Raw genomic sequence first — 329,324 nt, 5'->3', positions numbered from 1 at the left:
GGCGACGGCGACGGCGACGGCGACGGCGACGGCGACGGCGACGGCGACGGCGACGGCGACGGCGACGGCGACGGCGACGGCGACGGCGACGGCGACGGCGACAGGATCACGGTGGAGATCGATGACCCGAGCCGGGAGACTCACACGATGAGCCCCAGCACATCGTCCGAACCACTCCACCAAGGATGGGACGAGCCCTGGTACCGAGTGCGCACGGACCACTTCCGGGCGTCGTTCCTGCCCAGCGACGGCGAGGACCCGGACGAGGTCTGCAACGTCGACGTCTTCGTGACCCTGACGAACGGATCCTGTCGGACCGCCACCGTGTAAACCCTCGCGGAAGTCGAGCGCCTGATGAAACGCCGGGCAGGGACGGACGAAGCCCTCGCGGGCCGCTACTTCTGGGCCCCGGACACTCTGATCGTCAAAGAGCCCGGCACCACCAGCATGACCGGCGTGATCACCGGCCAGATCGACAACGGCGAGTTCACCGAGATCTTCCAACACGTGACCACCAACCGACCGAGTACTCGGCCACCGCAAGCGCCGTGAGCGGCCAGGCCACGACGCTCCCGCACACGACGACCCTAAGACGCCTCCTGAGCCGGTAGCCGGTAGCCGGAACCGTGGACGCAGACCACGTCACAGCGGTGGAGGAACCGGCCGAGGACAGCAATGGCAAGGACCTCGTCACCGAAGACCACCCGACCACCGTGCAGCCGGCACACCCCGCACACCCCCACCGCCAGCCCCCGCAAACCCCTGCCCGGACCCGGACCCGGCCGGCACCACGGACACCCCCACCCCACCGCCACAACAGACCCGACAGACCTGACAGACGCAAAAGAGCCAGAGGACCCGAAAGACCCAGAGAACCCGGGAGACCCGGCAGACCCAGGGGTCCCGGAAGACACAGAAGGCCCTTCCGGCGCTTTAGAGCGCTACAGGCGCGGTGGGGTCCACCCACCACGGGTTCGAGTCAGCCTTGAGGCCCGTACCCGACCGTGGCAGCCACACAGCTCCCCCTTCAGGAGGGTCACGGCGATGGCAGTCCACGGCGTCCAGCTCTACGACACCACCCTGCGCGACGGCACCCAGCAAGAAGGCATGGCCCTCACCGTCGACGACAAACTGGCCATCGCCCGCCACCTCGACGCCTTCGGCGTGCGCTACATCGAAGGCGGCTGGCCCGGCGCCATCCCCAAAGACACCGAGTTCTTCAACCGCGCCCGCACCGAACTCATCCTCCACAACGCCGAACTCGCCGCCTTCGGCGCCACCCGCCGCCCCGGCACCCTGGTCACCACCGACCCCCAGGTCCAAGCCCTCCTCGCCTCCCAGGCCCCCGTCATCACCCTCGTCGCCAAAAGCGACACCCGCCACGTCGAAAAAGCCCTCCGCACCACCCTCGCCGAGAACCTCGCCATGATCTCCACCACCGTGCGCCACCTCGTCCACGCCGGCCGCACCGTCTTCGTCGACGCCGAACACTACTTCGACGCCCACCGCCACAACCCCCACTACGCCCTCGCCTGCGTCCACGCCGCAACCGAAGCCGGCGCCCACACCGTCATCCTGTGCGACACCAACGGCGGCTCCCTGCCCCACCAGATCCACACAGCCGTCACCCACACCCTCAAAAACACCGGCGCCACCCTCGGCATCCACTGCCACGACGACACCGGCTGCGCCATCGCCAACACCCACGCCGCCCTCGACGCCGGCGCCACCCACGCCCAAGGCACCGCCCACGGCTACGGCGAACGCTGCGGCAACGCCAACCTCTTCACCCTCGCCGCCAACCTCACCCTCAAACACCCCACCCCCCTCGACCCCACCCCCAACCTCACCCACCTCACCACCACCGCCCGCGCCATCGCCCACATCACCCACATCCCCCCACGCCCCAACGACCCCTACACCGGCACCAGCGCCTTCACCCACAAAGCCGGCCTCCACGCCTCCGCCCTCCGCATCGACCCCGACCTCTACCAACACACCAACCCCACCCACACCGGCAACCACATGCGCACCCTCGTCTCCGACATGGGCGGCCGCTCCTCCATCGAACTCAAAGCCCAAGAACTCGGCTACCACCTCCCCGCCCACTCCCCCCACGCCGCCCAAGCCGCCACCCGCATCAAACAACTCGAAAACCAGGGCTACAGCTACGAAACCGCCGACGCCTCCCTCACCCTCCTCCTCCACACCATCCTCCACCCCACCACCAACCCCCACCCCCACTTCACCATCCACAACTGGACCCTCACCACCACCCACACCACCACCAACGGCAACAGCACCAGCCACGACAACAGCAACAGCCACGACAGCAGTGACAGCCACGACGGCTCCAACAGCTCCGACGGCTCCGACGGCAGTGGGGAAACACTCACCCACGCCACCCTCACCCTCACCATCCCCCACCACCCACCCATCACCACCACCGCCACCGCCCCCACCCCCCACCACGCCCTCGACCAGGCCCTCCACCAAGCACTCGACCCCCACTACCCCACCCTCACCACCCTCCACCTCACCCACCACCACACCCACACACCCACCACCAACAACAACACCAGCAACGGCGCCGGCAGCAACAACAGCAGTACCGATGCCGGAACCAGCACCAGCACCCTGCCACCCACCCGCATCCTCACCACCTACACCCACAACAACCAAACCCTCAACACCACCAGCACCCACACCAACCCCACCACCGCCACCTGGCACGCCCTCCTCGACGCCTACCACTACACCCTCCAACACACCACCACACCCACACCCCTACCCCAACCGAAACCCACGACGACGACCACGCACACGCCCGCGCCCACACCCAAAACCCTCCACCCCACCCCCCACTAACCACCCACCCACCACCCCTCAAATCGACCCCCACTCGCACCCCGCTCAAGCCCCACTAGCGCCCCCCTCAAACCCACCCCCACACACCCCCAGGTCAGCCCATGATGCAACCACGACACACGCAACCAGCGCGGCCGCACCCGACCACCGCGCAGCCGGGGGGACACATGGATGGCGAGGGACACGCCGTAGTGATCGGCTCCGGCACCGCCGGGCTCACCGCGGCCCGCGTACTGGCCCGCTACATGAACCGCGTCACCGTCATCGAACGGGACCGCACGCCCCGCGGCACCGAACGACGCCGTGGCATCCCCCAGGCCCGGCACACCCACAGCCTCATGCCCGCCGCCGAAGCCGGCCTGGAGCGTCTCTTCCCCGGGATCGGGCGGGATCTGACGACCGCCGGAGCCGTCCGCGTCCGCATGGCCCGGGACATGCTCGTCCACGGCCCCGCAGGCTGGCACGCCCCCAGTGCCTCACCCGCGACGTTCCTCAGCGCCGGCCGTGACCTCATCGACTCCGTGATCCGTACGCGCCTGCTCGCGAACGCCAATGTGCGCTTCCTCCACGGACATGACGTGGTCGCTCTCGAGCCCGGTCGTAACGACACCGTCACCGGCGTGTGGGCCCGGGCCCGCGTCACGGCCGACGGCCGGAGCGGGGCCGTGCGGAGGGACAGGGGCACGGGCGGCACCTGGGGAGCGCCGGAGCTGCTGCCCGCCGAGTTCGTCGTCGACGCCTCCGGCAGCGCGTCCCCCGCGCCTCGCTGGCTCCGCGAACTCGGCTACGCGCCGCCCCAGGAGAGCGTGGTGGCCGCCCACGCCTCCTATGCCTCCACCCTTCTGGCGCCCCCTGTCGGCCACATCGCCTCCTGGAAGAGTCTGCTTCTCCTCGGTGCGCCGGGCAGCCCGTTACAGGCCCAGCTGAACCCCGTCGAGGGGGGCCGCTGGTCGCTGACCCTGCGTTGCGGCGAGGGGATGCCGCTGCCCACCGACCATCTGAGCCTGATCGCGGCCACCGCGGCCCTCTCCCACCCTCTGCTGCACGACGTCACGGCCGCCGCCGAACCCCTGGGGCCCGTCTACACCTGCACCGCCACGGAGAATCGGTGGCGCCACTACGAGCGCCTCCGGCACTGGCCCGACCAGTTCCTCGTACTCGGTGACGCGCTCGCCACCCTCGACCCCGCTCACGGACAGGGCATCACCCTCGCCGTCCAGGGCGCGCTCACCCTCGATCACCTCCTGGACAGCCACGGCACCACCACGGGTCTCAGCTACCGCCTCCGTCGTGCGATCGCCCACCAGCTCAGCCCCACCTGGCGCACCAGCACCCAGAATCTCAAGCTCGCCAGGCCCCACACCAGCACGACGAGCGCCGCCGGCGGCCTGCGCGGCCGTCTGGCCAGGCGCTCGGCCGCCCGTGTCGAAGCCGCTGCCACGACCAGCGAACACGCCGCGACCCTCCTGCTGGAGCAGTGGCAGGCGCTCGCCCCGCGTGGGCCGTTGGGCCCGCGCGCCCTGTGGGCCGCCCGGGTGCGCGCCCCCGTCACAGACGCCCCTCTGCCGTCCGCGTCTGCCGGACCTTCCGACGGTACGCGCCGCAGCACCGCACGGCCGCCCCGTCCGGCCCTGGGCCGGAACAGCCCCCTGCGGAACGCGCCGAGCCGACCGTAGAACGCTACACACCAGATGGAGTTGGAGACGTAATGCCACGTGAGAGCCGTTGTCCGGCGTACCCGTCCGCCGCGGGCTTTCCCTTTGATCCCACGGCGGCGGGGGCCACGGCCCCGTCGCCGGCGGCACCCCGGCCACCGGCGGGTGTCCGCGACAGCCGAGCCGTGAGGGGAGAGACGCTGACATGAGCATCACCGACGAAGCGGTCCACAGCGAACACGGCGAGCCGTCGCCGGGTACGGCGTCGCGCGCCGAGACGTCGCGCGGCGAGCGCATGGCGGACTGGGCCGACGGGCGGCTGGGCACCTACAAGTGGGGCTCGCTGGTCCGCAAGGTGTTCCCGGAGCACTGGTCCTTCATGTTCGGCGAGATCGCGCTCTACAGCCTGGTCGTCCTGATCCTCACCGGCATCTATCTGACGCTTTTCTTCAACCCCAGCATGAGCGAGACCGTCTACCACGGCTCGCACGCCCCGCTCCAGGGGATCCAGATGTCGGAGGCCTACGCGTCCACCGTCAAGATCAGCTTCGAGGTGCGGGGCGGCCTGTTCATCCGTCAGCTGCACCACTGGGCCGCACTGACCATGATCGCGGCGACGATGGCCCACACGCTGCGCCACCTGCTCACCGGCTCCTTCCGCAAGCCCCGTGAGATCAACTGGCTGGTCGGCGTCGTCCTGTTGCTCCTGCTGACGCTGGAGGGCTTCGTCGGCTACTCGCTGCCCGACGACCTGCTCTCCGGCACGGGCCTGCGCATCGCCGAAGGCGTCACCCTGAGCATCCCGGTCGTCGGCACGTACCTGACGATGTTCCTGTTCGGCGGCGAGTTCCCCGGCACGGACGTCATCCCGCGCTTCTACGGCCTGCACATCCTGCTGATCCCGGGCATCCTGGTCGCGCTCGTCACCGCCCACCTCATCCTCGTCTTCTACCACAAGCACACCCAGTTCCGTGGTCCCGGCCGCACCGAGAAGAACGTGGTCGGCGAGCCCTTCGTGCCCAACTACGTCGCCAAGGCGGGCGGATTCTTCTTCCTGGTCTTCGGGGTGCTCGCGCTCCTCGCCGGCATCGTCCAGATCAACCCGGTCTGGTCCTACGGACCCTACCGCCCCGACCAGATCTCCCAAGGCTCCCAGCCCGACTGGTACATGGGCTTCCTGGAAGGGGCCCTGCGCGCCTTCCCCGCCTGGGAGTTCACCGTCAGCGGCCACACCATCAACCTGGGCATCCTCATCCCGGCCCTCGTCCTGCCCACCCTCCTGCTCGTCGTGGTGGCGTGCTGGCCCTTCTTCGAGGCGTGGCTCACCAAGGACAACCGCGAACACCATCTCCTGGACCGGCCGCGCGAGCACGCAACCCGGACGGCGTTCGTCTCCTCGCTGGTCGCGTTCTATCTGGTGCTGTTCTTCGGTGGAGCCAACGACATCCTCGCGGAGCGGTTCCACCTCTCCCTGAACGCCATCACCTGGACGATCCGGTTCGCCGTCTTCCTGGTTCCGGCGGGAACCTACGTCGTCACCAAGCGGATCTGCCTCGGTCTCCAGCGCCGCGACCACGACAAGCTCCTGCACGGCCGGGAGACCGGACGCATCACGCGTCACCCGCACGGCGAGTTCACCGAGGCACACGAGCCGCTCGACGCCGCGAGCCGGTTCACCCTGCTGTCCAAGCAGACCCCCGCACCGCTTCCGCCCACCGCCCCGGACAGCAACGGCATCCCCGCTCCGCGCCACCGCGTCCTCGAACTGCGCCACCGGCTCAGCCGCTGGCTGCACGCTGGCCAGCTTCCTCTTCCCACCGCCGAGGAACTCCAGCGGTCCCTGGACCACGCGCCGGAGAAGACCGTCACCCCCCACCAGGACGCGCCACCGGCCGAGATCCCGAGCCGCACGACCGAAGCGAGTCGGCAGTAGCCGCCAGTCGGAAGCCGTCGTTCCGCCCGCTTCATGCTCCGCACTACCTGACTACCTGACCACCTCACTACCTGCTCCGTACTACGTACTCCAGACACAGAGGTGTGCCGCCCGCCTGTCCGGTCCCGTCTCCCGCCGGGGTCGAGCGGGCGGGCGGTCCCGCTCCCGCCAGTTCCTGACCTGCGCCGCTCCCGCCGTGGTGCATCCATATGGATGGTGAGCATGCCGTCCCCGTGTTGCGCCGGAGGTACCGCCTCGTCGCGTACGTACGGTGACGGCCCCGCAGAGCACGGGGACATGACGCAGGGAGTGTGCTGATGGACCGCAGTAAGTGTCTGCTGCTGGCGGGCGCCACCGCCGTTTCGCTGATCGTGGGGCCCGCCGCGGGCCTGGCCGCGGCAACGCCGCAGACTCCGGCCGCCGCCTTCGCCGCCCCTCGGCCGACTCTCACGGCCAGGGCCACGGCCAGCAGTGTCAAGCTGTGGCAGGAGTTCCGGATCTACGGTCAGTCCTCGCACATGCGGGCCGGCACCCGGGTCACCCTCCAGCAGAAGCAGGGCCGCGTCTGGAAGTACCTCCCGGTGTCGATGAACACCACCCGCACCGGCGCCTACAACCTCCGCGTCAAGCTCGGCCTCAAGGGACCGAACCAACTGCGCATGGTGGGCGGTTCGGCCATCTCGCCCGTCGTGCGGGTCGACGTGCGCTGAGCGCCGCGCGGATTCCGCGCAGGTCTCCCGTACTCCGGGGGCGACGGTCCGCTCGAACACCATCGGGCGACGACGTGACGAACCCGACGGGCGCATGGAGCAACACGCTAGCCGACGTGGTCTGCTGCCGCGGGCACCGCGTTGCACGTCATCCTGGGGTGAGCACACCGCCTCGACCCGAAGGGCCTCCATGACCGTCCCCACCGCCCTGATCTCAGGAGCGAGCATCGCCGGGCCCGCCGTGGCGTACTGGCTGAACGTCCACGGCTGGCGCACCACCGTCGTCGAACGCTTCGACGAGTTGCGCGAGGACGGGCAGAACATCGATGTGCGCGGCGCCGGTCGCGAGGTCAGCCGGCGCATGGGCATCGAGGACGACATCCGGGCGGCGACCACCGGCGAGAAGGGCACCGAGTTCGTCGACGCCCTCGGCAGGCCTCTCGCCCGTTTCGCGGCCGGCACCTCCGACTCGTCCGGCGCCACCGCCGAACTGGAGATCCTGCGCGGTCAGTTGTCGCGGATCATCGTCGACCGCACCCGTGCCGAGACCGAGTACCTCTTCGGTGACCAGATCGTCGCCCTGGACGACGGGGAGGACGGGGTGAGCGTGGACTTCGCGCACGGCGCGACCCGCACCTTCGACCTCGTGATCGTCGCCGAGGGCCTGCGTTCCCGCACCCGGTCCCTGGTCTTCCCGGACCCGAGCCCCGTACACGAACTCGGCCTGTACACCGCCTACCTGACGATTCCACGCACCGCGGCGGACACCGATCTGTGGCGCTGGCACAGCGCCGGTCGCGGCCGCAGCGTCACCCTGCGCCCGGACAACGTCGGAACCACCCGGGCCACCCTCTCCTTCCTGTCCGACGTCCGGGGCCTGGAGGAGCTGGACCGCGACAGCCTGATCACCGTCCTGCGCCGCACCTTCGCGGACGTGGGCTGGGCCGCTCCGCGCGTTCTCGACGCCCTGGACGGTGCCCCGCTCTACTTCGACGCGGTCGGCCAGACCCGGATGCCGGCGTGGACCAGCGGTCGGGTCGCCCTCGTGGGGGACGCCGCCTACTGCTCCTCACCGATCAGCGGCATGAGCACGAGTCTCGCCCTCACCGGCGCCTACCTCCTCGCCGGTGAACTCGCCACCCACCCGCACACGTTGGCGTTCTCCCGCTACGAATCCCTCATGCGCCCGTACGTGGAACAGGCCCAGAAGCTGCCGCCGGGGACACCGCGCATCGCCAATCCTCGCAGCCGGGCCGGACTCGCCACGATGAACACCGTCCTCAGGATCGCCGGCACCCCCGCCGCCGCACACCTGGGCGGGCTCGCCTCACGCTGGTTCACCCCGCCCGCGGACGCCATCGATCTCCCCGCATACCCGCTCCCCCGTGCCACACGGTGACCACTTGAGACGCTTGAGACGCTTGAGACGGACGATGGCCGGGTTCCCGGCGGTGCTCCAGCGCGCAAAGGGCTGCGCGGGCGGCTTCGATACCGGGTCGCCGCCGCGCAGCTCCAAGCCGTGCAGGTCCGATCCGCACAGCTCCGAGCCGCACAGCTCCGATCCGCGCAGCCGCAACGCCGACCCGACGGTCACGCCGAGCCCCTTTCCGGAACGAGCCGCCTCCGGACGGAATGTCGTCCTACACTGACGCCCTGTAACGGAGAGGGCGTCATGGGAACGAGCACCGGGCCCGAGGACATCAGGCCGCAGCCGGACTATCCGCCCAAGACGCCGCCACCGCCGAGGCATCCGCCGAGCCCGCCCCCGCCGGAGCCGCCCCGCAGCGAGAGCGAGCAGCTCCTGATCGGCCTTCCCGTCCCGCAGCGCGCTTCGCATCGGACGGCGTTGCGCGTGATGAAGAACCGGCACGGCGCCTCCTGGACGCTGGAAAGCGGCCCGTGGATCCCGAAGAAGGCCGCCGGCCATGTCGGCGAACGGCTCGGCGACTGGGGACTGGCCCCGCCCGCGGCACTCGACGAGGTGGTGCGGCTGCTCACCGCCACGGTCGGCGCCGACGGCGGCCGCCGCATCAGCGTCCATCTGTCCGAACAGGACGGCCGGATCGTCGTCCTCGCGCTCAGCCACCGAAACCCGAGCGGCCCGCTCGGCGACGAGGTCCTGCCCGCTCTGCGCGGGCTGGGCGCGGTCAGCTGCGGAAGCGAGACCACCGACGGCGGTCGACAGGTGTGGGCGCTCCTCGACCTCGGGACGACCGGCGCCTGACCGGACGGGCCCACCCGCAGCACCGACCGCGGAGCAGGTTGCTGGGCCTGCTGCGCACGGTCAGGAGGGCGTACGGGTTCCGGGTCGCCATGACGAGCGGTGTGCGGGCCCCGCTCGATGGCGGTCTCCAGGAGCTTCCCGGACGTCGGCGCGATCACGCGGCGGATGGGCTGCTCCGCTCGCCGGTGAGTCCCACCCGCAGCCAAGGACGGTTGTCGGACCGTCGGACCGGTGGAAGATCCGACGGCCGGCCCCGGGCAGGTGCGTGCCCGGGGCCGGCTCGCCCGGTGCGGCCCCGCGTACGGGGCCGCACCGGGCGGGATCAGCCGCGGCGGGCGGCGGCCTTGCGACGGGTCAGGAACACGGCACCGCCGCCGACGAGGAGCAGCGCCACGGCGCCGCCCACCATCGTGCCGGTGTTGTCCGAGCCGGTCTGGGCGAGGTCGCCCTCACCGCCCTGCGCACCGGCGGCGGCCGGGGAGGACGACGAGGCGGCCGGCGAGGCGGGCTGTGCGGTGGTCGCGGTGTCGCTCGGCTCGGCCGACTGCGCGGGGGTGGGCTTCGCGGCGGGCGTGGTGGCGCCGTCGCCGGGCGTGGTGGTGGCGGGCGGGGTGCTCGGCTCCTCGTCGTCCTTCGGCGGGTTGGCGATGCAGTCGGTTCCGCCCTCGGACGGACCGTTCCAGGAGGCGATCAGCGCGCTGCCGATGACCGGCTTGCCGGCTGCCGGGACGGGGCCGTGGCCCTCGCCCTCCTTGCCGTCGAAGACGGTCGTGCCGCGGTACAGGTCGAGTTGGGCGAAGCAAACGGCGTCCGGGACGGCGATGGACAGCGCCGCCGTCTGGCCCGCCTGGACCGACACGGAGGCGTGGTCGAGCAGCTGCTGCACGCCGGAGCTTTTGAAGTCCGGGCCGTGCGCCAGGTACGACGCGAGCGAGACGGTGCAGGTGCTGCCGTCGCCCTTGACCTGGAGCGTGAGCTTGCCGTTGGCGTCGGGCGCTATGTCCCTCAGGCCGGGCCGGCCCGTCCACGACGAACCGTCGGCCGAGAACGCGCACTTGTCGGACGGGGCCGCGCTGCCGGGCCCGCTCTGCTGCGTCTCGAAGGTGCTGTCGGTGTTCTTCCAGCCCTGGCCGCCGCCGTGGGCCGAGGCCACACCGGAGACGGAGAGGGCCAGCAGCGCGGCGGATGCCGTGGTGCCGGCCAGACGGATGGCGACGCGTCGAGTCATGGCGCATACCCCTTGTGCAGGTGAAGGATCCGCCGGCGGACTCGGCGCGCACCCCGCCCCCGTCGCGGCACCCGGCCCGTACGGGCGTGGTGCGGCTCGGGACGACCGCCGGCCGGCACCGCGGACTGGGCGGCGAAGACAGACGCCACCCGTCGGGGTGCACCGCGTTCCGCGACGGCGCGCGGATGGACGCGCGCAGCCGAAAGGACAGCCGGGAGTCGGAGGAGTGAGCGCCGGGCCGGATCGGACCCGGGAACAGGGAGAAGCTTCAACCAGCCTTCCTCACCTGTCAATTCGCCGTCTTGCGTCTCATACGTAACGGTGAACACGGGAATGGCACGGCGTTCTGCCGGTGTGTCACGAATGCCCGGGAATGGGAGTGGGCGGCCGGGCGCGGCGCGGGCTGCGGGGGGGGGGGCGGTCCGCGGGCGGCGTCAGGGGCTTTACGGCCCCTGAGGGGCTCTACGGCTCCTGAGTGAGGGCCGAGACGACGGCGGCGCGCACGGCGTGGCGGTCGAGTGCGGCGATGCGGCGGATGCCCGTTCCTCCCGGGGCACAGACCTTCTCGCGGAGGGTGGCCACTTCGGCGCTGTCCGCCCGGAGCCAGGCCGCGCTGCCGGTGAGCACCTGGGTGATCAGTTCGCGGGCGAGGTCGCGGGGCACACCCCGTACGGCACCCGCTTCGATCATCGCGTCGGCGAGGTAGAAGACGTAGGCGGGGCCGCCGCTGCTGAGGGGGCTCAGCACGGCGTGCTGGTCCTCGGCGATCCGCAGTACTTTCCCGGACCGCTCGAAGAAGCGCGTGACGGTCTCGGCCTGGGCCGTCGAACAGGACGCGCCGGGGGTGAGCAGCGTCAGGCCGTGTCCGACGGACGCGGTCAGGCTGGGCATGGCCCTGGCGGCGGCCACGCCGTCGGGCAGCAGGTCCTCCAGATCGGCGAGGGTGATCCCGTCGGCGAGCGAGACGACCACGGCGCCCTCTTCGAGCCGGCCGGCGATCTCCGCCAGGATGTCCGTGAGGCCCGCGGGTGGCACGGCCAGGACGACGACCTGTGCGTTCGCGGCGGCCGTCGCGTTGTCGGTCGTCCCGTGCACCGCGTACGACGAGGTCAGGGCGTCGACGTGGTCCTGGCTCCGCGCGGTGACCCACATGTCGGACGGGTCGAGGCCGCCGGCCAGTGCTCCGGTCAGCAGCGCCTCGCCCATCGTGCCCGTACCGAGGAACGCGACCGTCCGCCTTGCCGTACCCATACGACTCCCCCGCCTTGTCCGTCTCGACGCCGCTCGCGGCGCGTGCCGCGCATCAGGCGACCGCATCCGCTCGACCATCCCCAGTGCACCCGTTCCGGTCCCCCGTCGCACATTGAAGGGAACCGTCCGGGGCACGGGACGGCACGGCACGGCCTGCCCTCGGCCTCTCCGGGCAAGGGCGTGTGGCGCCTGCGCGCGGGGGGCGGCGGGCTCCGTGGCGACGGACGACCGACCGCCTGACCGGGAGCCGCGCCCCGTCCGCCCGGGCGCCGCACCCCAGCCGCCCGGAATCCGCGATCCGTCCGCCCGTGAGCCGCACCCCACCCTCCCTACCCGGAAACCGCGACAGGTCCGCCCGGCACCGGAGCCGACCCCGTCCGACGCAGGACGCTCGACGCCGGACCGATGACCAAAGTCCCCGCCCATCGGCCCGGCGACGGGCGTGCACTGGGAGAGGGACGGTGCGGACACCGTCCCGGAACGGACGGACGGAGGCGCGGATCGTGGTCGTCGAGGAGAGGCGCGGGTTCTGCACGCTGTGCAAGTCGCGGTGCGGTGCCGTCTACACGGTCGAGGACGGGCGGATCACCGGTGTGCGCCCCGACCCCGGCCATCCCACCGGCGCCGCGCTGTGCCCCAAGGGCCGCGCCGCACCCGAGATCGCGCACAGCAGCCGGCGGCTCACCACCCCGCTGCGCCGCACCAACCCCAAGACCGATCCGGATCCGGGCTGGGAGGAGATCGGCTGGGACGAGGCGCTGGACGAGATCGCCCATCGCATGCGGGACATCGCCGCCGGGAGCGGCCCGGAAGCGGTGGCGTTCGCCGTGGCCACGCCCAGCGGCACCATGGTCTCGGACGCCACCGAGTGGATCGAGCGCCTCGTGCGCGGCTTCGGCACCCCCAACACCGTGTACAGCGCGGAGATCTGCAACTGGCACAAGGACGTCGCCCACACCTTCACCTTCGGCACGCCCCTCCCACCGCCCGACTACGCGCACACGGATCTGGCCCTGCTGTGGGGGTTCAACCCGGCGAAGACGTGGCTCGCCCAGGCCACCGCCCTCTCCGCCGCCCAGGCCGCCGGCGCCACCCTCGCCGTCGTCGATCCGCGCCGCTCGACCAGCGCGCTCACCGCCGACCACTGGCTGCGGGTGCGCCCCGGCACCGACGCCGCCCTCGCCCTCGGGCTCGCCCACCTCCTGATCGAGCGGGACGGCCACGACGACGCGTTCGTCCGGGCGTGGACCAACGGTCCCCTGCTGGTGCGCCGCGACGACGGCCGTTTCCTGCGCGCCCGCGACCTGGACCCCGAGGCGGACGACGACGTGTTCGCCGTGTTCGACGTGCGGCTCGGCGCGGTCCGCGCCTACGACACGCGGCGTCCGGCCGTGCGCCTCGAGGACTTCGCGCTGCGCGGCGAGCACACCGTCCGCACCCGCGACGGGGACGTCCTGTGCCGGCCGGCCTTCGAGGAGTACGCGACCGCCTGCGCGGCCTGGCCCGCGGACCGGGTGGCGCGCACCACCTGGATCCCGGAGGACCGGATCCGGGCGCTCGCGGAGCGGATCGCGCGGGCCGCGTCGGTCTCGTACTACGGCTGGACCGGTGTCGGACAGAGCGCCAACGCCACCCAGACGGAACGCGCCCTGGCCACCCTCTACGCGCTCACCGGCTCCCACGACCGGCGCGGCGGGAACCGTCCCGCTCCCCCGCCGCCCCACCGTCCCGCGTCCGGCCCCGCCCGGCTCGCTCCGGCGCAGCGCGCCAAGGCACTGGGCCTGGACAGGCATCCGCTGGGCCCGCAGGCCTCCGGGTACGTCAACGCGGGCGACCTGTGCACCGCCATCGAGTCGGGTGAGCCCTACCGGGTGCGCGCGCTGATCGGCTTCGGCTCCAACCTCGTGGTGTCGCAGCCGGGTTCGGACCGGGTGGCGCGGGCCCTGCGCGACCTGGAGTTCCAGGTGCACCTCGACCTGTTCCCCAACCCGACGAGCGACAGCGCGGACATCGTGCTGCCGGTGAACAGCGCCTACGAACACGAGGCGTTGCGGTTCGGCTTCGAGACGGGCCACCACGCCCAGGAACACGTGCAGTTGCGCCCGCGTCTGGGCGCTCCGCTCGGCGCGTCCCGGTCGGACACGGAGGTGGTCTTCGACCTGGCCCGCCGACTGGGTCTGGCCGACCTCTTCTTCGGCGGCGACATCGAGGCCGCCTGGGACTGGCAGCTGGAGCCGCTCGGCCTGACCGCGGCGCGGCTGCGGGAGCACGAGGGGCCGGTGCGCGTGCCGCGGCCCGAGGCGGAACGCCGCTACGCGCACGCCCACGCGGACGGCACGGTCGTCGGGTTCGCCACCCCCACCCGGCGGGTCGAGCTGTACTCCGAGCGGCTGCGCGACCACGGCCATCCCCCGGTGCCCGTGCACACCGCGCCCGACGGCGACGACCCCGCCTTCCCGCTGGTGCTGACCTGCGCGAAGCACGGGACCTACGTGCACAGCCAGCACCGCGGCGTCTCCTCGCTGCGCCGCCGGGCGCCCGAGCCCCGCCTGGACGTGCATCCGGACACGGCGGCCGCGCACGGACTGGCCGACGGCGACCTGGCCGAAGTCGCCACCCGGCGCGGCGCCGTGCGCCTGCGGGTCCGCTTCGACAGCGCGCTGCACCCGGCCGTCGTCGTCGGCGAGTACGGCTGGTGGCAGTCCGCACCCGATCTGGCGCTGCCCGGCCATGACCCGACCTCGGCGGCCGGCGCCAACTACAACCTGCTCGTGGGCCATGAGGTCCGCGACCCGCTCAGCGGTTCGGTGCCGCTGCGCGCTGCGGCCTGTGCGCTGCGCGCCGTGCCCGGCGAGGACGCCTGGAACGGCACGCGCCCCTTCACCGTCACCGCCCTGCGGGCGGAGGCCCCGGGCGTGCTCGGGCTGCGCCTCGCACCGGCCGACGGCGGCGCCCTGCCCGACTACGCGCCGGGCCGGTATCTCGGCCTGCGCGGCCCGCACACCGACACGCCTCGCTGCTACTCCCTCACCGGGCCCGGCACCGACCCCGGGCGCACCGGCTACGACCTGGCCGTGCGCCACGTCCCCGGCGGCGCCTTCTCCACGTACGTGCACGAGGAACTCCGGGTCGGCGACCTCCTCGACGTGAGCGCCCCCGGAGGCCTGTTCCGGATCCCGGTCGACCTCGACGCGCCCGTCGTGCTGCTGGCGGGCGGCATCGGGGTCACGCCGTTCGTCTCGTACGTGGAGACGCTCGCCGCCACCGGGGGCAGGGTGCCGGAGGTGGTGCTGCACCACGGCAGCCGCGACGGCCGCGACCACTGCTTCCGTGCGCGGCTGCGGATGCTGAGCCGGCGCGTGGACCGGCTCACCGTCGTCGACCACTACGCCGAGCCGGGCCCCGGCGACCTCGTGGGACGCGACTTCGAGCGCACGGGGTTCGTCACCGCCGCCGACATCGACGGCCGGCTGCTCGCGGCGCGGGCCCGCTTCTACCTCTGCGGGCCACCGGCCATGATCGACAGTCTCACGGCGGGGCTGCTCGCGCGCGGAGTGCCGCCGTTCGAGATCTTCGCCGAGTCGTTCCGGGCGGAGCGGCCCCCCGTACGGCTGCGTGACGACGCGGAGTTCCGTGTCCGGCTCGCCCGCTCCGGCAAGGAGCTCACCTGGCGCGCGGCGGACGGCACCCTCCTGCAATGGGCGGCGAAGTCGGGGGTCCCGATGGCCGGCGGGTGCCGTGTCGGGCAGTGCGAGAGCTGTGCGTGCACCGTCCTCGACGGCAGCGTCACCCATCTCGTCCGGCTCTCCGGCGATCTACCGGACGATCGCGCGCTGGTCTGCCAGGCCGTGCCCGCGAGCGACATCACGCTCGACGCCTGAGGGGGCTCGCGGCCGGGCCTGAACCGGCAGCGAGCACATGTGGGACACCGAACCGGCGGCGAGGCGAGCGCACGTGTGGCACCGAACCGGCGGCCGCGAGCGCGCACGGGACAGGGGCCGGCCCCCGGGCGGCCGGCCCCTGTCCCTGATGACGCGGTGGTCTCAGGCGATGCGCGTGTGCACGACCGCCGTGTTGTTGCCGCTGCCGCGCTCCTGGCTGGTCGTGGTGACCGTGTTCGACAGGTGCACGGTGCCGCCTCCGTACGACGGCGCGCGGCCGGCTATCTCCAGGCGGACCGTCCGGCCGGGGGCCAGATCGCCGATGGCGAGCACGATCCGGCCGTCGCCGGTGAGGGTCTCGGACGCGTGCCCCTGGCTGATGCGGTGCGCCAGGTAGGTGATGCCGTTCGGCATGGTCGTGCTGGTGCGGACGTTCTTCGCGGTGGCCGAGCCCTTGTTGGTGAACTCCACCACCCAGCGCTGCTCCTGGTCGTGGTCGAGGTGCCGGGGGCCGGACGCGGTCACCGCGACGTCGGCGAGGCGCTGCTTGTCGGAGGCGCCGCCGCCCCAGGGCTTCCCGTAGTCCTTGTCGTAGCGGTAGTTGTCGGTCCAGCCCTTGCCGTAGTCGCCGTCGTAGCCGGCGGCGTGGGCGACGCCGGTCCGGGGGCCCGCGTGGTCGTCCCGGGGAGCGGCCGACGCGGAGCCCGCCACGGCGAGGGTCGCCGAGACCGCTCCGGTGAGCAGCACCGCCACGGCGGTGGTGCGGCGGGCGCGGTGGAGGGGTGTGGTGCGAGGGGACATGGGTGTCTTCTTTCGTCTCGTTGCGGCGCCGTGGGGCGCCCGTCCGCGGCCGACGGCTTCCGGGGCCCGGAAGCCGTCGGCTCAGGACGTGAGGTCGGCGTAGAGGATGATGTTGTCGGCGCGGTGGCCGTCGACGATCGGGCCGCCGCACGTGATGAGCCGCAGTTGCGGTGTGCGGGTCGCGCCGTACACCTTCCGTGTCGGGAAGTGGTCCTTGGCGACCTGTTGGATCTCCCGGACGGTGAAGGTGGCGGTGGTGCCGTCGGCGCGGGGGACGGCGATCTCGTCGCCGGTCCTGATCCGGGACACGTTCCGCAGCAGTGCGGGGCCGTTCGCGGTGTCGTAGTGCGCGACGATCACGGCCGCGCCGTTCTGACCGGGTGTCACCGATCCGCTCCACCAGCCGGGTTCGTCCGCCTTGTCGACGGGCGGCACCTCCAGCGCGCCGCCGGCACCGAGCCGCAGGCGCAGCATGGCGGAGGCGTCGACGCCGGCCGACGGGATGCGCAGGCCGACGGGCCGCGATCTCGGCAGTGCGGCGGCGGAGTGTCCGGCGTGCGACGCCGAACGGTTCGTCACCCGTACGTCGTCAGCGGGGGCGTGCCCTGTCGAACAGGCGGTCAGGCCGGTGAGGCCGGTCAGGCCCACCGTCAGTGCGAGCGCGACCGCCGCGCCGCGCCGTGCGGTCGTCGTCATCACAGGTGCTCTTCACCGGGTGGTGTGCGCGGGCTCAGGACTCGTGGCGACGGCCGCGCCGCAGCCCGAGGTACCCGAGGCCGGCTCCGGCGAGCGCGAGGCCGCCGCCCGCGGCCACCAGCAGCGGTGTCTCGGAGCTGTGCGAGGAGACACCCTCGGCGCCGGCCTTGACGCCGCCGCGCGGCAGCTCGCCCTGGGCCCGGACCGGCGCGCCGCCGCTCTGCGCGGCGGACAGGTCGGAGTGGCGCACGGCGCGCTGATCCCGGGTGTCCTGCCGGATCTTCTCGTGGGTCTTCCGGTCGGTCTTCTGGTGGCTCTTCTGGTGGACGCCCTGGTGCTTCTGCTGGTGGGAGTCGCCGTGCGGGTCGGGCACGTCCTGCTCGCTGTGCCAGCCGTCGGGGTGGACGACGCCCACGAAGCCGTTGGCCTGATTGAGGACGTACCGGTACTTGTGGACCGTGCTCGACGCGTGGTGGGCGTCGAGGTTCGCCACGCGCTGGCCCTTGACCGTGATCCAGGCCATGTAGGAGCCGTCGGGCAGCGTGTACACGTGCGCCTGGGCGCCGTTGCTCAGCCGGTAGTGCTGCTCCTTGGGCGCGCTGTCGGCCGGGCTCTTCGACGGGTCCGCGGCCGAGGCCGACGGGTCCTTCGACGAGTCGGTCGTGTGTCGCCCGGGCTGTGTGGAGTCCTGGGACACGGACGCGGAGGTCCGCTGATCGGGCTGCGCCGGCGCGGAGTCCGCGAACGCGGCGGCGGCCGGGACGGTGAGGCCGACGACCAGGCCGGAGACGGCGGCGGCCTGCAATACACGACGAGAGATCGACATGTCGATAATCCCTTGTTCCGTGGTGAGTGGAATGCCTTGCGACACCCGAAAAGCTACGGAGCAGCTGTGTGCACTTTCCGTCGGATATGTAACAACCACCTCACAGCGGTGCAGAACGGGGCAAGTGGCGACTTTGGTCCCGTGCGGAAAAGGACTCTCTCCCCGGGCGGGCGCAGGGGCGAGGCCCAGTCAGGAACGATCGATACGCTCAACTCGGTAAGAATCGTTGAGCGTTTCGACTGGTCCCGTTACAACAGTGCGCGAGCCGGCCCGTACGGGCCGGCCCCGGGACACACCGGCCGATCGATCGAAGAGGTGACCCCATGCACCGCACCCCACCCCTGCGTGCCTGGCTCTGCACTGCCGCCGCCACGGCCTGCGCCACCGCCCTGGCGGCGTCCCCCGCGCAGGCGTCCGTGATCTGGGACGCGGACGCCGCCCAGGGCACCGGCGTCTTCGTGACCACGCTCTGCGACAGCCCGGGAGAGGTCTCCACGGGGAACTGGGGCGACGGCCACGGCACGTTCTTCAAGTTCAACAAGCCCATCGGGTCGCCGCGTTGCGAGGCGCACAGCGTCCGCACCGGCGGCGGCGAGTACTCCTTCCAGGACGGCGGCACGTACTGGTTCGGCTGGGACTCCATGACCAAGACGGGCAACGCGCAGACCGTCTTCCAATGGAAGTCCAACGGCACCAACGACCAGAACAGCCAGAACTACCCCGTCCTGCTGAAGGTCGAGGACGACCGGCTCAAAGCCTGGTACGTGGCGCCCGGCGAGACCTGGATCTCCCTCGGCACCACGCCGTGGACCGCCGGCGAGTGGCACTCCGTGCAGCTCGGGATCACCACGGACGCGGGCGGCGCGGGAACCCTCTCCGTGTACAAGGACGGCACCGAGTTCGCGTCCCGGACCGGCGCCCGCACCTGGGACGACCTGGGCAACAAGCCGCGCTGGGGCACCTACTTCGGCACCGACGACAGCACGGCATCCATCAACTGGGTGGCCGGTCTCGCCATGGGCACCTCCCGCTCCGACGTGGACTGACCCGGGACCTACCAGCGCTCCTCCGTCAGCGGGCGCCCGCCGGACCACAGGCTCATGTTCCGGGCCGCCCCGCTGTACATCAGGGTGGTCTCCGTCCGGGCCGGGGGAAGCGTCAGGTCGGTGCGGCACAGCAGCCGTTCGCGCTGATCGTGGAACCAGCGGCGCACCGTGATCCGGGGCGCCCGTGTCCGCAGATGGGGCGGGGCGGGGCTGATCGTGACGGTCTCGCTCAGCGAACCTTCGAGGCCCGCCTGCCGGCACCACGCGGGAAACGCGGCCAGGTCCGGGTCGACGGCGGGCAGCCTCGTCAGGTAGGCGGCCAGTTGGGGCACTTCGAGCACGGCTTCCTGGGTGAAGTAGGTGACGGCGCGCCGTCGCCCCCGGGTGACCGGGTCGTGCGTGTGGTGCCGGTAGTGGAGGGTGGGCCGGCCGGGTGGCAGCCGGAGGTGCTCCGCCAGCGCGGGCGGCACGGTGGCCAGGAACAGATCACCGCTGAGCGGTTCGCGGCCCACCGGCTCCAGGAACGGGCTCGGCAGCGGCGCGGCGGGCGCGCCGGGGTCCGCGGCCGGCCGGACGCCGTTGACGTAGGTGCCCCGCTTGCCGGTGACCACGAGCCCTTGCTGCCTGAGCAGTTCGAGGGCGGCGCGCACGGTCGTGCGTGCGGCCCCGAACCGCTGCGTCAGCAGTCGCTCCGACGGCAGCCGGTGCCCCGGCCCCACCCGGCCCTCCTGGATGTCGTCCGCGAGCGCGGACGCGATCCGCTGATAGGCGGGCCGCACCTCCCGAGATGACTTCACGCGGCTCTCCCTCACCATCAGCGACGCACGGTACGGTTTCCGTGACCAACCAAAGGTCTACACCAATTTCGCGCGCGGGCCAAGGCCCCTTCCGGCCCCGGTGAGCGGTACGGGAGGGTGGGGGCGCCCTGGACGTCGCGTCGAAGCCGCCCATGAGGCGGGGGCAGGGGGCGGGAGGCGGGAGGGGGCGCGCGATCGGAGCGGCCGGTGCCGCGACGCCGACACCAACTGCTCGCTACGGGGCGGAGGTCGGACCTGCGTCCGTGGTCGGCGACATCGCGGCCGTGGCCTGGGCCAGCGGGCGAGCGGTCACGGCCGTGCGCTCGGGCGCGCGGTCACGGCCGGGCGAGCGCCGGCCCGGGGGCGCGACGTCGGTCCGGGGGCACGCCGTCGGTCCGGGGGCGCGTCGTCGGCGTACGGACCGGCGTTTCGGAGGCGTTCGGCCCCACTCCACGGGACTTGTGCCGAGGAGGGCCCGCTGCCGGACGGGAGAGGATGAGCGCAGGTCAGCGCGAAGGGAACGTGGTGCGCAGCCGGTAGCGCTCGCCGCTGTAGTCGACGGTCGACAGCAGGGCCGGCCGGTGGTCGCGGGCGTAGATCGTCTGGTCGAGCCGGAGCACGGGTGCGCCCGGCTCGATCTCCAGCTCCCGCGCGAGCGCCCGGTCGGCGGCGCGGGCCTCGATGGCCGTCTCCGAGCGGTCCAGCGTGACACCGCGGGCGTCGAGTTCCGCGAAGAGGGAGGCGGAGGTGAAGTCGACTTCGGTGAGGCCCGGGGCGAGCGCGTCGACGACGAGCGTGCGGTCGACGGCGATCCGTACGTCGTTCAGGAGCCGCACCCGGTCCAGGCGGAGCAGCGCGGTACCGGCCGGGACGTCGAGCCGGTCGGCGTCGTCGAGCGTGGCGAGGACCCGCTCCTGGGCCAGCACCAGCGAACGCGCCGTCATCTGCTTGCGTCGGGCGGTGGCCGAGAACGATTCCAGGTCGTTGGGCCACTCACGGGCGGGGGCGGGCGCCGCGACGAACCAGCCTCGGCCGTGCGTGGCCGTGAGCAGTCCCTGGTCGACCAGGTGCAGCAGCGCCTTGCGGAGGGTGACCCGGGAGATGTCGAAGCGGACGCACAGGTCGCGCTCCGAGGGGAGCCGGTCCCCCGCCCCGAGGCCGTCGCGGGCGATGTCCTCGCGGATCAGGTCGGCGGCCTGCTCCCACAGCGGGGCCGCACCGCTTCCACGGCGGGGGGTCCGGGGCGTGGGCCGCTGTTCCGACATTCGGGATCCTCCGGTTCGACGACTTGGACCATACCACTGCGTACCAGTTCGGCGGCGCCGCGGGTGGCACATCCAGTGCGCGCGCCACCCGAAGCCGCACCACGAGCCTGCCGCAGCGCGCGTCACACACTTAAGTAAATACAAGTGTTGACCAGTTGAAGACCTCTGCATACCTTTGGGGTGTGGCGTGCGGATCTCCTCAGCGTCACTTCCCGGCGCCCTCGGCCCCTCGGCCGCGCCGGATCCCCAGTCCCGTGGAGGAAGACAGATGAGTACGGCTCACGCGACGAAGCGTGCCGGAAGCGGCGTGATGGCGGTGATGCAGCGGATCGGGCGCAGCCTGATGCTGCCGGTGGCGGTGCTGCCCGCCGCGGCGATCCTGTTGCGGCTCGGCAAGGAGGACCTCCTGGGCTCCGAGGCGCTGCCGGAGGTCATCCGCAAGTTCGGCATGATCCTCAGCGCCGGCGGCCAGGCCGTCTTCGACAACCTCCCGCTGCTCTTCGCCATCGGCGTGGCGATCGGCTTCGCCAAGAAGGCCGACGGCTCCACCGCGCTGGCCGCCGCGGTCGGCTATCTCGTGTTCAAGAACGTGCTGGCCAGCCCCGCCTTCCCCAAGGGCGTCGACGGCGAGCCGCAGGACGCGAAGGTGCTCGGCGGCATCGTCATGGGCCTGGTGTGCGCGCTGCTCTACCAGCGCTTCAGCCGCACCAGGCTGCCCGAGTGGCTGGGCTTCTTCGGCGGACGCCGGCTCGTGCCGATCCTCAGCGCCTTCGCCGGGGTCGGCGTGGGCCTGGTCTTCGGTCTGGTCTGGCCGGTCGTCGGCGGCTGGTTCTTCCACTTCGGCGAGTGGCTCGTGGGTACCGGCGCCTGGGGCGCGGGCCTGTTCGGACTGGTGGTGCGCGCGCTCATCCCGATCGGGATGCACCACTTCTTCTCGTTCTTCCCGTGGTTCGAGGCGGGCTCGTACACCAACCCGCAGACCGGCGCCGAGGTGCACGGCGACATCGCCCGCTTCCTGGCGGGCGACCCCAGCGCCGGGCAGTTCATGACCGGCGGCTTCCCGATCTACATGTTCGCGCTGCCGGCGGCGGCGCTGGCCATCGCGCACACGGCGCGGCCGGACCGGCGCAAGGCCGTCAAGGGCATGATGATCTCGGTCGCCCTGACCTCGTTCGTCACGGGCGTCACCGAACCCATCGAGTTCAGCTTCATGTTCGTGGCGCCGGTGCTGTACGCCATCCACGCCGTCCTCTTCGGAGTGTCGATGGCGCTGTGCTACGCGCTCGGCATCCGGGACGGCTTCGGCTTCTCCTCGGGCGCGATCGACTACGTCCTCAACTTCGGTATCGCCACCAAACCCTGGCTGCTCCTGCCCATCGGGCTGGTCTTCGCCGCGCTCTACTACGTGATCTTCCGCTTCGCCATCCTGCGGTTCGACCTCCCGACACCGGGCCGCGAACGCGACGAGGGCCCCGGCGAGGACATCGTGCCCGCACCGCGGGCGGAGGACGCCCCCGCGCCCGCCGAACGCGCCGCGGACGCGCCCTCCGGCTCCGCGCCACCGCCCCCGGCCTGACCGCCCTACGCCCCGACCCGTACGACTCGCACGACCCGTACGACTTTTACGACCAGCGTTCTCGGGCGCCCGCCCGCGCCCCGGAGCCCCCGAAAGGACTCCCCCATGTCCGGCACCCGCATCACCTTCCACACCGGCCAGGACCAGCAGCCCGAGGCCCTGGCACGGGTCGTCGACCACGTCCGCGCCCAGCTGTCCGGCACCGCTCTCGCCGACCTGACGTCGGCGCGCCGCCCCCTGTTCGCCGGGATCGGCGCCTCGTTCGCGGCGCTCGCCGTGCCCGTGGAGGTGCTGCGCGCCCACGCGGTGCCGGCCCAGCGCGTCCTCGCGAGCGAGATCGAGGACGGGCTCGCCGGGTTCGACACCGACGTCCTGGTCGGCGTGTCCCAGTCGGGGCGCAGCTCCGAGACGCTCGCCGCGTTCCGGGCGTCCGGCGCCGTGCGGACCGCCGCCGTCCTCAACGTCACCCCGTCCCCGCTCGCCGACCTGGCCGACGTCGCCGTCGACCTCGGCAACGAGCCCGACTCGTACGCCTCGACCATCGGGTTCACCGCGACCGTCGTCGCCCTCGACCTCGTCGCCGGGGCGCTCGCGGGCCGCGCGGGCGACGCCTGGGACGGCATCGCCGGCCGGCTGCGCACCGTACGGGAGCGGGCGGCCGCCACGATCGAGCCGCTGCGTGCGCGTGCCGCCGCGTGTGTCGCCGCCGACTGCGTCGCCTCCGGTGCTTCGCGCGCCAGCGCGGAGGAGGCCGCGCTACTGCTGCGGGAGGTGCCCCGCGTCCCGGCCGCCGCGTCCGCCACCCGCAACTATCTGCACGGCGAGATGGAGTCCGCCGGCAACACCCTGCACCTGGTCTTCGGCGACGGTCGCGAGATCGGCCTCGCCCGGTCGCTGTCCGACGCGGGGCACCTGACCCTCCTCGTCACGACGCGGGACGTCGAGCCGGGCGAGCACCTGGGCGTCGTCCGGCTGCCCGACACGGAAGGGCCGGGCCCGCGTGTGGTCCTGGAGACGGCCGTGGTGCAGGAACTCGTCCAGGCCCTGAGCGCCGAACGGGACGTACCCGTCGAGGCGTTCGTCTTCGCCAACGACGACACCAAGGAAGGCGGCGTCGACCCGGGTGACTTCGCCATCGCCTCCCCGGAGCTGACGACCGGAAGCTGAACCGCCGGGGAGCCCCGGTGATGGCCGGCCCGGCGGGGGGCACAGCGGGGGCCGCGCCCACACGGACACCGGACCGACCAGCGGAACGGCGGACTATGCGGCTGGTCGGCGCTCGATGAACGCGGTCAGCACCTCCACGGTCGCGGCGGGCTGCTCGTCGGGAATGAAGTGCCCGGCCTCCGGGATGAGCACGCCGATCGTGTTCTCCGCCCACGGGCCGATGGAGGCGGCCATGTCGGGGATCGACCCGTGGGAGCTGGAGACGCCGAGGACCGGGACGGTCAAGCGCCCCCGTTCCAGGGCCTCGTGATTCCTGCGCGCCGATTCCGGGGCGTCGCGGTAGTAGGCGAGGGACGCCGAAAGGCCTCCGTCGGCCGCGATGGCGGCGGCGTAGTGGTCGATCTCGGCGGCACCGAAGGTGCTCGGGGACAGGGTCTTGGCCTTCAGGAACCAGCCGACATAGTCCCGTTCGCGGCCGGTCAGCAGCGTTTCGGGCAGTTCGGGCACCAGGTGGAAGGCGAAGTGCCAGGTCTTCCAGGCCCGGTCGGGGTCCGTCGGGACGGAGCCCGGGAGGGTGATCCCCGGAATGCCGGCGTCCAGCAGGGCGACGCCGTGCAGGCGCTCTTCGTACGTCAGGGCCAGCGAGAAGGCGACCCACGCCCCGATGTCGTGGGCGACCAGCCAGTACGTCGGCACGTCGAGCGCGGTCAGAGCGGCCTGGACGCGGGACGCGACGGTGTGCGTGTCGTAGCCCGCCCGAGGACGTTCGGAATGGCCCTGTCCCGGCAGGTCGATCGCGATCACACGGAACCGCTCGGCAAGGCCCGGCATCACCTTCCGCCAGGCCCACCAGGTCTGCGGGAATCCGGCGAGCAGCACGACGGTGGGACCGGCCGGGCTGCCGCCCTCCACGGCATGGAGCCGGACTCCCTCCGCGTCGACCCAGTGGTGCGTGAAACCCGCGAGGTCGTACAGCGGCAACCCGGGGACCGGGTTCTCGGCGAAGGAGGCGGGCGGGGCTGCGGTGTCGTCGGTCATGGCGTGAGCCTACTTCATCTTGGACTGATCAGTTCAAGATAGGATGGGGCGCGGCCCTGACGGTCGGTCCGAGAACGAGGTGCGTGTGTGATGGCCGGGAAGAAGCAGTTCGACGTGGGCCGCGCGCTCGACGCGGCGATGGTCCAGTTCTGGCGAGTCGGATACGCCGACACGTCGCTCGACGACCTGTCCAGGGCGACCGGGCTGAACCGCAGTTCCCTCTACTCCTCGTTCGGTGACAAGGAGGCGCTCTTCCTGCGGTGCCTGGACCGCTACGCCACGCGGTACGGGACCGGGTACGACCAGGCGCTCTCCGGTGCGGCCGAGGACCCGCTCCGGGCGGTGCGCGCGTTCTTCGAGGTCACCCTGCGCCGCATCGCCGACCCCGACGTGCCGGACGGCTGCCTGATCGCCCAGACCGCGATGGCGGCACCGGCGCTCGGCCCCGCCGTCGCCGCCCGCGCGATCGAGGCTCTGGGCTTTCAGCGGGCGCGGCTGCGGACCGCGCTGGACGCCGCGCAGTTGGCCGAGGGCGATGCCGACGGCTTCGCCGTGCACCTGGCGGCGGTCAACCAGTCGCTGGCCGTGATGAGCAGGACCGGCGCGAGCCAGGAGCAGCTCCGCACGATCGTCGAGGTCAGTCTGCGCGCGCTCTCGCACGCCGTGCGTGTTCGGAACTAGGATCTCGTTCTAATTCCGGGCCCGCTGTGGCGGCCGGGCGGCGGCCTCCCCGTGCAGGGGCGCCGTGGGGGTGCCGGATGCCGGAACCAGCGGGAAACGGTTCCGTCACAAGTGATCTCATCCGCCCGCTTGCCGGTGGCGGAAGGTGTGTTGCTCAGTACGGTACTGACGCAGTGTCGGATACCTGGCGGTAGGGGTGGGGGCCATGACGCGGGAGACACAGCCCGGCAGGGTGATCGGCGCACGGTACCGGCTGGACGAAGCCCTCGCGCGCGGCGGCTTCGGCATCGTATGGAAGGCGCGGGACCTGCATCTCGGCCTCGACGTCGCGGTCAAGGAGCTGTACATGCCGCCCGCGACGTCCCCGAAGGAGCATGCCGCCCGTCTCGCCCGCGCCGAGCGGGAGCCGCGCAACGCGGCCAAACTGCGCGACGAGCCGTACATCGTGGCCGTGCACGATGTCGTCTTCGAGGACGACAAACCCTGGATGATCATGCGGTTGGTCCTCGGTCACTCGCTCCTCCAGCAGGTGGAGTCGCACGGCCGGTTACCCCTGGAGAGGGCCGTGCACGCCGCCGGGAACCTCCTCGCCGCGCTCCGGGCGGCGCACGCGGCGGAGATCATCCACCGGGACGTGAAGCCGGCGAACGTCATGGTGGCGGCCACCGGCGACTTCCTGCTCACCGACTTCGGCATCGCCGTCCACGCCAGCGACACCTCGCTCACCACGACGGGCGGGTTCATCGGCTCTCTGGAGTACGTCGCCCCGGAACGCGTGAACGGCGTCGACGACCGGCCGGTGAGCGATCTGTTCTCGCTCGGCGCCACCCTCTACCACGCCGTCGAGGGCGTCTCGCCCTTCCGCCGCAACACCCAGACCGCGACCCTGTCGGCCGTCCTCATCGAGCAGCCCGCCCCACCCGCACACGCGGGCGCGCTGAAGCCGCTGATCACCGCGCTCCTGGAGAAGGACCCGGACAGACGGCCCACGGCGGAGGAGGCCCTGGCCCTCCTCAACAGACCCCCGAAGAAGAAAAAGACGAAGGAGGAGGAGGGCGCGGGAGGCGGGACGGGAGGCGACAAGAAGAAGGGAGGAGCCGACGGGGGCAAAGGGGGCGGCGGGGCCAATAAGGGCAGCGGGGGCGGCGGGGGCGGCGGGGGCGGCGGGGACAAGAAGCCCGAGAAGAAGGCGCCCGCGAAGAAGAAGGACTCCACTGACGGGGAGCTGTGGTGGGCCGTCATCGCCGTGGTCGTCCTGGCCGTCATCTTCTGGCCCGAGATCTCGGACAAGCTGGAGAAGGACGACGCCAAGCCGAGTGCGTCGCCGTCCGCGAGCTCCGGACTGTGGCCGACCTCGACCGCGAGTGCCCCGTTCACCCCCGAGCCGGCCACAGCCGAGCCGGAGCCGTCCATGGACCCGGCGTGCACGACGGCGGCCGACGCCCTGAGCAGCTACCTCGACCTGATGCCGAACCCGGTCACGAACGACAACCTGGGCTCCGCCCACGCGGCTCTTCAGGACCTGGCATCCCGCCTGGACCGGGCCGCGTCCGAGGCCACCGACTCCGACGTCCGATCCGCGATCAACGCCCTCTCCGCCGACGCCAGGGTGCTGGACGGCACCCTGGACGACTCGGGGAACGGCTTCGAATCGGCGCGGGACGAACTGTCCTCGGACGACAGCCGCCTCGTCAGCACCTGCAACGGGGACTGAGGACGCGCCGCCGCGCCGCCGCACTCACGCGGGGACGTAGAGCTCCTGCGGCGACGAGTCCAGGATGAACCCGTTGTCGAAGCGGACCCGCACCGTCACCAGGGGCCCCTGCTCCTGGAAGGCGACCCACGCAGGTCGCAGGGCGCCGATCTTCTCCTCCAGCTGCCTCCTGCTCTCCGGGGGCATGCCGTCTCCGTAGGCGTCGAGCAGCGAGCTGAGCCGCTCGTACTCGCGGACGTCGGCCTCCTCCCGGACGTGTTCGACGACTTCCTCCACCGTTCCGCCGGTGTCTGCGGCGAGGGAGAGGACGCCGATGACCACCCCGGACACCTCGATCGGGTCGGTCAGGCGGAGATCGGCGGCCAACGTGACCCGCTGGCCTTCCTGCAACGTCATGGGGATCCCTGTTCTACGGTCCGGTCGTGCTCACCCCATGATCGCGCCCGTCCCGCCGGACTGTGGCACCGGTCCGGCCGCGAGCAGCCGCAACTTCTCGTGGCTCTCGCTGCCGGGCACCGCCGTGTAGACGAGCAGGTAGTGGGACTGGCCCGGATCCACGAGCGTCTGGCAGTTCAGTTCCAGGGCGCCGACCGCGGGGTGGACGAAGCGCTTGACCTCCTGGGGACGGATGCCGACCTCGTGCTCGTCCCACACCGCGCGGAACTCCGCGCTCGCGGCGTACAGCCGTTCGGCGTAGTCCGCGGCGCGCGATCCCGGCCCGCGCAGCGTGACCGCTTCCCGCAGGCCGGAGGCGAACATGCGGGAGAGGAACGCGTGGTCCTGCGGGGCGTAGAGGCGCCGCGCGCCGGGATCGGTGAACCACCGGTAGCCGATGCTGCGGGCCGGGCCGGTGTACGCGGTGGTGTCCCCGGTGAGGGCCACGCCGAGCGGAGTCTGGCGCAGGGTCTCGCCCAGCTCCGTGACGATCTCCGCGGGCGTGTCGCCCAGCCGGTCGAGGATCCGCAGGAGTCCTGGGCCGATGTGGTCGCCGAACGCCCCGCGGGCGGGCGGGTTGTGCCCGGCGAGCCGGAACAGGTGGTCGCGTTCGTCCAGGGAGAGGTGCAGGCCCTGGGCCATCGAGGCGATCATCTGCTCGGACGGCTGGGGACCGCGCTGCCGCTCCAGACGGGCGTAGTAGTCGACCGACATGTGGCACAGGGCGGCGGCCTCCTCGCGTCGCAGTCCACTGGTTCTGCGTCGCTTCCCCCGGGGCAGGCCGACGTCCTCGGGTTGCAGGGCCTCCCTGCGCCGCCGCAGGAACTCCGCCATCCCGGCCCGGTCGATCGCCATTCCTGCCTCCTGAGTGCCGCCTCCTTTCTACCTGCGGCCCTCCGCGGCAGCCACGGCCCGCCGATCCCCCTCTCGCGCCGGGCCGCCGCCCCGGTCCGCGCCCGTCAAGGGGGGATCAGCAGGCCCTGCATACGCAGGGCGTCCGTGCGGGACTGTAGGAACAGCGCCCCCCGCACGACCAGGAGAGACACATGGCACGCACCCCCATCGACTTCCCCGTTCCCGACCTGACCGGCCGACGGGCCGTCGTCACCGGAGCCAGTGACGGCATCGGTCTCGGCATCGCCACCCGACTGGCGGCGGCCGGTGCCGAGGTGCTGCTGCCCGTCCGCAGCCGCCGCAAGGGCGAGGCGGCGCTCAGCACCCTCCGCGCGGCGGTTCCCGGCGCGCGCGCGGACCTGCGCACGCTGGACCTGTCGTCGCTCGACTCCGTCGCCGCGCTCGGCGACACGCTGCGCGGCGAGGAACGGCCGATCCACCTCCTCGTCAACAACGCGGGCGTGATGACCCCGCCGGGCCGGCAGACCACAGCCGACGGGTTCGAGCTCCAGTTCGGCACCAATCATCTCGGCCATGTCGCCCTGGTGGCCCAGCTGCTGCCCCTGTTGCGGGCGGGAGAGGCCCGGGTGACCTCGCAGATCAGCGTCGCGGCGAACCAGAGGTCCATCAACTGGGAGGACCTGAACTGGGAACGCTCGTACAACGGGCAGCACGCCTACAGCCAGTCGAAGATCGCCCTGGGCCTCTTCGCGCTCGAACTCGACCGGCGGAGCCGGGCCGCCGGCTGGGGCATCAGCAGCAACCTCGCCCACCCCGGCGTGGCCCCGACCAGCCTGCTCGCCGCCCGCCCCGAACTGGGCCGGGACCGCGACACCCTCGGCGTCCGCCTGATCCGCTTCCTGTCCGCCCGCGGCATCCTCCTCGGCACCGTCAGCAGCGCTCAGCTGCCCGCCCTGCGCGCCGCGACGGACCCCACGGCCCGGGGCGGCGGTTTCTACGGGCCGAGCGGCCCCGGACATCTGGGCGGCCCGCCGGCCGAACAGAAGCTCTACTCGCGGCTCACCGATGCCGAGGAAGCCCTGCGCGTCTGGTCGGTCTCGCAACAACTGGCCAAGGTGGAGTTCCCCTGAGCGGGCACGGCACCGGCCGCGTGGCACAGCCAGGGCCCTGCGACACACGGGTGATCTCGTCCGGTCCGATGGACCTGTTCGGTCCGGTCCGTCTCCGGGGGGGGCCGCTGCTAGACGCGCGACCCGTCGGTCGCCACGGCCGCCAGGGCGCACAGCACGCCCCAAGCGCCCGCGACCGCCGCGGCCTTGCGCCGGGCGGCCCGGTCCGGCAGGAGGGAACCGAAGAGCGCGGCGTCGGCGAGGTCGGACGCGACCCGGCAGGCGGTCGCCGTCCGCCGTGCGGAGGGGGTACCCGCGAGGATCATGGCCGCACCGATCGCGGTGTCCCTGGCTCCCATCGCGCGCACGAGCAGGGCCGTGGGGGCGGAGACCGACCCGTCCGCTTCCGTCAGGCCGCAGGGCTTGGCCAGCAGCGCGGGCCGGGCGAGGGTGCCCACGCCGTAGGCAGCGGTCCCCACCCCCATCCATCGAACCCATCCGACCGCCACAGCGACTCCTTCGACACGAACACGACAGACAGGGCAAGCGTCCAGGTTCCCCATCCTGCCGGTCCCACGCCCTGACGCATCCTGTCGAGCAGGCGCACGGACAGCCGTCCTGGGCCAGGGCGGAGGCCGTGCACTCCTCACCGGGGGCGTCAACGGGATCCGTCGAGGCGCCGGGCGAGGTCCAGCAGATCGGTCAGCCGCAGGACGCGGCCGTCGTGTCCGGGGAGCGGCACGTGGAGGGGCCGCGTCCAGTGCTCGGGGATGGCGTCCAGGCCGTGGACGGCGCCCGCGAGGCCGCCGGTGACCGCGGCGACGGTGTCCGTGTCACCGCCGAGGTCGATCGCGGCGCGGACCGCATCCTCGAAGCCCGTGGTGGTGCGCAGGGCCCACACCGCCGAGCCGAGGCAGGGCCAGACGGCGCCGTTGAACTCGGTGGCCCGATCGGGGTGCCAGTCCGGGGCGAGGACCGCGGCGTAGCGGGCGCGGTGGGCGGGGTGGACGAGGGACAGGGTGTCCGGCAGCGCGGTGAGCGGGTCGGCGCCCTCCAGGGCGACGCGGACGAGTTCGTGGAAGAGCGCGGTGCCCTCCCAGGCCGCGGCGTCGCCGTGGGTGAGGGCGGCGATGCGGCGTGCCGCGTCCATGGTGGCCCGCCGGCCGGCGGCGGCGAAGTGGACCGCCGAGGTCGACGCCCGCATGAGGGAGCCGTTCCCCGCCGCCCGGCCGGTGATCTGAAAGTGGAGCGGCGCGGCGGTGTCCCACGGCAGGCCGTTGGTGAGGACGTCCTCGGTCTGAAGGCCGATGTCCTTCGGCTCCGAGACCGCCCACCGTTGGAAGCGGGCGAAGATGTCCGGCAGGTCGAGCCCGCCGCGCTCCAGCAGCGACTCCGCGACCAGCACGGCCATCTGCGTGTCGTCGGTGGCCTCGCCCGGTTCCCAGCCGCCCCCTCCGCACATCTCGCCCCCGGCGCCGGGCACCGGGAACCGCGCGGAGAACCCTCCCGCCGGGCCGAATTCGAACGGAGCGCCCAGAGCGTCGCCCACCGCCGCACCGACCACGGCGCCGGCGGCCCGCTGTCTTCGCTTCATCGGCGCAGGCTATCCGTGTGCGGCTGCGGCCTTGCGGGGCGTACGGGCACGGTGGGGGCCGCCGTGTCGGCCGCGCTCGCCGGGACAGGGGGAAGGCGGCGGTTGCCGTGGGTGACGGGCCACCAGTCCTATTCGGTCACACTTGTCAGTCGACCGCCGTGGAACGGGGAGGGGTTGGCATGAGCGAGGGTTTCACGCGCCGCAGGCAGAGCCGGTGGGGCGAGGGCGCGGCGCTGAAGGAGGAGATCGTCCGGGCGGCGGCGCGGATGCTGTCGGAGTCGGGGCGGGAGCGGGATCTGTCCCTGCGGGCGGTGGCACGGGAGGTGGGCATCTCCGCGCCCAGCATCTACCTGCACTTCACGGACCGGGCCGAGTTGGTGGCGACGGTGACGCGACGCGCGTACGAGCGTCTGGCCGACGAGTTGCGCAGCACCTGGACGGACGCCCGGGAGGCCGGGCCGCAGGCCGCCCTGCGCGTGATGGCGCGGCACTACTGCACGTACGCGCTGGACCATCCGCGGGTGTACCGGCTGATGTTCGGCATCGAACGGATCGAGGTGCCCCGCTCGCAGGCGGCGTCGCATCCGCTGTGGACGGTGCACGAGGTGTGGACGGAGGCGGTGGCGGCCTGCCGGGGTGGGGACGAGGGGCCGGTGGCGTCCGGGCGGTCGACCCCGTTGCTGTGGGCGTCGGTGCACGGGCTGGTGGCGATGGCCATGGCCGTGCCGTTCGCGGCGGACCGCGCGCAGTTGGAGGGGATGGTGGACGAGCTCCTCGACCTGCTGGTGGCCGGATAGACCGCTCGCCTCGGTGACCCTCCGTCATTTAGCTGCATAGGCCCACTAACGCTGTTAGGAAAGAGGGGCACGCGATCCTTCCCCCACACGGAGGTACGCATGAACCCTGCCGCGCACCCGGCCGTCGCATTGCCCGCGCTTCCCAGTCCCCGCGCCGCCGGCTGCCCCTTCGACCCGCCCCCGGCGCTCCAGGCTCTCCAGGCGGAGAGGCCCGTCACCCGCGTCCGGATCTGGGACGGCAGCGAGCCATGGCTGATCACCCGGCACGACCATCTGCGCAGCCTGCTCGGCGACCCCCGGGTCAGCTCCGATCCGCGGCAGCCCGGCTTCCCGCACCGCAGTGCGGCGATGCGGGAGCGGGACAGGACGAACCCCACCTTCATCAACATGGACGATCCCGAGCACGCCCGGCTGCGCCGCATGGTGACCGCGCCGTTCGCCGTACGGAAGATGCAGGCGCTGCGGCCCGCCGTGCAGAGGATCGTGGACGACCTGATCGACAGGATGCTCGCCGGGCCGGCCCCCGTCGACCTGGTCGAGGCGTTCGCCCTGCCGGTGCCCAGCCTGGTGATCTGCGCGCTGCTGGGCGTGCCCTACGACCGGCACGACTTCTTCCAGCGGCGCACCCAGGTCATCGTCCGCCGCACCTCCACGGCCGAGGACGTACGGGAGGCGATGGACGACCTCACCGACTACCTCGACGAGTTGCTCACCGTGAAGCTGGCCTCGCCGGGCGACGACCTGCTGTCGGAGCTGGCCGTCAGACGTGTGGCCACCGGTGAGATGACCCGGCGCGAGGCCGCGCGCATGGGGGTGCTGCTGCTGGCCGCCGGGCACGAGACGACGGCCAACATGATCGCGCTCGGCACCCTCGCCCTGCTGAGCCGCCCGGACCAACTCGCCCTGCTGCGCGAGGCCGAGGAACCCGAGGTGGTCGCCGGGGCCGTCGAGGAACTGCTGCGCTATCTGAACATCACGCACTCGGGGCGCCGGCGCGTGGCGTTGGAGGACATCGAGATCGGCGGCCGGACCATCCGGGCGGGCGACGGCATCGTCTTCGCCAACGACATCGCCAACCGCGATCCCGACGCCTTCCCCGACCCCGACCGCCTCGACCTCACCCGCGACGCCCGCCGGCACGTCGCCTTCGGGTTCGGCGTCCACCAGTGCCTCGGCCAGCCGCTGGCCCGGATCGAACTGCAAAGCGTGTACAGCACCCTGTACCGGCGCGTCCCCACCCTGCGGCTGGCCACCGGCATCGATCAACTGGAGTTCAAGCACGACGGGTTCGTGTACGGCGTGTACTCCCTGCCCGTCACCTGGTGACCCCGCACCCCGGCCGGTCCGCCCCACAGCCCCTGTCCGCCCGCACCCCCACCGGTGGAGACGAGAAACCCATGCGCGTAGAAGTCGATCAGCCCAGGTGTGTCGCCTCCGGACAGTGTGTCCTGCTGGCGCCCGACGTGTTCGACCAGGACGACGACGGCATCGTCGAACTGCTCACCGACCACCCCGATCCCGCCCACCACGACGACGTCAGGGAGTCGGCGGCCGTATGTCCGGCGGCGGCGATCCGCGTGGCCCGGGCGTGAGGACCGGCTTCCCCGGGCGGGTCGTGGTCGTCGGCGCCTCGGCGGCCGGCCTCTCGGCCGCCGAGACCCTGCGCCGCGAGGGGTTCACCGGCCCGCTCACGCTCGTGGGGCGGGAACCGCACCCGCCCTACGACCGGCCGCCCCTGTCCAAGCAGGTCCTGTCGGGCGCCTGGACCGCCGAGCGGACGGCCCTGCGCCCGCGGGACGCGCTCGACGCGCTGGACCTGGACCTCCGGCTCGGCACCACGGCCTCGGCACTGTCCGTCTCCCGGCGCACGGTGACGGTCGCCGACGGCACCGAGATCCCCTTCGACGGGCTGATCGTCGCCACCGGGGTCGGGGCGCGCCGCCTGCCGCTGCCGTCGGCGTCCGCACTGGCCACGACGGGTGTGCACACGTTGCGGACCCTGGACGACGCGGTCGCACTGCGCGAACGGCTGGGCGCGGGGCGCCGGTTGGTGGTCGTGGGCGCCGGGTTCCTGGGCACGGAGGTCGCATCCTCGGCCCGCGCGCTGGGCGCCGCCGTGACGCTGGTGGAGCCCGCGCCGGTCCCGCTCGCCCGCGCCGTCGGCCATCAGGTCGGCGCGTACGTCGCGGACCTGCACCGCGGCCACGGCGTCGACCTGCGGACGGGCACCGGGATCAGCGGGATCACGACCCGCCACGGCCGGCTCAGCGGCGTCGACCTGTCCGACGGCACGACCGTCCCCGCGGACGACCTGCTCGTCGCGATCGGCTCCGAGCCCCACACGTCGTGGCTCGACGGCAGTGGACTGCGGGTGTCCGACGGCGTGGTCTGCGACGTGTACTGCGCGGCGGCTCCGGGGGTGTACGCCGCCGGTGACGTGGCGCGCTGGCACCATCCCCTGTTCGGGACGAGCATGCGCGTCGAGCACCGGACCAACGCGGCCGAGCAGGCCGTGGCCGCCGCCCGCAACCTCCTGCGCCCCGGAGCGGCACGGCCCTTCGCGCCGATCCCCTACTTCTGGTCCGACCAGTACGACGTCAGGATCCAGGCCTACGGGTGTCTGCGCGGGCACGACGCCGTGCGCGTCGTCGACGGCGACATGGCGGCGGGCCGGTTCCTCGTCGCGTACCGCACCGGCGGCCGGCTGACCGGCGCGCTGTCCGTCGGCATGCCGCCCGCGTCCCTGCGCCGTCTGCGCGGCGCCATCGCCGCCGGGAGCGACCAGGGTGCGGAGCCGCTGAAGGAGGCGGTCGGCTGAACGACGCGTCGGGCTCGACCTCGACGTGGTCCCGGGAGACAGCCCACCGCGGGGTGACGGGCCACTTCGTGCCGGCCGCCGGAGCCGGTCCGGACACGGCCGGGCCGCGAAGGAGCGCCCTGCCGCTTCGGGGCTCCCGGGGTCGCACCGCCCCCAGACCACGTCCTCGGACCACGGTTTCAGATCACGGCCTCGGACCACGTCGAATTCGTTGCCCTCGGGATCCCGCATGGCCGTCGCGTAGAAGTCCCTGTCCGGCTCGTCCTTGACGCGCAGCACCGTGGCACCGGCCCTGGTCGGCCGGGCCGCCGTGTCCTCGACCTGCCGGGCGCGGACGTCGAGCGGCACGGCACGGCACGGCCGCCGCGCCGGGCGGCAGGTCATCGGCGGGCACGCCCATCGCCGTCCAGTAGGCCCGCCACGTGGGGTGTCCGCCCGGTGGTGGCGCGGCGACGTAGCCAGGGCCTCCGCCCAGAACGCCACCATCCGCTGTGGGTGGGTCCGACAGGCGCAGGCCGTCTTCCCGCGGGGCCGCGCATGGGCTTTGCTGGTGTCCCTCCGGAGCGGCGCGGACGTCCGCCGGCCGTCCCGTCCCGTGCCCTGAACCAGACCCTCTGTGTCCATCTCAGCTGTGTGCATCTCAGGTCAGCGCATCTGTACGACACCCGTACGCCATGCGGCGCAGACGCCCGTACGAGAGAGGATCGATCATGACCGCTCCGCTACCCGTGGTCTTCATCCACGGACTGTGGCTGCACGGTTCCTCCTGGCAGCCCTGGATCGACCTGTTCCGCGACGAGGGCTTCGCACCGTCCGCCCCCGGCTGGCCCGGTGACCCGGACACCGTCGAGGAAGCCCGTCAGAACCCGCGGAGCGTCGCCGGTCACGGCATCGACGACGTCGTGGAGCACTACGCGCGCCTGATCGCGGAGCTGCCCGCGCGGCCCCTCGTGATCGGGCACTCGTTCGGCGGGATGATCGCGCAGAAGCTGCTCGGCCAGGACCGTGCGGCCGCCGCCGTCGCGATCGACGCGGCGCAGATCAAGGGGGTCCTGCCGCTGCCGCTGTCCGCCCTGAGGGCCACGCTCCCGGTGTTCAAGAACCCGGCCAACCGGAACCGGTCCGTCTCCTTGACCGAGGAGCAGTTCCGGTTCGCCTTCGGCAACGCGATCCCGGCGCGGGAGTCGGCGGCGCTGTACGAGCGCTGGGCCGTGCCCGCGCCGGGCAAGCCGCTGTTCGAGGCCGCCTCCGCCAACTTCAATCCCCGTTCGGCGGCGAAGGTCGCCACGGAGAACAGCGGCCGCGGGCCGCTGCTGCTCGTCTCCGGCGGGAAGGACCACACGGTGCCCGAGACCGTCACCCGCGCCACGCTCAAGCAGTACCGGCACTCCGACGCCGTCACCGACCTCCTCGGCTTCCCCGACCGCGGGCACTCCCTGACGATCGACAGCGGCTGGCACGAGGTCGCGGCGGCCGTGCTGGACTGGCTGCGCAAGCACGGCACGGGGGACGCGCGATGAGCGACCGTACGTCCGCGGCCGCCGGAGCGAGCGGCGCGCCCGGGGCACCGGCCGGACGGACCGCGGTCGTCACCGGCGCCGGGCGCGGCATCGGGCTGGCGGTCGTCGAGGCCTTCCTCGCGGACGGTTTCCGTGTCGTCGCGGGCACCCGGGAGCGCACCGACGGCCTGGAGCGCCTGTGGAAGGAGGGGGCCGGACTCACCGTCGTGGAGGTCGATCTCGCGCGGCCCGAGGCGCCCGCCGCGCTGGTCGCCGAGGCCGTCGCGGTCCATGGCGGTGTCGATGTGCTCGTGAACAACGTCGGGGCGGTGCGTCCGCGCCCGGACGGGTTCCTGAGTGTGCCGGACGAGGAGTGGGAGTGGACGTTCACCATCAACTTCATGGCCGCCGTGCGGGCCACCCGGGCCGCTCTGCCCCATCTGATCGCCTCCGGCGCGGGGCGTGTCGTCACCGTCTCCTCGGTCAACGCCCGGCTGCCCGATCCGCTGGTCATCGACTACTGCGCGGCCAAGGCGGCGCTGACGAACTTCTGCAAGGCCCTGTCCAAGGAGGTCGCGCCGCACGGGGTGCGGGTGAACACGGTCGGGCCCGGTCCGGTGGAGACGGCGCTGTGGCGGGGTGACGGCGGGGTGGCCGACACCGTGGGCCGGGCCCGGGGTGTCGATCCCGCCGAGGTGGCCCGGGGCGCGGCGGCCCAGGCCCCGACGGGGCGCTTCACCCGTCCGTCCGAGGTGGCCGCGCTCGTCCTCCACCTCGCCGGTCCGTCTGCGGCGAACATCACCGGGGCCGACTTCGTCATCGACGGCGGGCTCGTCGACTCGCTCTGACGGGCAGACTCCCACCGGTGACCGGTCGTCGGGCGCGAGCGCGCGGAACCCGTCCCCTCACGGGTGCCGGGGCGGGGTTCCGCGCCGGCCGGCTCAGGAGACGCGCCCGCGCTCCCGCTCGCCCTCCAGCGGGGGCGTCGTGACGGCTCCGTGCGTCCGGCACTCCGGGCGCGCGCAGCCGGGTGCGGGACGGCGTACGAGCGTGAAGGCCAGCACCGATCCGACGCCGAGCACCGCCGCGCAGATCGGCATGGCCCGCCGGAACGCCGAACCGAAGGCGTCCGCCGACCGGTAGGCGTCCGCGCCCATCCCGGTCAGCAGCGGCAGCGCGGCCACGGCGACCAGACCGGCCGCCCGCGCCGCCGCGTTGTTGATGCCGCTGGCCAGTCCCGCCCGGGAGGCGTCGACCGAACCGAGGACGGTGGCCGTCAGCGGCGCGACCAGGACGACCATGCCGGTGCCCATGACCAGCACGGCGGGCAGCACGTCCCGCAGGTAGTCCGTGTCCTGCCCGACCCGGAGCATCAGCAGCATCGCCGCCGCGCACAGCAGCGGTCCGACGGTCAGCGGGACGCGCGGGCCGATCCGGTCGGCGAGGGCGCCGGAGCGGGCCGAGAACAGCAGCATGAGCGCCGTCGTCGGCAGCAGTGCGCTGCCCGCCGCGAGCGGCGAGAATCCGGCCACCACCTGCAACTGCAACGCGGCGAGGAAGAAGAAGCCGCCGAACGCCGCGTAGACGCACAGGGTGACCAGATTGACCGCCGTGAACTGGCGTGAGGTGAAGATGTCCGGCGGCAGCATGGGATCGGCCCGGCGCTTCTCGACGGAGACGAAGGCGACGCCCGCCGCCACGCCGGCCGCCGCGCACAGTGCCACCGTCCACGATCCGTCCCGGGCCTCGATCAGCGCGTAGGTGATCAGGGCGAGGGCGACGGCTCCCAGGACCGCTCCGAGGACGTCGAAGCGTTCGTGGCGGCGCCCGTCGGAGGACTCGGGTACGTGGCGCAGGGCGACCGGGACGCACAGCAGGGCCAGCGGGATGTTCAGGAAGAACACCCAGCGCCAGCCCGGACCGCCGACCAGGTAGCCGCCGAGGAACGGGCCGATGGCCGAGCCGATGCCGCCGAAACCCGACCACACGCCGACGGCCCGGCTGCGGTCGTCGGGGTGGAAGGACGCCTGGATGAGGGCGAGCGAACCGGGCCCCAACAGCGCGCCGCCGACGCCTTGCAGGGCGCGCGCGGCGATCAGCACCTCGGCGTTCGGGGCGAGGCCGCACATCAGCGACGCGGCGGCGAACCACACGACACCGATCACGAAGACCCGGCGGCGGCCGTAGGAGTCGCCGAGCGACCCGCCGAGGAGGATGAGACCGGCCAGGGTCAGCATGTACGCGTTGACCGTCCACTGGAGGCCCGCGAGTTCGGCGCCCAGGTCCCTGCCGATGCTGGGCAGCGCGACGTTGACGACGGTGGAGTCCAGCATCGCCATGCTGGAGCCGAGCACCGTGGTGAGCAGGATCCATGTGCCCTGGGGCGAGGCCAGCCGGACATTCGACATGCCCCAGGTATACAGCGCGGCCGTGGTCGGACGGCGGGAACTCACCCGACGGCCGGAGCGCGCGTGTGGTCCCGGTGCCCCGCACGGCGGGGGCGGTGGACCGTTGGGCGGAGTCGGCGCGCCGCCGTTCCGCATGTCCCCACGGCGCAGCGTCCTGTTTGTCATATATTGCGGTCGTCTGCTCCTCCGGTTCAGTTCTCCGTCGAAAGGCTCTCCGTGAACCCTGTGTCCCGACGCATCGCCTCCGTTGGCGCCGGTCTCCTGATCTGCTCCGCGCCGCTGGTCGCGGCGCCGCTCGCCGCCAACGCCGCCGCCCCCCAGCCCGCCGCGGCCGCCGTCGCGCAGCAGGCGCCGAAGCCGACGCTGACGGCCAAGGCGTCGGTGAAGTCCATCAAGGCGTGGCAGCAGTTCCACGTGTCGGGCTCCTCCACGCGCATGGCGGCCGGCACCCGCGTCACCCTGCAACAGATGCAGAGGAACAAGTGGGTCAGCCTTCCGATCCACATGAACACCACCCGCAGCCACACCTACAACCTGCGGGTGAAGCTGGGCCTGAAGGGCCTCAACAAGATCCGGATCGTGGGCGGCGGGGCCGTCTCCAACACGGTGCAGGTCACCGTCCGCTAGTCACCGGCCGCCGGTCGGAGTCCGCCAGGACCGTCGGGGGGTGCCCGTTCGGGTTCCCGGTATCGACCGGGAACCCGAGCGGGTCACGACGCCTGCACGCGCGGTCGTGCGCCGCGGGTGTCAGATGCCGCAGGAGGACGCGGACCAGTAGCGGGAGCCCTGGCTTCCGAGGTGCGCGTGGGTGCTGTGGCCGGGATAGCCCGGGCCGAGGATCTCGTTGAAGCCGTGGTTGCGGGCCTGCTTGACGATCTCGCAGTACGACGGGGAGCCGACGAGGTCGATGCCGCGGCCGTAGAGATGGTTGCTGTTGGCCGCACCGCCGACCGCGTTGTTGCAGGCGTGGGAGCGGAATCCGCTGCTGGTCGTCAGCGCGCGGTCGCCGAGGGCGTGCCGCAGCGCCTCCAGTTTCCACATCTGTTGCAGCGCGTTGGCCTTCGCGGCCGCCGCGGAGACCGCGCCGCCTGACCAGTCGGCGTTGCAGCGGTTCATCTCCGCGTAGGTGAAGTGCGCCGGGGTGCAGTCACCGTCCTGGAGGGCGTAGAGCTTGCTGTAGGTCTGGGTACCGGCGATGCCGTCGGCCGCCAGACCGTAGGCCTGCTGGAAGCGGGTGACGGCGGCCTTGGTGCCCGGGCCGAACTGGCCGTCCACCGCGAGAACGGCGCCGTATCCGGGGTAGCCCGCGACCCGGATCTGCAACTGCCGCACGTCTTCGCCGCTGGCGCCCTGCCCCAGGGTGCGGGTCCACGTGTAGCAGTCGTCGGCGTGCGCGGTGCCCGTGGTGGCCGCCGCACCGAGCAGCGAAAGCGACGCGAGCATGACAAGCGAGAGAAGCGTACGAAGATGTCGTCTCAACACAGTGCCTCCCGAGAGGAATGCGCGGAAGAATCAAGGTTCCCCCGACCCTGCCCGGCTCGCACTACGCGCGTCAATAGGGCTTGTCCGCAAGCGGGTTGACGACCGCATCGGCCGCCGTGCGGCCGGTCGGCGGACGGGCCCTAGACGGGTCCGCGCGGCAGCTTCCCCATGTGCTGGTGCATGAACAGGACCTGCGGCGCGCCCACGAGGTACTGGGAACGCTCCTCCAGCATGCGGCGCACGTGCGGCCGGCCCTCGTGGGCCAGAAAGGCCCGCTCGTCGGCGTAGAGCTCGTAGAAGACGCGCAGCAGCGGCTGCCCCTCAGGGGTGTGCACGGTGTACACCAGCGTGTCCGGCTCGTCGGCGATGTCTTCGAGGGCTTCGGCGACGAGCGCGTCGAAGGCCGCAGCCGCCTCCGCCGAGCGCAGCTCGAAGACCACGGTCAGCGCGTACGGCAGCGGTCCGGGCTGCTCGGGCAGGGAGCTGAGGTCGCGGCTCATGTGCAGCGCCTCGCGGCGCGTGATCTCGGAGTCCATCTCCCCCTCATGCCCCCGCGCCCGGCACCTAGCCGCCCGCCGGTCACCCGTCCGCCAGTTCCTCCGCCGCGTCGCGTCCCGCCTCGGCGGTGCGGCGCAGGAAGCCCGCGAGGAGCTCCAGTTCGGACTCGTCGTAGTCGGCGCAGATCCGCTCCACGGACGAGTTCATCCCGGCGAAGCGGCCGAGCAGTTCGGCGTTGCGCTCCTTCAGCGCGTGGACCAGGGTCGAGCGGCGGTCGGACGGGTCGCGGCGGCGCTCGATCCAGCCGTCGCGTTCGAGCCGGTCGAGGATGCCGGTGGTGGTCGCGGCGTGCAGTCCGGCGCGCCGGGCGAGGGCGGTCGGGCTGAGCGGCCCGTGGGCGTTGATCAGGTCGAGGCAGTCCATGTCCATGCCCTTGAGGTCGAGTCGGGTCCCGACCCGGCGCCTGAGCAGCAGCAGCTCGGCACTCAACTCACGCAGCCCCTGGCCCACTTCGGCCGTCACCCGCCGCCGCCGACGTGCACCCCCCGCACCTTCTACGGAACTCATAATGTACGTCCTCCGAAATATTGTGCTACGGTTCTCGTACATTACGGCATTTCAAGTATGGCTCGATGGGGGCATGCTCATGTTCGTACTGATCGGGGCGACGGGGACCGTGGGGCGCCAGGTCATGGACCTGCTGCTGCGGCGCGGGGCGGAGATCGCCGCGGTGACCCGCGATCCCGCGGCGCGGCTGCCCGACGGCGTGCGGCCGGTCGTCGGGGACCCCTCCCGGCCGGACACGCTCACCGACTGGCCGCGAAGGACCGGGGGCGTGCTGCTGAGCCCGCGCGCCGCGGGCCGGGCCACCGGCGAGCTGCTGGCGCTGGGGGCGGCCCGCGGGGCGGAAAGGGCCGTGGTGCTGTCGTCCGCGACCGTGCGCCACCCGGCGGGACACCGGCGCTTCGTCGAGGAGTTCAAGGCGGTCGAGGAGGCCGTGCGCCTTTCGGGGACGCCGTGGACGTTCCTGCGCTGCGCCGACTTCGACGCGAACGCCCTGGCCTGGGCGCCGCAGATCCGGGCCGGCGGCGTGGTGCGCGGCGCCCACCCCGGCGCCACCACCTCGCCGCTTCACGAGCGCGACATCGCCGAGGTGGCCGTGCGCGCCCTGACCGAGGACGGGCTCGCGGGGCGCGCCCCCGTGCTCACCGGGCCCGATCCGCTCGACCAGCGGGACAAGGTGCGGCTCATCGGCGCGGCCGTGGGACGCACCCTGCGCTTCGAGGACGTCTCCCCCGCGCGGGTGCGGCAGACCATGCTGGCCCAGGGGCTGCCCGAGGACGTGCCCGACCGGCTCCTGGGCTCCCTGGCCGACCACGCCGTCGAGGCCGGTCCCGCCACCCGCACCGTGGAACAGCTCCTGGGACACCCCGCGCGCTCCTTCGCGACCTGGGCGGTGGAGAACGCCGCCGCTTTCGCGGGGTAGCCCGCTCCCCCGCACCCTTCGCGCACGGCTCGTCATCCCACCCGAGGAGAACTCATGCCGGAGATCGAACTGTCCGCCGGGACCCTGGCCTACCGCGACTCCGGCGGCGCCGGGCCGGTGGTCGTCCTCCTGCACGGTTTCCTGATGGACGCGTCGCTCTGGGACGCGGTTCAGGCCGACCTGTCGGCGGATCACCGGTGCGTCGTGCCCACGCTCCCCCTGGGCGCCCACCGGCACCCGATGCGCGCCGACGCCGACCTGTCCCTCCCCGGGGTGGCGCGGCTGGTCGCCGAGCTGCTGGAGCGGCTCGGCCTCCAGGACGTGACCCTGGTCGGCAACGACACCGGCGGGGCCCTAGTCCAGCTGCTGATGGCCGACGGCGCCGACCGGGCCGGGCGGGTCGTGCTGGTCTCCTGCGACGCCTTCGACAACTTCCCGCCGGGGCTCACCGGGAGGACGCTCGTGCTCGCGGGCTCGTTGCCGCCGCGCCTGTTCGGCCTGTTCATGCGGCAGATGAGACTGCGGGTCATGCGGCGGCTGCCGCTCGCGTTCGGGTGGCTGACGCGGCGCGGCGACGCGACCACCGCGCGCTGGATCGAGCCGGTCACGCGCGTGCCCGGGATCGCCCGGGACACCGTGCGGGCGCTGCGCGCGGCCGCGGCCGACACCGCCGTGCTGCACCGTGCGGCGCAGCGGCTGCCCGCCTTCCGGCGTCCCGCCCTGATCGTGTGGGCGAGCGAGGACCGGGTGATGCCGCCCGCGCACGGACGCCGGCTCGCCGAGCTGCTCCCCGACGCGACCCTGCACGAGATCCCGGACAGCTACACCCTCGTCCCGCTGGACCGGCCGGCCCGACTCGCGCGTCTCGTACGGGACTTCACACACGCTCCGGGCCGGGTGCGGCCCGGAGCGGGGTGAGGGGCCGCAGGGGAACGGTCCCTCACCCCCGGGTCAGGCCGTCAGAGGATCTGGATGGACGCGACCCTGGGCGGGTTGTTGGGGAAGCTGATGTCGTGCCAGCGGTCGATCCGCACCGAGTCGCCGTTGGCGTCGTAGTAGATGAGGTCGTTGTTGCCGGTGACGATCCGGTCGACCCACCAGCCGCCGAAGTCGGTCCGGCCGGCGTTGGCGTAGCAGTCGACGCTGTCACGGCCGTTCAGGTGCGAGTAGATCTTCAGGAAGTTCTCGCCGCCGACGCACTGGACGTGGTCGATGGCGAAAGCGGGACTCGGCACACCGACGGTGAGCGTGGCGGCCACGGCGACCGCCGCCGCGAGCGCGCCGATGGCCTTCTTGCCCTTCAGGATCACAGGGTTCTCCCTCGTGCGAGGCCGGACGTGGGGTCCGGCCGTGGGGACGCGGCGCCGCAACGGGACAGGGCGCTTCGCCGAGCCGGGGGACCGGCCTGGGACGATCTTGTTGGCAGTGATGTCGCCGGGCGTCGCACACGCGCCGGTGTCGCCCGGTTTTGGTCCGTCCGGGTGAGACGTGGGACAGCCCTCCCGGATGCCGTCGCAGGACGACGGGCACCCGGGAGGGCTGTGGGGCGGATGTTCAGGGGCGTTTGGCCCGTAGCGCCGCCGGCAGGGCGGCCCCCCATCGGGAGCGCCGGGAGGTGACGGTCCGGTCGGGGTCGGGCGCCGGGCGCCGCTCGATGCCGGTGTCGGCGGTGGGCCGCTTCCGCCAGCGCCCGGTGGGCCGTTCCTCGGTGGCCGCGGTGTCCGCGGTGTCAGCGGTGTCCGCGCGGCGCGGGTGCCACCAGCGCGTGCGGCGGGGGTGCAGGGCCCGGCCGAGCCTGCGGCCCAGGACGAGGTAACCGAGGAAGGCGCCCGTCGAGTTGAGGATGACGTCATCGATGTCGAACGCCCGGCCCGTGACCAGCAGCCCCTGCGCGACCTCGACCGTGAGCATCACCAGGGCCGTCATCAGGACGACGCGGACGAGACCGCGGGTGCGCGGGAAGAGGACGGGCAGCAGGATGCCGAACGGCACCCCGAGCACGATGTTTCCGCCCACCTGCTTCACGGTGTCCCGCCAGTCGGGCTGGTCGAAGTAAAGGCGGATCGAGTTGCCCGGGTGCAGATTGGTGTGGGTCATCGACACCGACGCCGGCGAGGGCACGAGTGTCGCCCTGGCCAGCGCGACGGCGAACGCCACCATGCAGACGAATCCCAGTGCCATGACAACGGCGCGCGCCGTTCTCCAACCCCATGTGTGCCGTCTCAGCCTCGGCTCGCTCTCCATGGACACCCAGATGCCCCCGAGTTCGTCCTCTACGCGCGCGCCGTCCCGGTTGCTGCGGGACGGTGCGCGCAGCCGGTCCCGGACCGCCGTGAGGGCGTGGATCAGGAGGTGCCGCGACGGTCCTGGGTGAGCGTCAGGAGGTGGTCCAGGACGGCGGGGTCGGCCTTCACGCCATCGTGGAGGTGGGTCCGTGACACCCACGGGCGCAGGTCGCGGACGCGGCCCGCCGTGATCAGGGACTGGTCGTGGTCGACGAACATGTCGTGGCGGTAGACGGCCGCGGCGGCGGGGACCGTGTTGTCGGCGAGGCGGTCCAGGTCGTACAGGGCGGGCCAGTCCGTGCGGTGGGCGAGGGCGTCGGCCGTGGCCCGCAGCGGGACGAGCGCGGGGTCCTCGTCGAACATCCAGGGGTACATCATCTCGCCGGTGAAGTGCAGCGGTCCCCCGGCGGCCGCGTCGAACGCGGGGAACTCCTCCCGGATCCGGTGCGCCGACCAGGCCGTGGCCCGGCCGCCCTGGGCGTAGATCGCCTCGTGCAGGACCGCGTACAGGGGGCGTGGCGCGAGGGAGACCACCGCGTCGACTCCGCGCAGGAACGGGTCGCCGAGCGCGGGGCCGTGCGGGCCCGGCACGAACGCGCTCTCCAGGAGGTAGTGGAGGGTGTCGAACCCGGACGCCGTGCCGAAGGTGATGCCGAGCGACTGGAAGCGGCGTACGGACAGCCGTTCGCCGGACGGCATCCGCACGTCGTGGTCGGCGAGGTGCGCGGCGACCCGCTCGGCCGGCGCCCGGTCGGCCGGATAGCGGTCGAAGTAGCGGGTGTTGGCGGCGGCGGTGCGCCGGTACGCGGCGCGGTAGACGTCGTCGGCGTGGTCGGTGAGGGTAGGCAGACCGCCCGTGATCAGGACCCGGGAGAGTCCTTCCGGGGCGAGACCGAGATAGGTGAGGGCGGTGAAGCCGCCGAAGCTCTGGCCGAGGACCGTCCAGGGGCGGTCGCCCTGGAGGTGGCGGCGGAGCCGCTCGGCGTCGCGGACGAGGGAGTCGGCGCGGAAGTGGGTGAGGTACTCGGCCGCGTCGGGCCGCGCGGCGAGCGTGGTGCGGTCGGCGGGGGTGGAGCGGCCGGTGCCGCGCTGGTCGAGGAGGACGACGCGGAAGTCCCGCAGCGCGCGGCGCAGCCAGGCGCCCGCCGCATTGGGCCGTTCCGCGCGCCCGCCCGGCCCACCCTGGAGCCAGAGCAGCCGGGGCAGCTCGCGGCCCTCCATTCCCTCGGCGACGACTTCGCGGGCGAAGACGGAGAGGCTCGGCCCGTCGGGGCGGGTGTGGTCGAGCGGGACGTCGAGGGTGTGGTCGGTGCAGACGAGGCCGCTGTGGCGGTACGTGATCTGGTCGTCGGTCAAGTCCGGCTCCTTGGGCGGGCGGTCGGGGGGCGCGGGGTGCCGGGGCGGTCAGTAGCCGGCCACGCCCAGCTCGCGGCAGATGCGGACCAGGTCGGGGTGCACGTACACGCCGTCCTTCTCGATGCACTCGCCGTCGAGGTGGAGGGACGGGCCGAGGATCGAGCCGTCGGTGTGGGCGGCGGACACCCACGGCTCGCCGCCGATCCAGGCGCCCTTGGTGCCGATGCCCAGCTCGACGCAGCCGAAGACGCGCTCGTCCTCGACGATGCGGCCGGTGGGCGCGGGCACGCCCGGGTTGAAGCCGAGGGACCAGTGGGCGACGCGGTACATGTGGGGGTCGTCCCAGGACGCCATCCAGCGGCGGAAGATCTCCGCGTCCTGGCCCGTGCCGTCGATCTTCGTGACGACGCCCTGCTCGACGGTGCAGCGCACCGGCGAGCGGAGCAGGCCGAGCTGGTCCGGCGGCCACAGGGCGCCGTCGAAGACGAGGACGCCGTTCTGCGTCTCCTCCAGGGGGTTCCAGGAGATCTGCCCGGAGAGCATGACGGTCTCGCCGGGCTTCTCGGCGGGCTTGCCGCGCAGGTTGATCGGGCGGTCGCCGTTGCGGCCGGTGATGTCGGTGCCGTTGGCGGAGGTGATGCGCACCTCGTCGGCCTGCTCCAGGAGGTGCACGAGGGCCTTGCCGAGCCGGATGACGCCCTCGAAGTCGGGCCGGCCGACGGTGGCGACGAGCATGTGCACGTCCATGGCGGTCAGGTTGGTGTAGCGGCAGCCGTTGGCCATGGCGCGGCGGAACGCGTCGGAGTGCATCACGTACGAGACGGCGAACTCGATCCACACGTCGGCGTCCGCGATGGCGCCGGCGACGGGCCGGGGCGGCTCCATCGACGAGCTGGGCATCGTCTCGGACCAGACGACGACGGGGTGCGCCCCGGCGGCGGCGACGGCCTGCGCGGTGGCGTCGACGACGCGGCGGTCGCTGCTGGTGTCGCCGGTGAGGACGACGTGCTCGCCGGGCTTGACGAGCATGACCTGCTCGACGAGCTTGCGGGCGGCGAGGGCGAGTTCGTAGCTCAGGTACTCGGACCGCGGTTCGAGGCGGCTGAACATCTCCATGGGGATCTGTCTCCTTGGGGTGGTGCGTGCGGGAGGCGTTGGTTCGGGGGGGTGGGGCGGGTCAGCTCGCCTTGACGATCTGGGCGGAGTCGCCCAGGGAGCTGCCCGCGATGAGGCCGGCGCCGACCAGGTTCAGCTCCTCGTCGGCGCGGGGGCCGCGCCACTTGCGGTAGCCGACGCGTACGGCGAGCGCGGCGAGGACCATCCAGCAGGCGTGGGGCGTGAGGATCAGCAGGCCGGTGGCGAGCATGACGCCCATCTGCCGCCTGGTGCCGCCGATCAGCTGGATCAGGGCGCCGGGTACGGCCCACAGCAGCAGGGTGCGCAGCACGCCGGGTTCGCCCAGGCCGTTCTTGACGGTGTCGGCGTACACCTTGGCGACGGGCGGGATGAGGCCCTGCCGGAAGTACGACTGCCACAGGACGGCGACGACGGCGAGTGCGGCGGCGAAGCCGATGAGGGCGGCGCGGAACTGTTCGCGGCGGCCTTCGCGCTCGTACGGGTCCCAGGGCCGGTGGTTGCGGCGCAGCAGCCAGCCGGCCTTGAGGTCGTAGCCCATGTCGGCGAAGGCGGGGCCGGTGGCGGACACGTAGCCGACGAGGAGGGCCAGCGGGACCGAGGGGATGCCGATGAGCAGGCCGAGGACGAGGAAGATGAGGGTGACGGCGAAGGAGGGGAACCAGCCGGACTGCATGGCGGCGAGGCCGACGATCAGTTCGTGCACGAGGGCGGCGAACGCGGCGAACAGCACCCAGCCGAGCAGGCCCAGCGGGCTCATGTCGCCGAGCAGGCCGCCGAGCACGGCGAGCAGGACGGCGCCGGCGACGAAGAGGGCGTAGCCGCGCACGAGGGAGCGGCGCAGGTCCTTCTCGTCGACCGTGTACGCGACCGTCTCGTCGCGGTCCGCCGGGGCCGGGCCCGCGGCGGGCGGCTCCTGTCGCGCCGCGCGCCTGCGGACCAGCAGGACGACGGCCTGGCCGAGGGCCACGACGCCCGCGCCGACCATCACCCCGTGCGGGACGTATCCGGCGCCGAGGTCGGTGTGGAACAGGTCGGGGCCGAACTCGCGCAGGCCAAGGCCCACGCCGAACATGAGCAGCGCCCAGACGTTGCCGAGGAAGGCGACGCCCGCGGCGGACAGCGGCAGGCTGAAGAGGGTGCCGGCGAGGCCGACGAGGGTGCCCGCGCCGAGCACCAGGGCCCGCTTGCCGCCCCGGTCACCGGCCTTGATGGTCTCGGCCGCGGCCTGTCCGGGGGGCCAGGCGGCGTCGGCGGGCAGCAGCCGGGAGCCGAAGGAGCGGTAGAGCACCCAGGTGTCGATGAGCAGGCCGACGAAGGAGCCGGCGAGCATCGGCCACACCAGGTCCTCGCGTCCGAAGACGTACGGGACCGCGATCGAGGTGAGCAGGGCGTTGGCGGAGGCGAAGGTCGCGGCGGAGATGGCGCTCTGGGCGAGGTTCTGCCGGTGCACCGAGCGCATCGAGCGCAGTCCGGCGAGCGGGACACGGCCGATGAGCATGGCGATGAGGGCGCCGACGACCGAGGTGTTGGCGGAGATGCCGAGCTTGGCGACGAGGTCCGCGCCGATCACGGCTCCGACGACGGAGAGCACGGCGAGGACGACGAACACGACGGGTTCGGTCACCTTCGGGTGGCCGGCGCCGGAGGCGGCGCGGTCCGGTCCTGGTCCGGCGGGGGGCGGCGGCGCGGTGGCCGACGGCGAGGTGTGGTGCGACACGGGAACACCCCTTGGTGGGTGGGCCCGCCCGGGACGGGGCGGGACTTTTCGGGCAGGCTGCGGCGTGCCGCGTACGGGGGTGCGGGTCACGTCGTACGGGCGGGTGGTCCGGCGGGCGGCGCCGCCGGACCGGGTCAGGAACCGAAGGCGGCCGTGGCCTCCTCGGCTCCGGCCAGGACGAGTTCGGTGATGCGGTCGAGGGCGCGGGAGACGCGGTGCGCGGGGCCGATGACGGTGAGCGAGGCGGCGACGGTGCCCGCCTGGAACACCGGGGCGGCCACGGCGGCGACGGCCTCGTCGTACTCGCCGTGGCTGACGCTGTGGCCCCGGGCGCGCACGTCGGCGTACCGGGCCAGGAGGGCGTCGAGGTCGGTGACGGTGTGGTCGTTGAAGCGCTGGAGCGGGGTGGCTCCGAACAGGCGCCGCAGCTCCGCCTCGGGGTAGTGGGCGAAGATGGCGTGCCCGGAGGCGCCGGCGTGGCCGGGCATGACGGCGCCGACGATCGCGGTGTAGCGGACCGGGCCGGTGCCGTCGACGGCGGCGGCGCACCGGTATCCGGCGCCCTGCGGCACGTTGAGGACGACGCTCTCGCCGGTGTCGCGCAGGAGCCCGGCGAGGATCGGGCGGACCAGGGACGGCAGCACTCCGCTGTGCTCCCCGGCGCGGGCCAGCCGGGAGACGGCGGGGCCGAGCCGGTAGCGGCGGGTGGTGGTGTCGCAGGTCAGGAAGGAGCGGGAGGCGAGCGTGGTGAGGATGCGCTGGGCGACCGCCTTGTCCCAGCCGTGCCGGCGCGCCATCTCGCTGACGCCCCACTCGGGGCGGCGCTCGGTGAACGACAGCAGGGCGAGCAGGGCGCGGTCGGCTCCCTGGAGGACGCCGGGTTGCGGCGGCGCCGGCGCGTCGGCCTCGTCGGACCGCTCCGCCCGGTGGCCGCTCCCGTCGGCGGCCGCGCCGTTCACCTGGGCCTCTGACATCGCCTCGCTCCTCTCCGTCGTACGTTTGCGTTCCGCGTCCGGTGCGCTGAGCGCAACGCCGTTGCGCTCAGCGGCGAGAACTATGAGTTCCGTGGGGTGGGGGTGTCAAGGGTGTTCCGTGGCACGTTCGCGCGCCGGTGGGGCGGTCCGGGCCCGGATGTTTGACCGGGTGCCCGGACCGCCAGAACCGGAGGGGGCGCGCTCCGCGTCCCGGCGGCGGGCGGCGCGGGTCCGCCGCTTCCGTCCGGTGCGTCGAGAGGACCGAGGTGAACACTCCGCATGCCGACAGCTCATCGGCCGGGGACGCCCGCGGCCGGTTCCGGGGCGACCGGGACCACGCGCCGCCCGCCCCGGACTGCCTGCGGTGGGGGCCCTGGGACGGGGTCGGCCCCGGCGCCGAGGTCCTCGGCCCGCTCGCCGGGCGGCGGGTGCTGGACATCGGTTCCGGAGCGGGTCGCCACGCCGTGCACCTCGCCACGGCGCACGGCGCGCTGGTCGACGCCGTCGGCCCGCCACCCGGCCAACACCCGGACGCGGTCGGTGACTTCGGCGAGGTGCCCGGCGTCCGCCTCCTGCCCGGTGACGTGATCGAGCACCTGGCGCGGGCGGAGCCGTACGACGTGGCGTACGGCGTCGGGGCGCTCGCGGGCCTCGACCCGCGCGTCGTGCTGCCCGCGCTGCGCGACGGGCTGCGCCCGGATGCTCCGCTCGTCTTCTCCGTGCCGGACACCGACCGTCACGGCCGGGGCCCGTCCGCCGTCGTGGCGCCGCGCGAGGAGGTGGCCGAGCCCGGGGGTCCGCCCCGACCGCCGCTACGCCCGACCCCACTGCCGCCAAGGCCGACCCCACCGCCGGTACGGACGTGGGCCCTGACCGGCGAGGTGTGGGCGGACCTGCTGGGCGAGCACGGCTTCCTCGTGGAGTCGACCGCGCTGCTCCGGGCACCGGCGGACGGCGACCCGGCCACCGTGCGGTTCGTCCGGGCCCGGCGGCGTCCCGATCCCACGGCCCGGATCTCCTGCCGGCCCCGCACCCGGGGGGCTCCCGTCCCGCACGCGGCGATCGGTGTCGGCACGATCCTCCTCGGGGAGCACGGGCTGCTGCTGGGCCGCCATCGGCGCGGCACGCTGGAACTGCCCGGCGGGACGGTGGAGCCGGGCGAGTCCCTGGCGGAGACCGCCGTGCGCGAACTCGCCGAGGAGACCGGGCTGCGTGCCCGGCCCGAGGACGTCACCCTGCTGGGCACGCTGATCGACCGGGTCGGTGACGTCGTCCGGGTCACGGTGGGCGCCGTCGTCTCGGACTGGCGGGGGGAGCCCGCCACACAGCCGGACGAGAAGGTGGGCGACTGGGGGTGGTGGCCCCTGGACCGGCTCCCGGACGGCCTGTTCGACTGTAGCGGGCAGATTCTCCGCGCGTGGCGTCCCGATCTGCCGATCGACGCGCCGCCGGCGCACTACACGCCGTTCGCGCAGGGCGAGCCGCCGAGCGGCGCACCCGGCCCCAACGCCACCTGACGGGCGGGGCGTTGCCGACCGCGACGCCCCGCGACGCCGTCGCCCCCCGCTCTCTTCACTCTCTTCGCAGAGGAGTTGCCGCCATGCACACGCCCCCGGCCGCCCCCATGCCCCCGGCGCGCCCCGCGGTTCCCGGCGACGCGGGCGGGATCACCCGGCTGCGCTCGGCACTGATACTGTCCCGGCCGCTCGACGCGCACTGGCTGACCCACTGCACGGACGACCTCGCCGGGCGGCTGCTCCCGGGCGGCGACGCCCGGGCGTTCGTGGTCGACGCGCCCGGCGGGGGGCTGGCCTCCTGCGCCCTGGCGCTGCTCAACCGGGTGCTGCCCGCGCCCCGGTACCCGCGGGGCACGGCGGCACGCATCCAGGTCGTCGCGACGGACCCGGCGTTCCGCCGCCGCGGATGCGCCACCGATGCCCTGGGCTCGCTCCTCGCCCGGCTGGAGCGGGACGGCGTCACCCTGTACGAGCTGTACGCCCACGACGGGTCGGCGCCGTTCTACGCGCGCCTCGGCTTCACCGCCGATCCCGCGCTCATGCGCAGGACGTGGTTCCCCGCGGACGCGGGCGCGGCGGTGTCCGGCGGGGGCTCCTGAGCGCCGTGCCGGCACGCCGCCCGGGACGCACCGTGCCGCCGGCGGCTCGCGTCGAGGGCGGTCCGGGGCGTCAGCGGTCCGGGGCATCGGCGGTCCGGGGCGTCAGCGGTCCGCGTCGAGCCCGGTGACCGCTGCCTCCGCCGCGTCGGCCAGGAGCTTGTCGTCGGCCTTGATGTCCTTCGCGCCGTCGCGGTAGGTCATGATCGCCATGACCAGCGGCTCGCGGCCGGGCGGCCAGACGACCGCGATGTCGTCGCGCGCGCCGTAGTAGGAGCCGGTGCCGGTCTTGTCCCCGACGGTCCAGCCCTCGGGCACGCCCGCCCGGATGGTCGTGTCGCCGGTCGTGTTGTTCCGCAGCCAGGTGGTCAACTGGCTGCGCTCGACCGTGGGAAGGGTGTCGCCCAGCGTCAACTCCCGCAGATTCGACGCCATCTGACGGGGCGTGGAGGTGTCGTGCCGCTCCCCCGGGCTCCAGCGGCTCAGCAGCGGCTCGATGCGGTCGGTGCGCGTGGTCCCGTCGTCGAGTTCCTTCCGCAGGAACGCGCCCAGCCGGCCGGGGCCCCCGATGTCCTTGAAGAGGACGTTGGCCGCGGTGTTGTCGCTGTAGCGGATCGCGGCGTCGCACAGCGCGCGCAGGCTCATCCCGGTGTCGACGTGCTTCTCGCTGACGGGCGAGTTCTCGACGACGTCCGCGCGGTCGTAGTGCAGGACGCGGTCCATGCCGTCGGCGCCGTTCTTCTCGAGCACGGCCGCGGCGAGGAAGGACTTGATGGTCGAGTTGAAGGGGAAGCGGGTCCTGTCGTTCCAGGTGATCTGGCGGCCGCTGCCGGTGTCGAGCGCGTAGAGACCCAGGTGCGCCTTGTACGTACGTTCCAGGCGGGAGAAGGCGGCGCGGGCGGAGGCGTCGCCGCCGGCCCGTTGCGGGGCGGTCCCGGAGCGGTCGGCGGCCGCCGTGGTGGCCGCGCCGCCGGTTCCGGCGCGCCCGTCGCCTCCGCAGCCCGCCGTGGTCAGCACGGCCAGGGCGGCGCAGGCGGCCAGCGCGGCGCGGCCGGGGGCGGCGGTTCGGCGACGGCTCGGTCGGGGGTGCTGCATGGGCGAGTCCCTTCGACGGGCCCCGGCCGCGGGACGCGGGTGCGGGGCCGGGGCACGGGTACGGGCGGCCGGTGGGCCCGCACGGGCTCCGGCCGGGCGCCGGTGACGCCCTGCCCGCCACCCTGGCCGGTCGGGCGGCACGGCGGCCAATGCGTCCGCCCCGGATTCCATGCCGAATCCGCATAGAGTGGCCGGGTGGATCTGCTCGGAGCATGTCGTGCGTTCGTCAGCGTCAGTGACCACAGCGGGTTCACCGAGGGCGCCGCGGCCGCCGGTGTCTCCCAGCCGGTCGCCAGTCGCCGGGTCGCCGCGCTGGAGGAGCTGCTGGGGGCGCGGCTGTTCGAGCGGACGGTGCGCCGGGCGGTCCTCACGCCGTTCGGCGCGGAGCTGCTGCCGCACGCGCGCCGGCTCGTCGAGGACGCGGACGGGCTGCTGCACGAGGCGGCGGCCGCCCGGCGCAGGCCCTGGCGGCTGGCCGTGCCGGACATCTGCACGACCAGCGGTCTCGCCCGGCTGATCGCCGACGCCCGCGGGCTCGGGATCGCCCTCGAACCGCGGACCGGGACACCGGCGCGGCGCGCGGAACTGCTCCTCGCGGGGCGGGTCCAGGCGGCGCTGCTCGCGGTGCCCGCGGCCGAGGCGGTGTGGCCGGTCCCGCTCGGGCTGGCCGCCGCCGAGGATCCGGGGCCGGGGTACCTGCACGTCGAGACGCTGCGCCTGGGGCGCACCGGGCGCGGTCCGGCCCGCCGGATCTGGCTCCAGCCGGAGGACGACGTCCCGCACGTGCGGGACCCGCTGGCCCGGCTGCGCGACGCGGTCGGGCTGCGGCCCGCGCAGCTGGCGCCCGCCCGGGACCTGACCACGGCGGCGGCCGAGGTGCACGCCGCGCCCGACCTCCTGCTGTGTTCGCCCGCCCAGGCCCGCGCGCTCGGCCTGCACTGGCGTCCCATGGGCGAGTTCACCCCCGTACGCGGGTACGTGCTGCGCACCGCGGCGCGGGACGCTCCCCCGGCGGCGCTCACCCGGCTCGGCGTCCGGCTCGGCCGGTGCCTCGGCGCCGACCCCGAGGACGACCCCGGCGGGGACACGTCCGCCCGCCCGTCCCGGACATCCACCGAAGGAGTCGGCGCATGACCACCGAAGCCCTCCTGCGCACCCTGCGCGAGGAGCTGACCGACGGCGGGCTGCGCGCCAGCCTCCTCGTGCGCGATCTCGACTCGGGCGAGGAGGCGGGCATCGACCCGGACGTGCCGCTGCCGTCCGCGTCGCTGGTGAAGCTGCCGCTGGCGCTGGCCACGGCGGAGCGGATCCGGCGCGGCGAGCTGGACGGCGCACGGGCCGTCGAGGTCGCGCCCGGCCGGGTCACGACGGCGGGGCCGACCGGCCTGAGCCGCTTCCGGCACCCGGCCCGCGTGGCCCTCGACGACCTGCTCTATCTGAGTACGTGCCTGAGCGACGGCCGCGCGGCGGACGCCCTGTTCGACCTGACGCCGCCGGACGCGGTGACGGCGCGGCTGCGCGACTGGGGGCTGACCGGCATCACGGTGCGGCACCGCACCGAGGAGCTGACCGCGACACCGGAGGAGCACCTGGGGCCGGGCCAGGCGCACCTGGCGCACGCCCTGGCGATCGGGGCGGGCACGGCGGGGCGCGGGCACCGGGTGCCGCAGCTCGACACCAGCCGGGCCAACACCGGCACCGCGCGCGCGTGGGCCGATCTGCTGGCGGCGCTGTGGCTGCCGTCGGCCGTGCCGGAGGCCACGGCGGCCCGGGTGCGGGAGCTGATGCGGCACAATCTGCTCCGCCACCGGCTCGCCCCGGACTTCAGTTCGGACGCGACCGTCTGGTCCTCCAAGACGGGCACGCTGCTCAACCTCCGGCACGAGGCGGGGGTCGTCGAGCACGGGGACGGGCAGCGCTTCGCCGTCGTGGTGCTCACCGAGTCCCTGATCCCCGCGGGCGCGCAGCCGGGCGCCGAGGCGCTGATGGGCCAGGCCGCGCGGGCCCTGCGCGACCATCTGCGGCGGCGTCCCCGCGGCGCCGTGAACGGCCTTGCGGGGCGGTCCGCCGCGGCCCCCAAGGAAGGCCGATGCACCCCATAACCGATCCTTATGGGGTCATAGACAGGACCCGCCTATCAACTAAGGCTTGCCTTACTTTAAGATGCTCTTCGAGCACCACCCGCCCCACTCGAAGGGAACCTCACCATGCCTCGCCCTCTGCGGGTCGCCATCGTCGGCGCCGGCCCGGCCGGTATCTACGCCGCTGACGCGCTGCTGAAGTCCGCGACGGCCGTCGAACCCGGGGTGTCCATCGACCTCTTCGAGCGCATGCCCGCCCCCTTCGGCCTGATCCGCTACGGCGTGGCGCCCGACCATCCCCGGATCAAGGGCATCGTCACGGCCCTGCACCAGGTGCTCGACAAGCCGCAGATCCGCCTCTTCGGCAATGTCGACTACCCGCGCGACATCGACCTGGACACCCTGCGGTCGTTCTACGACGCGGTGATCTTCTCCACCGGTGCGACCGCCGACCGCGAGCTGCGCATCCCCGGGGTCGAGCTGGACGGTTCCTACGGCGCGGCCGACTTCGTCTCCTGGTACGACGGGCACCCCGACGTGCCGCGGACGTGGCCGCTGGAGGCCGAGAAGGTCGCGGTGCTCGGCGTCGGCAACGTCGCCCTCGACGTCGCCCGCGTGCTCGCCAAGACCGCCGACGAGCTGCTGCCGACGGAGATCCCGGCGAACGTGTACGAGGGGCTCCGGGCCAGCCGGGCCAAGGAGATCCACGTGTTCGGGCGGCGCGGACCCGCGCAGGCGAAGTTCAGCCCGATGGAGCTGCGCGAGCTGGACCACTCGCCCACCATCGAGGTCATCGTCAACCCCGAGGACATCGACTACGACGAGGGTTCGATCGCCACCCGGCGCGGCAACAAGCAGGCCGACATGGTCGCCAAGACGCTGGAGAACTGGGCGATCCGCGACATCGGCGAGCGCCCGCACAAGCTGTTCCTGCACTTCTTCGAGTCGCCGACCGAGATCCTCGGCGAGGACGGCCGGGTCGTCGGCCTGCGCACCGAGCGCACCGAGCTCGACGGCACGGGCAACGTCAAGGGCACCGGCACGCACACCGACTGGGACGTCACCGCCGTCTACCGCGCGGTCGGCTACCTCTCCGACGAACTGCCCAAGCTGCCCTGGGACGTGGCCTCCGGCACGGTTCCCGACCAGGCCGGCCGAGTCATCGAGGACAGCGGCGACCACCTGGCGTCCACCTATGTCACGGGCTGGATCCGACGCGGTCCGATCGGCCTGATCGGGCACACCAAGGGCGACGCCAACGAGACCGTGGGCAGCCTCCTGGCGGACTTCGCGGAGGGCCGGCTGCCCGCCCCCGCGTCCCCGGCCCCGGAGGCCGTCGACGCGTACCTGGGCGAGCGGGGTGTCCGCTACACCACCTGGGAGGGCTGGTACCGGCTCGACGCCGCCGAGCGCGCGCTCGGCGAGCCGCAGGGCCGTGAGCGCGTGAAGCTCGTCGAGCGCGACGAGATGCTGGACGCCAGCGGCGCCTGACCGTCGCGAGCGCGCAGGGGCCGTGTCGACCACGACGCGGCCCCTGCGCGCGTCCGCCCCGATCCGCGCGCCCGTGCGGTGGTTCCGGCGCGCGGTGGCCGGCGCGCCCCGGCCACCGGACGGGGCATATACATAAGGACTGTGCCTGACCGGCGTCAGCGCCTAAAGTGCTGTTCAGACTTTCGCCCGGCCGCTTCGCGCATATGCCGTGCGGAGGTCGAGGCCCCCAGCCCCCGGGCCGCGCCCAGAACGGCCGGTGCCGCGTCCTACGCCGACACGCTGCCCCGGCCTTCCGCCCTCGTGGACCCGGCCGGGACGCCTTCCCGCATCTCCCGGCCCCCCGCGGGGGCGAGGTGCGCGACGTGCCCGGGAGGGGAGCCCGGTACCGCGCACGGGCGGCCGCCGCCGGCGCGGGCCTCCGGCCCCCGGTGGCGGCCGCTTTCGAACGATCCGAACGCACGTCCCAACAGCCCTGCCCACCAGGGCCCTCGATCGGTCCGTTCACGCCATCCGAACCGCACTTTCCACGCATCCTCACCTTCGCAATCTCCCGTTAACCCCACGATCGCCATTGCACAGCTACTCTGCGTCTTGACCATCAGTTGACCAACTGTTGGCATTTCCTTGATCCATAGAGAGCGGGGAGGGGGGCGCGTGTTCCGAGGTGAGAGGTCGCGCGCGGGACATATCCCCGCGCGCCGTCGCGCCATCGCGGTCGCGGAGCGTCGGCACACCCCCCTTCGCTACCGCACACGCGTCCGAGCGGATCGGCGCCGGCCACGCCCCGCGCCCCCGCCCTGACGCGACAGCGCCGTCGCACCTGTCCTGCAAGCCCGACGCGCTCCCCACGGCGCGCCAGGAGGAATCAACGCATGCAGCCCCTCATCGACCATGCCCGCACGTTCGGAAGGCGCCCTGAGGAGTTCGCCCGGCTCGCCGACGGCCAGTCGCCACAGGTCCTGTTCATCACCTGCTCCGACTCCCGCGTCGTCCCGGCCCTGATCACGGGCGCCCGCCCCGGCGAGCTCTTCGAGCTACGCACCGCGGGCAACATCGTGCCCGCCCACGCCGTCGGCCGCCCCAGCGGCGAGAGCGCCACCATCGAGTACGCCGTGCGGGTCCTCGGCGTCCGCGACATCGTCGTCTGCGGCCATTCGCACTGCGGGGCCGTCGGCGCCCTGGTGCGCGGCGACGACCTCGACGCCGTACCCGCCGTGCGCGACTGGCTCGCGCACGCCGCCGCGTCGCCGTCCACCGCCGACCCGGCGGACCCGACCGTCTCCGAGGCCGTGCAGCGGCACGTGCTCACCCAGCTGCTCCGACTGCGCTCCTACCCGTGCGTCGAACAGCGCCTGGCGCAGGGTGCGTTGCGGCTGCACGGCTGGTACTACGAGGTGCACACGGGAAGGGTGCGCGAACACCGCTCCACCACCGACTCGTTCGAGGCTCTGTGAGTGACGTGATGACCAAATACCCTCACTTCAAGCAGGACTTCACCGCCTCACTCGTCGTCTTCCTGGTCGCGCTCCCCCTGTGCGTCGGGGTCGCGGTCGCCTCCGGCGTGCCCGCCGAACTCGGCCTGGTGACCGGCATCGTCGGGGGCATCGTCACCGGGTTGATGCGCGGCAGCAGCCTCCAGGTGTCCGGTCCGGCCGCCGGGCTGACCGTGCTCGTCTACGAGGCGGTGCGGGAGTTCGGTCTTCCCGGGCTCGGCGTCGTGGTGCTCGCCACCGGACTGCTCCAGATCGGCATGGGCGCGCTGAGGATCGGGCGCTATTTCCGGGCCATCTCGGTCTCGGTGGTGGAGGGGATGCTGGCGGGCATCGGGCTCGTGCTCATCGCCGGGCAGCTCTACGCGATCGTCGCGGCCGACGCGCCCGGGTCGGGGATCGGCAAGGTGACCGGGCTGCCCGGCGCGTTCGCCGACATCTTCGACAGCGGCCGCTCGATCGCCTCGCTCGCGCTGGGCGCGGGCACGATCGCCGTACTGGTGCTGTGGAAGCACCTGCCGCGCCGGGTGCGGCTGATACCCGGGCCGCTCGCGGCGGTGGGCCTCGCCGTCCTCGCCGTCCTGGTCCTGGATCTGCCGGTGGCCACCGTCGAGGTCAGCGGGCTGGTGGATGCGGTGCGCCCGCCGTCGCTCGACACCTTCACCGAGCTGGCCGGGCCCGCCCTGGCCGGGACGATCGTCGCGTTCACCCTGATCGCCTCCGCCGAGTCGCTGGTCAGCGCGGCGGCCGTGGACCGCATGCACGACGGCCCCCGCACCTCGTACGACAAGGAGTTGCTGGCGCAGGGTGCGGGCAACACGGTGTGCGGCCTCCTCGGCGCCCTGCCGATGACGGCGGTGATCGTGCGCAGCGCCGCGAACGTGCAGGCCGGAGCCCGGACCAAGGCGTCCCGGGTGCTGCACGGGGTGTGGCTCCTGCTGTTCGCGGCGCTGCTGCCGGCCGCGCTGGCCCACATCCCGGTCCCGGCGCTCGCGGGTGTCCTCGTGCACGCGGGGGCGAAGCTGATTCCCGTACGGACCGTGGCGGGTCTGTGGCGCGAGCAGCGCGGGGAGGTGCTCGTCCTGGCGGTCACGGCCGTGTCGATCGTGTCGGTCAGCATGTTCGAGGGCGTGCTGGTGGGGGTGGCGCTGTCCGTGGTGAAAACGGCGTGGGACGCCTCGCAGGTGAAGCTGGAGGTGGTGGACAAGGGCGCGGGTCCGGTGCAGGCGCACCTGTCGGGCAACGCGACGTTCCTGCGGCTGCCGAAGATCCTCGACAGTCTGGAGGCGCTCCCCCACGACCGGCCCGTCGAGGTGAACCTGTCGGGGCTCCAGCACCTCGACCACGCGTGCCGGACGGCACTGGAGAGCTGGGCCCAGCGGCACAGCTCGCCCGACACGGAACCGGTGAAGGTCACGCCTCCGTGAGGTGACGCGATCCCTCCGGGTCCGGGGCCCGGCCGCCGTGCGCCCGCACGGCGGCCGGGCCTTCCGGTGTGCGGGACGTCAGGCGTTGACGTCGAACGGCACGCCGTCGGGCAGGGCGGCGGCGAGGTGGCTGGGGAAGCTCGCGTCCTTCAGGCCGAAGGTGGCGCTCCCGAAGTCGTGGGCGCTCAGGGCGTCGCGCAGGCCGGGCGGGTAGCCGTTCCAGCCGACGAGGGTCGGGAACTGCCAGGTGCCGCGGTGGTTCTCCGGCGGCTCGTCGCCGGCGCCCGCGGGACGGAAGCAGTGGGTGCGGATGCCGTCCTTGTGATAGACGATCTTGGGGTGGGTGCCGTCCCAGCGGATCTGGTCGCGGGGGTGGACGACGAAGTCGCCGTGGGCGGAGGTGGCGACGTACTGGGCGGTTCCGTCCTTCACCCAGACCACGACGTGTTCCCAGTCGTGCCGGTGCCCGCCGAGGCCGCTGCCCGGCACCGCCTGGTCCTTCTCGAAATAGAGGCCGTACATGACCGCGCACCAGCCGTTGTCGCACTTGGTGCGGGCGTAGCCGTTGGTGTTGGCGAGGTCCTCGGCGTCGCGGCACTGGCCGTTGAGGGCGCCGCTGGGCTTGAGTCCGCCGTTGAGGGTGCCGTCGGCCCCGATGGCGGGTGTCGGGTAGCAGCCGTCGGTGTCGTAGTCGTACGCGGGCTGGAAAGTGGACTCCGTGCTGTCCGCGTTGCCGGGCAGGGCGCCCGGCGGGGCGGCGAAGGCCGTGCCGGCGAGGGCGACGACCAGCGCGAGGGCGCCCGTGCCGACCAGGGACGCTCTGCGCAGGGTCCGGGTGGGCTCCACCATGCTCTCCTGTCACTGCGGGGGGATGACGCATGCAGGGTGTGTCATGCCCCCGTCGAGTACGAAGAACTCGGCGGATCCGCCGGGAAGTTGTGCATGGTGTCCCCGCGGCGCTGCGGGGAGGGAGGGCCGGGCGGTGTCAGCTCGCGAGGCTGTGCGGCTGGGCGTTGCCGGTGAGGGCGCGGACGAAGGCGTCCTCGGCCTCCGCGCTGAAGAATCCCCGGATGCCGCGCAGGAGTTGGAGCGCGGTGCGCACCCCGGCGGGCAGCGGGCCGTACAGGGCGGCCGCGAGCGCCGGGTGCTTGTCGGGCGCGGTGCGCGCCGCTTCGAGGTGGAAGTGGGCCTGGGCCAGATCGCCGCTGCCCGCGTGGCGCACCGCGCAGGTCACGTCGTGGGAGGCGCTGCGCGACACTTCGAGCAGCGACTGGATGCCGCTCAGGTTGCGGTCGTCGAGCGGGGCCGGGAGCGAGGCCCATTCGCGGACCGCCGTGCTGAGATGGCCGTCGGCCCGGTCGAGGATCTTCGCTATGGCGGACAGCCGCCCCGCTTCGAGATGCGTCTGAGGTGTCATGTCGAGTCCTTTCATCCCCCCTGCGGTGGAGCCGTGTCTCCAGCGGTATCACCCGGCTCGGCCGCGGCGAAGCCCCGCCCGGGGGGCGCACCGCACGCGCAGAGAGAGAGCCTCCGGCGCATGGCGGGAGAATTGAGGCACGAGACGGGCGCACGCGCGCCGGTCCGGCAATTGCCCCGCCTGCCGACGGCCTCGGCCGGATGCTGCCTCCCCGGTGTCGCCCCGGGGGTGGGGTGTTCGGCGTAGGGCCTGGCGTAGGGGGCGTTGACGGCCGTCCCGCACGGCAGGACGGTGCCCGCACGCCGTGCGAGCGCGCGGCGTCGCGAGAGGGAGGGGCGCGCCATGGCGATCGCGAAACTCGACACCGGCCTGTGGGCCACCGGGATCGGACTCGGCCCGGGTCAGGAGCACTCCTGGACGCAGGTGGACCAGAACTACGGCCAGGTCCGCTGGTTCCTCGCGTACCCCCTGGCCCTTCCCGGCACGGAGCGGCTGCTGGAGATCGCGCGTGTCGGCGAGTGGGTCAGCACGACGGGCGTACGCACCATCAACGTCGTCGTCCGCAACGTCGGTTCGTCGACGGCGAACTACGGCATCTTCGTCGCCCAGTCCGTCTGAGACTCCGGCCCGTCACCACCAGCCCGACCAGCCCGACCAGCCCGACCAGTCCGAGGAGGACCGGCATGCGCGCCTTCGTGCTGTACGACAAGGACGGCACCATCACCTCGATCGGCCTGCCGGCCGCCGCCGAGACCGGCCGGCAGACCTTGCAGAGCCAGTCCGGACACGAGGTCGCCGAGGTCGACCTGCCGGACGACGATTCCGCCCGCTCCGCCACGGCGGGCCGGGACAACGGTGCGGACCTGACCGAGCGGCTCGCCCGGCTCATGACGCAGTACCGGATCGACGCGTCGGGCCAGGGGCCGTCCCTGGTCCGCAGGGAGACCCCCCGGGGGTCGGTCTGAGGATGCACGGCCCCGGGACCGCCCGGGGCACCGGCGCACCGGCGGCGCACCGGCGCGGTCACGGCACCAGGTCCTGTCCGGCCGTTCGCGTCGGATCGCGGCCGGATCGGGCCGGGCACCGTGGGGAGGGGCGGGCGGGCTCCGGGGCGGACCCTACGGCCGGGCCGTCCCCTCCGGCACCGGCGTGGCCTGGTGGTGGTAGAGCCGGAGTTCCCCGGCGGCGTCGCGGCGCCAGATCGACGAGCGACGGGCCCGCCGGTCCTCGATGCGGGTCTCGTAGGTGAGGTGCACGATCCCGGGGGCGAGGACCGCGCCCTCGAAGAGCGCCGCGGTGATGGGAGTGCTGTGCTCGCCGCTGCCGTGCAGCGTGGGCAGGGCGGCCACCATCTCCGCGTACGTCCATCGTCGCCCGGACGCGCCGACCTCGACGAAATCGGGGTCGAGCAGGGCTTCGACGCGGGGGCCGGAGCGGCGGACGGAGGGGTCGTGGAGGCGTCGCTCCCGGACGATCGCCTCGGTGACGTCCGGATGCTGCGGGACGGCCTCGGGTGCGTGCCGGTCGTTCTGGATCATGACGTCATGATGCACGTGTCGGACAGCCCCTACGGCGTGTGCCGGACGTGCTCTAGGTTGGCTGACGTGCGTGCGCGGAAGCGGGGTTACCGATATGTCGGCCCGGTTGGGTTGAAGGCGGCGGTCCGGCCCGGCGGCGGTGGCTGCCGGATCGGGTCGGCGGCCGAATTCGGCGACTGGATCGCCGGGCGGTCCGCGGTGGAACTGGCCGAGCCGTTCACCTTCGTGGTCGGCGTGGACGGTGCGCTCCGGCTGGCGCCCCGGCGGAGCGAGCACGTGGCCTGCGCCGGTGGAGCCAGGGTCCTGGGCGCCGGTGAGATCGGTTTCGTGCGCGAGGCCGGCCGGTGGGCCGTGAGCGAGGTCAGCAACCAGTCCACCGGGTACTGCCCCGACCTCGCCTCCTGGCCGGACGTCGCTCGCGCCCTGGACCGCGCGGGCCTCGACCGGCCCTCCGGGTTCACCCACGCGGTGGTGTTCCGCCGGTGTCCCGGCTGCCAGGAGCACAACATCGTGCGTGAGGACGACTTCGTCTGCGTCTTCTGCGGCGGCGATCTGCCGGAGCGGTGGAACGTGGATCCCGCCGCGTGACGGCCGAGGGTCCCGGCCCGGTACGCGCCCGGAGCGCGGCCTAGAACGCCTCCTCCAGGAGCCGGGTGAGGGAATCGGCGCCGACCGGGCGGGGATGGGGAGGGAGCGCGGCGGCCACGCGTTCGGCGATCGTGCGCAGCCCTTCGCGCGGGGCGCCGAGGGCGGCGAGGGTGGTCGGACCGTCGTGGGAGCGGGCGAGGCCGGCGACGGCCGCCACCGGGTCGGCGCCGCCGGTGGCGCGGACGAGCCGGGTGGCGGCGCGCGGCGCCGACGGCAGGTTGAAGGCCATCACGTGCGGCAGGAGAAGGGCGTGCAGGGGTGCGTGGGGCAGGTCGTAGGTGCCGCCGAGGGCGTGGGCGAGCCGGTGGTGCAGGCCCATGCTGGTTCCGGCGAGGCAGAGTCCGGCGAGCCACGCGCTGGTCTGGAGGCGGGCGCGGTGACCCGGGTGCGTGGGCTCGCCGAGCACCAGGGGCAGGGTGGCGAGGAGGCCGTCGGCCGCTTCGGAGGCCAGGGCGTCGCTGAGGGGGTTGGCGTCCGGCGCCCACAGCGCCTCCACGGCGTGGGCGAGGGCGTTGAGGGCGCTGGTGAGGGTGAGTCCCGGCGGCAGGGTGAGGGTCGGTTCGGGGTCGTAGACGATGGTGCCCGGCGCGATCCCGGGTGCGCGGCGGGTGGTCTTCACCCCGTTCTCCGTCTCGCCGAGAACGGGCGTCGCCTCCGAACCGGCGTAGGTGGTGGGCACGGCGATCTGCGGGATGCCGGTGCGCACGGAGAGGGCCTTGGCGAGTCCGATGGCCGAACCGCCGCCGAGTGCCACCACGCTGTCGGCGCCGGCCCGTTCGGCGAGGCGCAGTGCCTCGGCCGTGACCTCGACCGGGGTGTGCACGGCGGGACGGTCGAAGCGCGCGGCGAGGACCGGGCCGAGGGCGTCGGCGAGTTCGTCGGCGATGCGCGCGGCCGACGGGGTGGAGACGAGCAGGACCCGCCGGGCCCCGAGGCGTGCGCACTCGCCGGGGACGGTGTGGCGGGAGCCGGTACCGATGAGCACGCGCGCGGAGAGCGTCTCGTGGACGGTCACCGGCGAGGGGCTCGGGGGGTGGTCGGGGTGGTGAGCCAAGGCTGCGTCCTCCATCCTCCGTGCTTCGTGTTCTGTGCTTCTTGCTTCGTGTCGCGCGCTGCGGGCTGCGGGCTGCGGGCTGGTGGCCGGTAGCCGGTGGTACGGATGCTCAGCGGTCGGCCGTCCGCTGCACGGTGATCGGAAAGTCGACGTGCCGGAACGGGTTCGGCAGGCCGTGGGCGGCTGCCCGGGCGGGGTCGTCGATCTCGGCGAAGTCGCGGATCAGGCTCTCCTTCACCCCGAAGACCGCGTCGGAGTCCAAGTAGGGCGAACCCGCGACGAACAGATGGGTCGTCAGGGTCCGGGTCCGTGGCGAGGTGACCTCTACGTGGATGTGGGCGGCCCGGAAGCAGTGGCGCCCGGTGGCCCGCAGCAGGGCGCCGACGGGACCGTCGGTGGGGATCGGATAGTGGCGCGGCACGATGGTGCGGAACCAGAACCGGCCGTCGTCGTCGGCGGTGAAGAGTCCGCGCAGATTGCGCTCCGGGATCTTGCCGGGCCGCTGCACGTCGTAGAAGCCGTCCGCGTCGGCCTGCCACACGTCGACGTGCGCGCCCGCGACCGGGGCGCCGTCGCCGTCGGTGACCCGGCCGGTCACCAGGCACGCCTCCCCGCCGCCGGCCGCTTCGTCGATGGTGTCGCCGAGGGCGCGCGGCGGTGAATCGACCATGTGGAAGGGCCCCTCCACGGTCGATTCGGTGAATGGACCCTGGCCGGGCCCGGCCAGGGTCTCGACCAGCATCGAGAGTCCGAGCACGTCGGACAGCATGACGAATTCCTGCCGGGTGTCGTCGCAGGCCCGGCCCGTCTCGGTGAGGAAGCGGACGCCCGCGGCCCATTCGTCGACGGTGAGGTCCACGTCCTTGGCGAACGCGTGCAGGTGGTGGACGAGCGAGCCGAGGATCGCGCGCAGGCGTGGGTCGGTGGTGCGGGCGAAACTGTCGGCGACGATGTCGGCGGACCGCTCCGCCGTGAACAGCGACGCGGACTGGGGCGCGGACTGCGGCACGGGCTGCGGCGTGACGGCGGTCCCGGCGGGGGGACCCGCGGGGGTTCCGGTGTCGGTGGGGTGCGTGGTCATGGTGCTCCTGCCCGGCTCGGACGGGTGGGTGTCCCGCCCATCACACCACCGCGGGGGCCCGCTCCCGCGCGTGTCGTCCCAGCCGTTTCGCTGGCCCCTGCGCGCCGGTGGCGGTCAGGGCTTGAGCCAGACGCGGAGTCGGCCGACGCCCGTGAAGCCGTGGCGGAGGGCGGCCGTCAGGTCGTCTCCGTGTTCGTAGCCGACGACAGGCAGGTCCGGGTGGAAATGGCGGGCCGCGTTCAGGGCGGACGTCCACACGGTGTCGGAACTCCCGGCGCGGGAGAAGAGGTTGGAGACACCGACCGCGTCGGCGCCGCGGTTCAGCACGGCGCCGCCGTTGATGCGCCCCCGCGTGTCGCGGCGGGCGATCACGTGCACGTCCGGCGTGTCGAGGAGCGCGGGCCGGAAGAGGTCCGCGTCGCCGTCCCCGTCGTCCCGGGCGAGGGCCCAGGCGCGCAGGGATTCCGGGTCCCGCACCGCGTCCGGGACCGGGACCAAGACCGGTGCGGAGTCGGGCGCGGCGGCCGGGCGGTGGATCCACTGCGCCTCGAACAGCACCGTGAACCCGGCACCGGTCAGGTCGAGGTCGCCGAAGCTGTCCTTGACGGTGGCGCCCGGCGCGGCCGTGTCGATCCGCGCCACCAGCGCGGCCGGATCCGCACCGGGCGCCAGCGTCACCGCGTCCGGGTAGTACGGGGGTGTGCGGGCCCCCGCCGCCCACGCGTCGCCGGTGAAGGTTCCGGCGACGCCGTGGGCGCGGCTCATCGCGTCGCACCACAGGGCGTTGTTGCGGGCGGCCGCCCGGACCGTCGGGTGCTGCGAGAACGTCGGCATGGAAGGTGATCTTGACGGGTCCGGGATGCCGGCGCCAGCGGATTTACCGGCACCGGCACCCCGGCCCTGCCGCCCTTCAGGCCCTGCGCCGGATCTGGCCCTGCGCCGGACCGGGCCGGTGCGGGCCGGATCAGGCCGGAACAGGCATGACGCGGACTCAGGCCGTGTGCAGGGTCAGGCCGTAGCGGCTCAGGATCTCGTTGATCGGCTGATACCACGTCTCGCCGCCGCTGGAGCAGTTGCCCCATCCGCCGGAGGTGACACCCTGGGCCTGGTCGCCGCTGATGAACGAGCCGCCCGAGTCGCCGGGTTCGGCGCACACGTTCGTCTTCGTCATCTGATGGACGGCGCCCTGGCTGTAGTTGACGGTCTCGTTCTTGGCGAGAACGGTTCCGCAGTGCCAGTGCGAGGTAGAGCCGGAGCGGCAGATGGAGGCGCCGATCGGGGCCTCGGCCGAACCGCGCACGAGCTGGTCGGAGACGGTGCCCCAGCCGAGCACCACGGGGACCGTCCACCAGCCGCTGCCGACGTTGACCCAGGCGTAGTCGTTGTCGGGGAACGACGAACCCTGGATGTTGCCGACGTACGAGCCGTCCCAGCCGCTGACGCCCTGTCCGGCGCCGCCGCAGTGGCCTGCGGTGACGAAGCCGCCCTGCACCGAGAAGCCTATGGAGCAGCGGACGTTGCCGGTGTAGAAGGGGTCGCCGCCGACGGTGCCCGCGGCGAGGGTGCCGGGCGCGTGGTCGGTGGTCCCGACCGTCAGGTCCACCTTCAGCGCGCCGCCCGCCCGGCGGGCCTTGGCCAGGAAGTCGTTGACATCGTTGTCGTCCTGCCGGTTCGCGACGACGTCCACGGCGACGCTGTTGGTCCGCCAGTCGACCCGCCAACTGGCCACTCCGGCCGGTGCCTTGAGGTCGTCGATGCGGGCCTTGGCGGCGTCCAGCTGGCGTGCGGTGCGGTCGACGAGACGCACGGCGGCGCCGGTGGCGCGGACGGCGTCGGCCTTGGCGCCGTCGGTGAGGGCGACGGTCAGCCGTCCGTCGCGGGCGGTGAACCAGGAGCCCGCGTAGGCGGATCCGGCGGCCCGGCGCGCCTGCCGCTCGGTGGCTCCGGCCGCCTTCTCGGTGGCCAGCCGCGCCTCGGCCTGGTCCCGGGTGAGGCCGAAATCGTGCTGCATGGCGGCGAGTACGCCGTCGGAGGCGGGGGGCTGCGCGGTGGCGGTGGCGGCCGGGACGAAGCCTGCCGTCGCGCAGGCGCCCGTGACGATGAGGGCGGACAGGACCGTGCGCAGGGAGGTCGAACGTCGTCTCGTACGTGTCATGGTGCGACCCTTCGTCGTTCCAGTGATGTGGGGGTGGAACCGAACGGAATGGCGCGGCACGCGTTGGGAGCGCTCCCTATGCGTGTCGGTGGCGCAGCCTAGCGAGGGATCATGGACAGGTCCATGCCAATCAAGGGGCGTGATCCGGCCATGGTCGGCGGCGTTCGGAGCAGGGGCGGGGCGGCGGCCGGACCCTGGGCGCGGGCTCTCATGCCACGTCGCACGGATCGGCCGAATCGACCGCGTCAGCCCGGATCTGCCCCCGGACCGCCCCGGCGCTGGTCTGTGCCGCGCCGCGCCGAGCCGGTCCGGTGAGGTCAGGCGTGCGCGGGCAGGCCGAGGACGGCGCGCACGGTGCGGACGACGCCGTTGGCGGTGTGCGCGGGGGCGCGGTGGCGGGCGCGCTCCAGGACCTCGGGGTGGGCGCCCTCCATGGCGTACGACCAGTCGGCGGCGTCCAGCATCTCCAGGTCGTTGAGATAGTCGCCGAAGACCATGGTCTGAGCGGGGGTGATGCCCAGGTCGCGCTGGAGACCGCGGACGGCGACGCCCTTGTTCGCGGTCGTGTTCATGACGTCCACCCAGTGCTCCCCCGAGACGACCACCTTGTGGGTCCCGGTGAGCGCGGCGAGGGCGGGGGCGACGGTGTGCTCGGCCCGGCCGAAGTCGAAGACGGCGACCTTGATGACGTCGTCGTCGACCGCCGTGACGTCGTCGACGACGCGGTGGTTGCGGTAGTACTTGCGCACCTCGGCCATGAACGGCTCGTCGGAGCGCTCCACGTACGCGGACTGCTTGCCGCAGACCACGACGCCGACGTCCGCCCGCTCCCCGCTCGCGGCGCTGTCGGCGACCAGTTGACGGATCGACGTGGTGATCCAGGCGACGACCGCCCGGTCGAGGACGTTCGCGCTGAGTTCGGTGCCGCCGCGCACGACGTAGGTCCCGTTCTCCGCGATGTACACCATGCCGCCGTCGTCCACGGCGGCGAACTGCTCGGCGAGCGTGGCGTACTGGCGTCCGCTGGCGGGGCAGAAGACGATGCCGCGCCGGTTCAGCTCGGCGAGCAGCGGCCACACCTCGTCCGGTATGCGGCCGTCGGCGTCGAGGAGCGTGCCGTCCATGTCGGTGACGACGAGGCGGATGTCGGGCGGGGTGGCGGGGCGGGTGATCGGCTCCTGCCGCGCGGCCGCCGCGGCGTCCGACGGCACGGCGTCGTCCGTGGCCGCACGGGGTTCGGCCGCCGCAGCGGGTTCCGGTGTCGCGGTGGTTCCTGGTGTCACGGTGGTTCCTGGTTCGGGAGGGGCTGACGGGTCGCGAGGGATCTGATGGGCGAGAGGTGCCGTCCGGGGGCCCGGTCAGAGGGCGCGGTGCATGATGTGCAGCCCGACGCGGCCGTGGCGCGGATGGTCGTACGCGTCGGGGACGGTGCCGAGGATCGTGAAGCCGAGCGAGGTCCACAGCCCTACGGCGGGGTTGGTCTCCACGACGGCGTTGAAGACCATCGCGCGGTATCCGTCGGCCTTCGCGGTGGCGAGGACGTGCTCGGCCAGCGCCCGGCCGTAGCCGTGGCCGCCGTGGTCCGGGTCCACCATGAATCCGGCGTTGGCGACGCCGTCGGCCGGTCCGGCGTAGTTCGGCTTCACGTAGGCGGTGGCGACGATCCCGCCCGCCGCGTCCTCGACGACGTGGACCCGCTTGCCCGCGCCCGTCGTCCACAGGGCGCGGGCCTCCGGCTCGTCCGTAGCGGGGTCCCAGGCGTAGGTCTCGCCCGCGGCGACGATCCGCCGCCAGAACGGCCAGATCCGCTCCCAGTCGTCGGTGCGGAATTCTCTGATCCTCATACCGCCGAGTCTGGCACAGCGCCGGCCGCGTCCCCGGCGTCCGATCCGACCCCGGTTGTCGGGGCGGGACCGGCCCGTCGTAGGGTCCCCTTTTGTCCGTAGCGCAGATCTTCTGCACCGCATCTACCTGGAGTTTTCGCCGTGCCCGCACCGTCCACCGCCCCGGCCCCGATCTACGACCAGCTGGTCGACGAGCAGGGCGACGTCCTGGCCGACGCCCGCGAAGCGGCGCAGGAGACCGAGCGCACCGCCGAGGACGTGCTCGATTTCGGCCACGCGCCCGAGGCCGAGCAGGCCGACTGACCGGCCGGCCGGGCGCACCCCGCCCACCGGCCACGCCCGCCCCTGGTCACGACCCCGTGCACGCCTATTGACGGGTTTTCCAACCCGTCGGTAGCTTCGAGTGTCAGCGCTGAAATCCCCTGTCTCATACGGAACTTGGCCATGAGCCGAGCCGGTTTCGAAGGAGCTACAGATGGCGATTCGCGCGTTCCGCGGCGGACGTGTCACAGCAGTGGCGTTGGCGTCCGGCGCGGCCCTCGTGGGCCTGGCCGCACCCGTGCACGCCGCCGACCAGCCGCTTCCCTATGTGGCGCTCGGCGACAGCTACAGCGCCGCCTCCGGCGTCCTGCCGCTCGACCCGTCCGCGTCCCCGCTGTGCGCCCGCTCGACGAAGAACTACCCGCACGTCGTCGCCGCCCGCACCGGCGCCGCGCTCAAGGACGTGACCTGCGGCGGCGCGCAGACCAAGGACTTCGCCGGGGCCCAGTACCCGGGCGTCGCCCCGCAGCTGGACGCGCTCGGTGCGGACACCCGGCTGGTGACGCTGTCCATCGGCGGCAACGACAACAACACCTTCATCAGCACCATCCTGGCGTGTGCCACCGCCGGGGTGCTATCCGCCGGTCAGGGCAGCCCGTGCAAGGACCAGAACGGCAGCAAGTTCAGCGACGACATCGACACGAAGACGTACCCGGCGGTGAAGGCCGCGCTCCAGGCGGTGCGCAACAAGGCGCCGAACGCCCGCGTCGCGATCCTCGGCTATCCGTGGATCATGCCGCCCAAGGCGCAGGCGGGCTGCTTCGTGAAGATGCCGATCGCCTCCGGTGACGTGCCGTACGTGCGGGACATCCAGACGCACCTCAACACCGCGGTGCGGCGGGCCGCGGCCGAGACGGGCGCCACCTATGTGGACCTGGGCCAGGCGTCCGAGGGCCACGACGCCTGCCAGCCGATCGGCACCCGCTGGGTCGAGCCCGCGCTGTTCGGCACCAATTTCGTGCCCGTGCATCCGAACGCGCTCGGCGAGTCCGCCATGGCCGACCGGACGCTGTCGGCGCTCGGCCTGGGGTGATCCGCCACCCCTGAACGGCGCACTCCGCCAGGGAAGCGCACTCGGGACCTGCCTACGGTGAGGCGTCAGGATGTCGAGGCTTCGGCAGGGCGGAGGACCCGTGGGCGACGAGCGGCGCGGCACCGGCGGGAGACTCGGTGTGTGGATCGGCGGCGCGGTCGCCGTCGTCGCCCTCGGGGCCGGCGGCTGGGCGCTCACGGCGGCGGACGACCCGGCGCCACGGACCGGGCCGCTGTCGGCCGCCGAGGTCCGCGGCGCCGCCGACCGGTTCCTCGACGCCTGGGCCGGGGGCGACCCGGAGCGCGCGGCGGACCGCACCGACGACGCGCGGGCCGCCGGCAGGGCGCTGCGCGACTACCGTGACGCCGCCCACCTCACCCCCGTACGCCTGACGGCCCGCACGCCCGAGGGCGCGCGGGTCCCGTTCTCCGTGCGCGCCCGGTTCGCGTACGGGGGCGGGACCGCTCCGGTGGCGTACGACTCCGGGCTCACCGTGGTGCGGCGGGCCGGGGACGGGGAGCCCGTCGTGGACTGGCGGCCGGGTGTGCTCCAGCCCCGGCTGGGCGACGGCGGGCGGTTCGAGGTCCGCGAGACGGGTCCGGCGCGGGTCGACGCGCTCGACCGGACCGGGCGGCCGCTCGACCTCCGGACGTTCCCCTCGCTCGCCCCCGTGGTGGACGGGCTCGCGCGCGGCTACGGCCGCTCGGCGGGCGGGCGGCCGGGCGCCGAGCTGCGGACCGCTCCCGGCGGACAGGTGCTGGCGTCCGTGCCCCAGGGGGCGCCGGGACGGGTGCGGACCACGATCGACGCGGGCGTCCAGCGGGCCGCCGAGCGGGAGGTCGCGCTGCGTCCGGACGCCTCGCTGGTCGTGCTCAGGCCGTCGACCGGCGCGGTCCTCGCCGTCGCCGGGTCGGGAGCGGGCGGCTCCGACACGGCGCTGCGGGGGCGGCTCGCGCCCGGCTCCACCATGAAGATGATCACGGCGTCGCTGCTGCTGGAGAAGAAGCTCGCCGCTCCCGACCGGCCGCACCCGTGCCCGAAGAACGCCAGCTACGGCGGCTGGACGTTCCACAACGTGGACGACTTCGACATCGTCGGCGGTACGTTCCGCAGCAGTTTCGCCGCGTCCTGCAACACCGCCTTCATCACCCAGGCCGGGAAGATCGCCGACGACGCGCTGTCCCGGCAGGCCCGTGACGTGTTCGGCATCGGGGAGCGCTGGTCGGCGGGGGTCGACGTGTTCGCCGGAGCGGTCCCCGTCGAGCACGCCGCGTCGAAGGCGGCCTCGATGATCGGGCAGGGCGAGGTGCGGATGAACCCGCTGACGATGGCCTCGGTGATCTCGACCGCGCGCACGGGACGGTTCCGGCAGCCCTATCTCGTCGCCCCGGACGTGGACCGACGCACGCTGGCCACCGCGCACCGGCCCCTCGACGCGGCCGCGCACGCGCAGCTGCGTGATCTTCTGCACACCACGGCGACGTCCGGGTCCGCGGCCGGCTCGATGGCGGGGCTGACCGGCGACATCGGCGCGAAGACCGGATCGGCCGAGGTCATCGGGCAGAAGGAGCCCAACGGCTGGTTCGCCGCCTGGCACGGCGACCTCGCCGCCTCCGCCGTGATGCGGCGCGGCGGCCGGGGCGGCGAGTCGTCGGGGCCGCTGGTGGCGGCCGTCCTCAGATCCGTGCGGTGACCCGCGCTCCCCCGCCGTCCCCCGGGCGTGCCGCTCAACCCCGCGGCACGCCACAGCGGTTCAGATCCGTGATCGTCGTCCCTCGCCCGCCTCGCGGTCCGCGCGACCGCGGCCGGGCCATGCGCACGTCGGGGCCGCGTCCGTGTGCTCGTATGCTCGGGGACACGAACGTCGGATCGATCTTGGAGTGACGCAGGTGGCGCGACGGCCGACCCTGACCGCGACGTGGGACCGCTTCGTGGCCTCCGACCCGGGGCTGCTGCGGCTGATGGCCGGAGTGCGCACGGTGGCCGCGATCGGGCTCGCCCTCGCCGTGCTGGCCCTGCTCGGCACCGATGTGACGCACATGGTCGCGGGGGCGATGGCCGCGATGGTCGGCACGTTCGCGATCCGGGAGAAGACCGTGCGGGGCCAGGCCCTCACCCTGGCGCTCGGGCTGCCGACCGCGCTCGTGGCGATGACGCTCGGCGCGGTGCTGCACAGCCTGGTCGTCTTCGGCGACATGTTCTTCGTCGCGCTCATCTTCGGCGCGGTCTACAGCCGCAGATTCGGCGACCGGGGCACCGCGCTCGGCCTGATCGGTTTTCAGGTGTATTTCGTGTCCCTGTTCGTGAACGCGTCGGTGGATCAACTGCCGCTGCTGTTCGGCACCTTGGCGATCGCCTTCGCCTGTAGCGCCGTGGCCCGGTTCGCGCTGGTGCCGGAGACGCCGCAGCGGGTGCTCGGGCGGCTGCGCGACGCGTTCCGGGCGCGGCTCGCCCAGCTCGTGGACGCCCAGACGCAACTGCTCGACGCGCCGCCCGGCGCGCTGGACGACGTCCTCGACGACCTGCGGCGGCACACCGCCCGGCTGCACGAGACCGCGCTGATGATCCAGGGACGCCTGGAGGACGGCACCCGCGACGACGCGGCGGCGGCGCTCATCCAGCGCCGCGTCGCCGACGCCGAGGTGGCCGCCGAGCGCCTCGGCATGCTGCTGCTGACCGCCCGCAGCGCGGAGCGCGCCGACACGCTGACCCTGCATCTGCCGGGCGCCCCGGTGCCCGCCACCGGGAAGCTGCTGCGCGCCGAGGACGAGTCGACCGCGCTGCTCCGGCGCGACCTGGGCGCCCTGCGCCTGATGGTGGCCCGGCCCGCCGAGGCGAACCGCGGCACGGCCGTCGCCCACGTCCGCAACCGGCTGCTCGGCTACCGCGACGAGGAGTGCATCCCGCCCGGCACGACCCTCGCCGTGCAGGACGTGTTCCGCGGCATCGGTGAGGCGGCCCGCTCCGTCCTGGGGCTGCGGCTCGCGCTCGACGGACCGCAGGACGAGTCCGACGACTCCCCCGCGACGACCCGGTCGCGCGAGGAGTTCGACGCCGAGGACGTGTCCATAACGAGCACCGAGAAGGACCCGGAGACGGCCGACGAGGAGGACGCCGCCGGTCTGCGGCGGCCCACCACGCGGGCCGCGTTCCAGGTCGCCGTCGGGTCGGCGCTCGCCATCGTCGGCGGCGAGTTCCTGTCCGAGCAGCGCTGGTACTGGGCGGTCCTGACCTGCTGGGTCGTCTTCCTGAACACGGCCTCCACCGGCGAGATCGTCGTCAAGGGCTACCGCCGGCTGCTGGGCACCGTGCTGGGCGTCGTCGCCGGTGTGGCGCTCGCGGGCGCGGTCGGGCACCACACCTGGCTGGCGTTCGTGCTGGTCCTGGTCTGCGTGTTCGCCATGTTCTTCACGGCTCCCCTGTCGTACGCGCTCATGTCGTTCTTCGTGACGGCGATGCTCGGCCTGCTCTACACCCTGTTGAACACCTACAGCCTCGACGTGCTCGTGCTGCGCATCGAGGAGACGGCGCTGGGGGCGGCCTGCGGCATCATCGCCGCGATCCTGGTGCTGCCGGTCCGCACCGACCGGCGCACCGACGAACAGCTCGCCACCGTCCTGGAGCGGCTCGGCGACGTCGTCGAGGGCGCCGTGGGCCAGCTCAGCGGCGGTCCGGCCGCGGACCTGCTCGACAAGGCCCGCGACCTGGACACCTCCCTGGACGAGCTGCGGGCGGGGACCCAGCCGCTGACGCACCCGATCACACCGCTGCGCGAGCGCCGGCAGACGGCCCGCTATCTGGTGGCCCTGCTGGAGACCTCGGCGTACCACGCCCGCTCGCTGGCGGCGACGGCGGAGCTCGTCCCGTACAGCAACCGGATCGGCGCGGATCCGCGTCTGGCGCGCGCGGCGCAGCGCATCGACCACAACATCGACGTCCTGATCGCCCACGTGAACGGCACGGCGGACACCGGGCGCGTCGAGTCGGGCGCGAGCATCACCGCGATGCTGGAGACCGACGGGCTGGGCATGCCGGCCGCGAACACCGTCACGTTCCGCGTGCTGCGCCACCTCCAGCGCCTCGACGAGGGCATCACGGGTCTGGCCCGGCCGCTCGGCGTGCCCGTCGGGCCGCGCGCGTAGCACGGGCGGCGGACGAACGGATGTGCGTCGCAGGGGGACGGGATGGCAGGCTGGTCCCGCGCGCGTGTGCCTGCCGCGCCCCTCTCGACCTGGAGTTCTGAGCATGACCGTGCCCGTCACCCGCGGCTTCGTGGGGCGCCCCCGCAGTCACGATCCGGGGCTGCCGCCCGGCCAGTACGACGCGCGCGACGACTGGCCGGTGCTGTCCGCCGAGGTGACGCCGCTGATCGCCGAGCGGGACTGGACCTTCCGCGTCGACGGCCTCGTGGCCGAGGCGCGCACCTGGACCTGGGACGAGGCGCGGGCGCTGCCCGGTTCCGGGTACGAGGGCGACATCCACTGCGTGACGGGCTGGTCGAAGTTCGGGGTGCGCTTCGGCGGCGTACCGCTGGACGCCTTCCTCGACGCCGTACGGCCCGACGCCCGCGCCACGCACGTGGTGGCCTACGCGCACACCGGTTACTCGGCCAACCTGCCGCTCGCCGATGTGCGCGGCGGCCGGGCGTGGGTGGCCTTCACCCACGACGGCGAGCCGCTGCCGGCCGAGCACGGCGGGCCCGCCCGGCTGCTGGTGCCGCACCTGTACTTCTGGAAGAGCGTGAAGTGGCTCGCGGGGCTGCGGCTGCTCGACCACGACGAGCCCGGCTTCTGGGAGCAGAACGGGTACCACGCGCGGGGAAACCCCTGGCAGGAGCAGCGGTACTCCGGTGACTGAGACGACCTTCACACCGCCCACCCGGTTCGCGGTGCCCGGGCGGATCGCCGTCGGCCGGCAGACCGCCGCCGCGTGGCAGCGCGCGGTGATCACCGGGATCCGGCGCGAGACGCCGCGCGCGTCCACGTTCCGGTTCGCGGTACCGGGCTGGCAGGGGCATCTGCCGGGCCAGCACCTGATCCTGCGGCTGACCGCCGCGGACGGCTACACCGCGCAGCGGCACTACTCGCTCGCCTCGCCGCCGGACGACACCGGGCACATCGAGCTGACCCTCGACCACGTGGCCGACGGCGAGGTCTCCGGCCATCTGCACACCGTCGCCGCGGCCGGCGACGCGGTGGAGGTCCGCGGCCCGCTCAGCGGCTTCTTCGCCTGGCCCGGCGACCGGCCTGCGCTGCTGATCGGCGCGGGGTCGGGCGTGGTCCCGCTGATGTCGATGCTGCGCCACCACCGGCTGCGACGGCTGAGCGTGCCGTTGCGCCTGTTCGTGTCCGCGCGCACCGCCGGGGAACTGATCTACGCCGCCGAGTACGGGGACGAGACGACGCCGGTGCTCACCCGTCAGGGCGAGCGCCGACGGCTGGCCGCCGACCATCTGGCGCCGTGCTTCACGCCGGGCGCGCCCGCGTGGGAGGCGTACGTGTGCGGCTCGAACGCGTTCGCCGAGCACGCCTCGCGGCTGCTGGTCGACCTCGGCCAGCCCGTGGAACGCATCCGCATCGAGCGCTTCGGCTAGGACCGACGACGCGGGAAGCCGGGAACCCGCCGCTGGGGCGGGTTCCCGGCTTCCCGGATGCGCTGGGGATCAGAGCTGGCCGGACTCGGCGATCGTGATCTTCGCCGCGGTGGCACCGCTGCGCGAGCCGAGGGACTCGATCTTCTTCACGAGCTCCATGCCGTCCTCGACCTCGCCGAAGACGACGTGCTTGCCGTCGAGCCAGTCGGTGACGATGGTGGTGATGAAGAACTGCGAGCCGTTGGTGTTCGGGCCGGCGTTGGCCATCGAGAGCAGGCCCGGCTTGGTGTGCTTGAGCTGGAAGTTCTCGTCGGCGAACTTCTCGCCGTAGATGCTCTTGCCGCCCGTGCCGTTACCGGCGGTGAAGTCGCCGCCCTGGAGCATGAACTGCGGGATGACACGGTGGAAGGACGAGCCGGCGTAGCCGAAGCCCTTCTCGCCCGTGCACAGGGCACGGAAGTTCTCGGCGGTCTGCGGGACGACGTCCTCGAAGAGGTTGAACGTGATCCGCCCGGCGGGCTCGTCGTTGATCGTGATGTCGAAGTAGGTCTTGATTGCCATGAGAGCAATCCTTTCATCACGACCCCCGAATTGCCGATTCGGGCGGTCGGCGTGGCCGCATTCGCACGTTCCGTGGTCGTCCGGCTGCGCATTGTGGCCGACTCGGACCGGCGGCGGGTCGCGCGCGTCGCGTGGCGCGGGCCCGCGCGCACGGTGCGCCGCGCGCGCAGCGACCTGGAGCACGCCGTCCGCGGGCGGCGGCCCGGCCGTCCACGAATACCCCCTGCCGGACGCTCACTTGGGCCGCCTACGATGACGCGAGGCCCCACGCTCGGCGGAGGCCATCGACCGGGAGGGGACACCCATGATCATCTTCGGCACGCGCGGATACCTGTACCAGCTCGCCATGCTCACGCTCGTCTGCGGCGGCTGCGGCAACCCGTCGGCGCACGCGCTGCGCAAGTACGTCACCAAGTTCACGCTCTTCTTCGTCCCGCTGTTCCCGATCTCGACGAAGTACCGCACGCAGTGCACGTTCTGCGGTTTGGAGCACCAGCTGCCGAAGGAGCAGGCGGAGGGCATGCTCGCCACGGCCGCCGCCCCGCAGAACCACCCGGCCCAGCAGCCGCACCACCACCAGGGTTAGGGACCGCCTCCGACCGTCCGGGGGAAGGGACCCGCATGAACCAGATCGCGGTCGCCATATCGGCCGTCGCGCTGCTGCTCAGCCTCTACTCGATCTTCCGCTCGGTACGCAACGACCGGCGGGACATCTACCTGAAACTGCACGAGTCCTTGATCGACCCGAAGCTCCAGGCGGGGCGGAAGGTGCTGCACGAGATGCGGGGCGGCGTCGAGGAGCTGACGCCCGAGGAGTACGAGCTCGCCAACCGGGCCCTGGCCTCCCTCGACGTCGCCGGCTTCTACTGCGCGAAGAACTACGTGCGGGAGAAGGACTTCCTGGAGCTGTGGGCGGCGTCCCTGGTCACGCTCCAGCGTTCCGCCGGCCCCTTCCTCGCGTACCGCGACGCCCAGCGGCCCCGGGCCTTTCCCGTCTGGCCGCACTTCCGGCGGCTGGCCGAGCGCTCCGAGGCGTACCTGCGCGAGCGCGGGGAACCGCCCGCCCGCTAGCCGGTGCGGACCGGACCGGGTCCGGAACGACGACAGCCCCGCCGCCTCGCAGGGGGGAGAGCAGAGGCGGCGGGGCTCATGCTCGAGCGCCCGGGGGGGGTGGGGCTGCCAGAGCCTGTCCGTTCTCAGGTTCCCGGGATCGGGCGGAGCATGCACACCGATTCACGGAAATCTTCGGGCCGGTCCCGTGCCGCGCCACCACGCCGTCAAAAGTCTCAACGGGCGGTTCAATGACAGGGTGGAAGGCATGAAGTTCCTCCTCGAGATCGACATGGGTGACCACGCTTTCGACGGCGACGCGGCGCGCGAACTGGGCCGCGCCTTGCGGTACTGGGGCGGCAATCTCCAGCACTTCGCCCTGACGCCGGGTGACGGCGCGGCGATCCACGACTCCCGGTACCGGGAGGTCGGCCACTGGATTGTCGTGGAGAACAAGTGATGTTGGCCGAAAGCTCTCGCTCAACGGCGCATTGCTGTCGCACGGAAGAACACCTTCCGGTGATTCAGCCCGTCCCCCGGCACCCACCCCCACCTCGACTTCACGACGCATATAAGGTCAGAGCGGCAGCTACCACGACCGGTGGCGGCAAGGGCGAGTTCGCGACGAAGTCGCCCGCCGGGAGAACTGCCCGGCTTGTCGGGTCTTCCCGTCGCGCGGCGTGACTAGCATGAGCGTTCGTACGGTCCGGATGATCGGCGTCCTCTTCGGCGCGGACGGCCCGGATCCGCCGCCGACCCGACCGGTCGAGCGGCCGCTCCCCGCACGCAACGACCGAGGGACCGCGGAATGTCAGTGCCTGCTCCACCCTCCACTGCCCGCTCTCAGCCGAAAGCCGGGGCGGGCCGACCGTCGCTGGTCGCGGCGCTCACCGTGCTGGTGGTGGCCGCCGCCGCGGCAGGCGGCGCGGTGGCGCTCGCTCCGGCGGCGGCGCGCACCTGGGCGCTGTGGACGGCCCTGACCGCCTGGCTGTTCCTCGCGGTCGTCGTGGCCGTGCAGACCGCGTCCCTGGGCCGCGCCCGGCGGGACGCGCAGCACGCCCGGGCCGAACTCGCCGCCACCGGCGGCCGGTTGACCCAGCAGTCCGCCGAGGCGGCCCAGCTGGTGAACGTCACGCTGCCCGGCGTGGTGCGGCACCTCCAGGACGGCCGGGTCCCCGCCCCCGCCGCGCCCCACGACCCGCAACTGGCGCGCATTCTCCAGGAGTTCACCACCAGCCTCGGCGAGGCCGAGCACCGGGCCCGCCTGTTCGCGGCCGAGCGGGACGCCGCCCGGGACGAACTGCGCACGGCGGCAGCCGAGTTGGACCGGCTCACCGTCGAGACCTTCCCCGCCGCCGTGCAGCGGCTGCGCGAGGGCGCCTCGGCCGACACCGTGCTCGCCGAGCCGATCTGGCCCGAGAACCCCCTGTTGAGGGTTCCCGCCGAAACTTTTCTCCGGGAACTGGCCCTGAGCGAGCGGCGCGGCGCCGCCGCACAGGCCGCGTCGGCGAAGGCGCTGGGCCGGGTGCAGGCGAAGTCCGTGAGCATGCTCGCCGACCTGCGCACCATGCAGGAGCGGCACGGCGAGGAGGTCTTCGGCGACCTCCTGCGGCTCGATCACGCCACCTCCCAGCTCGGGCTGATGACGGACCGGCTGGCGCTCCTGATGGGCGGCCGGTCGAGCCGCGCCTGGAACCGGCCGATCGTGATGGAGAGCGTGCTGCGCGGCGCCGTCGGACGCATCGCCGCCTACCAGCGGGTGCGGCTGCACTGCGCGACCGACGCGGCGATCGCCGGTTTCGCGGCCGAGGGCGTGATGCATCTGCTCGCCGAGCTGATGGACAACGCGGCGAACTTCTCGCCGCCCATCGACGAGGTGCACGTGTACGTGGAGGAGCGCTCCGCCGGACTCGTCGTCACCATCGAGGACAGCGGCCTGAAGATGGCCGACGCGGCCATGCGGCGCGCCGAGGAGGCGGTGTCCGGCCAGGTCACCGACCTGGCGTCGCTCCAGGGCACCCGGCTCGGGCTGGCCGTGGTCGGCCGCCTCGCCGCCAAGTACGGCATCGCGGTCAACTACCGTCCGTCCTCGCGCGGCGGCACCGGCGTCGTCGTCCTGCTGCCGCCCCAGGTCCTGGCCCAGCACCGCGAGCAGGCACCGCCCGTCACCGTCCCGCGCCCGACCCCCGCCGAGACGCACGAGCGCGCCGACACCGCCCCCGCCCACGGCGCCGTCCCGGCCCCCGCACCGGACCCCACACCCACCGCGGGCACACCGGCCGCCCCGAGCAGCACGGACACCGTGAATCTCACCCACCCCGCCGAACCGCTCACGCCGCGCCCCGCGGGAGCCGTCGAGTCGACGCCGAACGGCCTGCCGGTCCGCCCTCCGGGCCGCACGATGGCCGCGGTCGAGCAGGAGCGCTCGCGTCCCGCGCCGCCCACCGACCGCGCCCCGGCCCGGGACGCAGGCGCCCGCTTCGGCGCCTTCCACGCCGCGCGCAGGGCGAAGGAGGCGCCGCGGCCCGGCGCCCCCGACGCCGCCCAGGACCCGGGCGCGCACGACACCGGCCGGTCCGGCGCCACGGACTGACCCCGGCCGCGCCCGGAACGCGTCGCGCAGCCGCCCGAACACAACCGTCTTCATCCTTCATCCGTCGTCATCCGCCTTCGTCCGTCATTCGTCGTCATCCGTCGTCATCCGTCGTCATCCGTCTTCGTCGCCCCTTCGCGGCTCGTCACCGCTCTACACCGTGAGATTGGAGGCACGGGCAGCCCTCTCCGGACCGTCGGAAGGGCCGTCCCGACCCCGCCATGCAGACCACTGACACCAGCCTGACCTGGCTCCTGGAGAACCTGCTCGAGCGCACTCCCGGCACCCGGTACGCCCTCGTCCTGTCCCGCGACGGCCTGAAGCTGTGCTGGAGCGAGCATCTGACGCTCGACCAGGCCGACCAGCTCGCGGCGATCTGCTCCGGCATCCAGGCGCTCGCCCAGGGCGCGTCCGTGGAGTTCGGCAACGGCAGCGGCGGCGTACGGCACTCGATGACCGAGTTCCACGGCGGGCTGCTCTTCATCGTCGACGCGGGCGACGGCGCGCACCTCGCCGTCGTCGCCGACGAGGAGGCCGACCCCGGCGTCGTGGGCCACCAGATGTCGGAGCTGGTCGAGCAGATCGGGGAGCACCTGCGGGCGGCGCCGCGCCAGGCCGGCGCGGGCGGCGGAGTCCAGTGACGCGGCGGCCGGTGGACACCGGCGCCCCGGACCGGCTCTACACGGTCACCGGGGGCCGCAGCCGCGCCGACGACGACTCCTTCGACCTGGTGACCCTGGTGGTGAGCGAGTGCGAGCCGGCCTCCGGGATGCAGTCCGAGCACGTCCGCATCCTCGAACTGTGCCGGCGCCCCACGGCCGTCGTCGAGGTCGCCGCCGAGCTGGGGCTGCCGATCACGGTCGTGCGGATCCTGCTCGGCGACCTCCAGGCGGGCGGCAAGATCACCGCGCGTCATCCGCGGGCCGCTCCGTCCGTCGCCGAACTCCCCGATTCCGCTCTCCTCAAGGAGGTGCTCCATGGGCTCCGCAACCTCTGAGCTGCCCGCGCAGCGCACACCGCTCGCGGCCGGCGCGGACACCGGCCTCAAGATCGTCGTGGTCGGCGGGTTCGGGGTCGGCAAGACCACGCTGGTCCGCTCGGTCAGCGAGATCCGTCCGCTGAACACCGAGGAGGTCATGACGCAGGCGGGCGTCGGCGTCGACGAGACCTCGGCGGTGTCCTCCAAGACGACGACCACGGTCGCCTTCGACTTCGGCCGGATCAGCCTCAACGAGCACATGGTGCTCTACCTGTTCGGCGCCCCCGGCCAGGAGCGGTTCTGGTTCCTGTGGGACCGGCTGTTCTCCGGCACCCTCGGCGCGGTGGTCCTCGTCGACACCCGGCGCATGGACGACTCCTGGTACGCGATCGACCGCCTGGAGCACCACGGCACGCCGTTCGTCGTGGCCGTCAACCGGTTCGACGACGAGCCGGTGCGGCACTCCCTGGACGAGATCCGCCAGGCCCTCGCGCTGCCCCCGCACATCCCGATGGTCGACTGCGACGCACGGGTCAGGTCGTCCGGCAAGGACGTGCTGATCACCCTCGTCGACCACCTCTACGCCATCGCCATGGCCCAGGAGACGACACCGTGACGGAAACGACGCCCTCCGCCGCACCGGCCTGCCCCGCGCACGCGGGCGCCGTCCCGCTCAGTGGCCTGGAGTACCAGCAGACGCCGTCGCAGCTGTACCGCGCGCTGCGTTCGGAGCACGGCCCGGTGGCGCCGGTGCTGCTCGACGGCGACGTGCCCGCGTGGCTGGTGCTCGGGTATGCCGAGGTCGGCTACGTCACCTCGCACGACGAGCTGTTCGCTCGCGACTCGCGGCGCTGGAACCAGTGGGAGCACATCCCGGCCGACTGGCCGCTCATGCCGTTCGTCGGCCATCAGCCGTCGGTCCTGTTCACCGAGGGCGACGAGCACCGCCGTCGCGCCGGGGTGATCACTCACGCCCTGGAGCAGGTCGACCAGTTCGAGCTGGCGCGGGACTGCGCGCAGATCGCCGACCGGCTCATCAACGCGTTCGCGGGCAGCGGGCAGGCCGAGCTGATGTCCGCCTACGCGCACGCGCTGGCGATGCGGGCCGCGGTGCAGATGTGCGGGATGCCCGAGCTCGCCGACGAGACCCAGGACCTGGTGGACGACCTGCGGATCTCGCTGGACGCCCACGAGGGCGACGACCCGGTGGCCGCGTACGTCCGGGTCGGTGAGCGCATCCAGCGCCTGGTGCGGGAGAAGCGGGAGCGGCCGGGCGCCGACGTCACGTCCCGGATGATCCTGGACCCGGCGGGGCTGACCGACGAGGAGATCGTGCAGGACCTGATCTCGGTGATCGCGGCGGCGCAGCAGCCGACCGCGAACTGGATCTGCAACACGCTGCGGCTGCTCCTCACCGACGAGCGGTTCGCGATCAACGTGTCGGGCGGCCGGCTCAGCGTCGGCGAGGCGCTGAACGAGGTGCTCTGGCTGGACACCCCGACGCAGAACTTCATCGGCCGCTGGGCCGTGCGCGACACCCAGCTCGGCGGACGGCAGATCCGCGCGGGCGACTGCGTCGTGCTGGGGCTCGCCGCCGCCAACTCGGACCCGCAGATCTGGCCGGAGGGCCATGTCGGGGCGGAGAACGCGGCGCACCTGTCGTTCAGCAACGGCGAGCACCGCTGCCCCTATCCCGCCCCGCTGCTCGCCGACGTCATCGCGCGCACCGCGGTGGAGACCCTGCTCGACCGGCTCCCGGACCTGGTGCTCGCGGTGGAGCCGGCCGAGCTGTCCTGGCGGCCGTCGATCTGGATGCGGGGGCTGACGGCGCTGCCGGTGGCCTTCACGCCGGTCGTGCAGTGAACGGCCGCTCGCGGGGGCCGTTCAGTAGTCGCTGCGCATGGCGGCGCGTACCTCGTCGAGGGTCTGTTCGGCGAGGGCGCCTGCTGTGGCGTTGCCGGCCCGCAGCACGTCCCGGACCAGGTGCGGGTCCCGGGCGTAGGCGGCGCGGCGGGCGCGGATCGGGGCCAGGCGGGTGTTCACCGCCTCGGTGACGCGGCGTTTGAGGGCGGCCCCTCCCCCGTCGCCCAGTTCCTCGGCGACCCGGCGCGGGTCGGTGCCCTCGCAGAGCGCGGCGAGCAGCACCAGCGAGGAGACCTCGGGGCGGGTCGCCGGCTCGTACGTGATGCGGCGGTCGGCGTCGGTCCTCGCGCCGCGCAGCAGCCGTGCCGTCTCGTCGGCGTCGGCGGACAGGGCGATGGCGTTGCCGCGGCTCTTGCTCATCTTGGTGCCGTCGGTGCCGAGCAGCGACGGTGCCTCGGAGAGCAGCGCCTCGGGGCGGGGGAAGATCTCCGCGCCCCGGCCGTAGCGGTCGTTGAAGCGGCGGGCGACGGTGCGGGTGATCTCCAGGTGGGGCAGCTGGTCCTGGCCGACGGGGACCAGGTTGGCCTTGACGGAGAGGATGTCGGCCGCCTGGTGGACGGGGTAGGTGAGCATCAGCCCGCTGACGGCGGCCTGGCGGGAGTGGACGATCTCGTCCTTCACAGTGGGGTTGCGGTTCAGTTCGGCGACGGAGACGAGGCTGAGGAACGGCAGCAGCAGCTGGTTGAGGGCGGGCACCGCGCTGTGGGTGAAGATCGTGGACCGCTCCGGGTCGATGCCGACGGCCAGGTGATCGAGGACCAGCTGGGCCACGTACTCCTTCAGGTTCTCGGCGACGTCGCGGTCGGTGAGGACCTGGTAGTCGGGGACGAGGACGAAGGTCTCGACGCCGAGGTCCTGGAGTCTGACGCGGTTGTGGAGGGTGCCGAAGTAGTGGCCGAGGTGCAGCCGTCCGGTCGGCCGGTCGCCGGTGAGGACCCGGAAGCGCGCCGGGTCGCTGCGCACGAGCTGTTCCAGTTCCGTGCTGCGGGCCCGCGCGGCGGCGGTGCCGAGGACGTCGGTGGTGGGGTGTTCGGCGGTGGTGGTCATGGTCTCTCCCTGCGGTGCGACGGGTCGTGGTCGCCCTCGGGGCGGCCCGGCCTCCGCCGGCGGGGGTCCGCGGGGGGAAAGCGAGAAGGGCCGTCCGGGGACGGCCCTTGTTCGTGCGTGGCTGTGGCCGCCTCTAAGTGAGGCGCCACCAGTTCAGGCACGTGGAACGAAGCATGTGCACCACGCTAACATCCGGCGGCTCAGCGGGCGACCGGCGTGAACGTCACCGGCAGCGACTGCGGGCCGCGGGTGAACACGCCCTGCTCCACGGGGTCGAAGCCGTCGGCGAGGCGGACGTCGGGCATCGCGTCGAGGAGTTGGTTCACCCCGGTCTCGACCTCGGCCTTGGCCAGCAGCGCGCCGACGCAGAAGTGCCGGCCGAGCGCGAAGGCGAGGTGGTCGGCGGCGGCGGAGAACGCCGTGGTGGTGGTGAGGTCGTCGCGGAAGATGTCGAAGCGGTCGGGGTTCGCGTAGCGGTCGCCGTCGCGGTTGGCGGCGCCGATGAGGCAGGTGACGGTGGCGCCCGCGGGGACGGTGCCGCCGGACAGCTCCACGTCGGTGGCCGACTGCCGCATGATCATGTGGACCGGGGGGGTGTACCGCAGGGTCTCCGCGAAGGCCCGGTCGATCAGCGAGCGGTCCGCGCGGACGGCCGCCAGCTGCTCGGGGTTCATCAGCAGGTTGGCGAAGATGCTGGCGATCGCCTTGTCGGTGGTCTCGCCGCCGGCCGCGAGGAGGAGGCTGCAGAAGGCCTTGATGTCCTCGTCGCTCATCCGCACGCCGTCGACCTCGGCGGCGCACAGGGCGGAGAGCAGGTCGTCGCCGGGGTGCTCGCGGCGGGCGCGGATGATCGGGATCATGTACTCGGCGAACTCGACGCGGGTGCGCTCGCCGGCCGCCGTGACGTCCGGGTCGCCGGCCAGGTTGCCGAGGAAGGCGATGACGGCGGTGTACCAGCCGTGGAAGCGCGCGTGGTCGGCCTGGTCGAGGCCGAGCATGTCGGCGATGACGTTGACCGGGAAGCGCGTGGCGTAGTCGCCGACGATGTCGGCGGAGCCGGTGGCGCGGAACCGGTCGACGAGGGCGGTGGAGTTGCGCTCGATGACCGGCAGGAACTTCTCCTGGAGGTCGCTGCCGCGGAAGGCGGGGGCGACCAGCGCGCGGCGCACGGCGTGCTCGCGTCCGCTGAGCTGGAGGATCGTCTTGCCGTGGACGGGCTCCAGCTGCCAGTCGTAGTTGTCGGTGGTGAACTGCCCCGCCTTGTCCTTGAAGACGCGCTCCACGTCGGTGTAGCGCGAGACGATCCAGCTCTGCGTCGCCTCGTGCCAGAGGAGCGGCGCCGACGCGCGCAGCACGCGGTAGGCGGGGTAGGGGTCGGCGGCGAACTCCGGCGACAGTATGTCGGGGACCTGCGCGGTGGACATGGCACTCCCTCAGTGGGGTGTACGGACGGTTCACCTCAGGCTATTGATCGCCTCTGGGCCGGAACAGCCCCCTCCACGCCGACAGTTGAATGATGAACGCATACCGTGGCCGGAATTCGACCACGGTATGCGTCCTCGGTCAGCCGTTCGGGAGGATCACGGCACGGCCGTTGATCTTGCCGTCGTGCAGGCGCTCGTACGCCAGCGGCGCGTCGTCGAGCGAGTACGTCTCGGTGTGCACGGAGACGGCTCCGGCCCGGGCGAGGTCGAGCACCTCGATCAGCTCGGCGCGGCTGCCCCAGTAGGGCGCGGTGACGCTGACCTCGAAGTTGGTCCTGCCGAAGCCGACGGGGAGCGCGCCGCCGCCGATGCCGACGAGGGTCACGTCACCCTCGATCGCGGCGACGGCGCCCGCGGTCTCGACGGTGGGCTGGACGCCGACGAAGTCGAAGACGGCCTCGGCGCCGCGGCCGCCGGTCAGCTCGCGCACCTTGGCGGCGGCCTTGCTGTCCGAAAGGATCGCCTCGTGGGCACCGACGGTGCGGGCGAGGGCGAGCTTGTCCTCGGTCACGTCGAGGGCGACGACGCGCGCGGCGGTCATGGCGCGCAGCAGCTGGATCGCCACGTGGCCGAGTCCGCCGGTGCCGATGACCACGGCGGTGGAGCCGGGCACGAGCTTGGGCAGCGAGCGCTTGATCGCGTGGTAAGGGGTGAGGCCGGCGTCGGTGAGCGGCACGGTGGCGACGGGGTCGAGGCCGTCGATCGGTACGAGGTGCCGCGGGTCGTCGACGATCATGTATTCGGCCATCGAGCCCGGGGCGCCGAGTCCGGGCGGGCGGATGCCCAGCTCGTCGGCGCGCAGGCAGTAGTTCTCCTTGCCCTGCGCGCAGTTGGCGCAGGCGCCGCAGCCCCACGGGCCGTAGACGGCGACCGAGTCGCCCTCCTTCAGGCCGCGCACGCCCGCTCCGAGGCCCGCGACGGTGCCGACGCCCTCGTGGCCGAGGGTCAGGGGAAGCTCGTAGGGGAACTCCGCCGCGGGCCAGCTCATCACCGCGATGTCGGAGTGGCACACACCGGCGGCGGTCACCTTCAGGAGGACCTGCCCCGGGCCCGGCTCCGGGTCGGGGACGGTGACGACCTCGGGTGCGGCCCCGACGGTCCGGTACTGAAGTGCCTTCATGACTCGACTCCTTCGTCGCTCTCGCTCACCCCCGCCCTTCCACAGTAACCCCCTCGCGTCCCATTGGGACATGTGTCCCAATGGGACATGCGTCACGGCAAAAAAGGACCCCGACCGTACGGGGGAGAACGGTCGGGGCCTTGGTTCAAAGTTTAACAGCGAACCAACCGTACTCCACCCACCCCGGCGCATTCCTTCGGGTGAGGTGGGACACACCCACCCATCTGCCGCACATGCCGCGCATCGAACGTACCCATAAAGTGACAAACTCAGCAAAATTACGACAGCCGGAACGGGAGTCTCTCCGTGGTCGAGCCGCAGACCGTCCTCACCCCGCCCGCGAAGGCGGCGGTGTTCCTCGTGGCGACGATCGCGCCCGGCGGCGAGAGCGGGGTGCGGGACGCGCTGGAGGACCTGTCCGGCCTGCTGCGCTCGGTCGCCTTCCGCTCCCCCGACGCGGGCCTCACCTGCGTCGCCGGGATCGGCTCCACCGCGTGGGACCGGCTGTTCACCGGCCCCCGGCCGCGCGAGCTGCACCCCTTCCAGGCGCTGGCCGGACCGCGCCACCTGGCCCCGGCCACCCCCGGCGACCTGCTGTTCCACTTCCGCGCCCGGCGGATGGACCTCTGCTTCGAGCTGGCCCGCCTCCTCGTCGACCGGCTCGGCCCCGCCGTCACCGTCGTGGACGAGGTGCACGGCTTCAAGTACTTCGACGAGCGCGACCTGCTCGGCTTCGTCGACGGCAGCGAGAACCCCGTCGGCGGGGCGGCGGCCGAGGCGGTGTACGTGGGCGACGAGGACCCCGGCTTCCGCGGCTCCAGCTACGTGATCGTGCAGAAGTACGTGCACGACATGGCGGCCTGGGAGGCGCTGCCCTCCGACGAGCAGGAACGGGTCATCGGCCGCACCAAGACCGCGAACGTCGAGCTGGCCGACGCCGTCAAACCCGCGAACTCCCACGTCGCGCTGAACACGATCGTCGACGAGGACGGCACCGAGCGGCAGATCCTGCGCGAGAACATGCCGTTCGGCGCCCTCGGCCGCGGCGAGTTCGGCACGTACTTCATCGGCTACGCGCGCACCCCGGACGTCACCGAGCGGATGCTGCGCAACATGTTCCTCGGCGATCCGCCCGGCAACCACGACCGCATCCTCGACTTCTCCACGGCGGTGACGGGATGCCTCTTCCACGTGCCGAGCGCCGACTTCCTCGACGACCTGCCCGACCCACCGCCCGCAGCGGCCGACGTCGTCGACGGCTCGCTGGGCATCGGCAGCCTCAAAGGAGCCTGAGCACCATGAGCACCCCCACCCCCGGCACCAATCTGCACCGCGAACTCGCGCCGATCACGCCCGCCGCGTGGACGGAGATCGAGGAGGAGGCCCGCCGCACGTTCCGGCGCCATGTCGCGGGCCGCCGCGTCGTGGACGTCACCGGCCCCGCGGGGGCGGAACTCGCGGCCGTCGGCACCGGCCACCTCACCGGCATCGCGCCGCCCGCGCCCGGCGTCACCGCGCGGCTGCGCGACGCCCGGCCGCTGGTCGAGCTGACGGTGCCGTTCGTCGTGGGCCGGGATGCGGTCGACGACGTGGAGCGCGGCTCGCTGGACTCCGACTGGCAGCCCGTCAAGGACGCGGCCCGGTCCATGGCCTTCGCCGAGGACCGGGCGATCTTCGACGGGTACGCGGCCGCGGGCATCCCCGGACTGCGGGAGCGCACCTCGAACCCCGTCCTGAGCCTGCCGGCCGAACCCCGCGACTACCCCGACACCCTCAGCCGCGCCCTCACCGCGCTGCGCCTGGCCGGCGTCGACGGCCCGTACGCGCTGCTGCTCGGGGCCGACGCGTACACGGCCGTCAGCGAGACCTCGGACCACGGCTACCCCGTCGCCGAACACCTCGGCCGGATCCTCGACGGCGAGCTGATCTGGGCACCGGCCCTGACCGGCGCCTTCGTGATCTCCACCCGCGGCGGGGACTTCGACCTGCGGCTCGGCCAGGACCTGGCGATCGGCTACACGGCCCACGACGCGCACGGCATCGAGCTGTACTTCCACCAGACGCTGACCTTCCTGCCGTACACCGACGAGGCCGTGGTGGCGCTCAACGCCTGACGGGACGCGGCGCGGCCACCCGCGGACGGCCTGATTCCGGCCGCGTTCGCGACGCGATCCGGCCGTCCGCGGGACCGGATCGGGCCCTGCGCGCCCCCCGGTGCTGGCGCCCGGCCCCGCATCGACGCCGTCGTAGCCGGCCGCCGCCGAAAAGCCCCGGCCAGATCACCCCGTCCGTGCGAACTGGCCGGTCTTCGCGTCGACCAGATCGGTGGTAGGGGCATCCAATGACGAGGGAGCGCGGAACGGCCAGCTCCGCGCGTACGACCGAGCACTGCGAGGCGATCCGATCCATGACGGAATCCACGACGGAACCGGCCCGCCAGGCCCCCCACACCCCGCCCACCCTCCACTCCCCCCACTCCCCGCACTCCCCGCACTCGCCGCTGTCCCCGCACTCCGCGGACGGGCCGTCGAGCCGGCCGGTGTCCTTCCCGCAGGACCGGGGCTGCCCCTACCACCCGCCGGCGGCGTACGCGCCGCTGCGCGAGGAGGCCCCGCTCAGCCGGGTCACGTTCTGGGACGGCAGCACCGTTTGGGCGGTGACCGGGCACGCCCTGGCCCGCGAACTGCTCGCCGACCCCCGCCTGTCGAGCGACCGGGAGCGGCCCGACTTCCCGGCCCCCACCGAACGGTTCGCGAAGTCCGGAGCCCGGCGCGTGGCCCTGCTCGGGGTCGACGATCCCGAGCACAACGCGCAGCGCCGCATGCTGATCCCCAGCTTCTCGCTCAAGCGGATCACCGGCCTGCGCCCCGGCATCCAGCAGACCGTGGACCGGCTCCTGGACGCGATGGAGCGGCAGGGGCCGCCCGCCGACCTGGTCGCCTCGTTCGCCCTGCCGGTGCCGTCCATGGTGATCTGCGCCCTGCTCGGCGTGCCGTACGCGGACCACGAGTTCTTCGAGGAGCGCTCGCGGCGCCTGCTGCGCGGCCCGGCCGCCGCCGACGTGCAGCGGGCCCGGGAGGAGCTGGAGGACTATCTCGGCGACCTGATCGACCGCAAGCGCACCGACCCGGGCGACGGGCTGCTCGACGAACTCATCCACCGCGACGGACCCGACGGGCCGCCGGACCGCGACCAGCTGATCGCCTACGCCGTCATCCTGCTGGTCGCCGGGCACGAGACGACCGCGAACATGATCTCGCTGGGCACCTTCACGCTGCTGCGCCACCCCGAGCAGCTGGCCGCGCTGCGCGAGGGCCGCACCCCGACGGGCGCCGCGGTGGAGGAACTGCTGCGCTTCCTGTCGATCGCGGACGGGCTGCTGCGGATCGCGAAGGAGGACATGGAGGTGGCCGGCGCGACCGTCCGGGCCGGCGACGGCGTCATGTTCTCCACCTCGCTGATCAACCGGGACGACGAGGCGTTCGAGGCACCCGAGCGGCTCGACTGGGAACGCAGCGCGCGGCACCACCTGGCGTTCGGGTTCGGGATCCACCAGTGTCTGGGCCAGAACCTCGCGCGCGCCGAGCTGGAGATCGCGTTCGACAGCCTGCTGCGGCGGTTCCCGGCGCTGCGGCTCGCGGCACCGGCCGAGGACATCCCCTTCAAGCCCGGAGACACCATCCAGGGCATGCTCGAACTGCCGGTCGCGTGGTGAGCGCCGTGCGGGTCGGGGTCGACAAGGAGCGGTGCGTGGGCGCGGGCATGTGCGCGCTGACCGCCCCGGACGTGTTCACGCAGGACGACGATGGACTCAGCGAGGTGCTGCCCGGCCGCGCGACGGCGGCCGGGGAGCACCCGCTGGTCAAGGAGGCGGTGCGGGCCTGTCCGGTCGGCGCGGTGTCGCTGGCCGTCGAGGACTGACCCGGCCCCGGTCAGCCGTGCGGCACCACCGCGACCGGGCACGGCGCGTGGTGCAGCACGGCGTGCGCGACGGAGCCGATGCGGGCGCCGACGGCGGTGCGCCGGGCCCGGCGTCCGACGACCAGGAGCTGGGCCCGGGCGGCCACCGACAGGAGCACCTCGCCGGCGCTGCCGATCTCGACGTGCTCGACGACCGGCACGTCGGGGAAGCGCTCCCGCCAGGGCGCGAGCGCCGCGCCGAGCGCCTTCTTCTCGTAGGGCTCGATGCCGCCGGACTCGTCGAGGAGCTGGAGCGAGGCCGGGCTGTAGGCGAACACGGGCGGCAGGCTCCAGGCGCGCACCGCCCGCACCGTCGCGCCGCGGGCGGCCGCGGTGCGGAAGGCGAACTCCAGGGCGTCGGCGCTGTCCTCGGCGTCGCCCTCCTGTCCGACGACGATCTCGCGCCCGGCCGCCTCGCCGCTCGCCTCGTCGGCGGCCCTGACCAGGACCACGGGCCGCTGCGCCGTCGCGACGACCTGCTGGCCGACGGAGCCGAGCAGGAATCCGACGAGGCCGCCGTACCCGCGCGTGCCGAGGACGAGCAGTTCGGCGTCGCGGGCGACGCCGGTCAGGGCCGCGGGGGCGGCGTCGTCGAGGACGTCGATGGTGACGGGCAGTCCCGGGTGGCGCTCGGCGATCTCCTGCTCGGCGTCCTCCAGCAGGTCGTGCGCCCACTGGCCGCGCACCGCCTCGTCGGCGGCGAGCGCGAGGCTCTCCGGCACGGCCTCGCTCACGTGCACCAGCCACAGCGGCAGCTCGCGCCGCACCGCCTCGCGCGCCGCCCAGGCGGCCGCCGCCGCGCTCTCGGGTGATCCGTCCACTCCCGCGGTGATCGGCCGGGCCATGGGACCGCCTCCCTCTTCCGTGCTCCGCACTGTCGGTTGTCGCGCCGTCCGCACCGTCGCGCAGAGCCGCTGCCGTCGATCTTGCCCTACTGCCGGGTTCCTCCCCACCGCAGTCTCGCCGACTCCGCGGCGCCGCGGAGGGCGAAGCGGCCCAAGTGGTCGGGACCCACGGGATGTTCGCGGGAAAACCGACCCGGGCCGGTCAGTCCTCGCCGACGACCTTGCCCGGGTTGAACAGGTCGAGCGGGTCGAGGGTCCGCTTCACGGCGCGCTGCACGGCGAGCACGGCGGGGCCGAGTTCGTCGCGCATGCCGCCGCGCTTGAGCAGCCCCACGCCGTGCTCCCCGGTGACGGTGCCGCCCGCGGCGATCGCGGCCCGCAGGAGCTCCTCGAAGGCGGTCTGCGCGGCGACCCGGGCCGCCTCGTCGCCGGGCTCGGTGATCAGCAGCGGGTGGAGGTTGCCGTCGCCCGCGTGCGCGATGGTGGCGATGCGCACGCCGTGCCGCAGGCCGATCTTCTCGATGGTGGCCAGCATGTCGGGCACGGCGGAGCGCGGCACGCACAGGTCCTCGGTGAGGACCGGGCCGAGCCGTTCCAGCGCCGGATAGGCGAGGCGTCGTACGTCGAACAGGGCCTCGGCCTCGACGGCGTCGGTGGACTGCTCGGCCCAGAGCGCGCCGGCCTCCCGGAACGCGGCGGCCAGGGCGTCGGCCTCGGCGGCGCCCGCGTCGCCGGGGGCGTCGGTCCTGGCGAGCAGCAGCGCCTCGGCGCCGGGCTCGATCCCGAGGTGCTTCCAGTCCTCGACGGCCTGCATGCAGGCCCGGTCGAGCAGTTCCAGGGCGGCCGGGGCCAGCCCGCGGCTCGTGACCAGGGCGACGGCGGCGCCCGCCGCGACCAGGCTGCCGAAGGCGCCGACGACGGTACGGGGTTCCGCCACCGGGGCGGGCCGCAGCTTCAGGGTGATCTCGGTGACGACGCCGAAGGTGCCCTCGGAGCCGACGAACAGGCTCGTCAGGTCGTACCCGGCGACGCCCTTGGTGGTGCGCCGGCCGAGGCGGACGCGGGAGCCGTACGGGCCCGCGGGGCCGCCCATGACGACCTCCATCCCGAGGACGTAGTCGCGGGTGACGCCGTACTTGAGACAGCACAGGCCGCCCGCGTTGGTCGAGACGTTGCCGCCGATGGTGGACCAGGGGGCGCTGGCCGGGTCCGGCGGGTACCACAGGCCGTGCGCGGCGACGGCGGCCTTCAGGTCGTTGTTGACGACGCCGGGCTGGACGACGGCGATCAGGTTCTCGGTGTCGATCTGAAGGATGCCGTTCATCCGCGACACGTCGAGGACGAGGCAGCCGTCGACGGCGTTGGCGCCGCCCGACAGGCCGGTGCCGGCGCCCCGCGTGACCACGGGTATCCGCCGGGCCGCGCACTCGCGGACCACGGCCTGGACCTCGTCGGCCGACGTGGCGCGCACCGCCGCCAGGGGCCTGCCGACCGGTGCCCACTCGGCGTGGTCGTGGCCGAGGGACGCGAGGACGTCCGCGTCGGTGATGAGGGTGCTGTCGGGGAGCGCGGCGGCGAGTTCGCGCACCGCCCCTGCTGCGTCTGCCGTGTCGATGACGTACCTCCTGAGCACATGTGCATGATCGGCGAAATCGCGGGTAGTCGCCGGACACCATGATGGAGCAGGGTGTTGCGCCGGCTCGCGGCGCGGGAGGGACGGTGGATTCCACCATGAGCGGGACGGACGTCACTGCGCACACGACCCGGACCACGGCTGGTGAGGTCTCCGCCTACGACATCCCCGACCCCGGCCGGGTGGCGCCGATGGACGCGCGGGCGCTGTCGCGGCAGTTCTTCCGCCGGCTCGCGGAGCTGGAGGAGGGCACCGCCGAGTACCAGTACACGCGCAACACCCTGATCGAGATGAACATGTCGCTGGTGCGCTTCGCGGCCGGCCGCTTCCGGAACCGGGGCGACTCGACCGGTGACTTCGAGGACATCGTCCAGGTCGGCACGATCGGTCTGATCAAGGCGATCGACCGGTTCGAGATCTCCCGCGAGGTCGAGTTCACCTCGTTCGTGCTGCCCTACATCACCGGTGAGATCAAGCGGTTCTTCCGGGACACGACCTGGGCCGTGCACGTGCCGCGCCGCCTCCAGGAGATGCGGCTGGAGCTGGCGAAGGCCCGCGACGAGCTGTGCAGCCGCCTGGACCGGGAGCCGAGCACCGCCGAGCTGGCCACGCTGATGGGCATCACGGAGAGCCAGGTCGTGGAGGCCCGGCTGGCGTCGAACGGATACACGTCCGCCTCCCTCGACGCGGCGCTGTCCGGCGGCGACGGCGGCCAGGACGGTGAGTCGGTGCTCGCCGACTTCATCGGCGTCGAGGACGGCGCGATGGAGCTCGTCGAGGACTTCCAGGCGCTCGCCCCGCTGCTGGCCGGGCTCGCGGTCCGGGACCGGCAGCTGCTCCACCTGCGGTTCGTCGAGGAGCTGACCCAGGCGGAGATCGGCGAGCGGCTCGGGTACTCGCAGATGCACGTGTCCCGCCTGATCAAGCAGCTGATCTCCCGGCTGCGGTCGGGCATGCTCGCGGAGGCCGACGCCGTCTGAGACGGCTCCCCGGGTGAGGCCTGTCCCCGGCTCCGGCTGAGGCGGCTCCCCGGCCGACGCGGGTCTCCGGCCGACGCGCGTCTCCGGTCGACCGCGGGCCCCCGGCCGAGGCGGTCCTCAGGCGGGCAGGGCGAGCACGGCCTGCACCCGCTTGCCCGCGGGCGTCCGCTCGACCGTGAGCTCGGCGAGGGCGCCCACGATCTCCAGGCCGTGCCCGCCGATGCGTCCCGGGTCCTTGGGGAAGCGCTGCGGCAGATTCGTGCTGGTGTCGCGGACGGTGACCGCGACGTGCCGGGCCGTGCCCTCCAGCTCCAGGACGTAGGGTCCCGCGCTGTGCCGGTCGGCGTTGGTGACGAGTTCGCTCACGACGAGCAGGACGTCACCGGTGACCTGCGCGTCGAGTTCCACGCACCACTCCTGGCGCAGCCGCGTCAGGAAGGCGTGGGTGGCGGCGCGCGCGCCGGATATGCCTCCGGGTCCGCCCGTGTAGTGCGTCACCTGCCGCAGCGGTCCGACCGGTGCCTCGAAGCCCGATCGGATCACTTCTCCGCCCATGCGCTCGGTGTACTCGCTCATCCATGTCTCTCTCGCCGGCCGGCCCGTGTGGCACGGCCCGCAGCCATGCTGATACCCCGACTCGGGCGGGGCAGTCCTGATCGGTCCTGGCGAGTGACCGCATCGGGTTCCGGTCGTTTGACGGTCGTCGACACGTCTCGTGATCCGACGTGTCGACCGGTCCGTACCCCGACCCGAGAGGCCCGATCATGTCCGTCCTTCGAACCAGCCGTCCCCTCAAGCGTACGAGGATAGCCACGGACCTCGCCGAGGCCGCTCTCGTCGCGCAGTACACGGCGCTGGTGCGACTGGCGTACCTCACCCTCCCCGCCGCCCTCTCCCGCCACCGGCGGGTGCTGCTGGCCCACGGAGCGGCGCAGCGGGCGCTGCCCGGGGCGCGCGGCACGCTGGTGCCCCGCCCGCGCGGTCCGCAGGACGGCGACGCCGTCACCGGGGACGCGCTGCGGGTACGGGTGCTGCGCACGGCGCTGTCCGTCGCGCACCGTCCCACCGGCTGGCCCGGCGTCCTGCCGCCGCCGCGGACCCTGGTGCCGAGGCTGCCGGTGGTGTGGGGGCTGCGGCTCTTCCCGCACGCGGGCGGCCCGGAGGAGATCACGCTGGGGCAGGCGCTCGCCGACGCGCCCGCGCCGACGCGTGCCGCGTTCGTGCTGCGCCGTGTCGACGGCCTGCCGGACCAGCGCGCCGCCGCGCTGCTGGAGGCGGCCGGGGTGCCCGACGCCGGGGCGTGCGTGCGGGCGGCCAGGAAGCTGGACTCGGCGGCGGGCAGCGCCGCCGAGGCGCTGCTGCTCTCCCAGGAGTTCGACGCCTGTTCGGTGCAGAGCCGGCCCACCGACCTGGTCCGTCGCGGCCGGCGCAGGCGCGCCGGGTGGCTGGCGGGCGCGGCCGTCGTCGTCGCGCTGACGGCGGTGATCGTGCCGCAGGCCACCGACGGTCCCGGGCGGCCGACGACGTCGGCGCGCGCGGCGACGCCCGGCTATCTCTCCGCCGACCGTCTGGTGCGGGCCGCCCCGGGCCAGTGGGCGGACACCTCCCGCGTCGACTTCACGGCGTGGCCCGCGCGCGGTGGCCGCGCGGACGACGAGGACCTGCTCACGCGCGCGCTCGGCGCGTGGGCCGCGCCCGCCGGTGACGTCCGGGTGACGGCGACGCCCGGCACCCCGTCCGACGCGCCGCCGCGCAGTCCGCAGCTGCTCTTCGCGGGCGATGTCGGCGGCCGCGCCGTGGTGCTGTTCAGCGACGGGGAGCGCCTCGCCCGGTACACCGACGCCGCCGGTGACGCGCCCGCCGCGCTGGACCTGTCCCGGGCGGACGACGCGGACGTCACCACGGCCGCCGTCGTCGTGCTGTCCCGCTCGAAGGGCTCGGCCCGCTATCTGACCGCTCCGTGGGTCGCCGAGTCGACGACCCGTGACCTGCTGCGGCCGAACAGCCCGGCGCGGCCGTTGGACGTGTCCGGCGACGGGGTGACGGACGCGGTGCCGGTGGCCGGGGCGGGTGACTGCGCGCGCCGTCCGGTGCTGCAACTGCGCTCCTCGTCGCGGATCGTGGAGCACCACGCGTTCGTGGTCGCCGATCTCGGCGGGCTCTCCCCCGTGCACCTCACGTACACGCCGCTGCCGGGGCACGGCACTCCCCCGGCGCGGCAGCCGCGCGAGGCGACGAGCAGTCAGGCGCTGCTGGCGTGGGCGCGTGACGCGTGCCGGCTCGGCTCGTGGCGGGGCGGCGCCGTGCGCGCCGTCAACGCGTGGGACTTCGCCGAGCAGGAGCTGCCGGAGGGCGGCGGACACGCGGTGTGGACGTGTGCGCGGGCCACGACCTGGCGGGGCCCCGGTGACGTGGCGCTGCTGCTGCGCGCCCCGGCCGCGTCGCCGACGACGCCGGCCGAGCTGGTGGGCAGCGCGCGGAACACGGCGGCGTGCAGCCGGTTCGGGCAGCACGTGGTGGCGTCGACGCGGTGGAGGTCGCCGCAGGACCACTGGTACCTGGTCGCGGCGGGCAGCCGCGCGGTCGTCGGGATCTCGGCGAGCGGCGCGGTCGACGCCGTCCGCCCCGGACGCACGCTGGCGGTCCGGGCGCCCGAGAGCGGCGCGGTGCGGGTCACGGCGCGGCTGTCCGGCGAAGCCGGCGGGGAACGCCTCTCCGAGGTGGGCGCCGCAGGGCGCTGAAAGCCCCCGGCCACGGGGCCGGGGGCTCTCGGTACAGGGTGGAGCGGTCCGCGCCCGCGCGGGCCGCTCCCCTGTCGTTCAGCCGGAACTGCCCGCGTTCCCGGCCACCACCAGGAACGCGTCCGACTCCAGGTCCATCACCACGCGCGCGGAGCGGCCCTGGGCACGCAGTCGCGCCGCGTACTCCTCGGCCGGCCAGGACCCTCGCGGCGCTCCCGCGGAAAACCGTCGCAACACCTCTGCCCGCATCTCGCCAGCACCTCCACCCGTCGCACTCTCACGGACCGCCCACGCCCTGTGGCGCTCCGTCGTCCCTGTTCTCCGCCTGCCCCCTGCGGTGCGGTACATGCGCGAGGTGTGCGGTGCCGCTCGGTGCACCCGTTCGGACCAGCGACGCATCCGGGGCCGGTCCGCCGGGGGAAGGGCTCAGGAAGGCGTCTGTCCGACGCCTGTCCGCCGTTCCCCCGGGAGTCGTTCCGTGCGTGTCCGTGTCGTCCTGTTCACCTCCGACCTCCGGGTGCACGACCATCCGCCGCTGCGGGCCGCCCTCGACGCGTCCGACGCGGTGGTCCCGCTGTTCGTCCGCGACCGCGGGATCGACGCGGTGTCCTTCACCGTGCCGAACCGGGAGGCCTTCCTCGCGGACTGCCTGCGGGATCTCGACGCGGCGCTGCGCGAGCGCGGCGGGCGGCTGGTCCTGCGGGACGGCGAGGTGGCGGACGAGGTCGCGAAGGTCGTGTCGGAGACCGACGCGTGCGCGGTGCACCTCGCGGGCGGTGTGAGCCGGTACGCGCGGCGGCGCGAGGACGCGCTGCGGACCGCCCTGCGGGGTCTGGGCTGCGAGGTCGTCGTCCACGACGCGGTGGTGACCTGTGTGCCGCCCGGTGAGGTGACGCCGGCGGGCAAGGACCACTTCGCCGTGTTCACCCCGTACCACCGGCACTGGGACCGGCAGCCGGTGCGGTCCGTGGTGCGGGCGCCGCGGGCCGTCGCGGTGCCCGAGGGCGTCGGCTCCGCGCCGCTGCCCGTGCGCGGCGACGTGCCGAGGGTGTCGCCGGGGCTCGCCGAGGGCGGTGAACGGGCGGGCCGGGCGCGGCTCACCGCGTGGCTGCGGTCCGGGATCTCCGCCTACGAGGACGGCCACGACGACATGGCGGGGGACGCCACGTCGAGGCTCTCCCCGCATCTGCACTTCGGCACGATCGGACCGGTCGAGGCGGCGCAGCGGGCCCGGACGGCGGGCGGTCCGGGCGCAGAGGCGTTCGTGCGGCAGCTCGCCTGGCGGGACTTCCACCACCAGGTGCTCGCCGCGCGCCCGGCCGCCGCGCACGCCGACTACCGCACCCGGGGCGACCGCTGGCGCACGGCCCGCGCGGCGGCGGACGACATCGCGGCGTGGCGGGAGGGGCGTACGGGCTATCCGGTGGTGGACGCGGCGATGCGGCAGCTGCGGCACGAGGGCTGGATGCACAACCGGGGCCGGCTGATCGCGTCGTGCTTCCTGGTGAAGACGCTGTACGTGGACTGGCGGGTCGGCGCCCGGCACTTCCTGGACCTGCTGGTGGACGGGGACATGGCGAACAACCAGCTGAACTGGCAGTGGATGGCGGGCACCGGCACGGACAGCCGTCCGAACCGGGTGCTGAATCCGCTGGCGCAGGCCGAGCGGTACGACCCGGACGGCAGCTACGTACGGCGCTGGGTGCCGGAGCTGGCGGAGCTGGCGGGCGCGGCGGTGCACCGCCCGTGGAAACTGAAGGGCGAGGAGCGGGCCGCGTACGACTATCCCGAGCCGATCGTCGACCTGTCGGACGGGCTCGCCCGGTTCAGGCGGGCGCGGGGCCTCGACTGATCTCGGGATACAGCCCGCCGATCTGCGACAGCGCCTCGGGCAGGGTCGTCGGGCGCAGCGCGCCGGGCACGCGGCGGCCCGCCCAGCCGGGGCCGCACAGCATCACGGCGGGTCGGCCGCGGGCCCCGCGCACCCCCCAGTGGGTCTCGGCGAGGTGCCGGGCCAGCGGCAGGCTCGCCGTGGAGCGGGCCTGCGCCCACAGCACGACGACGCGCGGGCCGGTCCTGCGCACGGCGGCGGAGACCGCCTCGACGGGCACGGCGGCCCCGAACATCCGCTGCGGCACGCCGCGTTCGGCCAGCGCGGCGCTCAGCGCCTCCAGCGGCAGGACGTGCTGCTCGGCGGGTACGCAGGCGAGCACGAGGGGCGGCAGCGCGGACGCCGGGGCGACGGGGACGGCCTGGTGCAGGGCGCGGGAGACGTGCCAGGACAGCAGGTGCTCGACCTCCACGTACCGGTCGCCCGCCTCCTCCCACTTGCGGCCCACGGCGTGCAGCACCGGCACCATCACCTCCTGCCAGGCGCGGGCGAGGCCGTAGGTCCGCACGGCCTCGGTCAACAGGCCGTGCACCGTGGGCGCGTCGAGCCGGGTCGCGGCGCGCGAGATGCCCCGGCACAGCCGCTGCGGCGAGGCGGGCGCGGGAGTCCCGGCCGGGGGGCCGTCCGGCCGGGCCGGGGCGGACTCCGCCGCCAGGCGTTCGCGGGCCAGCCGTGCGGCCTCCGCGGGCGCCAGGCCGGTGGTGGTGAGGCGGCACATCTCCTCGACGACGGCGACGTCCTCGGCCGTCCAGCGCCGGTGGCGGCCCGTGGGCCGCCGGACGGGTCCCAGGCCGTAGCGCCGGTCCCAGCTGCGCAGCGTGGTCGGGGAGACCCCGAGCCGCCGCGCGAGGGTTCCCGTGGTGACACCGGGCGCCTCGGGTGACGGTCGCGCCCGCCGTGCCGGTGCCCCCTCGTCCATCGGCTCACGATACGACGCACAACCGATGCGGGTTGCCGGTACGGCGAAGCGCTTTCCAGGATGACCGGATCTCGGCCGGAAGGCCCCGCCCGGCGGTCCGGCCGGGGCCGTCCCGAGGCGGGTCCACGACCGTTTCCAGGAGTTGACGAGACATCGATGAGCGCAGCGGTGCCCGGGCGCGTCCCCGATCCGCGTACGGCGTCGGAGGCCGTGCTGGCCGACGGTCTCGCGGCCGGCGATCCCGCGTGTCTGGCCGAGGTCTACCGGCGCTGGGCGCCCCTCGTGCACCGGCTCGCCGGGCGGGCGCTCGGCGACACCGCCGACGCCGAGGACGTGGTGCAGCAGGTGTTCCTGGCGGCGTGGCGCGGCCGCTCCGGCTACCGGCCGCAGCTCGGCTCGACGGCGGCGTGGCTGACGGGCATCGCCCGGCACCGGATCGCGGACGCGCTCGCGGGCCGCGCGCGGCGCGCGGCCCTCGTGGAGCTGGCGGCCTCCCGTCACCCGGCCGTCGGCGTGTGGCACGGGGACCCGGTGCTCGACCGGATCGTGCTGACCCAGGAGCTGGCGCGGCTCCCGGTGCCGCAGCGCACCGTGCTGTGCCTCGCGTTCTACGAGGACCTGACGCAGCCGCAGATCGCGGAGCGCACCGGCTGGCCGCTGGGCACGGTCAAGAGCCATGCCCGGCGCGGGATGCGGCGGTTGAGCCTGCGGCTCGGGCCCGTCCGGGGACGCGGCTGAGAACGCCCGGGGGAATCGGCGGCCTCGTGCATCCGGAGCGAGGGCCCGCGGCGAAGAAGTCATGCGCCGCAGGCGGCCCGGACCCCGCCGTCTGACGGTTCCGCGGCGGGAGGGCGTCGCGCGGCGGACGCGTCCCGGGTCCTGCGGCGGGCGCCGGTGGGGCCGTACGGCTAGGCTTGATGATCATGAATGCGCCTTCTGTCCAGTTCCGTGACGTCCCCGAGTCGGAGATCGCGCGCGCCCTGGCCCTCGCCTATCTCGTCTTCCACGAGAACCCCGGGAGCGCCCAGCGGCGCCGGCACGAGAAGCTGCTCGCCGGCTGCCTGCGGATCGGCGCCTACGACGGTGCCGAGCTGGTGGGTTTCGCGGCGGCGCACCCCTTCGCCCTGTCCGTGCCCGGAGGCGGTGAACTGTCGTGCCCCGGGCTGACGTTCGTGTCCGTGGCCCCGACGCACCGGCGCCGCGGTGTGCTGACGGGGATGATCCGCGAGCTGTTCGCCCGCTGCGCGGACCAGGGGGCGCCACTGGTCGCCCTGTGGGCCTCGGAGGCGTCGATCTACGGCCGGTTCGGCTTCGGCCCGGGGACGTACGGCACGACGGTGGAGATCGACGCGCGCCGTCCGCTCGCCCTGCGCATCGCGCCGGACCCCCGTCCCCTGCGTCTGGTCGACCCGGAGGCCGCACCCGAGGTGCTCGGCCCGTACTTCGAGGGGACCAGGGCGCATCGTGCCGGGCGGCTCGCGCGCACCCGGGACTGGTGGCGCGAGGAGTGGCTGCTGGAGAAGGACGAGGAGGACGAGGAGTTCTCGCCGGCCCGGGTCGTGGCGCTCGGCGAGCCGCTCGCCGGGTACGCGATCTACCGCACGAAGCCGGGTGACGCGGCGTCGCAGGCGGGGGGCCAGGTGCGGGTGGACGAGCTGGAGGCGGACTCGCCGCGGGTCGCGGCGGCGCTGTGGGCCTATCTGGCCGGGATCGACCTGACGGACCGGGTGCGGGCGTGGGGACGCCCGCTCGACGACCCGCTGCCGCTGTTCGCCCAGGACCGGGACCAGGTCCGGGTCACCGAGGAGTTCCCGGCGCTGTGGGTGCGGCTCGTGGACGTCCGCGCGGCGCTCGCGGCCCGCTCCTGGGCCGCGCCGGTGGACGTGGTCCTCGCGGTGCGCGATGCGCGGCTGCCCGCCAACGACGGCACGTTCCGGCTGACCGCCTCCCCCGACGGCTTCTCCTACGCTCCCGCCGCGCAGGCCCCGGACCTCTCCCTGGAGGTGCGGGACCTGGCGAGCGCCTTCCTGGGAGCGGTGACCGTGCACGCCCTGGTGGCGGCGGGTCTGGTGGTCGAGCACACCCCGGGCGCGGCGCCGATGCTCGACGCCGCGCTGTCCGTGGGGTCGCTGCCGCACACGGCGGACGCGTTCTGAACTCCCCCCTTCTGCGAGGGGGGGTTCAGGTGCGGTGCGGTGTCAGCACGCCATCTTCCAGGTGTGCGAGTCGCCGCTGTCGTTGCCCCAGCTGTCGGAGGGGATCTCCTGGCCGGGCGCGAGACAGACGGTGCCGAACCCGACCAGCCCGGGGTTCTCGTAGACCTGGACGTGGTCCTTGATGCCCGGCCCCGAGATGCCGTGGTTGGCCCAGGAGGAGTCCTCGTCCTGGATGCCGGGCTCCCAGTCGTGGTCGTCACCGGACCAGTTCCAGCGCATGCCGGTGTAGTTGGCGTCGGTCCAGGCGCAGAACTCGCCGCTGGGGCACTGGGCGGCGTACGCGGTGGTGGTGACGGCCGCGCCGCCGAGGGCGAGAACGGCGGCGGCGAGCAGGGCGAGCGGATGCTTCACGGATGTCCTCCGGTGGTGTGGGGGGTGGTGTGAGGGGTGGTGTGGGGGGTGGCGCGCAGGATCCGCGCCGAGGTGTCGAGCGCGTGGGCGCGCAGGTGCCGCCATGCGGTCAGGTCGGCCCGGTGCCGCGCGCGCACGGCGGCCAGGGAGCTGTGCCGGTAGGCGGCTTCGGGCTTGAGGTTGTTGACGACGGTCGAGACGCGGAACCAGCGCTCCTGGTCGCCGTAGAGGGTGCGCTGGGCCGTGGCGAGGCAGCCGTCGGTGTGGGCGCGGACGGGGACGCCGTTCGCCAGCGTCAGGGACAGTTCGGCGGGCGGCCGGCCGAACAGGGCGTCGGCGACACGCTCTTCCTCGGCCGCGCTCCCCGCACGCCGGTCCGGCCGGGGCGGGGTGAGGCCCCGGCCGGTCAGGCAGCGGTCGGTGAGCACCTGCTGGGCGGCCCTGATGGTGTCGTCGGGCGACCCGGCGGGACCGGCACCCGGGCGGCTCGCGCAGCCGGCGAGCAGCAGGGCGCCCGCGGCGAGGGCGAGCGTCCGGGCGAGGGGATGAGGGATCATGGCCGGTTCAGCCCCGCTCGCATCCCATCGTGGTGTCGCTGACGCCGTCGAGCTTTCCGGCCCACTCCCAGTTCTCGGAGTAGTCGTCGCGCCGGATCTCCCGGTAGAGGCAGCCGGACGTGGTGTAACTGATGGCGTAGACGCTGCCGGCCACGCGGGAATCGAAGGAGGCGGCGTGGCGCTGGGTGCCGTTCTCCGCCTCCGCGTATCCGGGTGGCGCATAACACCAGGCCTGACCGTGCTGGCCGGGTGCGGTCCAGAAGCAGACCTGGCCGGGTCCTTTGGCGGCCTGGGCGCCGGACGCGGCCGGCAGGAGTGCGGTCGCGGCGGTGAACAGCGCGACGGCGAATGCGGATCTGAGTCTCATGCGGGCGGCCCCGAGGTAGTGGTTCTCACTGCGTGGGGCCACCCTCCCCGGGTCCGGGCGGCCGCACGCCCGCATTCACCCGTGGCGGCGATTAGTCATGTCATACCGACGCGGACACGGGGGCATCGGCGTGGGGCAGGGTGCGGGCCATGCGCAGGGCGTCCACGGACTCGGCGAGGAGTTCGTACTCCGTGGTCTCGTCGCGGGTGGCGACGCGGACGAGACGGCCGCCCGCGAGCTCCTCGGCGACGCGCTCCTGGTGCTCGGTGTCCGCGCACCAGGCCCGCAGCAGGGCGGGCACGTCGGGGGCGTCGTCGGCGAGCGGCATCAGGGCGCCCTCGGGCAGGTGCGGCAGCTCGGGGCGGGGGTCGAGGCGCTCGGCGATCCAGGTGGCGCGGTCGCGCAGCCACCACAGCGCGAGGGGGAGGGTCGGGGCACGATAGGTACCGAGGGGCACACCCACGCGCTGTCCTCCGCATATTCCGTAAGCGGTGACATGGCACAGGAATTCGTCGTGCACGATCTCCCCCATTGTCTGGAGTCTTTGATCATTTGCGCGGTGGCGCGTGATCAGTAATCGAGCCGTACGGCAGGAGGGGCCGGTCAAAGGGTCTTCCGGCTCCCGCGGGCCGCCGATTCCGAACAATGTTCAACCGTCCCACTTGTCGAGTATCGGCACTCACAGCCCGCTGTCACCACGCTTTTCACGCCAGTCTTCCGGCATATTCGCGCGTCCCGTTGGCCGAAATGCGCCACGTCGACGACACTGCACACCATGCACTCACCTGACGTACTCATTGAGGGTTACAACCGCATTAAGGAAGAGGTGCACGCGGCCGTCGACGGGCTTTCCCCGGAGCAGCTGCACGCCCGTCCGGGGAAGGGGGCGAATTCCATCGCCTGGCTGATCTGGCACCTCACGCGCGTGCAGGACGACCATGTCGCCGAGGCCGCCGGGAACGACCAGGCGTGGCTGGCGCAGGGCTGGGCCGAGCGCTTCGATCTGCCGCTGCCGGAGACGGACACCGGGTACGGGCACTCGGCGAAGGAGGTCGGTCAGGTGCGGGTCCCCTCCGGGGAGCTGCTGGTCGACTACTACGACGCGGTGCACGAGCGGACGCTGGCCTACGTGTCCGCGCTCACGGCCGCCGATCTGGACCGGGTGGTCGACGAGGGCTGGGATCCGCCGGTGACCCTGGGGGTGCGCCTGGTGAGCGTCCTCACGGACGATCTCCAGCACGTGGGACAGGCCGCCTACGCGCGCGGGCTGCTCTGACCGGCCACGGCCCGGCGGGTCGCACGGACCCCCTCGCGCGACGGCGCCGGACACCTCGTCCGGCGCCGTCGTCGTGCGCCGTGAACTCCTCATGCCTCCAGAGGTCTTGACAACGAGAATGGTCTGGACCAACTTTGGCGCACGGCATCGGTGGCCACCGTCGTCCGCATCCGCCCTACTCCTCTCCCCCGGAGGCATCCTGTGGACCGTGCACGTCATGGCAGATCCGGCGCACCCCGGCGCCTCGCCGCCGCGCTCGCCGTCACCTCGGCGGCCGCGCTCGGCGTGACCGCGCTCGCCGCACCCGCCCAGGCCGCCGACGTCAACGTCGCCAAGAACGCCGGCTTCGAGTCGGACCTGAGCAACTGGACCTGTACCGCGGGCAGCGGTGCCACCGTCTCCTCCCCCGTGCACGGCGGCGCCAAGGCGCTGAAGGCCACCCCGGCGGGCCAGGACACCGCCCAGTGCGCCCAGACCGTCGCGGTGAAGCCCAACTCGACCTACACCCTGAGCAGTTGGGTGCAGGGCAGCTACGTGTACCTCGGCGCGAGCGGCACCGGGACCACCGACGTGTCCACGTGGACGCCGGGCGCCTCCTCCTGGCAGCAGCTGACCACCAGCTTCAAGACCGGCGCGAACACCACGTCGGTCACGGTCTACACGCACGGCTGGTACGGGCAGGGCGCGTACTACGTCGACGACGTGAACGTCTTCGGCCCCGACGGGGGCGGCGGCAGCGACCCCGTGGTGGTCCCGGGCACGCCGTCCGGACTCGCGGCGGGCGCCACCACGACCACCTCGGTGGACCTGTCGTGGACGCCGGTCTCCGGCGCGACGGGCTACAACGTCTACCGGGGCGGCACCAAGGTCGCCTCGACCACGGGCGCCTCCACCACGGTCACCGGCCTCACCGCCGACACCTCGTACAGCTTCCAGGTCAGCGCCACGAACGCGGCCGGCGAGTCCGCGAAGTCGACCGCCGTGAGCGCGCGGACGGCGGCCACCGGGGGCGGCACCGGGGGCGGCGGCACCGTGCCCAAGCACGCGCTGACCGGCTACTGGCAGAACTTCAACAACGGCGCGGCCGTGCAGAAGCTGCGCGACGTCTCCGCGCAGTACGACATCATCGCGGTGTCGTTCGCCGACGCGACGACCACACCCGGCCAGATCACCTTCAACCTGGACCCGGCCGTCGGATACTCCTCCGCCGCCGACTTCAAGGCGGACATCGCGGCCAAGCACACGGCCGGCAAGTCGGTGATCCTGTCCGTCGGCGGTGAGAAGGGCAGCATCTCGGTCAACAGCGACGCCTCCGCGACGGCGTTCGCCAACAGCGCCTACGCGCTCATGCAGGAGTACGGCTTCGACGGCGTCGACATCGACCTGGAGAACGGCCTCAACTCCACCTACATGACGAAGGCGCTGCGGGCGCTGGCGGCGAAGGCGGGCTCCAAGTTCGTCCTGACGATGGCGCCGCAGACCATCGACATGCAGTCCACGTCCGGCGAGTACTTCAAGACGGCGCTGAACGTGAAGGACATCCTCACGGTCGTCAACATGCAGTACTACAACAGCGGTTCGATGCTCGGCTGCGACGGCAAGGTCTACAGCCAGGGCTCGGTGGACTTCCTCACCGCGCTCGCCTGCATCCAGCTGGAGGGCGGCCTCGACCCGTCGCAGGTCGGGCTCGGTGTCCCGGCCTCCACGCGCGGCGCGGGCAGCGGCTACGTCGACCCGTCCGTGGTGAACAACGCGCTCGACTGCCTCGCCAAGGGCACCGGCTGCGGCTCGTTCAAGCCCGCGAAGACCTACCCGGGGCTGCGCGGCGCGATGACCTGGTCCACCAACTGGGACGCCACGGCGGGCAACGCGTGGTCCAACTCGGTCGGACCGAAGGTGCACAGCCTGCCGTAGCGACGGCGCACGCGGTCAGCCGCCCAGGAAGAGCATCGTCCCGTCGGGCCCCAGGGCCTCCACGCGGGCGCCGTGCTCGACCGTGCGGCTGACCGTGCAGTACTTCTCATGGGTCAGGCGGACACCGCGCTCGAAGGTGTCCGCCGCCGCCGTGTCCCCCTCCGGCAGGGCGAGTTCATAGCTGACCCGGACCGCGCCGACCCGGCCGTCGTCCTCGGGCCGGGAGACCGACTCGACGACGATGCGCAGGTCGTCGTGGGGGACGGTGCGCGCGGTGCGGTCGACGACGAGGCCGCCGCAGCCGCCGAGCGCGGCGAGCAGGAGTTCCACGGGGGTGAAGGACGGCTGGGCGCCCTCGGCGTCGGCGGGGGCGATGCGGACCTCGGCGCCCCGGTCGTTGCGCGCGGTCCAGTCGCGCTCGCCGTTGCGTACGGTTTCGATGCGGTAGTCGGCCATGGCGGAACCGTAACCAGGCCCGGGCCGCACACGGCGCAGGCGGCACCGGCGCGGCGCACCGCCCCCGCGGCGGACCCCCGGCGGCCAGGGCCCCGGCGATCGGGGCCCCCGACGGTCAGGGTCACCGGCGGTCAGGGTCACCGGCGGTCAGGGCCCCTGGACGTCGCCCCGGGTGGACGAGGCGAGCGTGTCGCGGTGGGCGAAGTCGCCGGGCGGGATGCCCGGGTGGTGCCCGGCCCCCGCCGCGGCGGACGGGGTGGCCGCGGGCCCCAGGGTGAGCCGGGAGACGATGCGGTAGCGGTCGCCGCGGTACAGCGAGTGGACGTACTCGACGGGCCGGCCGGTGGTGTCGGAGGTGAGCCGCTCGAACAGCAGGGCCGGCGACAGCTCCGGCACGTCCAGGAGATCCGCCTCCGCGCGGCTGACGACGGTCGGCTCGATCGCCTGGGTCGCTTCGCGGACGTGAACGTCGTGATGGGCCCGCAGATGCTCGTACAGGTCGCCGCTCTCCAGCTCCTGCGCGCTGAGGCCCGGGACCAGTTCGGCGGCGATGTGCAGGTGCTCGATGGCCATGGGCGCGCCGTCGACGAGCCGCAGCCGGGCCACGTACACGATCTTCGCGGCCGGTGACAGGCGCAGCCTGCGGCCCACCCGGGCGCCCGCCGGGATCGTGGTGAACTCCAGGAGCCGGCTGGACCAGGCGCCCGCGGCCTGGGGCACCGTCAGCGCCTGTTCCTGCGCGACGAGTTCCTGGGTGATCTTCTCGGGGGCGACGAACATGCCGCGGCCGTGTTCGCGGACGAGAAGACCGGCGGCGACGAGTTCGTCGACCGCGGCGCGCAGGGTGGGCCGGGAGACCCCGAGCCGGGCGCAGAGCGTGCGCTCGGACGGGATCGGGTCCCCGGGGCGCTGCGACTCGATCAGTTCGAGGATGTGGTCGCGCACCCGCTCCCGCTTCAGCACCGCTCCCGGGGTGCCTGCGTTCACCTCGGCGTTCACTCCCGCCCCCTCATGTCGTACGACCAGTGACCTGACCAGTTCACCACGCGCCTCCTTTGATCGACAACTCCCCGCTGGGAACTGGGGGGTTGACGCGCTCAGAGGTCTATGCCAGCTTTCTCCACCATCAGAGGTCACCTGACCAGTTGGAGAACTGGTCAGGTCAGGCGCCCCAGAGGTGAATCGTGAAGTTCCGCTTGCTCGCCGGTGTGTCCGCGCTCGTCGCGGTGGCCGGACTCAGTGCCTGTAGTTCGTCCGACTCCGCCGACGGCGGGTCCGGCGACGGCGGCCGGACCACTCTCGACGTGTGGCTGATGCGCGACAGCGTCTCGGCCGCCTTCCAGAAGGACTTCGAGAAGGGCTTCGAGGCCGCGCACCCCGACATCGACGTGCGCATCCAGATCCAGGAGTGGGACGGCATCGGGGAGAAGGTCACGGCCGCCCTCGCCAGCAACGACGCGCCCGACGTCATCGAGACCGGCAACACCCAGGTCGCCCAGTTCGCCCAGAGCGGCGGCCTGCTCGACCTGAGCGGCAAGGTCGACGACCTCGGCGGCAAGGACTGGCTGAAGGGGCTCGCCGAGCCCGGCGCCTACGAGGGCAAGCAGTACGGGATCCCGTACTACGCGGCGAACCGGGTCGTCGTCTACCGCAAGGACCTGTTCGCGAAGGCCGGCGTCGACCCCGCGAAGATCAAGACCCGTGAGCAGTGGATCGCCGCGACCCGCTCGCTCGACAAGGGCTCCGAGCAGGGGATCTATCTGCCCGGCCAGAACTGGTACACCCTGTCGGGCTTCGTCTGGGACGAGGGCGGCGACCTCGCCACCGAGTCCGGCGGCACGTGGAAGGGCGCCCTGGACTCCCCCGAGGCGCTGCGCGCGATGGCCTTCTACAAGAAGCTCCAGGCGCTCGGCAAGGGCCCGAAGGACTCGGACGAGGCGCAGCCGCCGCAGGCCGAGGTGATGGCCAAGGGGCAGGTGGCGCAGATCATCAGCGTGCCCGGCGGCGCCGCGGTGGTCGCCCAGAACAACCCGGAGCTGAAGGGCAAGCTGGGCTTCTTCCCGATCCCCGGCAAGAGCGCGGACACGCCCGGCGCGGTGTTCACCGGCGGATCCGACCTCGTGGTGCCGACCGTGTCGCAGCACCACGACGCCGCGTACACCTTCGTCAAGGAGCTGACCGGCGACACCTGGCAGAAGAAGCTCGCCCTCGCGATGAGCTACGTCCCGAACAAGACGACGCTGGCCGGCGCCGTCGCCAAGGACCCGGGCGCCTCGACGATGGCGGTCGGCGCGGCCGTCGGGCACGCGACGCCGAACACACCGGAGTGGGCGGCCGTCGAGGCGAAGAACCCGATCAAGGACTACATGACGGCCGTGCTGGCGGGCGGGGACCCGCGGCGGGAGGCGAAGAAGGCGTCCGACGCCATCACCGCGGCGATGTCCTCCGGTTCGTGACCGCCGGCCGCCCCGACCGCCTTCCCCGTCCCGAAAGGAGCGTGCGCCGTGTCGGTCGTCCGTGAACGGACCGCCCCGCGCCCCCTCGCCCGGCCGCCCCGGCGCACGCCGGGCCCGGCCCGCCGCACCACCATGGCGGGCGTCTGGCCCTACCTGCTGGTGGCGCCCGCCGTGCTCGGCATGCTGTACCTGCTGGTCTATCCGCTGGCCCGGGCGGTCCTGATCTCCTTCCAGGACTTCGGGCTGCGCCAGCTCATCCTCGGTGACGCCCGCTTCACCGGGTTCGACAACTACCGCACGCTGCTCGGCGCACCGCAGTTCTGGACAGTGGTGCGCCGGACGTTCCTGTTCATGGGGATCAACGTCGCGCTCATCATGGTGCTCGCCACCCTGGTGGCGCTCATGGTGGAGCGGCTCGGCCGGTTCGGGCGCACCGCCGTGCTCAGCGCGCTGGTGCTGACCTGGGCGATGCCGGTGGTCGCGGCGACGACGGTGTTCCAGTGGCTGTTCCACTCCGAGTTCGGGGTGGTCAATCACGCGCTGACCGGGCTGGGGTTCAGCCGGTTCGAGGGCTATCCGTGGCTGGCGCACGGGCCCGCGGCGTTCGCCATCCTGGTGGCGCTCGTCGTGTGGCAGTCGGTGCCGTTCGCGGCGATCACCCTGTATTCGGCGCTCACCACCGTGCCGGCCGAACTGTACGAGGCGGCCCGCATCGACGGCGCCTCGGGCCTGCGGATCTTCCGGTCGGTCACGCTGCCGATCGTCCGGCCGATCTTCATGCTGGTGCTCTCCCTCGAAGTGATCTGGACGTTCAAGGCGTTCGTCCAGATCTGGGTGATGACCCGCGGCGGCCCGGGCGACGCGACGACGATCCTGCCGGTGTACGCGGTGCAGACCGCCCTCGCCGGGCAGCGCTACGACCTGGGGGCGGCCGCGTCGATGATCACGGTGCTGCTGATGTCCGGGGTGCTCGTCGCCTACTTCCGGCAGATGTTCCGTCAGGAGGGCGAGCTGTGAGCACGCCCCGGGCGCTGCGCCGCCTCCCCCTCACCATCGCCGCGACGGTGACCGTCGTCGTGTGCCTGTTCCCCGTGTACTGGATGGTCGCGACGGCCTTCAAACCGTCCCGGGACATCCAGTCGGAGAACCCCCAGCTGCTGCCGCGGAGCTGGACCCTCGACCACTTCCGGCGGGCGATCGACGCGGACGGGTTCGGGCTGTTCTGGCGCAACAGCGTGCTGGTGACGCTGGGCGCCGTGGCGCTGGCCCTGGTCGTGGCGCTGGGCGCGTCGTTCGCCGTGGCGCGGATGCGCTGGCGCGGGCGGCGGCAGTTCATGCTCATGGTGTTCGTCGCGCAGATGGCGCCGTGGGAGTCCCTGATCATCCCCGTGTACATCATCTCGCGGGACACCGGCATGCTGGACCGGCTGCCGACCCTGACCCTCGTCTACTTCATGATGACGCTGCCGTTCACGATCGTGGTGCTGCGCGGCTTCATCGCGACGATCCCCGCCGAGCTGGAGGAGTCGGCCCAGGTCGACGGGTGCACGCGGGCCGGCGCGTTCCGGCACATCGCGTTCCCGCTGCTCGCGCCCGGTCTGATGGCGACCTCGCTGTTCGGCTACATCACGGCGTGGAACGAGTTCGCCTACGCCAACTTCCTGATCATCAAGGAGCAGAACCACCGGACCCTGCCGGTGTGGCTCTCCTCGTTCCACAACACGTTCGGCACCGACTGGGGCGCCACGATGGCCGCCTCCACCCTGTTCGCGCTGCCCGCCCTGGCGATCTTCCTGCTGCTCCAGCGGCATGTGACGTCGGGATTCGCGGCCGGCGCCGTCAAGGGCTGACGCCCTCGCCTCGGAGGTATCCCGTGCCCGCACCCCTGCCCGCACTCGTCCCCCTCCCCACCCACCTCTCCCACCGCCCCGGCCACTTCACCCTGTCGGCGTCGACGGCCGTCCGGGTCTCCCCCGGCGCGGCGGCGGCCGCCGACCTGCTCCGCACCCTCCTGGCGCCCGCCACCGGCCTGCCGCTGCCGTCCTCCCCCGAGGGCGCGTTCGTCCTCGCGCTCGACCCCGACCTCGGCGGGCTCGGCGCCGAGGGGTACGGCCTGACGGTCGGCCCGGACGCGGTCCTGCTGCGCGCCGCGCACCTCACGGGGCTGCTGCGCGGCATCCAGACGGTGCGTCAGCTGCTGCCCGTCGAAGCCCTCTCCGGCACCGCGCGGCCGGGTGTCGACTGGCGGCTGCCCTGCGTCGAGATCACGGACGTGCCCCGGCAGTCCTGGCGCGGCTTCATGCTCGACGTGGCCCGGCACTTCCAGCCGGTGTCCGTCCTGCGCCGGACCGTCGACCTGCTCGCCCTGCACAAGCTCAACGTGCTGCACCTGCACCTCACCGACGACCAGGGCTGGCGGATGCCGGTCGCGGCGTACCCGCTGCTGACCGAGGTCGGCGGCCGGCGCGCCGGCCCCGCCCCGCACGAAGGGGCCTACACCCGCGAGGAGCTGCGGGACCTCGTCGCGTACGCCACCGCCCGCGGTGTCACGGTCGTCCCGGAGATCGAGATGCCGGGCCACGCGCGTGCGGCGCTCGCCGCGTACCCGGAGCTGGGGAACGTGCCGGGGCGGCAGCTGGACGTGTGGCCGCGCTGGGGCGTGTGCGACACCGTGTTCGGCGTCCACGAGCCGGTCCTGGACTTCTTCCGCACCGTCCTCGACGAGGTCGTCGACCTCTTCCCGGCGCAGCACGTCCACATCGGCGGCGACGAGTGCCCCACCACCGAATGGGCCGCGAGCCCGGTGGCGCGGGCGCGGGCGGCGGCCGAGGGGCTGGCGCACACCGACGCGCTGCGGGACTGGTTCCTCGGCCGGATCGGCGCCCATCTCCTGGAGCGCGGGCGCACCCCGGTGGTGTGGGCCGAGACCGGTGAGGGGCTGCCGACCGAGTTCGCGGTGATGACCTGGCGCGACCCCGAGCACACCCGGATCGCGCTGAAGCGCGGGCATCCCGTGATCAGCTGCCAGCACCGCGCCTCCTACCTCGACTACGCGCAGACCGACGCGCCCGACGAACCGCACGCGGAACCGGGTCTCGTGGTCGATCTGCGCACGGTGCACGGGCACGAGCCGCCGACCGACCCGGACGCCTCCGGCGCTCTCCTCGGTGTGCAGGCCCAGTTGTGGACCGAGTACGCCCCGACGGTCGGCCATCTCGACCGCCGGATCTTCCCCCGTCTGTCCGCGCTCGCCGACCGTGCCTGGCACGGCTCCCCGTCCTGGCCGGACTTCCGTCTCCGCCTCGGCGCGCACGGCGCCCGGCTCGCCGCACTCGGTGTGCGGCACGGGCCGCTCGACCCGAACGTCCCCATCCCCCACGGTTCCGGAAGGGAACAGTCATGACACGAACCTCCAGGACGGCCGGCTCCACGCGCGGCCCCCGGGCGAGAACCGCTCTCGCCTGCGCCGTCACCGCCGCGCTGGGCTGTGCGGGCCTGCTCGCCGTGCCGCAGGGCGCGGCCGCGGCCGACGGCGCCCTGAGCGTGCAGTACCACACCGGCTCCACCGGCAGCGACCAGGCGGAGCCCTGGCTGAAGGTGCGCAACACCGGCACGTCCGCCGTCGCGCTGAGCACCGTCAAGGTCCGCTACTACTTCAAGGCCGACGCGGCCGGGGCGGCTTACCGCTTCGCCTGCTCCTGGGCGGTCCGGGGCTGTTCCCACGTCACCGGGACGTTCGGCACCCTCGCCCATCCGACCGCGACCGCCGACCGCTACCTGGAGATCGGCTTCACCCCCGACGCGGGGACGCTCGCGGCCGGGACCGACACGGGCGATCTCCAACTGCGCTTCTACCGCTCCGACTGGCAGTCGCTGAACCAGGCCGACGACTACTCCTTCGGCGCCGCCCAGACCTCGTACGCGAACTGGTCGAAGGTGACGGCCCAGCTCGGCGGCGCGACGGTCTGGGGCACGGCTCCCGCGGGCAACGACCCGACGGACCCGACCGATCCCACGGACCCGACCGACCCCACGGATCCTCCGGGCAGTGGCGCGACCCTGTTCGACGACTTCACCTACACCGCGTACAACGACCCCCGGATCGCGTCGCACGGCTGGTCCGTGCGTTCCAACTCCGGCGGTCCCGGCGTGCCGGGGGCGACCTGGGCGCCGGACAAGGTGACGTTCCCCGTCGTGTCGGGCAACACGGTGATGAACCTGGAGACCTCGACGTCGGGCACCGGCGAGAGCACGAAGCAGACCGAGGTGCTCACCAAGGCGACGAAGTTCAAGAACGGCACCTACGCGGCGCGGGTGAAGTTCGCGGACGCGCCGAAGAGCGGGCCCGACGGGGACCACCTCGTCCAGACGTTCTTCACGATCAACGACCTCAAGGCGCCGATGGCCGACGACTACGCCGAGTACGACTTCGAGTACCTGCCCAACGGCGGCTGGGGCGAGCCGTCGAACATCCTCTACACGACGTCCTGGGAGACGTACAACCCCGATCCGTGGCAGGCGGTGAACCAGCACACGGAGGGGCGGCAGAGCTACAACGGCTGGCACGACCTGGTGCTCACCATCGACAACAGCTCGATCCGCTACTACGTCGACGGCCAGCTGTTCGGCACGCACGACGCCGCGTACCTCCCCGAGCGGCCGATGTCGATCAACTTCAACCAGTGGCTGATCGACCTGGCCGGCAACACGAGCACCAGTGCGCGCGCCTACGACCAGCAGGTCGACTACGTGCTGCACGTCAAGGACCAGGTGCTCACCCCGGCGCAGGTGGCGGCGAAGGTGTCCGCCTACCGCACGGCGGGCACGGCGTTCGAGGACACGGTCCCCTCGTCGTGAGGTGACCCGGGGCGGGGAGTCCGTGCGCCCCACACGCCCGGACTCCCCGGTGGTGCTTCCCCACTCCGGCGGCCCGCCCGGGAGCCGGCTGCGGCCGCCGGGGCCAGAGTCTGCCGCGCGGCGGTCGGGATCTCATCCCGGACCCCCGCCTTTCGGTAACCTTACGTGTTGAACCAGTGGCCGGAAGTGACGGAGGCGGGGCGTCACCACCCTTGCGGCGCACCGGAGTTGCGGTTGCGAACGGGGTGTGCTGGCGTGATCACCCCGCCTCAACTACGGCCGGAAGTCCGCTCATCGGCCTGCCCGGGCAAGCGCTTGCCGCAGCGGGCGCAGTAGTTCGCGCGCGTGTCGTCGGTGGCGTGGCCGCAGTCCGCGCAGACGCGCGGCAGCAGACAGGGCGCCTCGCCGCCCTCCGCCGCGACCGGCGCCGCGGCCCGCCGGATCGTCATGCCGGGCCTCCTGCGGTGCGCGCTGAGGTAGACGAGCCCGTCCGCGCCCGCGCTGACCGCCCGCTCCTCGCCGCGCGGCACGAACAGCACCGTGCCCGGCGCCAGCTCCTCCTCCGCGCCCGCGCGCCACAGCGTGCCGCGGCCCTCGGCGATGTAGAGCAGCACGTCGAGGTCCGGCTCGACGTGCGGTGTGCCGCGGGTGCCGGGCCGCAGCCTCAGGACGTTGGCGTCCAGTTGCCGGGCGGCGCCGTCCAGGCGCCAGAGCGCTCCGGTGGCGCCGTCGCGCGCGGCGGCGAGGACGTCGGCGAGGGTGACGCGGGCAGCGGGCATGGGGACGTTCTCCTCCGTGGTGTTCGGGCCGTCCGCAGCCTACGGAGTTCGCTGGTGCGCAGCACCCGGGGGGCGCGGTCGGCGGGCGTCGAGGAAGTCGATCACCGGAGGGGTCGCCGCGTCGGCGCACTCCTCGAAGTAGGCGTGCCGCCCGCCGGGGATCAGGAGCAGGCGCGCCCCGGGGATCCGCCCGGCGAGCAGCGGGGCGTTGGCCGTGGGGTTGAAGGCGTCGTCGGTGCCGTGCACGACGAGGGTGGGCGCGGTGATGCGGGGCAGCGCGTCCCAGGCGTCGTGCCGGGCGCTGGCGCGCAGGTGGCGGCGGCGGGCGTGCGGGGGCATCGCGGGATCGCCGAGGGTGTGGAACGGGCCGGGGTGGGTGGCGGTGTGGGCGGGGGTGTACATCAGGTCGAGGAGCGCCGCGCGGGCCGCGTCGGGGTCGGGGTCGGCGAGGGCCCTGCGGACGGCGGGCCCGCGCTCGACGCCGTGCGGCGCGCCGGGTGACGTGCAGCCGAGGACGAGGCGGTCGACGCGGGCGGGGTGCTCGGCGGCCAGCCACTGGGCGACGCGGCCGCCCATCGACGTCCCGTACACGTGGGCCCGGCCGATGCCCGCGGCGTCGAGGACGGCGACGGCGTCCCGGGCGAGATTCCGGGTGCTGTAGGTGTCGGTGTCCGGGGCGTCGCTCGCCCCGGTGCCGCGCCAGTCCATGACGACGGTGGTGAAGCGTGCGGCGAAGCGGTCGCGCACCGAATCCCACCAGCGGTGATGGTTCGACTGGCCGCTCAGGAGCAGCAGCGGGGCGCCGCTGCCGCGGACGTCGTAGTGGAGCGCGGCGCCATCGGCCGCCGGTGCGAGGGGCATGGTCTCGGATTGTCCCTCATCGCAACTCCCTCTGCGCAAACGGTGGACTCAACAACATCACTCTGCAATTCTCCAACAACTGAACGCAAGAAGTCGATGGTGTTCCTTCGCCTCGCTCGCTTCACCGCGCCGACGGGCGCGGGGACAGGGGAGTCATGATCGGACAGTTCGTGCCGAGATCCGGCAGACGGGGCGCGGGGGGTGGATGGCGCGGCCTGGCGGTGACGGTGCTCGCCCTCACCCTGGCGCTCCTCGGTCTGCCGGCCGTATCGGCGCAGGCCGCTGGCGGGCCCAACCTCGCCGCGGGTGCCACCGCCAGGGCCAGCAGCGCCAACGCGGACTACGGCGCGGCCAACGTCTCGGACGGCAACGCGTCGACGTACTGGGAGAGTTCGGGCTCCACCTTCCCCCAGTGGGTGCAGGTGGACCTGGGCGCGTCGGCCCGCGTCGACGAGGTGGTGCTGCGCCTGCCGGCCGCCTGGGAGACCCGGACCCAGACGCTCTCGGTGCAGGGCAGCGCGGACGGGCAGACCTTCGACACACTGAAGGCGTCGGCGCAGTACACCTTCGCCCAGGGCTCGTCGAACACCGTGACGGTGTCCTTCGGCGCGACACAGACCCGCTATGTGCGCGTCGCGATCACGGCCAACTCCGGCTGGCAGGCGGGGCAGTTGTCGGAGCTGGAGGTGCACGGCAGCAGCGACTCCTCGGCGAACCTGGCCCGCGGCCGCACGTTCACGGCCAGCTCGACCACCCAGACGTACCTGGCGGCGAACGCCGGTGACGGCAACGCCGCCACCTACTGGGAGAGCCAGAACAACGCGCTGCCGCAGTGGGTCCAGGTCGACCTGGGCGCGTCGGTGCAGGTGAACCGCGTGGTGCTGCGGCTGCCGTCGACGTGGGAGACCCGGTCGCAGACGCTGACCCTCCAGGGCAGCACGAACGGCAGCGACTTCACGGACCTGGTCGCGTCGAAGGCGTACGAGTTCAACGCGGCGAACGGGCAGGCGCAGACGCTGTCGTTCAACACGGTGACGACGCGCTACGTCCGGGCGAAGATCACCGGGAACTCGGTGCAACAGGCCGGTCAGCTCTCCGAGTTGGAGGTGTACGGGCCCACGGCAGGGGACACCCAGGCGCCGACCGCGCCCACCACGCTGGCCTACACCGAGCCCGCGACCGGGCAGATCAGGCTGACGTGGAAGGCCGCCACGGACAACGTGAAGGTCACCGGCTACGACATCTACGCCAACAACCAGCTGCGCGCCTCGGTCGACGGCGACACGCTCACGTACACGGACACGCAGCCCGCGTCGTCGACCCTCACCTACTACGTGCGGGCCAAGGACGCGGCGGGCAACCAGTCGGCGAACAGCAACTCCGTGACCCGGAACGGTGCTTCGGGCGACACCCAGGCACCGACCGCACCGTCGAACCTGGCCTTCACCGAGTCGACGCCGGGCCAGGTCAAGCTGGCCTGGGGCGCCTCAACCGACAACGTGAAGGTGACGGGCTACGACCTCTACGCGAACGGATCGCCGCTGAAGTCGCTGGCCGGTGACGTCACGACCTACACCGACACCCAGCCGTCGTCCGCGACGGTCACCTACACGGTGCGGGCGAAGGACGCGGCGGGCAACGTGTCGGCCGCCAGCAACTCCGTGACCCGCAACGGCTCGACGTCCAACGACGCGAACCTCGCCGTGGGCAAGCCGGTGTCGGCCTCCTCCTCGACGTTCACCTACGTCGCCGAGAACGCGGTCGACGACGACACCAGCACCTACTGGGAGGGCGCGGCCGGGGCGTACCCGGGCACGCTGACGGTCAAGCTCGGCTCCAACGCGGACCTGTCGTCCGTCGTGGTGAAGCTCAACCCGGACGCGGCCTGGTCGGCGCGCACGCAGAAGATCGAGGTGCTGGGCCGCGAGCAGAACGCGTCGGGCTTCACGACGCTGGTGGCGGCGAAGGACTACTCCTTCTCCCCGGCGAGCGGCAACAAGGTGAGCATTCCGGTGAGCGGCCGGGTCGCGGACGTCCGTCTGTCGATCACCGCCAACTCCGGCTCCTCGGGCGGCCAGGTGGCGGAGTTCCAGGTGCTCGGCGCTCCGGCGCCCAACCCGGACCTCGTCGTCACGGGCATCACGTCGAAGCCGGACGCGCCGGTGGAGTCCGACAAGATCACGCTGTCGGCGACGGTCCGCAACACGGGCACCCAGTCGGCGAACGCCACCGACCTCGACTTCCTGATCGGCTCGCAGAAGGTCGGCAGCGGCTCCGTCGGGGCGCTCGCGGCGGGTGCGTCGGCGACCGTCACCGCGGACATCGGGGCGCGCGACGCCGGCTCGTACACGGTCGGCGCGGTCGTCGACCCGAGCGGTCTGGTGATCGAGCAGAACGAGGGCAACAACAGCTACACCAGTCCGACGCCGCTGGTCGTCAAGCCGGTGCAGAGCGCCGACCTGATCGCCTCCCCGGTGGCGTGGTCCCCGAGCGCGCCGGCCGAGAACGACACGGTCAGCTTCTCGGTCGCCATCAAGAACCAGGGCAACAAGGCGAGTTCGGCGACCGCCCACGGCATCACGCTGACCGTCACCGACTCGGACGGCACGGTCGTCAAGACGCTCACGGGCTCGGCGAGCGGCGCGATCGCGGCCGGGAGCACCACCGACCCGGTCAAGCTGGGCACCTGGACGGCGGGCAAGGGCAAGTTCACCGTGAAGACGGTGATCGCCGACGACTCCGAGGAGCTGGCGGTCAAGCGCGCCAACAACACCTCTTCGCAGCCGCTGTTCGTGGGCCGCGGCGCGAGCATGCCGTACGACATGTACGAGGCGGAGGACGGGACCGCGGGCGGTGGCGCGAAGGCCGTCGGCCCCAACCGCACCGTCGGTGACCTGGCGGGCGAGGCGTCCGGCCGCAAGGCCGTCACGCTCGGCTCCACCGGTTCGTACGTCGAGTGGACGACGAAGGCACCGACGAACACCCTCGTCACCCGCTTCTCGATGCCGGACTCGGCCGGTGGCGGCGGGACCAGCTCCACGCTGAACGTCTACGTCGACGGCACGTTCCTTAAGGCCATCGACCTGACGTCGAAGTACGCGTGGCTGTACGGCAACGAGACCGGGCCCGGCAACACGCCGAGCGCGGGCGGGCCGCGGCACATCTACGACGAGGCGAACCTGCTGCTCGGCACCACCGTGCCCAAGGGCAGCAAGATCCGGCTCCAGAAGGACACCGCGAACAGCTCGACGTACACGATCGACTACGTCAACCTGGAGCAGGCCACCCAGCTGGCCAACCCGGACCCGGCCACGTACACCGTCCCGACCGGCTTCTCCCAGCAGGCCGTGCAGGACGCGCTGGACAAGGTGCGGATGGACACCACGGGCAAGCTGGTCGGCGTGTACCTGCCGGCCGGTGACTACGAGACCTCGAACAAGTTCCAGGTCTACGGCAAGGCCGTGAAGGTGGTCGGCGCCGGTCCGTGGTTCACCCGGTTCCACACGCCGTCCTCGCAGGAGAACACCGACGCGGGATTCCGCGCGGAGGCCAGCGCCAACGGATCGTCGTTCGCGCACTTCTCGTTCTTCGGGAACTACACCTCGCGCATCGACGGCCCCGGCAAGGTGTTCGACTTCTCCAACGTCGCGGACATCACGATCGACGACATCTGGAACGAGCACACGGTGTGCCTGTACTGGGGCGCCAACACCGACCGGGTCACCATCAAGAATTCCCGGATCCGGGACACGTTCGCCGACGGCGTCAACATGACGAACGGCTCGACGGACAACCACGTCGTGAACAACGAGGCGCGCTCGACCGGTGACGACAGCTTCGCGCTGTTCTCGGCGATCGACGCGGGCGGCGCGGACGAGAAGAACAACGTGTACGAGAACCTGACCTCGCTGCTCACCTGGCGGGCCGCCGGTATCGCGGTCTACGGCGGGTACGACAACACGTTCCGCAACATGCTCATCGCGGACACCCTCGTCTACTCCGGCATCACGATCAGCTCGCTGGACTTCGGCTACCCGATGAACGGCTTCGGCACGGGTCCGACGAGCATCGAGAACACCTCGGTCATCCGCTCCGGCGGCCACTTCTGGGGCGGTCAGACCTTCCCCGGGATCTGGATGTTCTCGGCGTCCAAGGTGTTCCAGGGCATCCGCGTCAACGACGTGGACATCCTGGACCCGACCTACAGCGGCATCATGTTCCAGACCAACTACGTGGGAGGCCAGCCGCAGTTCCCGATCAAGGACACGATCCTGACCGACGTCACCATCTCGGGCGCGCACAAGAGCGGCGACGCCTACGACGCCAAGTCCGGGTTCGGACTGTGGGCGAACGAGATGCCGGAGTCCGGGCAGGGCCCGGCCGTCGGTGAAGTGACCTTCCACAACCTGAAGTTGAGCGACAACGCGGTGGACGTCCGCAACACGACCTCCACCTTCAAGATCAACCAGCTGCCGTAGGACGGCACGGCACGGCGAGGGTGTCAACCGAAGGTTGACACCCTCGCACTGTCAACCTACGGTTGCCTCATGACGAATCCTCCGGATGACGCGACCCCCGCGGGCATGACCTCGTCCGTCCGCCTCGACGACCTCATCGACGCCATCAAGAAGGTCCACACCGACGCCCTGGACCAGCTCCAGGACGCGGTGCTGGCGGCGGACCACCTCGGCGACATCGCCGACCACCTCATCGGGCACTTCGTGGACCAGGCCCGCCGCTCCGGCGCCTCCTGGACCGACATCGGCAAGAGCATGGGCGTCACGCGCCAGGCGGCGCAGAAGCGCTTCGTGCCGAAGGGCTCGGAGAACGACCTCGACCCCAGCCAGGGCTTCAACCGCTACACCCCGCGCGCCCGGAACATCGTGGTGGGCGCGCAGCAGGAGGCGCACGCCGCGAAGAACACCTCGATCGGCACCGCGCACCTGATCCTCGGGCTGCTGCACGAGCCGGACGGCCTGGGGGCCCGGGCGATCGTCGCCCAGGGCGTGCTCCTCGACTCCGTGCGGCAGGCGGCGGCGGAGCTGCTCCCGGCGGCGGCCGAGGAGTCGCCGGCGCTGATCCCCTTCGACGCCGAGGCGAAGAAGGCCCTGGAGCTGACGTTCCGCGAGGCCCTGCGCCTGGGCCACAACTACATCGGCACCGAACACATCCTGCTGGCACTGCTGGAGCAGGAGAACGGCGCGGGAACGCTCTCGCGGCTCGGCGTCACCAAGGAGGCGTCCGAGGCGGACATCACCGCGGCGCTCGCCCGGCTGACGCAGGAAGGCTGAACCCGGCGCGGAAACCGGGGCGGCCCGGCCGGGCCGCGGGTCCACAAGTGGGAAACTGCTGGTATGACTGACCGCTCAGGAACCCCCGCCCGGCCGGACGACCTCGTCGACATCGACGCCCTCATCGACGCGTACCACTCGCGGGAGCCCGACGTCACGCGCCCCGAGCAGCGTGTCGTCTTCGGCACGAGTGGCCACCGCGGCTCCAGCCTCGACGGCGCCTTCAACGCGAAGCACATCGCGGCGATCACCCAGGCCATCGTGGAGCACCGCACGGCCGAGGGCATCACCGGCCCGCTGTTCATCGGCCCCGACACCCACGCCCTGTCCGGCCCCGCCCTCACCACCGCGCTCGGCGTGCTCGCGGCGCACGGCGTCCGCGTCCTGGCCGACGCGCACGGCGACTTCGTGCCGACCCCGGCGCTCAGCCACGCCATCCTGCGCTGGAACCGCACCGCGGGCGACGGCCCGGACCGCGCCGACGGCATCGTCATCACGCCGAGCCACAACCCGCCGCGCGACGGCGGCTTCAAGTACAACCCGCCGCACGGCGGTCCCGCCGACTCCACGACGACCTCCTGGATCGCGCAGCGCGCCAACGAGCTGCTGGAGGACGCCGGCTGGGTGCCCGCGGACGGCGGCACGACCGCCTGGGAGCCGTACGACTTCCGCGAGACCTACGTCGAGGATCTGCACCACATCATCGACGTGGACGCCATCCGGTCCGCGGGCGTCCGGGTCGGCGCCGACCCGCTGGGCGGGGCGAGCGTCCACTACTGGTCGCGCATCGCCGAGCGGTACGGCCTCGACCTGACCGTGGTGAACCCCGAGACCGATCCCACCTGGCGGTTCATGACGCTGGACTGGGACGGCAAGATCCGGATGGACCCGTCGTCGGCGCCCGCGATGGCCTCCGTCCTCGCCCGCCGCCACGACTTCGACCTGCTGACCGGCAACGACGCCGACGCGGACCGGCACGGCATCGTCACGCCCGACGCGGGCCTGATGAACCCCAACCACTACCTCGCCGTCGCCATCCACTACCTGTTCAGCCACCGGCCGCACTGGTCGGCGTCCGCCGCGATCGGCAAGACGCTCGTGTCGAGCGCCGTCATCGACCGGATCGCCGACTCGCTCGGCCGCCGGCTCGTCGAGGTGCCCGTCGGGTTCAAGTGGTTCGTGCCCGGGCTCGTCGACGGATCGGTGGCCTTCGGCGGCGAGGAGAGCGCCGGGGCGAGCTTCGTGCGCAAGGACGGCAGCGTCTGGACGACCGACAAGGACGGCATCCTGCTGGCGCTGCTCGCCGCCGAGATCCTCGCGGTGACGGGGAGGACGCCGTCCGCCTATTACGCCGAACTCGCCGCCGAGCACGGGGCGTCGGGCGCCGCCTACGCGCGGATCGACGCCAAGGCGACCAAGGAGCAGAAGGCCCGGCTGGCGAAGCTCACCGGCGACGCGATCACGGCGGACACCCTCGCGGGCGAGCCGATCACGGCCCGGCTCACCAGCGCGCCGGGCAACGGCGCGGCGATCGGCGGGGTGAAGGTGACCACCGAGAACGCCTGGTTCGCGGCGCGGCCCAGCGGCACCGAGGACGTGTACAAGATCTACGCCGAGTCCTTCCGCGGGCCGGAGCACCTCGCCCGGGTGCAGAGCGAGGCGCAGGCCATCGTGGACGCGGCGCTCGGCTAGCCGCGCCGCTCAGCCGGCGGTCTCCGGGAGGCCGGGGACGTCCGCGACGCTGTCCACGACGTGGGTGTGCGGGTGGGACGCGAGCTGCTCACGGGTCAACTGGCCCGTGAGCACCCCCACCACCGTCCCGGCGCCCGCGTGCGTCCCCGCCTCCAGGTCGACGGCCGTGTCGCCGGCGACGAGCACCGCACGGACGTCGAGGACGCCGCACTTCTCCATCGCGCGGTGGATCATGTACGGCGCGGGCCGGCCGCGGCGCACCTCGTCCGCGGTGACGACGGCGTCGAGATTGCCGCCCTCTCCGACGGACCAGCCCAGCGAGGCGAGCAGCGGCAGTGCCACATCGGCGCTGAAGCCGGTGGTCAGCGCGATCCGCACGCCGCGGGCGCGCAGCTGGGCGAGTGCCTTGTCGGCGTGCGCGATCGGCTCCGGCGGGACCTCCTCGTACCGCTCCTTGAGGAAGGCGCGGAAGACCTCGTACTGGCGCTCCACCAGCTCCGCGTCGGGTGTGCCGCCGCCGAGGCGGACGAGTGCGGCGATGGCCTCGCGCTTGTCGGTGCCCATCCAGGTCTGGAGGTCGGCGGGGGCGACGGTGGCGCCGGTGGCCTCGACGGCGTGCCGCAGCGCCTCGTAGACGGCGCCGTGCTCCTCGATCGTCGTGCCTGCCATGTCGAAGACGGCGAGTTCGATCACTGGGTGTCCTTAATCGAGCGGGTGGTGGGGCGGTGCGTCGGCGGAGCCCTCGCGGGCCGCGACGGTGCGGCCCCCGACGGTGTTCTCGATGGTGAAGGTGGCCATGGCCGGCAGATAGCGGTCGTCCGCGTACTCGACGGGCGTGCCGTCGCCGGTGAACGCCAGCCGGCGCACGCGCAGCAGGGGTCCGCCGACGGCGATGTCCAGCAGGTCGGCGTCCTGCGGGCCCGCGGCGATGGCGTCGATGGTGTGGCGGGCGTGGTGCAGATCGACCCCGCGGTCGGTCAGGGCCTCGTAGACGGAGCCCGCGTCGGGGTCGACCGCGAACAGGTGGACGCCCGCGTCCAGGACGAACGCCGAGCGCTCCACCATGGCCGGGACGCCGTCCAGGGTGCGCAGCCGGACGAGGTCGACGACCGGATCGCCCTCGTCGAGCCCCAGGCGGGCCGCCGCCTCGGGCCCCGCCCGGCGGCGGGCGACCTCGACGGTGAACTGGCCCGGGGCGCGCCCGATGGAGCGGGCCCACTGGGTGAAGGACATGAGCGACGCGAACGGCTGGGACGGGGTGACCCTGCGGGCCACCGGCGGCCTGCCCCGGCCGCCCACGAGGTGGCCCTCCACGCGGAGCTGGGCGAGCGCCTGGCGCACCGGCCCGCGTGAGGTGCCGAACTCCTCGCACAGCTGGGCCTCGCTGGGCACGGGCTGCCCCTCGGGCCACTCCCCCGCCTCGATCCGGCGCCGGAACTCCGCGCCGAGCCGCTGGTGCAGCGGCCCGCTCTCCGCACTTGTCTTCACAAGTCGAGTCTTGCAGTTCCGGCTCGAACAGGACAAGGCCCGACTTGTTCTCCAGCTGGTAAACAATCGGGAAACTTGTATAGACAGCTCTTGCTGTGGGCGTGCGGGGCTCCGCAGGCTGGGCGGCATGAGCATCGCAACAGCACACTCCCCCGTCTCCGGTCTGCCGCGGGGCCGCAGCGACGTCGTCGTGGTCGGCGCCGGCATCGTCGGTCTCGCCCACGCCGTCGAGGCGGTGCGGCGCGGCCTGAGCGTCACGGTCGTCGAGCGGGACCGGCGGCCGGTGGGGGCGTCCGTGCGGAACTTCGGGCACTGCTGCGTCACCGCGCAGGAGGGTGAACTCCTCGCCCTCGCCGAGCGGTCGCGGACCGGCTGGCTGGACGCCGCGGGGCGGGCGGGGCTCTGGGCCCCGGAGGCGGGCGCCCTGGTGGTGGCCCGTTCGGCGACGGAAATGGCGGTCCTGGAGGAGCTGCGGGAGCGGCGCGGCGCGGACGCCGTGCGGCTGCGGACCCGGGACGAGGCGGGCGCCGCGCTGGGCCGTCCCGCGGACGCCCGCGGCGATCTGGTGGGCGGCGCGCTGCTCCCGGCCGACCTGCGGGTCAACCCCCGGGAGGCGGCGCCCCGGCTCGCGGCCTGGCTGGCGGAGCAGCCCGGGGCGACGGTGGTGTGGGGCACGAACGTCACCGGCGTCGAGGAGGGCACCGTGCACACCCCGCGCGGGCCCGTCCACGGCGAGCGGGTGCTGCTCTGCGTCGGCCACGACCTGGACCGGCTGCGCCCGGCCGAGGCGGAGGACCACGGGATCGAGCGGTGCCGGCTGTCGATGGCGCGGATCGCGGCACCGGAGGCGTTCGTCACGGACGCGGCGGTGCTCACGGCGACCTCGATGCTGCGCTACGACGCGTTCACGGCGACGCCGTCCGCCGCCGCGCTGCGGGCCGAGGTGGGCGCGCACAGTCCCGAGTTGCTGGACGCGGTCGCCAACGTGATGTTCACCCGGCTGCCCGACGGTACGGTCCTGGTCGGCGACTCGCACGCGTACGACGCGACGGAGATCCCCTTCCAGGACGAGGCGGTCTCGGCGCTGCTGCTGCGCGAGGCGGCGCGGGTGCTCGGCGTGCGCGAGGTGCGGGTCACCGAGCGCTGGCAGGGCGTGTACGCGAGCAGCCCCCGCGGGCCGCTGCTGGTGCGGGACATCGCGGCGGGCGTGCGGGCGATCTCGGTGACGTCGGGCGTCGGCATGACCCTGTCCTTCGGCCTGGCGGCCGCGTCGTTCGACGGGGACCTCAAGGCCACGGACTGAGGCCGAGGGGGCGCGCGGGGCTCCGGGGAGGACGGCCGCCGAGGAGCCCCGGGGGCGCGCGCCGCCACGGGTGAGGGTTGATCAGATCTTTGCCGTTGGCCGGATCCATTCGGTCGCCCAAGGCAACCATGAGGACCCCCTCCGCGCGACCGGGATGTGCAGTGGGGAACGATCGCTTTACCTTCTTGACGCACGGCCGAAACCGACGGGGTGACCCCGTTCGCCGCGTTACGGGCACATTGACCCGCCCCTTCGCCATGACACACGCTCGACACATAGATGCCGTGTACAACCGGTTCGGTCCCGTGGGCACCCGCCCCTGCCTTCTCGCAGGTCACACCGGCCGCACCGGAGTCGCACGGCGGAACGGCAAGCGGGAGGAAGCATATGTGCGGCATCACCGGCTGGGTCTCCTTCGACCGTGACCTGCGGACCTCGCACGACACATTGGATGCGATGACGGCGACCATGGAGTGCCGCGGCCCGGACGACCGCGGCACCTGGATCGACGGCCCCGCGGCGCTCGGTCACCGCCGGCTCGCCATCATCGACCTGCCGGGCGGCCGGCAGCCCATGACGGTGGAGACACCGGGCGGCACGATCGCGATGGTCTACTCGGGCGAGACCTACAACTACACCGAGCTCCGGGCCGAACTCGCCGCGAAGGGGCACGCGTTCAGGACCGACTCGGACACCGAGGTCGTGCTGCGCGGCTATCTGGAGTGGGGCGAGGAGCTGCCCGCGCGGCTCAACGGCATGTACGCGTTCGCCCTCTGGGACGGCCGCTCCGACCGGCTCGTCATGGTCCGCGACCGGATGGGCATCAAGCCCTTCTACTACTACGAGACCCCGGACGGCGTGCTGTTCGGCTCCGAGCCGAAGGCGATCCTCGCCAATCCGCTCGCCCGGGGCCGGGTCTCGCTGGAGGGACTGCGCGAACTCTTCACGTTCGTGAAGACCCCGGGGCAGGCGGTGTGGGACGGGATGCACGAGGTGGAGCCGGGCACCGTCGTGACCGTGGACCGCTCGGGGATGCGGGCACGCCCGTACTGGACGCTGGAGACCCGGCCGCACACCGACGACCGGGACACGACCATCGCCACGGTGCGCGAGCTGCTCGACGACATCGTGCGCCGCCAGCTCGTCTCGGACGTCCCGCGCTGCACGCTGCTCTCGGGCGGCCTCGACTCCTCCGCGATGACCGCGATCGCCGCCCGCCAACTGGCCGGGCGGGGCGAGACGGTGCGCAGCTTCGCCGTCGACTTCCTGGGGCAGGCCGAGAACTTCGTCGCCGACGAGTTGCGCGGCACGCCCGACACCCCGTTCGTGCACGACGTGGCGGAGGCGTCCGGCACCGACCACCGCGACATCGTGCTCGACTCGCACGCGCTGGCCGATCCCGAGGTGCGCGCCCGGGTCATCAGGGCCCGTGACCTGCCGGCCGGTTTCGGCGACCTGGACGCCTCGCTGTACCTGCTGTTCAAGGCGATACGCGAGCACTCGACGGTGGCCCTCTCCGGCGAGTCGGCGGACGAGGTGTTCGGCGGCTACCTCCAGTTCTTCGACGAGGAGGCGCGCGCCGCGAACACCTTCCCGTGGCTGGTGCGCATGGGCCAGCACCTCGGCGACGACTCCGACGTGCTGCGCCCGGACCTCGCCGGCCGCCTCGACCTGGACGGCTATGTCGCCGACAACTACGCGGGCGCCGTCGCCGGCATCCAGCGGCTCGACGGCGAGAGCGACTTCGAGTACCGGATGCGGCGCATCTGCCATCTGCACCTGACCCGCTTCGTGCGGGTGCTGCTGGACCGCAAGGACCGGGCGAGCATGGCGGTGGGCCTGGAGGTGCGGGTGCCGTTCTGCGACCACCGGCTCGTGGAGTACGTGTACAACACGCCCTGGGCGCTGAAGTCGTTCGACGGCCGGGAGAAGTCCCTGCTGCGCGAGGCGACGGCGGACGTGCTGCCGCGGTCGGTGTACGACCGGGTGAAGAGCCCCTACCCGTCCACGCAGGACCCGAAGTACGGGGTGGCGCTCCAGGACCACGCCAAGGACCTGCTGGCGCGTCCCTCGCACCGGGTCTTCGACCTCGTCGACCGCGACCGGGTGCGCCGGGCCGCGCACCGCGACGCCCCGCAGATCACCCAGGCGTCGCGGCGCGGCCTGGAACGCACGCTCGACCTGGCGCTCTGGCTGGACATGTACAACCCCGAACTGGCGCTGGACTGACCGGCCGGCGGGAAGGGTGGCCGCGCGCTCCACGATGTGCCTACAATCCCGGCCGCATCGCGTGCCGGTCACCGACCCGGTGAGGCATGGAGGTGCCGGAGTTGCCTTCTGGAGGCAATCCACCATGCCTGTCCAGCTCAATCACACCATCGTCCACGCCCGGGACAACCGGGAGTCCGCCGCTTTCCTGGCCCACATCCTGGGCCTCGAGGTGGGCGCCGCCTGGGGCCCGTTCGTCGCGCTCGAACTGAGCAACGGCGTCACCCTCGACTTCGCGACGGTCCCCGCCGGATCCATCGTGACGCAGCACTACGCCTTCCTCGTCACCGAGGAGGAGTTCGACGGCATCTTCGGCCGCATCGAGGAGGCCGGGCTGACGTACTACGCCGATCCGCACGGCAGGCTGCCGGGCGAGATCAACCACAACGACGGCGGTCGCGGCGTGTACTTCATGGATCCCGCGAACCACGGCATGGAGGTCATCACCCGTCCCTACGGGGCGGGCGACGACGCCTGACACGGCCCGCGCCGGTCCTCGTCCCCTTCCGGGCCGCCCGTGCGGGCGGTCCGGAAGGGCCCGGTCTCAGCCGAAGTCGGTGACGGCGAACACCATCAGCACCGTCCCGACCACGACCGCCGACACCGCCAGCGCCCCGAGCCCCAGCGCCATGCGCCGTGCGGGACGACAGACGAGTTCGGCGTCCTCCCGGCGGACCGTCGCCGAACACGGCAGGGTCGCCAGACCGTAGGTCACCAGGCCCGCAGCACCGACCGTCAGGCCCAGTCCCAGCCACGTCACACCCGCGGACATAAAGGACATGTGTCTGATTCTGGGCCCTCTGTGACGATCCCGCTACGGCAGGCTCCGGCCCAGGCGTCCGCCCCCGACCGGACGGCCTGCGCGAGACGCCCTTCGGCCACCCGGGTGAGGAGCGCCGGGGTGACGCTCCGGGGCGTGACGCTCAGAGCCCGTCGTCGGCGCCGGGGACGGGCGCGCCCGAAGGGAACTCCGCCGCGACGTAGGCGTCGTACAGCTCCTTCCAGGTGGGCCGCGACGGGGCTTCGCGCTCGCCCCGGTCGGCCGCGTCGAGCGCGTTCAGGCAGATCTCCCAGCCCGCCGCGTTGCGGGCCGCCGTGTCCGCGCTCTCCAGCACGTTCGTGAGGGTGAGCCGGGTCGTGCCGTCGTCCAGGGGCGCGACGTCGAGGCGGAGTTCGTCGCCGCCCCAGGTGTAGGAGAGGTGGCGCGGGGGGTCGGCGGCGAGGACGGTGCCCGTGGACTCCGGCAGGTGCGGGTCGTCGAAGAAGCGGATCACGGCGCCGGGGCGCAGCTCGGCCGCCTCGAACGCGGAGGGGAACCAGCGGGCCAGCTCGGCGGGTGCGCTCGCGTAGCCCCAGACCTCTTCGGCCGTGCGGCGGTAGGCGCGGGTGAGGCGGACGGCGGGGCGGCCGTCGTCCAGGGTCAGGTAGTCGCCGGTGAGGGTCGTCATGTGCGCGCCTTCCGCGATCCGGAGCGGTCCGGCGGTCCGGGGCCGTCGGGGCGCCCGGGGTGCCGGAGATCTCCCGGGGCCCGGGGTGGTGGCGGTGCCCGCGGTGCGGGCGGGTCCCAGGGGCCGGTTCCAGCCTCTCACCGTGCCCGGGGCGTCGCCTCCCGCCCCCGTGGTGGTAGCTCCCGCGTTTCCCGGGCAGGCTCGTGGACGTCCGCATCGGGTTCCGCAAGGAGATGTCTCATGGCCGGCAACGCCTCGTACGGGAAGAAGAGCTTCAAGCGCTCCCGCAGCCACTTCGCCGACCGGATCACGGCCGACGGGCGGGACGGCTGGCCGGTGGAGGCCGGCCGCTACCGGCTCGTGGTCAGTCTGGCCTGCCCGTGGGCGAGCCGCGCCCTGGTGGTGCGGCGGCTGCTCGGACTGGAGGACGCCCTGTCGCTGGCGGTCACCGACCCGATCCAGGACGACCGCAGCTGGCGGTTCACGCTCGATCCGGACGACCGCGACCCGGTGCTCGGCATCCGCTTCCTCAGCGAGGCCTACGACGCCCGCGAGAAGGACTATCCGGGCGGGGTGAGCGTGCCCGCGATCGTCGACGTGCCGTCGGGGCGGCTCGTGACCAACGACTATCAGCAGCTCACCCTCGACCTGGAGACCGAGTGGACGGCGCTGCACCGCCCCGGCGCGCCCGACCTGTACCCGGAGCCGCTGCGCGACGAGATCGACGAGGTCATGGAGGGGATCTACCTGGACCTCAACAACGGCGTGTACCGCGCGGGGTTCGCCACCTCGCAGGACGAGTACGACGCCGCGTACGGCGACGTGTTCGGCCGCCTCGACACGGTGTCGCGGCGGCTTTCCGGGCAGCGGTACCTGGTCGGGGACACGATCACGGAGGCCGATGTCCGGCTGTTCACGACGCTGGTGCGGTTCGACGCGGTCTACCACGGCCACTTCAAGTGCAACCGCAACAAGCTGACGGAGGACCCGGTGCTGTGGGCCTACGCCCGGGACCTGTTCCAGACGCCCGGGTTCGGCGACACCGTCGACTTCGACCACATCAAGCGGCACTACTACCAGGTGCATGCCGGGGTCAATCCGACCCGGATCGTGCCGCGCGGTCCCGACCTGACGGGCTGGACCGCCCCGCACGGCCGGGAGCGGCTCGGCGGGCGGCCCTTCGGCGACGGGACCGCGCCGGCTCCTCGGTAGGGTCGGAGGGTACGTCCCGCCAGGTCACGGAGTCGCCATGCCCCGCCCCCATGTGCTGTTGTCCGCCGCCGTCTCGCTCGACGGGTGCCTCGACGACACGGGAGAGGGGCGGCTGCTCCTGTCCGGTGCCGAGGACTTCGACAGGGTCGACGCCGTCCGTGCGTGGAGCGACGCCATCCTGGTCGGCGCGGGCACCCTGCGGGCCGACCGGCCCCGGCTGCTGGTCGGCTCGGCGCGGCGGCGGGCGGCGCGGGTCGCCGACGGGCGGCCCGCGCACCCCCTGAAGGTGACGGTCAGCGGGTCGGGCGCGTTCGATCCCGGCGATCCGTTCTGGACGACGGGCGGCGAGCGCCTGGTCTACACGACGGACACGGGCGCGGCCGTGGCCCGTGCCCGGCTCGGCGCGGCGGCCCGGGTGGTGTCGCTCGGCGCGGCTCTCGACTGGGCGGCGCTCCTGGACGACCTGGGCGGGCGCGGTGTGGCGCGGCTGATGGTCGAGGGGGGTGCGAGCGTGCACACCCAGCTGCTGCGGCTGGGGCTCGCGGACGAACTGCGGCTCGCCGTCGCGCCGTTGGTGGTCGGCGAGCCGGACGCGCCGCGGCTGTTCGGGCCCGGCGGCTATCCGGGCGGGCCGCGCGGCCGGATGCGGGTCCTGGACACGGAGCCGGTGGGCGATGTGGTCGTCACCCGGTACGCGCCGACCGCGCCCGGCGCCACGGACGCGGTGTCGGCGGCGGACCGGCACTGGCTGCGGCTCGCCTGCGACCTGGCGGCCGACTGCCCGCCGTCCGGGACGGCGTTCAGCGTGGGCGCGGTCGTGGTCGCGGCCGACGGCACGGAGCTGGCCCGGGGCCACTCCCGGGAGGGCGGCGACCCGGTGGTGCACGCCGAGGAGGCCGCGCTCGCGAAGCTCCCGGACGGCGATCCGCGCCTGGCGACGGCCACCGTCTACAGCAGCCTGGAACCGTGCGCCCACCGTGCCTCACGGCCGAAGCCGTGCGCCCGGCTGATCGTCGACGCGGGCGTGCGGCGGGTGGTCACGGCCTGGCGCGAGCCGGACACCTTCGTGCCGGGAGCCGACGGCATCGGCGTGCTGGCGCGGGCGGGGGTCGTCGTCGCCGAGGTGCCGGAACTCGCCGCGGCGGCGATCCTGCCCAACCGCCACCTGGTGGCGCCGCCGGCCCCCTAGCCGTACGACGGCGACGGCCGCGAGTCCGAGGGCCAGGCCCAGCGCCGTCCGCGCCCCGAAGGGCTCGCCGAACATCAGGGCTCCCCACACCGCGGTGACCGGCGCCATCAGGAACATCAGCGTGTTCACGCGGGTGAGGCCGTCGCGGCGCAGCACGACCCAGTACAGGCCGTACCCGCCGAAGGTCGACAGGCCGACGAGCCAGACGAGGGAGAGCCAGAAGGACGGGGCGGCGGGCGGCGTCGCGTTCCCGGTGGCGAGGGCCAGGAGCGTGAACACCACGGCGCTGGTCGCGCAGTGCACGCCGAGGCCGACGACCGGTGCGACGCGGGTGGTCGAGCGGCTCTCCACGAACGTGGCGGCGACCAGTGACATCATGCCGAGGAACGGGATCCCGTACGCCCACGGGGGCACCCCGCTCACGGCGGTCGCGTCGGCCGTGGTGACGACCAGGACCCCGGCCAGGCCGAGGCAGAGGCCGGCCCACTGGCGCGCGGTGACGTACTGGCGCAGCAGCGGCCCGGCGAGGGCGCCCGCGACAAGGGGCTGGGTGCCGTCGATGAGGGCGGTGGTGCCGCTGGAGACGCCGAGCTGGATGGCGTAGTACACGGTCAGCAGATAGCCGCTCTGCGAGAGGACGCCGACGGCCGCCTGGCGTGCGAGGCTCCGCGCGGTCAGCTCGCGGGCCGCGCGGCGCCCCACGACGGCGGCGAGGACGAGCGCCGGTGGCAGGAAGCGCCACATGAGGGTGGTCACGGCGCTCGCGTCGGCGGCGCCGAGTTTCGCCCCGATGAATCCGGAGCTCCAGGTCAGGACGAATCCGATGGACAGCAGCACGTTCACGGTGGACACCACCTCGGGTTGCGGACTGACCGCGACTATACAGATCGGTATAGTCTTGGTGCATGAGCCCTCCTCCCGCCCCCCGCGCCGCTCCGGTCGTCGCACCGGACCGGCCCGATCTCACGCCCGCCGCCCGCCGGGTCCTGGACGCCGCGTCACGGCTCTTCTACGAGCGCGGGATCCACGCCGTGGGGGTGGACCTGATCGCCGCCGAGGCGGGGGTCACGAAGAAGACGCTCTACGACCGGTTCGGCTCCAAGGAGCAGATCGTCGTCGACTACCTGGCCACCCGGGACGCCCGCTGGCGCGCGTTCCTGGCCGGCCACCACGACCCGGCCGCCCTGACACCGTCCGAGCGGGTGCTGGCGGTGTTCGACGCCTCCCGGGAGTGGATGGCCGCGCACAGCGGCAAGGGGTGCAGCATGGTCAACGCGCACGCCGAGATCAGCGACCCGGCCCATCCCGCCCACGCCGTCATCACCGGGCAGAAGCAGTGGATGCTGGAGCTGTTCACCCGGCTCGCGCACGACGTGTCGCCGGACGCCGCACGGGAGTTGGGCCGCTCCCTGATGCTGTTGCACGAGGGCGCGCTCGTGTCGGACGGGCTCGACGTGTTCCCCGACGTGTTCGGCCGGGCCCGCAGGCTGGCCGCGTTCCTGATGTCGGCCGCACGGGAGGCGCGATGACCTGGGACCCGGAGGCGCCGGGCGTGCTGCGCCTGCCGTCGGGGCGGCTCGTGCGGGGACGCGGGCTGCGCGCGCCGCTGCCCGCGGGTCCGCGCCCGGCGTACGGGATCCACCTGCTCGGGAGGCGGCCCCCGCCCGTGGACTGGGAGTCCGCCTGGCTGCGCTGGCCGGACTTCCGCCTCCCCGCGGACCGGCGGCTGGCCCGCGAGGTACTGGCCGACGCCTGGCGGCGCTGCGCGGACGAGCGCGTCGAGCTGGCCTGCGCGGGCGGGCGCGGCAGGACCGGGACGGCGCTCGCCTGCCTGGCGGTGCTCGACGGGGTGCCCGCGCGGGAGGCCGTGGCGTACGTGCGCCGCCACTACCACCCGCACGCGGTGGAGACCCCGTGGCAGAAGCGCTACGTCCGCCGGTTCCCGGCACCGGGAAATTGAGTTGCGCGTGCCGCCGACCCGGTGCGCACCATGGTCCGGACACAGGACCCGCACCCGGGTCCGGCCCCCACGCGAGCAGGAGAACGGAATGCGCCGATTCCTCGAAGCAGTTCAGCGCCCCCGCCGGACAATTCTCGAGGACTCGCCCTTCCATGCGGAACCCGCAGGTTCGCTCCACCCTGAACATCGGCATTCTCGCCCACGTCGACGCCGGTAAGACCAGCCTCACCGAGCGGCTCCTGTTCGACAGCGGGGCGATCGCCCGGCTCGGCAGCGTCGACGCCGGCGACACCCGCACCGACACCGGCGCGATCGAGCGGCGGCGCGGCATCACGATCCGCTCGGCCGTCGCCGCGTTCACCGTCGGCGACACCCAGATCAACCTCATCGACACCCCGGGCCACTCCGACTTCATCGCCGAGGTGGAGCGCGCCCTCGGCGTGCTCGACGGGGCCGTCCTGCTGATCTCCGCGGTGGAGGGGGTGCAGGCGCAGACGCGCGTGCTGCTCACGACGCTGCGGCGGCTCGGCGTGCCCACCCTCGTGTTCGTCAACAAGATCGACCGGGCGGGCGCGCGGACCGGTCCGCTGCTCGACGACATCCGCCGCAGGCTCACGCCGGCGGTGGTCCCGCTGTGCCGGGTCCGGGACGCGGGCACGCCCCGGGCGTCGGTCGCCGCTTGCGCTCTGGACGACCTCGCGGCGCGGACCCTCGCGGAGGTCGACGACTCGGTCCTCGCCGCGCTGGTCGACGGGCCGCCGCCGGACCCCGGAGCGCTGCGCCGGGCCCTCGTCGCACGGACCGCCGAAGGACGGGTCCATCCCCTGCTGTTCGGGTCCGCGCTCGGCGGCCAGGGCGCGCGCGGACTCGTCGACGCGATGGTCGAGTTCCTGCCCGCGGCGGGCGAGGGGGACGCCTCGGCGCCGCCCGCCGCGACCGTCTTCGCGGTGCGCCGGGGCCCCGCCGGTGAACGCGTCGGCCATCTGCGGATGTACGACGGCGAGCTGCGGGCCCGGCAGAAGGTGACCTTCCTGCGGCGGGACGCCGAGGGCGGCACCGAGCCGGTGCCGGGGCGGATCACCGGGCTGCGGGTCGTCGGGACCGGCGGTGACGTCGCGGGCCCCGGGCGGATCGCCGAGGTGCGGGGCGTCGCGGGCCTCCGGGTCGGCGACCGGCTCGGCCGCCCCGACGACGGCCGCGCCCGGTTCGCGCCGCCGACCCTGGAGACCGTCGCCCGCGCGGTGCGCCCCGGGCAGGGCGCGGCGCTGCGCGCGGCGCTCCTGGACCTCGCCGACCAGGATCCCCTGATCCACGCCCGTCCGGGCCCGGACGGGGCGACGGCGCTGCTGCTGTACGGGGAGGTGCAGAAGGAGGTGCTGGGGGCCACGCTGGCCGAGGAGTCGGGCATCGAGGCGGTGTTCGAGCCGAGCCGGGTCCGGTGCGTGGAGCGCCCCGCGGGCACCGGCGAGGACGTCGAGGAGATGGGGCACCGCAGCACGACCGGTCTGCCCGCGACCGTGGGCCTGCGGATCGCACCGGGACCGGCCGGCTCCGGCCGCGTCTTCTCGTACGAGACCGAGCTGGGCGCCCTGCCCCGAGCGTTCCACCAGGCCGTCGAGGACACGGCGCTCGCGACGCTCGCCGCGGGCGGCCCGCACGGCTGGCCGGTGACGGACTGTCAGGTCACGCTGATCCGCTCGGGGTTCGATTCGCCGGTGAGTGTGGCGGGCGACTTCCGCACGGTGACGGCGCTGGTGGTGCGGCGGGCGCTGGAGCGGTCCGGCACCCGGGTCTTCGAGCCGGTGCACACCTTCGGGGCCGAGATCCCGCTCGACGCGCTCGCCGCGGTGAGCGCGCATCTCGCCTCCCTGGGGGCCGAGTTCGGACCGACCACCGGAGGCGACACCTCCTGGCTGATCGCCGGGGAGCTGACGGCGCGCCGGGTACGGGAGATGGAGCTCGCCCTTCCGGCGCTCACGCACGGCGAGGGCGTCTGGTGGTCCCGGGTGACGGGCGACCGGCCGGTGCGGGACTGATCCGGGGGCGGCCCGGTGTCCGGCGGCGGTGGGCGAGGGGCGGGTCGGGGCTCCCGGTGCGCGGGGCGCGGGCGGGTCGGCCGGGGCCGCCGCGCGCCACAGGGGAAGGCTGACGGTCGAACGTCCGATGCCGGGAACGCAGTGGGGGAAGGCGGCGTGGCGGCAGGCGTGATGTGCGCCCGGCGCGGGCACCCGGGCTCCATGGGAAGGAGGTCCCCCTCATGAAGCCGAGGGCTGTTGCTCTGCTCCCCCCGTGGGCGAAAGCCGCCATCGTGGTCGTCGTCGTGGTGGCGCTGGTCGTCACCGGGCTGCGCCTGATGAACCGTCTCGACGGTTTGTTCGGCACCGAGACCCACGACCGGTCGGGGCCCACACTGCTGAAGTCGGTGCGGGATCTGAGCCGTTACGACGCGGCGTCCGGGAACTTCCAGGTCGTCGTCGACCTGGAGAAGGACACGAAGTACCTCCCGGACGCGATCCGCGGCACACGGACCCTGTACATCGGGGCGGGAACCGTCGACGCGTACGTCGATCTCGGGAAGGTGGACCCCGGGGACGTGCGGGTCAACGACGACCGCACGTCGGCGACCCTGCGTCTGCCGCACGCCCAGCTCGGCAAGCCGGCGCTGGACACGGACCGCTCCTACGCGGTGTCGAAGCAGCGCGGGCTGCTCGACCGGCTGGGCGATCTGTTCTCGGACAATCCCAACGACGAGCGGGCGGTGCGCAAGGTGGCCGCCATGCACATCGGTGACGCCGCCAAGGACAGCGGTCTCACGGGCCGCGCCGAGAGCAACACCACCGACATGCTGAAGGGGCTGCTGCATTCGCTGGGGTTCGAGAAGGTGCGGGTCACCTTCGGGACCTGAGGCACCCCCCGTGGTCCCGGTGTCCGGAGCGTTCCGGACACCGGGACCACGCACGTGTGCCCGCACGTGTGCCGGGGCCCGCTCAGAGCGCCGGGCGGGTGCCGACGACGACCGTGGCGTACAGGTCCTCGTCCTCGGCCAGCCGGGCGGTGAGACCGGCGGCGCGCACCGCCGCCAGCGCCGTGCCGGCCTGGTGCTCGCCGGTCTCGACGAAGAGCCGGCCGCCCGGCGCCAGCCAGCGGGGGGCCTGCGCGGCCACCCGGCGCAGCACGTCGAGGCCGTCGGCGCCGCCGTCGAGGGCGATCGGCCGCTCGTGGTCGCGGGCCTCGGACGGCAGCAGCGGCAGCTCGCCGGTGGGGACGTAGGGGCCGTTGGCGATGAGGACGTCGACCCCGCCCGCCAGTGCGGCGGGCAGGGGGGCGAACAGGTCGCCCTCGTGGACCTCCGCGCCCAGCGGGGTGAGGTTGCGGCGGGCGCAGGTCACGGCGGCCGGGTCGAGGTCGGCGGCGTGCAGCCGGCCGGGGGCGCGGGCGGCGAGGACGGCGGCGACGGCGCCGGTGCCGCAGCACAGGTCGACGACGGTGGCGCCGGGCCGGGTGTGCGCGAGGGCCTGACGGGCCAGGAACTCGGTGCGGCGGCGCGGGACGAAGACCCCGGGGTCGACGGCTATCCGCAGCCCGCAGAACTCGGCCCAGCCGACGACGTGTTCCAGCGGGTGCCCGGCGGTCCGCCGCTCGACCATCGCGGCCAGTTCGTCGGGGTCGCGGGCGGAGGCGTGCAGCACGCGGGCCTCGTCCTCGGCGAACACACAGCCGGCGGCGCGCAGTGCGGACACGAGGAGGGCGGGCGGGGGCGGTTCGGGTGACGCGGGGAGCGACATGGGTGTGGTGTGACCTCTCGGGACGCCGACGGGGGCTCCCGGCCGTCGCGCGGCCGCCGACCGGCTCAGCGTGAGCGGTCGTGGCGCGCGGCGCGAGCAGGGAGCACCTGACCTGGTACAGCGAAGATCGGGCTCACCTCCTCGTTCCCTCGTGGCGCTGTGGGGCCCGGTCACACTACCTCACCGGACACGGCGCCGGACGGCATCCCGGGGCCGGGGGCGGCGCACCGGTCCCGGGGGCCCGGAAGGGGGGGCCGGGCCGGGTTCAGCGTTCCCTGCGCAGCGCCCGGTCCGTCACCGTCAGGGCGACGAGCAGGACGCCGAGCACGGCCGAGACGGTGGCCATCAGGTGCAGTCCCGCGTCGTCGGCACGCTGTCCGTAGGCGAGGGCGATCAGGCTCGACGCGGTGATGGCGCCGATGTACTGGGCGGTGCGTTGCAGGCCCGCCGCGGCGCCGATGTCGGCGGCGGGCGCGTACTCCTGGACGGCCGCCTGGTTGCTGGTGCCGATGAGGCCCTGGGGGATGCCGAAGCAGGCGCCCGCGAGGAGCAGGACGGCCAGCGGGGTGGAGCCGGAGACGAGCGCGAGCAGCGCCGCTCCCCCGGTCAGCAGCGCACTGGCGACGATCAGCGGGGCCCGGATCCCCTTGGTGCGGGCGCCGACCAGCGAGCAGACCAGGGCGGCGAGCGACATGGGGAGCATCAGCAGCCCGGTGTGCCCGGAGGAGTAGCCGCGGCCCTCTTCGAGCCATTGGGTGAAGCCGTACATGACGCAGTAGATGAGCAGGTAGCTCAGCCCGTGGCGGAGGTAGGTGCGGGCGAGGGGGCCGTTCCCGGCGAGCATGCGTACGTCGATGAAGGGCGTGCGGCAGCGCAGTTGCCACCACAGCAGGGCGGCGGTGAGCACGGCGAACGGTGCGAGCAGCCACCACAGGGGGTGGGACAGGTCGAGGAGGAAGAAGACCAGGACGGTCAGTGCCGTGGAGAACAGGCCGATGCCGAGCGGGTCGAGGGCGAGCCTCGGGGCGGGTTCGCCGGGCGTCCCGCGCGGCGGGTCGGCCGGGATCCACAGGACGGCGCAGCAGAACGCGATGACGGACACCGGCACGTTCACCGCGAAGATGCCGCGCCAGCCGACGACGGTGACGAGGAGCCCGCCGAGGGTGGGGCCGACGGCGGCGCTGCCGAGCGCCGCGAAGGAGAGCCGGGCCATGACGGGGCGCGGCGGGCGGCGGCCGACCCGGCGGCCCTCGTCGCGCAGGACGGCCATGGCGGCCGGGTAGGCGGCGGAGGTGCCGATGCCGAGGAGCAGCCGGGAGACGACGAGCCAGCCGAAGGCGGAGGCGAACATGCCCACGAGGCCCGAGGCACAGACCACGACGAGGCCGGTGAGGAAGACCCGGCGCGGGCCGAGCGCGTCGGCGAGCTTGCCGAGCACCGGCTGGGCGACGGCGCTGGCGAGGTAGAGCACGGAGATGAGCCAGGCGGTGTCGGCGGCGCCCACGCCGAAGTGGTGTCCGATCGCCACCAGACCGGTGGAGATCATCGTGGTGTTGAGCGGGTTGAGGACCGAGCCCAGCAGCAGGGGCGCGGTGAGCCGGCCCCGGAAGCCGCCGGCGGTGGGGGCCGGTGCGGTGGCGACCGTCTCGGTCAGGTCGCCGCTCACCGCTCGACGAGCCGTCCGAGCAGCACCGTCGCCTCGGCGATGAGGCGGCGCTCGGCGGGGTCGAACTCGTCGTCGAGGGCCTGGGCGAGCCAGCCGTGCTTGGCGGCGCGGACGGCGTCGAGGGTGGCGCGGCCGCTGTCGGTGATGGAGACGACCGACTGCCGCCCGTCGTGCGGGTCCGGGGTGCGGGCGACGAAGCCGCGCTCCTCCAGGGCGCCGAGGGTCAGGCGCATCGACTGCGGCTTCACGTACTCGGACCGGGCGAGCGCCGCCGTCGTGGCGGGGCCCTCCGTGTGGAGGCGGGCCAGCACGGTGCGCTGGGTGGGGGTGAGCAGGCTGTCCGGCGACGCGCTGCGCAGCCGCCGCGAGAACCGGCCGACGACGGTGGCGAGGTCGGCGGCGACGCGCTCGCTGGGCGGTTCGGGTGCTGCGGGTCCCTGCGTTCCTGGCATGGCTCCACCGTAGGAGATAGACAGGAAGCCTTGCAAGTTTTCCTTACGATCTACGCCGGACGTCGTACCGCCCGCCTACCTCCGTGACCCGCCGACGGCCCCGAGCCGCCGCCGCGTCAGGGCTGACCGGTGATCGCGCCCAGGAGGGCCCGCGCGCACAGGTCCCGGATCTGCGCGCGGGTGAGTTCCGGTTCGTCGAGCCAGTGCAGGCAGACGGCGACGAGGAAGGCGAGCCAGCCGCGCACGGCCAGCCGCAGCGCCGCCGGTTCCGGGAGCCGGCCGGTGATCTCGGGGTCGGCGGCGAGGGCCGCCAGGATCTGCTCCTCCTGCGCGGCGAGCCCGTCGCGGTAGACCGTGCGCACGGTGGGGTCGCCCGCGGACTCGGCCCGGTGGAAGGCGCGGAACCCCTCGGCGTGCGCGGCGACGTACCCGAGGAAGGTGTCGAGGCCCGCGCCGAGCTGCTCGCGCACCGGGATGCCGGGCACGGCGGCGGTGAGCCGCAGCATCCGCTCGCTCTCGCGGCGCACGACGGCGGAGAAGAAGTCCCGTTTGTTCGGAAAGTAGTGGTAGAGGAGCCCGCGGGAGACGCCCGCGATCTCGGCCACCCGCTCGATCCACACGTCGTCGTACGGGCTCTGCGCGAACAACGCGGCACCCACGGAGAGGAGTTGCTCCCTGCGCTGCTCCGTGCTCATCCTGCGCCGGGTCGTCCGCTCTGCCGCCATGGCCGCACCCTACTGGACGAACACCGCCTTACTTGACGTGAGTTCAATAACAGCCGCACACTGAGGCGCATTATTGAATCCACGTCTAACAAGCTGCCTCCGGGGCTCGCCTCCACCGGCGGCGCAGGGGGGATGGGCTCGATGGCTCAGATGACACAGGCGGCCGGCGCCACGCTGCCGCGGGGCTTTCGCAGTGCCGAGCAGGGCTGGCCACGCCTGGACCGGATCCCGCACCCGCCGCGCCGGGTGCCGCTGATCGGCGATGTCCTGGGCGCCGACGTCCGGACGCCGTTGCAGGACTCCATGAAGATCGCCGCGGAGCTCGGGCCGATCTTCCGGCGCAAGGCGTTCGGCAAGGAGATCGTGTTCGTGTGGGGTGCCGGCCTCGCCGCGGAGCTGGCGGACGAGTCGCGGTTCGCCAAGCACGTCGGGCTGGGCGTCGCCAATCTGCGCCCGGTCGCCGGGGACGGCCTGTTCACCGCGTACAACCACGAGCCCAACTGGCAGTTGGCGCACGACATTCTGGCGCCCGGGTTCAGCCGGGAGGCGATGGAGGGCTACCACCCGCTGATGCTCGACGTGGCCGGGCAGCTGACGGCCGCGTGGGACGCGAGCGAGGCCGCGGGCCGCCCGGTCGACGTCCCCGGCGACATGACCAAGCTGACCCTGGAGACCATCTCGCGCACCGGGTTCGGGCACGACTTCCAGTCCTTCGAGCGGGAGCGGCTGCACCCGTTCGTGACGGCGATGGTGGGCGCGCTGTCGTTCGCACAGCGGCGCAACGTGGTGCCGCCCGTGCTGGCGTCGCTGCTGCGCGGCGCCGAGAAGCGCAACGCGGCGGACCGCGACTACCTCAACCGCACCGTGGACGACGTGATCGCCGCGCGCCGCGCCGCCGGCGGCGGACCGGGCGATCTGCTCGACCGGATGCTGGAGGTGGCGCACCCGGAGACCGGTGAGCGGCTGGCGCCCGAGAACATCCGCCGGCAGGTCATCACGTTCCTGGTGGCCGGGCACGAGACGACGTCGGGCGCCCTCTCCTTCGCCCTGCACTACCTCGCGCAGAACCGCGCGGTGCTGGCGAAGGCGCAGGAGGAGGTCGACCGGGTCTGGGGCGACGTCGAGGTGCCCGCGTACGAGCAGGTCGCCAAACTGCGCTACCTGCGCCGGGTGCTGGACGAGTCGCTGCGGCTGTGGCCGACGGCCCCGGCGTTCGCGCGCGAGGCGGTCGCCGACACGACGCTGGGCGGGCGCCACCCCATGCGGCGCGGCGCCTGGGCGCTGGTCCTGACGACGATGCTGCACCGCGACCCGGCGGCGTGGGGCGACGATCCCGAGTCCTTCGACCCGGACCGGTTCCTGCCCCAGGCGGTGCGGGCCCGCCCCGGGCACGTCTTCAAGCCGTTCGGGACGGGCGCCCGGGCCTGTATCGGACGCCAGTTCGCGCTGCACGAGGCCACCTTGGTGCTCGGCCTGCTGCTGCGCCGCTACGGCCTGCGGCCCGAGCCCGGCTACCGGCTGAAGGTGACGGAGCGGCTGACGCTGATGCCACAGGACCTCCGGCTGAACCTGACGCGCCGGTAGCCGGATCGCCGCCGCCGTCCCCCGCCGCCGGGCCGGACGCCCCTCCCCCTCACGCGCCCGTCTGTCCGCCATAGGGTGCGCACATGAGTGCCCCTGACACGCATCCGGGCCCCGTCGGCGCGGACGAGGCCCCCTTCGGCGGCGATCCCGGCGCGCCCGATCTGCGCGGCCCCGTGCGCTACCTGTGGTGGCTGGTGGTGTGCCAGCCCGGCCGGGTCGCGGCGGGCGCCCTGCTCGGCAGCGCCTGGATGGTGGCGCTGACCCTGCCCCCGTACGTCCTGTCGCGGGCGATCGACGACGGGCTGCTGGTCCGCGACTCCGCCGGGCTGTACGGCTGGTGCGGGGTGCTCCTCGCGGTCGGCGCGGTCACCGCCTGGCTGGCGATCATGCGGCACCGCACCATGACCCGGCTCCGGCTCGACGCGACGTTCCGCACGACGCGGCTGGTGACCCGGCACGCGACCGTCCTCGGCGCGGTGCTGCCGCGCCGGGTCGCGGCGGGCGAGGTGGTCACCCTCGGCGTCGGCGACGTCGCCCGGATCAGCCAGACGCTGACCATGGCCGGACCGGGGGTCGGCGCGGTCGTCGCGTACGTGGTGGTGGCCGCGCTGCTGCTGTCCATATCGGGGCTGCTCGCGCTGGTGATCCTGCTCGGCGTGCCACTGATCGCCTGCTGCCTGGGACCGTTGCTGACCCGTCTCCAGGGCGCCGAGTCCGGATACCGCGAGCGGCAGGGCGTGCTGGCGGCCCGGCTCGCCGACCTCGTGGGCGGGCTGTCCGTCCTCGGCGGCCTGGGCGGGAAGGACGTGTACGCGCGCCGGATCCACCGGGACACCGTCCTGCTGCGCGACGAGGGCTACCGGGTGGCCCGCGTGAGCAGCTGGATCCAGGCCCTGGCCGTCGGCCTGCCCGCGGTCTTCCTCGCCTGCGTCACCTGGCTCGGCGCGCGGATGGCGGCGCGCGGCGAGATCTCCGTCGGCCAACTGGTCGCCGTCTACGGCTATGTGGCCATGCTGGTGATCCCGGTGCAGTTCTTCATCGAGGGCGGCTACGACCTGGGGCGCGGGCTGGTGGCCACGCGCCGGGTGCTCGGCTTCCTGGCGCTCGCGCCGCACACGCCCGGGCACCGCTCCCCCGTCGCCGGGCCGCCGCCCGGTGCGCCGCTGCACGATCCGGTCTCCGGTGTGCGGGTGGCGCCGGGCCGGCTGACGGTCCTGGTGGCGGCGCGGCCCGCCGACGCGGCGACGGTCGTGGACCGGCTCGGCCGGTTCGTGCCGTCGACGGCCACCTGGGGCGGCCTCCCGCTGGACACCGTCGAGTTGGCGGAGGTGCGGCGCCGGGTGCTCGTGGCCGACGCCGAGGCGGACCTGTTCTCCGGCACGGTCCGGGAGGGCGTCGCGGGACGCCACGCACCGGACGACGCCGCGATCACGCGCGCGCTGCACGCGGCGGCCGCCGACGACGTCGTCGCGGGACTCCCCGGCGGCGTGCACGCCGAACTGCTCGCCCAGGGCCGCAACCTGTCGGGCGGCCAGCGCCAGCGCATCCGGCTGGCGCGGGCGGTGCTGGCCGATCCGGAGGTGCTGCTCGCCGTCGAACCCACGTCCGCGCTGGACGCGCACACGGAGGCCAGGGTCGCCGCGCGGCTGCGCTCCGCCCGGCAGGGCCGCACCACCCTGCTCACCGGCACCTCCCCGCTGCTGCTCGACCGGGCGGACGTGGTGTGCTTCCTCGTCGACGGGACGGTCAGGTCCGAGGGCCGCCATCGCGACCTGCTCGCCCGGGACGACGCCTATCGCGCGCTGGTGGCGCGCGGCGCCGGGGAGGAGGGTCCCGCGGCGGAAACCCCCGACGGCGCGCGGGACGGCCGGCATCCCGACCCGCGCCAACACCCGCACCACGACGCGCAGGACGACCCGCGTGGCCACCCGCGTGACGACACGGACGTTCCCGTTCGAGGAGGCGACGCGTGAGTACCCCTCCCCCGCTCCCCGTGGCCGGCCCCGCCGCCGTGCGCCGCGCCGCTCTCGGCCTGATCCGGGCCGACCGCGGCGCCTTCGGCGGTCTCGTGCTGCTGAACTGTCTCGCCGCCGGGGCCGGAACCGCGGGCCCGTACCTGCTCGGCCGGATCATCGACGACGTGCGCGCGGGCACCACGGTGGCGCACGTCGACCGGGTGGCGCTCGCGATCCTCTGCTGCGCCGTGGCACAACTGCTGTGCGCCCGCTGGGCCCGCCTGGTGGGGCACCGCTTCGGGGAGCGGGCGGCGGCCCGGATCCGGGACCGGTTCGTCGAGCGGGCGCTGGGACTGCCCGCCTCCGTGGTGGACCGGGTGGGGCCCGGCGACCTCACCAACCGCGGCACGGAGGACATCGCGACCGTCGCGACGACGCTGCGGGACGCGGGGCCCGAGGTGTCCGTGTCGCTCGCCCAGGCCCTGTTCCTGACGGGCGCGGTGTGGGTGGTCGCGCCGTCGCTCGGCGCCGTCGCGCTGCTCGCGCTCGCCGGTGTCCCCGTCGCGGTCCGCTGGTACCTGCGGCGGGCCCGCACCGCGTACCTCGCCCAGGGCGAGGCCGACTCGCACCGGGCCGAGGTGTTCGCGGCGACGGCGGCCGGAGCCCGCACCGTGGAGGCGTTCGGCCTGCGCGACCGGCGCGTCGCGGCGTCCGAGCGGTCGCTCGCGCACAGCCACCGCACCCGGACGCACACCCTGTACCTGCGCTCCGTGCTGCTCCCCTCGGTGGACTTCTCCTACGTGCTCCCGGTCGTCGCCGTCCTGCTGGTGGGCGGCACCCTGCACACCCACGGCGTGCTGAGCCTCGGCGCGGTCGTCACCTGCGCCCTGTACCTGCGCCAGTTGTCGGCGCCGCTGGAGGCGATCCTGCTGTGGGTGGAGCAACTCCAGAGCAGCGGCGCCTCGTTCGCCCGCGTGGAGGGCGTCGGCGGGGCCGCCGCGGCACCGGTGCCCGACACCGTGGAGCCGCGGGGCGAGGCCGTCGAACTGCGCGGAGTGCGGTACGCGTACGAGGGCGGGCGCGAGGTGGTGCGGGGCGTCGACCTGACGGTCCGGCCCGGTGAACGGCTGGCGCTGGTCGGGCCCTCGGGGGCGGGCAAGACCACCCTGAGCAAGCTCCTCGCGGGGATCGACGCGCCGCACGCCGGGTCGGTCACCGTGGGCGGCGCGCCGGTCACCGCGCTCGGGCCCGAACAGCTGCGCCGGCACATCGCCCTCGTCACGCAGGAGCACCACGTGTTCCTCGGCTCCGTCCGCGACAACCTGCGGCTCGCCGCGCCGGACGCCGATGACGCCCGGCTGTCGGCCGCCCTCACCGCGGTGGGCGCCCACTGGGCGGACACCCTGCCGCAGGGCCTGGACACCGAACTCGGCGCGGCCGGGCTGCGCCTGGACGGGCCACGGGCGCAGCAGCTCGCGCTGGCCCGCGTGGTGCTCGCCGATCCGCACACCGTCGTCCTCGACGAGGCGACGGCGCTGCTCGACCCGGCCGCCGCCCGGCACACCGAACGCGCGCTCGCGGCCGTCCTGCGCGGCCGGACCGTCATCGCGGTGGCGCACCGGCTGCACACGGCCCACGACGCCGACCGGGTCGCCGTGATGGAGGACGGCCGCCTCACCGAGATCGGCCCGCACGACGAACTCGTCGCGTCCGGCGGGGCGTACGCGGCGCTGTGGCGGTCCTGGCACGGGCGGCCCTGACCGTCCGGCCCGGGCCCGCGGCAAGCCGCTACTCGTCCGCCGCGCTCTCCAGCGACGCCACGTCGAGCACCCCGTCCAGCTCGGCCAGGACCGCGACCAGGTCCGGCACCTCGGCGGCGCCCTCGATCTCCATCCGTACGGCGATGGTGCCGCGCCGCCCCGGTCCGCCGTCCCACTCGGCGCGGTCGAGCCGGTCGGTGCGGTCCAGCCGGTCGGTGCGGTCGGTGCGGACCTCCAGGACCCGGAAGCCCCGGCCGGTGCACTCCTCCAGCACGCGCGTCAGCACGCTGCTGCCCACCTCGTACGCGAGATGCAGCCCGGTGCGCCGCTCGGCGGCCAGGGCGGGGATCCGGCGGCTCACCCAGGGATAGCCGCGCACCACGAGGAAGTGACAGGCCGTCGCGGCGACCGCCAGCAGCGGGAGTCCGCCCCCGCAGGCCATCCCTATGGCGCAGGTCAGCCAGACGGTCGCGGCGGTGGTCAGGCCGCGCACGGCGTCCCGCCGGACGAAGATGAGGCCGCCGCCGATGAATCCGATGCCCGACACGATCTGCGCCGCGACCCGCGACGGGTCGAGGGCCACTCCGTCCAGGCCCAGCACGGAGTTGAAGCCGTGCTGCGAGACCTCCATGAACAGGGCGCTGCCCACCCCGACGAGGGTGTGCGTGCGCAGGCCCGCGCTCTTCTGCTGGACCGCGCGCTCGGCGCCGATCAGCGTCGACAGGACGAGCGCGAGCCCCAACTCGGCGAACTGCCGGGCGCCTTGCCCCGCCGCGGGGTCGAACAGCGGCAGCGCGTGCGATGACACGAGTACGTTCCTCCTTCTCAGGGGCTTGCCGAGGGCCGGCCGGAGCGGCCGCGGGGCGCGTCCTGGCCGGGCGTGTCCGCCGCTCACGAGCCTAGCGCCGCAGCGGGGGCGGGGGATTGTCAGACCCGTGCGCAAGAGTGGTGTCATGCAGGGAACCTGGAATCTCGACACACACGACCGATCGACGAAGCATCAGGAGCTGGCGGCGGCGCAGGCGTGCCTGCGGCTGCTGCACACGGCGCGCGCCGCCCTCTCCGGCACGGAGCCACCGGCGACCGCCTCGGTCCTCGCCGTGCCGATCGCCGAGGCGGACGAGGCGCTGCTCCGCGCGGGCCTCGCGGGCAACGAGGCGTGGCTGTTGGAGCGGATCTACGACCTGGGGCCGCAGGACACGTCGCCTTGACCTCGGGACCGCGCCGTGCGGGGCCGTCCGCCACACTGGGCGGATGGATCACAGCCGGGTCGACGCCTACCTCCACCGCATCGGGGCCGAGCGGCCCGCCGCGCCGACCGCCGGGGCGCTGCGCGCGCTGCACCACGCGCACCTGCGGTCCGTGCCGTTCGAGAACCTGTCGGTGCATCTGGACGAGGACGTCGTCCTCGCACCGGCGGCGCTGGTCGCCAAGGTGGTCGACCGGCGCCGCGGCGGGTTCTGCTACGAACTGAACGGCGCGTTCGCGGCGCTGCTCGGCGCCCTCGGCTTCGAGGTGGCCTTGTTGCAGGCGCGCGTGATCGGCGAGGACGGGCGTCCCGGCATCCCCTTCGACCACATGGCGCTGCGCGTGCGCACGGCGGACGGCGGGGACCGGCTCGCGGACGTCGGCTTCGGCGCGTTCATCGCCGAGCCCCTGCTGTTCGACGAGCGCGGCGAGCAGCGGGACCCCGGCGGCGTCTTCCGCATCGAGGACGCCCCGTACGGCGATCTGCTCGTGCTCCAGGACGGCGCCGCGCAGTACCTGCTCGACCCGCGCCCGCGCGAGCTGCGGGACTTCGAGGGGGGCTCCTGGTACCACCGGTCCTCGCCCGCCTCGCACTTCACCCGGTCCCTGGTCTGCTCGCGCCCCACCGGGGACGGACGGATCACCTTGAGCGGTCGCACGCTCACGACGACCGCCGCCGGGCGCCGCACGCAGCGCACCCTCGACTCCGACGCCGCCGTCCTCGCCGCGTACGAGCAGCACTTCGGCATCGTCCTCGCCACGCCTCCGCCCGAGCCCGACCGCACCGCGGACTGACCCCGCCCGCACCCCGCTGGTTATGCTGCCGCCGAACCGTTCAGAAAAACGCTCAAACGAACAGCGAGTGGCGAGGGGGCCATCAGCATGCGCGAACCGGTCGATCTGAGGCGGCGGCGGATCCTCGCCGTGGTGGAGTCGCGCGGCGCGACCCGGGTGAGTGATCTCGCCGCGGAGCTGGCGGTGTCGGTGGTGACGATCCGCCGCGACGTGGAGGAGCTCGCCCGCGAGGGCAGCCTGCGCCGCGGGCACGGGATCGCGCGCCCGATGCTGCCGGAGACGGAGCAGACCGCGCAGCCCGCCGACCCGCCGCTGGACGGCGGTCCGGTCGCCGTGGTGGTCCCGGAGCGGCACGCCTATCTGTACGAGATGCTGCACGGCGCCCGGGCCACCTTCGAGGAGGCCGGCATCCGGATCGGCCTGCACATCGCGCCGCCCGCCGCGGGGGCCGAACAGCCCATCGTGGAGCGGGCGTTGGCGGACGGCGCGCGCGGCCTGCTGATCGCGCCGCGCTGGCGCAGCCGGGCCACGGAGGAGGCCGACTACGCCTGGCTGGCCGGGCTGTCCGTGCCGACCGTCCTGATGGAGCGCCGGCCCCGGGCGGGCAGCGCGCTGCATGCCGTCGACACCGTGTGCACCGACCACTGGTACGGCGTGCACCTGGCGCTCGACCACCTCACCGGCCTCGGACACCGGGGCGTCGTGCTGGCGGCGCGCGACGACAGCCCGACCGCGCGCGCCCTGCGCTCCGCGTTCGCCGGGATCGCCGCCGCGCACCCGGGCATCGACCGGTGGGCCGTCGCGCTCAGCTCGGCCTCGGCGGTCCCCGACCCGGACGCGGCCGCCGCCGGGCAGGCCGTCGATCTGCCGTCCCTGCTCGCGGAGTTGGGGGCCACCGCGGCGCTGCTGCACGGCGACGTCGACGCGCTGATGCTCGTACAGAAGTTGCGGGACAGCGGGGTGCGGGTGCCGGAGGACTGTTCGGCGATCGCGTACGACGACGTGGTCGCGGGGCTCGGCAGCACTCCGCTGACGGCCGTGTCGCCGCCCAAGGCCGAGATCGGCCGGGCGGCGGCCGAGCTGCTGCTGCGCCGGCTGGAGCGGGGGGCGTCCTCGGGGCCCGCCCGGCGGATGGAGGTGATGCCCGATCTGAAGGTGCGCGGCTCCACGCAGCGGGTCGCTCCCCCGCTCCCGTCCGAGGCGGAGGCCAACTGACGCCCACCGATGAGCGTTTGACCGTTTCATTTTCTTCTGATCGATCTATTGACCGAAACCGCTCGGCCGATCAGGATTCCCGTGACTCGAACACGCAGGAGCCGCGGGAGGCGCCCATGCCTGGTCGACAGAGCCGTCGATCCATGCTCGCCGCGATCACCGCGCTGCCGCTGACGGGTGCCCTCGGCGCCTGTAGCGGATCGAACAGCGCGTCGTCGCAGAGCAGCAGCAAGACCGGTACCAAAGGCAGCAAAGGCACGACCGTCATCACCTTCTGGTCCGCGTTGCGCGGCAGCCAGGAAGTGGTGGACCAGTTCAACAGGACCCACGACCACATCCAGGTCCGCTTCGAACAGATACCGTCCGGCAACGGCGGCGGCTATCTGAAGCTGAGCAACGCCGCGCGGGCCGGGAACGCACCCGACGTCGCCACCATCGAGTACCCGCAGGTGCCGGGGTACGCGATCGACGGCGTGGCCCGTGACATCACCTCGCTGATCAGCGACGGCCTGCGCAGGAAGCTGCTGCCGCAGGCCCTCGGGCAGACCACGTTCGAGGGCCGTACGTACAGCGTGCCGCTCGACGTCGAGCCGACCGTCCTGCACTACCGCAAGGACCTGTTCGACAAGTACGGCTTCGACGTGCCGACCACCTGGGACGAGTACGCCGACCTCGCCCGTGCCGTGCGCCGCACCGGCGGCAAGCGCAGGGTGTGCATCTTCTCCCTCGACATGGGCCTGTTCGCCGGCCTGTGCTGGCAGGCGGGCGCCCAGTGGTTCGACACCTCCAAGGGCGCCTGGAACGTCTCGCTGGCCGACGCCCCCACCCGGCGCGTCAGCGCGTACTGGCAGCGGCTGATCGACGAGGACCTCGTCTACGCCAACAACCCCAACAGCCGCGTCAACGACGCCCAGATCGGCAATGACCTGGTCCTCACCCGGCACAGCGGCGCCTGGGACGCGGGGGCGCAGATGAACGCCCGCCCCGCCCAGAAGGGCCTGTGGCGCATCGCCCCGCAGCCCCAGTGGGACCCGGACCGGCCCGCCCTCGGCACCAACGGCGGCTCGACGTTCGCCATCACCAAGGACAGCGCGCACCCCGAGGCGGCCATGGAGTTCATCGAATGGCAGGTCTCCAGCCCGGACGCGCTCAAGGCCCGCCTGTCCAGCGGCGCGAGCAGCCAGTACCCGGCCGTGTCCGAGCTGATCCCGGTCGGCCGCGCCGCGTTCGACCGTAAGTACTACGGCGGCCAGGACATCTACGCCCTGTTCGAGCAGGAGGCGCACAAGATCCGCGACGGCTGGGTGTGGGGCCCGCGGATGACCGCGACGGCCCAGGTCATGCAGGACGCCTTCACCCGCGCCGCGGCCGGCTCCGGCACCCTCGAGTCGTCGATGCGGGCGACCGAGGACGGCACGATGCCCGACCTGAAGGCGCTCGGCCTGCGCACCACCCAGCACACGACGTGAACGCCCGCACTCCGAAAGGCAGGTGACACCCATGACCGCGACCACCCATGCCCCCGCGACGGCGTCCGCGCCGCCGCGCGACCAGGACGACTCCGTGCGCCGGGCCCGGCGCACGGCGGGCCGCCGTCGAGGCGGCGCCGCGGGCGTCCTGATGGCCCCCTTCTTCGTCCTGCTCGTCCTGGTCTTCCTGATCCCGGTGGGGACGGCGGTGTGGCTGAGCTTCTTCAGCGACGACCAGCCGGGCCTCGGCTTCGGCCCGGAACGCACCGTCTTCGTGGGCCTGCGCAGTTACGCGGCCGTGCTCACCGACCCGTCGTTCCTGTCCGGGCTCGGCACCGTCGGCCTGTACTGCCTCCTCTACATCCCGCTGATGGTCGTCGGCTCGCTCGCGCTGGCGCTGCTGCTGGACTCGGGGGTCGTCCGGCTGCGGGCCTGGGCCCAGCTCGGCCTGTTCCTGCCGCACGCGGTGCCCGGCATCATCGCCGCGCTGATCTGGCTCTACCTGTACACCCCCGGCATCAGCCCGATCATCGAGGTCTTCGCCAAGGGCGACATCACCGTCGACTTCCTCGGCCTGCACACCACGCTCCCCTCGATCGTGAACATCGCGCTGTGGTCCAACCTCGGCTACAACATGGTCGTCTTCTACGCGGCGCTCCAGGCCGTCCCCCGCGAGGTCCTGGAGGCCTCGGTCGTCGACGGGGCCGGGCCGGTGCGCACGGCGCTCCAGGTGAAGGCGCCGCTGGTGCGCTCCTCGATCGTCATGGTCGCCATGTTCACCCTGATCTGGGCGTTGCAGCTGTTCACCGAGCCGGCGCTGCTGCACCAGTCGTCGGCGATGGTCGGCGCCCGCTTCTCGCCGAGCATGTACATCTACGACGCGGCGTTCAGCCGGAACAACTACTCGCTCGCGGCGGCCGCCTCGGTGATCCTGCTGATCATCACGATCGCCCTGTCCTACGGCGTCACCCGCTGGACCAACCGTGTCGAGGCCGCAGAGGAGAACGCCCGATGAGTGTCGCCCAACCGAGCAGCACCTCCCTGCTGCGCCCGCGCTTCCTCGGCCGGGCCGTGGTCAACGTCGTCGTGGTGATCTCGGTGATGTACACCGTGCTGCCCGCCCTGTGGCTGGTCCTGGCCTCGACGAAGACCCGGGACGCGCTCTTCCAGAGCAGCATCTTCTCCCTCAGCGACTTCTCGCTGATCCAGAACCTCAAGGACCTGTTCGCGATGGACGGCGGCCTCTACGGCCGCTGGTACGGCAACAGCCTGCTGTACGCGGTGCTCGGCGCGGCCATCGGGTCGATGATCTCCATCGCGTGCGGGTACGCCTTCGACAAGTACCAGTTCCGGCACAAGGAGAAGCTGTTCGGGCTGGTCCTCGCCGCGGTGATGGTGCCGCAGACCGTCCTCGCGCTGCCGCTGTACCTGATCGCGTCCGAGACCGGCGTCGTGAACACCTTCTGGTCGGTGTTCATCCCCGTCCTGTTCAACCCGTTCGGTGTCTATCTGGGCCGCATCTTCTCCCAGGGGTACGTGCCGAACGAGGTCCTGGAGGCGGCCCGCGTCGACGGCGCCGGCGAGCTGACGACGTACGCGCGGGTCTCCCTGCGGATGCTCGGGCCCGGCCTGATCACGGTCTTCCTCTTCCAGCTCACCGCGATCTGGAACAACTTCTTCCTGCCGATGGTGATGCTGTCCAACCAGAATCTGTACCCCGTCAGCCTGGGCCTGTTCCAGTGGAACGGCCAGGCGACCGTCTCTCCCGAGTACTACCCGGTGGTGATCATGGGCTCGCTCCTCGCGGTGCTCCCCCTCGTCCTCGCGTTCATCCTCCTCCAGCGGTTCTGGAAGGCCGGCCTGACGGCGGGGGCGGTCAAGTGACCCTGCCCCGCGTGGCGCTGGCCATGTCCCCCCAGGCCGCGGCGGCCGTGTTCACGCCGCGGTCGCTGGCCGCGCTCACCGAGGTCGCCGACGTCGCACCGCTGCCCGTCCTGTCCGACCTGTCCACGCCCCGCGCGACGGAGGTGCTGGCCGACGCCGAGATCCTCGTCACCGGCTGGGGCTGCCCGGCGCTCGACGCGGACGTGCTCGCCCGGGCGCCCCGGCTCGCGGCCGTGGTGCACGCGGCCGGTTCGGTGCGCGGCCATGTCACCGACGCCTGCTGGGAGCGCGGCATCGCGGTGTCCTCCGCGGCGGCGGCCAACGCGCTGCCGGTCGCCGAGTACACGCTCGCGATGATCCTGCTGCACGGCAAGCACGTCCTGGAGCGGGCCCGCGACTTCCGCGCGCACCGCGCCCGCGACAACTGGCTGCTCACGACCGAGCGTGTCGGCAACTACCGGCGCACCGTGGGCATCCTGTCCGCGTCCCTGGTGGGGCGCCGGGTCATCGAGCTGCTGAAGCCGTTCGACCTGGACGTGCTGCTGCACGACCCGTACGTCTCCCCCGCCGAGGCCGCCGAGCTGGGCGTCACCTGGGTCGACCTGCCCGAGCTGTTCACCCGCAGCGACGTGCTGAGCGTGCACACACCGCTGCTGCCGGCCACGCGCGGACTCGTCAGCCGCCCCCTGCTCGACGCGCTGCGCCAGGACGCCGTCCTGATCAACACCGCGCGCGGCGCCGTCGTCGACCAGGACGCGCTCACCGACGCGGTGCGCGCGGGCCGCCTGCGGGCGGTGCTCGACGTGACCGACCCCGAGGTGCTGCCCCCCGGGCACCCGCTGTGGGACTGCCCGAACGCCCTGATCACTCCGCACCTGGCCGGGTCCCAGGGCAGCGAGTGGGAGCGGCTGGCCGACACGGCCGTCGCCGAGGTGGCGCGGTGGGCCGCGGGCGACGGTTTCGCCCATCCCGTACGACGCGAGAGGCTGGCGTTCCTGGCATGACCATCCCGTTCGAACTGCCCGAGGAAAACCGCGGGCTGAGCCCGTTCACCGGCTACACCCGCGCCCACTGGGAGGCCGTCGCGGACGGGCTGCTCGGCGCCGCCTGGCGCTGGGCGACCCCCGGGGGCGCCTTCCTCGACCTGCCGGGCCGGCCCTCCGCGTCCGGCGTGCGCTCGGACGGCCTCGAAGGGTACGCGCGGACGTTCCTCGCGGCCGGTTTCCGGGTCGCGGGCGCCGACGGCAAGGACCCGCACAACTGGCTGGAGCGGTACGCCGGGGGCCTGACCGCGGGCACCCGCACCCCCGGCAGGGACGACGCGGAGTCCTGGCCGCTGATCCTCGACCACCACGTGCAGGGCCAGCCGATGGTCGAGTCGGCGTCCGTGGCGCTCGGCCTGAAGCTGACCCGGCCGTGGCTGTGGGACCGGCTCGACGGGGACGTGCAGGACCGCGCCGAGCGCTGGCTGCGCGGCGCGATCGACCACACGCCCGCGCCCAACAACTGGTACCTCTTCCCCTTCATGGTGGCGTCGTTCCTGGAGGAGGTCGGCCGCGGCGACGCGGCGACCGCCCGCGCCGTCGACCGCGCCCTGGACCTCATGGAGACCTGGTACCGGGGCGACGGCTGGTACGCGGACGGCGACGGCCGGGCCTTCGACCACTACAACGGCTGGGCGCTGCATCTGTATCCGCTGCTGCACGCCCACCTGTCGGGCGACGCCGCGCTGTCGGCGCGCTTCGGCCCCCGGTTGCGCGAGCACCTGGAGGGCTTCTCCCTGATGTTCGGCGGGGACGGCGCCCCGCTCCACTTCGGCCGCTCCCTCACCTATCGCTTCGCGACGTCCGCGGCGGTCGGGGCGGGCGCGGTGACCGGGCACACCCCGCTGTCGCCGGGCGCGTCGCGGCGTCTCATCAGCGGCAACCTGCGGTACTTCCTGGAGCGCGGCGCGGTCACCGGCGAGGGGCTGCTGAGCCTCGGCTGGCACGGCACGCACGACGCCACCCTCCAGCCCTACTCGGGCCCGGCGTCGCCGTACTGGGCGTCGAAGGGGTTCGTGGCGCTGCTCGCACCGGAGGGCGACCCGCTGTGGACGGCCCCGGAGGAGCCCTCGCCCAGCGAGGGCCCCGACCAGGTGCGCGCGCTGCCCGCACCGGGCCTGCTGGTGCAGTCCACGCGGGCCGACGGCATCGTGCGGCTGCACAACCACGGCAGCGACCACGTCCGGCCGCACGAGGGCGAGGTCGCCGCCCAGAACGACGCGCACTACGGCCGCCAGGCGTACTCCACCCACACCGGTCCGACCTCGCTCACGAACGTGGCCGACAACCATCTGTCCGTCGAGGTCGACGGGGTCGCCAGTGTCCGTCGGCGGCTGCGTCCGCTCGGTGCCGGGCAGGGCCCCGGCTGGGGCTGGGCGGCGTCCTCGTTCCGGCCCGCGTTCGTGTCGGGGCCGCCGATGTGTCCGGGGCTGCGGGTCGAGAGCGTGACCGTGGCGCGGGGCGCCCACGAGCTGCGGGTGCACCGGGTCGTCGGCGCGCCGCACGGGTCCCGGGTGTCGCTGACCGGCTGGGCCACGCAGGCCCTGCGCTCGGAGCTGGCCGGGCTGCACGGCTGGGCCGGGCGGGACCTGGTCCGGGCGCCCGAGGGCACGGCGTACGAGCCCTGGGTGCGGGTGCCCCGGCTGTCGGCGCCGGTCGAGGGGACCGCGGTGTTCGCGGCGCTGGCGCTGCTCGGCGCCGCCGGCTCCGGCGAGGGTCTCGACGGCGTCGTGGCGGACACGCGGGTCACCGGCGACGAGCTGACCGTGCGGTGGGCCGACGGGTTCGAGACCGTGGTCGCGTTCGGCGCGTCGCCGACCGTGCGGTGCGGGTGAACCGCGGCGCGGCTCACGCCGGCGGGCGCAGCTGGGCCTGCACCGCCGGGGCGTAACGGTCGACGACCGCCTCGATCTCCGCGGCCCGCACGTGCGGGCCGCGGGCGATCCCGTACATCACGCCGAGGCCGAGCAGCAGCGACACGGCGAGTTCCGCGCGCAGCGCGGCGTCCGCGCCGGACAGCCGGGCCGCGAGGCGTTCGCTGACCTGCGTACGGAAGTTGGCGCGCAGGATGTCGCCCTGCGCGCCGTGCAGCGGGGCGAACACGATGCGCAGGATCGGGTCGGCGCCGCGCTCCGACTGGCCGCTCAGGACGCAGCGCACCATGTGCCGGCCCAGATCCGCCAGGGGGGCGTCGAGGAGCAGGTCGACGTCGGCCTCGAAGTCCATGACGCCGGAGAACAGGGCGTCCTTGTTCCCGAAGTATTTGAGGATCAGCGGCGGGCTGACCCCGGCCCGCTCGGCGATCGCCCTGAGCGTGATGTCGCCGTGCGCGTGCCGGGCCAGCAGGTACCGGGCGGCCTTCACGATGGCGGCCTTGCTCACCTCCGCGTCGCGCCGGACGGCGGGTTGTGCCGTGGTCATCGCCTCATGCTCCCTTCGCCGTCGCCAGGGGGGCCGGTGCGCCCGCGCCGGTCCGCCCGGTTCCCGTGTCGGACGGTACGCACAGGGACACGGCGGAGGCGACCAGGGCGACGGCTCCGGCCATGACGAAGGCGAGCCGGTAGCCGCGCAGGGTCGACACGTCGGTGTCGCCGAGCCGCATCGTGTGGTGGACGAGGATGGCGGTGACGGCGGCGCTGGAGACGGCCTGGCCGATGGTCCGCATCAGCACGTTGACCCCGTTGGCGGAGGCCGTCGCGGTGGACGGGACGGCGCGCAGGATCAGGGTGGGCAGGGCGGAGTACGCCAGGGTGGTGCCGGTGGAGACGACGGCGGCGCCGACGAGGACGACCCACAGGTCGGTGCTGTCGACGACCCGGATCGCGTAGCCGAGGGCGAGGACGACGCCGCCGATGGAGAGGGTGACGCGGGGGCCGCGGGAGGCGGAGATGCGGGCCGACACCGGGGAGAAGAACAGCATGAAGACGCCGCTGGGGAGCATGCACAGGCCGGTCGCCACGATGGACAGGCCTAGGCCGTAGCCGGTCTCCACGGGCGCCTGGACGAGCTGCGCGGTGACCAGCGAGTTGGCGTAGAACGCGAATCCGGTGAGCAGGGCGGCGAGGTGCGGCAGTCCGACCCGGCGGCCGACGGCGAGCCGCAGGTCCACCAGGGGGCGGGCGGCGCGCAGCTGCTGCCACGCCCACAGGGCGAGGACCACGACGGCGCCGGTGAAGAGCCCGGCGATCCGGGCGCTGCCCCAGCCCCACTGGCCGCCCTGGGAGACGCCGAGCAGCAGGCAGACCAGCCCGGTGGCGAGGCCGAGGGTGCCGAGGACGTCGAAGCGGCCGGGGCTGCGGACGGGGGACTCGCGCACGGCCCACCAGGCGGCGGCGAGGCCGAGGGCGCCGAGGGCCGCGGTCGCCCAGAACATCACGTGCCAGTTCGCGTACTGGACGATGAGCGTGGCGAGCGGCAGGCCGAGGGCGGCGCCGATGCCGACGGTGGAGCTCATCAGGGCGACGGCGGATCCGGTGCGGTGCGGCGGGAGTTCGTCGCGCAGGATGCTGATGGAGAGCGGCACGACGGCCGCGGCGGCGCCCTGGAGGGCGCGGGCCGCGATGAGCAGGCGGATGTCGGAGGTCAGCGCGCACAGTACGGAACCCGCGGTCATCAGGGCCAGGGCGATCAGCAGCACGCGTCGTTTGCCGTACATGTCGCCGGCCCGGCCGAGCACGGGGGTGAGGACGGCGCCGGCGAGCAGGGTCGCGGTGACCATCCAGGAGACGGCGGACGGGGACGCCCCGGTGAGTTCCGGCAGGTCGGGCAGGAGCGGGACGACGACGGTCTGCATGACGGCCATGAGGATGCCGCCGAAGGCGAGGACGGGGATGGTGAGCCTGTCCCGCAGGCGGGGGCGGACGGCCGGCTCGGGCAGCGTCGGTATCGGGGCCTGGTCCATGGGACTCCTGCGGGGTGCACGGGCGCGGCGGGAGAGGGGCGGCGCCGGGCTGACGGAGCGGGTGAATGTCCATTCACCCGGTAGGTGAATCAGTATTCACCACCCCGTGCCCGTCTGTCGCCACCCCGCGTCCCGCGCGGAAACCGCCCCGGCCGCGCGATACTGCCGCAATGACCACACCAGACGTCCTGCGCTGCGGACTTGTCGGCACCGGCTCCTGGGCCGGCCGCACCCACGCCCCCGCCCTGCGGGACCACCGGAACACGGAACTCGTAGGCGTGTGGGGGCGCAGGCCCGACGCGGCGGCCGACCTCGCGGCCGCGCACGGCTCGACGGCGTACGACGACGTGGACGCCCTGTTCACGGCGTGCGACGCGGTGGCGTTCGCCGTCCCGCCGGACGTCCAGGCGCCGTTGGCGGCGCGGGCCGCCGCCGCGGGCTGCCATCTGCTGCTGGACAAGCCCGTCGCGACGGAGCCGGCGGCGGCGCGCGCGGTGGTCGACGCCGTCGCCTCGGCGGGCGTGGCGTCGGTGGTGTTCTGCACGATGCGCTACGCGCCCGACACGGCGGCCTGGATCGCGCGACAGGCCGCCGTGGAGGGCTGGTTCACGGGCCGCGCCGACTGGTACGGGGCGCTGTACACGCCGGGCGACGACGCGCGGATCCGGGCCACGACTCCGTGGCGGGCGCAGAAGGGCGCGCTGTGGGACGTGGGCCCGCACGCCCTGTCGGTGCTGCTGCCGCTGCTGGGTGACGTGACGTCGGTGACGGCCGGGCGCGGGCCCGGTGACACGGTGCACCTGCTGCTGCGGCACGACTCCGGCGCGTCGAGCACCGCGGCGCTGAGCCTGACCGCTCCCCCGGACGCGGCCGGGGTCACGGTCGAACTGCGGGGCGCGGCGGGGGTGTCGGTCATGCCGTCCGGCCGGGGTGAGGCGCGGGAGTCGCTCGCCGTGGCGATCGACGTCCTGCTGGAGTCGGCGCGCACCGGCGTGCCCGCCCCGTGCGACGTGCGGTTCGGGCTGCGGCTCACGGAGATCCTGAGCGCCGCCGAACGCGCGCTGCCGCCGGCCGGCGCCTGACCGGGCGCCGGCGGGGGGGTACGCCGTGCCGGTGGGCACCCCCCGCGGCGCGGGCGCGGGAGCGTGACCGGCGGCGCGGACCACCCGCGCGGTGGCGCCGGCCGGGTCAATACCCTGGGCGCATGCCGCTCCAGATCAGCGCCACCAATCCCGAGCACCCGGTGCTCCTGCTCGCCCTGCCCTGGCACGTTCCCCTGGAGGAATGGCCGGAGGAGTACCTGGTGCCGCTGCCGCGCGGCATCTCCCGGCACGTGGTGCGCTACGCACGCGCCGGTGACGAGGTCGTCGCCGTGAAGGAGCTCGCGGAGCGGCCCGCGCTGCGCGAGTACGAGATGCTGCGCACCCTGGACCGGCTGGGGATACCGTCGGTGGACCCGCTGGCCGTGGTCACCGGCCGGGAGCAGCCGGACGGCTCCCCTCTCGAACCGGTGCTGATCACCCGGCACCTGGGCGGCTCGCAGCCCTACCGTTCGATGTTCGAGACGACGATGCGTCCCACGACGGTCCACCGGCTGATGGACGCGCTGGCGGTCCTGCTGGTCCGGCTGCACCTGTCCGGTTTCGCCTGGGGCGACTGCTCGCTGTCCAACACGCTGTTCCGGCGGGACGCGGGCGCGTACGCCGCCTATCTGGTGGACGCGGAGACGGGTGAGCTGCACGCGCGGCTGAGCCAGGGGCAGCGGGAGTACGACATCGAGCTGGCCCGGGTGAACATCAGCGGTGAGATGCTCGACCTGGAGGCGTCGGGCGCGCTGCACCCCTCGATCGATCCGATCGAGTTCGGTACGGAGATCGAGCAGCGGTACACGAACCTGTGGAGCGAGCTGACCCGGACCTCGGTGTACCCGGCGGGCAAGCACCACTACATGGAGCGCCGCATCCGGCGGTTGAACGACCTCGGGTTCGACGTGGCCGAGATGCAGATCTCGCGCTCCCCGCGCGGCGACGAGGTCACCTTCGTGCCCAAGGTCGTGGACGCGGGCCACCACCAGCGGCAGTTGCTGCGGCTGACCGGGATGGACGCGGAGGAGAACCAGGCGCGGCGACTCCTGAGCGATCTGGAGAGCTGGATGGCGACCCAGGACGACGCGCCGGACGCCCGGCCCGAGGTGCTGGCCCACCGCTGGGTGCGGGACGTGTTCCGGCCGACGGTCCGCGCGATCCGGGACCGGCTGCCCGCGCCCATGGATCCGGCCGAGCTGTATCACGAGATCCTGGAGCACCGCTGGTACCTGTCCGAGCGGGCGCAGCACGACATCGGGCTGGACGCGGCGGCGGAGGACTACGTGCGGAACGTGGGAGAGCCGGGGCGTGCGGACGGGCCCGCGGGGGCACGGCGGGGCTGAAAAGCGCCGGGGATGACCGGGCGCGGCCGGTACCGTGGCCGCTACGTAATGGCGAGTGACGGCACCGGCCGCAGCCAGTGACCTCCGGTTCCGCCTGCGAGCAGGTGCGGGACGTGCGTCGTGCAACGCATTTTCCGGCCACATCCAACGGAATACGTGGCCCGGTCCCGCTCTCTCTTCCTCAGTCGGCCCAGAGGCGTGTGCGTTACTCGGCGCCGGGAAATTTCGGCCAATTTCCAGCCCCCCGGCACAGGTGCCGCATCCCTGTGTCCAGGTACACACAGTCGATGAAACTGCCTGATGAGCAACGCCACGCCCCCCATCATGACGGACCGTCTGATCGTTTTCTTCGGGCAATGTTTATTACCAAAGATGTCGGGAGTATTTAGACTGCTCACGCTCAACTCGGCTGGCACGAAGAGGGATTACCCACATGAACAAGAAGGCGCTCCGCGCCCTGCTCCGTGAACGGCGTGCCCTCATAGCCCCGGAGTCCCACGGCTTCACCCGCCCCACGGGACAGGGCCGGCGCGCACCGGGCCTCTCGCAGCACCAGGTCGACCAGCTGCTGCACCGGACGCTGGGCACGTACCACCGGCTGGAGTCGGGGAGTTACCCGAACCCGCCCAGTGAACTGCTGCGCGACGTGGCCCGGCTGTTCGGGCTCAACGAGCAGGAGTGGGTGCTGCTGTGCCGGTACGCGCTGCTCCAGGATCCGCCCGGCCCGCTGTACTCGTCGTCCGGCAAGGCCATCCCCGGCGTGTGGCAGGAGGCCGTCGACGGGATCCGGCACATCGCGTACGTGTCCGACGCGTCCTGGGACCTGCTGGCCGGCAACGAGGCGTTCGAGGAGCTGTTCCCCGACCGCTGCCCGCCGCAGAACACGATGCGCTGGATGCTCCTCGACCCGCACGCGCGGCACATGCTCACCGAATGGGCCACCTCCTGGGCGCCGTTGCTGCTGCCGCAGCTGCGGGCCGCCCTCGCCGCCCGGCCGGACGACGACACGCTGCGCCAGATCGAGAAGGAGGTCCTCACCGACCCGGAGGCCGCCCCCATCTACGAGGCGGGCGGCTCGGTGATCCACCCGGACGGTGACGAGCGTCCGCTGCTGCACGCCCGGCTGGGCCCCGGCTGGGCCACGATGTGCGCGGCCCAGCCGCTCACGACCCCGGGCTCGCGGCTGATGATCCTGGTCTTCCACCCGGGGGCCCGTCGCGCGCACCCGCGCAGACCCGCTCTCCAGGCCGGATGAACAGATCTCTTCAACTGCCTTACCCGGTCACGTAGGTTGAATCGGCCCCCCACACCTCCTCCAGCTCCGTGGGAGCCACCACATGCCTGCCTACATATCTCCGCCGAGAACCGTCCTGGGTGCCCACAAGGTGACCACCGACGAGATCACCGACGACATACGCACCCATCACCCGGGGCATCCGCGGCTCGCCGCCGCCGTGCGCGCCGTGCGCGGCTGCGGTGTCCGCAGCCGCTATTTCACCCGTCCGCTGACCTCCCCCACCGTCGCGGGCACCGCGGAGATCGCCGAGCGGGCCGCCTCCGCCTTCGCCGACGCCCTGGAACTCGCGCACGCGGCGGCGCGCTCCGCCCTGGCCGCGGCGGGCCTGGACGCCGGTGACATCGACGGCATCGTCACGACGCACTCCACCGGGTGGGCCGCGCCGAACCTCGACGTCCACCTCACCAACGCCCTCGGGCTGCGCCCCACCGTGCGGCGCACCGCCCACACCACGCTGGCCTGCACGGGCGGCACCAAGACCCTGATCAGCGCGGGCGACATGGTCGCGGCCCGCCCGGGGAGCAAGGTGCTGGTGGTCGCCGCCGAGGTCATCTCCGCCGTGTACCACCACAGCGACACCGGCATCGACGCGATGATCTATAAGGCGCTGTTCGGCGACTCGGCCGGGGCCGCCGTCGTCTCGGACGAGCCGCTGGGTCCCGGCTTCGCCTTCGAGGACTCCTTCGAGCATCTGCTGCCGGACAGCGCCGGGCATCTGGCCGGGCGCATCACCGGGGACGGTCTGCACTTCGACGCCACGAAGGCGGGGCGCGCCGCGTCGGGCGAGGTGATCCCGGTGCTCAAGGACTGGCTGGGCGGCCGCCGCACCGACTTCGCCCTCATCCACCCGGGCAGCCCCCGCATCATCGCGGACACCGCCGACCTGCTGGGCGTCACCGCCGAGGACGCCCGGCACTCCACCGACACGCTCACCGACGAGGGCAATCTGGGCGGCGTCAGCGTGCTCCGCATCCTGGAACGCACCCACACCGAGCCGCCGGCGGCCGGCGCGCGGGGCTCGATGGTCGCCTACGGCCCCGGCTTCGCCACCGCCGCGCTGCACGGCCACTGGCACGCCTGACCTCCGCCCCCCTCCCGCCCTCCCTGAAATGTCCCGCCGGGACTTGTGTCCCATCGGGACATGAAGGTGTACTCTCGGAGGCATGAAGGCGAACGAGCCCCCCACACCGCCCCCCGCGGACCGCCGCCGGCAGAAGGCGCGGCGGACCCGGGAGGCGATGGCCGAAGCGGCCGTGGCGCTGGTCCTGGAGCGGGGCCTCGCGGAGGTCACCGTCGAGGCGATCGCCGAGCGCGCGGACGTCACGCGCCGCACCTTCAGCCGGTACTTCTCCGGCAAGGAGGACGCGGCGCTGGACTTCACCCGCGCCGACGGCGCCCGGATCAACGCGGCACTGCGCGAGCGCCCCGCCGACGAGCCCCCGCTGCTCGCCTACCGCAGGGCGGTCGCCGACTGGCTCGCCGACCGGGCGGTCCCCGGCTGGCACCACCGGCCGGAGCAGCGTCTGCTGTACGCGGCCGTGGACCGCGAGCCCGCCCTGTTCGCCGCGTACGAGCGGATCCGGGTCGACGCCCAGGACGAGTCCGTACGCATCATCGCCGACCGGCTCGGCACCGATCCGGCCCGGGACCTGCGTCCCGAGGTCGTCGTCGGGGCCGCGGCCGGCGTGCTGACCGCCGCGCTGCGCACCTGGGCACGCGACGACGGCACGGACGCCGAAGACCTCGCCGACCTGGTGGCGCGGGCCTACGACGCCCTCACAGGGGAGGCCGCCCGATCGGCGGCGACCTCCGAGGAAGCAACCAGAGAGTGACACGCACCATGAGCACCACCCCCGCCCCCGCAGCGACCGACACCACCGAGTTCGCCGGCAGGACCGCGCTGGTCACCGGCTCCGCCCCGGGCATCGGCCTGGCCACCGCCCGCCGTCTGGGCCGTGGCGGCGCCAAGGTCGTCATCGCCGACTTCAACGAGCAGGGTGCGAAGGAGGCCGCCGCGTCCCTCGTCGCCGAGGGCATCGAGGCCGCCGCCGTCGCCCTGGACGTGACGCGGGCCGCGTCCGTCGAGGCCGCGGTCGCGTTCGCCGTCGACACCTTCGGCGGGCTCGACCTGGCCGTGAACAACGCCGGCATCGGCGGCCCCAGCGCCCCCACGGGCACGTACGACATCGACGCCTACGACCGGGTGATCCGCACCAACCTGGACGGCGTCTTCTACTCGATGCGCTACGAGCTCCCCGTCATCGAGGCGGCCGGCCGGGGCGGCGCGATCGTGAACGTCGCGTCGATCCTCGGCTCGGTCGGCTTCGCGGGCTCCCCCGCGTACGTGGCGGCGAAGCACGGCGTCGTGGGCCTGACGAAGACGGCCGCGGCCGAGTACTCCGCCAAGGGCATCCGGGTCAACGCGGTGGGTCCCGGCTTCATCGACACCCCGCTGCTCCAGCAGATGGACCAGGCCGCCTACGACGGGCTGGTCGCGCTGCACCCGGCCGGCCGGCTGGGCCGCTCCGAGGAGGTCGCGGAGCTGATCGCGTTCCTGCTGTCGGACCGCGCCTCGTTCATCGCGGGCAGCTACCACCTGGTCGACGGCGCGTACACCGCCGTCTGATCCGCTCCCGCACCCGGGCCCCCGCGACGCTCCCATCCCGCGTCGCCGGGGGCCCTTCGCACGCCGTGCGCCCCGGGGAGTCATGGAACGGCCGCGGCTGGGCAGGCGTGGGTCTTGACCCATGCGGCAGGAGGGGCGCGGCATCGCGATGCAACAGCAGGCAGGACAGGTCACAGCCACCGGGGGACGGGCGCGCGAGTCGTACTTCGACAACGTGAAGTTCCTGACGATCGTGCTCGTCGCGTGCGGGCACGCCTGGGAACCCCTGACCTACGGCTCCCGTGCGGTGACCGCGCTCTATCTCACCGTGTACGCGTTCCACATGCCGGCGTTCGCGCTGGTCTCCGGCTACTTCTCGCGCAGTTTCGACATGGCGCCCCGGCGGCTGAAGCGGCTGCTCACCGGTGTGGTCGTGCCGTACGTGGTGTTCGAGGTGGCGTACACGCTGTTCTACCGGTGGGCGCAGGACGACCCCGGATATCCGATCAGCCTGCTGGACCCCTGGTACGTGATGTGGTTCCTGGCCGCGCTGTTCATCTGGCGTCTGTCCACGCCGCTCTGGCTCCAGCTGCGGCACCCGGTGCCGGTCGCGCTCGCCGTGGGCACGGCGGTGTCCATGTGGCCGGGCGCGGGCGGCGACCTGGCGCTGCAACGGGTCCTTCAGTTCCTGCCGTTCTTCGTGGTGGGCCTGGTGGTGCGGGCCGAGCACTTCTCGTGGCTGCGCACCTGGCGGTGCCGGCTGGCCGCCGTGCCGGTCGTACTCGTGGCCGTCGCGGTCGCGTATCGGGTGGCGCCCTGGTTCGACGCGGGCTGGTTCTACCACCGGGGCAGCGTGGTGGGACGCGGGGTGCCGGCGTGGGCGGGCCTGTGGGCGACGCCCGCCCTGTTCGTGCTCGCCCTCGTCCTCACCGCCTGCTTCCTGGCCTGGGTGCCGGGCCGCAGGCTGTGGTTCACGACGCTCGGCACCGGGACGATCTACGCCTACCTGCTGCACGGATTCGTCATCAAGGCCTCCCGGTTCGGCGACTGGTACGCCCACCCGTGGCTGCACCGCCCGCTGGGAGAGCTGGCCGTGACCGCGGCGGCCGTCGCACTGATCACCGTGCTCTGCACGGAGCCGGTGCGGCGGGTGTTCCGGCCCGTCGTCGAGCCCCGCATGGAGTGGGCGTTCCGCAAGCCGCGAGTCAAGAAGCCGCCCGTTCCGAAGACCCCGCGCGAGGAGGAGGTCACCTCATCCGGCGGGTGACGGACTGCGCCGAGGCGAGCAGGCAGTGCATGCGCTCGGTGAGCGCGCCCATGTCGTCGGCCGGGGTGTGGAAGGGGATGCGGACGTCGGCCTGGCCGCGCGTGCGCTCCAGACGCAGCGTCAGCCCGTGCCGGTCGACGGCCAGGGGCTGGACGCGGACGACGCCGTGCAGGCTGTCGGGGGCGATGAGCCGGGTCAGCTGTTCGACGGCCTCGGGGTGGGCCTCGGCGAGATGCGTGAGCAGGCGCGGCTCGGCGAGGGCGAGGGGGTCCGGGGTCGTCGCGGCGAGTTCCGCGAGGTCGATCCCGACGCGTTCGGACCGGGTCTGGAGGACGGCCCGCCCGGGGACCAGCCGCAACTCCTCGCCGTCGGGGACCAGCTCCCCGGAGAGCCAGAGCCGGGCGCGCACCCGGTCCCGTACCGGCACGGGGGCCGCGTCGGCGAACTCCAGCAGGGTCGTGGGCCGTCCGTGCGGGGCGCACAGCACGGCCGCGGCGAGCACACTGTCCGGCGGCGGGCTGATGCGCACCGTGCCGTCCTCCGCGGCGACGCGGTGGGCGCCGACGAGGTCGTCCTGCCCCACATCGGTGGTGACACCGCACGTCCACGCGGCGGCGAGCACGGAGCGCGCGCGGGCCGCGGCGGTGGGGACGGCGGCAGCGATCTGTCGGACACCCATCCGAACCTCCCTTAGGTAAGCCTCACCTAACTTAGCGGAGATCTTCGCCGAGGGTCCAGCCCGCCGCGCGGGGGCGGTGCGATTCCGACCGGTTCTGATCCCGTGCGCCACCGGCATGCGCCAACTCCACGCGAACGGGGGGTGAATATGCCGTCCGCGCCCGCCGTCCGGACCGGACGGGCATCATGCGGCGCATGGACGGTACCGCGCTCCTGCGGGAGCTCTTCACGCCCGACGAGTACGACGCGGTCCGCAGACACGCGGATCACCTGGGTGTGCCAGTCATCGAGTACGTGCGCCGCTCGGCCGCGGAACGGGCCCTGGAGCGGCTGCACCTGACCGAGGCCCTGGAGACACAGGACCTGCCGCTCGGCAAGGCGTCGGTCCCGCAGGTGGAGCGGGCCCGCTGCGGGGACGGGGTGTCCTCGCCGGCCCTGGAGCGCTTCCTCGACGCGCTGGCCCATCCGACCGACGACGACTGACCCGGTCGACGCCCGCACCCTCTCGTATACGTCGTGATCGGCCGGACCTCCGGACGCCACCACCTCACTTCGGCCGAGGCCGCTCGGACCGCCCGCATGGGGATCGGGTTCCGCGGGAATGTGCCCCGTTACCGACGGCGCGGACAGGGTCGTCACCGCGCCGGGGAACCGAGAGGGAAGGGGAGTGATCGTCATGCGTGCGTCGACGGACGTCCAGGGGCGTACGGCACGCGTGGAGTACCTGATGCCGCAGGGGTCGGCGGCGCCTCGGCTGGCCCGGCGGCTGACCCGGTCGTTCCTGGCCGGACACGGCGGCTGCCCGGTGGCAGACGCCGAGTTGGTGGTCTCGGAGCTGGTCACCAACGCCACCCGGGCGTCGGGCGGGTGCTGCCGGATGAGTCTGCGGATCGACGCGGACGAGGTGACGGTGGCGGTGCACGACGACGGTCCGGGGCTGCCCCGGCAGCGGACCGCGTCGCAGTCCGCCGAGTCGGGCCGGGGGATCACGCTGGTGCGGGCGCTGGCGCGGCACTGGAGCGTGGAGCCGCATCCGCAGGGCGGAAAGACGGTGCGGGCGGTCCTCGCGGCCTGCTGAGCACCGCCCGCGGTCGTCCTCCTCGCGCTCCTCGTGCCTCAGTGACCTCGTGCGATCCAGTCGTCGAGGTCGGGTGCCTCCGCACCGATCGTCGTGGTGTCCCCGTGTCCGGTGCGCACGACGGTCTCGGGCGGCAGGGTGAGCAGCCGCTCCCGGATCGAGTCGACGATCGTCGGGAAGTCGCTGAACGTACGGCCCGTCGCGCCGGGTCCGCCCTTGAAGAGGGTGTCGCCGGTGAAGACGGTGCCGAGCGCCGGCGCGTACAGGCTGACCGCGCCGTGGCAGTGTCCGGGCGTGTGCAGGACGGTCAGCTCGACGCCGGCGACGGTGAGGCGCTGCCCGTCGGCGAGTTCGGCGTCGGGGCCGCGGTCCGGGTGCGTGCGCTTCCACAGGTCGAGGTCGGCCGGGTGGAGCAGGATCGGCGCGCCGGTCCGGTCGGCCAGCGCGGGTGCGGCGTCGATGTGGTCGTCGTGCGCGTGGGTGCACACGATGGCGACCACCCGGCGGTCCCCGACGGCGGCGGCGATGGCGTCGGCGTCGTGCGCGGCGTCGATGACGACGACCTCCCGGTCGTCTCCGACGAGCCAGACGTTGTTGTCGACGTCCCAGGTGCCGCCGTCGAGGGAGAACGTCCCCGAGGTGACCAGGTGGTCGACGCGGGCGCCGGTGGCGTTGGCGTCGGTCATCAGAAGACCACCACCGAGCGCAGCACGTCGCCGTGGTGCATCCGCTCGAACGCCTTCTCGACGTCTTCGAGCGCGATGGTCTCGGTGACGAACGCGTCCAGGTCCAGGCGGCCCTGGCGGTAGAGGTCGATGAGCATGGGGAAGTCGCGCGAGGGCAGACAGTCCCCGTACCAGGACGACTTGAGCGCGCCGCCGCGGCCGAAGACGTCGAGCAGGGGCAGGTCGATGCGCATCTCGGGGGTGGGCACGCCGACGAGGACCACGGTGCCCGCGAGGTCACGGGCGTAGAAGGCCTGTTCGTAGGTCTCGGGGCGGCCGACGGCCTCGATGACGACGTCGGCGCCGAAACCGCCGGTCAGCTCGCGGATGGCCTCGACGGGGTCGCCGGTGCGCGAGTTGACGGTGTGCGTGGCGCCGAGCTTGCGGGCCGTCTCCAGCTTCTTGTCGTCGACGTCGACGGCGATGATCTTCGAGGCGCCGGCGAGCCGGGCGCCGACCACCGAGGCGTTGCCCACGCCGCCGCAGCCGATGACGGCGACGGAGTCACCGCGGCCGACCCCGCCGGTGTTGATGGCGGCGCCGATGCCGGCCATCACACCGCAGCCGAGCAGGCCCGCGGCGGCGGGCGAGGCGTCCGGGTCGACCTTGGTGCACTGCCCGGCGGCGACCAGGGTCTTCTCGGCGAACGCGCCGATGCCGAGGGCCGGGCTCAGCTCTGTGCCGTCGGCGAGGGTCATCTTCTGCTTGGCGTTGTGGGTGTCGAAGCAGTACTGGGGGCGGCCCCGCAGGCAGGCGCGGCACTGCCCGCACACGGCACGCCAGTTGAGGATGACGAAGTCACCGGGCTCGACCTCGGTCACCCCCTCCCCCACCGACTCGACGACGCCGGCCGCCTCGTGCCCGAGGAGGAACGGGAAGTCGTCGTTGATCCCGCCCTCCCGGTAGTGCAGATCGGTGTGGCAGACGCCGCACGCCTGGACCTTCACCACGGCCTCGCCCGGTCCGGGGTCCGGCACGGTGATCGTCTCGATCGTCACCGGGGCACCCTTCGCCCGTGCGATCACGCCCTGCACCTGCTGCGCCATGACGGTCAGCCTTCTTCCTCTTCGTGGTTCCCGCACACGTTCTTACGCCGTCCATCCTCGCCCATGATCACCATGCGGCACAGTTCCGGTGCGCGGGCACGGCCGTTCTAGGCTGCCCGGGTGCCCACTCCCAGCGCCGCCGCGTCCACCCTGCTGCCCGTCGACGCCACCCTGGCGGTGGTGCTCGTCGCGCTGTTGCTGGTGGCCGCGGCCGTCGCCGCCGTGTTCCGGCTCGCGCCGGACGCCTCCTGGCGCCGGGCGCGCGACATCGCGGTGGCGGGGGTGCGGGCGGCCGTGCAGCTGGGCGGGGTGTCGCTGGTGATCGGCTGGGTGGTGCAGCACGGCGCCGCGCTGCTCGGATTCGTGCTGCTGATGTTCGCGGTGGCGGCGCGCACGGCGGGCCGGCGCGTCACCGCGGGGCGCGGCTGGGCCTGGGCGGCGCTGCCGGTCGCGGTGCCGGTGGCGCCGGTCGTGGGCGTCCTGGTCGGCTGCGGACTCGTCCCGGTGCGCGGCATCGCGCTGATCCCGGTCACCGGCATCCTCATCGGCGGGGCGCTCACGGCGACGGTCCTGGCGGGGCGCCGCGCCCTCGACGAGCTGACGGCGCGCCGGGGTGAGGTGGAGGCGTGCCTGGCCATCGGCCTGCTCCCGCACGAGGCACGCCTGGAGATAGCCCGCCCGGCGGCGTCGGAGGCGCTGCTGCCGGGCCTCGACCAGACCCGCACGGTCGGCCTGGTCACGCTCCCCGGCGCGTTCGTCGGGATGCTGCTGGGCGGGGCGTCGCCGGTGATGGCGGGCGCCGTGCAGCTGTTCGTCCTGGTCGCCCTCATGGCGGTGCAGGCGATCGCGGTGGCGACGACGGTGGAGCTGGTCGCGCGGGGCCGCCTGCGCCGGCCGGCACCGGCGGGCGCCTAGCTCCGGGCGCGGAGCCGCCTCCGTCCGGTCCTGAGTACGCCGCCGCGTGCGGGTCAGACCGCCCCGTACTCGTGGGGGCGTCCGCCGCGCCACCGGATGGCCGGCGAGTCGCCGAGCACGAGCCGGTCGGCGTCGTCGAGACCGGCGCGCCGCAGGAACTCGATCACATCGGCGTCGCTGTGCGCGATCCCGAGCCGCACGGCGCCGACGGTGACCCGGCGGCCCCCCTGCGGCGCGGGCCGCTGCACGACGATCTCCGCGGTCCCGTCCGCCGGGCCGTCGCCGGTGTCACCGGCGTCCGCCCCCGTCATGAGCGGCCGGTCCCCTGCCGCGCCCGGCGCCGCAGCTCGGCCCGCGCCGCCGGGCCGAGCCGCTCGCCGGCCAGCACCCGGGAGAGGTGCAGCAGACGTCGCCGCAGGGCGGTACGGCCGGGCTCACGGGCGAGGCGTTCGTAGGTCTCGGTCCACTCCCGCTGGGTCTGGATCAGGTCATCGGTGACGGAGTTCCGCATACCTTCAATAGAGCACGTGTTCGAATTACCGTGCAAATGACGCAGCGGGTGCGTGGCGGACTAGGCCTGGCCCTGGGCCGTCCCCGGTGACTGCGGTGCCAGGCTGCGCAGCACGCAGAACTCGTTGCCCTCCGGGTCGGCCAGGACCACCCAGCTGCGGCCGTCGCCCTGGCCCACATCCGCCCGGGTGGCCCCGAGGCCGAGCAGCCGGGTCACCTCGGCCTCGGTGGTGCTGTCGATGGGGCTGACGTCGAGGTGGAGCCGGTTCTTGCCGGCCTTGTCCTCGGGTACCCGGAGGAACGCCACGGTGGGCGGCATCTGCCGCGCCCGCACCTCCTCGGCGGTCGGCTCCCAGGAGCCGATCTCGACCAGCCCCTCGCGCCGGTCGAGCACGTCGAAGCCGAGGACCGCGCACCAGAAGGCCGCGAGGCGCTCCGGGTCGTGACAGTCGACGGCGAGTTCGGTGAATCTGCTGGCCATGTCTCTCCTGGGTCGTTCGTCCGGAACCAGAGCAAGCAAGCACCGGCCGACCCGCGCGGCGCAAGACCGTTTCCCGAAGATCTGCGCCGTGGACCGAGTTCATCGCGGCCGGACCGACGCGCGGGACGGCGTACGCTCCGGATCATGTCTGTCTACGAGAACGTCCAGATCGCTTCGCTCCAGGGCGGCGACGCCGACCTCGCCCAGTACGAGGGCCGACCCGTCCTCGTCGTCAATGTCGCCTCGAAGTGCGGCCTCACGCCGCAGTACTCCGCGCTCGAAGAGCTCCAGAAGCGGTACGCGGGGCGCGGTTTCACCGTGCTCGGCGTGCCCTGCAACCAGTTCATGGGGCAGGAGCCCGGCAGCGCCGACGAGATCGCCGAGTTCTGCTCGGCCACGTACGGCGTGACCTTCCCGATGACCGAGAAGGTCGATGTCAACGGCGCCGACCGGCACCCGCTGTACGCGAACCTGGTGCCCGCCGCGGACGCCGAGGGGCACAGCGGCGACATCCGCTGGAACTTCGAGAAGTTCCTCGTCGGCCGGTCCGGTGAGGTCGTGGCCCGCTTCTCGCCGCAGACCGAGCCGGACGCGCCCGAGGTCGTCGCGGCCGTGGAGAAGGAACTCGCCGCCGCCTGACGCGCCCCCGGGCACGGCTGGGCCCGGACCGCGGCGCCGGCCTCAGCCGAAGGCCAGGACCCGCTCCAGGGCCGCCCGGCCCGCCGGCCCCCAGGTCGGTTTGCCGCCGGGCAGGCCCCGGTCGCCCGCGCGGCCGATGCCGATGAGACCCGCCGCGCGCAGCACGGCCCAGCCGCGTGCGCGGCGGACCGTCGCGTCGTCGGCGACCGCGTACGCGTCGAAGAACGCGGTGGCCTCGCCGTCGGGCAGCAGCAGCCAGGCGGCGCACAGGTCGGTGGCGGGGTCGCCCGCGCAGAGGTCGCCGAAGTCGATGACGCCCACGAGGGCGCCGTCGCGGACCACGATGTTGGCGGGGTGCAGGTCCGCGTGCAGCCAGCGGGGCGCGTCCTGCCAGGCGGGGGCGGCGAGCGCGTCGTCCCAGAGCGCGCGCAGCGCCGCCGCCCGGGCGCCCCGCGCGTCGACGTCGGCGCAGAGCTTCTCGAAGTCGACCGGGAGCGCGGCCAGCGGGACTCCGCGCCCGGGGTTGGCCGGGGCGTCGTGCGGCGCGGGGCCGGTGTGCAGCGCGCCGAGGAAGGCGGCCAGAATCTTCGGGTTCTCCGTGCCCGGCGCCAGCGGCTCCCGGTCGGCCGGTTCGCCCGGCACCCAGGTCGTGACCGTCCACGGCCTCGGGAAGCGGCGCGAGGGCTCGCCGGTCCGCAGCGGGCTCGGCACCGGGAGCGCGAAGCGCGGCGCGAGCCCGGGCAGCCAGCGCTGCTCGTTGCGGACGTGCCAGACGGCCTCCTCGCGGCAGGGCAGACGGACGACAAGCCCGTCCCCGATCCGCCACAGCTGGTGGTCCCAGCCCGTGGCGGCGTACCGGGGCCTGAGGTCCGCCAGGTCGGGGTGCTGGTCGCGCAGCAGGTCGCGGACCAGCGCTTCGTCGATGGTGATGTCCTCGGCCGCCCCGTGCGTCGCGCCGACGTCCGCCGCGTGTCCCTCGTGATCGCTCATGGGGCGGATGATCTCAGGTGGCGTTCTCCCCGTCGGCGGAGCCGAAGAACGCCCGGAGCGTGCGCAGCACCTGGTCCGTCAGATCCTCCTCGCCGGATGGGACGAGCCCGTACGTGCGGCGCAGGAAGCGTCGCAGGGGCGAGGTGTCGAACCGGACCACCGCGAGGCCCTGCGGCGCGCTCAGCTCCACGACGGTGTGCGAGCGGCCGCTCGGCCAGACGTGGACGTCGCCGGTCCCCGCGGGCTCGTGCAGTCCCTCGTCGAGGAGCGAGCGGGCGAAGGCCCAGGTCACCTCGGTTCCGGTGAGGGTGACCTCGGCCGGGAAGACCATGCTGATGGCCAGCGGGTCGGCCGACGCGTACCGCAGGGCGACGGTGAGGGGGCGGTCCGGTCCGAGGTTCCCGGCGGAGACGAGCCGGGCCCGGGTCGGTTGTTCCAGCGTGACGGGCAGGGTGGTCGACATGGCGGGCTCCCTCTCTGCTGCTGCGCTGCGACGCCCGGGTGCCGGTCCGACGCGGCGGCCGGGAGGCGCATGTCGGCGTATCGCAAAAAAGCGGCTGAGACCTGTGCCACTCACCTCCCCATCATCCGACAAAAGCCGCATAACGGTTCAGGTTCTTTGGGGCGCCTGGTCGAGCGGGCCCCGTCCGACCCGCCCGGACGGCAGAGCCTGCATGCGCCGCCCCACCCTTCGTTGCACCATGGCTGCATGCTCTTCGCCCGGCTCGCTCAGGTGTCCCAGGACGTCGCCGCCACCTCGGCTCGGACGCGGAAGATCGCGCTGCTCGCCGAGCTGTTCCGGGACGCCTCGCCCGATGACGTCCCCCTCGTCATCCCCTACCTGGCGGGGCACCTCCCGCAGGGGCGGCTCGGGATCGGCTGGCGGGTGCTCGGCGAGCCGGTCGCGCCCGCCGAACGGCCGCGGCTCACCGTGCGGGACGTGGACGCCGCGCTGAGCGCCGTCGGCGAGGTCTCCGGCACCGGTTCGCAGGCCGAGCGGAAGCGGCTGGTCGCGGAGCTGCTGGGCGCGGCCACCGCGGACGAGCAGCGCTACCTCGTCGGGCTGGTCACCGGCGAGGTGCGACAGGGCGCCCTGGACGCGGTGGCGATCGAAGGGCTCGCCCGGGCGACGGACGCGCCCCCGGCGGCCGTGCGGCGGGCGGTGATGCTCGCGGGCGGGCTGCAACCGGTGGCGCGGGCGCTGCTGGCCGACGGCCCCGGCGCGCTCGACGCGTTCCGGCTGACCGTGGGCCACCCGGTCCTGCCGATGCTGGCGCACAGCGCCCCGGCCGTCGGTGACGCGCTCGACAAGCTCGGGACCTGCGTGGTGGAGGAGAAGCTCGACGGGATCCGGGTCCAGGTGCACCGGGACGGGGACGACGTCCACGTGTACACCCGCACGCTCGACGACATCACCGAGCGCCTGCCCGAAGTGACGGCCGCGGTGCGGGAGTTCGCGGACGAGCGGTTCATCCTCGACGGCGAGGTCATCGCCCTCGACGACGCGGGACGGCCGCGCGCCTTCCAGGAGGTGGCCGGGCGGGTCGGATCGCGCGTCGACGTGGCCCGCGCCGCCGCGGCCCTCCCCCTCTCCCCCGTCTTCTTCGACGTGCTCTACGCGGACCCGCCGACCGGCCCGGAGCCGGCGACGCCCGACGGGGCGGCGGACGGCCCCGCCGGGTCGCAGGGGCCCGATCTGCTGGACCTGCCCTTCACCGAGCGGCACGCGCGCCTGGCGCGGCTGGTGCCCGAACCCCTGCGGGTGCGCCGGTACGTCGTCGAGGACGGCTCCGACGCACGGCAGCGCGCCGCCGCCGAGCGGTTCTTCGCCGACACCCTCGCCCGGGGGCACGAGGGCGTCGTCGTCAAGGAGGTGACCGCGCCGTACAGCGCGGGGCGGCGGGGCGCGTCCTGGCTGAAGGTGAAGCCGGTGCACACCCTCGACCTGGTGGTGCTCGCCGCCGAGTGGGGGCACGGGCGGCGCACCGGCAAGCTCTCCAACCTGCACCTGGGAGCGCGCCGCGACGACGGCTCGTACGCGATGCTCGGCAAGACGTTCAAGGGGCTCACGGACGTGCTGCTGGCCTGGCAGACCGAGCGGCTGCGGGAGCTGGCCGTGGAGGACGACGGCCACGTCGTCACCGTGCGGCCGGAGCTGGTCGTCGAGATCGCCTACGACGGGCTGCAACGCTCGACGCGCTATCCGGCGGGCGTCACGCTGCGGTTCGCGCGCGTCCTGCGCTACCGCGAGGACAAGACCGCCGAGCAGGCCGACACGGTCGACTCCGTGCTCGCCGCGCACCCGCACCTCCTCGCCGAGGGCACCGGCACCTGACCCTTTCTTTGCCAAAAGATGAGCCGTATAAGGTGACTGCGACACTGAAAGATGCATTCGCCAATTAATGGCCGCTCGGGTCGGCCCGAGCGGCCCGGCGCCACGATGCACGCACGGACAAGGGGAGAGACGTGCCCGCTTCACGGCTCAGCAGGACACCACTGCCAGGGATCGGCCATCGCTACGACCTGACCACCCGCGAACAGCGCCGGCTGTCGGTCGTCGCCCACCGGGACGGGGGCCGCACGCTGAGCGCATACCAGGCCGACGACCCGGACGCGTGCGCCCTCTCGATGAAACTGACCCCAAGTGAGGCGGCGTACCTCATCGACGCGCTGATGCCCTCGCACCACAGCCCGAACCTGCTGCACACCACCGATCTGGGGCTGGTCGCCGAGCGGATCGAGATACCGGGGGCCTCCCACTGGAACGGCCGGCTGCTCGGCGAGACGGCGATGCGCACCGAGACCGGCGCCTCCATCGTCGCCGTGCTGCGCCGCGCCGAGGCGATCCCGTCGCCGGCCCCGGACTTCCGGCTCGCGGGCGGGGACACCGTCATCGTGATCGGCACCCGTGAGGGCGTCGAGGCGGCGGCCGCGATCCTGGGGCGGGAGTGATCGGATGCATTCCGCTGTCTTCCTCATCGAGTTCGGTGCGATCATCCTGGCCCTCGGGCTGCTCGGCAGGCTCGCCGGCCGGCTGAGCTTCTCGCCGATCCCGCTCTACCTGCTGGCCGGTCTCGCGTTCGGCGAGGGCGGGCTGCTGCCGCTCGGCGCGAGCGAGGAGTTCGTGGAGATCGGCTCCGAGATCGGGGTCATCCTGCTGCTGTTGATGCTCGGGCTGGAGTACACGGCGAGCGACCTCGTCAACAACCTCAAGACGCAGTACCCGGCGGGACTCGTCGACATGACGTGCAACGCCCTGCCCGGCGCGGCCGCCGCGCTGCTCATGGGCTGGGGTCCGGTCGCGGCCGTGGTGCTCGCCGGTGTCACCTGGATCTCGTCGAGCGGCGTCATCGCGAAGGTGCTCGGCGACCTCGGGCGGCTCGGCAACCGCGAGACGCCGGTCATCCTGAGCATCCTCGTCCTCGAGGACCTGGCGATGGCCGTGTATCTGCCGATCATCACCGCCCTGCTGGCCGGAGTCGGCTGGGCGACCGGCGGTGTCACGCTCGCGATCGCGCTCGGCGCGGCGGGTCTCGTGCTGTTCGTCGCCGTGCGGTTCGGGCGGCAGATATCCCGGTTCGTGTCGAGCGACGACCCGGAGAAGCTGCTCCTGGTGGTGCTCGGTCTGACCATCCTCGTGGCCGGTATCGCCCAGCAGTTGCAGGTGTCGGCGGCCGTGGGCGCCTTCCTCGTCGGCATCGCGCTGTCCGGTGAGGTCGCCGAGGGCGCGCACCAGTTGCTGATGCCGCTGCGCGACCTGTTCGCCGCCGTCTTCTTCGTCTTCTTCGGTCTGCACACCGATCCGGCGAGCATCCCGCCGGTGCTGCTGCCCGCGCTGCTGCTGGCCGTGGTGACGGCCTGCACGAAGATCTTCACCGGGTACTGGGCCGCGCGGCGGGCCGGCATCTCGGTGAAGGGCCGGTGGCGGGCCGGCGGCGCGCTCGTGGCGCGCGGCGAGTTCTCCATCGTCATCGCCGGCCTCGCCGTGACGTCGGGCATCGAGCCCCGGCTGGGCCCGCTGGCGACGGCGTATGTGCTGATCCTCGTCATCGTGGGGCCGCTCACCGCCCGGTACACGCAGCCGCTCGCCCAGCGGCTCCTGCGGACGCGGACGCCGGAGCCGGTGGCCGTACCGGCGCCGCGCGGCGCCGAGGACAGTACGCAGATCGACGAGCAGATCCGCTGACACCGCGCACCCGCAGGGACGGCGACCGGGGAGGGAACGGCTTCGTTCTCTCCCCGGTCGCCGTCCGTGATCAGGGCGCTTAGCGTGGGTGGCGAGGTCGGGGGGTGTCCCTGGGTGTCTGGAGGCCACCGATGGATCGCACGCCCGAATCCGCCACACCCGGCGGTGCCACAGCCGCCGACGTCGGCACAGGAACCCCGTCCGCGGGCGGAGGTGACAGGCCGTACGCGGGCGGCGGCAACCACGAACACCGATGGCTGATCCTCGGTGTCATCGGGCTCGCGCAGCTGATGGTGGTGCTGGACGCGACGATCGTGAACATCGCTCTGCCGTCCGCGCAGCAGGATCTCGGTTTCTCGGACGGCAACCGGCAGTGGATCGTCACCGCCTACGCGCTCGCGTTCGGCAGCCTGCTGCTGCTCGGCGGGCGCGTCGCCGACCTGGTGGGCCGCAAGGCCATCTTCCTCACCGGTCTCGCCGGGTTCGCCGCCGCGTCGGCACTGGGCGGCGCCGCGACGAGCTTCGGGATGCTGGTGTTCGCGCGGGCCCTCCAGGGCCTGTTCGGCGCCCTGCTCGCGCCCGCCGCGCTGTCGCTGCTGACCACGACGTTCACCGACCCGAAGGAACGCGCGAAGGCGTTCGGCATCTACGGTGCCATCGCGGGCGCGGGCGGCGCCGTCGGCCTGCTGCTCGGCGGGGTGCTCACCGAGTACCTGGACTGGCGCTGGTGCCTGTACGTGAACCTGTTCTTCGCCGTGATCGCCCTGCTGGGCGGGGCGCGGCTGCTGCACGGCGGCCGTCCCGCGGACCGTCCGAAACTGGACGTGCCCGGCACGTTCCTGGTGTCGGTGGGTCTCTTCTGCATCGTGTACGGCTTCAGCAACGCGGAGACGCACGACTGGGGCTCCGTCCTGACCTGGGGCTTCCTCGTCGTCGGCGTGGTGCTGCTCGCGGCGTTCGCCTGGTGGGAGACGCGCGCCACGCATCCGCTGCTGCCGCTGCGGGTGATCCTGGACCGGGACCGCGGCGCGTCCTACCTCGCGATGTTCATCTCCGGCGCGGGCATGTTCGGCGTGTTCCTGTTCCTCACGTACTACCTGCAACAGATCCTCGACTACTCGCCGGTCCTCACGGGTGTGGCGTTCCTGCCGATGGTGGCCTGCATGATCGTCTCGTCGGTCGTCGCCACCAACTCCCTCGTCCCCCGGCTCGGCCCGAAGCCGATCGTGCCGCTGGGCATGGCGCTGTCCGCGGGCGGCATGGCCTGGCTGACCGCGCTCGACCTGGACAGCAGCTACGCGGCGCACGTGCTGCCGCCGCTGCTGGTGGCCGGCATCGGTCTCGGTCTGATCTTCGCGACGGCGATGAACCTGGCCACCGCGGGGATCGCCACGCACGACGCGGGCGTCGCCTCCGCGATGGTGAACACCAGTCAGCAGGTGGGCGGCTCGATCGGCACGGCCCTGCTCAACACCCTCGCGACGAGCGCCGCGACCAGCTACCTCACCGGCAAGCGGCCCACCCCGCAGGTGCAGGCGCGGGCGGCGATGGAGAGCTACTCGACCGCGTACACCTGGTCCGCGCTGTTCTTCGCGGTGGGCTTCGTGGTGACGCTGGTGCTCTACCGTCCGGGGGCGCCCCGGACGGTGGCCGGCGGCGACGGCGCCGTACACATGTAGCGGACGTCCCTCCGTGCGGTGCCGGTTCGGGTACTCCGTCCACCGGGCATACCCCCTCTGCAAAGTCCGCCCGCCCGCCCCGGGTCCTCCCGGGGCGGGCGGCGCGGGTGGCGGTGCTCGGAACAGAGCGAGGGGGACGTCGTGCGCGGTGTGCCGTACGAGGTGTACCAGGTGGACAGCGAACGGCTGGCGACGGCCTTCGTCGAGGTGGCCGACGCCTCGGTGCGGGGCGGGCCGCAGGCCCTCGCGACGCTCGTCGCCTGCTGTGTCACCCTCCTGGGGGTGCCGTCGGCGGCGGCCGTCCTCAAGCCGCCCACGGGCCGGGTCGAGGTGGCCGCGTCCGACCAGCGGGGGCTGCGCCTGGAACGGGCCGCGCTGTCCTGGGGCGAGGGCCCCGGCGCCGACTGCCGCGCCTCCGCCCAGCCGATCCGCGGCGTGCCGCTCGCGCACCCGTACGCGCGGGCCAACTGGCCGTCGTACACGGCGATGGCACGTTCGCTGGGCTTCGCGTGCGTGGTCGCGGTGCCGCTGCGCACCGCGGACCGGGCGGTCGGCTCGCTCAGTCTGCTGTCGGAGCGGACCGGACCGCCGGGAGCGCTCCAGCTGCGCCTCGGCCAGCATCTCGCGGACGCCACGGCACGCGGCGTCCAGCCCCACCTGCCGCCCCTCTGACACCCAAGGTCACCTCCTTTCTCATCTCCCCTCTGCTCATCCCTGTTCCCCGCTCCCTACTCCACCGGGACTGATCACATGGTCACCAGACGCAGCGCCGGAATCCTGCTCTTCCGCCGCGCACCGGACGGCCCCGAGGTGCTGCTCGGGCACATGGGCGGACCCTTCTGGGAGCGCCGCGACGCGGGGGCCTGGTCGGTCCCCAAGGGTGAGTACGGGGACGACGAGACGCCCTGGGACGCGGCCCGGCGCGAGTTCCGGGAGGAGCTGGGGCTGCCCGCGCCCGCCGGGGAGCCGCTGCCGCTCGGGGAGGTGGTCCAGTCCGGCGGCAAGCACGTCGTCGTGTGGGCGGTGGAGGGCGACCTCGATCCGGCGGACATGGTGCCGGGCACCTTCACGATGGAGTGGCCGCGCGGCAGTGGCCGGACCGCCGAGTTCCCGGAGCTGGACCGGGCCGCCTGGTTCGGCCTGGCGGCGGCGCGGGCCGTGATCGTGCGGGCGCAGGCCGCGTTCCTGGACCGGCTGGCCGAGCAGGTCTGACCGGCGGTTCCCCGGGTACCCGGGGGCTTCCCGCGTTGCGCGGCCCGGTGCGGCGCGGGAAGGTCGAAGGAACCGCGCACAGGAGGTCCCCCATGCCCATCGCGACGGTCAATCCCGCCACGGGTGAGACGCTGCGGACGTACGACGCCCTGTCCTCCGAGGCGATCGAGGAGAAGCTCGCTCTGGCGTCCCGGACGTTCGACTCGTACCGCACGAGTTCGTTCTTCGACCGGGCCCGCCTGCTCCAGCAGGCCGCCGACCTGTTGGAGGCGGACGCCCCGGACATCGCCCGGGTGATGACGACGGAGATGGGCAAGCCGGTCGCCGCGGCCCGCGCCGAGGCCAAGAAGTGCGCGAAGACCATGCGCTGGTACGCGCAAAACGCACAGGAGCTGCTCGCCGACGAGCACCCGTCCGACGAGGACGTGAAGGACTCCGGAGCGGCCCGCGCCCTGGTGCGCTACCGGCCGCTGGGCGTGGTGCTCGCGGTGATGCCGTGGAACTTCCCGCTGTGGCAGGTGATCCGGTTCGCCGCGCCCGCCCTGATGGCGGGCAACGTGGGTCTGCTCAAGCACGCGTCGAACGTGCCGCAGACCGCCCTCTACCTGGAGGACCTGTTCCGGCGCGCCGGCTTCCCCGAAGGCTGCTTCCAGACGCTCCTGGTCGGCTCGGGCGCCATCGAGGGCATCCTGCGCGACGAGCGGGTGGTCGCCGCGACCCTCACCGGCAGCGAGCCGGCGGGCCGCTCGGTCGCCGCGATCGCCGGTGACGAGGTGAAGAAGACGGTGCTGGAGCTCGGCGGCAGCGACCCGTACGTGGTCATGCCGTCGGCCGACGTCGCCGCCGCCGCGCGGACGGCCGTGACGGCGCGGGTCCAGAACAACGGTCAGTCCTGCATCGCGGCGAAGCGGTTCATCGTGCACGAGGACGTCTTCGAGGAGTTCCGGGAGACGTTCGTGGCGGGGATGCGGGAGCTGCGCGTCGGTGACCCGCTGGACGAGGCCACCGACGTCGGGCCGCTCTCCAGCGAGCAAGGGCGCGCCGACCTGGAGGAGCTGGTCGACGACGCGGTCGAGAACGGTGCGACCGTGCTGTGCGGCGGGCAGCGGCCCGAGGACCTCGCCGACCGGGGCTGGTTCTACGAGCCGACCGTGATCGCGGACGTGACGCCCGAGATGCGCATCCACCGCGAGGAGACGTTCGGCCCGGTCGCGACGCTGTACCGGGTCTCCGGCCTGGACGAGGCGATCGAGGTCGCCAACGACACGCCGTTCGGGCTGAGTTCGAACCTGTGGACCGGCCAGGAGGCCGACATCGACCGGTTCGTGCAGGACAGCGGGGCGGGCGGGGTCTTCGTGAACGGCATGACGGCCTCGCACCCGGCGCTCCCCTTCGGCGGCGCCAAGCGCTCCGGGTACGGCAGGGAGCTGGCGGGCCACGGGATCAAGGAGTTCTGCAACATCACGACGGTGTGGGTGGCGGCCTGATCCCCCGCCCCTCCGGGATCGGTCCCGCCGTTCCGGGACCGGTGCCGCCCCTGCCGGGCCGGTCCCGTCACTCCTGAACGATCAAAACTCCTGAACGATCAAAACGCTCAAGTTGGTCGTGTCTCTTGAGCGTTTGATCCACCGGGTGCTAGAAACCGCTTACTCCCAGCGGACCTCCAGCCACCCGGAGCTGTACATGACGTCGTCGTCCCTGCCCTGGTCCCGTCGCGCCTTCCTCGCCTCGTCGGCGGCCGTCGGGGCCGCGCTCACCGTCGCGGCCCCCGGCCCGGCCGTCGCCGGGGCGGCGGCCGTCGGCGTCGCCGACGACGACGAGTTCGCCCGGCTGCGGGTGAAGTGGCGGACCCTGTATCTCGGCGAGGGCTTCAGCCCGACCGCCGAACCGTTCAGGTCGAAGCTGGCCACGCTGGGCGAGCAGGCGAAGGGGTGGCAGGACGCGATGGCCCCGGCCGCCGGATCGCTGTGGCCCGACGCCGTGTTCGGCGACCCGGACCCGAACACGGACACGGAGTCGTACGGCTACTCCGAGAAGATGCAGACGAGCTACGAGCGCGTGCGCACGATGGCGGAGGCCTTCTGCCGGCCCGGCACCGGCCTGACCGGCGACGCGTCGCTCAGGACCGCCGTGCTCGGAGCCGTCGACCACTTGGGCGCCCAGGTCTTCAACGCCTCCCGGAAGCAGTACGGCAACTGGTACAACTTCCAGATCGGCGCCCCGCAGCGACTGCTCGACATCTGCGTCCTGATGTACGAGCACCTGAGCGCGGCGCAGCTCACTGCGGCGATCGAGGCCGTCGACCACTTCGTCCCGGACTCCCTGGTCGCGTCGTACTCCGGGACCAGCACCGGAGCCAACCGGATCGACCTGTGCCGGGTCCTCGCGCTGCGCGGCATCCTCGGCGGCACCGCCGCGAAGGTCGCGCTCGCGCGGGACGCCGTCAGTCCGGTCTTCCCGTACGTCACCTCGGGCGACGGCCTGTACGCCGACGGCTCCCTGATCCAGCACACGTACGTGCCGTACACCGGGTCGTACGGCGCGGTCCTCATCGACGGGCTCAGCCGGCTGTTCGCGCTGCTCGGCGGGTCGACGTGGGCGATCACGGACAGCGGCCGGCAGATCTTCCTGGAATCGGTCGAGGCCGCCTACGCGCCGTTCCTGCACGACGGCCTGTCGATGGACAACGTGGCGGGACGCGCGATCAGCCGCGGGCTCCTCACCGGCGACACCCTGAAGGTCCAGCAGGACGACCACTCCCGGGGCCACGGCATCATCGCCTCGATCCTGCTGCTCGGGCAGGGCGCGAGCGCCGAGGAGAACACGCGCTGGCGGGCGCTCGCCAAGGGCTGGTTCACCCGGGACCGGTACAGCGACGTGACGGCGGGCCGGACGCTGGGCGTCGCCGCGCTCTCCCGGGTCGCGGCACTGCTCGGCGACACGGCGGTGAAGGCGGCCCCCGAGCCGGTCGGGCACCGGCTGTTCCCGTCGATGGCGCGCGCGACGCACCGCACGAGCCGGTTCACGGCGTCGGTGTCGATGGCGTCGAAGGCCATCACGTTCTACGAGAACGGCAACGGCGAGAACCTCCGCGGCTGGCACACCGGTTCGGGCATGCTGTCCTGGTGGACCGCCGGCGACCGCGCGGGCGGCGGCCAGTACAGCGACGGGTTCTGGCCGACCGTGGACCCGTACCGGCTGCCCGGTACGACGGTCTCGCGCAAGACGCTCGCGGACGGCGAGGGCGGCGCGTGGGGTGCGCCACGGCCCGCCACGACCTGGGTCGGCGGTGCGACGGACGGCACGTACGCGGCGGTGGCCCAGGACACCCGGGGCCTGTCGTCGACCCTCAGGGCGAGGAAGGCGTGGTTCTTCCTCGACGACGCGGTGGTCTGCCTCGGTGCGGGCATCACGAGCACGGACGGCGTGGGCGTCGAGAGCGTCGTGGACGCGCGCAACCTCGGGGCGTCGGGCACGGCGCGCCTGACGGTGGACGGCCGCACCCGGGCGGCCACCCTCGGCTCGAACTCGACGATCGCGGACGCCCGTTGGGCCCATCTTGCCGGACACGGCGGATACGTCTTCCCCGCCGGCGCCGCGCTGACCGCGCTGCGCACGGAGCGTACGGGGACGTGGCGGAGCATCAACGGCGGCGGCTCGGCCGACCCGGTCACCCGCCGGTACGTGACCCTGCTGACCGACCACGGTACGGACCCCGCCGACGCCTCCTACGCGTATGTGCTGCTGCCCGGTGCGGACGCGGCGCGCACCGCGGCGCGGGCCGCGGACCGCGGCTGGGTCGACATCGGCTCCAACACCGGTGCGCAGCAGGGCGTTCGGGTCCGGTCCCTCGGCCTGACGTCGGTCGTGTTCTGGGAACCGGGGACGGTCGGCGCGGTCACCGTGGACGCGCCGCTGGTCGTGCAGATCAGGGAGCGGCGCGACGGCACGGCGACGGTGTGCGTCAGCGACCCGAACCGGGCGGTGAAGGCGGCCACGCTGGTCTGGCGGCGACCGGTCCGTTCCGTGACGTCGAAGCCGGGTTCGGTGACGGCGGCGACGCCGGGGAACGAGCTGAGGCTGACCTTCGGCGACCTGACCGGGGCCGGCGGGCTGACCCAGAAGGTCACCGTGAAGCTGCGCTGAGGGACGGTCCGCACGACTCCCGGACGCGCAACTCGGGAAGGATGTCCAGGTGTTGTCCCGGTTCGCGGGTGCCTGACGGCTCGGCGAGCCGGGACAGCAGCAGTTCGGCGGCCCGCCGGCCGACGGCCCGCTTCGCCGGGGCGACGGCGGTCAGCGGCAGGTCGGCGAGACCGGCGACCTCGTCGTCGTAGGTGATGACGGCGAGGTCGCCGGGGATGCGGATGCCGTGGGCGCGCAGCCGGGGCACGAGGACGATCGCGTCGACGTCGCTGTGCACGATCGCGGCGCTCACCCCGTGCTCCTCGACGGCCGTCCGCAGCTGGCGGAAGGTGCGCTCGAAACGCTCGGCCTCGGTTGCGGGCGACGCCGGCCCCGGCGGCGCCGCCGGGGCCGGGAGCAGGCCGAGCGCGGCGACGGCGGCTTCGTGGCCGCGCCGCAACTCGGCGGTGGTGGGCGAGTCCTGGGCGGCGAGCGCGATGCGGCGATGGCCGAGCGCGGCCAGGTGGCGGACGGCCTCGGCGGCGCCGTGGGCGTGGTCGGAGCGGACCCGGTCGAGGGCCGCGGCCGGGTGCCCGTGCGGCGCGGACCGCTCCACGAGCACGGTGGGCACCGCCCGCTCCGTGATCCGCAGCCCCTCCCCCGGGCCGGGGCTGCCCGTCTCCCAACTGGGCGTCAGCAGCAGTCCGTGCGCGCCGGACGCAAGCAGCCGGTCGGCCTGGACGCCGTCCTCTCCGGGCAGGTACCGCGACAGGGCGACGACGAGCCGGGCGCCGTGCGCCTCGACGGCCTCGCGGGCGCCGCGCACCACGTCGGCGTAGTAGTACTCGGTGGTCGGCACGACCATGCCGATGACGGCGCCGCGCACCGGATCGGCCGCCCGTGACGGCGGTTCGGCGGTCGCCTCCGACCGGACGACGGCGCCGTGCAGGCGTCGGAGCCTGCCCCGCGCGGCGAGGGTCTCCACGTCGCGGCGGAGCGTCACCGGTGAGACGTCGAGTTCGCGCGCGAGGTCGGCGACGCGCAGGGTGCCGCGCTCCCCGAGCAGTCGGAGGATCAGCGCGTGCCGTCGGTCGACGTGCTGCCGCATGGTGTGGGCCTCCCCCGTGGCACGCGTGGCATGGTCCGGCGCGTGCGGCGCCGGAGTGATCTCATCGTATCGATCGCTCCCGCTCTCAACGATCCCCTCCGGGCGGCCGGTTCGTCCGCCATGCGTTCACCCGACCGCACCGCCTTCCTTCACCCGGCCGTCACCGGCTGTTCGGTGCCGGGGCCGAACGTGTGCGCAGATCACCGGTGCACGCCGTCCGACCCAGGACACGTGGTCCGGCGCCGTTCTCGCAGTCCACCACGGCTCACGCCGTTCCCGTGTTTCCCGTGTTTCCCGCGTTCTCGTGTTCCAGGAGGCTCCATGTCCCCGCTCGTCCCCGGTTCCCGCCGCGTCCGCCGCACCGTCGCCGCGGGTGTGCCCCTCGCGGCACTGGCCGCGCTCGCCGTCGCCGGGACCGCGACGGGTGCCCCCGCCGTTCCCGGCACGGCACACGGCGCGGCCGAGGTCATCGGTGGCGCCACGCTCGGCGATCTGCCGCTCGGCGACTTCAGCAACGGGCTGCTGCCGGGTTCGGTCGCCGACGACCGCGGGGTCGACCTCGGCGGGATCGGCTCCGACATCTATCCGGCGGGCCGCCGGGGCGAGTTCTGGACGGTCACCGACCGCGGCCCGAACGGGCAGATCAAGGTCGACGGCACCAAGCGCCGCACGTTCCCCGTGCCCGGCTTCGATCCGACGATCGTGAAGATCCGCGTCACCGGCGACCGGGTGAAGGTGCTCGACGCCCTGCCGATCACCACCCGGTCCGGCAAGGCCGTCACGGGTCTGTCGAACCAGGAGGGCCGCGACGAGAAGCCGTACACGTACGACGCGCGGTCCCCGCTCTCCTTCGACCCGGACGGGCTGGACACCGAGGGCATCGTGCGGGCCGCCGACGGCACCTTCTGGCTGGTCGACGAGTACGGCCCCTCCCTCGTGCACGTGTCGGCGCACGGCACGGTCCTCACCCGCTACGTGCCCAAGGGCCTCGGTCTGAAGGGCGCCGGCTATCCGGTGGTGGAGGCGCTGCCGTCGGTCCTCCTGCACCGGAAGATCAACCGTGGCTTCGAGGGGCTGGCCCAGCTCTCGAACGGCGAGCTGGTGATGGCGCTCCAGAGCCCGCTGTCCCTGCCCGACGGGGCCGCCGGGGACGCCTCGCGCACCACCCGGCTGTTCCGCTTCTCCCCCAAGAAGAAGGCCGTCACCGCCGAATACGCGTACCGCTTCGACGCGGTGGGGGACGTCGACCCGGGCGAGGACGACACCTCCGAGCTGAAGATCTCCTCGGTCGTGGCGCTCGGCAGGGACCGGCTGCTCGTGGAGGAGCGCACCGACAAGGCGGCCCGTCTCCAGGAGGTGCGGCTCACGCGGGGCGCCGACATCCTGGGCGACCGGTGGGACGACGCGACGACCTCGCCGTCCCTCGAACAGCTCGACGACCCCGCCGCCGCCGAGGTGCCGGTGCTCGGGAAGCGGCTCGTGGTCGACCTGAACACCGTGGACGGCGTGCAGGACAAGATCGAGGGGGTGGCCGTCGTCGGGCACCGCACGCTGGCCCTGATCAACGACAACGACTTCGGGATGACCGACGGCACGGGGGCGTTCGACACGAACGGGCGGCTCGTGGACAGCGGGATCGAGACGCGGGTGACGTACGTGAAGCTGCCCAAGGGCGCGTTGTAGGACGGTCGGGGCGGGAGAGCACGGGGCGTCGGCGTCGGCGCCGTCCGTCGCCGTCGGCGTCGCCCGTCGGCGTCGGAGTCGGCGTCGCCCGCGGCCGGCAAGGAGGGCGCCGGGGTGCCGCACGCCGCAGGCCCGCAGGATCGGGAGCTTGAAGAGAGCCGCTCTAGAGGTCGCTCGGCAGCAGTCCGCTCGGCAGGTCGTCGGGCAGCTCCGTCGGGATCGTCGACGGCAGGCCGCTGGGCAGCTCACTCGGTATCTCGCTGGGTACGCCGCTGGGCAGCCCGCTCGGCAGGCCCGGTGACGATGACCGCGTGGCCCCAGCGCTGCCGCGCTCCGGCGAGGGCCTGTCGGCGCCGCCTCCCGACGAGCCCGGGCGCGTCACCAGCATGACGGCGAGCACGGCGATCACGACGACGGCCACGATCGCGGCGACGGCCTGGAAGCGACGGGCCCCCGCACCCGGCGGAGGCCCGTCGGCCGGCGGCCCGCCGAAGCCGTTCCCCTCGGGTGGCGGTGGCGGGCCGGGCGGCTGCGGAGGCAGGGGCGGCGTGGCCATGCCCCCAGGGTCGCCCGTCGGCGGACCGACGCGCGACCCCTTCGGCACCCCTTGAAGAACCTCTCGGATCGGAGGCTTCTCGGGGGTTACTCGGATTTCCCCGGGTCCCCGCGGGGCCTCTGGGAGCCTCTCGGGGAGGTCGCCCCGGTGCGGGGCAGTCGCGTCAGCCGCGTGCGGCCAGCAGGTGGTCCATCGCCAGCTGGTCGAGGCGCTCGAAGGCCATGCCGCGCTCGGCCGCCGCCGTTACGTCGAACTCCTCGAACGCGCTCCGGTCGGCGAGCAGCGCCGCCAGTCCGTCGGCCGCCGTGGGCTGCGCGAGTTCGTCCAGGCGCGCGGCCCGCAGCGCCTCCTGCACCTCGGGGTCGGCGCGGAAGGCGGCAGCGCGCTCCTTGAGGATCAGGTAGTTGCGCATGCAGCCCGCGGCGGAGGCCCAGACGCCGTCGATGTCCTCGGTGCGCGGCGGCTTGAAGTCGAAGTGGCGCGGGCCCGCGTAGTCGGAGTTCTCCAACAGGTCGACCAGCCAGAACGCGGCGCGCAGATCGCCGCCGCCGAACCGCAGGTCCTGGTCGTACTTGATGCCGGTCTGGCCGTTGAGGTCGATGTGGAACAGCTTGCCCGCCCACAGCGCCTGCGCGATGCCGTGCGGGAAGTTCAGGCCCGCCATCTGCTCGTGGCCGACCTCCGGGTTCACGCCGTACATCTCGGGCCGTTCCAGGCGCTCGATGAAGGCGAGGGCGTGGCCGATGGTGGGCAGGAGGATGTCGCCGCGCGGCTCGTTGGGCTTGGGCTCGATCGCGAACCTCAGGTCGTAGCCCTGCTCGACGACGTACTCACCGAGCAGGTCGAAGGCCTCCTTCATCCGGTCCAGCGCGTCCCGCACGTCCTTGGCACCCCCGGACTCGGCACCCTCGCGGCCGCCCCACGCGACATAGGTCCGCGCGCCCAGCTCGGCGGCCAGGTCGATGTTGCGGATCGTCTTGCGCAGCGCGTACCGGCGCACGTCACGGTCGTTGGCGGTGAAGCCGCCGTCCTTGAAGACCGGGTGCGTGAACAGGTTCGTCGTGGCCATCGGCACCACGATGCCGGTCGCGTCGAGCGCCTGCCGGAACCGCTTGACGTGCGACTCGCGCTCGGTCTCGGACGCACCGAACGGAATCAGGTCGTCGTCGTGGAACGTGACGCCGTACGCGCCGAGTTCGGACAGCCGCCGCACCGACTCGACCGGGTCGAGCGCGGGCCGGGTGGCATCACCGAACGGGTCGCGGCCCTGCCAGCCGACGGTCCACAGGCCGAAGCTGAACTTGTCGTCGGGAGTGGGCTGGTACGTCATCTCGCGGCTCCCTCGCCGTTGCCCGGTGTGCGGCGGCGCACGCCGCACAGCCATTTCGTCATGGCGCTTTACAAATTAGTATGCGGGCACGCCGCTGGGAAGGGTCAGCACGGGGACGAGTTCGCGCGAGCCTCGCGCCGGGCCCGTCACCCGAGCCGGTCGTACCCGTTCGTTCACGTCAGGAGAGCCGCATGTCCGCTGCCGAGGGTCCCCTCGTCGTAGGGATCGACAGTTCCACGCAATCCACCAAGGCCCTGGTCGTCGACGCCGCCACCGGCACGGCTGTGGCGAGCGGGCAGGCGCCGCACACGGTGACGACGGGCGCGGGCCGCGAGAGCGATCCCGAGGAGTGGTACCGGGCGTTGCGCGAGGCCGTCGCCCAGTGCGGGGACGCGGCCCGGCGGGCGTCCGCGGTCTCGGTCGGCGGGCAGCAGCACGGTCTGGTGACGCTGGACGCGCAGGGGCGTCCGGTGCGTCCGGCGCTGCTGTGGAACGACGTGCGCTCGGCGCCGCAGGCGCGTCGGCTGGTGGCGGAGCTGGGCGGGCCGGAGGTGTGGGCGGAGCGGTTCGGCAGCGTTCCGGGCGCCTCCTTCACGGTCTCGAAGTGGGCGTGGCTGGCCGAGCACGAACCGGAGGCGGTGCGGGCGACGACCGCGGTACGCCTGCCCCACGACTATCTGACCGGGCGGCTGACCGGCACCGGCACGACGGATCGCGGCGACGCGTCCGGTACGGGGTGGTGGGCGGCGTCGGCCGAGGGGTACGACGCGGACCTGCTGGACCGGGTGGGGCTCGATCCGGCGCTGCTGCCGAGGGTGGTGGGGCCGGGCGAGGTGGCGGGGACGGTCCGCGACAGCGCGGGCGACCTGCCGTTCTCCCACGGCACGCTGGTGGCCGCCGGGACCGGGGACAACGCCGCCGCCGCGCTCGGCCTCGGGCTGCTGCCGGGCACCCCCGTGCTCAGCCTCGGCACGTCCGGGACGGTGTACGCGGTGTCGCGGAAGCGGCCGGCGGATCCGTCGGGCACGGTCGCCGGGTTCGCGGACGCGCGCGGCGACTGGCTGCCGCTGGCCTGCACCCTGAACTGCACGCTCGCCGTGGACCGGATCGCGGCGCTGCTCGGCCTCGACCGGGAGGCGGTGGAGGGGGGCGGCACGGCGACCGTCCTGCCCTACCTCGACGGGGAGCGGACCCCCGCGCTGCCGGACGCCTCCGGCCTGCTCACCGGTCTGCGGCACGACACGACGGGCGGGCAGCTCCTCCAGGCCGCGTACGACGGCGCCGTGCACGCGCTGCTCGCAGCGCTGGACCGGGTGCTCGAAGGCGATGCGGGGGACGCCGATCCGGCCGCTCCGCTGCTGCTCATCGGCGGCGGTGCGCGGGGCACCGCGTGGCAGGAGACGGTACGGCGGCTGTCGGGGCGCGGCGTCCAGGTGCCCGAGGCCCGCGAGCTGGTGGCGCTCGGCGCGGCGGCCCAGGCGGCCGGTCTGCTCACCGGCGAGGACCCGGCCGCCGTGGCCCGGCGCTGGGACACGGCGCGCGGCCCGGTCCTCGACCCCGTACCCCGGGACGACGCGACGATGGCCCGGATCTCCGGCGTCCTGGCCGACGCGGCGCCGCTCCTGGGGTAGGGGTGAGGCGGGCGGGTTCGATCCCGGCCGAGGACGGCCGCGACGCGGAGGAGCCTGGCCGGGGCCCGGCGATGAACCACGGGGACACGGAGGAGCCCAGCCGAGGCCCGACGATGAACCACCGGGACACGGAGGAGCCCAGCCGAGGCCCGACGATGAACCACCGGGACGCGGAGGAGCCCGGCCGTGTTCCGGCGATGAACCACCGGGACGCGGAAGCGTGCGCTCCGGGCCCGAGAGTGAGCCGCCGGGGTCCGGCGGTGTCCGGCCCGGACCCGGGTGTCCTGGCAGGCCCTGCGACGATGTGCGCATGACCGCACCTCTGCACCGGCCGCGCCCGGGGACGCCGGACACCCAGCAGGCCATGCGCCGCCGCAATCTGTCCCGGGTGCTGCACACGGTGGCCGCCGAGGGGCCGTTGTCGCGGGCGATGGTGGCCCAGCGGATCGGGCTGACCCGGGCCGCGGTCTCCACCCTCGTCGACGAGCTGACCCGGGCCGGTCTCCTGGAGGAGCTGGGTCCGCAGCGGCCCGGCGGCGTCGGCCGGCCCGGCTCCGCGCTCGCGGTCAGCGGCCGGGGCCCCGCCGGGCTCGGGGCCGAGGTGGGCGTGGACCATCTCGCGGTGTGCGCCGTCGACCTGAGCGGCACGGTACGCGCGCGTGCCGAGCGCCGCGTCGACAACCGGGGCCGCGCGCCGAAGCCGGTCCTGGCCGAACTCGCCCGGCTCGTGGACCAGGTGAGCGTGCAGGCGCGGGAGGCGGGACTGCGTCCGGCGGGGCTCGCGGTGGCGGTGCCCGGCCTGGTGGGACGCGACACGCACACCGTCGTGCGCGCCCCGAACCTCGACTGGCACGACACGGACGTCGCCGCACTGCTGCCCGTGGACGCGCCGCTGACGGTCGACAACGAGGCGAACTTCGGCGCCCTGGCCGAGCTGTGGCTCGCCGACGGCTCCCCCGCCGACTTCCTGCACGTGTCGGCCGAGATCGGCATCGGTGCCGCGCTCGTCGTGGACGGGCGGCTGCTGCGCGGCACGCGCGGGTTCGCCGGCGAGCTGGGCCATGTGCCGGTGCGGCCGGAGGGCCCGGCGTGTCCGTGCGGCGGGCGGGGCTGCCTGGAGCAGTACGCGGGCGAGGGGGCGGTGCTGCGCGCGGCGGGCATCGCGCCGGGGCCCGACCGGGTCTCGCTACTGGCCGAGCGGGCCGGGGACGGCGACACCGCCACCCGCAAGGCGCTGCGTGGCGCCGGCACCGCGCTCGGGATCGCGCTGACCGGCGCGGTGAACCTCCTCGATCCCCGGGCCGTGGTCCTCGGCGGCGCCCTGTCCCGGCTCGCGCCCTGGCTCCTGCCGCCGCTGGAGCGCGAGTTGACCCGGAGGCGGGCCGCTCCGGCGGACGGCGTGCTGGTGTCGGCGCTCGGCCCCGATGGGCCGTTGCTGGGCGCGGCGCACTCCGTGGTGCGCGCGGTGCTGGACGATCCGGTGGGTGCGGTGGGGTAAGACGTCGACGCGGGCCGGTACGGGCGGGAACAAGCGGGCGGCACGCGTGGCCGTCGGCGTCCGCCGGCCCCCTGCGGACCGCCAGTGGTCCGAACCTCTGACGCCCCTCTGACATGCAGTTATTCACATCGCGCGGGTTGTCCACAGATCGGCCGTACCCCCTTCCGCCCCAACCCGCGGGCGCCGTACCGTACTTCACGCGAGGCGCCGTGCTCCCGTCCGTCCGGCGGGTGGCGGCGTGCGCACGGGAAGGGAGTTTCCTGTGTCGGGGGACACCGCGGGAAGCACGACCAGAGGGGCCGCCGCGGGCCCGGGCTCTGCCGAGCCCATAGCCCCGTAGGCCCGTGCCCCGTGGCCCGTGGCCCGTAGACCCGTATCCCGTAGAAGACCCCCATCGGTTCTCCCCCTCCCCTCCCCTCCCCCCTCCACCTCCCCCTCTCCCCCACCGTCCGCGCCAGTCGAAAGGCAGGATCGCCATGGACCGCACCAGACACCCCCTCACCGCAGGCACCACCCGCCGCCGTCTCCTCCAGGCCGGGGCGCTCGCCGCCGTCCCCGGTTCCCTCCTGGCGACGGGCAGTGCCCACGCGGCGGCCGCCGCGGTGGACTACCCCTCGGCCGAGTCCGTCCCGGCCAGCACGTCCAACTACACGGCGTCCAGCCGGCCCACCGCGTACCCGATCGACTATGTGATCGTGCACGTCACGCAGGAGACCTGGGCCGACGCCCTCGCCATCTTCAAGAACCCGGCCAAGAAGGTATCCGCGCACTACGTCGTCCGGTCCTCCGACGGGCACATCGCCCAGTGCGTGCGCGAGAAGAACATCGCCTGGCACGCGGGGAACTGGGACTACAACACGCGCAGCATCGGCATCGAGCACGAGGGCTGGGTGGACAAGCCGCAGTACTTCACGGACGCGCTGTACGAGCGGTCGGCGGCCCTGACCGCGTCGATCTGCGCGCGCTACGGGATCCCGGCCGACCGCGAGCACATCCTCGGGCACGTGGAGGTGCCCGGCACCGACCACACGGACCCGGGGCCGAACTGGGATTGGACGCGCTACATCCGCCTGGTCAACATGGCCTGACCGGCACACCGTAGACACCGGGCGACCGCGCCGGGCCGGGTGCGGCCGGTCTTCACGCCCGTGTGCGGCATGTGCCGGCTCACGAGATCGGCGCCGCGCTCCTTGTCGGCCTCCCTCCCCGGGGTGACGATGTCCCCACTGTCGTCAGTCGTCAGGAATGTCTCGGGGAGGCAGCGTTGACCGATCCATGGGTCGCCCTGGAGTCGGGCGCCGACGCGTCCGAGCGGGTACGGGCGCTGCGCCGTGCCCACGACCGGTTCACCGCGGCGGGCACCGTCGTCCGTCCGGTGCGGCCGGTGGTCGCCGCGTCCTGGCGCCGCTCGGCGGGTGCGCACGTCAGCCCGGACGACTCGGCGGCCGTCGAGCTGACCGACGGGGAGCTGAGCGCGTACCGGGCGCAGCATCCGCTGGCCGGGGTGATGCCGCTGTTCCGGGAGCTGATGGGCACGTTCGCGACCGACGGCGAGCACCTTCTGGCCGTGTGCGACGCGCAGGGCAGACTGCTGTGGGTCGAGGGGCACAAGGGTGCGCGGCGGCGGGCGGGCCGGATGAACTTCGTGCCGGGTGCCCGCTGGTCGGAGTCGGCGATGGGCACGAACGCGCCGGGCACGGCGGTCGCCGTGGACCGGGCGGTGCAGGTGTTCGCCGCCGAGCACTTCATCCGCGAGGTGCAGCCGTGGACGTGCGCGGCGGCGCCGGTGCACGATCCGCGCACCGGACGTCTGCTGGGCGCCGTCGACATCACGGGCGGCGACCGGCTCGCGCATCCGCACAGTCTGGCGTTCGTGCAGGCGGTGGCGCGCGCCGCCGAGTCCCAGCTCGCTCTGCTGGCCCCGCCGGCCGCGACCGACCGCGCCCTGCGGCTGACCGTCCTCGGCCGTGACGAGGCGCTGCTGCTCACCCCGGCCGGACACAAGCTCCGCCTCAGCCGCCGCCACAGCGAACTGCTCGTGCTGCTGTCCCGCCACCCGGAGGGCCTGACCGGTGACGAACTGTTGTGTCAGCTGTACGAGGACGAGTCCGTGACCCCGGTGACGCTGCGCGCCGAACTGGCGCGCCTGCGCCGGGTCCTGGGGCCCGGGCTGCTCACCTCGCGCCCCTACCGTCTGACGGCCCCTGTCGAGTCGGATGCCGACACGGTGGAGCGCCGTCTCGGCTCGGGTGCGGTGACGGCCGCCGCCTCCGCGTACTCGGGTCCGCTGCTGCCCGCGTCGCAGGCCCCGGCGGTGGCCCGCGCCCGGCGCAGGCTCGCGGACGGGCTGCGCGCCGCCCTCATCGCCCGCGGCGACCCCGACCTGCTCGCCGACTGGGCGCACGCCCCGTGGGGCGAGGACGACCTCGGTGTCTGGCAGGCCCTGGCGGCGGTCCGGCCGTCGCCGCCGGTCCTGGCCCGGCTCGCGGCGCTCGACGAGGAGCTGGGCGCGCGGGGCCCGTACGCAACGTAGCTGCAACGTCCGGCTCCCTAGCCTCCTGAGCGCAAGCTGCCCAACGGCGGGCAGCCGAGACAGGAGGCACCTCACCATGACCCGCTACGCGGCCCCCGGCACCCAGGGCTCCGTCGTCTCCTACGAGGCCCGCTACGACCACTTCATCGGCGGTGAGTACGTGCCGCCGGCGCGGGGGCAGTACTTCGAGAACCCGAGTCCGGTCAACGGTCAGCCGTTCACCGAGATCGCGCGCGGCACCGCCGAGGACGTGGAGCGCGCGCTCGACGCCGCGCACGCCGCCGCGCCGGCCTGGGGGCGCACGTCGCCCGGTGCCCGCGGCGACATCCTCCTGAAGATCGCCGACCGTATGGAGCAGAACCTCGAACTCCTCGCGGTCGCGGAGAGCTGGGAGAACGGCAAGCCGGTCCGCGAGACGCTGGCCGCCGACATCCCGCTGGCGATCGACCACTTCCGCTATTTCGCGGGCGCGGTCCGGGCGCAGGAGGGCAGCCTGTCCGAGATCGACGACGACACGGTCGCGTACCACTTCCACGAGCCGCTCGGCGTCGTCGCGCAGATCATCCCGTGGAACTTCCCGATCCTGATGGCGACCTGGAAGCTCGCACCCGCGCTGGCGGCGGGCAACGCGGTCGTCATCAAGCCGGCCGAGCAGACCCCGGCGTCGATCCACGTCCTGATGGACCTGGTCAAGGACCTGCTGCCGCCGGGCGTCGTCAACATCGTCAACGGCTTCGGCGTCGAGGCGGGCAAGCCGCTGGCGTCGTCCCCGCGGGTGGCGAAGGTCGCCTTCACCGGCGAGACCACGACGGGCCGGCTGATCATGCAGTACGCCTCGGAGAACATCAAGCCGGTCACGCTGGAGCTCGGCGGCAAGAGCCCGAACATCTTCTTCGACGACGTGTGGGCCAAGGACGACGACTTCCGCGACAAGGCTCTCGAGGGCTTCACGATGTTCGCCCTCAACCAGGGCGAGGTGTGCACCTGCCCCTCGCGGGCGCTGATCCAGCAGGGCCACTACAGCGAGTTCATCGACGCGGCGATCGCCCGCACCGAGGCCATCAAGACCGGCCACCCCCTGGACACCGACACGATGATCGGCGCGCAGGCCTCCAACGACCAGCTCCAGAAGATCCTCTCCTACCTGGACATCGGCCAGCAGGAGGGTGCGAAGGTCCTCTCGGGCGGCCAGCGCATCGAGTACGACGGGGAGTTGGCGGGCGGCTATTACGTCCAGCCCACGATCTTCGAGGGCAGCAACCGCATGCGCATCTTCCAGGAGGAGATCTTCGGCCCGGTCGTCTCGGTGGCCTCGTTCGCCGACTACGACGACGCCATCAAGATCGCCAACGACACCCTGTACGGGCTGGGCGCCGGTGTGTGGACGCGCGACATCAACACGGCGTACCGCGCGGGCCGGGCGATCCAGGCGGGCCGCGTCTGGACCAACTGCTACCACGCGTACCCGGCGCACGCGGCGTTCGGCGGCTACAAGCAGTCGGGCATCGGCCGTGAGAACCACAAGATGATGCTGGACCACTACCAGCAGACGAAGAACCTCCTGGTCTCCTACTCGGCACAGAAGCTCGGCTTCTTCTAGGGCGCAAGAGGAGACGCCCGACTCGGGGTCAACTCCCCTGCCCCTTAGGAGAAGGGGAGTTGACCCCGATTGGCGAGCGGGACGGGCTCGGCCGGTCAGGGCCGGTACGGGGCGACGACGTGGCTGAAGGCAGAGGAGTTCTCCCCGACGAGCCCGGCAAGCGTGCGGACCGAGGCGTCGGCGCCGGTGCATCTCAAGCCTGTCTGTGTGCCTCCAGGGCCCCTTGAGGGTCCCAGCCTGGGCCCGGGACCGAGGCCAGCAACAGTTGTGCGTAGGGGGTGCTGGGCCGGGAGAGGATCGCGTCCGTCGCTCCGGATTCGACGATGCGCCCGTGCCGCATCACGATGATGTCGTCGGTGACGCTGCGGACGACACCGAGGTCGTGGGTGATGAACAGGTAGGTGAGGGCGCTCTGTTCGCGGATGTCGGCGAGGAGGTTGAGGATCTGCGCCTGGATCGAGACGTCGAGGGCGGCGACCGCTTCGTCCAGGACGAGGATCCGGGGCCGGACCGCCAGTGCGCGGGCGATGGCGACGCGCTGACGCTGGCCTCCCGACAGGTCGCGGGGCCTGGCGTCGGCGGCGCGTGCGCTGAGCTGTACCTGGTCGAGGAGCTCGCCGATGCGTGCGGGCCGGTCGGTGCCGGGGTAGTGCAGGTGCAGCGTTTCGCGAAGTGCCTGGCGTGCGCTCAGCCGCGGGTCCAGGCTCTGTAGCGGGTCCTGGAAGACGATCTGGACCTGGCGGGCGCGGGCCAGGCGCTGGGCCTTGCCGCGTGGCGGCGTACGTGGGTGTCCGTCGATGGTGAGCGTGCCGCTGGTCGGGGTGTCCAGACCCGTGACGAGGCGGGCGACGGTGGTTTTGCCGGAGCCCGATTCGCCGACGATGCCGAGCGATCCGCCGACGGGCACGGAGAAGGTGATGTCGTCGACGGCGGAGAAGGCACCGAAGCGTCTGGTGAGGCCGCGGACGTCCAGCCGCGGTGGGTCCGTCGTGATCTCAGGCATGGAGGTCCAATGCGGCGCTGTGGTGGCAGGCGACAGGGGTCGCGGGCGGCGTCTGTCGCCGGCAGATCTCGGTGCGGTGGGCGCAGCGCGGTGCGAAGGCGCAGCCGGTGAGCGGGGTGTCGAGGTCGGGTGGACTGCCGTCGATGGGTGTGAGGTGTCCGGCTCTGCGGTGCGGGCGGGGCGTGGCTTGCAGGAGAGCCGCCGTGTAGGGGTGTCGGGGGTGGGCGAGGAGACGGTCGGGGGTTCCGGTCTCGATGACGCGTCCGGCGTACATGACGCAGACGCGGTCGCTGATGGCGGCGGCGAGGTCGAGGTCGTGGGTGATGAAGAGCAGGCCCATGCGGAAGCGGTCGCGCAGCTCGGCGAGGAGCGCGATGATCTCCGCCTGGGTGGTGGCGTCCAGGGCGGTGGTGGGTTCGTCGGCCAGCAGGAGTCGCGGGTCGGGCATGAGGGCTGCGGCGATCGCGACGCGCTGGAGCATGCCGCCGGACAGCTCGTGCGGGTATTGGCGCAGGACCCGCTCGGGCAGCCGGACGGCATCGCAGAGTGCACGGGCGCGGGCGGACGGGTCGTCGGTGTAAGCGGGCCGCGCGTGTCGGGCGGACTCGATGAGGAAGTCCTCGATGCGGTGCAGGGGGTTGATGGCGGCGTGGGGGTTCTGGAAGACCATGGCTGCGCGGTGGGAGCGCAGGGTGCGCAGCTCGCCTGGGGAAGCGGTGAGCACCGAGTGGCCGGCCGCGACGACGCTGCCGCTGGTCCGGGCGCCGGCGGGGAGGAGGCCCAGGGCGCTGCGGGCGGTGAGTGACTTGCCCGAGCCCGATTCTCCGACGAGGGAGACGGTCTCCCCGGCTGCGACGGTGAGGGTGACGCCCGCCAGGACGGGACGGGCCTGGCCCGGCAGTTGGAGGGTGAGGTGGTCGAACCGGAGGGCCGGAACGCTGTCGGGGGTGGGCATGTCAGGACCTCCGGGCGACGGTGTCGGCGATGCGCTCGCTGACGACGTTGAAGGTCACCACGGTCAGGACGATGGCCAGACAGGGGACGGCGGCCGACAGGGGGCTGGATTGCAGGATGGCGCTCTGGCCGTCGTTGACCATGGTTCCCCAGTCGGGTTCGAGGGGCGATGTGCCGAGTCCGAGGAAGGACAGGGAGGCGAGGTCGAGGAGGGCGTAGCCGAAGTTGACCGAGGACTGCGCCAGGACGACGGCGAGGATGTTGGGCAGCAGATGGCGCAGGCACACCCACCGACCGGAGAAGCCCTGGATGCGGTACGAGGCCAGGTACGGCTTGTTCATCTCGCTCAGAGCGAGGGAGCGGGCGAGGCGGCTGACGTACGGGATGTAGGCGAGGGACAGCGCCAGCACGGGGGCCAGCAGCCCGCGGCCGTACAGGGCGACGAGCAGCATCGCCAGCAGCAGCCCGGGGAACGCCAGCAGGAGTTCGCTGCCGCGGGACAACAGGGTGTCGACGACGCCGCCGCGCCAGGCCGCGGTCACGCCGATCAGCAGCCCCGTGGCGGTGGAGAGGACCACGACGAACAGGGGGCCGAGCAGCGAGGTGCGCGCACCGATCAGAAGGCGGGAGAGCGTGTCGCGCCCGCTGATGTCTCCTCCCAGCAGGCGGTGGACCGAGGGGTCGGTGAGGGCGGTGGAGAAGTCGATGCTGTTGGGGTCCTGGGGGGCGATCCACGGGGCGAGCACGGCGGCGAGGGTGACGACGGCGAGGAAGGCCGTACAGAGCGAGACCAGCGCGTTGCGGCGGGTCGTCAGGCGGTGCAGCAGCCGGTGGTGCGGCAGTGCGAGGGGCACGGGGGCGGTGTGGGTGCTCATGCGGTGCTCCTCTCGCCGAGCGTCGTACGGGGGTCGACCAGCGGGTGGACCAGGTCGATCACGGCGTTGACGCTGATGAACAGGGCGATGATGAGCAGGGAGACGCCCTGGACCACGGGGAAGTCCTTGATGGTGACGGACTTGGCGAGCAGGTCGCCCAGGCCGCCGAGGCCGAAGGCGTACTCGACGAGCACCGTGGAGATCACGAGGTTGGCGACGGCCAGTCCGCTCTGGGTGATGATGACGCCGAGCGCCCCGCGCAGCAGGTGGCGCCGGACGATGACGCGTTCGGGGACGCCCCGGGCACGCGCGACGGTGGTGTGGTCCAGGGCTGCCTGTTCGATGACGCCGGCGCGCGTCACGCTGGAGATGACGCCGATGAACGGCAGGGCGAGCGCGACGGCCGGCAGTGCCAGATGCCACAGGGTGTCGAGGGCGCCGTCGCCTGCTCCCAGTGTGGGAAACCAGCCGAGCCGTAGGGAGAAGACGGACAGCAGAGCGATGGCGGCGACGAACGAGGGGGTGGCGACCGCGGTGGATGTGGCGATGCCGACCGCCGTGTCGACGGGTCCCCTGCGCACCGCGCCGAGCGTGCCGAGGGTGACGCCCACGACGACGACCAACATCGTGGAGAGGGCCAGGAGTTCGAGGGTGACGGGCAGGCGGGAGGCGATGAGGGACGTCACGTCGGAGCGGTACTGGATGGAGATGCCCAGGTCGCCGTGGAGGGTGCCGCTCAGCCAGTGCCCGTACTGGGCGAAGAAGGGGTCGCCCAGGTGGTAGCGCTCACGGATCGCGGCGAGTGCTTCGGGGCTCGCGGCGCGACCGCCGAGCAGGAAGGTCTCGGGGCGGCCCGGGGCGATCTGCACCGAGGCGAAGATGAGGAAGGAGGCGATGAGGAGTGTCGCGAGGAGTTCGGCCACGCGCCGGATCAAGAAGCGGATCATGGCCGCGTCCTTCGTGGTGCCGCACCGATGTCGGCGGCCCAGGGGTAGTAGAGGTAGGAGATGGTGGTGGGGGCGCCGGTGATCCGCTTGTTCAGGAAGAGGCTGTTGGGCAGGGCGGCCACGGGGATGACCGGCAGGTCGCGGTCGGCCAGCCGCTCCAGTCGTGCGGCCAGTCGGCGCCGTTCGGTCACCGAGTCCCGCGCGCTCGCCGCGTCCGAGAGCCGGTCGTAGGCGGGTGAGGAGAAGCCGCCGTAGTTCTCGAACTCGCCGGTGCGCATGTTGGTGTAGAAGCCGAGCGGGTCGTTGAGGGACAGGTAGTAGGTGTAGGGGAACAGGTCGATGCCCTTGCGGGCCTGCGCGTCGCTGAACAGTGCGGTGAACGCGTCGGGTGCGATGGTCTGCAGGTCGACATCGAGGCCGATGCGGGTCCCGGCGTCCTGCACGGCGGTGGCGAGCTGGGAGACGTCGGGGCCGATGGGACTGGTCGCGACGGTGATCTTCTTGCCCTCCGCACCGGCCTCTCGGATCAGGCGCCGCGCCGCGTCGAGGTTCCGACGGGTGGAGGGCCGGTCGTGTGCGCGTGCGGCACGGTCGGCCGCGGGCATCCCGGTCCAGGTCTCGTCGGTGACCAGGGAGGAGCTGGGCGTCGCGGAGTTGTGCAGGGCGACGCGGGCGAAACCGGCGCGGTCCAGGGCCAGGGAAAGGGCCCTGCGTACGCGGACGTCGTGCAGGGTGCCCGTGAGGTGGGTGAGAGCCAGATTGACTGTGGTGAGGCCCTCGCCGAAATAGACCTTGCCCTCGTCGCTGGCCTTCAGCCGCTCCAGGGATTCCGGCGGAGGGGCGTACGTCCCGTCGACCTCGCCGGTGAGCAGGGCGTTCGTGCGGGCGCTGGCGTCGGGCAGGAAGGAGAAGGTGACAGAGGTGTTCCTGGCCGGGCGACCCCAGTAGCCGGCGAAGCGGGTCAGCTTGATGGAGCTGCCGCGCGACCAGCGGGAGAGTGTGTAGGGGCCGGTGCAGTCGAGGCCGCCGTCCGGCGTGCCGAAGCGGTTGTGCTCGGCGCGCATGGTGGCCGCACGGGCGACGGTTCCCGCGCTGTTGGCCATGGCCTGGGGGAAGAGGGCGTCGGGCGCCTTGAGCCGGACGGTGATCTGGAGCGGCCCGCTCTTGCGGATCGAGCGGACGTTCTTGAAGTCCTCGGCCCAGTAGGAACCGGTCTTCTTGTCCATGTGGCGGCGCAGGGAGTACACGGCGTCCTCTGCGGTCAGGGTGCCGCCGTGCTGGAAGCGCACGCCGCCGCGCAGGTCGTAGACCCAGGTGAGCGGGTCGGGGTGGGTGGCCCTGCGCGCCAGTCCCGGTGCCGTGCGCAGCGAGGGGGTGAGCCGCATCAGGCTCTCGCAGACGTTGGACAGGACGGTGTTCTGCGGATAGTCGAAGGCGTAGACGTAGTCCAGGACCGGTGGTTCGGCATAGAGCGCCCAGCGGATCGCGCCGGTGTCGGCGCGGGCGGGCGGGGTGGAGGCGGACAGGGTCGGAGGAGAACCGAAGGGCTGTCGGTGGCCGCAGCCGGTGAGCAGCAGGACGGCGGTGAGCAGCGCGCCCTTGCGCAGCGCGCGCGCTTTCCGCCGGTGGCGCAGGAGTTGAGGCATGGGAGCTCCAGCGTGCAGGGAGGCCGTGCAGGGAGACACCGGCCGGGCCGGGCCTGCCGGGCGAGGGGCGGGACACCCGCTTCCTGTGGGGCCCCGCCCCTCGTGGAGGGCGTCAGGCGTCGACGGGGCGGGAGAGATCGCCGTACAGCTCGGGCCGGCGGGTGGAGATCAGCCCGAACTCGAGCCAGTCGCGCCGCTGGTCCAGGTCGAGGTCGGCCACCAGGACGGCGGGGCGATCGCGCGGGCCGCGCAGGATGACGCGGCCGTACGGGTCGGAGATGAAGGACGCTCCGTAGAAGGTGGAGGTGCCTTCGTGGCCGGTGCGGTTGGGCACGACCATGAACAGGGCGTTGGACAGCCCGTTGGCGCTGATGGCGTGCTCCCACATCGGACGGGTGTCGAACGCGGGCATCTGCGGTTCGGATCCGATCGCGGTGGGGTGCAGGAGGATGTCCGCGCCGCGCAGGGCGTAGGTGCGGGCCAGCTCGGGGAACCATTCGTCCCAGCAGGTGGGGAACCCGAACCGGGCGCCTTCGATCCGAGCGACGGGGAAGTCGCTGTCACCGGGACGGAAGCACAGGTCTTCGCGGTATCCGGGGAACGCCGGGATGTGGTTCTTGCGGGTACGGGTGATCAACCGGCCGTCGGGCCCGGTGCACACCGCGGTGTTGTAGCCCAGGCCGCCGTCGTCCGCCCGCTCGTAGAGCGAGGCGGAGACATGGATGCCGAGCTCGGCCGACAGCTGCGAGATCAGTCGCACGGTGGGGCCGGTTTCGACGTCTTCCTCCCACTGCCCGGCGCCCTGGGCCATGGGGTCGTCGGTGTTGCAGAAGTACGGCGAGCGGGTCAGCTCCGGCAGGGCGACAAGGCGCGCGCCCTGTGCGGCGGCGCGGCGCACGCCGCTGCGCAGCGCCTCGTCGTGCGCGGCGGCATCCGGGTTCCACTCCATCTGGACGAGGCCGACGCGCAGCAGGCCGCGGTCGGCGTCCAGAGTGCGGCCGGGGGATCCGAGAGGTGTTCCGAACGAGGTGAGCAGGTCGTGGTGCACGGTGGTCAGCGCCTCTCGGTGGGGATCTGCTGGGTGATGCAGTGCACGCCGCCGCCGCCGAACGCGAGGGTGGGCGTCAGCACGGGGACGACCTTGCGCTCGGGCATGGCTTTGGCCAGCAGTTCCGCGGCTTCGGCGTCCTGGGGCTGTCCGGCGATCGGCAGCACGCATCCGCCGTTGGGCAGGTAGAAGTTGAGGTAGCCGACCTCGACGCGCTCGCCGTCGGCGTCGCCGTAGGCGGTCTGCGGGAGCACCACGATGTCGAGCGTGCGGCCCCGGGCGTCGCGGGTGGCTTGCAGCACGGCGAGGTTGGCGCGCATGCGGGCGTAGTCGGGGTGGCACTCGTCGTCGGGCAGGCTCACCACGACGCGGCCGGGCGCGATGTAGGCGGCGACGCCGTCGACGTGTCCGTCGGTCTCGGTGTCCTCCAGGCCTCCGTAGGGCAGCCAGATCACCTTCTCAATGCCCAGCGTGCGGGCGAGTTCGGCCTCGATGGCGGCGCGATCGGCGCGCGGGTTGCGGTTGGGATGGAGCAGGCACTGCTCGGTGGTGATGAGGGTGCCTTCGCCGTCGACGGTGATCGCCCCGCCTTCGAGGACCAGGCCCGAGTGCATCCGCTCGATGCCGAGCCGGTCCAGCACGAGGGCGGCGAGCTTGTCGTCGCTGTCGTACGGCCAGTGCTTGCCGCCCCAGGCGTTGAAGCGGAAGTCCACACCGAGGCGGTGGCCGCGGTCGTCGTGGACGACGATCGGGCCGCTGTCGCGGGTCCACGAATCGTCGAGCGGCAGCTCCACGACCTCGATGTCGTGGCCCGTCGTACGGGCGGTGAAGTGCGCGCGCACCGCCGCGGCCGTGCTCGGTGCCGTCACCATCAGCACGGGCTCGAACTCCGCGACGGCTCGGGCCACGGCCACATACTCGCTCTGCGCGGCGGCCAGCTGCCCGCCCCACAGCTCGCCGCGGTAGGGCCAGGCCATCAGGCAGCCCTCGTGCGGAGCCCACTCCGCCGGCATGCGCACGCTTCGTAGGGCCTGTGCACACATGGCGCACTCCTCTCACGGGCCACCACGGGTGGCCGGAATCCAGTAGGTGCGACTCAGAATGAACCCTGACTGAATTTTCAGTCAAGAGGTGCAAGTGATCGAATCCGCGGCAGGGTGGGCGAGAATGGCCGCGAAGAACCGTCAGGGAGGAACCCACAAGTGTCAGATCGCCAGCGCACCATTCTCGAAGCGGCCGTACGGACCATCGCCCGCTCGGGTGTCCGCGGCCTGCGCGTGGAAGAGGTCGCCGCCGAAGCCGGCGTCTCCACCTCGCTGCTCTACTACCACTTCAAGGACCGGGCCGGCCTCGTGCGCCGCACCCTGGAGTTCGTCAACGACCGCGCGGGCGACTCGGCCGACCCCGCGGCCGCCAGGGACCAGAGCCCCCGCGGCCTTCTGGAGCACCAGCTCCTGATGGAAATCCAGGACTCCCCCACCGTGCGCGAAGACTCGACCGCTTGGGGCGAGTTGCGCGCTGCCGCCGTGTTCGAGCCGGATCTGCAGGTGACCCTCGCGCAGTCCACGCAGGTGTGGGTCGAGGAGATCGCGGAGTCGATCAAGGCGTCCCAGCTGACCGGGCAGGCCCGCCGCGACGCCGATCCGTACGCCGCGGCGGAGCGCCTGACCTCGCTGGTCGAAGGACTCAGTGAGCGCTGGCTCAGCGGCTCGCTCGCCCAGGACCGTGCGGTCGTCCTGCTGCGTGGCGCCATCGACGTGGAGCTCGGACCGGCGCCGACGCAGCCCTGACCGTCCGGCGCGAGGTCTTCAGGGACGGGGTCACTGGCCAGGAGGCCGCCTTTGGCCTACCGTAGAGACTGACTAAATTTTCAGTCAGGAGATGCATGATGCAGATGTCCAGACGCCGGTCCCTCCAGGCGGCCTTCGCGGCCGCACTCGCAGCCACGGGGACAGCGGCCTGCGCGAAGAGCGACAGCAGCGGCGCTCTGTCCTCCACGCGCCCCCGTACGCAGCCCTCGGAGCAGGCGCACTGGCGCATGCCCGAGGAGTCGCATCCGCACGAGCTCACGTACATGGCGTGGCCCACCCGCGACATCTGGGGGCCGGACACCGCCGGCGTACGCGAGGACATCGCGGGGATCGCACGGGCCATCGCAGCTTTCGAACCCGTGACGCTCCTGGCCAACGAACAGGACGCGAAGACGGCACGACGCGCGTGCGGCACCGACGTCGACATCCTGGCCGTCCCGGTCGACGACCTGTGGATGCGCGACACCGGCCCCAACTTCGTGCTCGCCTCATCGGGCATCGCCGGCATCGACCTCAACTTCAACGGCTGGGGAGGCAAGCAGAAGCACGACCGCGATGGGCAGGTGGCCCGGAAGATCCTCCGCAGCGAGCGGATCGCAAGGATCCAGGCTCCGATCACCGGCGAGGGCGGCGGCATCGAGATCGACGGTCAAGGCACCCTGCTGGCCACGGAGAGCTGCTGGGTCAATGACAACCGCAACCCGGGAAAGTCACGCGGGGACATCGAAGACGCGATGAAGTCCCTGTACGGCGTCACCACGGTGATCTGGGTGGCCGGGGTGAAGGGACACGACATCACCGACTACCACATCGACGCACTGGCCCGCTTCAGCGAGCCGGGCGTCGTCGTCATGAGCACCCCGCCCGAGGACGCCCCCGGCGACGTCTGGACGAAGGCCTACGACCAGGCCCACAGCGTGCTGACGAAGGCACGTGACGCCCGCGGCAAGACCCTGGAGATCGTCGAGCTGCCGGAGCCGGCCGATCTGCGCGGCCACAGCCAGGACTTCCTCGCGAGCTACGTGAACTACTACGTGTGCAACGGCGGAGTCATCATGCCCCGCTTCGGCGACGCACGCGCGGACAAGGACGCCCTGTCCATCGTGAAGGACCTGTACCCGGGCCGCGAGGTGGTCCAAGTCCCGGTCGACACTCTCGGCGAGGGGGGAGGCGGCATTCACTGCTCCACCCAGCAACTACCGAAGGCCCTCTGATCTCGCCTGGCATCTGCCCGTGCTGCTTACTGATCGTTTCAGAATGAGTCAGTCTGGCTGGACGTCAGTCCTTGAGGCGGTGAAGGATCTGCGCGAACTCGCCGTTCTCGATCAGGCCGGTGAGGACCTGGGTCATGTTGCTGATGCCGGCGTCGCGGACGATGAGCCCGTCCGAGCACCAGAAGTAGCGTCCTCCCAGAGCTTCCCCGCTCGCCGCCCACCGCTTCATCAGCGTCTCAACGCGACCAACCGTGCACATGGTTGCGCTCCACCGAGATCCGTCCCGCAGACGCACCTCGACGTCAACGTCGTCCACCGCGTCGAGGTCCTCGTCGGCGTCCGGCAGGAACGCGGCTTCGAAGTGCTCGGTATGGACGCGGTACCAGGGTTCATCCCAGATGCCCGATGGTGTGCCGTGGCTCATCGGACGAGTGTGCCGGGCCGATTCACCCTCCTCAACTGCTTTGATCTGGCGCCCTTCCGGCGTGACCAGCGATCTTGTGCCCGATGATGTGTGGGAGCGGATAACCCCGCTGCTCCCGACCCGGCCGCCGCGACGTCACCGGTTTCCCGGCCGGAAGCCGGTCGACGACCGTACTGCACTGGCCGGGATCGTGTATGTCCCGCGCAAGGGTGTGTCCTGGGCGGACGTCCCGCCCGAAAGGGGCGGCTGCTCCGGGGTCGCCTGCTGGCGGCGACTGCGGGGCTGGACCGAGGCCGGGGGCCCGCCTCCATAGCGCCCTACTCATCGAGCTGCGGCGTGAAGGGCTGCTGGACAAGGACGACTGCGCAATCGATGGCTCGCACTCAGGGCCCTCAAAGGGGGAATCGCACCGGGCCTTCGCCGGTCGACCGCAGTCGCCCCGGTAGCAAGCACGATGTGATCGTTGACCGTCACGGCACTCCGCTCGCCGCCTCGAGCACCTGACCCGCGAGGATGGCCACATGGACGATCTTGTGAAGTTTCTCGTCGCACGTATCAATGACGACAACCACGCCTACGCCTACGTGGCCGGCACCCTGGGTGCCGAGGCCCTCCTCGACAGCCACCTCCCCATGCTCGATCTGATCGAGCAACTGGCGAACAACTACAGAGCCATGGAGCCCTCGGACTCCCGCACGGCCGGCCTGGCTTACGCGCTGCGAGTCCTTGCCCAGACATACGCCGAGCACCCCGCCTATCAGCTGGAATGGCGCCCATAGCGGCGACGGGGTACATCCCGCCCGAGCCGTGCGAAGCAGGCCCGATTCGAGGGTGAGAGTTCGTGCCAGGCGTCGCGGTGTGGGAGGGATCCGGGGGACTGGCCCTAAGCGGCAGGGGCGGCTGACACCTTCTGCAACGCGGCCACCTGACGGTGTACGAGGTCACGAGGGATGCTCACCTCGTCGCGGGTGCCGCTCATGTCATTGGTGGCGAACGTGACGAGCGTGGCACCCACCCGGACGACCCGCACCTCGGTCGCCAGAGCCGGCGTGTCCGGGACCGGAATCATCTTCGCCCGGAACGCCACCTCCTGGTCGCCCTCGCCGAGTCCCTCCGCCGCACGCACGTTGCTCCACTTCCCGCCCTCCAACAGGGTCGGAAAGGCGTGGCAGGTGCGCAGTGCGGCACGCAGGTCGTCCAGGACCAGCCCGGCGTCCTCGGCGGAGTACGCGGTGAGGAAGACCTGCCCCGCCACATGGTTCCCCGGCGAGACCGTCCCCTGCACCACAGCCTTGGGCATCCTCTGACTCTGGCCCTGCCCAGCCGCGAGGACCGGAGTGCAGTCCGCTGGACTGGCAGCCCCGGCACGCAGGGCGTTCGGCTGCCCGACGATGGTGGAACTCTCGGGCAGCGCGGCCGCCTTCAGCTCCCGTTGTGTCAGGACGCGCGCGGGTACAACCTTCTTCGACGGCTCGGCGGGCTTCGACGGTGCAGCCGCAGTGGTGTGCTCGGACGCGGCCGGTGCATCTCCCCCACACCCGCTCACCCCGGCCAACACGCATACCGCCGCGGCGAGCGTGATGGCCCTGCTTCTGTATCTCGTGTCGTTTCCCATATTTCCCTCCCCTGATGGATGGGTTGGATCTTACGGGGCCAGGGGCTCAGTCTTGAGACATGGAGGCGGTCTCCCCGAAGGCTTTCGGCGGCTGGGTTGTGTCTCATTGGTCAGCGCCGTGCCCAGACGAGGATGGTGGCGAGGTGGAGCGCGGCCTGACGGTTGATGCACCGCCGGGTGGACGGCCACCTCGGCGGCCCCGCCTCACACGGTGGCCGATTCGGTCCGACGGCGGAGTCGACCGACACGGTCCATGGTCGACGGCCGCTACCTTGATGTGACGCTCGTGCACTGCAAGTACTCCTCCAAGCCCACCCCCGGAGCACACCTGGAAGACCTGCATGAGGCGCACCCACCCGGCCCCCGGCAAGCTCTGCCGGTCCTCACAGGTCGGCTTCCAGTGCCTGGCGTCGCTCGGTCACCCACGTCCGGGCGGCGTGGATCTGGTCCGGGACGCCCGCGCGGACGAGGTCCTCCAGGGCGGGGTCGCCGTCACGGGCGCCCGCCCTAATGCCGTGGGCGGTGCGTTCCTGCCACCACAGGACCGTAGGGACAAGGCGTCCCCGGTCGTCGACAGTGAGCCCGTAGGCGTCGGACACCAGGCGCAGTCGGCCGGCGGCCCACGCGGTGTCCGTTCCGGGGCCGAGACCGAGGAACTGCCAGCACAGGTGGGCCACGTCGTGGATACGCAGGCCGGGAGAGGCCAGGTCCCAGTCGATGAGGGCGACCGGCTTCAGCAGCGTCCCGTCCCGCCGGTACACGGTGTTGCGGGGCGAGAGGTCGTTGTGGCAGACCACCTCGCCGCCCTCGGCCAGCGGATGCCCCTCTGTGACGTCGTGTGCGCGGCGCACCAGCGCGCACACCTCGCGCAGGGCGTCGTCGGTACGGAGCGCCGGATCGCCTCCTTCCAAGGGGACGTACCCGGCCACGTATTCCAGCATCTCGCGCCCCTGCGTGTCGCTGCCCAGGTGCCGGGGCGCGCCCGGCCAGGTGTGCTCCTCGAAGAGGCCCAGGAGCCGACGCACGTACGGAGACCGGGCGGTGGGGCTTTTCCGGACGGTCCCCTCGACGAGCACTGCGCCGTTGACGTAGCCGCCGGGGAGGGGTTCCTCAAGCATGGGCGAACGGTTCTCCTTCTGAGGCGTCGTGTTCTGAGGCGTCGTGTTCTGAGGCGTCGTGTTCTGAGGCGTCGTAGCGCGTGGCGGGTTGTTCCGGGACCGGCGGTCGCCCCGTGAGCAGGCCGCGTCCCACTCCCATATACCGGTAGCCGGCGTCCTTCATGCCGGACGGGTCGAGCAGGTTCCGTCCGTCCAGGATGACGGGAGTGCGCATGGTCGGGCGCACGGCGGGCCAGTCGACCTCCAGCAATTCGGGCCATTCGGTGACGACGAGGGCGGCGTCGGCCTGCGCCAACGCCTGGGCGGGGCTGGGGAACCGGCTCACGTGGCGCCAGGGGGTGCTGTCGGGCAGCTTCGCCAGCGGGTCCCAGCAGCGCACCTCGGCCCCCTCCGCGAGCAGGCGGGCGGCCAGCACCGTGCTGGGAGCCTGGCGCATGTCGTCGGTACCGGGTTTGAAGGTCGTGCCCAGCAAGGCGATGCGGGCCCCGTCGAGTCCGCCCAGGGCGGCACGGAGGCGGATGATCGGCCGGCGGTGCTGGAGCTCGTTGACCTCGATCACGGCGTCCAGGAGGTGCGGGGAGTGTCCGGCGTTCCGTGCCATCTGCTTCAGTGCCTGGGTGTCCTTGGGGAAGCACGAGCCGCCCCAGCCGATGCCGGCTCGCAAGAAGTGGGGACCGATGCGTGGGTCGAGGCCGACGGCGCGGGTGACGTCGACGACGTCCGCACCGACCAGGTCGCAGATGGCGGCCATCTCGTTCGCGAAGGAGATCTTCGTGGCGAGGAAGGCGTTCGCGGTGAGCTTGACCATCTCGGCGGACTCCACGTCGAGGGTGATCACCGTGCTGGGGATGTCCTTGTGCAGGTCGGTGACGCAGGAGGCGGACTGCTCGTCCCAGGCGCCGATGACGATGCGGTCCGGCCGGAGGAAGTCGGAGACGGCGGTGCCCTCCGCGGTGAACTCGGGATTGGAGGCGTATCCGACGTGTCGTAGCCCGGCTCGATCGAGGGCGGCGCGCACCCGGGCCCCGGTGCCGACCGGAACGGTGCTCTTGACGACGACCGCGGTCAGGTGGGTGGCGTCCCGCAGGGAGTGGACCACGGCGAAGACCCGGCTGAGGTCCGCGTCCCCGGCCGCCGTGGGCGGGGTGTCCACGCAGATGTAGGCCACCTCGGCCCCTCGGACCGCCTCTCCCGCGTCGACGGTGAAGGTCAGCCGGTCGGCGTTGTGGGTGAGGAGCGTGTCCAGACCGGGTTCGTACAGCGGCGTGCGACCGGCGCGCAGGGCCGCGACGGCCTCGGCCCGGATGTCGCACACGGCAACGCTGTGTCCCAGTTCCGCGAAGCAGGCTGCGGTCACCAGGCCGATGTAACCAGCCCCGAATACGGCGATCCTCATGGCTTTCGGTCACCCTTCTTGTCGATGCTCGGCGCGGTGGTGCGCGGGGTCGGGCGGTGCGCGGCGGACCCGTGGTGGGCGTGCCAGAGGCGGGCGTACTCGCCACCCTGCGCGAGGAGGGTGTGGTGGTCGCCCAACTCCGTGATGCGGCCTTCCTGGAGAACGGCGATCCGATCGGCGGCCCGAGCGGTGTGCAGGCGGTGCGCGACGGTGATGAGCGTGGAGTCGCCCAGCCTGTCCGCGAGGAGGCGCTCCAGTGTGGCGGCCATGGTCCGGTCCAGGTCGGAGGTTGCCTCGTCGAGGACGACGATGGGCGGCGCGGCGATGAGGACGCGGGCCAGAGCGATCTGCTGGGCCTGCCGGGCGTCGAGAGGGGCTCCGCCCGCGCCGACCCGCGTGGCGAGACCGTCGGGCAGAGCGGCGAGCCAGGAGCCGGCGCCGACCGCGTGCAGGGCGTCTCGGAGGTCGTCGTCCCGGGTCTCCGGCCGGGCCAGTGCCACGTTGTCGCGCAGCGTTCCGGCGAAGACGTGCTGGTGCTGTTCGACGACGGTGACGAGGTTGCGCACCGTCGCGCTCGGCAGGGAGTCCAGGCGTACGTCGTCGAGCCGGACGGAGCCGCTCTGCGGTTCGCGCAATCCGGCGAGCAGTGTGGCGAGGGTCGTCTTGCCCGCGCCGCTCGGCCCGACGAGGGCCAGGTTCTCCGCGGGCGGCACGTGCAGGTGTACGTCGTGCACGACGGTGTGCCGGCCGTCGTGGGAGAAGGTCAGCCCGCGGGCGGTGAGCGCGGGGCGCCGGGGAACGTGCGGGGGCTGCGGGGGCTGCTCCGGGGGGACCGGGATGCCGAGCAGCCGGACGAGTGCCGTGTGGGCGAGGTGCAGGTCGTCGACGTAGTAGGACACCCGGTTGACGGGTTCCGCGAACTGCTGGGCGTAGACGGCCGCCGCGGTGACGGCGCCGACCGTGGCCGCCCCGTGCTGGTGCAGGACGAAGCCGGTGACGAGCACGGCGGGCAGGGGGAGCAGGCACACCATCCCCAGCGTGGGCAGCCATACGGTGCGCAGGTTGAGGGTGCGCACACCGGCCCGGAACCAGCGGTCGATGTCCTCGGCCGTGCGTCGCTCGCGCACCGCGGCCAGATCGAGGGACTCCACGGTGCGGGGGTGCGAACTCGTTTCGATCAGGCCCTCGCTGAGCCGGGCGTAGGCACGCGCCTCGGCCAGGTACCACTGCGGGGCGCGGCGCAGGTACCAGCGGCAGAGTGTCCCCGCGAGCGCCAAGGAGAGCAGGCACGGCAGCAGGTACAAGGGCTGGAGCACGGCCAGGGCGACGACGGTGATCACCACGGTGAGCAGGGAACTGACGAGCTCGAAAAAGGTGAACCGAAGGTTCTTGGACAGGGTGGTGATGTCTCGGGTGGTGCGCGTCAGCAGATCTCCGACGCCCGCGCCCTCGACGGCCGCGGTGGGCAGGGCGACGGCCCGGGACATGGCCTCCTCGCGCAGTTCGGCCAGGAGGTCCTCGCCCAGTGCGCGGGCTCGTAGCCGTGCCTGCCGGGTGAGCAGGGTCTGGAGGAGAAGGAGGAGCGCGCCGAGGGCGACGACGGGCGCGACGGCGGTGTCGGTGTCGTGCGCGACGGCCGCGGCCACCAGGTGTCCCATGATGGGTCCGACCCCGAGCCCGGCGACGACCGACAGTGCGTGGATCAGGAGGACGACGCTCAGCGGGCGCCGTCGGTCGCGGCCCACCGCGCGCAGGTATTGGGCGACGCCGCGCTGGTCGGCGACGGGAAGAGTGACGTTCACGCCGGTGTCTCGCCCGCCCTTCCGCTCCCGCCCGCCGCGCCGCTCGCGCCCGTGGTGGCGGGGACGCCGGTGACCGTTCGGGTGGTGTCGGCGAACGTGGCGAAGGCCGGGCTGTCGGTGACGACGACGGTGGTGCGTCCGCGCCGGTGGGTGGCCAGCCCCTGGGCCATCCGCAGCTCCGTGTGCGCGTCGACGGCCTGGGTGGGGTGCAGGAGGATCAGCACCTCGGGATCGGCGACGAGGGATCTCGCGACCAGGAGCCGCTGGCGCTGGCCGCCGGACAGGGTGTGCCCGCGCCCGCCGACCCACGAGGCGAGACCCTCGGGGAGGGTGCGCAGCAGGTCGGTGGCGCTGACGGCGGCGAGGGCCTCGGTGATGTCCTGGTCGTCGTGGTGCGCGTGCGGGTCCAGCACGTCGCGCAGCGTGCCGGCGAAGAGGCCGGAGAGCGGGGTGGTGAGCACGACGGTGCGGTGCAGGGACGCGGGGTCGAGCCGGTCCAGGGGGATGCCGCGCAGTCGCGTACCGCTGGGGTGGTATCCGGCCAGTTCGTCGGCCAGCCGGGGGGCGAGGGCCGCGTCGTGGACGGAGAGGACCACGAGCGAGCCGCGGGGGACCGTGATCCCTTGGGCGGGGTGGTGGAGTTCGGGTTCCGGCACCGTCGCCGGGGGGAGGTCCCGGGTGCCCCCTCCGTCCGTGGCCGGGGTCAGGACCGCGATCAGTCGGTCGGCGGCGACGAGAGCCTTGGCCGCCTTGTCGTAGAACTCCGCCGCGGTCTGTAGGGGGACGACGAGGAACGCCGTCAGGCCCGCGAGCGTCAGCAGGGTGCCGGGGCTCATCGCGCCGTCCAGGGCGAGGCGTGCGGCGATTCCCAGGGTGAGCAGGCCGAACAGGCCGGGGAGCAGCACATTGGCGGAGTCGACGATGGTCTCTGTGCGGCTCAGCCGTACGGCGATGGTGCGGGCTCGCTGCGAATGGCGCCGGTAGCGGCTCAGGAAGTGGTCCTCGCCGCCGGTGCCGCGGAGCACGCGGAGCCCGTGGATGGCGTCGACGGCGGAGACGCTCAGGTCGTCGACGGTCGTGCGCAGTGCCTGCTGCCCCCGCGACAGCGGGCGCATGACGGGGCGGATGCCCAGGACGAGCGCGGGCGTCACGAGGAGGATCAGGGCGCCGAGCAGCGGTGTCGTGGCCAGGAGCAGGAAGGAGACCGCGGCGAAGGAGACGAGGGCTCCGGCGGCGCGCGCCGCGATGCGCAGGAAATCACCGATGGGCGCGATGTCTCCCACGGCGACCCCGGCCATGCCGGCGCCGTTGTCCTGTGCCGCGTGCCTGCGGCCTTGGGCGCTGTGCCTCGCCACCAGGAGCATGACCCGGCTGTTCGCCGTGCGGGCGCTGCTCTCCGAGAAGCGGTTGCGCAGCGCGCCGCAGGCGTGGAGGGCCAGGGCGAGCCCGGCCAGGGGCGCGCAGCCGATGAGGGCGGTGCGCGTGGTGGCGCCGGATGCGGCGAAGAGATCGTCGACCTGCCGGCCGACCAGGACGGGGAGGCCGGCCTGCGCGAGCATCCATACGATGCCGAACAGGCAGGCCGCGGTGATGGTGCGGGCCTGCTGCCCTGCCAGCCACAGCAGGAGCCGGGCCGGGGAGCGCAGATCAGGCCCGCCGGCCGTGCTCAGGCGGGGTCGGCGCATGCGGGGTCCGTCCCGTCGGCGGGCCTGGTGGTGGGGCTGACCGTCATGACTGGTCGAGGGCGCGCAGGCTGTCCGAGAGCATCCTGGTGGGGACCAGTACCTGGCCTGCGGGGTCGGTGTCGGCGAACGGGACGGCCGGGACCAGCTGGGGGTCGCGGCTGCGGACGATGTCATCGTGGGTGGCGCTGGAGACGATCCCCGCGGCCCGGTCCGGGTGGACGAGGTACTCGAAGTCGGTGTAGCGCTGGGCGTAGGTGTAGCGGCACGGGGCGAAGGCGTCGGGGATGTGTCCGCTGAGGTGCGCGCGACGCAGTGCCTGCCACTTCTCCCCGTTCCAGATCTCCTCGAACGTGTTGTCCTTCAGGGAGCCGAGGGTGTACTCGTCGCTGCCGATGAGGTGGTCGCAGAATCCGACGGCTCCGTCGTAGCGGACGTAGGCGTAGCTCCAGGGGTGCATGCACGCCGGTGTCCGGACCATCTCCGGGAGCGCGAGGGACGGGTCGGGAGCCGCGCCGAGCTGCACGACGACTCCGTGGGCGCGTCCGGCCTCGGCGGCCCGCACGTATGCCTCCTGGGTGCGGCCCAGGTCCTGGCGCAGGTGGGAGGGGTCGTCGAGGTGGGCGACGAGGGGGTGAATGACGACCGGGGAGATGTCGAGGCGGGCCGCCAGGCGCACGATGTCGGGGAGTTCGTCGAGGTTGTCCATGCTGGACACGACGTTGAAGTTGACGTGGTCGCGAGGGACGCCGTACCGGTCACGGGCCGCCACCAGCGACGCACAGGTGCGTTCGAGGCGGTCCAGGGTGCCGCCGGCCCGGAGCTTGTCGAAGAGCTCGGGGGACGCGGCGTCGCAGGAGACGGTGACGATGCCGTGCCCGCGCATGAGGGTGTCCCACACGGCGGGTCGGTTGATCTGACCGTTGGTCACGACCCGTACCCGTACGCGGTGTTCGAGTGCGCGCAGCACCAGGTCGCCGAATCCCGCCAGCATGGTGCTCTCGCCCCAGCCGCGCACGTCCACGAGGTGGGCGTCGGGGAAGAGTTCCTCGGCGAGCCGGTCGAAGACCTCCTCGTCCATGTTGAGGGCGGGGTCGTACTTCTCACCGAAGCGGCACATGGGGCAGCGCAAATTGCAGTTCTGGGTCAGTTCGACGAACAGCGCGAGGGGCCTGCTGCGCAGGACCGTGGCACCCTCGCGGTACTCACGGATGTTCAGTTCCTGGTTGTCGCGGCGGCGCTGGGTCATGTCGAAGGGGTGCACGGGAATGTCGAGCAGCCGGTCGTCGGCTCGCATGGTCCTTCTCCTGGCGTCGTGGGGCGTGGGTGGGGACGGGTGGGGAGGGGTGTGGGGCGCCGTGGCGGTCCGCGGGTTCAGGCGGGTCCGCCGAGCAGCGTCAGGGCTTCCTGCACCTGGGCCGAGTTCTCCAGCGAGGGCAGGGCGTGCGGGCGGCCGGCGACGGCGCGGGCGAAGTGGTCGAGCATCGCCGCGTACATGTCGAGGCCCGGGTGGACGGATTCGTACCGCTCCCCCGTCGCGCTCGTGCGCACGAGTCGGCCGTCGCCGGTGCCGGGGTTGAAGCAGTGGTCCAGGACGAGACTTCCCTTGTCGCCGCGCACGGTCAGCCGGGACTCGTACCAGGGCAGCAGGAAGCTGGTGCTGAAGGACGCCGTCGCGCCGTGGCCGTAGTCCAGGGCCCCCGCGGTGTGCATGATGACGCCGTTGTCGTCCCGGTGGACCGTTCCCCCGCCGTCGTGCGGTCCGTGTCCGTAGACCTGGTTGGCGGCGTCGACCAGGTAGCAGCCGAGGTCCAGGAGGGAACCGCCGCCCAGGCCGGCGGTCCTGCGGATGTCGTCCGGATCGTCCAGGGTGAAGGACAGCGCGGCCTCGACGCTGTGGACCTCGCCGACGGCGCCGTCCCGCAGTCCCTGGAGCAAGGCCGCGAACTGGGGGTGCGTGCGGTACATGAAGGCTTCCGCGACGGTCCGGTCCGCCTTGCGCGCCGCGGCCGCGATCCGTTGGACCTCCTCGACGGTCGTGGCCATGGGTTTCTCGCACAGCACGTGCTTGCCCGCGTCCAGCGCGGCGAGGGTCCAGGGCGCGTGCAGGGCGTTGGGCAGCGCGATGTAGACCGCGTCGACCGCGGGGTCGTCGAGCAGCGCCTGGTACGAGGTGTAGGCGCGGGCCGGGCCGGCGAGGCGCTGCGCGGCCTGCGGGCGGCGGGAGGCGACGGCCCTGACGGTGGCTCGCGGGGAGGCGGTCATGGCGGGCAGCGTGAAGTGTTCGGCGATGCGGGCCCCGCCGAGGACGCCCCAGCGCAGTGCCGGGAGGTGGTCGGTCATCGCGTATGTCCTCCATTCCTCGGGACGGCTGTCAGTTCAGGTCGGACTTGCGCAGGGGTGCGCGGGGGGAACCACCGGTGAAGGATCCGTACGCCCACTCCAGGACCTCACCGAACTCGGTCAGCCCGAAGCCGTTGTCGGCGCGGAAGTGGCCGAGGTAGGCGGCCAGCAGCCCCGCGGCGTGCTGGTCGCCGCGGACGGCGTGATGGCCGAGGGCCTCGACGTTGCCCCGGATGTAGCCGCGGTGCGCCGGTTCGGTCGAGGCCGGGCTCATCCACGAGTCGTGCTGCACCTGGGCCCACGGGGCGTAGGCGACGCCGCGGCCCTCGCGCATCAGCAGGTAGCCCAGTTCGGTGTCCTCGCCGGATCCGGCGCCGGTGCCCGGGCCGAGGTGCGGAAGGAAGGCGGGGCGGCCCTCGGGCAGCCGGCTGCGGCGCAGTGCCAGGTTGTTGGACGAGCCGACGACGCACCAGGGGACGGTCGGCTCGCCGTGCACGGGGCCCGGGGTCCAGCTCGGGGCCGAGACGGCCGGGCACCACCGCTCACCGTCCTCGCCGCGAACGACGCCCCAGGCGTTCTCCCCCAGACCGGGAAGGAAGGCGGTGCGCAGCTCCCATCCGGGGACGGGCACCGGGACGACCTTTCCGAAGGCGGCGGCGAGGCCGGGGTTGCTCGCCATGTAGTGGGCCATCTCCTTGGCCCACGCGGGGTCGGGCAGACAGTCGTCGTCGAGGAACAGCACGACGTCGGTCCGTGCGTGTGACAACGCGAGGTTGCGGCCCACGGAGGCGGGTCCGCTGCCGTTCAGGATCCGGGCGTGCACGGGGGCGCAGGCGTCGTGGACGTGGGCCCGGTCCAGCGTCCCCGCCGTGTTGTCGACGACGATGATCTCGTGGATGGTGCTGGTGTCCCCGGCGGCGATCATGGACAGGGCGCGGGTGAGCGCCGGGCGTCCGACCGTGCAGACGGCCACGGTCAGTGCGTCGTCCGCGGGTGGCGACTGCGGAGGGGGCGGAGTGTCTGGCATGGCGGCGGAGGTCTCCTTGTCGGTCGGCGGGTGGGGCGGGTAGGCCGCACGTCGTACGGGGCAGAGGGCGGCGGAGCCCTCGGGCGGCCGGGCGGGAATCGGCCGCCTGCGGGCGAGTTGGCGGACGCGCGGCTCAGGGGGCCTGTCGAGAGGCGACCGGTTCGTCCACCGGCACGCCGGTACCGGTGGCGGCGGCCGTGTCGGCGGCGGCCAGCACCCGCAGTACGGTCGCGCAGTCGTCGGCGGACGCCGCGAAGGGGCGGCCCGCCCGCAGCGCGGCGAGCACCTCTCGGTAGAAAGCCGTGTACGACGGCTCCGCGGCCGTCCCGCCGGCCGTGGTGGAGACGAACGCCGTGGGCGGAAGCGCCGTGCAGGGCCCGCAGTCGCCGTCCAGCCGCAGCGTTCCACGCGTGGTGTGCACCTCCAGCACGGGCGCCGCCGAGGGCGCGCACCACGACGTCTGCACGCTGCTGACCACGCCATTGGTGTGTTCCAGCAGGAGCAGTGCCAGGTCCACGGCCGCGCCCGGTTCGAGGCGTGCGGTGCGGGCCGTCACCCGGGCGACAGGAGCGGCCGCCAGCTCGGTCGCGACGTACACCCAGTGGTAGGCGTTGTCGATGAGGCAGCCCGCCGCCACGTCGCTGCGTCGCCAGTCGGGGCTGTCCCCGGCGCCGGGGAAGTGGCCGCTGTCGGGCTGTTCCAGGCGCAGAAAGCGAACCTGTCCGGCGTGTCCCTCCCGCAGCCGGGCCAGGGCGTCGCGGACATCGCTGCGGTGGAGGTAGTTGTGGACCACACCGAGCTGGTCGCGAGGTGTGCGGCCGGCGATCAGGGCGGCCTCGACGGCGTCGGTCGTCATCGGTTTCTCCGCCAGCACCCGGGTGCCCGAGTCGAGCAGCGCGGACAGGGCGTACGGGGTGGCACGGGGGGGCAGGACGAGGACCGCCAGGTCGACGGGGTCGTCCGCGGCCACCAGGGCGTCGACGTCGCGGTGGCGCCGGGCGGCCGGTACGCCGAAGCGATCTCCCAGGAGGTTCCGGCGGTGCGCTGCCGTGTCGACGACGCTCGTGACCCGGGCTTCGCCCGTGAGTGCCGACAGCGCGGGGGCGTGGCCGAGTTCCGCGATGGCTCCGCAGCCGACGAGGGCGACATTGACCGGCTCGGGCCTCATTCGGCGGCCCCGTCCTGCGCGGCGAAGAGGGAGCGGACGAAGTCGGCGTCGTGGTGCAGGGCGGCCCGCACGTCCGGTGCGGGCATGGCCCGTTCGACGACGGCGATGTCCACGGGGCCCGCGCCGAGGGCCTGCCGCCAGCCCCCCAGCAGGTCGACCTCACCGGTTCCCAGGTCGAAGGAGCGCGGGTCCTGCGGATCGGCGGTCAGGCCGTCCTTGATGTGGAGGTAGTCGCACCGTCCTGCCGTGGCCTTCAGCATGCGCGCGGTGTCCCCGGCGACGGCGGCCCAGTGCAGGTCGACGACGAAACCCACTTCCTTCTCGTCCGTCTCGTCGGCCAGGATCTCGAAGGGGGTGCTCCCTCCGGGCAGGGGGATGCCTTCCTCGGCATGGTTGTGGAGCAGGACCCGGGCTCCCTCGCGGCGGGCGCGGGCGCTGTGTCGGCGCAGGTCCGTCAGGCAGCCGAGCGTCTGCTCCTCGCTCGCCACCGGCAGTCCGGAGAGGATCAGCCGGCCCACGCCGAGTTCGGCCAGCGCGCTCCAGTCGAAGTCGTCCAGTTCCTGCCAGAACAGGTGGAGAGCGGTCAGCTCCAGGCCGCGCTCCGCGCAGGCGGCCCGCAGGCGGGGCCGGTCCTCCAGCAGGGACGACATGATCTCCAGGCCGCCGTAACCGGCCTCCAGGACGGTGTCGAGGGTGCCTTCCAGGTCGTTCTCCGCATGGCGCCCCAGGATGCCGTAGCCCTGGGTGCCGGTTTGCAGGACGAGTCGGGCGTGCGACGTCATGAAGCGTTCCTCTCCTGGCGGCTGGGGTCACTGGGCCCGCCTGCCGCGTGGGCCGGCCGGAACAGGTGCGGCGGGAAGTAGTCGAAGCGCTTCATCGACAGCAGTGGCCGCCCGCGGACCAGGGCCTCCCGGGCGATGCCGAGGTGGTAGCTCCAGTCGACGCTGGTGGCCGCCACGGCGGACCCCAGCGCCCGGCCTCCGTCCCTGCCGTTGGCGGGCCGGGAACGCCGGAGCAGCTTCACGGTGTCCCGTACGAAGCATCCCGCCAGGACGGCCGCCGCGGCGCCTGCAGTTGTGCGGCGTGCCCGGGGCAGCAGCACGGCGGTGACCGCCAGCGCTCCGGCGGCGCTCGCCGGGTTGAACGACCACGCGGCGTGCTCCGGTTGGCGCACGCAGTTGTAGACGCAGGCACGGCCGTAGAGGAAGAGCTTGCGGTGGAACTGGGACAGCTTCGTGATGCCGTCCGTCGCGTGCATCACTACGGCGCGCGGGTCGCCGAGGGTTCGGTGCCCCGCGGCGTGCAGCCGCACCCCGAAGTCCACGTCCTCGCCGCCCACGACCGTGTACGGGTGTTCGTCGAATCCCCCGACGCGCTCGAACACGTCCTTGCGGACCGACAGGTTGGAGGTCGCTCCCCACCACAGGCGGTCGTAGTGGAGGGGCCAGTTCCAGGGGGCGTTGACCACGACAGAGTGCTGGACCGTGCGCCAGGCGGGCGCCTGCGCGGCGCCCTCGACCACCGTCGGTCCCGCGACCGCCCCGATGCTCTCGCCGTCCGTCGCCCGGTGCTCGTTGTGCGCGTCGATGTGGTCGTTGAGGAGGGAAGGTGTGGCCACGCAGTCGGAGTCGACGAACAGCACCAGGGGGAACCGGGAGCGGGCCACGCCGGTGTTGCGTTTCGCGCCGACGTTGCGCGGTCCCCTGAGGTAGACGGCTCCCGTGGCCCGGCACGCCTTCTGGATGTCCGCGCGATCGGCGCCCTGGGAGTCGTCCACGATCAGCAGCTCGGCCTCCCTGCCGCGAGGCAGTGCGGCGACGGCGGCGCGCAGCGAGTCGAGGAGCCGGCGTACCGCGTCGGGATGCCCCAGGGTCGGGACCACGACGGAGACGGAGGACAACCGGCTCCGCGGCTCGGCCGCACCGGCCGCTGCCGCTCCGGGACCGTGGACGGCCATCAGCCGCTCACCGCCTCGGCGAGTGGCGCCGCGACGAACCAGTCGAGGGTCCGGCGCAGTCCCTCCTCGAGCCCGATCCGGGGCTGCCAGCCCAGCTGCGCGGCGGCGCGGGTGGTGTCGGGACGGCGCAGGGCCGGGTCGTCCTGCGGCAGCGGGACATGGGTGAGGACGGAGTCGGAGCCGGTCGCACGGATGATCAACCGGGCGGTGTCGGCCACGCTGAGTTCCTCGGACCCGCCGAGATTGACGGGCCCCGGCTCGCCCGCCGCAGTCAGGAGCGCCCACAGTCCGTCGATCATGTCGTCGACGTAGCACAACGAGCGGGTGTGGGAGCCGTCGCCGGCCACGGTCAAGGACAGGCCGGCCAGTGCCTGGGAGATGAAGGTGGGGATCATCCGGCCGTCGTCGACCCTCATGCGGGGCCCGTACGTGTTGAAGATCCGGGCGATGCGTGTGTCCGCCCCGTAGCGCTGGCGGAACGTGACGGTGAGCGCTTCGCTGAACCGCTTCGCCTCGTCGTAGACGGCCCGCGGGCCGATCGGGTTGACGTTGCCCCAATAAGTCTCCGGCTGCGGGTGGACCTTCGGGTCGCCGTAGACCTCGCTGGTCGACGTCAGCAGGAAGCGGGCGCCGTGACGGGTCGCCAGTCGCAGGGCGTTGTGGGTGCCGGCCGAGCAGACCAGCATCGTTTCCACCGGCAGCCTCAGGTAGTCGACGGGCGAGGCCGGGCACGCCATGTGCAGCACGTCGGTGACCGGCCCGTCGACGACCAGTTCTCGGGAGACGTCGGCCTGGTGGAAGGTGAAGTCGGCATGGCCTTCGAGGTGGCCGATGTTGGAGAACCTGCCCGTGCTCAGGTCATCCACGCAGACGACCGCGTAGCCCTCGGCAAGGAGCCGGTCGCACATGTGGGAGCCGAGGAAGCCGGCTCCCCCCGTCACCACAGCGCGTCGCTCGCCGCTCATGCGGCGGGTCCTGTCGCTGCGGCACGGTCCGGGTCCGTGGGTACGAGCGCCGGCCGTGCCGAACTGCCCCTGCGTAATTGCATGTCCCGTATGCACATGACACAGGAGCATCATCCTCAGCTGACAACAGCGCAACATAGTTCAGAAGTTATGCAAGAACTCGCGCACGTGCAGCAAAGTTTCAACCTCTTGCACAAGGGTACGGATAGGACCACTCAGTGCACCCCGCGCCATGAGGCGGTGGAACGCAGCAGTATGGTCACCGAGCATGACAGAGTGGATCACCCTCGACCCGGTGCCAATCAAGCCAAGCCGCAGACTGACCGCCTCGACGGCCGACGCTCTTGCCAGCAAAACCACAGCAGTGACGCGCAAATTACGATCAGACTTTCATGATGTTGTCCAGTGCTTGCGCTGGGCCTGCACCTGGCGTCGAGCACCGTCGAGAAAAGGCGCCTGACCTGAACTTCTGATGGCCGGGCGCCTTCTCTTCCCCTCCCAGCGGTCGAGGACCCTGGTCGCGGAGGACTCGACCGTTCACGCGGGCGTGGAGACCTGTCGGAGCGTGCGGGCGAGGCTGCCCCGTCCCATGCCCCGGTAGAGCCAGCCGGCGTCCGCCCATCGCTGGGGATCCAGGCAGTTGCGGCCGTCGATGATCCGGCGGTTCGACGGCGAGGCCGCGAGGGTGTGGGGGTCGATGGCCTGGAACTGTGGCCAGTCGGTCAGCACGCAGAGAAGGTTGGTCGCCTCGACGGCCTCCTCGGCAGTGGTGGCGTAGGTGGCCCGCGGCTCGTGCCGCCGGGCGTTGTCCGTGCCGCGGGGGTCGAAGATCACCACCTCGGCCCCGGCGTCGAGGAGTCGTGACGACACGTCGAGTGCCGGGGAGTCGCGCACGTCGTCCGAGTCGGGTTTGAAGGTGGATCCCCAGACGCCTATGCGCGTCCCCGCCAGATCGGGTGTCCCCGCTGGTGCGCCGTCCCGGTTCAGCAGCTCTCTCGCCAGTTCGACGACGCGTGTCCTCTGGCGGATGTTGATGGCGTCCACCTCCTGGAGGAAGCGCAACGCGGGGCCCACTCCCAGCTGTTCGGCTCGGGAGCGGAAGGCCCGGATGTCCTTGGGGAGGCAGCCGCCTCCGAAGCCGAGGCCGGCTTTCAGGAAGTGCTCGCCGATCCGCGGATCGAGGCTGATGCCCTGGGCGAGCTGGGTGATGTCGGCGTCCGCGGCTTCGCACACCTCGGCGACCGCGTTGATGAAGGAGACCTTCGTGGCGAGGAAGGCGTTGGCGGCCACTTTGGTCAGTTCAGCCGTGCTCAGGTCGGTCGTGACGACGGGGAGGTCTCGGCCCTCGCGACACGCCAGGTCCATGAGGGGCGCATGCGCCTGGTGGAGCATGCTCCTGGCCCAGTCGCTGTCCGCGCCGAAGACGATCCGATGGGGGCGCAGGACATCCTCGACGGCCCGGCCCTCTTGCAGGAACTCGGGGCTCCAGGCGACCTCCACGTCGACGTCGGGCGGGCTGGCGTCCTGCACGATGCCGGCCAGGCGGGCGGCGGTGCCCACCGCGACGGTGGACTTGCCGATGATGAGGGATCGCTTTCGCAGATGGCCGGCGAGCGCCTGCACAGCTGATTCGACGTTGGAGAGGTCCGCCGCGTCGCTGTCGGGGCTCTGAGGAGTGCCGACGCAGATGAAGTGAGTGTCGGCGAAGTGCGCGGCCGTCCGGTAGTCGGTGGTGAACTGGAGGCGACCCGCGCGCAGATTCCGCCGCAGCACGTCGCGCAGTCCGGGCTCGTGGAAGGGAAGTTCCCCGGCGCTGAGCTTGGCGATCTTGGAGGGGTCGGTGTCGACCCCGAGGACGGGGTGGCCCAGTTCCGCGTAGCAGGCGGCATAGGTGGCGCCCAGGTAGCCACATCCGATGAACGTGACGGCCGGTGGTCCTTCATCCGTTGTCGTGCGCTTCCGACTCATGGCGTGGTCTCCGGTTCCGGTGTGGGGAGTCAGCGTGCTGTGTCAGACGGCGAGGGGGGATTCGTAGGCCGCGCGCTGCTCCCGCCATTGACTGGTGATGCCGCTTTCGAGGGTGTGCTCGGGATTCCAGCCGAGGCAGGAGCGGATGCGGGTCGGGTCGGCGAGTGTGGCGGGGACATCTCCTGCCCGGCTCTTCGACCTGGTCACGGGGACAGGGGCTCCTGTGAGGCGCTCCACGTGGTCGAGGACGGCGGCCAGGTCGGCGCTGCTGCCGCCGCCGACGTTGAAGACGGGCTGTCCGTGGTCGACGCGTGCGGCCGCGATGGTGGCGCGTACCGCGTCGTCGACGTGGGTGAAGTCGCGGCGTTGACGGCCGTCGCCGTATATCTGCACGGGTTGGCCCTGGAGCGCGGCCCGCAGGACGCGGTGGATGAACATGTCCGGGCGCTGGCCGGGCCCGTACACCGTGAAGTAGCGCAGCGCCGTGACCCGGGTGCGGGAGTCCTCGCGGGCCGCGTGGGCCAGGCACAGTTGTTCGGTGGCGAGTTTGGTGACGGCGTAGGGCGACGCGGGCCGGGGAGAGTCGGTCTCGTTGCTGGGCGCACCGTTGGTGCGTCCGTAGACGCTCGACGACGAGGCGACCACCACGTTGGGGACCTGGAGCCTGATCGCTGTGTCCATGAGCCGCTGGGGGACGTGGAGGTTGGCGTCGACGTACTGCGGAAATCGTGGTCCCCAGGACGGCCTGACCCCGGGGATGGCCGCGAGGTGGAACACGGTGTCGGTGTCGAGGAGGAGCGCGTCCAGTGGGCAGGTCGACAGATCCGCGGTCACCGGTACGAACCGGGGGTGGCCGATCAGGGGGGCGAGGGCGGCTGCTGCCGCGGGGTCGGTGTCGGGGTCGCGCCGGTCGACTCCGATGACGGTCTCGCCCTGGTCGAGGAGGACTCGGCACAGGTGGGAACCGATGAAGCCGGCGGATCCCGTGACGACCGTCCTCCGGGGCTGGGCTGGGGTGGGCTGCACGGAGTTCTCCTGACAGTGTTCGGGCAGATGGGCGGGGGGCGGCATCGGGACCTCAGGGAGCGATGAGGTCGGGATGGTCGGCTGCGAGTGCGCCGGGACGGGTGTAGAACGCTGCGGTCGCGCGGAGGCCGTCGGTGAGCGGGATGGTGGCGCCGACGCCGGTCAGGTCCCGGAGCCGGGTCATGTCGGGGCACCGCCGCGACGGGGAGTGCGGCTGGGGTTCGCCCGGAAGCAGCTCCGGGTGGTGCCCCATGACGTCGGCGATGCGCCGGGCGAGGGACAGCATCGTGATCTCCTCGCTGTCGTTGCCGACGTTGAACGTCCGGCCGACGGCGAGGGGGCTGTGCGCGGCCGCGACGATCTGCCGCACCGCGTCGTCGACGTGGCAGAAGCTCCGCGTGTACTGCGGTGAGGTGATCGTCAGGGGCTGCCGGTCTTGGGCCGCGGCGATGCGCCGTATCAGTTCGGGGATCACGTGCGCCGCTCCCATCCGGGGTCCGTAGACGTTGTGGGGCCGCAACACGGTGGCGGGCAGGCCGGACTGGTGGACGAGTGCCTCTCCGTAGATCTTGCTGAGGGCGTAGCTGGATCGGGGGTGGTGCAGCGTGGGCAGTATCAGCGGCGCTTCCTCCGGGGTGGGGAAGGCGAGGGCGCCGGCCGCGGTGGTGCCGAGGTGGACTTCGCTGGTGGAGAAGAAGACCAGGCGCTGGAGGGTGTCGCTGTGCCGCAGGACGTCGATGAGACGGGAGGTGGTGACGGCGTTGGTCCGCAGGACGTCGAGGGGGCGGCGTTCGACATTGCGCACGCCGACGATGGCGGCCAGGTGGAAGACGTGGGTGGGGGTGAGCGAGGCCACGTCGTCGAGCGGGTCCTCGGCCAGGTCGGTCCCGAGGTGGTGGACCAGCGGATGGCGCAGGAGCGATCGCGCGTGATCGTCGAGCGGGGCGCGGGAGGAGTTGTCGAGAAGGGTGACGCGGGTGCCGGACTCCACCAGGTGCTCCGCGAGTCGCAGCCCGATGAAGCCGCATCCCCCGGTGATCAGTGCGGACGGGATCGAGGAGTTCACAGATCGCCCCTTCCTACGGCGAGCAGCGGGAGGTCCAGCCCTGCCAGATAGGCGATCTGCCGCGGGGTGAGGACATGGTTGGTGTCGTAGACGAGCGGGGTGGCTCCGTTCAGCCACTGCGGCAGGTCCAGGGCCCGGTAGGCGGTGTGGGCCACGCACAGGACGACGATGTCGAAGGAGTCGGCGCAGGGCAGGTCGCGGCGCAGCTCGGCGTCCACGCCCGGCCAGTCGTCGGCCAGCGGGTCGTGGCAGACGACGTGTGCGCCGCGGGCGCGGAGTTCGTCGTGGACCACAGCCGAGGGCGAGTGCCGGGTGTCGCCGACGCCGTCGCGGTAGGTGACGCCCAGCAGCAGGACGCGTGCTCCCGGGAGGGGGCCGTAGTGGGTGACGAGCCGTTCGACGGCGCGCAGGGGCATGGCCCGGTTGACGGCGACGGCGCCGGACGTGATGGGCATCGCGGCGCGGCGGGCCTCGGGGGGAAGGCCGGCGGTGGCCAGGACGGGATCCTTGGTGAGGCAGTACCCGCCGACGCCCAGCCCGGGGTCGCGCAGATTGCGGTGGGTGGGGCGTTCGCGAATGGCGTCGACCACTTGGAAGAGATCGACCCCGTTGGTCTCGGCCTGGGCCGACCATTCGTCCATCAGGGCGATGGTGACGGCGCGGAAGGTGTTCTCTAGCAGTTTGGCGGTCTCCGAGGCGATGGTGGAGGGGAGCGCGCGCAGCCGCGCGGGGTCGGCGACCAGCGGGGTCAGGATGCGCCGAGCGCGTTCGGCGGCGTGTGTGTCGTCGGCTGCGTAGACCCGTGGCTGGTCGGTCACGGAGGCGAGGTAGCCCGGTCCGGGTGTGACGCGTTCGTAGGTGTGGGCGACGCAGGGGTGCACGTCGGTGAATCCGCGTCGCGCGAAGCCCTCGGCGAGCAGGGGCACCACGAGGTCGCGACAGGTGCCCGGGGGCACGGTGCACTCCACGAGGACGAGACAGTCCGGGGGGATCGTGGCGCCGAGCGTGGTGACTGCGTCGCGCAGGGGCTGGAGTTGTGGTTCGCCGTCGATCGTCAGGGGGGCGACGTCGAGGTTGACGCTGATCACCACGACCTCGGCGTCGCGGTAGTGCGCGGGGTCGGTGGCGGCGTGGAGGTTGTCGGCGTCGTGTGCGCGCCGGGTCGCGCGCTCCAGGTCCGGGTCGTCGCTGCGGTGCGGGAAGCGTCCGGAGTTGAGGGCGTCGACGAACTTCTGGGTGCGGGGGCTGTCGCGTTCGATGCCGTACACGTCGTAGACGGGTTGTCCGCGGCTGTCGCGTGCTTCGGCGAGACCGATCGCCATGGCGGCGCCGGCGAAGCCGACCCCCTGGACGCACACCTTCGTCCGGCGCGTCAGGGGCATGACAGAGGACAGAGTGGTCACAACATCTCCTTGGAGGCGGGCCGATCGTCGCGGTGGGGTGCGTGCGGTCAGCTGGGGTCGGCGTGTGTGCGGTCAGCTGGGGTCGGCGTGCATGCGGGCCGTCCAGGCCTGGTGCAGTGCCCGGTAGGGCCCTTCTTCCTTGCGCAGGCGGGCGTGCGGACCGCGCTGGACGATGCGGCCCCCGTCCATCACCACGACCTCGTCGGTGCGTTCGGCGGTCGACATGCGATGGGCGACGGCCACCAGCGTGCGGGTGCGAGCCATCCGGTCGACGGCGTACGCCATGCGGGCCTCGGTCAGCGGATCGAGCAGGGACGTGGCCTCGTCGAGCACGAGGAGGGCCGGCGCGGCCGCGTGAGCGCGTGCGAAGGCCACCAGTTGCCGCTCCCCCGCGGACAGTGAGCTGCCGCCCGGACCCACCTGGGTCCCGACTCCCTGCGGCAGGGCATCGAGCCAGTCGGCCAGGCCGAGGTCGGCGAACACCTCGTGCACGTGGGCATCGGTCAGCTCGGGCCGGGCGTACCGAACGTTCTCGGCGATGGTGGCGTTGAAGAGATGGCCGTCCTGGGGCACCAGCTGCACGGCGGTGCGCAGTTGCTCCGGTGGGATCCGGTTCAGGGGCACACCGCCCAGGGTGACCTCGCCGTGGGTGGGGTCCGCCATGCGCGCCAGCATCGACACGATGGTGCTCTTGCCCGATCCGGTGCGGCCCACGACAGCGAGGCTCCGGCCCGGCTTGAGGGTGAGCTCGACGCCGTGCAGGACCTGGGGTCCGTCGGGGTAATGGAAGTCGACGCCGGAGAGTTCCACCCCGAGGGGGCCTTCGGGCAGGGGGGTGGCCGCGTCCCGGGGGTCCCGCATCGTCGGCTCGTGGGCGAGGAGATGGCGTATGCGTCGGGACGCGGCGAGAGCGTTCTGGAACTCGTTGAGGATCTCCGCGCTCAACTGCAATGGATGGATGAACAGGGTGGTGAGGAAGAGGAATGCGGCCAGTTCGCCGATGGTGACGCGGCCGGCGGCGCCCAGATAGACCCCCGCGGCCAGTACGGTTGCCGAGATCAGCCCTACGACGGCCTCGCCGGTGAGGTAGGCGACGGCAGCCAGGCGCTGTCCTTGCATCTGCGACCGGTAGTGATCATCGACCGCGTCGTCGATTCGCTGTTGCAGCATCTTCTGAGCGCCGAAGACCCGGACCACGACCGAGCCCGCCACGATCTCCCCGATGAGTCCGACCACCGTGCCCAGACGGCCCTGGATGGTGACGAACACGGCGGCGAGGCGGCGCTGCAACAGGGGCAGGAGCGCCGGCAGCGGCGCCATGCACGCGACGACGATCAGCGCGAGCTGCCACGAGTAGACGAACATCAGGACGACGGCGAGGACGAGCTGTGCGAGGCCGACCAGCACCATGGCGCCACCGCGCTGCATGAAGTTGGAGATCTGGTCGACGTCATTGGTCATGCGGGCGACGAGGGCTCCTCGCCGGTACCGGCTGCGGTCCAGGGGCGCCAGCCGGTGCACGTGCTCCAGCATGGCCACCCGGACGACCGCGAGCGCGTCCTCCGCATCGCCGTACATACGACGGGCCATCAGACAGGCGCACAGGGTGCTCGCAGCCAGGACGAGCGTGCCGAGAACAACCAGTTGGAGGGGCTCGGTGAGGTCGTGGGAGCCGGGCGCGGACGCCAGATCGGTGACGCGTTGGGCGACGACAGGTACGGCGACCCGGCCCAGCGCCGCAAGGGCGCCGAGCGCCAGGGTGAGGGGCAGGCGTCGTACGAGCCGGGATCGGATGTCCTTCGTCGCCGTGCTCGGGGGCGCACCGTCGTGCGGTTCGGTCCTGAGGCCCGCCGGCGGTGACGCATCGGTGGGACTGCTCACGATTCCTCCTGCACCAGGTCGCGGTAGGCGGGCTCGGACGCCACCAGCTGTGCGTGGGAATCGCGTGCCCGTACTCGTCCGTGCTCCATGAAGATCACCTCGTCGGCCAGAGCCAGGCCGCTGCGCCGGTGCGCGACGAGTACGGTCGTCGTTCCGCGTTCTCGGCGCAGCGACTCCATCACGTCCGCCTCGACGCGCGGGTCGAGGGCCGAGGTCGCATCGTCCAGGAGCAGCAGCCGAGGCCGGCGGGCCAGTGCCCGGGCCAGGGCGATCCGTTGGCGCTGGCCTCCTGACAGGGATCCACCGCGTTCGCTGATGGCGGCGTCGAGGCCGTCGGGCAGTGATTCGACGATGTCCTCGGCGCGGGCCAGCCGCAGCGCGCGCCAGATCTCGTCGTCGGAGAGTTCGGCGCCGAGGGTGATGTTGCCGCGAACGGAGTCGGCGAACAGGAACGTCTCCTGGGGCACGTAGGAGAGGTGCGGGGCGGGCTCGGCGAGCGGACCGTGGCCCGCGCCCGAGCCGCTGTCCACGATGCGGCACTCACCGGTCCGGGGCCGCAGCAGTCCCGCCATGAGATGCAGGAGCGTCGTCTTGCCGGCGCCGGTGGGTCCGGCGATCGCGACGATCGAACCGGCCGGCACCTCCAGGTCGACGGTGTCCACCGCGCTGCGGCCGTCGCCGTAGTCGTAGGACAGAGCGCGGGCCCGGATGCCGAGCGGTGCGTTCGCCGTGCGGGGTCGCGCCGCCGGGGCGGCGGGCCGATCGGCCGGTGTGTCGAGGATCCGGTTCAGGCGGGACCAGCCGACCACGCTGCGCGGCAGCTGTCCCATGAGCCAGCCCAGCGCGCCCAGGGGGAAGGCGATGGCGGAGAACAGCAGGGCCGAGGAGACCAGGTCGGCCACCTCGATCGCGCCGGCGGCCAGCCTCGTCGTTCCGACCAGGAGCAGAGCGAGTGTGGCCAGTTGCGGCAGGGCCTCGACGGCGGGGTCGAAGGACGCCCGGGCCCGGCCCACACCCACGGCCGCGGTGCGCAGGCGGTCGGTCTCCGCGGCGAAGCGGCGTACTTCCGCGTCCGCGCGCCCCAGGATGCGGATGACGTGGGCGCCCTCGATGTTCTCGTGCGCGAGGTCCGCGATCGCGGCGCGGCTCTCCTGTACGGAGGCGAGGCGAGGCGAGACGGCGCGGGAGTACCACAGGTTGACGGCGACGAGCAGCGGGAACGCGGTGGCTCCCACGAGGGCGAGCACCCAGTCGGTCAGCCACAGGGAGGCCAGAGCCAGGATCATCATTACTGCCGCGCCCACCGCGAGGGCGAGATCGGCTACCGCCCACCAGGCCGCGTCGACGTCGCTGGACGCGGCTGACAGCAGGGCTCCCGGCCGCTGGGTGTGGAACCAGCTCAGCGGGCGCCGCAGGCAGGTGCGGGCCACCTCCTTGCGGTGGTCGGCGACCAGTCCGTACTGCATCACGCCGACGGACACCCGGCGGGTGACGATCCCGGCGATCTTGATCAGGGTGACGCCGGCGACGACGCATGCCGCCGTGGCCGCCGCGGCGGCGCCCGCCTCGCCCTCGCGGATCGCCGGGCCCACGATGTGGCTGAGGACCGAGCCGACCACGAAGGCGGTCGCCACCGTGCCGGCCGCGAACACCGAGCTGCCCACGCTGGCGATCACGAACGGGCGCGGCTTCGCACGAGCCGCCCTGGCCACGATGCGCAGCCCGCCGCGGAGTATGTCGTGGCCGCTGACCGCGCCGACCTCGTTGTCTCCCGTCCCCTGGTCCGGCACGGCTGAGGGGTGAGGCGGCCGAGCGGGGGCCGAGGCGGGGGGTGTCATGAGTGAGCGGCCTCCCCCAGCAGTTCGGCGCGCATCAGGTCGAACTCGCTGTTGGCCCGGTCGTAGTCCTCCGGGCGCCCGACGTCGATCCACAGTCCGCGGTGATGGTGCGCGCGTACGGTGCGTCCGGCGGCCAGCAGGTCGAGAATCAGCCGGTCCACACCCAGTTGCTGTCCCGGCGTGTAGTCGCGCAGAGCCGATGCGGACACGGCGTAGGCGCCCATGCTCACTTCGTTGCGCACGACCGGCTTCTCCACGAAGTCCTTCACCCGGTCGCCGTCCACTTCCAGGACGCCGAACTCCACGCGCACCTCACGGGCCGCCGCGGCGAGGCTGAGTTCCGCCCCGGAGGCCACGTGTCCCTCGAACAGAGCCCTGTGGTCCAGGTCGGTCAGCAGGTCTCCGTTCATGAAGAGGAACTGCTCGGGCAGGCGGTCCAGTGCGGGCAGCAGGGGGCCGAGAGTGCCGAGGGGGCTGTCCTCCTCGATGTAGGTCACCCGCAGATTCCAGCGGGACCCGTCCCCGATACAGCTGCGGATCACATGGCCCAGGTGGCCGATGGAGAGGAAGACCTCGTCCACGCCGGACCGGGCGAGCTGGGTCAGCGTGATCTCCAGCATGGCGTACTCGCCCCCGATCGGTACGAGCGGCTTGGGCAGCCGCGTGGTGTAGGGGCGCAGCCGGACTCCCTTGCCGCCTGCCAGTACGAAGGCCTTCATCACGTCTCCTCGCCGGTTCGCCGTGCGTCGGGGTGTGCTGGGTTCGGGGCGGGGGCTCCCGCGGAGGGTGGTCGCCGCAGCCTCAGATGAGGTTCGTGCAGATGCTCGACCTGAAGTCCGGTCCCTGTCGCCCGAAGTCGTAGCCGTTCCGTGCGCAGGTCGTGGTCGACCACCGAGAGGACCGTGACCGCTTCGCCGGCGGTGGTGGGCCCCGCCCGGCGCGTCTGGACGAGGACGCCGAGGTCGTCGTCCGACGCCGCGGCCAGAACGTCCGCGCCGGGTGCGAGGCCCGCGGCGTGCAGCCGCCGCTCTGCCTCGTCGGGGTCCAGGGGTGTGCAGCGGTCCAGAAAGCGGGGTCCCATGCGTTGCAGGAGCGCGATCTTGGCGACGTGGCGCATCCGGGTGGAGACCGACGACCGCAGATAGGTGTCCAGGACCTCGACGTCGGTGATGTCCCGGTCGACGCCCGCGCTGTAGCTGGGGGCGCCCGATCGGTAGACATAGGTGGCGTCGTGGGGCTTGATCACCTCCGCGCCGTGTTCCACCATCCGGATCCACAGGTCCCAGTCCTGCGAATAGCGGATCGGCCGGTAGCCGCCGACGGCGTGGTACAGCGCTCTGTCGAACATCGCACCGACGAACACGTAGTTGTGGACCAGGAGCTGTTCGAGCTGGGAGAGTCCCTCACGGGGCAGGGTGTCCTTGTGGATGCGCGAGGGGGCGAGGTCGGTGCCGCCGCGCCAGATCAGGGGCCGCGGACTGATGAGCCCCGGCCTGCGGCGGAAGGTGTCGACCATGACCTCGACGTGCGCGGGGTGGAAGAAGTCGTCGCTGTCGAGCTGGAGCACGAGCCGCGTGTCCAGTTCCTCGATCGCCTGGTGGCGGGCGTTCCAGATGCCGGTCGGGGTGGGCAGGTCGACGAGCGTGAGCGGCAGGATGTCCTGCCACGCCTTGGCCCGCTCCCCCGTACTGTCGTCGGAACCGTCGTTGACCACGACGACGCGGTCGACGGGTCGGGTCTGGGCGGCGATCGAGGCCAGCGCCCGGTCGATCGTTTCCGCGCAGTTCAGCGCGGGGACGATGACGCCGGTGGAGAGGTGCTCGGGCTTGTGCGACATGACGGGGTCTCCTTCCGAGAGCCGGCAGTGGGCCGGGGCGGCGACGGGCCTCCCCGTCAGTGATCGCGACGACGGGCGCGCTCCCGGGGCCGGACGGGGGCGCAGTGCACGACAGCGGCGTCGTCGTGGCGCTTCACCCGGGGCCAGCGAGCGGCGTCGCCATCCGTTCCTTCCGCCGTGCGCACCTGTTCCAGGAGTCCGGCCGGTCCTTCTTCGCGCAGGGTGTGCGCCAGACCGTTCCAGTCGGTCAGGGCGAACGGCGTGACCAGGCGCGCGGCGCCGTCGCTCATCACCGCGAAGGAGCGCACCCGTCGCAGGTCGACGCTGCCGGTGAGGGCGTGTCCGGCGGCTTCCGGCTCGGAGCGGGCTATCCAGCTGCCCCCCGGCCGGTTGCGCGCGGCGCGTTGCGCGACGGTGTGGTCCCTCCACCGGGCCTCGTCACGTGCGTCACCCGGTGTGTGCCGGCGAGCGCGTGCGCTCAGTTCTGGCGTCAGGGCGTCGTCCCGCAGGTCCTGCACGACCTCGATGGTGTCGTCCGTCCGTTCCACCAGCACGAGCGCGTCAGCGAGGACGAGCCATTGCAGGCACTCGGAGTTCCACCGCGCGAGCGCCACGGTCGCGGACGGCGACATCGGATTGTCGAGATCGCACGTGCTGTCGTGCGCGGCACGGACCGCACCGATGGCGCGCCCCAGCGCCTCGTCGAGGCCGAAGCGGGGATTCTGTGCCAAGGCAGCCGCGTGAGCGGCCAGTTGCCGGGTGTACCAGGCTGTTCCGTGACAGCATCCGGTCCCGATCCCCTCGGGTACCGAGGCACCGTCCAGAACGGCGACGCACCCGGGCTCGATGCACACCACGTCCTCGGAGAGCCGGGGATCCTCACGGGAGGCCGTGCCGGCCGGCGCGGCCTCCACCGCCACTCGTATGTCCATGGCACGGCGGCCCGTCACGACATGACCTTCCCGCCCGGCCGGCCCGCTTCCACGCCGGGCAGGTCGACCTCGGCGAGGACGCGGTGCTCGTCGTGGCTCCGGACCGGTACGGCGGGCCCTTCGAGCGTGTCGAAGACGCGCTGGGCGAAGGTCGGTGACATGTTGGCGGCGACCTCGGCGGCCGTCATCCACCAGAACGCCCCCGCTTCGTCGTTCGTCGTCAGCGTGCCCGAGAGGACCCGGCACAGGAACATCAACGAGACCACGCCACGTTCGGGGTTCCGGTACTTGTAGACGGCCCCCAGGCGCAGCGGCTCCACGGTCAGCCCGGTCTCCTCGCGCGCCTCACGCCGGACGGCGTCCACGAGGCTCTCGTCGTACTCGACGATCCCGCCGGGTGGGACCCAACGGCCGTTGTCGTTGCGGCGGATCGCAAGGATGCGTCCGTCGTCGTCCTCGATCACAGCGATCGCGGAGACCGAGTGCTCGGGATAGCCGCTCATGGCGTTCCTCTCCGAAGCCGGGTAGGACCGGCGCCTGGGGCGCAGGGACGCTGGTACTCCCTTCGCTGACACAAAGATCAGCCTTCGCCGCGCGGCGCGGTAGATCCAACCCGGCAGCACGCTAGGAGCCAAGTCCGTTGCCCGGAGGGTGATTTGGCGTGGTGGGACCGGGTACTGCGGATTTCATGTACGCGCCCGCCAAAACCGTGGAGACCGATGAGCAGCCATCCACGCACCCTTCCCGCCGACGGGATCCGGCTTGACCGCTCATCTCCCGTCCCGCTGTACCAGCAGCTGTACCGCAGTCTCACCGCCATGATCGGAGAACGGAGGCAGCTCGCCCCGGGGACGCCGCTGCCCGCTTCCCGTGCGCTCGCCCAGGATCTCGGCGTCTCCCGGAACACCGTGCTCAAGGCCTACGAGCAGCTCCAGGCGGACGGTCACACCAAGGGACTGGCCGGTGGCGGCACGGTGGTGACCTCGGCCGCGGCCCGCAGGACACGGGCGCCGCGGGGCTCGGCACTCGCGGAGGCCGGAGACCGGCACGTGGCACTCGGGGAGGCGGGAGACCGGCGCTCGGCACGGTCGCTGTCACGCGGAGGGCGTCGCATGATGGGGCTGGCCGCGGCGCCCGCCGACCACATCCCGGCTCCGGGGCCGTGGGACCTGCCGTTCGCCGTGGGGGTCCCCGCACTGGACGTCTTCCCCGTCGCCCAGTGGACCCGTCTGTACAGCACGCGGCTGCGCACCGCACCCGCCCGGCTGCTGGCAGAGCTGGACTCCTTCGGATACCGGCCGTTGCGGGAGACCATCGCGTCCCAACTCGCGCTGACGCGCGGAGTGCGCTGTGATCCGTCTCAGGTTCTTGTCACCGAGGGGCCCGAGCATGCGGTGGCTCTGCTCCGCGACTGCCTCCTCGACCACGGCGACGAAGTGCTCGTGGAGGATCCCGGGCATCGCCGCACTCGGGCGGAGATGGCCCGCACCGGTGCCGTGTTGCGGCCCGTGCCTGTGGACGAGCACGGCATGCGCGTCGAGTGGGGGCTCGAGCACCATCCGGACGCCCGCCTCGCCCTCGTCACGCCCGGCAGGCAGTTCCCGACCGGTGCGGTGCTGTCCGCCCGGCGCCGGGAGAAGCTGCTCGCCTGGGCGGACACGCATCAGGCGTGGATCATCGAGCACGATCCCGAGGGCATACCCAAGGGCCCGCGGCCGCGCGCGGCGCTCCAGGCAGGCCCGGCGGGACAGAACGTCGTCTACGTAGGAGCGTTCGGCGCCACCCTGTTCCCCGGTGTGCGCATCGGGTACTGCGTGCTGCCCGAGGCTCTGGTGGATCCCATGTCCCGCATCGCCGCCACCTTCAACCACGGCCCGTCACTGACCTCGCAGGCAACGGTCAACGACTTCGTCTCCTCCACCCATTTCGCCGCTCACGTCGACCGCCTCCAGACGGTGCACGCCGAGCGGCGCGCGCACCTGACCGGCGAACTGCGCCGGTACATCGGCGACACCGTGCGGCACGCGCCGATCGAGACGGCCGGAACCCATCTCGTCAGCGACCTGCCGCCGGACGTGGCCGGCAGCGAGGTGCAGGAACAGGCCTGCGCCCTCGGGATCACACTGCGCCCGCTGCATCACTACTGCCTGGCCGCGCCCGCTCGCGATGCCCTGGTCCTGGGTTTCGGGTGCGTCCGCGCGCCCACCGCGACGTACGCCATCAGGCGTCTGTCCGACGTGATCCATCGCCTCACCCGTTGAGAGTTGAGAGAGACAGCGGGCGCAACACCCGGACGACGGCAATGCCGAGGCACGCGGGCGTGCATCTTCGTCGACCCGAGCTGTTCGTGTGCCTCGCCTCCATGACCTGTTCCGCCGGTGGCAGCGGGACGGCAGCTGGCACCGCGTCCTCGCTCGGCTCCACTCTTTGGTGGACGTGAAGGGTGCGATCACGAGGGGTCCTGACCGTCGACTCGACAGTGAGCTGCGCTCATCAGCATGCGGCCGGGGCCCGCAAGCAGGGTGATCGGCAGCAGGCAGGGTGATCAGCAGAAGGAACCGTCAACCGCCGGAAGCTGGGCTCCCGCGGCTGCCGTCCGCCGTTTGTCGACTCGGCCGACTGCCGCGAGCGGCGCCGTGCGGTCGAGTGCGGGATCAACCGGCTGGAGCGTCATCGGGCCGTGGCCACTCGACAGGCTCGCAGTCCGCTATGAGGCCACCCTCCTCGTAGCCGCCATCAACGAGAGGCTGTGATCAGCGCGCGTCCTAGAGCTCGTAGTCCTGGGCCAGCTCGTCCCAGCGAATGCTGCGAAGAGCGGGATCGGCATCTTGGCCCGACGGAATCTCCGGGGTGGCCTGGAACCAGGCCACGATGAGAGCGGAGCGGTGCAGCACCGCGTCGAGTTCGGGGTCGACCGCTGTCGAGCCGAAGACACCGATGCAAGTCACGGAAGGCAGCACCTCCACGGGGCCGAAGGCGCCAGCGGTCTGGTCCGGGTACTCGCGGGAGGGGGGAACGAGATGAACGGGCGCGAAGGAGAACGCATGCTCGGCCTGTCGCAGGAGGCCGCTGACCTTCATGTCGTTGATGCGCTGGCACGGATAGCCCTCCAGCATTCCCCCGTAGGTCGTAGACATCCGCAGCTCGGTGAGTTTGATCGAACGACCGGACGAGAGGGCTATGCGGCTCAGCGACATGCCGACACCCTATGCGCGTGATCCGCTTCCGCTACACGACCTGGTCCTAGGTGCTGCCTTCCGGACCTCAATGCCAGGTGTTGTCGTTCCCCGAGATAGTGGTCGGCAGCCGGTAGCCGTGCTCCTCCCGGAGCTTCGGTGCGGCAGCGTCCGCGCGCATCGACAGCGCGAGGAGCAGGATGATGCCGAGCGTCCACAGGACCGTGGCGATCAGTACGGGCGCGACATCAGCACTCCGAGGAATCAGGGTGCCGAGGGTTCCGGCGCCGAGCAGCGCCCAGATCGCCGTCGCCGCGTGCACCTCGGCCGCCTGCGCTGTCGTCGCGGTGATCGCGTGCGCCCGGTCGACGTCGGTCACCGCCGGGCCGCCGCGACGCACCCGCGCGAGGGCGCGTCGGAGCCGCCGCACCCGCAGGGCGCCGATGCAGAGAAAGACGATCAGGCAGAGGACGCCGATTCCCGCACCGACCTGCTGCCCCCGTCTCCACACGTGTGCCGTGGGAGAGAGGGAGGGGCTCATGACGGCGAGCACGGCGACGGCGAGGGTCAGGAGCACAGGTGTGCTCGCACGGTTGAGCCCGGTGGCCTCGGCGCGGTCACGGGCCTTGAGCTGCTGCCGCCGCTTCGTGTCGGTGTCGTTCAGGAGGAGTTGCGCGCGGCCTTGTTCCCCCACGGCTTGTGCGGGAAGGCGCTCGCCCGCCGTGCGGCGCCACCGCCGGTCGGCGGCGAGCAGAGCGAGCACGGCCGGGACGCAGAGGCCGCCCGCGACGAGCAGCATGATCGCAACCGGTGGCCAGGCGGACGCGGCGAGCAGAATGCCGGCCGTCGCCAGAAGCAGGCACCCGATGACGACACTCGTCACGACCGCCGGAAAGAACGGCGTACGACTGACACGGCCACGCGCCTCGACCGCGTTCCGCAGCGAGGACGGGTCCTCGGCCCTCGCGTACATGTCCGCGAGGGCCAGTTGCTGGAAGGTCAGGGAGTAGCCGAGCACGACCAGGAAAACGGCGATGCCCAGGCTGGCGGCGAGGAGCGGGCCGCCGAACACCGGTATGAAGCCCGGCGGGTCGTCGGGAAAGCCGAACCTGCCGATGAGCGCGAGGACGGGAAGCAGACCGAACAGCGCCCCGCAGCCCACAGCGGCCGCGCCGGACACGCGCACCAGACCGCCGGTGATCAGAACTGCGCGAGTGGGTGCCAGTTCAGGGCCGCGGTTGCGTCGCTCATCTCCAAGGGGGCCTCGATTGGCTTTCACGGCGCCAGTCTCGCATGGGCGCGCAGGTGGGCCGGTGGGAGCCGGAGGAGAAGGTTGCTTGACGGAGTAAGGCGCTGGGAGCGAGGTGCTGGGTTCGTCATCACGCCCGGTCAGTGTGTGGGCATCACTCCCGGTCAGTGTGTGGGGGACGCACCGCAGATGATTCCCGTCCTGGAAGAGATCCGCGTGTCCCAGCAGGCCAGTGGATGACCGCGCACCCCGGCTCGACCTTGTCGGAGGCCAAAGGGGCCTATTCGTCACGCTGCAACCGGCCTTACCTCCGCAGCCGCCAGATCACGCACACGCCCCCGAGCCGTAAGACAAGCGGGCCAACCGCCGGCGCCGCCGCAACAGCCAAGGCGTCCGGCTCACAGGGTTCGACAAGCGGGCGTACGTCGTCGACGGGACGGCCACCGTGGCGGCGTTCCGCCTGGGGCTCCGTCCTGGGTGAACTGCCCCGGCTCAGAGGTCCTTGGCACCCGAGTAGTGGTGGCGAAGTTCGCTGAGTACGCGCTCGTCGACAGCCCTGACGTCCCACAGGGAGCTGTCGAATTCGGTCAGGACGATCACCAGCTGGCCCCCGGCGAACCCACGCGCTTGGGCGTCGACCAGTTGGAGGAAGGGGGTAGTCAGCGACAACAGCGTCAACGTGTCCATGCCGACGTCGGCGGACCGTCTCTCCATCTCGACACAGCGGGGATCGACGATCTCGTCGAATTCGACGCGCCACGTCAGGTCCAGGCCGAAGCTGCCGAGGCGGACCAGAAGCTCAGCCAGGGACACGTAGTGCTTTCCGTGCCAGGCCGGAAACGTAATCCCCTTCATTCCACCTCTACTTCGGCTGCGCCGCGCGCCAGGCCGCCCCATCCTTCCAGCGAACAGTACGCCCCTGCACCTCACAGGACACTGAGCCGACGTGCTCGTCGCGATGCTCCGCGACGGCCTCGTCTACGATCCCCCGGGCACCCCACGCGATGGCCGCCTGACCGGCTCACAGGCCACTCGACTCACCTCAGGAACTTGCGCCGTCCACCCATCCCGAGACCTCCACGGCACCCCGACGGACAGCTTCCACCGGGTCCCGGGCGAGCTGCCCGCAGAGCGCTGCCATGTCCAGCACACCATCCGACCCCACCAGTGCGTCATGCACCCCGGTCTGCAACCAATCGGCCTGACTGTCATCAGCCTCGGCAGCCGCGAGAGCGATGAGCCTTACGGCGGCCACCGTCCCCACCCGGACCAGCGCCTCCGCCGTCTGCCGGATCACCGCCGTGTCCCCGACGTCCAGCAACAGCCCCTCAACGCCTGCGCGGCTTCGGGAACGTCAGCAAAGGAAGCAAGGTCACGCCCGGCACGACCACGTTGCACCCACGAAGGGGACGACGCCTCAGCCAAGGCCGCGCCCCCAACCCACCCGTCATCTCCGACGCGACGAGACGGTCTCACGCCCCAGCCCGACGCTGCCCACCCACTTGGCCGAAGAGGTGGAGGCACCGGGCGCCAGCCACATAGGCCGGGGCCGTATTCGTGCGCCTGCTCGGGCGGAGGTCTGGCCGCGTTCCCGCCGACCCCGGTGACCGGAATTCGCCGCGTATGTTCGCCCGGCGTGGGCAAGATCGTCTGGCAGCCTCAATCTGGCCGCGCGGTTCTTCGAAGCGTCGAGCGGAGTGCGAAGTGACGGCAGAAGCGATCGAACCCGGCCTCTGGTCCGCTGGGGAGCCGGAGTACGCGTCCCAGTTTCAAGCACCCGAGCATGAGGTCCTGGTCGGCCGTAAGCACGACGGTGACGAGACCGGGAAGACGTACTACAGGACCGCGAGGGTGCACCAGGGCGACGGCGTGTACCTGACGACGGCGAACGTCCGGCGCAGCGCGCCCGTGAAGGAGTCCGCCGGGGTCCGCTTCGTCGCACCGGCCGGCACGGTACTCGTCGGCCGGACCCACAGCGGCGACGAGAACGGCAGCACCACCTACTACTACGCCGACGTCATCGACCAGTCGGGCAACAAGGTGGACGTCGTGCACGGCACCTGGTCCAGCTCGGTGAAGGAGTACAACAGCTCCTACGAGGCCCCCGCCAACCAGGTGCTCGTCGGCCGCTGGCACGACAACGACGAGACCGGACCCACCCAGTACCTCACCGCCACGCTCTACTAGCGCGCACCGGCCGACGCACCGGCTCCCGCCGCGATCACCCGTTCGCGGGCCGACCCCATCCAGGCCCGTCCGCCTCGGTGCTCCGACGCGGGGCCCGGACGGGGCGAGGCGGATCACGTGCACGCTCCGTCCCTGAAATCCACCACCACCAGAACTGCGTCGAGCGGCGCGTCAGCTGCCTCGAACACACCTCAACGGCCCGACCGATGACGCGGCTTAGTGACGTGAACAGACAGGGACGAAGTAGTCAGGAACTCTCGGCGCCCTGAACATTGGCAAGCATGGTGCGCAACACCTTGAGTGCGGCCACGTACTCCTGGTCGCTGATGTCCTTGTGGACCTCTGCCCGCAGCGCTGTGACCAGCCCGCGCAGTCGGGCCCTGGCATTCTCGCCGGCATCGGTGATGCGCAGATTCTGACCTGCGTCGTTCCGGAGCCAGCCGCGGTGCAGCAACTGGTCGACGGCCCGGGGGATTTCGTGCAGCTCGCGTGTGAGCGGGGCGAGTTGGACGATCACCTCGTCGCGACTGGATGCCGCGGGCCCGCCGCAGATCCGGTTGAGCACCCAGTACTGCGGCTGAGTGACATCGATTCTGGCCATGGCGTCACGCACATGTCGGGTGACTGCCTCGTGGACGAGACCCGCCCAATAGCCGATGGGCTGGCTGGCCAACGCGTCGTCCGGGGCGTCCCGATCAGCCGGCGCCTGGTCAGTGATGATGCCGGTTGACGGTTTCATGATCGCGACGCTACAGCGTCCTCGTGCCGCATCAGGCAACGTTCGCCCTGTTGGCGAGGGATTGAAAGCTACGGGCGGTCATCTGAGGAGAGGGGTTACTTTCATGCGGTGGATTCACAAAGCACGGCACCCTGTTGCCCGTCCTGTGACCAGACGATGGCCTGCACTGCGATGGTCCTCTCACGGCGGGATGACGACGGGAAGCGTGTCTGCCGAAGCGTGTGGCAGTGCGGGGATCGCCACCTGTGGTGGGGCTGGAGTGATCGTCCAGGCGAGGGGTTGGAGATCTGCCCTCATCCGCACTTCGGTGCCTGATGGGGAGTGCGGTAGGAGGTCAGGCGATGCTGACTCCGGCGACGACGTCGCGTAGGCGTTGGTCCTGGGCGTGTTTGTTCCGCCAGACGATGTAGCGGCGGATCATCCTGCCCTGGGCCCTGTGGGAGGGGTGGTCGGTGCCGTCGAGGGCGAAGGAGCGCAGGGCGGTGAACTGGGCTTCGACGCGAGCGTAGGTAGCGGCAGAACTCCAGGAACTTCGATCTGTTCTTGGTCTTCTTGATGTGCTTGTAAGGCTGGTCTTTGCGCAGGTCGTAGGCGGCGAACAGGTACCGCCGGGCCGCGTGTGGGCGGGTGTAGGTGGCCCGTCTGCGTGGTCGGGGGTCGCGGTAGGGGTTTTGGTGCTTGCCGCCGCGTTCGGTCCACTGCCGACCTGGATGGGGCTGGAGGTTGAGCGGCCCGAACTCGTCCATGCAAAAGACGACTTCGGGTTCGCTCTCCTCGGGTATGACCTCGCCGTCGGCGATCGCGTAGAGGTGCTCGACGCGGGCCTCCTTCGTGTCGCAGTCGGGAGCGCGGGAGGTCTTCCACGTCTTCACGTGTGGAAAGGAGACGCCTTCCTCGCGGAGCAGGATGCGCAGGCCCTGGTGGCTGATGTCGTCGACCACCCCCTCGGCGACCGGGAAGTCGGCCGGTTGGGCCAAGCTCCAGGTCGAGAAGGACAGGCCGTGCTCGACCGGCTTGGACTTCGCGGTCTTCTTCATCTCCCGACGCTCCGGGAGGGTGAACGTCCTGGGCCGGCCGCCCTGGTACTTCGGGTAGAGCGAGGCGAATCCGAACGTCACCTCGGTGACCTTCGCCACCGGCATTCCCTGGGCGGACAGGAGCACCATCTGGGCCCGCCGCCAGGTCACTACCGACCCGGTTCCTCTGCGGCTGATCCGCAGCAACGGCCTACCCTCGTCATCATCGATCTCCCGAACCTGCACGCGTTCAGCCGCGTCGATCATTCTGGCCGTCCGTGCCGCCCAGCACAGCAACCGGGCAACACCTCACGACGGGGCGAACGTTGCCTGATACGGCACTCGTACACGTGAATACCGTCGAATGCCGGGACTCTGCTTCAAGCATGACGCACCTGGCCAGGCGAGCCGAGCTGAAGGCCGTGCTATCGAGGCCAAGCCTCCCCATCGTGACCATAGTTCGGTCCGTTTTGATGGTGTCGCCGCGAACTGACCGATCACTGACGCCATGAACTACGCGCCCGAGCCCGGTAGCTTGGCTTGCTGCGGCTGCACATACCGGGTCAGTTGCCGGCCAGGCCCCACGCGTCGAGCCCGCCGTAGATATGGGCCCTCAGGCAGTGAGGGGCTCTGAAACCTATGGCTTCGCCGCGGTAGATGGCGATGAGGGAGTCCTTGCCCCGCCACCAGGTGTCAGCGAGCCCCTGGACCTCGGGTACCGGCTTGAATCCGTCGAGGTTCAGGTCATCGACGGCGCTGCCTTTGATCTTCGTGATGGTCTCGGCCCAGTAGCCCGCGTGGCTGACCAGCGCCAGGGCTTCCACCCAGCCCTCTGTGCTGGCGTGCAGCGGCGTCCAGTGGTCGGCGTCGATCCCGAACTCACCTCCTGGCCCGATCATGAACCCGTGGGCCATGGAGACGCGGCAGCTTCCGGCCGGGAACCGCCAACCGGTCGCGGACGAGTGCTCGGGGGCATCGGCTTCCAGAACGCGGGGGCCGCCCTCGTACGCCGGGGCCGGAGGCAGGGCCAGACCGCCCCAGAGCTCTTGAAAGGCGACAGCCCGGTCGATCTCGGCATCCGGAATCCCTCGCCGCAGCCACACCTCGCGAAGGGGCTTGAGGTCGCGGTGTGGAACACGCAGTCCGTGTCCCTCGACGAAGTACTGCGCTCGCCGGCTCAAGCCTTCAGGCCGCCTAGGAATCAGCGGCACTCGGGGGTCGGCCGTCACGGTCGCCGCCTCTCGTACGGAGAGGTCGGTGCGGCCGGGTGCGGCGGTACCGACGGCTGCGGAGCCCGGGACCAACGGACGGGGTCGCCGTCGGGGCCGCCGGTGAGCCAGGAACCGTCGCCCAGGGGCACCAGCTCGTACGGGTCGCTCACCTCGACGGCGAACTCGCCGCTGAGGGTGCCCGTGCGTACGTCGACCAGGTGGCAACGGAACCACTCCTCCCCCTCCTGACTCTCACCGCCCAGGATGACGATGGCCGTGTCCTCGGTCAGGTAGCCGCCGCCCCATTCCACGAAGGAATCCTCCGGGTCGTACCCGAAGGATGCGACGGGGAGGGTGAAGAGCACGCCCCCGTCGGGGTGGTCGTGGAAGGCGACGTCCGCCTGCCCGTGGTCCACAGTCATGAACTGCTGTCCGGACGGAGCCAGGTCGATCAGGCAGCGGTCCTGCCACGGATAGGTCACGAACTCCGGCCGGCTGTCCGCCCCGCCCGTGCCCCGGAGAATGACGGAGCCGTCCTGGCCCTCACCGATGTCGATGTAGACGCTGCCGTCCACGGGATGTAGGTGGTGGAAGGCGCCGTGCCCGACCGTCCCCAGTTCCCGGCGGGCGACGACCACACCGCTGTCGGCGTCATAGACGACCCACTGGTCCCCGCCCCCGCGGCCCGCCATCGCGTCCGGCCGGTAGACCCACACCGTCCGACCGTCCAGAGACAGCGCACAGCCAGGCTGGTGGCCATGGCGGAGGTCAGAGTGCGGTGCGAAGTCCGAGGCCCACATGAGGTCGCCGGCGCGCGTGAGGCAGACGACTCCGTTCAGGGTCGTGTACACGACCCGCTCCAGATCCTGCCGGGCCACCGACGCGACGACCTCGTCACCATCCCGCGGCTTGAACACTGCTGCGGGCTCCAGCGTCCCGTAGAGGCCGGCGCGCACGGCATAGGCGTGGATCCGCCCGTCGCGGTGACGCGTGATGACCTTCGACGGCGGCTCGGGAATCATCCGCCGAGGTTAACGCCCGGCTGAGAAACCTCAAGAGCCGAGCTGGGTGGGCGCGAGTGAGGAATGCGCGAGCTACGGGGTGTTCCTAAATCCTCAAATCCTCTTTGAGTCGCCGCACCCGGGTGTCAGGGGTGTGTGGGGACGCTCGTTCATTCGGCGAGGGCGAAGTTGTGCAGGTGTGCAACGCCGAGCGCATGGCGTGATGAACTCCGTCGCCTTCGAGGCGGCAGGCGCAGAGCATTTTCCGGGCCCTCCTACGGGCGAAGCCGTGCTCGACGCGGGAGCGGATCCGCTGCTGGGCCTTGTTGTGGTACCTGTTGTGAGCTTCTTTCCGGTCCGGCACGTCCTCGTCCTTGAGGCGGGCAGTGCGGGCACGACGAGCCCGGGGCTGCCCGGATGGCCGCTGTCGGCGATCGTCATGGACTTGTCGACGACGGCCTTCGCGCCCGGCACCGCCCACGCCTTGCAATCGTCGCGGTTGGTGGGCAGAGGGTGGTCGACTACGACGATCAGGCGGTGTCGGCGTCGATGACGACTTGTTAGCTGGTGGCTCTACGGAGGTATCCGGTCAAGGGTGGCCTCTCGGACGAATGCCCTCACTGTTCCGGTCACTGGAACTCGCCCACCCTCTCGCCCCGTCCACCAAGAGGTAGACACAGGCCATGGACCTCGACCTGGGACGCATCGGTATCTGGAGTCTGGCCCTCACCCACGGGGACCGCGCCGCGGCGGGTGAGGCGGCGGCTCAACTCGAGGAAATGGGTTACGGAACGCTCTGGCTCGGCGGCAACCCGGGAGGCAATCCTCGCGGTGACCTCGTCACCACGGCGGAGCTGCTCGCCGCGACGAAGCGCACCATGGTCGCTCCCGCCTGCGTATCCATCTGGCATCAACCCGCCCGGGCCCTCGCGGCGGCCTACCACGCGCTGCCCTCGCCGATGCGGGACCGTCTGCTCCTCGGCCTCGGTGTGGGCCACCCGAGGACCGACCAGCACTATCACCGCCCGTACACATCTCTCCATGACTATCTCGGAGATCTGGACGGCCTGCCCGCGCCGATCCCCCGGACCGCGCGACTCCTGTGCGCACACGGCCCGAGAATGACGCGCCTGGCCGCCACCCGTGCCGCGGGTGTCCAGCCGCATCTCACCACCGCCGCCCACACCGCACACACCCGCGAGCTGCTCGGAGACGGCCCCCTGCTGGCCCCCTCGGTATCGGTCGTGCTGGAGACGAACCCGGGAGCGGCCCGGGCGGCGGCCCGCACCGCACTCGCCCCCTACCTCGCCCAGGCGAACTACGCGAACAACTGGCTGCGTTCGGGCTTCACCGCGGACGACCTCACAGACCACGGCAGCGACCGTCTCATCGACGCCCTCTTCGCCTGGGGCACCCTCGACCGGATCGCCGAACGGATCGTCGAGCGACTCGCCGCGGGCGCCGATCATGTCGCTGTCCAGGTCGTCGCCGACCCGACGTACGGGTTCCCGCTCGCCGCGTGGCGTGCACTGGCCCAAGCCCTGCCGTTGAGGAACGCCGTAGGCCGCGTGGGGGTCGGTGGGGAGCAACTGCTTTCCAACCCCTAGAGGTGGCCGCGTGCCGCGTGCCGCGTGCCGCGTAGGGGATCTTGAGGCCTTGTGTAGCCCATGGCAGGCTCATGCCGCATGATCGATGACCTCGCGAAGGACAACCTGCACGGGAGACTGCGGCGGGACCGCAAAGCGCTGCTCTGGAAGCTCGACGGCCTGTCCGAATACGATGTCCGCCGACCTCTGACGAGGACCGGGACCAACCTCCTCGGCCTGGTCAAACACGTGGCCTGCGTCGAGGCCAAGTACTTCGGTGAAGTCTTCGGCCGGCCTTCCCCGGAACCGCTGCCCCGGTGGCATGACCAGGACGGGAGCGATCTCTGGGCGACTGAGGACGAGGCGCGGGATCAGATCATCGCGTCCTACCGACACGCGTGGGAGAACTCGGACGCGACGATCGACGAGCTTCCTCTTGATGCCCCCGGCCTCGTGCCGTGGTGGCCGGAGCCGTATCAGAACACGACCCTGTTCGCCGTCCTGGTCCATGTCCTCGGCGAGACCAATCGGCATGCCGGGCACGCCGATATCCTGCGCGAAGGCATCGACGGCCGAACCGGGATGCGCCCCGAGCACGAGACACAGATCGATGAAGCAGCTCGCGCCGCCTATTGCGCGAAGATCGAGCGGGCCGCCAGATCGGCCGCATCACGTAAGGGGCAAGCGGCATCCCATGTGACGTGATGTCCGAGCGGCAAGATGCCAGACGTCAGGACTGATCCGCGGGAGGCCCAATTATCGGCCCGAATCAGAATCCGGGCCACGCGCGGTCCAGCATGCAAGGGGCGGATCTCAATGCCTCTCATTCCGCTGGTCATTCAGGTCATGGCCCATGCACCACCAGAAAACGGGTTCCCGACGAGATGACCTGACATAGTCGGTCAGACTCCGCGCCGCTCCCTCGTTCGCGGGAGACCGTTCATACCCATGCCTCTGGCGTCGGGGCGGTGTCCGTCACCGCTGCGGCCGGGTCCGGCGGCGACTGGAGTGCCGAGGCCAACGCCGCCGCTAGGGCGACAAGTTGTTCCGGCATCGTGGACCCGCTGACCGTGTCGACGCCCACGCCAACGGCACCGCTGTCGCTGGCGGCACCGGTCGCTTCCTCGACCGCTTCGCACCAACTGTCCCGGTCCTGTCACAGCAGTGTCCGTCGGGACAACGGAACGCCCCGGTACCGGGTCTGACGACACATGGTGCGGATGACTCACCCGCACTCTTCGAGGACAGCATCGACGTACGGGGGAACAGAAAATGACCACTCTTGGACGAATCGCGGCCGTGGCCACTGCGGGACTGGGCGCAGCCTGGCTCGCCGCCGGCACCGCTACAGCCGCCGCACCGCTCGCCACGCCTACCGAGACCGTCAAGGCCGCAGCCAACGTGGCGGCCTACAACGGGTCGTGCGGTGCGGGTTACAGCGTCGTCAACTCCGCCGACATCGGGAAACTGGGCACGGTGTACCTCACCTACAGCGCCACCACCGGAGAAAACTGCGTCGTCACTGTGCGCGCAGTCAAGGGCGCCGCAGTGCACATGGTCGCCTCGTTGGGGCTGGGCACCAACACCGCCGACGTCATCGATGACGGCTACTACACCAGTTACGCCGGGCCCGTCTTTCTCGACGGCCGCGGAATGTGCATGAGCTGGCGCGGTGAGATCAACGGTGAGGTCGCGGGGAAGAACTGGACCAACTGCGACGCACGCGTCCGCTAGGCCCCGGTAGGCCCCGGTAGGCCCTGGAACGCGGACAGCAGCGGCGCAGGTGCGGCCGGTCACCGGCGGACCGTCGGAGCCCGGAATAGCTATTGGTCACGACGGGCTACGGGCCTCCCGGCCCGGGTAAGCATCGCGACGGCGGCGGGTCCGCGTTGGATTTCGAGATAGCCGTGGGCCAGCACACACAGGACACCGGAGTCCGGGAGCGGTCTTCTTTCCGGAAGACCGCTCTCCTGGGTGGGCTCGCTGCGGCGCAGCCGGTCCGCCACGTCGCGTAGGTGGGTGTCCCAGGTAGGTGACGGCCTCCACATCCTGGTCCACCTGGTCCACGATCAGTTGGTTGCACAGGCCCTCCATCCAGGACCTTCCGTATGCCTCTGACGGCCGTGGTCCGGGGGTGGGCTGCCTGCGGGTCGGCGCGTGCGTCCTGCCCAGACTCAAGGGTCATGTCATCGGCATCCGGTCCATCGGCGACACGCCGGACGGTCGCGGCGCCGCAAGCGGAGACAGCCGCGGTACAAGGACGCAGGAGAGAAACGGGCCGTGCCGGGCACCGGCCTGCCGCCGGAAGAATCTCCGCGGGGGTGTCGATCCGGGCGAGCTCCGTTCGACGCACGGGTGAGAGAGCGACAGGAACACGAGAGGTGACGGCCATGCCCAAAGTCCGCGTACACAACGTGACGATCTCCCTCGACGGCTTCGCGGCCGGTGCGAACCAGCGACTCGACGCCCCGTTCGGGGACGGCGTCGGCTGGGGTGACGACCTGCACAGCTGGTTCGTCTCCGCGGCTGCGGATTCCGCCGCGGGAAAGACCGGAATCGACGTCGACTACTTCACCCGCGGCGATCAGAACGTCGGCGCCACGATCATGGGGCGGAACATGTTCGGGCCGCAGCGCGGGCCGTGGGAGGACGAGTCCTGGAGAGGCTGGTGGGGCGAGAACCCGCCCTACCACCACGACGTTTTCGTGCACACCCACCATCTGCGCCCGACGCTGGAGATGGCCGGCGGTACGGCCTTCCATTTCACCGACGAGCCCGTTGAGACGGTCCTTCAGCGCGCGTTCGACGCCGCGGGCGGCAAGGACGTCCGTATCGGCGGCGGCGCAGCGGTCGTCCAACAGTATCTGCGCGCCCGATTGATCGACGAACTCCACCTGGCGATCGCACCGATGCTCGTCGGGCACGGGGAGCGACTGCTCGACAATCTGGGTGACGGCATCGACGGCTACGAGGTGTCCGAGATGGTCGGCTCGCCGACCGTCACGCACGCCGTGCTGATCCGCCGCTGACGCGGACACGCCGCGGCCGAGCAGCACCGGGGCGGTGGCCGGGCCGGACCCGACTCGGCCACCGGGTCGCCGCGGCAGCTCGGTACGGCTCGGCCACGGCAGCCGCCGAACGCCCCCGCGACGCGGTCCCGACGGCGTTCGACATTCGGCGCGCTCCCCTCCGGCCTCTCCTCTCAATCCACGACATCGAGCCAAACCGAGCCAACCCGAGAAACACGCGCACACGCCAATCCCGTCACCCGTCCCCGCCCGGCTTCCCCCCACGACACACACCCGCCCCACCTGCCCGCTCATCCCCAGACAGAGGCACAAGCGGAATCGTGCGGAGACCATTCACTGGGCCGAAAACGCACGTCTGACACCGCGTGCCGACGGGCAGTGAACCGATGAGATCAGCAACCGGAATATTCGCTCGGCAACCTCAAGTCCCAGAGGGCGGCATGGCTGAACGTGAACCCAACCATCTGCTCGCGGCCCTCCTCGCCGAGACCGACTGGACCGCCGGAGAGCTGGCCCGCGCCGTCAACGCCCTGGGCGCGGCCCAGGGCATGCGCCTGCGCTACGACCGGACGGCGGTCGCCCACTGGCTCTCCGGCTCCCACCCCCGAGGAGCGGTCCCCTCCCTCATCGCCGCCGCCCTCACCGAACGCCTGGCACGCCCCGTCACTCCCGGCGACGCGGGCCTGTCCCAGCCTCCCGCCGCTCCACCCGCGCGATCCGGCCGGGCCGGAGGGACGGCGGAAGCAGACGGCGTGCACGGCCTGTTCGACCTCGTGCGTGCCGACACGGACCCGAGCCGGCACGCCTACGTGGCCGCGACCGCCTACACGGTCTCCACGCTGGCCCTCCCCGCCGTCGCCGCCCGCCCCCTCGCCCCGGTGCCCCTGCTCCTCCTGGACGGCTTACCGACCGACCAGCACCTGGAGAGCATGCGGGACATGATCCGCATCTTCCCCGGCCTCTACCTGCGCCACGGCGGAGCCCACGCCCGCACGGCCCTCGCCTCCTATCTCGCGCACGACACCGCGCGGATCATCGGACTCGGCCAGCCGGAGCGGCTGCGTGGCGACGTGCTCACCGCCGCCGCTCAACTCCTGCATCAACTGGGCGAGATGACGGCGGACAGCGGCCACGAGGGGCTTGCCCAGCAGTACCTCCTGCGTACGCTGCGCCTGGCCGCCCACGCCGGCGACCGCGACCTGTACGTCATCACCCTGCGCACCCTCAGCAGCCAGGCGTTGCGCCTGGGCAACCGTCGCTACGCCCATCACCTGGTGCGCGCCGCGTTGCACCGGACCACCACCGGCACCAGCCCCGCCATCCGGTCCTTCCTCCACGCGCACCAGGCCGTCGCCCTCGCGCTCCTGGGGCGTCGGCAGGAGAGCCGCAGCCACCTCCACGCCGCCGAGCGGCACCACGCCCGCGCGTCGAGCCCCGCCGGCCCCTTCACCGACTATCCCCAGGCCGCCCTCGACTACCAGCGCGCCCAGACGCTCCACGCCCTGGGGGAACCCGGCGAGGCCCGCACCGCGTACCTGTCCGCCATTCACCACCGCCCCGACGGCCATCACCGGCCCGCCGCCCTCACTCGGGCGAAATTCGCCCAACAGCTCCTCGCGGCGGGTGAGCTCGAAGCGTCGTGCGGGCAATGGCACGCTTTCCTCGGCCACTACGCGCATCTCCACTCGTCCAGCGCCGACCATGCCTTCGGCCTCCTGCGACGCCAGCTGCGCCCCCATCACCAGCACCCCCGGGCCAGGTCCCTGCTCGAACGCGCGCACGCCATGAGGCCCGCCACCTAGTGCTCCGACCACATGCGTGGACCACATGCGTGGACCACATGCGTGGACCACATGCGTGCGCCCGGCGCGTGGCCGAGCCGGTCCGCGACCGTGCGGGCCCGAGACCCGCACTCCTGACCGCGACGGCCCCGCCCGGCCAGGTGCTAGCAGGAGCCGTGCGTCCTGGCGCCGGCGGGAGCGAGGTTGGGCCAGGGGCGTCCTGCTCTGTCGGAGGCGGCGGACCGGAGGAGATCGAGAAGCGTGCACCCCGGGTAGCCCCGAAAGCTCGTGTAGGCGACCCGGTAATAGCAGTCCCAGTAGCTGACGACCCGCCGTTGCGTGCGCGCGAAGAAGGCCGGGTTGTCCACGATGAACCGCCCGTAGGCGAGGTTGCCGCGGGTGCCGGGCGTGGCGAGGTCACGGAGCGCGTCGCGGATGACGACCAGGATCTCCACGACGTACTCGCCGACCAGCTGGACGACGAAGGGGACGACCCATGAGTCCGTGCAGCCGACGACCTTCTCCAGGTGACGCTGTCTGACCATGCCGTCGCAGTGCCGTGAGTACAGGCAGTGCAGAAGCTGCTGTTGGCGTGGCGAGAGCGACGCCACCGCGGCGGCCGGCGGCTCGTCGTTGTAGAGGCGCCCCGGGATCAGGACCTGCCGGCCCTCCACAGCGACCGGGAACGAGGCAAGCGGCTGGAGCCGGGGAGCCGGCATAACCGCCAGGACTGCCGCGGCATCTCTGGCGAGTTCGGCCGGGAACGCCGTGATCAACGGATTGCCGCTGTCGGAAGGTGGCTGCACGGGCCGAGCATAGGCGGCTGCCTCGGCCGGCCGGACGGCGCCGGCGGTCCCCCGCCCGGCCGACCCGGCGCAGTCGTGCGGCCCCGGTACCGGTACCGGCGTGGCTCATGTCCGGGACGGCCGGGCGAGCGCGGTGGCCTGTTCCAACCGCAGTGCCGTGTCCAGCAACCCGACGTGGCTGAAGGCCTGCGGGAAGTTGCCGACCTGACGCCGACGCCGCCCGTCCCACTCCTCGGCGAGCAGTCCGAGGTCGTTGCGGGTGCTCAGGATCCGATCGAAGAGCTCCCGTGCCTCGTCCACCCGTCCGAGCAGGGCGAGATCGTCCGCGAGCCAGAACGAGCACGCCAGGAACGCTCCCTCGTCGCCGGGCAGTCCGTCGGTTCCCACCCGTGCGCCGTCGGTGTCGTAGCGCCGTACGAAGCCGTCGGGGGTGGTCAGCTCACGCTGGACCGCCTCGATGGTTCCCACCACTCGGGGATCGTCCGGCGGCAGAAAGCCCGTCTGCGGGATCAGCAGCGTGGCGGCGTCCAGTTCCCGCGAGCCGTACGCCTGCGTGAAGGCATTGCGTCCCGGGTCGTAACCGCGCGCGCAGACGTCACGGTGAATGGTCTCGCGCAGGCTCCTCCAGCGTTCCAGCGGGCCGCTCACGACCCCGGATTCGAGCAGCCCGACGGTACGGTCGACCGCCACCCAGGCCATGACCTTGGAGTGCACGTAGTGGCGCCGTGGCCCCCGCACCTCCCACATGCCCGCGTCGGGCTCCTGCCAGCGCTCCTCAAGAGAGCGGATCAGTGTCACCTGGAGGTGATCGGCCGGACCCGCGGGCAGACCGGCCCGACGGGCCCGGTGGAGGGTCTCCGCCAGCTCGCCGAACACGTCCAGCTGCACCTGCAAGCGGGCCGCGTTGCCCACCCGTACGGGCCGGGCGTTCTCGTAGCCGGAGAGCCAGTCCAGCTCGCGTTCCGGGAACTGCCGCTCTCCGGCGATGCCGTACATGATCTGGAGGTTCTCCGGATCGCCCGCGACGGCCCGCACCAGCCACGACGCCCAGGCCCGCGCCTCGGACCGGTACCCGGTGCGCAGCAGAGCGGACAGGGTGACGGCCGCGTCGCGCAGCCAGCAGAAGCGGTAGTCCCAGTTGCGGACGCCGTCCAGGTCCTCGGGCAGCGACGTGGTGGGGGCGGCGACGATGCCGCCCGTCGGGGCATGGCTGAGTGCCTTCAAGGTGAGCAGCGAGCGCACCACGGCGTCCCGGTACGGCCCGTCGTACGTGCACCGGCCGGCCCAGCCCGTCCAGAACTTCTCCGTCTCCTCCAGGGCCCTCTCCGCGTCGGGTACGGCGGGGAGCGGCAGATGGGAGGGGTTCCAGGTGAGGGAGAAGGCGGCGCGCTCCCCCTGGGCGACGGTGAAGTCCGAGCAGGTCGTCAGGTCCGCGCCGTACGTGGGTACGTCGGTGTCGAGGCACAGGGAGTCGGGCCCGGCGACGGCCCGGGTGCGGGTCCCCCGGGTCTCCACCCAGGGCACCACGGACCCGTAGTCCATGCGCATCCGGAGCCGGGACGCCATCGCCACGTGTCCGTCGACCCCCTCGACGATGCGCATGAGGCGCGGCGGGTCGTCCCCCCTGGGCGGCATGAAATCAATGACGTTCACGCTGCCGGTGGCGGTGTCCCACCTGTTCTCCAGTACGAGGGTGTGGCCGCGGTAACGACGTCCGGTGGATTCCGGGTCGCACCCCTCGGCGGTCGCGGGGCCGAGGCGCCAGAAGCCGTTCCCCTCGGTCCCCAGCAGGTTCGCGAAAATGGCGGGCGAGTCGAAACGCGGCAGGCACGCCCACTCCACCGTCCCGTCCCTGCCGATCAGAGCGGCGGTCTGCATGTCGCTGACGAGTCCGAAATCCTCAATGCGACGCTGAGGCATGGCGAGTCCGTTCTCCGCATCTCTCCGTCTCTCTGCGCATCGACCGGAGATCTCGGTTCTCAGGTACCCGGGCGGTCCGGCATCTCCCTTCGGCACCGCGATCGTTGGGTGAATGCGTTGAATGCCGGCGATCTCGTCGCCGATGTGCCCCCGGCCGCGGCCGGACCACTCTCAACGCGTTCACGCATCGGCCGCCCGGGTCCCGTTCGGCGGGCAGGGCGACGGGCACGCGTTCCATCAGGAAAAGGCCGGTGCCTCGGAGGAACCGCGAGGGCACACCACGTCCCGCCGGGCGGGCAGCCGCCCGCGCCCGCCGTAGCCGTACAGGGGCGGACGGCGTGTGCCGAGCCCCCTTCCACGGACAAACGGAATCTGGAGACCGAACATGCTCGTCGCCCTGGTCGCCCACGACAACTGCAAGTCCCTGCTCACCGACTGGTCCATCCGCCACCACGAGACGCTCACCCGTCACCGCCTCATGGCGACCGCCACCACCGGCGGCTGGCTGACCAGCCACCTGGAGCTGCCGGTGGACACCGTCAATTCCGGCCCCTGGGGAGGGGACCAGCAGATCGGCAGCACCATCGCCGAGGGACGTCTGGGAGCCCTGGTCTTCTTCTGGGACCCCCTGGCTTCCCATCCGCACCACGCCGACGTCCAGGCCCTGCTCCGCCTCGCCACCCTCCACGACGTCCCCACCGCCACCAACCCGGCCACCGCCGACCTCCTCGTCGAAAGCCTCCTCACCGCGACCGCACCGGGCGTCCTCACACCCACGCCGCACCGTCCCCCCGCACGCCGCGCCCCCGACGCGTGACAGCCCGGGCCACGCCGGGACGCCCGAGCATCGGTCCCGGCAGCGCCGCGCTCGCGGGCGTACCCTTCCGTCCGCCGGGACCGACGTGGACGCGGTGAGCAGATGAGGAGGCGCAGGCGGACGCGGTTGCGGACCCCCCGGACTGCGATGACGGTGGAAGGGCTCACACCCCTCTCCCGGTGGATCGGATCGGAGTCCGTATGGACGCTCAGACGTTGAAGCAGCAGATCGCCACGGCTCACGAGACGGCGCGGGCCGACGAGGGGTACTGGCTCGGCATGGCGGCCTTCCGCTACGGCTTCCCGCTCCTGGAGATGCACCGCAGCCTGTGGGAGTGGCACGTCGACACCACGGCGCCGACACACCTCGGCGCGATCAACGAGATCCACCACACACCGCGGCGCGCGGAGCCGAAGGACACGTACTTCGTCACGCCGATCGTCGACGCCCCGTACTCGCGCACCTTCGTGGACCTGTCCGGCGGCGCGGTGGTCCTCACCGTGCCGCCCGTCACCGACCGCTATTTCACGGTGCAGCTGCTGGACATGTACACCAACAGCTTCGGCTACGTCGGCACCCGCATGGGCGACACCACCGGCGGCGACTACCTGCTGGCCGGGCCCGGCTGGCGCGGCACGGTCCCCGACGGCATCACCCGGGTGATCACCGCTCCCACTCCCCTGGTCTGCCTCCTGGCCCGCGTCACGATCCTCGACGACGACGTCCCCGCCGCCGTGGCCCTCCAGGAGCGGATCGCCCTGCGCCCCGCCGACCCGGCCGCGCCCAAGCCCGACCCGTCGGCCAACCCGCCCGCCCGCGACTGGCGGAGCGAGGGAGGCGACCCGCTGGACTTCTACCGGATGCTCGCCGACTGCCTGAGCGCGAGCCCGCCCCCGGCCGCCGACGCCGGCGTCCTCGGCCTGATCGCCCGCATCGGCATCACCCCGCACCACCCCTTCGACGCCTCCCGGCTCCACCCCGCGGCCGTCGACGGCCTGCGCCGGGCCGTCGCCGACGGGCTGCGCGACCTGTACGCGGACATGCCGTTCGCCGGGCCGTCCCGCAACGGCTGGGTCATGGTCGACGTCGACACCATCGGCGACTGGGGCACCGACTACTTCTCGCGCCTGGAGATCGCCCAGCTCGGCCTGCTCGCCAACAGCGCGAAGGAGGCGTACTACATCGGCGCCATCCTCGACGGCGACGGCGACCCGCTCTCCGGCGAGCACCGCTACGAGATGCGCTTCGGGCCGGACGACTTCCCGCCGGTCGACGCCTTCTGGTCGGTCACCATGTATCTCAACCCGCAGGGTTTCCTCGTCGAGAACCCGATCGGCCGATACCACCTCGGCAGTCTCACCAAGGACCTCGTGTACGGCCCCGACGGCTCCCTCACGCTGTACCTCCAGCGCGAGAATCCGGGCCCGGACAAGGAGGCCAACTGGCTGCCGACCACCGAGCCCGGCGTCCTGTTCCGGCTGATCCTGCGCCAGTACCTGCCCACGCCGGACATCCTCACCGGCCGGTACGCACCCCCGCCCGTCGTCCGCGTCGACCGCTGAACGCGAACGCGCGCACGTTCCCGTCGCGGGGCACCGCGAGGCGGGCGAGAGTGGGAGTCCCGTTTGGGGTGGGAGGCGGTGGACAACCGGGCCACGTGAAGAGGTCCGCGCACCTGCGTCCGCCCTCGTCCGGAAGGAGAACGACATGCCTGCGGGCTCGAATGCGAAGCGTGAGCGCCAGTATGAGCACATCAAGGAGAGCGCCGAGAAGCGCGGCGTCTCCACGGGACGGGCGAAGGAGATCGCCGCGCGGACGGTGAACAAGGAACGGGCGCGTGCCGGGGAGTCCGAGACGGCGAGCAAGACCTCCACCCGCGACAGGAAGTCCGCCTCGCAGCGCGGCGGCGAGCGCTCCCACAGCGGGGCCCAGGGCCGCACCAGGGACCAGCTCTACGCGGAGGCCAGGAAGCGCGGCGTGAAGGGCCGGTCGTCGATGACGAAGCAGCAACTGCTGGAGGCCCTGGACCGCTGACCCGGGCCGTACAGCACCACCCCCGGCCCGCCCCGGCCGCGCCGGTGCACGGCCGGGACGGGCCGGGGGTGGTCGTCGACGGCGACCGACGGGCTCAGCCGTAGCGGTTGATCCTGGGGAACTTCGCGGTGGTGTCGACGTAGTACTTGCGGACCTGCGGGCCGAAGCCGCCCTCCTCGTCACCGAGGAGCATCGACTTGACGACCTCCAGGCTCCTCGCCGTGGTGAACTCCTCCGGCTTCGTCCCGGGCTCCCCTCCGACCAGCGTCGTCCACGCCGCCCGGGACTCCACCGTGGCGCTGACGTCCGGGTCGAGTCCCAGGTAGTAGACGTGGTCGTCGGCGTCCTTCCCGACGGCCAGGAAGACGATCACGTGGAAGCCGCTGGTGAACTTGCTCCGGGCCCCGCCCACGTGCTCGGCCGGCCCGTTGACGTACACGGCGCGCTCGGCCTTCAGGGCCGTGTCGATGCCGGCCCACGCGGCCGGGGCACTCATCACCGACCCGAGGTCGGCCGGCGTGAAGAGACCGCCCTTCCCGGGGCTCAGCAGCGCGCCGATGGCCTTGGCGCGCCCCTGGCAGTTGCTGTCCTTCATCTTCCCGAACGTGGCATCGACCGGCATCTGGAGCCAGCACGAGAGGCGCTCGATGCCGGTACCGCCCTCCGTCGCGTCCACCGCCTTCGCGATCCGGTCCCTGATGTCCTTGAGCCCCGGCGTGGGCTTGTCGCCGGTCTGTACGTACGCCTGCTTGATCACGAAGCATCCCCCTCGGTCCGGGCTCCCCTTGAACCCCCACCCTGATGCACGGAGCGTACCCACGCGGGAGCGGAGCGTGAAGACCCCGGGGGCGGCCGGGAGGGGCGGACCGGCGCGGCGGGCGGGGAGTCAGCGCGCCGACGCCACCAGGGGGTAGTGGTCGGACAGGTCGGAGTACGTGTAGCTCCTGCCCCAGCTCGACACGGTCCAGGGGGCGCTGTGCGCGGCGACGACGTCGTTGTTCCAGGCGGCGGGGCGGGCGTGCCCCTGCCGGAAGAGGACGTGGTCGAGGTCCTCGCGCGGGTCGTCGGGGTAGCGGTAGCGGGCGATGGAGTTGTCCTGGGTGTCGAAGGAGTACGGGTGCCCCGTGCGGCTGTCGGCGGGGGTCAGGCCCGCGTTCGTGAGCATCGAGGCGTACTCGGATCCGTGCGAGTCCACGTTCATGTCCCCGGCGACGATCACCTCCTCGGCCGAGGGGATGTGCTTGGCGTCGAGGAACGCGGCGATGTCCTTGAACTGCCGGGCCCGGTCGGCCTGTGCCTCGCCCGCGCCGCATCCCGAGTCCGTCGACTGGGTGTGCGTTCCGACGACGTGCACCTTCGTGCCGCCGACGTCGAGGACCGCGTAGAGGAATCCCTTGTTGGACCACCAGTCGGAGCCGCAGGCGTCCGCGTAGACGTGCTGTTCCCTGTGCACGACCGGCCACTTGCTGAGCAGGGTGACCCCGCCGTCCTCCGGGGTGGTGGACGAGTAGGCGCCGCTGGTGGCGTCCCAGCCGCTCGTGCTCCGTCCCACGACGGGGGTCTGGTAGGGGTAGGCGGCGGACGCGGCCCGCTTGAGGCTGTCCGACGCGGAGTTGTCGAACGCCTCCTGGAGGACGACGACGTCGTTGCCCTGGAAGAAGGCGGCGCGGGGGATCTCGCCCGCCCGGTGCTCCTGTCCCCAGTTGGGATACAGGCTCTGGCTCATCAGGAACGTGTTGTACGTCAGCACGCGCAGCGCGGGGACCGGGTCCGCCGCGTGGACGGCCGGGGCCGGTGCCAGGGCCGCGGCCAGGGTGAGCACGGCGCAGGAGACGATCCGGTGCGGACGGAGGCGGGGAACACGCGGCAAGGGGACTCCCGGGGCGACGGATTCGGCGGGGCGGAGGACAGTTCAGACAGGGCCGGTGACGTCGGGGCGTGCGCGGGGTGGCGCCCGGTCGACGATCAGCCGGACGCGCGGCGCGCGGTCACGGAGCGGCGAGGAACGCGCGGACCCCCGCTGCCACGGCGTCGTCGCTGAGCAGTGCGTTGTGGTCGAGGCAGCCGGCCGCCGTGTTGGCGGCGCCGGTGAGCGGCACACTGCTGTCGGGGTTGATCACCTCGTCGCAGTCCGACCAGAACGTGGCGTACCGCGTGGCTCCCGGGGTCTCGTCCCCGGCGGCCAGGCGCTTCTGGACATAGCTCCCCGGCGACATGTCCCGGCACGCCTGGTCCCAGGCCGCGCACGCCCACGCCGTGTAGGTGCCGTGGTTGGGGCCGCCGAGCGAGACCAGGTGGGCGACCCGGGCCGTCCCGCCGCCGAAGGCGAGGTACCAGCGCGCGGGCAGGCTGCCGAAGGAGTGCGCGACGACGTCGACCTGGTCGGCGCCGGTGCGGCCGCGCACCTCCTCCACGTACGCGGCGAAGCGGTCGGCGAGGGTCTCGTTGACCGACGCGTGCGTGTCGTAGGACCAGCGGAAGATCTCCGCGTCGTCGTAGCCGGACGCCTTCAGGTCGTCCGCCAGCGAGCCCCACACCCCCGGGTCCGCGTTGTAGCCGTGCACCAGCACCACCGGCCGGTGTCCCGCCGCCGACGCCGTCGGCGCCGCCCCCAGAAGTCCGGCCAACGCGCTCAGCAGAGCCAGGAGCACGGCGCATCGACGGTGCATCGGGACCTCCGACGTTCGGGGACGGCGCGGACCCGGTGCGATCCGCTGATCACTGCTCAGGAGCTACTGGATGGTAGGGCCTTGGTCCACGGATGGACAGAGGTGCGCGCGGGGCGCACGGGGCGCGCTGCCCGCCCGCGCCCCGGGCCGGCAGGGGTACAAAGCCCTGCCGGTCGGGACGTTCGCCGTCGCGGGTGGCCGTCGGCCCGCTCGTAGCATGGCGTAACGTAGCCGAACCCCGGGATCCTCGGAGGATGATCCGCATGCACAAGGCACTGGCCACCGCCGCCCTTCTCGTCGCGTCCGTCGCCGGTGTCCTCGGCGTGGCCGCGGCGGCGGCGTTCGTCGAGTCCGAGCACCACACCGAGCCCGTCGTGCAGCCGTTCTCCGAGTAGCGGCCGCCCGGCCGGCCCGTCGGACGCGCCCCGCCGCTCAGCGGGCGACGGCGATCGTGCCCTGGAGGCGTTCCCCGGACTCGTACACCATGTACGGCACTCCGCCCTCGGTCCCGAAACTCGGCGAGGCGCTGCGGCCGTTGTCCGGAGCGCCGGTCGAGGAGTCGTAGAAGCGGCCGAGGTGCCTGCGGAGGGTGAAGTCCGCGCCGACCTCGGTGATCATGAGGTCGCCGCCGCTCTCCTTGTCCTTGTTGTAGACGACGAAGGCGCTGCCGTCGCGGGTCAGCAGGTGCGGTCCGCCGACGTTGACGGCGGCGACGTCGCTGTGGCTGACCAGTGCTTTCTGGTCGAAGGTCCAGGTGCGGCCGTCCGCCGACCAGCCCCAGTGGATGTCGCGGTGATTGGTGGTGTTGTTCAGCATGAACAGCATCACGAAGTGCGCGTTCCTCGACGGCAGTTCGTACGGGAAGACGCGGGCGTAGGAGGTCTCGGTGGTCCCCGCGGGCAGCATGGCGGTGGTCAGGACGACCTTGTCGTACGTGAAGTCGACGCCGTCCTTGGAGCGGGCCAGGCGGGTCGTGGTGTTCTCGCCGTGGAAGTAGAGCCACATCTCCTGGGCGCTGTCGTTCCACATGACGTGCGGGGAGGAGACGTGGCTGACCGCGTAGTGCGGGTCCCAGACGTTGGCGACGACCGGGTTGTGCGGGTACTCGGTGAAGGGGCCCTCGATGTGGTCCCCGTAGGCGAGGCAGATCCCGCCGGGCGCGTCGTGCGGCGCGTAGTACAGGTAGTAGCGGCCCAGCGGACGTTCGAGGCGGCCCGCGGTGCCGCGCAGGCACGGGAAGATGATCTCTCCGGTGGGGTTGTACCTGAGCTGGGCCGGGGTGAGCAGGGTCTTGACGTAGCGGTAGTCGGGGAAGCCGCCGGGAGCGGCGGCTGCCGCGACGCCGTCGGGTGTGGCGGCGTGTACGGGTCCCGCGGCCGTTCCGACGGCCACGAGGGCCGATCCGGCGGCGGCGCCTCGGAGGAAGAGGCGGCGGCTCGGGTTGTGCGACGCGGACATGCGGTGCTCCGTCCCGGAGAGGTGGATGTCTGGGTGCGTACGTACGTGCGTGCGCGTGGGTGCGGGTCGTGCCGGAGGCGGGGCGGCGCCGTGGGTGCGGTGCGTGGCTCCCGGCGCCGCCCCGGCGGGTGTTACAGGTGGACGGCGGCCGTGACGACGAAGCCGCCGAAGGCCACGAACCACACGTACGGCAGGGTGCGGACCATGACCTGCTGGGGGCTGACGCCGGAGTACTGGGCGGCCCACACGGTCTGGGTGCTCGTGGGGTCGGCCACGCCGAAGACCTGGTTGTACGAGGCGGTGATGCCCAGGACCGCGATCGCCGGGTAGATGCCGGTGGCGATGAGGACGCCCGCGATGCCGGCGCCCAGACCGTAGACGTTGAGCGGGCCGCGGTACAGGCACAGCGGCACCAGCAGGGTGAAGACCGCGACGAAGAGGATCGGGTTGTCGGGGGTGACGGCCTTGACGAGCGGTTCGAGGGCGTCGACCGCGCCCGGCAGTTTCACCGCGGCCAGCAGGATGCCGATCGCGACGAAGAGGGTGATGGGGGCGGCGGCCACCTCGAAGCCGCTGTAGAGGGTGCGCAGCAGTCGGCGGTTCATGTCCCGTGGCCGGGTGGTGGTCACCAGGGCGTAGAGGACGCCGGCGAGCAGCGAGGGGATGATCGCGATCTCGAGACCGAGGGCGAGCACCAGCGGGACGAGCGGCGTCAGCAGCGCGTACCAGGGGGCGTCGCCGAGCCGGGCGCGACGGCGCGCGGCCTTGGAGCGGGGCTCCTCGGTGCGGAAGGCCCACGCGTGCTCCACGCCGTGCCGGCGGGTCTCCACGAGGACGAACGCCACGGCGGCGGACAGCGCGAACGGGAACAGCTGGATCATGAAGTGGCGCACTTCGGGGACCGGCAGGTCGAGGGCGCTGGAGAAGAACTGCCAGACGGGCAGTTCGAAGGGCATGCCGGCGGCGATGCCCATGAGGATGGTGCCCGCCGCGGTGACCTTCGGGATGCCGACGGCGATCATCGCGGGGATGCCGATGAGGCCGGCGAGCATCGCGGCGGGCGCGGAGCCGGTGACGGTGCCGATCAGGGTGGAGACGAGGAGCACGCCGAGGGCGACGACGGTCGGCCGGTCCCCGCCGAACTCGACGATCTTGCGGACGAGGGTGCCGGCGATGCCGGTCTCGTCGAGCAGCTTGCCGAGCCAGGAACCGAGCAGGATCGCGATCATCGTCGCGGCGAGTGCGGGCGCGCCCTCCTGGAGAACGGTGTCGAGGACGCTGTTCCTGCCGGTGAGCGGGGCGCCCGACACGCAGGCGATGGCGACGGCCAGCAGGACCAGGGCGAAGGCGGTGGGGAGTTTCTTGGTGAGCATCGCGGCGACACCGGCCGCCATGATGATCAGGATGACGATGCCCATGGCTCACTTCTCTCTTGCCGGGGCCGCGGACGCGGCCAGGGCTGCGGACAGCAGGAGGGGGCTGCGGCCGAGGCCGCAGACCGTCTGCGCGTAGGCGTGTGCGGCGAGTTCCTCGGCGCCGGCGACGTGGCCGTCCACGCGGAGGCGGCCCAGGCGCAGCACGGTGTGGCCGAGGGCGGCCTTGAGCGCGGCGCGCCCGGGGCCGTGGTGCAGCCGCTCGTGCACCGTCTCGTGGGCGAGGGCGGCGGCCCGGACCGAGCCGGCCGGGAACCAGTCCCGCCACCCGTGGGCGAGGACGAGGCGCTCGGCGGCGGCCACCGAGTCGGTGTACAGCTCGACGGTGGGCGGGCGGGAGGTGTAGCGGGCGAGGAGTCCGCGCTCCAGGCCGCCGGTGCTCTCCACGATCCGCACCCGGGAGTCCGCGCCGCAGGGGGCCAGGCCGGCGCCGAACGCCGCGGCGGCCGCCGCCCACCGGCGCAGCTGGGCGGGGTCGCGGCCCTCGTGCAGGGCGAGCGAGCCGAGGAAGCGGGCGCCGTGCTCGACGTCCGCGGTCGCGGCGAGCTCCGCGCCGGCGCGGGCGGCGGTGACGGTGCTCATGAGCGTTCCTCCACGAGGGCGACGACCGCCTCGTCGGCGGGCCTGCCCTCCAGCTCGGTGCGGGCCAGGGCCAGCAGCGGCTGGGGGTCGAGGACGCCGGAGAGGTCGGCGATGCGGGAGCCGACGAGCAGCCGCAGCGCGGGGGCGCGCACCCCGCCGTCGCCGTAGGCGGTGGCCGCGTCCACGAGGGTGGCCAGGGTCTGCGGTGCGGAGCCGACGGTGCTGATCTCCACCTGTGCGTCGGCCGCGTGCAGGCGCACCACGCCGTCGGCGTCGACGACCCGTACGGGATGGTGCACGCCGCGGAACCTGCGGCGCCGTTCGGTTCCGTAGACGGTGTAGGCGCCGGTCCTGGCGAGCGTGCGGACCTCGCTCTCGGGGACCTTGAGGCTCTTGGCGGCCAGGCCGAGGCGTTCGGCGTCGTCGGCCTTGTGGGCGCGGTCCTGGGTGCGCAGTTCGGTGGCGCCGGTGGCGATCGCGCGGACCGTGTTGGTCTGCGGGTCCACGGTGACCTCCACCTCGACCGCGTCGGCGGAGGCGCCCTGGGCGATGACGGCCCGCTCGGCCTCCGCGCGGACGCCGAGGATGTCCTCCTGCCCGGCTCCGGGGATGATCCGCTCGACCTGTTCGCGGACGAGGGCGAGGGCCACGCCGATCGGGCTGATGACCTCGCTGTGGCGGGCGATGCGGCCCTCCTGGCCGGTGACCGCGGCCAGGTGGGGGGTGACGGAGGCGGCGCCACCGCCGCCGCCGACCAGGATCGCGGTGTCCTTGTCCAGGTGGTAGTCGGAGAGCAGTGCGTCGACGACCGCGCCGACCTGGGCGACGCCCGCGTCCAGGATCTGGGTCGCCGCGCCGTCCACGTCGGTGCCGAGGGCGGCGGCGAGCGGTGCGAGGGCCGCGCGGGCGACCGCCCGGTCGGCGCGGGCGAAGTCGCCTTCGGGGACCCGGCCGAGCGCGTTGGCGGCGCAGGTCATGGTGAGCGCGTACCGGCCGCCCCGGGCGTCCACGACGACGTGGTCGGCGGAGTCGTCGGGGGTGGGCCGGACGGTGGCGAGGGTGGCGCCCTCCAAGTCGGCGGCGTCGGCGAAGCAGGCGTAGGGCAGGCCGGCGATGTGTGCGCTGCGCGGGCCCACGCCGGTGACCCGGCCGCCGCCGACGCGGACCATCGAGCCGCCGCCGACGCCGACGGTGCGCACGTCGAGCGCGGAGAGGTAGGAGCCCTTGCCGAGCAGCGTGGCGTGGGTGACCGCGACCTTGCCGCGGCGCACGACGCTGATGTCGGTGGAGGTGCCGCCGGTCTCCAGGAAGACGCCCTCGCTGACACGCTCCTGCATGAGTGCGCCCGCGACTCCGGCGGCGGGCCCGGACAGGACGGTGAGCAGGGGGCGCCGGCGCATCTCGTCGAGGGACATGACGCCGCCGTCGCAGCGCATCACCATCAGCGGGGCGGTGACGCCCGCCTTGGTGATGGAGGCGTCCACGAGGTCCGCGGTGGCGAACATCCTGGGCAGGATCGCCGCGTTGACGACGGCCGTCCTGGTGCGCTTGTGCAGGCCGTACAGGGAGGTGATGTCGTGGGCGGCGGTCATCGGCACGCCCCGGGCGGCGGCCACCTCGCGCACCGCGTCCTCGCCCTCGGGGCGGTCGACGCTGAAGGGCTGCGTGGCGACGACGACCCGGGCCCCGGCGCGGATCACCTCGTCGACGGCGCGTTCCACCGCGGCCCGGTCGTCGGGGTCGGCCACGTGCGCGTAGACGAGCGGGAACTTCTTCCCCGGGACGAGGTCGGTCCTGCCGAGGGCGGCGAGGCGCTTGGTGAAGGCCGCTCCCGCTCCGCCGCCGAGCCCGACGAGACCGACGGTCGCCACGTCGCCCTCCAGGAGGGCGTTGGTAGCCTGTGTCGTGCCGTGGGCCAGGAAGGAGACGTCCTCAGGGGCGTTTCCGGTCTGTTCCAGCAGTCGGTCGAGCGCTTCCACGATTCCGTGGGCGACGCCGTCCTCGTGATGGTGGCTGGTGGGAACCTTCACCTGCCCCACGAGGGCGAGGGTCGTGGCGTCCACGGCCACGGCGTCGGTGAAGGTTCCGCCCACGTCGATGCCGACGCGGATGCGGTGAGTGGTCATTGGTCCGGGCACCTCCTTGTGCTCTGTCGGCGCTGACGCGGGCGGTGGGCCGGACGGGTCAGGTGGAGCTGAACCGTCCGGCCGTCCCGCCCCCGGGCGGCCGGGCGCGCCGTGCTGCTTCCCGGTCTCCGGTGGGTCTCTCGGTTCTCCGGTGGGTCTCTCGGTTCTCCGGTGGGTCTCCCGGTTCGCCGGTGGGTCTCCCGGTTCGCCGGTGGGTCTTTCAGTAGCCGCGTACCTGCGGCCAGTGGCGCTCGACGCCGGAGCGTTCCAGCAGGGCGGCGAACGTCTCGAAGTGCTTGTCCTCGGCCTGTACCGCGCGCGGCTCCAGGCCTTCGTCGAGGCAGTGCGCGGCGAGGGCTCCGGCGACCTCGCCGACGTTCCACTCGACCGGGTGGAGCCGGTAGCAGCCGTTGGTGATGTGGGTGGTGCCGATGTTCTTGCCGGCCGGCAGCAGGTTGCTCACCCGGCGCGGGATCAGCGCGCCGAGCGGGATCTCGAAGGGCACCGAGCCGATGTCGATGTAGTTGTCGCCGCCGGTCGAGGGGTGCAGGTCGATGCGGTAGCTGCCGACGCCGACCGAGTCGCGGTGGCGGGTGCCGCCGGTGGGGCCCACCAGGTCGATCGCGACGTCCTGCTCGGTGACGGTCGTGACGGCCTTGATCCGGCGCGACTCGCGCACGTAGGGGGCCTTGGCGAGACCGTCCTCGGTGCCGACGACGTCGGGGCGCAGCCGCAGGCCGGGGAAGCCCGTGCCGCCGTCGGCGCGGGGGGCCTCGGTCTGAAGCCAGTAGAGGACGGACAGCGACAGCTGCTTGGCCTCGCGGACCGCCTCGGCGGAGGCCTGCGCGCCGGCGCCGATCAGCGGCTTGAGCCAGTAGTCGTTGAGCGGCCAGTTGACGAGCGTGATGTCGGAGTCGAAGGCGCCGTCCTGGTGCAGCTTGCGGGCCAGGATGCGGCGGAAGCCGAAGAGTTCCTTGTCGCCCGCGTCGGCGGACTGGTCGGCGCTGACGGCGAGCGGATCGATTTCCGGGTTCGGTACGAAGGTGCGCGGGACGGCCTCCAGGCTGCGCGGGTCGGGGGCCAGGAAGCCGAGCAGCGGGCCGGGCCAGAAGTCGGGCGTGTAGGCGCGCCAGAAGTCGTAGTCGGCGGGGCGTTCGATCGTGTGGTCCTCCCCCTCGTGGTGGGAGAGGGCGAAGCAGAAGGTGATGCCCTGCTGGTTGAGCGGGTCGGCCTGCTCGGAGGCGTGCGGCTCCCCGAACTCGGCGCGGGACTCGGCGCCCAGCGCGTGCTCGACGCCGGCCAGTTCGAGCAGTTCGCCCGTCTCGGTGGCGTCCAGGACGTACGGGGCGGTGAATGTGCGCCGGCCGCCGCCCCGCAGGTCCTCCAGCGTGACGGAGCGCACCGTGTCGCCCTCGGTCCCGGCGGCGACGGGGCGGTGCTCGGTGAGCAGGGTGAGGCGGCCGGAGGCGCGGTGCGGGGCGAGCATGCCCTCCAGCGCGGCGAGGGCGGCGCGGGGTTCGGCGCACAGCTTGCTGACGCGTCCGGCGCCGGGGTTGAGGCCGGGGAGGGCGGCGGCCTCGGCGCGCAGCGGGTACCAGTCGCGGTAGTAGCCGCGGATCGCTTCGCGCAGGGCGCGGTAGGAGGCGGTGACGCCGAACTGCTCGACCCACGGGTGTTCGTCCGGGGGTACGGCCTGCGAGGTGAGCTGGCCCCCGATCCAGTCGGTCTCCTCGGTGAGGACGACCGTGCGTCCGGCGCGGCAGGCGGCGAGGGCGGCGGCGACGCCGCCGAGCCCGGCGCCGACGACCAGGATGTCGGGTTGGGTGTTCACTGACTCTCCTTGTGGTGCGGGTTGCGCTCTTGGTGCGGGTAGCGCTCTTGGTGCGGGTGGTACTGGTGGTCTCCGAACGCGGGGGGCTCCGGTGGCCCCGGTGACTCAAGTGGCCCTGGTGGCTGCGGTGGCGCCCCCGGCGTGCGGGTGCGCGAAGACAACCGGGACGCGGAGCCGCCGGCCGGGGTGCGGAGCAGGTGGCCGGGGCGCCTTACGGCTGCCCGGACCGCGGATCAGGTGCCCGGGGGCGGGGGCCCGGCGGTCGCCCCCGGGCGGTAGAGGCAGGCCACCAGGGGTTCGGTCGCCTCCTCGCCCGCGACGAGGGCCGCGAGCAGCCGGACCGCGGCGGCCCCGAGCTGCGGGCGGGGGATGTCGAACCCGGTGGGGACCGGCTCCGCCGCGAGGTCGGGCGGCGGGCTGCCGAGCAGGGCCAGGCTCAGGTCCCGCGGGCACTCCAGGCCGGAGTCCCGGACGGCGGCCCGCAGGGCGCGCCACGCGGTGCCGGTGTCGGTCTCCTCGGCGACCAGTGCGGTGACCCCCTCGTCCAGCCACTGCCGCAGCCGTGCGGGGGTGAGCCGGGCCGCGGGGTCCGCCGTACGGAAGACCGCCTCGGGTCCCGCCGGCAGCCCGGCCTGCTCCAGCCCCTTGAGGAAGCCGTGTTCGCGGTCGGTCGAGGCCGGTGCCTCGTCGTCCTCGCGGACCAGCACGACGCGCCGGTGGCCGAGTCCGGCGAGCCGGGTGACGACCTCGTGGCTCGCGCTCACATAGTCGGCGCCGACCCAGGCCAGCCCCTCCAGTTCGTCCCTGCGGCCCACGTGCACGACGGGGAAGCCGTCGCCGACCAGGCGCCGCAGTTCGTCGGTGGGCGCGTGGCGGCCGAGGAACAGGCAGCCGTCGGCCAGCCGGACCCGGCTCAGCGCGTCCGGTCCGCCCGCTCCCGCGCCGCCGGAGCTCGACCCGGTGAACAGCACCAGGTCGTAGCCGCGCGCGGCGGCCTCCTGCTCTACGCCGACCAGGAAGGGGTAGTACGAGTGCTGCACGTCCGTCGGGAAGGTCGCGGTGAAGCTGAAGACGCCGAGCAGGTCATTGCGGGCGGCGGCGAGTCGGCGGGCGGCCGGGTCGGGCACGTAGCCCAGGCTGCTCGCGGCGTCGAGGACCTTCTGCCGGGTCTCCTCGGAGATCGCGACGCCCTCCTTCTTGGCACCCAGCACGAGTGAGACGGTCGCCTGCGAGACGCCGGCCAGCCGGGCCACTTCGGCCTGGCGCGGCCGGGAGGTGCGGCCTCCGGGCACGGGGGTCCGCCCCGGCCTGGCGCGCTTCTTGGGATCCGTCATCGACGCTCCTTCACGTGGGCCGCCGGAGTCGGTACGGGGGCGACCTCTTCGTTAATGCGTATTAGTAATGCGCATTAATGGCACTCTGATCCTCGCCGGAGCGCGCGTCAAGAGTCGTGCCAGAACTTTTTCGCCACCGGATTCACGCCACATTGGCGCCACCTCCGCGCCAGATGGAACGCGCCAGATGGAACGCGCGAGGCGGAACGTGCGAGGTGGACCCCGCCCCACACCCCGGCGCCGCCGCCGAGAGGCCCGAGCTCCTCGACCGGCCCCGGAGGGAATCGCCGCCGCCCCACCCCCTGCTCGGCACCTCCGGACACTTTCCGACACCCCCGCGCGCACAGCAGCCCCGGAGACGCGTGATCCGGCCGTGCACACCTCAGTCCGGTCCTTCGCCCCTCCCCCGCGCGTGACCTCGGCGCCGGAGGCGCGGCCACCCCCGACGGGCCGTCCGCGCGCGGCGGCCGGGCGCGCGGGCGGGCCCAATTCGCCGCCACGCGAACGGAGTTCCTCCGGTACGCCGACCACTCCGAAAGGCGTGTCGGCGCAGGCAGGGGGGCTGTCGGCAGCCCGATCCGGACAGTCACTCTGGTCCAGACCATTGACCCACCGCGTGCCGCCTCTCTAACATCTGCGACACCGCGCCGCCTTCCTCACCGGCACCGGCGCCCCCGCCCTCTCGCGATGCGTGCAGCCGCGACCTACGCACAGTTCCAGCCATGTTCCGGTCCCAGCGGCCCGTCGCCAGGAGTGTCATGTACAGAACCGATCTGTCGGAGGTTCCGGCGGCGGGCGCGGAGCCCGAGGAGCCCGGTGACGCGGGTGCGGGTGCCGCTCTCTCCGTCGGACAGGAACGGCTGTGGTTCCTCGACCAGTTCGCGCCCGGCGACCCCGCGTACAACATCCCTCTGGTGCTCGGCCTGAGGGGTCCGCTCGCGGCGGCGTCGCTGCGGGCCGCCCTGGACGCGGTGGTCGCCCGGCACGAGGCGCTGCGCTGCCGCTTCCCGTCCGTCGACGGCCGCCCCCACGTCGTCGTCCGTCCCGAGGCGCCCGCGGTGTGGGACGAGCGGGACCTGCGGGGCGCACCGGCCGACGCCGTCGCGGCGGAGGTCGCCGCGGTGACCAACAGGAGCTTCGACCTCGCGCGAGGGCCCCTCGTACGGGCCGCCCTCCTGCGCACCGGGGAGGAAGCCCACACCTTCTGTCTCGTGCTCCACCACATCGTGGCCGACGGCTGGAGCCTTGGCCTGCTGCGGGCCGAACTGGCCGAGGAGTACGCCGCCCATCGCGCGGGCCGCCCGTCCCAGGTGCCCGAGCCGCCGTCCTACCTGGCGCACGCCGCCGCCGAACGGGACTGGCTGGACGGCCCCGAGGCCGCCGCCGCCCTCGACCACTGGCGTCAACAGCTGGCCGGAGCCCCGGCGTTGCGCCTGCCGCTCGATCGGGAACGGCCCGCCGAACCGGGCAGCGAGGGCGCCTACCACACCCGGATCCTGCGCGGGCTCGCCCCGGCCGTGGAGGCGTTCGCGCGGGCCCGCCGCATGACGCCGTTCATGGTGCTCGCCGCCGGATACCAGGCTCTCCTGCACCGCTGCACCGGACAGGACGACTTCTGCGTGGGCGTGCCCACCGCGGCTCGTACGACCGTCGACAGCGAGCGCACGGTCGGCTACTTCTCCTCTACCCTGGTGCTGCGCGCCGACTTCGGCGGGGCGCCCACCTTCGACGCGACACTGCGCCGGATCCGCGGCGACTGGATGCGCGCCCTGACGCACGGCCGCGTCCCTTTCGAACGGCTCACCGAGGATCTGGGCACCGAGCGCGACACGAGCCGCACCCCCGTCTTCCAGACACTCTTGACGGTGCACACGCAGGGCGGGGGCACGCTCGGCTCCCACCCGTTCGCCGACCTGGTCTGCGAGGAGGGCGACGGCGGGCACACGGCGGCGAAGTTCGAACTCACCCTGGACATCCGGCCCGAGGGCGATGACCTGCACGCCGTGTTCGGCCGCCGGGCCGACCTGTTGACCGGCGAGCAGCTCGGCCGACTCGCCGCCCGCTTCGAACTGCTGCTGCGCGCCGCGATCGCGGCGCCCGACACACCGGTCCACCTGCTGCCGGTCCTGGCCGCCGACGAGCGGGCGGCGCTGGACGCAGGGGCCGCCGGACCGGCGCTCGACGCGTTCGCGACGACCGTCGCGGAGGCGGTCGACCGGAGGGCGGCCGAGGCCCCGGACGCCCTGGCGCTGGTCGGGCCCGACGCCTCGTTCACCCGCCGCCAACTGCGGGACAGCGCACGCGCGTTGGCCGCCCGGCTGGCAGCGTGCGGCGCGGGCCGCGGCGACCTCGTCGGCCTCTGTGTGCCCCGGGGGCCGCTGGCCGTCGTGGCGATGCTGGCGATCTGGCGTCTCGGCGCCGGTTACGTGCCGATCGACCCGGAGTACCCCGCCCGGCGGATCGACTTCATGGTGCGCGACAGCGGAGCCGTCCTGGTCGTCACCCCCGACGGCACGGCCCCGCCCGGCGTCGTCACACAGGTTCCCGTCGTGGCCGCCGCCCCGGAGGCCGAGGCCCCGGCCGACCGCTCCGAGACCGACGAGCCCGACGGGCCCGAGGCGGTCGGCGCCTCGCCCGACGACCCGGCCTACGTGATCTACACGTCCGGCTCCACCGGAACGCCCAAGGGCGTCCTGGTGACCCAGCGCAATCTCGCGGCCCGGGTCGCCTGGATGACCGGCGGCTACGGCCTCGGACCGGCGGACCGTGTCCTGCACAGCGCCTCGCTGTCGTTCGACACCAGCGCCGAGGAGATCTTCCCGGCCCTGGCCGCGGGCGCCGTCCTCGTGACCGCCCCCGCCGGCACCGCGCTGCCCGATCAGCTCGCCGAGCCGTACGCGGCGGGCATCACCGTCCTCGACCTGTCCACGCCGTACTGGCACCAGCTCGTCGCCGACCTCGACACGACGCCCTGGCCCGCCGCGCTGCGACTCGTGATCCTGGGCGGCGACCAGGTGCTCGGCGCGCGGGTCGACGCCTGGCGGGCCCGCTTCGGCGACGGGGTGCGGCTGGTGAACTCCTACGGACCGACCGAGACGACGGTCATCGCCACCACGGCCACGCTCACCGGCACCGGGAGCGCGGACCGGCCGCCGATCGGCCGGCCCATCGGCGGCACGACCGTCGCCGTCCTCGACCCCCACGGCGGTGCGGTGCCGCCGGGCACCCCGGGCGAACTCGTCATCGGCGGGCCCGGCGTCACCGCCGGCTACCTCGGGCGGCCCGGACGGACCGCGCGCTCCTTCGTCCCCGACCCCGACGGCCCGCCAGGAGCACGCCGCTACCGCACCGGGGACCTGGTGCGCAGCCGCCCCGACGGGCAGCTGGAGTTCCTCGGCCGCATCGACCAGCAGGTCAAGGTGCGCGGCTTCCGGGTCGAGCCCGGCGAGGTGGAGTCCGCGCTGCGCGCCCTGCCCGGCGTCGGCGAGGCCGTGGTGGGCGCGCGCGGCGACCGGCTCGTGGCCCACGTCGCCGCGGCGCCGGACCGGCCCGCCCCGCACCCGGACGACGTGCGCGCCGCCCTGTCGGCGGTCCTCCCCGCGCACCTGGTCCCGCACCCGGTCGTGGTCCTCGACCGGCTGCCCCTCACCGCGCACGGCAAGGTCGACCGGTCGGCGCTGCCCGACCCCGGCGCCCCCGCGTCGCGGCGTGCGTACGTCGCCCCGCGCACCGACGCCGAGGAACTCGTCGCGGACGTCTGGCGGGAGGTCCTCGGCACGGGGCCCGTCGGAGCGCACGACGACTTCTTCGACCTGGGCGGCCACTCGCTGCTCGCCACCCGGGTGGTGGCCCGCGTCCGCGCCGCCGTCGACCTCGCCGTCCCGCTGCGCACCCTGTTCACCCACCGCACCGTCGCGGCCTTCGCCCAGGCCGTCGAGAACGCCCTGGCCGAGGAGATCGACGCGCTGTCGGAGACGGCGGCGGCCCGGCTCCTCGCCGACCAGGACGCAACGGAAGGACACGGCACCCCCGCATGAGCGCCGACACCACCGTCCCCACGGACCCGCCCCCGCCGCGCCTGTCGGCCACCAAGCAGGAACTGCTGCGCCGCAGGCTCGCGGCCCGCTCCACCGCGCGCACCACCACCGTGCCGCGCCGCGCCCCCGGCACCCCCGTGCCGCTGTCGTTCGCGCAGGAACGGCTCTGGTTCATGGAGCAGTTCGCCCCCGGCACCGCCGCCTACAACATCCCGGTGGTGCGCCGGCTGCGCGGCGCCCTCGACGTGAGCGCCCTCGGCGCCGCCCTGGACGCCAGCGTCGCGCGGCACGAGACGCTGCGGTCCCGCTACCCCGCCACCGACGACGGGCGTCCGGTGCTCGTCATCGACCCGCCCGCCCCGGTCGCGCTGACCCGCCGCACCGCCGCCGACGAGGCCGCGGCCGAACACCTCGTGGACCGGGCGGCCGCCGAGCCGTTCGACCTGGAGCACGGGCCGCTGCTGCGGGCGCAGCTCATCACGCTCGCGGCCGACGACCACGTACTCGTCCTCGTCGTGCACCACAGCGTCGGCGACGGCTGGTCCAGCGAGGTCCTGCTCGGCGAGATCCTGCGCGGCTACGCCGCACGGGTCGCCGGAGACGGCGACCCGCTGCCCGAACTGGCCGTCAGCTACGGCGACTTCGCCCTGTGGCAGCGCGAGAGGCTCAGCGGCGACCGGCTCGCCGCCGAGGTCGCGCACTGGGCCCGCGAACTGGCCGGGACCGAGCCGCTGGAGCTCGCCTTCTCCCGGCCGCGCCCCCCGCGCCAGACCTTCGACGGCGCCGGATACGCCTTCGGGGTGGACCGGGCCCTCCTCGACCGGCTGGCCGCCCTCGGGCGACAGCACGACGCGACGGTGCACATGGTGCTCATGGCGGCGTTCCACGTCCTGCTCGCCCGCTACAGCGGCCGCCGCGACTTCGCCGTCGGCTCGCCCGTCGCGGGCCGTCCGGAGCCCGAACTGGAGCCGCTGGTCGGCATGTTCGTCAACGTGCTGCCGTTCCCCGCGCGCCTGCACGGCGACCCCACCTTCGCCGAGCTGCTGCGCCGCACCCGCGACGTGTGCCTCGACGCCCACGCCCACCAGGACCTGCCGTTCGCCCAGCTCGTCAACGAGCTGAAGGTCCCCAGGGACGTCGCCCGGCCGCCGGTGTTCCAGGCCGTCCTCGCCGTGCAGAACTACGCCACCCAGCGCGACACGCCGGCCCGGCTGCCGCTCACCGTGGAGCCCTTCGGGGTGCGCGCCAGCGGCACGCGGTTCGACATCGAGCTCTTCCTCCAGGAATGGCCGGACGGGCTGCGCGGCTCCTTCAACTACAACACCGACCTCTTCGCCGAGGAGGACGTCGCCCTCCTCGCCGGCCACCTCGGCCGGCTCCTGCACGCCGCCGCCGACACCCCGCACATCCCGCTGTCCTCCTTGGCCGAACCGACCGCCGGAGAACGCGACGTCGAGACGCTGCGCTTCCAGGGCCGGACCGTCGACCGGCCGCCCACCACCCTGACGGCGCTCGTCGCGGAACAGATCGCCCGCACCCCGGACGCGACCGCCGTCAGCACGGAGGGGCGGCCCGCGCTCACCTACCGCCGCCTCGACGCCCTCGCCGACCGGATCGCCGCCCGCCTGACCGCCGAGGGCGTCGGCCCCGGCAGCCTGGTCGCGGTCAGCGCGGAGCGCTCGCCCGAACTCGTCGCCGGGCTCCTCGCGGTCCTGCGCACCGGAGCCGGTTACGTCCCCCTCGACCCGGGCTACCCCGCCGAACGCACCGCCTTCCTCCTGGCCGACAGCGGCGCCACCGTCCTGCTCACCCAGCGCGGGCTGGCCGTCCCCGACGGCTGCACCGCCCACGTCGTCCTCCTCGACGACCCCGCGGAACCCGCCCGCACCCGCACCCGGCCCGTGCCGCCCGCACCCGACGACACCGCCTACCTGATCTACACCTCGGGCTCCACGGGCCGCCCCAAGGGCGTCCCCAACACCCATGCCGCCATCGCCCACCGCATCCAGTGGATGCAGGACGCCTACCGGATCGGCGCCGACGACGCCGTCCTCCAGAAGACCCCCATCGGGTTCGACGTGTCGGTGTGGGAGTTCTTCTGGCCGCTGACGACCGGCGCCCGCATCGTCCTCGCCAGGCCCGGCGGCCAGAAGGACAGCGGCTACCTGCGCGACCTCGTCGCCGACGCGGGCGTCACCGTCGCCCACTTCGTCCCCGCCATGCTGACCGCGTTCCTCACCGAGGACGGCATCGAGCGCTGCACCTCGCTGCGCCGCGTCATCAGCAGCGGCGAGTCCCTCACCCCGGGCGCCGCCCGCGAGCTGCGCCGCCGCCTGCCGCACTGCGCGCTCGCCAACCTGTACGGGCCGACCGAGGCCGCCGTGGACGTCTCCGCGTGGGAGTGCGAGGGGCCGCTGACGACCGTGCCGATCGGGCTGCCGATCGACAACACCCGTCTGTACGTGCTCGATCAGGCGCTGCGTCCGGTGCCGCCCGGCGCGCCGGGCGAACTCCACATCGGCGGCAGGCCCGTCGCCGTCGGCTACCACCGCCGCCCCGGACTGACCGCGGCCCGGTTCGTCCCCGACCCGTTCGGCCCGCCCGGCTCGCGCCTCTACCGCACCGGCGACCTGGCCCGGCGCAGGCCCGACGGCACACTCGAACACCTGGGCCGCATCGACCAGCAGATCAAACTGCGCGGACTGCGCATCGAGCCCGGCGAGACCGAGACCGCGCTGCGCGCCCTGGACGGTGTCGCGGACGCGGCGGTCGTCCTGCGCGAGGACCGGCCCGGCGACCGGCGCCTCGTCGGCTACGTCGTCCCGGCCGCCGGCGCCGAGGTGCCCGACCCGGCCCGGCTGCGCGCGGCCCTCAAGCGGACACTGCCGGAGCACCAGGTGCCGGCCGCGTTCGCCGCGCTCCCCGCCCTCCCCCTCACGCCCAACGGCAAGCTGGACCGCCGCGCCCTGCCCGCCCCGCAGGTCACCCGCGCGGCGGACACCGCAAGGCCCGCCACCCCCGCCGAGCGGATCCTCGCCGCCGTCTGGGGCGAGGTGCTCGGCCTCGGCGAGGTCGGCGCCGACGAGGACTTCTTCGAGCTCGGCGGGCACTCACTGCTCGCGACGCAGGTCGTCGCCCGCGCCAGGACCCGGCTGACCGAGGCGGGCGCCCGGCCGGTCAGCGTCATGGACCTGTTCACCCATCGCACGGTCCGCGACCTCGCGGCCCTCGCCGAGGACACCGCCGCCGCTGCCGACCGTCCTCTCCTGCACCGCCTCACCCCCGCGGTGCCCGCGGGCCGCCGCGTCCGCGCCTACGTCTGCGTCCCCTACGGCGGCGGCAGCGCCGTCGTCTACCAGCCGCTCGCCGACGCCCTGCCCGACGACGTCGAACTGTGGGCCCTCGCCTTCCCCGGCCACGACGTCGGCCTGACCGAGGAGCACGTCCCCTTCGACGAACTGGCCCGACGGCTGGCCGCCGAGATCGAGGAGCGGATCGCCGGGCCGGTCGTGCTGTACGGGCACTGCGCCGTCGGGTCCGCGCTCGCCGTGTGCGTCGCCCGCCGCCTGGAGGCCGCCGCCGTCCCGCTGGAGGCCGTGTACACCGGCGCCCAGTTCCCCTTCGCGCGGCCCCGCGGCCGGGTGCTGACCACCCTCAGCCGCCTCGCCTCCCTGGACGCGCTGGTGGGAGACCGGGCCTACGTCAACTGGCTCACCGGGCTCGGGGTGAGCACCGCCGACCTCGACCCGGAGCAGGCCGCGTTCATCATCGGCAACATGCGCGCGGACACCAGGGCCGCCGAGGACTGGTTCACCCGGGCCCTCGCCGAGTCGTCGGCGGGCGCGCCGCGGCTGCGTGCCCCGCTCGTCTCCGTCGTCGGCGACCGCGACCCGGCCGCCGACTTCTACCAGGAGCGGTACCGCGAGTGGCTGCTCCTCGCGGAGCGCTCGGCCGTGACCGTGCTCGACCAGGGCGGACACTTCTTCCTCAAGTACCGGGCCGCCGAGGTCGCCGACATCGTGACCCGCGTGCACCCGGCCCTCGTCGCGGGGCGCGCCGACGACCTCCCGGCCGCCGACCCGACGGCCTCCTGGTGGCTGCACGGCGACACCGGCCCGGCGCTCGCGCCCCCGGACGCCGGCGCCGATCCCGGCGCCGGGCCGCTGACGCCCGTACAGGCCCCCGAGGAGACGGGACCGTCCCCGGCCCGCCGTCCGCGGGGCCGCGGGCGCGCCGCCCCGGAGCCGAGCATGCGCCGGTTCCTGGCGGTGGCGGGCGGGCAGCTGGTGTCGATCACCGGCTCCGCGCTCACCGAGTTCGCGCTGCCGCTGTGGATCCTCGTCCACACCGGTTCCCTGACCCGGTACGCGCTCTACGCCGTCGTGGCGATGGTGCCCGGCATCCTCGTCGGGCCCGTCGCCGGAGCCCTCGTCGACCGCTTCGACCGGCGCCGGATGCTGCTCGCCGGAGACGCCGCCGCCTGCGCGACCCAGGCGGGCCTGCTGACGCTGCTGCTCACCGACCGCCTCCATTCCTGGGAGGTGTACGTCCTGCTGGGCGTCCTCTCCGTCGCGCTGACCTTCCAGCGGCTCGCCTACGCCTCCGCCGTGCCGCAGCTCGTCCCCAAGCGGTATCTCGGGCACGCCAACGGCATCGTCCAACTCGCCTTCGGCACCGCCCAGTTCGTGGTGCCGCTCGCGGCCGTGGCGCTGATGGCGGCGATCGGCCTGAGCGGCATCCTCGTCATCGACGTGGCCAGCTACGCCCTCGCCCTCGGCGTCCTCCTCCTGGTCCGCTTCCCGCGCAGTCTGCCGTGGACCCGGCGCGAGTCGCTGGTCGCCGAGATCCGGCACGGCTTCGGGCACACCTGGCGCAACCGCGGCTTCCGCGCCATGCTCCTGTGGTTCGCCGGCCTGAACGTGTTCCTGTCACCGCTGTTCCTGCTGGTCACGCCCCTGGTGCTGGCCTTCGACGACCTCCAGGGCGTGGCGCGGGTCGCCGTGGCGGGCGGCGCCGGAGCCATCGTCGGCGGGATCCTCATGGGGTTCTGGGGCGGGCCCCGGCGCCACCGGCTGCGCGGCATGCTCGCCCTCGCCTCGCTCCTCGCGCTGGCCGGGGCGGTCACGGGACTGCACCAGAGCCTGTGGGTGATCGCGGCCGGCGCGTTCGGCATGTCCTTCGCGCTGTCCCTGGTCAACGGCGTCTACGCGGCGATCGTCCAGGTGAAGGTGCCGCAGCGCTTCCACGGCCGCGTCTTCGCCCTGAACACGCTGGTCGCCTGGTCGACGCTGCCGCTCGGGCACGGCGTCATCGCCCCGCTCGGCTCGAAGCTCTTCGGCCCGTCGATGGAGCCGGGCGGCGCGCTGGCCCCGGTCTTCGGGCCGCTCATCGGCACCGGGCCCGGCCGCGGTATCGCCCTGATGTACGTGCTGTTCGGCTGCGCGATGCTGGGCCTGGTCGCGCTCGGGCTGCGGCTGCCGGTCCTCGCCCGCTTCGACCGGGACGTGCCCGACGCGGAGCCGGACGACCTGGTGGGGCTGCGCGAGCGCGCCCGTCTCGCCGCCGCCCGCCGCGCGGACGGGGGCCGGCCGTGAACCCCGCCCCTCGTACGCTGCCGGAGCTGCTGGAGCGGCGGGCCCTCGCCCACGGGGAGCGCACCGCGCTGATCACGGGCGCGGAGCGGCTCGACTTCGCTTCCTGGCAGGCCCGTTCGGGTGCCCTCGCCGCCGCGCTGCACGGTGCGGGGCTGCGGCCGGGCGACCGGGTGGCCCTGCACCACGGCACGGCCCACTGGACCGAGTACGCCGTGGCGTTCTTCGCCGTGCTCCGTGCCGGCGGGGTGGCGGTGCCGCTGTCCGACCGCGCGGCGCCGGCCGCCGTCGACCACGTCCTGCGCGACGCCGGGGTCCGCTTCCTGCTGCGCGGCGCCGACGGTCCGGCCGCACCCGCCGGGGTCACCGTGCTGACCGAGCGGGAGGCCGCCGGGCACACCGCACCGGCCGGTCCGCCCGCCCCGGCGCCCGGCGACCTCGCCCAGATCCTCTACACGTCCGGCACGACGGGCGCCCCCAAGGGCGTCGTCGCCCGCCACGCCAATCTGACGCACGGCTGCACACTGGACGACCGCCGCCGCCCGCTGCGCCACTCCGAGGCGTTCCTGCACGCCTTCCCGGTCGGCACCAACGCCGGCCAGACCATGCTGGTCAACGCGGTGAACGCGCACGCGGCCTGCGTCACCGCACCCCACTTCACGCCGTCCCGCTTCCTGCGGCTCCTCACCGAGCACCGGGTGGGCAGCGTCTTCGTCGTCCCCGCCATGGCCATCGAACTCCTCGGCTCCCCCGCCCTCGCCGCCGCCGGGGCGGCGGGCGCCCTGGACGGGGTGCGGCTGGTCGGTTCGACGGCCGCCGCGCTGCCGCAGCCGGTCGCCGCGGGCCTGGCCCGGGCCTTCGCCCGCGCGCAGGTCGTCAACTACTACACCTCCACGGAGGCGGCGCCCGCCCAGATCACCCTGCTGTTCGACCCGGACCGGCCGGCCTCCCCGGGGCGCCCCGCCTCGCTCGCCGACCTCCGGGTCACCACGCCGGACGGCCGCCTGGCGGCGCCCGGTGAGCCGGGCGAGCTGTGGCTGCGCAGCCCTTCCGTGCCCCGCGCCTACCTGGGCGACCCCGGCAGCGAGGTGTTCGCGGGCCGCTGGGTGCGGATGGGCGACCTGGGCCGGCTCGACGAGGACGGGTTCCTGCACCTGCTCGACCGGGAGCGCGACGTCATCAAGTCCGGCGCGCACAAGGTGTCCACGCTCCAGGTCGAGGACGCCCTGCACGCCCACCCGCAGGTGCGGGACGCGGCGGCCGTCGGCGTCCCGCACCCCGTACTCGGCAGCGTCGTCGCCGCCGCGGTCGTCGCCGAGGGGGAGCTGACCGCCGCCGCGCTGCGCGCGTTCCTCCTCGACCGGCTGGCCGCCCACGAACTGCCCGACACCGTCGTCTTTTGTTCCGCACTGCCCCGCAACGAGGCCGGCAAGGTCCTCAAGCGCGACCTGCGCCGCATCCTCACCCCCGACCACCGCGAGGTGCACCCGTGACCCAGTCGTCCCACGTCAGCACGGCCCCGAGCCCGGCCCAGCACGGTGTGTGGCTCACCGAGCGGGCGCTGGCCGCCGACGCCGCGTACCACCTCGCCGTGACCGTCGACCTGGCCGGCCCGCTCGACGCCGACCGGCTGCTGCGGGCCTGCGCCGCCGTCGCCGCCCATCACCCGGCGCTCACCACCGGGTTCGGGCCGGACGGCGATCCGCGTCCCGTCCCGGCGGGCACACCCCGGCGGGCGGCGTGCGCCGAGGACGCGCTCGACGCGTTCCTGGCGCGGGAGCGGTCGCGCCCCTTCGACCTGGCGGCCGGTCCCGTGCACCGCTTCGTCCTGGTCGCGCTCGCCCCCGCCCGGCACGTCCTGTCGCTGACGGTGCACCACCTCGCGTTCGACGGGGAGTCCAAGGAGCGGCTGGTCGCGGATCTCGCCGCCGCCTACCGGGGCGAGCCGTTCGCGCCCGCCGGCACGCCCCCGCGCGCCGAGCCCGAGCCGCGGGCCGTCGCCGCCGCCGAGGCGTTCTGGGCTCCGCGCTGGCAGGAGCCCGACCTCCCGCGGCTGCCCGGTCTCGGGACCGTGCCGGGTCCGGGCACGCGGCCCGCGCCCGGCGCCGAGGTCGCCTTCGCGCTCGGCGCCGACCGCGCGGCCCGCCTGGAGAGCGTCGCCCGCAGGCTGGGCATCAGCCGCTTCGAACTGCTCACCGCTTCCTGGCACGCCCTCCTCGCCCGGTACGGCGACCCCGCCCCGGTCACCTCCGTCGAGCTGTCGCTGCGCCGCCCCGGCGCCCCCGTCGCCGTGGGCCTCGCGGTCAACGAGCTGCCGCTGGCCAGCGCCTGCGCCCCGCACACCCCGTTCGCGACCTGGTCCCAGTCGGTGCGCGGCGCGCTGCGCGCGCTCTACGCCCACCGGGACGTGCCGCTGGGCCGGTGCGTGCGCGGCCTGACCCCGCGCACCGCCCTCACCCCGCTCTCCGTCAGCTACCGGCGCCGCCCGCACGACGGCCGCCCCGACCTCGGCCCCGAGGTCCGCGCGGACGTCCGCTGGACCGGGTTCTGCGGCACCGCCCGCAATCTGCTGCACGCGCAGTGGGTGGACACGGGCGGCGAGGTCCTCACGAGCCTCCAGTTCCGCTCCGACGTCCTCCCGGCCGACGCCGTGCGGCGCATCGCGGGGCACTGGACGACGCTCCTCGACGGGGCGCTCGCCGACCCGGCCACCCCGCTCGGCGAACTGCCGCTGCTCACCGGCGCGGAGACCGCCGCCCACCTCGCCACCGACGCCCCGCGCCCCGGGCTCGCCCGACGCACCGTGCCCGAGCTGTTCACCGAGGCGGCCCGCGCCCGCCCCGACGCCGTGGCGGTCGTCTCCGGCGCCGCCACCCTGACCTACGGCGAACTCGCCGACCGGGTCGCCCGCGCGGCCGCCGTCCTGCACGCGCGGGGCGCCGGTCCCGGCACCCTCGTCGGCATCGCCCTGCCCCGCGGCACCGACCAGCTCGTCACGGTCCTCGCCGTCCTCGCCTGCGGCGCCGCCTACCTGCCGCTCGACCCGGACTACCCGGCCGAGCGCCTGGAGTTCCTGCGCGCCGACGCCCGGCCGGCCCTGTGCGTCACCGCGCTGCCCGCCGGTCCCGGCGAGCTGGCGCCGGCCGACCTCGCCGCCCCCGGCCTCCCCGCCGCCGCGCCGCCGCCGCCCGCGCCGTCGGACGCCGCCTACGTCCTGTACACCTCGGGATCGACCGGCCGCCCCAAGGGTGTGGAGGTCCCGCACGCCGCGCTCGCGAACGTGCTCGGCGCGCTCCGCGACCACCTGGGCTCCACCCCGGCGGACCGCTGGCTCGCGCTGACCTCCCTGTCCTTCGACATCTGCGTGGTCGAACTGCTGCTCCCCCTGACCACCGGAGGCAGCGTCGTCCTGGTGCCCGAAGGGGCGCACCGCGACGGACCGCTCCTGCTCGACCTCGTCGAGAACCAGGGCGTCACGCACGTCCAGGCCACCCCGAGCGGCTGGCGGATGCTGCTCGACGCGGGTCTCGCCGATACCGCGACCGGCCTGACGGCGCTCACCGGCGGCGAGGCCCTGCCCGACGGCCTCGCCACCGAGCTGGCCGGGGTGAGCGAGCGGCTCCTGAACGTGTACGGCCCCACGGAGACGACGGTGTGGTCCACGCTGGCCGAACCCGTCCGGGCCGCCGACGGCCCCGTCCGGATCGGGCGGCCGCTGGCGAACACCCGGGCGTACGTGGTCGACGCCGGGATGCGGCTCGTGCCGGACGGCCTGCCGGGGGAACTCGTCCTCGGCGGCACCGGCGTGGCCCACGGATACGTCCACCGGCCCGGCCTGACCGCCCGGCGGTTCGTGCCCGACCCGTTCGGCCCGCCCGGCGGCCGCCTCTACCGCACCGGCGACGTGGTGCGCCGGCTCCCCGACGGGAGCCTGGTCCACATCGGCCGCGACGACACGCAGATCAAGCTGCGCGGGCACCGCATCGAACTGGGCGAGATCGAGACCCGGCTGGCGTCCCATCCCGGCGTCGCGCGGGCCGTGGTGACCGTCCGCGGCGAGCCGGGCCGGCAGTGGCTCGCCGCCTACGTCGTCCCCTCGGGACCCGCCGCCCCCTGCGCCGCCGACCTGCGCGCCCATCTGGCCGCCGCCCTCCCCGCGGCGGCGCTCCCCGCCACCTGCACCGCGCTCGACGCCTTCCCGCTGACCCCGAACGGCAAGCTGGACCGGGCGGCCCTGCCCGAGCCCGTCCTGCCGCGCGTCGACGCCGCCGCCGGGGACAGCGGCGGGGACACCGGGCAGGACGCCGTCACGCGGGCGGTCCTGGACATCTGGCGCGAGGTGCTCGAGCTGGACGACCTACGCCCCGACGAGGACCTGTTCGACCTCGGCGGGCACTCCCTGACGATCACCGCCATCGCCGCCCGGATCCACCGGACCCTCGGCGTGGACGTCCCGCTGGACGTCTTCTTCGACACCCCGACCGTGCACGGCGTCAGTGCCGCCGTCACCGCGCTGCGCAAGGAGCAGAGAGCATGAGCCGACCCGACCGCTATCTCGTGGCCGTCAACGACGAGGAGCAGCACGCGCTGTGGCCCGAGGGCGCGCCGCTGCCCGCCGGCTGGCGCGAGGAGGGCTTCCGCGGGACCGAGGACGAATGCGCCGCGCACGTCGACGCGGTGTGGCCGGACATCCGGCCGCTGAGCGTGCGCCGCCGGCTGGCCGAGGGCCCGGCCGCCCCGCACGGCGGCACCCGGTGAGCGCGCACGCGCCGGACGTCGCCCGGCTCGCCGAACTCGTCGCACGGGCCACGGACGGCCGGGTCAGCGCCGAGGAGATCGCCGGCTCGACGGAACCGCTGGCCGCGCTGGGCGTCACCTCGCTGGCCCTGCTGCGGCTCGCGGACGGTCTGGAGAGCGAGTACGGCGTCCTGATCGACCTCGGCGACCGGGCCCTGCACACCGAGGGCCTTCCCGGACTCGTCGCGCACGTGCGGGAGTTGGCGACGCGGGGGACGCCGTGACCCCCGCCACGGCCCGGGACTCGGTCCTCACCGTCGCCTTCGCGGCCGACCGCTCGGGCACGAGCCCGCTGACCTGGGGGCAGCGGGCCATCTGGCACGCCATCGGACGCACCGCGCCCAACGACCACTACTTCAACATCGGCCGCGTCCTGCCGCTCGCCGACCGCGGTGCGCCGGTCACCGGGCCGCGCCTGGCCGAGGCGCTCCGCTCCCTGCTGGTGCGCCACGAGGCGCTGCGCACCCGGGTGACGACCGGGCACGAGGACGGCCCGCGTCAGCAGGTGCACGCGGCGGGCGCCCTGGACGTGACCGTGCGCGACGCGACCGACGCCGAGGACGCGGAGCGGGCGGCGGCGGCCCTTCAGGACGCGCTCCTGTCCAGCCGGTTCGACTACGCCGGGGAGTGGCCGCTGCGCGTGGGCGCCGTACGGCAGGGGCAGCGGATCACGCATGTGGTGCTGGCCGTGTGCCACCTGGCCGCCGACGGCCACGGGGCCGAACTCCTCGTACGGGACCTGCGGTTGCTGGTCCGCCGCGGCTCCGCGGGGTCCGCTCCGGCCACGACGCCGTCCGCGCTCGCCGCGCACCAGCGCTCGCCGGCCGGGCTGCGCGCGGGCCGGGCCGCGCTGGCGCACTGGGAGCACGGGCTGCGGCTCGCCCCGCCCACCATGTTCCCGACCCCGGCGGCCGTGCCGCGCGCTCCGCGGTTCTGGACGGGACGGCTCGTCTCCCGCGCGCTGCCGCCCGCCGTCGACGCGCTCGCCGCCGACCGCCGGGTCAGCGGCTCGACCGTGCTGCTGACGGCGGCGGCCGCCCTGGTGGCGGCGGGGCAGGGGCACCGGGTCGCCGCCGTCATGCCGATCGCCGGGAACCGGGCCGGGCCCGACCACCGCACGCTCCTCAGCACCTTGTCGCAGGACGCCCTGTTCGTGCTGCCGGTGTGCGACGCGGGCCCGGACGCCGACTTCACCGACCTGCTCGACCTGGCCTGGCCCGCGGCGCTCGCCGGGTACCGGGCGGCCGCCTACGACCCCGCGGCCTGGGACGCCCTGCTGGCCCGGTTGAGCCGGGAGCGCGGCGCCGACGTCCATCCCTACTGCTGCTTCAACGACATGCGCCTGGCGGAGCGGCCCGCTCCCGCCGCACGCGCGCCGGGAGCCGACGCGCTCGCCGCGCTGGGCCGGCACACCGTGGTCGACTTCCCGGCCACGCAGGACCGGGTCGCCTGCCGGTACTGCCTGCACGTGACGGGCGACGACCGCACCCTCACGGTCACGCTGACCGCCGACACCGCCTATCTGCCGCCCGACGCCATCCAGGCGCACCTGCGCGCCGTCGAGGACGTCGTCGTGGCGTCCGCGTCCGGTTCCCCGCCGCGCGTGGACGAGCTGGCCGGGCTGCTCGCCGCCCGGGGAGCGGCACGGTGACCGGGCGCGGCGCACGCGTCCCCCGCCCCCTGGCGGCCGCGGGCGCCACCTCGTGCGCGCAGGGCGGCACGCTCCGGTTCACGGTGGCGGCCGGGGACGGCGGCCCGCTGCGCGGACACGTCGTGGTCACCGACGTCGTCGCCGGGCGGGATGTGCTCCGGGCGCCGGTGGGCGGCACCCGCTGGACGCTGGACGTCCCCGCCGCCTGGCCCAGTTCGCTGTACCGGGCCGCTTTCCACGACGACCGTCCCGAGGAGCCGGCGCCCGAACGGGACGCGGAGCACGAGGTGTGGTTCGCGGTGCGGGCCGCGCGGCCCGGCGCGGACTCCGGGATCCTCGTCTCCGTACCGTTTCCGACCTGGCGGGCCTACCACCGCGCGGGCCAGGCCGGGCGCAGCATCTATTACGCGGAGCAGCCCCGGCGGGCGGCCCGGGTGCGGTTCACCGATCCCGGGGGCGGGCCGCCTCCCGAGCGGTGGGAGGAGCCGCTGCTGCGCTGGCTGCCCCGGGCGGGGTACCGGGCCGACGTCTGCTCCGCGCTCGACCTGCACGGCGGGGACGAACTGCTGTCCGCGTACCGGCTGCTGGTGGTCAACGGGCACGACGAGTACTGGTCCGCGGGCATGCGCGACACCGTGGAGTCCTTCGTGCGCCGGGGCGGCAATCTGGCGGTCTTCGCCGGGAACACCTCGTGGTGGCAGATCCGTCTGGAGGACGGCGGCACGACGATGGTGTGCCACCGGGACGCGACCGCCGACCCGATGGCCGCCCTCGATCCCCGGCTGACCACCGTCGAGTGGTCGAGCGCTCCCGTCGACCGGCCCGAGAACCGGATGACGGGGGTCAGCTTCCGGGCCGGGGCGGGCGCCTGGGGGGAGGGGATGCGGATCATGGGACGCGAGGCGTACACGGTGCGCTTCGCCGACCACTGGGTGTTCGAGGGCACCGGGCTGCGCGACGGCGACTCCTTCGCGCGCGGTGCGCTCGGGTACGAGACGGACGCCTGCGAGCTGGACTGGTCGGCGGGGGTGCCGCGGCCGAGCGGACGGGACGGCACCCCGCGGTCCTTCGCCGTGCTCGCGACGGCCGACCTGCGGCACTGGCGGGACTACGGCCAGGGCGGCTGGGCCACGCTCGGGGTGTTCTCCTCCGGGGCGGGGACCGTGTTCAACGCGGCCACCATCAACTGGGGCCGTGCGCTGGGCGATCCGCTCGTGGACCGGGTCACCCGCAATGTCCTGGACCGTCTCTCGGGCGTCGCACCGGGGCCCGGCTGGCACAGCGCCGGGCCGGCCGTGGGCCTGCGGGCACTGGCCGCGTGCGAGGGCCTGCTGTTCGCCGTCGGCGCGGACGGCTCGACGCTGCTCCGGCGCGAGCCGTCCGACCAGAACCTGCCCTGGACCCCCTGCCCCGACGCGCCCGGTCCGCGCCCGGTGCTGCGGTGTCTCGCGGCGCCGCGCGAGGCATCCGGTGCGGTGCCGCTGGCGCTGCTCGCCGTGGACGACGACGACCGGCTGCTCACCCGGGAACCGACGGCGGGGGCCGCGCCGTGGGCGCCGATCGGCCGGGTCCCGGCCGGGACGTCGGCGCTGGCCGTGTGCGACAACACCCTCTTCGCGGTGACGGGCCACGACGACACTCTCCACCGGTGTCCGGCCGGCGACCCGAACGGGCCCTGGACGGTGCTGGGCCGCGCCGGCAAGGCGGCCTGCGTCACGGTGCTCGACGCCCGGCTGTACGCGGCGGGCCCCGACGGCCTGCTCGCACGTCCCCCGGTCACCACCGACAGGGCGTTCCGGCCCGTCGGCGCCTTCCCGGCCGTCACCGCGCTGACCTCGTACGCCGGCCGGTTGTTCGCGGTGTCCGACGACGGGCGGCTGACGGTGCACGTGCCCGGGGCGGTCCCGGGCGGTCCTCGCCGGACCGTCCCGCCGACCGGCTGACGGGGGCGGAGGCGCGCGGCCCGCTCCCGCCGCCGCTCCCCTGCCCGGCGGAGAACGCCCTCCCCCCGTCCGGCTCCCGCGATCTCCACGGTGATCCATTTTTTGCGGGGGAATCTCAAATTCTTGCGCACGCTCATGGACTTTCTGCGTCGGCCACTCCTAGCCTGCTCGCGACCCCCACTGCCGAGCCGCCCGAAGGACACCCCATGACCCCACCGCCCCCTGCGCCCAGACGCAGATCCCTGCGCCGCGCGCTGTCCGCCTCGCTGTCCCTGACCCTCGCGGCCGCCGGCACAGTCGTGGCCGTGGCCCTGACGGCGCCCAGCGCCGTCGCGGCCGGGGTCCCCGCCCCTTCCCCGGTCGGCATCGCGGGCCGTGGGGCGACGGTCCCCTTCAAGGAGCAGGAAGCCGAGTACGCGGCCACCAACGGCACGCTGATCGGTCCGGACCGGCTCTACGGGAAGCTGCCGTCCGAGGCGTCGGGGCGGCAGGCCGTGACGCTCGACGCGGTGGGCGAGTACGTCGAGTTCACGCTGACCGCGCCGGCGAACGCGATGACGTTCCGCTACTCGCTGCCCGACAACGCCGCAGGCACCGGCCGGGACGCCGCCCTGGACGTCAAGGTCAACGGCAACCAGCTCAAGAGCGTGCCCGTCACCTCGAAGTACGGCTGGTACTACGGCGGTTACCCGTTCAACAACAACCCGGGCGACACCAACCCGCACCACTTCTACGACGAGAGCCGGACCCTGCTGGGCTCCACGCTGCCGGCCGGCACGAAGGTCCGCCTCCAGGTCTCCTCGGTGAGTCAGTCGCCGACGTTCACCATCGACCTGGCGGACTTCGAGCAGGTGGGCGCCCCGATCGGCAAGCCGTCCGGGGCGATCGACGTGGTGAGCGACTTCGGCGCCGACCCGACCGGCGCCACGGACTCGACCGCGAAGATCCGGGCGGCGGTCGCGGCGGGCCAGGCGCAGAACCGGACCGTCTACATCCCGCAGGGCACCTTCGACGTCCGCGACCACATCGTCGTGGACCAGGTCACCGTGGCCGGGGCGGGCCCCTGGTACTCCGTCCTGACCGGCCGCGACCCCTCCGACCGGTCCAAGGCCGTCGGCGTCTACGGCAAGTACGCGGCCCAGGGCGGCAGCAAGAACGTCGTCCTGAAGGACTTCGCGATCATCGGTGACATCCGTGAGCGCGTCGACGACGACCAGGTCAACGCCATCGGCGGCGCCCTGTCGAACTCCACGGTCGACAACGTGTGGATGCAGCACACCAAGTGCGGGGCCTGGATGGACGGCCCCATGGACAACTTCACCATCAAGAACAGCCGCATCCTGGACCAGACCGCCGACGGTGTGAACTTCCACATGGGTGTCACCAACTCCACCGTCACCAACACCTTCGTGCGCAACACCGGTGACGACGGACTGGCGATGTGGGCCGAGAACACGGCCAACGTGAAGAACAAGTTCACCTTCAACACCGTCGTCCTGCCGATCCTGGCGAACAACATCGTCACCTACGGCGGCAAGGACATCACCCTGTCCGACAACGTCATGTCGGACACCGTCACCAACGGCGGCGGCCTGCACATCGCCAACCGCTACCCCGGCGTCAACTCCGGCCGCGGCACCCAGGTCTCCGGCACCATCACCGCCGCCCGCAACACCCTCATCCGGGCCGGGAACAACGACTACAACTGGCAGTTCGGCGTCGGCGCCATCTGGTTCAGCGGCCTCAACGAGAGCCTCGACGCGGACATCGACATCCGCGACAGCGAGATCCTCGACAGCTCCTACGCCGCCATCATGAACATCGAGGGCGCGACCCGCGGCCTGCGCTTCACCAACGTCCGGATCGACGGCGCGGGCACCTACGCGCTCCAGATCCAGGCGCCGGGCACCGCGACCTTCACGAACGTCACCGCCACGAACATCGCCCAGTCGAACCCGATCCACAACTGCGTCGGGGCCGGCTTCCAGATCACCCGCGGCGCCGGCAACAGCGGCTGGTACGCCGACCCGCCCGCCTGCACCGGCAACTGGCCCGCCCCGCAGTGGACCAACAACGGCGTGCCCGGCGGCGGCACCCAGCCGCCCACCACACCCCCGACGACTCCGCCCACGACCCCGCCGACCGAGCCGCCCACCGACGACCCGTCCGTGAACCTCGCCAAGGGCCGCCCGGCCACCGCGAGCAGCAGCGTCGACGTCTACCGGGCCGGCAACGCCGTGGACGGCAACACCGGCTCCTACTGGGAGAGCGCCAACAACGCCTTCCCGCAGTCGCTGACCGTCGACCTCGGGGCCGCCAAGGCCGTCAAGCGCCTCGTGCTCAAGCTGCCCCCGGCCGACGCCTGGGCCACCCGCACCCAGACGCTCACCGTGCAGGGCAGCACCGACAACAGCACCTTCACCACCCTGAAGTCCTCCGCGGGCTACACCTTCAATCCCGCGAGCGGCAACACCGCGACCGTCACCCTGCCCGGCACCCAGACCCGCTACCTGCGCGTCACCGTCACCGGCAACACCGGCTGGCCGGCCGGTCAGCTCTCCGAACTGGAGGCCTACACCGGCTGATTCCTCCCGCACCGGCTCCGGCCGGATCGCACGCACCACGGCCGGCGGTGACGCCCGGGGCCCGACGCCCGGGCGCCACCGCCGCACTCACGGACGGAAGCCGTCGATCGCGAGGTCCAGCAGGCGGTCGGCCCGGGCCGCACCCTCGGGGCTGTCCGGGGTCCGCCACAGGCAGCTGAGCAGCATGATGACGTCGACGGGGTCGATGTCGGGGCGTACCTCCCCGGCCTCGGCGCAGGCGTCGAGGAGGCGCTGGACGGCGGCGGTGACGGGGGGCCAGGAGGCGCTGATGACCTGCTGGGCGGCGGCGGAGTGCAGCGCCTCGCCCAGGCCGTGCTTGATGCGCACGTAGCCCGTCAGGGTCATGAACCAGCTGCGCAGCGCCTCCAGCGGCGGATGGGCGGCGAGGACGTCGGCCACGGATCCGGTGAGCCGGTCGATGCCCTGCTGGTGGACCTCGAGGAGCAGCGCCTCGCGGGTGGGGAAGTGCCGGTAGAGGGTGCCGGGGCCGATGCCCGCGCGCTTGGCGATCGCGTTCAGCGAGACGTCGGGCGACTCGGCGAGCGCGTCGTGGGCGACCCGGAGGATCAGATCCCGGTTCTTGAGTGCGTCGGCGCGCTGCCGCGCGAGCTCGGGCATACGTCCTCCTCCTGTCGGTGCGGGGGCTGCGGAGGTCTGCCTCCGATTGCTATGCGGAGAGTTCTCCGTTACCTTCGAGAGGTCAGCCGGAGACCTCTCCGGTTGCCCTGTCCCCCATTGTAGGAGCCCTCTCGTGCGCTACATCAAACTGGGCCGCACCGGCCTGGACGTGTCCCCGGTCGCCGTCGGCGCCATGACCTACGGCGAGCCCGGCCGCGGCCACCCGGTCTGGTCGCTGGACGAGGCGTCCAGCCGCCCGCTGATCAAGCACGCGCTGGACGCGGGCATCAACTTCTTCGACACGGCGAACATGTACTCGTACGGCTCGTCGGAGGAGATCCTCGGCCGGGCCCTGAAGGACTACGCGAACCGCGACGACGTCGTCATCACCACCAAAGTGCGCCACGACATGCGCCCCGGGCACCCGAACGGCGGCGGCCTGTCGCGCAAGGCGATCATGTCCGAGATCGACGCCAGTCTGCGCCGTCTCGGCACCGACCACGTCGACGTCTACATGATCCACCGCCTCGACACCGACACCCCTCTGGAGGAGACCCTGGAGGCGCTGCACGACGTGGTGAGGGCCGGGAAGGCCCGCTATCTCGGCGCGTCCTCGATGCACGCCTGGCAGTTCGCCAAGGCGCTGCACCTCCAGGAGCGTAACGGCTGGGCCCGCTTCGTGACCATGCAGGACCACTACAACCTGCTGGCCCGCGAGGAGGAGCGCGAAATGCTGCCGCTGTGCGCCGACGAGGGCGTCGCCACCATGGTCTGGAGCCCGCTCGCCCGCGGCCGCCTCGCCCGCCCCTTCGACGAGGCGAACTCCGGCACCCGCGCGGCCACCGACGGCGGCTACGCCGACCTGCTGTACAAGGCGAACGCCGACAGCGACCGGCTGATCATCGACGAGGTCGGCGCCCTCGCCGAAGCCCACGGCGTCTCCCGCGCCCAGGTCGCCCTCGCCTGGCTGCGCCGCAACCCCGTCGTCGCGGCGCCCCTCGTCGGCGCCCGCACCATCGGCCAGATCGACGACGCGGTAGCCTCCCTCGACCTGGACCTCACCGACGACGAGGCCCGCCGCCTTGAACTGCCCTACACCCCCCGCCACGACTTCCAGGGCGTCTCCGACCCGGCGGAGCTGGAGCGCATCAAGGCCGGCATCCCCGGCTACGCCAACGTCTGACGCCACGCCCGGCGCAGCGCCCCGGCGGCTCCGACGCCGTCCCCGAGTGCCCCGCCCCGCCCCGAGTACCGAGCGCGGCCGTCACCGCAGCCGGTCCCGAAGGGGGCCCGTCGGACGGCAGTAGCGGTGGATCAGGTCGGCGTGGTCGGGGAAGTCCCGCAGGAGGTGGTCCGCCCGGGCGAGGGTCATGTCGGCGTAGTCGAACCCGGGGGCGACGGCTTCGCTGATCAGGCCGTGCTCCCCGTGCGTGAGGTGGGACGCCTTCCACACGCCGCCGGGGACGGCCAGGGTGAGGTGCTGCCCCTGGTCCGGGTCCTGGCCGAGGACGGCCGTGCGGTGACCGCCGTCGGGGTACAGCAGGTGGTAGGTGATCGGGTCGCCGTGATGGTGGAAGTGGAGGATGTCCGACCGGTTGAGGTGCCAATGGCCGATGGGCGAGCGGCGCGTCAGCAGGTAGTGGATGGAGGTGAGGGTGTAGCGCTCGCCCGCGGGGGTGGGGATGCGGGGACGGTGGTCGGCCTGGAACGTCCTGCGGAAGTACCCGCCCTCCACGTGCTCCTCCAGGCCGAGGGCTTCGATCCAGTGCTCTGCGGTGGTCATCACACTCTCCCTGTGCCGGTCGTCCGGCGGTCTCGACATCTGCGGACACCCGTCGGGCGGGCGGCTGCTCAGGCGACCGTGAGCACGATCTTGCCCTGGATGTGTCCTCGGGCGGCCCGTTCGTGCGCCGCCGCCGCGTCCGCGAGGGGGAAGGTGCTGTCGATGGCGACCCGGATCGTGCCCGCGGCCAGGAGGCGCCCCAGTTCGGCGAGTTGAGTGCCGTTCGATCGGACCTGGGTGCCCGTGACGGTGACGCCCAGCTTCTCGTTCTCCTCGTCGTCGAACTCGCCGAAGTACACCGGGTAGAGGGATCCTCCGCGCTTGACCGTGCGCAGGAATCGCCTGCTCCTGGGCCCGCCCACGGCGTCGAGGACGAGATCGACGTCGCGGACGACGTCCTCGGGGCGGTCCTTGGTGTAGTCGATGAACCGATCGGCGCCGAGCTCGCTCAGGAACGACGCGTGGGCGCCGGAGGCCACGCCGATGACGTGGGCGCCCCGCCACTTGGCCAGTTGCAGGGCGAGGTGCCCGACGCCGCCCGCGGCGCCGTTGACGAGCACGGTGGTCCCGTCGCCGAGCGGCATCGGGCGGTGCGGGGCCTCCTGGAACGGCGACGGGTGGTCGTGCCCGACCTCGATCAGGAACTGCCACGCCGTCAGTCCGGACATGGGCAGCGCCGCCGCGTGCACGTGGTCCACCGCGGCCGGCTTGCGGGCGAGGTCGGACACGGGTGCGGTGACGTACTCGGCGTACGCGCCGCCTTGCAGTGACGCGGGGAAGCGCAGCAGGCCGAACACCTCGTCACCGACCGCGAGGTCACGAACGTCGGAGGCGACGGCCGCCACGACTCCCGAGGCGTCGGTGCCGGGGATCAGGGGGAGCCGGAAGGACGGTTTGAACTCGGGCGGCACGTCGGGCATCCCCTCCCGCGCGTACCAGTCGGGAGGGTTGAGCCCCACGGCGTGCACGCGGACGAGGACCTCGCCCGGTCCCGGCTCGGGCACGGGCACCTCCTCCAGGCGCAGCACCTCGGGGCCGCCGTGCTCATGCAGCCGGATCGCGTTCATCGTCCTCGTCGGCGTCGCGTGCGTCGGCATCGTTCTCTCCTGATCCTTGCGGACGGGTACGATCGGTGGATCAGCGATCCGTTTATCCGGACCACTGATCCGAATATATGGACCACCGATCCGGAACGTCAAGCGCGACGTCGATTCCGGGGAGCCAAGAGGGGCAGATGCGGGCCGACGCCAAGAAGAATCGTGATCACCTGCTCTCCGTCGCGGGCACCGTCGTCGCCGAACAGGGCGCGGAGGCGTCGCTGCGCGACATCGCGCGCAGGGCCGACATGGGCCTGGCCACACTGCTGCGCCACTTCCCCACGCGCGACGCGCTGCTCGACGCCCTGCTCCGCACGAGCTTCGACGAGCTGACGGCGAAGGCGGCCGCGCTGGAGACGTCCGGTTCCCCGCAGGACGCTCTGGCCTCCTGGCTGCACGCCTGTGTCGCGTGGACCACGACGTACCGCGGTGTGACCGAACTGATGGCGGCGGCCATCGAGGATCCCGAGTCCGCGCTGCACGCCTCGTGCGTCACGCTGCGTGCGGCGGGCGCGCGACTCCTCACCCGCGCGCAGGCCGTCGGCGCGGCGCGCGGCGACATCGACGGCACCGACCTGTTCGCCCTCGTGGCGGCCCTCGCCTGGCTCGGCGACCAGCCCGCCCTCGCACCCCGGTCGGCGCGCCTCTATGAGGTGGTCACGGACGCGATCCTGACGAGCGGGAGCAGTGCCTGAGTCGCGAGGACGGGTGCGGGCGGCGCCGGCGGCGTACGGCTCCACGACCGCCGCGCACGCCGAGGTCCCGCCCCGCACGGGAGACCGTACGGGGCGGGACCGAGAAGGAGGGCTGCTCAGGGGTCGGGGGCTCAGAGGGGGGAGCCTCGGCTCGCGCCGCGGTCGGCGGTCAGGACCAGATCAGGACCAGGTCAGGACCAGACGGTGAAGGTCACCGTGACCGAGGCCTTCTTGCCGGAGGCGTCCGTGACGGTCAGGGTCGCGTTGCGGAAGCCCCAGGTCGTGGGGGTACCGCTGATGACGCCGGTGGACGCGCCGAGGGTGAGGCCCGCGGGCAGGCCGGCCGCCGTGAAGGTGTACGGCGCGGTGCCGCCGGACGCCTTGAGCGCGAGGCTGAAGGAGCGGTTCAGGTAGGCGTTCTGGTTGCCCGGGTTGGTCAGGGTCGGTGAGGTCGTCCCGGCGGCGGTGACGGTCCAGGTGAAGGCCGTCGACCCTTTCTTCCCCGCGGAGTCGGTCGCGGTCAGGGTCACCGGGTTGCTGCCCGCGGCTGTCGGCGTCCCCGAGACGGTGCCGGTGGAGGCGGAGATGCTCAGGCCCGCCGGGAGACCGGTCGCGGTCCACGTGTAGGGGGCGGTGCCGCCTTCGGCGCTGTTCGTCAGCGTCGCCGGGGTTCCGACGGGCGTGGAGCGGTCCGAGACGGCGGCGACCGTCACGGCTCCGGGCTGGGGCGTGGAGGTGGACAGGGAGGCGCCGAACTTGCTCAGCGCTTCGGCGACGGGCTGGAAGATGGTGAACTTCTCGCCGCTGCCGCTGGAGCAGGTGGCGCTGCCGCCCCCGGAGTGCAGGCCCACCGCCTTGCCGCCGGTCGCGGTGACGTAGGAGCCGCCCGAGTCGCCGCCGGCGGAGCAGGCGCTGGTGTAGGACAGTCCGTCGATGACCACGTTGCCGTAGTCGACGGACTGGTTGACCTTGGTGACCTCGCCGCACTGGAAACCGGTGGTCTGCCCCGAGTGGCAGACGGCCGTGCCGACGACCGCGTCGGCGGAACCGGTGAGCGTGACGTCGCCCTTGCCCCAGCCGGAGACCTTCGTGGAGAGGTCCCAGCCGGCTTGGTCGACCTCGACGATGCCGAAGTCGCCCTCGCTGCTGTTGATGCTGCCCGTGCCGCTCCTGTTGGAGGTGCCGACCCGGGTGCCGTCCTTGCCGAAGGCGGGCTGGTCCACGTCGTTGGTGCAGTGACCCGCCGTCAGGAACGCCTTGGCGCCGCCGGACCGGATGACGGGAAACCCCACGGAGCAGGGGCTCTCGCTGCCCGGTGTCCACTTCTCGCCGCCGACCACGCTGCCGCCCTGCTGGCGGGGCACGTCGCGCGACTCGGTGAGCGTCACCAGATCGCCCAGTCCTGCCAGCCGCTCCCGCAGGGCCGTGGTGCGCGCGTCCGCCCGGGCCGGGTCCACCACGACACGTACGCGGTTGGTACGGACATCAGGGCCCCAGGAGATCAGCCCGGGCACCCCCTTGCCCCACCTGCCGATCGCCCGCGTGACCTCGTCGAGCCGGGCACTCGTGTGCCGGGCCGTGTGCGCGACGGCGCCGCTCGCCTCGATCGCCCGGCGCTCGGCGCCGGTGACGGCGGAGGCGTGCAGCCTGCCGTCACCGGCGTCGAACCACATCCCCGCGACCTGGTCACCGAGACGTCCGCGCAGTGAGGTGGCGATCTGCTCGGCGTGGCGCTCGGCCGCTATTCGGGCGTCGACGGCTCGGGGTGTGAGGTCCAGGTCACGGGCCATCGCGGCCCGGACGTCCGCCGGCACCCGCGCGTTCGACGGAGTGGGGGAAGGGGTGGGCTGTGCCTGAGCGGGGACGCCCGCCGTCGCGGTGGCGGCGAGCGCGGTCAGGGCGACGCTCACGAGGTAGCGGGGGGTCGAAGGACGCATGGGGCACGCTCCATGGGAGGTGTGAGGGGGATCCGGCGCCGGAGGTCGTCGGTGGCCGGTGCCCGGGAATCGGGGAGGGTGGTGCCGGGCCGCCCGGGGCGAGGCACAGCCTTGCGCGGTGCCCGGACCCGGCACAGTCGTGAAACCCCCTGCGTGGGGCGGCACTCGGCGCGGAGGGACAAACTCCGCAGACCGCGCGTCGAGCCCGGCGCAGAGCTCTCGAAGAGCCCTCAGCCAGCCCTCATTGAAGCTGGCATGTCACGAAAGGTCCGGGTACCGGGCGGGGCCGGGAGACGATCGGGGAACTCCCTTGCTTCCGCCGGGAAGCGGTGGAACACCCTGGCTCGTGCGCGGTGCGGGATCTAGCGTGCCGAGCGTGAGCGACAACGGACGCCGGGTCCCCGCCCCGCACACGCGCGCCCTCGAACGGCGGCAGCCCGCACCCGACCCCTGGAACTCGTTGGTGCGTGCGGTCCTGCACGCCCTCCGCACGCACGGCCGGCTCGCCGTCCACGGTCCGTGGGGCGCGGGCAAGAGCACGCTCCTCGACGACGTGTGCCGGAGCTGGGACGGCGACGTCCTGCGGATGCGGGCGCTGCGCGACGACGGGCGGCTGCCCTGTTCCGGACTGGCGCAGATCCTCGACGGCCTCCCGGAATCGGCCACCGCCTCCTGGCCCGGCACCGACGCCGACACCGGTGCTCAGCCGCAACAGCCGCATCCGCATCCGCATCCGCAGGACCGACTGCGCCTGCGTACCGCGCTCACCCGGCGGCTGAGCGCCGGCCCGGGGCTGCTGCTCGCCGTCGACGACGTGCAATGGCTCGACACGATCACCATGGACACCCTGGAGTACGCCGTCCGCGCCCTGCCGCCCGGCCGGTGCGCCGTGGTCGCCGCCGAGCGCGCGGTCGATCGCCCGGCGCGGGCCACCCAACTCCTGGGCGGGTACGCACCCTTCCTGCCGGTACCACCGGCGGACGAGAACGAGATCACCGACAGACTGGCCGAGCGGGGCCTGCCCGTGCGCTGGGGCCCGGCACTGCACCGCCACAGCGGCGGCCACCGCGCACTGATCGCCGCAAGCCTCGACGGGGCGGCCCTGGCCCCCGGGGCGGGAGCGGGAGGGCTGGCGGCGGGGGGCGGCGGTCTGACGGGAGCAGGTCGTCTGACGGGGGCGGGTCCTCTGACAGGAGCGGGTCCTCTGCCGGGGGCTGGCGACCGCGCGGGTGGCGGCAGTCTGACCGGGGCTCGCGACCTCGCGGGGGACGTCGGGCTCGCGGGCGGCGGCGGGATCGCGGGGCACGGCGGGATCGCGGGGCACGGCGGGATCGCGGGCGGCGGCGGGCTCGCGGGGCACGGCGGTCTGGCCGGAGCGGGTGGCCTGGCGGGAACCGGCGGCCTGGTGGGGGCGAGCGGCCTGGCAGGAATGGACAGCCCGACGGGGGTCGGCAGTCCGACGGGAGCGGGCGACCGCACGGGGAGCGGCGGTCTGACAGGAACGGACGATCACCCGGGGAGCAGCGGCCCGACAGGAACGGACGGCCTCACAAGTACGGATCGCCCGCCGACAACAAGCAGTCCGGCCGGGACTGACACCCCGACGGCAACAGGCGACCCCACCAAGACGGGTGACCCGACAGCAACGGGCCGACCGCCCGTTCCCGGTGGCTTGGCGGGAATGGGCGGGCTACCGGGAACGGGCGGCCTGATGGGGGCCGGTGCCCGCTCCCCCGGCCCCGGCCCCGGCCCCGGCCCCGGCGCTCCGCCCGGCACCCGGCTGCCCGCGTCGATGCTGCACGGGGCGAACACCCTGGCCGAGACGTGGCTGCGCACACTTCCCCGGCCCGTACGCGCCACCCTGCGCACCGCGGCGCTCGCGCCCCGCGCCGATGCCGATCTGCTGCGGCGCGCGGGGTGCTCCGACGCGGACGAGCACGTCGTCGTCGCGGCCCGCGCGGGGGTGCTGATCCCCGGCGCGCCGGGATCCGACCCGGCCGACGGCGGCGAGATCCGCTTCTTCGCGCCCGCGCTGGCGCACGCCGCCGCCAGCTCCGCCGACTCCCCCGCCCGGCGCCGCGACCACGCGGCGCTCGCCGCGGCCGTCACGGATCCCGTCCACGCCGCGTGGCACCGCGCGATGTCGGTGGCCGCGCCCGGCGAACCGACCGCACAGGCCACCGCTCGGGCCGCCATGACCGCCCGGAGCGGCGGCGACCGGTCCTTCGCCGCCCGGCTGATGCTGCTCGCCGCACGCCTGACCCCGCCCCGCCTGCCCGCCCTGCGCGCCCAACGCCTGGTGGACGCCGTCCACGACGCCGCGGCCGCCGGTGATCTCGACCTCGCCCACGACGTGGCGCGGCGCATCATCGACGACCACGGCAGCGCCGAGCACCAGGTCGCCGCCCTCCTCGCGGTCATCGACGCCTGCGGCCAGGACCTCGCCGCCGCCGAACCGTACGTCGCGGCCGCACGCGCCGCCGCCCTGGACGATCCGCATCTGCTGGCCGCCATAGAACTGCGGGCCGCGATCCAGACCAACGTCTCCCGCGGCGACTTCGCGCTCGCGGCCCGGCACGCGACCACCGCCGCGGAGCTGGCGCGGGAGGCGGTCGACGACCGGCTCGAAGCCGCCGCCCTCACCATGGTGGCCCGCATGAGACGGATGCTCGGACGCCCGGAACAGGCGCACGCCGCGCTGGAGTCGGCCCTCGCCCTCGCCGTGCCACCCGCGTCCATCGGGGTCGCCAACAGCCCCGAGTACCTGGCCGCCCGGCACGCCGTCTTCGACGGACGGTTGCACCACGCCCGCGCCGCCCTGATGGCCCTGCTGCCCGTGGCGCAGGCCGCCGGCAGCATCGAGGGGCTCGTCGACGTCCTGCGCAGCCTCGCCGAGGTCGACGCGGGCCTGGGCGCCTGCGCGAACGCTCTGGCCTGGGCCTCCCGAGCCCGCGCCACCAGTGCCGCCGCCGACCTCTCGCCGGGGCCGGTCTGGTACACGTCCGCGATGGTGCACAGCCATGGAGGATCCTTCGAGCAGGCCCTCGACTATGCCGAACGCGCTCTGGGAGCCTCCCGCGCCGAGCACGACCTGCTGCACACCAGCCGCAGCCTGTGGGTGCTCGGCACCGTGCATCTGCACCGGGGCCATGCCGAGCTGGCCGTCGCCGCCCTCGGGGAGGTCGCCGCGCTGGAGGGCCGCACCCAGTGCGCGGACCCCACCGTCCTGCGGTGGCAGACGGACGCGGTCGAGGCCCTGGCCGCCGCCGGGCACACGGACCGGGCCCACGCGCTGCTCGACCACATGGAGGAGACGCCGGCCAACCATGACGCGCGTACCCTGCTGCGCGCGAGCATCGATCGCGCCCGCGGCCTGTGCCTCTACCAGGAGGGCGACAGCGACGGGGCGGCGCGGCTCCTCGAAGGCGCGGCGGAGACCTTCGCCGCGCTGCACAGGCCCGTCGAGGAGGGGCGAACCCACCTGGCGCGCGGGCGTGTCGAACGCCGCAGGCGCCGGGCCGCGGCCGCGCGGCTCGCGTGGGCGCACGCCCTGGCCCTGTTCACGGAGGCCCAGGCCCGCCCCTGGATCGCCTTGGTCGAGGACCATTTGGGCGCACTCGCCGGCACGGTGAGCCCCGGTACGGCCGCGCTGCCCTCCGCGGCGAGGGACGGACTGACCGCGCGTGAGCGCCGGCTGGCCGATCTCGTACGGGCAGGGTGCACCAACGAGGAGGCCGCCCAGCGGATGTTCGTCTCGCGCAAGACGGTGGAGACGATGCTCAGCCGGGTCTACCGCAAGGCGGGGGTCCGCAACCGCACCGAACTCGCGGCCTTCCTGGAACCGTCCGCCACCCCGCCCCCACGGCCAGAACGTCCGGACCGCCCGGACCGCCCGGACCGTCCGGACCGGGATCCGACAGCCCGGTCCAGCGGCCCGGGGACGGGAGCGAGCGGACCTTGACGGACCGGCGGCCCCCGACGGGTCCGGACCGGAACGCGCCGCCTCAGATGACGATGACGATCTTGCCGCGGGTGCGACCCCGCTCGGCGTGCGCGTGGGCGTCGGCGATCTTCTCCAGGGGGTAGGTCTGTTCGATGCGGGGCGTGTAGCGGCCCTGGCGGCCCAGTTCGGCCGCCGCGGCCAGCAGGGTCGAGTCGTTCTCCGCGTTCACGACATGCGTGCCCAGCCGCTCCCCGCGCACGTGATCGGCGACCGTGGCGACGCGCTTCGGGTCACCCGTGATCGCGACGAGGTCGTCCAGCGAGCCGGAGGCCGCGGTGTCGAGCGCGAGGTCGACGCCGTGCGGAGCCACCTCGGCGAGGCGTTCCGCGAGGCCCGGGCCGTACGTCGTGGGCGTGGCGCCGAGCGAGGTGAGGAACGCGTGGTTGCGTTCGCTCGCGGTCCCGATCACGGTGGCACCCTGCGCGACCGCGATCTCGACCGCCGCACTGCCCACGCCGCCGGCCGCGCCCTCGACGAGCAGGGTGCGCCCTGCGAGCGGGCCGAGCGCGTTCAGTCCGCCCATCGCGGTCACGGAGGCGAGACCGGCGCCCGCGGCCTGCTCGTCGCTCCACTCGGCGGGGGCGGGGGCCCAGGCCGAGAGCACGACCAGCTCGGCGGTGGCGCCGGTGATGCCACCCAGCCCGAAGACCCGGTCACCGGTGCTCACCCCCTGCACGCCGGCACCGATCTCGTCGACCACGCCGACGGCGTCCCGCCCGGGAACGGCGGGCAGCTCCACCGGAAGGAACTGGCGCAGGGCGCCGGCGCGCAGCTTCCAGTCGATGGGATTGACGCCGGCCGCCGCGACGCGGACACGGATCTCGCCCGGGCCGGGACGGGGGTCGGGCGCCTCCTCGACCACCAGGTTCTCCACACCGCCGTATTCGTGGAAGCGAGCTGCACGCATAGTGTCCTGCCTTACCTCTATGGGCCGAAATGACGTGTTCATCCGACGCCCGCTACTCTAGAACCTGACGTTGACGTGAGGTGCAAATCGACAGGCCGGGACGTCCCGGCCGGAGGAGGACGGATGCGGATCGGTGAGGTCGCCGAGCGGGCGGGGGTGAGCGTGCGGGCCCTGCGCTACTACGAGGAACAGCGGCTGCTCCCCGCCGACCGCAGCGCGGGCGGCCAGCGGCACTACCCCGCATCCGCCGTCGAGCGCGTGAAGCTGATCCAGCAGCTGTACGCCGCGGGCCTGACGAGCACCACGGTCCGCGAGGTGCTGCCGTGCGTGGACACGGGCGAGGTGCCGCCGGGTCTGCTCGACCGGCTGACGGCCGAACGCGCGGTCGTCGACCAGCGGATCACCGACCTGCTCACCGTGCGCGACCGGCTCGACGACGTCATCGGTGTCGCACGGAACCCGGACCCCGCCTGCGCCCACGGGAAGTGACGCTCACGGGACGTGACGCCGCCCGCGCGGGACGGTCCGCTCGGCGGTCGGCGCGGGTGCGGCATGGTCCCGGACGGCCCGTGGTCCGCGGAGCGGGCGGCGCGGCCGTTCCTCGCATCCGCGCCGGACGGGCCCCCGCGACGGCGCGCCGGGCCGGTGGAGTCAGGCGGCGAAGCCGATGTTCATGACGTACTCGTAGGCGCCGTAGTCGGAGCCGAGGTCGGCGGTGATGTCGCCGAACCAGGCGGTGTCCATGGCCTCGTCGTCGTCGGCGGCCCACGCGGTGACCATCAGGTCCCAGTTCCGCACGTTCAGGGTGCGGAAGGAGACCGCGCGCACGTGCGGGCGATCGACCTGCGACTGGTTGAGCGGATGGAACTCGACCCGGGTGCCGCGGCCGTCCTTGTTGAGCCGCTGGAGCAGGTGGCGTGCGACGTTCTGACGACGCACCTGCAAGTAGGCGGTGTCCAGCTGTCCCAGGCTCTTCTTCGACGGGGATGCCGTGGCCGCGGCCCAGCTCCTGAGCGTGCGGTCGGTGACGGTGAGTCCGGCGGCCCGGGCGGCGGTCCTCGCCCGCTCGGAGCGGGTGAGGTAGTGCAGTCGGGCGAGCATGCCGCGGCGCTGGGTGACGGGGGTGGCGATGAAGCCGGCGAGCTGGTCGAGCCGGCGGGCGGCGGCCTCGTAGCCCTTGACGCCGCGGGCCCCGAACTTGCCGAACTCGATATTCCTGTCGGGCACTCAGCTCTCCTCGTCGGTGCCGGTGTCGGCGGTGCCTGCCGCGTAGCGGTCCTTGACCTTGACCTCGGTGACGCCGCGCCCCTCTGGGAAGACCGCGCGCCAGTCGCCGATGACATGGAGCTCGTCGGTGCCCATGGCGCGGACGACGGTCAGCCCCGCGTCGTGGGCCTTGAGGGCCTTCATCCACAGGTTGGCGAAGGCCTGCGAGCGGATGAGGTGCATCCAGTCCGGACGGTACAGCTCCCGGTTGTAGTTCGACTCCCCCATCGTGGAGACGAACTTGGAGTACATCGCTTTCACGTACTCCAGTGTCACCTCGTCGTCGGCGGCGAGCGCGGTGTCCCGGGCGTCCTTGAGCGCGATCCGGAACTTCTCCAGCAGCCCCTCGGTCGCGCCGGAGGTGTAGGACTCGTGGATCTCGGGCGGCTCGCACAGCCCGTGCCGGGGGCCGGACAGGCGCTGGAGCAGGCGCAGCGTCGGCTCGGTGACCCACAGCGGGCCGGGCTCGTCGCGCTGCCCGATCGGGTTCGGCAGGACGTCGTCGTGGTCCCAGTGCGGGGGCGTGATCAGGTGGATGCCGGCGCGCCGCCGGTCGTGGCCGACGCCGCCCGCGGAGTGCTCCAGCTGGCCGAGCGGCAGGTGCGTCTTCAGCGCCGACAGGTACGCGCCGTTGATGTCGAGGGCGGTCACCTCGTGCGCGCCGGGCGGCAGTTCGGCCCTGGTCCACTTCGGTCGGGCCTCCCACACCTGGTCGGCGCCGCGCGAGGTCTGCTTCTTCAGGACGTCCGGCAGCCAGGGATGTGCGATGACGTCGTAGCGGCCGCCCTTGCGGGTGGCGTCGAGCAGCGCCATCGCGTCCGGGATCGCCCGCTTCACCAGCGCCGCCGTGGCGCCCTCGACGTCGCCGTGGTGCTCGGCGAGCGCGGCGCGGACGGCCTGGCCGATGAGTCCGGCCGGCTCGTCGGCGGGCTGGAAGGCGCGGCGGGTCGGCGGCCTGGAGCGGGCGTCGGCTCCGCGGCCCGGGCGGGCGGGCCGGTCGCCGGTCCGGCTCCGCGGCCCCTGCGGCGCGTGCGGCGCGTGCGGCGCGTGTGATGGGCGTACGGGAGCGGGCTCGTGCGACGGCACGGCGGGCGCCGCGCTGTCCGCCGGCGGCGCCGGAGGCTGGCAGTCGGCCGCGTCGAGATGCTGCGGGAAGCCCGCGACGTGGTGGGTGGCCGGGCCACCGCACAGCACGCACGGCTCCGGGGCGGTCAGGGTTTCGACCTCGTCCGCGTCCCCGGCACCGTCGACGGCTCCGGCGGAGGCCGCGGTCTCGGCGGTGTCAACGGTCTCGGCGGTCTCGGGCGGATTCCCGGCTGGTCGGCTCGGTTCGGATCCGGGCCGCTGCTCGGCGCGGGTGTCGTCGGTGGCGCCGGACTCCGGCGTGGCCTGCGGCGGCGCGGCGAGCTTCTCGGCGAGACCGTCCAGCAGATAGGCGTACTTGGTGCGCACGTCACCGGACGGCTCCCGGCTGCCCGCCTCCCAGGCGCTGACGCTGGAGGGGCTCACGCCGAGCGCGCGGGCCACCTGGGCCTTGGAGAGGCCCGCCTGCTGACGCAGCTCGCACCGCGCGGCCGGCTCGGGCAGTTCGGCCTCCGGGGCCACGGAGGCGAGGAGCGAGTCGATGGCCTGGAAGTCGCTCATCGCCGGTCCTCCCGGTCGTGCCGGGTGCGGCGGCGTGCCGCCAGCTCAGGGGTGACCGTCTCCTTCACCCGCTGCTGCCCCCACCCGGTGATGACCGCCGCCCGCCCGATCCGACCGTGCACCGGGCGGCCCGTCACGGAGTCCCGGGCCAGGAACACACGCAGCGCGGCGGCGACACGCTCCTCGGCGGCCTTCAACGCCGCCACCGCCTCTACGAGTTCGCGCTCTTCGCCACCATGGGTCACATTGCCATTGTGCCCATTTCTATGATACGTGTCAAATTGATGACGGTCCACATTTCACGTCGGCGGCGCGACGGGGCGGCGGCGCGGCGGCCGTGACCGGTCAGACGTTGCCGAGGTCGGAGGAGACCCAGTGCTCCGGCCGGACCGTGATGACGACCGCGTCGCCGTGGTTCGCCTCGGCGAACTCGACGTAGCCGTCGACCTTCTCGGGCGGCAGGTAGCGCGAGGTCATCTCGGTCAGGTGCGCGCGGGTGGCCGGGACCGTGGAGATCACCGGGCCCTCGACGGACACGTACCGCACGGTCGGCTCCAGGCGGTCCACCATCAGCGTGAACCGGCCCGCCTTCGCGATGAGTTCGTGCTTGCGGGAGTCCTTGCCGGTGTGGATCCAGATGTCGCCGCCGGGCGTGTACTGGTACCAGATCGGCACGGTCAGGGGCGCCCTTCCCTCGCCCGCGTCGACGGCCAGGGCCGCGATGTGCGGCTCGGCGAGGAAGTTCTCGCGCTCTTCTCGGCTGAGGGCCATGGAACTGCTCCTTCGGAGGTGGGTGCCGGTGCGGTCACGTCGTCAGGGGTTCGGTCCAGCACTTGGCACAAGGCTCCGGGGGCCGCTCCTATTCCGTCGCCGCCGAATTCCGGACGCCGCGCCCCACTCATCCTGCACGCCCCCGACGTCCGGCGCGTGCGCCCACGGGTCCGCCAAGCGGGTGCCGCCGACGGCGGGGCGACGCGCCGCGACGCCGCCCGTGTCCGGCCCCGGCGCCCTACGCTCGCTCCATGCCTCTCCCCCGTCCCCGGGGCCGCACGAAAGAAGGGTCCGCCCGTGAGCTTCGCCGATCTGCACCGTCCGGGCGAGGTGCCGTTCCTGCTGCCCAACGCCTGGGACGTGCCCTCCGCCCTCGCCTTCGCGGACGCCGGCTTCCCCGCCGTGGGCACCACCAGCTTCGGGGTCGCCGCCACCGCCGGGCACCCCGACGGCGGCCGTGCCAGCCGCGAGGCGACCGCGGTGCTCGTCCGCGCCCTGGCGGGAGTGCCGGTGTACGTCAGTGCCGACGTGGAGGACGGCTACGCCGACGACGCCGAGCAGGTCGCCGAGTACGTCGCGGGCCTGGGGGCCGACGGCGTCAACATCGAGGACAGCACCGGCGGGCGCCTGATCGACCCCGCCGCCCACGCGGCGAAGATCACCGCCGTCAAGCGGCGCAGCCCCGACGTGTTCGTCAACGCCCGCGTCGACACGTACTGGCTCGGCCAGGACGCCGATCTGGCCCCGACCCTGGCGCGCGCCCAGCGGTACGTCCGGGCGGGCGCCGACGGCGTCTTCGTGCCCGGTGCGACGGACCCCGCCGACCTTGCCGCCCTCGCCGAGGCCGTCCCGCTCCCCCTGAACGTCCTGGTCGTCCCCGGCCTGACCCTGTCCGGCCTCGCCCGCCTCGGCGTGCGCCGCGTCTCCACCGGCTCCCTGCCGTACCGCGCCGCCGTCCGGGCGGCCACCCTGGCCGCCACGAACGTGCGGGACGGTGGCCCCCTGCCCGACGCCGCCGCCTACCCGGTGCTCCAGAAGCGCCTGACCGACTACGAAGCGGTCGCCGGCCGGGGCCGGTCCGGGCCGACGGGCGTCGCCTGACGCACGCGGGCACGGGCACGGGCACCCGGGGCGGGTCAGGCGGCGGGCGCCGCCCCCGTGCGGTTGCGGCGGTCGGCGAGCCGGGTCAGCAGCGCGGCGCGGTGGTCCTCGGACGTGGCCAGGCCGAGGGCCGTCCAGGCCATCGCCAGGCCGCCGTCGAGGACGGCACGGTCGGCGCCCGCGCTGGTGCCGTACCGGGTGAACTCGGGGTTGTGCATGATCGTGTCCCCGCAGTCGTAGCCGATGGACGGGTGAATGGTGGGGACCACGTGGGAGACGTTGCCCATGTCGGTCGACCCGGCGCGCAGCGTGTCCGGGCTGCCGGGGACGCGGCGCCCGAGGTCGGTGACCGCCCGGCGGTAGAGATCGCTGAGGGCGAGGTCCTGGCGCAGGTCGGCGTAGTCGTTGCCGACGGCCTCCAGGGCGAGTTCGGCTCCGGTGGCGAGCGCGCCGGCCTCGAAGCAGGCGCGGATCCTGGACTGTAGTTCCGCCAGGTCCTCGGCGGTGGCGGCGCGGCAGTCGTAGTCGGCGCTCACGTGCGCCGGGATGACGTTCGGCGCCTCGCCGCCCGAGGTGACGACGCCGTGCACGACGCCGTCGGGGATCATCTGCTGGCGGTAGGCGCCGATCGCCACTTGGGCGACGAGCATGGCGTCCGCCGCGTTGATGCCGCGGTGCGGCATGGCGGCGGCGTGCGCGGCGCGGCCCGTGTAGCTCACCTTCCAGCTGCCGATCGCGAGGGACGTCATACCGACGCCGTCCGTCGGTGCGGCGTGCACCATCATGGCGGCGGCCACGTCGTCGAAGGCTCCCCGGTCGAGGAGGTCGACCTTGCCGCCGCCGTACTCCTCGGCCGGGGTGCCGAGCAGTTTGACGGTGAGGCCGAGGTCGTCGGCGAGCGGCGCCAGGGCCAGGGCGGCGGTCACCGCGGCGGCGCCGTTGACGTTGTGCCCGCAGGCGTGACCGATGCCGGGGAGCGCGTCGTACTCGGCGGTGACGGCGATGACCAGGTCGCCGCCGCCCGCGACCGCCTCGAAGGCCGTGTCGAGGCCGTACGCACCCCGCCGGACGTCGAACCCGGACCGCTCCACCAGGTCGGCGATCTTCCGGGCCGACCGGTGTTCCTCGTAGGCGAGTTCGGGCTCGGCGTGGAGGCTGTGGCTGAGGGCGATCACGTCGTCCTGGCGCCGGGTGACGACGGCGCGGGCGTGTGCGCGGAGGTCGGTCTCGCTCTGGCTCATGGCTGTTCCTTCTTCGTGATGCGTGGCTGGCGGTGGGGCGCGTCAGGCGGGGCGGGCGCCGGGGCGGTAGAAGAGGGCGGCCGCCGCACCGGCGAGGGCCGTGGCGGCGCACACGCTCCAGCAGGTCGCGTAGGCGCCGTACCGGGGCAGGACGGAGCCCGCCGGGGTGCTGGCGGCGGTGACGGCGAGCACGCAGGCGGCGCCCAGCGAGCCGCCGACGTTGATGAGCAGTTCGTTGATGCCGGACCCGACGGCGGTCTGCTCGTGCGGGACCGACTCGACGGCGAGCGTGCGGGTGGCCTGCTGGAGCACACCGGCGCCGAGGCCCGCCACGGCCTGGCAGGCGAGGTACGGGGCGACGGAGCCGTGGAGGGCGAGCGTGAGCAGGTAGCCCGCCGCCATCAGGAGGGATCCGGTGACGAGCGTGGCGCGGTCGCCGATCCGCCCGGCCAGCGCGGGGGCGCCGAGCGCGGCGACACCGGTCGCGGCCATCGACGGGATCATCGCGAAGGCGATCTGGAGCGGCGACAGGCCGAGTCCGTAGCCGACGCCCTCCTTCGGCGTGCCCAGGTAGACGGCTCCGGCCACCTGGAGGCCGATCATGCAGAACGAGAAGGTCGTGGTGACGACCGCGACGACGGACACGTTGCGGCGGCGGAACAGCCGTACGTCGATCATCGGGTCGGGCGAGCGCAGTTCCACCAGGGCCCACACGGCGGTGACGAGGGCACCGCCGACCAGGCAGGCGAGGGTGCGCGGCGCGGTCCACGCCCAGCCCGGCATGCCGCCCTGGCCGAGTCCCAGCATGATCGCCACGAGACCGACGCACAGCAGCACGCCGCCGCTCACGTCGAGGCGGCCGCCCGGCCGGTCCGTCGTCTCGGGCAGCAGGGGCCAGGTCACCAGGAAGGCGACGCCGACGGCCGCCGTCGGCACCCACAGGGCCGCCGTCGGCGTGTCCACGTAGTGGGCGACCAGGCCGCTGGCGACACCGCCGACGCAGATGCCGCCCACGAGCGCGGCCACCATCGTGCCGATGGCGTTCCTGCTCCGCGCGGCGTCGCCGCGGTTGCGCAGGATGCCGACCAGCAGGGGGAAGAAGCCCGCGAAGGCTCCCTGGAGGACCTGCCCGACGAGCAGGGTGCGGAAGGAGCCGGCGAGTCCGACGACGACGGATCCGGCGAGGACGACGGCGATGTTCCACCGCAGGACGCGCCGGTGTCCGTGCAGGTCGCCGAGGCGGGAGAGCACCGGCGTGAAGGCGACGCTCGCCATCAGGTTGGCGATGCTGATCCAGTTGAGGTCCGCCGCGGTGACGTGCAGGACGTCGGTCAGGCTGCGCAGCACCGGCGCCAGGAAGCCCTGGGTGATGCCGCTGGAGAGCTCGACGAGCACGATCGAGACCACGAGCGCCACGGTGGACACGGGCACCGGGCGGTTCCGCGGGGTGGTGCTGGGCGACGGTCTGGTGACTGCCTCAGGCATGGGCGGTACCTCTGCTGACGGCCGAAGGTCGGCTGGTGGATGCTGTCCGGTAATCTGCGGGTCGCCCTCGGATCCCGGCAAGATCCGCCCGGCAGAAAGCCTGAACCAGGCATCTCGGCGCGCTGTCCGGCGGTTTCGGGCAGGAGAGAGGCAGTGATGGCGGAAAACGATCCCTCGGAACAGTCGGCTTTCGACGGCCCGGACCTGGCGATCCTGCGCTTCCTCTCCCAGCGGCCCCGCGCCTCGTTCGCCGATGTCGGCGCGCGGGTGGGCCTGCACGAGCGGACGGTGGCCCGGCGCCTCGAACGGATGCTCGGCATGGGGCGGGTGCGGTTCATCGCCGCGCTGGTGGGCGAGCATCTCGGCGAGGGCCTGGTCGTGGAGCTGGCCGTGCGGTGCGCCCCGGGGCGGCTGGAGGAGGTGGCCCGGGCCATCGCGGTGCGGCCGGACGCCCGCTCGGTCGAGGTGGGCACGGGCGACCTGGTGGTCCTCGCCGAGATGGAGGTGGCCGACGAGGCCGAGCTGATCGCCCTGATCGACCGGACGATCGGCGGCATGCCGGGCGTGCTCGACATCCACTCCGCGCTGGTGCTGCGGCTGCTGCTCACCGCGGTCGACTGGACGCCGTACGCGACGGAGCCGACGGCCATGCGCCGGCTGGCGATGGACGGGCTGCGGCCCCCGCCCCCGCTCCCGGTGGACGCCATCGACCGCGAGCTGGTGGGCCTGCTGGCCGAGGACGCGCGGATGCCGATGACCGGCCTGGCGCACCGGCTGAACCTCGGCGAGTCCACCGTGCGGCGGCGGCTCAACCGGCTGATGGGGTCACACGTGTTCCAGCTGCGCCTGTTCGCGGAGCCGGGCGTGCTCGGTCACCCGGTGGAGGCGCGTTTCCGGCTGCGCGTCGAGCACGCCCACCTGGACACGGCGCTGCGGCGCCTCGCGCACGAGCCCTCGATCCGGCATCTCGTCGTCACCACGGGCAGCGCCAACGTCCTCGGGTACAGCAGTCACGCCACGACGGCGGACATGGACGCGTTCCACGCCCGGACGTTCGGCGGGCTCGACGGGGTGCGGGAGGTGCAGACGGCCCTTCTGATGCGCACCTACAAACGAGCGGGCCGTCCCGTCCGCGCCCGGTGACACGGACGCGACGGCCCGCGCCGCGCCGGTCGCGGTCCCAGTCGCGGCACCGGCCCTAGCCCTGGCGCTCGGGCCGGTGCCGGTCGTCCACGGCGCGGACCTCGTCGAGCGCGCGCCGGGCGACGGCGCCGAACTCGTCGTCGCAGGTCTCGCGGCTCCAGCGCTCGTAGGCGATCTTCAGGGCGAGCGCGCCCAGCTCGGCGATCACCCGGGCCTCCAGTGCCGCCAGCCCCCGCCGCGTGAGGGCCCGCGCCATCGCGGCAGCGAGTCCGATGCCCTTCAACGCCTCGCGCTCCCGCAGCTCGGGGCTCGCGTCGATGACGGCGCTGCGGCGGACGGCGAACTCCCGGCGGTCGGGGGTGAAGAAGTCGCGTCCCGCCGCCTCCAGGCCGCGGGCGACGGCCTCGAAGGGCGCGGCGGTGGCGGGCGCCTCGTCGATCGCCGCGGCCAGCCGGTCGGCCATCGCGTCCCCGCCGAACAGCACCTCGCGCTTGTCGTCGAAGTGCCGGAAGAAGGTGCTGCGGGTCAGTCCGGCACGCTCCGCGATCTCCGGAACCGTCGCCTGCTCGTACCCCCGCTCCTCGAACAGTTCGAGCGCGGCGGTGACGAGTCGCTGAGGTGCATCGGGTTTCCAACGGGCCATGCCCCCCAGCTTACGGGACGCAGTCCCATCGATGAGGTACGGTGCTTAGCGATGGGACTGAGTCTCATCACATGGTCCGTGCAGTCACCTGGAGGTCCCCATGAGCCGTGCCGTCACCTACCGGGCCTTCGGAGGGCCGGAGGTCCTGGAGCTGTCCGAGGTGGCCGAGCCGCACGCCGGTCCGGGCGAGGTGCGCGTCCGCGTCACGGCCGCCGGGCTGAACCCGATGGACTGGGCGATCGCCTCCGTGCCCCGGGTGGCCGCGATGTTCGACGTGGCCCCGCCCGCGGGCTTCGGCTACGACCTCGCCGGCGTCGTCGACGAGGTGGGTTCCGGCGCGGAGGGCTTCGCCGTCGGCGATCGCGTCTACGGAGGAGCCATGGCCAGGGCCGTCGCCGACTTCGTGGTGATGCGGGCTCCGGCGCCCGAGGCCACGACTCCGGCGCCCGACGCGCTCCTCCACACGCCCGACGGGATCGGTGACGAGATCGCGGCCACCCTGCCGGTGGCGGGCAGGACCGCCGCCGCGGCCCTGTCCAGGGTCGGCACGGGGTCCGGCGACACCGTGCTGATCGGGGGCGCCGCCGGCGGCGTGGGCATCTTCGCCGTGCAGCTCGCCCGGCTCGCCGGTGCCCGGGTCATCGGCACCGCGTCGGAGGGCACCTTCGGTTTCCTGCGCGAGCTGGGCGCCGAACCGGTGGCCTACGGTCCGGGACTCGCCGAGCGGGTGCGCGCGCTCGCTCCGCAGGGGCCGACCGCCGCTGTGGACCTGTTCGGGACCGAGACGGTGGAGACGGCGCTGGAGCTCGGGGTGGCTCCCGGGCGGATCGCCACCATCGCCGCGGGCCCGAACCCGCCCGGCGGTGTGCACAGCACGGGCGGGGCCGACGCGGAACCGGGCGACCTGGCACGGATCGCCGAGGCCGTCCTCGCGGGTGACCTCGTCGTGCCCATCGCCGCGACCTACCCGATCGAGCGGATCCGCGACGCCGTGGAGGCACAGGCCGGCCGGCACGTCCACGGGAAGATCGTGGTCACGCTGTAACCCCTGGCGGGGGGCCTGCGTGCCGCCCCGCACCGCGCTGTTCTCCGTACGGGGGCCCGGCCCGGCCGCGTACGCCTGCGGAGGGGCGATCGCCTGGGCGTCCGCCCCCTCGCCGACCCACAGCCCGATGAACAGCGCGGCGGTCGCTTCCAGGAGCCCCGCCCGGTCGAGACCGCCGCCCGACACGGGTTCGCCGCCCACGTCCCGCACCAGGGCGCGTACCCGCCGCAGAGCGGTCTCGTCGTCCCCGCAGACGGGGACCGCCAGGGGGCGGACCCCGAAGACGGGCGGCCGCATCCGCCACACGTCCTCGTGGCAGAGGTTGAACGCCTTGACGACGTGGGCTCCCGGTGCCGCGTCGGCCAGTCGCCGTGCGGCCGAGGGGCCGCCGTCCGTCAGCAGCCGGAAGCCCGGCCCGACCGGGTTGGAGCAGTCGAGGAGCACGGTGCCGTCCAGGGCCGCGCGCAGGTCCCGCACCACTTCCGCTCCGGCCCCGAAGGCCAGCGCGGCCAGCACCACCTCACCGGACTGGGCCGCCGCCCGCAGACTGCCGGGCCGCGCGCCTCCCCCGATGCGCGCCGCGAGCCGCTCCGCCCGGTGCGCGTCCCGCCCCCCGATGGTCACGTCGTGCCCGGCCCGCACCCAGTGGGTGGCGAGCGCGTCGGCCATGTTCCCCGTGCCCAGGACGCCGATTCTCATGATGCGTTCCCTCTCCGTGCCTGCTGCGACCGTTCCCACCGACGCTAGAAGGCCGTTCGGGCACCATGTGGTGCGTGACGCCCGACACCTTCCTCGCCGACTGCCGCGCCCGCCTCGGCTTCGACCTGCTCTCACAGACCTGGAACGCGGTGGTGCTCCACGCCCTGCGCGACGGCCCCAGGCGCCCCGTCGAACTACGCGAGACGATCGGGGGCATCAGCTCCAAGGTCCTGACGGAGACGCTGCGCCGGCTGCGGTTCAACGGACTGGTCGACCGGCTGACGGACCCCGACGCGCCCTCGCGGGTCGAGTACCGGCTCACCGCGCTGGGACGGACCCTGCTGGCGCCCCTCGACGCGGTGGGCGCCTGGGCCTTCGAGCACGGTGACGAGGTGATGGCCGCTCAGGAAGCCGCGTGCGCCGCCGAAACCCGTCTCTCCTAGAGCCCGGCCCTCCTGGGGCCCGGCTCTCCTAGAGGCGGCAGCTGATCTCCAGGCCGTCCTCCACGGGGAAGGTGACGCTGTGGTAGCCGTTCGCCGTGTCACGGACGTGGTCGAGATAGGGGGCGAGGTCGGGCAGGTCGACGTCGTCGGCGACGACGAGGGTGCCCGGCGCGAGGTGCGGCTCCAGCAGGCGCAGCACGGGCAGGCAGAGGTCCTTCCATCCGTCCAGGAACAGGAAGTCGACGGGTGTGCCGAGTTCGGCCAGCGTGTGCAGGGCGTCGCCCTCCAGGACGGTGACCACGTCGTCGAGACCGGTGGCGCCGAAGGTGTCGCGGGCGGCTGCCGCCTTGGTGTGGCTCATCTCCGTGGTGAGGATCCGGCCGGTCCCGTTGTCGCGGACGGCCGCGGCGAGGTGCACGGTGGAGATGCCGTACGAGGTGCCGAACTCGACGACGAGCGCGGGCCGCGTGGCGCGCACCAGGTTGTACAGCAGCCTGCCGCCGTCGGCGGAGACCGGCATGTAGATGTCCTGCGCCGCGTCGGCGAGTTGCTGGGCGGTGAGCCGGTCCCGCTCGGCGCGGTGCGGGGCACCGACGCGGTCCGCGACGTCGCCGTCGCGTGCCGCGGCCGCGAACATCCGGGTGAGGGCGGCGGAGACCCGGGGGTCGGCGAGGGTGTGCGGATTCGTGGTCACGGGTGTGCTCCTCAGGGTGAGGGGGGTGAGGGGGTGGGCGGGCGGCCCGGAGGTCGAGTCGCCCGTTCGTGGCGGCGTCGGCCCCGTCAGGCCGGGTAGGCCCCGGCGTCGATGTCCTCGACGAGGGTGGGGCCCTCGGGGGCCCAGGACAGGAGCTGCCGGGTGGCGCTGTTGTCGGCGGTCATGGTCGAGGCGAAGAAGCGGCCGACGAAACCGAAGTGGGATCCGGCGTCCTCCGGCGCGACGGAGACGACCGGCAGGCCGAGGGAGCGCCCGATGGCCTCGGCGATCTCCTTGGTGGTGACGTGCTCCTCGGCGACGGCGTGCAGGCGGGTGCCGGCCGGGGCCCGCTCCATGCCGAGGCGGACGAGACGGGCGGCGTCCGTGCGGTGGATCGCGGACCAGGCCGTGGAGCCGTCGCCGATGTGGGCCGAGACGCCCTGCTTGCGGGCCGCGGCCGTCAGGAAGTCGACGAAGCCCCAGTCGCCGTGGCCGTGCACGCTCGGCGCGAACCGTACGATCACGGTGCGCACGCCCCTGGCGACGTGGTCGAGGGCCAGGTTCTCGCTGCCGCCGCGGAGGGAGTCCGCGCCGAAGGCCGGTGAGGCGTCGGCCTCGGTGGCCGGCCGCCCTTCCACCAGGCCGGAGAGCGCGGAAGCGACGAGGAACGGCCGGTCGCTGCCCGCGAGGGCGTCGCCGAGGGCGGCGACGGCGGCACGCTCGGCGCGGTTCGACTCGGCGGGGTCCGCCCAGTCGTGCTTGTTGGCCAGGTGGATGACCGCGTCCGCCCGGGCGGCGCCGCGCCGGAGCACGGCGAGGTCGTCCAGGTCGCCGCGCAGGGCGGTGGCGCCCCGCCCGGCCAGCTTCCGCTCGCCGTCCGCGGACCGGGCGAGGCCGACGACCTCGTGTCCGGCGGAGAGGAGTTCGTCGACGACGGCCGACCCGATCCAGCCTGTTGCTCCGGTGACAAATGCACGCATGAGTGTGGCCTCCTTACCCCGGTGAGGGGGATGCGTTCTTCTTCGAATGGTTCGAAAGGTTCAAATAGTTTGAATGGTTTGAAAGGGCGGACAGGTCCTGGCCTCGGCTGCCGCTCCGGCCGGGGAGAGGGGTGGCTCCGTCTCAGCGCGCGGCGGTCTTCCGCCCGCGCCGTGTCCCGGCGACGATCAGGGCTCCGGCGACGAGGACGACGAGAGCGGCGGCGCGCAGGGCGGTGTCGGCTCCCCGCGTGAACGCCTCGATGACGGCCGCGTGCTCCGAAGGGGCGAGGGTGAGTGCCTCCTTGACGGTGCGCGGCGGGGGCGAGTGTTCGCTGAGGGCGGCGGGCAGGTGCCGGGTGAAGGCGGTGGTGAGGACCGTGCCGACGACGGCGACCCCGAGGGCGCTGCCCAGTTCGCGCGTCGCCGATTGCAGGCCTCCGGCGATCCCGGCCCGCTCCACGGGCAGGGCCGCCGCGATCTGCGCCGTGAGGGCCGGGGCCGCCAGCATGATGCCGAGGCCGATGACGACGAGCGCGGCCGCGTAGGCGGGGTAGGCCATGGCCGAGGCGAAGGAGAGGGCCACGAGGCCGGCGCAGGTGAGGGCGAAGGCCGTGGCGAGCGTGGCGGGAACGCCGAAGCGCCGGATGAGTCCGGGGACGTGGCGCGTGCCGAGCAGCAGCGGAACGGTCAGCGGGATGATGCCCAGCCCCGCCTGGAGGACGGAGAAGCCGCGCCCGTACTGAAGCAGTGAGGCGTTGACGTAGAAGAGGCCGAAGTTCCCGAAGAAGACGACGGCCATGCCGAGGCAGGCGCTGCCGAGTCCCGGGTTGCGGAACAGACGGGGGTCCAGCATGGGGTGGGCCACGCGTAGTTCGACGAGGACCCAGCCCGCGCCGAGCAGTACGGCGCAGGCGAAGGCCGTGAGGACGGCGGTGCTGCCCCAGCCCTGCTCCGGGCCCTCGATGATGCCGATGAGGAGGGCCACGACGGCGGCCACGAAGAGCAGGGAGCCCGGCACGTCGAGGGTGCGGGGGTGGCGGGTGCTGCGCGGCGTGGCCCGGGTCGCCCAGGCGAGGCACAGGACGGCGACGGCCGCGACCGCCCCGAACAGGGTCCGCCACGATCCGCCGGTCAGGACGGCTCCCCCGCCGACGTTCCCCACGACGCCGCCGATGCCCGAGGCCGCCGCCCAGACGGCGAGGGCGTGCGTGCGGCGTTCGGGTGCGGTGGCGTGCAGCAGGATGCCGACGCAGTTGGGCAGGACGCACGCCGCGCCGATCCCCGTGACGGCGCGGCCGATCAGGACGACCGCGACGTTCGGCGCGACGGCCGATATGACGGCTCCGGCGGCGAAGACGCCGAGCCCCGTCAGCAGGATCCCCTTGCGGCCGAGCTTGTCGCCCACGGCGCCGGCCGGGATGACGAGGCAGGCGAAGATCACCACATAGGCGTCGACGATCCACAGCAGATCGGACGAGGTCGGGGCCAGGGAGCTCGCCGCGAGTCCGGGAACGGCCAGGTTGATCGCGGCGACGAATCCGACGACCAGGGCGGTGCACGCGCTCGTGCAGGCCAGGACCGTACCGGGCCGCCGTCCGGTACGCACGCGCTCCTCCGACAGGGATGCCATTGCTCTCGTTTCCTTCGTGGGATGCGGATCACGACGCACGGCCGAAGCGTGGGGGCGCCGTCGCCGGCCCAGCTTTTCGAGGCATCGTGCACCGTAAAGCTAGCACATGCGGTGCACGGTGTCTCGTTTATAGTGGGGGGATGGTGGATGGAAACGGCCGCGGGCGGCCTCGCAGCGAAAGCGCACGGGCGGCGGTGCTGCACGCGGTCGACGACCTCCTGGTCGAGGTCGGTTACGCGGCGCTGACCATGAAGGGCATCGCGGAGCGGGCCGGTGTCGGCCGGCAGACGGTGTACCGCTGGTGGACGAACAAGGCGGAGGTGCTCTACGAGGCGAGCGTCCTGGACGCCCAACACGAACTGGCGGTGTCACGCAGCGGAGACCCGGACCAGGACATCCGGGCTTACCTCGAAGCCCTCGTGACGTTCCTGGTGCGCTCGCACGCCGGTGCGGCCTATCGCGCGCTCGTCGGGGAGGCCCAGCACGATCCGGACGTCGCGCTTCTGATCGCCTCCCGCGACATCCTCGGCGAGAGCGCCGCCGAGGTCGTGGACGCGGCGTGCGCCGCCAGCGGCACCACGCTGTCGCGCGAGCAGGCCACCGCGCTGCTGATCGGCCCGCCGTTCTTCCGCGTCCTGGCCGGTCACGCCGTGGACGGCATCGACACCGCCGCGCTCGCGGAGCAGTTCATGCGGACCCTGAGAGCGTCCTGAGCGCGACGGCCGGCACGGCCCGGCGGGAGCCCGCCGGTCGTCGACGCCCGCCGGGCCGGTGCCGTGGACGGGTCAGGCGAGGCCCGCTGCGAGGGCGCGGCGGACGGCGTCGGCGCGGTCCCGGATGCCGGCCTTGGCGAACAGGTTGTTGATGTGGGTCTTGACCGTGGCCTCGCTGATGAACAGCTTCTCGGCGATGGCCCGGTTGGGCAGCCCCTGGCCGATGAGGGTCCACACCTCGCGCTCGCGCGGCGTGATGTCCGCGGGCAGCGACGGGGCGGCGGCCGGTGCGGTCGTGCGCACCGTCGCCAGGAGCCGGTCCTGGACCTCGCGGTCGAGGACGGACTGGCCGGCGGCGGCCGCGCGGATGGCCCGCAGGATGTCCTGCCGGCCGGCGTTCTTGGTCAGGTAGCCGCGGGCGCCGGCGCTCAGCGCGGCCAGGATGGAGTCGTCGTCGGCGAAGGTGGTCAGGACGACCACCGCCACCTCGGGATGCTCCTCGCTCAGCCGGCGGGTGGCCTCGGTGCCGTCCATCCGGGGCATCCGCAGATCCATGAGCACCACGTCGACGGGTCCGGCCGCCACGGCGGTCAGCACCTCGGTGCCGTCGGCCGCGGCCGTGACCACCTCGATGTCCTCGGACAGGGCGAGTACGGCGGCCAGCGGCTCCCGCACGGCCGCCTGGTCGTCGGCGACGACGACTCTCAACCGGTCCTGCCGATCGGACTGTTCACTCATCGGGGATCTCCGCCTCCACCTGCCAGCCGCCCGCGTCCGGTCCTGCTGGAACCGGCCCCGCCGCAAGGGTGCCATTCAGGAGGGCGACGCGCTCACGCATCCCGATCAGTCCCATCCCGCTGCCGAGCCCGGCGGTCCTCTCGCGGGTGGCAGGTCCGTTGCGGATCGTCAGTGTCGTCGACGTCGGGGCGAAGACCAGCCGGGCCGCGACGGGCCCGCCGGGGGCGTGGCGTCCCGCGTTGGTCAGGGCCTCCTGCGCGATCCGCAGCAGGTTCTGCGTGCCGCGGGCCGCCAGCGGCCGGACGGTGCCGACGACGGTGAGCGCGTCGCGGTGGCCGGACGACTCCAGCATCGCGGCCAGGGACTCGACCAGCGGCAGCGCGTCCTCGCGCAGGGCGTGCACGGTCCACTGCGCCTGCTTCAGGCTCTCCTTGACCATGCTGTGCGCCTTGTGGTTCGCCTCGCGGACCTTGTCCAGGTCGCCGGTGTCCAGCAGCGCGTCGGCGAGCTCCAGTTGCATGTTGATCCCGGCCAGCGAGTGCGCGAGGACGTCGTGCACGTCACGGGCGATGCGGCCGCGTTCGGTCAGCACGGCGGCCTGGGCCTCGGCCCGCGCGGCGCGCTCGGACGACTCAGCCGCCGCGATCACCGCCTCCAGCGCGCGCTGTTTGCTGCGGCTGAGGATGCCCGCCACCACGGGCAGGCCGGTGGTGAGTCCCAGGCCCCAGGGCAGCGCGTGGTGGCCCGGGCCGACCTGGAAGTAGAGCACCGCCGCGCACAGGAGACTGCTCCCCGCGGCCAGCGGGAGCGACCACCTGAGCGGGAACCGGTAGCCGATGTGTCCGACGAGGAAGTAGGCGAACAGATAGCTGGAGCCGGTGCGGCTGACGCCGATCAGCGCAGCCGACGCGACGACTCCGAACGCCATCACCGCGAGGACGACACGCGGGGAGAACCTGGCTTCCGGCAGATGCCGGCACAGCAGCGACGCCGAGCACAGGACGAGCAGCGCGGCGACGGCGAGGCCCCGGCCGCTGACGCCGATGGGGCGGACGGTCGCGAATCCGCAGGCGATGACGACCAGGGTGACGGCCCCGTGCATCCGGGGGTCCCTGCGGGGCAGTGCCGGGTGCCCGGACTCCGGCGCGGGGGCGGGGTGCCCGGACTCCGGTGCGGGGGCCGGGTGCCCGGACTCCGGTGCGGGGGTGGGGTCCGGGCGACTCTCGGGTGCGGGCACGGCGCGACCATAACCCACCATCAGGCGCTGCGGTCGACGCTCAGCGCGGTCCGTGTCACGGACGCCGACCGTCCGCGGGCGACCATGCGGCCGCGCACGGCGATCGTGGCCAGCCGGGTGACGACCTCGGTGAGCGCCATGAGGACGAACGCGGCGACCCACGCCTGGTCGCTGGTGATCTGGTGGGTGAGGCTGAAGCGGGCGACGTGCTCGGCGCCGCCGTGCTCGGTCCACAGCTGGAAGCCCATGCGCGCGCCCATGCCGATGACCCACAGCGCGGCCGAGACCGCGCCGGCCTTGACCAGGACGTGCTCCCCGGCAGCCCGGACCCTGGTGTAGACGCCGCCGGCGACGCCGAGGGCCGCGCCCACGGCGACCAGGGCGCCGATCAGCAACAGGTCGTTGCCGCCGGTCGGTACGGAGTCGAGGTACTGGTGGGCCACGAAGGCCACGATCCCCAGGGGGATGAGGAAGGTCCTCCAGTCGAGCCTGCCCTCCCGCAGCTGCCGGAAGACGACGAGAAGGAGGGCGATGTCGGTGATCCACTCGGTCGTAGTCATGTCCATAAGACTGCTGCGGAGCGGCCCGCAGCACCTGGACCCATGGGTGGACCTCCGGGTGGACATCGGCGGGCGGGGCGGTGGAGCCGGCCCCGGCCCGCCCGCGCCGCGCCCGCCGGTCCGCGAGGTCTGCGCTCCTCCGGCGGCCGTCACCGCACCGCCGTCACTGCACCGCGCCGTCCGGGATACACACGTATCCGGGGCCCCAGCCGTTGCGTTCCAAGTGGCTGGGTGCCGTGGAGTGCAGGCAGGAGAGCCATACCTCGCGGTAGGACGGGTCCGTCAGGATCAGGTGCCGCTCGTCCTCACCGGCCGCGACGAAACGGTCGTAGGCCTCGTTCGACAGGACGACCGTGCCGGAGTCCGGCCCGGTGTCGGCGGCGGACGCTGGGGCGGACCAGGCGACGGAGGCCGCCATGGCCAGGAGGACGGCGGCGGTGGCGGTGCCGGAGGCGGTGCGGCGGACGCGCATGTGTGGGGGCTCCTTGCTGCGACGGGCTTCGACGGGCTTCGACGGGCGATGTCCTGCTCGACGTGCTCGACGACGAACAGGACATCGCCCGTTCAACTGCGCGGCCCCGCCTTGGTCACGCTCCGGCCGGTTCAGACGGTTCAGACGGTTCAGACGGTTCAGACGGTTCAGGCGGTGCAGCCGGTTCAGGCGGCCTCGGCGCGCTCCAGCTCGCGCTTGAGGTTCTGGAGCGTCCTGTCGATGTTGCGGGTCTGGAAGTCGGCGAACGTGTGACCCGAGGTGACCAGTCGGTCGAAGACCTGCGCGACGGCGTCGGGCCAGCCGCGGCGGTCGTCGGTCCACGTCTCCGTCACACGTGTGCCGTGGTCGGTCGGCTCGAAGCGGTACTCCCACGTGGCGATCGGGCCGCGCAGCCGGGGCCGGCGGGCGCCGATGGCGTGGACGCGGAAGGCGAAGCGGCTGCCCGGTTCGGCCGCGGTGACGGTGCACCGGGTGACCCAGCGGACCCGGCCGCGCTTGTTGCGCCCGACGAACGAGGTGCCCGGCGCCACCGGACCCGCAGGGGCGTCGCCGGTCGTGCCCTGGTTCTCCGGGCTCCAGCGGCCCATGTCCTCGGGGCGGCTCACCGCCTCGTAGGCGATCCGGGGCGCCACCCCGACCTCGATGCTCCTGCTCACGGTGAATACGCGGCTCACGGGAGGCCTCTTTCCGGTCGACACTCTTGGTTACTGGGGAGTAGAGAGCATGACACGGAGCTTGATCGACGGGCCAGGAGCCGGGAGGGAGCGCCCTCGGAGGGGCCGCCGGGCCCTGCGCGCCGACCGCGGCGGCCGGGGGCGGCTACCCCGGCGGCTCGCACAGCGTCAGGTGACGTTCCATGAGGCTGCCGAGGGCCACGACGTCCGGGTTCGCGACCACGCTGGTGATCATGCGGCAGCCGTGTCCGGTCGCGCGCAGGTCGTGGCGCAGCACACCGTCGGACGTGAAGGCGAGGACACGTGCCACGCGCGGGACCGGCGGCCGCAGGGTGTGCGCCGCGGCCCCCAGGACGCGCCGCGCGCGGGGCGGGGCGTGGCGGGCGGCTTCCAGCAGGGGGTTGACCGGGGCCGCGAGCGCCACCCACACCTCGCCCCCGGCGCCGAGCGTCAGGTTGTCGGGGTAGCCCGGCAGCCGGTCGCGCAGTACCTCGGGCCGCCCGGCCCGCTCGCCCGTCAGCCGGACGCGCAGCAGGCGGCGGGCCCCCGTCTCGGCGACGATCAGGTGGGTGCCGTCGGGGGCGAGCACCACGCCATTGGCGAACTCGATGCCGTCGGCGAGCACTTCGGGGCGGCCACCGGGTTCGAGGCGCAGCACGCGTCCGGTGGCGGTGCGTTCCATCAGATCGGCACGCCAGCGGGTCAGAGGGTGCCGGTCGCTGGCCGACGTGAAGTAGAGGGTGCCGTCAGGGCCGGAGGCGACGTTGCTGCACACGCGCAGCGGACGTCCGTCGACCTCGTCGGCCACCACCTCGGGCGGGCCGCCGTCCGCGGGCAGGCGCAGCAGCCCCGCTTCGGCGTCGCACACGAGCAGACGGCCGTCGGGCAGCGCGGTCAGGCCCAGCGGCCGCCCCGGAACCCGTCCGATCTGCTCGACAGGGTACGGGGGTCGGGGGTCGACGCGCAGAATGCGTCCGTCCTCCACCCCGGTGAGGATCCGCTGCCGGTCGTCCGTCGTCACGTGCTCCGGACCCGGGCCCACCGGGACGCGATGGCGCACCACCAAGGGCCGCGTCGGCCCGCCGCGCGCCCTCACGCGTCCACCGGATGCGCGTACGAGGTGCGTCCGACGGGTCCGCACCGGTGTGGTGACGTGGATGGGTGCACGGCAACTCCCCTGTCTCGGTCGGGCCTTGCGGAACTTCCGGTGTTCCACGAGGTCTGCTCGGTCTGCTCGGTCTGCTCGGTCTGATCGGTCTGCTCGGTCTGATCGGTCTGATCGGCGCGTGTCGCAGGGGTGTCGACGGTACTCGCACGGAGCTTTCGGTCGCGTACGGGTGCTCGACCGGATCCGTGGCGCCCTCCACCGCACGAGTGGCACCACGCGTGTTCGTGGCGGGCGGGGGCATCGGCCAGAACAGCGGGAGCACGGCCGGACGGCCGCCCCGCACATGTCGCCGGTTCAGGAAGGAACGCGCATGACTCTCGACAGCCAGTACCGTCCGCCGGCCACGCTGGAGGCCCTGTCGCTCCTGCGCGGCGCCCTGAACAAGGGGTACACCCCGGCCTCCGAAGCGCAACTCGACCTCGCCGTGGCCCGCTTGAAGCAGCAGGTGGGCGATGACGCCGCGGCCCACTGCGCGTTGCTCTGGGCCATGACCCACGCGGCGGAGCTCGGTGTGGGCGTGGCGGCGCAGGCGTACGACCTGCATCCCGACGCCATCCTGGACCAACTCACCCTCGGTCTGCGCCGTGTCGACCACCTGGGCTGACCGGGCGGCGCCCGGCGGCGCGGTCCCCTCGACCGCGCCGCCGGGCCACTCCTTCGGCAGGCCGGCACGCCGGCCGCCACGCACCGAGGTGTCAGCCCTTGCGGGCCACGCCGCAGTACGCGACGTCCGCGGCGTCCTCGACGGGCTGCATGTCGTCCGGGCGCCAGGCCGACGTGGCCACGACACCGGGGTCGACGACGTCCAGGCCCGTGAAGTAGCCGGCGATCGCCTCCGGGGAGCGCAGGTGATACGTGTTGGCCGACTGGGCGTTGTAGGCGGTCACGGCCGCGTTCAGCGCGGCGTTGGTGTCGATCCCGTCGCTCAGCGCGAGGTAGCTGCCGGCGGGCAGCGCGTCGAGCAGTTCGGCGACCACCTCCCCGGGCCGCTCCTCGTCGGACAGTTGGCCCATGATGCCGAGCAGGGTCAGGCCGACCGGCCGGCTGAGGTCCAGGGTGTTCGCCGCCTCGGCCAGGATGCGCCCCGGGTTGCGGACGTCCTCCGATATGTACGCGCACGCGCCCTCGGGGCTGCTGGTCAGCAGGGCGCGGGCGTGGGCGAGCACGAGCGGGTCGTTGTCGACGTAGACGATGCGGCTCTCCGGCGCGATGCGCTGGGCCACCTCGTGGGTGTTGTCGGCGGTGGGCAGCCCGGTGCCGATGTCGAGGAACTGCCTGATGCCCGCCTCCGCCGCCAGGAAGCGGACGGAGCGCGCGAGGAAGGCCCGCTGCAACCGGGCCACGGCAGCGAACTCCGGGAAGGTCGACAAGATGACATCGCCGACCTCGCTGTCGACGGGGTAGTTGTCCTTGCCGCCCAGCAGATAATTCCAGACACGGGCCGAGTGCGGGCGGTCCGTCTGTAGCCTGTTCTTCACATCAGCGTTCACATCATCCATGGGTACAGCTTCACACGGAGCGCGAGGCCGCAAGGTCAACTCTGCTGCGACAACGCCGTTTTCAGGCCACGCACACGACATTGCGCGTAGCTGGACCGCGCGCCGTGCACGGACGGAAGCACCGTGTAGTCGCCGGGCGGCCGGTCGGGCCGCCCGGCCGCCCGGGCGGGAGCGGTCAGCAGCGGACCGAGGCCTGCGACGCCACGATCGCCTTGTTGAGCTTCTCGATCTGGGGCTGGATCTTCTGCGCCGCGTCGGAGGCCGTGGTGTCGCCGTCGAGACCGTCGATCGACTTCTTCAGGTCGTCGTAGGCGTTCGAGATGGCGTCGGTCTTGGCGTCGTCGATGCCCTTGGCGTCGTCGTCGATGTCCTTCAGGTCGTCGGCGATGTCGTCGCGGGCGTCCTTGATGTCGTCCACGGTGCTGTCGGAGTCCAGGCTGGACAGATCCGCGGTGTCGTCCTTGAGGTCGCCGAGGCTGTCGCACAGGGCCTCGGCGCTCTTGGACGCGTTCTCCTTGGGGGTGCTGTCGTCGTCCGAGCAGCCCGCCAGCAACAGCGCGGCGGCGACGGTGGCGGCGACGGTGAGGGAGAGGCGACGGGAGAGCGAGCGCGCAGAGTTCATGTGTTCATGCAACGCGCCGCGTCGGCGTCGAGCCCGTCGGCGGGCTGCGAACGGGTGACCCGGACGGTTCCGCACCCGGCGCGCGCTCACCGCCCGCGCGCGTTTACCGCCCCGCGCCCTTCCCGGAACCCGGGCTCTTCCCGGGGCCCGTGTCCCTCCCGGGGCCCGTGTCCCTCCCGGGGCCCGTGTCCTCCGCGAGCCGGCGTGACACCGCGCGGGCCGTCGCCCGGACGGCCGGTCCGTACCCGGCGTCGGGAAATCCGGTGCTGGGGGCCACCACCGACAGGGCCGCGACGACCTCCCGGCCGTCGCGGACCGGGGCCGCCACCGTGCTCAGCTCCCACGGCGGGCCCTGCGCTCCTGCGGCACAGTCCCGGCGGCGCACATCGGCGAGGAGGTTCCGCAGGTCGCCGGGGGTCTCGATGCCCACGGCGCCCTGCCCGGGGAGGAACGCCGCGATGACCTGCTCCTGCACCTCCACCGGCGCGAAGGCGAGCAGCACCAGGCCCACGCCGGTCGAGGTCAGCGGCACCCGGCCGCCCACCCGGTAACTGACGGGGCTCGCGTCGAGCGCGGAGAGCCGTTCGACCAGCAGCGCTTCGCCCTCGTCGCGGACCGCGAGCAGGACATGCTGCCGCGTCACGTGGAACAGGTCCTCCATGAAGGGCATCGCCACCGCCCGCAGCCCGTGCCCGCGCGGGGCGAGCGACGCCGTCTCCAGCAGGCGCAGGCCCACCACGAACCGGCCGTCCTCCAGCCGCTCCAGTGCCCCGGCCCGCATCAGCGACCGTGCGAGGCGCAGCGCCGAACTGCGCGGGAGGCCGGCGCGCCGTGCGAGCTCCGCGAGGGTCTGCGCACGATGGTCGTGATCGAACGTCCCGAGCAGCGCGAACGCCCGGTCGATCACCGGCTGCCCTTCGGCGGGGCGGCCGCCCCGGCGGGCCGGGCCGTCGCCTCCGGGAAGGGGTGTTCCATTCATCGGCATCACCCGTGCCAGCCTACGGCCGTCCTCCTACGGTGGCTGGTGCGCCCCGGGCCGGCCGGGCGGCCCCGCGTCCGGCCCCCCGAGCTGCGGCAGCGCCCGCGTCACCCCCCATTCGGCAGGAGATCTCATGAGCAGGACCGGACTCGTCGACGTCCACGCCCACTTCGTCACCGACGGCTACGTCGCCGCGGCCCGCGCCGCGGGCGTCGACCACCCGGACGGCATGCCGGGCTGGCCAGGCTGGAGCGTGGAGCGGCAGCTGGACCTGATGGAGCGCGGCGGCATCGCCAAGGCGTGCCTGTCCGTGTCGTCCCCGGGGGTGCACTTCGGCGACGACGCGGCCGCTCGCGCGCTCGCCCGCGAGGTGAACACCTTCGGGGCCGGTGTCCGGGCCGAGCGCCCCGACCGGTTCGGCCACTTCGCCTCCCTCCCGCTGCCCGACGTCGAGGGCGCGCTGGCGGAGGCGGCGTACGCGCTCGACGAGCTGGGCGCGGACGGGGTCGCCGTCGAGACCAACCACCACGGCCGCTACCTCGGCGATCCGTCCTTCGCGCCGCTGTGGGCGGAGCTGGACCGGCGCGGCGCGATCGTCTTCGTGCACCCCACCTCGCCGCCCGCCGCCGACGCCGTGGCCCTCGGCCGGCCGCGCCCGATGCTGGAGTTCCTCTTCGACACGGCGCGCACGGCGAGCGACCTGCTGCTGAGCGGCGTCCTCGCCCGGCACCCCGGGATCCGCTGGATCCTCACGCACGGCGGCGGTGCGCTGCCGCTGCTGGCCGACCGGATCGAGCTGTTCCGCCCGCTGCTCGAAGGCGCCGCACTCGGCGCCGCCACCCCCGCCCCGGGCGGCGGGGCGAGCACCCCGCCCGCGCCCGGCACCGTCGAGCAGTTCGGCCGCCTCTGGTACGACATGGCCGGCACGCCCTTCCCCCGGCAGGTCCCCGCGCTCGGCGCGGCGTTCGGCACCGAGCGCCTGCTGTACGGCAGCGACTACTGCTGGACGCCCCTCGAAGCCGTCCTCGCCCAGATCGACTCCGTGGACGCGGCCGCGCCGCCCGCACCCGGCGCGACCTGGCGCGACCTCACCTCGCGCAACGCGCGGCGGCTGCTGGCGCCCCGGACGCGCTGACCCCGCGCCCCGCCCCCCCCCGCCTGTCAGCTGTGCGAGACGTTGAGCCCGTAGAAGGCGACGCGTGCGCCCTTGGTCGTGCTGCTGGACGAGGACTGGTTGTGGGAACCCGCCTTGAAGTACTGCTTGTACGGGAAGAACGACGAGGGTATGGCGTAGTGCGTGGTGCTGCCGTTGACGGTCACGTCGAGCGTGTTCCCGCCGGAGACGGCGATGGTGTAGCTCCACGTCTTCCCGACCGCGACATGTCCCACCGTGTGCGTCGTCTGGCCGCCGGAGGGCGAGTTCTCCGTGCCCACCACGATGTCGCCGCTCGACCGGTAGTACAGCTCGACCAGGGGCTTCGTGGAGCTGCCGCCGGAGCCGAGGTGGATCTGGCCGACGCACACATTGGACGTGACGGAGACGACGCGCAGGGTCGCGTTCAGCCGGTGGCTTCCGCCGAGCGACCAGTCGGCGGCGCTCCCGCTGCGGTTCATCTCCCGCAACTCGGAGCGGGCGTAGTTGGAGTTGGGGGTGGTGACGCCCTTCTCGGGCGCCCAGAAGGTCATCGCCCCGTCACGGGTGTCGGTGTAGAAGTACGCGTCCTGGAACCCGTTCGCGCCCTGGAGGCGCGACGAGGAGATGGTGGTCGGCGAGCCGGGCGAGCCGACGGGCTCCTGCAACTGCCAGACGGACAGGTCGAAGTTGCCGCCGGGCGCCTTGCCCGGATCGGCCGCGCTGGCGCTGGGCCCACCGAGCAGGGCGACGGCGGCGACGACGCCGACGACCGTGGCGGTGGACAGGACTCGGGTGTGGTTCATGGGGGGGGTTCCTCCAGGCTGAGACGACGACTCGGCGTTCATATATCTGAAGGCTGGGTTCACTTGTGAACCTCGCGTGCCGTGAAACTAAAGGTCTGAACCAGCACAGTCAAGGGTCCGGACAGAAGCCGGCCGATGAGGGCGGGCGTGAGCGTGACCGGGCCGGACCCGGGCCCGCGGGACCTGATCCGTCTTATTGGCCTAGACCTGTTGTGCGGCCGTCGGGTGCCCGCTAGGTTCGTCCCGGCTGCGCAGCCGATGCCACCGCAAGGGCCAGCACGGCCCGTACCCCACGTACCGACACGCTCTGCGCCGGAACGCCCGGCTCCTTCAGGAGGGCTTGCCATGTACCGTCGTATCGCCGCCGCCGTCGCCACCGTCGTGGCCGCATCCGCGCTCGCCCTCGGGGGCGCGGCCACCGCCGAAGCCGCCCCGCCCGGGTTCTACGCCCGCAGCCACCACGCCTCCCTCGCCGAGTGCAACGCGGCCGGTCAGGCCGGGCACGCCATCTGGGGCGCCCTCTACTTCTGCGAGCCGTTCGGCCCGTCGCGCCCGGACGTGTACGTCCTGTGGGTGCGCTACTGATCCCGAAGCCCGGGAGCCTCACCACAGGAGTGGCCCCGGCGGCCCGCGAGGGCGGCCGGGGCCGTCGTCAGACCGGTGGCCGCGACAGGACGACCAGTCCGCGTGAGGCGACCGTCAGCGCCGTGCCGGCCTTGTGCTCCTTCTCGTCCGGGTCCCCGGACGGCTCCGCCGTGTCGATGAGGGTCGTCCAGTTCGCCCCGTACACCGCGTCGGGCAGCCGGAACTCCATGGGCTCCCAGTAGCAGTTGAACAGCATCAGGAAGGAGTCGTCCACGACCGGGTTCCCGAGCGGGTCGGGTTCGGTGATCGCGTCGCCGTTCAGGAAGACGGCGAGGGCGTGCGCGTCGGGCCACCGCCAGTCCTTGGCCGTCATCTCGGCGCCGTCGGGGCGCAGCCACACCAGGTCCGGCGGTCGCTCCTCGTCGCCCCGGGCGCTCTCGCCCCAGAAGAACCGGCGTCGGCGCAGCACGGGGTGCGCGGTGCGCAGGGCGCCGAGCTGCCGCGTGAAGTCGAGCAGGGAGGTTTCCTCCTCGGTCAACTCCCAGTCGACCCAGGACAGTTCGTTGTCCTGGCAGTAGGCGTTGTTGTTGCCGCGCTGGGTGCGGCCCAGTTCGTCGCCGTGGCTGAGCATCGGGATGCCCTGCGAGAGCATGAGCGTCGTCAGGAAGTTGCGCTGCTGCCGGGCCCGCAGCGCCCGGACGTCCGGGGCGTCGGTGGGTCCCTCCGCGCCGCAGTTCCAGGACCGGTTGTCGCTCTCGCCGTCGCGGTTGTCCTCGCCGTTGGCCTCGTTGTGCTTGGAGTCGTACGAGACGAGGTCGCGCAGGGTGAACCCGTCGTGCGCGGTGATGAAGTTGACGCTCGCGCGGGGCCTGCGCCGGTCGTGCTGGTACAGGTCGGCGGAGCCGGTGAGGCGGGAGGCGAACTCGGGGAGGGAGCGCTCGCGCGCGCACCAGAAGTCCCGGACGCTGTCGCGGTACTTGCCGTTCCACTCGGACCACAGCGGAGGGAAGTTCCCGACCTGGTAGCCGCCGTCGCCGACGTCCCACGGCTCGGCGATCAGCTTCACGCGGCTGATGACGGGGTCCTGCTGGATGAGGTCGAAGAAGGCGGAGAGCCGGTCGACCTCGTGGAACTGCCGTGCCAGGGTGGCCGCGAGGTCGAAGCGGAAGCCGTCGACATGGCATTCGGTGACCCAGTAGCGCAGCGAGTCCATGATCAGCTGAAGGACGTTGGGGTGCCGCATCAGCAGGCTGTTGCCGGTGCCCGTGGTGTCGTAGTAGCGGGAGAAGTCGTCCTCGGCCAGCCGGTAGTAGGAGGCGTTGTCGATGCCCCGGAAGGAGAGCGTGGGTCCTTCCTCGTTGCCCTCGGCCGTGTGGTTGTAGACGACGTCGAGGATCACTTCGAGGCCCGCCGCGTGCAGGGCCTTGACCATGCCCTTGAACTCGTCGACCTGCTGGCCGAGGGTGCCGGTGGCGGCGTAGGCGTGATGGGGCGCGAAGAAGCCGATGGTGTTGTAGCCCCAGTAGTTGGACAGGCCCCGGTCCAGGAGGAAGCCGTCCTGGACGAACTGGTGGATCGGCATCAGCTCGACCGCGGTCACCTTCAGGGAGGTGAGGTGGTCGAGGACGGCTTCGCTCGCCAGGCCGGCGTAGGTGCCGCGCAGTTCCTCGGGGACGCCCGGATGGGTGCGGGTCAGGCCGCGCACGTGGGCCTCGTAGATGACGGAGTCGGTGTAGGCGTGGCCCGGCGGCGCGTCCGCCTCCCAGTCGAAGGCCGGGTCGACGACGACGCCGCACAGGCCCTCGGCGAAACCGGCGTCGCGCGGGGCCTGTTCGTGGACGGCGCGCGCGTAGGGGTCGAGGAGGAAGGCGGAGGCGTCGCAGCGGTGTCCGGACGCCGGCTGCCAGGGGCCGTGCACCCGGTAGCCGTAGCGCTGTCCGGGCCCGATGTCCGGCAGGTAGCCGTGCCAGACGAATCCGTCGACGTCGGGGAGCGTCACTGTCCGCTCGTGCCCCTCGGCGTCCACCAGGATCAGGTCGACCTGCTCGGCCACGGCGCTGAACAGGGCGAAGTTCGTGCCCTGTCCGTCGTAGGCCGCCCCCAGCGGGTAGGGGCGGCCCGGACGCGCGGATCCCGTCACGAGGCCGCCTCGGCCGTCTGCGGCAGCGCGACGCCGGTCGTCGGCACCTCGATGCGCGGCACCTGGAGGCTGGCGCCCGTCGACGGGACGGGACGCTTGCCGGCCAGCGGTTCGCGGTCGCCGTTGCGGCTGCGCAGGGAGAACCAGACGATGCGTCGGGCGTGCGCGGTGCAGCTGCCCCAGCCGTCGCTGAGCGCGGCGATGCGGCTCAGGCACGCCAGGTCGGCGTCGGCGCGTCCGGGCCGGGCCGCGTCCTGGTGCGAGACGGCGGTGATCAGGTGTTGGCCCGTCCACCAGGTCTCGACGGTGGTGCGGGCCCCGGCTCCGGCGGCTTCCATCAGCAGGCCGAGCCCGCGGTTCGCGGGCGTCGCCAGTTTCTCCAGCCCCCAGTACCGGAGGTGCGCGGCGACGATGCGCTGCACCTGGCCGACACGTTCCGGGTCGGCGTCCACCTCGACGTGGTAGTAGCGGGGCACTGTCCGGTTCATGATGTCTGCTCCTCACAGCGGGGCCCTCGCCCGTCGTCACGACGGGGCCGTGCGCACAGAGCGTGGGCGCCGCTTCTTCGAGAGTCAGGACTCAGCCTCACCCCGCTACTCCATCCGTGCAACACGAGAGTGATCGGCCGGTGACGCTCGGCTCAACAGGACGGATGGCGTTTCGCCCCGCACGATGGTGGAGGAGCAGCCGGTCACCGGCCGCTCTCTCTCCGTGCTCGGTGTTCGGATCCATCGGGTCCGACGGCGCGGAGTCCTGGAGGTCGACGGGTGCCATGGACGCATCGCGTGCCGAGGTGGACATCGGGCGGAGCCTGCGGCGCTATCGCCGCTGGGAGCGGCGGTTCCTCGCGGCTCCCGCGGACGCCGGGGTCCGGGCCGGGTTCCGGCTGGCGGTCGCGGAGTTGTGCGCGGCGACCGGCGAACGCTGCGGCCGGGAGGCCGCGGCGACGGCGGAACGGCTGCTGCGCCCGCCGGTGCGGCGCGAGCGGGACGTGGTGACGACTTTCGCGTGACCCCGACGGGTCGCACGGCGCAAGAGGTGAGACCGATGGCAGTGGTGCAGCAGCATGTGCCCGTCTCGATCGAGCGGGTGGGCCCCCACGTCGAGGGGGGCCTGGCCATGGCGAAGGCCGTGGTCGGCGAGGCGTTCCCGGTCACGGCCACGGTGTTCGTGGAGGGTTCGGCCGTGGTCCGGGCGCGGGCCGTGCTCCGGGCTCCCGACGGCCGCGCCGTCCAGCGCCGGACGATGAGCGAGGTGGCGCCGGGCGAGGACCGGTGGCGTGCCGAGGTCGCCGCGTCCGCGCCCGGTCGGTGGTCCTTCCATGTCGAGGCCTGGTGCGATCCCGTGGCCACCTGGCAGCGGGACGCCGCCGTGAAGGTGGCGGCCGGCACGGACGTCGATCTGACGCTGGAGGAGGGCGCCCTCCTCCTGGAGCGGGTGCTGGCCGGGGCCGCGGGCGACGCGCCGGCCGCGTCGGTGCTGCGGGCCGCCCTGGCGGTGCTGTGCGACGGCGGTCGCGGCGCGGCCGGGCGGCTGTCGGCGGCGACGGGCCCGGAGGTCGGCGCCGTCCTGGAGTCGCACCCGCTGCGGGAGCGGCTGACCGAGAGCGCGGAGTTGCCGTTGCTGGTGGAGCGGGAGCGGGCGCTGTACGGGTCCTGGTACGAGTTCTTCCCGCGCTCCGAGGGCGCGGTGGTCGAGCCGGGGAAGCCGCCGGTGAGCGGCACCTTCGAGACGGCGGCGCGGCGGCTGCCGGCCATCGCGGAGATGGGCTTCGACGTGGTGTACCTGCCGCCGGTGCACCCGATCGGCACCACGTTCCGCAAGGGCCCCGACAACTCCCTCTCCCCCGGTCCGCACGACGTGGGGGTGCCGTGGGCGGTCGGTTCGCCGGAGGGCGGCCACGACGCGATCCACCCGGACCTCGGCACCCTGGAGGACTTCGACGCGTTCGTGGCGCGGGCGCGGGAGCTGGGCCTGGAGATCGCCCTGGACTTCGCGCTCCAGTGCTCACCCGACCACCCCTGGGTGGACAAGCATCCGGAGTGGTTCCGGCAGCGGCCCGACGGGTCGATCGCGTACGCGGAGAACCCGCCGAAGAAATACCAGGACATCTACCCCATCGCCTTCGACCGGGACCTGCCGGGACTGGTCGCGGAGACCACGCGGATCCTGCGGCACTGGATGGCGCACGGCGTGCGGATCTTCCGGGTCGACAATCCGCACACCAAGCCGGTGGCGTTCTGGGAGCGGGTCGTCGCGGACATCAACCGCAGCGACCCCGATGTCGTCTTCCTGGCGGAGGCGTTCACCCGCCCGGCGATGATGCGGTCCCTGGCGGCGGCCGGCTTCCAGCAGTCGTACACGTACTTCACCTGGCGCAACACCAAACGCGAACTCACCGAGTACCTGTCGGAGTTGGCGCGGGACACCTCGGCGGTGCTGCGGCCGAACCTGTTCGTGAACACCCCCGACATCCTGTCCGGGTTCCTTCAGGACGGCGGGCGTCCGGCCTTCGAACTGCGCGCCGTGCTGGCCGCCACGCTGTCCCCGGCCTGGGGTGTGTACAGCGGCTACGAACTCTGCGAGAACGTCCCCGCGCGCCCGGGGAGCGAGGAGTACCTGCACTCCGAGAAGTACGAACTGCGGCCGCGCGACTGGGAGTCGGCGGCGCGGGAGGGGCGGACGATCGCCCCGCTGATCACGCTGCTCAACGACATCCGGCGCCGCAGCCCGGCCCTGCGGCAATTGCGGGACCTGCACTTCCACCACGCCGACAAGGACGAGGTGATCGTGTACTCCCGGCGCAGCGGCACGAACACGGTCCTGGTGGTCGTGAACCTCGACCCGCACCACACCCAGGAGGCGACGGTGACGCTCGACCTCGCGCGGCTGGGGGTGGCCCCGGACGCCCCCTTCCGCGTACGGGACGAGCTGACCGGCGCGGTCTACACCTGGGGGGCCGCCAACTACGTGCGTCTGGTCCCCGGCGAGTCCCCCGCGCACGTCCTCACCGTCGGCTGAGCACCCGGCGCGCTCTGCCGGTCCCCGCAGAAACGCGGCAACGGAGGGAGATCACCATGACCATCCAAGAACCGACGCGGAACCCGACCGCTCCCGCCGGGCGGCGGGACCCGGAGTGGTTCAAACGGGCCGTCTTCTACGAGGCGCTGGTCCGCTCGTTCTACGACAGCAACGGCGACGGCATCGGCGACCTCAGGGGTCTCACGGCGAAGCTGGACTACCTCCAGTGGCTCGGCGTCGACGCCATCTGGCTGCCCCCGTTCTTCAAGTCACCGCTTCAGGACGGTGGTTACGACGTCGCCAACTTCATCGCCGCGCTGCCGGAGTTCGGCGAGCTGACGGACTTCGTGGAGTTCGTGGACGCCGCGCACCAGCGCGGCATGCGCGTGATCATCGACTTCGTCATGAACCACACCAGCGACCAGCACGAGTGGTTCCA

At 73.0% G+C, this 329,324-nt stretch carries 295 protein-coding genes and 9 pseudogenes; 152 read left to right on the top strand and 152 right to left on the bottom strand.

The window, feature by feature from the left end; genetic code table 11:
- Both ACIP5K_RS20385 and ACIP5K_RS20380 read left to right on the top strand, forming a co-directional pair.
- A pseudogene (locus ACIP5K_RS20385) lies at positions 1-90 on the top strand (hypothetical protein); the annotation flags it as partial.
- Between the two features lie 57 nt (positions 91-147).
- Positions 148-552, top strand: a pseudogene (locus tag ACIP5K_RS20380) (hypothetical protein).
- A gap of 35 nt (positions 553-587) precedes the next feature.
- On the opposite strand, the gene ACIP5K_RS20375 reads toward ACIP5K_RS20380, so the two are convergent.
- The gene (locus tag ACIP5K_RS20375) at positions 588-704 is read right to left on the bottom strand and encodes an ATP-binding protein (RefSeq protein WP_401411337.1); all 117 of its coding nucleotides are present in this window, start codon (positions 702-704) and stop codon (positions 588-590) included.
- A gap of 340 nt (positions 705-1,044) precedes the next feature.
- Between ACIP5K_RS20375 and cimA the strand changes: the two genes are divergently transcribed.
- From cimA to ACIP5K_RS20345, 6 genes are all read left to right on the top strand, one after another.
- A complete protein-coding gene (gene cimA / locus ACIP5K_RS20370) occupies positions 1,045-2,868 on the top strand; it encodes a citramalate synthase (protein ID WP_401411336.1) in 1,824 nt (607 codons plus the stop codon).
- Between the two features lie 167 nt (positions 2,869-3,035).
- Positions 3,036-4,544, top strand: a complete 1,509-nt coding sequence (locus ACIP5K_RS20365) for an NAD(P)/FAD-dependent oxidoreductase (protein ID WP_401411334.1) — start codon at positions 3,036-3,038, stop codon at positions 4,542-4,544.
- 184 nt (positions 4,545-4,728) lie between these two features.
- Positions 4,729-6,456 (top strand): cytochrome bc complex cytochrome b subunit, encoded by a 1,728-nt coding sequence (locus ACIP5K_RS20360; RefSeq protein WP_401411332.1) that lies wholly within the window; start codon positions 4,729-4,731, stop codon positions 6,454-6,456.
- Between the two features lie 317 nt (positions 6,457-6,773).
- Positions 6,774-7,166 carry a hypothetical protein gene (locus tag ACIP5K_RS20355; protein ID WP_401411331.1) on the top strand — a complete coding sequence of 131 codons (393 nt, stop codon included), beginning with the start codon at positions 6,774-6,776 and terminating at the stop codon, positions 7,164-7,166.
- A gap of 190 nt (positions 7,167-7,356) precedes the next feature.
- Positions 7,357-8,565, top strand: a complete 1,209-nt coding sequence (locus ACIP5K_RS20350) for an FAD-dependent monooxygenase (RefSeq protein ID WP_401411329.1) — start codon at positions 7,357-7,359, stop codon at positions 8,563-8,565.
- 273 nt (positions 8,566-8,838) lie between these two features.
- A complete protein-coding gene (locus ACIP5K_RS20345; protein WP_401411327.1) occupies positions 8,839-9,390 on the top strand; it encodes a hypothetical protein in 552 nt (183 codons plus the stop codon).
- A gap of 322 nt (positions 9,391-9,712) precedes the next feature.
- Here the strand turns inward: ACIP5K_RS20345 and ACIP5K_RS20340 are convergent, their stop codons facing one another.
- Both ACIP5K_RS20340 and proC read right to left on the bottom strand, forming a co-directional pair.
- The gene (locus ACIP5K_RS20340) at positions 9,713-10,618 is read right to left on the bottom strand and encodes an LAETG motif-containing sortase-dependent surface protein (RefSeq protein ID WP_401411325.1); all 906 of its coding nucleotides are present in this window, start codon (positions 10,616-10,618) and stop codon (positions 9,713-9,715) included.
- A gap of 462 nt (positions 10,619-11,080) precedes the next feature.
- Positions 11,081-11,869 (bottom strand): pyrroline-5-carboxylate reductase, encoded by a 789-nt coding sequence (proC, locus tag ACIP5K_RS20335; RefSeq protein WP_401411323.1) that lies wholly within the window; start codon positions 11,867-11,869, stop codon positions 11,081-11,083.
- A 461-nt stretch (positions 11,870-12,330) separates the two neighbouring features.
- On the opposite strand from proC, the gene ACIP5K_RS20330 reads away from it, so the two are divergent.
- Positions 12,331-15,750: a molybdopterin-dependent oxidoreductase gene (locus tag ACIP5K_RS20330; protein WP_401411321.1), complete on the top strand. Its 3,420-nt coding sequence runs from the start codon at positions 12,331-12,333 to the stop codon at positions 15,748-15,750.
- A 162-nt stretch (positions 15,751-15,912) separates the two neighbouring features.
- Here ACIP5K_RS20330 and ACIP5K_RS20325 read toward each other — a convergent pair whose 3' ends face one another.
- The 3 genes from ACIP5K_RS20325 to ACIP5K_RS20315 all read right to left on the bottom strand — a co-directional run bounded on the left by ACIP5K_RS20325 (position 15,913) and on the right by ACIP5K_RS20315 (position 18,073).
- On the bottom strand, positions 15,913-16,551 hold the full coding sequence (locus tag ACIP5K_RS20325) for a hypothetical protein (RefSeq protein WP_401411319.1): 639 nt from the start codon (positions 16,549-16,551) through the stop codon (positions 15,913-15,915).
- Between the two features lie 81 nt (positions 16,552-16,632).
- The gene (locus ACIP5K_RS20320) at positions 16,633-17,247 is read right to left on the bottom strand and encodes a class F sortase (RefSeq protein ID WP_401411317.1); all 615 of its coding nucleotides are present in this window, start codon (positions 17,245-17,247) and stop codon (positions 16,633-16,635) included.
- Between the two features lie 34 nt (positions 17,248-17,281).
- Positions 17,282-18,073, bottom strand: a complete 792-nt coding sequence (locus tag ACIP5K_RS20315) for a hypothetical protein (RefSeq protein WP_401411315.1) — start codon at positions 18,071-18,073, stop codon at positions 17,282-17,284.
- A 323-nt stretch (positions 18,074-18,396) separates the two neighbouring features.
- On the opposite strand from ACIP5K_RS20315, the gene ACIP5K_RS20310 reads away from it, so the two are divergent.
- On the top strand, positions 18,397-19,119 hold the full coding sequence (locus ACIP5K_RS20310; RefSeq protein ID WP_401411313.1) for a heparin lyase I family protein: 723 nt from the start codon (positions 18,397-18,399) through the stop codon (positions 19,117-19,119).
- A gap of 8 nt (positions 19,120-19,127) precedes the next feature.
- On the opposite strand, the gene ACIP5K_RS20305 is transcribed toward ACIP5K_RS20310, so the two are convergent.
- Positions 19,128-19,916 (bottom strand): GntR family transcriptional regulator, encoded by a 789-nt coding sequence (locus ACIP5K_RS20305; protein WP_401411310.1) that lies wholly within the window; start codon positions 19,914-19,916, stop codon positions 19,128-19,130.
- Between the two features lie 506 nt (positions 19,917-20,422).
- A complete protein-coding gene (locus ACIP5K_RS20300) occupies positions 20,423-21,181 on the bottom strand; it encodes a GntR family transcriptional regulator (protein ID WP_401411309.1) in 759 nt (252 codons plus the stop codon).
- Between the two features lie 268 nt (positions 21,182-21,449).
- Between ACIP5K_RS20300 and ACIP5K_RS20295 the strand changes: the two genes are divergently transcribed.
- The gene (locus ACIP5K_RS20295; RefSeq protein ID WP_401411307.1) at positions 21,450-22,757 is read left to right on the top strand and encodes a PTS transporter subunit EIIC; all 1,308 of its coding nucleotides are present in this window, start codon (positions 21,450-21,452) and stop codon (positions 22,755-22,757) included.
- A gap of 105 nt (positions 22,758-22,862) precedes the next feature.
- Complete coding sequence (locus ACIP5K_RS20290; RefSeq protein ID WP_401411305.1) at positions 22,863-23,924, top strand: SIS domain-containing protein; 1,062 nt, start codon at positions 22,863-22,865, stop codon at positions 23,922-23,924.
- Between the two features lie 93 nt (positions 23,925-24,017).
- On the opposite strand, the gene ACIP5K_RS20285 is transcribed toward ACIP5K_RS20290, so the two are convergent.
- Positions 24,018-24,962, bottom strand: coding sequence for an alpha/beta fold hydrolase (locus ACIP5K_RS20285; RefSeq protein WP_401411304.1), 945 nt, complete (start codon positions 24,960-24,962; stop codon positions 24,018-24,020).
- A 90-nt stretch (positions 24,963-25,052) separates the two neighbouring features.
- Here ACIP5K_RS20285 and ACIP5K_RS20280 point away from each other — a divergent pair, with 90 nt between their 5' ends.
- Positions 25,053-25,643: a TetR/AcrR family transcriptional regulator gene (locus tag ACIP5K_RS20280; protein ID WP_401411302.1), complete on the top strand. Its 591-nt coding sequence runs from the start codon at positions 25,053-25,055 to the stop codon at positions 25,641-25,643.
- A 205-nt stretch (positions 25,644-25,848) separates the two neighbouring features.
- Complete coding sequence (locus tag ACIP5K_RS20275; protein ID WP_401411301.1) at positions 25,849-27,357, top strand: serine/threonine-protein kinase; 1,509 nt, start codon at positions 25,849-25,851, stop codon at positions 27,355-27,357.
- Positions 27,358-27,381: 24 nt separating this feature from the next.
- Here the strand turns inward: ACIP5K_RS20275 and ACIP5K_RS20270 are convergent, their stop codons facing one another.
- Positions 27,382-27,753, bottom strand: coding sequence for a hypothetical protein (locus ACIP5K_RS20270; protein ID WP_401411299.1), 372 nt, complete (start codon positions 27,751-27,753; stop codon positions 27,382-27,384).
- A 30-nt stretch (positions 27,754-27,783) separates the two neighbouring features.
- A complete protein-coding gene (locus ACIP5K_RS20265; protein WP_401411297.1) occupies positions 27,784-28,647 on the bottom strand; it encodes a helix-turn-helix transcriptional regulator in 864 nt (287 codons plus the stop codon).
- Positions 28,648-28,838: 191 nt separating this feature from the next.
- Here ACIP5K_RS20265 and ACIP5K_RS20260 point away from each other — a divergent pair, with 191 nt between their 5' ends.
- Positions 28,839-29,777: an SDR family oxidoreductase gene (locus ACIP5K_RS20260; RefSeq protein ID WP_401411295.1), complete on the top strand. Its 939-nt coding sequence runs from the start codon at positions 28,839-28,841 to the stop codon at positions 29,775-29,777.
- A 110-nt stretch (positions 29,778-29,887) separates the two neighbouring features.
- Here the strand turns inward: ACIP5K_RS20260 and ACIP5K_RS20255 are convergent, their stop codons facing one another.
- Complete coding sequence (locus ACIP5K_RS20255) at positions 29,888-30,241, bottom strand: hypothetical protein (protein ID WP_401411293.1); 354 nt, start codon at positions 30,239-30,241, stop codon at positions 29,888-29,890.
- 173 nt (positions 30,242-30,414) lie between these two features.
- A complete protein-coding gene (locus tag ACIP5K_RS20250; protein WP_401411292.1) occupies positions 30,415-31,350 on the bottom strand; it encodes an ADP-ribosylglycohydrolase family protein in 936 nt (311 codons plus the stop codon).
- 179 nt (positions 31,351-31,529) lie between these two features.
- On the opposite strand from ACIP5K_RS20250, the gene ACIP5K_RS20245 reads away from it, so the two are divergent.
- The 4 genes from ACIP5K_RS20245 to ACIP5K_RS20230 all read left to right on the top strand — a co-directional run bounded on the left by ACIP5K_RS20245 (position 31,530) and on the right by ACIP5K_RS20230 (position 34,965).
- Positions 31,530-32,147 carry a TetR/AcrR family transcriptional regulator gene (locus ACIP5K_RS20245; protein ID WP_401411290.1) on the top strand — a complete coding sequence of 206 codons (618 nt, stop codon included), beginning with the start codon at positions 31,530-31,532 and terminating at the stop codon, positions 32,145-32,147.
- A 99-nt stretch (positions 32,148-32,246) separates the two neighbouring features.
- Entirely contained in the window at positions 32,247-33,473 is a 1,227-nt protein-coding gene (locus tag ACIP5K_RS20240) for a cytochrome P450 (protein WP_401411289.1), read from the top strand.
- Between the two features lie 71 nt (positions 33,474-33,544).
- Entirely contained in the window at positions 33,545-33,739 is a 195-nt protein-coding gene (locus ACIP5K_RS20235) for a ferredoxin (RefSeq protein ID WP_401411288.1), read from the top strand.
- Complete coding sequence (locus tag ACIP5K_RS20230; protein WP_401411286.1) at positions 33,736-34,965, top strand: NAD(P)/FAD-dependent oxidoreductase; 1,230 nt, start codon at positions 33,736-33,738, stop codon at positions 34,963-34,965. Before ACIP5K_RS20235 ends, ACIP5K_RS20230 begins: the two co-directional genes overlap by 4 nt.
- 207 nt (positions 34,966-35,172) lie before the next feature.
- Here ACIP5K_RS20230 and ACIP5K_RS20225 read toward each other — a convergent pair.
- A pseudogene (locus ACIP5K_RS20225) lies at positions 35,173-35,589 on the bottom strand (VOC family protein); the annotation flags it as partial.
- 86 nt (positions 35,590-35,675) lie between these two features.
- Between ACIP5K_RS20225 and ACIP5K_RS20220 the strand changes: the two are divergent.
- Positions 35,676-36,485: an alpha/beta hydrolase gene (locus tag ACIP5K_RS20220; protein WP_401411284.1), complete on the top strand. Its 810-nt coding sequence runs from the start codon at positions 35,676-35,678 to the stop codon at positions 36,483-36,485.
- Complete coding sequence (locus tag ACIP5K_RS20215) at positions 36,482-37,312, top strand: SDR family NAD(P)-dependent oxidoreductase (RefSeq protein ID WP_401411282.1); 831 nt, start codon at positions 36,482-36,484, stop codon at positions 37,310-37,312. Before ACIP5K_RS20220 ends, ACIP5K_RS20215 begins: the two co-directional genes overlap by 4 nt.
- Positions 37,313-37,405: 93 nt before the next feature.
- Here ACIP5K_RS20215 and ACIP5K_RS20210 read toward each other — a convergent pair whose 3' ends face one another.
- Positions 37,406-38,872, bottom strand: coding sequence for an MFS transporter (locus ACIP5K_RS20210; RefSeq protein WP_401411280.1), 1,467 nt, complete (start codon positions 38,870-38,872; stop codon positions 37,406-37,408).
- A gap of 225 nt (positions 38,873-39,097) precedes the next feature.
- On the opposite strand from ACIP5K_RS20210, the gene ACIP5K_RS20205 reads away from it, so the two are divergent.
- Positions 39,098-39,499 carry a hypothetical protein gene (locus ACIP5K_RS20205; protein WP_401411278.1) on the top strand — a complete coding sequence of 134 codons (402 nt, stop codon included), beginning with the start codon at positions 39,098-39,100 and terminating at the stop codon, positions 39,497-39,499.
- A gap of 120 nt (positions 39,500-39,619) precedes the next feature.
- Here the strand turns inward: ACIP5K_RS20205 and ACIP5K_RS20200 are convergent, their stop codons facing one another.
- The 3 genes from ACIP5K_RS20200 to ACIP5K_RS20190 form a co-directional block, all read right to left on the bottom strand.
- Positions 39,620-40,354 carry a D-Ala-D-Ala carboxypeptidase family metallohydrolase gene (locus tag ACIP5K_RS20200; protein ID WP_401411276.1) on the bottom strand — a complete coding sequence of 245 codons (735 nt, stop codon included), beginning with the start codon at positions 40,352-40,354 and terminating at the stop codon, positions 39,620-39,622.
- A 140-nt stretch (positions 40,355-40,494) separates the two neighbouring features.
- A complete protein-coding gene (locus ACIP5K_RS20195; RefSeq protein ID WP_401411274.1) occupies positions 40,495-40,890 on the bottom strand; it encodes a putative quinol monooxygenase in 396 nt (131 codons plus the stop codon).
- A 43-nt stretch (positions 40,891-40,933) separates the two neighbouring features.
- Complete coding sequence (locus ACIP5K_RS20190; RefSeq protein ID WP_401411272.1) at positions 40,934-41,374, bottom strand: MarR family winged helix-turn-helix transcriptional regulator; 441 nt, start codon at positions 41,372-41,374, stop codon at positions 40,934-40,936.
- Between the two features lie 118 nt (positions 41,375-41,492).
- Between ACIP5K_RS20190 and ACIP5K_RS20185 the strand changes: the two genes are divergently transcribed.
- Together ACIP5K_RS20185 and ACIP5K_RS20180 are read left to right on the top strand one after the other, a co-directional pair.
- Positions 41,493-42,338, top strand: coding sequence for an NAD(P)H-binding protein (locus ACIP5K_RS20185; protein ID WP_401411271.1), 846 nt, complete (start codon positions 41,493-41,495; stop codon positions 42,336-42,338).
- Between the two features lie 54 nt (positions 42,339-42,392).
- On the top strand, positions 42,393-43,256 hold the full coding sequence (locus ACIP5K_RS20180) for an alpha/beta fold hydrolase (RefSeq protein ID WP_401411269.1): 864 nt from the start codon (positions 42,393-42,395) through the stop codon (positions 43,254-43,256).
- A 41-nt stretch (positions 43,257-43,297) separates the two neighbouring features.
- Here ACIP5K_RS20180 and ACIP5K_RS20175 read toward each other — a convergent pair whose 3' ends face one another.
- From ACIP5K_RS20175 to ACIP5K_RS20150, 6 genes are all read right to left on the bottom strand, one after another.
- Positions 43,298-43,648, bottom strand: a complete 351-nt coding sequence (locus tag ACIP5K_RS20175) for a beta/gamma crystallin domain-containing protein (protein WP_401411268.1) — start codon at positions 43,646-43,648, stop codon at positions 43,298-43,300.
- 244 nt (positions 43,649-43,892) lie between these two features.
- Positions 43,893-44,519 (bottom strand): VanZ family protein, encoded by a 627-nt coding sequence (locus ACIP5K_RS20170; RefSeq protein WP_401411267.1) that lies wholly within the window; start codon positions 44,517-44,519, stop codon positions 43,893-43,895.
- A 164-nt stretch (positions 44,520-44,683) separates the two neighbouring features.
- Positions 44,684-45,979 carry an alpha/beta fold hydrolase gene (locus tag ACIP5K_RS20165; protein WP_401411265.1) on the bottom strand — a complete coding sequence of 432 codons (1,296 nt, stop codon included), beginning with the start codon at positions 45,977-45,979 and terminating at the stop codon, positions 44,684-44,686.
- Positions 45,980-46,027: 48 nt separating this feature from the next.
- A complete protein-coding gene (locus ACIP5K_RS20160) occupies positions 46,028-47,095 on the bottom strand; it encodes a hypothetical protein (protein ID WP_401411263.1) in 1,068 nt (355 codons plus the stop codon).
- A 61-nt stretch (positions 47,096-47,156) separates the two neighbouring features.
- Positions 47,157-48,833: an OPT/YSL family transporter gene (locus tag ACIP5K_RS20155; protein ID WP_401411262.1), complete on the bottom strand. Its 1,677-nt coding sequence runs from the start codon at positions 48,831-48,833 to the stop codon at positions 47,157-47,159.
- Positions 48,834-48,967: 134 nt separating this feature from the next.
- On the bottom strand, positions 48,968-49,807 hold the full coding sequence (locus ACIP5K_RS20150; RefSeq protein ID WP_401411260.1) for an IclR family transcriptional regulator: 840 nt from the start codon (positions 49,805-49,807) through the stop codon (positions 48,968-48,970).
- A gap of 266 nt (positions 49,808-50,073) precedes the next feature.
- On the opposite strand from ACIP5K_RS20150, the gene ACIP5K_RS20145 reads away from it, so the two are divergent.
- Both ACIP5K_RS20145 and ACIP5K_RS20140 read left to right on the top strand, forming a co-directional pair.
- A complete protein-coding gene (locus ACIP5K_RS20145) occupies positions 50,074-51,324 on the top strand; it encodes an NUDIX domain-containing protein (RefSeq protein ID WP_401411258.1) in 1,251 nt (416 codons plus the stop codon).
- A gap of 83 nt (positions 51,325-51,407) precedes the next feature.
- On the top strand, positions 51,408-51,923 hold the full coding sequence (locus tag ACIP5K_RS20140; RefSeq protein ID WP_401411256.1) for a GNAT family N-acetyltransferase: 516 nt from the start codon (positions 51,408-51,410) through the stop codon (positions 51,921-51,923).
- Between the two features lie 102 nt (positions 51,924-52,025).
- Here ACIP5K_RS20140 and bla read toward each other — a convergent pair whose 3' ends face one another.
- Positions 52,026-53,015, bottom strand: a complete 990-nt coding sequence (bla, locus tag ACIP5K_RS20135) for a class A beta-lactamase (protein ID WP_401411255.1) — start codon at positions 53,013-53,015, stop codon at positions 52,026-52,028.
- Positions 53,016-53,210: 195 nt separating this feature from the next.
- Between bla and ACIP5K_RS20130 the strand changes: the two genes are divergently transcribed.
- From ACIP5K_RS20130 to ACIP5K_RS20110, 5 genes are all read left to right on the top strand, one after another.
- Positions 53,211-54,149 (top strand): LysR family transcriptional regulator, encoded by a 939-nt coding sequence (locus ACIP5K_RS20130; RefSeq protein WP_401411254.1) that lies wholly within the window; start codon positions 53,211-53,213, stop codon positions 54,147-54,149.
- Positions 54,146-55,117 (top strand): serine hydrolase, encoded by a 972-nt coding sequence (locus ACIP5K_RS20125; RefSeq protein ID WP_401411252.1) that lies wholly within the window; start codon positions 54,146-54,148, stop codon positions 55,115-55,117. Before ACIP5K_RS20130 ends, ACIP5K_RS20125 begins: the two co-directional genes overlap by 4 nt.
- A gap of 105 nt (positions 55,118-55,222) precedes the next feature.
- A complete protein-coding gene (locus tag ACIP5K_RS20120) occupies positions 55,223-56,587 on the top strand; it encodes an FAD-dependent oxidoreductase (RefSeq protein WP_401411250.1) in 1,365 nt (454 codons plus the stop codon).
- An 872-nt stretch (positions 56,588-57,459) separates the two neighbouring features.
- The gene (locus tag ACIP5K_RS20115; protein WP_401411249.1) at positions 57,460-58,041 is read left to right on the top strand and encodes a carbonic anhydrase; all 582 of its coding nucleotides are present in this window, start codon (positions 57,460-57,462) and stop codon (positions 58,039-58,041) included.
- Between the two features lie 8 nt (positions 58,042-58,049).
- Positions 58,050-59,504, top strand: a complete 1,455-nt coding sequence (locus ACIP5K_RS20110; protein WP_401411247.1) for a SulP family inorganic anion transporter — start codon at positions 58,050-58,052, stop codon at positions 59,502-59,504.
- Positions 59,505-59,582: 78 nt separating this feature from the next.
- On the opposite strand, the gene ACIP5K_RS20105 is transcribed toward ACIP5K_RS20110, so the two are convergent.
- Entirely contained in the window at positions 59,583-60,353 is a 771-nt protein-coding gene (locus tag ACIP5K_RS20105; RefSeq protein ID WP_401411246.1) for an NPP1 family protein, read from the bottom strand.
- Between the two features lie 136 nt (positions 60,354-60,489).
- Complete coding sequence (locus tag ACIP5K_RS20100) at positions 60,490-60,921, bottom strand: hypothetical protein (RefSeq protein WP_401411244.1); 432 nt, start codon at positions 60,919-60,921, stop codon at positions 60,490-60,492.
- Between the two features lie 342 nt (positions 60,922-61,263).
- Between ACIP5K_RS20100 and ACIP5K_RS20095 the strand changes: the two genes are divergently transcribed.
- Together ACIP5K_RS20095 and ACIP5K_RS20090 are read left to right on the top strand one after the other, a co-directional pair.
- Positions 61,264-61,539 (top strand): hypothetical protein, encoded by a 276-nt coding sequence (locus ACIP5K_RS20095; RefSeq protein WP_401411242.1) that lies wholly within the window; start codon positions 61,264-61,266, stop codon positions 61,537-61,539.
- A 65-nt stretch (positions 61,540-61,604) separates the two neighbouring features.
- Positions 61,605-61,886: a hypothetical protein gene (locus tag ACIP5K_RS20090; protein WP_401411240.1), complete on the top strand. Its 282-nt coding sequence runs from the start codon at positions 61,605-61,607 to the stop codon at positions 61,884-61,886.
- 153 nt (positions 61,887-62,039) lie between these two features.
- Here the strand turns inward: ACIP5K_RS20090 and ACIP5K_RS20085 are convergent, their stop codons facing one another.
- Positions 62,040-62,459, bottom strand: a complete 420-nt coding sequence (locus ACIP5K_RS20085; RefSeq protein ID WP_401411238.1) for a DUF4440 domain-containing protein — start codon at positions 62,457-62,459, stop codon at positions 62,040-62,042.
- 66 nt (positions 62,460-62,525) lie between these two features.
- Here ACIP5K_RS20085 and ACIP5K_RS20080 point away from each other — a divergent pair, with 66 nt between their 5' ends.
- Complete coding sequence (locus tag ACIP5K_RS20080) at positions 62,526-63,047, top strand: hypothetical protein (protein WP_401411237.1); 522 nt, start codon at positions 62,526-62,528, stop codon at positions 63,045-63,047.
- Positions 63,048-63,087: 40 nt separating this feature from the next.
- On the opposite strand, the gene ACIP5K_RS20075 is transcribed toward ACIP5K_RS20080, so the two are convergent.
- The 6 genes from ACIP5K_RS20075 to ACIP5K_RS20050 form a co-directional block, all read right to left on the bottom strand.
- Positions 63,088-64,161 carry a maleylacetate reductase gene (locus ACIP5K_RS20075; protein ID WP_401411235.1) on the bottom strand — a complete coding sequence of 358 codons (1,074 nt, stop codon included), beginning with the start codon at positions 64,159-64,161 and terminating at the stop codon, positions 63,088-63,090.
- A gap of 109 nt (positions 64,162-64,270) precedes the next feature.
- The gene (locus ACIP5K_RS20070; protein ID WP_401411234.1) at positions 64,271-65,242 is read right to left on the bottom strand and encodes a dioxygenase; all 972 of its coding nucleotides are present in this window, start codon (positions 65,240-65,242) and stop codon (positions 64,271-64,273) included.
- Positions 65,243-65,356: 114 nt separating this feature from the next.
- Positions 65,357-66,076 (bottom strand): hypothetical protein, encoded by a 720-nt coding sequence (locus ACIP5K_RS20065; protein WP_401411232.1) that lies wholly within the window; start codon positions 66,074-66,076, stop codon positions 65,357-65,359.
- A 157-nt stretch (positions 66,077-66,233) separates the two neighbouring features.
- Positions 66,234-67,397, bottom strand: coding sequence for an alpha-lytic protease prodomain-containing protein (locus ACIP5K_RS20060; protein ID WP_401411231.1), 1,164 nt, complete (start codon positions 67,395-67,397; stop codon positions 66,234-66,236).
- A gap of 317 nt (positions 67,398-67,714) precedes the next feature.
- Entirely contained in the window at positions 67,715-68,608 is an 894-nt protein-coding gene (locus tag ACIP5K_RS20055; RefSeq protein ID WP_401411372.1) for a Cof-type HAD-IIB family hydrolase, read from the bottom strand.
- A 147-nt stretch (positions 68,609-68,755) separates the two neighbouring features.
- Positions 68,756-69,241 carry a GNAT family N-acetyltransferase gene (locus ACIP5K_RS20050; protein ID WP_401411229.1) on the bottom strand — a complete coding sequence of 162 codons (486 nt, stop codon included), beginning with the start codon at positions 69,239-69,241 and terminating at the stop codon, positions 68,756-68,758.
- A gap of 141 nt (positions 69,242-69,382) precedes the next feature.
- Between ACIP5K_RS20050 and ACIP5K_RS20045 the strand changes: the two genes are divergently transcribed.
- From ACIP5K_RS20045 to ACIP5K_RS20020, 6 genes are all read left to right on the top strand, one after another.
- Entirely contained in the window at positions 69,383-69,544 is a 162-nt protein-coding gene (locus ACIP5K_RS20045) for a hypothetical protein (RefSeq protein ID WP_401411227.1), read from the top strand.
- A gap of 172 nt (positions 69,545-69,716) precedes the next feature.
- On the top strand, positions 69,717-70,595 hold the full coding sequence (locus tag ACIP5K_RS20040) for an SGNH/GDSL hydrolase family protein (RefSeq protein WP_401411226.1): 879 nt from the start codon (positions 69,717-69,719) through the stop codon (positions 70,593-70,595).
- A gap of 70 nt (positions 70,596-70,665) precedes the next feature.
- A complete protein-coding gene (locus tag ACIP5K_RS20035) occupies positions 70,666-72,288 on the top strand; it encodes a penicillin-binding transpeptidase domain-containing protein (RefSeq protein WP_401411224.1) in 1,623 nt (540 codons plus the stop codon).
- 268 nt (positions 72,289-72,556) lie between these two features.
- A complete protein-coding gene (locus ACIP5K_RS20030; RefSeq protein ID WP_401411370.1) occupies positions 72,557-74,737 on the top strand; it encodes an FUSC family protein in 2,181 nt (726 codons plus the stop codon).
- Positions 74,738-74,846: 109 nt separating this feature from the next.
- Positions 74,847-75,452 (top strand): sulfite oxidase-like oxidoreductase, encoded by a 606-nt coding sequence (locus ACIP5K_RS20025; RefSeq protein WP_401411367.1) that lies wholly within the window; start codon positions 74,847-74,849, stop codon positions 75,450-75,452.
- A complete protein-coding gene (locus ACIP5K_RS20020; protein WP_401411222.1) occupies positions 75,445-76,188 on the top strand; it encodes a ferredoxin reductase in 744 nt (247 codons plus the stop codon). Before ACIP5K_RS20025 ends, ACIP5K_RS20020 begins: the two co-directional genes overlap by 8 nt.
- A 69-nt stretch (positions 76,189-76,257) precedes the next feature.
- Here the strand turns inward: ACIP5K_RS20020 and ACIP5K_RS20015 are convergent, their stop codons facing one another.
- Positions 76,258-76,749, bottom strand: coding sequence for a peptidylprolyl isomerase (locus ACIP5K_RS20015; protein ID WP_401411221.1), 492 nt, complete (start codon positions 76,747-76,749; stop codon positions 76,258-76,260).
- 304 nt (positions 76,750-77,053) lie between these two features.
- Between ACIP5K_RS20015 and ACIP5K_RS20010 the strand changes: the two genes are divergently transcribed.
- From ACIP5K_RS20010 to ACIP5K_RS19975, 8 genes are all read left to right on the top strand, one after another.
- Positions 77,054-77,335 carry a zinc-ribbon domain-containing protein gene (locus ACIP5K_RS20010; RefSeq protein WP_401411219.1) on the top strand — a complete coding sequence of 94 codons (282 nt, stop codon included), beginning with the start codon at positions 77,054-77,056 and terminating at the stop codon, positions 77,333-77,335.
- A gap of 35 nt (positions 77,336-77,370) precedes the next feature.
- The gene (locus ACIP5K_RS20005) at positions 77,371-77,820 is read left to right on the top strand and encodes a hypothetical protein (RefSeq protein WP_401411217.1); all 450 of its coding nucleotides are present in this window, start codon (positions 77,371-77,373) and stop codon (positions 77,818-77,820) included.
- 247 nt (positions 77,821-78,067) lie between these two features.
- On the top strand, positions 78,068-78,259 hold the full coding sequence (locus ACIP5K_RS20000) for a hypothetical protein (protein ID WP_401411216.1): 192 nt from the start codon (positions 78,068-78,070) through the stop codon (positions 78,257-78,259).
- A 348-nt stretch (positions 78,260-78,607) separates the two neighbouring features.
- Positions 78,608-80,392: an ATP-binding protein gene (locus ACIP5K_RS19995; protein WP_401411215.1), complete on the top strand. Its 1,785-nt coding sequence runs from the start codon at positions 78,608-78,610 to the stop codon at positions 80,390-80,392.
- Between the two features lie 221 nt (positions 80,393-80,613).
- The gene (locus ACIP5K_RS19990) at positions 80,614-81,033 is read left to right on the top strand and encodes a roadblock/LC7 domain-containing protein (RefSeq protein ID WP_351455340.1); all 420 of its coding nucleotides are present in this window, start codon (positions 80,614-80,616) and stop codon (positions 81,031-81,033) included.
- On the top strand, positions 81,030-81,389 hold the full coding sequence (locus ACIP5K_RS19985; protein WP_401411213.1) for a DUF742 domain-containing protein: 360 nt from the start codon (positions 81,030-81,032) through the stop codon (positions 81,387-81,389). The genes ACIP5K_RS19990 and ACIP5K_RS19985 overlap by 4 nt, the downstream gene beginning before the upstream one ends.
- Entirely contained in the window at positions 81,370-81,987 is a 618-nt protein-coding gene (locus ACIP5K_RS19980; RefSeq protein ID WP_401411211.1) for a GTP-binding protein, read from the top strand. Before ACIP5K_RS19985 ends, ACIP5K_RS19980 begins: the two co-directional genes overlap by 20 nt.
- Positions 81,984-83,234: a cytochrome P450 gene (locus tag ACIP5K_RS19975; RefSeq protein WP_401411210.1), complete on the top strand. Its 1,251-nt coding sequence runs from the start codon at positions 81,984-81,986 to the stop codon at positions 83,232-83,234. The genes ACIP5K_RS19980 and ACIP5K_RS19975 overlap by 4 nt, the downstream gene beginning before the upstream one ends.
- 21 nt (positions 83,235-83,255) lie before the next feature.
- On the opposite strand, the gene trpS is transcribed toward ACIP5K_RS19975, so the two are convergent.
- From trpS to ACIP5K_RS19960, 3 genes are all read right to left on the bottom strand, one after another.
- The gene (gene trpS, locus ACIP5K_RS19970) at positions 83,256-84,341 is read right to left on the bottom strand and encodes a tryptophan--tRNA ligase (protein ID WP_401411208.1); all 1,086 of its coding nucleotides are present in this window, start codon (positions 84,339-84,341) and stop codon (positions 83,256-83,258) included.
- Positions 84,342-84,541: 200 nt separating this feature from the next.
- Positions 84,542-85,765: a cytochrome P450 gene (locus ACIP5K_RS19965; protein ID WP_401411206.1), complete on the bottom strand. Its 1,224-nt coding sequence runs from the start codon at positions 85,763-85,765 to the stop codon at positions 84,542-84,544.
- Between the two features lie 139 nt (positions 85,766-85,904).
- Positions 85,905-86,945 (bottom strand): NAD(P)-dependent alcohol dehydrogenase, encoded by a 1,041-nt coding sequence (locus tag ACIP5K_RS19960; protein ID WP_401411205.1) that lies wholly within the window; start codon positions 86,943-86,945, stop codon positions 85,905-85,907.
- Between the two features lie 306 nt (positions 86,946-87,251).
- Here ACIP5K_RS19960 and ACIP5K_RS19955 point away from each other — a divergent pair, with 306 nt between their 5' ends.
- From ACIP5K_RS19955 to ACIP5K_RS19940, 4 genes are all read left to right on the top strand, one after another.
- A complete protein-coding gene (locus ACIP5K_RS19955) occupies positions 87,252-88,238 on the top strand; it encodes a Dyp-type peroxidase (protein ID WP_401411203.1) in 987 nt (328 codons plus the stop codon).
- A 5-nt stretch (positions 88,239-88,243) separates the two neighbouring features.
- On the top strand, positions 88,244-89,059 hold the full coding sequence (locus tag ACIP5K_RS19950; protein WP_401411201.1) for a family 1 encapsulin nanocompartment shell protein: 816 nt from the start codon (positions 88,244-88,246) through the stop codon (positions 89,057-89,059).
- A 293-nt stretch (positions 89,060-89,352) separates the two neighbouring features.
- Entirely contained in the window at positions 89,353-90,660 is a 1,308-nt protein-coding gene (locus ACIP5K_RS19945; protein ID WP_401411199.1) for a cytochrome P450, read from the top strand.
- Positions 90,661-90,665: 5 nt separating this feature from the next.
- Positions 90,666-90,866, top strand: coding sequence for a ferredoxin (locus tag ACIP5K_RS19940; RefSeq protein WP_401411365.1), 201 nt, complete (start codon positions 90,666-90,668; stop codon positions 90,864-90,866).
- Positions 90,867-90,877: 11 nt separating this feature from the next.
- Here ACIP5K_RS19940 and ACIP5K_RS19935 read toward each other — a convergent pair whose 3' ends face one another.
- Together ACIP5K_RS19935 and ACIP5K_RS19930 are read right to left on the bottom strand one after the other, a co-directional pair.
- A complete protein-coding gene (locus ACIP5K_RS19935) occupies positions 90,878-91,750 on the bottom strand; it encodes a universal stress protein (RefSeq protein WP_401411198.1) in 873 nt (290 codons plus the stop codon).
- A 202-nt stretch (positions 91,751-91,952) separates the two neighbouring features.
- Positions 91,953-93,383: an FAD-binding oxidoreductase gene (locus tag ACIP5K_RS19930; protein ID WP_401411196.1), complete on the bottom strand. Its 1,431-nt coding sequence runs from the start codon at positions 93,381-93,383 to the stop codon at positions 91,953-91,955.
- Between the two features lie 98 nt (positions 93,384-93,481).
- Between ACIP5K_RS19930 and ACIP5K_RS19925 the strand changes: the two genes are divergently transcribed.
- Positions 93,482-94,363 carry a SigB/SigF/SigG family RNA polymerase sigma factor gene (locus ACIP5K_RS19925; protein WP_401411194.1) on the top strand — a complete coding sequence of 294 codons (882 nt, stop codon included), beginning with the start codon at positions 93,482-93,484 and terminating at the stop codon, positions 94,361-94,363.
- Between the two features lie 117 nt (positions 94,364-94,480).
- Here the strand turns inward: ACIP5K_RS19925 and ACIP5K_RS19920 are convergent, their stop codons facing one another.
- A complete protein-coding gene (locus tag ACIP5K_RS19920) occupies positions 94,481-94,939 on the bottom strand; it encodes an ATP-binding protein (protein ID WP_401411192.1) in 459 nt (152 codons plus the stop codon).
- Positions 94,940-95,127: 188 nt separating this feature from the next.
- Between ACIP5K_RS19920 and ACIP5K_RS19915 the strand changes: the two genes are divergently transcribed.
- Positions 95,128-97,104, top strand: a complete 1,977-nt coding sequence (locus tag ACIP5K_RS19915) for a hypothetical protein (protein WP_401411190.1) — start codon at positions 95,128-95,130, stop codon at positions 97,102-97,104.
- 78 nt (positions 97,105-97,182) lie between these two features.
- On the opposite strand, the gene ACIP5K_RS19910 is transcribed toward ACIP5K_RS19915, so the two are convergent.
- Entirely contained in the window at positions 97,183-97,341 is a 159-nt protein-coding gene (locus ACIP5K_RS19910; protein WP_401411378.1) for a hypothetical protein, read from the bottom strand.
- Between the two features lie 241 nt (positions 97,342-97,582).
- On the opposite strand from ACIP5K_RS19910, the gene ACIP5K_RS19905 reads away from it, so the two are divergent.
- Positions 97,583-98,956 carry a cryptochrome/photolyase family protein gene (locus ACIP5K_RS19905; protein WP_401411188.1) on the top strand — a complete coding sequence of 458 codons (1,374 nt, stop codon included), beginning with the start codon at positions 97,583-97,585 and terminating at the stop codon, positions 98,954-98,956.
- Here the strand turns inward: ACIP5K_RS19905 and ACIP5K_RS19900 are convergent.
- Positions 98,931-99,914 carry a MerR family transcriptional regulator gene (locus tag ACIP5K_RS19900; RefSeq protein ID WP_401411186.1) on the bottom strand — a complete coding sequence of 328 codons (984 nt, stop codon included), beginning with the start codon at positions 99,912-99,914 and terminating at the stop codon, positions 98,931-98,933. The genes ACIP5K_RS19905 and ACIP5K_RS19900 overlap by 26 nt on opposite strands.
- A gap of 156 nt (positions 99,915-100,070) precedes the next feature.
- Here ACIP5K_RS19900 and ACIP5K_RS19895 point away from each other — a divergent pair, with 156 nt between their 5' ends.
- Both ACIP5K_RS19895 and ACIP5K_RS19890 read left to right on the top strand, forming a co-directional pair.
- Positions 100,071-100,652: an RNA polymerase sigma factor gene (locus ACIP5K_RS19895; protein ID WP_401411185.1), complete on the top strand. Its 582-nt coding sequence runs from the start codon at positions 100,071-100,073 to the stop codon at positions 100,650-100,652.
- 185 nt (positions 100,653-100,837) lie between these two features.
- A complete protein-coding gene (locus ACIP5K_RS19890) occupies positions 100,838-102,070 on the top strand; it encodes a GNAT family N-acetyltransferase (RefSeq protein WP_401411182.1) in 1,233 nt (410 codons plus the stop codon).
- 42 nt (positions 102,071-102,112) lie between these two features.
- Here the strand turns inward: ACIP5K_RS19890 and ACIP5K_RS19885 are convergent, their stop codons facing one another.
- From ACIP5K_RS19885 to ACIP5K_RS19870, 4 genes are all read right to left on the bottom strand, one after another.
- Complete coding sequence (locus ACIP5K_RS19885; protein WP_401411180.1) at positions 102,113-102,481, bottom strand: peptidase inhibitor family I36 protein; 369 nt, start codon at positions 102,479-102,481, stop codon at positions 102,113-102,115.
- Positions 102,478-103,038, bottom strand: a complete 561-nt coding sequence (locus ACIP5K_RS19880) for a hypothetical protein (protein WP_401411178.1) — start codon at positions 103,036-103,038, stop codon at positions 102,478-102,480. The genes ACIP5K_RS19885 and ACIP5K_RS19880 overlap by 4 nt, the downstream gene beginning before the upstream one ends.
- Positions 103,039-103,045: 7 nt before the next feature.
- Positions 103,046-103,405, bottom strand: coding sequence for a hypothetical protein (locus tag ACIP5K_RS19875; protein WP_401411177.1), 360 nt, complete (start codon positions 103,403-103,405; stop codon positions 103,046-103,048).
- Positions 103,406-103,505: 100 nt separating this feature from the next.
- On the bottom strand, positions 103,506-103,925 hold the full coding sequence (locus ACIP5K_RS19870; RefSeq protein ID WP_401411363.1) for a hypothetical protein: 420 nt from the start codon (positions 103,923-103,925) through the stop codon (positions 103,506-103,508).
- Between the two features lie 255 nt (positions 103,926-104,180).
- Between ACIP5K_RS19870 and ACIP5K_RS19865 the strand changes: the two genes are divergently transcribed.
- Complete coding sequence (locus ACIP5K_RS19865; protein ID WP_401411175.1) at positions 104,181-104,681, top strand: DinB family protein; 501 nt, start codon at positions 104,181-104,183, stop codon at positions 104,679-104,681.
- A 201-nt stretch (positions 104,682-104,882) separates the two neighbouring features.
- Positions 104,883-106,595, top strand: a complete 1,713-nt coding sequence (locus ACIP5K_RS19860) for a chitinase (protein WP_401411174.1) — start codon at positions 104,883-104,885, stop codon at positions 106,593-106,595.
- 15 nt (positions 106,596-106,610) lie between these two features.
- On the opposite strand, the gene ACIP5K_RS19855 is transcribed toward ACIP5K_RS19860, so the two are convergent.
- Positions 106,611-107,051, bottom strand: coding sequence for an OsmC family protein (locus ACIP5K_RS19855; RefSeq protein ID WP_401411172.1), 441 nt, complete (start codon positions 107,049-107,051; stop codon positions 106,611-106,613).
- A gap of 147 nt (positions 107,052-107,198) precedes the next feature.
- Positions 107,199-108,038, bottom strand: coding sequence for a GntR family transcriptional regulator (locus ACIP5K_RS19850; RefSeq protein WP_401411170.1), 840 nt, complete (start codon positions 108,036-108,038; stop codon positions 107,199-107,201).
- A gap of 197 nt (positions 108,039-108,235) precedes the next feature.
- Here ACIP5K_RS19850 and ACIP5K_RS19845 point away from each other — a divergent pair, with 197 nt between their 5' ends.
- The 5 genes from ACIP5K_RS19845 to ACIP5K_RS19825 are packed head-to-tail and all read left to right on the top strand — an operon-like array spanning position 108,236 to position 114,364.
- A complete protein-coding gene (locus tag ACIP5K_RS19845; protein ID WP_401411168.1) occupies positions 108,236-109,507 on the top strand; it encodes an extracellular solute-binding protein in 1,272 nt (423 codons plus the stop codon).
- Between the two features lie 48 nt (positions 109,508-109,555).
- Positions 109,556-110,524 (top strand): carbohydrate ABC transporter permease, encoded by a 969-nt coding sequence (locus tag ACIP5K_RS19840; protein WP_401411167.1) that lies wholly within the window; start codon positions 109,556-109,558, stop codon positions 110,522-110,524.
- Positions 110,521-111,357, top strand: coding sequence for a carbohydrate ABC transporter permease (locus ACIP5K_RS19835; protein WP_401411165.1), 837 nt, complete (start codon positions 110,521-110,523; stop codon positions 111,355-111,357). The genes ACIP5K_RS19840 and ACIP5K_RS19835 overlap by 4 nt, the downstream gene beginning before the upstream one ends.
- A 23-nt stretch (positions 111,358-111,380) precedes the next feature.
- A complete protein-coding gene (locus ACIP5K_RS19830) occupies positions 111,381-112,910 on the top strand; it encodes a beta-N-acetylhexosaminidase (RefSeq protein WP_401411162.1) in 1,530 nt (509 codons plus the stop codon).
- The gene (locus ACIP5K_RS19825) at positions 112,907-114,364 is read left to right on the top strand and encodes a cellulose binding domain-containing protein (RefSeq protein WP_401411160.1); all 1,458 of its coding nucleotides are present in this window, start codon (positions 112,907-112,909) and stop codon (positions 114,362-114,364) included. The genes ACIP5K_RS19830 and ACIP5K_RS19825 overlap by 4 nt, the downstream gene beginning before the upstream one ends.
- Before the next feature lie 269 nt (positions 114,365-114,633).
- Here ACIP5K_RS19825 and ACIP5K_RS19820 read toward each other — a convergent pair whose 3' ends face one another.
- Both ACIP5K_RS19820 and ACIP5K_RS19815 read right to left on the bottom strand, forming a co-directional pair.
- Positions 114,634-115,143, bottom strand: a complete 510-nt coding sequence (locus ACIP5K_RS19820; RefSeq protein WP_401411159.1) for a cupin domain-containing protein — start codon at positions 115,141-115,143, stop codon at positions 114,634-114,636.
- A gap of 39 nt (positions 115,144-115,182) precedes the next feature.
- Positions 115,183-116,004 (bottom strand): alpha/beta fold hydrolase, encoded by an 822-nt coding sequence (locus tag ACIP5K_RS19815; RefSeq protein WP_401411157.1) that lies wholly within the window; start codon positions 116,002-116,004, stop codon positions 115,183-115,185.
- A gap of 155 nt (positions 116,005-116,159) precedes the next feature.
- Here ACIP5K_RS19815 and ACIP5K_RS19810 point away from each other — a divergent pair, with 155 nt between their 5' ends.
- The 3 genes from ACIP5K_RS19810 (at position 116,160) to pgm (ending at position 122,987) form a co-directional block, all read left to right on the top strand.
- Positions 116,160-120,482, top strand: a complete 4,323-nt coding sequence (locus ACIP5K_RS19810; RefSeq protein WP_401411155.1) for a discoidin domain-containing protein — start codon at positions 116,160-116,162, stop codon at positions 120,480-120,482.
- A gap of 69 nt (positions 120,483-120,551) precedes the next feature.
- A complete protein-coding gene (locus ACIP5K_RS19805; RefSeq protein ID WP_401411153.1) occupies positions 120,552-121,295 on the top strand; it encodes a Clp protease N-terminal domain-containing protein in 744 nt (247 codons plus the stop codon).
- Positions 121,296-121,358: 63 nt separating this feature from the next.
- Entirely contained in the window at positions 121,359-122,987 is a 1,629-nt protein-coding gene (pgm, locus tag ACIP5K_RS19800; RefSeq protein WP_401411151.1) for a phosphoglucomutase (alpha-D-glucose-1,6-bisphosphate-dependent), read from the top strand.
- Positions 122,988-122,996: 9 nt separating this feature from the next.
- Here the strand turns inward: pgm and ACIP5K_RS19795 are convergent, their stop codons facing one another.
- Together ACIP5K_RS19795 and ACIP5K_RS19790 are read right to left on the bottom strand one after the other, a co-directional pair.
- Positions 122,997-123,680 (bottom strand): phosphonatase-like hydrolase, encoded by a 684-nt coding sequence (locus ACIP5K_RS19795; protein ID WP_401411149.1) that lies wholly within the window; start codon positions 123,678-123,680, stop codon positions 122,997-122,999.
- 9 nt (positions 123,681-123,689) lie between these two features.
- Complete coding sequence (locus ACIP5K_RS19790; RefSeq protein ID WP_401411147.1) at positions 123,690-124,475, bottom strand: GntR family transcriptional regulator; 786 nt, start codon at positions 124,473-124,475, stop codon at positions 123,690-123,692.
- A gap of 127 nt (positions 124,476-124,602) precedes the next feature.
- On the opposite strand from ACIP5K_RS19790, the gene ACIP5K_RS19785 reads away from it, so the two are divergent.
- The 3 genes from ACIP5K_RS19785 to ACIP5K_RS19775 all read left to right on the top strand — a co-directional run bounded on the left by ACIP5K_RS19785 (position 124,603) and on the right by ACIP5K_RS19775 (position 128,524).
- Positions 124,603-125,778, top strand: a complete 1,176-nt coding sequence (locus tag ACIP5K_RS19785) for a TIGR03364 family FAD-dependent oxidoreductase (RefSeq protein WP_401411145.1) — start codon at positions 124,603-124,605, stop codon at positions 125,776-125,778.
- Between the two features lie 387 nt (positions 125,779-126,165).
- The gene (gene asnB, locus ACIP5K_RS19780; protein WP_401411143.1) at positions 126,166-128,007 is read left to right on the top strand and encodes an asparagine synthase (glutamine-hydrolyzing); all 1,842 of its coding nucleotides are present in this window, start codon (positions 126,166-126,168) and stop codon (positions 128,005-128,007) included.
- Positions 128,008-128,131: 124 nt separating this feature from the next.
- Entirely contained in the window at positions 128,132-128,524 is a 393-nt protein-coding gene (locus tag ACIP5K_RS19775) for a VOC family protein (protein ID WP_401411141.1), read from the top strand.
- A 66-nt stretch (positions 128,525-128,590) separates the two neighbouring features.
- On the opposite strand, the gene ACIP5K_RS19770 is transcribed toward ACIP5K_RS19775, so the two are convergent.
- Together ACIP5K_RS19770 and ACIP5K_RS19765 are read right to left on the bottom strand one after the other, a co-directional pair.
- Positions 128,591-128,827 carry a hypothetical protein gene (locus ACIP5K_RS19770; protein WP_401411140.1) on the bottom strand — a complete coding sequence of 79 codons (237 nt, stop codon included), beginning with the start codon at positions 128,825-128,827 and terminating at the stop codon, positions 128,591-128,593.
- Positions 128,828-128,969: 142 nt separating this feature from the next.
- Complete coding sequence (locus tag ACIP5K_RS19765) at positions 128,970-129,494, bottom strand: SRPBCC family protein (RefSeq protein WP_401411138.1); 525 nt, start codon at positions 129,492-129,494, stop codon at positions 128,970-128,972.
- Positions 129,495-129,734: 240 nt separating this feature from the next.
- Between ACIP5K_RS19765 and ACIP5K_RS19760 the strand changes: the two genes are divergently transcribed.
- On the top strand, positions 129,735-130,706 hold the full coding sequence (locus ACIP5K_RS19760; protein ID WP_401411136.1) for a glutathione S-transferase family protein: 972 nt from the start codon (positions 129,735-129,737) through the stop codon (positions 130,704-130,706).
- A 37-nt stretch (positions 130,707-130,743) separates the two neighbouring features.
- Positions 130,744-131,895 (top strand): dihydrofolate reductase family protein, encoded by a 1,152-nt coding sequence (locus ACIP5K_RS19755; protein ID WP_401411135.1) that lies wholly within the window; start codon positions 130,744-130,746, stop codon positions 131,893-131,895.
- Here ACIP5K_RS19755 and ACIP5K_RS19750 read toward each other — a convergent pair.
- Positions 131,878-132,738: pseudogene (locus tag ACIP5K_RS19750) on the bottom strand (DMT family transporter); the annotation flags it as partial. The gene ACIP5K_RS19755 and the pseudogene ACIP5K_RS19750 overlap by 18 nt on opposite strands.
- 62 nt (positions 132,739-132,800) lie before the next feature.
- Here ACIP5K_RS19750 and ACIP5K_RS19745 point away from each other — a divergent pair.
- The 4 genes from ACIP5K_RS19745 (at position 132,801) to ACIP5K_RS19730 (ending at position 136,760) form a co-directional block, all read left to right on the top strand.
- Positions 132,801-133,424 (top strand): TetR/AcrR family transcriptional regulator, encoded by a 624-nt coding sequence (locus ACIP5K_RS19745; protein ID WP_401411133.1) that lies wholly within the window; start codon positions 132,801-132,803, stop codon positions 133,422-133,424.
- Positions 133,421-133,855, top strand: coding sequence for a protein phosphatase (locus ACIP5K_RS19740; RefSeq protein ID WP_401411131.1), 435 nt, complete (start codon positions 133,421-133,423; stop codon positions 133,853-133,855). The genes ACIP5K_RS19745 and ACIP5K_RS19740 overlap by 4 nt, the downstream gene beginning before the upstream one ends.
- 152 nt (positions 133,856-134,007) lie before the next feature.
- Complete coding sequence (gene otr(A) / locus ACIP5K_RS19735; RefSeq protein ID WP_401411129.1) at positions 134,008-135,891, top strand: tetracycline resistance ribosomal protection protein Otr(A); 1,884 nt, start codon at positions 134,008-134,010, stop codon at positions 135,889-135,891.
- 221 nt (positions 135,892-136,112) lie between these two features.
- The gene (locus ACIP5K_RS19730; protein ID WP_401411127.1) at positions 136,113-136,760 is read left to right on the top strand and encodes a DUF4230 domain-containing protein; all 648 of its coding nucleotides are present in this window, start codon (positions 136,113-136,115) and stop codon (positions 136,758-136,760) included.
- An 82-nt stretch (positions 136,761-136,842) separates the two neighbouring features.
- On the opposite strand, the gene ACIP5K_RS19725 is transcribed toward ACIP5K_RS19730, so the two are convergent.
- The 4 genes from ACIP5K_RS19725 to ACIP5K_RS19710 form a co-directional block, all read right to left on the bottom strand.
- On the bottom strand, positions 136,843-137,640 hold the full coding sequence (locus ACIP5K_RS19725) for a putative protein N(5)-glutamine methyltransferase (RefSeq protein WP_401411125.1): 798 nt from the start codon (positions 137,638-137,640) through the stop codon (positions 136,843-136,845).
- 265 nt (positions 137,641-137,905) lie between these two features.
- Entirely contained in the window at positions 137,906-139,306 is a 1,401-nt protein-coding gene (locus tag ACIP5K_RS19720) for an MFS transporter (protein ID WP_401411123.1), read from the bottom strand.
- The gene (locus ACIP5K_RS19715; RefSeq protein ID WP_401411121.1) at positions 139,303-139,758 is read right to left on the bottom strand and encodes a MarR family winged helix-turn-helix transcriptional regulator; all 456 of its coding nucleotides are present in this window, start codon (positions 139,756-139,758) and stop codon (positions 139,303-139,305) included. Before ACIP5K_RS19715 ends, ACIP5K_RS19720 begins: the two co-directional genes overlap by 4 nt.
- Positions 139,759-139,874: 116 nt before the next feature.
- Positions 139,875-140,483 (bottom strand): TetR/AcrR family transcriptional regulator, encoded by a 609-nt coding sequence (locus tag ACIP5K_RS19710; RefSeq protein WP_401411119.1) that lies wholly within the window; start codon positions 140,481-140,483, stop codon positions 139,875-139,877.
- Positions 140,484-140,624: 141 nt separating this feature from the next.
- Here ACIP5K_RS19710 and ACIP5K_RS19705 point away from each other — a divergent pair, with 141 nt between their 5' ends.
- The 3 genes from ACIP5K_RS19705 to ACIP5K_RS19695 all read left to right on the top strand — a co-directional run bounded on the left by ACIP5K_RS19705 (position 140,625) and on the right by ACIP5K_RS19695 (position 145,782).
- Positions 140,625-142,067: a cytochrome P450 gene (locus ACIP5K_RS19705; protein ID WP_401411117.1), complete on the top strand. Its 1,443-nt coding sequence runs from the start codon at positions 140,625-140,627 to the stop codon at positions 142,065-142,067.
- Positions 142,068-142,150: 83 nt separating this feature from the next.
- Entirely contained in the window at positions 142,151-144,040 is a 1,890-nt protein-coding gene (locus ACIP5K_RS19700) for an ABC transporter transmembrane domain-containing protein (protein ID WP_401411116.1), read from the top strand.
- Positions 144,037-145,782, top strand: coding sequence for an ABC transporter ATP-binding protein (locus ACIP5K_RS19695; protein WP_401411114.1), 1,746 nt, complete (start codon positions 144,037-144,039; stop codon positions 145,780-145,782). The genes ACIP5K_RS19700 and ACIP5K_RS19695 overlap by 4 nt, the downstream gene beginning before the upstream one ends.
- Positions 145,783-145,810: 28 nt before the next feature.
- Here the strand turns inward: ACIP5K_RS19695 and ACIP5K_RS19690 are convergent, their stop codons facing one another.
- Positions 145,811-146,590: an MgtC/SapB family protein gene (locus ACIP5K_RS19690; RefSeq protein ID WP_401411112.1), complete on the bottom strand. Its 780-nt coding sequence runs from the start codon at positions 146,588-146,590 to the stop codon at positions 145,811-145,813.
- Positions 146,591-146,735: 145 nt separating this feature from the next.
- On the opposite strand from ACIP5K_RS19690, the gene ACIP5K_RS19685 reads away from it, so the two are divergent.
- From ACIP5K_RS19685 to ACIP5K_RS19650, 8 genes are all read left to right on the top strand, one after another.
- On the top strand, positions 146,736-146,993 hold the full coding sequence (locus ACIP5K_RS19685) for a hypothetical protein (protein ID WP_401411109.1): 258 nt from the start codon (positions 146,736-146,738) through the stop codon (positions 146,991-146,993).
- A 43-nt stretch (positions 146,994-147,036) separates the two neighbouring features.
- The gene (locus ACIP5K_RS19680) at positions 147,037-147,825 is read left to right on the top strand and encodes an arylamine N-acetyltransferase (RefSeq protein ID WP_401411107.1); all 789 of its coding nucleotides are present in this window, start codon (positions 147,037-147,039) and stop codon (positions 147,823-147,825) included.
- Between the two features lie 87 nt (positions 147,826-147,912).
- Positions 147,913-149,040: a substrate-binding domain-containing protein gene (locus tag ACIP5K_RS19675; RefSeq protein WP_401411106.1), complete on the top strand. Its 1,128-nt coding sequence runs from the start codon at positions 147,913-147,915 to the stop codon at positions 149,038-149,040.
- 116 nt (positions 149,041-149,156) lie between these two features.
- Positions 149,157-150,509 (top strand): ABC transporter substrate-binding protein, encoded by a 1,353-nt coding sequence (locus ACIP5K_RS19670; protein WP_401411103.1) that lies wholly within the window; start codon positions 149,157-149,159, stop codon positions 150,507-150,509.
- Positions 150,510-150,540: 31 nt separating this feature from the next.
- The gene (locus ACIP5K_RS19665; RefSeq protein WP_401411101.1) at positions 150,541-151,524 is read left to right on the top strand and encodes a carbohydrate ABC transporter permease; all 984 of its coding nucleotides are present in this window, start codon (positions 150,541-150,543) and stop codon (positions 151,522-151,524) included.
- Positions 151,521-152,393: a carbohydrate ABC transporter permease gene (locus ACIP5K_RS19660; RefSeq protein WP_401411100.1), complete on the top strand. Its 873-nt coding sequence runs from the start codon at positions 151,521-151,523 to the stop codon at positions 152,391-152,393. The genes ACIP5K_RS19665 and ACIP5K_RS19660 overlap by 4 nt, the downstream gene beginning before the upstream one ends.
- 23 nt (positions 152,394-152,416) lie before the next feature.
- On the top strand, positions 152,417-153,397 hold the full coding sequence (locus ACIP5K_RS19655; protein ID WP_401411362.1) for a hydroxyacid dehydrogenase: 981 nt from the start codon (positions 152,417-152,419) through the stop codon (positions 153,395-153,397).
- Positions 153,394-155,271: a DUF2264 domain-containing protein gene (locus tag ACIP5K_RS19650; protein ID WP_401411098.1), complete on the top strand. Its 1,878-nt coding sequence runs from the start codon at positions 153,394-153,396 to the stop codon at positions 155,269-155,271. Before ACIP5K_RS19655 ends, ACIP5K_RS19650 begins: the two co-directional genes overlap by 4 nt.
- 13 nt (positions 155,272-155,284) lie before the next feature.
- Here ACIP5K_RS19650 and ACIP5K_RS19645 read toward each other — a convergent pair whose 3' ends face one another.
- Together ACIP5K_RS19645 and ACIP5K_RS19640 are read right to left on the bottom strand one after the other, a co-directional pair.
- Positions 155,285-155,857, bottom strand: coding sequence for a TetR family transcriptional regulator (locus ACIP5K_RS19645; protein WP_401411096.1), 573 nt, complete (start codon positions 155,855-155,857; stop codon positions 155,285-155,287).
- A 4-nt stretch (positions 155,858-155,861) separates the two neighbouring features.
- Positions 155,862-157,337, bottom strand: coding sequence for an MFS transporter (locus tag ACIP5K_RS19640; RefSeq protein ID WP_401411095.1), 1,476 nt, complete (start codon positions 157,335-157,337; stop codon positions 155,862-155,864).
- A gap of 170 nt (positions 157,338-157,507) precedes the next feature.
- Between ACIP5K_RS19640 and ACIP5K_RS19635 the strand changes: the two genes are divergently transcribed.
- From ACIP5K_RS19635 to ACIP5K_RS19605, 7 genes are all read left to right on the top strand, one after another.
- Positions 157,508-158,419: a Gfo/Idh/MocA family protein gene (locus tag ACIP5K_RS19635; RefSeq protein ID WP_401411093.1), complete on the top strand. Its 912-nt coding sequence runs from the start codon at positions 157,508-157,510 to the stop codon at positions 158,417-158,419.
- A 122-nt stretch (positions 158,420-158,541) separates the two neighbouring features.
- Positions 158,542-159,765, top strand: coding sequence for a DUF4032 domain-containing protein (locus ACIP5K_RS19630; RefSeq protein WP_401411091.1), 1,224 nt, complete (start codon positions 158,542-158,544; stop codon positions 159,763-159,765).
- A 433-nt stretch (positions 159,766-160,198) separates the two neighbouring features.
- Positions 160,199-161,020 carry a helix-turn-helix domain-containing protein gene (locus ACIP5K_RS19625; protein WP_401411090.1) on the top strand — a complete coding sequence of 274 codons (822 nt, stop codon included), beginning with the start codon at positions 160,199-160,201 and terminating at the stop codon, positions 161,018-161,020.
- Positions 161,021-161,102: 82 nt separating this feature from the next.
- Positions 161,103-162,143, top strand: a complete 1,041-nt coding sequence (locus ACIP5K_RS19620) for a PhlD (protein WP_401411089.1) — start codon at positions 161,103-161,105, stop codon at positions 162,141-162,143.
- An 82-nt stretch (positions 162,144-162,225) separates the two neighbouring features.
- A complete protein-coding gene (locus ACIP5K_RS19615; RefSeq protein ID WP_401411087.1) occupies positions 162,226-162,894 on the top strand; it encodes a TetR family transcriptional regulator in 669 nt (222 codons plus the stop codon).
- 8 nt (positions 162,895-162,902) lie between these two features.
- Entirely contained in the window at positions 162,903-163,688 is a 786-nt protein-coding gene (locus tag ACIP5K_RS19610) for an SDR family NAD(P)-dependent oxidoreductase (RefSeq protein WP_401411085.1), read from the top strand.
- A gap of 148 nt (positions 163,689-163,836) precedes the next feature.
- Entirely contained in the window at positions 163,837-164,934 is a 1,098-nt protein-coding gene (locus ACIP5K_RS19605) for an acyltransferase family protein (RefSeq protein WP_401411083.1), read from the top strand.
- On the opposite strand, the gene ACIP5K_RS19600 is transcribed toward ACIP5K_RS19605, so the two are convergent.
- Positions 164,915-165,613 (bottom strand): DUF2470 domain-containing protein, encoded by a 699-nt coding sequence (locus ACIP5K_RS19600; RefSeq protein WP_401411081.1) that lies wholly within the window; start codon positions 165,611-165,613, stop codon positions 164,915-164,917. The genes ACIP5K_RS19605 and ACIP5K_RS19600 overlap by 20 nt on opposite strands.
- A 194-nt stretch (positions 165,614-165,807) precedes the next feature.
- Between ACIP5K_RS19600 and ACIP5K_RS19595 the strand changes: the two genes are divergently transcribed.
- The gene (locus ACIP5K_RS19595; protein ID WP_401411078.1) at positions 165,808-166,095 is read left to right on the top strand and encodes a hypothetical protein; all 288 of its coding nucleotides are present in this window, start codon (positions 165,808-165,810) and stop codon (positions 166,093-166,095) included.
- A 193-nt stretch (positions 166,096-166,288) separates the two neighbouring features.
- Entirely contained in the window at positions 166,289-166,690 is a 402-nt protein-coding gene (locus ACIP5K_RS19590) for an ATP-binding protein (RefSeq protein ID WP_401411076.1), read from the top strand.
- Positions 166,691-166,728: 38 nt separating this feature from the next.
- On the opposite strand, the gene ACIP5K_RS19585 is transcribed toward ACIP5K_RS19590, so the two are convergent.
- Together ACIP5K_RS19585 and ACIP5K_RS19580 are read right to left on the bottom strand one after the other, a co-directional pair.
- Positions 166,729-167,376, bottom strand: coding sequence for an MBL fold metallo-hydrolase (locus ACIP5K_RS19585; RefSeq protein ID WP_401411074.1), 648 nt, complete (start codon positions 167,374-167,376; stop codon positions 166,729-166,731).
- Positions 167,376-168,461 carry an S-(hydroxymethyl)mycothiol dehydrogenase gene (locus tag ACIP5K_RS19580; protein WP_401411072.1) on the bottom strand — a complete coding sequence of 362 codons (1,086 nt, stop codon included), beginning with the start codon at positions 168,459-168,461 and terminating at the stop codon, positions 167,376-167,378. Before ACIP5K_RS19580 ends, ACIP5K_RS19585 begins: the two co-directional genes overlap by 1 nt.
- Positions 168,462-168,581: 120 nt before the next feature.
- Here ACIP5K_RS19580 and ACIP5K_RS19575 point away from each other — a divergent pair, with 120 nt between their 5' ends.
- Positions 168,582-169,376, top strand: coding sequence for an ABC transporter permease (locus tag ACIP5K_RS19575; RefSeq protein ID WP_401411070.1), 795 nt, complete (start codon positions 168,582-168,584; stop codon positions 169,374-169,376).
- Positions 169,377-169,429: 53 nt separating this feature from the next.
- Here the strand turns inward: ACIP5K_RS19575 and ACIP5K_RS19570 are convergent, their stop codons facing one another.
- The 3 genes from ACIP5K_RS19570 to ACIP5K_RS19560 are packed head-to-tail and all read right to left on the bottom strand — an operon-like array spanning position 169,430 to position 170,367.
- Positions 169,430-169,687 carry a hypothetical protein gene (locus tag ACIP5K_RS19570; protein ID WP_401411069.1) on the bottom strand — a complete coding sequence of 86 codons (258 nt, stop codon included), beginning with the start codon at positions 169,685-169,687 and terminating at the stop codon, positions 169,430-169,432.
- The gene (locus ACIP5K_RS19565; RefSeq protein WP_401411067.1) at positions 169,684-169,887 is read right to left on the bottom strand and encodes a hypothetical protein; all 204 of its coding nucleotides are present in this window, start codon (positions 169,885-169,887) and stop codon (positions 169,684-169,686) included. The genes ACIP5K_RS19570 and ACIP5K_RS19565 overlap by 4 nt, the downstream gene beginning before the upstream one ends.
- A gap of 60 nt (positions 169,888-169,947) precedes the next feature.
- Positions 169,948-170,367, bottom strand: a complete 420-nt coding sequence (locus ACIP5K_RS19560; RefSeq protein ID WP_401411065.1) for a VOC family protein — start codon at positions 170,365-170,367, stop codon at positions 169,948-169,950.
- A gap of 144 nt (positions 170,368-170,511) precedes the next feature.
- On the opposite strand from ACIP5K_RS19560, the gene ACIP5K_RS19555 reads away from it, so the two are divergent.
- Positions 170,512-171,006: a glutathione peroxidase gene (locus ACIP5K_RS19555; protein WP_401411063.1), complete on the top strand. Its 495-nt coding sequence runs from the start codon at positions 170,512-170,514 to the stop codon at positions 171,004-171,006.
- 42 nt (positions 171,007-171,048) lie between these two features.
- On the opposite strand, the gene ACIP5K_RS19550 is transcribed toward ACIP5K_RS19555, so the two are convergent.
- Complete coding sequence (locus ACIP5K_RS19550; protein WP_401411061.1) at positions 171,049-171,996, bottom strand: aminoglycoside phosphotransferase family protein; 948 nt, start codon at positions 171,994-171,996, stop codon at positions 171,049-171,051.
- A gap of 13 nt (positions 171,997-172,009) precedes the next feature.
- Positions 172,010-172,459 carry an SsgA family sporulation/cell division regulator gene (locus ACIP5K_RS19545; RefSeq protein WP_401411059.1) on the bottom strand — a complete coding sequence of 150 codons (450 nt, stop codon included), beginning with the start codon at positions 172,457-172,459 and terminating at the stop codon, positions 172,010-172,012.
- Between the two features lie 246 nt (positions 172,460-172,705).
- On the opposite strand from ACIP5K_RS19545, the gene ACIP5K_RS19540 reads away from it, so the two are divergent.
- The 8 genes from ACIP5K_RS19540 to ACIP5K_RS19505 all read left to right on the top strand — a co-directional run bounded on the left by ACIP5K_RS19540 (position 172,706) and on the right by ACIP5K_RS19505 (position 183,219).
- Positions 172,706-174,331, top strand: coding sequence for an ATP-dependent DNA ligase (locus ACIP5K_RS19540; RefSeq protein ID WP_401411057.1), 1,626 nt, complete (start codon positions 172,706-172,708; stop codon positions 174,329-174,331).
- Positions 174,332-174,462: 131 nt separating this feature from the next.
- Positions 174,463-174,948 carry a cation:proton antiporter regulatory subunit gene (locus tag ACIP5K_RS19535; RefSeq protein WP_401411055.1) on the top strand — a complete coding sequence of 162 codons (486 nt, stop codon included), beginning with the start codon at positions 174,463-174,465 and terminating at the stop codon, positions 174,946-174,948.
- Between the two features lie 4 nt (positions 174,949-174,952).
- Positions 174,953-176,182, top strand: coding sequence for a cation:proton antiporter (locus ACIP5K_RS19530; RefSeq protein WP_401411054.1), 1,230 nt, complete (start codon positions 174,953-174,955; stop codon positions 176,180-176,182).
- 131 nt (positions 176,183-176,313) lie between these two features.
- Positions 176,314-177,861: an MFS transporter gene (locus ACIP5K_RS19525; protein WP_401411051.1), complete on the top strand. Its 1,548-nt coding sequence runs from the start codon at positions 176,314-176,316 to the stop codon at positions 177,859-177,861.
- A gap of 141 nt (positions 177,862-178,002) precedes the next feature.
- Positions 178,003-178,533: a GAF domain-containing protein gene (locus tag ACIP5K_RS19520; protein ID WP_401411049.1), complete on the top strand. Its 531-nt coding sequence runs from the start codon at positions 178,003-178,005 to the stop codon at positions 178,531-178,533.
- Positions 178,534-178,611: 78 nt separating this feature from the next.
- Positions 178,612-179,073 (top strand): NUDIX domain-containing protein, encoded by a 462-nt coding sequence (locus ACIP5K_RS19515; RefSeq protein ID WP_401411048.1) that lies wholly within the window; start codon positions 178,612-178,614, stop codon positions 179,071-179,073.
- A 92-nt stretch (positions 179,074-179,165) separates the two neighbouring features.
- On the top strand, positions 179,166-180,560 hold the full coding sequence (locus tag ACIP5K_RS19510) for an NADP-dependent succinic semialdehyde dehydrogenase (RefSeq protein WP_401411047.1): 1,395 nt from the start codon (positions 179,166-179,168) through the stop codon (positions 180,558-180,560).
- Positions 180,561-180,756: 196 nt separating this feature from the next.
- A complete protein-coding gene (locus tag ACIP5K_RS19505; RefSeq protein WP_401411361.1) occupies positions 180,757-183,219 on the top strand; it encodes a polysaccharide lyase 8 family protein in 2,463 nt (820 codons plus the stop codon).
- Here ACIP5K_RS19505 and ACIP5K_RS19500 read toward each other — a convergent pair.
- Positions 183,200-184,306, bottom strand: a complete 1,107-nt coding sequence (locus tag ACIP5K_RS19500; RefSeq protein WP_401411045.1) for a substrate-binding domain-containing protein — start codon at positions 184,304-184,306, stop codon at positions 183,200-183,202. The genes ACIP5K_RS19505 and ACIP5K_RS19500 overlap by 20 nt on opposite strands.
- A 321-nt stretch (positions 184,307-184,627) precedes the next feature.
- Between ACIP5K_RS19500 and ACIP5K_RS19495 the strand changes: the two genes are divergently transcribed.
- Positions 184,628-185,989: an esterase-like activity of phytase family protein gene (locus ACIP5K_RS19495; RefSeq protein WP_401411044.1), complete on the top strand. Its 1,362-nt coding sequence runs from the start codon at positions 184,628-184,630 to the stop codon at positions 185,987-185,989.
- 163 nt (positions 185,990-186,152) lie between these two features.
- Here ACIP5K_RS19495 and ACIP5K_RS19490 read toward each other — a convergent pair whose 3' ends face one another.
- Both ACIP5K_RS19490 and xylA read right to left on the bottom strand, forming a co-directional pair.
- Positions 186,153-186,545: a hypothetical protein gene (locus ACIP5K_RS19490; protein WP_401411043.1), complete on the bottom strand. Its 393-nt coding sequence runs from the start codon at positions 186,543-186,545 to the stop codon at positions 186,153-186,155.
- Between the two features lie 163 nt (positions 186,546-186,708).
- On the bottom strand, positions 186,709-187,875 hold the full coding sequence (xylA, locus tag ACIP5K_RS19485) for a xylose isomerase (protein WP_401411042.1): 1,167 nt from the start codon (positions 187,873-187,875) through the stop codon (positions 186,709-186,711).
- 191 nt (positions 187,876-188,066) lie between these two features.
- Here xylA and xylB point away from each other — a divergent pair, with 191 nt between their 5' ends.
- The 5 genes from xylB (at position 188,067) to ACIP5K_RS19460 (ending at position 195,137) form a co-directional block, all read left to right on the top strand.
- A complete protein-coding gene (xylB, locus tag ACIP5K_RS19480) occupies positions 188,067-189,506 on the top strand; it encodes a xylulokinase (RefSeq protein ID WP_401411041.1) in 1,440 nt (479 codons plus the stop codon).
- A gap of 310 nt (positions 189,507-189,816) precedes the next feature.
- Entirely contained in the window at positions 189,817-191,004 is a 1,188-nt protein-coding gene (locus ACIP5K_RS19475; protein WP_401411039.1) for an ROK family protein, read from the top strand.
- Positions 191,005-191,480: 476 nt separating this feature from the next.
- The gene (locus ACIP5K_RS19470) at positions 191,481-192,092 is read left to right on the top strand and encodes an N-acetylmuramoyl-L-alanine amidase (protein ID WP_401411037.1); all 612 of its coding nucleotides are present in this window, start codon (positions 191,481-191,483) and stop codon (positions 192,090-192,092) included.
- Between the two features lie 176 nt (positions 192,093-192,268).
- Entirely contained in the window at positions 192,269-193,537 is a 1,269-nt protein-coding gene (locus ACIP5K_RS19465) for a GAF domain-containing protein (protein ID WP_401411035.1), read from the top strand.
- Between the two features lie 76 nt (positions 193,538-193,613).
- Complete coding sequence (locus ACIP5K_RS19460) at positions 193,614-195,137, top strand: aldehyde dehydrogenase family protein (RefSeq protein WP_401411034.1); 1,524 nt, start codon at positions 193,614-193,616, stop codon at positions 195,135-195,137.
- Between the two features lie 193 nt (positions 195,138-195,330).
- Here ACIP5K_RS19460 and ACIP5K_RS19455 read toward each other — a convergent pair whose 3' ends face one another.
- The 7 genes from ACIP5K_RS19455 to ACIP5K_RS19425 form a co-directional block, all read right to left on the bottom strand.
- On the bottom strand, positions 195,331-196,140 hold the full coding sequence (locus ACIP5K_RS19455; protein ID WP_401411033.1) for an ABC transporter ATP-binding protein: 810 nt from the start codon (positions 196,138-196,140) through the stop codon (positions 195,331-195,333).
- A complete protein-coding gene (locus tag ACIP5K_RS19450; protein WP_401411031.1) occupies positions 196,133-197,095 on the bottom strand; it encodes an ABC transporter ATP-binding protein in 963 nt (320 codons plus the stop codon). Before ACIP5K_RS19450 ends, ACIP5K_RS19455 begins: the two co-directional genes overlap by 8 nt.
- 1 nt (position 197,096) lies before the next feature.
- A complete protein-coding gene (locus tag ACIP5K_RS19445) occupies positions 197,097-197,969 on the bottom strand; it encodes an ABC transporter permease (protein WP_401411029.1) in 873 nt (290 codons plus the stop codon).
- Positions 197,966-198,916, bottom strand: a complete 951-nt coding sequence (locus ACIP5K_RS19440; protein WP_401411028.1) for an ABC transporter permease — start codon at positions 198,914-198,916, stop codon at positions 197,966-197,968. The genes ACIP5K_RS19445 and ACIP5K_RS19440 overlap by 4 nt, the downstream gene beginning before the upstream one ends.
- Positions 198,913-200,562: an ABC transporter substrate-binding protein gene (locus tag ACIP5K_RS19435; RefSeq protein WP_401411026.1), complete on the bottom strand. Its 1,650-nt coding sequence runs from the start codon at positions 200,560-200,562 to the stop codon at positions 198,913-198,915. Before ACIP5K_RS19435 ends, ACIP5K_RS19440 begins: the two co-directional genes overlap by 4 nt.
- 112 nt (positions 200,563-200,674) lie before the next feature.
- Positions 200,675-201,610 (bottom strand): nitrilase-related carbon-nitrogen hydrolase, encoded by a 936-nt coding sequence (locus ACIP5K_RS19430; RefSeq protein ID WP_401411025.1) that lies wholly within the window; start codon positions 201,608-201,610, stop codon positions 200,675-200,677.
- A 5-nt stretch (positions 201,611-201,615) separates the two neighbouring features.
- Positions 201,616-202,623 carry an agmatine/peptidylarginine deiminase gene (locus ACIP5K_RS19425; RefSeq protein ID WP_401411024.1) on the bottom strand — a complete coding sequence of 336 codons (1,008 nt, stop codon included), beginning with the start codon at positions 202,621-202,623 and terminating at the stop codon, positions 201,616-201,618.
- Between the two features lie 189 nt (positions 202,624-202,812).
- Here ACIP5K_RS19425 and ACIP5K_RS19420 point away from each other — a divergent pair, with 189 nt between their 5' ends.
- The gene (locus tag ACIP5K_RS19420; protein ID WP_401411023.1) at positions 202,813-203,400 is read left to right on the top strand and encodes a TetR/AcrR family transcriptional regulator; all 588 of its coding nucleotides are present in this window, start codon (positions 202,813-202,815) and stop codon (positions 203,398-203,400) included.
- Between the two features lie 98 nt (positions 203,401-203,498).
- Complete coding sequence (locus ACIP5K_RS19415) at positions 203,499-204,635, top strand: agmatine/peptidylarginine deiminase (protein ID WP_401411022.1); 1,137 nt, start codon at positions 203,499-203,501, stop codon at positions 204,633-204,635.
- Positions 204,636-204,699: 64 nt separating this feature from the next.
- Here ACIP5K_RS19415 and ACIP5K_RS19410 read toward each other — a convergent pair whose 3' ends face one another.
- A complete protein-coding gene (locus tag ACIP5K_RS19410) occupies positions 204,700-205,059 on the bottom strand; it encodes a hypothetical protein (RefSeq protein ID WP_401411021.1) in 360 nt (119 codons plus the stop codon).
- Positions 205,060-205,120: 61 nt separating this feature from the next.
- On the opposite strand from ACIP5K_RS19410, the pseudogene ACIP5K_RS19405 reads away from it, so the two are divergent.
- Positions 205,121-205,560, top strand: a pseudogene (locus ACIP5K_RS19405) (transposase); the annotation flags it as partial.
- A 20-nt stretch (positions 205,561-205,580) separates the two neighbouring features.
- On the top strand, positions 205,581-205,838 hold the full coding sequence (locus tag ACIP5K_RS19400) for a DUF6221 family protein (RefSeq protein ID WP_401411019.1): 258 nt from the start codon (positions 205,581-205,583) through the stop codon (positions 205,836-205,838).
- A 104-nt stretch (positions 205,839-205,942) separates the two neighbouring features.
- On the opposite strand, the gene ACIP5K_RS19395 is transcribed toward ACIP5K_RS19400, so the two are convergent.
- From ACIP5K_RS19395 to ACIP5K_RS19285, 23 genes and pseudogenes are all read right to left on the bottom strand, one after another.
- Entirely contained in the window at positions 205,943-206,359 is a 417-nt protein-coding gene (locus ACIP5K_RS19395) for a hypothetical protein (protein WP_401411017.1), read from the bottom strand.
- Positions 206,360-206,784: 425 nt separating this feature from the next.
- Positions 206,785-206,906: pseudogene (locus tag ACIP5K_RS19390) on the bottom strand (IS5/IS1182 family transposase); the annotation flags it as partial.
- A 151-nt stretch (positions 206,907-207,057) separates the two neighbouring features.
- Complete coding sequence (locus ACIP5K_RS19385; protein WP_401411015.1) at positions 207,058-207,792, bottom strand: phosphotransferase family protein; 735 nt, start codon at positions 207,790-207,792, stop codon at positions 207,058-207,060.
- On the bottom strand, positions 207,785-209,188 hold the full coding sequence (locus tag ACIP5K_RS19380; RefSeq protein ID WP_401411013.1) for a UDP-glucose dehydrogenase family protein: 1,404 nt from the start codon (positions 209,186-209,188) through the stop codon (positions 207,785-207,787). The genes ACIP5K_RS19385 and ACIP5K_RS19380 overlap by 8 nt, the downstream gene beginning before the upstream one ends.
- On the bottom strand, positions 209,185-210,990 hold the full coding sequence (locus ACIP5K_RS19375) for an ABC transporter ATP-binding protein (protein WP_401411011.1): 1,806 nt from the start codon (positions 210,988-210,990) through the stop codon (positions 209,185-209,187). Before ACIP5K_RS19375 ends, ACIP5K_RS19380 begins: the two co-directional genes overlap by 4 nt.
- Entirely contained in the window at positions 210,987-212,675 is a 1,689-nt protein-coding gene (locus ACIP5K_RS19370; RefSeq protein WP_401411010.1) for an ABC transporter transmembrane domain-containing protein, read from the bottom strand. Before ACIP5K_RS19370 ends, ACIP5K_RS19375 begins: the two co-directional genes overlap by 4 nt.
- Before the next feature lie 43 nt (positions 212,676-212,718).
- A complete protein-coding gene (locus ACIP5K_RS19365; RefSeq protein ID WP_401411008.1) occupies positions 212,719-213,969 on the bottom strand; it encodes a radical SAM protein in 1,251 nt (416 codons plus the stop codon).
- 77 nt (positions 213,970-214,046) lie between these two features.
- The gene (locus tag ACIP5K_RS19360) at positions 214,047-215,015 is read right to left on the bottom strand and encodes a Gfo/Idh/MocA family oxidoreductase (protein ID WP_401411006.1); all 969 of its coding nucleotides are present in this window, start codon (positions 215,013-215,015) and stop codon (positions 214,047-214,049) included.
- 31 nt (positions 215,016-215,046) lie between these two features.
- Positions 215,047-216,042, bottom strand: coding sequence for a glycosyltransferase family A protein (locus ACIP5K_RS19355; RefSeq protein ID WP_401411004.1), 996 nt, complete (start codon positions 216,040-216,042; stop codon positions 215,047-215,049).
- 133 nt (positions 216,043-216,175) lie between these two features.
- A complete protein-coding gene (locus ACIP5K_RS19350) occupies positions 216,176-217,210 on the bottom strand; it encodes a Gfo/Idh/MocA family protein (protein WP_401411003.1) in 1,035 nt (344 codons plus the stop codon).
- The gene (locus ACIP5K_RS19345) at positions 217,207-217,992 is read right to left on the bottom strand and encodes a sugar phosphate isomerase/epimerase family protein (protein WP_401411001.1); all 786 of its coding nucleotides are present in this window, start codon (positions 217,990-217,992) and stop codon (positions 217,207-217,209) included. Before ACIP5K_RS19345 ends, ACIP5K_RS19350 begins: the two co-directional genes overlap by 4 nt.
- Complete coding sequence (locus ACIP5K_RS19340; protein ID WP_401410999.1) at positions 217,989-219,110, bottom strand: glycosyltransferase family 2 protein; 1,122 nt, start codon at positions 219,108-219,110, stop codon at positions 217,989-217,991. The genes ACIP5K_RS19345 and ACIP5K_RS19340 overlap by 4 nt, the downstream gene beginning before the upstream one ends.
- A gap of 56 nt (positions 219,111-219,166) precedes the next feature.
- Positions 219,167-220,132, bottom strand: coding sequence for a UDP-glucuronic acid decarboxylase family protein (locus ACIP5K_RS19335; protein ID WP_401410997.1), 966 nt, complete (start codon positions 220,130-220,132; stop codon positions 219,167-219,169).
- Positions 220,133-220,669: 537 nt separating this feature from the next.
- Positions 220,670-222,100, bottom strand: coding sequence for a UDP-glucose dehydrogenase family protein (locus tag ACIP5K_RS19330; protein ID WP_401410996.1), 1,431 nt, complete (start codon positions 222,098-222,100; stop codon positions 220,670-220,672).
- A 42-nt stretch (positions 222,101-222,142) separates the two neighbouring features.
- Entirely contained in the window at positions 222,143-223,126 is a 984-nt protein-coding gene (locus tag ACIP5K_RS19325) for an NAD-dependent epimerase/dehydratase family protein (RefSeq protein WP_401410995.1), read from the bottom strand.
- A 52-nt stretch (positions 223,127-223,178) separates the two neighbouring features.
- Positions 223,179-224,192 carry an NAD-dependent epimerase/dehydratase family protein gene (locus ACIP5K_RS19320; protein WP_401410994.1) on the bottom strand — a complete coding sequence of 338 codons (1,014 nt, stop codon included), beginning with the start codon at positions 224,190-224,192 and terminating at the stop codon, positions 223,179-223,181.
- Positions 224,189-225,595: a nucleotide sugar dehydrogenase gene (locus tag ACIP5K_RS19315; protein WP_401410992.1), complete on the bottom strand. Its 1,407-nt coding sequence runs from the start codon at positions 225,593-225,595 to the stop codon at positions 224,189-224,191. The genes ACIP5K_RS19320 and ACIP5K_RS19315 overlap by 4 nt, the downstream gene beginning before the upstream one ends.
- 72 nt (positions 225,596-225,667) lie before the next feature.
- Positions 225,668-227,476 (bottom strand): ABC transporter ATP-binding protein, encoded by a 1,809-nt coding sequence (locus ACIP5K_RS19310; protein WP_401410990.1) that lies wholly within the window; start codon positions 227,474-227,476, stop codon positions 225,668-225,670.
- Positions 227,473-229,266 (bottom strand): ABC transporter ATP-binding protein, encoded by a 1,794-nt coding sequence (locus ACIP5K_RS19305; RefSeq protein ID WP_401410989.1) that lies wholly within the window; start codon positions 229,264-229,266, stop codon positions 227,473-227,475. Before ACIP5K_RS19305 ends, ACIP5K_RS19310 begins: the two co-directional genes overlap by 4 nt.
- A 44-nt stretch (positions 229,267-229,310) precedes the next feature.
- A complete protein-coding gene (locus ACIP5K_RS19300) occupies positions 229,311-230,033 on the bottom strand; it encodes an NDP-sugar synthase (protein ID WP_401410987.1) in 723 nt (240 codons plus the stop codon).
- Positions 230,033-231,151: a glycosyltransferase family 2 protein gene (locus ACIP5K_RS19295; protein ID WP_401410985.1), complete on the bottom strand. Its 1,119-nt coding sequence runs from the start codon at positions 231,149-231,151 to the stop codon at positions 230,033-230,035. Before ACIP5K_RS19295 ends, ACIP5K_RS19300 begins: the two co-directional genes overlap by 1 nt.
- Positions 231,152-231,207: 56 nt before the next feature.
- Entirely contained in the window at positions 231,208-232,071 is an 864-nt protein-coding gene (locus ACIP5K_RS19290) for a hypothetical protein (RefSeq protein ID WP_401410984.1), read from the bottom strand.
- Between the two features lie 26 nt (positions 232,072-232,097).
- Positions 232,098-232,586: an NUDIX hydrolase gene (locus tag ACIP5K_RS19285; protein WP_401410982.1), complete on the bottom strand. Its 489-nt coding sequence runs from the start codon at positions 232,584-232,586 to the stop codon at positions 232,098-232,100.
- 216 nt (positions 232,587-232,802) lie between these two features.
- Here ACIP5K_RS19285 and ACIP5K_RS19280 point away from each other — a divergent pair, with 216 nt between their 5' ends.
- Entirely contained in the window at positions 232,803-234,344 is a 1,542-nt protein-coding gene (locus ACIP5K_RS19280) for a PLP-dependent aminotransferase family protein (RefSeq protein ID WP_401410980.1), read from the top strand.
- A 504-nt stretch (positions 234,345-234,848) separates the two neighbouring features.
- On the opposite strand, the gene ACIP5K_RS19275 is transcribed toward ACIP5K_RS19280, so the two are convergent.
- Both ACIP5K_RS19275 and ACIP5K_RS19270 read right to left on the bottom strand, forming a co-directional pair.
- On the bottom strand, positions 234,849-235,280 hold the full coding sequence (locus tag ACIP5K_RS19275; RefSeq protein WP_401410978.1) for a hypothetical protein: 432 nt from the start codon (positions 235,278-235,280) through the stop codon (positions 234,849-234,851).
- A gap of 67 nt (positions 235,281-235,347) precedes the next feature.
- A complete protein-coding gene (locus tag ACIP5K_RS19270; RefSeq protein WP_401410977.1) occupies positions 235,348-236,445 on the bottom strand; it encodes a hypothetical protein in 1,098 nt (365 codons plus the stop codon).
- A 174-nt stretch (positions 236,446-236,619) separates the two neighbouring features.
- On the opposite strand from ACIP5K_RS19270, the pseudogene ACIP5K_RS19265 reads away from it, so the two are divergent.
- Positions 236,620-236,989: pseudogene (locus ACIP5K_RS19265) on the top strand (IS5/IS1182 family transposase); the annotation flags it as partial.
- 11 nt (positions 236,990-237,000) lie between these two features.
- Here ACIP5K_RS19265 and ACIP5K_RS19260 read toward each other — a convergent pair.
- Positions 237,001-237,321 (bottom strand): hypothetical protein, encoded by a 321-nt coding sequence (locus ACIP5K_RS19260; RefSeq protein ID WP_401410975.1) that lies wholly within the window; start codon positions 237,319-237,321, stop codon positions 237,001-237,003.
- Positions 237,322-237,550: 229 nt separating this feature from the next.
- Entirely contained in the window at positions 237,551-237,829 is a 279-nt protein-coding gene (locus ACIP5K_RS19255; protein ID WP_401410973.1) for a hypothetical protein, read from the bottom strand.
- Positions 237,830-238,212: 383 nt separating this feature from the next.
- Between ACIP5K_RS19255 and ACIP5K_RS19250 the strand changes: the two genes are divergently transcribed.
- A complete protein-coding gene (locus ACIP5K_RS19250; RefSeq protein ID WP_401410971.1) occupies positions 238,213-238,695 on the top strand; it encodes a hypothetical protein in 483 nt (160 codons plus the stop codon).
- Positions 238,696-238,942: 247 nt separating this feature from the next.
- Here the strand turns inward: ACIP5K_RS19250 and ACIP5K_RS19245 are convergent, their stop codons facing one another.
- The 4 genes and pseudogenes from ACIP5K_RS19245 to ACIP5K_RS19230 form a co-directional block, all read right to left on the bottom strand.
- Positions 238,943-239,434: a MarR family winged helix-turn-helix transcriptional regulator gene (locus tag ACIP5K_RS19245; protein WP_401410968.1), complete on the bottom strand. Its 492-nt coding sequence runs from the start codon at positions 239,432-239,434 to the stop codon at positions 238,943-238,945.
- Positions 239,435-239,768: 334 nt separating this feature from the next.
- A pseudogene (locus tag ACIP5K_RS19240) lies at positions 239,769-240,717 on the bottom strand (IS630 family transposase).
- A gap of 296 nt (positions 240,718-241,013) precedes the next feature.
- Entirely contained in the window at positions 241,014-241,679 is a 666-nt protein-coding gene (locus tag ACIP5K_RS19235) for a hypothetical protein (RefSeq protein WP_401410965.1), read from the bottom strand.
- The gene (locus ACIP5K_RS19230; RefSeq protein WP_401410963.1) at positions 241,676-242,683 is read right to left on the bottom strand and encodes a hypothetical protein; all 1,008 of its coding nucleotides are present in this window, start codon (positions 242,681-242,683) and stop codon (positions 241,676-241,678) included. The genes ACIP5K_RS19235 and ACIP5K_RS19230 overlap by 4 nt, the downstream gene beginning before the upstream one ends.
- Positions 242,684-243,345: 662 nt before the next feature.
- On the opposite strand from ACIP5K_RS19230, the gene ACIP5K_RS19225 reads away from it, so the two are divergent.
- The 5 genes from ACIP5K_RS19225 to ACIP5K_RS19205 all read left to right on the top strand — a co-directional run bounded on the left by ACIP5K_RS19225 (position 243,346) and on the right by ACIP5K_RS19205 (position 249,079).
- Positions 243,346-244,269 (top strand): TIGR03620 family F420-dependent LLM class oxidoreductase, encoded by a 924-nt coding sequence (locus tag ACIP5K_RS19225; RefSeq protein WP_401410960.1) that lies wholly within the window; start codon positions 243,346-243,348, stop codon positions 244,267-244,269.
- A gap of 78 nt (positions 244,270-244,347) precedes the next feature.
- Entirely contained in the window at positions 244,348-244,953 is a 606-nt protein-coding gene (locus ACIP5K_RS19220) for a DinB family protein (protein WP_401410958.1), read from the top strand.
- 567 nt (positions 244,954-245,520) lie between these two features.
- Positions 245,521-245,982: a spore-associated protein A gene (locus ACIP5K_RS19215; protein ID WP_401410955.1), complete on the top strand. Its 462-nt coding sequence runs from the start codon at positions 245,521-245,523 to the stop codon at positions 245,980-245,982.
- Positions 245,983-246,638: 656 nt separating this feature from the next.
- A complete protein-coding gene (locus ACIP5K_RS19210; RefSeq protein ID WP_401411359.1) occupies positions 246,639-247,277 on the top strand; it encodes a dihydrofolate reductase family protein in 639 nt (212 codons plus the stop codon).
- A gap of 440 nt (positions 247,278-247,717) precedes the next feature.
- A complete protein-coding gene (locus ACIP5K_RS19205) occupies positions 247,718-249,079 on the top strand; it encodes a hypothetical protein (protein WP_401410953.1) in 1,362 nt (453 codons plus the stop codon).
- Between the two features lie 143 nt (positions 249,080-249,222).
- On the opposite strand, the gene ACIP5K_RS19200 is transcribed toward ACIP5K_RS19205, so the two are convergent.
- Together ACIP5K_RS19200 and ACIP5K_RS19195 are read right to left on the bottom strand one after the other, a co-directional pair.
- Entirely contained in the window at positions 249,223-249,864 is a 642-nt protein-coding gene (locus tag ACIP5K_RS19200; RefSeq protein ID WP_401410951.1) for a hypothetical protein, read from the bottom strand.
- Between the two features lie 105 nt (positions 249,865-249,969).
- Entirely contained in the window at positions 249,970-251,784 is a 1,815-nt protein-coding gene (locus ACIP5K_RS19195) for a glycoside hydrolase family 15 protein (RefSeq protein WP_401410949.1), read from the bottom strand.
- Between the two features lie 385 nt (positions 251,785-252,169).
- Here ACIP5K_RS19195 and ACIP5K_RS19190 point away from each other — a divergent pair, with 385 nt between their 5' ends.
- From ACIP5K_RS19190 to ACIP5K_RS19180, 3 genes are all read left to right on the top strand, one after another.
- A complete protein-coding gene (locus ACIP5K_RS19190; RefSeq protein WP_401410948.1) occupies positions 252,170-252,601 on the top strand; it encodes a methylglyoxal synthase in 432 nt (143 codons plus the stop codon).
- 200 nt (positions 252,602-252,801) lie between these two features.
- Positions 252,802-254,163, top strand: coding sequence for a DUF1254 domain-containing protein (locus ACIP5K_RS19185; RefSeq protein WP_401410946.1), 1,362 nt, complete (start codon positions 252,802-252,804; stop codon positions 254,161-254,163).
- Positions 254,164-254,308: 145 nt separating this feature from the next.
- Positions 254,309-254,635 (top strand): plasmid stabilization protein, encoded by a 327-nt coding sequence (locus ACIP5K_RS19180; protein WP_401410945.1) that lies wholly within the window; start codon positions 254,309-254,311, stop codon positions 254,633-254,635.
- A 94-nt stretch (positions 254,636-254,729) separates the two neighbouring features.
- Here ACIP5K_RS19180 and ACIP5K_RS19175 read toward each other — a convergent pair whose 3' ends face one another.
- The 3 genes from ACIP5K_RS19175 to ACIP5K_RS19165 form a co-directional block, all read right to left on the bottom strand.
- Positions 254,730-255,392, bottom strand: a complete 663-nt coding sequence (locus tag ACIP5K_RS19175; protein ID WP_401410944.1) for a hypothetical protein — start codon at positions 255,390-255,392, stop codon at positions 254,730-254,732.
- A gap of 129 nt (positions 255,393-255,521) precedes the next feature.
- Entirely contained in the window at positions 255,522-256,505 is a 984-nt protein-coding gene (gene sph, locus ACIP5K_RS19170; RefSeq protein WP_401410942.1) for a sphingomyelin phosphodiesterase, read from the bottom strand.
- A 118-nt stretch (positions 256,506-256,623) separates the two neighbouring features.
- Positions 256,624-257,286, bottom strand: a complete 663-nt coding sequence (locus tag ACIP5K_RS19165) for an esterase/lipase family protein (protein ID WP_401410941.1) — start codon at positions 257,284-257,286, stop codon at positions 256,624-256,626.
- Between the two features lie 281 nt (positions 257,287-257,567).
- On the opposite strand from ACIP5K_RS19165, the gene ACIP5K_RS19160 reads away from it, so the two are divergent.
- A complete protein-coding gene (locus ACIP5K_RS19160) occupies positions 257,568-257,699 on the top strand; it encodes a hypothetical protein (RefSeq protein WP_401410940.1) in 132 nt (43 codons plus the stop codon).
- Between the two features lie 37 nt (positions 257,700-257,736).
- Here the strand turns inward: ACIP5K_RS19160 and ACIP5K_RS19155 are convergent, their stop codons facing one another.
- The 6 genes from ACIP5K_RS19155 to ACIP5K_RS19130 form a co-directional block, all read right to left on the bottom strand.
- A complete protein-coding gene (locus ACIP5K_RS19155; RefSeq protein ID WP_401410939.1) occupies positions 257,737-258,762 on the bottom strand; it encodes a hypothetical protein in 1,026 nt (341 codons plus the stop codon).
- Between the two features lie 131 nt (positions 258,763-258,893).
- Positions 258,894-260,180, bottom strand: coding sequence for a transporter (locus ACIP5K_RS19150; RefSeq protein WP_401410937.1), 1,287 nt, complete (start codon positions 260,178-260,180; stop codon positions 258,894-258,896).
- A 3-nt stretch (positions 260,181-260,183) separates the two neighbouring features.
- Positions 260,184-260,777 carry a hypothetical protein gene (locus tag ACIP5K_RS19145; RefSeq protein WP_401410935.1) on the bottom strand — a complete coding sequence of 198 codons (594 nt, stop codon included), beginning with the start codon at positions 260,775-260,777 and terminating at the stop codon, positions 260,184-260,186.
- Complete coding sequence (locus ACIP5K_RS19140; protein ID WP_401410934.1) at positions 260,774-262,903, bottom strand: hydantoinase/oxoprolinase family protein; 2,130 nt, start codon at positions 262,901-262,903, stop codon at positions 260,774-260,776. The genes ACIP5K_RS19145 and ACIP5K_RS19140 overlap by 4 nt, the downstream gene beginning before the upstream one ends.
- Positions 262,904-263,123: 220 nt before the next feature.
- On the bottom strand, positions 263,124-264,734 hold the full coding sequence (locus tag ACIP5K_RS19135) for an FAD-dependent oxidoreductase (RefSeq protein ID WP_401410933.1): 1,611 nt from the start codon (positions 264,732-264,734) through the stop codon (positions 263,124-263,126).
- A gap of 233 nt (positions 264,735-264,967) precedes the next feature.
- Complete coding sequence (locus ACIP5K_RS19130) at positions 264,968-266,068, bottom strand: LacI family DNA-binding transcriptional regulator (protein ID WP_401410931.1); 1,101 nt, start codon at positions 266,066-266,068, stop codon at positions 264,968-264,970.
- Positions 266,069-266,826: 758 nt separating this feature from the next.
- On the opposite strand from ACIP5K_RS19130, the gene ACIP5K_RS19125 reads away from it, so the two are divergent.
- From ACIP5K_RS19125 to ACIP5K_RS19085, 9 genes are all read left to right on the top strand, one after another.
- Positions 266,827-270,105 carry an amino acid adenylation domain-containing protein gene (locus ACIP5K_RS19125; protein WP_401410930.1) on the top strand — a complete coding sequence of 1,093 codons (3,279 nt, stop codon included), beginning with the start codon at positions 266,827-266,829 and terminating at the stop codon, positions 270,103-270,105.
- On the top strand, positions 270,102-275,699 hold the full coding sequence (locus ACIP5K_RS19120; protein WP_401410928.1) for an amino acid adenylation domain-containing protein: 5,598 nt from the start codon (positions 270,102-270,104) through the stop codon (positions 275,697-275,699). The genes ACIP5K_RS19125 and ACIP5K_RS19120 overlap by 4 nt, the downstream gene beginning before the upstream one ends.
- Entirely contained in the window at positions 275,696-277,189 is a 1,494-nt protein-coding gene (locus tag ACIP5K_RS19115) for an AMP-binding protein (RefSeq protein ID WP_401410926.1), read from the top strand. The genes ACIP5K_RS19120 and ACIP5K_RS19115 overlap by 4 nt, the downstream gene beginning before the upstream one ends.
- The gene (locus ACIP5K_RS19110) at positions 277,186-280,233 is read left to right on the top strand and encodes an amino acid adenylation domain-containing protein (protein ID WP_401410925.1); all 3,048 of its coding nucleotides are present in this window, start codon (positions 277,186-277,188) and stop codon (positions 280,231-280,233) included. Before ACIP5K_RS19115 ends, ACIP5K_RS19110 begins: the two co-directional genes overlap by 4 nt.
- The gene (locus tag ACIP5K_RS19105; protein ID WP_401410923.1) at positions 280,230-280,454 is read left to right on the top strand and encodes an MbtH family protein; all 225 of its coding nucleotides are present in this window, start codon (positions 280,230-280,232) and stop codon (positions 280,452-280,454) included. The genes ACIP5K_RS19110 and ACIP5K_RS19105 overlap by 4 nt, the downstream gene beginning before the upstream one ends.
- Positions 280,451-280,717 carry an acyl carrier protein gene (locus ACIP5K_RS19100; protein ID WP_401410922.1) on the top strand — a complete coding sequence of 89 codons (267 nt, stop codon included), beginning with the start codon at positions 280,451-280,453 and terminating at the stop codon, positions 280,715-280,717. Before ACIP5K_RS19105 ends, ACIP5K_RS19100 begins: the two co-directional genes overlap by 4 nt.
- Complete coding sequence (locus ACIP5K_RS19095) at positions 280,714-282,144, top strand: condensation domain-containing protein (RefSeq protein ID WP_401410920.1); 1,431 nt, start codon at positions 280,714-280,716, stop codon at positions 282,142-282,144. Before ACIP5K_RS19100 ends, ACIP5K_RS19095 begins: the two co-directional genes overlap by 4 nt.
- Positions 282,145-282,173: 29 nt before the next feature.
- Complete coding sequence (locus ACIP5K_RS19090; protein WP_401411357.1) at positions 282,174-284,087, top strand: N,N-dimethylformamidase beta subunit family domain-containing protein; 1,914 nt, start codon at positions 282,174-282,176, stop codon at positions 284,085-284,087.
- Between the two features lie 206 nt (positions 284,088-284,293).
- A complete protein-coding gene (locus tag ACIP5K_RS19085; protein ID WP_401410919.1) occupies positions 284,294-286,672 on the top strand; it encodes a discoidin domain-containing protein in 2,379 nt (792 codons plus the stop codon).
- An 87-nt stretch (positions 286,673-286,759) separates the two neighbouring features.
- Here the strand turns inward: ACIP5K_RS19085 and ACIP5K_RS19080 are convergent, their stop codons facing one another.
- Entirely contained in the window at positions 286,760-287,311 is a 552-nt protein-coding gene (locus ACIP5K_RS19080) for a TetR/AcrR family transcriptional regulator (RefSeq protein WP_401410917.1), read from the bottom strand.
- 133 nt (positions 287,312-287,444) lie between these two features.
- Here ACIP5K_RS19080 and ACIP5K_RS19075 point away from each other — a divergent pair, with 133 nt between their 5' ends.
- Entirely contained in the window at positions 287,445-288,494 is a 1,050-nt protein-coding gene (locus ACIP5K_RS19075) for an aldo/keto reductase (RefSeq protein WP_401410915.1), read from the top strand.
- Positions 288,495-288,575: 81 nt separating this feature from the next.
- Here ACIP5K_RS19075 and ACIP5K_RS19070 read toward each other — a convergent pair whose 3' ends face one another.
- Positions 288,576-289,094, bottom strand: coding sequence for a cupin domain-containing protein (locus ACIP5K_RS19070; protein ID WP_401410913.1), 519 nt, complete (start codon positions 289,092-289,094; stop codon positions 288,576-288,578).
- A gap of 68 nt (positions 289,095-289,162) precedes the next feature.
- Positions 289,163-290,191 (bottom strand): NADP-dependent oxidoreductase, encoded by a 1,029-nt coding sequence (locus ACIP5K_RS19065; RefSeq protein WP_401410912.1) that lies wholly within the window; start codon positions 290,189-290,191, stop codon positions 289,163-289,165.
- Between the two features lie 137 nt (positions 290,192-290,328).
- On the opposite strand from ACIP5K_RS19065, the gene ACIP5K_RS19060 reads away from it, so the two are divergent.
- Positions 290,329-290,886 carry a TetR/AcrR family transcriptional regulator gene (locus tag ACIP5K_RS19060; RefSeq protein WP_401410910.1) on the top strand — a complete coding sequence of 186 codons (558 nt, stop codon included), beginning with the start codon at positions 290,329-290,331 and terminating at the stop codon, positions 290,884-290,886.
- 191 nt (positions 290,887-291,077) lie between these two features.
- Here ACIP5K_RS19060 and ACIP5K_RS19055 read toward each other — a convergent pair whose 3' ends face one another.
- A complete protein-coding gene (locus ACIP5K_RS19055) occupies positions 291,078-292,823 on the bottom strand; it encodes a putative Ig domain-containing protein (protein ID WP_401410908.1) in 1,746 nt (581 codons plus the stop codon).
- Positions 292,824-293,199: 376 nt separating this feature from the next.
- Here ACIP5K_RS19055 and ACIP5K_RS19050 point away from each other — a divergent pair, with 376 nt between their 5' ends.
- Positions 293,200-296,784 (top strand): AAA family ATPase, encoded by a 3,585-nt coding sequence (locus ACIP5K_RS19050; RefSeq protein ID WP_401410907.1) that lies wholly within the window; start codon positions 293,200-293,202, stop codon positions 296,782-296,784.
- Positions 296,785-296,827: 43 nt separating this feature from the next.
- Here ACIP5K_RS19050 and ACIP5K_RS19045 read toward each other — a convergent pair whose 3' ends face one another.
- Positions 296,828-297,733, bottom strand: coding sequence for an NADP-dependent oxidoreductase (locus ACIP5K_RS19045; RefSeq protein ID WP_401410904.1), 906 nt, complete (start codon positions 297,731-297,733; stop codon positions 296,828-296,830).
- A gap of 123 nt (positions 297,734-297,856) precedes the next feature.
- On the opposite strand from ACIP5K_RS19045, the gene ACIP5K_RS19040 reads away from it, so the two are divergent.
- Positions 297,857-298,222: a MerR family transcriptional regulator gene (locus tag ACIP5K_RS19040; protein WP_401410902.1), complete on the top strand. Its 366-nt coding sequence runs from the start codon at positions 297,857-297,859 to the stop codon at positions 298,220-298,222.
- Positions 298,223-298,384: 162 nt separating this feature from the next.
- Here the strand turns inward: ACIP5K_RS19040 and ACIP5K_RS19035 are convergent, their stop codons facing one another.
- From ACIP5K_RS19035 to ACIP5K_RS19020, 4 genes are all read right to left on the bottom strand, one after another.
- A complete protein-coding gene (locus tag ACIP5K_RS19035) occupies positions 298,385-298,960 on the bottom strand; it encodes a transcriptional regulator (RefSeq protein WP_401410900.1) in 576 nt (191 codons plus the stop codon).
- Entirely contained in the window at positions 298,961-300,643 is a 1,683-nt protein-coding gene (locus ACIP5K_RS19030) for a helix-turn-helix domain-containing protein (RefSeq protein ID WP_401410898.1), read from the bottom strand.
- The gene (locus ACIP5K_RS19025) at positions 300,640-300,888 is read right to left on the bottom strand and encodes a hypothetical protein (RefSeq protein WP_401410897.1); all 249 of its coding nucleotides are present in this window, start codon (positions 300,886-300,888) and stop codon (positions 300,640-300,642) included. Before ACIP5K_RS19025 ends, ACIP5K_RS19030 begins: the two co-directional genes overlap by 4 nt.
- Positions 300,889-300,988: 100 nt before the next feature.
- Positions 300,989-301,414, bottom strand: coding sequence for a pyridoxamine 5'-phosphate oxidase family protein (locus ACIP5K_RS19020; RefSeq protein WP_401410894.1), 426 nt, complete (start codon positions 301,412-301,414; stop codon positions 300,989-300,991).
- A 297-nt stretch (positions 301,415-301,711) separates the two neighbouring features.
- Here ACIP5K_RS19020 and ACIP5K_RS19015 point away from each other — a divergent pair, with 297 nt between their 5' ends.
- Entirely contained in the window at positions 301,712-302,515 is an 804-nt protein-coding gene (locus ACIP5K_RS19015; protein ID WP_401410892.1) for an isocitrate lyase/phosphoenolpyruvate mutase family protein, read from the top strand.
- A gap of 35 nt (positions 302,516-302,550) precedes the next feature.
- On the opposite strand, the gene ACIP5K_RS19010 is transcribed toward ACIP5K_RS19015, so the two are convergent.
- Positions 302,551-303,756: an amidohydrolase gene (locus ACIP5K_RS19010; RefSeq protein WP_401410891.1), complete on the bottom strand. Its 1,206-nt coding sequence runs from the start codon at positions 303,754-303,756 to the stop codon at positions 302,551-302,553.
- A gap of 42 nt (positions 303,757-303,798) precedes the next feature.
- On the bottom strand, positions 303,799-305,241 hold the full coding sequence (locus ACIP5K_RS19005) for an MFS transporter (RefSeq protein ID WP_401410889.1): 1,443 nt from the start codon (positions 305,239-305,241) through the stop codon (positions 303,799-303,801).
- A gap of 156 nt (positions 305,242-305,397) precedes the next feature.
- Between ACIP5K_RS19005 and ACIP5K_RS19000 the strand changes: the two genes are divergently transcribed.
- The gene (locus ACIP5K_RS19000; RefSeq protein WP_401410888.1) at positions 305,398-306,384 is read left to right on the top strand and encodes an Lrp/AsnC family transcriptional regulator; all 987 of its coding nucleotides are present in this window, start codon (positions 305,398-305,400) and stop codon (positions 306,382-306,384) included.
- A gap of 55 nt (positions 306,385-306,439) precedes the next feature.
- Here the strand turns inward: ACIP5K_RS19000 and ACIP5K_RS18995 are convergent, their stop codons facing one another.
- Positions 306,440-307,027 (bottom strand): TetR/AcrR family transcriptional regulator, encoded by a 588-nt coding sequence (locus ACIP5K_RS18995; RefSeq protein WP_401410886.1) that lies wholly within the window; start codon positions 307,025-307,027, stop codon positions 306,440-306,442.
- 100 nt (positions 307,028-307,127) lie between these two features.
- Here ACIP5K_RS18995 and ACIP5K_RS18990 point away from each other — a divergent pair, with 100 nt between their 5' ends.
- Positions 307,128-308,072 carry an NADP-dependent oxidoreductase gene (locus ACIP5K_RS18990; protein ID WP_401410885.1) on the top strand — a complete coding sequence of 315 codons (945 nt, stop codon included), beginning with the start codon at positions 307,128-307,130 and terminating at the stop codon, positions 308,070-308,072.
- Positions 308,073-308,126: 54 nt separating this feature from the next.
- On the opposite strand, the pseudogene ACIP5K_RS18985 reads toward ACIP5K_RS18990, so the two are convergent.
- A pseudogene (locus ACIP5K_RS18985) lies at positions 308,127-308,771 on the bottom strand (NADPH-dependent F420 reductase); the annotation flags it as partial.
- Between the two features lie 74 nt (positions 308,772-308,845).
- On the opposite strand from ACIP5K_RS18985, the gene ACIP5K_RS18980 reads away from it, so the two are divergent.
- Positions 308,846-309,214: a winged helix-turn-helix transcriptional regulator gene (locus ACIP5K_RS18980; protein ID WP_401410883.1), complete on the top strand. Its 369-nt coding sequence runs from the start codon at positions 308,846-308,848 to the stop codon at positions 309,212-309,214.
- A gap of 28 nt (positions 309,215-309,242) precedes the next feature.
- On the opposite strand, the gene ACIP5K_RS18975 is transcribed toward ACIP5K_RS18980, so the two are convergent.
- The 3 genes from ACIP5K_RS18975 to ACIP5K_RS18965 form a co-directional block, all read right to left on the bottom strand.
- Entirely contained in the window at positions 309,243-309,908 is a 666-nt protein-coding gene (locus tag ACIP5K_RS18975; RefSeq protein ID WP_401410881.1) for an O-methyltransferase, read from the bottom strand.
- An 86-nt stretch (positions 309,909-309,994) separates the two neighbouring features.
- Positions 309,995-310,888, bottom strand: coding sequence for an SDR family oxidoreductase (locus tag ACIP5K_RS18970; RefSeq protein ID WP_401410880.1), 894 nt, complete (start codon positions 310,886-310,888; stop codon positions 309,995-309,997).
- A gap of 142 nt (positions 310,889-311,030) precedes the next feature.
- A complete protein-coding gene (locus ACIP5K_RS18965; protein WP_401410878.1) occupies positions 311,031-312,518 on the bottom strand; it encodes an MFS transporter in 1,488 nt (495 codons plus the stop codon).
- Positions 312,519-312,658: 140 nt separating this feature from the next.
- Between ACIP5K_RS18965 and ACIP5K_RS18960 the strand changes: the two genes are divergently transcribed.
- On the top strand, positions 312,659-313,231 hold the full coding sequence (locus tag ACIP5K_RS18960) for a TetR/AcrR family transcriptional regulator (protein WP_401410876.1): 573 nt from the start codon (positions 312,659-312,661) through the stop codon (positions 313,229-313,231).
- A gap of 72 nt (positions 313,232-313,303) precedes the next feature.
- Here the strand turns inward: ACIP5K_RS18960 and ACIP5K_RS18955 are convergent, their stop codons facing one another.
- The 6 genes from ACIP5K_RS18955 to ACIP5K_RS18930 all read right to left on the bottom strand — a co-directional run bounded on the left by ACIP5K_RS18955 (position 313,304) and on the right by ACIP5K_RS18930 (position 317,975).
- On the bottom strand, positions 313,304-313,969 hold the full coding sequence (locus tag ACIP5K_RS18955) for a response regulator (RefSeq protein WP_401410874.1): 666 nt from the start codon (positions 313,967-313,969) through the stop codon (positions 313,304-313,306).
- The gene (locus ACIP5K_RS18950) at positions 313,962-315,071 is read right to left on the bottom strand and encodes a sensor histidine kinase (protein ID WP_401411356.1); all 1,110 of its coding nucleotides are present in this window, start codon (positions 315,069-315,071) and stop codon (positions 313,962-313,964) included. Before ACIP5K_RS18950 ends, ACIP5K_RS18955 begins: the two co-directional genes overlap by 8 nt.
- A 155-nt stretch (positions 315,072-315,226) precedes the next feature.
- Positions 315,227-315,766 carry a hypothetical protein gene (locus ACIP5K_RS18945; protein WP_401410873.1) on the bottom strand — a complete coding sequence of 180 codons (540 nt, stop codon included), beginning with the start codon at positions 315,764-315,766 and terminating at the stop codon, positions 315,227-315,229.
- Positions 315,767-315,929: 163 nt separating this feature from the next.
- On the bottom strand, positions 315,930-316,238 hold the full coding sequence (locus ACIP5K_RS18940) for a hypothetical protein (RefSeq protein WP_401410872.1): 309 nt from the start codon (positions 316,236-316,238) through the stop codon (positions 315,930-315,932).
- Between the two features lie 185 nt (positions 316,239-316,423).
- On the bottom strand, positions 316,424-316,933 hold the full coding sequence (locus tag ACIP5K_RS18935; protein ID WP_401410870.1) for an SRPBCC family protein: 510 nt from the start codon (positions 316,931-316,933) through the stop codon (positions 316,424-316,426).
- 145 nt (positions 316,934-317,078) lie between these two features.
- Positions 317,079-317,975, bottom strand: coding sequence for an SMP-30/gluconolactonase/LRE family protein (locus ACIP5K_RS18930; RefSeq protein ID WP_401411354.1), 897 nt, complete (start codon positions 317,973-317,975; stop codon positions 317,079-317,081).
- A gap of 436 nt (positions 317,976-318,411) precedes the next feature.
- Between ACIP5K_RS18930 and ACIP5K_RS18925 the strand changes: the two genes are divergently transcribed.
- Positions 318,412-318,705, top strand: coding sequence for a hypothetical protein (locus ACIP5K_RS18925; protein WP_401410868.1), 294 nt, complete (start codon positions 318,412-318,414; stop codon positions 318,703-318,705).
- Positions 318,706-318,796: 91 nt separating this feature from the next.
- On the opposite strand, the gene ACIP5K_RS18920 is transcribed toward ACIP5K_RS18925, so the two are convergent.
- From ACIP5K_RS18920 to ACIP5K_RS18910, 3 genes are all read right to left on the bottom strand, one after another.
- Positions 318,797-319,600, bottom strand: coding sequence for an SAM-dependent methyltransferase (locus ACIP5K_RS18920; RefSeq protein ID WP_401410867.1), 804 nt, complete (start codon positions 319,598-319,600; stop codon positions 318,797-318,799).
- Positions 319,601-319,775: 175 nt separating this feature from the next.
- On the bottom strand, positions 319,776-320,222 hold the full coding sequence (locus tag ACIP5K_RS18915) for a hypothetical protein (RefSeq protein WP_401410866.1): 447 nt from the start codon (positions 320,220-320,222) through the stop codon (positions 319,776-319,778).
- A gap of 103 nt (positions 320,223-320,325) precedes the next feature.
- Positions 320,326-321,201, bottom strand: a complete 876-nt coding sequence (locus ACIP5K_RS18910) for an IclR family transcriptional regulator (RefSeq protein WP_401410864.1) — start codon at positions 321,199-321,201, stop codon at positions 320,326-320,328.
- 133 nt (positions 321,202-321,334) lie between these two features.
- Between ACIP5K_RS18910 and ACIP5K_RS18905 the strand changes: the two genes are divergently transcribed.
- Positions 321,335-322,336 carry an amidohydrolase family protein gene (locus tag ACIP5K_RS18905; protein ID WP_401410862.1) on the top strand — a complete coding sequence of 334 codons (1,002 nt, stop codon included), beginning with the start codon at positions 321,335-321,337 and terminating at the stop codon, positions 322,334-322,336.
- A gap of 26 nt (positions 322,337-322,362) precedes the next feature.
- On the opposite strand, the gene ACIP5K_RS18900 is transcribed toward ACIP5K_RS18905, so the two are convergent.
- A complete protein-coding gene (locus ACIP5K_RS18900; protein WP_401410861.1) occupies positions 322,363-323,139 on the bottom strand; it encodes a polysaccharide lyase family 7 protein in 777 nt (258 codons plus the stop codon).
- A 345-nt stretch (positions 323,140-323,484) separates the two neighbouring features.
- On the opposite strand from ACIP5K_RS18900, the gene ACIP5K_RS18895 reads away from it, so the two are divergent.
- Complete coding sequence (locus tag ACIP5K_RS18895) at positions 323,485-323,724, top strand: hypothetical protein (RefSeq protein ID WP_401410859.1); 240 nt, start codon at positions 323,485-323,487, stop codon at positions 323,722-323,724.
- 67 nt (positions 323,725-323,791) lie between these two features.
- Here ACIP5K_RS18895 and glgX read toward each other — a convergent pair whose 3' ends face one another.
- Together glgX and ACIP5K_RS18885 are read right to left on the bottom strand one after the other, a co-directional pair.
- Complete coding sequence (gene glgX, locus ACIP5K_RS18890) at positions 323,792-325,864, bottom strand: glycogen debranching protein GlgX (RefSeq protein WP_401410857.1); 2,073 nt, start codon at positions 325,862-325,864, stop codon at positions 323,792-323,794.
- On the bottom strand, positions 325,861-326,352 hold the full coding sequence (locus ACIP5K_RS18885; RefSeq protein ID WP_401410855.1) for a pep a2: 492 nt from the start codon (positions 326,350-326,352) through the stop codon (positions 325,861-325,863). The genes glgX and ACIP5K_RS18885 overlap by 4 nt, the downstream gene beginning before the upstream one ends.
- 284 nt (positions 326,353-326,636) lie before the next feature.
- Here ACIP5K_RS18885 and ACIP5K_RS18880 point away from each other — a divergent pair, with 284 nt between their 5' ends.
- The 3 genes from ACIP5K_RS18880 to ACIP5K_RS18870 all read left to right on the top strand — a co-directional run.
- Entirely contained in the window at positions 326,637-326,876 is a 240-nt protein-coding gene (locus ACIP5K_RS18880) for a DUF5133 domain-containing protein (RefSeq protein ID WP_401410853.1), read from the top strand.
- A 35-nt stretch (positions 326,877-326,911) separates the two neighbouring features.
- Positions 326,912-328,885, top strand: a complete 1,974-nt coding sequence (locus ACIP5K_RS18875; RefSeq protein WP_401410851.1) for an alpha-1,4-glucan--maltose-1-phosphate maltosyltransferase — start codon at positions 326,912-326,914, stop codon at positions 328,883-328,885.
- Between the two features lie 56 nt (positions 328,886-328,941).
- Positions 328,942-329,324 (top strand): alpha-amylase family glycosyl hydrolase (locus ACIP5K_RS18870; protein ID WP_401410849.1); only part of this gene is annotated, 383 nt, incomplete at its 3' end.

The organism is Streptomyces sp. NPDC088785 (assembly GCF_044750685.1).
In the GTDB taxonomy this organism is placed as follows: domain Bacteria; phylum Actinomycetota; class Actinomycetes; order Streptomycetales; family Streptomycetaceae; genus Streptomyces.
This window is presented reverse-complemented; position numbering and strand designations above follow the sequence as displayed.

Coding starts and splice junctions, on each gene's coding strand:
- ACIP5K_RS19600 (WP_401411081.1), bottom strand. CDS start 165,613: ATGGGTGTCCGACAGATCGCTGCCGCCGTCCCCACCGCCGCGGCCCGC.
- ACIP5K_RS19460 (WP_401411034.1), top strand. CDS start 193,614: ATGACCCGCTACGCGGCCCCCGGCACCCAGGGCTCCGTCGTCTCCTAC.
- ACIP5K_RS19895 (WP_401411185.1), top strand. CDS start 100,071: ATGAGCGCAGCGGTGCCCGGGCGCGTCCCCGATCCGCGTACGGCGTCG.
- ACIP5K_RS19130 (WP_401410931.1), bottom strand. CDS start 266,068: ATGACGGATCCCAAGAAGCGCGCCAGGCCGGGGCGGACCCCCGTGCCC.
- ACIP5K_RS19960 (WP_401411205.1), bottom strand. CDS start 86,945: ATGAAGGCACTTCAGTACCGGACCGTCGGGGCCGCACCCGAGGTCGTC.
- ACIP5K_RS19950 (WP_401411201.1), top strand. CDS start 88,244: ATGAGCACCCCCACCCCCGGCACCAATCTGCACCGCGAACTCGCGCCG.
- ACIP5K_RS20255 (WP_401411293.1), bottom strand. CDS start 30,241: ATGGGGGTGGGGACCGCTGCCTACGGCGTGGGCACCCTCGCCCGGCCC.
- ACIP5K_RS19625 (WP_401411090.1), top strand. CDS start 160,199: ATGAACAAGAAGGCGCTCCGCGCCCTGCTCCGTGAACGGCGTGCCCTC.
- ACIP5K_RS18970 (WP_401410880.1), bottom strand. CDS start 310,888: ATGCGTGCATTTGTCACCGGAGCAACAGGCTGGATCGGGTCGGCCGTC.
- ACIP5K_RS19615 (WP_401411087.1), top strand. CDS start 162,226: ATGAAGGCGAACGAGCCCCCCACACCGCCCCCCGCGGACCGCCGCCGG.
- ACIP5K_RS20345 (WP_401411327.1), top strand. CDS start 8,839: ATGGGAACGAGCACCGGGCCCGAGGACATCAGGCCGCAGCCGGACTAT.
- ACIP5K_RS18905 (WP_401410862.1), top strand. CDS start 321,335: ATGAGCAGGACCGGACTCGTCGACGTCCACGCCCACTTCGTCACCGAC.
- ACIP5K_RS19765 (WP_401411138.1), bottom strand. CDS start 129,494: ATGACGACCCTCACCGGCGACTACCTGACCCTGGACGACGGCCGCCCC.
- ACIP5K_RS19650 (WP_401411098.1), top strand. CDS start 153,394: ATGACCATCCCGTTCGAACTGCCCGAGGAAAACCGCGGGCTGAGCCCG.
- ACIP5K_RS19180 (WP_401410945.1), top strand. CDS start 254,309: ATGCCTGCGGGCTCGAATGCGAAGCGTGAGCGCCAGTATGAGCACATC.
- ACIP5K_RS19080 (WP_401410917.1), bottom strand. CDS start 287,311: ATGCCCGAGCTCGCGCGGCAGCGCGCCGACGCACTCAAGAACCGGGAT.
- ACIP5K_RS19120 (WP_401410928.1), top strand. CDS start 270,102: ATGAGCGCCGACACCACCGTCCCCACGGACCCGCCCCCGCCGCGCCTG.
- ACIP5K_RS19585 (WP_401411074.1), bottom strand. CDS start 167,376: ATGACCGACGCCAACGCCACCGGCGCCCGCGTCGACCACCTGGTCACC.
- ACIP5K_RS19445 (WP_401411029.1), bottom strand. CDS start 197,969: ATGAGCACCCACACCGCCCCCGTGCCCCTCGCACTGCCGCACCACCGG.
- ACIP5K_RS20160 (WP_401411263.1), bottom strand. CDS start 47,095: ATGGAGATGTTCAGCCGCCTCGAACCGCGGTCCGAGTACCTGAGCTAC.
- ACIP5K_RS19555 (WP_401411063.1), top strand. CDS start 170,512: ATGTCTGTCTACGAGAACGTCCAGATCGCTTCGCTCCAGGGCGGCGAC.
- ACIP5K_RS19730 (WP_401411127.1), top strand. CDS start 136,113: ATGAAGCCGAGGGCTGTTGCTCTGCTCCCCCCGTGGGCGAAAGCCGCC.
- ACIP5K_RS19655 (WP_401411362.1), top strand. CDS start 152,417: ATGTCCCCCCAGGCCGCGGCGGCCGTGTTCACGCCGCGGTCGCTGGCC.
- ACIP5K_RS18965 (WP_401410878.1), bottom strand. CDS start 312,518: ATGGCATCCCTGTCGGAGGAGCGCGTGCGTACCGGACGGCGGCCCGGT.
- ACIP5K_RS20010 (WP_401411219.1), top strand. CDS start 77,054: ATGATCATCTTCGGCACGCGCGGATACCTGTACCAGCTCGCCATGCTC.
- ACIP5K_RS19775 (WP_401411141.1), top strand. CDS start 128,132: ATGCCTGTCCAGCTCAATCACACCATCGTCCACGCCCGGGACAACCGG.
- ACIP5K_RS19070 (WP_401410913.1), bottom strand. CDS start 289,094: ATGACCACCGCAGAGCACTGGATCGAAGCCCTCGGCCTGGAGGAGCAC.
- ACIP5K_RS20245 (WP_401411290.1), top strand. CDS start 31,530: ATGAGCGAGGGTTTCACGCGCCGCAGGCAGAGCCGGTGGGGCGAGGGC.
- ACIP5K_RS18900 (WP_401410861.1), bottom strand. CDS start 323,139: ATGAACCACACCCGAGTCCTGTCCACCGCCACGGTCGTCGGCGTCGTC.
- xylB (WP_401411041.1), top strand. CDS start 188,067: ATGTCCGCTGCCGAGGGTCCCCTCGTCGTAGGGATCGACAGTTCCACG.
- ACIP5K_RS19000 (WP_401410888.1), top strand. CDS start 305,398: ATGGCGGAAAACGATCCCTCGGAACAGTCGGCTTTCGACGGCCCGGAC.
- ACIP5K_RS19160 (WP_401410940.1), top strand. CDS start 257,568: ATGCACAAGGCACTGGCCACCGCCGCCCTTCTCGTCGCGTCCGTCGCC.
- ACIP5K_RS19400 (WP_401411019.1), top strand. CDS start 205,581: ATGGACGATCTTGTGAAGTTTCTCGTCGCACGTATCAATGACGACAAC.
- ACIP5K_RS19385 (WP_401411015.1), bottom strand. CDS start 207,792: ATGCTTGAGGAACCCCTCCCCGGCGGCTACGTCAACGGCGCAGTGCTC.
- ACIP5K_RS19145 (WP_401410935.1), bottom strand. CDS start 260,777: ATGAGCACCGTCACCGCCGCCCGCGCCGGCGCGGAGCTCGCCGCGACC.
- ACIP5K_RS19045 (WP_401410904.1), bottom strand. CDS start 297,733: ATGCGTGCAGCTCGCTTCCACGAATACGGCGGTGTGGAGAACCTGGTG.
- ACIP5K_RS20030 (WP_401411370.1), top strand. CDS start 72,557: ATGGCCGGAGTGCGCACGGTGGCCGCGATCGGGCTCGCCCTCGCCGTG.
- ACIP5K_RS19335 (WP_401410997.1), bottom strand. CDS start 220,132: ATGAGCGGCGAGCGACGCGCTGTGGTGACGGGGGGAGCCGGCTTCCTC.
- ACIP5K_RS20265 (WP_401411297.1), bottom strand. CDS start 28,647: ATGGCGATCGACCGGGCCGGGATGGCGGAGTTCCTGCGGCGGCGCAGG.
- ACIP5K_RS19455 (WP_401411033.1), bottom strand. CDS start 196,140: ATGCCTGAGATCACGACGGACCCACCGCGGCTGGACGTCCGCGGCCTC.
- ACIP5K_RS19665 (WP_401411101.1), top strand. CDS start 150,541: ATGACCGCGACCACCCATGCCCCCGCGACGGCGTCCGCGCCGCCGCGC.
- ACIP5K_RS19055 (WP_401410908.1), bottom strand. CDS start 292,823: ATGCGTCCTTCGACCCCCCGCTACCTCGTGAGCGTCGCCCTGACCGCG.
- ACIP5K_RS19150 (WP_401410937.1), bottom strand. CDS start 260,180: ATGGGCATCGTCATCCTGATCATCATGGCGGCCGGTGTCGCCGCGATG.
- ACIP5K_RS19475 (WP_401411039.1), top strand. CDS start 189,817: ATGACCGCACCTCTGCACCGGCCGCGCCCGGGGACGCCGGACACCCAG.
- ACIP5K_RS19610 (WP_401411085.1), top strand. CDS start 162,903: ATGAGCACCACCCCCGCCCCCGCAGCGACCGACACCACCGAGTTCGCC.
- ACIP5K_RS19760 (WP_401411136.1), top strand. CDS start 129,735: ATGGCCGGCAACGCCTCGTACGGGAAGAAGAGCTTCAAGCGCTCCCGC.
- ACIP5K_RS19285 (WP_401410982.1), bottom strand. CDS start 232,586: ATGAGCGGCTATCCCGAGCACTCGGTCTCCGCGATCGCTGTGATCGAG.
- ACIP5K_RS19770 (WP_401411140.1), bottom strand. CDS start 128,827: ATGTCCTTTATGTCCGCGGGTGTGACGTGGCTGGGACTGGGCCTGACG.
- ACIP5K_RS19710 (WP_401411119.1), bottom strand. CDS start 140,483: ATGGCGGCAGAGCGGACGACCCGGCGCAGGATGAGCACGGAGCAGCGC.
- ACIP5K_RS20105 (WP_401411246.1), bottom strand. CDS start 60,353: ATGGTGGAGCCCACCCGGACCCTGCGCAGAGCGTCCCTGGTCGGCACG.
- ACIP5K_RS19185 (WP_401410946.1), top strand. CDS start 252,802: ATGGACGCTCAGACGTTGAAGCAGCAGATCGCCACGGCTCACGAGACG.
- ACIP5K_RS19425 (WP_401411024.1), bottom strand. CDS start 202,623: ATGCCGGCGGAGTGGGCTCCGCACGAGGGCTGCCTGATGGCCTGGCCC.
- ACIP5K_RS19345 (WP_401411001.1), bottom strand. CDS start 217,992: ATGACGTCGCACGCCCGACTCGTCCTGCAAACCGGCACCCAGGGCTAC.
- ACIP5K_RS19005 (WP_401410889.1), bottom strand. CDS start 305,241: ATGCCTGAGGCAGTCACCAGACCGTCGCCCAGCACCACCCCGCGGAAC.
- cimA (WP_401411336.1), top strand. CDS start 1,045: ATGGCAGTCCACGGCGTCCAGCTCTACGACACCACCCTGCGCGACGGC.
- ACIP5K_RS20215 (WP_401411282.1), top strand. CDS start 36,482: ATGAGCGACCGTACGTCCGCGGCCGCCGGAGCGAGCGGCGCGCCCGGG.
- ACIP5K_RS19980 (WP_401411211.1), top strand. CDS start 81,370: ATGGGCTCCGCAACCTCTGAGCTGCCCGCGCAGCGCACACCGCTCGCG.
- ACIP5K_RS20065 (WP_401411232.1), bottom strand. CDS start 66,076: ATGCCGACGTTCTCGCAGCACCCGACGGTCCGGGCGGCCGCCCGCAAC.
- ACIP5K_RS19925 (WP_401411194.1), top strand. CDS start 93,482: ATGAGCGGGACGGACGTCACTGCGCACACGACCCGGACCACGGCTGGT.
- ACIP5K_RS19230 (WP_401410963.1), bottom strand. CDS start 242,683: ATGATTCCCGAGCCGCCGTCGAAGGTCATCACGCGTCACCGCGACGGG.
- ACIP5K_RS19195 (WP_401410949.1), bottom strand. CDS start 251,784: ATGCCTCAGCGTCGCATTGAGGATTTCGGACTCGTCAGCGACATGCAG.
- ACIP5K_RS19915 (WP_401411190.1), top strand. CDS start 95,128: ATGTCCGTCCTTCGAACCAGCCGTCCCCTCAAGCGTACGAGGATAGCC.
- ACIP5K_RS19725 (WP_401411125.1), bottom strand. CDS start 137,640: ATGTCGCTCCCCGCGTCACCCGAACCGCCCCCGCCCGCCCTCCTCGTG.
- ACIP5K_RS19125 (WP_401410930.1), top strand. CDS start 266,827: ATGTACAGAACCGATCTGTCGGAGGTTCCGGCGGCGGGCGCGGAGCCC.
- ACIP5K_RS19360 (WP_401411006.1), bottom strand. CDS start 215,015: ATGACCGACCACCTCCCGGCACTGCGCTGGGGCGTCCTCGGCGGGGCC.
- ACIP5K_RS19670 (WP_401411103.1), top strand. CDS start 149,157: ATGCCTGGTCGACAGAGCCGTCGATCCATGCTCGCCGCGATCACCGCG.
- ACIP5K_RS20280 (WP_401411302.1), top strand. CDS start 25,053: ATGGCCGGGAAGAAGCAGTTCGACGTGGGCCGCGCGCTCGACGCGGCG.
- ACIP5K_RS19715 (WP_401411121.1), bottom strand. CDS start 139,758: ATGCCAGGAACGCAGGGACCCGCAGCACCCGAACCGCCCAGCGAGCGC.
- ACIP5K_RS18925 (WP_401410868.1), top strand. CDS start 318,412: ATGACTCTCGACAGCCAGTACCGTCCGCCGGCCACGCTGGAGGCCCTG.
- bla (WP_401411255.1), bottom strand. CDS start 53,015: ATGCAGCACCCCCGACCGAGCCGTCGCCGAACCGCCGCCCCCGGCCGC.
- ACIP5K_RS18885 (WP_401410855.1), bottom strand. CDS start 326,352: ATGAACCGGACAGTGCCCCGCTACTACCACGTCGAGGTGGACGCCGAC.
- ACIP5K_RS19530 (WP_401411054.1), top strand. CDS start 174,953: ATGCATTCCGCTGTCTTCCTCATCGAGTTCGGTGCGATCATCCTGGCC.
- ACIP5K_RS19435 (WP_401411026.1), bottom strand. CDS start 200,562: ATGCCTCAACTCCTGCGCCACCGGCGGAAAGCGCGCGCGCTGCGCAAG.
- ACIP5K_RS19550 (WP_401411061.1), bottom strand. CDS start 171,996: ATGAGCGATCACGAGGGACACGCGGCGGACGTCGGCGCGACGCACGGG.
- ACIP5K_RS19040 (WP_401410902.1), top strand. CDS start 297,857: ATGCGGATCGGTGAGGTCGCCGAGCGGGCGGGGGTGAGCGTGCGGGCC.
- ACIP5K_RS18880 (WP_401410853.1), top strand. CDS start 326,637: ATGGACGCATCGCGTGCCGAGGTGGACATCGGGCGGAGCCTGCGGCGC.
- proC (WP_401411323.1), bottom strand. CDS start 11,869: ATGGGTACGGCAAGGCGGACGGTCGCGTTCCTCGGTACGGGCACGATG.
- ACIP5K_RS19605 (WP_401411083.1), top strand. CDS start 163,837: ATGCAACAGCAGGCAGGACAGGTCACAGCCACCGGGGGACGGGCGCGC.
- ACIP5K_RS19630 (WP_401411091.1), top strand. CDS start 158,542: ATGCCGCTCCAGATCAGCGCCACCAATCCCGAGCACCCGGTGCTCCTG.
- ACIP5K_RS19705 (WP_401411117.1), top strand. CDS start 140,625: ATGGCTCAGATGACACAGGCGGCCGGCGCCACGCTGCCGCGGGGCTTT.
- ACIP5K_RS18920 (WP_401410867.1), bottom strand. CDS start 319,600: ATGGATGATGTGAACGCTGATGTGAAGAACAGGCTACAGACGGACCGC.
- pgm (WP_401411151.1), top strand. CDS start 121,359: ATGACTGACCGCTCAGGAACCCCCGCCCGGCCGGACGACCTCGTCGAC.
- ACIP5K_RS19755 (WP_401411135.1), top strand. CDS start 130,744: ATGCCCCGCCCCCATGTGCTGTTGTCCGCCGCCGTCTCGCTCGACGGG.
- ACIP5K_RS20300 (WP_401411309.1), bottom strand. CDS start 21,181: ATGTCGGAACAGCGGCCCACGCCCCGGACCCCCCGCCGTGGAAGCGGT.
- ACIP5K_RS20210 (WP_401411280.1), bottom strand. CDS start 38,872: ATGTCGAATGTCCGGCTGGCCTCGCCCCAGGGCACATGGATCCTGCTC.
- ACIP5K_RS19855 (WP_401411172.1), bottom strand. CDS start 107,051: ATGGCCGACTACCGCATCGAAACCGTACGCAACGGCGAGCGCGACTGG.
- ACIP5K_RS20365 (WP_401411334.1), top strand. CDS start 3,036: ATGGATGGCGAGGGACACGCCGTAGTGATCGGCTCCGGCACCGCCGGG.
- ACIP5K_RS19220 (WP_401410958.1), top strand. CDS start 244,348: ATGATCGATGACCTCGCGAAGGACAACCTGCACGGGAGACTGCGGCGG.
- ACIP5K_RS19350 (WP_401411003.1), bottom strand. CDS start 217,210: ATGAGGCCCGAGCCGGTCAATGTCGCCCTCGTCGGCTGCGGAGCCATC.
- ACIP5K_RS19450 (WP_401411031.1), bottom strand. CDS start 197,095: ATGCCCACCCCCGACAGCGTTCCGGCCCTCCGGTTCGACCACCTCACC.
- ACIP5K_RS19515 (WP_401411048.1), top strand. CDS start 178,612: ATGGTCACCAGACGCAGCGCCGGAATCCTGCTCTTCCGCCGCGCACCG.
- ACIP5K_RS19920 (WP_401411192.1), bottom strand. CDS start 94,939: ATGAGCGAGTACACCGAGCGCATGGGCGGAGAAGTGATCCGATCGGGC.
- ACIP5K_RS18895 (WP_401410859.1), top strand. CDS start 323,485: ATGTACCGTCGTATCGCCGCCGCCGTCGCCACCGTCGTGGCCGCATCC.
- ACIP5K_RS18990 (WP_401410885.1), top strand. CDS start 307,128: ATGAGCCGTGCCGTCACCTACCGGGCCTTCGGAGGGCCGGAGGTCCTG.
- ACIP5K_RS18960 (WP_401410876.1), top strand. CDS start 312,659: ATGGTGGATGGAAACGGCCGCGGGCGGCCTCGCAGCGAAAGCGCACGG.
- ACIP5K_RS19995 (WP_401411215.1), top strand. CDS start 78,608: ATGTCAGTGCCTGCTCCACCCTCCACTGCCCGCTCTCAGCCGAAAGCC.
- ACIP5K_RS20125 (WP_401411252.1), top strand. CDS start 54,146: ATGACCACCGAAGCCCTCCTGCGCACCCTGCGCGAGGAGCTGACCGAC.
- ACIP5K_RS20270 (WP_401411299.1), bottom strand. CDS start 27,753: ATGACGTTGCAGGAAGGCCAGCGGGTCACGTTGGCCGCCGATCTCCGC.
- ACIP5K_RS19205 (WP_401410953.1), top strand. CDS start 247,718: ATGGCTGAACGTGAACCCAACCATCTGCTCGCGGCCCTCCTCGCCGAG.
- ACIP5K_RS19825 (WP_401411160.1), top strand. CDS start 112,907: ATGACACGAACCTCCAGGACGGCCGGCTCCACGCGCGGCCCCCGGGCG.
- ACIP5K_RS20315 (WP_401411315.1), bottom strand. CDS start 18,073: ATGTCGATCTCTCGTCGTGTATTGCAGGCCGCCGCCGTCTCCGGCCTG.
- ACIP5K_RS19890 (WP_401411182.1), top strand. CDS start 100,838: ATGAATGCGCCTTCTGTCCAGTTCCGTGACGTCCCCGAGTCGGAGATC.
- ACIP5K_RS18910 (WP_401410864.1), bottom strand. CDS start 321,201: ATGAATGGAACACCCCTTCCCGGAGGCGACGGCCCGGCCCGCCGGGGC.
- ACIP5K_RS19415 (WP_401411022.1), top strand. CDS start 203,499: ATGCAGATGTCCAGACGCCGGTCCCTCCAGGCGGCCTTCGCGGCCGCA.
- ACIP5K_RS20015 (WP_401411221.1), bottom strand. CDS start 76,749: ATGGCAATCAAGACCTACTTCGACATCACGATCAACGACGAGCCCGCC.
- ACIP5K_RS20290 (WP_401411305.1), top strand. CDS start 22,863: ATGTCCGGCACCCGCATCACCTTCCACACCGGCCAGGACCAGCAGCCC.
- ACIP5K_RS19010 (WP_401410891.1), bottom strand. CDS start 303,756: ATGAGCCAGAGCGAGACCGACCTCCGCGCACACGCCCGCGCCGTCGTC.
- ACIP5K_RS20275 (WP_401411301.1), top strand. CDS start 25,849: ATGACGCGGGAGACACAGCCCGGCAGGGTGATCGGCGCACGGTACCGG.
- ACIP5K_RS19510 (WP_401411047.1), top strand. CDS start 179,166: ATGCCCATCGCGACGGTCAATCCCGCCACGGGTGAGACGCTGCGGACG.
- ACIP5K_RS19500 (WP_401411045.1), bottom strand. CDS start 184,306: ATGCGGCAGCACGTCGACCGACGGCACGCGCTGATCCTCCGACTGCTC.
- ACIP5K_RS20070 (WP_401411234.1), bottom strand. CDS start 65,242: ATGACCACGCACCCCACCGACACCGGAACCCCCGCGGGTCCCCCCGCC.
- ACIP5K_RS20090 (WP_401411240.1), top strand. CDS start 61,605: ATGCGCGCCTTCGTGCTGTACGACAAGGACGGCACCATCACCTCGATC.
- ACIP5K_RS19155 (WP_401410939.1), bottom strand. CDS start 258,762: ATGTCCGCGTCGCACAACCCGAGCCGCCGCCTCTTCCTCCGAGGCGCC.
- ACIP5K_RS20285 (WP_401411304.1), bottom strand. CDS start 24,962: ATGACCGACGACACCGCAGCCCCGCCCGCCTCCTTCGCCGAGAACCCG.
- ACIP5K_RS19060 (WP_401410910.1), top strand. CDS start 290,329: ATGCGGGCCGACGCCAAGAAGAATCGTGATCACCTGCTCTCCGTCGCG.
- ACIP5K_RS20310 (WP_401411313.1), top strand. CDS start 18,397: ATGCACCGCACCCCACCCCTGCGTGCCTGGCTCTGCACTGCCGCCGCC.
- ACIP5K_RS19280 (WP_401410980.1), top strand. CDS start 232,803: ATGAGCAGCCATCCACGCACCCTTCCCGCCGACGGGATCCGGCTTGAC.
- ACIP5K_RS19875 (WP_401411177.1), bottom strand. CDS start 103,405: ATGAGACTCAGATCCGCATTCGCCGTCGCGCTGTTCACCGCCGCGACC.
- ACIP5K_RS19635 (WP_401411093.1), top strand. CDS start 157,508: ATGACCACACCAGACGTCCTGCGCTGCGGACTTGTCGGCACCGGCTCC.
- ACIP5K_RS19380 (WP_401411013.1), bottom strand. CDS start 209,188: ATGAGGATCGCCGTATTCGGGGCTGGTTACATCGGCCTGGTGACCGCA.
- ACIP5K_RS19395 (WP_401411017.1), bottom strand. CDS start 206,359: ATGCCCAAGGCTGTGGTGCAGGGGACGGTCTCGCCGGGGAACCATGTG.
- ACIP5K_RS20005 (WP_401411217.1), top strand. CDS start 77,371: ATGAACCAGATCGCGGTCGCCATATCGGCCGTCGCGCTGCTGCTCAGC.
- ACIP5K_RS19190 (WP_401410948.1), top strand. CDS start 252,170: ATGCTCGTCGCCCTGGTCGCCCACGACAACTGCAAGTCCCTGCTCACC.
- ACIP5K_RS20320 (WP_401411317.1), bottom strand. CDS start 17,247: ATGACGACGACCGCACGGCGCGGCGCGGCGGTCGCGCTCGCACTGACG.
- ACIP5K_RS19570 (WP_401411069.1), bottom strand. CDS start 169,687: ATGACGGGGGCGGACGCCGGTGACACCGGCGACGGCCCGGCGGACGGG.
- ACIP5K_RS19020 (WP_401410894.1), bottom strand. CDS start 301,414: ATGGCCCTCAGCCGAGAAGAGCGCGAGAACTTCCTCGCCGAGCCGCAC.
- ACIP5K_RS20185 (WP_401411271.1), top strand. CDS start 41,493: ATGCTCATGTTCGTACTGATCGGGGCGACGGGGACCGTGGGGCGCCAG.
- ACIP5K_RS20240 (WP_401411289.1), top strand. CDS start 32,247: ATGAACCCTGCCGCGCACCCGGCCGTCGCATTGCCCGCGCTTCCCAGT.
- ACIP5K_RS20095 (WP_401411242.1), top strand. CDS start 61,264: ATGGCGATCGCGAAACTCGACACCGGCCTGTGGGCCACCGGGATCGGA.
- ACIP5K_RS20260 (WP_401411295.1), top strand. CDS start 28,839: ATGGCACGCACCCCCATCGACTTCCCCGTTCCCGACCTGACCGGCCGA.
- ACIP5K_RS19590 (WP_401411076.1), top strand. CDS start 166,289: ATGCGTGCGTCGACGGACGTCCAGGGGCGTACGGCACGCGTGGAGTAC.
- ACIP5K_RS19880 (WP_401411178.1), bottom strand. CDS start 103,038: ATGATCCCTCATCCCCTCGCCCGGACGCTCGCCCTCGCCGCGGGCGCC.
- ACIP5K_RS19295 (WP_401410985.1), bottom strand. CDS start 231,151: ATGTCGCACAAGCCCGAGCACCTCTCCACCGGCGTCATCGTCCCCGCG.
- ACIP5K_RS19540 (WP_401411057.1), top strand. CDS start 172,706: ATGCTCTTCGCCCGGCTCGCTCAGGTGTCCCAGGACGTCGCCGCCACC.
- ACIP5K_RS19660 (WP_401411100.1), top strand. CDS start 151,521: ATGAGTGTCGCCCAACCGAGCAGCACCTCCCTGCTGCGCCCGCGCTTC.
- ACIP5K_RS19815 (WP_401411157.1), bottom strand. CDS start 116,004: ATGCCCCTCGCACCGGCGGCCGATGGCGCCGCGCTCCACTACGACGTC.
- ACIP5K_RS19805 (WP_401411153.1), top strand. CDS start 120,552: ATGACGAATCCTCCGGATGACGCGACCCCCGCGGGCATGACCTCGTCC.
- ACIP5K_RS19565 (WP_401411067.1), bottom strand. CDS start 169,887: ATGCGGAACTCCGTCACCGATGACCTGATCCAGACCCAGCGGGAGTGG.
- ACIP5K_RS19935 (WP_401411198.1), bottom strand. CDS start 91,750: ATGGCCCGGCCGATCACCGCGGGAGTGGACGGATCACCCGAGAGCGCG.
- ACIP5K_RS20360 (WP_401411332.1), top strand. CDS start 4,729: ATGAGCATCACCGACGAAGCGGTCCACAGCGAACACGGCGAGCCGTCG.
- ACIP5K_RS19470 (WP_401411037.1), top strand. CDS start 191,481: ATGGACCGCACCAGACACCCCCTCACCGCAGGCACCACCCGCCGCCGT.
- ACIP5K_RS20150 (WP_401411260.1), bottom strand. CDS start 49,807: ATGTCAGAGGCCCAGGTGAACGGCGCGGCCGCCGACGGGAGCGGCCAC.
- ACIP5K_RS18995 (WP_401410886.1), bottom strand. CDS start 307,027: ATGGCCCGTTGGAAACCCGATGCACCTCAGCGACTCGTCACCGCCGCG.
- ACIP5K_RS19355 (WP_401411004.1), bottom strand. CDS start 216,042: ATGCCAGACACTCCGCCCCCTCCGCAGTCGCCACCCGCGGACGACGCA.
- ACIP5K_RS20060 (WP_401411231.1), bottom strand. CDS start 67,397: ATGACACGTACGAGACGACGTTCGACCTCCCTGCGCACGGTCCTGTCC.
- ACIP5K_RS19245 (WP_401410968.1), bottom strand. CDS start 239,434: ATGAAACCGTCAACCGGCATCATCACTGACCAGGCGCCGGCTGATCGG.
- ACIP5K_RS19740 (WP_401411131.1), top strand. CDS start 133,421: ATGACCTGGGACCCGGAGGCGCCGGGCGTGCTGCGCCTGCCGTCGGGG.
- ACIP5K_RS19300 (WP_401410987.1), bottom strand. CDS start 230,033: ATGAAGGCCTTCGTACTGGCAGGCGGCAAGGGAGTCCGGCTGCGCCCC.
- ACIP5K_RS20350 (WP_401411329.1), top strand. CDS start 7,357: ATGACCGTCCCCACCGCCCTGATCTCAGGAGCGAGCATCGCCGGGCCC.
- ACIP5K_RS19215 (WP_401410955.1), top strand. CDS start 245,521: ATGACCACTCTTGGACGAATCGCGGCCGTGGCCACTGCGGGACTGGGC.
- ACIP5K_RS19675 (WP_401411106.1), top strand. CDS start 147,913: ATGCGCGAACCGGTCGATCTGAGGCGGCGGCGGATCCTCGCCGTGGTG.
- ACIP5K_RS19440 (WP_401411028.1), bottom strand. CDS start 198,916: ATGATCCGCTTCTTGATCCGGCGCGTGGCCGAACTCCTCGCGACACTC.
- ACIP5K_RS20100 (WP_401411244.1), bottom strand. CDS start 60,921: ATGACACCTCAGACGCATCTCGAAGCGGGGCGGCTGTCCGCCATAGCG.
- ACIP5K_RS20195 (WP_401411274.1), bottom strand. CDS start 40,890: ATGGACTCCGAGATCACGCGCCGCGAGGCGCTGCACATGAGCCGCGAC.
- ACIP5K_RS20220 (WP_401411284.1), top strand. CDS start 35,676: ATGACCGCTCCGCTACCCGTGGTCTTCATCCACGGACTGTGGCTGCAC.
- xylA (WP_401411042.1), bottom strand. CDS start 187,875: ATGACGTACCAGCCCACTCCCGACGACAAGTTCAGCTTCGGCCTGTGG.
- ACIP5K_RS19645 (WP_401411096.1), bottom strand. CDS start 155,857: ATGACCACGGCACAACCCGCCGTCCGGCGCGACGCGGAGGTGAGCAAG.
- ACIP5K_RS19595 (WP_401411078.1), top strand. CDS start 165,808: ATGGACGGTACCGCGCTCCTGCGGGAGCTCTTCACGCCCGACGAGTAC.
- ACIP5K_RS19820 (WP_401411159.1), bottom strand. CDS start 115,143: ATGCCCGCTGCCCGCGTCACCCTCGCCGACGTCCTCGCCGCCGCGCGC.
- ACIP5K_RS19525 (WP_401411051.1), top strand. CDS start 176,314: ATGGATCGCACGCCCGAATCCGCCACACCCGGCGGTGCCACAGCCGCC.
- ACIP5K_RS19685 (WP_401411109.1), top strand. CDS start 146,736: ATGCAGGGAACCTGGAATCTCGACACACACGACCGATCGACGAAGCAT.
- ACIP5K_RS20000 (WP_401411216.1), top strand. CDS start 78,068: ATGAAGTTCCTCCTCGAGATCGACATGGGTGACCACGCTTTCGACGGC.
- ACIP5K_RS19210 (WP_401411359.1), top strand. CDS start 246,639: ATGCCCAAAGTCCGCGTACACAACGTGACGATCTCCCTCGACGGCTTC.
- ACIP5K_RS20035 (WP_401411224.1), top strand. CDS start 70,666: ATGTCGAGGCTTCGGCAGGGCGGAGGACCCGTGGGCGACGAGCGGCGC.
- ACIP5K_RS20325 (WP_401411319.1), bottom strand. CDS start 16,551: ATGTCCCCTCGCACCACACCCCTCCACCGCGCCCGCCGCACCACCGCC.
- ACIP5K_RS20115 (WP_401411249.1), top strand. CDS start 57,460: ATGCAGCCCCTCATCGACCATGCCCGCACGTTCGGAAGGCGCCCTGAG.
- ACIP5K_RS19865 (WP_401411175.1), top strand. CDS start 104,181: ATGCACTCACCTGACGTACTCATTGAGGGTTACAACCGCATTAAGGAA.
- trpS (WP_401411208.1), bottom strand. CDS start 84,341: ATGACCACCACCGCCGAACACCCCACCACCGACGTCCTCGGCACCGCC.
- ACIP5K_RS20355 (WP_401411331.1), top strand. CDS start 6,774: ATGGACCGCAGTAAGTGTCTGCTGCTGGCGGGCGCCACCGCCGTTTCG.
- ACIP5K_RS19680 (WP_401411107.1), top strand. CDS start 147,037: ATGGATCACAGCCGGGTCGACGCCTACCTCCACCGCATCGGGGCCGAG.
- ACIP5K_RS19640 (WP_401411095.1), bottom strand. CDS start 157,337: ATGGACCAGGCCCCGATACCGACGCTGCCCGAGCCGGCCGTCCGCCCC.
- ACIP5K_RS20050 (WP_401411229.1), bottom strand. CDS start 69,241: ATGAGGATCAGAGAATTCCGCACCGACGACTGGGAGCGGATCTGGCCG.
- ACIP5K_RS20170 (WP_401411267.1), bottom strand. CDS start 44,519: ATGGCACTGGGATTCGTCTGCATGGTGGCGTTCGCCGTCGCGCTGGCC.
- ACIP5K_RS19495 (WP_401411044.1), top strand. CDS start 184,628: ATGTCCCCGCTCGTCCCCGGTTCCCGCCGCGTCCGCCGCACCGTCGCC.
- ACIP5K_RS19225 (WP_401410960.1), top strand. CDS start 243,346: ATGGACCTCGACCTGGGACGCATCGGTATCTGGAGTCTGGCCCTCACC.
- ACIP5K_RS19560 (WP_401411065.1), bottom strand. CDS start 170,367: ATGGCCAGCAGATTCACCGAACTCGCCGTCGACTGTCACGACCCGGAG.
- ACIP5K_RS19365 (WP_401411008.1), bottom strand. CDS start 213,969: ATGCGAGCCGACGACCGGCTGCTCGACATTCCCGTGCACCCCTTCGAC.
- ACIP5K_RS20140 (WP_401411256.1), top strand. CDS start 51,408: ATGCACACGCCCCCGGCCGCCCCCATGCCCCCGGCGCGCCCCGCGGTT.
- ACIP5K_RS19370 (WP_401411010.1), bottom strand. CDS start 212,675: ATGCGCCGACCCCGCCTGAGCACGGCCGGCGGGCCTGATCTGCGCTCC.
- asnB (WP_401411143.1), top strand. CDS start 126,166: ATGTGCGGCATCACCGGCTGGGTCTCCTTCGACCGTGACCTGCGGACC.
- ACIP5K_RS19505 (WP_401411361.1), top strand. CDS start 180,757: ATGACGTCGTCGTCCCTGCCCTGGTCCCGTCGCGCCTTCCTCGCCTCG.
- ACIP5K_RS20250 (WP_401411292.1), bottom strand. CDS start 31,350: ATGAAGCGAAGACAGCGGGCCGCCGGCGCCGTGGTCGGTGCGGCGGTG.
- ACIP5K_RS19030 (WP_401410898.1), bottom strand. CDS start 300,643: ATGAGCGACTTCCAGGCCATCGACTCGCTCCTCGCCTCCGTGGCCCCG.
- ACIP5K_RS19490 (WP_401411043.1), bottom strand. CDS start 186,545: ATGGCCACGCCGCCCCTGCCTCCGCAGCCGCCCGGCCCGCCACCGCCA.
- ACIP5K_RS20340 (WP_401411325.1), bottom strand. CDS start 10,618: ATGACTCGACGCGTCGCCATCCGTCTGGCCGGCACCACGGCATCCGCC.
- ACIP5K_RS20180 (WP_401411269.1), top strand. CDS start 42,393: ATGCCGGAGATCGAACTGTCCGCCGGGACCCTGGCCTACCGCGACTCC.
- ACIP5K_RS19745 (WP_401411133.1), top strand. CDS start 132,801: ATGAGCCCTCCTCCCGCCCCCCGCGCCGCTCCGGTCGTCGCACCGGAC.
- ACIP5K_RS19945 (WP_401411199.1), top strand. CDS start 89,353: ATGACGGAATCCACGACGGAACCGGCCCGCCAGGCCCCCCACACCCCG.
- ACIP5K_RS18950 (WP_401411356.1), bottom strand. CDS start 315,071: ATGCACGGGGCCGTCACCCTGGTCGTCATCGCCTGCGGATTCGCGACC.
- ACIP5K_RS19545 (WP_401411059.1), bottom strand. CDS start 172,459: ATGTCGACCACCCTGCCCGTCACGCTGGAACAACCGACCCGGGCCCGG.
- ACIP5K_RS19410 (WP_401411021.1), bottom strand. CDS start 205,059: ATGAGCCACGGCACACCATCGGGCATCTGGGATGAACCCTGGTACCGC.
- ACIP5K_RS19965 (WP_401411206.1), bottom strand. CDS start 85,765: ATGTCCACCGCGCAGGTCCCCGACATACTGTCGCCGGAGTTCGCCGCC.
- ACIP5K_RS20110 (WP_401411247.1), top strand. CDS start 58,050: ATGACCAAATACCCTCACTTCAAGCAGGACTTCACCGCCTCACTCGTC.
- ACIP5K_RS19700 (WP_401411116.1), top strand. CDS start 142,151: ATGAGTGCCCCTGACACGCATCCGGGCCCCGTCGGCGCGGACGAGGCC.
- ACIP5K_RS19900 (WP_401411186.1), bottom strand. CDS start 99,914: ATGGACGAGGGGGCACCGGCACGGCGGGCGCGACCGTCACCCGAGGCG.
- ACIP5K_RS20085 (WP_401411238.1), bottom strand. CDS start 62,459: ATGATCCAGAACGACCGGCACGCACCCGAGGCCGTCCCGCAGCATCCG.
- ACIP5K_RS20235 (WP_401411288.1), top strand. CDS start 33,545: ATGCGCGTAGAAGTCGATCAGCCCAGGTGTGTCGCCTCCGGACAGTGT.
- ACIP5K_RS18915 (WP_401410866.1), bottom strand. CDS start 320,222: ATGAACTCTGCGCGCTCGCTCTCCCGTCGCCTCTCCCTCACCGTCGCC.
- ACIP5K_RS20120 (WP_401411250.1), top strand. CDS start 55,223: ATGCCTCGCCCTCTGCGGGTCGCCATCGTCGGCGCCGGCCCGGCCGGT.
- ACIP5K_RS19275 (WP_401410978.1), bottom strand. CDS start 235,280: ATGTCGCTGAGCCGCATAGCCCTCTCGTCCGGTCGTTCGATCAAACTC.
- ACIP5K_RS19785 (WP_401411145.1), top strand. CDS start 124,603: ATGAGCATCGCAACAGCACACTCCCCCGTCTCCGGTCTGCCGCGGGGC.
- ACIP5K_RS19330 (WP_401410996.1), bottom strand. CDS start 222,100: ATGAGTCGGAAGCGCACGACAACGGATGAAGGACCACCGGCCGTCACG.
- ACIP5K_RS18955 (WP_401410874.1), bottom strand. CDS start 313,969: ATGAGTGAACAGTCCGATCGGCAGGACCGGTTGAGAGTCGTCGTCGCC.
- ACIP5K_RS19810 (WP_401411155.1), top strand. CDS start 116,160: ATGATCGGACAGTTCGTGCCGAGATCCGGCAGACGGGGCGCGGGGGGT.
- ACIP5K_RS20295 (WP_401411307.1), top strand. CDS start 21,450: ATGAGTACGGCTCACGCGACGAAGCGTGCCGGAAGCGGCGTGATGGCG.
- ACIP5K_RS19140 (WP_401410934.1), bottom strand. CDS start 262,903: ATGACCACTCACCGCATCCGCGTCGGCATCGACGTGGGCGGAACCTTC.
- ACIP5K_RS18945 (WP_401410873.1), bottom strand. CDS start 315,766: ATGACTACGACCGAGTGGATCACCGACATCGCCCTCCTTCTCGTCGTC.
- ACIP5K_RS19105 (WP_401410923.1), top strand. CDS start 280,230: ATGAGCCGACCCGACCGCTATCTCGTGGCCGTCAACGACGAGGAGCAG.
- ACIP5K_RS18940 (WP_401410872.1), bottom strand. CDS start 316,238: ATGCGCGTCCGCCGCACCGCCTCCGGCACCGCCACCGCCGCCGTCCTC.
- ACIP5K_RS18875 (WP_401410851.1), top strand. CDS start 326,912: ATGGCAGTGGTGCAGCAGCATGTGCCCGTCTCGATCGAGCGGGTGGGC.
- ACIP5K_RS19085 (WP_401410919.1), top strand. CDS start 284,294: ATGACCCCACCGCCCCCTGCGCCCAGACGCAGATCCCTGCGCCGCGCG.
- ACIP5K_RS19065 (WP_401410912.1), bottom strand. CDS start 290,191: ATGCCGACGCACGCGACGCCGACGAGGACGATGAACGCGATCCGGCTG.
- ACIP5K_RS19580 (WP_401411072.1), bottom strand. CDS start 168,461: ATGGCGCAGCAGGTGCAGGGCGTGATCGCACGGGCGAAGGGTGCCCCG.
- ACIP5K_RS19990 (WP_351455340.1), top strand. CDS start 80,614: ATGCAGACCACTGACACCAGCCTGACCTGGCTCCTGGAGAACCTGCTC.
- ACIP5K_RS19620 (WP_401411089.1), top strand. CDS start 161,103: ATGCCTGCCTACATATCTCCGCCGAGAACCGTCCTGGGTGCCCACAAG.
- ACIP5K_RS20040 (WP_401411226.1), top strand. CDS start 69,717: ATGGCGATTCGCGCGTTCCGCGGCGGACGTGTCACAGCAGTGGCGTTG.